At 35.2% G+C, this 461,373-nt stretch carries 404 protein-coding genes, 19 tRNA genes, 3 rRNA genes and 1 riboswitch (2 of these 427 running past the window's edge); of the genes, 177 read left to right on the top strand and 249 right to left on the bottom strand.

All coding sequences use genetic code 11. The features are described 5' to 3' along the window. A protein-coding gene (locus MKS83_RS18030; protein ID WP_240580756.1) for a glycogen/starch synthase crosses the window boundary here: on the bottom strand, positions 1-669 show its 5' portion. 102 nt of this gene lie to the left of the window's left edge; the window shows 669 of its 771 coding nt (coding positions 1-669); it begins with the start codon at positions 667-669; the stop codon falls past the left edge of the window. A 170-nt stretch (positions 670-839) separates the two neighbouring features. Between MKS83_RS18030 and panC the strand changes: the two genes are divergently transcribed. Next, positions 840-1,688, top strand: coding sequence for a pantoate--beta-alanine ligase (gene panC, locus MKS83_RS18025; RefSeq protein ID WP_240580755.1), 849 nt, complete (start codon positions 840-842; stop codon positions 1,686-1,688). Between the two features lie 193 nt (positions 1,689-1,881). Here panC and MKS83_RS18020 read toward each other — a convergent pair. The 4 genes from MKS83_RS18020 to MKS83_RS18005 all read right to left on the bottom strand — a co-directional run bounded on the left by MKS83_RS18020 (position 1,882) and on the right by MKS83_RS18005 (position 2,468). Beyond that, positions 1,882-1,954, bottom strand: a tRNA-Lys gene (locus tag MKS83_RS18020). A gap of 178 nt (positions 1,955-2,132) precedes the next feature. Further along, positions 2,133-2,205 (bottom strand) — tRNA-Lys (locus MKS83_RS18015). Between the two features lie 72 nt (positions 2,206-2,277). Continuing rightward, positions 2,278-2,360 (bottom strand) — tRNA-Leu (locus MKS83_RS18010). Positions 2,361-2,395: 35 nt separating this feature from the next. Further along, a tRNA-Lys gene (locus MKS83_RS18005) sits at positions 2,396-2,468 on the bottom strand. 114 nt (positions 2,469-2,582) lie between these two features. Here MKS83_RS18005 and MKS83_RS18000 point away from each other — a divergent pair. Next, complete coding sequence (locus MKS83_RS18000; protein WP_240580754.1) at positions 2,583-3,098, top strand: shikimate kinase; 516 nt, start codon at positions 2,583-2,585, stop codon at positions 3,096-3,098. A gap of 20 nt (positions 3,099-3,118) precedes the next feature. Here MKS83_RS18000 and MKS83_RS17995 read toward each other — a convergent pair whose 3' ends face one another. After that, a complete protein-coding gene (locus tag MKS83_RS17995; RefSeq protein WP_100378191.1) occupies positions 3,119-3,559 on the bottom strand; it encodes an RNA-binding S4 domain-containing protein in 441 nt (146 codons plus the stop codon). 58 nt (positions 3,560-3,617) lie between these two features. Between MKS83_RS17995 and MKS83_RS17990 the strand changes: the two genes are divergently transcribed. After that, positions 3,618-4,349, top strand: a complete 732-nt coding sequence (locus tag MKS83_RS17990) for a hypothetical protein (RefSeq protein WP_240580753.1) — start codon at positions 3,618-3,620, stop codon at positions 4,347-4,349. Positions 4,350-4,393: 44 nt separating this feature from the next. On the opposite strand, the gene MKS83_RS17985 is transcribed toward MKS83_RS17990, so the two are convergent. The 5 genes from MKS83_RS17985 to MKS83_RS17965 all read right to left on the bottom strand — a co-directional run bounded on the left by MKS83_RS17985 (position 4,394) and on the right by MKS83_RS17965 (position 11,082). After that, positions 4,394-5,911, bottom strand: a complete 1,518-nt coding sequence (locus tag MKS83_RS17985) for an FMN-binding glutamate synthase family protein (protein ID WP_240580752.1) — start codon at positions 5,909-5,911, stop codon at positions 4,394-4,396. A gap of 52 nt (positions 5,912-5,963) precedes the next feature. Continuing rightward, positions 5,964-7,310: a tRNA (N(6)-L-threonylcarbamoyladenosine(37)-C(2))-methylthiotransferase MtaB gene (gene mtaB / locus MKS83_RS17980; RefSeq protein WP_240580751.1), complete on the bottom strand. Its 1,347-nt coding sequence runs from the start codon at positions 7,308-7,310 to the stop codon at positions 5,964-5,966. Between the two features lie 67 nt (positions 7,311-7,377). Further along, complete coding sequence (locus MKS83_RS17975; protein ID WP_240580750.1) at positions 7,378-7,968, bottom strand: DUF1572 domain-containing protein; 591 nt, start codon at positions 7,966-7,968, stop codon at positions 7,378-7,380. Between the two features lie 83 nt (positions 7,969-8,051). Beyond that, positions 8,052-10,148, bottom strand: coding sequence for a gliding motility-associated C-terminal domain-containing protein (locus MKS83_RS17970; protein ID WP_240580749.1), 2,097 nt, complete (start codon positions 10,146-10,148; stop codon positions 8,052-8,054). 136 nt (positions 10,149-10,284) lie between these two features. Beyond that, entirely contained in the window at positions 10,285-11,082 is a 798-nt protein-coding gene (locus MKS83_RS17965) for a hypothetical protein (RefSeq protein ID WP_100378197.1), read from the bottom strand. A gap of 200 nt (positions 11,083-11,282) precedes the next feature. Here MKS83_RS17965 and glgP point away from each other — a divergent pair, with 200 nt between their 5' ends. Next, positions 11,283-12,947: an alpha-glucan family phosphorylase gene (gene glgP / locus MKS83_RS17960; RefSeq protein WP_240580748.1), complete on the top strand. Its 1,665-nt coding sequence runs from the start codon at positions 11,283-11,285 to the stop codon at positions 12,945-12,947. 66 nt (positions 12,948-13,013) lie between these two features. On the opposite strand, the gene MKS83_RS17955 is transcribed toward glgP, so the two are convergent. Both MKS83_RS17955 and MKS83_RS17950 read right to left on the bottom strand, forming a co-directional pair. Then, on the bottom strand, positions 13,014-13,196 hold the full coding sequence (locus MKS83_RS17955; RefSeq protein ID WP_100378199.1) for a DUF6496 domain-containing protein: 183 nt from the start codon (positions 13,194-13,196) through the stop codon (positions 13,014-13,016). Positions 13,197-13,207: 11 nt separating this feature from the next. Next, on the bottom strand, positions 13,208-13,681 hold the full coding sequence (locus tag MKS83_RS17950) for a hypothetical protein (protein ID WP_240580747.1): 474 nt from the start codon (positions 13,679-13,681) through the stop codon (positions 13,208-13,210). Positions 13,682-13,799: 118 nt separating this feature from the next. Between MKS83_RS17950 and MKS83_RS17945 the strand changes: the two genes are divergently transcribed. The 7 genes from MKS83_RS17945 to recG all read left to right on the top strand — a co-directional run bounded on the left by MKS83_RS17945 (position 13,800) and on the right by recG (position 24,726). Continuing rightward, positions 13,800-15,929 carry a S9 family peptidase gene (locus tag MKS83_RS17945; protein ID WP_240580746.1) on the top strand — a complete coding sequence of 710 codons (2,130 nt, stop codon included), beginning with the start codon at positions 13,800-13,802 and terminating at the stop codon, positions 15,927-15,929. An 86-nt stretch (positions 15,930-16,015) separates the two neighbouring features. Then, positions 16,016-16,630 (top strand): hypothetical protein, encoded by a 615-nt coding sequence (locus MKS83_RS17940; RefSeq protein WP_240580745.1) that lies wholly within the window; start codon positions 16,016-16,018, stop codon positions 16,628-16,630. Between the two features lie 135 nt (positions 16,631-16,765). After that, the gene (locus tag MKS83_RS17935; protein ID WP_240580744.1) at positions 16,766-18,421 is read left to right on the top strand and encodes a peptide MFS transporter; all 1,656 of its coding nucleotides are present in this window, start codon (positions 16,766-16,768) and stop codon (positions 18,419-18,421) included. 134 nt (positions 18,422-18,555) lie between these two features. Beyond that, entirely contained in the window at positions 18,556-20,268 is a 1,713-nt protein-coding gene (locus MKS83_RS17930) for a peptide MFS transporter (RefSeq protein ID WP_240580743.1), read from the top strand. A 147-nt stretch (positions 20,269-20,415) separates the two neighbouring features. Beyond that, on the top strand, positions 20,416-21,927 hold the full coding sequence (locus tag MKS83_RS17925) for a peptide MFS transporter (RefSeq protein ID WP_240580742.1): 1,512 nt from the start codon (positions 20,416-20,418) through the stop codon (positions 21,925-21,927). Positions 21,928-21,966: 39 nt separating this feature from the next. Then, on the top strand, positions 21,967-22,500 hold the full coding sequence (locus tag MKS83_RS17920; RefSeq protein WP_240580741.1) for a thioredoxin family protein: 534 nt from the start codon (positions 21,967-21,969) through the stop codon (positions 22,498-22,500). A 141-nt stretch (positions 22,501-22,641) separates the two neighbouring features. Then, the gene (gene recG / locus MKS83_RS17915; RefSeq protein ID WP_240580740.1) at positions 22,642-24,726 is read left to right on the top strand and encodes an ATP-dependent DNA helicase RecG; all 2,085 of its coding nucleotides are present in this window, start codon (positions 22,642-22,644) and stop codon (positions 24,724-24,726) included. Positions 24,727-25,150: 424 nt separating this feature from the next. Here recG and MKS83_RS17910 read toward each other — a convergent pair whose 3' ends face one another. The 4 genes from MKS83_RS17910 to dapA form a co-directional block, all read right to left on the bottom strand. After that, positions 25,151-25,600 (bottom strand): response regulator, encoded by a 450-nt coding sequence (locus tag MKS83_RS17910; RefSeq protein WP_240580739.1) that lies wholly within the window; start codon positions 25,598-25,600, stop codon positions 25,151-25,153. Beyond that, on the bottom strand, positions 25,597-26,181 hold the full coding sequence (locus MKS83_RS17905; protein WP_240580738.1) for a helix-turn-helix domain-containing protein: 585 nt from the start codon (positions 26,179-26,181) through the stop codon (positions 25,597-25,599). The genes MKS83_RS17910 and MKS83_RS17905 overlap by 4 nt, the downstream gene beginning before the upstream one ends. Before the next feature lie 262 nt (positions 26,182-26,443). Beyond that, positions 26,444-26,941 carry a GNAT family N-acetyltransferase gene (locus tag MKS83_RS17900; protein ID WP_240580737.1) on the bottom strand — a complete coding sequence of 166 codons (498 nt, stop codon included), beginning with the start codon at positions 26,939-26,941 and terminating at the stop codon, positions 26,444-26,446. A 93-nt stretch (positions 26,942-27,034) separates the two neighbouring features. Then, positions 27,035-27,907, bottom strand: coding sequence for a 4-hydroxy-tetrahydrodipicolinate synthase (dapA, locus tag MKS83_RS17895; protein ID WP_240580736.1), 873 nt, complete (start codon positions 27,905-27,907; stop codon positions 27,035-27,037). 107 nt (positions 27,908-28,014) lie between these two features. On the opposite strand from dapA, the gene MKS83_RS17890 reads away from it, so the two are divergent. The 4 genes from MKS83_RS17890 to recO are packed head-to-tail and all read left to right on the top strand — an operon-like array spanning position 28,015 to position 32,687. Next, positions 28,015-28,782 carry a 5'-nucleotidase C-terminal domain-containing protein gene (locus MKS83_RS17890; RefSeq protein WP_240580735.1) on the top strand — a complete coding sequence of 256 codons (768 nt, stop codon included), beginning with the start codon at positions 28,015-28,017 and terminating at the stop codon, positions 28,780-28,782. After that, positions 28,782-29,732 carry a bifunctional metallophosphatase/5'-nucleotidase gene (locus MKS83_RS17885; RefSeq protein ID WP_240580734.1) on the top strand — a complete coding sequence of 317 codons (951 nt, stop codon included), beginning with the start codon at positions 28,782-28,784 and terminating at the stop codon, positions 29,730-29,732. The genes MKS83_RS17890 and MKS83_RS17885 overlap by 1 nt, the downstream gene beginning before the upstream one ends. A gap of 1 nt (position 29,733) precedes the next feature. Continuing rightward, positions 29,734-32,001 (top strand): hypothetical protein, encoded by a 2,268-nt coding sequence (locus MKS83_RS17880; RefSeq protein ID WP_240580733.1) that lies wholly within the window; start codon positions 29,734-29,736, stop codon positions 31,999-32,001. Continuing rightward, positions 32,001-32,687 carry a DNA repair protein RecO gene (gene recO, locus MKS83_RS17875; RefSeq protein WP_240580732.1) on the top strand — a complete coding sequence of 229 codons (687 nt, stop codon included), beginning with the start codon at positions 32,001-32,003 and terminating at the stop codon, positions 32,685-32,687. Before MKS83_RS17880 ends, recO begins: the two co-directional genes overlap by 1 nt. Positions 32,688-32,700: 13 nt before the next feature. On the opposite strand, the gene MKS83_RS17870 is transcribed toward recO, so the two are convergent. The 7 genes from MKS83_RS17870 to MKS83_RS17840 form a co-directional block, all read right to left on the bottom strand. Then, complete coding sequence (locus MKS83_RS17870; protein ID WP_240580731.1) at positions 32,701-35,370, bottom strand: MGH1-like glycoside hydrolase domain-containing protein; 2,670 nt, start codon at positions 35,368-35,370, stop codon at positions 32,701-32,703. A gap of 63 nt (positions 35,371-35,433) precedes the next feature. Further along, on the bottom strand, positions 35,434-36,243 hold the full coding sequence (locus tag MKS83_RS17865; RefSeq protein WP_240580730.1) for a glucose 1-dehydrogenase: 810 nt from the start codon (positions 36,241-36,243) through the stop codon (positions 35,434-35,436). A 74-nt stretch (positions 36,244-36,317) separates the two neighbouring features. Continuing rightward, positions 36,318-36,791 (bottom strand): GNAT family N-acetyltransferase, encoded by a 474-nt coding sequence (locus MKS83_RS17860; RefSeq protein ID WP_240580729.1) that lies wholly within the window; start codon positions 36,789-36,791, stop codon positions 36,318-36,320. Between the two features lie 10 nt (positions 36,792-36,801). Continuing rightward, the gene (locus MKS83_RS17855) at positions 36,802-37,449 is read right to left on the bottom strand and encodes a DUF1684 domain-containing protein (RefSeq protein ID WP_240580728.1); all 648 of its coding nucleotides are present in this window, start codon (positions 37,447-37,449) and stop codon (positions 36,802-36,804) included. Positions 37,450-37,451: 2 nt separating this feature from the next. Further along, the gene (locus tag MKS83_RS17850; protein ID WP_240580727.1) at positions 37,452-37,847 is read right to left on the bottom strand and encodes a hypothetical protein; all 396 of its coding nucleotides are present in this window, start codon (positions 37,845-37,847) and stop codon (positions 37,452-37,454) included. A gap of 72 nt (positions 37,848-37,919) precedes the next feature. Continuing rightward, positions 37,920-39,425 (bottom strand): malate dehydrogenase (quinone), encoded by a 1,506-nt coding sequence (gene mqo / locus MKS83_RS17845; RefSeq protein ID WP_240580726.1) that lies wholly within the window; start codon positions 39,423-39,425, stop codon positions 37,920-37,922. 194 nt (positions 39,426-39,619) lie between these two features. Beyond that, positions 39,620-40,660 carry an NAD(P)H-dependent glycerol-3-phosphate dehydrogenase gene (locus MKS83_RS17840; RefSeq protein WP_100378220.1) on the bottom strand — a complete coding sequence of 347 codons (1,041 nt, stop codon included), beginning with the start codon at positions 40,658-40,660 and terminating at the stop codon, positions 39,620-39,622. Positions 40,661-40,883: 223 nt separating this feature from the next. Here MKS83_RS17840 and MKS83_RS17835 point away from each other — a divergent pair, with 223 nt between their 5' ends. Continuing rightward, positions 40,884-41,891, top strand: coding sequence for a M23 family metallopeptidase (locus MKS83_RS17835; RefSeq protein ID WP_240580725.1), 1,008 nt, complete (start codon positions 40,884-40,886; stop codon positions 41,889-41,891). Between the two features lie 79 nt (positions 41,892-41,970). On the opposite strand, the gene MKS83_RS17830 is transcribed toward MKS83_RS17835, so the two are convergent. The 4 genes from MKS83_RS17830 to MKS83_RS17815 form a co-directional block, all read right to left on the bottom strand. Then, positions 41,971-42,621 carry an NAD(P)-dependent oxidoreductase gene (locus tag MKS83_RS17830; protein WP_240580724.1) on the bottom strand — a complete coding sequence of 217 codons (651 nt, stop codon included), beginning with the start codon at positions 42,619-42,621 and terminating at the stop codon, positions 41,971-41,973. A gap of 53 nt (positions 42,622-42,674) precedes the next feature. Next, positions 42,675-43,085, bottom strand: a complete 411-nt coding sequence (locus tag MKS83_RS17825; RefSeq protein WP_240580723.1) for an Rrf2 family transcriptional regulator — start codon at positions 43,083-43,085, stop codon at positions 42,675-42,677. Positions 43,086-43,142: 57 nt separating this feature from the next. Next, positions 43,143-44,093 (bottom strand): hypothetical protein, encoded by a 951-nt coding sequence (locus MKS83_RS17820; protein WP_240580722.1) that lies wholly within the window; start codon positions 44,091-44,093, stop codon positions 43,143-43,145. 119 nt (positions 44,094-44,212) lie between these two features. Then, positions 44,213-44,647, bottom strand: a complete 435-nt coding sequence (locus tag MKS83_RS17815) for an FKBP-type peptidyl-prolyl cis-trans isomerase (RefSeq protein ID WP_240580721.1) — start codon at positions 44,645-44,647, stop codon at positions 44,213-44,215. Positions 44,648-44,880: 233 nt separating this feature from the next. Between MKS83_RS17815 and MKS83_RS17810 the strand changes: the two genes are divergently transcribed. Continuing rightward, a complete protein-coding gene (locus MKS83_RS17810) occupies positions 44,881-45,882 on the top strand; it encodes a catalase (RefSeq protein WP_240580720.1) in 1,002 nt (333 codons plus the stop codon). A gap of 24 nt (positions 45,883-45,906) precedes the next feature. Here MKS83_RS17810 and MKS83_RS17805 read toward each other — a convergent pair whose 3' ends face one another. The 9 genes from MKS83_RS17805 to MKS83_RS17765 form a co-directional block, all read right to left on the bottom strand. Continuing rightward, on the bottom strand, positions 45,907-46,941 hold the full coding sequence (locus MKS83_RS17805) for a TerC/Alx family metal homeostasis membrane protein (protein ID WP_240580719.1): 1,035 nt from the start codon (positions 46,939-46,941) through the stop codon (positions 45,907-45,909). 110 nt (positions 46,942-47,051) lie between these two features. Then, positions 47,052-48,590, bottom strand: a complete 1,539-nt coding sequence (locus tag MKS83_RS17800) for a SulP family inorganic anion transporter (protein WP_240580718.1) — start codon at positions 48,588-48,590, stop codon at positions 47,052-47,054. A 189-nt stretch (positions 48,591-48,779) separates the two neighbouring features. Next, entirely contained in the window at positions 48,780-49,823 is a 1,044-nt protein-coding gene (locus MKS83_RS17795) for an alginate O-acetyltransferase AlgX-related protein (protein ID WP_240580717.1), read from the bottom strand. A gap of 3 nt (positions 49,824-49,826) precedes the next feature. After that, positions 49,827-51,275, bottom strand: a complete 1,449-nt coding sequence (locus MKS83_RS17790; protein WP_240580716.1) for an MBOAT family O-acyltransferase — start codon at positions 51,273-51,275, stop codon at positions 49,827-49,829. Positions 51,276-51,449: 174 nt separating this feature from the next. Further along, positions 51,450-56,258 (bottom strand): DNA repair ATPase, encoded by a 4,809-nt coding sequence (locus MKS83_RS17785; RefSeq protein WP_240580715.1) that lies wholly within the window; start codon positions 56,256-56,258, stop codon positions 51,450-51,452. A gap of 156 nt (positions 56,259-56,414) precedes the next feature. Continuing rightward, positions 56,415-58,424, bottom strand: coding sequence for a flotillin family protein (locus tag MKS83_RS17780; RefSeq protein WP_240580714.1), 2,010 nt, complete (start codon positions 58,422-58,424; stop codon positions 56,415-56,417). Positions 58,425-58,529: 105 nt separating this feature from the next. After that, positions 58,530-59,177 (bottom strand): hypothetical protein, encoded by a 648-nt coding sequence (locus MKS83_RS17775; RefSeq protein ID WP_240580713.1) that lies wholly within the window; start codon positions 59,175-59,177, stop codon positions 58,530-58,532. A gap of 2 nt (positions 59,178-59,179) precedes the next feature. After that, positions 59,180-59,881 carry a PspA/IM30 family protein gene (locus MKS83_RS17770; RefSeq protein WP_240580712.1) on the bottom strand — a complete coding sequence of 234 codons (702 nt, stop codon included), beginning with the start codon at positions 59,879-59,881 and terminating at the stop codon, positions 59,180-59,182. A 16-nt stretch (positions 59,882-59,897) separates the two neighbouring features. Then, entirely contained in the window at positions 59,898-60,293 is a 396-nt protein-coding gene (locus tag MKS83_RS17765) for a YbjN domain-containing protein (protein WP_240580711.1), read from the bottom strand. Positions 60,294-60,413: 120 nt separating this feature from the next. Between MKS83_RS17765 and MKS83_RS17760 the strand changes: the two genes are divergently transcribed. Beyond that, positions 60,414-61,019 carry a helix-turn-helix domain-containing protein gene (locus tag MKS83_RS17760; RefSeq protein ID WP_240580710.1) on the top strand — a complete coding sequence of 202 codons (606 nt, stop codon included), beginning with the start codon at positions 60,414-60,416 and terminating at the stop codon, positions 61,017-61,019. Between the two features lie 273 nt (positions 61,020-61,292). On the opposite strand, the gene MKS83_RS17755 is transcribed toward MKS83_RS17760, so the two are convergent. The 27 genes from MKS83_RS17755 to MKS83_RS17625 form a co-directional block, all read right to left on the bottom strand. After that, on the bottom strand, positions 61,293-61,844 hold the full coding sequence (locus MKS83_RS17755; protein ID WP_240580709.1) for a 3'-5' exonuclease: 552 nt from the start codon (positions 61,842-61,844) through the stop codon (positions 61,293-61,295). Between the two features lie 26 nt (positions 61,845-61,870). Then, positions 61,871-62,416: a 3'-5' exonuclease gene (locus MKS83_RS17750; protein ID WP_240580708.1), complete on the bottom strand. Its 546-nt coding sequence runs from the start codon at positions 62,414-62,416 to the stop codon at positions 61,871-61,873. A gap of 357 nt (positions 62,417-62,773) precedes the next feature. After that, complete coding sequence (locus MKS83_RS17745) at positions 62,774-63,790, bottom strand: RNA ligase, Rnl2 family (protein ID WP_240580707.1); 1,017 nt, start codon at positions 63,788-63,790, stop codon at positions 62,774-62,776. A gap of 94 nt (positions 63,791-63,884) precedes the next feature. After that, positions 63,885-64,442 (bottom strand): DinB family protein, encoded by a 558-nt coding sequence (locus MKS83_RS17740; RefSeq protein WP_240580706.1) that lies wholly within the window; start codon positions 64,440-64,442, stop codon positions 63,885-63,887. Next, the gene (locus MKS83_RS17735) at positions 64,442-64,813 is read right to left on the bottom strand and encodes a cyclic-phosphate processing receiver domain-containing protein (protein ID WP_240580705.1); all 372 of its coding nucleotides are present in this window, start codon (positions 64,811-64,813) and stop codon (positions 64,442-64,444) included. Before MKS83_RS17735 ends, MKS83_RS17740 begins: the two co-directional genes overlap by 1 nt. Positions 64,814-64,824: 11 nt before the next feature. Next, positions 64,825-65,601, bottom strand: coding sequence for an ATP-grasp domain-containing protein (locus tag MKS83_RS17730; RefSeq protein ID WP_100378373.1), 777 nt, complete (start codon positions 65,599-65,601; stop codon positions 64,825-64,827). A gap of 96 nt (positions 65,602-65,697) precedes the next feature. After that, entirely contained in the window at positions 65,698-66,183 is a 486-nt protein-coding gene (locus MKS83_RS17725; RefSeq protein ID WP_100378372.1) for a ribonuclease H-like YkuK family protein, read from the bottom strand. A gap of 29 nt (positions 66,184-66,212) precedes the next feature. Then, positions 66,213-66,506, bottom strand: coding sequence for a hypothetical protein (locus tag MKS83_RS17720; protein WP_240580704.1), 294 nt, complete (start codon positions 66,504-66,506; stop codon positions 66,213-66,215). A 36-nt stretch (positions 66,507-66,542) separates the two neighbouring features. Further along, positions 66,543-66,615 (bottom strand) — tRNA-Gln (locus tag MKS83_RS17715). Positions 66,616-66,705: 90 nt separating this feature from the next. Further along, positions 66,706-66,779: transfer RNA gene (locus tag MKS83_RS17710), tRNA-Leu, on the bottom strand. Between the two features lie 8 nt (positions 66,780-66,787). Next, a tRNA-Leu gene (locus MKS83_RS17705) sits at positions 66,788-66,861 on the bottom strand. 206 nt (positions 66,862-67,067) lie between these two features. Next, a tRNA-Glu gene (locus tag MKS83_RS17700) sits at positions 67,068-67,140 on the bottom strand. A 169-nt stretch (positions 67,141-67,309) separates the two neighbouring features. After that, a tRNA-Tyr gene (locus tag MKS83_RS17695) sits at positions 67,310-67,396 on the bottom strand. A gap of 176 nt (positions 67,397-67,572) precedes the next feature. Then, positions 67,573-67,654 (bottom strand) — tRNA-Cys (locus MKS83_RS17690). A 273-nt stretch (positions 67,655-67,927) separates the two neighbouring features. Further along, positions 67,928-68,002: transfer RNA gene (locus MKS83_RS17685), tRNA-Pro, on the bottom strand. 68 nt (positions 68,003-68,070) lie between these two features. Continuing rightward, a tRNA-Asp gene (locus MKS83_RS17680) sits at positions 68,071-68,142 on the bottom strand. 142 nt (positions 68,143-68,284) lie between these two features. Further along, positions 68,285-68,358 (bottom strand) — tRNA-Lys (locus MKS83_RS17675). A gap of 8 nt (positions 68,359-68,366) precedes the next feature. Next, positions 68,367-68,440 (bottom strand) — tRNA-Ile (locus MKS83_RS17670). A gap of 97 nt (positions 68,441-68,537) precedes the next feature. Further along, a tRNA-His gene (locus tag MKS83_RS17665) sits at positions 68,538-68,610 on the bottom strand. Positions 68,611-69,422: 812 nt separating this feature from the next. Further along, positions 69,423-70,445, bottom strand: coding sequence for a tetratricopeptide repeat protein (locus tag MKS83_RS17660; RefSeq protein WP_240580703.1), 1,023 nt, complete (start codon positions 70,443-70,445; stop codon positions 69,423-69,425). Then, positions 70,438-72,153 carry an APC family permease gene (locus MKS83_RS17655; RefSeq protein ID WP_240580702.1) on the bottom strand — a complete coding sequence of 572 codons (1,716 nt, stop codon included), beginning with the start codon at positions 72,151-72,153 and terminating at the stop codon, positions 70,438-70,440. Before MKS83_RS17655 ends, MKS83_RS17660 begins: the two co-directional genes overlap by 8 nt. Further along, positions 72,143-74,536, bottom strand: coding sequence for a hypothetical protein (locus tag MKS83_RS17650; RefSeq protein WP_240580701.1), 2,394 nt, complete (start codon positions 74,534-74,536; stop codon positions 72,143-72,145). The genes MKS83_RS17655 and MKS83_RS17650 overlap by 11 nt, the downstream gene beginning before the upstream one ends. Further along, positions 74,527-75,270: a hypothetical protein gene (locus tag MKS83_RS17645; RefSeq protein ID WP_240580700.1), complete on the bottom strand. Its 744-nt coding sequence runs from the start codon at positions 75,268-75,270 to the stop codon at positions 74,527-74,529. The genes MKS83_RS17650 and MKS83_RS17645 overlap by 10 nt, the downstream gene beginning before the upstream one ends. After that, positions 75,243-76,376 carry an AAA family ATPase gene (locus tag MKS83_RS17640; protein WP_240580699.1) on the bottom strand — a complete coding sequence of 378 codons (1,134 nt, stop codon included), beginning with the start codon at positions 76,374-76,376 and terminating at the stop codon, positions 75,243-75,245. The genes MKS83_RS17645 and MKS83_RS17640 overlap by 28 nt, the downstream gene beginning before the upstream one ends. Positions 76,377-76,419: 43 nt before the next feature. After that, a complete protein-coding gene (locus tag MKS83_RS17635) occupies positions 76,420-76,950 on the bottom strand; it encodes a DUF4919 domain-containing protein (RefSeq protein ID WP_240580698.1) in 531 nt (176 codons plus the stop codon). Next, the gene (locus MKS83_RS17630) at positions 76,928-77,593 is read right to left on the bottom strand and encodes a hypothetical protein (protein ID WP_240580697.1); all 666 of its coding nucleotides are present in this window, start codon (positions 77,591-77,593) and stop codon (positions 76,928-76,930) included. Before MKS83_RS17630 ends, MKS83_RS17635 begins: the two co-directional genes overlap by 23 nt. A gap of 177 nt (positions 77,594-77,770) precedes the next feature. Next, entirely contained in the window at positions 77,771-78,160 is a 390-nt protein-coding gene (locus MKS83_RS17625) for a VOC family protein (RefSeq protein ID WP_240580696.1), read from the bottom strand. Between the two features lie 237 nt (positions 78,161-78,397). On the opposite strand from MKS83_RS17625, the gene deoD reads away from it, so the two are divergent. Then, a complete protein-coding gene (deoD, locus tag MKS83_RS17620; RefSeq protein ID WP_240580695.1) occupies positions 78,398-79,108 on the top strand; it encodes a purine-nucleoside phosphorylase in 711 nt (236 codons plus the stop codon). Between the two features lie 96 nt (positions 79,109-79,204). Here deoD and MKS83_RS17615 read toward each other — a convergent pair whose 3' ends face one another. From MKS83_RS17615 to MKS83_RS17605, 3 genes are all read right to left on the bottom strand, one after another. Further along, the gene (locus MKS83_RS17615; RefSeq protein ID WP_240580694.1) at positions 79,205-79,990 is read right to left on the bottom strand and encodes a TatD family hydrolase; all 786 of its coding nucleotides are present in this window, start codon (positions 79,988-79,990) and stop codon (positions 79,205-79,207) included. 61 nt (positions 79,991-80,051) lie between these two features. Continuing rightward, positions 80,052-80,702, bottom strand: coding sequence for a hypothetical protein (locus MKS83_RS17610; protein ID WP_240580693.1), 651 nt, complete (start codon positions 80,700-80,702; stop codon positions 80,052-80,054). Continuing rightward, positions 80,699-81,418, bottom strand: coding sequence for a DUF434 domain-containing protein (locus MKS83_RS17605; RefSeq protein ID WP_240580692.1), 720 nt, complete (start codon positions 81,416-81,418; stop codon positions 80,699-80,701). The genes MKS83_RS17610 and MKS83_RS17605 overlap by 4 nt, the downstream gene beginning before the upstream one ends. A 392-nt stretch (positions 81,419-81,810) precedes the next feature. Here MKS83_RS17605 and MKS83_RS17600 point away from each other — a divergent pair, with 392 nt between their 5' ends. Next, positions 81,811-82,158, top strand: coding sequence for a hypothetical protein (locus tag MKS83_RS17600; RefSeq protein WP_240580691.1), 348 nt, complete (start codon positions 81,811-81,813; stop codon positions 82,156-82,158). 103 nt (positions 82,159-82,261) lie between these two features. Next, positions 82,262-83,290: a LacI family DNA-binding transcriptional regulator gene (locus tag MKS83_RS17595; protein ID WP_100378358.1), complete on the top strand. Its 1,029-nt coding sequence runs from the start codon at positions 82,262-82,264 to the stop codon at positions 83,288-83,290. Positions 83,291-83,353: 63 nt separating this feature from the next. Here the strand turns inward: MKS83_RS17595 and MKS83_RS17590 are convergent, their stop codons facing one another. The 9 genes from MKS83_RS17590 to kduI all read right to left on the bottom strand — a co-directional run bounded on the left by MKS83_RS17590 (position 83,354) and on the right by kduI (position 94,129). Beyond that, on the bottom strand, positions 83,354-83,740 hold the full coding sequence (locus tag MKS83_RS17590; protein ID WP_240580690.1) for a Rid family hydrolase: 387 nt from the start codon (positions 83,738-83,740) through the stop codon (positions 83,354-83,356). Between the two features lie 220 nt (positions 83,741-83,960). Continuing rightward, positions 83,961-85,580 (bottom strand): UxaA family hydrolase, encoded by a 1,620-nt coding sequence (locus tag MKS83_RS17585; protein WP_240580689.1) that lies wholly within the window; start codon positions 85,578-85,580, stop codon positions 83,961-83,963. 6 nt (positions 85,581-85,586) lie between these two features. Further along, positions 85,587-87,050, bottom strand: a complete 1,464-nt coding sequence (locus MKS83_RS17580) for a tagaturonate reductase (protein WP_240580688.1) — start codon at positions 87,048-87,050, stop codon at positions 85,587-85,589. Between the two features lie 300 nt (positions 87,051-87,350). Further along, on the bottom strand, positions 87,351-88,883 hold the full coding sequence (locus MKS83_RS17575; RefSeq protein ID WP_100378354.1) for an MFS transporter: 1,533 nt from the start codon (positions 88,881-88,883) through the stop codon (positions 87,351-87,353). Positions 88,884-88,905: 22 nt separating this feature from the next. After that, positions 88,906-89,565, bottom strand: coding sequence for a bifunctional 4-hydroxy-2-oxoglutarate aldolase/2-dehydro-3-deoxy-phosphogluconate aldolase (locus MKS83_RS17570; protein ID WP_240580687.1), 660 nt, complete (start codon positions 89,563-89,565; stop codon positions 88,906-88,908). Positions 89,566-89,736: 171 nt separating this feature from the next. Next, the gene (locus tag MKS83_RS17565) at positions 89,737-90,744 is read right to left on the bottom strand and encodes a sugar kinase (RefSeq protein WP_240580686.1); all 1,008 of its coding nucleotides are present in this window, start codon (positions 90,742-90,744) and stop codon (positions 89,737-89,739) included. 340 nt (positions 90,745-91,084) lie between these two features. Continuing rightward, positions 91,085-92,482: a glucuronate isomerase gene (uxaC, locus tag MKS83_RS17560; RefSeq protein ID WP_240580685.1), complete on the bottom strand. Its 1,398-nt coding sequence runs from the start codon at positions 92,480-92,482 to the stop codon at positions 91,085-91,087. 18 nt (positions 92,483-92,500) lie between these two features. After that, the gene (locus MKS83_RS17555) at positions 92,501-93,283 is read right to left on the bottom strand and encodes a gluconate 5-dehydrogenase (RefSeq protein ID WP_240580684.1); all 783 of its coding nucleotides are present in this window, start codon (positions 93,281-93,283) and stop codon (positions 92,501-92,503) included. A gap of 9 nt (positions 93,284-93,292) precedes the next feature. Beyond that, entirely contained in the window at positions 93,293-94,129 is an 837-nt protein-coding gene (gene kduI, locus MKS83_RS17550) for a 5-dehydro-4-deoxy-D-glucuronate isomerase (protein WP_240580683.1), read from the bottom strand. A gap of 882 nt (positions 94,130-95,011) precedes the next feature. Here kduI and MKS83_RS17545 point away from each other — a divergent pair. From MKS83_RS17545 to MKS83_RS17480, 14 genes are all read left to right on the top strand, one after another. Next, complete coding sequence (locus MKS83_RS17545) at positions 95,012-98,026, top strand: SusC/RagA family TonB-linked outer membrane protein (RefSeq protein WP_240580682.1); 3,015 nt, start codon at positions 95,012-95,014, stop codon at positions 98,024-98,026. 11 nt (positions 98,027-98,037) lie between these two features. Then, on the top strand, positions 98,038-99,861 hold the full coding sequence (locus tag MKS83_RS17540; protein WP_240580681.1) for a RagB/SusD family nutrient uptake outer membrane protein: 1,824 nt from the start codon (positions 98,038-98,040) through the stop codon (positions 99,859-99,861). A gap of 81 nt (positions 99,862-99,942) precedes the next feature. Continuing rightward, the gene (locus MKS83_RS17535) at positions 99,943-100,965 is read left to right on the top strand and encodes a pectinesterase family protein (RefSeq protein WP_240580680.1); all 1,023 of its coding nucleotides are present in this window, start codon (positions 99,943-99,945) and stop codon (positions 100,963-100,965) included. Between the two features lie 28 nt (positions 100,966-100,993). Beyond that, a complete protein-coding gene (locus tag MKS83_RS17530; protein ID WP_240580679.1) occupies positions 100,994-102,406 on the top strand; it encodes a polysaccharide lyase family 1 protein in 1,413 nt (470 codons plus the stop codon). A 49-nt stretch (positions 102,407-102,455) separates the two neighbouring features. Next, positions 102,456-103,715 (top strand): glycoside hydrolase family 105 protein, encoded by a 1,260-nt coding sequence (locus tag MKS83_RS17525; protein ID WP_240580678.1) that lies wholly within the window; start codon positions 102,456-102,458, stop codon positions 103,713-103,715. Positions 103,716-103,931: 216 nt separating this feature from the next. Continuing rightward, entirely contained in the window at positions 103,932-105,575 is a 1,644-nt protein-coding gene (locus MKS83_RS17520; protein WP_240580677.1) for a glycoside hydrolase 43 family protein, read from the top strand. 161 nt (positions 105,576-105,736) lie between these two features. Further along, positions 105,737-107,404 carry a glycoside hydrolase family 28 protein gene (locus tag MKS83_RS17515; RefSeq protein ID WP_240580676.1) on the top strand — a complete coding sequence of 556 codons (1,668 nt, stop codon included), beginning with the start codon at positions 105,737-105,739 and terminating at the stop codon, positions 107,402-107,404. A 148-nt stretch (positions 107,405-107,552) separates the two neighbouring features. Further along, a complete protein-coding gene (locus MKS83_RS17510) occupies positions 107,553-108,461 on the top strand; it encodes an alpha/beta hydrolase (RefSeq protein WP_240580675.1) in 909 nt (302 codons plus the stop codon). A 39-nt stretch (positions 108,462-108,500) separates the two neighbouring features. Next, entirely contained in the window at positions 108,501-109,469 is a 969-nt protein-coding gene (locus MKS83_RS17505; protein ID WP_240580674.1) for a pectinesterase family protein, read from the top strand. A gap of 141 nt (positions 109,470-109,610) precedes the next feature. Then, positions 109,611-110,348 carry a rhamnogalacturonan acetylesterase gene (locus tag MKS83_RS17500; protein WP_240580673.1) on the top strand — a complete coding sequence of 246 codons (738 nt, stop codon included), beginning with the start codon at positions 109,611-109,613 and terminating at the stop codon, positions 110,346-110,348. Positions 110,349-110,540: 192 nt separating this feature from the next. Further along, a complete protein-coding gene (locus MKS83_RS17495) occupies positions 110,541-110,882 on the top strand; it encodes a cupin domain-containing protein (protein WP_240580672.1) in 342 nt (113 codons plus the stop codon). Between the two features lie 75 nt (positions 110,883-110,957). After that, the gene (locus tag MKS83_RS17490; protein ID WP_240580671.1) at positions 110,958-111,860 is read left to right on the top strand and encodes an alpha/beta hydrolase; all 903 of its coding nucleotides are present in this window, start codon (positions 110,958-110,960) and stop codon (positions 111,858-111,860) included. Between the two features lie 141 nt (positions 111,861-112,001). Beyond that, entirely contained in the window at positions 112,002-114,476 is a 2,475-nt protein-coding gene (locus MKS83_RS17485) for a glycosyl hydrolase family 95 catalytic domain-containing protein (RefSeq protein ID WP_240580670.1), read from the top strand. Between the two features lie 250 nt (positions 114,477-114,726). Then, positions 114,727-115,845, top strand: a complete 1,119-nt coding sequence (locus tag MKS83_RS17480; RefSeq protein WP_240580669.1) for a polysaccharide lyase family 1 protein — start codon at positions 114,727-114,729, stop codon at positions 115,843-115,845. Between the two features lie 106 nt (positions 115,846-115,951). Here the strand turns inward: MKS83_RS17480 and pelA are convergent, their stop codons facing one another. Both pelA and MKS83_RS17470 read right to left on the bottom strand, forming a co-directional pair. Next, a complete protein-coding gene (pelA, locus tag MKS83_RS17475; RefSeq protein ID WP_240580668.1) occupies positions 115,952-116,974 on the bottom strand; it encodes a pectate lyase in 1,023 nt (340 codons plus the stop codon). Positions 116,975-116,984: 10 nt separating this feature from the next. Then, positions 116,985-118,163 (bottom strand): DUF4861 family protein, encoded by a 1,179-nt coding sequence (locus MKS83_RS17470; protein WP_240580667.1) that lies wholly within the window; start codon positions 118,161-118,163, stop codon positions 116,985-116,987. A 286-nt stretch (positions 118,164-118,449) separates the two neighbouring features. Here MKS83_RS17470 and MKS83_RS17465 point away from each other — a divergent pair, with 286 nt between their 5' ends. Next, complete coding sequence (locus MKS83_RS17465; RefSeq protein WP_240580666.1) at positions 118,450-118,899, top strand: hypothetical protein; 450 nt, start codon at positions 118,450-118,452, stop codon at positions 118,897-118,899. 409 nt (positions 118,900-119,308) lie between these two features. On the opposite strand, the gene MKS83_RS17460 is transcribed toward MKS83_RS17465, so the two are convergent. The 6 genes from MKS83_RS17460 to MKS83_RS17435 form a co-directional block, all read right to left on the bottom strand. Continuing rightward, entirely contained in the window at positions 119,309-120,241 is a 933-nt protein-coding gene (locus tag MKS83_RS17460) for an RHS repeat-associated core domain-containing protein (RefSeq protein ID WP_240580665.1), read from the bottom strand. 277 nt (positions 120,242-120,518) lie between these two features. Next, positions 120,519-120,971: a hypothetical protein gene (locus MKS83_RS17455; protein WP_240580664.1), complete on the bottom strand. Its 453-nt coding sequence runs from the start codon at positions 120,969-120,971 to the stop codon at positions 120,519-120,521. A 1-nt stretch (position 120,972) separates the two neighbouring features. Continuing rightward, a complete protein-coding gene (locus MKS83_RS17450; protein WP_240580663.1) occupies positions 120,973-121,452 on the bottom strand; it encodes a hypothetical protein in 480 nt (159 codons plus the stop codon). 40 nt (positions 121,453-121,492) lie between these two features. Then, positions 121,493-121,957 carry a hypothetical protein gene (locus MKS83_RS17445; protein WP_240580662.1) on the bottom strand — a complete coding sequence of 155 codons (465 nt, stop codon included), beginning with the start codon at positions 121,955-121,957 and terminating at the stop codon, positions 121,493-121,495. A 295-nt stretch (positions 121,958-122,252) separates the two neighbouring features. Further along, positions 122,253-122,918, bottom strand: coding sequence for a hypothetical protein (locus MKS83_RS17440; protein WP_240580661.1), 666 nt, complete (start codon positions 122,916-122,918; stop codon positions 122,253-122,255). 41 nt (positions 122,919-122,959) lie between these two features. Continuing rightward, complete coding sequence (locus MKS83_RS17435; RefSeq protein ID WP_240580660.1) at positions 122,960-123,931, bottom strand: RHS repeat-associated core domain-containing protein; 972 nt, start codon at positions 123,929-123,931, stop codon at positions 122,960-122,962. Between the two features lie 155 nt (positions 123,932-124,086). Here MKS83_RS17435 and MKS83_RS17430 point away from each other — a divergent pair, with 155 nt between their 5' ends. Continuing rightward, the gene (locus MKS83_RS17430; protein ID WP_240580659.1) at positions 124,087-124,524 is read left to right on the top strand and encodes a hypothetical protein; all 438 of its coding nucleotides are present in this window, start codon (positions 124,087-124,089) and stop codon (positions 124,522-124,524) included. A gap of 32 nt (positions 124,525-124,556) precedes the next feature. Here the strand turns inward: MKS83_RS17430 and MKS83_RS17425 are convergent, their stop codons facing one another. From MKS83_RS17425 to MKS83_RS17385, 9 genes are all read right to left on the bottom strand, one after another. Then, positions 124,557-124,898, bottom strand: a complete 342-nt coding sequence (locus tag MKS83_RS17425) for a hypothetical protein (protein ID WP_240580658.1) — start codon at positions 124,896-124,898, stop codon at positions 124,557-124,559. Positions 124,899-124,900: 2 nt separating this feature from the next. Then, positions 124,901-135,316: a SpvB/TcaC N-terminal domain-containing protein gene (locus MKS83_RS17420; protein ID WP_240580657.1), complete on the bottom strand. Its 10,416-nt coding sequence runs from the start codon at positions 135,314-135,316 to the stop codon at positions 124,901-124,903. Between the two features lie 22 nt (positions 135,317-135,338). Then, on the bottom strand, positions 135,339-136,712 hold the full coding sequence (locus MKS83_RS17415) for a T9SS type A sorting domain-containing protein (RefSeq protein WP_240580656.1): 1,374 nt from the start codon (positions 136,710-136,712) through the stop codon (positions 135,339-135,341). 324 nt (positions 136,713-137,036) lie between these two features. Continuing rightward, positions 137,037-137,102, bottom strand: a tRNA-Ile gene (locus MKS83_RS17410). Positions 137,103-137,181: 79 nt separating this feature from the next. Further along, complete coding sequence (locus MKS83_RS17405) at positions 137,182-137,631, bottom strand: RadC family protein (RefSeq protein WP_240580655.1); 450 nt, start codon at positions 137,629-137,631, stop codon at positions 137,182-137,184. 15 nt (positions 137,632-137,646) lie between these two features. Then, positions 137,647-138,018, bottom strand: coding sequence for a hypothetical protein (locus tag MKS83_RS17400; protein WP_240580654.1), 372 nt, complete (start codon positions 138,016-138,018; stop codon positions 137,647-137,649). Between the two features lie 39 nt (positions 138,019-138,057). Then, positions 138,058-138,696, bottom strand: a complete 639-nt coding sequence (locus MKS83_RS17395; protein WP_240580653.1) for a hypothetical protein — start codon at positions 138,694-138,696, stop codon at positions 138,058-138,060. Further along, positions 138,677-139,057, bottom strand: a complete 381-nt coding sequence (locus tag MKS83_RS17390; RefSeq protein ID WP_130913632.1) for a hypothetical protein — start codon at positions 139,055-139,057, stop codon at positions 138,677-138,679. Before MKS83_RS17390 ends, MKS83_RS17395 begins: the two co-directional genes overlap by 20 nt. Positions 139,058-139,074: 17 nt before the next feature. Beyond that, on the bottom strand, positions 139,075-139,650 hold the full coding sequence (locus tag MKS83_RS17385; RefSeq protein ID WP_240580652.1) for a tetratricopeptide repeat protein: 576 nt from the start codon (positions 139,648-139,650) through the stop codon (positions 139,075-139,077). A gap of 181 nt (positions 139,651-139,831) precedes the next feature. Between MKS83_RS17385 and MKS83_RS17380 the strand changes: the two genes are divergently transcribed. Continuing rightward, positions 139,832-140,062: a helix-turn-helix domain-containing protein gene (locus tag MKS83_RS17380; protein WP_072958016.1), complete on the top strand. Its 231-nt coding sequence runs from the start codon at positions 139,832-139,834 to the stop codon at positions 140,060-140,062. Positions 140,063-140,395: 333 nt separating this feature from the next. On the opposite strand, the gene MKS83_RS17375 is transcribed toward MKS83_RS17380, so the two are convergent. After that, positions 140,396-140,743, bottom strand: a complete 348-nt coding sequence (locus MKS83_RS17375) for a hypothetical protein (protein WP_240580651.1) — start codon at positions 140,741-140,743, stop codon at positions 140,396-140,398. Between the two features lie 320 nt (positions 140,744-141,063). On the opposite strand from MKS83_RS17375, the gene MKS83_RS17370 reads away from it, so the two are divergent. From MKS83_RS17370 to MKS83_RS17350, 5 genes are read left to right on the top strand one after another with little or no spacing between them, the layout of a single operon-like run. Continuing rightward, a complete protein-coding gene (locus MKS83_RS17370; RefSeq protein WP_240580650.1) occupies positions 141,064-142,323 on the top strand; it encodes a DNA cytosine methyltransferase in 1,260 nt (419 codons plus the stop codon). After that, positions 142,320-144,539 carry an ATP-binding protein gene (locus MKS83_RS17365; RefSeq protein WP_240580649.1) on the top strand — a complete coding sequence of 740 codons (2,220 nt, stop codon included), beginning with the start codon at positions 142,320-142,322 and terminating at the stop codon, positions 144,537-144,539. Before MKS83_RS17370 ends, MKS83_RS17365 begins: the two co-directional genes overlap by 4 nt. Next, positions 144,536-145,279, top strand: coding sequence for a hypothetical protein (locus MKS83_RS17360; RefSeq protein ID WP_240580648.1), 744 nt, complete (start codon positions 144,536-144,538; stop codon positions 145,277-145,279). Before MKS83_RS17365 ends, MKS83_RS17360 begins: the two co-directional genes overlap by 4 nt. Beyond that, a complete protein-coding gene (locus MKS83_RS17355; RefSeq protein WP_240580647.1) occupies positions 145,263-146,234 on the top strand; it encodes a ComEC/Rec2 family competence protein in 972 nt (323 codons plus the stop codon). The genes MKS83_RS17360 and MKS83_RS17355 overlap by 17 nt, the downstream gene beginning before the upstream one ends. Then, on the top strand, positions 146,221-146,649 hold the full coding sequence (locus MKS83_RS17350; RefSeq protein ID WP_240580646.1) for a very short patch repair endonuclease: 429 nt from the start codon (positions 146,221-146,223) through the stop codon (positions 146,647-146,649). Before MKS83_RS17355 ends, MKS83_RS17350 begins: the two co-directional genes overlap by 14 nt. Here MKS83_RS17350 and MKS83_RS17345 read toward each other — a convergent pair whose 3' ends face one another. The 6 genes from MKS83_RS17345 to mce form a co-directional block, all read right to left on the bottom strand. Further along, positions 146,650-147,732: a DUF3871 family protein gene (locus MKS83_RS17345; protein ID WP_240580645.1), complete on the bottom strand. Its 1,083-nt coding sequence runs from the start codon at positions 147,730-147,732 to the stop codon at positions 146,650-146,652. After that, a complete protein-coding gene (locus MKS83_RS17340) occupies positions 147,710-148,588 on the bottom strand; it encodes an AAA family ATPase (protein ID WP_240580644.1) in 879 nt (292 codons plus the stop codon). The genes MKS83_RS17345 and MKS83_RS17340 overlap by 23 nt, the downstream gene beginning before the upstream one ends. 180 nt (positions 148,589-148,768) lie before the next feature. Beyond that, positions 148,769-151,246, bottom strand: coding sequence for a DEAD/DEAH box helicase family protein (locus tag MKS83_RS17335; RefSeq protein WP_240580643.1), 2,478 nt, complete (start codon positions 151,244-151,246; stop codon positions 148,769-148,771). Between the two features lie 62 nt (positions 151,247-151,308). Continuing rightward, positions 151,309-152,520 carry a site-specific integrase gene (locus MKS83_RS17330; protein ID WP_240580642.1) on the bottom strand — a complete coding sequence of 404 codons (1,212 nt, stop codon included), beginning with the start codon at positions 152,518-152,520 and terminating at the stop codon, positions 151,309-151,311. A gap of 211 nt (positions 152,521-152,731) precedes the next feature. Beyond that, positions 152,732-152,805 (bottom strand) — tRNA-Ile (locus MKS83_RS17325). 62 nt (positions 152,806-152,867) lie between these two features. Next, positions 152,868-153,266, bottom strand: a complete 399-nt coding sequence (gene mce, locus MKS83_RS17320; protein WP_240580641.1) for a methylmalonyl-CoA epimerase — start codon at positions 153,264-153,266, stop codon at positions 152,868-152,870. Between the two features lie 92 nt (positions 153,267-153,358). On the opposite strand from mce, the gene rbfA reads away from it, so the two are divergent. The 8 genes from rbfA to MKS83_RS17280 all read left to right on the top strand — a co-directional run bounded on the left by rbfA (position 153,359) and on the right by MKS83_RS17280 (position 161,523). Next, a complete protein-coding gene (gene rbfA, locus MKS83_RS17315; protein ID WP_100378331.1) occupies positions 153,359-153,718 on the top strand; it encodes a 30S ribosome-binding factor RbfA in 360 nt (119 codons plus the stop codon). A gap of 6 nt (positions 153,719-153,724) precedes the next feature. Next, on the top strand, positions 153,725-154,930 hold the full coding sequence (locus MKS83_RS17310; RefSeq protein WP_240580640.1) for an ABC transporter permease: 1,206 nt from the start codon (positions 153,725-153,727) through the stop codon (positions 154,928-154,930). Between the two features lie 48 nt (positions 154,931-154,978). Beyond that, complete coding sequence (locus tag MKS83_RS17305) at positions 154,979-156,757, top strand: endonuclease (protein WP_240580639.1); 1,779 nt, start codon at positions 154,979-154,981, stop codon at positions 156,755-156,757. A 59-nt stretch (positions 156,758-156,816) separates the two neighbouring features. After that, complete coding sequence (locus MKS83_RS17300; protein WP_240580638.1) at positions 156,817-157,554, top strand: shikimate dehydrogenase family protein; 738 nt, start codon at positions 156,817-156,819, stop codon at positions 157,552-157,554. Positions 157,555-157,627: 73 nt separating this feature from the next. Then, on the top strand, positions 157,628-159,436 hold the full coding sequence (locus tag MKS83_RS17295) for a DUF349 domain-containing protein (RefSeq protein WP_240580637.1): 1,809 nt from the start codon (positions 157,628-157,630) through the stop codon (positions 159,434-159,436). A gap of 58 nt (positions 159,437-159,494) precedes the next feature. After that, positions 159,495-160,514, top strand: a complete 1,020-nt coding sequence (gene ribD / locus MKS83_RS17290; protein WP_240580636.1) for a bifunctional diaminohydroxyphosphoribosylaminopyrimidine deaminase/5-amino-6-(5-phosphoribosylamino)uracil reductase RibD — start codon at positions 159,495-159,497, stop codon at positions 160,512-160,514. Positions 160,515-160,568: 54 nt separating this feature from the next. Further along, the gene (locus MKS83_RS17285; protein ID WP_240580635.1) at positions 160,569-160,820 is read left to right on the top strand and encodes a bacteriocin-like protein; all 252 of its coding nucleotides are present in this window, start codon (positions 160,569-160,571) and stop codon (positions 160,818-160,820) included. A gap of 97 nt (positions 160,821-160,917) precedes the next feature. After that, entirely contained in the window at positions 160,918-161,523 is a 606-nt protein-coding gene (locus MKS83_RS17280) for an IMPACT family protein (RefSeq protein WP_240580634.1), read from the top strand. On the opposite strand, the gene MKS83_RS17275 is transcribed toward MKS83_RS17280, so the two are convergent. Beyond that, positions 161,524-162,243: a zinc metallopeptidase gene (locus MKS83_RS17275; protein ID WP_240580633.1), complete on the bottom strand. Its 720-nt coding sequence runs from the start codon at positions 162,241-162,243 to the stop codon at positions 161,524-161,526. Positions 162,244-162,349: 106 nt separating this feature from the next. Between MKS83_RS17275 and MKS83_RS17270 the strand changes: the two genes are divergently transcribed. The 22 genes from MKS83_RS17270 (at position 162,350) to MKS83_RS17165 (ending at position 186,637) form a co-directional block, all read left to right on the top strand. Continuing rightward, a complete protein-coding gene (locus MKS83_RS17270) occupies positions 162,350-163,489 on the top strand; it encodes a GNAT family N-acetyltransferase (RefSeq protein WP_240580632.1) in 1,140 nt (379 codons plus the stop codon). A 328-nt stretch (positions 163,490-163,817) separates the two neighbouring features. Next, positions 163,818-164,189, top strand: coding sequence for an NADH-quinone oxidoreductase subunit A (locus MKS83_RS17265; protein WP_100378322.1), 372 nt, complete (start codon positions 163,818-163,820; stop codon positions 164,187-164,189). A 105-nt stretch (positions 164,190-164,294) separates the two neighbouring features. Next, a complete protein-coding gene (locus MKS83_RS17260; RefSeq protein WP_047397471.1) occupies positions 164,295-164,855 on the top strand; it encodes an NADH-quinone oxidoreductase subunit B in 561 nt (186 codons plus the stop codon). Between the two features lie 5 nt (positions 164,856-164,860). Continuing rightward, positions 164,861-165,355 (top strand): NADH-quinone oxidoreductase subunit C, encoded by a 495-nt coding sequence (locus MKS83_RS17255; protein WP_100378321.1) that lies wholly within the window; start codon positions 164,861-164,863, stop codon positions 165,353-165,355. 46 nt (positions 165,356-165,401) lie between these two features. Then, a complete protein-coding gene (gene nuoD, locus MKS83_RS17250) occupies positions 165,402-166,625 on the top strand; it encodes an NADH dehydrogenase (quinone) subunit D (RefSeq protein ID WP_240580631.1) in 1,224 nt (407 codons plus the stop codon). 109 nt (positions 166,626-166,734) lie between these two features. Beyond that, positions 166,735-167,244: a complex I 24 kDa subunit family protein gene (gene nuoE, locus MKS83_RS17245; protein ID WP_076393021.1), complete on the top strand. Its 510-nt coding sequence runs from the start codon at positions 166,735-166,737 to the stop codon at positions 167,242-167,244. Positions 167,245-167,256: 12 nt separating this feature from the next. Continuing rightward, on the top strand, positions 167,257-168,615 hold the full coding sequence (gene nuoF / locus MKS83_RS17240; RefSeq protein ID WP_240580630.1) for an NADH-quinone oxidoreductase subunit NuoF: 1,359 nt from the start codon (positions 167,257-167,259) through the stop codon (positions 168,613-168,615). 1 nt (position 168,616) lies between these two features. Then, a complete protein-coding gene (locus MKS83_RS17235; protein WP_100378409.1) occupies positions 168,617-169,498 on the top strand; it encodes a hypothetical protein in 882 nt (293 codons plus the stop codon). 45 nt (positions 169,499-169,543) lie between these two features. Next, positions 169,544-170,542, top strand: a complete 999-nt coding sequence (locus tag MKS83_RS17230; RefSeq protein ID WP_240580629.1) for a 2Fe-2S iron-sulfur cluster-binding protein — start codon at positions 169,544-169,546, stop codon at positions 170,540-170,542. Positions 170,543-170,631: 89 nt separating this feature from the next. Then, on the top strand, positions 170,632-171,696 hold the full coding sequence (gene nuoH, locus MKS83_RS17225) for an NADH-quinone oxidoreductase subunit NuoH (protein WP_240580628.1): 1,065 nt from the start codon (positions 170,632-170,634) through the stop codon (positions 171,694-171,696). A gap of 74 nt (positions 171,697-171,770) precedes the next feature. Beyond that, a complete protein-coding gene (locus MKS83_RS17220; protein ID WP_056218098.1) occupies positions 171,771-172,328 on the top strand; it encodes a NuoI/complex I 23 kDa subunit family protein in 558 nt (185 codons plus the stop codon). Next, positions 172,328-172,825 (top strand): NADH-quinone oxidoreductase subunit J, encoded by a 498-nt coding sequence (locus MKS83_RS17215; protein WP_100378318.1) that lies wholly within the window; start codon positions 172,328-172,330, stop codon positions 172,823-172,825. Before MKS83_RS17220 ends, MKS83_RS17215 begins: the two co-directional genes overlap by 1 nt. 4 nt (positions 172,826-172,829) lie before the next feature. Further along, positions 172,830-173,159 (top strand): NADH-quinone oxidoreductase subunit NuoK, encoded by a 330-nt coding sequence (gene nuoK, locus MKS83_RS17210; protein ID WP_055982308.1) that lies wholly within the window; start codon positions 172,830-172,832, stop codon positions 173,157-173,159. Between the two features lie 2 nt (positions 173,160-173,161). Then, complete coding sequence (nuoL, locus tag MKS83_RS17205) at positions 173,162-175,075, top strand: NADH-quinone oxidoreductase subunit L (RefSeq protein WP_240580627.1); 1,914 nt, start codon at positions 173,162-173,164, stop codon at positions 175,073-175,075. Next, positions 175,075-176,568: a NuoM family protein gene (locus MKS83_RS17200; RefSeq protein WP_240580626.1), complete on the top strand. Its 1,494-nt coding sequence runs from the start codon at positions 175,075-175,077 to the stop codon at positions 176,566-176,568. Before nuoL ends, MKS83_RS17200 begins: the two co-directional genes overlap by 1 nt. 16 nt (positions 176,569-176,584) lie before the next feature. Further along, positions 176,585-177,970, top strand: coding sequence for an NADH-quinone oxidoreductase subunit N (locus tag MKS83_RS17195; RefSeq protein WP_240580625.1), 1,386 nt, complete (start codon positions 176,585-176,587; stop codon positions 177,968-177,970). Positions 177,971-178,080: 110 nt separating this feature from the next. Continuing rightward, positions 178,081-179,145, top strand: coding sequence for a hypothetical protein (locus MKS83_RS17190; protein ID WP_240580624.1), 1,065 nt, complete (start codon positions 178,081-178,083; stop codon positions 179,143-179,145). A 125-nt stretch (positions 179,146-179,270) separates the two neighbouring features. After that, positions 179,271-179,771, top strand: a complete 501-nt coding sequence (locus MKS83_RS17185) for a DUF4280 domain-containing protein (protein WP_240580623.1) — start codon at positions 179,271-179,273, stop codon at positions 179,769-179,771. Positions 179,772-179,788: 17 nt separating this feature from the next. Further along, positions 179,789-182,011: a L,D-transpeptidase gene (locus MKS83_RS17180; protein WP_240580622.1), complete on the top strand. Its 2,223-nt coding sequence runs from the start codon at positions 179,789-179,791 to the stop codon at positions 182,009-182,011. A 1-nt stretch (position 182,012) separates the two neighbouring features. After that, on the top strand, positions 182,013-183,047 hold the full coding sequence (locus MKS83_RS17175; RefSeq protein WP_240580621.1) for an SH3 domain-containing protein: 1,035 nt from the start codon (positions 182,013-182,015) through the stop codon (positions 183,045-183,047). A gap of 121 nt (positions 183,048-183,168) precedes the next feature. After that, on the top strand, positions 183,169-184,110 hold the full coding sequence (locus tag MKS83_RS17170) for a hypothetical protein (RefSeq protein ID WP_240580620.1): 942 nt from the start codon (positions 183,169-183,171) through the stop codon (positions 184,108-184,110). Positions 184,111-184,315: 205 nt separating this feature from the next. Then, positions 184,316-186,637: a GAF domain-containing protein gene (locus MKS83_RS17165; protein ID WP_240580619.1), complete on the top strand. Its 2,322-nt coding sequence runs from the start codon at positions 184,316-184,318 to the stop codon at positions 186,635-186,637. On the opposite strand, the gene MKS83_RS17160 is transcribed toward MKS83_RS17165, so the two are convergent. Further along, complete coding sequence (locus tag MKS83_RS17160) at positions 186,627-187,541, bottom strand: bestrophin family protein (RefSeq protein WP_240580618.1); 915 nt, start codon at positions 187,539-187,541, stop codon at positions 186,627-186,629. The two genes, MKS83_RS17165 and MKS83_RS17160, sit on opposite strands and share 11 nt — an antisense overlap. A 24-nt stretch (positions 187,542-187,565) precedes the next feature. Next, the gene (locus tag MKS83_RS17155; protein ID WP_240580617.1) at positions 187,566-188,741 is read right to left on the bottom strand and encodes a Pycsar system effector family protein; all 1,176 of its coding nucleotides are present in this window, start codon (positions 188,739-188,741) and stop codon (positions 187,566-187,568) included. A 26-nt stretch (positions 188,742-188,767) separates the two neighbouring features. Between MKS83_RS17155 and MKS83_RS17150 the strand changes: the two genes are divergently transcribed. After that, a complete protein-coding gene (locus MKS83_RS17150; RefSeq protein ID WP_240580616.1) occupies positions 188,768-192,481 on the top strand; it encodes a metallophosphoesterase in 3,714 nt (1,237 codons plus the stop codon). Positions 192,482-192,522: 41 nt separating this feature from the next. On the opposite strand, the gene MKS83_RS17145 is transcribed toward MKS83_RS17150, so the two are convergent. The 6 genes from MKS83_RS17145 to ruvX form a co-directional block, all read right to left on the bottom strand. Beyond that, entirely contained in the window at positions 192,523-193,395 is an 873-nt protein-coding gene (locus MKS83_RS17145) for a hypothetical protein (RefSeq protein WP_240580615.1), read from the bottom strand. Between the two features lie 2 nt (positions 193,396-193,397). Further along, positions 193,398-194,477 (bottom strand): FUSC family protein, encoded by a 1,080-nt coding sequence (locus MKS83_RS17140; protein ID WP_240580614.1) that lies wholly within the window; start codon positions 194,475-194,477, stop codon positions 193,398-193,400. After that, positions 194,478-195,245: a nucleoside triphosphate pyrophosphohydrolase gene (gene mazG, locus MKS83_RS17135; protein ID WP_240580613.1), complete on the bottom strand. Its 768-nt coding sequence runs from the start codon at positions 195,243-195,245 to the stop codon at positions 194,478-194,480. Between the two features lie 196 nt (positions 195,246-195,441). After that, positions 195,442-196,002 carry a DUF5606 domain-containing protein gene (locus MKS83_RS17130; RefSeq protein WP_240580612.1) on the bottom strand — a complete coding sequence of 187 codons (561 nt, stop codon included), beginning with the start codon at positions 196,000-196,002 and terminating at the stop codon, positions 195,442-195,444. Between the two features lie 76 nt (positions 196,003-196,078). Beyond that, a complete protein-coding gene (gene def / locus MKS83_RS17125; protein ID WP_240580611.1) occupies positions 196,079-196,651 on the bottom strand; it encodes a peptide deformylase in 573 nt (190 codons plus the stop codon). Continuing rightward, positions 196,648-197,064 carry a Holliday junction resolvase RuvX gene (gene ruvX, locus MKS83_RS17120; protein WP_100378297.1) on the bottom strand — a complete coding sequence of 139 codons (417 nt, stop codon included), beginning with the start codon at positions 197,062-197,064 and terminating at the stop codon, positions 196,648-196,650. Before ruvX ends, def begins: the two co-directional genes overlap by 4 nt. 115 nt (positions 197,065-197,179) lie before the next feature. On the opposite strand from ruvX, the gene MKS83_RS17115 reads away from it, so the two are divergent. Continuing rightward, positions 197,180-197,656: a SixA phosphatase family protein gene (locus MKS83_RS17115; protein ID WP_240580610.1), complete on the top strand. Its 477-nt coding sequence runs from the start codon at positions 197,180-197,182 to the stop codon at positions 197,654-197,656. A 57-nt stretch (positions 197,657-197,713) separates the two neighbouring features. Here MKS83_RS17115 and MKS83_RS17110 read toward each other — a convergent pair whose 3' ends face one another. Next, positions 197,714-199,258, bottom strand: coding sequence for a serine hydrolase (locus tag MKS83_RS17110; protein WP_240580609.1), 1,545 nt, complete (start codon positions 199,256-199,258; stop codon positions 197,714-197,716). Between the two features lie 56 nt (positions 199,259-199,314). Between MKS83_RS17110 and MKS83_RS17105 the strand changes: the two genes are divergently transcribed. The 4 genes from MKS83_RS17105 to MKS83_RS17090 are packed head-to-tail and all read left to right on the top strand — an operon-like array spanning position 199,315 to position 202,679. Beyond that, a complete protein-coding gene (locus MKS83_RS17105; RefSeq protein ID WP_240580608.1) occupies positions 199,315-200,895 on the top strand; it encodes a T9SS type A sorting domain-containing protein in 1,581 nt (526 codons plus the stop codon). Positions 200,896-200,943: 48 nt separating this feature from the next. Beyond that, a complete protein-coding gene (locus tag MKS83_RS17100; protein ID WP_240580607.1) occupies positions 200,944-201,438 on the top strand; it encodes a metallophosphoesterase family protein in 495 nt (164 codons plus the stop codon). 11 nt (positions 201,439-201,449) lie between these two features. Further along, a complete protein-coding gene (locus MKS83_RS17095; protein WP_240580606.1) occupies positions 201,450-201,944 on the top strand; it encodes a Smr/MutS family protein in 495 nt (164 codons plus the stop codon). Positions 201,945-201,962: 18 nt separating this feature from the next. After that, positions 201,963-202,679 carry a DUF3822 family protein gene (locus tag MKS83_RS17090; protein ID WP_240580605.1) on the top strand — a complete coding sequence of 239 codons (717 nt, stop codon included), beginning with the start codon at positions 201,963-201,965 and terminating at the stop codon, positions 202,677-202,679. A gap of 47 nt (positions 202,680-202,726) precedes the next feature. Here MKS83_RS17090 and MKS83_RS17085 read toward each other — a convergent pair whose 3' ends face one another. Continuing rightward, a complete protein-coding gene (locus MKS83_RS17085; RefSeq protein WP_240580604.1) occupies positions 202,727-203,941 on the bottom strand; it encodes an outer membrane beta-barrel protein in 1,215 nt (404 codons plus the stop codon). Between the two features lie 124 nt (positions 203,942-204,065). Between MKS83_RS17085 and MKS83_RS17080 the strand changes: the two genes are divergently transcribed. Continuing rightward, the gene (locus tag MKS83_RS17080) at positions 204,066-204,644 is read left to right on the top strand and encodes an RsmD family RNA methyltransferase (RefSeq protein ID WP_240580603.1); all 579 of its coding nucleotides are present in this window, start codon (positions 204,066-204,068) and stop codon (positions 204,642-204,644) included. A gap of 60 nt (positions 204,645-204,704) precedes the next feature. Here MKS83_RS17080 and murI read toward each other — a convergent pair whose 3' ends face one another. From murI to MKS83_RS17050, 6 genes are all read right to left on the bottom strand, one after another. Continuing rightward, entirely contained in the window at positions 204,705-205,535 is an 831-nt protein-coding gene (murI, locus tag MKS83_RS17075) for a glutamate racemase (protein ID WP_240580602.1), read from the bottom strand. Between the two features lie 43 nt (positions 205,536-205,578). Next, the gene (locus MKS83_RS17070) at positions 205,579-207,171 is read right to left on the bottom strand and encodes a DUF4139 domain-containing protein (RefSeq protein WP_240580601.1); all 1,593 of its coding nucleotides are present in this window, start codon (positions 207,169-207,171) and stop codon (positions 205,579-205,581) included. A gap of 33 nt (positions 207,172-207,204) precedes the next feature. After that, positions 207,205-208,329 (bottom strand): radical SAM family heme chaperone HemW, encoded by a 1,125-nt coding sequence (hemW, locus tag MKS83_RS17065; RefSeq protein WP_240580600.1) that lies wholly within the window; start codon positions 208,327-208,329, stop codon positions 207,205-207,207. Between the two features lie 51 nt (positions 208,330-208,380). Continuing rightward, a complete protein-coding gene (locus MKS83_RS17060) occupies positions 208,381-209,331 on the bottom strand; it encodes a PorP/SprF family type IX secretion system membrane protein (protein WP_100378287.1) in 951 nt (316 codons plus the stop codon). 51 nt (positions 209,332-209,382) lie between these two features. Then, positions 209,383-210,456, bottom strand: coding sequence for an RluA family pseudouridine synthase (locus tag MKS83_RS17055; RefSeq protein ID WP_240580599.1), 1,074 nt, complete (start codon positions 210,454-210,456; stop codon positions 209,383-209,385). A 74-nt stretch (positions 210,457-210,530) separates the two neighbouring features. Continuing rightward, a complete protein-coding gene (locus tag MKS83_RS17050) occupies positions 210,531-211,586 on the bottom strand; it encodes a PASTA domain-containing protein (RefSeq protein ID WP_240580598.1) in 1,056 nt (351 codons plus the stop codon). A 153-nt stretch (positions 211,587-211,739) separates the two neighbouring features. On the opposite strand from MKS83_RS17050, the gene MKS83_RS17045 reads away from it, so the two are divergent. The 3 genes from MKS83_RS17045 to MKS83_RS17035 all read left to right on the top strand — a co-directional run bounded on the left by MKS83_RS17045 (position 211,740) and on the right by MKS83_RS17035 (position 213,936). After that, a complete protein-coding gene (locus MKS83_RS17045; RefSeq protein WP_240580597.1) occupies positions 211,740-212,732 on the top strand; it encodes a D-alanine--D-alanine ligase in 993 nt (330 codons plus the stop codon). 2 nt (positions 212,733-212,734) lie between these two features. Then, positions 212,735-213,205, top strand: coding sequence for a pantetheine-phosphate adenylyltransferase (gene coaD / locus MKS83_RS17040; protein WP_039372174.1), 471 nt, complete (start codon positions 212,735-212,737; stop codon positions 213,203-213,205). A gap of 98 nt (positions 213,206-213,303) precedes the next feature. After that, positions 213,304-213,936, top strand: coding sequence for a trimeric intracellular cation channel family protein (locus tag MKS83_RS17035; protein ID WP_240580596.1), 633 nt, complete (start codon positions 213,304-213,306; stop codon positions 213,934-213,936). Positions 213,937-214,007: 71 nt separating this feature from the next. On the opposite strand, the gene MKS83_RS17030 is transcribed toward MKS83_RS17035, so the two are convergent. Both MKS83_RS17030 and MKS83_RS17025 read right to left on the bottom strand, forming a co-directional pair. Further along, on the bottom strand, positions 214,008-214,574 hold the full coding sequence (locus MKS83_RS17030) for a tetratricopeptide repeat protein (protein ID WP_240580595.1): 567 nt from the start codon (positions 214,572-214,574) through the stop codon (positions 214,008-214,010). An 84-nt stretch (positions 214,575-214,658) separates the two neighbouring features. Next, complete coding sequence (locus MKS83_RS17025; protein WP_240580594.1) at positions 214,659-215,144, bottom strand: dihydrofolate reductase; 486 nt, start codon at positions 215,142-215,144, stop codon at positions 214,659-214,661. A 73-nt stretch (positions 215,145-215,217) separates the two neighbouring features. Here MKS83_RS17025 and MKS83_RS17020 point away from each other — a divergent pair, with 73 nt between their 5' ends. The 6 genes from MKS83_RS17020 to MKS83_RS16995 all read left to right on the top strand — a co-directional run bounded on the left by MKS83_RS17020 (position 215,218) and on the right by MKS83_RS16995 (position 220,312). Beyond that, the gene (locus MKS83_RS17020; protein ID WP_240580593.1) at positions 215,218-215,826 is read left to right on the top strand and encodes a LemA family protein; all 609 of its coding nucleotides are present in this window, start codon (positions 215,218-215,220) and stop codon (positions 215,824-215,826) included. Further along, positions 215,826-216,254, top strand: coding sequence for a TPM domain-containing protein (locus tag MKS83_RS17015; protein WP_240580592.1), 429 nt, complete (start codon positions 215,826-215,828; stop codon positions 216,252-216,254). The genes MKS83_RS17020 and MKS83_RS17015 overlap by 1 nt, the downstream gene beginning before the upstream one ends. Beyond that, on the top strand, positions 216,235-217,035 hold the full coding sequence (locus tag MKS83_RS17010) for a TPM domain-containing protein (protein ID WP_240580591.1): 801 nt from the start codon (positions 216,235-216,237) through the stop codon (positions 217,033-217,035). Before MKS83_RS17015 ends, MKS83_RS17010 begins: the two co-directional genes overlap by 20 nt. A 223-nt stretch (positions 217,036-217,258) precedes the next feature. Further along, positions 217,259-217,780: an NAD(P)H-dependent oxidoreductase gene (locus MKS83_RS17005; protein WP_240580590.1), complete on the top strand. Its 522-nt coding sequence runs from the start codon at positions 217,259-217,261 to the stop codon at positions 217,778-217,780. A 3-nt stretch (positions 217,781-217,783) separates the two neighbouring features. Then, on the top strand, positions 217,784-219,661 hold the full coding sequence (locus tag MKS83_RS17000; protein WP_240580589.1) for a monovalent cation:proton antiporter-2 (CPA2) family protein: 1,878 nt from the start codon (positions 217,784-217,786) through the stop codon (positions 219,659-219,661). A 99-nt stretch (positions 219,662-219,760) separates the two neighbouring features. Beyond that, positions 219,761-220,312: a hypothetical protein gene (locus tag MKS83_RS16995; RefSeq protein ID WP_240580588.1), complete on the top strand. Its 552-nt coding sequence runs from the start codon at positions 219,761-219,763 to the stop codon at positions 220,310-220,312. 67 nt (positions 220,313-220,379) lie between these two features. Here the strand turns inward: MKS83_RS16995 and MKS83_RS16990 are convergent, their stop codons facing one another. Next, on the bottom strand, positions 220,380-221,198 hold the full coding sequence (locus tag MKS83_RS16990; RefSeq protein ID WP_240580587.1) for a head GIN domain-containing protein: 819 nt from the start codon (positions 221,196-221,198) through the stop codon (positions 220,380-220,382). A gap of 60 nt (positions 221,199-221,258) precedes the next feature. Between MKS83_RS16990 and MKS83_RS16985 the strand changes: the two genes are divergently transcribed. Together MKS83_RS16985 and MKS83_RS16980 are read left to right on the top strand one after the other, a co-directional pair. Further along, entirely contained in the window at positions 221,259-223,397 is a 2,139-nt protein-coding gene (locus tag MKS83_RS16985; RefSeq protein WP_240580586.1) for a M3 family metallopeptidase, read from the top strand. 346 nt (positions 223,398-223,743) lie between these two features. Further along, positions 223,744-224,121: a YchJ family protein gene (locus tag MKS83_RS16980; protein ID WP_240580585.1), complete on the top strand. Its 378-nt coding sequence runs from the start codon at positions 223,744-223,746 to the stop codon at positions 224,119-224,121. 198 nt (positions 224,122-224,319) lie between these two features. Here MKS83_RS16980 and MKS83_RS16975 read toward each other — a convergent pair whose 3' ends face one another. From MKS83_RS16975 to MKS83_RS16965, 3 genes are all read right to left on the bottom strand, one after another. After that, a complete protein-coding gene (locus MKS83_RS16975) occupies positions 224,320-224,820 on the bottom strand; it encodes a peptidylprolyl isomerase (RefSeq protein WP_240580584.1) in 501 nt (166 codons plus the stop codon). 121 nt (positions 224,821-224,941) lie between these two features. Next, on the bottom strand, positions 224,942-225,184 hold the full coding sequence (locus MKS83_RS16970; RefSeq protein WP_240580583.1) for a VF530 family DNA-binding protein: 243 nt from the start codon (positions 225,182-225,184) through the stop codon (positions 224,942-224,944). Then, positions 225,185-226,024 carry a hypothetical protein gene (locus tag MKS83_RS16965; RefSeq protein ID WP_240580582.1) on the bottom strand — a complete coding sequence of 280 codons (840 nt, stop codon included), beginning with the start codon at positions 226,022-226,024 and terminating at the stop codon, positions 225,185-225,187. 139 nt (positions 226,025-226,163) lie between these two features. On the opposite strand from MKS83_RS16965, the gene MKS83_RS16960 reads away from it, so the two are divergent. The 5 genes from MKS83_RS16960 (at position 226,164) to MKS83_RS16940 (ending at position 231,555) form a co-directional block, all read left to right on the top strand. After that, positions 226,164-226,316: a hypothetical protein gene (locus MKS83_RS16960; protein ID WP_169925782.1), complete on the top strand. Its 153-nt coding sequence runs from the start codon at positions 226,164-226,166 to the stop codon at positions 226,314-226,316. After that, positions 226,313-227,518: an exonuclease SbcCD subunit D gene (locus MKS83_RS16955; protein ID WP_240580581.1), complete on the top strand. Its 1,206-nt coding sequence runs from the start codon at positions 226,313-226,315 to the stop codon at positions 227,516-227,518. The genes MKS83_RS16960 and MKS83_RS16955 overlap by 4 nt, the downstream gene beginning before the upstream one ends. Continuing rightward, the gene (locus MKS83_RS16950; RefSeq protein ID WP_240580580.1) at positions 227,518-230,556 is read left to right on the top strand and encodes an AAA family ATPase; all 3,039 of its coding nucleotides are present in this window, start codon (positions 227,518-227,520) and stop codon (positions 230,554-230,556) included. The genes MKS83_RS16955 and MKS83_RS16950 overlap by 1 nt, the downstream gene beginning before the upstream one ends. 55 nt (positions 230,557-230,611) lie before the next feature. Next, positions 230,612-230,905: a GIY-YIG nuclease family protein gene (locus tag MKS83_RS16945; RefSeq protein WP_240580579.1), complete on the top strand. Its 294-nt coding sequence runs from the start codon at positions 230,612-230,614 to the stop codon at positions 230,903-230,905. 206 nt (positions 230,906-231,111) lie between these two features. Next, positions 231,112-231,555 (top strand): STM3941 family protein, encoded by a 444-nt coding sequence (locus tag MKS83_RS16940; protein ID WP_240580578.1) that lies wholly within the window; start codon positions 231,112-231,114, stop codon positions 231,553-231,555. Positions 231,556-231,590: 35 nt separating this feature from the next. Here MKS83_RS16940 and MKS83_RS16935 read toward each other — a convergent pair whose 3' ends face one another. Both MKS83_RS16935 and MKS83_RS16930 read right to left on the bottom strand, forming a co-directional pair. Further along, on the bottom strand, positions 231,591-232,616 hold the full coding sequence (locus MKS83_RS16935) for an LLM class flavin-dependent oxidoreductase (protein WP_240580577.1): 1,026 nt from the start codon (positions 232,614-232,616) through the stop codon (positions 231,591-231,593). A gap of 191 nt (positions 232,617-232,807) precedes the next feature. Beyond that, on the bottom strand, positions 232,808-234,949 hold the full coding sequence (locus tag MKS83_RS16930) for a S9 family peptidase (protein ID WP_240580576.1): 2,142 nt from the start codon (positions 234,947-234,949) through the stop codon (positions 232,808-232,810). A gap of 415 nt (positions 234,950-235,364) precedes the next feature. On the opposite strand from MKS83_RS16930, the gene MKS83_RS16925 reads away from it, so the two are divergent. The 3 genes from MKS83_RS16925 to MKS83_RS16915 all read left to right on the top strand — a co-directional run bounded on the left by MKS83_RS16925 (position 235,365) and on the right by MKS83_RS16915 (position 238,009). Then, the gene (locus MKS83_RS16925) at positions 235,365-235,877 is read left to right on the top strand and encodes a YceI family protein (protein WP_100378264.1); all 513 of its coding nucleotides are present in this window, start codon (positions 235,365-235,367) and stop codon (positions 235,875-235,877) included. 78 nt (positions 235,878-235,955) lie between these two features. After that, positions 235,956-236,783, top strand: coding sequence for a 4,5-DOPA dioxygenase extradiol (ygiD, locus tag MKS83_RS16920; RefSeq protein WP_240580575.1), 828 nt, complete (start codon positions 235,956-235,958; stop codon positions 236,781-236,783). Between the two features lie 53 nt (positions 236,784-236,836). After that, a complete protein-coding gene (locus MKS83_RS16915; RefSeq protein ID WP_240580574.1) occupies positions 236,837-238,009 on the top strand; it encodes a carboxypeptidase-like regulatory domain-containing protein in 1,173 nt (390 codons plus the stop codon). A 40-nt stretch (positions 238,010-238,049) separates the two neighbouring features. Here the strand turns inward: MKS83_RS16915 and MKS83_RS16910 are convergent, their stop codons facing one another. The 3 genes from MKS83_RS16910 to hutH (MKS83_RS16900) form a co-directional block, all read right to left on the bottom strand. Continuing rightward, complete coding sequence (locus tag MKS83_RS16910) at positions 238,050-239,540, bottom strand: S8 family peptidase (RefSeq protein WP_240580573.1); 1,491 nt, start codon at positions 239,538-239,540, stop codon at positions 238,050-238,052. A gap of 115 nt (positions 239,541-239,655) precedes the next feature. Beyond that, positions 239,656-240,102 carry a GNAT family N-acetyltransferase gene (locus tag MKS83_RS16905; RefSeq protein WP_240580572.1) on the bottom strand — a complete coding sequence of 149 codons (447 nt, stop codon included), beginning with the start codon at positions 240,100-240,102 and terminating at the stop codon, positions 239,656-239,658. Between the two features lie 199 nt (positions 240,103-240,301). Next, positions 240,302-241,789, bottom strand: coding sequence for a histidine ammonia-lyase (gene hutH, locus MKS83_RS16900; RefSeq protein ID WP_240580571.1), 1,488 nt, complete (start codon positions 241,787-241,789; stop codon positions 240,302-240,304). Between the two features lie 131 nt (positions 241,790-241,920). On the opposite strand from hutH (MKS83_RS16900), the gene MKS83_RS16895 reads away from it, so the two are divergent. The 4 genes from MKS83_RS16895 to MKS83_RS16880 all read left to right on the top strand — a co-directional run bounded on the left by MKS83_RS16895 (position 241,921) and on the right by MKS83_RS16880 (position 246,372). Further along, positions 241,921-242,682: a hypothetical protein gene (locus MKS83_RS16895; RefSeq protein WP_240580570.1), complete on the top strand. Its 762-nt coding sequence runs from the start codon at positions 241,921-241,923 to the stop codon at positions 242,680-242,682. A gap of 78 nt (positions 242,683-242,760) precedes the next feature. Then, positions 242,761-244,554: an excinuclease ABC subunit UvrC gene (uvrC, locus tag MKS83_RS16890; protein ID WP_240580569.1), complete on the top strand. Its 1,794-nt coding sequence runs from the start codon at positions 242,761-242,763 to the stop codon at positions 244,552-244,554. Positions 244,555-244,600: 46 nt separating this feature from the next. Then, positions 244,601-245,275, top strand: coding sequence for a hypothetical protein (locus MKS83_RS16885; RefSeq protein ID WP_240580568.1), 675 nt, complete (start codon positions 244,601-244,603; stop codon positions 245,273-245,275). 314 nt (positions 245,276-245,589) lie between these two features. Continuing rightward, positions 245,590-246,372, top strand: a complete 783-nt coding sequence (locus MKS83_RS16880) for a T9SS type A sorting domain-containing protein (RefSeq protein ID WP_240580567.1) — start codon at positions 245,590-245,592, stop codon at positions 246,370-246,372. Between the two features lie 71 nt (positions 246,373-246,443). On the opposite strand, the gene MKS83_RS16875 is transcribed toward MKS83_RS16880, so the two are convergent. From MKS83_RS16875 to MKS83_RS16865, 3 genes are read right to left on the bottom strand one after another with little or no spacing between them, the layout of a single operon-like run. Further along, entirely contained in the window at positions 246,444-247,190 is a 747-nt protein-coding gene (locus MKS83_RS16875; protein ID WP_240580566.1) for a hypothetical protein, read from the bottom strand. Between the two features lie 11 nt (positions 247,191-247,201). After that, positions 247,202-248,284, bottom strand: a complete 1,083-nt coding sequence (locus MKS83_RS16870; protein WP_240580565.1) for a PorV/PorQ family protein — start codon at positions 248,282-248,284, stop codon at positions 247,202-247,204. Positions 248,285-248,298: 14 nt separating this feature from the next. Beyond that, on the bottom strand, positions 248,299-249,177 hold the full coding sequence (locus MKS83_RS16865; RefSeq protein WP_240580564.1) for a DMT family transporter: 879 nt from the start codon (positions 249,175-249,177) through the stop codon (positions 248,299-248,301). 345 nt (positions 249,178-249,522) lie between these two features. Here MKS83_RS16865 and MKS83_RS16860 point away from each other — a divergent pair, with 345 nt between their 5' ends. Continuing rightward, positions 249,523-251,151 carry an acyl-CoA carboxylase subunit beta gene (locus MKS83_RS16860; protein ID WP_240580563.1) on the top strand — a complete coding sequence of 543 codons (1,629 nt, stop codon included), beginning with the start codon at positions 249,523-249,525 and terminating at the stop codon, positions 251,149-251,151. Positions 251,152-251,168: 17 nt separating this feature from the next. Further along, a complete protein-coding gene (locus MKS83_RS16855; RefSeq protein WP_240580562.1) occupies positions 251,169-251,816 on the top strand; it encodes a hypothetical protein in 648 nt (215 codons plus the stop codon). A 421-nt stretch (positions 251,817-252,237) separates the two neighbouring features. On the opposite strand, the gene rrf is transcribed toward MKS83_RS16855, so the two are convergent. The 19 genes from rrf to MKS83_RS16760 all read right to left on the bottom strand — a co-directional run bounded on the left by rrf (position 252,238) and on the right by MKS83_RS16760 (position 273,603). Beyond that, a 5S ribosomal RNA gene (gene rrf / locus MKS83_RS16850) occupies positions 252,238-252,346 on the bottom strand. A gap of 154 nt (positions 252,347-252,500) precedes the next feature. After that, positions 252,501-255,254: ribosomal RNA gene (locus MKS83_RS16845) — 23S ribosomal RNA — on the bottom strand. 159 nt (positions 255,255-255,413) lie between these two features. Continuing rightward, positions 255,414-255,487 (bottom strand) — tRNA-Ala (locus MKS83_RS16840). Positions 255,488-255,568: 81 nt separating this feature from the next. Then, positions 255,569-255,642 (bottom strand) — tRNA-Ile (locus tag MKS83_RS16835). A 283-nt stretch (positions 255,643-255,925) separates the two neighbouring features. Continuing rightward, a 16S ribosomal RNA gene (locus MKS83_RS16830) occupies positions 255,926-257,443 on the bottom strand. Together the 16S, 23S and 5S rRNA genes with 2 tRNA genes alongside form the textbook arrangement of a ribosomal RNA operon. 586 nt (positions 257,444-258,029) lie before the next feature. Continuing rightward, the gene (locus tag MKS83_RS16825; RefSeq protein ID WP_240580561.1) at positions 258,030-258,716 is read right to left on the bottom strand and encodes a hypothetical protein; all 687 of its coding nucleotides are present in this window, start codon (positions 258,714-258,716) and stop codon (positions 258,030-258,032) included. An 11-nt stretch (positions 258,717-258,727) separates the two neighbouring features. Next, the gene (gene rfbD, locus MKS83_RS16820; protein WP_240580560.1) at positions 258,728-259,588 is read right to left on the bottom strand and encodes a dTDP-4-dehydrorhamnose reductase; all 861 of its coding nucleotides are present in this window, start codon (positions 259,586-259,588) and stop codon (positions 258,728-258,730) included. A 5-nt stretch (positions 259,589-259,593) separates the two neighbouring features. Beyond that, a complete protein-coding gene (locus tag MKS83_RS16815; RefSeq protein WP_100377843.1) occupies positions 259,594-260,079 on the bottom strand; it encodes an acyl-CoA thioesterase in 486 nt (161 codons plus the stop codon). Positions 260,080-260,148: 69 nt separating this feature from the next. Next, positions 260,149-260,652, bottom strand: coding sequence for an OmpH family outer membrane protein (locus MKS83_RS16810; RefSeq protein WP_240580559.1), 504 nt, complete (start codon positions 260,650-260,652; stop codon positions 260,149-260,151). Between the two features lie 91 nt (positions 260,653-260,743). Continuing rightward, positions 260,744-261,283, bottom strand: coding sequence for an OmpH family outer membrane protein (locus MKS83_RS16805; RefSeq protein WP_240580558.1), 540 nt, complete (start codon positions 261,281-261,283; stop codon positions 260,744-260,746). Positions 261,284-261,287: 4 nt separating this feature from the next. Continuing rightward, on the bottom strand, positions 261,288-263,825 hold the full coding sequence (gene bamA, locus MKS83_RS16800) for an outer membrane protein assembly factor BamA (protein ID WP_240580557.1): 2,538 nt from the start codon (positions 263,823-263,825) through the stop codon (positions 261,288-261,290). 30 nt (positions 263,826-263,855) lie between these two features. Beyond that, complete coding sequence (gene uppS, locus MKS83_RS16795) at positions 263,856-264,605, bottom strand: polyprenyl diphosphate synthase (protein ID WP_100377839.1); 750 nt, start codon at positions 264,603-264,605, stop codon at positions 263,856-263,858. Positions 264,606-264,612: 7 nt separating this feature from the next. Continuing rightward, the gene (locus MKS83_RS16790; protein WP_100377838.1) at positions 264,613-265,503 is read right to left on the bottom strand and encodes a DUF6089 family protein; all 891 of its coding nucleotides are present in this window, start codon (positions 265,501-265,503) and stop codon (positions 264,613-264,615) included. A 209-nt stretch (positions 265,504-265,712) separates the two neighbouring features. After that, entirely contained in the window at positions 265,713-268,214 is a 2,502-nt protein-coding gene (locus tag MKS83_RS16785; RefSeq protein WP_240580556.1) for a polysaccharide biosynthesis tyrosine autokinase, read from the bottom strand. 2 nt (positions 268,215-268,216) lie between these two features. After that, positions 268,217-269,077 (bottom strand): polysaccharide biosynthesis/export family protein, encoded by an 861-nt coding sequence (locus tag MKS83_RS16780; RefSeq protein ID WP_240580555.1) that lies wholly within the window; start codon positions 269,075-269,077, stop codon positions 268,217-268,219. Between the two features lie 35 nt (positions 269,078-269,112). Next, positions 269,113-270,234, bottom strand: coding sequence for a glycosyltransferase family 4 protein (locus MKS83_RS16775; RefSeq protein WP_240580554.1), 1,122 nt, complete (start codon positions 270,232-270,234; stop codon positions 269,113-269,115). Between the two features lie 91 nt (positions 270,235-270,325). Next, positions 270,326-271,327 carry a glycosyltransferase family 2 protein gene (locus MKS83_RS16770; protein WP_240580553.1) on the bottom strand — a complete coding sequence of 334 codons (1,002 nt, stop codon included), beginning with the start codon at positions 271,325-271,327 and terminating at the stop codon, positions 270,326-270,328. A gap of 3 nt (positions 271,328-271,330) precedes the next feature. Next, positions 271,331-272,401, bottom strand: coding sequence for a formimidoylglutamase (locus tag MKS83_RS16765; protein WP_240580552.1), 1,071 nt, complete (start codon positions 272,399-272,401; stop codon positions 271,331-271,333). Between the two features lie 113 nt (positions 272,402-272,514). Beyond that, entirely contained in the window at positions 272,515-273,603 is a 1,089-nt protein-coding gene (locus MKS83_RS16760; protein ID WP_240580551.1) for a glycoside hydrolase family protein, read from the bottom strand. A gap of 165 nt (positions 273,604-273,768) precedes the next feature. Between MKS83_RS16760 and MKS83_RS16755 the strand changes: the two genes are divergently transcribed. Both MKS83_RS16755 and MKS83_RS16750 read left to right on the top strand, forming a co-directional pair. Beyond that, complete coding sequence (locus tag MKS83_RS16755; protein WP_240580550.1) at positions 273,769-274,782, top strand: serine hydrolase domain-containing protein; 1,014 nt, start codon at positions 273,769-273,771, stop codon at positions 274,780-274,782. A gap of 74 nt (positions 274,783-274,856) precedes the next feature. Continuing rightward, the gene (locus MKS83_RS16750) at positions 274,857-275,789 is read left to right on the top strand and encodes an alpha/beta hydrolase family protein (protein ID WP_240580549.1); all 933 of its coding nucleotides are present in this window, start codon (positions 274,857-274,859) and stop codon (positions 275,787-275,789) included. A gap of 69 nt (positions 275,790-275,858) precedes the next feature. On the opposite strand, the gene topA is transcribed toward MKS83_RS16750, so the two are convergent. The 5 genes from topA to MKS83_RS16725 form a co-directional block, all read right to left on the bottom strand. Next, positions 275,859-278,420 (bottom strand): type I DNA topoisomerase, encoded by a 2,562-nt coding sequence (gene topA / locus MKS83_RS16745; RefSeq protein ID WP_240580548.1) that lies wholly within the window; start codon positions 278,418-278,420, stop codon positions 275,859-275,861. 48 nt (positions 278,421-278,468) lie between these two features. Beyond that, the gene (locus tag MKS83_RS16740) at positions 278,469-279,623 is read right to left on the bottom strand and encodes a hypothetical protein (RefSeq protein WP_240580547.1); all 1,155 of its coding nucleotides are present in this window, start codon (positions 279,621-279,623) and stop codon (positions 278,469-278,471) included. Between the two features lie 133 nt (positions 279,624-279,756). Beyond that, positions 279,757-283,197, bottom strand: a complete 3,441-nt coding sequence (locus MKS83_RS16735; RefSeq protein ID WP_240580546.1) for a T9SS type A sorting domain-containing protein — start codon at positions 283,195-283,197, stop codon at positions 279,757-279,759. A 251-nt stretch (positions 283,198-283,448) separates the two neighbouring features. After that, positions 283,449-284,588, bottom strand: coding sequence for an EpsG family protein (locus tag MKS83_RS16730; RefSeq protein ID WP_240580545.1), 1,140 nt, complete (start codon positions 284,586-284,588; stop codon positions 283,449-283,451). Further along, positions 284,585-285,577, bottom strand: a complete 993-nt coding sequence (locus tag MKS83_RS16725) for a hypothetical protein (protein WP_240580544.1) — start codon at positions 285,575-285,577, stop codon at positions 284,585-284,587. Before MKS83_RS16725 ends, MKS83_RS16730 begins: the two co-directional genes overlap by 4 nt. A gap of 188 nt (positions 285,578-285,765) precedes the next feature. Here MKS83_RS16725 and MKS83_RS16720 point away from each other — a divergent pair, with 188 nt between their 5' ends. The 23 genes from MKS83_RS16720 (at position 285,766) to MKS83_RS16610 (ending at position 305,682) form a co-directional block, all read left to right on the top strand. After that, entirely contained in the window at positions 285,766-287,001 is a 1,236-nt protein-coding gene (locus MKS83_RS16720) for an MMPL family transporter (RefSeq protein WP_240580543.1), read from the top strand. 72 nt (positions 287,002-287,073) lie between these two features. After that, on the top strand, positions 287,074-289,419 hold the full coding sequence (locus tag MKS83_RS16715) for a 1-acyl-sn-glycerol-3-phosphate acyltransferase (RefSeq protein ID WP_240580542.1): 2,346 nt from the start codon (positions 287,074-287,076) through the stop codon (positions 289,417-289,419). Positions 289,420-289,462: 43 nt separating this feature from the next. Beyond that, entirely contained in the window at positions 289,463-290,377 is a 915-nt protein-coding gene (locus MKS83_RS16710) for a dialkylrecorsinol condensing enzyme DarA (protein ID WP_240580541.1), read from the top strand. Between the two features lies 1 nt (position 290,378). Beyond that, on the top strand, positions 290,379-291,518 hold the full coding sequence (locus tag MKS83_RS16705) for a beta-ketoacyl-ACP synthase III (RefSeq protein ID WP_100377823.1): 1,140 nt from the start codon (positions 290,379-290,381) through the stop codon (positions 291,516-291,518). Further along, positions 291,518-291,949 (top strand): hypothetical protein, encoded by a 432-nt coding sequence (locus MKS83_RS16700; protein WP_240580540.1) that lies wholly within the window; start codon positions 291,518-291,520, stop codon positions 291,947-291,949. The genes MKS83_RS16705 and MKS83_RS16700 overlap by 1 nt, the downstream gene beginning before the upstream one ends. Before the next feature lie 61 nt (positions 291,950-292,010). Beyond that, positions 292,011-292,454, top strand: a complete 444-nt coding sequence (locus MKS83_RS16695; protein ID WP_240580539.1) for an ABC transporter permease — start codon at positions 292,011-292,013, stop codon at positions 292,452-292,454. A gap of 4 nt (positions 292,455-292,458) precedes the next feature. Further along, positions 292,459-292,863, top strand: coding sequence for a hypothetical protein (locus MKS83_RS16690; protein WP_240580538.1), 405 nt, complete (start codon positions 292,459-292,461; stop codon positions 292,861-292,863). A gap of 72 nt (positions 292,864-292,935) precedes the next feature. Further along, on the top strand, positions 292,936-293,931 hold the full coding sequence (locus MKS83_RS16685) for a BtrH N-terminal domain-containing protein (RefSeq protein WP_240580537.1): 996 nt from the start codon (positions 292,936-292,938) through the stop codon (positions 293,929-293,931). Next, positions 293,932-294,687, top strand: coding sequence for an ABC transporter ATP-binding protein (locus MKS83_RS16680; RefSeq protein WP_240580536.1), 756 nt, complete (start codon positions 293,932-293,934; stop codon positions 294,685-294,687). Then, positions 294,674-295,942, top strand: a complete 1,269-nt coding sequence (locus MKS83_RS16675; RefSeq protein WP_240580535.1) for an ABC transporter permease — start codon at positions 294,674-294,676, stop codon at positions 295,940-295,942. Before MKS83_RS16680 ends, MKS83_RS16675 begins: the two co-directional genes overlap by 14 nt. Further along, the gene (locus MKS83_RS16670) at positions 295,932-296,354 is read left to right on the top strand and encodes an acyl-CoA thioesterase (protein WP_240580534.1); all 423 of its coding nucleotides are present in this window, start codon (positions 295,932-295,934) and stop codon (positions 296,352-296,354) included. The genes MKS83_RS16675 and MKS83_RS16670 overlap by 11 nt, the downstream gene beginning before the upstream one ends. After that, positions 296,354-297,520 (top strand): beta-ketoacyl synthase N-terminal-like domain-containing protein, encoded by a 1,167-nt coding sequence (locus MKS83_RS16665; RefSeq protein WP_240580533.1) that lies wholly within the window; start codon positions 296,354-296,356, stop codon positions 297,518-297,520. The genes MKS83_RS16670 and MKS83_RS16665 overlap by 1 nt, the downstream gene beginning before the upstream one ends. Positions 297,521-297,530: 10 nt before the next feature. Next, entirely contained in the window at positions 297,531-298,070 is a 540-nt protein-coding gene (locus tag MKS83_RS16660; protein WP_240580532.1) for a 3-oxoacyl-ACP synthase, read from the top strand. Between the two features lie 148 nt (positions 298,071-298,218). Next, positions 298,219-298,476, top strand: coding sequence for a phosphopantetheine-binding protein (locus MKS83_RS16655; RefSeq protein ID WP_034672593.1), 258 nt, complete (start codon positions 298,219-298,221; stop codon positions 298,474-298,476). A 78-nt stretch (positions 298,477-298,554) separates the two neighbouring features. Then, the gene (locus MKS83_RS16650) at positions 298,555-299,754 is read left to right on the top strand and encodes a beta-ketoacyl-[acyl-carrier-protein] synthase family protein (protein WP_240580531.1); all 1,200 of its coding nucleotides are present in this window, start codon (positions 298,555-298,557) and stop codon (positions 299,752-299,754) included. Then, a complete protein-coding gene (locus tag MKS83_RS16645) occupies positions 299,751-300,812 on the top strand; it encodes a beta-ketoacyl synthase N-terminal-like domain-containing protein (RefSeq protein WP_240580530.1) in 1,062 nt (353 codons plus the stop codon). Before MKS83_RS16650 ends, MKS83_RS16645 begins: the two co-directional genes overlap by 4 nt. 143 nt (positions 300,813-300,955) lie before the next feature. Next, positions 300,956-301,699, top strand: a complete 744-nt coding sequence (locus MKS83_RS16640; RefSeq protein WP_240580529.1) for a polysaccharide deacetylase family protein — start codon at positions 300,956-300,958, stop codon at positions 301,697-301,699. A 109-nt stretch (positions 301,700-301,808) separates the two neighbouring features. Next, positions 301,809-302,435, top strand: coding sequence for a LolA family protein (locus tag MKS83_RS16635; RefSeq protein WP_240580528.1), 627 nt, complete (start codon positions 301,809-301,811; stop codon positions 302,433-302,435). Beyond that, positions 302,401-303,036, top strand: a complete 636-nt coding sequence (locus MKS83_RS16630; protein ID WP_240580527.1) for a hypothetical protein — start codon at positions 302,401-302,403, stop codon at positions 303,034-303,036. The genes MKS83_RS16635 and MKS83_RS16630 overlap by 35 nt, the downstream gene beginning before the upstream one ends. A gap of 4 nt (positions 303,037-303,040) precedes the next feature. After that, a complete protein-coding gene (locus MKS83_RS16625; protein ID WP_240580526.1) occupies positions 303,041-303,649 on the top strand; it encodes an outer membrane beta-barrel protein in 609 nt (202 codons plus the stop codon). 2 nt (positions 303,650-303,651) lie between these two features. Then, positions 303,652-304,032 (top strand): 3-hydroxyacyl-ACP dehydratase, encoded by a 381-nt coding sequence (locus MKS83_RS16620; protein WP_100377807.1) that lies wholly within the window; start codon positions 303,652-303,654, stop codon positions 304,030-304,032. Then, complete coding sequence (locus MKS83_RS16615; RefSeq protein ID WP_240580525.1) at positions 304,029-304,505, top strand: hypothetical protein; 477 nt, start codon at positions 304,029-304,031, stop codon at positions 304,503-304,505. Before MKS83_RS16620 ends, MKS83_RS16615 begins: the two co-directional genes overlap by 4 nt. Before the next feature lie 4 nt (positions 304,506-304,509). Continuing rightward, a complete protein-coding gene (locus tag MKS83_RS16610; protein WP_240580524.1) occupies positions 304,510-305,682 on the top strand; it encodes a DUF2062 domain-containing protein in 1,173 nt (390 codons plus the stop codon). 64 nt (positions 305,683-305,746) lie between these two features. On the opposite strand, the gene MKS83_RS16605 is transcribed toward MKS83_RS16610, so the two are convergent. From MKS83_RS16605 to hutH (MKS83_RS16575), 7 genes are all read right to left on the bottom strand, one after another. Further along, positions 305,747-307,402 carry a C45 family autoproteolytic acyltransferase/hydolase gene (locus MKS83_RS16605; RefSeq protein ID WP_240583202.1) on the bottom strand — a complete coding sequence of 552 codons (1,656 nt, stop codon included), beginning with the start codon at positions 307,400-307,402 and terminating at the stop codon, positions 305,747-305,749. A gap of 110 nt (positions 307,403-307,512) precedes the next feature. Beyond that, positions 307,513-309,039 carry a phytoene desaturase family protein gene (locus MKS83_RS16600; RefSeq protein ID WP_240580523.1) on the bottom strand — a complete coding sequence of 509 codons (1,527 nt, stop codon included), beginning with the start codon at positions 309,037-309,039 and terminating at the stop codon, positions 307,513-307,515. 221 nt (positions 309,040-309,260) lie between these two features. Next, on the bottom strand, positions 309,261-310,145 hold the full coding sequence (locus tag MKS83_RS16595; protein WP_240580522.1) for a lipid A biosynthesis acyltransferase: 885 nt from the start codon (positions 310,143-310,145) through the stop codon (positions 309,261-309,263). Between the two features lie 108 nt (positions 310,146-310,253). Next, the gene (locus tag MKS83_RS16590; protein WP_100377894.1) at positions 310,254-310,508 is read right to left on the bottom strand and encodes a phosphopantetheine-binding protein; all 255 of its coding nucleotides are present in this window, start codon (positions 310,506-310,508) and stop codon (positions 310,254-310,256) included. Between the two features lie 4 nt (positions 310,509-310,512). Beyond that, positions 310,513-311,733: a beta-ketoacyl-[acyl-carrier-protein] synthase family protein gene (locus MKS83_RS16585; protein ID WP_240580521.1), complete on the bottom strand. Its 1,221-nt coding sequence runs from the start codon at positions 311,731-311,733 to the stop codon at positions 310,513-310,515. Between the two features lie 10 nt (positions 311,734-311,743). Further along, entirely contained in the window at positions 311,744-312,475 is a 732-nt protein-coding gene (gene fabG / locus MKS83_RS16580) for a 3-oxoacyl-ACP reductase FabG (RefSeq protein ID WP_240580520.1), read from the bottom strand. 52 nt (positions 312,476-312,527) lie between these two features. Next, positions 312,528-314,048 (bottom strand): histidine ammonia-lyase, encoded by a 1,521-nt coding sequence (gene hutH, locus MKS83_RS16575; protein WP_240580519.1) that lies wholly within the window; start codon positions 314,046-314,048, stop codon positions 312,528-312,530. Between the two features lie 97 nt (positions 314,049-314,145). Between hutH (MKS83_RS16575) and MKS83_RS16570 the strand changes: the two genes are divergently transcribed. Next, positions 314,146-315,399: an NAD(P)/FAD-dependent oxidoreductase gene (locus MKS83_RS16570; RefSeq protein WP_240580518.1), complete on the top strand. Its 1,254-nt coding sequence runs from the start codon at positions 314,146-314,148 to the stop codon at positions 315,397-315,399. A 49-nt stretch (positions 315,400-315,448) separates the two neighbouring features. On the opposite strand, the gene MKS83_RS16565 is transcribed toward MKS83_RS16570, so the two are convergent. Then, on the bottom strand, positions 315,449-316,051 hold the full coding sequence (locus MKS83_RS16565; RefSeq protein ID WP_240580517.1) for a hypothetical protein: 603 nt from the start codon (positions 316,049-316,051) through the stop codon (positions 315,449-315,451). Between the two features lie 90 nt (positions 316,052-316,141). Beyond that, positions 316,142-317,386 carry a phenylacetate--CoA ligase family protein gene (locus MKS83_RS16560; protein ID WP_240583201.1) on the bottom strand — a complete coding sequence of 415 codons (1,245 nt, stop codon included), beginning with the start codon at positions 317,384-317,386 and terminating at the stop codon, positions 316,142-316,144. Positions 317,387-317,693: 307 nt separating this feature from the next. Here MKS83_RS16560 and ileS point away from each other — a divergent pair, with 307 nt between their 5' ends. The 7 genes from ileS (at position 317,694) to trpS (ending at position 324,554) form a co-directional block, all read left to right on the top strand. After that, positions 317,694-321,149 (top strand): isoleucine--tRNA ligase, encoded by a 3,456-nt coding sequence (gene ileS, locus MKS83_RS16555; RefSeq protein ID WP_240580516.1) that lies wholly within the window; start codon positions 317,694-317,696, stop codon positions 321,147-321,149. Between the two features lie 59 nt (positions 321,150-321,208). Continuing rightward, the gene (locus tag MKS83_RS16550) at positions 321,209-321,589 is read left to right on the top strand and encodes a TraR/DksA family transcriptional regulator (RefSeq protein ID WP_039369928.1); all 381 of its coding nucleotides are present in this window, start codon (positions 321,209-321,211) and stop codon (positions 321,587-321,589) included. An 80-nt stretch (positions 321,590-321,669) separates the two neighbouring features. Then, on the top strand, positions 321,670-321,915 hold the full coding sequence (locus MKS83_RS16545; protein WP_240580515.1) for a DUF6576 domain-containing protein: 246 nt from the start codon (positions 321,670-321,672) through the stop codon (positions 321,913-321,915). Positions 321,916-321,934: 19 nt separating this feature from the next. Continuing rightward, positions 321,935-322,126, top strand: coding sequence for a DUF2683 family protein (locus MKS83_RS16540; protein ID WP_240580514.1), 192 nt, complete (start codon positions 321,935-321,937; stop codon positions 322,124-322,126). Continuing rightward, positions 322,126-322,764 (top strand): lipoprotein signal peptidase, encoded by a 639-nt coding sequence (locus MKS83_RS16535; protein ID WP_100377793.1) that lies wholly within the window; start codon positions 322,126-322,128, stop codon positions 322,762-322,764. The genes MKS83_RS16540 and MKS83_RS16535 overlap by 1 nt, the downstream gene beginning before the upstream one ends. A 14-nt stretch (positions 322,765-322,778) precedes the next feature. Next, entirely contained in the window at positions 322,779-323,423 is a 645-nt protein-coding gene (locus tag MKS83_RS16530) for a vancomycin high temperature exclusion protein (RefSeq protein ID WP_240580513.1), read from the top strand. A gap of 162 nt (positions 323,424-323,585) precedes the next feature. Next, positions 323,586-324,554, top strand: a complete 969-nt coding sequence (trpS, locus tag MKS83_RS16525) for a tryptophan--tRNA ligase (protein WP_240580512.1) — start codon at positions 323,586-323,588, stop codon at positions 324,552-324,554. Between the two features lie 53 nt (positions 324,555-324,607). On the opposite strand, the gene MKS83_RS16520 is transcribed toward trpS, so the two are convergent. The 5 genes from MKS83_RS16520 to MKS83_RS16500 form a co-directional block, all read right to left on the bottom strand. Continuing rightward, positions 324,608-325,303: a YjjG family noncanonical pyrimidine nucleotidase gene (locus tag MKS83_RS16520; protein ID WP_240580511.1), complete on the bottom strand. Its 696-nt coding sequence runs from the start codon at positions 325,301-325,303 to the stop codon at positions 324,608-324,610. A gap of 198 nt (positions 325,304-325,501) precedes the next feature. Then, a complete protein-coding gene (locus tag MKS83_RS16515; protein ID WP_240580510.1) occupies positions 325,502-326,092 on the bottom strand; it encodes an RNA polymerase sigma factor in 591 nt (196 codons plus the stop codon). Between the two features lie 197 nt (positions 326,093-326,289). After that, on the bottom strand, positions 326,290-326,781 hold the full coding sequence (locus MKS83_RS16510) for a hypothetical protein (protein ID WP_240580509.1): 492 nt from the start codon (positions 326,779-326,781) through the stop codon (positions 326,290-326,292). 83 nt (positions 326,782-326,864) lie between these two features. Beyond that, positions 326,865-328,145: a methionine adenosyltransferase gene (gene metK / locus MKS83_RS16505; protein WP_240580508.1), complete on the bottom strand. Its 1,281-nt coding sequence runs from the start codon at positions 328,143-328,145 to the stop codon at positions 326,865-326,867. 232 nt (positions 328,146-328,377) lie between these two features. Further along, a complete protein-coding gene (locus MKS83_RS16500; RefSeq protein WP_100377785.1) occupies positions 328,378-329,328 on the bottom strand; it encodes a LysR substrate-binding domain-containing protein in 951 nt (316 codons plus the stop codon). Positions 329,329-329,460: 132 nt separating this feature from the next. Between MKS83_RS16500 and MKS83_RS16495 the strand changes: the two genes are divergently transcribed. The 5 genes from MKS83_RS16495 to MKS83_RS16475 all read left to right on the top strand — a co-directional run bounded on the left by MKS83_RS16495 (position 329,461) and on the right by MKS83_RS16475 (position 333,733). Next, entirely contained in the window at positions 329,461-330,948 is a 1,488-nt protein-coding gene (locus tag MKS83_RS16495) for a catalase (protein ID WP_240580507.1), read from the top strand. Between the two features lie 119 nt (positions 330,949-331,067). Then, entirely contained in the window at positions 331,068-331,835 is a 768-nt protein-coding gene (locus MKS83_RS16490) for an enoyl-CoA hydratase/isomerase family protein (RefSeq protein ID WP_240580506.1), read from the top strand. Between the two features lie 41 nt (positions 331,836-331,876). Continuing rightward, positions 331,877-332,299 carry a deoxycytidylate deaminase gene (locus MKS83_RS16485; protein ID WP_100377782.1) on the top strand — a complete coding sequence of 141 codons (423 nt, stop codon included), beginning with the start codon at positions 331,877-331,879 and terminating at the stop codon, positions 332,297-332,299. A 7-nt stretch (positions 332,300-332,306) separates the two neighbouring features. Further along, positions 332,307-333,221: a site-specific tyrosine recombinase XerD gene (gene xerD, locus MKS83_RS16480; RefSeq protein ID WP_100377781.1), complete on the top strand. Its 915-nt coding sequence runs from the start codon at positions 332,307-332,309 to the stop codon at positions 333,219-333,221. Beyond that, positions 333,218-333,733: an NUDIX hydrolase gene (locus MKS83_RS16475; RefSeq protein ID WP_240580505.1), complete on the top strand. Its 516-nt coding sequence runs from the start codon at positions 333,218-333,220 to the stop codon at positions 333,731-333,733. Before xerD ends, MKS83_RS16475 begins: the two co-directional genes overlap by 4 nt. 38 nt (positions 333,734-333,771) lie before the next feature. Here the strand turns inward: MKS83_RS16475 and MKS83_RS16470 are convergent, their stop codons facing one another. From MKS83_RS16470 to MKS83_RS16455, 4 genes are all read right to left on the bottom strand, one after another. Further along, positions 333,772-334,230, bottom strand: coding sequence for a heme-binding domain-containing protein (locus MKS83_RS16470; protein ID WP_240580504.1), 459 nt, complete (start codon positions 334,228-334,230; stop codon positions 333,772-333,774). 13 nt (positions 334,231-334,243) lie between these two features. Next, entirely contained in the window at positions 334,244-336,022 is a 1,779-nt protein-coding gene (locus MKS83_RS16465; protein ID WP_240580503.1) for an Ig-like domain-containing protein, read from the bottom strand. A 25-nt stretch (positions 336,023-336,047) separates the two neighbouring features. Further along, positions 336,048-337,307 (bottom strand): serine hydrolase domain-containing protein, encoded by a 1,260-nt coding sequence (locus MKS83_RS16460; protein ID WP_240580502.1) that lies wholly within the window; start codon positions 337,305-337,307, stop codon positions 336,048-336,050. A 95-nt stretch (positions 337,308-337,402) separates the two neighbouring features. After that, positions 337,403-338,332: a 2-hydroxyacid dehydrogenase gene (locus tag MKS83_RS16455; RefSeq protein ID WP_240580501.1), complete on the bottom strand. Its 930-nt coding sequence runs from the start codon at positions 338,330-338,332 to the stop codon at positions 337,403-337,405. A 96-nt stretch (positions 338,333-338,428) separates the two neighbouring features. On the opposite strand from MKS83_RS16455, the gene MKS83_RS16450 reads away from it, so the two are divergent. Next, positions 338,429-338,785 carry a hypothetical protein gene (locus tag MKS83_RS16450; RefSeq protein WP_240580500.1) on the top strand — a complete coding sequence of 119 codons (357 nt, stop codon included), beginning with the start codon at positions 338,429-338,431 and terminating at the stop codon, positions 338,783-338,785. On the opposite strand, the gene MKS83_RS16445 is transcribed toward MKS83_RS16450, so the two are convergent. From MKS83_RS16445 to MKS83_RS16430, 4 genes are all read right to left on the bottom strand, one after another. Next, entirely contained in the window at positions 338,782-339,300 is a 519-nt protein-coding gene (locus MKS83_RS16445) for an acyl-CoA thioesterase (protein ID WP_100377776.1), read from the bottom strand. The two genes, MKS83_RS16450 and MKS83_RS16445, sit on opposite strands and share 4 nt — an antisense overlap. Next, on the bottom strand, positions 339,288-340,046 hold the full coding sequence (locus tag MKS83_RS16440; RefSeq protein WP_240580499.1) for a hypothetical protein: 759 nt from the start codon (positions 340,044-340,046) through the stop codon (positions 339,288-339,290). Before MKS83_RS16440 ends, MKS83_RS16445 begins: the two co-directional genes overlap by 13 nt. A gap of 307 nt (positions 340,047-340,353) precedes the next feature. Then, entirely contained in the window at positions 340,354-342,459 is a 2,106-nt protein-coding gene (locus tag MKS83_RS16435) for a TonB-dependent receptor (protein ID WP_240580498.1), read from the bottom strand. Positions 342,460-342,647: 188 nt separating this feature from the next. Then, a complete protein-coding gene (locus tag MKS83_RS16430) occupies positions 342,648-343,439 on the bottom strand; it encodes a WG repeat-containing protein (RefSeq protein WP_240580497.1) in 792 nt (263 codons plus the stop codon). Between the two features lie 360 nt (positions 343,440-343,799). Here MKS83_RS16430 and MKS83_RS16425 point away from each other — a divergent pair, with 360 nt between their 5' ends. Together MKS83_RS16425 and MKS83_RS16420 are read left to right on the top strand one after the other, a co-directional pair. After that, positions 343,800-346,580, top strand: coding sequence for a bifunctional aconitate hydratase 2/2-methylisocitrate dehydratase (locus MKS83_RS16425; RefSeq protein WP_240580496.1), 2,781 nt, complete (start codon positions 343,800-343,802; stop codon positions 346,578-346,580). A gap of 292 nt (positions 346,581-346,872) precedes the next feature. After that, on the top strand, positions 346,873-349,143 hold the full coding sequence (locus tag MKS83_RS16420; RefSeq protein WP_240580495.1) for an aconitate hydratase: 2,271 nt from the start codon (positions 346,873-346,875) through the stop codon (positions 349,141-349,143). A gap of 52 nt (positions 349,144-349,195) precedes the next feature. On the opposite strand, the gene MKS83_RS16415 is transcribed toward MKS83_RS16420, so the two are convergent. Next, the gene (locus MKS83_RS16415) at positions 349,196-349,882 is read right to left on the bottom strand and encodes a LytR/AlgR family response regulator transcription factor (protein ID WP_240580494.1); all 687 of its coding nucleotides are present in this window, start codon (positions 349,880-349,882) and stop codon (positions 349,196-349,198) included. Next, positions 349,875-350,885, bottom strand: a complete 1,011-nt coding sequence (locus tag MKS83_RS16410) for a sensor histidine kinase (protein WP_240580493.1) — start codon at positions 350,883-350,885, stop codon at positions 349,875-349,877. The genes MKS83_RS16415 and MKS83_RS16410 overlap by 8 nt, the downstream gene beginning before the upstream one ends. 158 nt (positions 350,886-351,043) lie before the next feature. On the opposite strand from MKS83_RS16410, the gene MKS83_RS16405 reads away from it, so the two are divergent. The 3 genes from MKS83_RS16405 to MKS83_RS16395 all read left to right on the top strand — a co-directional run bounded on the left by MKS83_RS16405 (position 351,044) and on the right by MKS83_RS16395 (position 355,012). Continuing rightward, entirely contained in the window at positions 351,044-351,883 is an 840-nt protein-coding gene (locus tag MKS83_RS16405) for a DUF5694 domain-containing protein (protein WP_240580492.1), read from the top strand. A gap of 11 nt (positions 351,884-351,894) precedes the next feature. Beyond that, positions 351,895-352,710: a DUF5694 domain-containing protein gene (locus tag MKS83_RS16400; protein ID WP_240580491.1), complete on the top strand. Its 816-nt coding sequence runs from the start codon at positions 351,895-351,897 to the stop codon at positions 352,708-352,710. A gap of 67 nt (positions 352,711-352,777) precedes the next feature. Then, the gene (locus MKS83_RS16395) at positions 352,778-355,012 is read left to right on the top strand and encodes an outer membrane beta-barrel family protein (protein WP_240580490.1); all 2,235 of its coding nucleotides are present in this window, start codon (positions 352,778-352,780) and stop codon (positions 355,010-355,012) included. A gap of 64 nt (positions 355,013-355,076) precedes the next feature. Here MKS83_RS16395 and MKS83_RS16390 read toward each other — a convergent pair whose 3' ends face one another. From MKS83_RS16390 to MKS83_RS16330, 13 genes are all read right to left on the bottom strand, one after another. Continuing rightward, positions 355,077-355,787: a HesA/MoeB/ThiF family protein gene (locus tag MKS83_RS16390; protein WP_240580489.1), complete on the bottom strand. Its 711-nt coding sequence runs from the start codon at positions 355,785-355,787 to the stop codon at positions 355,077-355,079. A gap of 161 nt (positions 355,788-355,948) precedes the next feature. Then, positions 355,949-357,067: a 2-iminoacetate synthase ThiH gene (gene thiH, locus MKS83_RS16385; RefSeq protein WP_240580488.1), complete on the bottom strand. Its 1,119-nt coding sequence runs from the start codon at positions 357,065-357,067 to the stop codon at positions 355,949-355,951. A gap of 12 nt (positions 357,068-357,079) precedes the next feature. Continuing rightward, positions 357,080-357,856, bottom strand: a complete 777-nt coding sequence (locus tag MKS83_RS16380) for a thiazole synthase (protein ID WP_240580487.1) — start codon at positions 357,854-357,856, stop codon at positions 357,080-357,082. Between the two features lie 31 nt (positions 357,857-357,887). Continuing rightward, positions 357,888-358,505: a thiamine phosphate synthase gene (locus MKS83_RS16375; RefSeq protein ID WP_240580486.1), complete on the bottom strand. Its 618-nt coding sequence runs from the start codon at positions 358,503-358,505 to the stop codon at positions 357,888-357,890. Between the two features lie 81 nt (positions 358,506-358,586). Beyond that, the gene (locus MKS83_RS16370; protein ID WP_240580485.1) at positions 358,587-359,330 is read right to left on the bottom strand and encodes a hydroxymethylpyrimidine/phosphomethylpyrimidine kinase; all 744 of its coding nucleotides are present in this window, start codon (positions 359,328-359,330) and stop codon (positions 358,587-358,589) included. Next, a complete protein-coding gene (locus MKS83_RS16365; RefSeq protein WP_240580484.1) occupies positions 359,303-359,890 on the bottom strand; it encodes a thiamine phosphate synthase in 588 nt (195 codons plus the stop codon). The genes MKS83_RS16370 and MKS83_RS16365 overlap by 28 nt, the downstream gene beginning before the upstream one ends. A gap of 32 nt (positions 359,891-359,922) precedes the next feature. Next, on the bottom strand, positions 359,923-361,698 hold the full coding sequence (gene thiC, locus MKS83_RS16360; RefSeq protein WP_240580483.1) for a phosphomethylpyrimidine synthase ThiC: 1,776 nt from the start codon (positions 361,696-361,698) through the stop codon (positions 359,923-359,925). A 21-nt stretch (positions 361,699-361,719) separates the two neighbouring features. Next, positions 361,720-361,926, bottom strand: a complete 207-nt coding sequence (gene thiS / locus MKS83_RS16355) for a sulfur carrier protein ThiS (RefSeq protein ID WP_240580482.1) — start codon at positions 361,924-361,926, stop codon at positions 361,720-361,722. Between the two features lie 57 nt (positions 361,927-361,983). Beyond that, positions 361,984-362,084: riboswitch (TPP riboswitch) on the bottom strand. 101 nt (positions 362,085-362,185) lie between these two features. Beyond that, entirely contained in the window at positions 362,186-364,810 is a 2,625-nt protein-coding gene (locus MKS83_RS16350; RefSeq protein WP_240580481.1) for a fibronectin type III domain-containing protein, read from the bottom strand. Positions 364,811-365,242: 432 nt separating this feature from the next. Beyond that, positions 365,243-365,920 carry an RluA family pseudouridine synthase gene (locus tag MKS83_RS16345; RefSeq protein ID WP_240580480.1) on the bottom strand — a complete coding sequence of 226 codons (678 nt, stop codon included), beginning with the start codon at positions 365,918-365,920 and terminating at the stop codon, positions 365,243-365,245. A gap of 4 nt (positions 365,921-365,924) precedes the next feature. After that, complete coding sequence (locus tag MKS83_RS16340; RefSeq protein WP_240580479.1) at positions 365,925-366,251, bottom strand: hypothetical protein; 327 nt, start codon at positions 366,249-366,251, stop codon at positions 365,925-365,927. A gap of 3 nt (positions 366,252-366,254) precedes the next feature. Then, complete coding sequence (panB, locus tag MKS83_RS16335; RefSeq protein WP_240580478.1) at positions 366,255-367,070, bottom strand: 3-methyl-2-oxobutanoate hydroxymethyltransferase; 816 nt, start codon at positions 367,068-367,070, stop codon at positions 366,255-366,257. Between the two features lie 64 nt (positions 367,071-367,134). Further along, positions 367,135-367,848: a Crp/Fnr family transcriptional regulator gene (locus MKS83_RS16330; RefSeq protein ID WP_100377755.1), complete on the bottom strand. Its 714-nt coding sequence runs from the start codon at positions 367,846-367,848 to the stop codon at positions 367,135-367,137. A 90-nt stretch (positions 367,849-367,938) separates the two neighbouring features. On the opposite strand from MKS83_RS16330, the gene MKS83_RS16325 reads away from it, so the two are divergent. From MKS83_RS16325 to MKS83_RS16285, 9 genes are all read left to right on the top strand, one after another. Further along, complete coding sequence (locus tag MKS83_RS16325) at positions 367,939-370,317, top strand: heavy metal translocating P-type ATPase (RefSeq protein ID WP_240580477.1); 2,379 nt, start codon at positions 367,939-367,941, stop codon at positions 370,315-370,317. A 110-nt stretch (positions 370,318-370,427) separates the two neighbouring features. After that, entirely contained in the window at positions 370,428-370,646 is a 219-nt protein-coding gene (gene ccoS, locus MKS83_RS16320) for a cbb3-type cytochrome oxidase assembly protein CcoS (protein ID WP_240580476.1), read from the top strand. A 5-nt stretch (positions 370,647-370,651) separates the two neighbouring features. Further along, positions 370,652-372,913 carry a cytochrome-c oxidase, cbb3-type subunit I gene (gene ccoN, locus MKS83_RS16315; RefSeq protein ID WP_100377752.1) on the top strand — a complete coding sequence of 754 codons (2,262 nt, stop codon included), beginning with the start codon at positions 370,652-370,654 and terminating at the stop codon, positions 372,911-372,913. Positions 372,914-372,928: 15 nt separating this feature from the next. Further along, positions 372,929-373,126, top strand: a complete 198-nt coding sequence (locus MKS83_RS16310; protein WP_039370054.1) for a cbb3-type cytochrome oxidase subunit 3 — start codon at positions 372,929-372,931, stop codon at positions 373,124-373,126. Between the two features lie 10 nt (positions 373,127-373,136). Continuing rightward, positions 373,137-374,018: a cbb3-type cytochrome c oxidase N-terminal domain-containing protein gene (locus MKS83_RS16305; RefSeq protein ID WP_100377751.1), complete on the top strand. Its 882-nt coding sequence runs from the start codon at positions 373,137-373,139 to the stop codon at positions 374,016-374,018. A 94-nt stretch (positions 374,019-374,112) separates the two neighbouring features. After that, positions 374,113-375,567, top strand: coding sequence for a cytochrome c oxidase accessory protein CcoG (ccoG, locus tag MKS83_RS16300; RefSeq protein WP_240580475.1), 1,455 nt, complete (start codon positions 374,113-374,115; stop codon positions 375,565-375,567). Between the two features lie 8 nt (positions 375,568-375,575). Then, positions 375,576-376,028 (top strand): FixH family protein, encoded by a 453-nt coding sequence (locus MKS83_RS16295; protein WP_100377749.1) that lies wholly within the window; start codon positions 375,576-375,578, stop codon positions 376,026-376,028. Then, on the top strand, positions 376,019-376,786 hold the full coding sequence (locus tag MKS83_RS16290; RefSeq protein WP_240580474.1) for a sulfite exporter TauE/SafE family protein: 768 nt from the start codon (positions 376,019-376,021) through the stop codon (positions 376,784-376,786). Before MKS83_RS16295 ends, MKS83_RS16290 begins: the two co-directional genes overlap by 10 nt. A gap of 20 nt (positions 376,787-376,806) precedes the next feature. Continuing rightward, entirely contained in the window at positions 376,807-377,565 is a 759-nt protein-coding gene (locus MKS83_RS16285; protein ID WP_240580473.1) for a hypothetical protein, read from the top strand. A 57-nt stretch (positions 377,566-377,622) separates the two neighbouring features. Here MKS83_RS16285 and serS read toward each other — a convergent pair whose 3' ends face one another. The 11 genes from serS to MKS83_RS16230 all read right to left on the bottom strand — a co-directional run bounded on the left by serS (position 377,623) and on the right by MKS83_RS16230 (position 391,074). Beyond that, positions 377,623-378,891, bottom strand: a complete 1,269-nt coding sequence (gene serS / locus MKS83_RS16280; RefSeq protein ID WP_240580472.1) for a serine--tRNA ligase — start codon at positions 378,889-378,891, stop codon at positions 377,623-377,625. Positions 378,892-378,981: 90 nt separating this feature from the next. Beyond that, positions 378,982-379,488: a hypothetical protein gene (locus tag MKS83_RS16275; protein WP_240580471.1), complete on the bottom strand. Its 507-nt coding sequence runs from the start codon at positions 379,486-379,488 to the stop codon at positions 378,982-378,984. A gap of 33 nt (positions 379,489-379,521) precedes the next feature. Next, the gene (asnB, locus tag MKS83_RS16270) at positions 379,522-381,423 is read right to left on the bottom strand and encodes an asparagine synthase (glutamine-hydrolyzing) (RefSeq protein WP_240580470.1); all 1,902 of its coding nucleotides are present in this window, start codon (positions 381,421-381,423) and stop codon (positions 379,522-379,524) included. A gap of 60 nt (positions 381,424-381,483) precedes the next feature. Further along, complete coding sequence (locus MKS83_RS16265) at positions 381,484-382,737, bottom strand: polysaccharide biosynthesis C-terminal domain-containing protein (RefSeq protein WP_240580469.1); 1,254 nt, start codon at positions 382,735-382,737, stop codon at positions 381,484-381,486. Between the two features lie 5 nt (positions 382,738-382,742). Then, a complete protein-coding gene (locus tag MKS83_RS16260) occupies positions 382,743-383,873 on the bottom strand; it encodes a glycosyltransferase (RefSeq protein ID WP_240580468.1) in 1,131 nt (376 codons plus the stop codon). 83 nt (positions 383,874-383,956) lie between these two features. Continuing rightward, on the bottom strand, positions 383,957-384,445 hold the full coding sequence (locus MKS83_RS16255; protein WP_240580467.1) for a hypothetical protein: 489 nt from the start codon (positions 384,443-384,445) through the stop codon (positions 383,957-383,959). Between the two features lie 24 nt (positions 384,446-384,469). Then, positions 384,470-385,633, bottom strand: coding sequence for a hypothetical protein (locus tag MKS83_RS16250; protein WP_240580466.1), 1,164 nt, complete (start codon positions 385,631-385,633; stop codon positions 384,470-384,472). 14 nt (positions 385,634-385,647) lie between these two features. Continuing rightward, a complete protein-coding gene (locus tag MKS83_RS16245; protein ID WP_240580465.1) occupies positions 385,648-386,433 on the bottom strand; it encodes a (Fe-S)-binding protein in 786 nt (261 codons plus the stop codon). Between the two features lie 83 nt (positions 386,434-386,516). Further along, entirely contained in the window at positions 386,517-387,842 is a 1,326-nt protein-coding gene (locus MKS83_RS16240) for a (Fe-S)-binding protein (protein ID WP_240580464.1), read from the bottom strand. Positions 387,843-387,852: 10 nt separating this feature from the next. Then, on the bottom strand, positions 387,853-388,803 hold the full coding sequence (locus MKS83_RS16235; RefSeq protein WP_240580463.1) for an MlaD family protein: 951 nt from the start codon (positions 388,801-388,803) through the stop codon (positions 387,853-387,855). A 126-nt stretch (positions 388,804-388,929) separates the two neighbouring features. Further along, positions 388,930-391,074 carry a peptidylprolyl isomerase gene (locus MKS83_RS16230; protein ID WP_240580462.1) on the bottom strand — a complete coding sequence of 715 codons (2,145 nt, stop codon included), beginning with the start codon at positions 391,072-391,074 and terminating at the stop codon, positions 388,930-388,932. Positions 391,075-391,333: 259 nt separating this feature from the next. Between MKS83_RS16230 and lon the strand changes: the two genes are divergently transcribed. Both lon and MKS83_RS16220 read left to right on the top strand, forming a co-directional pair. Continuing rightward, on the top strand, positions 391,334-393,739 hold the full coding sequence (lon, locus tag MKS83_RS16225; RefSeq protein WP_240580461.1) for an endopeptidase La: 2,406 nt from the start codon (positions 391,334-391,336) through the stop codon (positions 393,737-393,739). A gap of 130 nt (positions 393,740-393,869) precedes the next feature. Further along, positions 393,870-394,982 carry an AI-2E family transporter gene (locus tag MKS83_RS16220; protein WP_240580460.1) on the top strand — a complete coding sequence of 371 codons (1,113 nt, stop codon included), beginning with the start codon at positions 393,870-393,872 and terminating at the stop codon, positions 394,980-394,982. A 65-nt stretch (positions 394,983-395,047) separates the two neighbouring features. Here the strand turns inward: MKS83_RS16220 and MKS83_RS16215 are convergent, their stop codons facing one another. Beyond that, positions 395,048-395,290 (bottom strand): bacteriocin-like protein, encoded by a 243-nt coding sequence (locus tag MKS83_RS16215; protein WP_240580459.1) that lies wholly within the window; start codon positions 395,288-395,290, stop codon positions 395,048-395,050. Between the two features lie 152 nt (positions 395,291-395,442). On the opposite strand from MKS83_RS16215, the gene MKS83_RS16210 reads away from it, so the two are divergent. Further along, positions 395,443-395,820: a DoxX family protein gene (locus MKS83_RS16210; RefSeq protein WP_240580458.1), complete on the top strand. Its 378-nt coding sequence runs from the start codon at positions 395,443-395,445 to the stop codon at positions 395,818-395,820. Positions 395,821-395,898: 78 nt separating this feature from the next. On the opposite strand, the gene MKS83_RS16205 is transcribed toward MKS83_RS16210, so the two are convergent. Then, positions 395,899-397,257 carry an acyl-CoA dehydrogenase family protein gene (locus MKS83_RS16205; protein ID WP_240580457.1) on the bottom strand — a complete coding sequence of 453 codons (1,359 nt, stop codon included), beginning with the start codon at positions 397,255-397,257 and terminating at the stop codon, positions 395,899-395,901. A 206-nt stretch (positions 397,258-397,463) separates the two neighbouring features. On the opposite strand from MKS83_RS16205, the gene MKS83_RS16200 reads away from it, so the two are divergent. From MKS83_RS16200 to MKS83_RS16165, 8 genes are all read left to right on the top strand, one after another. Continuing rightward, complete coding sequence (locus MKS83_RS16200) at positions 397,464-398,372, top strand: DUF4349 domain-containing protein (protein WP_240580456.1); 909 nt, start codon at positions 397,464-397,466, stop codon at positions 398,370-398,372. A 340-nt stretch (positions 398,373-398,712) separates the two neighbouring features. Then, entirely contained in the window at positions 398,713-400,353 is a 1,641-nt protein-coding gene (gene pgi, locus MKS83_RS16195) for a glucose-6-phosphate isomerase (RefSeq protein ID WP_240580455.1), read from the top strand. Between the two features lie 30 nt (positions 400,354-400,383). Next, positions 400,384-401,268: a bifunctional 5,10-methylenetetrahydrofolate dehydrogenase/5,10-methenyltetrahydrofolate cyclohydrolase gene (locus MKS83_RS16190; protein WP_240580454.1), complete on the top strand. Its 885-nt coding sequence runs from the start codon at positions 400,384-400,386 to the stop codon at positions 401,266-401,268. A gap of 7 nt (positions 401,269-401,275) precedes the next feature. Then, on the top strand, positions 401,276-401,905 hold the full coding sequence (locus tag MKS83_RS16185) for a 7-carboxy-7-deazaguanine synthase QueE (protein ID WP_240580453.1): 630 nt from the start codon (positions 401,276-401,278) through the stop codon (positions 401,903-401,905). Between the two features lie 36 nt (positions 401,906-401,941). Then, the gene (locus MKS83_RS16180; RefSeq protein WP_240580452.1) at positions 401,942-403,303 is read left to right on the top strand and encodes an exopolysaccharide biosynthesis polyprenyl glycosylphosphotransferase; all 1,362 of its coding nucleotides are present in this window, start codon (positions 401,942-401,944) and stop codon (positions 403,301-403,303) included. A gap of 92 nt (positions 403,304-403,395) precedes the next feature. Next, complete coding sequence (locus MKS83_RS16175) at positions 403,396-404,148, top strand: MlaE family ABC transporter permease (protein ID WP_240580451.1); 753 nt, start codon at positions 403,396-403,398, stop codon at positions 404,146-404,148. Further along, positions 404,148-404,963, top strand: a complete 816-nt coding sequence (locus tag MKS83_RS16170) for an ABC transporter ATP-binding protein (protein ID WP_240580450.1) — start codon at positions 404,148-404,150, stop codon at positions 404,961-404,963. The genes MKS83_RS16175 and MKS83_RS16170 overlap by 1 nt, the downstream gene beginning before the upstream one ends. After that, complete coding sequence (locus MKS83_RS16165) at positions 404,947-405,558, top strand: outer membrane beta-barrel protein (protein WP_240580449.1); 612 nt, start codon at positions 404,947-404,949, stop codon at positions 405,556-405,558. Before MKS83_RS16170 ends, MKS83_RS16165 begins: the two co-directional genes overlap by 17 nt. Positions 405,559-405,598: 40 nt before the next feature. Here MKS83_RS16165 and MKS83_RS16160 read toward each other — a convergent pair whose 3' ends face one another. Together MKS83_RS16160 and MKS83_RS16155 are read right to left on the bottom strand one after the other, a co-directional pair. Next, the gene (locus MKS83_RS16160; RefSeq protein WP_240580448.1) at positions 405,599-405,913 is read right to left on the bottom strand and encodes a hypothetical protein; all 315 of its coding nucleotides are present in this window, start codon (positions 405,911-405,913) and stop codon (positions 405,599-405,601) included. Positions 405,914-406,011: 98 nt separating this feature from the next. Next, positions 406,012-406,818, bottom strand: coding sequence for a M48 family metallopeptidase (locus tag MKS83_RS16155; protein ID WP_240580447.1), 807 nt, complete (start codon positions 406,816-406,818; stop codon positions 406,012-406,014). A 110-nt stretch (positions 406,819-406,928) separates the two neighbouring features. On the opposite strand from MKS83_RS16155, the gene MKS83_RS16150 reads away from it, so the two are divergent. Continuing rightward, positions 406,929-407,480: a DUF4251 domain-containing protein gene (locus MKS83_RS16150; RefSeq protein ID WP_240580446.1), complete on the top strand. Its 552-nt coding sequence runs from the start codon at positions 406,929-406,931 to the stop codon at positions 407,478-407,480. On the opposite strand, the gene meaB is transcribed toward MKS83_RS16150, so the two are convergent. Then, positions 407,477-408,463, bottom strand: a complete 987-nt coding sequence (meaB, locus tag MKS83_RS16145; protein ID WP_240580445.1) for a methylmalonyl Co-A mutase-associated GTPase MeaB — start codon at positions 408,461-408,463, stop codon at positions 407,477-407,479. The two genes, MKS83_RS16150 and meaB, sit on opposite strands and share 4 nt — an antisense overlap. A gap of 224 nt (positions 408,464-408,687) precedes the next feature. Here meaB and MKS83_RS16140 point away from each other — a divergent pair, with 224 nt between their 5' ends. Continuing rightward, on the top strand, positions 408,688-408,981 hold the full coding sequence (locus MKS83_RS16140; protein WP_100377717.1) for a c-type cytochrome: 294 nt from the start codon (positions 408,688-408,690) through the stop codon (positions 408,979-408,981). A gap of 327 nt (positions 408,982-409,308) precedes the next feature. Here MKS83_RS16140 and MKS83_RS16135 read toward each other — a convergent pair whose 3' ends face one another. The 12 genes from MKS83_RS16135 to MKS83_RS16080 all read right to left on the bottom strand — a co-directional run bounded on the left by MKS83_RS16135 (position 409,309) and on the right by MKS83_RS16080 (position 426,389). Next, positions 409,309-410,301 carry an enolase C-terminal domain-like protein gene (locus tag MKS83_RS16135; protein ID WP_240580444.1) on the bottom strand — a complete coding sequence of 331 codons (993 nt, stop codon included), beginning with the start codon at positions 410,299-410,301 and terminating at the stop codon, positions 409,309-409,311. 24 nt (positions 410,302-410,325) lie between these two features. Continuing rightward, entirely contained in the window at positions 410,326-410,841 is a 516-nt protein-coding gene (locus MKS83_RS16130) for a tetratricopeptide repeat protein (RefSeq protein ID WP_240580443.1), read from the bottom strand. Next, complete coding sequence (gene prfH, locus MKS83_RS16125) at positions 410,828-411,526, bottom strand: peptide chain release factor H (protein WP_240580442.1); 699 nt, start codon at positions 411,524-411,526, stop codon at positions 410,828-410,830. Before prfH ends, MKS83_RS16130 begins: the two co-directional genes overlap by 14 nt. Before the next feature lie 89 nt (positions 411,527-411,615). Beyond that, positions 411,616-413,007, bottom strand: a complete 1,392-nt coding sequence (locus MKS83_RS16120; protein WP_240580441.1) for an RtcB family protein — start codon at positions 413,005-413,007, stop codon at positions 411,616-411,618. An 11-nt stretch (positions 413,008-413,018) separates the two neighbouring features. Beyond that, positions 413,019-413,768: a hypothetical protein gene (locus tag MKS83_RS16115; protein ID WP_240580440.1), complete on the bottom strand. Its 750-nt coding sequence runs from the start codon at positions 413,766-413,768 to the stop codon at positions 413,019-413,021. Between the two features lie 596 nt (positions 413,769-414,364). Beyond that, complete coding sequence (locus tag MKS83_RS16110) at positions 414,365-414,859, bottom strand: hypothetical protein (RefSeq protein ID WP_240580439.1); 495 nt, start codon at positions 414,857-414,859, stop codon at positions 414,365-414,367. Positions 414,860-414,927: 68 nt separating this feature from the next. Then, the gene (gene scpA / locus MKS83_RS16105) at positions 414,928-417,045 is read right to left on the bottom strand and encodes a methylmalonyl-CoA mutase (RefSeq protein WP_240580438.1); all 2,118 of its coding nucleotides are present in this window, start codon (positions 417,043-417,045) and stop codon (positions 414,928-414,930) included. A gap of 250 nt (positions 417,046-417,295) precedes the next feature. Continuing rightward, a complete protein-coding gene (locus MKS83_RS16100; RefSeq protein ID WP_410679616.1) occupies positions 417,296-419,347 on the bottom strand; it encodes a prolyl oligopeptidase family serine peptidase in 2,052 nt (683 codons plus the stop codon). A 174-nt stretch (positions 419,348-419,521) separates the two neighbouring features. After that, entirely contained in the window at positions 419,522-420,022 is a 501-nt protein-coding gene (locus MKS83_RS16095) for a hypothetical protein (protein WP_240580436.1), read from the bottom strand. An 85-nt stretch (positions 420,023-420,107) separates the two neighbouring features. After that, positions 420,108-421,193 (bottom strand): peptide chain release factor 1, encoded by a 1,086-nt coding sequence (gene prfA / locus MKS83_RS16090; protein WP_240580435.1) that lies wholly within the window; start codon positions 421,191-421,193, stop codon positions 420,108-420,110. An 83-nt stretch (positions 421,194-421,276) separates the two neighbouring features. Next, positions 421,277-424,117 (bottom strand): alpha-amylase family glycosyl hydrolase, encoded by a 2,841-nt coding sequence (locus MKS83_RS16085; RefSeq protein ID WP_240580434.1) that lies wholly within the window; start codon positions 424,115-424,117, stop codon positions 421,277-421,279. 196 nt (positions 424,118-424,313) lie between these two features. Then, positions 424,314-426,389, bottom strand: a complete 2,076-nt coding sequence (locus tag MKS83_RS16080; RefSeq protein ID WP_240580433.1) for a T9SS type A sorting domain-containing protein — start codon at positions 426,387-426,389, stop codon at positions 424,314-424,316. 160 nt (positions 426,390-426,549) lie between these two features. Here MKS83_RS16080 and MKS83_RS16075 point away from each other — a divergent pair, with 160 nt between their 5' ends. Continuing rightward, positions 426,550-427,419, top strand: coding sequence for a helix-turn-helix domain-containing protein (locus MKS83_RS16075; protein WP_240580432.1), 870 nt, complete (start codon positions 426,550-426,552; stop codon positions 427,417-427,419). Between the two features lie 98 nt (positions 427,420-427,517). Here MKS83_RS16075 and MKS83_RS16070 read toward each other — a convergent pair whose 3' ends face one another. The 3 genes from MKS83_RS16070 to MKS83_RS16060 all read right to left on the bottom strand — a co-directional run bounded on the left by MKS83_RS16070 (position 427,518) and on the right by MKS83_RS16060 (position 430,671). Further along, positions 427,518-427,796 (bottom strand): hypothetical protein, encoded by a 279-nt coding sequence (locus MKS83_RS16070; protein WP_039370192.1) that lies wholly within the window; start codon positions 427,794-427,796, stop codon positions 427,518-427,520. A gap of 73 nt (positions 427,797-427,869) precedes the next feature. Then, entirely contained in the window at positions 427,870-428,973 is a 1,104-nt protein-coding gene (locus tag MKS83_RS16065; protein WP_240580431.1) for a serine hydrolase domain-containing protein, read from the bottom strand. Positions 428,974-429,063: 90 nt separating this feature from the next. Then, positions 429,064-430,671, bottom strand: a complete 1,608-nt coding sequence (locus MKS83_RS16060; RefSeq protein ID WP_100377701.1) for a fumarate hydratase — start codon at positions 430,669-430,671, stop codon at positions 429,064-429,066. Between the two features lie 182 nt (positions 430,672-430,853). On the opposite strand from MKS83_RS16060, the gene fumC reads away from it, so the two are divergent. Further along, complete coding sequence (fumC, locus tag MKS83_RS16055) at positions 430,854-432,248, top strand: class II fumarate hydratase (protein WP_240580430.1); 1,395 nt, start codon at positions 430,854-430,856, stop codon at positions 432,246-432,248. Between the two features lie 177 nt (positions 432,249-432,425). Here the strand turns inward: fumC and MKS83_RS16050 are convergent, their stop codons facing one another. The 12 genes from MKS83_RS16050 to MKS83_RS15995 all read right to left on the bottom strand — a co-directional run bounded on the left by MKS83_RS16050 (position 432,426) and on the right by MKS83_RS15995 (position 444,435). Further along, on the bottom strand, positions 432,426-433,463 hold the full coding sequence (locus tag MKS83_RS16050; protein ID WP_240580429.1) for an outer membrane beta-barrel protein: 1,038 nt from the start codon (positions 433,461-433,463) through the stop codon (positions 432,426-432,428). A 31-nt stretch (positions 433,464-433,494) separates the two neighbouring features. Next, positions 433,495-434,124 (bottom strand): hypothetical protein, encoded by a 630-nt coding sequence (locus MKS83_RS16045; protein WP_240580428.1) that lies wholly within the window; start codon positions 434,122-434,124, stop codon positions 433,495-433,497. Beyond that, positions 434,105-434,671 carry an RNA polymerase sigma factor gene (locus MKS83_RS16040; protein ID WP_240580427.1) on the bottom strand — a complete coding sequence of 189 codons (567 nt, stop codon included), beginning with the start codon at positions 434,669-434,671 and terminating at the stop codon, positions 434,105-434,107. The genes MKS83_RS16045 and MKS83_RS16040 overlap by 20 nt, the downstream gene beginning before the upstream one ends. A gap of 207 nt (positions 434,672-434,878) precedes the next feature. Then, complete coding sequence (locus tag MKS83_RS16035; RefSeq protein ID WP_240580426.1) at positions 434,879-435,817, bottom strand: Dyp-type peroxidase; 939 nt, start codon at positions 435,815-435,817, stop codon at positions 434,879-434,881. A gap of 20 nt (positions 435,818-435,837) precedes the next feature. Beyond that, positions 435,838-436,563: an ABC transporter ATP-binding protein gene (locus tag MKS83_RS16030; protein WP_240580425.1), complete on the bottom strand. Its 726-nt coding sequence runs from the start codon at positions 436,561-436,563 to the stop codon at positions 435,838-435,840. Between the two features lies 1 nt (position 436,564). Further along, positions 436,565-438,031, bottom strand: a complete 1,467-nt coding sequence (locus MKS83_RS16025; protein WP_240580424.1) for a DUF5687 family protein — start codon at positions 438,029-438,031, stop codon at positions 436,565-436,567. 318 nt (positions 438,032-438,349) lie between these two features. After that, positions 438,350-439,999 (bottom strand): DNA repair protein RecN, encoded by a 1,650-nt coding sequence (locus MKS83_RS16020; RefSeq protein WP_240580423.1) that lies wholly within the window; start codon positions 439,997-439,999, stop codon positions 438,350-438,352. A gap of 70 nt (positions 440,000-440,069) precedes the next feature. Beyond that, entirely contained in the window at positions 440,070-440,978 is a 909-nt protein-coding gene (locus tag MKS83_RS16015) for a DUF4835 family protein (RefSeq protein ID WP_100377693.1), read from the bottom strand. A 37-nt stretch (positions 440,979-441,015) separates the two neighbouring features. Next, positions 441,016-442,218: a bifunctional phosphopantothenoylcysteine decarboxylase/phosphopantothenate--cysteine ligase CoaBC gene (gene coaBC / locus MKS83_RS16010; RefSeq protein ID WP_240580422.1), complete on the bottom strand. Its 1,203-nt coding sequence runs from the start codon at positions 442,216-442,218 to the stop codon at positions 441,016-441,018. A 123-nt stretch (positions 442,219-442,341) separates the two neighbouring features. Then, positions 442,342-442,665, bottom strand: a complete 324-nt coding sequence (locus MKS83_RS16005; protein WP_100377691.1) for a DNA-directed RNA polymerase subunit omega — start codon at positions 442,663-442,665, stop codon at positions 442,342-442,344. A 41-nt stretch (positions 442,666-442,706) separates the two neighbouring features. Further along, the gene (locus MKS83_RS16000) at positions 442,707-443,702 is read right to left on the bottom strand and encodes an outer membrane protein assembly factor BamD (protein ID WP_240580421.1); all 996 of its coding nucleotides are present in this window, start codon (positions 443,700-443,702) and stop codon (positions 442,707-442,709) included. 103 nt (positions 443,703-443,805) lie between these two features. Continuing rightward, a complete protein-coding gene (locus tag MKS83_RS15995) occupies positions 443,806-444,435 on the bottom strand; it encodes a TetR/AcrR family transcriptional regulator (protein ID WP_100377689.1) in 630 nt (209 codons plus the stop codon). 97 nt (positions 444,436-444,532) lie between these two features. Between MKS83_RS15995 and MKS83_RS15990 the strand changes: the two genes are divergently transcribed. The 4 genes from MKS83_RS15990 to MKS83_RS15975 all read left to right on the top strand — a co-directional run bounded on the left by MKS83_RS15990 (position 444,533) and on the right by MKS83_RS15975 (position 447,040). Then, entirely contained in the window at positions 444,533-445,159 is a 627-nt protein-coding gene (locus tag MKS83_RS15990) for a TatD family hydrolase (RefSeq protein ID WP_240580420.1), read from the top strand. After that, positions 445,152-445,877: a ThiF family adenylyltransferase gene (locus MKS83_RS15985; RefSeq protein ID WP_100377687.1), complete on the top strand. Its 726-nt coding sequence runs from the start codon at positions 445,152-445,154 to the stop codon at positions 445,875-445,877. Before MKS83_RS15990 ends, MKS83_RS15985 begins: the two co-directional genes overlap by 8 nt. Positions 445,878-446,006: 129 nt before the next feature. Beyond that, a complete protein-coding gene (rnpA, locus tag MKS83_RS15980) occupies positions 446,007-446,381 on the top strand; it encodes a ribonuclease P protein component (protein ID WP_240580419.1) in 375 nt (124 codons plus the stop codon). 53 nt (positions 446,382-446,434) lie between these two features. Further along, the gene (locus MKS83_RS15975) at positions 446,435-447,040 is read left to right on the top strand and encodes a DUF4126 domain-containing protein (RefSeq protein WP_240580418.1); all 606 of its coding nucleotides are present in this window, start codon (positions 446,435-446,437) and stop codon (positions 447,038-447,040) included. Positions 447,041-447,098: 58 nt separating this feature from the next. Here MKS83_RS15975 and MKS83_RS15970 read toward each other — a convergent pair whose 3' ends face one another. The 14 genes from MKS83_RS15970 to MKS83_RS15905 form a co-directional block, all read right to left on the bottom strand. After that, positions 447,099-447,290, bottom strand: a complete 192-nt coding sequence (locus MKS83_RS15970; RefSeq protein ID WP_240580417.1) for a hypothetical protein — start codon at positions 447,288-447,290, stop codon at positions 447,099-447,101. Between the two features lie 8 nt (positions 447,291-447,298). Beyond that, positions 447,299-449,248: a hypothetical protein gene (locus tag MKS83_RS15965; protein ID WP_240580416.1), complete on the bottom strand. Its 1,950-nt coding sequence runs from the start codon at positions 449,246-449,248 to the stop codon at positions 447,299-447,301. A gap of 1 nt (position 449,249) precedes the next feature. Then, a complete protein-coding gene (lptE, locus tag MKS83_RS15960; RefSeq protein WP_240580415.1) occupies positions 449,250-449,798 on the bottom strand; it encodes an LPS assembly lipoprotein LptE in 549 nt (182 codons plus the stop codon). After that, positions 449,788-450,495 (bottom strand): hypothetical protein, encoded by a 708-nt coding sequence (locus tag MKS83_RS15955; RefSeq protein WP_240580414.1) that lies wholly within the window; start codon positions 450,493-450,495, stop codon positions 449,788-449,790. Before MKS83_RS15955 ends, lptE begins: the two co-directional genes overlap by 11 nt. 15 nt (positions 450,496-450,510) lie before the next feature. Next, positions 450,511-451,803, bottom strand: a complete 1,293-nt coding sequence (locus MKS83_RS15950; protein WP_100377681.1) for a sigma-54 interaction domain-containing protein — start codon at positions 451,801-451,803, stop codon at positions 450,511-450,513. Between the two features lie 75 nt (positions 451,804-451,878). After that, on the bottom strand, positions 451,879-452,307 hold the full coding sequence (locus MKS83_RS15945; RefSeq protein ID WP_240580413.1) for a hypothetical protein: 429 nt from the start codon (positions 452,305-452,307) through the stop codon (positions 451,879-451,881). Between the two features lie 57 nt (positions 452,308-452,364). Continuing rightward, positions 452,365-453,801 (bottom strand): tRNA (N6-isopentenyl adenosine(37)-C2)-methylthiotransferase MiaB, encoded by a 1,437-nt coding sequence (miaB, locus tag MKS83_RS15940; RefSeq protein ID WP_240580412.1) that lies wholly within the window; start codon positions 453,799-453,801, stop codon positions 452,365-452,367. A 120-nt stretch (positions 453,802-453,921) separates the two neighbouring features. After that, positions 453,922-454,644, bottom strand: coding sequence for an energy transducer TonB (locus MKS83_RS15935; protein WP_240580411.1), 723 nt, complete (start codon positions 454,642-454,644; stop codon positions 453,922-453,924). A 37-nt stretch (positions 454,645-454,681) separates the two neighbouring features. Further along, positions 454,682-455,104 (bottom strand): energy transducer TonB, encoded by a 423-nt coding sequence (locus tag MKS83_RS15930; protein WP_240580410.1) that lies wholly within the window; start codon positions 455,102-455,104, stop codon positions 454,682-454,684. A 4-nt stretch (positions 455,105-455,108) separates the two neighbouring features. Continuing rightward, a complete protein-coding gene (locus MKS83_RS15925; RefSeq protein ID WP_240580409.1) occupies positions 455,109-455,594 on the bottom strand; it encodes an energy transducer TonB in 486 nt (161 codons plus the stop codon). 89 nt (positions 455,595-455,683) lie between these two features. Next, a complete protein-coding gene (locus tag MKS83_RS15920) occupies positions 455,684-456,922 on the bottom strand; it encodes an MFS transporter (protein WP_240580408.1) in 1,239 nt (412 codons plus the stop codon). After that, the gene (locus MKS83_RS15915; RefSeq protein ID WP_240580407.1) at positions 456,922-458,655 is read right to left on the bottom strand and encodes a thiamine pyrophosphate-dependent enzyme; all 1,734 of its coding nucleotides are present in this window, start codon (positions 458,653-458,655) and stop codon (positions 456,922-456,924) included. Before MKS83_RS15915 ends, MKS83_RS15920 begins: the two co-directional genes overlap by 1 nt. A 184-nt stretch (positions 458,656-458,839) precedes the next feature. Then, a complete protein-coding gene (gene lysA / locus MKS83_RS15910) occupies positions 458,840-460,042 on the bottom strand; it encodes a diaminopimelate decarboxylase (RefSeq protein ID WP_240580406.1) in 1,203 nt (400 codons plus the stop codon). Between the two features lie 443 nt (positions 460,043-460,485). Continuing rightward, positions 460,486-461,373: the 3' portion of a PolC-type DNA polymerase III gene (locus MKS83_RS15905; RefSeq protein WP_240580405.1), read on the bottom strand. 336 nt of this gene lie beyond the right edge of the window; the window shows 888 of its 1,224 coding nt (coding positions 337-1,224); its start codon lies off the right edge, out of view; its stop codon occupies positions 460,486-460,488.

Genomic DNA, 461,373 nt, shown 5'->3' with positions numbered 1-461,373 from the left:
TTTAACAATTGAATCTACATAGTTCATACTTTCAATTACAACATTCTGAATGGTTGGATTTTCCAATGCCTTTAATCCTGAAATATTATCAAATTTAAGCTTATCTTCAATATTACCACTCAAAGCAGCATCTTTCTCATTGTATAAAGAAAGAACTATTTTAGCATCTTTAAAGTATGCATCAGTTTCGTAATACGTTTTAAGATAAATAGGAACAAAAGAGGACATCCATCCGTTTAAGTGAATAACATCCGGAACCCAGTTTAATTTTTTAATGGTTTCTATAACCCCTCTTGCAAAAAAGATTGCTCTCTCGTCATTGTCATCGAAAGGATTTCCTTCATCATCAAAATAATATTGCTTTCTTTTAAAATATTCTTCATTATCTATAAAATACACCTGAAGTCTTTCCCCGGGAAGAGAAGCTACCTTAATAATAAGAGGCTGATCTAAATCATTGATAATAATATTCATTCCTGAAAGACGAATAACCTCATGAAGCTGAAACTTCCTTTCACTTATTTGTCCAAATCGTGGCATAAAAACTCTTACATCATTTCCTTCCTGGTGCATCTTAAGTGCCATTTTGTTTACCACTGTTGCTAAATTTGTATCTTCCTGATAAGGGTACATTTCTGTGGTAATGTACAGTATCTTTTGATTCGGCATAAACTTCTATCTAATTTTTGTAAAAATGCTTTAATGTGCAAAATTACAAAAAAACATCCAACATTATTTTAATTAACATTTTTTTACGATAATTCCTTTTTTTAAATTATCAAAACCACACGGGGTTATATGATATTTTTAGTATTTTTGAAATACTATTATAATAAACTATGGAAGTTTTAAAAAATAAGAAAACACTTCAGGATTTCATTGAAAGACAGAAAGAAATGGGTAAAAGAATAGGCTTTGCCCCTACTATGGGCGCTTTGCATAACGGACACCTTTCTCTTTATGAAGAAGCAAGAAAAGAAAATGACCTTGTCATTTCTTCAATTTTTGTAAATCCCACTCAATTTAACAATCCTGAAGACCTTGAAAAATATCCACGAGATATAGATCGGGACATTTTGATCCTACGGAATTCAGGATTGGTGGATGCTGTTTACATCCCTGAAGTTTCTGATATCTATCCCGAAAAGACAGAAAGTCAGCACTACGACTTTGATGGATTGGAAAACGAAATGGAAGGAAAATCCCGGCCGGGACACTTTGACGGGGTAGGAACCGTTGTAGAAGAGCTTTTCAGACAGATACAACCCGACAATGCTTATTTTGGCGAAAAAGACTTTCAACAGTTAGCCATTATCAAAAAATTGGTTGAAAAGAAAAAGCTTCCCATTAAAATAAAAGGAGTGCCCATTTACAGAGCGAGTAATGGTTTAGCATTAAGCTCAAGAAATCAAAGACTGCACGAAGACAGAAGAGAAGCCGCAAAGATCATTTATGAAACATTAAAAAAGGTAAATAACTGGTTCAAAGAGATTACAATATCTGAAATTAAAGAAAAAGTACAGGACATCTTTGATGATCAACAAGGTATGCAGCTTGAATATTTTTTAATTGCAGATGAAGAAACTTTACAAGAAACGGAAACTTTTCAAAAAGATCGAAGTTTCAGAGCTTTTATAGTCGTTATGGTAGATGGTGTGAGGTTAATTGACAATATGCACCTCTCTTAAATATTACAATTTATTTCCAATATATGATAGGCATCACTTTTAGTGATGCTTTTTTATATCTTTATTAATAAAGTTAAACAACATAGTTTACATTTATCAAAATATAAAAAAAATCAAAGGCTTCTTACGAAGCCTTTGAAACACCAAATCACAAAATATTAATATGAAAAAAATTTACTTTTCAGTAAACTTGTGACCCGGCTGGGATTCGAACCCAGGACCCATACATTAAAAGTGTATTGCTCTACCAGCTGAGCTACCGAGTCGGTCACTTCATCTACAAATTACATTTCAAAATGTTTTTTGTTTTTAAGCGGTGCAAAGATACGATATTTTTTGTCTTTGCAAAATTTATTTTTAAAAATCAAAGGCTTCTTACGAAGCCTTTGAAACACCAAATCACAAAATATTAATATGAAAAAAATTTACTTTTCAGTAAACTTGTGACCCGGCTGGGATTCGAACCCAGGACCCATACATTAAAAGTGTATTGCTCTACCAGCTGAGCTACCGAGTCGGCCACAATTGTAATGATAAATATAAAAATAATTCTAATAAATCATATCAATTATTTCAATTTTCTGCAGTGTGCCTGCGACTGGACTCGAACCAGCACATCCTTAGGAAACCACCCCCTCAAGATGGCGTGTCTACCAATTTCACCACGCAGGCAATAAATTACAAAAGTCTAGTAATTTTCTTGCTAGTGACCCGGCTGGGATTCGAACCCAGGACCCATACATTAAAAGTGTATTGCTCTACCAGCTGAGCTACCGAGTCGGCCACTTTATTATCGATTAACACTGTGATAATGTCCCTCGTTTTTAGTGGTGCAAAGATATGAGTTTTTTCTTTATCTCAAAACTTTTTCGCAAATTTGTTTAAAAAAAATTCATGATAATTTCACTTGTTGGATACATGGGAAGTGGCAAATCTCACATTTCCAAAATATTAAGCGAAAAACTCAATTTTAAATTAATTGATCTTGATAAAGAAATTTCCAGGCGCAACAAATTAACAATTCCTGAAATCTTCGAAAAAAAGGGAGAAATCTACTTTAGAAAGCTGGAAAGAGAAACTTTGGAAGAAATACTGGCCTCACAGGAGAATGTGATTTTAAGCCTTGGTGGAGGGACTCCGGTTTACTATAATAATATGGAAATTATTAATCACAACTCGAAAAGTGTTTTTTTGAAAGCTTCTGTAGGGACTTTATCCGAAAGACTTCTGAAACAAAAAGAAAAACGTCCTTTGATTGCAAATATTTCTGATGAAAACCTTCCTGAGTTTATTGCTAAACATTTATTTGAAAGAAATGAAGTTTACAATAAAGCGCAAGCCAGTGTAATTACGGATAATAGGACTCCTGAAGACATTGTGGATGAAATAATAGAAAAGCTCTATCTCTAGAGCTTTTATTTTTAATAAGATTAATCTTCATTTTCAGAATCATCATCTCCGGTCTCACCAAAGAATTCATCCCAGTCTGTAAAATCTGTTGCAACATCATTTTCTACATAGTCATCCATATCACGTCGGTCTTTCTTCGTAGGCCTTCCCTCTCCTTTAATCCGGTAATAATCCTGAGACATTTTACGCATTTTTAATAGTTCATACTGCTCTTTATCTGTCACATCTTTTATATGTAAAGGCACTAATTTAGCCCCGATCCTGCTTTTAGGAATCTGGATTACTTTAATTTTATAGTCAATTTGATTTTTACGGATCTTAATTACATCCCCCTCCTTCACCTCCTTAGAAGACTTCACCACCGACTCTCCAATAGAAACTCTGTTTTTTTTAATCTCCTCAGTAGCAATGGTTCTAGTCTTATAAAAGCGAATGCTCCATAAAAATTTATCTATTCTCATATTTTTTTATACTTTTGTCGTTATATTATTTGTAAAGTAATTAAAAGTTTTTTTAATAATGAAAAAAATATTTTTATATATCCTTGCAGGATCCGTGTGCTTTTCTGCATGTAAGAAAGATGATGAGGATAATTCTTTTGTAGAGCCTACTGATGTCAATGTAAGAAATTCTTATGATGAACAAGCCATTCAAAAATTCATGGATAATAATTACTTGGATAGTCAGGGAAATATAAAGGCATTTAGCAGCACAGACGCTAGTGATGATAATGAGAAAAAATTATCTCAACTAAGCCCTCAAACACTTCCTTCAGGTGTTATTTATATTGTAAGAGATGGCGCTCAACCTTCGCCAGGTGTTACAATAGAAACAAATTCTAGTGCGACTAATGCCACTCAAATCAAAACAATGATAAGAGCTAACTATTATATTGCGACGGAAGCGAACGGAGATGTTAATTTTACCACATCAGGTACACTTTTTAATACTATTGATGGAAATGGGTCTCCTTATACTGATCCCTCTTTCTATTACGCGAGAAACTCACTTTTAAGTGACACAAAACCAAGAAGTTACTATGAAATAGAAGGCTTTCAAGAAGGTTTGAAACAATTCCGCGGATACGAAAACACGCCAAATGAGGCACCATATAACTTACAAGGTGTAATAATAGTTCCGTCAAAGGCTGCTTTTGCAAGAGACAGCAACTATTATGGTCTTCAGAATGCATGTTTTGTATTTAATTTCCAAATCTACGATGCCAAAACAAGGCCCGCAGATCAACAATAAAAAAAGCGCTTCAAATTGAAGCGCTTTTTTTATTATCTATTCTTCTAAACCCTTGCTTTTTGTTTTACATTTCCTAAAATATCCGGGAAATACAAGTCCGCTAAGTGATCAAATTCATCACCTCTCATAAACATTGTCGCATCAACTTCTTCATAAGAGCTTCTACCTGCTGCTGCAATCAGTTCATTACATGTATGAAGGGTATTTTTATGGAAGTGATATACTCTTTCCGCTTTATCCGTTACATCAAGCCCTTTAATTAACATTTTATCCTGTGTAGCAACACCTGTCGGGCAATTATTGGAATTACATCTCAATGCTTGAATACAGCCTAAAGAGAACATAAACCCTCTCGCATTATTACACATATCTGCCCCCATTGCAATGGCTCTCAAAATATCAAGACTCGTTAAAACTTTCCCGCTTGCTATAACCCTTAGTTTATCTCTTAAATTATAATTCTTAAGTGTTCGGTTAACAAAGATTAAAGCCGGTTCTAAAGGCATTCCAACCCCATCTGAAAATTCCGGCGGCGCGGCTCCTGTTCCTCCTTCTGCTCCATCAATCGTAATAAAATCCGGATAAATTTTCAATACATTCATCTGCACACAGATATCCTCAAATTCTTTAGTATCACCAATACAAAGCTTAAATCCCACAGGTTTACCACCTGAAAGTTCTCTCAACTGCTGCACAAATCTCAACAGCCCTGCAGCATCAGAAAAAGCACTATGGGAAGGTGGGGAAATTACTGTAACCCCTGGTGTGACGTGACGGATTTTTGCAATTTCAGGTGTATTTTTAACTCCCGGTAAAACTCCGCCATGGCCAGGTTTTGCTCCTTGAGATAATTTTATTTCAACCATTTTTACATTAGGCATAGTTGAATATTTTTTAAATAATTCAGGATTAAATTTTCCTTCTTCATCACGGCATCCGAAATACCCTGTTCCGATTTGCCAGCAAAGATCACCTCCTTCCAAATGATATGGAGAAATCCCTCCTTCACCTGTATTATGATAGAAATTACCTTTTTTTGCGCCTCTATTTAACGAAATTTGTGCTCTGTCGCTCAATGCCCCAAAACTCATCGCAGAAATATTAAATAATGAAGCATGATAAGGCTGTTTACACTGTTCTCCTCCTACCCAAACCCTTGGAAGTTCTTCTTTGGGAGATTTAGCATAAATGGAATGTTTGATTCCTTCATATTTTCGATGATTTACTTCAAGCTGAGTTCCAAAAGCCACAGTATCACTCAAGTTTTTAGCTCGTCTGTATACTGCGGAACGCTGATTTCTGGGAAACGGTTTTCCATCTGTTTCTCGTTCGATGAAATATTGCTGCATTTCAGGTGAAATACTTTCAAAAAAGTACCGAAAATATCCCAAAACCGGAAAGTTCCTTAGAATGGCATGTTTTGACTGATAAGCATTGTAAACTCCCAGTGCATAAATTGCGGATAACAGCGTCGGTATCCAGTAATGTGCTCTTATTAGTATTGCAACAATCCATGTAGCAACAACTAATACAATCCCCCAAGATAAAAACTTATCTCTCATGAATGTAATATTTAAAGTTAAAAATAAATTTAGTGGAAATTTCGCAAAGCGACTAAGCTTTTGCTAAAAAACTTTCGTAAGAAGATTGCACAGAAACCGTGCCATCTGACAGGATTTTTTCTAAATTTAAGAATTCGATTTGATTTACAGAAGCCTGATCAAAGTCTTTTTGGACTCTCACATAGTTTTCTGTGAAACCAAACATTTTACCGTCCTTATTCTCATGCTCCCAAAGAACAGGAAGCGTTTTTCCAAGCTGAGTCTGATAAAATGCCATTTTTTTCTTTTCAGATAAAATTCTCAGCATTTTATTTCTTTTTTTTCTTTCAGGAATAGGAACGAAACCTTCCATTTCTGCAGCCTCTGTATTTTCTCTTTCAGAATAGGTAAATACATGAAGATAAGTAATCGGAAGTTCATTCAGAAAATTATAGGTTTCCATAAATTTTTCTTCGGTCTCTCCCGGGAAACCAACAATTACATCTACACCAATCGCTGCATGAGGCATTACCTCACGGATTTTGTTTACTCTATCACTGTAAAGTTTCGTCAGATAACGACGCTTCATTTTTTTCAGCAAGTCATCACTTCCTGATTGTAGCGGAATATGAAAATGCGGAACAAAGCTTTTACTTTTGGCAACCAGCTCAATACTTTCATCTTTCAGAAGATTAGGCTCAATAGAAGAAATACGGATCCTCTCAATACCATCAACCTGATCTAATTCTGAGATGAGATCTAAAAAGGTATGTTCATGTCTTTTGTTTCCGAATTCACCTTTACCGTAATCACCGATATTGACACCAGTAAGAACAATTTCTTTGATGTCTTTTGCTGCGATTTCTTTTGCATTCTTCAAAACATTTTCAATGGTGTCCGAACGGGAAATCCCTCTTGCCAAAGGAATGGTACAGTAAGTACATTTGTAATCACAGCCATCCTGAACTTTCAGGAACGCTCTGGTTCTGTCTCCGATGGAGTAACTTCCGATAAAGAAATCGGTTTCCTCAATTTCACAAGAATGAACAATACCTTCGTTTTCAGATTTTTCCAGATCATCCAGATAACTCAAGATATTGAATTTTTCTTTAGCTCCTAAAACCAAATCAACACCTTCAATCTGTGAAATTTCTTCGGGTTTCAACTGTGCATAACATCCGACAATGACAACCAAACCTTCAGGATTAGCTTTCATGGCTCTTTTAACGTGAAGTTTACATTCACGATCTGCGTTTTCAGTTACTGAGCATGTATTGATTACATAAACATTTGCCTTCTCATCAAAACTCACCTTTTCATAACCTGCATCTGTTAATTGACGGGCAATAGTAGATGTTTCCGCAAAATTTAATTTGCAGCCAAGGGTGTGAAATGCGGCAGTTCTTTGAAAAGTTGACATTTATTTACTCCTGATTTTTGTGGATGCAAAGATAGTAATTTTAATATGATTTTTAAATTGATTCAGTCTATTGCTTAAATTCATCTCGAACCTCGGGACTATTTTGATAACAAACGGGTGAAGAATTTGGATCTGCATCATTTTCGGAAAATTTATTTTTCATTTCAGCATTAAATTCCTGAGATTTATTTCTGGCGATAGAAAGTGTTTTCCAATCATTATTTTTCATCATTTTTGAAATATATACGATTTGTCCGATATGATAAGGATAATGGGCCAGTTGACGAAATACAGCATCAATCACAGAATGTGCTTCGCCTCTTATATAAATGGTGGAATGTAAATTTTCATCATTAATCTGATTTAATGCATTAAAAAGACATTCCCAACCTTTTTCCCAATATTCTACTACTTCTCTTTTTGTTTTGAAGGTATTAACAAATTCTTTGTCACGGTTTCGCCAAGGTTTTTCACCATCTTCTGCTAGAAAATTGGTCCATCTGGATAGCATATTTCCGGCAATATGCTTTACAATAATCGCAACTGAATTGCTTTCTTCATTGAACTGCCAAAAGATCTGCTCATCGGAAAGCTGTTCAAACGACTTATCGCCAAGCATTTTATAATATTCAAAACGTTTTATAAATAAATCTTTCATAAGTAATAGTTTGACTCACTAATTTAAGGTTTCTCCAATAAAAAACCGCCACTTTCGTGACGGCTTTATTATTTCAGGTTCATTTATTTTCTGTTTTTTACCATTACCCATCCTGTATATTTAACAGGAGTATGCTGTTTGCTTGGTTCATTCCAGGTTATAGAATACCAGTAATTACCTGTTGGAATCGGTTTATTTCCGGCGGTTCCGTCCCATTTATAATTATTAAATTTATTTGCCTGGAAAACTTTGTTTCCATATCTGTCATAAATATTAAATACCAGATTTTCTTTATTGGCCAATGCAGAATAATCAATAACATCATTGATTCCGTCTCCATTTGGTGTGATGGCATTAATTAAATTAGGAACAACAATGGCTACATCTACAGGTGCACAATTATAAGCATCTTTTACATAGATGGTATGATCACCTCTTTTAACATTAGTAAAAACATTAGAATCCTGCCACTGAATATTATCCATTGAATATTTGTATGGTGATGTACCTCCTGTAACATTTATTGTAACGGTCGTGTTAGAAATATCAATACTTACAACTACAGGCTCTTCTGAAGCATGCACTTTTACCGTCTGCATAGCGATACATTCTCCTTTTTTCAGTTTCACCCAATACGTTCCCACACTTACGTTTGTAATAACCTGTGTAGTTGCTCCTGTGCTCCATTCATATCCGTCAAATCCGGCTCCTGCATCCAGAGTGGTTTTGTCTTCGATACAAATTGTCTTGTCTTTTAGAACTGACGAATAAGTAGCTGGAATTATGGAGAGTGTTATTTTAGCAATACCATAACAACCATTGCCATCTATTACTTTTATGTATGCTGCTCCCTCTGCTGAAATATACGCTGAAGGAGTCAGTATTTCATTAGTCCCGTTAATTGCATTGGCTACTGAGCTATAGTATTTTTTAGTAACTCCGCTTTGTGTTGTTACCGATACTGTTGTCAGATTAAAAATAGCTATTTTAGGATTCTCTTCTGATGCGCAAGCTCTTAAAGAAGCATCATTCACAATTACCTCAGGATAAAATTTAAGTGTAATAACCGCCGTAGTAGAGCATCCTTGTGAAGTTTTTATCGATGCATACACCACACCTTCAGCAGACAAATATTGACTTGGATTTGAAATTTGCCCTGTTCCTGCATTTAAGTCAGCCATTGTCAGGTAATATTTGATCGTCACACCCGATCCGCCGAAAACATTAGCACTCGTCAAATCAAACAGCCCTTTACCTGATTTATAATTATTACAAGCATATAATGTAACATTATTCCCCGTAATTCCTCCTAATTTAAATTTGAATTTGCCAATCTGCCTACAAAAATTGATCGGGTTATTAGGATTTGAAGGATCTAAATAATGTATACTGTAATAATAAATAGTCGTAGTATTTACCGTAATAGGTGCTAAAATAGGATTTGTTCCGGCAAGCGCATCGTTTTGAGTTGTATGATAAGTAATCACAAAATTAGGATTTCCATTCAGGATTCCTGTAGTCAGTGTACTAAAGTCAAAAACAGCAGGATTGGCGCAAATTAAGATTTCTCTTGGATCATTCGGATTTGCAGCAGGAATCCCTGGTGGAGTAAACGGGTGCGGCTGTAAAACAGGATCCGTAAAAGGAGATGCCAATGTTGCCGTTCCGCCCCAGGTTAAAGAAAACGGAGCAACTGTACTGCTTCCTGCTCCCACCCAGTTGTCGATATAAAGATAATAAGTTTGTCCGGCTATAACATCCATGTACATACAATAAGGTGTCGGCGAACCTCCTGCAGCACTGGTAAGTGTGCTGGTCATATTTAATCCTGTGTTGGCACCTACCCCAATTACCGTAGCTGCATTACAGCGTATTGGAGACCCCAAATTTCCGCAGCTTGCATTAGGTCCGTAGATGGCCCAGTCATAATCTGCACCCGGATCATTGGGAACCAGATCAAAAGTAAGTGTTCCGCTGGTAGCAATAGTAAGTTTGTACCAAATTGAATTATGCTCACCCGTAGTTAAACAACCGCCTAAATTCTCGTTAACAGCACCAATTCCTGTCGGACTATAAGTAATACTCGAATTTCCGCAGACTGATAATGCAGTAGAGCAATCCGCCTGAGCAAAATAAACTTGTGATAATAATAAAAGAAATAATAGTAAAGTTTTTTTCATTATCAATTGGTTATTAAATTTTAAAAGTACCTCAAATATAATAATTTAAATGAATAACAACAAAAGACAAAGAAAATAAAAGATTTAATTATAAAAGCAAACAATAATTAAATTTATAAAAGCGATTAAGCGAAAATTATTTTATACTCGTAATATTACCACACATGTTTTCAAGGTGAAAAATTTTATGAAAAGGGCTCTTCACTTCATTCAAATGCTCTTTATCCTGAATGAAAGTATATCGGGAGGCCAGAGAATTCATATCTGAAACAATCACCAGCCAACATTCATCAACACTGCTGTCGTAATAAGGAAATTTTTCATTTTTCTTTTCAATCAGCTCTAAAATCTTTTCAGAGCAGAGCTCATCAAACAAGCTCATATTGTACTCATGGGTTATGAAAACATTTCTCCGGTGAAAAGATTTTCGCACACTTTTTACAACGCCGAATGGTTTACCCTTTTTTATACTTTTATAAATATTCTGAATAATTTCTTCCTGATGTTCCAGAGAATCCAGCTTAATATGGGGATAGAATTCTAAAAAATAAACACCACGATACTTCGTAGTGTCTTCTTGTTCCAATAGTATTTCTGTCTGGCGGAAAATCTTATTTAAGCTGCTTTCAACCTTCTTCATTTCAAGGTGATTGATTACCTCAGTAAGCTCTATCCCGATCTTCTTGTCGTTTAGTTTAGCGATAAAATCCGGACTCTCACAAGTAAGATTTTCAAACTGCACTTCCGGAAAATGGTGCATAAACGAATTCAGCAATAAAATCTCGGCTTTCTTTTTATACTTTTCACGATCATGCAGCGGAGATTCATCTATTTTACGATGATACTTCTCTATCGGCTTTTTTTTCAAATGTCGATTCAGATAATATAAGCTCAGATTTTTAATTAAATCTTCATCAGAAAATGCCTTTTTCATGTGCTTATTATTTTATTGTTATGGAACACATAAAACTTCCGGTTTCAGTTCTTGAAGTTTTGATTATCAAAAATTTACACTTAAAGATAAGCAAAAAAACAATTCAAAAACTGCTTTTTAAAATAATTTCTCTTATAATTAATATATAGTTTACTTTCATAATTAATACCTTTGCCCCTTCAATTATAAAACTGTGATTTATGGATTTTAAAAATTTTAAAATACCCTACAGCGTCAATTCCCAATATTCTAAAAAAGTAGCCTATTTTTCAATGGAATTTGCCATTGAACAGGTATTAAAAATATATTCAGGAGGTCTCGGATTTTTAGCAGGTTCTCACATGAGAAGTGCCTACAATTTGAAACAGGACCTTATAGGAATCGGTATCCTTTGGAAATTTGGTTACTATGATCAGGCAAGAAATCACGATCAGACGTTACAACCGACGTGGACAAGAAAAATGTACAGCTTTCTTGAAGATACCGGAATAAAATTTCAGATTGAAATACACAGTGCTCCGGTTTGGGTAAAAGTCTGGTATCTGGATCCGGAAATTTTCAATACCGCTCCTATGTTTTTCTTGTCAACAGATGTTCCGGAGAACGATCATATTTCAAAAACAATTTGTCATAAACTCTATGACGCCAATGAATCGACAAAATTGGCTCAATACATTCTGCTCGGTAAAGGAGGGGCAAGATTGCTGGACGAAATGAATATCGAAAGAGATATTTATCACCTCAACGAAGCTCACGGGCTTCCTGCCGCGTTTCATTTGCTGAAAAAATATAATGGAGATTTAAGTAAAGTAAAAGAGAAATTAGTTTTCACCACTCATACTCCGGAAGAAGCAGGAAATGAAAAACACAATCTGAAATTATGTTACGATATGTCATATTTTTCAGGTTTGAGTATGGAAGAAGTGAAAAAGATTGAAGGTTCTGATGATGACCGTTTCAACCATTCACTCTGTGCTTTGAAAATGGCAAAAATTGCCAACGGTGTTTCACAGCTTCATGGTGTCGTTTCAAGAGCCATGTGGAGCAAATATCCCGGAATTTGCGGAATTACATCTATTACCAATGCTCAGGAATTCAAATATTGGGCAGATAAACCGCTTTACAATTCAAAAGATGAAAATGACGAGACTGTTTTCGACTATCGTAAAAAGCATTTAAAGAAAAGACTATTCAAAATTGTAGCTGACCAGACAGGAAATTTATTCAACCCTAATATTTTCACGATTGTCTGGGCAAGAAGATTTGCTGGTTACAAACGTGCCGATTTGTTATTACATGACAAAGAAAGGTTGTACAGATTATTAAATCATCCTAAATATCCAATTCAGATTATTTGGGCAGGAAAACCTTATCCTATGGATTACTCTGCAATTTCTACCTTTAATTCATTGGTTGAAGAGAGTAAAAACCATAAAAACATGGCTGTACTTACAGGGTACGAACTTTCATTAAGTAAATCCTTAAAACAAGGTTCAGATCTTTGGCTCAACAATCCAAGAGTTCCGAGAGAAGCTTCAGGAACTTCAGGAATGACGGCAGCAATGAACGGTTCCGTTAACTTATCTACAGACGACGGATGGATTCCTGAATTTGCAAAGCATGGCGAAAATTCATTTGTTGTTCCTAAAGCAGATTACCAAAATATGAGTGTTTACGAACAGGATACTTATGATTTGAACAAATTATACGAAATTCTGGAAAACGAAATCCTTCCTACTTACTATGAAAAGCCTAATGCGTGGAGAAAGATCCAGCACAATGCGATGAATGATGTGAAGGACCGATTCAACAGCGATAGAATGGCAGATGAATATTATAAAGTTTTATATAATTACGAAGGTTGATTCTCCTTTATTAAAAAATAAAAATCGGTTTGATATTCTCAAACCGATTTTTATTTTAGGTTAATCTTATTTCTTTTTTGAAGGCACTTTTAAACCTTTTTCTCTCGCTTCAGAAATACCAATGGCTACAGCCTGCTTTCTGCTTGTCACTTTTTTTCCGGAAGAAGATTTCAGTTTTCCTTCCTTGAATTCGTGCATTACCTTTCCTACTTTGTCCTGAGCTTTTTCTGAATATTTTGTCTTGCTCATGATTTTTTCTTTTAAGATTTAGGCAGGGCTACCCCTATTTCATAAACGCGTGCATGCTTCAAATACTTTGAGCGCTCCCGTGAAGTTACCGATTCGAAATGATTATTTTTAAGCACTACAATCGGATCTTCCGTATTTTCAATTTCAAAATTAGCTAAATATCTTTCGTCCGGAGGAGACTGTAATAGTTTTGCTTTAATTTTCTGCAGTTCATCTGCATATTTTCTGAATCCCGGATCTGATGAATGGATAAATTTATATTCATCACCCGCATCTACATAATAATGAAGTTTTTTCTCAATCAAATGAGCCTCATTACAAATATCAGGATTGTCATTTCCATCTTTAAAACCTACTTCCACCAATGTTCCTCCCTTTTTCTGCGCACATTGTTCAGCATCATCATAACTGGAAAATCCTGTATATACAATTTGATCATCCAAGACATATCGGTTCAGTTTCTGGTTAAATGCATTCGTTTCCATAATTATTATTGATTTGATTATATATTGATTATATTCAATTTTGTTGCCAAAACCCTTGTTTAATTTGCTTTTTTCAGCATTTATAAAATTATTATATTTGAAATCTTTAAAATTGGAAATGAAAAAATTCTTATTAACGCTTACAGTGGCGGCTGCATTTCAAAGCTTAACTGCACAGGAAATTACTTTAGATAAAATATATTCAGGATATTACCGAGGAAAGGGCATTGCCGGAATCACCTCTATGAAAAACGGTGAAAATTATCTGGTGATCGAACAAGGCGGAATCGCTAAATATTCTTATAAAACTTCTCAAAAAGAGGGAAACATTGTAGACGGAAATTTTGAAAGCTATGAGTTTTCAGAAGATGAGTCTAAAATTTTATTATTAAAAGAAAGCCAGCCGATCTACAGACATTCATTCTTAGGAACGTTTGATGTAAAAGATTTAAAATCAGGAAAAACAATTTCTTTAAACAACGGAAAGCCGGTTCAGGAGCCAAGGTTTTCTCCGGATGCGACAAAAGTAGCTTTCATTGTTGAGAATAATATTTTTTATCAGGATTTAAATTCGGGAAAAATCACACAGGTTACAGAACACGGCGTCAAAAATAAAATCCTGAACGGTCTTGCAGACTGGGTATATGAAGAAGAATTCGGACATGCCAGATTATATGAGTGGACTAAGAACTCGAACGCAATAGTTTTTGTAAAATCTGATGAAAGCCAGGTTCCGGAAATTTATATTCCGATTTATGGAAAAACACTGTACCCAAGTGAAATGCGTTATAAATATCCGAAAGCAGGAGAAAAAAACTCTGTAGTTTCGGCTCACATTTACCTTTTGGACAGTGGCAAAAAGTCAAAAATCAATCTTGACAATTTTAAGAATTATTATATTCCAAATGTTATTCAAACGGCAAAACCGGACGAAATTGTTCTGATCACTTCTGAAAGAACACAAAATGCTTCAGATATATTAAAAGTCAATACCCAAACTGGGGAAGTGAAAAAACTTTTCACAGAAACCGATGAGAAATGGATAGATACAGACAATGTAACATTAGAATTTTTGGATGACAACAGCTTCCTTTGGGGATCTGAAAGAGACGGAAACCGCCATTTGTACTGGTATGATCAGAATGGGAAACTGAAAAAGCAGGTTACGAAAGGAAATTGGGAAGTAACCGATTATTACGGTTATAACCCAAAATCAAAAGAAATCTACATCCAGACTACGGAAAAAGGGAGCATCAACAAAGTTGTTTCTAAGGTCAATATTGAAAATGGAAAAACCCAACTGATTTCCAATGCAGAAGGAAATAATTCTGCTAACTTCAGTAAAAACTATAATTACTTTATAGAAACTTCTTCTACTGCTGCAAAACCTTACACATTCGTTCTTAAAGACGGAAATGGTAAAGTAGTAAAAGAGCTTCAGAATAATGATGCTCAGCTTCAAAAATTAAAGACCGATAACTTCGTTGAAAAAGAATTCATCACTATTCCAAATGAAGCAGGAGATCAGATGAATGCTTGGATCATTAAGCCTAAAAACTTTGATAAAAACAAGAAATACCCATTATTCATGTTTCAATATTCAGGACCGGGCTCTCAGCAGGTTGCCAACTCTTGGGACAACGGAAACGGAATCTGGTTTGAAATGTTAGCACAAAAAGGTTATATCATAGCTTGTGTTGACGGACGTGGAACCGGGTATAAAGGTGCTAAATTCAAGAAAGTAACGTACATGAATTTAGGAAAATACGAAATTGAAGACCAGATTGCTGCTGCAAAATGGTTCGGAAACCAGTCTTATATTGATAAATCCAGAATCGGAATCTTCGGATGGAGCTTTGGTGGATATATGGCAAGTTTGGCAATGACTAAAGGAGCAGATGTTTTCAAAGCAGGAATCGCCGTTGCACCAGTAACTAACTGGAGATATTACGATTCTGTGTACACGGAAAGATTTTTAAGAACTCCACAGGAAAATCCTGATGGATACGACAAGAACTCACCTACTGAATATGCGAATTTATTGAAAGGGAAATTCTTATTAATTCATGGAACTGCCGATGATAATGTTCATTTCCAAAACTCTATGGAATTCTCAGAAGCTTTGATTCAGAATAAAAAGCAATTTGAATTCATGGCTTATCCAGATAAAAACCACGGAATTTACGGTGGACAGACAAGACCGCAGCTGTATCAGAAAATGACCGATTTTATTTTGGAAAATCTTTAAGATCATCATTCATCCATCATAACAAAATCCGACTTCAAACGAGTCGGATTTTTTATTTAAAATTTATACTTTTAACCAAACAAAAAATGATGCGTAAAATATTGATCACTTCTTTTCTATTTTGTTTCCTCTATATTTTCGGACAGAATGAAAACATGGATTTTCTTCTTTATAAAAATGTCCTGGAAAAGTCTGACTCCTTATTCGCCATTGGAAAAATCTCGGAAATTGATTCTAAAATGGTGATGGACCTTGCTAAGAAATCAGACAAGGAATATCCTTTAAAATACTTTGAAAACTCATTTCAGCTTTTTAAAGATTCTAAATACAATGAAAGTGCTTTTTTATATTATTTAGGGAAAATGAGAACCACAGATTTCAATAATCACGGTAACGGACATTTTGAACCTTCGACGGATGATAATGTAATTTTAGAAGAAGGACTTTTTATATATATGGCTCTGGACGCAGATAATTTTATGAAGGTTTTAAAAATGGCTAAAGATTTTTACCGTACAAATGATTATTTCTACATCAGTAAAAACAAAGGATACCAAAAAGTAAATAGCCCGGAAATCTATAGTGAACTTATAACTGCAATAGAAAATAATAAGTCAAAAGTCCAACAGGAACTTTCATTACAACGGGATGAGATGAAAAAACATATTCTGGAATACCTGCAATACATTAAATCTAATTAGCTTTTCATTCATTCTTAGTTATCCAACTTTTCAGGGAAATCATTTATTAATTTCATTAATCATTTTGAGAAAATTCAATTCATTTTATCAATTAAAATTAAAACCCTATTTTTGGGAAATTTGAAATTTTCAACTATGAAGACTAAACATCCTAAAGGGTTGCCTTTCCTCTTCTTCACTGAAATGTGGGAGCGTTTCGGGTATTATTTAATTCTCGGAATTTTTGTATTGTATGTGATTGAACCAACTGGTGCAAAAGGAGGACTTGGACTTCCCGACAAAACTGCAGACGACATTTTCGGAACTTATATCGCTTTAACGTATCTTACTCCGTTCATTGGCGGATTTTTAGCAGACAGAGTTTTAGGTTATATTAAATCGATTTATTTAGGAGGAATTCTAATGGCAGCCGGATATATTGGGATGGGTGTGTTCAAAGATCTTACTTTATTTTATTGTTCGCTGGCTTTAATTATTATCGGAAACGGATTCTTTAAACCTACTATTTCCACATTGCTTGGAAATCTGTATTCTGAAGAACCTTACAAAGCCAATAAAGATTCCGGATACAATATTTTCTATATGGGAATCAATATCGGAGCATTTATCTGTAACATTATTGCCGCGTTTATGAGAAATAAATTCGGTTGGGGTGAAGCCTTTATCACAGCCGGAGTCGGAATGTTGATTGGTATGGTGATTTTTACCGTCGGTAGAAAACATTACATCCACGCAGCTCAAATGAAACCTGTACAGGAAGGCGATACCAAACTTTCTGAAATCCTGGTTAAAGTGTTCTTACCGGCTATCATTGCCGGAGCAATTGGTTGGGTAATTCCAGGAAATATTTTTGGAAGTGATAATACAGATGCTTTTATTTTTGCTTGTATTCCCGTTATTTATTTTTATGCATCACTTTACTTCAAAGCAAAACCGGAAGAAAAATCATCTATTGGGGCTTTGTTATCGGTATTCCTGATCAGTATGTTCTTCTGGGCAGTTTTCAAACAGAACGGAACGGCTTTAACAAGGTGGGCGAATTACTACACAGACAGAAGCGTTCCTACATCATTAGAAAAGCCTTTGGAAGGAATTTATATGGTGGAAGGAAAAAGTTATGAAAATAAAGAAGTTCCTGTTTATGACAACCAATTTCAGTCGCAAAAAGATAAAGACGGAAATACAATTAAAGTACAGGGAAAAGATGTTTATTTTAAAAATATCTCTCCTGAAAAACGTGCTGAATTAGAGAAAAATCCGGAAACAAAAACTTATTTATACAATACTGAATTATTCCAATCTATCAATCCGTTTTGGGTAATTGCTTTAACTCCTGTTGTTGTAGGGTTCTGGGCATTATTAAGAAGAAAAGGAAAAGAGCCTTTAACTCCCACAAAAATCGTTTTGGGACTTTTCATTTCGGGATTATCCTGTTTGGTAATGGTCTTAGCAGTTTGGGCTGGAGATAATGGTGCTGTAAAAGTTTCGCCTTGGTGGCTGGTTGCAAGTTACGGAGTGATCACAGTTGGAGAATTATGCCTTTCCCCTATGGGATTATCTTTTGTTTCGAAACTTTCCCCTGCAAGAATTACTGCTTTGATGATGGGAGGTTTCTTCCTGGCAAACTCTGTCGGAAACAAACTTTCAGGGATTTTGGCAAGTACATGGTATAACTACGACAATAAGATGAATTATTTCCTGGTAAACTTCGCTTTATTAATGTTTGCTACCCTTTTAGGACTATCTATGTTAAAAAGATTAAACAGAATTATGAAAGAAAAAGGGCATTAATCCTTATTAACAATAAAGAAAATAAAGCTGTAGATTGATTCTGCAGCTTTTTTGTTTAAATATAAAATTAAAACCTTGCCGAAAACACAAAAAAAACTATATTTGTCAGTCTTAACAAAAATTAACAATAAAAAATGGATAATACTGAAGCATTAAGTCCGAAACCGGATGAATTTGTAGAGAATAAGAACTCCAGGCATCCAAAAGGATTATGGGTTCTGTTCGGAACAGAAATGTGGGAGCGTTTCAACTTTTATGGGATGAGAGCATTGCTTACCTTATTTATGGTAAACTCGCTTTTGATGAAGGAGGCAGATGCTTCAATTATTTACGGAGGTTTCCTTGCTCTTTGTTATCTTACTCCAATGTTGGGAGGTTTTATCGCCGACAGGTTTTTAGGAAACAGATACTGTATCCTTCTTGGAGGTACTTTAATGGCAATTGGTCAGTTTTTACTATTCGTAAGTGCAAGTACATTCGGATCTAGCTTAGGAACGGCTACTACAATCATGTGGACTGCTTTGGGAATCATTATTTTCGGTAACGGATTCTTCAAACCAAACATTTCCTCAATGGTTGGAAGTCTTTATCCAAAACAGGAAAAATCAAAACTGGATTCTGCATTTACGATTTTCTATATGGGGATCAACTTAGGAGCTTTCCTTGGTCAGTTGATTTGTCCATTAATCGGAGATGTAAAATCTGCAGACGGAATCAGAGATATCCACGCTTTCAAATGGGGATTCTTAGCAGCTTCTATCGCAATGATGGTAGGAACAATTACTTTCCTGGTTCTTAAAAATAAATATGTTGTAACCCCTACCGGAAGGCCTATCGGAGGATTGCCAAAACACAATACTTCAGAAGATTTTGAAGAAGGAGAAGCACAAACTGCAAAATTTTCTACAGCATCTGTTGGAATTGCAGCGGTATTATTTGTAATTCTAGGATCATTATTCCACTTTGCATTAGGGCAAAACGTAATATATTCATTGGTTTACGCGAGTGGTATTTCATTAGCTTATTTAATCATGTCAGATTCTTCTTTAACTAAAATTGAAAGAGACAGAATCTGGGTAATCTATATTGTTTCATTCTTCGTAATCTTTTTCTGGGCTGCATTTGAGCAGGCGGGTTCTTCTTTGACCTTCATTGCCGACAATCAGACAGACAGACATTTCTTCGGATGGAATATGCCACCTTCAATGGTACAGATCTTCAACGGGATCTTCGTGGTTGCTTTGGCAGTACCATTCAGTATTCTTTGGGATAAATTGAGAGCAAGAAGCAAAGAACCTGTATCTCCGTTTAAACAAGCAATGGGATTGGCTTTGATCGCAATTTCTTATTTCATCATCGCACACAACGTAAAAGATCTTGGAAATCATGGACTTTTAGCTGTAAAATGGTTAATCTTACTATATTTCATCCAAACTTGTGGGGAGCTTTGTTTGTCTCCAATCGGGTTATCGTTGGTAGGAAAATTAGCTCCAAAAAGATTTGCTTCACTATTATACGGAGTGTTCTTTATCGCAAACGCAGCAGGATACGCATTAGCAGGAACTTTGGGCTCTATTTTACCTGCAACAGGTGATAAATTTGAAGCAGCACAGAAAATCGGAGTTAATCTTCAGGATGTTCTAGATAAAAAAGTAACTTTAACTGCAGATCAGGCAGCAGCTTTCGAAAAAGCGCAATTGCCTTTACAAAACCCAACTTTTGCAGGGTTTGAAATCCACAACCTATTCGAATTCTTTATGGTATTCGTAGTTCTTTGTGGTATTGCTGCTGTAATCCTGGCTTTAATTTCACCAATCTTAAAGAAAATGATGCACGGTGTGAACTAATCTGCATCAATAAAATACAACTAAAACCTCTGCTAAGTCAGAGGTTTTTTTTATTTTCGTGTGTTCTTTATCAAAAATTAAAATTGTTGACACATTGTCTCAATAATTCACTGATAAATCTTTAATTAAACTTAATCATATATAATTATGAGCAAAACTCTAGAAGAAATACAAAATTTCAAAGGAAAATACCCTAAGCAAATCTGGAGCCTTTTCTTCTCTGAAATGTGGGAACGTTTCTGTTTCTACGGAATGAGAGGAATGTTGGTTTTCTTTATGATCTCTCAACTCGATTTTCATGAAAAAGAAGCGAATCTTCAATACGGAGCCACACAGGCTTTCGTTTATGCCTTTACGTTTGTTGGAGGGCTTTTCGCTGATAAAATCTTAGGTTTCAGAAAATCTCTTTTCTGGGGCGGGCTTTTAATGATTGTCGGAAGTTTAATCCTTGCAGCAGATCCTCACAAATTTTTCTTCCTGGGAATTGCATTTACCGTTGTAGGAACAGGTTTCTTTAAACCTAATATTTCTTCAATGGTCGGACAGCTTTACAAGCCGAACGATTCAAGAGCAGATGCAGGTTTTTCACTTTTCTATGCAGGAATTAATCTTGGAGCATTACTTGGCGGATATTTATGTATTGCCATCGGAAAAGGGGAACTTTTTGCCAGCATTATTCCTGAGGAATTAAGATGGCACTTAGCATTCGGATTTGCAGCTGTTGTAATGGTAATAAGCTTAATCAATTTTGTGTTTACCCAAAGAAGTTTAGGAACAATCGGGCTTCAACCGGGACATCCAGACAATGAAGTAAAATCTGCTCCTATTCCGAAATGGAAAGAATACGGAACGTATGTTTTATCATTACTCTTCATTCCGATCATCATGATCATGGTCGCAAAAACTGAGTATACAGATTATTTCATGTGGACAGTCGGGCCATTAACCCTGATTTATCTGTTCTATGAAATGACAAAGGTAACAGCTTCTGAACGTAAAAAACTTTGGGCTGCTTTAGTTTTCATTTTATTCTCAATTTTATTCTGGGGAATTTATGAGCAAAGTGGAGGTTCATTAAGCATTTTTGCTGCTAAAAACTTAAATAAAGACCTTCTTGGCTTAGATCCGAATGGGGTAAACAATTCCGGAGGAGCTTTCTTTATTATTTTCCTGGCACCATTAATCGGATTACTTTGGATTTGGCTGAATAAAAGAAAGATTGAACCTAATACCATAATTAAATTCGGGTTAGGGTTTATTTTCTTAGGGTTGGGATATTATATTTTATTTGCCACAAGACTTTTTGCCGATCTTCAGGGGATTACTTCTTTAAATTTCTTCACCATTGCTTTACTGGTGATTACTTTGGGAGAACTTTGCCTCTCTCCTATCGGTTTATCTATTATGACGAAGCTTTCCACAAAAAATCTTCAGGGAATGATGATGGGAATGTGGTTTTTGGCTTCAGCTTACGGACAGTATGTGGCAGGAATTATTGGAGCAGGCTTAGCTACCGCAAAAGAAGGTTCTACCAACTATGATGCTTTGATCACTTATACTGATGGATATAAACAATTAGGATTATATGCGGTAATTGCCGGAGTGGTATTAATTTTGATTTCCCCATTCGTGAAAAAATTAATGCAAGATGTAAAATAGAAATAAGTAAATACTTATTTTTACTTTAAATACCAAATTATGAAGAAAATTATAAGTATAATCTGCTTGTTTCTGTTGAGTTTCAACTTTGCTCAGGTAAAATGGATGACGATTGAAGAGGCCTTAAAAGCTCAGAAAGAAAATCCTAAAAAAATATTGATCGATTTTTACGCAGACTGGTGTGGTCCGTGTAAGATCATGGATAAAAAAACCTATGGGCATCAGATTATAGCTGATATTATCAATGAAAATTATTATCCCGTAAAATTTAATGCAGAAGAAAAAAAATCGCTTGAAATTTTTGGAAGAACATTTTCAAATCCGAATACTGAAGTAAGAAGAGGAAGAAATTCTCTACACGAATTCACTCAATATATGAATGTAGGAGCGGTTCCCAGCACTGTATTTTTAGATGAAAACGGAGGACCAATCACTATTTTGCAAGGTGAACTGTCTGCTAAAGAACTGGAACCTTATTTAGAATTTATTTCAAAGGATATGTTCAAAAAAATCCGTTCGCGAGAACAATGGGAAGATTATCAGAAAAAATTTAAATCTAAAATAAAAGATTAATCATGATTTCAAGGTTTAAAGTTTAATCTTAAAAAATATCATAGAGACTTTCAATTTTTTTGGAAGTCTTTTTTATTTTACCGAAATTCGGATCTTTATTTTTCCATTCAAAATCGAAGCACTCATTTCGAAACCTGAAAAATGAATCTTGAAACTTCCATAGAATATGTAAAAGGGATCGGACCTGAAAAAGCCAAACTCATCAAAAATGTGTTAGGACTTTCAACCGTGGAAGATCTGCTGAACTTCTACCCTCTTCGTTATCTGGATAAAAGTAAAGTTCACAAAATATCCCAGCTTAACAACGTGAATACAGATGTCCAGCTGAAAGGAAAAATTACTAGCATTCAGGAAATACAAGCTGGAAAAACCAAAAGACTGTCTGCAAAATTTAATGATGATACCGGCTCTATGGATCTGGTCTGGTTTCAGTATTCTAAATGGCTGAAAGAACAGATTCCGGTGAATAAGGAAATTTATATTTTCGGAAAAATCAATGTTTTTAATAATCAATTTTCAATGCCGCATCCGGAAATTGAGATTGAAGAAAAAAAAGAAACAGAGAATCGTTTAAAACCGATTTATCCAAGCTCTGAAAAGCTTACCAAAAGAGGCTTAAATCAGAAATTCTTTCAGACTATTCTAAGAAATATCTGCAAGGAAATTCCCAGTCTGATTGAAGAAAATATGCCTGAATATATGATGAAACATTTTAAATTTTTATCAAGGCAGCATACGTATCTCAATATCCATTTTCCAAAAGACATAGAACATTTTGAAAAAGCCAATTACAGGTTAAAATTTGAAGAGTCTTTCTTCTTTCAGTTAGGTTATGCTTTAAAAAAACTTCATCATAAAACACAATCACATGGTAATCCTTTCCCTATTGTAGGGGATTTTTTTACAGGGTTCTATGAAAATAATCTTCCGTTCGAACTTACCGGGGCTCAAAAAAGGGTATTGAAGGAAATTCGTCAGGATATGAAAAAACCAATCCAGATGAACAGGCTTTTGCAGGGTGATGTAGGTTCAGGAAAAACAATGGTCGCTTTATTGACCATGTTGATTGCTATGGATAACGGTTTCCAGAGCTGCATGATGGCTCCTACGGAAATCCTCGCTCAACAGCATTATAATGGTATTAAAGATCTCCTGACCGGAACCGATATCAACGTCCGTCTTCTGACAGGCTCTACCAAAGCTTCCGAAAGAAAAGTTATTCATGAACAGCTTGAAAACGGAGAGCTTTCTATTTTAGTGGGAACTCACGCCGTTTTGGAAGACAAAGTAAAGTTCAAGAATCTGGGATTGGCCATTATTGATGAACAACACAGATTTGGAGTTGCCCAGCGCGCAAAACTCTGGGCTAAAAATAAAATTCCACCGCATATTCTGGTGATGACTGCAACACCTATCCCCAGAACACTGGCCATGAGTTTTTATTCAGATCTTGATGTTTCCGTGATTGACGAAATGCCGGTTGGAAGAAAACCAATTATCACAGCTCACAGGCGCGAAAAAGACAGAGCTTATGTTTATAATTTCTGCAGGGAGGAAATTCAAAAAGGGCGACAGGTGTATTTTGTGTATCCATTAATTGAAGAATCTGAAACTTTAGATTATAAAAATCTAATGGTGGGACTGGAAAATGTAATGGATAATTTTCCAAAGTATAATGTGACCATGCTTCACGGAAAAATGAAACCGGATGAAAAAGACGCTGCCATGAGCTATTTTGCCTCAGGAAAAGCAGAAATCATGGTAGCGACAACAGTAATTGAAGTTGGGGTAAATGTTCCGAATGCATCCGTAATGGTTATTGAAAGCGCTGAAAGGTTTGGTTTATCACAGCTTCATCAATTGCGTGGTCGTGTTGGTCGCGGTGCAGAGCAAAGCTATTGTATTCTGATGACTTCTGATAAATTATCTTCTGACAGCAGAACGCGTATCAAAACCATGACGGAAACCAACGATGGTTTTAAAATCTCTGAAGTCGACATGAAACTTCGTGGACCGGGAGATATTCTCGGGACCCAGCAAAGTGGTGTGGTAGATTTTAAAAGACTGGATCTGATTGAAGATTCGGCCATCATAAAACTGACAAAAAAAACCGTTGATAAAATTCTTGAAACAGATCCTCACCTAGTCCGACCAGATAATGTATTGATCAAAAATTATTATTTAAGATACTACCGGGGAAAGAACAAATGGAGTAAAATCTCATAAAAAAAGTCGTGAAAAAATTTTTCCACGACTTTTAAAAACTGTTATTAAGAAGAAATTGAAAGGCAAAATAAAAAACAAAATGAATTGAGTTTCCAAATATTATTATAAAAACCAACTATTTGAGTTAAGAGAAGATTCTTTTAACTGTTTGAGTTTTCATGATTGTACCGTTTTATTTAAAGATCTTCTACGCTTAAATTGAAAACTGTAACAATTCATTTTGTTTAACTAACGTTTTATTTAAGATTCAAGAGAGATAATAGTAACTTCTCTAGCTTATGCCTTTTATATAGTTTATTTGTGTTATTAATTTCTATTACAAAATTGACATATCCGCAGAAAAAAAAATTACATTATTATGATTATTTTTTACAAAATTATCACGTTAATGTGAAAATTTCGTAATGTATATTTTAAATAATCTTTATCCCATTTTCATAATAAAATTGCTTCTGTTCAGTCCGGAAGTCTGATATTGCCATATCATTGTAATAATTTCCGAAACCATTTTTTTAAGCTTACTATAGTCATCATTTAATTTCAAAAAGATATTCGCGCCGGAAATAAGAATGTTTTCTATTTCACTCTCCTCCAACTCATTGGAATAAACAACAAATATCGCCGAGCTATACCTTATATCATCTATTCTTTCTCTGATAAGCAAAAAATCGGTAGCCTGAATATCCTGATAATTTATAAATACAACATCCGGAACACCATACATGGCTTTGTTTAAATATTGGCTTAAGTCTTCATCACTATAAAAATCCGTACACCTTATCTTTATTTTATGTTCCTGAAGTATTTTTCTTAAAAGAATAAGACTGTGTACGTTGGAGTCCAATAATGTGGCATTCAAAAACTCCTTATTCATACTAAGTTTCTTATACTGAGTTCTATTTCTTTTTCTTTAAGACTCTTTCTTTTACTGATAATCTTTAAAAACAGAGAAGGGGTAAGACCTGTAATATTTTTAAACTGGCTGCTTAAATGAGCAACACTTGAATAATTAAGTCTTAACGAAATTTCTGTTAGACTGTATTTATTGCTTATCATCAATTCTTTAGCATATTCAATCTTTTGGATGATAATGAAGTTTTCAATAGAATTATAAGTAATTTCAGAAAAAAGATTGGATAAATATCCATAGCTGTGATTCAGCTTTTCTGAAATATAAATAGAAGCCTTCACAGAAATATTATTTTCCGAAAAAACAAGCTCTACAATTGCATCTTTTATTTTCTGCACTAAAGCTATTTTCTGGCTTTCAATAACCTCAATACCGTAATCTTGAAGTTTTTTCTTAAAAACCGTGTGCTGTTCTTGGGTGAAATCTTCATAAAACTCAACTTCTCCAAAATCGAGCATCCGATACTTCACTCCGTATTCTTTTAATTTTTCGTCCAACACTTTCCTGCAGAGAGCATTGAAATCGAACTTAACATACATTTTCATCCTAACTTAAGTGTGTTTATATTCTAAGTAAATATACACATTATTTCAATAAAAAGTGATATAGGAAAATAAAAAAATTCCTGTATGATTTTGATACAGGAATTAAACACTAAGGATGAAAAAAAAATATACTTACTAAAAGCTAAAAATGCTCATAACAAAGTATATGTACATTATATTTATATGCGACTTGATACCTGCAAATATGCCAAGATAATTAAATTCACATATTATAGAATTATAGCAAAATGTTATATAATTTTTAGTTCTTTAAGACATTTTCCATTAGAAAGTCATCCATAACAAAGCCGTTACCGATATCAAAAACCCCTTCATCATAAACTTTGTAGCCCTGTGACTCATAAAAATTTCTTGCTGAATTATGTTTATTTACGTTCAGAATAATCCTTTTATCTCCGTATTCGGAAACTTTATCATTTAAAAATAGCAGAGCCTTTTTACCCAATCCTTTGCCTTTGCTTTCAGGGACAAGATAAATCCTGTGAAGCTTTGTAGTTTTTTCTTCGTAGCTGTTTTCGTATCCTATAAAGCCCTCGTAGGAATCTTCATCTTTAATTAAAAAATAATGATAATCAGGATTTTGCAAATGATCGGTTATTTCTTCTTTAGAATACATTGTGTTCAGCATATATTCCATCTGTTCATCAGAAAGTATTTCTGCATAAGCATTTTCCCAGGATCTTCTTGCCAACTCCTGGATTAAAGGAATATCACTTTTTGTAGCTTTTATAAATTCCATTATAGTTAAATTTTATTAGTAAAAAAGGTGAAAAGCATTAAAACTTTTCACCTTATATGTTTATAGTAACTAAAAAATGTTACTGAAAATCTATTAAATATTTGCCATTTCAGCTTTAATCTTCGCATAAAGACCTTCTGAAGCAGGGACTAATGGAAGTCTTAAATAGTTTTTGATAATTCCCATTTCTGCCAAAATTACTTTAATTCCGCAAGGGTTTCCTTCTGCAAAAATCAATCTTGTGATTTCAACCAATTTATTGTGAATCTCATAAGCTTCATCCACTTTTCTATCAAAAGCCAGCTGAACCATTGTAGAAAATTCTTTTGGATAAGCCTGTCCGATTACAGAAATCACTCCGTTTCCACCTGCTAAAGTTACAGGAAGCGTATATTCATCATCTCCGGAAACTAAATTAAATCCTTCAGGTTTCTTTCTTAAAATATCAAAATACTGAAGAATGTTTGGTGCCGCTTCTTTGATTAAAAATAAATTCGGGAATTCTTTTGCCAAACGTAGTGTTGTTTCTGCTTCAATATTTTGTCCTGTTCTTGAAGGAACATTGTAAATAATAATGTTCTTTCCTGTAGAAGCAAGCGCTTTATAATGCTGATAAAGTCCTTCCTGATTAGGTTTGTTGTAATATGGAGATACAGAAAGTACAGCTTCAAAGGCAGAAAGATCTGCTTCTTCAATCTGTTTCTTGACCTCAAGAGTATTATTTCCGCCAATTCCTAATACTAAAGGAACGCGTTTATTATTAACCTTAATGATATGCTCAATCACCTGTTTCTTTTCCTCAGCAGAAAGCGTTGCAGCTTCGGCTGTAGTTCCCAAAACAACTAAATAATTGGTCCCGTTTTCGATGTTGTAGTCGACTAATTTTGTTAAACTATCAAAATCTACGGATAAATCTTCATTAAAGGGTGTTACCAATGCAACACCTACTCCTTTTAAAATGCTCATCTGTTAGAATTATTTTTGTCAAATTTAATCATTTACGCTAAGAATTTATAATAAATAATAATGTTTTATTCTACATATAATTATATTTGCATATACTAAAAGAGATTATGAAAAATAAATTCATATTACTAGGAATTGCTTTGGTAACACTATCCGCTTGTAAGACGGCATCTTCGGCCTCTTCTGTACAGCTTGTGGAGGTGAAAACCCAGAAAAACATTTCTATTAATAATGAGCTAAAGAATGATGATGAGTTTGTAAAAATTATTGAACCTTATAAGCAGAAACTGGATAAGGAGATGAATCAGAAAATCTCCCATACCAATGTAGATCTTACCAAACAAGGGGATAACAGTAATTTGGGTAATCTTTTAGCAGACTATACATTCGATGGAGCTAATGAGTGGGCGAAGAAAAATCTTCAGAAAAATGTCGACGCAGCACTGATCAATATCGGGGGAATCCGTACAACGATTGGTAAAGGGGACATTTTACTGAAAAGTGTTTTTGAAGTAATGCCTTTCGAAAATGAAGTGATTATTGTAAAAATGAAAGGTTCGGATTTGCAGGGGCTTTTTGACTATTATGCAAAAACTCAGGTGAACAATCCTGTTTCCCATTTATACATTGAAACCAATAACGGGCAATTAACCAAAAATTTAATCAACGGAAAGGCAGTAAACCCAACTCAGGATTATTATATTGCTACATCAGATTATCTGGCTTTGGGTGGTGACAACATGAAATTCTTTGCTAAAGGAGAATCTATCCCGACAGGAATTAAGTTAAGAGATCTTTTTATTGATTATTTTAAGAAAACTCCTGAAGTTGTAGTAAATAATGATGTTCGTTTAAATTTTATCGGTAAGAAATAATGGATAGAAAAAGTTTTTTAAAAGCAATAGGTGGCGGAACTTTAGCAATGGCTTTAGCTCCCAATATGATGATGGCGGAAGAATTCAATATTCCTGATTTAAAATCCGCAAATAAACTGACCATTCTTCATACCAACGACCAACACAGCAGAATAGAACCTTTTGATGCAAGCTATACCAAAAATCCCAATCAGGGAGGTTTTGCAAGAAGGGCTAGCTTAATTCAGCAAATCAGAAATCAGGAAAGCAATGTTTTGCTTTTGGATTCCGGAGATATTTTTCAGGGAACTCCTTATTTCAACTTTTTCGGAGGTGAACTGGAGTTTAAACTAATGTCCATGATGAAGTACGACGCTTCAACAATGGGGAATCATGATTTTGATAATGGTTTGGACGGATTTTTAAAGGTTTTACCTAATGCAAAATTTCCTTTTATCTGTTCAAATTATGATTTTAAGAATACTGTTTTGGACGGAAAGACTTCCCAATACAAGATTTTTAATAAAAACGGAATTAAGGTCGGTCTTTTCGGGGTGGGAATTCAATTGGACGGATTAGTGGGTAAAAAGCAATATGGAGAAACGGTGTATTCAGATCCTATTGATGTAGCTCAACACTATTCCAATTTCCTAAAAAATGAACAAAAATGTGATCTGGTAATCTGTCTTTCGCACATCGGCTACGATTACAAAGACGAGCCCAATAAAGTAAGCGATAAAATCTTAGCTGCCCAAACTGAGAATATTGATATTATTTTGGGTGGTCATACTCATACTTTCTTACCGGAACCACAAACTTTTACCAACAGAGCGGGTAAAAACGTTCTGGTAAACCAGGTTGGATGGGCAGGTCTTCTATTGGGGAGAATAGATTTCTTTTTCGATTCAAATAAAAACGTAAAACATATTTCCTGGAATAATCAGGTAATTGACAGCAGCATAATAGCATAACATGAAAAAACTTTTAATTTCTCTTGGCGTTTTAGCTTCTCTGCATTTTATCAATGCACAAAACATTACTTCTAAAAAGTGGCAGGACATATTTTCTTATAACAATGTACTGGCTATGAAAGAGGATAATGGAAAAATAATAGCTGCAACAGAAAACGGAATTTTTTATTATAATATTTCAACAGGAGAAATTAATAAGCTGTCTAAAGCTAACGGACTTCATGAAGTTAAAATTTCAGCTTTCGATTACAATCCTCAGACAAAAATAGGATTAGTAGGGTATCAAAATGGCTCATTAGATGTCATTGATCCGAATGGAATCACTTATGTTGTTGATATCCCTATTGCAACAGGCTATAATGGGAGTAAGAAAATCAACCATATATCGATTACGGGAGACAAAGCCGTTGTTTCTGTTGGATATGGAGTTTCTATTTTTGATCTTAAAAAGAAAGAATTCGGAGATTCTGCATTTTTCGTTTCAGGAGGGGTTTATCAGGCAAGTAATGAAGCTACGATTTTAAATAATAAAGTATATTCAGTAACAAATAACGGACTTAAAACCCACGATTTAAATACAACGTTTCCTGTATTTTCAACCTGGACAACAGAAATCCCGGGAGCTTTTACGGATATTGATTCTGAGTCTACCGTAGCATTTTCTTCATCTACCAACGTACAATTACTCATTAATAATACATTCACTACTCTTCCACAAACATTCATCAATATACAGGATGTTGTTGTGAACGGAGATAATATCGTTGTTGCAGATATTCAGAATGTTTATAGTTATAGTCTTACAGGAGGTTTGATCGGAAATGTTTCCATAGGGGAAGAATGCAATACCGCAACACGTATCAATTCAAAAATTTACACCGGGACCAAACTTTCCGGGATAAAAAATGAAGAAAGGAATACTTTCAGACCGGATGGGCCGTATTTTAATGACTCATATAAAATAAGAATATTCAATGAGAACCAACTTTTGGTTTCAAGTGGCGCAAGGATAGATGGTTTTAACGGTGCCGCTGATAATCCAAAAAATCCAGGATTTTATTATTTTGATGGAATGCAGTGGATTTATCCTTCATATTTTAAATCCGGAACCATGAAGTTTAATGTTTTGGATGCTATTTTTGATCAAACGAATAATACTGACCTATTTTTTACAAATTACAATGTCAGTACCGGACATGGGATTTATAAACTTAAGTACAATTCAACCTTAAAAGACTTCGATTTTACAAAATACTATGATCTGGACGAACCAAGTATCTGGCTTAGACGTCCTGTAGGATTTGCTTATGATGATCTTAATAATCTTTTTGCGACTATCGGGTTTTCTACAGCTCAGGGTACTTCTGCAGCTATTTCATATTATGATAAAGCCACGGATCAGTTCTTAGTGAAAAATTTTGATATAACAAGTAGCGCAGTTCAGCAACCTCTTTTCTATCAGGGACTGTTTTGGATTCCTTTACCAAGATCAAATGATTTCATGGTTTATGACTATAAAAAAACACCTGATTTAACAGATGATGTAAAGTATATTATTAACAATTCTCATGGGTTGCCTAGTAATTCAGGAGGTACACTCTCTGTAGCTATTGACAAATCCGGAGATGCGTGGATTGGTACTGATGCAGGATTAAGAATTTTACCTAATGCAGCTGCTGAAGTAAAAAGCAATCCTCAGGTAGAACCTATAGTAATAGAACAAGGCGGTATAGCAGAAGAACTTTTCAAAGATTCTCAAATTTTACAAATAGAAGTTGATGCCGGAAATCAAAAGTGGATTTCTATAGATGGTGGTGGTGTATATTATCTTTCAGCTAACGGAGAGCAGACCATTAAGCACTTCACTAAAGAAAATTCCCCGCTTCCGACAAACAGTGTAACCGATATAAAAGTTGACAAAAAAACCGGAAAAGTTTATTTTGTTACCTACGATGGGATCGTCACTTATCAAGGAGATGTAGGAGATGTAACTTCCAACTTCGGAAATGTATTAGTATATCCGAATCCAGTTGTCTATTCCAACTTTAAGGGGAAAGTTACGATTAAAGGATTGGCAGAAAAAACAAATATCAGAATTACGGATGCAGCCGGAAATATTGTTCATTCAGCAGTAGCCAGAGCTGGGTATTACGAATGGGATCTTAATAACCAACGCGGGACAAGAGTAGCTTCGGGAATTTATTTTGTGTTAATGACTAATGAAGACGGCTCAGATAAGGCTACTGCAAAAATAGCCGTGGTTAATTAATGAATTCACAGGACGGATTTTTACTTTCTTACCTAAAATACGGAGAAAATGATGCCATCATTCATGCATTTACAGAAAATGATGGCTTTCAAAGTTATTTCTTAAAGGGGATTTACAATAAAAAGAGCAAAAAGAAAGCGTTTCTTCTTCCTTTAAATAAACTCAACTTTGTAACTCATATTGCAAAAGGTAATGGCATTCCTACGATTTCAAAATTCGAATTGAATGAGTTTTATGATTTCTATGAGGATATTAATGCCAATACCGTTGTATTTTTTATTTCAGATTTTTTACATCAGATTTTAAGAATTGAAAATAAAAACGCTTCAATATTTACTGGGATTGATGAATTTCTTCAGGAACTTAATCTCAAAAATTATCAGTCCCATTTAATTTTTTTGATTAAAATATTAAAAGTACAGGGAGTAGCCCCTCTCGTTAATGAAGGTAAATATCTGAACCCTGAAACAGGAGTTTTTACTTTTGAAATGGCTCATCATCTTTTTGACGAATACAATTCCCAGGTTTGGAAAAATGTTCTTTCTACAGAAAATCCTTATAATATCAAGATACCTTCTAAGATCCGCAAAAATATTCTGGACAGTATTTTAGTTTACTATCATTACCATTTCGCAGATTTCAAAACACCCGGTTCCCTGGAAATTATCCAGCAGATTTTTGAATAAAAGCAATATTATTTTATGTGCTTTTGGGTGACTTTACATTTTCTGGACTTTCAGTTTCCGATTCAGCAATTTCTTTTTTAGAAAACCTAGGTTGGAGAATTTTTGCAATCAAGCCAGTCCATCCTGTTTGATGGGAAGCTCCTACTCCACGGCCGCTATCTCCGTGAAAATATTCGTAAAACAAAATATAGTCTTTAAAATCGGGATCAGTCTGAAACCTTGGATACTGGCCATTAACAGGACGATTCCCGTTTTCATCTTTCAAAAATATCTTAGATAATCTTCGGCTTAATGCATCTGCGATCTCGTCCAGATTTGAATAATTTCCGCTTCCGGTAGGATATTCTATCAAAAAATCAGGGCTATAGTAAAAGAAGAATCTTTGGAGACTTTCAATGATTAAAAAATTAATCGGAAACCAGATCGGACCTCTCCAGTTACTGTTTCCTCCAAAAAGCCCGCTGTCACTTTCCGCAGGAGTATATTTTACGGTATAATTAGTTTCATTTAATTTTAAGGTATAGACATTTTCTTCATATTCTTTAGACAATGCACGAACTCCGTAATCACTTAAAAATTCCTCTGGATTCAGCATTCTGGAAAGCAGTCTTTTTAAACGATGGCCACGTAAAAGCGATAGTAAATGTTTGGAATCCTGACCTTTCACTTCCCATCGTGAAACTAAAGAGGCTAATTCGGGTTTATTGTCAAGCACCCATTTCATTCTTTTCTTGAAATTAGGAAGGTTTTCTATCATCTCATCATCAATCACCTCAACGGCAAACATGGGAATAAGCCCAACTATTGTTCTCAATCTTAAGTACATGTGGCTTCCTTCACTTGATGAAAGGGCATCATAGAAAAATTCGTCTTCTTCATCCCAAAGACTGAAATTTTCTTCCCCCATATTATCCAGAGAGTTTGCAATAGAAAGAAAGTGTTCGAAAAATTTCATTGCCATCTCTTCATAGACATTATTATAAAGTGCCAACTCAAGGGCAATTCTCATCATATTCAGGGCAAACATTGCCATCCAGCTTGTTCCGTCGGCTTGCTCCAGCTGCTCCCCGTTGGGAAGAGTGGTATTTCTGTCAAAAACTCCAATATTATCCAGTCCTAAAAAACCGCCTTCAAAAATATTATTCCCATTGTTGTCTTTTTTATTAACCCACCAGGTAAAATTTAAAAGCAACTTCTGAAAAGCACTTTCAAGGAATGCAATATCTGCTTTTCCCTGCAAATATTCGTCTATTTTAAAAACCCTGAAAACAGCCCATGCATGAACCGGCGGATTAACATCACTCAAATTCCATTCATAGGCAGGAAGTTGGCCGTTCGGATGCATATACCATTCAAAAAGAAAAAGCTTCAACTGATGTTTTGAAAATTCCGGATCTATCAGAGAAAAGCTTATCGTATGGAAAGCCAGATCCCAAGTCGCATACCACGGATATTCCCACTTATCCGGCATGGAAATAATATGTTCATTATTGAGGTGTTTCCAGTTCTGATTTCTTATTTTTCCCCGGGAAGCAGGAGGCTTCATTTCTGCAGGATCACCTTTCAGCCATTTTTCAACATTATAGTGATAAAACATTTTGTTCCAGAGCATTCCCGCAAAAGCCTGTCTTTGCACCAGCTTTTCATCCTCTGATCGTATTCCTTTCTGAATTTCAGAATAAAATTCATCTGCTTCCTGCTGTCTGGAATTAAAAACTGCATCAAAGTCTTTAAAAGGTTGTTCCAGATCTTTATCGGTAAGCCTGAATTCAAAAATCTTCGTTTCTTTAGCTTTAAAACTTTCATCGATGAAAAAAGAAGTTTTAGTTCCTGCATTCTGAGGATTAATAGATTCCGTGTTTCCGGTGATTACAAAATCGTTGATTCCGTCTTTACAATATTTATATTCATTTGGAGATTGATAAAGTCTCAAATTATTGGTTTCATTATCACAAAACAAAATTTTTAAAGATTGCTTTGCATAAATATTTTTTATTTCCAGGTCTCTATGATTAACCTTAACAGACAATGCTTCTCCGGCCGTCAATTGAGGCTTATAATCATCGTCCCCCCACTTCCAGGTATTCCGGAACCAAGCTGTCGGCAGAATAATGAGAGGTGTTTCTTTTTCTGATTTATTGACAACAGTAAGTCTGACTAAAATATCATTCTGACTTTCTTTGGCATATTCAATAAAAACATCGAAATATTCATTCTGATCAAAGATTTCGGTATCTATTAATTCGTATTCAGGTTCGTTTTTGTTTCTTGCGGCATTTGTCCGGATAAGATCTTCATACGGAAAAGGATTCTGAGGATATTTATACAACATCTTCATATACGAATGCGTAGGTGTGGAATCCAGATAATAAAAATATTCTTTTACATCTTCTCCATGATTTCCCTGGCCATTGGTTAAGCCAAAGAAACGTTCTTTTATCATTTTGTCTTTCTTATTCCAGAAACCGACTGAAAAAACAAGTTTCTGAAGATCATCACAAATTCCGCAAATTCCTTCTTCTCCCCACCTATATGCTTTTGCTTCTGCGGTATCGTGATTAGTATAATTCCATGCATCACCGTCTGCACTGTAATCTTCACGCACAACTCCCCATTCCCTGTTGCTTACATAAGGTCCCCATTTTTTCCATGAGATATCTGAAAGTCTTTGCTTTTCTTTCATAGCTTTTAAATAAATGATAAATTCAGAACATCAAAATCATAGCCTTTCAACTATTCAAAATTTTTATCCTCCTGTCGAGAAACTTTCAAAAGTGGTCATCCCGCCATCAATAAAAATACTGCTTCCAGTAATATAATCTGAAAGATCACTTGCCAAAAATGCCGCCAAATTTCCTATATCTTCAGGTTGCCCGATTCTATTATAAGGGATTAAGGTAAGCAAAGAATTCAAAGCCTCTTTGGAATTCCATGCATTAGTATTAATTGGTGTCTGGATCGCTCCAGGGCAAATGGAATTCACCCTGATTTTATTGGCACCATATTCCTGGGCCAACGTCTGCATCAGCATTTTTATCGCTCCTTTACTTGAAGCGTAATTGGCATGTCCTGCCCAAGGAATGATCTCATGTACGGAACTGATATGAATAATTTTTCCACAGGCCACAGAACGCGAAGGATCAATTCCGCGGCGAAGAAATTCTTTAATAGCTTCTCTGGCACACAGAAACTGACCGGTTAGATTAACTCCCATGACAGCATTCCATTGATCGATAGTCATTTCGGTAAATTTTGCATCTTTCTGAATTCCTGCATTATTGATGAGAATATCCACCGTTCCTAACTCTGAAACAATATCCTGGAACATTTTAACCACCTGATCTTCTTTGGAAACATCACATTGGTAAATAATTCCATTTCCACCGGCATCTATAATTTCCTTAAGGACAATATTTGCCTGCTCAATTGACCCTTCAAATGGATAATTAACAACAACTGTGGCACCCGCAGATGCTAAAGATTTTGCGATTCCGGCTCCAATTCCGCTACTGGCTCCTGTAATGACTGCGACTTGATTTTTAAGAGAAATTTCCATACTTAATTTGTATTTTACTTAAAAATAAGGGAAATAATCAAGCCAAAATGAAAAAAACAGGAATTAAAATTTTCTTAAAACTTTTTATACATCAGATATTGCGGACCGCTTCTTCCTTCTCTCATCTTTCCATCATACGAATATCCTGTCTTCAGATAGATGTCATAAGCAAGCGTATTATTTTGATTCACCGCAAGAACGATTTCATCACAGGTACTGAAATGTTTTTTTACAAATTCATCAGTTGCCAACATTGCTGACTTCCCAATCCCTTTTCCTTGAAATTCAGGATTGATCGATAACGACCGGAGTAAAACTGAATTAGGATTATCGGTAATATCAAATTTATCTGCTCCAAAGTCCAAGACTAAAAAGCCGGCTACAGTTTCATCATCAAAAACAGAAACCGGAAATGCCAAGTTATCCCCTCTTTCTTTTATTCTTTCTAATGCCTGCTCTGCAGTAGATGTATAAAGGCTCTGCTCTTCATCCAAAACATAGCGAAGTCCGGCCAAATCCTCAGGAAGAAAAAATTTTAAATGAACCATTCAGAATTAATTAGTGATGATAAATATCTTGATACATTACTCCTGCTCTGATTTCAACAGGAAGTTTATTTTCCTCCGGAACAATCGGGCAGTTGTAATCATACGCATTATAAGCACAATAAGGATGATAAGACTGGTTAAAATCTAAAATAATCGAGTTTCCAGCCGGTATTTTCAAATCTAAATACTTTCCGCCTCCGTAGGTCTCTTTACTATTAGTGGCATCGCGAAAAGGAAGAAAAAGATGATCTTTGTATTTTTCCATTTTCATAAGGTCTAAACTCTGATACACTGTAAGGGTATAAGATTTCCCGTCAAGTTCAAATGTCGCTTTTCCGAATTCCTGATAAGATTTTGTCTTTCCTGAAGATGTAGGAAAATCAAAGGGCACCGGATTTTGTGTTTTAACAAATTTTGCTTTGACTCTGTATTTCAAATCTATCGGAAAGAAGGGATGTTTTTTAAAGTGCGTGAGGTTATCCCCTCTCAAAGGCGTTTCTTTAGGATTTAAATATTCTTCATTCAGCTCTTTTTGAAATTTTTTTATTTCTTTAATTTCTTTTGCTTCCTGTTTTAAAATTGTTTTGGCAGCTACATTCTTTTGAGAAAAGCTAAAGATAGGAAGCAGTAAAAGTAGAAATACAAGATGTGGCTTCATTGTTATTCGGAGATTTTAATTTTATAGATATCAGACGAATTTCTTTTAATGGATTGTACAAAAAAACCTCCTTCTTCCGGAATGACCTCCTGAAAATCAAAACTTTTACAATCTTTGGGAAGTCCGGAAAAGACAAGAGTAAACCAAAAGTCTTTCATAAAGGGAACCGGCGTCCAGTTGGGATATATTGAAATATTTTCCGCATGGATCAGGTGACTTTTATGGTCAGAATTGTTATCAAAAAGGTAAGTTGATCTCCAGATCCGGATAAGATTTCCCAGAAACGGTGATGCAGGAAAGCAGCAGTGAACAATAACCTGCTTTTCCTCTTCTACTTTCGTTTGAAGAGATTCCAGAATTTCTTTTTCTATAATAGGTCTTGTGATTGTTTCGGCCACGTTTATTTTATGATCATGAGTAATAAATAATGAGTAATTGTTACATTACCCATTATCTATTCTGTTTGTTATTTAATATTCTAATTCCAGCTTCTCTTTAGAGTAACTTCTTACTTTTTCTGTAAGCTCAGGATGTTCCGCTAGTTTTTGTCCATAAGAGGGAATCATTTCTAACAATTTTTCTTTCCATTCTCCCTCAAGCTTTTCAGGGAAGCATTTTTCAAGAACCTGTAGCATAGCATATACTGCGGTAGAAGCTCCCGGAGAAGCTCCTAATAATGAAGCGATAGTTCCGGTTTTGTTAACGACAACTTCTGTCCCAAATTCCAGTTTTCCGCCTTCTTTTTCGTCTTTTTTTATGATCTGTACTCTTTGTCCGGCAACTTTCAATTCCCAGTCCTCTTCTTTGGCATCTTTTATAAATTCTCTCAGATGCTGCATTCTTTGCGCTTTGGTCATTGCCACCTGCTGAATCAGATACTTTGTTAAAGGAATATTATGCCACCAAGCTCCAAATAGAGATCTTAAGTTCTTCGTATTGACACTTTCAGGTAAATCAAGATAGCTTCCTTCTTTCAAAAATTTGGTAGAAAATCCTGCAAAAGGACCAAAAAGAAGCGCTTTTTCACCATCAATAATTCTTAAATCCAAGTGGGGAACTGACATTGGCGGAGCATCTACTGTTGCCTGAGTGTAGACCTTTGCCTGATGTTTTTTTACCAGTTCCTGATTGTGAGAAACAAGCCATTGTCCGGAAACCGGAAAACCTCCGTATCCTTCACTTTCTTTAATATCTGAACTATCAAGCAATGGTAAAGCATACCCTCCTGCTCCAATAAATACAAAATCAGCTACAACTTCCTGCTTGTGACTATGAATTCTATCTTTCACTTTCATTTCCCATTTTCCGTCATTTCTGGGATCAACATCTTTTACTTCATGGTATAAGAATACTTCAACATTGGAATCTTCTAATAAGTGTCTTCCCATTTTTCTTGTCAAAGTTCCGAAATTCACATCAGTACCCAGATCCATTTTGGTCGCAGCCAATACTTCAGATCCGTTTCTTTTGCTCATTACTAAAGGAATCCATTCTTTTAGTTTCTCATGATCGGTAGAAAATTCCATTCCATGAAATAAAACCGATTCTGATAATTTCTCATGACGTTTTCTGAGATATTCGGCATCTTTTTCACCAAATACCAGACTCATATGCGGACAAGAATTGATAAAATCTTTAGGATCTTTAATATATCCTTTATTTACTAAATATGACCAAAACTGTTTTGAAATTTCGAACTGCTCCGCAATACTTTCAGCTTTTGAAATATCTATTGAGCCGTCTTCTTTTTCAGGGGTATAATTAAGCTCACAAAAAGCAGAATGTCCTGTTCCTGCATTATTCCACGCTGCGGTACTTTCTTTTGCAAATCTGCCTAATCTTTCAAAAATTGCAATTTCGAGATTAGGATCAAATTCGTGAAGTAATGTTGCTAAAGTGGCACTCATGATTCCGCCACCTATCAGTACAACGTCATATTTGGGTTTCGGTGTTCTGCTAATAAGCGATTGTGACATAATTTCAAATTTTATATCAAATTTCGGGAAAACTTCTTAAAATAGATTTCATTTTTGCATCTTATTTTTGCCGTTTTCAACATTTTTTTTCACGAAAAGAATTACAATGGAAAATATCAATTGATTGAAATTGAATCTATAAATAAAAAGCACCGACAAAATTGCCGATGCCTTTACTATTTTTTATATTCGATTTAGTTCAGCTTTGTAGTCAGCTTTTTGAATTGTTTTTCCGCATTTTTTCCTTCATACAGAATTCCATAAACTGTATCAACGATTGGAAGCTTTAAACCTTTTTCTTTTGAAGTTTTGTAGATAGAATCGGCTGCATAATATCCTTCCGCCACCATGTTCATCGACTGGATTGCCGATTTTACCGTATACCCTTTTCCGATAAGGTTTCCTAAGTTTCTGTTTCTTGAGAATAAAGAGTAAGCCGTTACCAATAAATCTCCTAAATAAGCGCTTTCGTTAACGTCTCGTGGTGCTTCATAGATTGCTTCCAGGAATGTTTCCATTTCTCGGATAGCATTAGAAACAAAAACAGCGGTAAAGTTATCTCCATATCCTAATCCGCTTGCAATTCCAGCTCCGATCGCAAAAATATTCTTCAGAATTGCACTGTATTCATTTCCTAAAATATCTTTACTGGAATGAACTTTAATAAAATCCGAATTAAAAATACTTACCAGTTTTTCTGAAATTTCATCCTCTACTGTGGCAATGGTAAGATAAGAAAGTCTTTCCATTGCAACTTCCTCTGCATGACAAGGTCCTGCAATAACTGCCTGATTTCGGAATCCTATCTTAAATTCATCTCTCAGATAATGAGCGACCACATCATTTACTTTAGGGATAATCCCTTTAATTGCTGAAACAAAGATCTTGTCTGTGTATTCACAACTCATTTTATCCATGGTATCTGAAAGATAAATGGAAGGTGTTGCTAAAACAATAATATCACAGGCAGAAACCAGTTCATTGATATCTGTTGTAAGCTTTAGATTTTTAAGATTAAAATTTACTGCGGTAAGATAAGTCGGATTATGTCCGCGAAGTTCGATGGCTCCTTTCACAAACTCATTTCTTACACACCAATGCACTACTTTGCAGTTTTCCACAAGCATTTTTACAATTGCCGTTGCAAAACTTCCGCTTCCTACAACGCCTACAGAAATATCATTTTTATTCTTTTTGGAACTCGAAGATTCTGATGTTATTTTCTTTTTTGCCATAATTGATTGTGAACTGCAAATATATTAAAACCTAGATTGCATAAGAGTTTTAATCACATGATAAAAGCCATTTTTAGATAAAATTAACACTTGTACACAATTAAATATCTAATTAAGCGTTAAATAGATAAAAAACTAAATTTTTACTACAAATATTCTTAAAAAATTATTTTTAATTAAATTTGCAACCTTAAAACCGTTTTAAATACTAAGAAAAGAAAAAATGAAGAGATTTCTAAGCAGCAAAAAGAACGTAAACTTCGTCTTAGGCGGACTTTTATTAGTAGTTTTTGCACAAGGTATATTCATTGCAAAGTTATTTTCTGAAAAGGATAATAAAAGCTATGAAGTAAATCTTGTAAAAATAAACACTGAAAGAGACAGTGTAGATTATCTGAAAATGAAAACTGATCTTGCATTAGTAGATCAAACTGTAAACGAACTGAATTCCTTCTTAAAATCAAAGGACATCAGCAATGGAAAACTGACAGTTCTGAGCAAAGACAGCATTTCTAACTCCGTGTATCTTGCAAAACAGGCCAACCGATACAGCCAATATTTAATGGATCTTCAAAACAAACTGATGCAGGTTCCTCTGGGAATGCCTACAGACGGATATATTTCATCCAATTTCGGTGTCAGAAAAAATCCTATCCCTTTTAAAACAGTGTACGCATCTGTAAAACCTAGTGTTGCAACGCCTGTTACGGCTTCCGCTCCGGCTCCTGAAGTAAAAGCCGAACCTGTAGAAAAAATCGTTGAAGTCACCGACAGCTACGGAAACAAAAGAGAGATAAAGGTAATGGTGACCCCTAAAGCATCTGCTGCTACCAACTCAACTTCTGGAAAATCTCCTGTTGCAGCAACTTCTAAAACTACTACTACAGAAAAAAACAATCCTCCTGCTGAATCAGATCAAATGCAATTCCATAAAGGACTGGATATTGCCGTTGCATTTGGTTCCGACGTAAGAGCTGCTGCTGCAGGAACTGTAATTTTTTCAGGTCAGAAAGGCGGTTACGGAAATTGTGTGATTGTCTCTCATGGAAATGGTTTAGCAACACTCTATGGACATCTTTCCCAGCTTATTGCTAAGGTTAATGATAAAGTAAAAGTGGGAGAAGTCATCGCGAAGTCTGGAAATTCCGGACGTTCTACCGGGCCACATCTTCATTATGAAGTACACAAAAACAATACTCCGGTTAATCCGAAGTTGTTTATGAGTTTATAAATCATTTAATGGTTAAAAAATTTCGGGGCGGCACCAAAGGTGCCGCCCCGAAAATTAAATATATATTTACAAGAGTTCATTAGTAACCCGCTGTAAAACGCTCACGAATATGATTATTCTGCTCCAATTCATCTACTAAAGCCACAGCAACATCCTCTACAGACAGTACGCTTCTTCCCTCCTCATTAAAAACCGGATTTTCTAAACCTGTTCTGTATTTTCCTGTTCTTACTCCTGCAGTTCCCTGATGCATTTCAATAGCAGGGCTGAAGAAGGTCCAATCTAACGTTTTATTTTCTTTGATCTTATTTAAATAATCTCTTGCAGCGGTTGCTCCTGGCTTAATTTCGGCTGGGAAATCTGGTCCGTCTACCAATTGATTTCCATCAATAAATAAACTTCCTGCTCCTCCTACTGTAATGAACCTTTTTATCCCGGATTTTTCAACCGCGTTCTCGATGCTTACTGAACCGTTTAAGAAATCATCGTAAAGATTAGGATTCGTCCATCCTGCGTTAAAAGCACTGATTACGGCGTCATTACCTTTTAAAGCTTCCGCCAGTTCGTCTACATTCTTCACATCAACACTTTTTGCGGATACATTTTCGTTTTGCTGAACTTTAGAAGCATCTCTTACAATGGCTTCTACTTTGTATCCTCTGTTTGCTAATTCGTTCACTATTTGTGTTCCCACAAACCCGGTTGCACCGATTACTGCTACTTTTTTCATATGATTTAAAATTAAATTGTAATAAATTTTGTTACATTTATGATTAAAAAATTTTATTCAAACTGATCACTAAATTCCTGAAGCGATTTATTTCCTAAGAAATTCAAAACCAGTTGATCTGTTTCTATAAATAAATTATGTAAATGTTGATTAATTTCTTTTCCTATACTACAGGAAGGATTAGGATTTTGATTTTTCTTTCCCAGCACATCAGTATTTTTCACTACCGAATAAATTTCAGAAATACTGATCGATTCTGCATTTTTAGAAAGCTGGCTTCCCCCCTCCTTTCCCTGTTTGCTCACAATTAGCCCTACTTCTCTCAACACACTGATTTCTTTACGTACGATAACAGGATTTATATTGATGCTGCCCGCAATCCACTCAGAACTTAGCCAATCCTGAGGAAATTTCGTTAATAAAGTCATAATATGTATTGCCGTAGCAAATCTTGTATTGTTCATTTTACTTATGCAAAGATAAACAAATTTTTAATTGTAACAAATTTTATTACAATTAACTTATAAAATTAATTTATCCAGGTCTAAAAGCAGGTAATTAATATTCTGATTAATGGTTCTTGTAGCCGATTGCATCTGGTTAAGCATTGCTGCCCTGTTATGAAGATCATTGGCTCTGTAGTATCCTCCGTCACTAAAAATCACCGAATGATCTGCTGCGTTTTTATCGTCGTCAAACTGATAATGAAGCCATCTCTCTCTCATGCTGCTGATAATGGAATGCTGTTCTTTGTTTGAAAACTTTTTTTCGGTGTACATATACCAAATGAACGGAGGAAAATTAGGAGACTCCAGCTTTCCATTCCATATATCCCGCAAAAGGTTTCTCTGATGAATAAATTCTACTTTTCTTCCCTTAGGATTAAGGGTAGCCAGTCCCAAACCGGCACCTACAGCACCTCCGCTAATATCTATTGCGCTGCTCCATGCATCACTTTTGACAATTCCGCCTGCAATAGATGCCGCTGCACCCGTAATAATAGAATATAAAATCATCTTGTTATTTCGCGAATCATTCAGATTATCTACGTAATTTCCAATTTGCGCTACTCTTTCACCTTCACAGTCAAATTCTGCAGCCACTGCATCCAATTCTGTCAACGCAATGGTTATTTTACTATTAATCACACTTTTCAGCTGCAAAACTTTCACCTGAGCGCTCAAAGATGAATCTTTTTTAAGATCAATAATTTTATGAACCTCATCAAGATTATTCAGCGCATTCAGGATTAAAATACTCTGATCAGAAAAAATTCCTTTTAATTCCTTATTCGCCAGAAGAATAGAGTCTGAATTGTATGACGGCAGTTTATTGGTATAATTATATTTAAAAGGAGCTTTGCAATAGCTGTCTCTTAGAGTAAGAATATTTTGTTTGATTGCCTGATTTTTCTTGGAAACACAAGACGTTAAAAAACTAAAAATGGTCAAAACGTAAAACAGCTTTCTCATATCGTTGTATTTATGTTTTAAGTAAGCTATAAAAGCGGAAACAAACTTACACTAATATACTATAAATAAAAAAATTCACCTGGGTTCAGGTGAATTTTTAAGCTATTTTTAAGGACAGACTATTTAATTCCTAATAGTTCCACTTCAAAAACAAGTGTACTGTTCGGACCTATTTCTTTGCTGATTTCCTGGTCTCCATATGCCAAATGCGGAGGAATGATCAGTCTCCATTTACTACCTACAGACATAAGCTGAAGCGCTTCTGTCCATCCTGAAATTACTCTGTTTAGCGGAAAAGAAGCTGGTGTCCCCCTTTTTACAGAACTGTCGAAAACTTTCCCAGTAATTGTCGTTCCGTGATAATGGCATTTTACGGTAGATCTGGGACCAGGTTTTGCACCTTCGCCTTCCGTAATGATTTCATACTGTAATCCACTTGGCAAAGTAACAACACTTTCTCTTTTCCCATATTCTTCCATATATTCTTTACCGTCTTTCAGGTTTTTCTCTGCCAGTTCTTTTTTACGCTTAAATAACAAATCTGCTACTCCCATAATTAAATATTTTTACAAAGATAAGATTTTAAGATGGGAAGAAAGAAGTTGAAAAAGAATAAGTCATTTTGATTGTATTATTCAAAAACACATCAATTAATCAATTTACATTCAATCTATTATAACTGAATTTCTTTAAAATTATTTCCTCACCCTCAAAAAGTTCAAATATCATTAATACTGCGTTAACAGCATTTTGGAAACTTGGCGTTATAATTGGATTTAAAAACTGAATGCCAGATCCACTAAAATATAACAAGAACTTCGACAAACTTTCGTATGAAGAAAAGCAACTTCTGGAAGAAACGAAGAAAAGTATCGCTGATTTTGTAGAACAATCTCCTTCTATAAGTGATGTCAACTATGCTACCAGAAATGCTCATGCAAAAACTTACGCTGTTTTGTCAGGATATTTTATTATTGATTCTCATCTTCCGCAAGATTTAAAATATCTTTTTGATAAGGAAAAATATGATATTATTGCCAGACTTTCCAACGCCAATCTGAAAATAAAAAAGAACAAAAAAGATATTCCGGCGTATGGTTTTTCGATCAAGATAAAAGATGATGCCGGACGTACGATCTCCAATTATCCATTGGTAAATTTCCCGTTGTTTCCCACCAATTCTGTTTCTGCATTTTTAAAAATGTTTACAGCTATCAATAAATTTTATGCTAAAAAATGGGGTAACTGGACATCATTTATAAGGAATCTATGGAAAGTAGTTCCTTCTTTGCTGACATTCTCTTTTATAAAACATAGTATTGGGCTTTTCCTGAAAAGAAATGACTTTATCCTATCCTTTGATTATTATTCAGTGGGCGCATACAGGCTTGATGATAAAATGATCAAAATAAACATAAGCCCAAAAAGCATTCAGAAAAAATCCGGGACAAGAAGGGAGATAAAGAAGTCTGTTAAAAACTATTTTGAAAATAATGACTATGAGGCAGAAGTTTTTATTCAGCTCTGTTATGATCTAAAATACCAACCGATCAATCAATTAAATATTGAATGGAAAAACTCCCCATTCATAAAGTTGGGAAAAATAAGATTTGAAAGAAATGCATTTCAAAGTTCAGACGGCTGCGACAATGAATTATTGTCTTTTAATCCGTTTGAAAGTGCAGAAATCTTTCAGCCGGTCGGGAAAATTCAGAAATTGAGGGATGAAGCGTATAAAGTTTCTCTGCAGACAAGAAAAAAAATCAATAAGCTTTTAAAGTATAAATAAAAAAGGCTTTACATTGAGTAAAGCCTAGATATTTTCATTTTCTTCCAGTTGTTTTTTCATTTTATTATCCGGAAATAGCATCGAAACGATTACGGAAATCAGTAAAACACCTCCTACAATTCCTAAAGAAACCGGAGATGGAATATGAATCCACGGAGCGATCAGCATTTTCACTCCAATGAAGGTTAAAATAATTGCCAAACCATACGACAATTTGCTAAACATATAAATGAAATTGGCCAATAAGAAATACAGGGACCTCAATCCTAAAATGGCAAAAATATTTGATGTATAAAGGATAAAAGGATCATTTGAAATCGCAAATATGGCAGGAATAGAATCTACTGCAAAAAGAACATCCGTAAATTCGATTACGGCAACCACCACTAAAAGCGGAGTCGCCATTTTTATCCCGTTTTGAACAGTAAAGAATTTATCCCCGTCATAGGTAGAAGAAACCTTCCAAAAACTTTTTACCAGCTTTGCACCGGCAGAATCACTATAATTTTCATCTTCCTGATCATCATGGCCTCCCCATGATTTTATCCCTGCATAAACAAGGAATAAACCGAATAAAGTCATTACGACATTAATTTTTACAGGATCTCCAAAAACCTCCATTTCCGGGAGGTATGTCAGATTAATAATTCCGATTCCTGCAAAAATAAATATAGCCCTGAATATTAAGGCACCGATAATTCCCCAAAACAATACTTTATGATGGAGATTTTTAGGTACTTTAAAAAATCCGAATACTAAAATAAAAACAAACAGATTATCTACGGAGAGTGCTTTTTCTATCCAATACGCTGCCTGGTATTGGGTGAATTTTTCGACAGCCAGTTTGTGTCCTTCAGCTTCATTGAAAACCCAATACACAACGCCTGAGAAAATCATAGACAAAGAAATCCAAACTACCGACCAAATCGTAGCTTCTTTTGAAGAAACCTCATGGCTTTTCTTGTTGAAAATTCCTAAGTCTAAAAGCAACATAACCACTACTGTTATGGCAAATCCCCACACCAATGCCGGATGCAGATCTAAAATATTTTGTCTCACTATGTTTTTATATTAAAATATTGTGAATAGCTTACTGCCAAAGATACCATTTAAATCTAAGACTGCCTATTTATATTCCATGGCTTCTATCCAAAAAAGCATGAAAAAAATCACTTCTCAGGCATTACTTTATAAGTCGGATCATCCTGAATATTTACTTCAATAACTGCTTCAGCATTTTTCAGCATTTTCCTGCAGTCTTCACTCAGATGTTTTAAATGTAATTTCTTATTTTGCTGAGCATATCTTTTGGATAATTTGTCTAAAGCATCAATAGCACTCATATCAACAATCCGGCTTTCTTTGAAGTCAACTACCACCTGTTCAGGATCATTCACCGGATCAAATTTATCTGTAAATGTACTAACTGAACCAAAGAATAACGGACCTAAAATTTCGTAGTATTTAATACCGTTTTCATCGGTATACTTTCGGGCACGAATTCTTGTAGCATTATCCCAGGCAAAAACCAATGCAGAAATAATTACCCCTACTAAAACCGCCAATGCCAGATTATGAAGAACAATAGTAATTAAAGCCACTGTTATTCCAACAAAAATGTCAGACTTCGGCATTTTGTTGACGATCCTGATAGAAACCCATTGAAATGTACTGATTGCCACCATCATCATTACTCCCACCAAAGCAGCCATCGGAATTTTTTCGATAAATGGTGCACCTACTAAAATAATAATCAGAATCATTATGGATGCTATAACTCCTGAAAGCCTTGCTCTTGAACCTGCATTTAAATTTACCAGCGTCTGTGCAACCATGGCGCAACCTCCCATTCCTCCGAAAAAACCGTTCGTAATATTCGCTAACCCCTGTGCTACGGATTCTTTATTGGTATTTCCTTTAGAGTTGGTGATTTCGTCAACCATTGATAACGTCAGCAATGATTCAATCAGACCAACTCCTGCCATAATCAAAGCGTATGGAAAAATAATCTGTAAGGTTTCTAATGAAAAAGGAACACCCGGAATATGGAAACTTGGTAGGTTACCGCTGATGTGAGCAATATCGGCAACCGTTTTGGTATGGATCCCAAATCCTAAAACAACCCCAAAAACAATTAAAATAGCCACCAGAGAAGCAGGAACCACCTTTGTGATTTTTGGAAAGAAGTAAACAATTGTAATCGTTAAAGCTGTTAAGCCTGCCATAATATACAATGGCATTCCCTGAAGCCAGCTTACAGCTCCATTGGCATCAGTAATTTTGAACTGTTCAACCTGCGCCATAAAAATAATAACTGCCAAACCATTTAAGAACCCATACATTACCGGTTGTGGAATTAATCTCACAAATTTTCCGAGTTTCAGAACACCTACCAACAACTGAAAAATTCCGGCAAGAACAACAGTGGCAAAAAGATATTCTACCCCATGACTTTTGATTAAAGCAATTAAAACAACAATTGTTGCACCTGCTCCACCGGAAACCATTCCGGGACGACCGCCTAAAATTGCAGTAACCAATCCCATCATAAAAGCAGCATACAAACCTGTAAGAGGGGAAAGCCCGGCAAGAATGGCAAATGACAACGATTCGGGAATCATGGTCATGGCAACCGTAAATCCTGCTAAAATTTCGTTTTTATAATTGATTTTTTGCGAAAAGTCGAAAAGTTTAAAAGCTTTTTCCATTGGAAATTGATTGTTAAGGATTTAAAAATAAGTTTTAAAAGAATAAATAATGCCTTTTCATGACTTGAAAAAAACAGATGACTAAAAATCCTTAAGGCGGTGTAACTTCAGAAGAAGCTTTTGTTTTTGTTTCCATAATTATGCAAAGGTAAAAACTTGAAAGTGATTGCGCAATTTCATGTTTTCATTCTATCTTTTATGAACGACTCTATCGATCTCTTTGACAATGATTTGAGAAGCTACTGGAGACCAATGGGTATCATCATAAAAATAAATATCCTGCTCATTATTCATATGACTTTTCAGGATTTCTTTAGAATCGATATATAAATACTCTTTTTTAAGAGTCCGAAGATGCTCGAAGAACAACGGTTTCTCCAAATTTGTTTTATTGGCTATGTAATCATAATACATATCGTATTTATCAGGAGCAGGTAATACGATGAGTTTTACATTTTTTTCCTGAAGTTTTTGAGATATTTTATTGAGTACATTATTTAGCAAAACGATATTTGAGATTTTATTACTTTCGGCAAGAGAGATGATATCGTATTTGTAAAAAAGCAATTTATCAGACCCATTACTGAATAATTTTTTTGAATTTAAATTATAATTATAAATTAAATCGTTGGAGAGATAGTCTTTACAAATAAAAAATTTAGGCATATAGTAAAGCGGAAACTGAAGGGTTGATCTGGAAAAAAATTCAGAATCTGCTTTATTTTCTTTTAATTCCTTATGATGATTTAAAATCAAAGAATCTATTTGCTTTTGCTTTATTTTCGTATCAAAGTTTATCCCTGTGATATTATCGATGAAATGACGTTCTACATTTTGAAGAACAACATATTTAATCGTAAAACGTTCAAAAAAATCACCGTTGATAAGGTTGATTAAGGTCTGAATCTGATTATTTGAAATAAATTCATCAACATGTAAAGTTGTGTATTTTTCTGCTAAGAAATGATTATATCCGTATCCTTTCTGTTCTGAAAAAGAATCTCCCATGGTCAGAAAATCAAATTCCTTTTTTTCTGTTTTTGATAATCTTTCAAAATTTTCTTTTTCAGACAAATCAAAGCGATCCCTGTAATGTTTATAAATATTGGGAATCATTCCCATTCTTAAAACATCCGGACTTTCTGTTCTGATCAGCCCAATTAACGAGATTCCGAACAGAAATACTGCAGGAAGAATAAAATATGCTGTCTTAAGTATAAATTTCTTTATCATTCATCAAAATTGAAAGTAAATGAACTGTTCCGTATTTCCTCCAAACCAAAAAACAGAAATAATAATAGCGTAATACATGGCATATCTCAGAGGTTTCCTCCATTGTAAACCTAATTTTTCAATCGCATACTGATTTTCACGCCCTTTCCATTCTACCAGAATAAAAATGATCACAAGAAGAATTGTTATAACCGCTTTTTTCTTCTCTTCAAATTCAGGCAGTCTGAAAAGTGAGCCGGAAAACATTTCAGTGATATATTGACAGGCATGAGTCATATTTTCAGCTCTGAAAAATATCCATGCGAAAACAGTTAGCCCAAAAGTTATGAGTATTTGTAAAAATTCACGGATAGTCGGCCATTGTCTGCCTTTTGAAACAATTTCCAAATTTTTCCTATTGGTTTTCATAAGGATAGAAGGCATAATGAATATGGCATTTAATAATCCCCATACAATAAACGTCCAGTTCGCCCCATGCCAGAATCCACTCACTATAAAAATGATGAATGTATTTCTTATCCGCATCCATTTTCCTCCTTTGCTTCCTCCTAAAGGAATATATAAGTAGTCTTTAAACCATGAAGAAAGTGAAATATGCCAACGTCTCCAAAATTCTGCAAAATCTCTAGAGAAATAAGGGAAAGCAAAATTACGCAACAGATCAAATCCGAATAATCTGGCCGTACCTAAAGCAATATCGGAATATCCTGAAAAATCTCCATAAATCTGAAAGGCAAAAAACACAGCTCCCAGGGCCAATGTACTTCCGTTCATATCTGCAGAGTGATTAAAGATCTGATTGGCAAATTCTGCACAATTGTCAGCAATCACTATTTTTTTGAATAATCCCCACAGCACTTGCCGCAAACCGTCTACCGCTTTATTATAATCAAAAACTCTTTTCTCTTTGATCTGTGGAAGCAGATGGGTGGCTCTTTCTATAGGACCGGCAACCAAAAGAGGGAAAAAACTTACGAACAGAGCATAGTCCACAAAATTACTTTCTGCTTTAATTTTACCTTTATATACGTCTATCACATAAGAAAGGCCGTGGAAAGTATAAAAAGAGATTCCCAGAGGAAGAATTACGTTAAGTAATACCGGACTGGATTTCCACCCTATTTGAGAAGAAAAATCAGCAAAAGATTCAGCAAAAAAGTTATAATATTTAAATACTCCTAAGAATCCGAGATTGATAATAATACTTAACCAAAACCAAATCCTTTTGATTTTTAAACTTCCTGCCTTTTGCATTTTTAAACCTGTAAAATAATCCAGTAAAGTGGAAAACATCAGCAGAAAAAGAAAGCGCCAATCCCAACAGGCATAAAAAAAATAACTTGCTAAAAATAATAACCTGTTTTGAAATTTAAGATTTTTATTGGCAAGATACCAGTATATTATAAAAACTGTCGGTAAGAAAATTAAAAATTCTATAGAGTTAAAGAGCATTCTTTTTATTTATTTTAACGAATTCTTTTTATAGTGTCACTCTCAGTTTCCAAATATACAAACTTCACGTAAGGAATTGAAAGAATCTGATATTCATTCATATTTCAAGTAATAAAAAAAATTCCATTGCGAAATAAAAAGACTACAGATTGCTGTAGCCTTTTCTTTTGGTTATTAGTTTTTAAGAACATCTTTAATACCTTCCAGTCCTTCACTGAACTGGGCAAGCAAAGCAACCACCTGTGCCATTCTGTCGTTCTCTCCCAGACCTTTCAGTGTTTTATTTTTAACAAAAGTTTTTTTGATCTCTTCCCAACGCATCACCTCACTTTCATTCATAATTCCCATCAGTTCTTTCAACTTCAGCATATTGGCTTCTGCTCCTGTGGTTAACGTCTGAGATTCATTCTGGTAATGATTCATTACTATTTGCGTTACCTCATCTTCTTTCAGAATCGGCTGAATCTGGGCAATCAGCTTATTCATATTTCGATAAGAACCCTGCAGTTTAAAAGCCGGTTCATTTCTGTATTCATCTGCCATTGCTGCAGAAGAGATATACTGAGCATTTACTTTTAAAACCGTTTCTCTTACTTTTAAAGTGCTTTTCAGTACTTTTCTGAAATCTGAAATTTCGTTGGAACTGAAGTTTCCGGTCAAATCTACATTAGGATTATCTGAAACAATGCTGTCATACAGTTCATATAGGTTTTGCATTCCCGGATTTGTCAGTCTGGTCAGATATTCGTTGGACATCAAAGCATTTTCTATTAAACTTAAATCAAACAAATCAGTTTTACTGCCTGAAATCTCACCCAAATTATAGGTATCTGAACGGTTCGCCAACATATCCGGAATTCTGAATTTCTCACCGCTTTCCGTATATGGGTTTCCTGCCATTACCAGACAAAAACGTTTTGATCTTAAGTCATACGTTTTGCTTTCTCCATTGTAAATTCCTTCAATTTTTCTCTGTCCGTCTGCTAAAGAAATAAATTTCTGCAAAAATTCAGGGTTGCAATGCTGAATATCATCCAAATACAACATCACATTATCTCCCATTTCCAAAGCCAGATTCAGTTTTTCAAGCTCCTGTCTTGCTCCAGCATTTTTAGCTTCGTTCGGATCTGTGGAAACAATATCGTGACCGATGGACGGACCGTTGATTTTCATAAACACCAGCCCCATTCGGTCTGCCATATATTCCATCAAGGTTGTTTTACCGTAACCCGGAGGCGAAACCAGAAGCAGCATTCCCATTTTGTCGGTACGTTTGTCATTTCCTACAGTTCCCAACTGTTTTGCCAGATTGGCTCCGATCAAAGGAAAATAGACTTCACTGATCAATTTATTTCTTACAAAAGAACTCAAAACCTGAGACTGGAATGTTTCTATTTTCAGGGCTTTCTTTTTCTCATTCACCCATTTTGCTTTTAATTCATTCAGTTGTCTGAATTTCGGAACAGTAATTTCACTATAATGTTTTAAACGTGAGGTGAATTCATAATAATTCAAAATATATTCAGCTTCCTTTTCCAGGGAACGTAATTCTTTTAAACCTACTTCATAAGTGGTGTAGCGAATATTTTTCTCTTCAAAATTCTGAGAAATTAAAAACGTCGCCACTTCATTAATGATTCCGTTTTCAGTATTTAATCCTGAATGACTGATAAACGCCTCCAAAGCACTTTCCGCCATTGAAAAACAGGCAGAAGGATAAAGATGAAGCATGTTCAGCTGATCTGTCAATTCAATATCTTTTCCTTTTTCTTTTAGATCTTTTAAAAATGCATGATATAATGTCGCTGCTTTTTCGGAGACTATGAAATTCTTTCGGTCCTCTGTTTTCAAATATTCTGCAGCATTGGAGAAATCAGCATCCGCAAAAAACTGATATTGCTCTGCAAAGGTTTTAATTTCTTTTGACAATTCTGTATTTAATCTTTCAAATCCACTTTTCGAGGTAAATGACGATGAAATCAGTGAAAAAATTTCAAACTGCTTTTGATAATATTCTTTTCTTTCGTCTTCTAAAAAGTTCCAGAACAGTTGCGCTAAAGCTCTTTCTTCAGAAGTAAACCGCATCAGTCCTAATTCGTTATGAATCTGCTGAAGCTTTGATACAATCTTTAAAGCATCTTCATCATGAATTCCTTTTACCAAACCTTCTCCAAAATGCTGTGTCATAAAATCCTGTATAAAGTCCCGGTTCTGCTTTTCAGTGTAGATATTCTGATGTTTCGAAAAAATGTTCCAGGCCAGATATTCAAAACGTTTTACCGTATTATTTTCAGAGATAAATTCCTGATTCCAGACTTCTTTATAATCTGAAAGGGTATCAAATTGCAATTGCTCATAAAATGCCGTTCCGGTTAAATGATAATAGTACTGTGCATTTCGCATCACCAACGTAAGATCCAGCTTCTGCTGATTGACTGCAAATTTATAGTCACCCAAAGCAATCACATGATCTCCGTCCGCATAAATTTCTTTTTTGTCTTTAAGTTTTCTTACCGATTCTTGTTGAGTTGTTTTTAACAACGTCTGAATTTCTTCCGACTTCGCCGAATCTTCCATTTCACTCAGCTGCCTTGAAAGATCACGTACTTTCTCCACCATTAAATCGGTTGCAAAATATCCATTGATCTCAATTTCCGAATCAAAAGATTCTGCTTTAGTCTGCACAGATTTTAAAATTCTCTTTGCTGAATCGTATAGACTTTGAGTACGTTTGTTTCTTAATTCTGTAAGCTGAACTCTTTTATTCTGGAAATGTCCGTAAACCTCTTCTCTCTTTTCTCCGATTTTCTGAATAAATTCATCAAAATCAACAAATTTCGTTTCCATTTCTTCCAGCTGAATGGAAAGTTTGGTGAGATATTCATCACATTTCTCAGGAGTCTGTGAAAGTTCCAAGAAGTTAATCACCGACTGATCAAACAGTGTCATCTGTGCCTGAAAATCTGCAGACAGTTCTTTTCCTGAAATTTCTCTTTTACGTTTGGTTAATTCCAGTCTTTCCTGATTCAGCATTGCAAAAATCACGGAAATATTCTCAATGATCTGGGTTGAGTGGGAAGCATCTTCAATTTTTAAATTATTGACGATATCCACCAAAAGCTCAAGCTGCCCGGAAAGATTCGTAATTTCTTCATCAATCGTTTTTGCATCGATCGCTTTCTGAAGGTTGATGGTATTTTCAGAAATGGTCTGCGCTCTTTGCTGGTAGGGAGCTAAGGAATTTTCCTGTAAAAGAAAATTCACACAGGCATTCGACAATTCGTCCGAACGTTCTGCTAAAGATTTCTCCAGCTGATCCAACAAAGGGACTTCCACATATTTTAACTCTCTTGCACCGGTAATTTCTCCACGTAACGCACGGATCTGTGAAAGCATATCAATATAATCGGTAAGCTGAGAATAATTGATCCTTTTGGTATCGTCTAGAATTTTCTCGCAAGCTGCTTTGATTTTTTCAACTGCTTCTGCGGTACTTTTCTTCTGCTCTACTACTTTTTCATATTCGTTGATCGCAGAATGCGCGATATTTCTAATTTCTTTTAAAGGAAGATCAAGATTCTGAACTTCATCATCATTTAAAAAATAATAAGAGTCTAAAATGGCCGTCGAAAGTTTTACAATATCATCATACAATCCACTGTAAGAATCTTTCTTGTTCAAAAGAGTGATAAGCTCCTGGCTTTCGGCCATTACCCGGACAATATCTTTATTGCCAATTTTATATAAAAGGCTGTCAGATTTTTCCAGATTTGGCTGTAATTCCTTAGAATACGGAGTTTGCCAGATTTGAGCCAAATGATGCTTGGTAGTTTCTACACTTTCACGAAGATAAATGAGTTCACCATTATTTAAAATCGTATATCCACTGCAACGAATCGGTGTTTCAATGGTCTGTGTGATGATATTGTATGAAATCAGCTGATAATTATTGGTTTTATCATCATAGAAAACATACATAAAGTTCTCACCGTTCGGTTCCTGAATGGTTTTCAGATAATGAAGCCTGTTAATATCCTGAGAAATCACTTTTAAACCTCCGGTCTGTAAAGCATATCCGTTGGAAAATAAAACCCCCTGACTTTCCGGAAGCAAGACTCCCGAATGTTTTAAAGTATCGACTCTGGAAACGGTTTTTTCTTTATGATTATAAATGAAATATCGTTCTGTTTCCTGATAAGGTCTTATTTTAAAAATCACCAGATTATCCAGATCACAGAAATGGATTTCAGCATCATCCAGATTCTGGTCTTTGTGGATGACATCTTCGGAATAAATTCCTTTTCCCGTTTCTGTATTGTCTTCAATTTTAATAGTGATATCACCTCCGATGGATTCTACAAATACTTTATCTGCTAAAGAAACGTGAGGAAATTTTCCGTTTCGCTGCATATCTCTCGTTGCCTTCGTCCACGCAAAACCATGTTGTGGCGGATATGTGACTTCCGAAGCACTTCTTGAATCAACATAGACTAACTGATCTTCTTTGATCAGCCATTTAAATGCTTTGATATCGGTTGTACTTTCAGACAGCTGAAAAACCATATATAAATAGTTTTCGGTGAAGTGAAAGCGTGCGAAGAAAGTATTTCTGTAATATTTATAAAGATTTTTAAATTCATCAATAAATACTTCATCGTTAATTAATGAAGAATCCTGAGGTTCAAAACGGTTGTTATTAATTTTATAAACTGAAAAAACATCGGTGATATTAATTTCCGTTTGCAATCCAAGGTGCGCGTTCGATCCGAAGATCAAACTGTCTTTTAATGAATAAATATCTTTTGCGACACAATTGTGATCGGTAGAAATTCTTTCATTGGCAATTAAAGAGAAGTCTACTCCTCCAAAAATATCTTTCCGCTTTTCATTAAGTCGTTGAAGTCGTTGAACCAAATCACTTTTCTGATCATTCAGACGGTTCTGTATAATTTCGTATGTCCCTGAATTTAATTTTTCTGACATAGTAAATGAGATATTTGATGTTAGATACAAGATACTACCCCTGTATCTTCTATGTTAAAAAGATGTTTTTTAGAAAAACATTTATTTAGAAAAACTCCCAAAGTACGATTAAAAAAAGTATACAATGAGAGTTTTACAATATAATTTAGTTGTGTTTTAGCTGATTGGCTTTTGGTCTATTCCCAAATGTTTCGCCATATCCATTGCTCTGTCCAGAAGACCTCTTTCGTGCTGATTGGCCAAGCCGTTCAGCTTGAAAATAAGACTTGCAATGCTCATGTTTTTGATGTCTTCAGAAGAAATATTGTATTTATCAACCATTCCCATTACTTTGGAAATTAAGTTTTCGCCATCTCCCAACAAATTTTCTTTCACCAGCTGAGCATTCTCACTGTGACTGATAAATTTATCCAATCCTTTTCCTGCAGAAACCTGACGAACCACATTGTCGAAGAAGGTATTATCTCCACCCACGATATCAATTTTTGCAGATTTGAACGCTTCAGCCAGAACACCAGCCTGAGCCTGTGCAATATCTTTCTGAATTGAAATCTGAGCCAATTCCACTTCTTTTTCTTTTGCCAACGTAAGACGGAATTCTTCGTGGTCTTTTCCGGCATCATTCAGCTTCTTCATTGCTTCTGCTTTCTCGGTAATTCCTGCCGCTTCCGCCAACGCTTTTTCTTTGATGACTTCTGCCTGAGCAATTCCTTCTTTTTTGATGGCATCTGCTTTTTTCTCAATCACGACAGCTTCTACGATACCCTGTCTTTCCTGAGCTTCTGCTTTTGCGTGCATTACCTGAGCTTCGGATAAACCTACCGTAGCTTCTTCTTTTGCTTTTGCATCAGCGATGATCTTACGAGCCTCCGCTTCTTTTTCCGCAGCATCTCTCTTTGCCTGCGCTTCGATTACATATTTCTGAGCATCTTTTTCAGCCGCTAATTTTCTGGCTTCTGCTGCTCTTGTTTCTTCGATCAGTTTCTTTTCAGCTTCCTGAGTGGCAACGGTAATTTCAACCTGCTTGTTTCTTTCCGCTGTTTTGAATGCCTCCAGATCTTTGATACCCTGCTGCTCTTCCACAACAGTTTTTTCCATTGTTAAACGCTCACGGATCGCATCCTGAATGCTCTTCTTCTCCAATTCGATCGCTTTATCCTTTTCAATTTGAGCCAGAGAAACAATTCGTTCTCTTTCCGTAGCTTCCAGCATTTTGTCTTTCTGCACTCTCTCTGTTTCTACCAAATCGGCACGTTCTTTATTTTTAGCAGCAATAACAACCTGTCTCAATTTATTTTCTTCCGCAATCTGAAGCTTTTCTTCTGTTGCAATACGCACGGTTTCATATTTTAACCTTTCTTCTTCATTCACTTTTAGAATTTCTGCATTTTCACGTGCTTTGATATTGGCTACTTCTCTTTTCTGAGACTCTTCTTTTTCTGCCAATTGCTTCTCCAGCTCTAAAATGGCTTCACGGGCTTCAACATTTTGTTTCGTGATCGTTTTTTCCTCATCTCTGCGAACCTGATTTGCTTTGATATTCTGAGTTGCCGTTAATTCTGTAATTTTTTTAATCCCTTCAGAATCAAGGATATTATCTTTATCTAAGTTTTCAATTGAAGTCTGCTCCAGGTAATCGATCGCACAGTCATCTAAAACATATCCATTTAAGTCTGTTCCGATAATATCTAAAATTTCCTGGCGGAATTCACTTCTTGCTTCGTAAAGCTCAATAAATTCAAATTTTTTACCTACTGTTTTTAAGGCTTCTGAAAATTTGGCTTCAAATAATTCTCTAAGGGTATTAATATCAGAAGCTCTCTGACAACCGATCGTCTGACCAACATTTACAATATCATCTACAGATTTATTAACCCTGATGAAAAAAGCCACCTGAATATCGGCTCTCATATTATCTTTACAGATCAATCCAGCTCTTCCTTCTCTTGAAATTTCCAGCTTTTTTACCGAAATATCCATTGATTCCATTCTGTGAATGATCGGGATTACAATTCCCGCATTGAAAAAGACTTTTGTTCCCCCATATCCCGTTCTTAAAATAACGATTCCCTGTACTGTTTTTTTATACATTGAAAGAATCCAGAAAATTAATCCGATAGATGCGATTACCGCAACAACAATTCCTACAATTAAAGGCATATTCATAATGTTATAGTTTATATATTTTAATGTGTTTTTATTTAAATTTTAAAGAAATAAATCAAGGATAAAGTTTAAAATTTCCATGAAAATCATTAGCATTTTATTTTTTTAAAGGTGTAATTCTTTAGCTACATAGTATATTCTTTTATCAGGATCTTCATCTACAATGACTACACGGTCACCATGTTCTATAAGTTCTCCATTTTTACTTTTCACCATAAGTGTCATAGGATCGCTTCCGATAAAAACTTCTAATATTCCTGTTTTTGTTCCATTGATACTGGATTTCATCCTTCCTTCTCTCCCCAAAAAATCATGCGGACGTTCTCCTTTATGATTAATTTCTTTAAAGAAAGGATTTAATGGTTTTAGAATAATTTTCGTCAATAATATACTTCCGATCAGCAGAGGTACTATTATGACAATTCCCAACCAGGTAGGCATTGGCAGAAACATCGTAAGGTAAACCGAACCCAACCATGTAAAAAGTAATGTCAGTGTCAGAAAATAAGTCATCGGAACGATATCCAGATTCAAAAACTTCAGAAACTGAACCCAAGCCGAGGGATCTTCAGGAACATGAATGTGACCATCCGGTGTATCAAAATCCGTATCGATATCGGCATCTATCCCAACATCAATATCCAATCCTGTAACAATCGTAAACACCCAGTACAATGCTGAAAGAATCAGCAAAACACTAAGAACCGTATTGACCGGAGAAAAAGCTACATTCAAAAATTCCTGAAAATTCATCGTTATTCTTTTTTAAGGGATTCCTTTAATTTTTTCAAAGCATCCTCAACTTGTGTATCATCATTTTTCACCACCGCATCAATTTCATCATCAATCGATTTCCCTGCATTTGATATATCCAAATACGCTTCCGCCAAAGCTTCCTGCTGCACCACTCTTTCTTTTAGTTTTTCCAGCATGCTGACTGTAGAATGCGTATCGATCTGCGTCATTTTTTTGTTAATATCCTTTGTCGCTTCACTTACCTGAACTCTCGCTTTTAGGGTTTTAAGCTCATTTTCCCACTTCGCAATATTGGATTTCAGCGTATTGATATTGGTCTGCATTTTTTCGCACTCTGCATGAAGCTTTTCATGTTCTTTGTTCAGATGTACTGCATTTTCTTGAGCTGCCGTTTGCTTTTTAAGTGCCTCTTTTGCCAAACGATCCGCTTCTTCTGCAGAAACTTCTCCTTTTTCAGCTTTTTGCACCAGAACAATAGCTTTTCCATAATAATCTTTTGCAGTCTGATCTTCTCGCTCCGATTCATTTTTTTTACGGATCGATAGTGCTTTCAGTTGAGCTAAAGCTTCAACACTTTTTGCCAACTGCTCTTTCATGTCTCTTATTCCTTGTTCTGTAAGTTTAATCGGATCTTCAAATCCGTCGATTGCCGAATGAATTTCAGCTTTTCCTATATTAAACAGCCTTTTAAAAATATTCATTTTAATATTTTTTATTTTATTTACTCATATTAATCATTTCCGTACTGAATTCTCCTACGAGAATTCCCAGCGAATTGATGGAAGCCATCACTTCATTCTGTGCCATATTATCTGTCGGAAGCGTATCTCTGAAGATCACTCTTTTTCCTGAGCCGTCCAATACAAAAGCTCCATGCACAATATCTCTGTTTTTCTGCAACAAAGTTCTGTAGATCGATTCGGTTGGGTGTTTAATTTCAAAAAGAAACTGCTCCATGATCAGTATAGAATCCGAAATAATCAAAATCATATTTTTAATTCCGTTCGATTCTTTTTCAATGATCAGAATTGACTGGCCTTCATCTTCAAAGGTCACATTGAACTCATAATCCAACAGCCACTCTTTTACTTTTTCAAAATTTTTATTCTTCATATTTGATTTTTTATTCACGATTGTATGATACAAATATAGAATTAAATTTTATGATTGCAAATATTTTTAGCAATTATTTTTAACATTTTCTCTTATATTTGCAAAAAGGATTAGATAGTTATGAGTTTTTTCGGCGTAAATATCAAAAAAATAAGACAGGTTAAAGGTCTGAGTCAGAAAGCATTTGCAGATCTCTTTGAACTAAATCGAGGCGTAATAAGCGCTTACGAGGAAGGACGTGCAGAACCCAAGATCGAAACTGTTTTAAAAGTTGCTCATTATTTTAGCCTTGACCTTGATGACTTTCTTACCAAAACCCTTCAGGTAAATCATTTAGCCAGTCCATCCAATATTGACAGCCTGATGTTTGTAAATGAAGCTCATACCTCTTCAGATCCTGCTGTTCAGAAACAGGAGATTTCAGCAGAAGAAAAAATAATGCAAAAAATTTTAGCAAACTCAGATATTGTCTATGAATTCACCGCAACCAGTACGACATTTTCACATTATCAGACTGGTGATATTCTTTTTCTTAAAGTAGCCAATCCTCAAAACGAAATATCTCCAACTCTTTATACTTTAAAAAGCGGTAATCTGAAAGCTGTTACCCATACAGACACAAAAAATAAAGAGCCTTATTATAAAATCATCGGATACTTCTCGTTTGAACAAAAAAATATCCTCGCCAATATTTTGGAGAGGATAGAAAATTTAGAGAGGAAATAAAACTTATCACAATCAATTACCCGACAAATTTTTCTGCAATAGTTCTAAACAGAAATACCCAACAAGGCTTGCCTGATATGTTGACTAAAAATCTTTTTTCAAAATATTAGTATTGTTTCATTTTGATGACGCAAAGTAAAAAAGGAATTACGCAATAATTTTACGTTGTATTTTTTATTATTAATTCTTAATTTTCTTAACACTCCATTTTCCTATTTCAATAAGAAACGTCCTTTGAAAAGGAAGCCATTGTTACATTTTTAAATTGCTAAATTAATATTGTTGTAAACACCAATGTAAAATTTTCGCAATATTCTTGGCATCATCCACCCCTCTGTGATGGGTACCTTCAAGCTGGAGATTCAGTTCACCCAAAGCTCTTGCCATCCCTACACTTTTGCGAACCGTCGGATGCAATTCTCCGAATAAGGTTTTCACGTTGATATGGTCATCACTCAAAGGATAATCGACATTGAATCTTCTTGCCTGATTTTGAAGCATATTCAGATCGTAGTTTCCATAACTTGCCCAGGTCAGGTCTTCAGAATCGTATTCTGCTCTCAGAATATCTAACGCATCTTCCAGCAAAATCCCCTCATCATCAAGCATTTTCTGGGTAATGGAAGTCAGTTCCGTACAAAACGGGCTCACTTTTGAGAATTGAGGTTTTACTAAAATCCCCTCATTTTTGGAAATCTTACCGGTTTTTGCATTCATAATACAAACTCCGATTTCAATAATTTCGCTTTCCTGACCTCTCGGCGGCCGGTCGTTCCAACACGTGGCTTCGAGGTCTATAATTAATATATTGTCTGTTGTTTTCACTTTTTTAATTATTTATTGTTAAAAATTTACCGTAAAATTTCTTTTAAAATCTTTGCGGCATTATAAGCATCATCTGCTCCACTGTGATGATTGCCTTCAAAATTCATATTCAGAAACTTTAAAGCTCTTTTCAGCCCCATCATTTTATGAAGTCCGTTATAATTTTTAAACTGATGCATCACGTTGATATAATTTTCCGAAAAAGGATTTTCAATACCCAGATAATCACACTGCTCCATGATCTGTTCCTGATCAAAACTTCCGAAACCAGCCCAGGTAAGCTGAGAAGAATGGTATTCATTCTTTATTTTCTCACAGGCTTCTTCGAAATAGATTCCTTTTTCTTCGATAAGTTGTGGAGTAATCCCGGTAAGGTCTGTACAAAATCTACTGATCTTAGATCTTTCGGGAATTACATAAATGCTCTGTTTCTTGGAAATTGCTTTTGTTGTTCTGTTTAATTCGCAAATTCCTATTTCTATGATATCGACTTTTTGCCCAATCGGAATTCTGTCGTTTTCCCAACATGTGGCTTCGAGATCGATGATTATTATTTCATTGGTTGTTTTCATTTTGATTAATTTAATTCTACTTGTTTTCACTCATTGCATTGGGTTCTTTTTGTTTGAAGGAGAATTAAGAAGAAGTTCTCTGAAGAAGAATTGACGTTGCTGCTGAAGCTTTGCAAAGGTAAAACCAACAGTACGCATTCTATTTACACAGTAAAAATAATTTTTAAAACTTCTGTAATTTTTATTTTAATTCCATGCTAAAACTGTCATTCTGAATGGAACGAAGTGGAGTGAAGAATCTCTAATACATAACGCAGAGATTCTTCTTCGTCAGAATGACAAACTTTCTACACATTAAATCAAGAAATTTATGATTCAATTTAACATGTAAAAAAGTTTCGATAATAATTACCGAAACTATACTTTTACTGTCATTAATTCTTCTTTTACCATATCAATGACTAAAGAATTCAACTTTTTGTTGATCCTTTTATGTTCTTCTTTTTCTATGGTTGTGAAAACCTCAGGAAAATCTTTTTCAAAATCCTCTAAAATATCCTGTGCAAAAAGACCGATCACTTTACCAATCATTTTGGGTTCAAATTCGCCAATCTTGCTGACAACATTATTCAACCTGTTTACAGTTGCATATTTTTGGATTTCTTCCCAAATATTTTGAGCTTTTTCGCTAAAGCTGACTTGCTTTTGAACCGGCTTATTCTGTTTTCTTACCACTTTAGATTTTTCAACCCATTTTTCATTTTTGTTTTTCAAAATGACTCTTGAGCCGTTTCCAAAATATTTGGTTTTCAAAGTTTTCACGATGGTTCCTTCGCACATATTGTTCTCGACTTTCGGTAATCCCAACCAATCCGGAATTTTAGAATCGAAAACATTCGGAAACTTCAAAGCTTCTTCTAAAGTTCCTTGAAATAAGATCTTTGCATAGAAAAAACCAGTTTCCTCAAAAATTTGATTCACTAAATCCGTATCCAAATAAGTAGTTCCGTTCAATTTGATGTCAAATGCGTAAAACTCGTTGTAAGGTGCATATTCAATACCCTTCTGCACCTTCACTGCATCTTTTACAGCTTCGACTTCTTTGTGTTTGTAACCGCCACCGAATAATTCACCGTAAATTACTACAGTTTCAACATCGGGATACATTGTTTTCACTCTTCCGAAAACTTCTATTACTTTTTTTCTGTAACGTTCTAAAATCTGATGTGCATTGAAGAACTTTTCATCTTTTTCAATGAAAGCGGTCCTTTTTCCGATTTTAATTTCCTTTCCGTCGGTAAAGAAAGAGAAATTTGCCCCGTGAACCTTCTCCTGCACAATGAAAACCTCATCCCCAAAACCCTGCATCTTAATCTGATCGATCACGCGGGTTTGGTAAGCATTTTCTATAGAGTTATATGTTTTGAAAATCATTTTTTAAATTTTTAAATTGTTTTTACTTAAAACCTCACAGGTTTTGAAAACCTGTGAGGTTTCACCACTGTTTGAAAAAAGACAATCCAAGTATTCAAATCACTTCTAATTCATTATTTGTCATCTGAGTAAGATGTCTTTGAGCATGGAGTGAAAGGAAATAAATGTATTCGTACACATTGATTTTCCCGAGTTCATTTACCGTCATGGTTGTTTTGCAGAGAAGACCTTCACCATTTTTCATCAATTCTAAATAATTTAAACACTGATGATATTGTTGAGAGATTAAACTTCTGATTTCAGTTAAGTTCAATTCTCCTTTCGGCTCCATATGCTCCGGTCTTATCCATTCGAAAGCACCATACTTACCCACTTTTTCAAACTTCTCCTGACTGAAACTGTAATTTTCTATTTCAAGATTTAAATCAAGATCGAAATAATTACGCATTGCTTTTTTTGAGCCTTTTTCAATGAGAATCAGCAAATAAAAGTTTGTGAGATAAATATGTTCTAAAATCTGTCGAATCGTCCAGCCTCCGTTTGAAGGCTGAAAATTCAATATTTCATTATCTTTATCAAACCATCTGTTGACCTCATCAAAACTGAGTTTCAAATGCGTTTTTATATCCTTCATTAATCTAAAAATGTCCATTACAAATTTTTAAAGTTTTTTAAAAGAATTTCAATATTTTCCTTTCCAACAGGATTCATGGAATGACAGTAGAATTTTGGTAAGTCTAAGTAATTATCCATACAATATTCTACCAGCCATTTTGCACAGTCATAGCCTGTTTTTTCGACAAATTCCTGAGAATCCGGTCCTAAATAATGTTCATCAGCAAGGTCGTGGTCAAAAGAGATCATTTCCGGAAGCCCTTTTTCCAAAATCCTGTTGACAAACTGTTCGTAATTTCTAACGATATGCCAGTCGTTTCTGAGGAAAATGTCCTGTTGGGTATAATGATACGCTTCAATCGGATATCTTATATCATCCAGAAACAATAATCTTTTTGTCATTTCCATTGTTTTATTTTCTAATTTGAAAAGTAGATATTCAAAGCTTTGATAATACTTTTCACATTCGTATTCGGATAAAATCCGGAGCTGTTAATACAATTGATTTCAACAATTTTCCAGCCTTCATCTGTTAAACAAATATCCATTACAAAAGCTTCTTCAAGATTGAACAATTGAATCATTTCATTAGCGAAACTCAATCCGCCTTCCGAAACCTTTTCTTCGAAAGGAGTATTATCATTGAATTTATAATATCCTGCATCGATTATTTGTCCGCCAACAATCCAAATTCTTGCTTCTTTTATTGTCCGTTTTGCTTCGGAAATCTGAACCAAAGAATCTTCTGTAATTCTGTTGGATTGATTTTCCAATGCTTCAAAAACAAAGTCTTTCCATTCCGCTTCATTGAAAACTTTTCCTGTAAAAATTTTCGCTTCATTGTAAGGTTTAATGAATTTAAGCTCATCTTTTTTCCAAATCAGTTCTTCAGAAATTTTGTGAACGGAAACTTTGTGATTCAAAAGGTTTTCGCCATAATATTGAGAATACACTTCATACAAATGATTGCCTTCGTAAAAAGAACCTGGAAACCAATCGATATTTTGTTTTGCCAATCTAGCAATCGTTACCGAACCATATACGAAAACATCTTTTCTGTCTGTTTCAAAATCGATTTTCTCTGCAGTTGGAGGAATATTAATTACGCTATAATCAATATTTAATTCTTCCAAAGCATCGAAAATTTTATAATGATCGGGATCTAAATATACATTAGCCTGAATTAAAAAATACATGGTTATTAGTTTTTTGGATGGAAGTTAGAAGCTGGAGGATGGAAGCAATCGAAGCATTTTAAACTTCCTGCATCCATCATCCCACTTCCAGCTATTTTACACCATCATATCAGCACAATTTGAACTTGCGAATGCATAAGGTTTTGCTTTAAAAACATAGCCCATTCCCAGAATATATCCCATTGCGTCTCTTAAAGCGACGTTGGATTTAAAATCCGGATCGGTGTTAATGTCTGCGTGTACCTCCATTTCCACATCATAAGTTTCCAGAATAGAGCAAATTGCATAAGCGATTTCTACGGATTTGTTCACCTCGTTCAGCATACGCTCTTTGATACTAATACTCTGTATTTCTCTTTCTTTTCTGATAAAGGTAAACGCTCCTTTTCCCTCACGAATAAAGACAACTGCCGTAGCATAATTAATAGCATCACCATACACGTGGGAATCTGAACCCACACACACTTTTAGTCGGTGCCCATTGGCCTGTTCGCGGATGATGGCTTCTTCTACCAACTGTGTGATAGACTGTTGGAAAATTTTTCCGGTCATGTTCTGCCATGTTTGTTGTTGCGTTTCCATTTTTTAAAGTTTTTTGTAAACCTATTTTCTCATTTTTTAATAGCGTTTACAGGTTTTACATTTGTTTTCAAACTGTCTTTTTTTGTCAATTTTTCAGTGAATTCCACAACATCGGCCACATCTTTAGTGGATTTTATTGCTTTTACGGCACTGAAGCTATTTTCACCTTCTTTTTCTAATGCATTCGCATTTTTCAGGTATCTTGTTTCCATCAGCATAGGTTCAGAAATATGAGCAACCCGTGTACCTGTTTTCATACAGCTTCTGGCTATTGCGATGAAAGACATCATACCTACCAGAATCATTTTTATTGTATCTCTCATGCTTATTGTTTTTCGGTTATTAGTATGATTTTAATGTTGATTCATCAGGATTCGAACCTGAACAACAAGAGTCAAAGTCTTGTGTGCTGACCAGTTACACTATGAACCAATTCTATAAATAATGAGTAACAGATAATTAGTAATATTTTTTACGCGTAGTTTATTACTCATTGCACATTACCTTATTACTCATATTTTGTACCTCTCCCCAGATTCGAACTGGGACTTTACGGGGTTTAAAGCCGTTTTCTCTGCCAATTGGAATAGAGAGGCAATTGTTGTACGGAAAGAGGGATTCGAACCTCCAAAGCCTTGAGCCTAAATCAAGTGTGTCTACCATTTCCACCATTCCCGCAGATTGATGAGCTATTAGTAATGGGTAATTAGTAATATTTTAAATTTTACTATTTCACAATTCAGCATTGTCATGTTTACTTATTACCCATTGCTCATTACTTACATATAGGTCTGAGAAGGCTTGTCTGATTATAAACTATGCCTGTAATGTTTTTGTAAAGATCTTCTGCGCTTGACAAAACCTCCTCTTTCCCTTTTAATCTGTACTCTATAAGGGAATCGAACCCTTGTTTTCTGCTCGAAAGACAGACGTCCTGAACCGTTAGACGAATAGAGCGTTATTTTTGTGAATTCTGAATTGTCAATTTGCTTTGCAGTCAATCTTTAAATTTTAAATTGATAATTGACTTATTTCACTATTCACTTTTTTGACCATCTGACCAGGAGTCTAACCTGAACAACAAGAGTACATTTCCTGCATGCTGCCATTACATTATCAGTGGTGTTGGTGGAAGTAGTAGGATTCGAACCTACTCAGCAATGAAGCAACAGATTTACAGTCTGCCCCGGCTCTCCAACTCCGGCGTACTTCCTTTTTTGTTATTGGTTGTTAGTTGATAGTTTTTGGATCATACTATATCTCTAATTTCCAGCATCTAACTTTTTTGTGAAGAAAAACAAAGCCTGTCTTTAATTTTTAGTTTGATATAAGAACTTATTCGCTCGACAAACTTTTTTTCTTCGGAACTAATCTCATTTTAGTTATTTGAGATGGTTATGGGAGTCAAACCCACTCAGCTTACGCAACGGTTTTGCAGACCGCCCCGACTCTTCCACTTCGGCGAACCATCGTTTTTTATGAGTAATCAGCAATTAGTAATGAGTAATGAGTAATTTAAACTAACTTCTAATCTCTAATTTCTGACTTCTCATCATGAGTTAAGAAAAAGTTTGTCTATATTATATCGTGTTTTTGGCGTAAAGATCTTCTGCTCCCGACAAACCTTTTCTTTTTCTCTTTTGAAACAATTAACTTAGTTTGAATTGTGAATAGTCAATTCGCTTCGCTGGTCAATTTTTAACTCCCTTGTGAAACAAAATTTACTATTGATTATTCACTTTTATGGTCTGGAAAGCAAGATTCGAACTTGCGACCTCCCGCGTCCAAGACGGGTAAACAACCACCGTTATCTTTCCAGTTTTGCAGATTCACTTCAATTTTCTTTTCCGAGAGACAGTCGGATCCGGAAGTTTCCGTGAATCTTTGCGGTCTATGCGAGAATCGAACTCGCAGTGCCTGAGCGACAGTCAGGCAGGTTAGCCATTACCTCAATAGACCTCCTTTGTGATCTCGACAGGATTGTTCATGAATTTCATATTTTATTTTTATGGTATTCACGAATACTTCGTATTTCAAACCTGTAACTTTGGGTTTAGAAAACCCATACTCTATTCAGTTGAGTTACGAGACCGTTGCGTTGTAATCCCAGAAAGATTTGAACTTTCAACCCCCGGTTTAAAAGACCGGTGCTCTAACCATTTGAGCCATGAGATTTTATTTTGTAATCCCAGAAGGACTCGAACCTTCACCCTTCGACGTATCAGGTCGATGCTCCAATCAATTGAGCTATGAGATTGTTTTTTTATTTGTGAATGGTCAAGTGGTAATTTGCTTTGCTTGTCAATTTTAAATTCACTTGTGAAACAAAGTTCACCATTGACCATTCACATTTTGGGTATCTCCGGGGATCGAACCCTGTTCTTCGGTTCCACAGACCGACGCTTTACCAAATAAGCTAGAGAAACCATAAAAAAGCGCCTCTTTTCAGGAGGCGCTTTATATTTTTAGACGTGTCAGTTCGTTAGCTGACCCATGTATATAAGCACCTTTTCCCTACAAATTCACTATCAAGAAGAATAATACAAGCATACCCCTGCCCCATCGGTTCTACACCGCGTTGTCTTGAAGATAAATTAGATATGTTATGTAATTGTTTCATTTTATTATTCTTGTTTTAAAAGTTTTTTTGAAAGGCTTGAAAACTTATTGCTTTCAATTTTCGGTTGCAAAGTAAATATGATTTTTTTTAACTCGCAAATTTATTTTTCATTTAAACAATTGAAAATCAGTTAAATACAATTAAAATTTAGAATAGAGAATTTCTGTCCGCAATGGTTTGCAGATACCTTGAATACCTAAATGACTGTCTCTCATCGGGTTATTGATCACGCTTTATTTTCTTATTAATTGTTCATTTGTTATTAAATAATTTTCACTTTTATGGTTATTTTTTTTCATTCTAAATAATTTCTGCTCTAAAAACACAAAAAACGCCTCGATAATCGAGGCGTTTCTGCAGTATTTTGATCAAATTTTTACGGGTTTACAGTAAATAATTTTCAAAGCAAGCACATTTCGCCTCATTCAATATCATCCATTCATATCCAAACGATCCCTTTAGTACAGGGCGATCGCATAGATTTAAACTGATATGTGCTCTTTGTATTGTCATAATTTTTCTGGGGCAAAGATAAATCTTTTTCATTATTAGTTTATAATTTTCACAGTTAGGGGTAATAAAATCAAATGTATTTAAGACACTGATATTTAATTTTAAATCAGTTTCTAAACATTTTATTTCTCCCCATCTTATACCTCGAGATATCTTTTAAAATTACCTCATCATCGGGATTGAAATATTTCAGTTCATTGACAATTTCGGAACGGTTGGCTACCTTCTCGGCGATAATTTCATAGGCAATATTTCTTGTTGTGAACTGAAGTTTCGGATCTTTTTTAAACTCATGCTTCATCGCTTCAAGATAAGTGATCTTCTTATATTCAGGCGTTTTTTGATATAAATTCTGAATTTCTGTCTCCAATTTTTTAACATCATGAATATTCGTAAAATAATTATTCAGACAATTGAATGCATCGCGGTCTTCTTCCCAACCTTTTAATAGAACTTTTTGGGCTTCATCCGGCATCTCCATTTTTTTACGGTAAATCAACGAACCTTTTACCATCTGATTATTGTTCACATAATCATCCACAACCATTTGATAATAGGTATTTGCATTTTTAATATCGTTAATTTCACGATACAGATCCCCTACTTTTTCTTTCTGCTCAAGCTCTTTGTATAAATCGATTGCTTTTTTGTATTGCTTGGCTTTTTCGTAACAGTTTGCTGCTTCAGATTTATTTTTTAATTTTTTTAAATAGATCACCGCTGCTTCGTTGTAAAATTCACCATCTTCCAACGTTTTTGCACCTCGGTAATTATCCCGAAGAAGATTTATATACACTTTTGCGGCTCGTTTATAATCTTTTTCGTCAATGTATTTTTGAGCCAATTCTTCATATTTATTTCTTATTTTATCAAAAAGTGAAGTTTCAACGTAAAAATTTCCACCGCCATTTGCAAGTCTTCCTGCAGATTGATTTTTTTCTTTTTCTTTCTTTTCCAATTGCAACAACACAGCGAAAATGATAAAAGCAATGATAGCAAAAATCAGCAAAGTCCCGATTACGCTCCAAAAGCTCTGATGGAATAGCTGTGCCAATATCCCGATAACCTTAATGATTACCAAAATAAAAAAAGCTGCCATAAATTTATTTACAAACTTCTGTCTATTCATCCTTATCAGATTTTAAAATCGTTTTTTCTTCACTGAAAAGTCTGTAAAGAAGAACTATTACGCAAATTATCAAAAGCCATACAAACCAATTGTACCCGAACATTTCGATCAAAGGATAGAAAATATATGCCAACATCGCCACCAAAACGATCATCAAAAAAACTTTGATCCCGCTCGGAACATTTTCTCCGCCAACATTCAAAGATCTTCTTTTCACAACGAAAGAATATAAGCCAACAGCGCCTGTCATGGCAACAATCAGCCAGAAAATTTCGGCAAAAGAAATATCATGTTTTTCGGTTGGTTTTTCCATTTCCAGGGTTTCCACTTTCTTTGCTTTATTCGGATCAATGGGTGGTTCCACATAATCTTTGGTTCCGTAAAGTCTGCCTAAAGAATCTTCAATCAGCATTTGCTTTTTTATGATTATTTTTTTTACAATGCCTTCATTTGCAGGTTTTCCTGAGCTTGATTTTTTAATAGAATCAGTAATTTTTTTCTTTATTTTTTCTTCGTTCTGAACTAAATATTTTACGATTTTTTTTCGATAAACTCTTTTTAACGAATCTGTTGCTGTTGTAATTTTATTTTCCAAAGCTAATTCTTCCTTAGAAATATCAGGAAGCGGCTTTCCCCCTTTCTTTAAGTATTCATCATAATAAAGTTCATCTTTTTTCATCCTTTCGACAAGCTTAGCTCTTTCATTCATCAGATTGCTTCTTTTATTTCCATACATCGAATCGATCTTCATATCAATATCCGTAACGCCCGATTGATAAGCAATAACAGGCTTCATCATATTTTCTGCTTCTTTTCTTGTAATTTTCCCGGAAGAAACCGGGGTTTCTTTTGAAAAATCTTCTTTATTAAAATGAACAAAGAGTCTTACCAATCCAACAAACAGCAAAATCACCCAGAAAACCCAGCTGTAACCGCGCCCCGAAGAATTTCCACCTTCAGTATCTCTGCCTTTTCCACCGAGTAATTTCTCAAACCAGGTTCCTTCTAAAAATTTAAACTTGCTGAAACCATCACCTCTCGAAGTCCCCATGATATCAAGCGGAACACCCAATTCTACGGCTCTGTCCGGATATCTTTCAATATATTTTAAATATTTTTCGATTTCCTTTTTGTTGCCTTTCATTACTTTTTTCATGTCGAAAGGAAGATTTTTCATCCATTCTTCTTCAGTTTGTGGCTTTTCAAGGGCTTCCAATACCTTTTCATCATCCATTTCTACGGTGTAACTCTGAATTTTCTGAGGAATTTTCACACCATTTGAAGGTTTTCTCAATTTGGCTTCCGTTGGCTTTGGATTTTGGATTAATGAAGTCCAGTCGATCTCTTCATTTAATTTAACCAAGCCAAATTCAGGATGCATGATGAGAAATTCGGCATCTGTATTTTGCCAATCCTCCGGATTGAGTTTAGGATAAAAAGCAGTGTTTTCAGGAATGAAAAATTTACTATCAATACACTGAAAATAAGAATTTCTTCCAATTTCGTTTGGAGCATGATTTTCAAAGATCAGAAAACAGCCATACAACACATTCGGTTCGTTGGAAGGAATCGGAAAAGATCGAATCTGGTTTAAATCTATTCCTAATATTTCCATCTCATGAAGCCACGTCAAAGGTGATGAACCTTTTATTAAAAGTCCTTTTTTAGGATAATTATTTTTCGGAAAAGGTTTAATTCTAAGCTCCATATTCCCAAATTTGATCTATAAATCTCCTTAAGTGTTCAGCATACATATCTTCCATTTTTTTCACTTTTAATAAAGTACTTTCCGGCAGATAATATTCTGAACCTCCAAATTCCGTATGTGTTGCCAATGCCAAAAAACCATATTCCGTTGATGGAATAAAGAATTCAGGGATATTTTTGTTGCTGCTTTTAAAAGTCAGCATTCCGCGGGAATCTGTAATAACTTCGCTCCCATCAGAAAACGAGAACCTGTTTTTGTTCTGATGGGCAAAAATTTCAATCCGATGTCTGTTTCTATACAATGTTAATGAATTATCATACACTTTATTAAACTCATTATTCGAAACCACAAGATTTTTCTCAGAATTAATTCCGATATTACTGAAATTGTTTAAAATTTTAATTCCGCTGGTTTTTAATTTTCCAATTTCAGTCTTAACCTTCAAAGTATTCTTATCCATTTCTTTTTCCTTTTCAAACACTTCTTCGAGATAGATATTCCCGTCAACATTTATCTTTATACTATAAGGAATATCTTGCTGATGGAGATAGAAGCTCTTATCATAATACACCAACTTATGGTTCAATGGAATTCTTTTTCCTGTAAGGTTCAGTTCAGAATATTCTTTAGTATTTAAATTTAATTTAGAAATCAGCTTTTTATCCGGTTGATATTGACACAAAATAAATTGCTGCTGTTTATTTCTCGCCAAAGCAAACTGCCCTCTCGGTTTCACAGAAATATCTTCAAATAAAACTTCACAGCCACGATGGATTTTGTAATGATCATAATAATTTTTATTGTAATAATTATCCGTCAAATAAGTCCTCAACAGCTGTTTTTTATTGCTTAAAATAAAAAATTCGCCCTCATATAGAAAAATCGCAATTTTATTAACCGGTGTCGGAAACAAAATCGGATAATTGATGGGAACATCAGTCTTTTTCCAGTTTTTAGATGAATTATCTTCACCTTTTTGTCTACGTTGTGGTGGATTTGCCCACAATTCTTTTAAGGGAAGAAGAATTTTCTGAATATGCTTTCTCGTTCCTTTATGATGTTTGTAAAAATTCAGTTCGCCATCTGCAGAAGTTGTTACCAAAAATTTTAGTCGATCTCTGTTTTCGTGGATAACTTTCTGCAGTCTTTGATGGGCTAAATTTTCCTGATGCGTAATAAAAAAAACTTCAAGATCTTTTTCACGGTGCTCTTCTTCAAAGAATTTTTCCAATGCATGAGAAACTTCCAGAGCTGAACTCACCTGATTCAGATTTTCGACAACCTGCTCTACTTTATCCAAAGAAATCGGGATATTGGTTTGTCCCAGCGCAAAAACTTTACATTCAGAATGTGCCTTTGGATGCTTGATTACTGCAATCGCCGATGCAAAACCCAAAACCTTCGGAGTTCCCCAGTTTTTCAGGGAAGTATCAATAAGAATCACTCTTTCAAAAATATTTTCCTCAGGTGGAATTTCACGCTGAATATACAACGCTTCGTTATTGGCAACACGATTCATGAAAACCTCATCTTCATTGGCAAATTCCGACAAAAGCATTCTGTGGAAATCACCTTTATTCGTCATATCAGAAATTCCCCCTATCGGTTGTTCGCCGGGAGAAAGGTGGCGCATCGGGATTTTCAGGCCACTCCAGATTCTTTTAATTAAACTTCCGACCTGAAATGTTTTGGGCTCTTCAATTAATTGTTGAATAAAGTCGTTATCGGTTTCAATGGTGGTTTCTTCTTCAATGACTTCGTCTTCTAATTCGGGAATATCAACAGTTCCTCTAATCGCATTAACAATTGATTCTGTTGTAGGAAATTTATGGTGAAGTAAAGCCAAAGTTTTAATATCACGATTAACAGCAATTGAGGTTAAATCTTTTTTATTCGCTGCTTCAGCAATTATATAAGGTCTTTTTTCAAATATTTTTACAATTAATTCTGAAGCTTCGGATGAAACTTTATTATGACAATCTCTAAAAATCGTCTGTAAAAGAATGATTTTATTTTGCCCTTTTTTAAATGAAACTCCGATATGACTTAAATTTTCTAAAAACTTAATTGCAGAATTAATACCCGAGTCTATTTCTGGTAAAGTATTTTTTTGCCTGTTCAAATAATAAAAAACTCCATCCAGATTTAAATATCCACCCTGAGTAGCATATAAAGCAAGAAGTAATGAGCCAAAAGGCGGAAATCCCAAATCTTTTAATTCTTTTAAAACTTCTATCACATAAGGCCTATAAGCAATTGCCCCTACATTCGGAATCGAAATAAGGTTGTTTTCATTGTATCCGGTATCATCGGGAACATCTTCATCAGTAGTCCATTCCCAAAAATAATTTATATATGATTGAAAATAAGCAACTATATCCATTCTTGTGATTTTTCAGTCAGGCGGAATGAGCTTACAGATAACTTTCGGAGATCTTCTTTATTGATGTTTAAAACACTTCCGTCTTCGTCCCATAAAAGCCACTGATCTTTACTTGCATTATATTTTCTTTGCAATAAAGAACTCAAATTTTTAAATTCAAAATCAAAACCTGTCGGCAAAAGATGACCATCTTTCGACCAAAACGTTTTTCCCGGAAAGCTCAACAACGGATTTCCTACGAATAATGCTTTATCATCAATGACGATCCAATCTATTTTTTCCAGCTTAAATTTTGGCAAACTCACAATTGCTTCTTTGATATCTTTGATTGGACACAACAAAGCTGCTGCAGGCTGTTCTTCTTCGCTTGGTTTTAATTTAACTTCAATCTTTTCATCAATTCCGAAAAAATTATGATTAGAAGAAGGAAAAGTCAACCGTAACGCTTTGTCAATAGGAGTCCAAAGTAAAGCCGTTCTCATTTTTTTACTCGGAACCAATGCATCTTTTCGGAACAACAGTCCGTCTCTTAATTCATACAGCAAAAAATTCGGCAACTGCTGAATTTCCGGTGAAATAGCCTGTTCACCGGTAAAACCTTTCAGCCAGATTATTTCATCATCCAATGCAATCTGAACATTTTTCCAGTCACGAATCGAACCTAAAAAATCTTCATCTGCGCGGGGAAGCTCTGCCCAAAATTCTTTTATATGCTTTGAAGAATCTTCTGCCATAAACTTTCGATTTCCTGTTGGATATATTGTTTTTGTTCAGGATTCTTGATCCAGTCGCAACGTGTTTGAAGGTATCTTAATTTATCTTTAATCACATTCTGTTCTTCAAAACTCAGCGTATCATTTTCCCATTTTTCAACTAGGATTTTTACATCTTTCATCACTTCTTCAGGATTCGGAGTTTTGTTTTGTAAAGCCTGTGGATGAGATTTTGGATGGTCGTCTTTTTCGATCGTCCTATTGATAATGCCTTCCAGTATCTCGATCTGTTCTTCGGTATCCCAAATATGTTTCAACACCCATAAATCTGATAGAATTGCTTCATTTCTTCCGCAAATTAATGCACTTGCGGCGATCAGATTCTGTAATTTCACTGCCCGACGGTCGGAAATAGCAATTCCTGTATTTCTAAGGGTAATAATTGTATTTAGATAGACTTCATAAATAGGTTTCAGATCAACCGTTCTGCACAAATTTTGAAGTTCTTTGATTTCATGGGAAAGAATTTCCGGTGTTTCAATGTCCACCATATTTTCCAGTTTTCTTCCGGCTAAAAGTACTTGCTGAAGCAACTCAGGATTTACGTAATCAACATTAATTCTGATCAGAAAACGGTCGAACAATGCATTCAGTGCTTCATCTTCAGGAAGAACATTACTTGCCCCTACAAACATCAGTGCAGGAAGATTTTTTGTTTCTTTTCCTCTTTTGAAAATCTTTTCGTTCAAAGCCATCAAAAGGGAATTCAGAATTGCAGAATTCGCATTGAAAATCTCATCCAGAAATACCATTGAGGCTTCCGGCATCATTCCTTCCGTATTCGTCAACAATTCTCCTTCTTTTAATTTCCTGATATCAAAAGGTCCGAAAATTTCGTTCGGTTCCGTAAATCTGGTGAGAAGATATTCGAAATTTTTTCCGTCTTTTACGGTTTTTGCCAGTGTTCTTACGAGAGCTGATTTTGCGGTTCCGGGAGGACCGTATAAAAATGCATTTTCTCTTGCCAGCAAGCAGATTCCCAATAAATCCACGACATCGTTTTTACCTACAAATGTATTTTTTACGTAGTTAAGAATATTGTTTAATTTATCAATATGTTGAGTCATTTGTTAAGTTTTAAAATTTCCACCATTTTTCTTTTGCTCTTCTTTATTCCCCTTCATTTCTCTTTTTTAATGAAAAAGCAATTCTCTCATAAGGAACGGTAATATCGAAATATATTTCTGAGCCATCCTCTAATGTTAGGACATCTAAATATCTGTCTTCATATTTCATCAACCTTTGTTGAGTATATTTTTTTCTCAAATGAAGCTGCAAAAAATCTTTTTCATCAGAAACTCTAGTGACGATATATGGATTCTGCAGGGTTCCATCTCCCGTTTTCTCTATACAGCTTAAAATATTATGACAAATGAACATGATACTTTCTGCCGCTTTTGTATTTCCAACCTGCTTTAAAGAAAAGTATTTTATAAAATGTGCTCTGGGACTTAGTAATACGTTAATGGTAACATAATAATTAAGCTTATCATATTCCTTATTCTCAAACATCTTTTCCATGATCTCTAAGTCATCAGAATAGGGATCATAATCCGGATTGGTTATAATTAATTCTCTGGATTTCAGAAAATTTTCTTTGGTGGGGTCTTTTACAAAATCAAATACTGTCTCTTGGCTCATTTTCTTGTGTTTTATTTATTTTTAATTCTTTCCAGAAAGCATTTTTATACCAACCAAATTCTGCATTCAGCAATTTATTGATATAAGGAATTTCCGCCAGTCTGTATACTTTATTGTCTACAATTCTTTCAAGATAGAGTTTTCTGTAGGTTGTATCTTTCAGCTCTTCTTCCCAGTTCAGATGTTCCACCTCTATGTCTGCTTCAATCCCAGAATAATGGAATTGTTTTAAAATATTTTCAAGTAATGCGATCAGAGGATCATCTGTATCTACATTTTTCAGAGCGACCACAATCTGCGGTAAAAATCTTAATGAAAGATCTGCAGATAGCTTTGCAGAAAGATTAAGTTTCCCGTTAAACTCCGGAATCAATTTAGCAAGATCTTTGGCTGCATTTTCCCTAACCAGATAAAGCTGAACGCTATAATACAGGATTTTCGCCGCCCAAACTGCGGCTTCTTTTTCAAACGGAATCTGATCAGATAAGAACTCCAGTCTTTCTTTTTCAAATTCGGTTTCAAAATATTCTGCCGCTTCCTGTTCCTCCTTTAATGAAATTTGTTTTACATCCGCAAAAATGGTGATGCATTCTTCTTTCCGGAGCAGAAATAAAGTATCTAAAAAAGGAGATTTGGTTTCCATTATAAACAAAAATATAATTATTTCTCTGAGAATAAAATTTTTAATTCAATGATTAAGAATTAAATACTATTTTTCTTGATAAAGATTAAAACGACAGAAAATGAATACGGCCAATAAAGCTCGGCTCAGATCTTCGATCTGAGCCGAGCCAAGTAATAAGCCTACTGAGAACTAGAACTATTTTATAATCTCAATGATATTGTTTTCAGGATCGAGAATTACGCTTTCGTAGTAGCCATCACCCGAAGTTCTGGGTTCTCCGGTCACTTTGTAGCCGTCATTTCTAAGTATTTCAGTTAATTCATCCACCTTTTCCTTGCTTCCTGTAGAAAATGCAAGATGAATAATTCCGAATTTCTGAGCTTCAAAAGAATTGTTTCCCTCCTGAATATCCGGTCTTGTCATGATTTCCAGTCTGCTTCCGTTTTCAAAACTTAGGAAATAAGATTCAAAATTTTTTACAGGATTACGATATTTTTCATTGGAAATTGCGCCAAAATATTTTTCATAAAAGCTTCTCATCTTCTCTAAATCCTTTACCCAAAAAGCTACGTGTTCTATTTTCATGTAATCTTTATTTTATATTAATTTTTGTTTAATCTTATTTCAATAAACAAAACTATTGAAATAAATATTGTGAATAAATTTAAATTCGTGTTGACAACTTTCCCTAAATACTTTAAAAAGCCTTCATTAATAAATTTTACCTAAAGAGTATTATCTAATTAAAAAAAATTCTTGAAACACTAAATTAACAATTCTCTATTCACATATTTGTTATATTTGCAGCTTCAAAATAAAATTATGAGTATTCACATTAGTGCAAAAAAAGGAGAAATTGCTAAAGTCGTGTTGCAGCCGGGAGATCCGCTTCGCGCACAATATATTGCTGAAAACTATCTGGAAAATGCAAAATTAGTAAGCAAAACGAGAGGCATTTTTTATTATACAGGTTTTTACAAGGGCAAAGAAATCACTGTAGGTGCTAGTGGAATGGGATTCCCAAGTATTGGAATTTATTCTTTCGAACTGTTTACGGAATATGAGGTGGATACAATCATCAGAATCGGAACCTGTGGGGCTTACACAACAGACCTGAAAACTTTTGATATCTTAAACGTTGAAAAGGCAGCGAGTGAAAGTACCTACGCCAAATTTGCCTGGGAAATTGAAGATGAAATTCTTTCTCACCAGGGAAATATTTTTAACACCATCAATACAACTGCTAAGGAATTATCTTTAACCCCAAAAGCAATCAACGTTCACAGTAGTGATATTTTCTACAGAAAAGATCCTGCTGTTCCTGCTATTGCTACAAAATACAACTGTCCGGCAGTAGAAATGGAAGCATTTGGATTGTTCGCCAATGCTCAATATTTAGGAAAAAATGCAGCAACCATTCTTACGGTAACCGATATTATCCCGACTCATGAGAAAATCTCTGCTGATGAAAGGGAAACAGCTTTGAAACCAATGATGGAGCTTGCTTTGGAATCTGCCATTAAAAGCTTATAAAAAGTAAAGATTACTGATAAATCTTAGAAAGCAAACAAATAAATTGATTGCTTGAAAATAAAAAAAAGAGTTTTACTTCATCTGTAAAACTCTTTTTTATATCCTGAAAAAATTCCTGGCGACTTCTGTCGTTTCACTGGCGACTTCTGAAATACTGATTTTCTTTAGATCCACGATGGTCTGGGCAACGTAAGGCAAAAATCCCGGCTCATTTCTGCGATTCTGCATTCTCGGCATATTTTTCGGCAGCATGAATGGCGCATCGGTTTCAATCATCATACGATCGAGAGGAACATATTTAATAACCTCTTCCAGGCGTTTAAATCTGTTCTGATCGCTGATTGCTCCGGTAAATCCTAAATAAAATCCTTTATCCAAATATATTTTTGCTTCATTTAAAGTTCCCGTGAAACAATGAACGACTGCTTTTGGAAGTTTAGGAAGATATTCGTCTGTAATCTCATTAAACCTTTTGAAAGCCGATCTTTCATGAAGAAAAAGAGGTTTATTTACTTCTATGGCCAATTCCAATTGAGCACGATAGCATTTTTCCTGAACAGGTCTTGGAGAAAAATCCCTGTCAAAATCCAGTCCGCATTCCCCGACGGAAACAACATGATCTTGTTTTAATAAATTCCTGAGCTCGTTGATACTTTCATGAGTAAAAGATTTTGCATCATGAGGATGAATTCCCGCTGTTGAAAATAAAATCTCAGGATAATCTTCAGCAATCGCCGCAGATTCTTTACTGCCACGAACACTTGTTCCTGTGAGAATCATTTGCTCTACTCCGTTGTCAAGAGCTCTATTGACAATTTCTTCGTGTTCATTGTAAAACTGTTTATTGGTAAGATTTATACCAATGTCGATAAATGTGTTCATTTTTTAACTTTTTAAACCGCAAATATTCACAACAGGTACGCAATCTTTCTTCGTACTTTATTTATTCATTAATAAAAACTTCAAGAAAGCCAATTAAATGCTTTCCGCCATGACTCCAGCGGATTCCGTGTCCGCCTTTTTCCCGAACTTCAAACACCAGCTCATGTTTGTAATGAAAGAAGACATTCCACCAGGTTTTGTTATCTAAGATGAAATTAATTTTCTCCATTACCTTTTCCTGTTTCTGCCGGTTGTTTCCTTTTACTTCGCCCCAAAACTGATCTTCCATTCTCCCCACATGTTTTTCCCAAGCTCTCTGAGCGATGGTTATTTCTTCATTAAACGATTTTTGGCAGGCTTCAATCAGCACTTTTCTCGGAGGAGGAATTGCTTTTTCATCGCGAATACTCGCAGAAGTTAGTCTTTGCCCTAAAATATTCAGCCAATGTCCGAAAGGTATTTCTTCCACTTTTTGAGCTTTAATTTCGTCCGGCTCTTCACTGTTGAAAATGCTTAAAAACAAATTAAAACTTTCCTCTCTATTTACTTTTATTTCTTCACTAAAATAAGGAAGTTCCCAATCTGAAATTTTATGTTGAAAATTCTGAATATTGTCTTGCAAAGCTTCCAAATGCTCTGCTTCAAAAATGGCGTGATATTTTCCCTTCCATGCCTCAGAAAATAATGGGATATATTTTTCAAAAAGATTCATTCTTCAAGCAGTTTTACAAGATTAACGGAAAGCTTTTCTTTGTCAATCAGATATTGAATAAGATTGAACCAGTTTTTACAATGATCTAAAATCCATGCATCAGAAGACACCACGATTTCAGCATTCTCCACCAAAAACTTATCCGGATTGAATTCTAAATCTATTTCCCATTTCATATTATTTTCCAAAGCAAAGTCCAGAATCATTTGTTTAATTCTGCCACTGTTGGAAACCGGTTTATCAAATATCCAGATCACCTTTTGAACTCCTGAATTCCGGTAAAATTCAGCAACTAATTCTATTGCGGAACAGGTCTGATTTACCCTTTTATAAGTTCCGTGAACTTCAGAAAGGTCGCGAAAACAACCGTCTAAACCTTCAAAAATATATGCCTCTGAAAGCAAACTTTCAAGTAAGATCAAAACATTGAAACCATCCAGGTAAACGACTTTATCCTGAAGATCTGAAACATTCAGCTGTTTTAAATTTCTGTTTTGAATTTGAGTAATAGAAGCGGAAGCTCCACGAACTGACTGAATCTGGCGGGTTTTCAGTCTATATCTGTTTCCTACCAATTCAGCAGACGCCTTTTCAGCATAACCACGGCTCAATAGATAGTGCATATCCTGAACTGCTGATGTTAATTTTTCCCTCTGCTTTTGCGAACCGAATAATGTATCATCTCCTGTGTTCTTTCCTCGATTTCTGTTGTCCATACTTTATGTGAAGTTATTTTCAGGCGTCAGTATAAAAATTGGCTTCAGAATCGAAAATAACGAGCGTATTTCCTTTTGAAGCGGATAAGCCATTTCAATAAAAATTAACCAATATTACAAATCTATTTTCATTAAATTTAGAAAGCTGATGCTACGAAAAAAGACTTCCTGAAAAAATATTAAAATTAAAAAAGCATCTAATACTTTCCCCGCAATTTTATGGTCATCAAAAATTTTTTATAAATAACAAAACTATTTAAATATTCTATACAAAGTTGAATGAGAAGTACTAAAAATCTGATGCCATTTTTTATTAATTTCTCAAATTATTTCTCAAATTTTTAAAAGAAAATTCTTAAACTTGAAGATTATTTAAAACAGACCATTAGCATATGAAAAAAACACTACTTTTTTGCCTTCTTGTTTTTTCAGTTTTCAGCTCCAATCTCCTATTCTCACAAACAAAAGAATTTAAACCCGGTAAATATTGTACAAAAACTGAAAAATACTGTTTACACATTTTGGAGGGGAACAAGTTTAAAGAGACCTTCTCATTTGATATTACAACAATTACTACAGGAAGCTATCAAATCGGGAACGATGTTCTGACTTTATTGTATGAGGGTCCTGGACTGGAAGATACTTCTAACAGGTTATTCAAAATTGTCACTATTAAGGATGATAAAATTGTTTTAAAAACTGAATATCCTGAAAGAAAGATTGCTCTTTATAAAAAATAAGAAAAAAGCAGTTTTTCGGCTATCGGTATCATTAATTTGATTAAATTTACGTCTATTCTGAAAGGAGTATGGAAGGAAAATTTAACGTTAGTCCAGAATACCTATGACAAAGAAAAATGCCACTATTTATGACATCTCAAAAAAGCTAAACATAAGTGTAGCAACCGTTTCAAGGGCATTAAACAATCATCCGAGAATCAGCCAGGCAACGAAAGAACTTGTAGTAAAAACTGCAAAGGAAATGAACTACAAGCAAAATAATCTTGCCAAGGCATTAAAAAGCGGGGAAACCAAAAATGTAGGAATCATTGTTCCGTTTGTAAACACCAATTTTTTTTCATCGGTTATTCGCGGTATTGAAGAAGAACTTTCTACTTATGGCTATCATGTCATTATCTGTCAGAGCCATGAAGACGTCAATATTGAAAAAAGGCATTTGAATACCTTGCTCAATGCTCAGGTTGACGGAATTTTCATGTCTGTTTCCAGAACTACTGTGGATACAGAGCATATTCAGCATATTTTAAACACTTCCAACACTCCGATCATATTTTTTGACCGTAAGAAAGATATTCCGGGGATCAGTACGGTAACTATAGATGATTACAGAGGAGGTTATATGGCCACTGAACACCTCATCAAGGAAGGCTACAAAAACATCTGCCATTTTTCAGGGGATCTCAACCTGGAAATTTATCAGAACCGTTTAAATGGCTACAAACAGGCTTTACTTGATCATCATTTACCCGTAAACGAAGATAACATCATATCTACGGGAAGTTCTATTGATGCAGGTATTGAAGCGATAAAGAAACTCTGGAGCAAAAAATCGGTTCCGGATGCTATTTTTTCTTCGAGTGATTTTGCCGCATTAGGCGCCTGTCAGGAATTGAAAAAGCGTAAAATAAAAATCCCGGAAGAAGTAGCTGTTATCGGTTTTTCTAATGAACCTTTCACCCAGTTTATGGAACTTCCGATAAGCTCAGTTGACCAAACTCCCGTTACGATGGGACAAATGGCAGGACAAGTCTTTTTAGACCATATTAAAGACAATTCTTCTGGTGTTTCTATCGAGAAAAAAGTGGTTTTAAAACCGCAGATTTATATTAGGAAATCTTCGAAACGGAAGTAGTTCTAATGATTACAGAATCCGCAAGATTTACAATTTTGCGGATTCTGTGTTTAATCTGCGAAGTTAACTTTTAGCAACAATTTTAATTTCTACTTTCTGACCTGGAAGTGCCAATTCTGTTACTCCTATAATGGTACTTGCCACAATACATTCTTCACCATAAAATTCTTTCCCTGTTATTTTTCTGCTTTCGAAACCTTCTTTCATATCTGTCACATAAATTACTTCTTCCACAACATTTCCAGCGCCCAATTCATATTCAGCTAAAAGCTTTTCAATATTCCTATACGACTGCCTGAACTGGTTTTCCATCCCATCTGTAAGATTGCCATCCATGTCATGCCCCAACTGTCCGGAAATCCATACTGTATTACCATTTTTTACGGATTGTACATATCCATATACCTTTTCCCAAGGCATATTAAACGTTTTAAATTCTTTAGTACTCATAATTATTATTTAAAAATATAAATATGTGTTATCAACAATTATGCGTGAATTACAAAACCCTAACTGTCAACAGCTTATTGAAATTCTTAATATTTAAATTAACGATATACCGTAGTTTTATATTCGATTTTATGAAATTTTTTAATCATCAAAGAAAGAAAATGCTCCTTACAAAAGCGTAAGAAGCATTTTCAACCCTAATATTTAATATAATAATCCACTACAGTGAGACACCTCGTCTCCATGGAATGAAGTCATTCTGATTGAGTTGGTCAGCTTTGGTTTTTACCTCGCCGCTTGCTACTTTAATGATCAATTCAAGAAGTTCGTCTGCAGCTTCCGGAATTGTTTTTTCTCCTGTGATTACAGTACCGGCATTAAAATCTATAATATCCGGCATTCTTTCTGCCAAAACAGAATTGGAAGAAATTTTAATTACAGGAGAAATCGGATTTCCCATCGGCGTTCCAAGACCTGTTGTAAAAAGTACAATAGTAGCACCCGATCCTGCTAAAGCTGTTGTACATTCGGCATCATTTCCTGGTGTACACAAAAGATTAAGTCCAGGCTTCGTAGCGTATTCTGTAAAATCAAGAACTTCCACAATCGGTGCAGCACCACCTTTTTTAGCAGCTCCTGCAGATTTCATCGCATCGGTAATTAAACCATCTTTAATGTTTCCGGGCGATGGATTCATATCAAAACCTGATCCTGCTGCTACAACTGACTTTTCAAAATCTTTCATTAGCTTAAGGAACTTTATTCCATCTTCATCATTAACACAACGGTTAACCAGCTCCTGCTCTACCCCGCAAAGCTCCGGAAATTCAGCCAACATAGTTGTTCCTCCTACCGCAGACATAATATCGGAAACTTCACCTAAAACAGGGTTTGCAGAAATTCCGGAAAAACCATCCGACCCCCCACATTCCAAACCTATATTCAGTTTAGTGATGGATGCAGGTTTTCTTTCTATTTCGTTAGCTTTCTTAATGCCCTCATAAGAATCTTTAATAACCCCTGTAAGCATCTCATCTATGGTACCTGACTTTTGCTGTTCGTAAACAACAATCGGTTTTTTATTATTTGGAGCCAGCGCGTGAAGCGCATCCATAAAAATCTGCACCTGAAGATTCTGACAGCCTAAGCTGAGAACCGTAGCACCGGCAACATTCGGATTGTTCACATATCCTGCAAATAATCTTCCCAATGCTTCGGCATCCTGACGAATTCCGCCACAACCGCCTTGATGGGTAATGAATCTTACATCGATATTTTTAAATATTCTTGTATCCTGTTCTTCCTCTTCCACCGCAACATCAGCATCGGTTCCGCCATTCAATAACGATCTTAATAACAGTTGATGCTTGCTTGCTTTATCGTGCAATAATTCTTTTTCAAAAATATCTTTCAGGGTTTCGATATTCTTGTTTTCACAGAATACCAAAGGAAAAAACAGCCATACGTTTTCAGTACCAACTTGTCCGTCTTCACGGTGATACCCCATAAAGGTACGGTCTTTCCATTTCTCTACATTAGGAGGAGTCCAGCCTAAAGTAGCCGTTTTTCCTTCTACTTTTGCACTTTGGTGCTTTACATTTTCGGTAGTAATTACTTCACCTTTTTTGATCGGCTGATTTGCCTTTCCTACAATTACCCCATACATAATGACGTGGTCACCATCTTTAAAATCTAAAGCAGCGAATTTGTGTTTTGCTTTTATATCTTTGAGAATCGTGTAATCTGCACCGTCAAGATGTACCGACTCTCCTGCATGCAAATCCTGCAATGCTACGATAACATTGTCTTTAGGATTTACTTTCAGTACTTTCTTTTGCATGATTTCCTAAGAATAAAATTGTATAAAGTTGTTATATGCAGTTTCTACGCCATTACGGTCTATTTCCCACAAAGCTTTTACTACTGCATCCTTCAGGCCTTCAACCTTAGTGAGGTCTGTTTCCCAAAAAGTTGTTTCGCTTAATAATAATTCCACAACCTTTTCGTAATCTTCGTTCGCCCAAATCTCTTTGAATTTAGCAACAATGGCTTCTTCATCATTGATTGGTAAGGATCTTTCACCAAAACTTCCCTTATAGAATCTGATTAAACTCGCCAAAGAGAACGTCAAATTCAGCGGTAATTTTTTATTAATTTCAATATATCCCAACAAGCTCGGAAGAACTCTCACTTTAAATTTTGAAACAAAATATAAAGCGATGCTTGCCTGATAATGTTTAATGAAGGGATTTCTGAATCTGTCAAAGACTTCTTCCGCAAACTCTTTCAGTTCGTTTATATCTAACCCTAAAGTTGGATTGACTTCATTGAAAATGGTTTCACTTAAAAATTTACCGATAAAAGCATCATCGATGGATTCTTTTACAGTTTCTTTACCTGATAAAACTGCCGGAGCCAACATCAAGGTGTGGCCTCCATTAAGAATTCTTACTTTCCTCAAACGATACGGCTGAATATCATCAACTACTAAAATCTGCTCGTTAATTTGATCAAAAGGAATTCTTGCCTTTAAATTACCGGCATCCTGAATCACCCAAAGCAGGAATGTTTCAGAAACAACCATCATCTGATCTTCGTAATCAAGCTGATTTTCATAAGATTCAGCATCGTCTTTCGGATAACCCGGTACAATCCTATCAACCAGTGTATTATGGAAATAATTATTTTGTGTAATCCATTGCACAAAACTATCTTCCAAATCCCAAAGCTGTGCATATTTAATAATGATATCTCTTAGAACAAATGCATTATCTTCAATAAGTTCACAAGGAATAATTCTTAAGCCTTTGTCAGCAGCTGCATTGAATTGCTTAAATCTTTCGTACAATAAAACCGTTAATTTCGCAGGGAAATTCTTGTGTGGTCCTTGATAATTATTTTCAACTTCGTCATAAGCAATTCCTGTTTCTGTTGTATTGGAAAAGATAAATTCCAATTCTTCTTCTTTTGCCAGTGCCAGAAACTCATCATAGTTTGTATAAGGATTAATCGATTTCTGTATGGCAGAAATCACCTGTTTTTCATCAACAATTTCTCCTTTTTTAATTCCTCTTGTGAAAAGTGTATATAAATTATCCTGCTCCTCCAGTTTGTGAACTGAACCGCCTTGTGTAGGCTGTACATTGACAATTCCCGCATTGAATCCCGCTTCTTTGTTTAATTTATCAATCACATAATCTGTGAATCCCCTCATAAAATTTCCGCCGCCAAACTGTACAATTTTGATGGGAAGCTTTTCCTGAGAATTATTTAATTCACGATTTAATTTTTGTTTTATCTGATTTTCCATCTTTTCTAATATTGTTGCGTTGTTTTTAAACGCTAAGGATGCTAAGATTTTCTTTTTAAAACTTGATGTATATTTTTAAGTTCGCAAAGGTGTTTGACTACGTCGAATCTTCGATTTCACTTAAATAAGATCACAAAGTTTTAATTCAATTTTATTTTCTATATTGATTTAAATCATTAAGATTTTTATTAAGGAATCAAGATGATTTAAGAGAAATAAACTTCTTAAGCTTGTGCCTTTAATTTGCTCGTAAATTCTTAATAGTTCTTAACTCCTTAAATGTTTCTTAATGGTTTAAAATTATTTAATCACTTTATATTTTGGAACCAATGTTTTCATTACACTCCATGCAATAAGGTATGCTACGGCACAGATTGAGAAAATAATCATATATCCCTTATCAATTCCATCTACAACTACTGCTCCTGATTTTTCCAATTGCTCGAAGAATCCATCAGGTAATCTTTCGTTGATGTATTGCGGATATTTTTCCAGTAAGGGTATTCCATCTACCGTTGACCAAGCTTTGTGAGCGTGATCGAATAGCACACCTGAAGATTTATTGATAATAAATGAGCCAATTCCACCTGCCATACCTCCGATTCCTGTAATGGTTGCAATCGCTTTTTTCGGGAACATATCGCCAACTGTCGAGAAAATGTTTGCCGACCAGGCCTGATGCGCTGCACCTGCAATACCGATAATTAAAACCGGAATCCAGTACGTTGTTGAACCTAAAGGCTGGGCTAACAAAGCCAATAGCGGGAAAAATGCGAAGATTAACATCGCTTTCATTCTTCCTGAATAGGCATTCATTCCCTTCTTTTCCACAAAATATTTTGGAAGCCACCCTCCGATGATTGACAATAAGGTGATCATGTAAAGAACGAATAGCGGGAATGCACTTTGTGTGGAATCCATTTTATAAACCGAACTTAAATAGGCCGGAGTCCAGAACAGAAAGAACCACCAGACTCCATCTGTCATAAATTTACCAAAGGCAAATGCCCAAGTCTGTCTGTGGCTGAAACATTCTTTGAAAGAGAACTTTCTTTCTTCAGCCGGTACCACATTTTCTTCGGCCGGGATCTCTTCATGATCCTGCTGGATATAGGTTAGTTCATGTTCATTAACTTTATGGTGCTCGTGAGGTTTTTTATAATAAAATACCCAAAGTCCCATCCATATAAATCCTAGTGCTCCGATAATAATAAAAGCCCATTCCCATCCCATTGATTTTGCAATGAAAGGAATTGTAATCGGAGCAGCCAACGCTCCTACTGTCGCCCCTGCGTTCCAGATACTGGTTGATAATGCCCTATCTTTTTTAGGAAAATATTCTGCCGTAGTTTTAATCGCTGCAGGGAAATTTCCAGCTTCTCCAATTGCCAATACAAAACGTGCAAAAATAAATAGTGAAACACTTGTACTGATAATTGCAGACGTATCGGAAACCGTTGCGATCAATTCTTTAGATCCGTGAAAACCCGCAAACCAATTCCCCGTAAGAAATCCAGAGGTTGCAATTCCGCAAAAAGCGTGTAAAACAGCACCAATAGACCAAATTCCGATTGCCCAGAGGAAACCTTTCTTAGTGTCCATCCAATCCACAAATTTTCCAGCGAAAAGCATTCCTATCGCATAAAAAATCGAGAATAAAGCCGTGATATTTCCGTAGTCGTTGTTATTCCAGTGAAATTCCGGGGCGATAAAATCTTTCCATGTTAACGATAAAACCTGACGATCCAGATAATTAATGGTTGTTGCAATGAACAGCAATACGCAGATGGTCCATCTGAAATTCGTTGGTTTAATAGATTTAACTGAACTCATATTAATCTTTTGAATTGAGTTATTATTTTAAAGTCTGAATAATTTCCAGCACTTTTTTAGTTTCATTTTCAATAGTCACATAGTCTTTAGCAAACATCAGCTCTTTGCTTACCAGCTTACTTCCCATTCCTACAGCAGAAACTCCTGCCTTGAACCAGCTTTCAATGCTTTCCTTTGTAGTATCAACTCCTCCAGTTGGCATAAATTTCAGATCGGGAAAAACATCTTTTATCGCACTCATGAATCCGGTTCCTAAAGCATTTCCAGGGAATAATTTAACGAAAGTTACTCCTGAATTTTCGGCTTCGATAATTTCAGTCGGAGTCATGCAACCCGGACTGTACAATAGATCTTTAGGAATCAGAAATTCTGCCACTTCCGCAACAAAACCCGGACTGATGAAAAAATCGGCACCTGCTTTATAATATTCTTCTGCTTGTGCAATATTTTTAATTGTTCCTATTCCCAAAAGCATTTCTGGCATTTCTGCATTACGAACTTCTACCATTTTGGTGAAATTATGTAACGCAGCTTCACCACGGCTTGTATACTCCACCGCACGGATTCCGGCTTTGTAAAGTGATCTCAGTATTTCTATAGTTACCGTTTCATCAGCATTGTAATACAGAGGTAAAACTCCCTGATTAATGATGGCGTTGGTAACGGTTTGAATTTTTGTCATTTTGTTTAATTATCTTGTTTAAAAATAATTTTTGATGGAATTCAATCCATCCTTTGTATACTATACCTCAAGGTCTTTATTTTCAACGCAAAGGCGTTTCACTTAACCAAGTCCATAACGCTTAGTTTTGAATGATAAGCAAGTTGCAAAAAGCAAATAGCCAGAAGCAAACTACCTTTTTATTCTTCCTCCCGAATTTCCCTGCATTACCTCCAGAATGTCTTCTGCACTGCAATAATTGATATCTCCTAAAATGGTATGTTTTATGGCACAAGCCGCATTGGCAAAATTCAATGCTTTTTCATCATCGAAATTGATCAAGCCATAAATTAGTCCAGCAGCAAAAGCATCGCCAGTTCCAATTCTGTCAACGACAGGATTTACTTCCAACAATTCAGTTTCAAAATAATCATCATTAACTAATGCTCTTCCCTGCGTTTGCTGAGAACTTGCGGTAACTCCGATTCTGATTTTATCGAAAATTTTATGAATGGAAGGACATTGTTGTTTTAGTGCTTTGCAGGCTTCCAAGAAACCTTCTTTATCCGATGAAAACTGAGTTCCTAAAATCTCGTTAATTTCATTTACTCCACCGATGAAAATTGTTGAATAACCCACCAATTCTTTCAACACTTCGTTTCCATTTTTACCATATTTCCAAAGATTGGAACGGTAAGCTGGATCAGTTGTCACTTCAATTCTTAATTCACGAGCTGTTTGTAAGCCTTCCTTTAAAGCTTTATAAGCTGCTTTGGAAATTCCGGGACTAATTCCTGTCCAATGAAAGTATTGGCAACCTTCAAGTGCTTTTTTCCAGTCAATTTTTTCAGGTTGAATATTGGCAAAAGAACCATTCAATCTGTTGTAAGCAATTCTACTTGCACGAACCGACGATCCTACTTCTAAAAAGTACAGCCCTAAAGGATGTTCATTTTTAGAAATAAAATGAGTATCGATTCCGAAGCTTTTTACAAAAGAAAGTGCCGAGTCTCCCACAAAATCATCTGAAACACTGCTGATATGTCTCACATCACAACCCATTGTTGCCAATGAAGACGCTACATTAAGTTCCGTCCCACCGAAAAAGAATTCCATTTCATGGCTTTGCTTCATGGTTCTGTTCCCGGGTGGCGAAAGTCGCATGATGATTTCTCCGAATGTAACTATTTTTTTGCTCATTTTTTTGCAAATGTTCTTAATTTATATCTGTTTTTAAACGCAAAGTGCACAAAGATTTTTCGACTACTCAATGTTTTAAGTTCACAAAGGCGTTTCACTTAGCTAAGATCTTATTAATACAGATATTTTAGCCATTAAGTTTTATTTAAGGAGTTTAAATGTTGCTTTGCCTTAAAATTATTTAAAATCAATTTGATTTTACTTAATGAGGCTTAACTTCTTAATTTCCTTAATGGTTTAAAATTTTATTTTATCTCTCGCAGATTGTACAGATCACGCAGATATTTGTTAAAGCATAATCATCTGCAAATTTGCGCAATCTGCGAGAGTTTTTATTTAATTAAAAATCAAAATAATTTTTGGCATTGTGATAACAAATATCAGAAATTATTTTCCCAACATGTTCAATATCATCAGGTAATTCACCATTTTTCATTTCTTCTCCGAAAAGATTACACAATACTCTTCTGAAATATTCGTGTCTTGGGAAAGAAAGGAAACTTCTTGAATCCGTCAACATTCCAACGAAACAGCTGATCAATCCCATGTTTGAAAGGGCATTCATCTGCTTGATCATTCCGTCTTTTTGGTCTAAAAACCACCATCCTGAACCGAACTGTACTTTTCCTTTGATGCTTCCGTCGTTGAAATTCCCGATCATCGTCGCGAAAATTTCATTGTCGGCAGGATTTAAGTTATATAAAATGGTTTTCGTTAATTTATCTTTTCCGTCTAAAGTATTCAACAATTTAGACAAAGTTTCAGCCTGAACAAAGTCACCGATAGAATCCCAACCGGTATCCGGTCCTAAGATTCTGTGCATTCTTTCATTATTGTTCCTCAAAGCTCCCAAGTGGAATTGCTGAACCCAGCCATATGTATGGTAAGCTTCACCCAGAAATAATAAAATGGCTGTTTTGAATTGGTTAACCTGTTTTTCAGCAATAACTTTTCCATCCAACTTATCCGTGAAAATTGCATTTACTTCTGCTTCTGAAGCTTCTTCGAAAGAAATATTGTTTAATCCGTGATCGCACAGTCTGCATCCGTTTTCGTGGAAGTATTCAATTCTTTTAAGTAAAGCATCACACAAGGTTTGGTAAGAATTGATTTCAATTCCTGCAGATTCGCCCAATTTTGCTATATAATCTGCAAAGTTGTGGTTTTCAATTAAAATCGCTTTATCAGGACGGAAAGCCGTACTTACTTTAATAGAGAAGTCACTTTTCGCCAAATCCTGATGGTAGTTCAAAATATCTGTAGGATCTTCCGTTGTGCACAGAGATTCTACATTCATCATTTTTAGTAAGCCTCTTGTTGATTTTTCAGGAGTCTGAAGCTGAGATGAAATATTATCGTAAATTTCTGATGCATTGTCTCCGTTCAGCAATTCATCGATTCCGAAATATCTTTTCAATTCCAAATGTGTCCAGTGATATAAAGGATTTCTTAAGGTATACGGAACTGTTTTTGCCCATGCTTCAAATTTTTCTTTGTCTGAAGCATCTCCTGTGATGAATTTTTCGTTCACGCCCATCGTACGCATTGCTCTCCATTTGTAATGATCTCCGGCAATCCAAACCTTTGAAATATTTTCAAAAACAGTGTCTTCAGCAATATCTTTAGGAATCAAGTGATTGTGATAATCAATAATAGGTTGTTTTTCTGCGTATTTGAAGTATAATTCTTCAGCGTATTTATTTTGTAATAAAAAATTATCGGTAATAAAAGGTTTCATTCTAGTCTAATTCTGTTGTTATTCATTAGCAGGTTTCCCGATGGTTGCCAGAATTCCTCCATCAACGTAAATAATCTGTCCGTTGATGAACTTACTTGCCTCTGAAGCTAAGAAAATAGCTGTTCCTGCAAGATCTTCGGGATTTCCCCATCTTCCTTCCGGAGTTCTGCTGATGATAAAATCGTTAAAAGGATTTCCATCCACTCGAATAGGTTCTGTTTGAGAAGTCGCAAAATATCCGGGACCAATTCCGTTCACCTGAATATTATGTTTTGCCCACTCCGTCGCCAGGTTTTTGGTAAGCATTTTTAGACCGCCTTTTGCAGAGGCATACGCTACTACGTTATCGCGACCCAGCTCACTCATCATTGAGCAAATGTTGATGATCTTCCCGGATTTTCTTTTAATCATATATTTCCCTACTAATTTGGACATGATAAAAGGTCCGGTAAGATCTACATCGATTACTTTTCTAAAGTCTTCTACTTCCATATCAATCGCCGGAATACGTTTGATGATTCCTGCGTTGTTGACAAGGATGTCTATTTTTCCATGTGTAGCTTCCATTAAGGCTACTTTCTGAGCGGCTTCTAGCTCATCCGTTACATCAAAAATATACCCGGTCGCTTTATATCCTTTGGAATGATAATAGTTTAAAGCTTCCTCTAATTTTGACGGTGTTGTGCTTGTGATCGCCAGTTCAGCGCCTGCAGCGGCAAGACCTTCTGCCATTGCCATTCCTAACCCGTGAGTACCGCCTGTAACAACCGCTACTTTGCCGGATAAATCAAATAAATTCATTAGAAAAAATTACTTTAGTTCGTTAGTTTTGATACCATCCATATCGCCGTAGTCCATATTTTCCCCGGCCATACCCCAGATAAAAGTATAATTAGAAGTTCCTACTCCTGAGTGGATCGACCATTCCGGAGACAACACCGCCTGTCTGTTGGTCATAAAAATATGACGCGTTTCATGAGGCTGTCCCATGAAGTGGCTTACCGTTTGTCCTTCTTCCAGATCAAAATAGAAATAAGCCTCCATTCTTCTTGTATGAGTATGCGCAGGCATTGTATTCCAAACGCTTCCCGGATGAAGTTCCGTCATTCCCATTTGTAGCTGGCATGTTTCTAAGACGGAGTTTACAATCAATTTGTTGATCGTTCGCTTGTTTGCATATTTCTCCTCACCTAGTTCTACAATTTCAGCTTCGTTCTTCGTGATCTTTTTGTTTGGATAAGTATGGTGCGCCGGAGCAGAGTTGATGTAAAAATAAGGCTGTGCATCACCTGTTTTCTCAAAAACTACTTCTTTTGCTCCTTTACCAATATATAAAGCCTCTTTGTTTCCAAGCTCATATACTTCTCCATCTACTGTAACTTTTCCTGCACCCCCAACGTTGATGATCCCCAATTCTCTTCTGTCAAGGAAATACTGAGCTTTCAAATCGTGTGTAGGTTCCAGTTTTAAAGCCTGTGTTGAAGGCATGATACCTCCTACAATCAGTCTGTCGTACATAGAGTAAACTAATTTTACCTTATCTTCATTAAATAAATCATGGATTAGAAACTCCCTCCTAAGATCCTCAGTGGTATATTTTTTTACATCTTCAGGATGATGGGCGTAACGAAATTCTGATTGTGACATACTACTTTATACTTTTTCTTTTGCGGTTTTATCAAAACCTGTTAAACATTGCGTAATCGATTGCATAAAATTACACTAAAAAATAATAGGAATACTTGTCGTTAAATATATAATTATTCTTCAATTAGTTAATAAAAAATTAATTCTAATTTATAACAATATGGTTTTCAATTAAATAAAATTATAAAAAGAAAGAAAATAAGAAATATTTTAAGAAAATTCAGTGTCTTATGTTAACCAAAATTCATACTTAACTCTTAATTATATATAAAATCATGCCAAAAAAATGAATGATAATCTAGTATATTAATTTGATAAAAAATAGTATTATTCAATATTTATATTATATATAATAAGTTTAATTTTTATAAAGTATAAAATAAGCTTAAAACAACCTTATAAAAAGATGACAAAAATCAGGAAAACTGCTAAAATTTTCTTCGTGGCTATCAATTTTGGGGAAATTTTCAAGATCAAAAAGACTAATTTTTTAAGCAAATTTTAAGTTTTTAAACTTTAAACAGAAGAATTTTTAATTTTTTTTTGAAAATAATTAAACAACAAAAACAAAAACACAATTAATTAATTATCAATAATTTAAATAAAATTAACAAACAAATGTTAGCTTCACTTTAAGATTTTAAACATCCGAATTAATGAAAAAATAATATTTTTTTCTTTGCATATTGGAAAATAATATTAGTTTAGAAGCCAAGATATTTATAATGAAAAATTACGCAATCGATTGCACATTTAAATGCGTAAAATTTTTTAAAAATATTTACTACTAAACAATACAGGAAAATACTTACAAAATCCACAAGAAAAACACAGGGATTGAAAAAAACTTTTCAACCAAAATTAAAACTATAAGGATACAAAATGGATAAAAAAGTACAATCGATAAAATGGTTATATTTAACTGTTTTTCTACTTCCTGTCCTTGCAATGGCTCAACAAAAAGAACCAAAAAAGGAAAAAGAAACCACTATTGACGAAGTGGTTTTGGTAGGCTATACAAAAGTTTCCAAAAAAGATGTAACAAATGCGGTTTCTTCTGTAAAAGCAGATGCAATCAAAGATATGCCTTCTACCAATGCTGCAGAAGCAATTCAGGGGAGAATGGCCGGAGTACAGGTCTCGCTAAGTGAAGGTTCACCCGGCGCAGATGTGGACATTGTCATCCGAGGAGGAAACTCTATTACAGGGAGCAATGCCCCACTCTATATTGTAGACGGAGTTCAAATGGATAATGCACTATCCATTTTATCACCAAAAGAAATTGAGTCTATTGAAGTTTTAAAGGATGCATCTTCTACGAACATTTACGGAGCCAGAGGAGCAAACGGAGTGGTTCTGATTACCACAAAGGGAGGCCGTAAAAAGGCAAAGACTTCTATTAACTATAACGGATTTTTAGGGGTAAGAAAAATTCAGAATACGATTGACGTATTAGATCCGTATCAGTATGTTCTATATCAGTATGAACAATACTATAAAAATGGTGTTGAAACAGATAAGACAATTTTCAATAACCGTTATGGAACTTATGATCAGCTGTCTAAATACAAAGACATAAAAAAGAGAGACTGGCAGGATGAAGTTTTCGGAAGAGAGGCATTCAACTTCACCCATAATCTTTCTATTACAGGTGGGTCTGACAATTCTTCTTTCTCATTATCATTAAATAATGTACAGGAAGACGGAATTATGATCGGTTCCGGGTTTAAGAGAAATATGGCCAATTTCAAATATGACTATGATCTTTCGAAAAAAGTAAGTCTCACATTGAATGCAAGATACAGCAGGCAAACGATTTTCGGTGCAGGAACCTCTTCTACAGGCTCACAGGGAACCAACAGATTAAGAAATGCTGTAAGATATCAACCGTTTGAAGGAGGATCTACAGTAAATGTAGACGATTTTGATCCATTATTTGCCAACGAGACCAACCTTGTAAATCCTGTTCTTTTAGCTAATAATGAAATCAAAGAAAACGGTAGAAATGATTTAATGCTCAACGGAACCGTGGATTATAAAATCAGTAAGGATTTTACATTCAGAAGTGTAATCGGATATGTACAGAGGGATGAATATGTCAACCAGTTTTCAGGTCCTATAACCAGCCTTGCAAGACAAAACAACGATCAGCCGGTCGTGTTCTTAAGCCAGACTCAAACAAGAAGAATTACCAATACCAATACTTTGAATTATAAGAAAACATTTGGTAATCACAAATTAGATGTATTGGTGGGGCAAGAGATTGTGAAAACGGACGGAGAATCATTAGCAATCAATGTTAAATGGTTCCCAAAGTCGATCTCAGCACAGGAAGCATTTGCCAACATTCAGGCTGCTGCTCCTCCTTCAGGTTTGGTACAGGATGCCCCAAAAGCAGGAAGAGTACCAGACCGGTTAGCCTCATTCTTTACCAGAGCCAATTATATTTATAAGAATAAATATATTTTAACCGCTTCTATGAGAGCCGATGGCTCAAGTGTGTTTGGACCGGGCAACAGATGGGGGTATTTCCCTGCAGCTTCTGCCGCATGGAAAATTGGCGAAGAAAAATTCTTAAAAGACAGCCAGACCATTACTGATTTGAAGCTACGTTTAGGATATGGTTTATCCGGAAACAACAGAATTGGCTCGTTTTTATACGACACTTTTTTTATCACCTCATCTGACTATGGATATGCATTTGGGACAAATGTAACCCCTGGTGCCACTACGGGTAATATTATGGCCAATAAAAATGTAAAATGGGAAACGGCTACTTCAAAAAATCTTGGGCTAGACTTTGGACTATTTAAAGGAAAGGTATATGGTACCCTAGATCTTTATCAAACAGATACAAAGGACCTGCTTCTTTTAGCAAAAATTCCTCAGACTTCAGGATATGAATATCAGTATCAAAATTCAGGAAGTACTACCAATAAAGGAATAGAATTTTCTGTGGGAAGTGCCATCATCAATAATAAAAATTTCACGTGGAAAATTGATGCGAATATCTCATCAAACAAAAACACAATTAAAAGTTTAGGAAATAGTGCCTCTGCAAGCGCCAACTACTATTACTATCCTTCAGGTTGGCAAAATAATTTAAATGACTTCCTGGTACAGGTTGGGAAACCTGTAGGAACTTACTGGGGATATGTGACAGCCGGGAGATATGAAATAAGTGATTTTAACTATGATCCGGCTACCCTTACCTATACCCTGAAATCAGGGATTGCAAGTTCAGCTGCGGTGGCGAATGGGGCAAAAGCAGTACAGCCGGGAGATCTGAAGCTTCAGGACCTGAATGGTGACGGCGTTATCGACACTAAAGATATGACCGATCTGGGAAATGCTCAGCCAAAATTTTATGGAGGTTTCAATCAGACGTTCCGGTATAAAAACTGGGATATGAGTTTATTGTTTAATTTTTCTGTAGGCAACAAAGTATATAATGCCAACAAAATTGAATATTCAACGCAATATTTATATAGAGATAATAATATGTTAGCAGAGGTAGCTAACCGATGGAGATGGTTTGATGATGCAGGAAATAAAGTAAACGATCCTACAGCATTAGCCGCTTTAAATGCTAATACCACAGGATGGACACCTCCGGCAGGAGCTTATTTCCTTCATTCATATGCTATCGAAGATGGATCCTTTTTAAGATTAAACAATGTAACCATAGGATATTCTCTTAGTAAAGAATTTACTAAACAGTTAGGTCTTACTAACTTCAGATTGTATTTCACCATGAATAATGTACTTACCATTACTGGATATTCCGGATATGATCCTGAAGCCAATACAAGACGAAATCCTTTAACACCTGGTGTAGATTATGCAGCTTATCCGCGCAGCAGATTTATTTTATCAGGAGTTGATATAACTTTTTAAACCCTAATATTATGAAGAAAAATAAATTTTTAACAATTCTATTGGCTGTTGCGGGAGTACTATCTTTAAGCTCCTGTAATGACTATCTGGAAGTAGAAAGCTTATCCAATACTGCTGAAAAACAACAATTCGATTCTGCAGCAGATACTTTTTCCGCTCTGGTTGGAGTATATAACAGTACGATGGGTGACAATACCTACGGACAGAGAATGAATCTTATTCTTTCTCAATCAGGAGATGATTTAAGAACTTCTGGCGATTATAATGCCAATGACAGAAGAGGAGTCAGCTGTTTTGGAGCTATTCCTACCAATACAGAGCTTTTAAGACCTTTCTTAGACACTTATGCGGGGATTGAAAGAGCAAATCTTGTTATTAAAAACATCCCAATCTCTCCAGTGTATCAGACAGGTTCAGCCGAAGATAAAAAATTAATGGACAGATATTTGGGAGAAGCTTTAACCCTAAGGGCTCTTTTCTATTATGACCTTATAAAAAACTGGGGTGATGTCCCATTTCAGGATGTTCCCTCAGCAGATCTTCCGAGTGTATATTTAGCGAAAACAGACAGAGATGTAATCTATGAAAAGCTTCTGGATGATTTATTAAAAGCAGAGAACCTTGTTCCTTGGAGATCAGAAGGGAATACAACCGCACAAAGAATTTCAAAAGGCGCTGTGAAAGGGTTAAGAGCAAGAATCGCCTTAGCGAGAGCCGGATATTCATTGAGAAGAGCTCCACAACAAATGTTACAGGGATCCAATCCTCAAAAATATTATCAGATTGCTTATGATGAATGTAAGGACATTATCAATTCCGGACAGCATCAGCTTAATCCTAGTTATGAGGGAATGTTCAGATCATTACACACCAACACTCAGGATGCTACCAATGAGGTGATCTATGCCATCGGAGCATTTGGAGGAAATTCAAAAACAGACAGCAAAATCGGGTATTACAACGGTTTGAGACATGATGATACAGACTGGAAATCTTCAGGGGGAATTAATGCAATCCCGGTGTACTTCTATGAGTTTACAAAATATGATCTGAGAAGAGATGTTAATATTGCGATATTCAGAGTAAATACTTCAAAACAAGAAGAGCTTCAGACCTCTATTAACTGGAATGACGGAAAATTCAGAAAATCCTGGACTTCGATTACCGGGACTTCTCAGAATCTTGGAATTGACTGGCCGATGTTGAGATATGCAGATATTCTTTTAATGTTTGCAGAAGCAGATAACGAACTTCATAGTGCACCATCTCAAGAAGCTATAAATGCTGTATTAGCTGTAAGACAAAGAGCTTATGCGGGAAATTTAGGGCAAGTTGGAAATATTCCAACAGACAAAACAGGTTTTTTTAATTATATCGTAAAAGAAAGACAACTGGAATTCGGTGGAGAAGGACTTAGAAAATATGACTTAATTCGTTGGAACTTATTGGAAACAAAAATTAACGAAACAAGAACTAAGCTTACTCAATTCATGAACGGAACAGGTATTTATGCCAATGTTCCTGAATATATTTTCTATAAAAAAGTAGCTTACGATAAAACGAAAACAGCACAACAAAACGTTACAGACATCGACTTCTATACTGCGACAGGAGTTGCAAAATCAGACGTTTTCTACAGTCCGAACCAAAGTGTGGCAACACCTTCCGGCTATACAAAAGTAAACTGGAGACTTGCCATGACTCAACCATACATCAGTGGTGATCCTATCAAGAGCTATGCGTATTATTTCCAGGCAAACAAGAAAGAATTGCTTCCAATAGCTTTGGATGTCATCAACTCTAACTACAACCTCACCCAGGATTATGGTTACTAGATAAAAATTTCACATTCATATCAAAGAAATACAGGCTTCATCCCACAAAGAGAAGTCTGTATTTTAACTAAAAATTTTTCAATGAACGCTTCCTCTTTTCTTAGAAATTTAACTGCATTTTCAATCTTTTTGATTCTCCTGCTAAGTTTTCTTTCTTTTAAAACTGACGATAAAACGATCGTAGTTTCAAAAGACGGAAAAGGCAACTTTACCACCGTACAGCAAGCCATCGATGCCGTTGAAAATGGTTCTTCCACAAGAACAAAAATTGTAATTAAAGCAGGAATTTACAAAGAAAAAATTACCATTCCCGAAACTAAAGGAGCTATTGTACTGGAAGGAGAAAATCCTCAAAACACGATCATCACTTACGATGATTTTGCTTCAAAAAAGAATTCGGAAGGAAAAGAGATCGGAACTACAGGTTCTTCTACGGTTTTTATTTACTCCAATAATTTTACAGCCAAAAATGTTTCATTTGAAAACAGTTCAGGAAGAGTGGGACAAGCCGTTGCAGTTTTAACTTCCGGTGACAGAATCAGTTTTGAAAACTGCCGGTTCTTAGGAAACCAAGACACTTTATATTTAAAAGGAGTTCAGGATTCACCGGATAAAACAAAACCGTCAAGAAATTATTTTAAAAACTGCTATATTGAAGGAACAACCGATTATATTTTCGGAGCAGGAACCGGTGTTTTTGAAAACTGTACAATTTATTCTAAAGAAACGGCGAGCTACGTAACAGCTGCTTCTACTCCACAGGAAAACGAATTCGGATTCGTTTTTATTAATTCAAAAATTATTGGAAACGCTAAAGAAAACTCAGTTTATTTAGGGAGACCCTGGAGACCTTTTGCTAAAACGGTTTATATCAATTGCGAGATCAATTCAACCATAAAACCTGAAGGATGGCATAATTGGAATAAACCTGATGCTGAAAAGATCACTTTTTATGCGGAATTCAATTCCAAAGGAAGCGGATCAGACATTTCAAAAAGAGTGCCTTGGTCACATCAGATAACCAAAAAAGAAAGTAAAAAATACACCACACAGAATATTTTGAAAGGAAAAGACAACTGGAACCCGTCAAAAAGCTTAGAATAAATTAAAGAACACCAAAGAATTTTCAGTCATGAAAAAACACTTCACAAAGCTCTTCACGATAGGAATTGTATGTGGTATTTCCACATTCATTAACGCTCAGAATGGGTTAAGCTTTCCCGGTGCAGAAGGTTTTGGAAGATATACAACCGGAGGTCGTGGCGGGAAGGTGTATGCTGTGACCAAACTTTCAGATGACGGTTCAGAAGGAACTTTAAGATATGCCTTAGAACAGAAAGGTCCGAGATATATTGTATTTAAAACAGGAGGAACCATTTATCTGGAATCTCCTTTAAAAATAAAAGAAGGCAACGTTACGATTGCCGGACAAACAGCTCCAGGAGACGGAATTACGGTTGCCAACTACGAAACCTTTGTAGGTGCGGATAATGTAATCATTCGCTATGTGCGTTTCAGAATGGGGGACCAAAAAAATTTTGAAGGCGATGCATTAGGAGCAAGGTTCATCAAGAATCTAATGATAGATCATTGTTCGATGAGTTGGTCTACGGACGAAACGGTTTCTATTTACAATAATGAAAATACAACGCTTCAGTGGTGTGTGATTGCAGAAAGTCTGAGAAACTCTGTACATCAAAAAGGTGCTCACGGATATGGTGGAATTGCAGGTGGAAAATTTGCTTCCTTTCATCATAATATCTACGCTCATCATGACAGCCGCAATCCCAGATTGGGAGAATATGCAGGAAGCAAATTTGCATTGACAGACCTTACCGATTTTAGAAATAACGTCATTTACAACTGGGGACATAATAACATTTACGGCGGCGAAGGAATGAATGTAAACATCGTTAATAATTATTACAAGCTAGGCCCCGCAACAATGACCAAACAACGAATTGCTGCCATTGACAAAAATGAAAACCCGGAAGCTGAAGTTTATAACATCTGGGGCAAATATTACATCAATGGAAATGTAATTGAAGGAAATCCTGAAATTTCAAAAGACAACTGGACGAAAGGTGTTTTTGCACAGATGAAGTCTTCTTATAATTTAACAGAAAAAGATAAAAATTCCATCAAAATTAATCAGCCTCACGATATTCAGAATAATATAAAAACAGATACTCCGAAAGAAGCTTATACTAAAGTTTTGCAGATCGGGGGTGCAAGCTTGTTGAGAGATGCAGTTGATTTACATATATTAAAAGACATAGAAAACGGAAGCTTCACTTACAACGGATCAAAAGGAAGTTCGAATGGAATTATCGATTCCCAAAAAGATGTTGGAGGATTTCCGGATTTGAAACCAGGTACCTCCCCACCCGATTCAGACAGCGACGGAATGCCCGATGAATGGGAAATTAAAAATAACCTGAATCCGAAAGCTGCCAATGCCAACGGAAGAGATTTAGATAAAAATTACGATAATATTGAAGTTTATTTTAATGATTTAGTCAAAAAAATAACGGAGAAGCAATAAATAACAGAACTGAAAATTTAGATAAGAAATCAACTTTAAAGTTTAAATCATGAATTTTATTAATCACAACATAAAATTATTAGTATTTGCAGCATTAAGCTCAGGAATGTTCTTGGCTTGTGCACAGACAAAAACAGCAACTTCTTCAAAACCTTCAACAGAAACTTCAAAGTCAGGAAAAATAGTTCCAACAAATCTTAAATGGTCTGAAAGAATGATGCTTTCCGAAATGCACCGTTTCCCGGAAGCCTGGATGCTGGATTTCAGTAAAAGTCCGAAATGGACCTATCCTTCAGCAATTGTTTTGGATGGGGCTGAAAAACTATATGCAAAAACCGGCAAAAAAGAATATTACAATTACATCAGTAATTTCGGGAAAGACCTGATCAAAGAAGACGGGACAATTCTTACTTATGATATTTCTAAGTATAATATCGATATGCTCAACAGTGGAAATGTTCTGCTTTATCTTTACGAAAAAGAAAAAAAAGATAAATACCTAAAGGCTCTTCAAACCCTTCGCTTACAAATTGACGGGCAGCCAAGAACCAACGAAGGTTCTTTCTGGCACAAAAAAATATATCCTTATCAGGTTTGGCTGGATGGCTTATACATGGGAATGCCTTTCTACACACACTACACTCATGATTTTGTAAAAGGAGCCGATGCGACAAAAGCCTATGATGATATTGTTTTCCAGTTCGATTCTGTTCAAAAGAATCTTTTAGACAAAAAAACAGGACTTCTTTATCATGGTTGGGACGAAAGTAAAAAAGAAGCTTGGGCCAATAAGGAAACCGGACTTTCGCAAAATTTCTGGGGAAGAGGTATGGGTTGGTATGGAATGGCAATGGTAGATGTGCTAGATTATTTACCAAAAAACCACCCGGGAAGAGCAAGATTGATTTCTTATATAAAATCTTATGCTGATGCGGTCATTAAAGTTCAGGACAAAAAATCCGGTCTATGGTATCAGGTTTTGGATAAGCCTTTGACAAACGGAAATTACGAAGAAGCAACAGCATCGGCAATGTTTGTTTATACGATCATCAAATCGGTCAACGAAGGTTACCTTCCAAAATCATATAAAGCCTCGGCAAAAAAAGGCTACGACGGAATTATCAAAAACTTAATTACTGTTGATGAAAACGGTGTGGTTAACCTAAACAAATGTTGTGCAGTTGCAGGTTTAGGTGGAAAACCTTACAGAGACGGTTCTTATGAATATTATGTAAACGAAGAAATCCGTTCCAACGACGGAAAAGGAACAGGACCATTCATCTTGGCGAGTATAGAGTTTGAAAAATAAATTATCATAAGACTGTCATTCTGAACGACGCGTAGCATAGTGAAGAATCTCTTTCCATGAATCAGATTTCTCCTAACGTCGAAATGACAAAACAGTAAAATCATTAAACCTTTGCTAAGTGAAACGCCTTTGCGGACTTAAAAATATACATCAAGTTTAAAAAGAAAAACTTTGCGCTCTTTGCATTAAAATTAAACCAGATCTAAAATCTGATTTATGAAAACAAAAAACATTTTAAATATATTTTCAGTAGCCATTTTTTCTATCGCCTCAAATTATCTGAACGCACAGGAAAAAAATTACGTTTCCGAAGTTTGGACTGCCGATCAGGGAAAGAATTATAAAAACCCTATTCTTTATGCTGACTATTCAGATCCGGATGCCATTCGTGTGGGTGAAGATTATTATATGACCGCTTCAAGTTTCAATGAAACTCCGGGATTACCTATTCTTCACTCCAAAGATATGGTGAACTGGAAATTGGTAAATTATGCCATTCAGGATGTTTTGCCTAAAGAACATTTCTCCGTTCCACGACGTGGAGATGCAGTTTGGGCACCAAGTATGCGTTTTCATAAAGGAGAATTCTACATTTATTGGGGCGATCCCGATTACGGAATTTACATGGCAAAAGCCAAAGATCCACTCGGAAAATGGGAAGAACCTGTTTTGGTGATGGAAGGAAAAGGCTTAATTGATTCTTGTCCGTTTTGGGATGAAGACGGAAACGCATATCTCGTTCACGGTTGGGCAGGAAGCCGCGCTGGAGTGAAAAGTATTTTAACTTTAAATAAAATGAATCCTGAAGGAACAAAAGTGTTGGATAAAGGCGTTCATGTTTTCGACGGTCACGATGCACATCCAACCGTTGAAGGTCCGAAAATGTATAAAAGAAACGGTTATTACTACATTTTTGCTCCGGCAGGTGGTGTTGCTACAGGTTGGCAATTGGTATTAAGATCAAAAAATATTTACGGTCCTTACGAAGAAAAAATTGTGTTGGAACAAGGCTCAACAAAAATTAACGGCCCTCATCAGGGAGCTTGGGTAGATACGCCTTCAGGTGAAGATTGGTTTTACCATTTTCAGGATGTGGATACAGGCGGAAGAATCGTGCATTTACAGCCGATGAAATGGGAAAAAGACTGGCCTGTCATGGGAATCGACAATAATAAAAACGGAATCGGAGAACCTGTTTTAACTTATAAAAAGCCAAATGTAGGAAAAACGTATCCCGTCGTTACTCCAGCAGAAACTGATGAATTTGACGGTGAAAAACTGGGTTTGCAATGGCAATGGAGCGCCAACGAAAATATCGTGTGGTCATCCAAGCTTCCCGGACAGAAATTTTTAAGATTATTCTCCATGAAAGTTTCTGAAGATGAGAAAAATCTTTGGAATGTCCCGAATTTATTAACCCAAAAATTCCCCGCTCCGAATTTTGCAGCTTCAACCAAAGTTAAATTAACTACGGAAGATGCCAAAGAAGGAAAAACCGCAGGACTTTTGATAATGGGATTAGATCATCAATCCATTGTAATCACCAATAAACCAGACGGATTCTATCTTCAATTAAGAAGAGCCGAAAAAGCAGATAAAGGAGGTGAGGAAAAAGTTTTATTCGAAACCAAATTAAAAGGAAACGAAGCCTATTTAAAAGTCAATATAAACGAACCCAATGGTTTATGCCAGTTCAGCTACAGCGAAAACGGAAAGAGCTTCACAAAAGTAGGTGACGTTTTTCAGGCAAAACCAGGAAAATGGATTGGTGCTAAAGTCGGTTTATATAGTATAAGCACAGCAAAAGCACCTCGCGGCGGATATGCCGATTTTGATTGGTTTAGAATAACTAAAAATTAATTATTTCCCACCGATTTCACAGATTTTCACAGATGATTGCGCATAGTTTTTAAAACTTTAAAATAAAAATCTTACATAAACATCTTTGAAAATCTGTGCAATCGGTGGGAGAAAAAAATAAACATTAGATTTTGAAAAAAATAAAACTCAAAAAAAATAAAATGAAGAAGTCTCTTAAAGTGATCGGTTTAGCAGCAGCAATGATGTTTTCAGGCCAAATCTATGCTCAGAACCTTGATATTTATAAAAACATTGAGTTTAAAATGCCTCAGGTTACAGAAGCTTCATTTGCGGCGAACACAGTTTCCATCACACAATACGGTGGTGTTGCAGGCGGAAATGTAAAAAATACAGAAGCTTTCAAAAAAGCAATTAAAGACCTTAGCAAAAAAGGTGGTGGAAAACTGGTTATTCCTCGCGGAATGTGGTTAACTGGACCTATCGAGCTAAAAAGCAATATCAATCTTCATGTAGAAGAAGGAGCATTTATCGTTTTCAGTAAAGATAAAAATGATTATCCTTTGGTGGATGTAAGTTTTGAAGGATTAAATACAATCCGTTGCCAGTCTCCAATCTCTGCAAAAAATGCAACCAATATTGCCATCACAGGAAAAGGGGTAATAGACGGAAGCGGTGATGCATGGAGAGCCATCAAAAAAAGTAAAGTTTCAGAATCTGAATGGAAAAACATCGTAAAATCAGGCGGAATTTTGTCTTCCGATGGTAAAAACTGGTACCCTTCAGAGAGCTATAAAAAAGGTTTTGAAAGCAGTTCGAATTTTAATGTTCCTGATAAAATTTCTAAGGATGAATTAACGACTGTTAAAGATTTTCTTCGTCCGGTTATGGTAAGTTTGGTGGGTTGTGACAAAGTATTGTTAGACGGTCCGACTTTCCAGAATTCTCCGGCCTGGAACCTTCACCCATTGATGTGTTCAAACGTGATTTTAAGAAATCTTACCGTTAGAAATCCATGGTTTTCTCAAAACGGTGACGGTGTAGATTTAGAATCTTGTAAAAATGTTTTGATTTACGACAATACTTTCGACGTTGGTGACGATGCAATCTGTATCAAATCAGGAAAAGATCAGGACGGAAGAAAAAGAGGAATGCCGACTGAAAATGTAATCATTAAAAACAATGTTGTATACCATGGTCACGGAGGTTTTGTGATCGGCAGCGAAATGTCCGGAGGAGCTAGAAACATTCACGTTTCCGATTGTACTTTCATCGGAACAGATATCGGACTTCGTTTCAAAACCACCCGTGGAAGAGGAGGAATCGTTGAAAATATTTACATTAAAAATATTGATATGATTAATATTCCGACTCAGGTAATCGGATTTAACATGTTCTACGAAGGAGCATCTCCAGTACTGGAAGACGGACAAAAGCAGGAGGGAAACAAAGCTCCGGAAAAGATTTATCCGGTGACGGAAGAAACTCCGGTTTTCAGAAACATTTACTTTAAAAACATCAATGCGGTAAATTCTGATGAAGCGATTACATTGTTCGGCTTAGCAGAAATGAATCTTAAAAATATTGTGATTGAAGATTCCCAATTTGACACTAGAAAAGCTTTAACGATCGTAGATGCAGACGGAATTCAGTTGAAAAATGTAAAACTGAAATATACTGAAGGAGCCGGAGCAACCATTTACAACAGTAAAAACATTAATCTTTCAACAATAAAGTTTGAATCAGCCAACAAACCTGTTGTAAAAGTATTAGGAAATAAAACGGGAGCAATATTGTTACCGAAAGAAGTAACATCCGATAAAAATTCAATTTCTATCGGGACGGATGTAGCGAAAAATGCAGTTAAATAGTGTATCAATTATTTAAACCATTAAGGTAAAATTAAGTTGTTAAGAACGTTTGAGCTGCTTTACTTTAAGATAAAATCAGAGTGATTTTCTTAATGAAACTTAACTTCTTCAATACTCTTAATGTTTCAAAATTTTAAAATTGGCCAACATGATTTTTAACCGAAAACATACTTATATTTCTATTTTTTTTGTGGGGACAATGGCATTCGGGCAGGTAAAACGTCCGAATGCTACTCCTTACACAAATGAAAGCACTTTTGAAAAATTCAAAAAAAAATACCCTTTCATCACACCTATCGATCGGCCTGTTCCACAAAATATCGGAATTGATAAGGACGTAGAATACACCAACATCAATGGACTTTCTCTAAAAGCAGATGTTTATTACCCTTTAGATCGATTCAAAAAATATCCTGGAATTGCTATGGTTCACGGTGGTGGCTGGATTTCAGGAAGTAAGGAAAATGAAAAGTTCATGGCGATGGAGCTTGCTTCAAAAGGCTATGTGGTGATTGCGATCGGTTACCGTTTGGCCGATATTACGAAATATCCTGCAGGAGTTGAAGATATTGAAACAGGCATTCAATGGCTGAAGAAAAGCCATAAAAAGTATTCCTTAAACAAAAAGAAAATGGCAGTTTTAGGAGAATCTGCAGGAGCACAGATTGCCACTTTGGTAGGTGTCAAAAAAAAGAATAAAATTCAGGCAATTGTAAATGTAGATGGAATTGTTTCATTTATTCATCCCGAAGCTGAAGAAAGTACTTACGCTGCTTATTGGCTTGATGGCGACAGAGATATCAATTTAAAAAACTGGACAGAAGCTTCACCGTTGAAATATGTGGATAAAAATACCCCTCCTACTCTATTCATCAACTCTTCTCAGCCTCGTTTCCATGCGGGACGAGACGACATGATGAAAAAACTAAAGAGCTATAATATTCCGACTGAGTTTCACGAAATCCAAGATACACCGCACTCATTCTGGTCAGCTGAACCTTGGTTTACAGAAACGCTGAATGTAACGGTTGACTTTTTAAATAAAGTTTTGAAATAAATTTTAGTTTGAGGTTAAGGCTAATTTAAAGAAATTTTTATGAAAAAATTATTTTTATTTCTTCTCATTTCAATGGCCAGTTTTCTCTTTGCAGAAAATGAGCCGTACATAAAAATTACCGTTGCCAAAGACGGAAGCGGAGATTTTACATCTATTCAGAAAGCCATTAATTCTATCAGAGATTTGGGTCCGGCAGAAGCGTTGGTTTTCATTAAATCCGGAAAGTACAATGAAAAAGTGTTTATTCCATCTTCAAAACATAAAATCACGTTAGACGGCGAAAATAAAGACAATACCATCATTACCAACAATGATTTTTCAGGGAAACCAGATCCGTTTAATGAAAAAATGACAACCTTCAATTCCTACACTTTACTGGTGATGGGTGATGATATTAAAATCAGCAATCTTACCATCCAAAACTCTTCCTGCAATGAAGGACAAGCGGTCTCCCTCCATGTGGAAGGTGACCGATTTATAATTAAAAACTCCAATATTCTGGGGTGTCAGGATACAATCTACTCTGCCACGAATCACAGCAGACAATATTTTGAAAACTGTTATATCGAAGGAACAACAGATTTTATTTTCGCACAGGCCACCGTTGTTTTTAAAAACTGTACCATCAAAAGCTTAGCCGATTCTTACATCACTGCAGCTGCAACAGAAGCAGACCGACACTATGGTTTTGTATTTTTTGACTGTAAATTGATTGCCAAAGAGGGCATCACCAAAGTCTATTTAGGAAGACCGTGGCGACCTTACGCGAAAACAGTTTTCATCGACACCGAAATGGGAAAACATATTCTTCCCGAAGGCTGGAATCCTTGGAAAGGCGACAAAATGTTTCCAGATAAACAAAAAACAGCATATTACGCAGAATTTGGAAGTAAGGGAGAAGGCGGAAATGTTTCAAAACGTGTAAGCTGGTCGCATCAACTGACTAAAAAAAATTTGAAAAATTATACATTAGAAAAGATTTTTAATGATTGGGATCCTAATAAATAATGAAATGAATTATTGAGATGCTTCGACAGGCTCAGCATGACAATTCTAATACTAACTGTTTTAATTTAACAAGAAATTTGTCGCAATGTCATGATGAGCCTGTCGAAGCATTCCTAAGTTAAATAAAAACTAAAATTTAAAATGAAAAAAATACTTTTACTATTCAGCTTAGCCTTTTCAACTTTAATTTTAGCTCAAAAAAAGCCTACTCTGTTCCTCATCGGCGATTCCACAATGGCCAACAAAGAAAACCCTGACAAAAACCCTGAACACGGATGGGGACAGGTCTTACCACAGTTTTTTACCACAGGAATCGAAATCCAAAATCATGCGATGAATGGCAGAAGCTCGAAAAGCTTCAGAACGGAAGGAAGATGGGATAAAGTTGAAAAACAATTGAAAAAAGGAGATTTTGTGGTTATTCAATTTGGACATAATGATCAAAAATTAAAAGATTCAACAAAATTCACCAATCCTTACACGCAATACAGAGCCAATCTGGAAAGATATGTGAACGAAGCCAGAGCAAAAGGAGCAACGCCCATTCTAATGACTTCTATCGTAAGAAGAAACTTCAACGAAAACGGAGTGTTAATCGATACACACAAAGAATATCCTTTGGTAGTAAGAATGGTAGCCAATGATTTGAAAGTTCCGTTTGTAGATATGCAGTTATTAACCGAACAGCTGGAAGTTTCTTACGGTCCTGAAAACTCCAAAAAACTGCATCTACATTACAAAGAAGGGGAAGATCCTTATTATCCGAAAGGAAAAGATGATGATACCCATTTATCAACATTGGGAGCAGAATCAGTTGCTAAATTGGCCGTAAAAAATCTGAAGACTTTAAAAATCGGACTGGAGAAATATATTAAATAATTAAACTCTCGCAGATTTTTTAGATGATGCAGATTTAAATAAACAGTTGGTTTGTCATTCAGAGCGAAACGAAGTGAAGTGTGGAATCTAAGCAAATTAATTCAATAGTGAATTCAGAGTTTAGATTCCTACTGAATGACAAAGCATATGTAGTAATTTACTATAATTTTAAAATTCAAAAAACATACAAAAATGAATTTCAAAAAAGAACCTTTCTTTGACGGTAATTCCGAATGGGAAGATTTAGGAGGCGGAGTTTCCAGACAATTTGTCGGATACAATTCCCAGGTGATGATGGTGATTGTAAAATTTGAAAAGGATGCCATTGGTACTTTACATCAGCATTTCCATTCTCAGATTACGTATGTGGCTTCAGGAAAATTTGAAGTGATGGTGGATGATGAAACAAAAATCTTACAACAGGGTGACGGATTTTTTGCCCAACCTAATATTTTTCATGGAGTAAAATGTCTGGAAGCCGGGCAATTGATTGATGCCTTTACCCCTTTCAGAGAGGATTTTCTTAAAGATTAATATCTAAAAATTCAAACCTTATAGGTTTTTGAAACCTATAAGGTTTATGCATATACTTCACCAAATTAATTGGATATGAAAAAAATTACTTTCCTACTCTTACTTTCTTTTTTTGTTCAGTTATCCGCACAGGAAAAAATAATGGTTTGGCCGAAAGGTCAGATGCCCAATTCTAAAGGAATGCCTTTAAAAACAGAAGAAAAAGACGGAAGAATTATACAGATAAAAGAAACCGAGATGTTTGCTTTTCTGCCGCCAAAAGAAGAAAGAAAACAGATGGCGGTTATTGTCATTCCCGGAGGCGGATATTACAAACTGACTTATGATTTAGGAGGTTACCAGATTGCAAAATGGTTTAATACCCAGGGAATTTCAGCATTTGTTTTAAATTACAGGTTGCCGACTTCTCCCGATTTGAAGCAAAGAGAAATAGCACCATTACAAGATGTACAGGCCACCATAAAATACCTTAGAAAAAACGCAGAGCAATACGGTATTTCAGCAGAACAGATTGGTGTAATCGGAACTTCTGCAGGCGGTCATTTGGCGGCATCAGTAAGTAATATTTCTACAGATTATACTGAATTAAAAGGCGACTGGACATCCGTTTCTACTATTCCGAACTTTGCAATTCTAGTCTCTCCGGTTATTGATTTTGGAGAATTTGCGCACGTTGGAAGCCGAAACAGTCTGCTTGGTGAAAATGCATCCCCGGAAAAAATCAAAGAATATTCTATGCAGAATCGGGTAACGGATAAAACACCGCCTACAATTTTATTTCATGCCCAAAACGACAAAACCGTTCCTGTGATGAACAGTATTCTGTACTATCAGGAAATGCTTAAAAACAAGGTAAAAGGTGCAATGTTCATTTTTCCTGAAGGTGAACATAAGATCGGAATTACCAATAAATCTGAACTGACGGATAATTGGAAAAAACTATGCTCAGACTGGCTTAAAACCATAGGTAATAAATAATAAAAAGCTAGTATAGGGACACTTCGACAGGCTCAGTGTGACATCTCTAATACTATTTCTTATTAATAATTCATTGATAACACTGTCATGCTGAGCTTGTCGAAGCATCTTAACAAATAAAAACCTTTTAAACATCTAAAAATGCTGAAAATCATCCAACATAAAATATTCTTACTGGTTTGCGGAACGGTCATTTCTGTTTCGGTTCAGGCACAGCAAAATTTAAAACTCACTTACAACAAACCGGCAGAAAACTGGAATGAAGCACTACCGATCGGAAACGGAAGATTAGGAGCCATGATTTTTGGAGGTGCTTCACAGGAACATCTTCAGCTTAATGAAGAAACAATTTGGGCCGGAGAACCCGGAAATAATGTTCCGAAAAACACATTCGACAGCATTCAGAAAATAAGGAAACTGTTAAATGAAAGTAAATTTGAGGAGGCTCAGAATCTTTCCAACAGAACATACCCAAGACAGGCTCCAAAAGACCTGAACTATGGAATGCCATACCAGACAATGGGTGACTTGTTTTTGAATTTCAAAGGCCATGAAAATTTTAAAAATTACAATAGGACTTTAGATATTGAAAAAGCAGTCAGTACTGTTTCTTATGAAGTAAACGGGGTGACTTTCAAGCGGGAAATTTTCTCGTCTTTTGCGGATAATGTGATTATAATCAAAGTTTCTTCAGGTAAAAAGGGAAGTTTAAATTTCTCTATCAACGCTTCTACTCCACATTTGCAAAAATCTATTTTCACAGAGAACAACCAATTGGTTATCAATGGAACAAGCAGTTCAAAAGATAATAAAACCGGAAAAATCAACTTTAAAACCATTGCTTCTCCTGTTTTAAAAGGCGGAAAACTAACCTCATCAAAAGATAAACTGGAAATTTCCGGAGCAGATGAAGTAGTGATCTATGTTTCCATTGCAACGAATTTCAAAAAGTATAATGATCTTTCAGCCAATCCTGGCGCAAGAGTTTCAGAATATTTACAATCGGTTTTAAATAAAAAATATGATGCAGAATTAAAAGCTCATATCGAACAATACCAGAAATATTTCAAACGTGTAAGTTTAGATTTAGGAATTACTGAACAAGCGAAAAAGACAACCGATATCAGAATTAAGGAATTCGGAACTTCAAATGATCCGGATTTGGTGGCTTTGTATTTCCAGTTTGGGCGTTATCTTCTGATTTCTTCTTCTCAACCGGGAACCCAGCCTGCCAACCTTCAGGGAATCTGGAATTACCAGTTGAATCCGGCTTGGGACAGCAAATACACAGTGAACATCAACACAGAAATGAATTACTGGCCTGCAGAAAATACCAACCTCAGCGAAATGCACGAGCCTTTATTTGATATGATCCAGGATCTATCGGTAACAGGGCAGGAATCTGCCAAAGAAATGTACCACGCAAGAGGCTGGAATATGCATCACAATACCGATTTGTGGAGAATCACAGGAATTGTTGACGGCGGTTTCTATGGAATGTGGCCCATGGGTGGAGCCTGGTTAACACAGCATATCTGGAGTCATTATTTATATTCCGGAGATAAGGATTTCTTAAAGAAAAACTATGAAGCCTTAAAAGGGTGCGCTTTGTTTTATCTTGATGTTCTTCAGCAGGATCCTTCCCAACAATACCTTGTTGTTTCCCCTTCGATGTCTCCTGAAAATACATACGTAAAGAATGTAGGAGTTACAGCCGGAACAACAATGGATAATCAGTTGGTTTTTGATGTATTTAATAATTTCATCAATGCTTCAAAAATTTTAAATAAAGATCAAAACCTTTCGGATCAAATACAATCGGCTTTAGGCAAACTTCCGCCTATGCAGATTGGGCAGCACGCCCAATTACAGGAGTGGCTGAAAGATATGGACAAAACCGACGATAAACACAGACATATTTCGCACTTGTATGGACTTTTTCCATCAGGACAGATTTCACCGCTCAGAAACCCTGATCTGGCGGAGGCTGCAAAAAATTCAATGATATACAGAGGAGATAAATCTACAGGCTGGTCAATGGGCTGGAAAGTAAATTGGTGGGCAAGATTATTAGATGGAAACCGTGCTTTTAAATTAATTTCAGACCAACTGTCACCCGCTCCTCTCGATAATAAAGGCGAATCAGGAGGAACCTATCCGAATCTTCTGGATGCGCATCCACCGTTCCAGATTGATGGAAATTTTGGCTGTACCTCAGGAATTGCAGAGATGTTGCTGCAAAGCTACGATGGTTATCTTTACATTTTACCGGCACTTCCGGACGCTTTGCCCAATGGTTCTGTAAAAGGCTTGAAAGCAAGAGGCGGTTTTGAAATTGATATCGACTGGAAAAATTCTAAACTTACAAAATTGGTTGTAAGATCTGCTATGGGCGGAAATGCAAGAATCAGAATTGCGAAAGATTTAAATTTAAAATCTAAAACAAATTGGCAATTGGCAAAAGGAGAAAATCCAAATGGGTATTATCAAACGCATACGATTAAAACTCCTTTAGTTTCTGAAAAAGCTCAGTTAAAAGGTTTTGATGTTCCTGAAACTCAGATTTTTGATTTTAATACAAAGAAAGGAGAAACGTATACTTTTGAAGTAAAATAGCATTCGATAAATAACAAAAACATAAATATCCCGCAGAACTCAAAATTACACAAGTTATTGACTGTAAATTCTGAGCTCTGTGGGAATTTCACAAAAGACATTAATTTAAATAAATAATAAAATGCAACCGATTGAATAAATTAAATAATCAATATTATAATTATATAAATATTAATATTTTAAAATATAAAACTTTTAAATATTAAATTTATAATTTCACACTTGTATCAAATAACAAAAAATTATTACTATGAAAAAAACATGTAAAGCTTCCATTCTGATGGTAGCTCTGAGCTCAATCTTTGCCTTAAGCGGCTGTGGACAGGAAGACATCAAAACTGATCTTACAGAAAATCCGAACAGCCTTACCATGAATGACATTCCTGAGACCAATGCAGTTGTTCCCTTAGCAGATTGCGCCGCTCCGGGATGGGCTTCTCAAAACGGCGGGACAACCGGTGGTGGAACAGCAGCCGAAACAACTGTAACCACGTATGCCCAACTAAAAGCAGCCATTGAAAATACCGCGGTAAAAGTGATCAAAGTAACCGGAACCATTACCATCACTGCGCGTATCTCATTTCAGGACCAAACCGGAAAAACCATTTATGGAACAAGCGGCGCCAAACTGGTTTCGACCGATCAGACAAAAGACGGTTCGGGAATTCTCAATATTAAAAGATGTAACAATATCGTAATCCGAAATTTGATCTTCGAAGGACCGGGAGCCTACGATACAGATGGTTGGGACAATGCTATTTTAGACGATTGTAGAAATGTCTGGATCGATCATTGTGAATTCAGAGACGGGGTTGACGGAAACTTTGACATCAAAAACAAATCAGATTATATCACGGTTTCTTATACTAAGTTTCATTATCTGAAACCTCCGAAAGCCGGCGGTTCAGGCGGAACTGATGATCACAGATTCTCAAACCTTATTGGATCAAGTGATACCTCAACAACAGATGCAGGAAAACTGAATGTAACCTTCGTTCGTTGCTGGTGGGCCCCAGGTTGCAGAGAACGTATGCCGAGAGTGAGATTTGGAAAAATCCATATTGTGAACAGCTATTTCAACAGCTCTGTAAGCAACAAATGTATTGCAGCAGGAGTTCAGGCCAACATTCGTGTAGATGGAAACGTTTTTGAAAATGTAAAAGAACCTATCAATTTAATGAGTGGATATACCGCAGTAACGGTTACCTCAAACAATACATTCACCAACGTTACGGGCAATACAGCAGGAAGCGGAACAGCATTTACCCCACCTTATTCTATCCCGACTTTGTCCCTATCTTCTGTAAAATCTGATGTGACAGCCAATGCAGGCGCTACTCTTACTGGCAACATCTGTAATTCACTATAATTAAGTACTCCTGTAAAACAAGAAAAGACTGAGAAATATCTCAGTCTTTTTCTATTAGACGAATGCTTACTAAATATCATCTAAACTTTCTACAAATCCGAATGAATTAGTTATCAGAAATTTTATTTTTCTCCAACCATTTCGGATACTCTTTATTGATCAGTTTGTCCGCAAAATCACCAAACCAGCTGTAGCCGTTTCTTCGTTCTTCCGAAACTTCATTGTAATTATATTTTACACTCCCGTCTCTGTCACCAAAAAGTGGCCTATTATTGTTAATATCATAAAACCTTGCCCAGATTACAGAACCTTTTTCTGCCGTTAGAGTTCGGATAGCTTTTCCGTTTACTTTTGAAACATTATAGCTATAGCCTTCAATTTTGTTTTGCTTAAACCATTTTACCGCTGATTTAATTGATTTTTCAACTTCAGGAGTAACCGGCTGCATCATTAAAAAACGCACAATCCCCACCGATTCTGCCGTTGCCAACGAAATAGGTTCAAAAGCTCTGGCTTTATCAGGTTGCAAGGTTACTTCATTGTACTGATCTCCCCAAATGGTCGGAATTCCTTTTTGTAATACCTGAGTCTTTAAAATACAGTCAATCCCTCTTTTGACCGCATCTTTTGACTTCTCTTTTAATTTTGAATTGACAACATCAAAATCATTTTTTCCTTCCGCCACATTATACAACACCGTCAAAGCATTAATCATAGCGTTATCATTATACGTTACCTGCTTTCTGTACAATCCTGTATTCGGGTAATATTGTGGAAAGCCTCCGTTTTTATACTGCATCAGAAGAAGATAGCTGATCCCTTTTTCTGCAGCTTTCAGATATTCAGGATTTTTTGTCGTTGAATATGCCTTAATCAAAGCATTGATTTCCTTAGAAGTCGCATTATTATCAATGGTAGCATGATCATCACCTGTAGATTTTATCTTCCTTAAAAGATCCTTATCCAGCGGTAAGCTGTAATTGACTACAGATTTATCTTCCAGCTGCTTTCCCCATCCTCCGATCGGAAGCTGATAGATCAACATTTTTTCTGCTAAGGTGTCCTTTACCTGAGCGGAAAGGTTAACGGCAGTTAACCCAAAAGCGAATACGTATATTTTTAATTTCATCCTTACAATATTATTTAACCTTTACCTGTAAAGGGTTTGCTATAATCTGAGCCTGTTTTTGCAACATATTTTCCCAATCTTTTTGTGTTTGAATCTGCCCACTTTTCTGCCATGCAAATCCTGCATAATAAGTCAGTTTTTTCTGAGGTTTTGTAATGACCAGCAAATTACTCTGATCCGGAATTTCAGATTTAAAAGCCATTGATCTTTCTACAATATTGGGATCAACAACTATTCCTTCTCCCACAAAAGCATCATCAATTTTCTCCCAGTGTAGGTAATATCCGTTCTTATCATTCAGTTTTGCTTCTCCTTCATTTTTATGAAGTGTAATTCCGATCGTATAATTTGGAACCTGTTTTTCAGCTTCAAAAGTCGATTCAAATTTTGAAAAATTAGAACCCAGATCCAGAGAAATTCTCTTTGTTTCCTTCACTCCAAACTCACTCCACGGATTATAAGTTAATTCAAAAACCGTTCTCAACGGACCTTCTGCAATCGTTTTTGAGGTTACAAAATTCTGAGACACCTGGAGTTTTCCGTCTTTCCAGATCCCGATTCCTCCTGTTCCACGACTGTCTCCAACCTGATAGGGATCATAACCTTCTCCTCTTGTATCTCTGTGATAATACATCGGATCCGTCAAATAACCTTTATACCAGTCATTAATGATAGATTTATCAGTTCTTTTCAGCCAAATATCCACTCCACTTGAAAGCGTACTACCTTTTACTCCCGCCAAAGCTTCCTGTTGTCCTTTCGGACCATACACACGAAAAGCAATTTTATCATTTTCCCAAGTATAATCATCCGCACGCTCAGGAACCAACCTTGAATATGTCGTCACATTACTTACCGGAACCGGAGTTTTTGCATCTGCAACGATAGTATAAAAACCGGTCTTTTTCCCTCCCACTTTCGCCTGAAAAAGCAGTTCATCATTCTTCCCATCTCCATTATTATCCATCCACTGAATCGTAAGGTAATTATTTTGAGCATCTTTAATTCGAAGATCCGACTCTTTATTTTTACCTAAAAACGACTTCAACTGGCTTATCGGAATCGCAACCACTTCATTTCTTACAAAATCCTGAGTATTTTTCACCTGAATAGAAGTTTGTGCAGCTATAAAATCCGCGCCTATGCAAACGATTGCACAGCTTAATCCAAGTATTGATTTTTTATTCATAACTCTCAAACGTTATTTTCTCAAAAATAGAAATAATTCTTTATATAATTACTTTAAAAATTTTTTTAGATAACAAAAGGCAAAAAAATAAATTTCACCAGTAACCCTATAACTTATATTATTTATGATGATATTGTTAAATAATACTTTTTTCAGAATATTCCAAATACAACTTTGCTTATTTGAATAATAAAACTATGTTTAAATGAATACGTATATTTGTAAAAACATTTTATATAATGGAAAAAAATATTACAACACTTATGATATATAAAATTCAACTGCTATGAAAAATATTCTTTTTGTTTTAACTTTTTGTATTTCTTCTTTTGTTATTGCCCAGGAATCTGCTCCACCACCTCCAGCAGAACCTACACCAGAAAATAAAATTCTGATTGACGAATTGATTAAAGTAACGGAATACGAAAATTACTTTAATAATTATTGTAAAAATAAAGTAGAACAAGCCGCACAAGAGGGTAATTGGAATGAAAAGAGAAAAAAAGAAATTATTGAAAGTATAAAATTTAAATACTTCAATAATGCCATCTATAACGCTTTTGCCTCTGATTCCAAAGAAAATCTAAATCAAGCAATTGTACTATTTAAAAATTTGAACAGTCAAAGAAGTGATCATATTTTAAAGACTGTTCCAATGAATGCAATGCTTCAATTTAACTTAGATGGATTTGTAAAAAGTTTATTACATGGAAAATATATGGTATCAAGTTACTGAATAGTCTTATCAACAAATAAAAAATACTCTCACTTTTGTGAGAGTATTTTTTATTTCTAATATATTTTTATCAAATTATATATCAAATTGAAAAGTCCTATTAAAAATAAAACCCACCAATACTTTTTAAAAGCTTGTACTTGAGGGCTTTTTGATATTTTTATAATAATACTCGCAAAAATAAAAAAAAGAGGTGCTATTATTCCTATATAATTCATAAACATTTTTTTATAACCAACAATAAAAGTATAAATATTAATGCTAATGCACTAATAATCCTAGAATAATTCATTGGATTTATTTCAAAACCATTTGCTTCGTCTTTACTTAATCTGTTTATATTTGATCTAATATAAAGTATAGAACAAATTAAAAGCAAAAAGCCTATTACAATATAAACTATATTCATTTACTTTTGAGAGTCTAGTATTTTTGAAGAACCTTCTTTAACACCTTCTTTAGTTACAGTATTTACATCATGTATAATTGTCCTATTAGGTGAGTAAACATTAGGTGTTGGGCCAGGTATTAGGGTATCTACGACTGTATTTATAATAAATCCTGCTGTGATGTCAAAAATAGCATTGCCAGTTGCATTATTTGAATAATCCGAGGTAATAATTTCAACACCACTTTCAATAACTTTTCCTGTTGTTGACATTATAGAACCTGCAGTTGCTACTGTCAAACCAGGAGTGGCTCCCACGCCTGCAATGGGAGCTCCTACCGCAGCAACTGCAAGTCCTGACATAGTTGCAGCATCTCCTGTTGTTTGCATTGCTTGAGCTGCTGCAGTAATATCCGTTTTATTATCTATAACATAATTTTTAAATTTTGTAGATAGAGGTTCTGTCCCAGCCATATCTTGGGTTGTATATTCTACACCATTTCTAACCCATTTTGCATTATCAGATAAAAGTGCATATCCTTTTCCATCGCTAGAATAATAACCCATTGCATTTGGGGCATAATGTGTTGCTCCTTTTCCCCAATACTTTTCTGCCCCTGCTTGATCTTTAACTCTACTATCCCAAAAATAATTACCGTTTTGCCCCCTTACCCAATCAAGCGGCTTCTTGCCATCTGGATCTACATATCTCACCGGGTTCTGGAAGCTGTAACTATATGGAGACCAGTTTGGCATTCTCTCAGCCATTGGATCCACTCCATACCAAATACTTAATCTAGGATTATAATACCTCGCTCCATAATAATAAAGACCTGTTTCGCTGTCAAGCTCCTTGGCATTGAATTTATATGGGTTATCATACACCCCACTCATCTGCTCTACCATGGTTTCCCCGAACGGTAAATTTAAGAAAAACTGCGTTGGGTCTCCCATAAAATTTGTCACAAATGTTGCCGTTCCTAAATGGTCACCATGAAGATAATATAAGCCTGTGTGCTGATACTGTTCTCTCAGCTCTACAGAAATTTCATGTCTTATCTTGTTTTCCAGATAAGTTTTGAAGTCTGATTAAGCTAATTATATTGATTTTATTTTTAAACAGGATACAAAAAAATGTAATTTTTCTTATTTAAAAGTATTATACAATACAGCAAGAACCCTCACAAAATATAAGGCATTATTTATCTGTTATTCAAATCAGACCACTAGATTATTGTTTAACTGTATTTATCATATAAGAAGAATCACCTTTTATTTGATATAATTTTTTTGAAATAAGACTTCCATCAATATTGTGAAATTCAAAATACCCTGTCTTTAATTTACTCTGGTAGGATTTTTCTGGATCAGGTAATTTCTTAAACCTGTATCTTCCTTTAGAAAAAAGTTTATGGGTATTTTTTTCCTCTACGATTTCAGTACCATAAAAATAATTCTCACTTGAACTATCTATTATTATAAAAGTATCAAAATGATCATCATAAATGTCATTATCTTTGTCTTTATATACATAAATCGTATCTGTAAACTGATCTCCTTTAAATTTTCCATCTGCTTTAATAAAACCAGCTTTATCATAAATGCTATAAGATAAATTGCTTTTTTTTGTGCAGGATTCTATCAGAAAAATAGAAAATATTAAAACAATTACTCGATTATTCATTCTAAGGTGCAATTTTTGTGTTATATACAGTATCATTTACAATTATATATTCAGTTTTTTCAATAACACCTCCTTTCATATCAAATGTATTATGAATCCCAAACGGTTGTACGCTCTGTAATGCTTTTCTAAAATCTGAGTTTCTTTTATACCTATATGACCCCATAAGCTTAGCTTTTTTTTCAAAAATAATATATTCTGTTCCATAAAAATAAGGCCCCCTCACACTGTCTATAATAATAGAATCTTTAAATGGAAGATTGGGGTTCTTGCTATAAATGATAGATCCTATAAAATGATCTTTATAAAAATTCAAATGCATGGCGGCTTTCTCATTTTTATTAAAAAACGTAATTTTAGTAGTATCTTCTTTTTTATTTAAAATGTAATTGAGTTTGCCATTTGGATAGTATATTTTTTGGGGTACCTCTTTTTTACATCCCAAGAGGATAAACAAGCTACATAAAATAATATATTTCATAATCTAATCTTCCTAAATGTTTATTTAATAATTCGCTGAATCAACGCTGGCTTTTCTCATACTTTTTCTTCCAATAATTTGTAGAATCAGCGCTGGATTTCAACATAGAGTCTCTCTTCTGTACTGGTAAACCAAAACCTCTTACATTTTTATATTTCAAACCATACGCTGTACCATCTTTATTACGAAGAAGCCCTGTTGCCTGTGTAGTCCAAATACTAGCTGTATCCATTGATTTTGATGTTTCTGACCCAGATAAACTTCCAACAGGATTCCCAATACCTTCTACATCAAGACCAAATTGGGTAAAAGCCTCTTCAAAGCCTATAGCACCACGAGTAAGTTGTGTATTTCTACCATAAAACATAAATATCTGATAAAACATATCGTTAGTTTCAAGCTTGTCACGAGGTAAAGCTTTACTTGCTGTGCTCGGATCTGTTTCATTAGCACCTCCAGTAAAAACCTGCATAGTGTCATTTGTCCAGGTTGTGTATGAAAGCATATTTGGTATTGAAGTGATACCAACTTCATCTGAACTAAGCTTTGAAATTGACCCTCCTTCATTTAGTTGCCTCTAGCGGATTGATAATAAATCTTGATGTTCCTAAATTATCTCAAAACTGCAGTTCTGGGTACAATTAACACTCATTAACGAACTCGATAAGGAAGAAAAAATATCCTCCTAAAACTTATTGAAGCTTTTGTTTCTAAAAAACGGTTTAAGATTATTTGCAACAGCATATTTCAGCATTATAAAAGCAAACCTCCCGCTAAATTAGCGGGATTGTTTTATTGCTTCATTTTAAAGTATCTCTCACATATATTTCACTTCCTCCCATTTTCCCATCTTTAGTTTGAGATAATTCAAAAAAAACGCCAGAGATTACAATATTATTTTTATTAGGAATTGAAAATGTACATCGAAATTGATTATCTGAATTTATACATTCACATTCGCTACTACCTATTTCTTCATTTTTTTTTGTATCATAAACAGAATATAAAAACTTACCTTTTGTTTTAATAATATCTTTATTTTTTGGTACATAAAAAGAATAGAAAACGTTACTCTTTTTAGGCGTTAAAGCGTAGTATTTGCTTTTATAAATATCCAATTCTGAATTATTAAAAATCTTATATTGATTTGCAAATTCTTTGTTATCAACTAATCTATACTCGATTATCATAAGTTCTTTATCACTATTCGAGTCAACTATTTTCCACCAATCTATCTTTTCATTATTTTGAGTTAAATATCCTGTTACATGCAGAGGGCCTACATCTCCTTTAATTCTATAGGTTGAATCATTTAGCTTAGTTCTCTCAGATTTTTCGAATTTACTAATGTCTGCAATTTTTGAAAAAAAAGCTTGGGAATTTATGTTTTTTTTTTCTTTAGGTTCCTCTTTTTTACAAAAAAATAATGTAAAAAGAAAAACAGTATAAATATATTTTTTTCTCATAAGTATGATTTCACGTTTTTTAATAAAATTAAAACTACTTTTTAGCGAGTTAGAAATTTAGATGAGTTAGATTTAACAGAATCATATTTTTTATTCAGTCTATCATAAACTTGATCAAAAGATTCGTTTTTTCTATAAGGTTCTGAAAAGATAGTATCCTTAAAAAGAACACCTTTTTCAGGATAAACAAAGGTCGCCTTAATATGCAGTGTATCTGGTTGACTTTTAAATATATTACGTCCAGCATCCGATAGGTTTTTCATTCCATCAAGAAAAGCAGTGAATCTATCAAACAGTTGCAAACTCCCTGGGGAATCAGGCAAAGAACCTGGTTGTACAAAACTTCCCATATCTAGAGTATATAATTTATCTCCTGGTCTAAATTTATCCCATGTGCTTTGATCAAAATCTGTTCTTGCAGCTCCACCAGGATTTGTAAGTTGAGGGAATTCTTGTGGTGACCAAGTTGATATATCTCCTTGAATGAAACTTGTAATAGTATTAATTAAACCATACATAGGTTCATAAGTAGCTTTCCCTCCTTTACTAAGCCTTACATATCCAGCCTCTCCATTAGGTCCTATTTTTGCATCAGAAATTACAGTCCCATTCTTTGCAAAGCCGGTTACACCTTCCATTTTGTAAGCCTGTTCAGCTGTAGTGACAGTCGCATCATATTGCCATACTCCGTCTTTTCTAATCCAATCTTCCGGTCCCATTCCTGTAGGATCCGTATAAATAATAGGATTATCAAACGTATAATTATACGGCGACCAGCTTGGGTATTTGGCAGCTAATGGATCCACACCATACCAAATACTTAACCTAGGATTATAATACCTCGCTCCATAATAATACAAGCCTATGTCTTCATCAAGTTCCTTAGCATTGAACTTATACGGATTATCATAGACTCCCGATTGCTGTTCATACATGATTTCCCCAGAAGGTAAATTTAAGAAAAACTGAGTAGATTCTGATGTTTCATCAGTAACAAATGATGCTGTTCCCAAATGATCTCCATGCAGATAATATCTTACAAACTCAATATGAATAACTTCAAATTACTTATCTATTTTCAACGATAAGTTGTATGCTATAATTAATTTTTTCAGATTTAAAATTAATTGATTATTTTTTTAATATTATTTTTACATAAATATTTCCTATGAAAAAATATATTATATCTTTTGTTTGTTTTGCTTTTATTGGTTGTAATTACAATAAAATTTATGAAAACAGAGAATCTGATAAACAAGATGCTCAAAAAGTTATTAATAAATTTTATTTTTTAATACAAAACAAAAATAATAAAGAAGTTTTTAAATTATTTAGTAATCGGTTTTTTCAGGAAGTAGGAAAAGAAAGGTTTGAAAGGATTTTAGATAAAACAGATAATGATTTCGGAAAAGTAAAAGATTATGAACTTATAGATAGTTGGACACAAATAACCGAAGGATCTAATCCTATTTCTAAATATGAACTTTCATATCTTGTTACAAGGGATTCTACTCAAACAAAAGAATATTTTAGACTACAGAAAGAGAATAACTCTATTAAAATAATCTCTTATCGACTTGATTTCGATATTGTACCAAAAAAATAAAAGCGGACAAATTTCCGCTTTTATTTTTTCAACTACAACTGGTAGTTATGGTTAATAATACTATCTTTTTTGTGAATACTAAAAATTAGTTCACCCTTCTTTTTTACAATTGTATCACCCAACTCAATTTCCCCTTTATATGAAGTCCACCATCTATTATAATGATTACATTCACAAGGCTTTTTAGTAAATGGATTATATCCTTTAGTTTTAAACATCTCAGAGGTATATAATGAAGGAGGAATTTCTACAACTATAATACATTCTTCCTCAGCAAGCCTCTTTGCATTGCTTTTGTGGTCTATACGATTTGTTAAAATAAAAAAAATTAACACAATTATTAAACTGACAATTAAACTTATTTTGGGTTTCATCTTTAATCAAATTGAGGGGAATGCCTAATATTTTTACGAAGCCATTTACCTAATGCTGATGGAGCATTATTGACTTTTTGTGTTATATCGGTTGTATATGTTCTTGAAACCGCTGCATCATAACCAGTACCTAAATTAAAACTTGTGGCTTGAGTTCCATAATCAGCACGACCAAAACCATTATCTTTTGCACTAAAGCTATGAGCCCCCCCCCAGATATAAGAACCTGAAACTTCTGTAGAGTATCCTTGAGCCCCTTCAAAAACGTTCGTATACTTTTCTTTATTTTTTTCTCCATATGCGTTCATACTAAATACTGAAAAGCCATAATCACCAGGACTTGTCGTCCCTATTTTTACACCATCAGTCTGAAATATCTTAAATTGTTCAGTACCAAAATTATAGGCAAGGGAATATGATCGATTTACATTCTCATAACTTACATTAACTGAAATTCCAAAAGCATATTTTCCAAACATTTTTGCTTGTGCCTCCCCTAATCTACGCCTAGCCTGCCTTAGATTATAATCTCCCTGAGCTTTTGCAGAAGGAGCTATTTTCACTTCCTGAATACTCTCAGTTCTTACCCACTCTAATTCAGTTGAACCCTCGCTTACACCTATAGATGTATAATACTTCCCATCCGATCCATAGCGTGCTTCATTTAATTTGGATGGCTTCGGACAACCTGGACAATCTTCAGCAATCATCCCTGAAGGATCTACATATTTTACTGGATTATCAAAAACATAAGTATATGGTGACCAACTTGGCATTTTCTCCGCGAGTGGGTCAACCCCATACCAAATACTCAACCTTGGATTATAATATCTTGCCCCATAGTAATATAATCCTATATCTTCATCAAGTTCCTTAGCATTGAACTTATACGGATTATTGTATGTTCCATCGGTCTGCTCCAGCATGGTTTCCCCAAAAGGTAAATTTAAGAAAAATTGGGTAGGTTCTGCCATAAAATTTGTCACAAATGTTGCCGTTCCTAAATGATCACCATGCAAATAATATAAGCCCGTTTGTTGATACTGCTCTCTCAGCTCTACAGAAACATCATTTCCCAATCCTGTTTTTTCCAGATAGGTTTTAAAGTCTGCTTTAGGATCTGCGGTTTCTTTTGTTTCAGACTGAGCCGCCATTTTTGTAGTTGAAGGTGGCTGCGTAAAAATATCTGAACCATCTATAACTCGGCTTGCAAATCTTTTGGAACCTTCAAAATAATGCTTCGTATACTGTCCTGTAGAGCTTACTGTAATATAAGGATTCGGGTAAAGCTTGTACTCTTGCATTTTCAAGGCATCCGGATCCATCAACTCTCCGTTCTGGTAAAGATCAGCAGGGGTTATCAGACCATATTTGATAGTTCTTTCACCCTTGTCGTCATACACATTATACTGGAAGACACCCGTATTATCATTATAAAATGCTTTCATCCTGTCCTGCTCATCCCAGAACAATTTTCGTCCTCCATTATTATCATTATGATTAATAAGATTACCGTTAGCATCATAATCAAAGTCATCCGCATTTCCGGTAGATACATCGGTAACAACAGCTACTTTATGATTCCCGGATGGGTATTCGTACTTGTTATCATAGGTATTTTCCTGTACTACCTGCTGGTTCTGCTCGTGGTGCTGTCTTTTCCGTATAATTCCTCCCGCATTGTTATATTCCACTTCCAGCTCATAAGTAGATGGTATATTCTGATTAACGGTAATAGGAATACACCCTCTTGCTTTCTGGCTAACGGATTGAGGTTCTTCAGGATTGTCACACACTACTTCTACAGTTCGGGTTACAGTACCAATAAGCCTGTTGAGGGTGTCATAGTTAAGATCAAACCTAAATGCACCACCCATACCGTTCGGCTGCACGGGTGCCAGGTTTTTAATCTCCGTAATATTCGAGAAAGCATCGTACTTATAATTATTCATCAACATAGGCTGATAAGTAGAATTGTACAAACCATACTCTTGCAGTCTTCTGTTTTGCTGATTGTAACTATAATTTTGAATAATCCCATTCCCATACTGAATACCTATACGCTGTTCATATTGATCATTATAAATATTCTGAATATAGATTTCTCCATAATTATTGTCTACTGATTTCAAATTACCTCCTTTGTCATAATGATAAGTTACCATTTCATCGTCCGGATATTTGATCTTTTTGATACGGTTCCAGCTGTCATAGTTAAAATAGGTTTTAAAATACATGGTAGGAATTTGATAGCCCACTATTGTTCTTTCTTCAGAAAGCACTTCTCCCATTCTTCCATATGTGTACTGTGTATTTCCAGTTCCGTCATATTTTGCAATAAGCTTTCCAGCGTTGTTCCCGGTTCCGGCAAGACCATAGGTATACCAGGAAGTATTCGGATTCGGATTACCATTCGGAAGATCAGGAAGCTCCACCGCAGCCAATCTGTTATGATCGTATTTGTATTGTATAAAGTGATTAGTGATGTTGGGATCATTCAACAGGTTATCCGTTGTCATTCTTCTAAGATTCCCCGCAGTATCATATTCATAAGAAGTAGTCCCCTTATCTGGATGAATCTGCTGTATGCGTCTGCCCGCAAGGTCGTATGCATATTCGGTTATTATTCCTTCAGGATCTTCCACCCGCAATAATTCGCCAACAGCACTGTATCTAAAGCTGGTAGTAAGCGGCTGAGAATACAAATAATCATTTTTCTGTACTATTTTTCCTTCAGCATTAGACAACGATTCCGATTTTTCGGTCAAAAACTCTTCGCTTACTTTCAGCAGATTATTCTCTATAGTATATTGTGTAATTTTTGTATTGTTATCTTCATCTGTCGAAGAGATCACCCTGTCCTGATTATCATATTCAGAAGAGGTAAAAGGCTCTGCCAGAGTAGAAGAATTCAGGTTCTGATTTCCTAAAGGCTCATATTTCGGATGATACTGCCTGATTACTCTTCCCAATCCGTCATAAATCGCTCTTCCAGATACTGTTCTGGCTTCAATTGTATTCACTTCAATATCTTTTTTCACCTGTACTACTCTTCCTAAGAAATCAGAATAGGAGTCTGTCATAATCGTATTATTCGTTGATGCGTTTTCAGGATCAAAATTTGAAGTTGACGCCCTGTAAATTTTTATTGAAGTATCATTATTTGGAATTCCGGCATGATCGGTCCAATAATTATATTTCACCGTAGGAACCGTAGAGTTGCTCGCAATTTCGTTAGGCCCCATAATAGATCTCGTCCTTCCGAAGCCATCATAATAAAACACCATAGCATTTCCTCCTGTATCTACTTTTCTGGTCACTACGTCAAAAAGTGGGTTATACGTTGCTGTAGAATTAATACCAAAGACATCCGTTACTTTAATAACATATTTCCCTGTCTCTGTATCATCATAAGTATACTCCAGAAAGTATCGGTCTCCGTTATGATTCGGCGGATAAGTTACTTTCGTAATATTTCCTGCCGCATTATATTCTACATCAGTAATACTGGCGTTACTTCCATCAAAAACAGAATAAGATCCTACATCCCCTGTATTAACATTGATATTAAATGCTTCTCTCTGTCTTAACAACTGACCTTGAGAAGTACCTTCATACACATCAATAAGGATAGGAACTCCAATAATATTATTATTCACAGCCTGATACTTAATACTTGAATTATATGATGTAGAAGGGCTCGTATACTGATATCTTGAAACCAACCCTTTTGAAGTATAAGAAAACTGTTCCATAGTCTGGAGACTTCCTCCGTTTTCGTATTTGGTTTTTATTTTTTTATCAAGTAAAGCAATAGCCATCTTTCTACCTTCTTTTCCTCCAGTATCATAATCAAAAGGTAGATCTGAATTGAAATCTATTTCTGAAACATTATTTTTAAATTTTCGTAATTTATATTCGTAGTTTACTTCTGACATTATTGCTCCGCCACTGTTTTTAACTATACTCTGTCTGATGAGCCCATTTAGAAGGTAACTATTATTAAAATAAATATCTGTAGAAGTTCTCTCCGCTGTATTTCCGTTCATTTCCTTTTTTATAACGGTTTCAAAACCAAAATCCTCTCTTTCTCTTCGGTCATATTTTCGGTTGCTGAACGAATATTGAGTTTCCATTTTATTCCCTTGCTCAGTAGTATAATTCTGTGAGAATATATCTGGCTCTACAATACTTATTTTTGTAACTATGAGCTTAGCATGAGGATTATTATAATTTGCTCTTTCAAACTGATAATCTACTAGATATTTTCCTTTCGAAATGGTGTTGGTAATTGATTTAAGCTTATTGGTTCTTCCGATTAAGGAATAATTTACAATAAACCCATTATCTGTATCCACGACTAAATCTGTGAACCCATCACCATTCATATCCTTAAATGCTTTTCTTGTTTCAGAGACATTCAATCCTAAATTTGCAGTTGCTCCGGCTCCGGCTTTAATCCAAAGAACTAATAAAACAACAGGAGGAATCAATGTAATAGGACCAATATTAAACATATAATTTCCTCCGAAAGAAATCGAACCATTGAACGATCTTGTTTCATCCGTAAAATCTACACTTCCAGAAGTTTTTACTAAAGGAACAGGAGCATCGAACTTACTTCCTAAATTATAACGAACCGTTGTAGAATTATTAGTATTGTTAATTTCAAGAATATCAATCAAGCCATCCCCATTAATATCCTCATATACTACATCCGCAGATCCAGAGGAGGAGGAAGCCCCTACACTTGCGCTGATTCCAAATCCAAAGCTGCTTAGCCCTCCAAGATTAGCAGAAGCTCCAAGACTACCTCCTAGTCCAACACTCATTCCTCCTTTTGGGTGAGATCTATAGGTAATCAAATTCTCATAAGCTGTATCCCCACTTAAACTTTGTCCCAAATTTAATGCATACATCATAGTTGGTAGCCCGCCATCTTTGATCCTGTCCGGAAGTCCGTCTCCATTAATATCCATCCAGAAAGTTCTCCCTGAGTCATAAGAGTCATAATAATCATTTACTCCTGCGTTTATTGATGCACCACCCGACCATGGCATTCCAGAATCTGCCTGAGTAGATGTTCCTGATTCTCCCTGAGCCCCAATTCTTCCTGTTACGGAAAATGCGTTATAAGAAAACCCGAGAGAGTTCATTCTTTGGTAACTATCAGATCTTGTAGGATAATCTCCTGAAGCAATAAGCTTGATGTTCTCCAAACTCCCGGTTGAATTGGTAAACTGAATCGATTCAGGGTATACCAGATCGGGATAACCATCACCATTCATATCAGAAAATGTTTGTGTTTCAACGCTGCCTATTCCTGTAAGAATAGTTTCAGAATTTCCTGCACTTCCCATCCCATAACTTAATCCATTAGTTGTATTTCTTGAACTGCTTTTTTGTATTCTGTTGATTGATTTCATGGTTGTATCTACCGACAATTGACCGGCCGTGTAAGTGGTGGGTATTGTAATCGGTAGACTAGGAATGGGACTTGTAAAATAATTTACAGTTTCATCATCTTTAAATGCAGTTCCATTTGAATACTGATCAGGGCCTATTCCTACCCATCTATATTCTTTCCTTGGCTTTGTTCCACCGATAGAGACTGTTTTCAGACTGACATTCGGCTTCATAGGAGATACATTTTGGGAAACCGTATTATTTCCTGCATTAGGATCACTTGTTGTATTTAAAATACAAGCTGCCAAATCTGCCTCATTAGTTATGCCCTGACATAACGGATATGTGTTCTGGATTGAACTCTCTGCCGAAAACGCTGATAGTTCGATAGGACTTCCATAAGTATATGTGCTAAAAGTTCCCGGCTTGTATAAAAATTGTCCCCAATTATTATATATTGTAGATTTTGTGTTATACATTGCAGTATTCACTGCAGTGGCTGAAGTACTTCCATATACATTTGTACCATCATAATAGATATTAAATGGCTTACCTTGAAAACGTTGTGAATAATTATTAAACAATGTATAATCCCCGCCACTTCTGCAGTAGACCTGAATCGTTATCAAATCAGGCTGTGTAAGATCTCCCGTATAAAATGTTATAGGCGAAATTCCTGAAATAGGCTGAGAAGTAGACATATCCTGTTCTATAATATTGGAGGTTGTATCCACTACCACAATTCTTCTTTTAGCAAGAACATGATTTCCTTTCTTAACAATATAGTAAAATGTTCCTGTTCCTAAATTGGTAAAATTAGTAATGTTTTTATTAATCTGAACGCCAAAATCATGAGATCCGGTAATTAAAGAGGGGTTTATTTGTGGACTTCTAATATCTACTTTTTCCGTAAACTGAGTGACTGCATATGATGGGTATTCCGCTGTAGCAAAAAAATTAACATTTACATTAGGATTATAGCTTGTTGAAGCATTATAGTTGACTGAAATTCCACCATTCCAATGATTATATAAGAAATCGGTTTGAGAATCAGATTCTACAATAAATCTAAGATAAACGGGCTCATTAGAGTTTACAGCCAAACTTAAAGAATTAGAACTGGTAGTAAACCCTGTATCACTTTGTGGATAGAGTTGTGGAGTAATTAAATCCGTAAGAACACCTGTATTTGCATTTTCGGTTACAATTCTGAAAGTAAAGTCATCTGTTGTATGCTGAAAATAAATACTTGGCACATTAATAGTTGCCGTTCCTTGGGCATCCAGATAAATAGGTGCAGAAATATTATTTAAGAAAAAATTAAAGCCATAACTGCCATTATTTATATGAAATTGATCCTGTGAAAGCTCAGTCGTATTTACAATGTCATTCCCCGTATTAGGATCAACATAAGTAACTGTAGGATTAGAGATAATCTCGAAATTTTTCTCAGTATTTTTATGTAACCTCACATAGATCTTATCACCACTTTTTACAAATAATCTATTGGAATTATTGATCCCTCCATGATTATAGTTTGGGTCAATTGGCGGAATATTCTGCATTTGACTGTAATAATCATTATACCTTGAGATCTCAATATTTTTTGCAGGGTCCCCCACATGCAATCCTGTCAAATACAATCTTCCATTAGAGTAGGTATTACCTATGGGAGTAGGATTTAATATCTCAACAGAATAGTATATTGTTTGAGGAGAAACTCCGATAAAAGTATTTTCTACAGAAACATTATCCGTAAATTTAACATATCCATCTTTAGGTGCAATCCACACCTTTACTACATCTGTGATAGGAACAGGAGGATAGTCCGGTTCATCCTCACAAGGTTTTATTGCTTTACCAAAAAGAGGAGTACTTTTATTTACATTTGAACAAGGATTGATGGCGGGTTGTATTGCTTTTGCCTTAACAACCATATTTTCGGTATATTCCGAATGCTTGGTCATTTCCGAAATTTCCGATCCTGTATTATACTTGTTAAACCATACTTCTCCATTGTTCACAATATCCATCAACCCATCAGAATTGGCATCTGTTAAATATGCAGTTGTTTTCCCGGTAGTTGTAGCTCCTATTTGAGAATGACTATAAACAATGGCGCCCATATCCCAACCTAAATTACTTGTCTTGGTTTCAGTAAAAGAAAAGTCTCCGCTATAATTTGAAATTAATTTGGAAGAAGAAAAACTCAAATTCCCCTGGGCATCCAGAATTCCTGCTCTCAAGAAAAGGCCTTCGTCAGGGACCCTATATATCATATCCTGTATTCCATCACCATTGAAATCAATGAGTTGTTGTGCATTTTTAGCTTCAGCATTAGAATAACCAAATGGAAACCCAAACATAAGATGTCCATATGCATCGCTAGAAGGATAATAGAAATTTAATCCTGCTGCAATTCTAAAATTCAGGCCTTTCTCCGAAGCAATATTCCCATTAATTTTTGAAGGTCTAACAAGTCCTCTTATAAAATCAGAATATGCCTGTTTGTCATTTTGGAGCTGAATCTGAGTATCAGGACCAAATATTCTTATATTTCCTTGGCTATCTTTTACATCATCATAATATTCAAAAGTATAGCTATCGGTAATTTCATTACAAGTTGGTTCGATACCACCACTTGTACCGCCACCTCCGCCACCGCCATCATCTATATCTCCATCTCTACCTCCTTTGCTAGCCGGAGTTGTTGAACACGGATTATTAGGTATGATAAATATTTTTTTTAACAGCGTCTTAAAAAATTCTCCATTTTCATATTCTAATTTATAGGTTCTGACAAGTTCAGTTTTATATTTAACTTCAATACTTTTTAACAAATAAGGTTCTACTCTTTTAAATCCTTGTTTGGCATTAATACTAATATCTTTTCTAGTAATTGTTGTTTCTTTATTAAAATTTATAGTGTATTCTTTAGTTCTACCATAAGCAATCTTCTTTATCTGAAAAAAAATCCCCCCTGAAACACTCGCCTGTCCAGTTGATACATTTTCATTGTAATATGTATACTCCATAGTATTCCCATGAGCATCTTCCACCAATCGTAAAGCCCAATTAGATATTCCTGCCGATCCATATAATACGGAGTCCGGAGATCCTCCGTAATAACGTTTGGTACCATCGGTAGAAGTCACTTTCCAAGAATAATTCCCCGGGCTGTTGCCTAATCTTTCGATAAGGGTAAAATCATGATTTTTTCGGAGATAAAATTTTTTCACACCATTCACTGTGTCTGCGTATTCGGTTCTAAGCTGCTTATCAGTGGTAATTGCAGTATTGGTTTCACTTACATCGTTATGCCTGTGAGGTAAATAGCCGTTTGGATATACCAACATTTCTCCATCAAAAGAATAAAGCTCTGTTTCTGTAGCTCCATCAAACGTAGGAACTCCCCATCTGGAATCTACTGTAATTGAAGATGTTCCATTTATATTCCAGCCTTCTCCCATCCATCCGTTTCCTCCTCCACTATTATATCCTATAGATAGTGAAGGCTGAAGTCCACCGATCCCCGCCGGAACACGAATTGGATAATTAGCATTAGCATCCCCTTTTTGTGTTGCAGTTGGAGCCGCCATAAGTTGTAGTCCTGCGGTTGGATCTGCAGCTTTTAACCCACTAATGCTTGTAGGGGCAAAAGCCTCCAACTGTGAAGATTCAGGAACAGAAACAACTCCGTTTATATAATCCCCATCTCCTTTATTTTCTACTGTAATGGTTTTTTTCTCGGTATCTACTACCGAGGTAGGATCTATTTTCCATTTTTTTGATGAATAATCAAAATAAAATGCCTTAATATCTTTAGCAGACCTTGCTCCCAACTTCTTCTCATCATAAGGAAAAGAAAACTTTATTTTTTTAGTCAATTCCCCCGATTGTGTCTCCAGACGATATGCATATGACCCTACCGTCAGATTTTTTATATCCCTAGAAATAGAAGGATAATCTTTTTTTCTAAGTTTTACAACGTTTATTTGTGCAGCATTTTCAGTAGAATTTTTTTCAATATTAATCGTCGCATTCTCATAAGTCTCTTTATACTCTGTCTCTTTTGAAATATTTAGAATAAGCGGAATAAATTTTTCTTCATTAATTACTTTAAAGGAAATTTTATTTTGAGGAATCTTGTATTCTTTTTTCCCATTTACTCCCAAAATAGATATAGAACCTCGGACTTTATCTTCTTCACTCAGCTTGATTAATGTTTCGTACTCACCTTTTATTGGAGAGATTAATTTATTATCGATAGTAAGTGGATTACCTTCAATACCTTTAATATAAAGCTGATCCTGGGATAGTAAAGAAGAAATATCATGATTACCATTTCCAGTATCAAAAACAATTTTTACATTCTTAACTTTATATTTTATTCCGTTCACAGAAGATGTAAAAAGAATACTATTTTTCCCTTCTTTTAAAGAGCTTAAACTAAGCTCTTCTTTCTGTGTACTCCATTTATTCCCCGGAACAATAATTTCACCTCCAAAAGCAATGTTTTTATTAATAGATCTTGAAACAGAATGGTAAGAATCCAATCCAAACAAATCATACATCAAATATGCTTTAGAATTTTGGTTTTTTATTTCCGGAATATTGACCGTAAAAAAGTTATCTGTTGCATTATCCGATTCATCATCTGAAAATTCCCCGATAATCCCTTGCTTTTCAACAGCCTCAAAAACATTTTTAATATTATTATTTTCCGATGCTATAAATGGTAATACAGAAAAGCCATTCCTTTCTTTTTTTGTTTCTTTTTCAAATACAGAAGAAGAATTCTGGTTAAGAACATTTTCTTTTTCCCCATTTTCTAAAGCAATAAGCTCTTGCCCAGTATCATGATAAACGTATTTGTCCATCATCTTTAATTTGAAAGCCCTTACTTTCTGCCGATCTTCTTTGGTAAAACTGGCAAAAACAAAAATATTTACAAAGAATAATAGGTTAAGAAATAGATTTTTCTTAAGCCTAAATTTAAATTTGGTTTTCATAGAGTTAGAAAAATGGTATTAGTTAATCAACGATAACTTTAAAAGCTTTTATCAGTTTTTTGTTTTCGGTAAGGATTACAAGATATATCCCTTGTACATTAAGTTTGTTTTGATAAATTTCAGAATCAGAGGCTATTTTATCGGAAGAAAGCATTCTTCCACCTCCATCATATATTGAAATTTCCATTCCTTCGGTAGGAGGAAACTTAACGGTAAAATAAGAATTTATTTTTACCGGATTAGGATATAGAAGATATTTTAAGTCTGATGTTCCAACCCCCGGTCCTTTTGTAGGTACCGGATTTTGATTTCCAATTATATTTCCTTCAGAAAGTATTTCTTTATTTATATTTGTCGCAAATGTAAATATTGCTTCATTTTTTTCTTCAGGAAAACCCACTCCAGAATATTCTATAACATCTCCTTTTGCTTTCCCTGCTATCTTCTGAAGCGTTCCGTCGTCATTTTTAATAAGCATCCAATAGTTCAAACGCACGCCTTCCGGATTCATTAAGTTTTTGCCAACCTGAACAGAATACCCATTTTTAGGGATCTTTTTTCCAATAAAATTAATTTCCCAATTTCTTTTTAAAATCCTCAGATCTTCTTTTTCTTCAAAATCAAGATCCTTATCATCATCAGACCATATGACAAATGTATTATTATCCAGAGGAGCAGTATTATCAAAATTGGTTCTCGTTATTTTTTCTCTTCCAATTGTAACAATTTTATCTTCTTGATTAGATGATTGTTTTTGATACAATTCGTTAGCATCGTCTCTGCCTATACCTGTAGGTCTTTTTTTGAACTCTTTATGCTTTTCAGGATCCCATATTACGTCACCGTTACTATTGAAATACTTCGATTTTTCCAAAGATATTCCATACTTTATTGAAAGATAAGAATGAAGTTTTTCCAAATCATTTTTTTTAAGCTTTTGAGGTACAAAAAAAGCCTCATAGAGATTCTTATCTTCAAGCCGTATGTTAAGACTGTCTTTATAGACTTTGTTTTTAGAGCTTACATACGAAAAAATGCTCGCCTTTTTCTTAAGTGTGATTATCTCACTATTCTTGCTTCTTTTAAATGAATGATTGCTAAGTTCTGTAATAATATCCTTATTGTTCCAAATATTTTCTTCTTCAGTAGAATTATGAACTACAATCAGAGTTTGGGCAGCATCCTTAAAATATTTGATTGGTTGTTGAAAATGGTTTCGGATATTACAGTGATAATTAAGAAGACTCTCTTTATTACATTTTACACTGTCACGTGATTCTTCTATACCTGATTTTTTCCAGATCTTGTTATTCTGAACTTTAATCTGAGCTTGTAAAGAAAATGAAGTGGTTACAAATATTGATAAATATATAAAACGCGTATATTTAACATTCATAATTCAAAAATATTGTTAATTAATTTTTACATAACTTCAAAATTAACAAAATTTATGATTTACTATTGTTTTTTTAACAAAATTTTAAATTTCACATTATCCATCGGGTTTCAGCATATGACTTATCATCCCTTTTAAGTGAATTCCGTAACGAAAAACAACAAATAACTCCCGAAAAAATGAGAAAAACACCCTATAAAGTTTAACTAATCTTGTTTGAAGTCTAAAATAATTGACAAAAAATTGTAGAATAAAAAGTAATAAAGCTTATATATAAATTAAAAACAAAAAAGCACCTACATTTCTGTAAGTGCTTAATTTTCGTGGTCCCACCTGGGCTCGAACCAGGGACACTGGGATTATAAATCCCTGTCTCTAACCAACTGAGCTAAATATGTTTACAAAAATATCATCAATATCTACTATTTGTAAGTATGCCTAAAATTATGCCTTTTATGCTCTATTTGAACTACAATAATCCTTCATCTGTAAAACTCATATAGCTTTCCTTTGTAATAATGATACTGTCAAGAAGAGCAATATCTAAGAGTTTACAAGCTGTCTTTAGCTTGTTCATAATTGATAAGTCTGCATTACTTGGATTAAGATTACCGCTTGGATGATTATGAACAAAGATGATCCCTGTAGCTAAACATTTCAAAGCTACTGATAAAATCAATCTAATATCAACTAAAGTTCCTGTAAGCCCACCTTTAGATAAACTATAAACTCCAATTACTGTATTTGAAGAATCCATAAATAATATTTTTGTTTCTTCCTGCATTTCTATTGTTTCTTCATTCCAAAACTTTCTTATAATTTGAACAACATCACTACTTGTAGCAATCTTTACATTTAAAATTTTGTTAGGTCTGTAAGAAACCTGGATTTCTGAAACTTCTGATATAGTGTTATCCATTTTCTTTAGTTTAAATTAATTATGTTTTTGTAATAGTTTATTTTGATACATCAATACAGTAAACTTCCTGTCTTTCCGCAAAATCAGCATCATGTATTCTGGTAACCCGATGTCTTGCATCTTCTCTATTCTTTGTTTTAAAAAACCTACAATGTCACCTGGATATAGAAATTCTACTCTCATTAGTACATCCGCATTAAAATACATAAGAATATGTTTTGCTTTAAGTTCTAAAACTTCATGTATCTCACCAAAATATTCATAAGGCTCTAATGACAATCCATTCTCAATAAATTCATAAGGCGGAATAGAAATTAAGTCAAATTCATAATCTGCATACTCACTATCAAGTTTAAAAATTAAGTAATCATAAATATCGTTTTTCATTAATATAAGGGTATAAAAAAACCACCCAAAAGGTGGCCATTAATCAATTTTAGGAATTGGAATCATAGGTATAGCTACCTTCTGCATTTCCTCTTCTATTTCTTTTAGTTTTTCTGGATATATTTTTCTCTCATAAAGTAGCATTTTAAATACATCATCAAATTCAATAAGGTTCTCATAATACTTTCTGTCAATACAAACTCCAAATTCTCCTATTGGCGAGTTTCCAAAGTGAGGATGAACTACCTCATCATCATTAACACTATAATCCAAATGGTCATAATAGAAAATAGCCAGTTTGTTGTAACCAATATCAAAGTACTTTATCAACCAATCTTTTAGGAGCGCATCATTATTACTACAAGTATTGTATTCTTCAAGTGCAACTTTACAAACTATATCTAATTCCTGAATTTCAATACCATATTCAACTTCTTCGTAGAAGTTCGTAAAATACCTATATCTCTTAGTACAATACTCAGCTTCTTGCAAACAGTCATAAGGCAAACCATTAGCTTTCCATTGCTGACATTGCTCACAAAGATTCTCGGAATAATTTTTAACTTCTTTGTATAAATCGTTGTATTCATATAACCAAAATGCAACCTTTTGCAATGTAAAAGGATTGTCGTTGAGTTCTTTTAGACAATTAATTGATCTATTTATTTTTTCTTCCAATTCCTTTTCTAATTTTTAAAATTCTATCTTTTATATTATTAACTACTTCTTTTTTGTTATCTGCTATCAGGAAAACCAAAATAACCAAACAAATCCCTAAGAAGAAGAGTCCAATAACAGTATAGATTATGAAGTGTAGAAAATCGCCAAACAACTCCCCAATATTTTCAGTAGTTTCATCTATGCCAAAAATTGCAGACATTAAAAGCAATATTAAGATTGGAGTTAAAGAGATTGATATTAAAAGTGTCTTTTTCTCTTCCCGATATGAGAACCCAGACTTTGTAAGAAAGTATATCACAGGAGCACCAATGACAATTAAGCTTATGTAATAGAAAGCATTGTTGAAGTCAAGATTCATTACTATACTTTTAATTATTACTTCTCTAAGCTTTTAATCAGTTCCTTGAGATTATTATCTCCTCTCCTGTATTGATAGGCTTTTTTATACCATTTAAGAGCTTGTTCCAAATTATCACTGTTCCTATAAGCCTGAGCAAGTAATAACATAAACTCTGAATCTTTAGGAGAAACCTTTAATCCTGCATAACAGATATTAGCAACAGCTTGATAATTCCCATCCTCCAGGTGGCTTATTGCAACACCTTTTGATTCTTTCAAAAGCATTGCTAATTCAATTACATTGTTAATATTCTGATAAGGATTGTACATTTTGTCTTCTATAAATTCACCAGAAGAAGTTTTGTATTTAGCTGTTTCAGATTCCTTTGCTTTATTCAAGCCTTCTGCAAAACCTCTGTTATAACCATCATAATAGCTGGTACTCTTTTCATTTACATTTGGAACAGGAGCAATAGGAGGAATTGGCTTTTGACAATTTAATCCCTTGTCGTAGCAATATCCACCTTTATATCCATCATTGAAACCTGAATTAAAAGCTGTTTGTGCTAACGAAAAAACTGGGAATAGTAATAAGGGTAATATTTTCTTCATTTTATAAATTTTAAAGTTTTTCAAATATAGTAAATGTATCATTTATGATAACCATATAATTATCATTTATGACCACTTTTGGCTATTAATATTAATAAACAAATAGAGTTAGAGTTGATCACATTTCCTTACGGTTTTCCGTAGTTAAAGTGTATTCTAATTATTGTTTAATTCAGCCAAGGTGGATAAAAAAGAGTATCAAGTTGCAATAGGAAAGCGTATAAAACAGCTTAGAGAAAAGAAAAACATTTCTCAAGTTGAATTAGCTGCTTTATGCAACTTTGAAAAGTCTAATATGTCCAGGTTAGAAGCTGGGAATACCAATCCTACTGCATATACATTGCACATTATTGCTCAAAAGTTAGAAATTGAAACCTTTGAGATTCTAAAGTTCAAAACTTTACCTGAGTAAGTTTTAGCTATTTATACTTATCCTTGCAGAAACCAGGATAAGGGAAATCGGTGTTATTGTGATAATGTTGAGTAAGAAAGCATATAAACAAATCTTTTATTTCCAAGTAACTTGTAACGGTTTACAAAGATGTGCAAGTCTTTGCATCATACCTGGAACTAAATAGCATCTTATATTTCCAGGTACATTTTAAGGTCTTTAAATCTTCCTGCACATTTTTTCCTTACACAATATTATATAAAAGGAAATTTTGTGCAGCTAAAAATAAAAATGTCCAGATTTTACTTGAACCTATATAAGACTCTACAGTAAAATTTGGACATTTTAGGAAATTTAATCTGCCATTAATAAGTTATCTGGAGCTGAATATACTTTAGAAGTGGTAAGTTCTTCTGCTCTGTAAACATACCTGTGAGATAAAGTAATGATTTCTCTTGTGTCTTGAACAGTATACTCATAAGGCTCACACTCTTCCTTTACAATTGAACCAGGAAATTCTGAGCCAATTAAAGATTTACAGGTTTCTTCATCGAATGTAGATGTAATAGAGGCTTTCTTAGAGGTGGCATAATACATTCCTGTAGTTTTGCTTAATACCATTTCAATACCTCCTGAAACTTCAAGTACAAAGAATTCCTTGTTCTCTGCTACTCTTCTTTTGTAATTGATAATTCTTACCATTGTTTTTGATTTTTGAGTTAGAAATAACACCACAAGAATTGAAATTTACAGCGTAAACAAAACCAGCTTTCAACTTGAATTTATAATTGTTCCTGAAAAATTTTGTTTTCTTATAAGTGGTGGGGGGCATTTTGCCATAAGAAGTTGTGAGGGTATACTTAGGCAGGTGGAGTGACGCTTGAATAAATTTTTTTCAAAAATTTTTACTATAAAAAACCAATACAATGCGCAAGTAGTTGACTTACAATATGTTAAATTTATTGCTTTAAAATATTAAAAAAATTAACTTTGATATGTAAAAAAATGTTACATTACATTATATGTCAAAATTAAATTATATAGATTTATTTGCTGGTGCAGGAGGATTGTCTGAGGGTTTTAACCAAGCAGGATTTAATGCAATAGCACATGTTGAAATAGATAATGCAGCATGTAAAACTCTAACTACAAGATCAGCATATCATTTCTTAAAAGAAAATAATCAATTAGATATATACAATTCATACCTTTCAAAAGCAATAACCAGAGAAGAATTATACAGTTATTTACCAATAGAATTAACAGAAAGTATAATTAACCTCGGAATTAGCAATGAAAACAACAATGAAATTTATAAAAAAATAGATTTTCAAATTAACAATAGAAATATCCAAGAAATTGATTTAATAATAGGAGGTCCTCCATGTCAAGCATATTCATTAGTTGGAAGAGCAAGATCTGAACATGGAATGAAAAGGGATCCTCGAAACTTTTTATATGTTCAATACGCAGCATATCTTGAAAAATACAAACCAAAGATGTTTGTATTTGAGAATGTTATTGGATTACTTTCTGCTGGAAGCGGGATGTATTTAGAAAACATGAAAAAACTGTTTAAAAAAAAAGGATATTCAATTGAAATCTGTAGGGTGAATGCTGAAAATTTTGGTGTTTTGCAAATGAGAAAAAGACTAATAATTATTGGTTGGAAAGATGATTTTATACCAAATATTCCAAATTTTGAAAAGTATCAATCTAATATTAATTCATTTGTCAATAGCATATTTAAAGATTTACCAAAATTAGAAGCGGGAAGCGGCAAAGACGTAGATATTTATGTAAATAATTCTAATGAATATCTAACTAAGTCAAATATTAGAGTCGGGGATGATTTTATTACCCAACATATTGCACGCCCACATACTCTGCAAGATAAAAAAATATATGAAATAGCAGTTGACAGGTGGAACAATAAAATGGAGAGATTGAACTATAATCATTTACCTGATAAACTAAAAACACATAAAAATAGAACTTCTTTCACAGATAGATTTAAAGTTGTAGCGGATAATTTACAATCTTCTCAAACAGTAGTTGCACATATTGCAAAAGATGGTCACTACTATATCCATCCCGATATAGAGCAAAACAGATCAATAAGCGTCAGAGAAGCTGCAAGAATACAATCATTCCCTGATAATTACTATTTTGAAGGGGTTAAAGAATCTATTAACAGAACTGCTGCATTTAAACAAATTGGAAATGCTGTTCCACCATTAATGGCTAAAATAATTGCAGATCAAATTAAAGGACTAATATGAGTACAATAGAAAAAGAAAAAAATTTTAATCCTAAAGCTCAAATTCTTACACTTTTAGGCAACGAATTGATTAAAAGTCCTGTAATGGCTATTTATGAATTAGTAAAAAATAGCTATGATGCAGATGCAAATAAAGTTGATGTAAAATTTAGAGATGTCGAAGATATTGATAAAGCGGTAATTATTATAGAAGATGATGGTATTGGCATGACTTCAGAAATTATTGAAGACGTGTGGCTTGAACCAGGTTCAGACTTTAGAAAACCAGTCAACAAAAGAACGGGAGAAAGAGAAATTATCCGATCAGCAATCTATAACCGTGTTCCAATGGGGGAAAAAGGTGTTGGCAGATTTGCCGTACATAAATTAAGTAATCAAATTCTACTCATAACTCGCCCACAGATCATTAAATATAAAAAGAACTCAAAAATAATTGAAAGTTCTAAATTAGCTGATTATGAGATTCAATTATATATTGATTGGAAAGATTTTAATCAATCGAAACATTTGTCGGATGTTCCAATTAAATGGAAAATTAAAAGATCTTTAGATGATTTCAGATTTAAAGATAAAAGCGGGACATACATTAGATTAAGTAATTTAAAAGAAGTTTGGACAAAAGGGATGGCACGTGATTTAAAAATCCAAACTCTTTCTATGCTATCTCCAAAAGTTTCAGAAAATCAATTCAGTATTAACTTAAATTTTGATAATAAGTGGCTAATTGATTTTCCATCAGTAAATAAAATCCTTGATGAATCACCTTTTAAGATTACTGCATTTATAGATAAAGATTACAATCTTGATTTTGAATATACATTTGCTCTAAAGAACAACAGTGAAATAGGAACAAGACATATTAAAGACGATCCTCAATACAATCAAAATATAAGAGGTTTAGTAAGAAAAGAATATAAATCCATCTTGGAGAAAGACGAGTATGATGATAGTAAGATTGAAAAAATCCTTTCCGAATTCGATTCCAAGCCTATATCATTTGGTGGTATTCTAATCGAGTTAAATACTTTCGATTTAGACATTTCTTCTATGCGAGACTATACAGATAGTCCTGATTTAATTAAAAAAATATTAAAAGATCACTCTGGAATTAAAGTTTTTAAAAACGATTTAAGAATCTATGATTATGGAAGTCCAGGAAATGATTGGTTGGGATTAGATTTAGAAAGAATTCAAAACAAAAAATGGTTTTCTAATAATAATATCATTGGATATGTGTACTTAGATGCTGAGACTTCTACAAGTTTAGTAGAAAAAACAAATAGAGAAGGCTTTGTAGAAAATCAAGATTATTTAAATTTTTATATAATCCTTAAAACTATATTAAACGAATTTGCGACCACAAGATTTGTTGATAGAAATAAATGGTTAAGTTTCAATCAAAAGTCAAATAAAAACCTTTTTGATTCCAAAGTAAGCAATTTGAAAACTTTACTTGACTCGGCTGATTTAAGTGAAGAGGATACAAAAAGAAGATTAATTGATGAAGTTAATAAACTTGAAGAGAAATATGAAGAAGATAAACAAATTCTTTTAATTCCTGCTGGTGTAGGAATGACAGCATCAGTTGCCCTACATGAAATTGAAAAATTGATCCCAAGAATGCAGGAAACGGTAACCGAAAAGCCATTAAATATCAATAAAATATCTGATCAGGTACAAGAACTAAAACAATATTCAGATGGAATAACTTCAGTTTTAAGAAAAGGAGGAGATAAGCCAGTAAGCATATCTGAATGTATAAATATTGCATTAGCAAATTATAAATTACAGTTAAAATTAAGAAAAATTAATTTTGAATTAGAGTTTGATGATTTACACGATACTATTAAATGTGATAAAAGATATTTTATAACTATTGCAATGAATATTTTGGATAATAGTATTTATTGGTTAGATGCAATTTATTCAGACGATAAATCAATATTCATTAAATCATTCAAAGAAGGAGATTCTACCTGTGTCTTATTTGTTGATAATGGACCAGGCTTTAAAGATGACATTAGTGATCTAATAAGACCTTTCTTTTCAAGAAAAACAAACGGAATTGGAATTGGGCTTTATCTTATAGATACAATAATGATGAAATATGGTAAGGTTGACATTATAACTGAAACCGAATCATTAATAAAGTATGGTGTTCCAAAAAAATATAATGGCGCAGCAATTATTTTAATTTTTAATAAAAATCAATTATGACGGAGCTTTTTGGACCAAAAGTCGCAATAGTAGACGATAGACCTGAAGAAGTAGCAGGGATAATTGACTTTATGGAAGAAAATAAAGTTGGTTATCAATACTTCAATGCTGATATCATTGAAAATAATTATCCATCAACAACTATTGATTCAGTAGAATTAGTTTTCTTGGATTTGTATTATTCTTCGAAATTTGACCCATATCAATGTGCACAATGGATTGATCATATAATCCCTTCTAAACAACTATATGAATTAATAGTGTGGTCTAAAGACAGTAATAAAACAGATGAAGTATTATCGGTATTAAATGATATTGAAAAGACTCCACGAATTGTTCTCACTAAACAAAAAAATAATTTTCAGGATGCAGAAGGTGTTAGCCGTCTTATAGCAGAAATAAAAGAAGATTTCCAAGAAAATAAAGAAGTAACAGAAGAATTTATTGCTGAAATAATTGAAATATCTGAGAATTTTGTTGTTCTAAATTGTTTACTTGACAGTGAAACTGAATTTTATCAAATAAGAAGATTCGAAAAATCGCCTTTATCACATTTTACAAATCTGAAAACTGGAGGTTTTATGATGGTTAGAATTACAACACAACCTGGAGAAAGAAAGTTTGAATTTATTGAAGATTTTAGTGATCATTCAAAATTATTCGAACAAAAAAATATTTTCTTAAAATTTAAGGATAGTCCACTTTTTAAAAAAACAATAGGTGATGAAGATAACTTTTAAAGATGTTGGTCAAGGAGATTCAATAATTATTGAATGGAATAATGAAACAAAAAAAATCGGAATTATCGATAGTAAAAAAATCGGAAATCATAATCCTGTATTGGAACATATTAAAAATCACAATTATAAAGAAATCGAATTTATAGTATTATCTCATCCACATACTGATCACTATTCTGGTTTAGCAGAAGTTTTTGAATATTGTTATTCAAACTCAGTAACAATAAAGAAGTTCTGTTACACAATATACGATATTGGAATCGAATATCACGCATATTTTGAGCCAAACATAACAAACTCAAAAGCTTTAATAGAAGTTTTTGAACTTGCAGAACAATTGTATGATAATGGTATGGAATTTATACAATTAAATTTCGATTATAAAATTGAACTTACTAAGGAAGCATATTTACAATGTTTATCACCATCAAGATTAGAGAAGATTGAATATCTCAAGATTTTAAATTTTGAACCAGAAGTAAATAGAATGAAAAGAAGTAAAGCCGCAAATTTACTTTCTACTTTATTCAAGTTAAAAGTTGAAAATAAATATATATTATTTACTTCTGATGTAGAAAAGTTGACTTTTGAAAGGATGAGAGACAGGCATGCAGAAATTTTTCAAGATTCAACTAATGTATTATGCCAAGTACCACATCATGGTTCCTTAAATAATCATGAACCAATTTTCTGGAATAGTATAATCCGTAATGATAGTTCAAGAGCAATAATATCAGCTGGAAGACATAAATCTTATAACCATCCTGATTTTTCTGTAATAAGAGATTTTACAGATATAGGATATGCCGTTGACTGCACAAATGTTATAAATGGTATGGAAACTTATGTCGAGATGCTAAAAAGCAAATCATTAGTTCTGGATACAGGCAGTACAATTGCAGAAGAATATTATTGTACTGGTGACAAAGAATTTGAGTTTTATGGATCCGCATAATTCGGAGCAACGTTCTAAGAACATGGCTGCAATAAAAAGCCAAGGAACTAAGTGTGAGGTGATTCTTGATAAAGCTTTATGGAAATCAGGTTTTAGATATAGGAAAAATGATAAAAAGGTTTTTGGTAAACCAGATTTCGTATTCAAAAAGGCTAAAATAGCAGTATTTGTAGACAGCGAGTTTTTCCATGGAAAAGACTGGGAAACTAAAAAGAAGCCCGTAAATAATGCAGAATTTTGGGAGAAGAAAATTTCAGGAAATATTGCTCGTGACAAGATTGTGAATGAATATTTAATCTCTCAAGGATGGACAGTTTTGAGATTTTGGTCAAATGATATTAAGAAAAATTTAGAACTATGCATTGAAAGAATTAGTTCAGAAATAAATGCCCCTTCAAATAAGAAAGGGCAATAATTAACTCAAAAACCAATGATAATCTGAATTACCATTGAGACTTTGCTGAATACCTTTAGTAAAATCAAAAGCATTCAAATTTCTATCTAAGAAAGTATCTATATAACTACTCTTATTGGCTTGTGTAAAGAGATTATAGAGGTTCCAAAGGTTTATATCCCCAGCATTATCTCTACAGAAACTTTCATCTTCATAATAATCTTTAGTAATGGTATTAATATGACCATCGGTAAATTGGAGTAATGGTATCTTTAATTTCTCTTTTTTGGGGAGGTGTTGATACAATCTGGTTCTACCCAATAATTGAGCAAATTGATGCTCAGTTAATGAGTAGTCAGCAAATTGTTTCATTTCTAATAAATGTTTCTCAGCATTATAATTGTTAAGTACCTGGAAAAGTTTAGATTGTAATTCTTCATAAGAGCCCACCTTTAAATCATCAACAAATCCATCACTCCATACACAGAGATTACAGCATACTTTATTCTGAAAACCAACAAAGAATTTAAACTTTTCAAAGGTTTTCTTATTGTACAAATTCTCCTGATTATAAGCTCTAACTCCACCAATTGTCAGTGATAGCTCATTACCATTAATATTATCTGTAATGGTTGGAATCTTAATGATAAAAGCCATCCTTTCATAATAAATAGTTTTCTCATGATCTAATAAATCCTTTACATTCTTATAAATAGCACCTGGAGTCCTACCTTTAATTTGATGAGAAACCCTTATTTCAGGTTCACTGATAGAATGGTTAGGAAATACATTAGCAATACAATTTTGAGATATTTCTATGAACTCCTGATGACTAATAGTCTTCTCGTTGTCTTTGCTGAATACAGGTATAATACATTCATTTTTCAAATGTTGCAAATGAACTTCTTGCGTATTGGCTTCTATAAAAGGTTTGTGAGGATATTCAATTTGAGTTTGTAAAGATTCTGAGGGGATTCGTAAGTTACCTGGAGCTGGAATATATGTATCATTTCCAGGTGACATTTCAATTATTTTATCGCTGACTGGTCTTAAATCAAAAGCCTGCTCTAAAGTGGCAGGCTTAATGTGTCTTAGTGTGTCCATTTGTCGAATAATTTTTAGGATTGGATAATTGTATTAAGAAACTCTTTTTCTCTTCATAATGAGGTTTAAGATTCTCTTGAAATTCAGGATATTGCTTGTACAAAGACAGCAATTCAGCTATATTATTACAATACTGGATTTGTTGTATTACCTGCTGTTCATTAAGAATATTTTGGTTTCCAGGTACGCCACTATTACACCAATCTAAAATCAGTTTCCCTGTCAATTCACTTATCTGAAATTCAGGTTTTCCCATGAATAAGCCAGTTCTGTCTTTACTTGATACAGCAAAATGTTTTATATCAATATCAAACACCAAAGTAAATTCGTAATCCAATCCATCTCTTTGAACTGATTTCAGACCTACTTTTTCAGGAATGTATTTACCATCTTTTTGATTAAGTACGTAGTCCTGTTTAGTTCTCATAGTGGCAATAATATGAGCATTGGCTTGAAGAATTTTATCTACAAATGCTTTCTGCCTTGGTGTAACCTTTGCCCAGTTAGTAAAGCTGTTTCCTGCTAATTTGGAATGAAAATCTAATAGTTCATCCCATTCATGAGATATTGAATCTATAATAATGACTTCCATTTCTGCTTTTTCACAAACTTCAATAGCCTTAATGTAATTCTCAGGTGTGAATGGTGGCGACATTGTCAGAACATTGTAACTACCTAAATGAGCATATAAATCAGCACTTCCATTCTCTGTATCAATTACAGCTACTTTTGACAAGTCACCATTTGTCAGTCCTTTTGCTATAAGTAATGAACCTATAGATTTACCAGTACCAGATGCACCTTGCAGAGCCATTTTGATTTTAGCTCTTTTTCTTTCGCTTTGTCTTAATTGCATAATATTTTTTGTTTAATGGTTAATATTTAAAATTTAATTTCTCTAAACATTTGAAGTATATCCATTTCCAGGTGACATTCAAAAAAGAAAAAACCAACCTCAAGATTTTTGAGATTGGTTTGAAAATGTCTAAATTTTACTGTTGAATCTTATATAGTAAAATATAAAAAATAGATATTATTAGTATTTTCCATAAAATGGGTCATTTGTGTATTCACCAATTACATCTTTTTGTTCCCATTCAATATTACCAGATTGTAGTAACCAAGCATCATCTATTGAATAAATTAAATTAATGTATTCTTCTTTCTTTGGGAATTCTAATAATTCAGATTTTATTGCTTTTACAGGCTTATTAGTTAAATCAATAAAAATATTTGTGGGTTTATTTTTTTTGAAAAACAAATCCTTTAAAAGACCATATACAGGAATTAAATCTTTGGTTTTTTGTAAGAAACTAAATGCTTGTATGTTTTTATCAAATTTTTTTATAGTTTCAATTATTGTTTGTAGCTCAATTTGATGCTCAGGTTTGAATTTAATATTTTTGTCAATAGGTAAGTGTTCAACATTTTTTTTACTCAATATAACATACTCCTTCAATAAAATATCTCTGTAAGCAAAAAGCCTTTTATAACTTGAAATTAGATTCTTTTCCTCTTCTTTCAAATTTTCAGGAATAATATCAATTTCATTAGAATATAACATTGCCAGCCTTAAATAAGTTTCCTTAGAGATATCAACATCATTAGCGATCTTCTTTTTCCAGGTATTATTTTCTTTTATATACTCAAATCCATTTGGTGGGTAAACAATCTTTTTAATATCAAAATTAAAAGGTCTTTTATATCTTTGAATAAAAGAAATTATCTGCTTTTCAAAATAGGAATTTCTGTATTGACTTATAAAACTATAATCCTCTTTATGTGATGATTTGAGGTAGATATTATTGGAAAATAATGATGAACGAAATTTTATTAAACAATCTTTATCTGAGTTCATATTAAAGAAAGCACTTGTTGAAAAAACAGATTTGTAATATTTATCAAAACTATTCTGCACATATCCTTCTTTTATGAATAGTGATGAAGCCTTAACAATACTTTTTAATCTACAATTTACAAACTGATTATTCCAAGCTGCCCAATAGACATAATCTGAAAGGTTTTTCCCGAAAATTTCATAATAATTTCTGTAGAATTTCTCTCCGTTAGTTAGTTTATATTTTTCATAAGCAGGAAATATAGGTACTATATTCAATTGGTTCGTTGTAACAAATTGTTCGCCACTTTCTTGATTTTCTCTTAAATTAGTATAGAACAATCTTAGTAATGAATCTTGAGAATTTATATCATAGTATGCAGCTTGATTATTTTCATTATCAAATGGTAAATAGTTTAAACTTGTTGCTTTGATGTAATTTTCAGGAAGTTCAGGTACTTTAATTAATTTTTCTGGAGATGGCATAATTATATAAATGTTAGCTTTTACTCTTGGTCTTGCAACAGCTTGAATTATGTTGAAGATTCCATCCGTAAAAATTCCTAACTTTCCTTTGTTCTTGATATTTAAATATGCCGATTTAGGTGGCATAATTATAAAATAACCACAATTATCATCTTCAATACTAATTCCTGTTTTAAAAACAGTTCCAATATTGCAGGTTGTTTTATCAAATGGTTGATTATTTTTACTTATACATAAATTAAAGTTTTCAAATGTCTCATTTAATTTTTTTCCTAATGGCGAAATATAGATATCTTCGGCTAATCTTTGGGAATATGATAGAATGTGTATTTTATCATATTTTTTTCCTTCATCAATAAAAAGAGATTCAAAAATTGGTGAATTGGCTTTATAATGATAGTTGTCATAGATACATAAATGCAAATCACTTAACTTTTCTTCTTGAACCTGATGTCTTGCCGATTCAAGGATTTTTATATTTTTATCAGTCAATTCTGCAAGGTATTTAATGACCACTTTTGATGCTTCATTAAAGGTTGCACTTAAAATGATATTTTTATAAATAACAGAGTGCCATTTGAACAAATTAAAAATTAAAGATTCTTTGAAATTATGTATTGATTCATGAATCTCATCTAAAATCAATATTACTTTCTTTCCATTTTCATTGGCATATTCAATTAAAGATTCATAATACTCTCTCTTTAGATCAGATTGTTTAAGAACTATTTCACCGGGGTTTCCCAGAAGACTATTAATAGTAATAAGTTGTATCGGTTTCTCGTGTAATGATTTAAAGTTTCTCTTACTTACTAAACCATTTTCAAAATCCTGATAATTAAATATGATATTATCTAAGCCACTCTCTTCCTTAATCTTATTTTCATATTGTTCAATAAGGGATTTAAATGGTGTCGCAATAACTACTATGTAGTTTTTATCTTTGTAATATTGCTCAACAAATTTAATTACGGCAGTTGTTTTACCTTGACCAACACTGGCATTAATAACAGTTGTATCACTTTTGTAAAGGTCAATATTATCTAATAAAGAATCCGTAATATATCCGTTATGAGGTTCGATTATTGTTTTTCCATTACCTTCAACATTAAAACCATCAAAATCAGATGCGTTAATCTCTTTAAAGTTTATTGGAGTATTATTAAATGGTTCAACTCGAATTTGTTGCATTTTATTAGTATTGATATTAACTGTGCTGTAAAATTACTACAACACAGTTAATAAATTACAGATTACTCTAATTTTTGATTTAGCTTTTGAATATGCTCACTCACTTTTTTATTTACAACTTTAGCATAATGTTCCTGAGTAATGGTAATTTTAGAATGTCCTAAAAGTTCACTAACAATTTCCATAGGTACATCATTATATAATAAAACTGTAGTTGCAAAAGTTTTTCTTGCAATGTGATGAGTGAGATTTTTCTTAATTCCTACTATTTCTGCAATTTCCTTTAAATAAGAGTTGAATTTCTGGTTACTTATTCCAGGTAATATTCCAACTTCATTCCCAGTTTTCTGATATTTCTCTATTATGTTAGCACTCTTAGACAGAAGAGGTATAGAGATTTCCTTTTGAGTTTTCTCTCTTATCATCTTAATCCAATAGTTTCCATCAAATCCCTTAACAATATGTTTTGCTTCCAGGTTTGACATTTCATTATATGCCAAGCCTGTGTAACAACAGAAAATAAACATATCAGCCACTTGCTGTAATCTGAATTGTGAAAATTGGTGCTTCTCAAGTGATTCAAGTTCCTCTGTAGTAAGATAAACAACCTCTTTCTTTATTAATTTAACTCTGTAAAGAATAAAGGGGTCTTTATCAATTATTCCTTCTGAAATTGCTATTCTAATCATTCTTCTGAACCTTTGTATTGTTTTGTTAACAGTTGCAAGAGCTAAGTTCTTTTCAGATTTTAGATAAAACTCATAATCTTGAACAAACTTCAAATTCATATCCTTGAACTGATAATCATTCTTATTGTATTGGTGCTTTAAATAGTCTTTCAATAATTGTTTTGCCTGTTTAAACTTCCAAAGAGTACCAATTGTATAGTCTTTACCAACCAGCTTTTCTAACTTATCATTATGTTCGTTAAAAACATGAAGTACTGTTTTGTTCTTTTTGGGAATTTCCCCCTTATATTGTAGAAAAACATCTTCTACATCAAAGGTCTCCTCATTAACCTGTAGAAATAAAAAAGCCTGATTAATTTCATTCTTAATCAGGCTTAATTGGGAATTGATAAAAGTATTTTCATCATTGGGTGGTTTAGCTTTCTGCTGCTTACTATTCCAACAATTAGGATTTATAAACAATCCTGTAGAAAATGCTTTTCTGTCTCCTTGGAAGGTTAATCTACAGATTATAGGTACTAATCCTTGTTTATTAATTCTGGTTGCAGAAATTAAAAACAGGATTTTTAAAATATTTATATTCATTAGTTATCGTAAATAATTAAAAATGTGTGATTTAATATGCAACCCAAAATTTAAAAGTTGCAACCCAATTGTATGCCTTTTTAGACATTAAATCAATATGAAAAAGAATGAAATAATTAGAATACAGAATCAAATAGAATTGTAAACTGTTGAAAATAGCTTTAATAAACAAAAAAGCACCTACATTTCTGTAAGTGCTTGATTTAAAAAGTGGTCCCACCTGGGCTCGAACCAGGGACCACCTGATTATGAGTCAGGTGCTCTAACCAACTGAGCTATAGGACCTCAAAACTTGGTTAAATTTTGTGTTTGCAAAAATAGCAAAAATTCTTTCACTACAAAATTTTTTATTGCTTTTCTTGGCATAATTCTACCAGCACTCCATTAGTAGATTTAGGATGCAAGAATACAACTAATTTGTTATCAGCACCTTCTTTCGGTTCTTCGGAAATAAATTGAAAACCTTCTTTTTTCAGTCTTTGCACTTCGTCGTAGATATTTTCCACTCCAAATGCCAAATGATGAATTCCTTCTCCCTTTTTATCTATAAATTTTGAGATCGGACTTTCAGGGTTACTGGCTTCCAAAAGCTCTATTTTACTTTCTCCGGTTTCATAGAAAGACGTAACTACTCCCTCCCTTTCCACGGTTTCTTTTTTATAGGATTCTTTCCCGAGTAATTTAGTAAAGAGCTCATCCGAAACTCCCAAAGACTTTACGGCAATACCGATATGTTCTAGCTTCATAAATACTAATCAATAATTTAAATTGTAATTTTGATACTGCTTCTTAATTTCAAAGTATCAATTCAAACAAAAGTACTAAATTTGCAGAACTTATGGAAAGTAACAGACAAAGAAAAGTAGCACAGATTATACAGGAAGACTTCGCAGAGCTTTTCCGCCAACAGGCTGCCAACAGCCAGCAAAGTATTTTAGTAACCGTTTCTGACGTAAAAGTAACGGCAGATTTAGGAATTGCAAAAATTTACTTAAGCATTTTCCCACAGGAGCACCGTAGTGCTGTGATGAAGGAAATAGAAGAAAACAAAGCTCAATACAGAAATTTCATCGGCCAGAAAATGGCAAAACAAGTACGTGTAATTCCTAATCTTAACTTTTATCTGGACACCACTCTTGATGATGTGGAAAAACTGGAGAGAGAATTAAGAGGAGAAGGTGACAATCCTGTTTTATAGTACATTTTGAAGAACATTGCATTTTATATCGCATCCCGATACCTTTTAGCTAAAAAAGGGAGCACTGCCGTTACGTTTATCACATGGCTTGCTGTAGGAGCGATGACCGTAGCTGTGACTGCGATGTTCGTTATTATTTCGGTTTTCTCCGGGCTGGAAGATTTCAATAAAGATCTTATTGCCAACCTGCATGCAGACCTTACCTTAAAAAGCAGCTCTGGAAAAACGATTAAGGATATACAACAGGTAGAGACTACTTTAAAAAAGAACAAAGAAATTGTGAGCTTTTCTAAAGTGATCGAAGAAAAAGTATACATCAACTACAACGGCAAGGGCGATATTGCCTATTTACGGGGGGTAGATTCTGCTTATACGAAAGTGAATCCTATTGACAAAAGTATTTTCTACGGAACTTACCCAAGCTTCAAGTATTCCAATGAAGTGATCATGGAGCACTCCCTTAAAAACAGGCTTTCTATTCCTATAGATTCTACCTCGGATTTTGCTACAGTTTTCATGCCTAAACCCGGTACAGGAATTATTAATAAGGAAGAAGATATTTATAATAAGAAAAATATTTTCGTTACAGGAGTTTTTCCGGGAAATGATCAGCTCAACAACTACATTATAGCTCCTATTGAACTTACTGAGGAACTATTGGATCTACCAAAGCAATCTGCCTACCAAATTGTGATTAAACTTAAAAATCCTGAAAACGCAGATATAGTAAAGCAAAATTTGATCTCACAACTTGGCAAAACGGTTGAAATCAAAACCAAAGAAGAGGAAAACGCCGCTTTCTGGAAAATGATTAATACCGAAAAGCTGTTTATTTACCTTATTTTTGCTTTAGTCATCTTCATTACGACCTTCAATCTTGCTGGAGCAATCATTATTCTTCAGCTTGATAAAAAAGAACAGGCCCGCTCACTCATTTCACTTGGATTTCCTTTAGCTCATTTAAGAAAAACGTATTTTTATACCGGAGTTCTTATTGTAATTCTAGGTATTATTTCAGGACTAATTCTAGGTACTCTTTTATGCTATTTTCAGCAGTATACTGAATTTTTTAAAGCCATAGGAACATTGCCCTTTCCTATTAAGATCGTAGGAAACAATTACATCATTGTAGCCCTTACTGCAGCAGTATTCGGGATACTTATTTCATGGTTCTTCTCAAAGATCAGCAAAGACTATATTACTAAAAGTTAATACACAACGTTTCATTTTTTTGTATCTTTACGCCCCCAATTTTAAAAAATGAAACGAATATTATTTTCTTTGTTGTTTGCAGTTGTATTTATCAATGCGTTTGCACAAATTCCGGCAGGGTATTACAACGGAACAACAGGACTTACTGGAGCTGCTTTGAAAAGCAAGCTTAATCAGATTATCACCAATGGTCATATCGATCACGGCTATAATGGCCTTTGGAGCGGTTATCAGACTACCGATCGTGATTATTATTACGAAAATGACGGAACAATTTTAGATATTTATTCCGAAAATGCCAATGGCCCGGATCCTTACACATTTACTTACTCAACCAACCAATGTGGTTCTTACAGCACAGAAGGAAACTGCTACAACAGGGAGCACGTAGTACCTCAGAGCTTATTCAACAGCAACTCTCCTATGGTTGCAGATATTCATTTCATTAGAGCTACTGATGGAAAAGTAAATGGAATGAGATCTAACTATCCTTACGGAAAAGTAGGTACAGCATCTTTCACTTCTTTAAACGGATCTAAGCTTGGAACCTCCGTTTCGCCCGGATATTCAGGAACTGTTTTTGAACCTGTTGATGCCTTTAAAGGAGATGTGGCAAGAATGATTTTTTATTTTGTAACACGATATGAAACGCAGCTTTCCGGATTTAGTTCTGGAAATATGTTGGGAAGCTCAGCTTTTCCGGGTCTTCAAACCTGGGAACTTAATCAACTACTAGCCTGGAATGCATTAGATCCTGTTTCTCCTGCAGAAATCGGAAGAAATAATGCTTCTTATATTTATCAGGGAAACAGAAACCCTTACATTGATCATCCTGAATATGTTGATCAGATTTGGGGAACACCAGTTGTTGATACCCAGGCTCCGACAGCACCAACTAATTTAGTCGCGAATAACCCTACCAGCAATTCAATTTCTTTAAGCTGGACGGCAGCTACAGACAACATAGGAGTAACGGGTTATGATATTTATTTTTCAAACGGAGCTTTTTATGCTACTGTTACAGGAACCACAGCAACAGTTCAGGGATTAAATCCTTCTACAACTTATACATTCTATGTTATTGCCAAAGATGCCGCTGGGAACTCATCGCCACAAAGTAACAATGCAACAGAAACAACTCTTGCAGGGCAACCGGGCGGAGGAAGCTGTGGCACCGAAGATTTCAGCAATATTCCTGCAGCTTCTTCAAGCTATGCAAACCAAACCTGGACCAATAACTCCATTACATGGAATGCAACCGATGCAAGAACAGACCAAACCATTACAGGAAAAGCTATTACGATAAGAGACGGCTATTTGCTAAGCTCTACCCTTTCCGGCGGAATCCAAAGCTTAACTGTAAAAACCCAGTTGAAATTTACTGGTTCTGATGGTGCTTTAAATCTATTAGTAAATGGTGTTCAGGTAGGAACAATTCCTTACAGCGCAACAGTAGGAACTTATACCATCAACAACATCAATATAAGCGGTAACGTTACCATAAAATTAGTCAATCCTATTTCAGGGAATAGAGTGGCTATTGATGATTTAAGCTGGACGTGCTACACTAGCCTGGCGACTTCAGAAACTTCAAAAGATAACACATTCGGAATTTATCCTAATCCTGTTAAAAACAATGAGCTTTTTGTAAAAGGCGAAAACATTAATAAGATCACTAAAGCAGAAATCATTGATCTTTCAGGAAAGCTTATTCAGGTGATTCACCATCCGTTTAAAAATTCTAACAAGATAGATCTTAAAAACCTGTCAAAAGGAGTTTACTTATTAAAAACAGATATAAATACCACAAAATTTATTGTGGAGTAAATACAAAAATTTAATTTATAAAAGGCCGAAAATTTCGGTCTTTTTTTTATTTTTGAAATATGATTTCCAATAAAAAATTAGGTTTAATAGGACGCAACATCTCTTATTCTTTTTCAAAAAAGTTCTTTGAAGATAAATTTCAGAAACTAATGCTAAAAGACTTTTCTTATAGCATTTTTGATTTAAATGAGATACACGAGGTTGAACAGCTATTTTCTACCTCTGATCTTTTAGGATTTAATGTAACCATTCCTTACAAAGAAAAAATCATTGATTACCTGGATGAATTGAGTGACGAAGCTCAGAAAATAGGAGCTGTTAACTGTGTCTTAATTCAGGATGGAAAAAAAACAGGATACAATACTGATGCTTTCGGATTTGAAAAAACCTTGCTTCTTCATAAAAAGCCACATCAAAACGCTGCGCTTATCCTAGGTAATGGAGGAGCCGCGAAAGCCGTTCAATATGTTTTAAACAAACATGGAATCAGTTCTATTACCGTTTCCAGAAGCACGGAAATTAATTTTGATAACCTGGATCAGGCAACCGTTGAAAATCATCCTATTATTATTCAATGTACTCCTGTAGGAACTTTCCCGAATGTAGAAGACTGCCTCAAATTTCCTTTTGAAGGACTATCTAAAAATCATCTGGTTATTGACTTAATTTACAATCCAAATTATACCCAATTCATCATCAACGCCTCTGAAAAAGGAGCAAAAACAGTGAATGGATATTATATGCTGGAACAGCAGGCAGAAAAAGCCTGGGAAATTTGGAATTTTCAAAAAAAATAACATAAATTAGTGTTTTAATTGGCTTTTTGCTATATTTAAAGGATATTAATGCCACTCACATAAAAGACTTGCTATGACTACAGAAAACAACCTTTCTGAAAACGAAGAAAAGAAAAATGCTCAAGAAGTATCTCAACAGAACCCGTCAGAAGAAACCGTTTCTTCTCATGAGCCTCCTCATGATGAAGACACAGATTCTGTAGAAGATCAGGAAGAAGAAGTTGAAATTTCTTTAGCGGACGCTTTAAAGGAAATGGAAAAAATCATCAACACTCCCAATGCTGGTGAGAATTTTAAAAAATTCAACCTTCTGAAAGAAAAAGCAAGTCACTATATTCATGATGAAGTAGAAGATAAAAAACATGAATATGTAGAAGCAGGAAATGCTCCTGAAAATTTCAGTTACGAGCATCCTCTGCAATCTAAACTTTCTGCTTTGGTCAACATCTTCAAAGAAAAACATGATTCTTACCAAAAAGGTCAGGAAGAGGAGCAAAAGAAAAGCCTGGAGCAACGCCAGAATATCATTGAAAGACTTAAAAATCTATATACCAATTCAGAACCGGGAACCAACCTTTTCAAATCAATCCGTGAAATAAAAGAGGAATGGTCTAAAGCCGGGCAGGTTGCAAAATCCGAATTTAAAATTCTTAACAACAATTATTTCCACCATCTGAACCAGTTTTATCAGATGCTGGATTTGAATAAAGAGTTTCTTGAGCAGGAATACAGCCATAATCTTGAGAAAAGACAGCATATCATAGAACGCGCAAAAGAGCTGGAAAATGAACCTGTGATTCAGAAAGCATTGAATGAACTTCAGTATCTTCATAAACTTTGGAAAGAAGAAGCCGAACCGGTTGCAGAAGAATTCCGTGAAAAAACCTGGGAAGAATTTAAAGAAATTTCTAACAAAATACACGAGAGAAAATCTGAACTTTCTGCTGCAATAGAATCTGAACAAAGCATCAATCTGGAGAAAAAGAACCAGATCATCGCTGAAATTAAGAAGCTTTCAGAACCAGCAGAAGCTCCTAATCATAATTACTGGCAAAATGCTATCCGAAGAGTTGAAGATCTTCGTTCAGAATTTTTGAAAACCGGAAGTGTTCCAAGAAAGCTTTCCAATCAGAACTGGACTGATTTCAAAACAACACTGAGAAACTTCAACACAACGAAGAACAATTATTACAAATCATTAAAAGGATCTCAGCAAAGTCATCTGGAAGAAAAATTAAAGCTTATCCAGACTGCTAAAGACAATATGAACAATGAAGAGTGGGACATTGCAGTACCATTATTCAAAAAGCTTCAGGAAGACTGGAAAAAAATTGGCCACGTTCCTAAAAGTATGACCAATAAGATCTGGGATGAATTCCGTGATGCTTGTAATACATTCTTTAACAACTACAGAGAAAAAAGTAATACCTCTACAGATAACTGGAAAGAGAATTACAAACATAAAAAAGAACTTCTTGATGAGTTGAAAACCATCACTAATGAAGATGGCAGCATCGAAAAGATTGAGGCGATTAAAACCGCCTGGAATAATATAGGAAAAGTGCCTAGAGAAAAAATCTCTATCAATTCCGAGTTCAACAAAACGCTGAGAGAAAAGCTAAAACTGAATAAAATCAACGAATTAGAACTTAAAGAAGAAGGTCTTTCTGAAAACCAATTAACCGACAAAGCAAGAAAAATTAAGAGTCAAATCTCTGATCTTGAGGCAGAAATCGTAAAACTGGAAAACAATTTAGCGTTCTTTAATAAACCATCGAGAGAAAATCCTTTATTAAAAGATACTTTCGATACTATTGATGAGAAAAAAGCTCATTTAGAAACCTTAAGACAGAATCTTCACAGCATAATCGCAGGAGAATAAACTTATAAAAAATCTAAAAAGCGGAGCCAAATAATTTGTCTTCGCTTTTTTCTTTCCTATGCAAGACGAATTTTATATCAGAAGATGTATTGAGCTTGCCCAAAAAGCAATCGGCAATACCTATCCGAACCCTTTAGTGGGAAGTGTAATTGTTCATAATGAAAAAATCATTGGTGAAGGCTACCATCATAAAGCAGGAGAACCTCATGCAGAAATTAATGCCATCAATTCCGTTAAAGATAAAAGTTTAATTCCCGAATCTACCATTTACGTTTCTCTGGAGCCTTGTGCACATTATGGAAAAACTCCACCTTGTGCTTTAAAGATTAAAGAGCTGGGTTTCAAAAAAGTAGTGATAGGCGCAATGGATTCCCATGACAAAGTGAACGGAAAAGGGAAAAAGATCATCCAAGATGCAGGCATTGAAGTCGTTTCCGGAATTTTAGAAAATGAGTGTATTGAGCTGAATAAACGATTTTTTACCTATCATGAAAAGAAAAGATCTTATATTATTTTAAAATGGGCAGAATCCGGAGACGGTTTTCTGGATAAAGATTTCAAACCCACCTCTATCTCGAATACTTTAGTCAATCAATTCGTTCATCAGTTAAGAGCCGATGAACATGCTATTCTAGTCGGAACACAAACCGCTTTAAACGACAATCCCAGCTTAACAGTAAGAAACGTAAAGGGTGTGAATCCTGTAAGAGTCTTAATTGATTTTGATTTGAAAGTACCTCAGGATTTCAGTATTTACAACAATCAGGCTAAAACCTTAATTTTCAATTCTATAAAAGAAGAAAGCAAAGAGAATATTCATTTTATTAGAATTGAAAAAGAAAATTTCCTACACGATTTAATGAGCTCCTTGTATAAAGAACAGATTCAGTCTGTTATTATTGAAGGGGGAAGGTTTACGTTACAGCAATTTATTGATGAAAATCTTTGGGATGAGGCTATTGTTATTAAAAGTGGAGATCTAAAGCTGGGGAATGGAACTCAGGCTCCTAATTTTAAATTTAAACCTTATAAAACTGAAAATTTCAGAGACAATAAAATCTATTATTTCGCTCAATAAAAAGTCACCATTATTGGAATTTTATTTTTATATTAGATATGAAAAAAATATTTTATGAAAAATTTAAAAAAAATTTCAAGAAGTGATTTAAAACAAATTGTTGGCGGTGAGTGGGGAGATCCAGGCGGATTAGGAGATTTCGGTCCTGAACCATGTGGTGGATCATGGTCCGCCAGTATGGGACCTCGATGCCAATGTATAGCTATGGGTGGTACTTGGGCTTGCGACAAATGCATCACAGATAGCCGAGACAGAATTATTTTAGCAATAACAAATACTTGTGAGCAATTCAATAACTGGCCGTAGATCTAACATCAAAACTATTATTAAATGTCGCTGATAGGCGACATTTTTAATATAAAACTATTAAAATTATATTCCATTCTATATTTTTGCATACTCAATGATATACGAATATAAAACCATAGAAAAGCCTGTCGAGAATACCTTATTAAAGGAAAAAGGAAGCAAATTTATTGGGTTTGCTTTTCCTGTGAACAATGAAGAAGAACTAAAAAATGCTTTAGAAAAGATCCGTGCAAAACATCCGAAAGCAACACATCATTGCTATGCCTTCAGAATGGGCCTTAACGGTGAAAACTATCGTGCCAACGATGACGGAGAACCTTCCGGAAGTGCAGGTTTACCGATTTACAATCAATTACTCGCAAATGAAATCACCAATGTCTTGGTTATATCCGTTCGTTATTACGGAGGTACAAAACTGGGAGTATCAGGATTGGTAAAAGCCTATAAAGAATCGGCAAAAATTACATTGGAAGAAGCCAATATCATTACTAAAGAATTAGAAATAGAAATCGAAATTCAGTTTCAATTTAGCCAGCAAAACACCATCTTTACCCTACTTTCAAAATTTGATGCTAAAGTTTTGAATTTTGACACTCAGGAAAATTGTATTCTTACAGCTTCGTTAAAAATAGCCCAAAAAGAAAACATCTCGGACAAATTGTCCGAGATGCAGTATGTTTCTTTTAAATTTAAAGAATAATTAATCCCTTCTTCCGCCCATAAATAGGGATAACCAGTAGAGAAGCTGTGCCAGCGAACCGATAGCCGCCACCACATAGGTTCTTGCCGCCCATTTTAAGCTATCCTGTACTCCGACATATTCTTCTGAAGTAACAGTTCCTGTATCTTTCAGCCATTTCATTGCTCTGTTGCTTGCATCGTATTCCACAGGAAGTGTCACAAACGCAAACAAAGTTGTAAAAGCAAACATCAGTACCCCAATTCCTAACACCAGTCTATTTCCTGTTGGATTCTCAATAGTACGTGTCGCAGCCATGATCATAATCCCGGCAATCAGAACAAACTGCATCAGATTAGAACTTATACTTACCACAGGAACCAATTTGGATCGTAACTGAAGCATAGAATATCCTTTAGCATGCTGAACTGCGTGACCGCATTCATGTGCAGCAACCGCTGCAGCAGCTGCATTTCTCTGCATATAAACACCTTCAGAAAGATTTACTGTTTTATTTTCCGGATTGTAGTGATCCGTTAATTGCCCAGGAACTGAAATTACCTGAACATCCGTGATCCCGTTATCTCTTAACATCTTCTCCGCAACTTCCTTTCCTGAAAGCCCGTTGCGAAGATGTACATTGGAATAATATGCAAATTTTGATTTCAATCTCGATGAAACCCACCAGCTTACGAGCATCGAAATACCGATAATTATATAATAACCGTAGTAACCTATCATTTTATTAGATTTTAAATGTGTTTTTTTTACTATTTTGATGTAAAAACTGTGCCAAAGTATTGTATTTAATTAATTATATTTGTCTGTCTAATTAGCGTCATACATTATGTCGAAAGTCTCCATTATTGAAGTAAAAAATCCGGATCAGATAAAGAAATTTGTCCGTTTTCCGATGGATTTATATAAAAGCAACCCTTATTATGTTCCGGCATTCATCAATGATGAGGTTAACGTTTGGAATCCCAAGCAAAATCCTGCTCTTCAATACTCCGAAGCCAAACAGTTTTTAGCTTATAAAAACAATACAATTGTCGGCAGAATTGCTGTAATTATCAACCACAAAGAAGAAAAAGAACTGGGAATCAGAAAAGTCCGTTTCGGGTGGATCGATTTTATTGATGATGAGGAAGTTTCGCAGGCGTTAATTCAGACGGCTGTAGATTTTGCCAAAGAAAAAAATATTGACACTATTGAAGGACCAATGGGCTTCACCAATCTGGACAAAGCAGGAATGCTGACATTAGGTTTTGACAAATTGGCAACAATGATCGGAATTTACAATAGTGAGTATTATCCGAAGCATCTTGAAAAATTAGGATTGGTAAAAGAAAAAGAATGGGTGGAATTTGAAATCATCTTTCCCGATACTTTACCTGAAAAAATCTATAAATTCAACGAATTGATTTCTCAGAAATATCATCTGAAAGTTTTAAGATTTAAAACAAAACAAGAAATCTTACCTTATGCGGATGCCATGTTTGATCTTCTGGATGAAACTTACAAACATCTTTCGACATACACTCCTATTTCGGACGAACAGAGAAAAACATATAAGGAAAAATACTTTCCTCTTTTGGATAAGGACTTCATTATTTGTATCGTAGACGAAAACAATCACCTGATTTCGTTTGCCATCACAATGCCTTCTTATTCTAAAGCATTACAAAAATCGAAAGGAAAATTACTTCCTTTCGGATGGTGGCATTTCCTGAAAGCCGGGAAGAAAAACGACAGGGCAAACTTCTATCTGATCGGAATTCATCCAGATTACCAAAGACGCGGTGTAACTTCGATTATTTTTAAAGAAATCTGGGATGTTTTTAACAAAAAAGGGGTAAAATTTCTTGAAACCAATCCCGAACTGGAAGAAAATAAAAGCATTCAGCTCTTGTGGCAGGATTACAACCCCGTAAATCACAAAAGGAGAAGAACCTATTCACTAAATATTAGTAATAATAAAGGCTAATTTCTTACCCTAACATTTTAATATCTTTCCATGAAGCCACACCTCATTATTTTCGCCATTTTAATTGCAGGATTTATTGTTTATAATTTCTTTTTTAAAATAGAAGACGATAGAACAAACACCGTAGTTAACATAATGTATGCAAGTGTTTTATTTGGGTATATTTCATTTATGGCATTTTCTCTTCTTAAAAAAATGAAAAAATAATCACTATTTTTATTGATTCTAAATTACCAATTTTCTCTATTTTCATCCTATTTTAAAGCTGATAAATTTCATGCTTTCTTGTTTATTCGCTAAATTTGCAAATTGAGATAATAATGCAAAAATGAATTTACCTGAAAGTTATATTCCAATCCTTTTACAGGCAGGTGTTGCGATAGGTTTCGTAGCCATTTCTTTGCTTGGAGCGCATTTTTTAGGTCCAAAACAGAAAAAAGGAAATTCTGTAAAAAACCAAAGCTGGGAATGTGGAGTCCCGGTAGAAGGAAATGCAAGAACACCGTTTTCCATCAAATATTTTTTGACAGCGGTATTATTCGTACTATTCGATATTGAAATCGTATTTTTTTATCCATATGCAGTTAACTTCAGAGAATTCGGAATGGAAGGATTCCTGGCGGTACTTACATTTGTGGCGATTTTCTTTATGGCATTTTTCTATGTCTGGAAACGCGGCGCATTAGATTGGGATAAATAAAAGAAATTATAAATTTTAAATTACAAATTTTAGATGGTGATTTTAATTAAGGTTAACATTAACAATAATTTAGAATCTAAAATTTAAAATCTAAAATCTACTAAAATGTCAGATAACAAACCAGTAATAAGAACAGATGCACCTGCTCCGGAAGGATTTGAAGGAGAAGGGTTTTTCGCAACGAAACTGAGCAGTGTAATCGGGATGGCTAGAAAATTTTCTCTTTGGCCGTTGCCTTTTGCAACCTCTTGTTGTGGTATCGAGTTTATGGCTACCCTGAACCCTACGTATGATGCTTCAAGATTTGGTATGGAAAGAAACTCTTTCTCACCAAGACAAGCAGATATGCTGATGGTTTGCGGAACTATATCTAAGAAATTAGGACCTGTCCTAAAAGAAGTGTACACTCAAATGGCAGAGCCGAAATGGGTGGTAGCAGTGGGAGCTTGTGCTTCCAGCGGTGGTATTTTTGATACATATTCTGTATTACAGGGTATTGATAAAATTATTCCTGTGGACGTTTATGTTCCAGGATGTCCTCCAAGACCGGAGCAGATTATCGAAGGCGTAATGCAGGTTCAGGCTTTGGCAGAAAGCGAAAGCATCAGAAGAAGAGATATGCCTGAATACCAGAAATTATTAGATTCTTACAACATAAGCAACTAACGGAAATGACAAACGAATTTGTATTAGAAGCAATCACAAGAGAATTTCCGGAGTCTGTAATCGCGAGTTCTGAGCCATATGGAATGCTCACAATTGAGGTGAAGAAAGAAGATTTGAAGAAAATCGTTCATTATCTTAAAGATTCATCATTAGAAATCAATTTCCTTACAGATGTTTGTGGAATCCATTACCCTGAATTCCCGGAAAAGGAAATCGGCGTAGTTTATCATTTACATAATATGATGACTAACTTCAGATTGCGTCTGAAAATCTTTATGTCCAGAGAAAATATCGAAGTGGATTCTTTAGTGGAATTGTACGCCGGAGCTAACTGGATGGAAAGAGAAACTTATGATTTCTTCGGAATTAAATTTAAAGGCCATCCGGATCTTAGACCTATTTTAAATATGGAAGATCTTGGATACCACCCGATGTTGAAGGAATATCGTTTGGAAGACGGAACCAGAACCGACAAGAACGATAGCATGTTCGGAAGATAATAGCGGAAGGCAATTAGCCAAAAGCAAATAGCTAAAAGCAAACATTATGAAAGATAACTCATTATCTAATATACTTAACCAGTACGACAGTAAGGAGCAAATTGACGGACAATTATATACCCTCAATTTAGGACCAACCCACCCTGCAACACACGGGATTTTCCAGAATATCTTAACGATGGACGGGGAAAGAATCCTTCATGCAGAGCAAACCGTGGGATATATCCACAGAGCATTTGAGAAAATTTCTGAAAGAAGAAACTATTCTCAGATCACTACCCTTACCGACCGTATGAATTACTGTTCTGCTCCAATCAATAACTTAGGTTGGCATATGACAGTAGAGAAGCTAATTGGTGTTGAAGTTCCAAAGCGTGTAGATTATATGCGTGTAATTTTGATGGAATTAGCAAGAATCGGGGATCACCTTATCTGTAACGGGGTAACGGGAATGGACTCCGGAGCAATTACCGGTCTTACCTATATGTTTATAGAAAGAGAGCGTATTTATGATATGTACGAGCAGATCTGCGGAGCGAGAATGACGACCAATATGGGAAGAATCGGAGGTTTTGAAAGAGATTTCACACCCAAATTCCATGAATTGATTAAGGATTTCCTTAAAACCTTCCCTCCAAGATTCAAAGAATTTTGTACTTTATTAGAAAGAAACAGAATTTTCATGGACAGAACCATCGGAGCAGGAGCAATTTCTGCAGAAAGAGCATTAAGCTATGGTTTCACAGGTCCGAACTTACGTGCAGCAGGTGTAGATTATGACGTGAGAGTTGCACAGCCTTATTCTTCTTACCAAGATTTCGACTTCATTATTCCTGTGGGAACATCGGGAGATACTTACGACCGTTTCATGGTTCGTCAACAAGAGATCTGGGAATCAATCAAAATCATTAAACAAGCATACGAAAATCTTCCTGAAGGACCATTCCACGCGGATGTCCCTGATTTCTATCTTCCTGAAAAAGCAGATGTTTATCAGAAAATGGAAGCATTGATCTACCATTTCAAAATCGTAATGGGAGAAACAGATGTGCCTAAAGGTGAAGTTTATCACGCTGTAGAAGGTGGTAACGGAGAATTAGGTTTCTATCTAGTGAGTGATGGCGGTAGAAGCCCTTACAGACTGCACTTCAGAAGACCATGTTTTATCTACTACCAGGCGTATCCTGAGATGATTACAGGTTCTGTAATTTCCGATGCGATCGTAACCATGTGTAGTATGAATATTATTGCGGGAGAATTAGACGCATAAAAAAATTATAGATTTTGGATTATACATTTTAGATTAATCCAAACTCCATATAAAAATTGAAATTTTTTAGAATTTAAAATCTAAAATTCAAAATTTAAAATTTAAAAAAGTGAGCGAAACAATAGCTTTTAAACCGGAAAGTTTAGCACAGGTACACAAAATTATCGCAAGATATCCTGAAGGAAGACAAAAGTCTGCTCTTATTCCTGTTTTGCATTTAGCGCAGAAAGAATTCGGAGGATGGTTAGATGTTCCTGTGATGGATTATGTAGCGGAATTATTAAGTATTAAGCCAATTGAAGTATATGAAGTAGCAACGTTCTATACCATGTTCAATATGAAACCGGTTGGCAAATACGTTCTTGAAGTTTGCAGAACCGGACCTTGTATGGTTTCAGGAAGTGAAAAAATCCTTGATCATATCAGGACAAAACTGAATATTAAGGACGGACAGACTACTGAAGACGGTATGTTCACATTAAAACCTGCTGAATGTCTTGGAGCTTGCGGATATGCTCCGATGATGCAGTTGGGAAAATTCTTTCATGAAAATTTAACGATAGAAAAAGTTGATGAAATCCTTGATCTTTGCAGAGAAGGACAAATCGCTTTGGATTAATTAAAATATACAATGAGTAAAAAACTTTTACTTAAAAACGCACATATAGAAGGCATCCGCTACTTCGAAACATACCGAAAGAATGGTGGTTACGAAGCTGCTGAGAAAGCCTTGAAAATGACACCCGACGAAATTCTTGAAGAAGTAAAAGCTTCCGGACTTCGTGGACGTGGTGGAGCAGGATTCCCAACCGGGATGAAATGGAGCTTTCTGGCAAAACCGGAAGGCGTTCCAAGACACCTGGTCGTAAATGCTGATGAATCTGAACCGGGAACTTTCAAAGACAGATATCTGATGGAGTTTCTTCCTCATTTATTGATCGAAGGGATGCTGATTTCATCTTACTGTTTGGGTTCAAACGTTTCTTATATCTACATCCGTGGAGAATATTCCTGGATTCCGGATATTTTGGAAGAAGCGATTGAAGAAGCTAAAGCGGCAGGATTTTTAGGTAAAAATATTTTAGGAACCGGTTTCGATTGCGAAATTTACGTTCAAAGAGGTGGTGGAGCTTACATCTGCGGTGAAGAAACTGCATTGCTTGAATCTCTTGAAGGTAAAAGAGGAAATCCGAGACTGAAACCGCCATTCCCGGCTGTAAAAGGGCTTTGGGAAAGACCAACGGTAGTCAATAATGTTGAATCTATCGCGGCAGTGGTTCCAATCATTGATATTACAGGAGCTGAATACGCTAAAATCGGTGTGGGAAGATCTACAGGTACGAAATTAATTTCTGCTTGTGGGAACATCAACAAACCGGGGGTTTATGAAATCGACATGACAATTACGGTTGAAGAATTCATTTACTCTGAAGAATATTGCGGCGGTATCAAAGACGGAAAAAGATTAAAGGCTTGTATCCCTGGAGGAAGCTCAGTTCCGATCGTTCCAGCCAATTTATTACTGAAAACTGTAAACGGAGAACCAAGATATATGAACTATGAATCATTGGCAGACGGTGGTTTCGCTACCGGTACCATGATGGGTTCAGGAGGTTTCATCGTATTGGATGAAGATCAGTGTATCGTAGAACATACCATGACTTTGGCGAGATTCTATAATCACGAAAGTTGCGGACAATGTACTCCTTGCCGTGAAGGAACGGGATGGATGTACAAGATTTTAAAGAAAATCGAGAAAGGAGAAGGAAAAATGGAAGATATAGATCTGCTTTGGGATATCCAGAGAAAGATCGAAGGAAACACGATTTGTCCATTGGGTGATGCAGCAGCTTGGCCTGTTGCAGCAGCTATTCGTCACTTCAGAGATGAATTCGAATGGCACATTAAAAACCCGGAGTTGTCACAAACTCAAAATTACGGATTAGCACATTATGCAGATCCAATTCCTGCTGTTGAAAACAATGCTTAGAATGAAAAATTTATTGGTAGCCGGCATATTGATGTCGGGGATTGCCTTTGGACAAGTCAAAAAGGATACATTAGAAAGGGAATATAAATTGGAGGCGACTCCATATAAAGTTGAAAAGAAAGAAAAGCCTCTTCCTTTAAGTAAAAAAGGTCAGATGTTCGCTTTCTTTGGTTGGAACAGAGGAGCTTTTAGTAACTCTGACATTCATTTCAGTGGAAACGGTTATGATTTTCAGCTGAATAATGTAGCTGCAAGAGATAAACCTACCAAATTTGGAATCGTTTATTTTGATCCAAGCTGGTTTACGGTGACGCAATATAATTTCAGAATAGGATATTTTATTAAAGATAATTTAGCCCTTGTTCTTGGAATTGACCATATGAAATATGTAATGAAACAAAATCAGACGGTTGACTTTTCAGGATATATTTCAGATCCGAAATATGCAGCAATGGTGCAGAACGGACAGGTAAATTTAGCTGATGAACAGTTCCTTACTTTTGAGCATACAGATGGACTTAATTATGAGAACTTAGGTCTTGAGAAATATAAGAATCTTGTTCATAAAAAGAATATAGATTTGGTATGGTCTTATGGAGCCGGATTAGGAGTAATGTTCCCGAAAAGTAATATCAAGCTTTTTGGAAATGAAAGAAGCGACCGTTTTCACGTTGCAGGTATGGGAGCCGATCTTAGATCAAGTTTAAACATGGTTTTCTGGAAAAACTGGATGTTGAGAGCAGAAGTAAAAGCCGGATATATCAATATGTGGGATATTAAAACCACATTAAACAATAAACCGGATAAAGCTCGCCAGGATTTTGTTTTCGGACAAGCACTTGCAGGAATCGGATATACATTCAATACAAAAAAGTATAATTAAAATATAGCTTAGGTGCTAAAGGCATAAAAGCGAAAAGCATAGAATATGAGCGAAGAGGTTAAAAAATTCAAAATAACTATAGACGGACAGACTACTGAAGTTTTGCCTGGGACTTCTATTTTGGAAGCAGCAAGACAAATCGGTGGAAAATCTGTACCTCCTGCAATGTGCTACTACAGCAAATTGGAAACCAGTGGAGGTAGATGTAGAACTTGCCTGGTAGAAGTTTCTAAAGGATCTGAAGCAGATCCTCGTCCTATGCCAAAATTGGTTGCAAGCTGCAGAACCAACGTAATGGATGGTATGGAAGTAAAAAATCTTACTTCTGAAAAAGCTCAGGAAGGTAGAAAGGCTGTGACTGAGTTTTTATTGGTAAACCACCCGTTAGACTGTCCTATTTGTGATCAGGCTGGTGAATGTCATCTTCAGGATTTAGGATATGAACACGGTGTGGAAAATACAAGAACTGAATTCGAAAGAAATACTTACGAAGCTGATGATCTTGGTCCTCACATCAAATTGAACATGAACCGTTGTATTCTGTGTGCAAGATGTGTATTAGCAGCAAACCAGTTAACAGGAGAAAGAGAGCATGGAATTCTTTTCAGAGGAGATCACGCTGAAATTTCTACTTATTTAAATAAAGCTTTAGACAATGATTTCATCGGAAACGTGATCGACGTTTGTCCGGTAGGAGCATTAACAGACAGAACAGCCCGTTTTGCAAGCAGAGTTTGGTTTACAAAGCCAATGAATGCATCTTGCAAATGTGATAAGTGTTCAGGAAAAGCTGTAGTATGGATGAAAGGTGATGAAATTGTAAGAGTTACGGCGAGAAAAGACCAGTGGGGTGAAGTGGAAGAATTTATCTGCGATACTTGCCGTTTCGAAAGAAAAAACCTGAGTGACTGGAACATCGAAGGTCCGAGACACATCGACAGACATTCAGTGATTTCATTGAACCACTATGAGAAGCCTAAAGATGAGCTAAGAGTTTTAGACAATCCGATGGCTAAAGAAATCAGTGAAAAAGACGAAAAATAATTTGAAAATTTGATAATGAGTGAATTTGAAAATGAAAAGTTTTGCTTCCATCTTCAAACCTCTAATATCTAACATCTATAAAAATAAAAATGGATTTACTTACATTTAAACTTATACTTGTATTAGCACTTTTCCTGCTTTCGTTAACGATTGCGGCCTACTCTACCTGGGCAGAAAGAAAAGTTGCCTCTATCATGCAGGATAGAATTGGGCCTAACAGAGCTGGGCCTTTCGGATTGCTGCAGCCTCTTGCTGACGGTGGAAAGTTTTTCTTTAAAGAAGATTTTACACCTGCCAATGCAGAAAAATTCCTTTTCGTATTGGGGCCGGCTTTGGTAATGTTTATTTCATTAATTACAGGAGCGGTTATTCCTTGGGGTAAAAGTTTAAATATTGCAGGTACTTCTTATGATCTTCAGGTGGCTAACATCGATGTTGGTGTACTTTTCATCATCGGAATGGCTTCAATTGGAGTGTACGGAATTATGATCGGAGGTTGGGCTTCGAACAACAAATATTCATTATTAGGAGCTATCCGTGCTTCTTCTCAGATGATCTCTTACGAACTGGCGATGGGATTAGCTTTACTTTCTATCATTATGATGACGGGAAGTTTAGATTTAAAAGAAATTACAGCAAGCCAGACCAACGGAAAACTTTGGGGAGTTATTCCCTGGGTTTCAGGTCTTAACTGGAATATTTTCTACCAGCCGATCGCTTTCCTTGTTTTCATTGTAGCAGCTTTGGCAGAAACAAACAGACACCCTTTCGATTTACCGGAATGTGAATCTGAATTGGTAACAGGATATTCTACAGAATACTCATCCATGAAATTAGGATTATATATGTTCGGTGAATACGTGAATATGTTTATTTCCAATGCATTTATGGTAGTGCTTTTCTTCGGAGGTTACAACTATCCGGGAATTGAATGGGTAACTCAACACTGGGGTGAAAACACAGCAGGTATCCTGAGTATTGTAGCATTCTTAACCAAAACGGTAATCGGAATTTTGATCTTTATGTGGATCAGATGGACACTTCCAAGATTTAGATATGACCAATTAATGCATTTGGGTTGGAAAACTTTAATCCCAATAGCATTGGTAAACTTGCTGGTTACAGGAGCTGTAATTTTAGCATTTGGAAATTAAAATTTAAAATTAATTAAGATAACGGACAAGATTAGTCTAAAATCTAATGTCTAACATCTAACATCTATAATTAAATGAAACTTACGAACAGATCAAAAGTTGTTTCTAATAAAGAAATGACCCTTGCTGAAAAAATCTACTTACCTGCGATTTTTACAGGAATGGGGATTACATTTAAGCATGCTGTAAGAACCGTATTGAAAGGTGCTCCCGCAGTATATTCGTATCCGGAAGTACAGAAACCGAGAGCAGATATCTGGAGAGGTCAGCACGTTTTGAAAAGAGACGAGGAAGGCAGAGAAAGATGTACCGCTTGCGGACTTTGTGCGGTGGCGTGCCCTGCAGAAGCAATTACAATGACTGCTGCTGAAAGAACTAAGGAAGAAAAAGATCTTTACAGAGAAGAAAAATATGCATCGGTATATGAAATCAATATGCTGAGATGTATCTTCTGTGGTATGTGTGAAGAAGCTTGTCCTAAATCTGCAATCTATCTTACCGACAGATTGGTAGACGTGGAAACCAACAGAGGTTCTTTCATTTACGGAAAAGATAAATTGGTTGAAAAAATAAATGAAAGGATTGATATCACTGAAAGACAATCCGAGAAACAAAAAAATGCGGTAAAATAATGGATCAGTTTTTATTTTTCTTGGTGGCGTTTTTAGCAGTGGCAAGTGCGGTATATTTCGTATTTGCGAGAAATCCTTTATATGCTATTTTGTCATTAATTGTTACGATGTTTTCTATTGCGGGTATGTACATCCTTCTGAATGCACAATTCCTTGCAATTATCCAGATTATTGTTTACGCCGGAGCGATCATGGTATTATTCCTTTATATCCTGATGATGCTTAACCTTAATAAACAAGACGAAAGTAAGAAGAACAATACTTTAAAATTTATTGGAGTTTTTACGGCCGGTCTTTTATTAATTGGTGTTCTAGGAGTATTCAGAGGAGTTCAGGACAACCATATTGCTGTTGAAAATGTAGACAGAGGTGTTGGTTTGACAAAAAATCTGGGTAGACTTTTGTTTAATGAATATGTTTTACCGTTTGAGCTTGCATCCATCCTTATTTTGGCAGGTATCGTAGGTGCGGTATTAATCGGTAAAAAAGATTTATAAAATTATGGGAGAAGTAAATACATTTATACAAAGCATCCCTCTGAATTATTTCATCATTCTTTCTTCAGTATTGTTCTGTTTGGGAGTGTTGGGAGTATTGTTGAGAAAAAATGCTATTGTTATTTTGGGTTGTGTTGAGCTTATGCTAAATTCTACGAACCTTTTATTGGCCGCATTTTCTGCGTACAAGGGTAACGGCGACGGACAACTTTTAGTTTTCTTCATTATGGTGGTTGCTGCTGCAGAAGTAGCGGTAGGTTTGGCAATTATTGCCATGCTGTATAGAAATACCCGTTCTGTTGATGTTAGTATATTTAATAAATTAAGAGGATAAGAATGGAGAATTTAGTATATGCAATAGTACTTTTACCACTTTTAGGGTTTCTTATTAACGGTCTTTTCGGAAAAAATCTTCCAAAAATTGTTGTAGGTAGCTTGGCTACGGCAATGGTTTTTGCATCTTTCTGCATCGCAGTGAGTATTTTCATGAATTTTAATTCTGAAAGTCAGCCTGTAATTGTAAAAGCTTTTGAATGGTTTAGAATAAACGGAGTTCAGATCAATTTCGGATTCCAGATTGATCAGTTATCATTAATGATGGTGATGATCATCACAGGGATCGGATCTTTAATTCACCTGTATTCTATCGGATATATGAGCCACGATAAAGGTTTCTATAAGTTTTTCACTTATCTGAACTTATTTATCTTCTCAATGTTATTATTAGTAATGGGAAGCAACTACCTAATCCTATTCATCGGATGGGAAGGTGTAGGATTGTGTTCTTACTTACTAATCGGATTCTGGTATACCAACGAAGAATATGGTAAAGCGGCAAGAAAAGCTTTCATCATGAACAGAATTGGTGACCTTGCGTTATTGATCGGTATTTTCATGATTGCCGGACAAACAAACGCTGTTGATTACCTTACGGTAGCAGAAAACGCAGGAAAATTTGAATTGGACGGAAGCGTAATTATCTTTATTACGGCGAGTTTATTTATCGGTGCAACGGGTAAATCTGCTCAGGTTCCGTTATATACATGGTTACCGGATGCGATGGCTGGTCCAACTCCAGTTTCTGCGTTAATTCACGCGGCAACGATGGTAACTGCGGGTATCTATTTAGTAGTAAGATCAAACTTCTTATTTACTTTAGCACCAACTGTTCAGGGAGGAATTTTATTCATCGGATTCTTAACGGCAGCTTTGGCCGGATTCTACGCATTACGTCAGAACGACATCAAAAAGGTATTGGCCTACTCTACTGTTTCACAGCTTGGATTTATGTTCATCGCTTTAGGTCTTGGAGCGTATACAACGGCAATGTTCCACGTAATGACACACGCTTTCTTCAAAGCATTATTGTTCTTGGGAGCAGGTTCCGTAATCCACGCAATGAGCAACGAACAGGATATGCGTTTCATGGGAGGTTTGAAAAAATACATTCCAATCACTCACGCAACTTTCCTAATCGGAACATTGGCTATTTCAGGATTCCCTCTATTATCAGGGATGATTTCAAAAGACGAAATTTTAGTAGCAGCCTTTGCTAAAAATCCAATCTATTGGGTATTATTATTCATTTTAGCGGCTATTACTGCAACCTATATGTTCAGATTGTACTATTTAACTTTCCATGGAGAGTTCAGAGGTACTGAAGATCAAAAACATCACTTACACGAAAGCCCGTCAAATATGACCTTACCATTGATCGTATTGGCTATTCTTTCTGTTGTAGGGGGATTAATTAACCTTCCTCACTTCATCGGTCACGGTCATTATGCAAAATTAATGGAGTGGTTGAAGCCGGTTCTTACTGAGGAAAGCTTTAAACAAATGGAAGCTACTCTTTCGGGGGTCCCGTTTGGTACTGAAATGATACTTTTAGGAGCAACAGTTCTAATGTTCTTCTGTGTTTGGTTCATCGTTAAAAATACTTACGTGAACAAGAAAAAACAGGCACTTCCTGAAGAACAATACACCAGATGGGAAAAACTGTCTGCTAAAAAATTATATGTTGACGAACTTTACAATGCATTAATTGTAAAAACTGTTGAAGGATTAGGACGCGGAGGAAAGATGTTTGATAAAGGTATTCTTGATCGTTTTGTAGACTTCGTAGGCGAAGGTGCCGAAGACAGCGGAAAAGCGATGAAGCGTATTCAGAACGGAAATGTTGAGAATTACATTTTGATCATGTCTTTAGCTGTAGGAATTATACTGATTGTTAACTTTATATTACAATAATGTCTGGTTTATTATTAACATTATTACTATTACCTCTAGTAGGTTCGGGATTAGTTTTTGCGTGGAAAGATAAATCCAGCAAATATTTGGCACTGGGAATTGCATTGGTTCAAATGCTTGTAACGTTCTACATCGCGGCGGATTTTGATTTTAATCCGACGGTAGACAGCGTATTGCAGCACGAGATCAACTACCCTTGGTCACAATTTATGAAAAGCTCTCTTCACTTCGGTATCGACGGGATGAGTTTGCTTCTTTTATTGCTGACTAATATTTTAACGCCAATCATTATTTTATCTTCTTTTAATGAAAATGTAAGTTACAGAAACACATTCTACGGTTTGATCCTGTTAATGCAATTCGGTCTTGTAGGAGTTTTCACTTCGCTTGACGGGCTATTGTTCTACATTTTCTGGGAAGTAACTTTGATTCCGATCTGGTTCATTGCCGGACTTTGGGGTCAGGAAAATAAAAGATTTGAATTCACTACGAAATTCTTCGTATATACATTCGTTGGGTCATTATTCATGTTAGCAGGATTGATTTATGTGTATAACAACTCTGCATCTTTTGCGCTGACAGATTTATATAATGCTCAACTGAACGAAACACAACAGACTGTGGTATTCTGGTTTATTTTCTTTGCTTTTGCAGTGAAGTTACCGGTATTCCCTTTCCATACTTGGCAACCGGATACCTATACCTATTCACCGACTCAGGGGTCGATGCTTTTATCGGGTATCATGCTTAAAATGGCAGTATATGGAGTTATGCGTTATTTATTACCAATCACTCCCCTTCCGATTGCAGGAGTTTCAGGGCAGATTGTAATTATTCTGGCGATTGTAGGAATTGTTCACGGAGCATTGATCGCGATCATTCAGACTGATATGAAGAGAATCATTGCCTATTCTTCTTTTTCTCACGTTGGATTGATGGTGGCAGGTATCTTCGCTTCTGCGGTAGTTACTTTAAGAGGAACTTTCACCATTGAAGGTGCTGAAGGAGCTTTGGTACAAACTTTTGCTCACGGTATCAACGTGGTAGGTTTATTCTACTGTTGTGATATTTTATACAAGAGATTTAAATCAAGAGACATCAGACAAATGGGAGGTTTGGCGAAAGTAGCTCCTAAGTTTGCTGTGTTGTTCCTGATCATTATATTAGGTTCAATGGGAGTTCCGTTGACTAATGGATTCATCGGGGAATTTATCCTGTTGAAATCTGTATATGATTTTAACGGATTGGCAGCGGTAATCGCCGGTCTTACAGTAATCCTTGCGGCTGTATATTTATTGAGATTCTACGGAAAAGCAATGTTCGGCCAAGGTGATGACGCTGTTTTAAGCACAGTAAAAGATCTTTCTGCAGTAGAATTCTCTGTATTGGCAAGTTTAGCGGTTTTTGTGATTGTATTTGGTATTTTCCCACAACCGATAATCGAAATGGTGAATAGTTCGTTGAAGTTTATCTACCAATCAATGGTAAGCTAATTTGATATTTTAAGAAATGAGTGTTTTAATTATTGTTTTCCTAACGGCAGTTGTTGCGTTATTTTCAGGAGTTTTTGAACAAGGGAAATTCGCAAGATACATTGGGATTTTGGGATTAATCATCGCATTATGGGTAAGTTTCATGCCTGAATGTGCTTTCTTTGCACAGTACAGACATATGTATGACTATACCGGAAATACTGCGTTATTCACAAAAATATCAATCGTAACGACATTATTATTATTCTTTTTGGGAGGTTTTGCATTCAGCAACCACAGAAGCCACCAGTCAGAATTATATGCATTAATGCTTTTCGCACTGTGTGGCGGAATTATCCTTTTCGGATATCAAAACATGGTAACGCTATTCTTAGGAGTTGAAATCCTTTCTATTCCTTTATACGTAATGGCGGGAGCTAACAAAACAGATCTAAGATCAAACGAAGCTTCCATAAAATATTTCCTGATGGGGGCATTCGCAACAGGTTTCCTATTGTTTGGTATTGCATTCATCTACGGAAGTGTTGGAAGTTTTGATTTATATAAAATCCAGAATTTCGGAGTTTCAAATCCTCATGATGCCATGTTCATCTTGGGCGTATTATTGATTCTTTGTGCATTGGCATTCAAAGTAGCATTGGCACCTTTCCATATGTGGAGTCCTGATGTTTATTATGGAGCGCCTTCATTGATCACGGCTTTCATGGCGAGTGTTGTAAAGATCTCAGGATTCTTTGCTCTATTCAGATTAATGACAATCGGATTCGGTGGTGTTACCGCAGAATGGATCAATGTTTTCGGGGTATTCTTAATTATTACATTGCTTTTGGCAAACGTTATGGGACTTGCTCAGACGAATGCAAAAAGAATGTTGGCTTACTCTTCAGTTTCTCACGCAGGATACATCGGATTGGTATTCTTCGGAATGACAAGCCTTTCTACTTACAATTTGGCGTTCTATTTATTTGCTTATGCTTTGTCTACAGTAGGAGTTTTCATGTGCTTAATTTATGTTGAAAAACTAAAAAGAGAAACTTCTTTCGGAGCTTTCAAAGGGTTGGCAAAAACAGAACCTTTATTGGCAACTGTAGCGGCAATTTCTATGCTTTCAATGGCAGGAGTTCCGTTAACGGCTGGTTTCATGGGGAAATTTGCCTTATTCTCTCAGGCAATGAATTCTAATCATGGAGTTTTCCTCGTATTGGTAGCAGTTTTAGGATCTGCAGTTTCTATTGCGTACTATTTGAGATTGATCATTTCTATGTTCTTCTTCAAAGAAAGCACATTCAAATCTTCAGAGAAAGTAACCCTTACCTACAATATCGTTGGAATATTCGTTATCGCTTCGATCATTGTCTTAGGTGTTTTCCCTGATTTATTCGCAAGATTAGTAGGGTTCTAAAAACCTTAACATCATAAAATTTAAAAACCTTTCAATTTGTTTGAAAGGTTTTTTTGTTATTTTTTTATAAATTTCATTTTGAAAAGCTTTATTCTTTTAAATAAAACCAAATGATTACATATATAACGCTACAGGATGATACCTTAGAAAAAATTGCATCCGGTCTTAAAATCGAAAACCCAATATATCTCAGAGAATTCCACAATGCTCATTGTGCGAAACATGAACGGTTTTATACGGATTTAAAACCTGGACAATCTCTCCTGCTTCCATTTGGGAACGAAATTATAGAGCTCAACAAAAAGATTATTGAAAACGGAGATAGCTTATATTATCATCCTCCTCATGGAAAAATACCCTTTCAAATTCCTCTATTAAAAGGTAAATACAAGATCAATCACCAGAAGTTCCTGGGTGATGAACAATTAACAGATTATCAGTATCAGGTAGAACTTGCTTATATAAAATTGGAAAACAATTATCACGTTTTCAGCTTTCAAATGTCTGACTTTAAAAAAGAAGGAATAGAATCGGATACCAAAATGTCCAGTCTGGCAAAAGCATGTGTTGAAATTTTATATCCTTTACACATTAGTCTTAATGAAGAATTAGAAATTAAAGATATACACTTAACCAGTCCTGAAAATTTGATTAAAGATCACTTAGAGACCCTGAAAAGTTATTTTACAGATCAGTACTCCAATTCGTATATCAATCAAATGAAAAGGGTTGCAGAAAATAAAGAAGTTCTTTTAGAAAATCTCAAAAATACATTACCTGTCCATTTTCTGACGGGTGCTTTCTATAGAGCGACCTATGGTGACTGGACAGACTCACAAATCGATTATGATTTTATACCCTGGCTTACCAATGCCTCGCCTATTCGATTCGAAATCCAGAATACAATCCAGTCCAAAGAAAATAATACTGTTTTAAAAATTACCCAAAGTGGACGTTCATCGGATAATAGAAATATGGATCAGCTATATTCCAAGTCTTTTATTTTCGATGCAAAAGCTCCTTCAACAGAAAATGCTGTTGACTGCAGCCATATTGCAGAATACAGCTTTAACAGAACAGATTTATCTTTACAGAAAATAGAAGCCTCTTTCAATATATTTATTGACGATGTGACTGAAAAAGAAATCTTCAGTATGGAAAAACAGCAGAATTAATCAATATTATTTTTAAAATTGATAGTATTGATGAATAGTAAAGTTTTGAAAATGTAGTAATTCTACTACTTCTTTACGCTTATTTTTTTTATAGATTTATAGAACCAAATCAATATACACAAAATATGTCCGGTTCATCTCCACACGACGGAAAGCATTTCGTTGTACAAAAAGGGAAAGCCCAATGTAATCAGGGCAATCAATTTCCACAGTATAAAGTAACTTCTCACCAAAAACATTATTGGAACAATGAGAAGGGTGAAGCTGATTATTTAGCCGTTACAGAAGACGATGTACAGTTTACACCTCCGGGACCGAGCTTTGGGCAATGCAAATTAAAACCTTCATCAGGAGGATATCTTCCATGTGCATTTGCTCCTGCAGGAAAATGGCAGAAAACCTATGAGCAGGTAAAAATCATGGGCAAATCGTGTGTCACAGAACTCTCAGAACTTATGTGCACTACCGGCGGAAAAATTACAATAAAGGAACACGGGCAAACCGCCGCTATGAGTAATCAAAATGTTCAGAATGCAGACCCTCAGGAACAGCATAACATTAATCCTTTTGTGAATTTTAAAGAGTTCCAGAAGGAAAATAGTGATAATGAACTTGATGCAATTTAATCTCAAATTGTAATGTTATGTCAAAACAAGGTGTTTATAAAATTTCCGGGAATCCCCAACCCAAAATAGGAGAAACTGTAACCTATACCATTGATGAATGGTATCCGGCAACTCCTAAAGAAAAAAGAAATCCTGCATTGGTCACATGGCAGCTTTTTAAGAAAGCGGGTGGGAAATTTATCCCTACCAATATCAAAAAGAAAGGTGTCAGCAGTTTTACATTTCAAAATAATGCTTATCAGAATACCTACAGAATAGAAGCTTATCTTCATAAACCTGAAGGCAAGGCTCCAATGGCTCTTGAAGTACAGCCACAACCCGGCGATGTTCCAAGAATAAATGGCATCCAGTTAAAGTATGCTAATAATACTCCTGGAAATGTTTTCAATTTTACAGAAAAGCTTATTGCTGAAGCTCAATGTACAGGTTTAGAGGGAAAGTATCTTAAATTTACACTTTGGGAAGATGATGCTAAAAACAGTGGTCATAATGCCAAAAACTTACAGGTAGACAGTAAACCGGGAAAAGTAATAAATGGAGTAGCCAAATCAGAATTTACACTCACTTCAGCTTTGATGAAAAAAGCAATACAGGGTGAAACCGACGTAAAGCAACTGGAATTTTATGTCACCGTAGAATACTATGAAAATAAAAAGTATGCCTCAGAAAATGTAAACATCAATACTCCAAAAGAAATTTATCCTCCCGCCAAACCTCAACCCAAACCAGGTCTTCCAACTTCCCAACCTAAAGCTCCTGGTTCTCCGGCTGCCCAAAAAGGACAAAGCCAAAAAGAAAAAAACGGACTTATTGAAACCACTACAGAAGCTATTTCAGGAATTGTTTCAGAGATTGGAAAAAAAATTTATGATTGGGCGGAAGCGAAAGGAACAGTAAAAAAAGATCAAAAGCCCGCACCTCCTCCTCCATCAGAAAAAAGTCCTACGGTAGTAAATGCTGATACCAAAGCACCAAGCACTTGTATTTGCAAAGAACAATATAAAGATTTGATATGGGGAGGAAAAGTAAGCTGTGAGTTTAGAAAAAAAGTAGTTGAAATTGCCAAAAGGTTAGGAAAAGATCCCAATCTACTTATGGCCGGAATGGCACTAGAAACAGGAAAAAAGTTCTCTCCTACTGCCGGTAAGGGAACAAGCTATGTCGGACTGATACAATTTGGAGAATCTACAGCTAAATCTGTTGGTACTACCCAAGCAGAATTACTGAAGATGACAGCCATTCAACAGTTAGATTATGTAGAAAAGTATCTGGCGAAGAAAAAAGATAAAATAAACGCTCTTACAGATTTTTATTTATCTATCCTAATGCCAGTTGATGTAGGTAAAGGAAATCAACCTAATCATATAGTCTTTGATAACAAATATCCTCTTGCATATACCAAAAGTGGAAACCTAACTGATTTAAGCAAGTCAAGACATTATGGATATCGTCAAAATCCTGCATTCTATTTTGAAGGAAAAATTCATAAAAATATTAAAATAAAAAGAAGTAATGGGAAAACCGAAACTTTCCAAGAATTGTATGATGAAAAGAAAATATGGTTCGAAAATGGAGAGAAGCAATATGATGGAGAAGGGAAAACTTATATTTGGGAAATAGAAAAAAGTATTTCAAAATTTTATGAAGAAGGAAAGCAAAATAAAGTGAAATTTTTCGAGTGTAATAAAAGTGAACCTGCCACTACCCAACCTACTTTGGACAAAGGTACATGGAACGTCATAATCACAGAGAAATATACAGGAAGTAAATGTACCCACATAGAAAGAACTGAAGTTAGAAAAAATTGTAGAAGGGGAAAAATTGAAGTGTACGATCATAACCAAAAAATTGTCTTAACTTTTAACGACTGTTTATTGGAGGGAATTGCCGGTGAAGATCACATGAAAACCAATTCGGATGTTCCTTTTGGAGAGTTTCAGATCAATCAGAGCACTCCTTTTTATCAATCCAACAAAGAGAATAGAAAATCATATGGCCCCAATCCGAGACTTGTTTTTGAGCCTATCGCCGGAAACAAAGATGAAGCAGCAAAAAGTGGAAGATCTGCCATAAGAATTCACGGAGGACGCCAAGAAGGATATGAAGTTAAAACATTAAAAAGAACCCAAGGGTGTATAAGAGTTTGGGATGATGATGCAAAAGCTCTCTATGATTGGTGGGTAGATTTTAAGAAAAATAATCCCAATGTGAAGCCCGGTAAAGTAACTATAAAAAAATAATATGAAAAGTTTTATTAAATTTTTTCTTATCCTTTTTTTGCCTTTAATGATAAGTTGTAAGGACAAAATATCTGAAACATCAAAAAATACAACAGCTCCAATGAATATAAATGACAAATTAAAAGATGGAATCAATGTTTCCAATTCCTTTATTGAAGATTTAGATTTTAATAAATACAAGTATAACGGAGAATATATAGAACAAATAGAAGTCAGTTCTTTAGAAGACCAGTCCTTCAGAAATAGCTTTTTTCAATTTTTAGCCAGTAGAAATTTTGATCAGGGTCAATATGAACAGGTGTTTTTTATCAAGTTGTTACTCGTTCGGATACAACAATTGGATGATATAAGATCTTATTATTTTTTATCACTTATTTTTAAAGATCAGAACTTAGGATATTACCTTGAAGATTATGAACTTGATTTATTTCAGTTATTTCTCTATAAACCTTCTTATTTTATTATAGGAGAATATAAATACAAGCAAAATAAACTCGTTGATTATATCAACCAAAATCTTCCGCTGGCATTTCTGACCAATAAAGACTATTTTGATAAGAATATTGTAGATATTGATTTTCAAAAAGATGCCCTATTAATCAGTGAGGATGTTGTCAATAAATTCTCGATTCCAGACTTGAAAAAACGAATTGAGCAATGTGAAAAAATTGAAGCCATTTTTTCTCCATCTTATGATACTGGCTGGAAAAATAAAACAACAATGTATTATAATCTATACAGATATATCGATGATAATATTTTGAATAAACTTGATAAAAATGAACTATCCCTTTACAATATAAAATATAGACCGTTTTTTAAATCTTATATCATTAAAGGTGAAAATACAGAATATTTTATTCACGACAATGATGGGTATACCAACCTAAGGAAAGATAAAAATACATCTTCTGAAGTTTTAGAAAAAATAAACTCAGGAGAGCAAATAGAAGTTTTAGATCAATCTGGAGATTGGTGGCTTATTAAAACGAAAAATGGGAAGCAGGGTTATGTACATAAAAGTAGGATAAAATAGCTATAATATTATTTACATTTATGATCAGGCAATATTTTACTTTAGGAAATTCATTATATTTTTTAGTCAATCCCGAGAAAAATTAAATGCTTACAAAAAATTGAAATAATTATCCTAAACCTTGAAAAATATCTTACAACAATTTTTACTTCTAGTTATTTTTTCTACATTCTTCTATACAGGATGTAAGAAAGATAATAAGGTTAAAACTTCTATAAAAAAAGAAGAAAACAAAAACAATGAAATTAAAAATGCTAATGATCCGGTAATCGAATTCTTAAACAAAAAATACCAAGATCCGAAACCCATAATTCAGGACGCTCCAAATCCTTTTCCTACCTATACTTTTTCTGACAAAAAGCTTGGTGGTTTTTCAATTGATTACATTGGAAAAGCTAATGCTATTCAGTATTTCTGGAATGTGAAAAATGAAAATGGCTACTTTTCTAAATATCCCAATCCAGAAGATGCAGCTTATCAATCAGACAATATAAAAAAATTATTAAATACTAACGATTACTATATTATTGCTTCCTACCTTCCAAGCAAATATATTTCTTATATAGATAAAGAGTCTGACGAGTTTGACCTTAAGCCTGGTGCAAAAACTTCTTTTTATTTATATGAAAATGCTACATGGAGACTAATTAATGAAACAGAAACATCGAAAATTCCGGAAGATGTATTGGCTTTTGAAGTTGGTTTAATTCAGAAAGATAAATTCAACAGTATAAATAATAGTACTGAAAATTATGATGGTGCTCACTCTGTTTCAGTAGAAACAGAAGCTAACACGACCGGAATGGCATCTATTTCTTACAATTTTAATATAAAAAAGGGAGCAACCAATCTCTCATTAACGACCTATCATGAATCGAATTTATGTGACGGGAAATATTTTGCAATTGAAAAAAATAATATGCTAGAAGTATATTATGCTGATGATCAACTGTCCTGCATTTCAATAGATCCAAAATTTCACATTAAAAAAGAAGGTAAAAAGTTCTATATAAAAGGAGTTGGAGGAGAAGCTACATACAATCAGTGGATAATAATGAAATAAAGAATATTCACCGGCTTAAAGTAAAAGTTTAATAGCACAAGATCTCCTTTTTAATTATCACAATAACAATAGTCTTCATTTTTTATTGAACATATAAAACGTGATTTCATTTAATTTCAGATACATTCGTAAATCTCACATTTCTCTGGCTTTTCATCCCTGAAAAAATCTATTTTTTTCATAACTTTACTCTAAATTTCAGTTGTTGGCAAATCTTTATAAAAAAGACGCTCCATTTCAGGTTTACATATCATTCAAAAAGTATTTGGATGTGTTGGAACATATCCGTTATAATGACAGGTTAGAGTATCGTGCCAATTATGCCGAATCCCTAATCGAGAAGACCAACAATTTTCAGGAGCTGAAAAATGGCTTTCAGGATGTGTCATTACTAGACAAATATGAGGATATTATCAAGCTTTTACTAGCCGACCTGTTTCCTACCGGTTTAACGAATAATGAAATAAAAGCGGCAAGTATTCCGCTTTCCAATATTACGTTCAATTATACCGAGCGATTCAAAAATATTCTGAAAGAAGCAGGAAAAGATTTTGAAATTGAGCTCAGAAACATTGATGATGATGAGTTTTATGTTTTCTGCTGCTGTCTCATCTTACAGACCTATTTCAAAAGAGATATCAAGTCCACACTACCCTTTTATTATGATATTCCCAATAAACAGGGAATCATGAAACATTATAAAATTACGGTAAATTCCGATTTTTCGGAGGTTTATCCTACTCCTGATGCTCCAATTCCCCCGGATGCTGTTATAGATATGCTTTTGGAAAATCTGGATGATACTGCATTATGGAAAAAATATTTCCCTTCAAAATCATGGATATTAAGTGGGTTTACCATTATTTCTCTGGTAGACTGCACTTCAGAAGTGGCGTTATCGGATTTAAAATCAACCATGATTAAAATTGATCCGGAGAATCTTGTTCCTGATGAAAATCTGAAGGAAATTTTCAAATCTTATTTTGATGTTTCTGAGCTTAATTTCGGGTTAATGCTTTTCAACAAAAAAGAAAAAAGACTGGAAAATGTTCCGATCTATGAGAACGTCTTTACCAATCACATTCTCGATTTCTGGATCAATACTTTTGATCAGGAGGTTAGGGAAAGTACGTTCAATAATCTGAGTCATAATTCCAAACCTGTTGTTATTTCAAATGTTGACCATTTAGATCATGAAATAAAAAAACTCCCTTCCTTTAGTATTTTAAAAAATAATAATATCAACAGCTTCATGGTAATCCCTATCATGAAAGACAATGAACTTCTTGCAATTATGGAGTTTACTTCTCCTATAGCATACAGTTTCAACGGACTGAAGCTCAAAAAGCTTGAATTCTTTGCGGATATGATTCTTTTTTCTTTAAGCAGGTTTACTTTTGAAAGAAATAACCAGATTGAAGCCATTATTCAAAGAGAATATACTACAATCCATGATAGTGTAGTATGGAAATTCAGAAACGAGGCCGAAAAGTATTACAATGCCTTTTTAGGCCGGAAAATGTATACATTGAAGCAGATTTCGTTTAAAAATCTGACTCCGCTTTTTGGTTTTTCTGATATCCGTTCTTCGTCTGAAAAGCGTTATAATTTAATACTTGAAGATCTAAATGAACAGATAGAAAGTCTTCATGATCTTTTTTCGCTCATCAACTCAGATTCAGAAAAATATTTACTGGCATTAGATATTTTTGAAAACGAACTGAACAATGACATCAAAGCAGATACGGAGCAGCGTTTTCAAAGACTTTTAAGAGATGAAATCCATCCTTTTTTACAGGGAAAACTGGAAATAAAAGGTACTAAAGAAATAAAATCCAAAATTAAAGACTATTTCTCAAAAGTATTCGTTCAAAATCATCTTTTCTATAATCGCAGAAAAAATCTGGATGAATCCATCACATTGGTCAACAGAAAACTGGCAGATATTCTGGATGAAAACCAAATTAAGGCACAACAGATATTTCCTCATTACTACGAAAGATTTAAGTCTGATGGCGTTGAACATAACTTATATATTGGCAATACAATTGCTCCTGAACTTCATTATACCTCAAAAGTAGTCCACAGATTGAGATACTGGCAATTGAAGACCGTTTGTACGCTGGAACAGGAGTTTCAAAACTTCAAAACAAACCTGCCCGTTCCTTTGGATATAGCCTCTTTAATATTTGTGTATAACGAGAAAGTTGATATCCGTTTCAGAATGGATGAAAAACGTTTTGATATAGATGGTGCTTATAATTCGTATTATGAGATCGTTAAAAAGCGTTTGGATAAAGCTCATATCAAAGATTCCACCGAAAGGATTACTTGCCCGGGGAAAGTTACCATAGTCTATTTCGGAATGGAAAATCAAAAAGAATATTTGGATTACATCAGTAAATTACAGAAAAAAAATGTTCTTCACCATGATGTAGAATTTTTAAAAGTGGAAGATTTACAAGGAATTACAGGGCTTTTAGCATTAAGGGTTTCTATTCTTACCCAAAACATGATTAATCAATAAAATAGGAATCTGCTACCTTAAGCTCCTCTTGTGGAATTTCTGCCTGCTCAAAAATAGAAAACTCAATTGTTCTGCAAATAGTATTCAGGGCAAGGTCATTTTCTTCTTCACCAAAAGGTTCTGCAATTTCCTGAATAATCGCATCTAATGCGATAAAGGTATAACTTATCAAGCCAACAATCAGAGGCATCATCCAGCCCAATGTGTCAACCAATCCAAAAGGAAGCCAAAAACAGTAAAAATATACGGTACGATGCAGTAAAACACTATACGCAAAGGGTAATGGTGTATTATAAATTCTTTCACAACCTCCGGAAATACTCGAAAATTGATTCAACTGATGATCTAGCTGCGTTAAAACAATGGTATCAATATTTCCTTTTCTGTTCTGCTCTTTGATCCAGTCTGCAATAAACCCTAAAATAATACCGGGAATAAATTTTTTCCCATTCAGCTTTTCTACCTGCTCCGGAGAAAGCAGCCTCGAAAGATGCTCTGTCCCTGGTTTATTTCTTAACTGATAATTTAAAGACCAGCAAAAAGCAGAAATCATTCTTACAATTTTTTGTTTTTCCTCATTTTGTGGTCCATCTACCAAAGAGAAAATTTGACGGGTTAAAGACCGGGTTTCAATCACCAACAATCCCCAAAGTTTTCTTCCTTCCCAGTAACGGTCATAGCTTGCTGTGTTGCAAAATCCCATAAAGATAGCAAGAGCCAGCCCGATCAAAGTAAAAATTGTCGGATTCAGATGAACTTTATAATCAAAAATTTTTCCTTTGAAAAAATAGATGGCCAAAGAAAACAACGTGATGGTAAAAAGCTGAACAATAATTTTCTTTAATACAGAACCTCTCCATATAAAAAGCATTTTCAGCCAGTTGGTACGCTGTCTTACAATCATCAGTTTTTAAATTTAAAATAATAATTACAGTGAAAGAAAAGCATATCCGAAAGATAATACGGAAATGATAATTCCTGCCATAAAGATTTTATAGGTTATAGACAAAAGCCTGTATTTTCGGTCAAGTACTTTCCCCAGATAATATAAATCTTTTACCATCGAATCGTAAATGTAATCACGATCTTTGATCAAAATGTTCATCGCGCTCTGGTAATCATCGAAAATCATTCTATTAAAGTTACCAAAGAATAAAAGATTTACTTTTCGGTCTGCAACATCCTGCATGGTGAATCTTGCCTGCGTAACATTGGGCTTTGTAGATAAAATAGCAAATATAATCGTTAAAACAGCCGATAACAAAAGGATAAAGCTCGGAATGATCAAATGTGAGTTTTTAGGAGTATCCAGTTTGGGAACCAGTACAGAAAGACAAACCGAAATAATGATCGCATTTACAGACAATAAGATATTCGCTTTGCTGTCCGCAATATCACTCAGCCTTGTATGATTGCTCAAAGTTACTCTGAACAAAGTATCCACACTTCTGTCAGATTTAGGCTCTTTTTCTTTTTTATTTTCAGAACTCTCTTTTTTATTTTCCTTTCCTTCTTCTTTCTCCAACTTTTTCTCAATTTTCTTGATATTCTTCTCTTTTAAAGGCTGCCAAGCAGTTTTTGCATAGTCGGTATAGAATTTATGTTTATTCTTCAGCATTTCAAGATTTCCTGCATTCCATTCATCATTGGAAAAACATCTCACATTGGTAAGCTCCCATTCTTTTCTTAATGCATCAGAAATATCGTTATAATCGTGGCTTGCAAAATGGCTGCAATCCGAATCTTTTACAATTTGTTCCAGCAGATTCTGAGGTTCATACGTAATCTTGGTCGCTAAAATAAGCTTGGCAACATCCTCAATATAGTTTTCAGGATAATTTTCTTTTTTCAAAAAGTCTTTCATAATCTCGACTCCTTTTTCTTCATGGTTCTGTGCACATTCTATGTACCCCGTATCATGAAACCAAAGAGCAAGCAAAACTTTCTCCTGATCCTGTTCTGAAACCGGAGTATGCTTTAAGATTTCTTCGGCCTTGTTGACCGTATAGGTAGTATGAATAAAATTATGATAAAAATATACCGAAGATAACTTATCTTTGAATAAGATTTCAACATAATCTTTGGCTTTTTGTAAAATGCTCATCACTGAAATTTTGTTATTGTAAATTTATGAATTTATCCTTTAAAACTCATCTAAAAAATACGTCCGTTGTCGTAAGAACGGTATTATCTGCAGGAGTACTCTATTCCTGCGCAACATATAACGTAAAAAAGGGTAAAAACTTATCTGAAATAAAACATTCTGATCATACAGCTGAAAATGATTTCAAAATTTTCCTGATAGGTGACGCAGGAAATGCTGATGAACCTCAGGCTCAGCAGACATTGGGCTTATTAAAATCAAAACTGGATTCTGCCGATAAAAATTCGATGCTTATTTTTCTGGGAGATAATATTTATCCTAGCGGAATGCCCAAAGAATCTGATAAAGATTACGCACTCGCAAAACAAAAACTGGACAATCAATTGAACATTACCAAAAATTTCAAAGGAAAAACATTGGTAATTCCAGGAAATCATGATTGGTATAATGGCCTTGATGGATTAAAAGCTCAGGAAGAGCTTGTAAAAAATTATTTTAATGATAAAAAAGCATTCCTACCCAAAAATTCCTGTCCTCTGGATGATATCAGCCTGACAAAAGATATTAAATTAATTGTAATCGATACAGAATGGGTACTGGCCAACTGGGACAATTATCCCGGAATCAATAAAAACTGCGACATTAAAACCCGAGAAGATCTTTTCACTGAATTTAAAGACCTTGTTAATAAAAATCAGGATAAAAGAATTATTGTTGCGCTGCATCATCCTGTGATCAGCAGCGGAACTCATGCAGGATATAACTCTGCTGCTTCTCATCTTTTTCCTTTAAACTCAAAAATTCCTCTTCCCGGAATTGCAAGCATCATCAATATTTTAAGAAGCTCTTCCGGAGCCAACCCGGAAGATATCAACAACCAGCATTACGCTGATTTAGCCAACCGATTAAAAAGTATTGTTCAGGAAAAGGAAAATATCATTTTTGTTTCGGGGCATGATCATAATCTTCAATATCATGAAGAGAGAAACATCCGGCAGATCGTCAGTGGGGCTGGTTCAAAAGTAGATCCTGTAACAATCGGTTCAAGAACAGATTTTTCCTATGGAGGAAGTGGTTTTGCCATATTGAATATCAGAAAAGATCAGAGTTCGGATATCGAATATTTTTCAACAAAAGATAATACGCTGCAAAAACTTACCCATGTTCAGGTGATTGAAAAACCTAAAGAATTTATCAATAATTACCCTAACTCATTTCCTTCTACCGTCACTTCTACCATTTATCCTAAAAAATTAACACAAAAGGGACCGATTTACAGATGGCTTTGGGGTGAACATTACAGAAAATATTACGGAATACCGATTGAAGCTCCTACGGCAAATATTTCAACGCTTGACGGAGGATATACACCTTTCAGGGAAGGAGGCGGAAACCAGTCGAACAGTTTGCGCCTAAAAGCTCAGGATGGGCAGGAATTTGTAATGAGAGGCGTTAAAAAAAGTGCTGTCCGTTTTCTGAATAATATGGCTTTCAAGAAAAGCACTTTCGGAAACGAACTGAACAACACTTTCCCGGATAAATTCTTACTGGATTTTTATACGACCAATCATCCTTTCACGCCTTTTTCAGTAGGAAATCTTGCTGAGAAGCTTGATATTCCCCATTCCAATCCAAGATTATATTATATCCCTAAACAACAGGCTTTAGGTGAATATAATCAGTCGTATGGTGATGAAATGTATATGATTGAAGAACGTTTTTCTTCAGATGCGAAAACACTGGCTTCACTGGATAATGCAAAAGACATTCTTTCTACGGATGATGTGCTTAAAAATTTAAATAAAAACTACAAATATTCAATTGATAAGGAATCTTACATCCGTGCAAGAATCTTTGATATGCTGATCGGTGACTGGGACAGACATTCCGATCAATGGAAATGGGCGGAATATGAAAACGGCGACAAAGTTATTTACAAACCGATTCCGAGAGACAGAGATCAGGCTTTCAGTAAATATGACGGAGCAGCTTTCAAAATCATCATGAACATTCCGGCGATCCGACATATGAAAACTTTTAAAGAAGATATTAAAAATGTAAAATGGATGAATATGGAACCTTATCCGTTAGATTTAATATTCTTAAAAGGAGCAACTCAGGAAGACTGGATTTCTCAGGCCAAATACATTCAGGAACATCTTACGGATAAAAATATTGACGAAGCATTTACCAATATTCCCAAAGAGGTACAGGATGAAACGCTTGCAGATATACAGCGAAAATTAAAATCCAGAAAAACAAAACTGCAGGATTATGCGGTTCAATATTATAACGTTTTACAGGAAAAAGTACCATTAGCCGGAACCGTAAATCCTGACAAATTTGTCATTACCAAAACTGGAAACTCAGTTCTTGTACAGCAGTATAAGCTTGATAAGAATAAAGAAAACCCGGAACTTGTTTTCGAAAAAACGTATGACGATTCAAAAACCAAAGAACTTTGGATCTATGGGCTGGAAGATGATGACATTTATGAAGTTTCGGGAGATGGTCGCCCAAAGATAAACATCAGATTAATAGGAGGTTATAATCATGACACGTATACTGTTGCCAACGGAAGCAAAGTAAAGATATACGATTTCAAATCACAGAAAAATACTTATAACGGTGAAGGAACAAAGAAAATTTCTGATGATTATGATATTAATACTTATAATTATAAGCATCCGAAATACAATTTTGTAGCTGGTTATCCTAATGCTGATTATAATCCTGATGACGGAGTGATCATTGGTGCATTAGTCAATTATACCGTTAATAACTTCATTCGTGATCCTTACACACAAAAGCACAGCTTAAAAGCCAACTTTTATACTGCTACAGCCGGCTTTAATCTCGCTTATAAAGGAATTTTCAAAAAAACAATCGCCGGATGGGATTTTAATATTGATGCATTGTACACCACTCCCCGATTCTCTGAAAACTTTTTCGGGTTATCCAATGAAAGTGAATATGATAAAGAAAGTACAGACCGGAAGTATAACAGAGCGAGAATCTCAAAACTCAATTTTGCTCCGTCTATTTCTAAAAAAAGCTGGATGAATCTGCAACATCAGTTTCAGCTTACGTTTGAAAACAATAAGGTGCAGAGAAAAGGCAATCGTTTTGTAGACGTTTCTCCGGATGTTAACCAGGAGGTGTTCAATAGCCAGCAATTTGCCGGAGCTAATTATACATTCAGCTACAAAAATTTAGACAATACAGCTTTTCCTACTCTAGGAATGGAGCTTGTTGTGAATGCAGACTGGAAAACCAATCTTTCAAATATTGACAAAAATTTCCTTATTCTCAACGGTTCACTTTCTATTGATCACAGACTTGATAAAAGAGGAAACTTCGTACTGGCGAATTCCACCAATGCCATGTGGATCAACAATAACAACTTTGAATTCTATCAGGCCGCAAGTATCGGTGGCAACAACGGAATGAGAGCTTTCAGAAATGACCGGTTTTCAGGACGATCCTATTTTACCAACAACTCTGAAATCCGATGGGATTTTGGGAGGGTAAGAAACCCTATTGTTCCTGCAAACATGGGAATTCTGATAGGATATGACATCGGTAGAGTCTGGAATGATCATGAAGATTCAAGGAAATGGCACCAGTCTATTGGTGGCGGTTTCTGGATGAGCATTGTAGAAACATTTTCTGCAAGATTGAATTATTTCACAGGTTCCGATGGCGGAAGAATTTCCGGAGGAATAGGTATGACTTTTTAAAACATAAAAAATCCGCAGAGAATTTCTGCGGATTTATTTTTTTATCTCAAATTGAATTTATAAATATTCCCTCCCGTATCTTTATCTTTTTCATCAGCAATCAGCAGGGTTTTGTCATCCAGAAAAACAACTGCTTCTTTTTGAGAATTATGATTCAATGAAATTTTCTGAATTTTAGCTGTACTGAAATCGTTTGCTGTAAATCCAGAAAGTACATGAATATTTTTATGGTTTAATAAGACTATTTTATCTTTTGTGCTGTTGATAGTGGCGGAAGTGATCGCTGCATCACTGTATTTGCCGTTTAGCTTCAACTTTCCTATCAACATCGCTTCAAAATCGCCTTCTTTATTAGGAATCTTGAAAACCAGAAAAGTCCCGTCAAAACCTTTGCTTCTGTTTTTTGTAAAGAGATAGAAGTTTCCATCCATTTCCACAAAAGCTTCACAATCATACAGCCAATTCGATTTCTTTGGCGGAAACTCTGTCTGACCTTCGTAATGAAATTTTGTAGTCTGAATAACTTTTGTCGTTGCCTGAGATGGAGTCTTCAAGTCTAATTTTAAAATAGAGAGATTCTGCCGATTATTATCATTATTTCCAAAATCACCTAAATAGATATTTCCCTGGGTATCTTTTGTAATATCTTCCCAATCATTGTTTTCAGCATTTTCCACTAGAACATCCTTCAGAAGATTTCCCTGCATATCCAATCCGTACACAACATTTTTATTCCCTTGATCTTCTATGGCCCAAATTGTTTTTTTGTCTTGGGATAAAGCAATTCCCGAAACTTCTTTCAGTTTTTTAGGCAGAGAAAACTCTACTTGCAACTCATCCGTCTTAGGCGAATCCTGAGCTTTTGGGTTACAGCTCCACAACAAAAGTGCCGATACAACAACAATACGTAACATATCTATTTTTTTAATTTTTTAAACTGGAAATAAGAAAATCTGATATTTTTCTCTAAATTATTAATAATCTGCTGATGGTGCAGAAAAAAACCTGCAGCCAAACCGATTAAGCTTCCTATAACGGTATCTATCAGTCTTGCATGCATCAGCTTTTCAAGATCATGGTGAATCTCACTTCCTGTTTCCGCCAGAAGAATCGTTAATGGGGTAATAAAAATGACCGCAAAACCATAATTTCTTACAATTAATAATTCAATAATGAACTGTAAAACCATTATAATAATGATCATTACGATCTTTTCGGGATCAAACAAAAGAATCAGCCAGGCCAAACCAATCCCGATGAAAGTTCCTAAAATCCTGTGCATATTCCTTTGCCGGACATGTTCAAAGTTCCTTCCTTGAATAATCGCTACTGCAGCGATAGAAATCCAATAGGTATTTTCAAATTTTAAAAGATGCCCAATAATTAAAGTCGAAGCCATGAAAAATCCGATGATGGCACTCTCCACAAATTTGGTATATCTTCTTTTCTTGAATGCTCTTCTGGAAACCGTAACTACATTACTTTTTTCAATAAAAACCGAATATAAAAAAGCTAATGAACATGATAAAGTTGCTCCCATCGCAACAAGTCCCACTCTGGTTGGAATAAAGTTCAAATCAAATTTATAGGTACTTGCCATCGCAGCAACCATAATGAAGAAAAAGTTTCCAGGTGGAGGAATTTTAAAATAAGATGAAATAAAATGGGCCAAAAACGAAACAATCCCCAATGACAATGCGGCAAAATAAGCATTAAAGCTGAAAAAAGAACTTACCGTAAAGGAAAATACAATTCCGAATGCACAAACGACCAAATGGATCATTCTCTGCGTCATCGGAGCCGAAGTAAAATATAAGATCGTTAGTGCTCCCAAACTGGAGAGCGCTCCATAATTTGGCTTTCCTAAAAAATATCCGATAAGCAAGCAACTTCCAATGCACAAGGCTGCAAGAAAAGGAAAATGCCATTTCCTTTCCGTTTCTTTGAATTCCAACAAGTATTGAAATCGATGATGTATCGGATTTTGTACCTTCATTTATTGCAAAAGTTTAGCTTTTTCCCAAAGAAGATCCATTTCTTCCAAGGTCATATCTGCAAGTTTTAGGCCTTCTTCAGCCGCTAAGTTTTCCATTTTCTGGAATCTTGAGATGAATTTTAAATTGGTTCTTTCTAATGCCGAATCCGGGTTGATACCGGAAATTCTTGCGTAATTGATCAATGAAAAAAATACATCTCCCAACTCCTGCTCTTTTTTATCAAGATCTGTTTCCGCATGAAACTCCTGAATTTCTTCATCCACCTTTTTCCAGGCATCTTCCGCATCGTGAAACTCAAAACCTATTCCTTTTACCTTATCCTGAATTCTATACGCTTTTACCAAACTAGGCAGACTTTTAGGAACTCCTCCCAAAATAGATTTGTTGCCCTCTTTCAGTTTTAATTTTTCCCAGTTCTGTTTCACTTCTTCTTCATCTTTTACTTCTATATCTCCATAAATATGAGGATGGCGGAAAATCAGCTTTTCATTCAGTGAATTAATGACATCTGCAATATCAAAACTTTCTTTTTCCGAACCGATTTTAGCATAAAAAACCAAATGCAGCAGAACATCTCCAAGCTCCTTTTTTATTTCCTGCAGATCTTCCTGCAAGATCGCATCTGAAAGTTCATAGGTTTCTTCCAAAGTCAGATGACGGAGTGATTGTAAAGTCTGCTTCTGATCCCACGGACATTTTTCACGCAAGTCATCCATAATATCTAATAATCTTCCGAAAGCTTCCAGTTTTTCCTGTTTGGTATTCATAGTTTGAGAATTCAAAGTGATACAAATTTAAGGATTGTTTCTGTCATTCTGAATGCAGCGACGCGAAATGAAGAATCTCTTTCCAACATAATAGATTCTTCCTTCGTCAGAATGACACAACTAACCGTTATAACAATATAAACAAAAAAACCTCGCCATTTCGGGCGAGGTCTGTATTTTAGATTCAAAGACAAAATTATCCTTGCTTTCTGTGCGTGCTTTTTGGAGCTGCTTTAGCGGCAGAAGTCGCTTTTACTTTTGGAGTTGCCGGCTTTTCTGCTTTTGGAGCTGCTTTTTTAGGAGCTTCTTTTTCTACGCTTACTTCTTCTGCAGGCTCACCTTCTAAAGTTTCAGATTCTGCTTTTACAAAGCTTTCCGGAGTGATATATCCTGCTTTCTGAAGAATATTATACCATTGAGCCAATTTCTTGATATCAGAAGCATATACTCTTTCCGTATCGTAGTTCGGAAGAGAAGCCGTCATGAATTCTTTCAAATCAGCATCAGAAGATTTATGATGAATAGCTTCTTTGTAATCGTAGTTTTTAGCAATATTTTCAAAAACTTCGAACAAAGGAACTTCTTTATCAAATGTAAACATTGCGATATTATCTAGCAAACTTACCTGGCTAGAATTACCGATGCTTACTTTTTTCTTAGTTGTAACATCTTCAATAATAAATCCGTTTCTTAATTGAGAAACTAACTTGAAAAGTCCTGGTTTTCCGGAAATTGAAATTATTTTTTCTAACAGCATAATTTTATTTTTTGTGAATATAGCAGTCGGCTAAAGGCTTCCTGCCGTTTAATATTTTTATTTTTTTATTTCAAACTTATTTTGGGAATCTCATTTTATAGTTGATACTGACATCGCCTTGTGTAATTTTAGTAAGTTTTCCCTTTACCAATTTCTTTTTTAAAGCACTTAAATGATCTGTAAACAGCGTTCCTTCTATATGATCATATTCATGCTGAATTACGCGGGCTCTAATATCGGAAAAAGTTTCTGTATGCTTAACGAAATTTTCATCATAATATTCGATAAGAATCGTACTTTTTCTTTTCACATCTTCTCTCACATCAGGAATGGAAAGACATCCTTCATTAAACTTCCATTCTTCACCGGATTCTTCAAGAATTCTGGCATTGATAAAAACCTTTTTAAATTCTGCCAATTCATCCTTAATATCCTCATAGTCTTCATCTTCTGCCAAAGGAGTAACGTCAATTACAAACAAACGAATATCCAGTCCGATCTGTGGTGCAGCCAAACCAATTCCGTTAGCACTGTACATGGTTTCGAACATGTTATCTATCAACTCTTGTAATTCGGGATAATCTTTATCTATATCCTTACCTACTTTTCTCAAAACAGGGTCCCCAAAGGCTCTTATCGGTAAAATCATCTTGTTCTTTGTTCTAAAAAATTCTGCAATATGATGGTCGCACTTACTTTATCTATTAATCCTTTTTCCTGTCTTTGCTTTTTACTTTTCCCGCTTTGGGAAATAAAAAACGAAGCCATTTTGGATGTAAATCTTTCATCGAAGCGGTTTACTTTTATCATGGGAAATTCTTTTTTAAAAATTTCTATGAATTGTAAAATATCTGTTTCCACTTCAGAAATATTTCCTTTCAAATCTACAGGAAGTCCGATTACCACTTCATCCACTCTGTTTTCGTTAAAATATTTTTTTAAAAACTCAATCAAAACAGGAGTCTGAACCGTATCCAAACCACTCGCAATAATCTGCATATCATCCGTTGCAGCAATACCACAACGGGCCTTTCCATAGTCTATTGCAAGGATTTGTCCCATAAGTCTGCAAATTTAGTAAATTTTAATGATTTTATTCTACACACAGTTTTTTTTATGAATCATGTTTTATTCCATTATTTTTTTTATAATTTTATTCTTCCAAACTACTTAAATTATGAAGAAAATCATACTCGTTAGACATGCGAAAAGCGACTGGCCGGAGGAAACCGAAGATTTTGACAGACCTTTGGCAGATAAAGGATTGGAAGATGCCATGAATATGTCGAGGTTTTTAAAAGCCAATAATATATCTATAGACTATCTGGTTTCCAGCCCCGCTGTAAGAGCATTAAATACGTGTAAGATTTTCAATCAGACCTATAATCTTAATTTTGATACCGATGAGAAATTGTATAATCCTTCGGAAAGAAATTTTGAGTCGGTGATTTACGATTTAGATGACAAGCACAATTCAGTCGCTTTTTTCTCTCATAATAATGGTATTTCAAATTTTGCCAATTCTATTTCCGAAGATATTTTTCATTTTCCGACTTGTGGCGTAGCCGGCTTTGAAATAGATTGCGATTCCTGGACCGATTTTGACGGAGCTAACAAAAAGCTTTTATTTTTTTATGAGCCAGGAAAAATTTAGAACAAAGAATTTTTTATTATATAAAAAAAAGCTCCAACAATTGTTGGAGCTTTTGTTTTATTTTCTTTTCAGATCTAAATCATCAAAATCGAAACTGAAATCGGTAACATCCGAAATCGGTTTTAATCTGGCGGATTCAGCCTTTCCTGTTTCATCGTAATCAAAAATAATGTAAGCATCTGCATCATAGCTTCTGTCATCCCATTTGATGATGAAAGAATTATTTGAATAAGGTAACAATTCTCCTTTCAGTCTTGGAGAGTTTTTACACAGAATTCTGTACGTATTTCCCTGCTGAGAAACTTCTACGTCACCGAACCATCTGTCGTTATAAGTTCCGACAAATTGTTCTGATTTCGGCTGTAAGTTTTTATCTTTTCTGAAAGCTTCTGATTTCGCAAAGGCTTCCTTCTTTTGCTTTTCAAAGCCTTCTTCCATTTTTTTCATTCGATCACCATAAGTTTTCAGCCAGTTTCTGTCTGCAATTCCCAAATAGGAATCTTTAACGGTATTGGTAATGGTATTGAAAGCTGCTCCCGATTGTTGATTGGTCAACACTACAATCCCCAGTTTCATATCAGGAATTAATGTAAACTGAGTTACCGTTCCGATCAATCCTCCAGTATGCTGAATTTGTTTGTGACCTTTAACATCACTTAAAAACCAACCCATTCCATACCCGTAAAAGCTTGTATCGTATGGATTTTTTGCTGCCACTCCGCTTGGAATCTGTAAACTCCAAAGCTGTTGAACATTTTTACCTGAAACCAATTTCCTCCCGTCTTTTGTGGTAAAATTATTTAAAAGACATTCGGCCCAAAGTGTCATATCTTTAATATTACTCATAATTCCTCCTGCAGCATTCGCTGTTTCATTCCAATCATGAGGAACAGCAATAGCCTTTCCGTCTACAGGAGCATGGGCATCGATTTTATTCGCCACTGCTTTTGCTCTGTTGTAACTTCCGAAACTTGAGGTCATTCCTACAGGTTTCATAATTCTCTGCTCGATAAATTCTGCCCAGCTCAGTCCTGAAATTCTGTGAATCACTTCTCCGGCAACAATGAACATGATATTATTATAATCCAAAGTGGTTCTGAAAGGATTTTCCGGTTTTAAATATCTTACATTATGAACAATATCGTTTACGGTTAAATTTCCTCCTTCCGGAAAAAACATTAGATCTCCCTGTCCTAAACCTAATCCGGCTCTGTGCGTCACTAAATCTTTAATGGTAACATTTTGGGAAACATACGGATCATACATTTGAAATTCAGGAATATATTTTGAAACTTTATCATCCCAGTTCAATTTTCCTTCATCTGCTAAAATTGCTAATGCTGTACAGGTAAATCCTTTTGAATTGGAGGCAATTCCCACTAAAGTATTGTCATCCATCGGCTGTTTTGTTTTCAATGAACGCACTCCAAAACCTTTTGAATAAATTAATTTACCATCTTTAATAATTCCCACAGACATACCGGGAACATCAAAAGTTTTTAGCGTGTTCTGGACCAATTCATCCAGTTTTTTCTCTTCTATTTGTGCATTGGCAATACCAACCGCCAAAAGAAAAAGGAAAAAAGAAAGTTTTTGTTTCATTTTAAAGATTTTTGCGAAAATAAGTTTTTTTATTGTAGAAATTAATTCATTACTTTTTGAAAAAAAAAATCATAAATTTGTCAGCTAAAATTATTAAACAACTTATGAAAAAATTTTTATTCGCTGCACTATTATTAAATAGCTTAAATTTATTTTCTCAATATGGAGATTTAGACTCTACATTTGGGACAGGTGGCAAAGTAGTTACATCTATTAATAGTGGTGCTGACAAAGCATATTCCGTTGCTTTGCAACCTGATGGTAAAATTATAGTCGCTGGAATGACTACAAACTCACTAACAGGGCAAGATTTTGTTTGTATTAGATATAATTCTGACGGAACCTTTGATAATACCTTTGGAACTAATGGTATTTTTACAAATGATTTTCAAACTGGCAGTGATGATGTAGTATATTCATTAGCTCTTCAATCTGACGGTAAAATTGTATTGGCTGGATATTCTGATGATGGAAGTAACAAAAACGCAGCAATATTAAGGCTAAACGCTAATGGTACCATTGACACAACTTTTGGAAATTCAGGAAAAATTCTGACAGATTTTATTACTGGTAAAGCCGACGAAATAAAAGTTATAAAAATACATCCTTTGACAGGAGCTCTTATTGTAGGGGGTACCTCTGCCACTTCGACAACCCAGTCTCAAGCGGTTATTGCGAGATACAATAGCACTGGAACTTTAGATACAACTTTCAATACTACAGGAATATATGCCTTACCACATAATACAGGTTCAGGTACATTCTATTATGTTATAGAAGATCTAGTGGTAAAACCTAATGGTAAAATCACGGCTGTAGGTTGGATTAATCAACAAGGATTACAGTGGAGTGCTAATCATATGGCATATCGATTAAATAGTAATGGGTCATTAGATACTTCATTCTCAACCGATGGTGTTATAACAGTTAACGGCAATTTTAACGCTGATGATAAATCTTTTTCCATGTTATTAAATGCTGATGACAGTTTCTTATTTAGTGGTGGAGGAAACTTAACCTCAACTAAATATGATTATTTTTTAGGTTTATATAACGCCACAGGTACATCAGTAATAGGTAAAGCTTTCTTTGATTATGGTACCCTAATTAATGATATTGCCTATGGGATGGGAGTTGACAGTACAGGAAAAATTGTAATGGCAGGATCAAGCGTGACATCTACAACAAGTTCTACATTTGGAATTTCTAGAGTGAATGCTGATTATACAATTGACAATTCCTTTGGATCTAGTGGTAAAGTAACAACTACGTTTGGTACGAATACAACAAATGAAGCATTTGACATGGCTATTCAACCTGATGACAAAATAATTGCAGTAGGATATACGGGTAATGACATTGCTATAGCAAGATATACAGGAGGTATTTTAGCAACAAATGAATCAAGTAAAATATCTACTACAGGAAAAATCTATCCAAATCCGGTAAAGACAACGATAAATATTTCAGAAGAATTAACAAAACAAGATAGCAGTTTTAATATTTATAGCTTGGATGGAAAATTATTATTAAAAGGAAATGCTCAAGATAATAAAATTAACGTCCAAAGTCTTATGAAAGGAATATATTTTATTAGGATTGGAAATAATCAAGTGATAAAATTTATTAAAGACTAAAAATTTAATTAATAAAGCTGAATATGATTCAGCTTTTATTTTACCTATATGACAAAAATCCTCCTTCTCTCCGACTCTCATTCCTACATCGATGACCGGATTTTGGCATACGCTCAGCAAGCTGATGAAATCTGGCATGGTGGAGATTTCGGAAGTATGGACGTCATTGAACAGCTGGAAAAGGTTAAACCTATAAAAGGGGTTTACGGAAATATTGACAATGCAAAAATCCGTTCTGAATTTCCGGAAGTCAATCGTTTTTTCTGTGAAAATGTCGAAGTCCTGATGGTTCATATAGGCGGATATCCCGGAAAATATAGTCCTTTGGCTAAAAAAGAAATTTCAGAAAAAGCTCCGAATTTATTTATTTCCGGACATTCTCACATTTTGAAGGCGATGTTTGATGAAAAAAATAATTTACTTCACCTGAATCCCGGAGCTTGCGGCAAACAGGGTTGGCATAAAATGAGAACCATGATGCGTTTTTTGATTGACGGTACAGAAATCAAAGATTTGGAAGTTATTGAATTGGGACCGAAATAAATTATAATAAAATGAAGATTGGAGACAAAGTTTCTGTGGTAGATGAAGATTTAAACGGAATAGTAACTTCCGTACATGGAAATATTATAGTATTTAAGGATGAATATGGTTTTACCCATCAATATCCGAAAGAAAAACTGGTTCCAAAAGTTTCAGATTTTTACGAGGCCGTAGAAGTTGTAAAGAAAGCTGAACCTAAAAAAAATATTTCAAAGAAACATCAGAGGAATCATTTGGTTTTGGATCTGCATTTTCATAATTTAGTTAAGAATCCGAATGATTACGATAGTTTTGAAAGATTATTCATTCAAAAGGAAAAACTAATGGAAACGCTTGAATTCTGTAGAAAAAACCATCTTAAAAGACTGGAAATCGTACACGGAATTGGAGACGGAACATTACAAAAACTCGTTTGGGATACTTTGGAAAGCCAGACCAATCTTGATTTTTATAATAAGGAAATACTTCATCATCAATCGGGTGCAGTAATGGTAGAATTTCACTAAATTTGCAGGAATTGAAATATGAACGTACTTAATTTACTTTTTACCAAAGACGGATTAATCTCCCAAATCGCTAAAAATAAAAGCGTTGTGGAAGAAAAGTCCTATTTTGTAGACGAAGAAACTCCGGAAAATTTCATCTCACAAAAGCTGGATGAAGTGTTGGGTAAACAAAAGTTTGACGAAATTCAGGTAATTTCAGCCCTGAACCATTTTACCTTAATGCCGGAAGGATTTTCTGAGCATGATGCAGGATTTGACTTAATTGCTTTTAACGCTCCTGTTGATAAGGAAAACGAAGAATTGATGCTTTCTGTCAACAAAAAATTCAAGGTTCAGTTTTATTATACATTCCCGAAGAATTTTTATCAGAAAATAAAAAGCTTAGGGATACCTGTCCATTTCAATTTTTCCGGGGAAAAGTTTTTAAACTCCATTCATAATAAAAGCAGCAAGGAAATTCACATTAATCTGTATCATAATCAGTGTGAGTTTTTTGCCATTGATGATAGAAAAATCATCTTATACAACAATTTGGATGTCAATTCAGAAGTTGATTTTCTTTATTTTGTAATGTTCACATTAAGTAAAATAGGTTTTGGGATCAATGAAACCAGTTTTTTCGCTTATGGTGAGACCACAGAAAATGAAACCTTTATTTCAGAGCTACAGAAATTTGTAAAGAATCTGAAAATCGTTTTCGATAATATTCCAAATAAAAATTTTATTTTAAATTAAAAAAAGGATGCAAAAATTTACATCCTTTTTTTATCTGATTATATGTTTTAAAACAAAGTATATCCTAAAATAATAGATAGGTTATTATAATCGCTTGTCATTCCTGTTCCTCCAGCCAACATATTTCTTTTAGTATATGTTCTAAATTCTACACTATATCTGTCTGCATATTTATAACCTGCTCCGAAGGCAAAATTCATTGAAGACTGAAAAGAAGGACTTGCAAATGTATAATCATATTCAACTTTTGAACCACCCAAAATCGCATCAAAAACACAGAATGCATTTAAGAAAATCTTAGATTTATTATCTAAAAACATATAATATCTTGCCCCTAAAGGTATTTCTAAAGATGAATACTTCACTTTTACCCCTCTATTAGCACTAGCATCAATAGTTTTCTCAGATTTAAAATACTGATAATTAGGCTCTAAAACAATTGCAATTTTATTATTATTAAAAGGTAAAACGAATTCAGCCTCGGCCCCAATTCTAAATCCTGTTTTATTACCAAAATCCACATTATAAAAGTCAGGCATCATCACATGTTCAATAGAATAAGAAGAAAAATTAACTCCCGGCTTTACAGAAACATGAAATAATTTTTTCTTCTGTGAAGTTTCTATATTGTAATAATTAACACTTCCTCCATCACAAGAATTTGCTTTTGTAAAGAAATCGGTTAATTCTTTAGTAGTATATCTAATTGCTATATTATCATTTCCAGCTACATCACTACAACCTTTCACTTCTTTAAGCTGTTTTTTATACTCGTTATTTTCAGCAACTTTATTTTCCTCAATTAAGTATTTCTTATAGATTAAAGGTGTAAGTTCCCCACCTTTTATCTGATAGAAAAATAACTTTGTACTTGAAGAGGTATATTCATAAAGATTGTTATTTCCTTCCACAACCTGTTTTAGGAAAACTTCTTGTTTAGTGTATTCCGGTTCTTTAAAAGAAGATAAGGAGTTGATAAAATTAGATGAGTTATCTATTTGGGTTTGGTATCTTATATATTTCACCTTATTTTCAATTCCGAAAGATGATACATTATTAATCTTGAGAAGCTCAGTATTTGACGATTCTGAAGTTTTAAATTCAAATTGGTTTGGATTATTTTTCCAATCTAAATTTTTAATTAGCCCTTCATTTTTGTTACCTTTGTTATCAACAAAATACCCTTTTTCATATTTATTTTGTCCTGATAATCCTACATTAAAAACTGTAAAAAACAAAAATGACAGTAAACATTTTTTCATAGTTATTATAATTTTTTTAACGTACAAAAATAACATATTTGCTCTCTAAAAAAATATAATTATTCATATTATTCCATTTATTCTTCTACGATTTAGTAATTTCGTAGCCTATAATAATTTTAGCATGTACAGAATAATTTCAGGCAAGTGGAAAGCCAAGAAAATAGCAGCTCCGAAGAACTTTGATGTGAGACCTACTACAGATTTTGCAAAAGAAGCATTATTTAGTATTCTGGAGAATACATATGATATGCAATCTATCTCTGTACTCGATTTATTTGCAGGAATTGGCTCTATCACCTTTGAATTTGCTTCAAGAGGATGCCAGGATATCACTTCTGTAGAAATGAATCCGAAACATACGGGTTTTCTCAATACGACTGCTTCGGAATTGGGTTTCAATTTACAGGTAAATGTCCAAAGAGGTGATGTTTTTGACTGGCTAAAAAAATTCAGAAATAAAAAGTCTTTTGAGATTGTATTTTCTGATGCGCCTTTCGAAATGGAAGAGAAAAAATACCACGAATTGATTTCTTTAGTTTTGAATAATAAATATTTAAAAGAAAACGGAATATTGGTCGTAGAACATCAAAGCAGAATGAAATTTGACCACCCTAATCTGATCGATACCCGAAAATATGGAAATGTGAGTTTCAGTTTTTTTGAGCCTAATAAAGAGGTTAATACAGAAATAACAGAATAAATGAATTTTACGTTGACTCCACAATAAAAAAGCTGTTTCTAAATGAAACAGCTTTTTTATTTATAATACTTTTAACTCTAGGTCAATGGTTTTTCCGAAGAATTTTTTTGAGATTTTCTCGAAATTCTTTGTTAGATCCGAAAGGTAGAAATGATAATTCGGTTTCGGATTGTTATCATTCAGAAGATTATATTTATCTAAAATGATTTTTAAATGATTGGCTACAATATTCGGTGAATCAATCACACGGACACGGTTTCCATAATATTGTTTAATTTCATCAATCAATAAAGGATAGTGAGTACATCCTAAAATTAACGTTTCAATATTCTTAAGCTTACTATTACTTAAATAATTATAAATAATAGCATGGGTAATCGGATGGTTTTTAAAGCCTTCTTCAATGGCAGGAACCAATAATGGCGTTGCCAGTTCATCTACCTTAATCCATTTATTATGCTTACGGATACTTTTTTTATACAATCCCGAATTCACCGTTGCCTTTGTCGCAATGACTCCAACATTATTATGGATTTCATAGGAAACTTTTTCCGCTACGGGGTTGATAACATCAATAACGGGAACCCTGCCTGCAACAGATTGCATCACTTCATCCAAAGCATTGGCAGTTGCCGTATTACATGCAATGACAATCGCTTTACAGTTCTGTTCCAATAAAAAATTGGTAATCTTTGTAGAGTACTCAATAATTGCTTCTTTAGATTTTTCGCCGTAAGGAAGATGTTTTGTATCTCCAAAGTAAATTAAATCTTCATGAGGAAGAAGCCTTTTTATCTCCTTAGCTACCGTTAATCCACCTACACCACTATCGAAAATACCGATAGGCTGGCTGGCTGAAAGATGCGAATAGTCTGGTTTTTTATTTTTCAAATCTAGCTGAAATTTTATACAAAAATAAGGAATAGAATTGTAATTAATTAAGATTACTGATTGAATAATCTTTCGGGTATCTTACTTTATAGCTTACTCTAATTTTTTTAGTCTCATTGGACGATATTTTCAGATTCCAGGTTAAAAAACCTTTTTCTTTATCTATTTCGGCTTTATCCGCTTGCAGTAATTCTATTTTGACAGATTCATCCTTACTTAAAGGAAATTGATCTTTAATTTCAATATCAATAGCGTCTTTTTTATTATTTCTAACAATGATATCATAAGTAAAGGTCTTTTCCTGATAAGAAGAAAAGAATTTTACACTTGCTTTATCATCAACCACTTCTTTACGAATGCTTATTTTTTTATCATCACCAAGAGTAATATTCAATTCATCTGTTACCTGATTAGGATTAATTCTCGTTTCCCCAATAAACATATTTTCAAAAATTACATTGGCAGAACCCGAAATCAAATTATATTTATTAAAATCCTTAACAGTAGCAATTAAATATGCATCATTTCCGGCTTTAGGTGCAGTGTAATATTTATAATCAGCGGGTATTTTTATCTGCTTAAGATTAATAAAATGATACTGATCATTAGAAAGGATATCATAAGGAACATCTGTATCAAAACTCATGTTCAGTTGATTTTCACTAATTTTTGCACTATAACCAACCACAACAACTTCTTCAATATGTGTTTCTTTAGAAATTGTATCATAGGCTCTTCTTCCCGAATTCATAACATCTTCGTACTTTTGAGATTGTAAAAACCAAGGCCTAAGAACCGGAGCAGTATTATTTCTTGATGATCTGGAATTAATTAGGGATAATTTCACCCCTTTCCAATCCAATCCTGTATCTTGTCTTAACTTCGCTTTAAAGGTCAAATCTAATGGCTCAGAAATTTTATTTCCTCTTACTTCATAAAATGGTTCCCAAGAGACGTTTTCTGCAAGATAACCAATATCAAGCTTAGCATTTGAAGCTGCACTACTCATTACTTTTAAAATCAAAACCCCATCAGAAAGATTTTCTTCCATTTCCGAATTGATTTTAAGACTACTTCTTAATCTGCCTAACTTCTTCTGTAAATCTGCTGTTTTCTTATTGATTGATGAAATGACTTCACTTATCTCAACCCTTTTATTCTTATAATAATCTGTCAGTTGCATAAGCTGAGCAACATTAGAAGTATTGCTCCCAACCAAAACAGTCTGGTTCTTATCTAAAAGTTCAAGCGTTTTATTATTTGCATCCAGTTCAATATTTGTTTTTGCTAAAAGGTTTTCTACAAGAGTGATACTATCTGTCGCTTTTTTGATTCTTGGATTTGTTTTATCCATATCATATTCCGAAACATAATCATCAGTATATTGAGCAGAAAGAATTGCAATATTCTTGTTGTTAAAATTGATTTGAAGTGATTTCTCAATTATTTCGTTGGAAATATTGGTCACCACAATTTCTGATGTTCCTGTTGGCAAAGATACATTTACGGAACTTTGTAATTCTGCTGAACTTCGGTATACATTTACAGCATTCACTTTTGCTTTTACAAAAATCGGCTTCTGGGCATACGTGAAAGTTCCAATAAAAAACAGAAGGAAAAATAATTTTAGTTTCATAGTTATATTTGTAGTCTTTTTTACACGCTCAATTTAAACAATAAATAAATCCGAAGCAATTCCATCAGCCATAAACCAATGTTTTTCCGGAATTTTCAAATGGTTGTTATCAATAATTAAGGTTCCTTCTTCCAGTTTTGTTTTAATTTCATTCTGAAAATGTTCAAGAATATTTTCACTGAATTTTTCTTTCAAGCTTGAAAGATCTACTCCCCAAACAGTTCTTAAACCAATCATAATCATCTCATTAAACTGGTCTTCCTGAGAGAGAATTTCTTCTTCTTTAGCCAGAAGATTTGAATTCAGCTTTTTAATATACTGTTGATTATTGGCAACATTCCAGCTTCTGACATCAAAACCATTGTAAGAATGTGCAGAAGGGCCAATTCCCAGATATTCTTTATATTTCCAGTAGGAGGAATTGTGTCTTGAATAAAATCCCGGCCTTGCAAAATTGGAAACTTCATAGTGCTCAAAACCATTATCTTTTAAAAAGTCTGATAGATAATAGAATTCTTTATTTTGTTCTTCTTCTTTTGGACTGACAACTTTTCCTTTCGAAATCCAGTTTTCCAAAGCTGTTTTAGGTTCTACAGTCAGAGCATAAGAAGAAATATGAGGAACTTCGAGAGCGATTGTTTTATTCAGATTTTCTTTCCAGATTTCAAGATTGGAAGTCGGTGAACCATAAATTAAATCGATACTTAGATTTTCAAAACCAAAATCCTGTGCCCTTTTGATAGAATCTTCCGCTTCTGATGCCGTATGTGCACGATTCATCAATTTTAGATCTTCTTCAAAGAAGCTTTGAGTTCCAATTGACAGACGATTTACAGGAGAGTTTGATAAGCCTTTTAAAAAATTTTTATCTAAGTCATCCGGATTGGCTTCAAGTGTAATTTCAATATCTTGTTCAAAACTAAAATATTTTAAAACTTCATCTGTTAAAGATTTAATTTCATCGGGAGAGAGAATAGATGGAGTTCCGCCGCCAAAATAAAGGGAATGCAGGTTTTTATTTTGTAACTCATCTTTTCGCAAAAAGATTTCCTTTTTCATCGCAGCCAGCATTTCATCTTTAAAGTTTAAAGAAGTGGAAAAGTGAAAATTACAATAGCTGCATTTTTGCTTACAAAACGGGATGTGTATATAAATCATAAAAAAAGCTCTGAAAAAATTCAGAGCTCAAATTTATTTAAATTAAATTGATTAATATCTATATCCTCTACGGTTAATGAAGTTATCGAAGTTATAACCAACACTTACCATAAAGCTGTTTCCTCCATAATCCTGAATATCAGACAATCCCAGGTTATAAGTAGCTCCTACCATAAATTTGTTAAATCTAACTTTAACAACCGGAGCGATTTGTAACTGCTGATTATCAAATCTATTCTGAGCAGCTCTATAGCTTACCCCGAAAGAGAAAGAGTTGATATCATTGAAGAAAGTTGCCATCAAGTTGTAATCCATCAATCTTGTAGAGTTGGTGTTCAAGTTTACCAATACTGACGGAGTGAAATACATATTATCACCTACATGCCAATCATACCCTAAGTTTAAGAAAAACTTGATTGGAGACGGCTCGTAATTGTTAACGATAGATTCGTCATTACTTAAAGCAATATCATTAACGGACACTCCCCCGAATAAGTTTCTATAGGTAGCTGCCAAACCGAAGTTAGCATATACCATGAAGATATTACCTTCTGTTCCAATTAAATTAGGATCATACCCCTGTTCAGTATTCACCTGAGTATAATCAAAATTCATATTATAAAAGTTTACACTTGTACCAAAAGAGAACTGATCTTTTCTGTCTCCTTCACTACTTAGAGGAATAAAGTAAGAAGCCCCAGCTGTAATCCCTCCTGCAGAAATAGGTCCGTTGCTATCTCTAAAAACAGAAATACCAGCACCCACTCTATCAAAGATATTAGCGTTGATCCCTACTGATTGTACGTTTGGTCCATCATTAAACTTTGAAAATTGCTGTTGGTAGTTAAGATTAAGTTGAACGTCATCTGTTTTCCCATACTGAGCAGGATTGAACAGGAAATCACCATCCAAAAGGTATTGTTGATAATATGGAAGTGATTCTTGTGCTTTGTATGCATTCGACAAAAGAGCTAAACATACGATAGCATATAGTTTTCTCATAACAAATCTTGATTTCAATTCAACAAATATAAAAAAATTCTCAATATATTTTTAGTTTTCTAAATAATTTCTCCATTTTTTTACAGCATCCGCCATATCTTTTGGCATTGGGCTCTCAAAATATAATTCTTTCTTTGTAGTCGGATGTATAAATCCTAATGTATGGGCATGAAGCGCATGTCTAGGCAGAATTTCAAATACATTTTTTATAAACTGCTTATACTTAGGAAGATTCACCCCACGAAGAGGCGTATGACCTTCGTATCTTTCATCATTAAACAACGTATGGCCAATATGTTTAAAGTGTGCTCTGATCTGATGAGTTCTTCCGGTTTCCAGTTTACACTCCACCCAAGTCATATATTTGAATCTTTCCAGTACTTTATAGTGGGTTACTGCATGTTTCCCCTGACTTCCGTCTTCATAGGTATGCATCTGCATTCTGTTTTTAGGATGGCGGCCAATATGACCTCTGATCGTTCCTTCATCATCCTGGACATTTCCCCATACAAATGCCCAATAAAGTCTTTTAGTCTTTCTGTCAAAAAATTGCTTTGCCAAAAAGCTTAAAGCATATTCATTCTTTGCTATAACCAATAACCCCGAAGTATCTTTATCGATTCTGTGTACCAACCCCACTCTGTCAAGATCGGATTTGGAGCCATTTTTTTCAAAGTGAAAAGCCAATGCATTTACCAAAGTTCCGTCCCAATTTCCAAATCCGGGATGCACTACCATTCCAGGATCTTTATCTACCACAATAAGGTCATCATCTTCATAAACGATATTAATCGGAATATCTTGTGGAATAATTACATTTTCTCTCGGAGGATGTGCCAATAATACAGAAATCTGATCTCCCGGTTTTACACGGTAGTTCTGTTTTACTGCGGCTCCGTTGACAATAACGTTTCCGGCTCTGCAGGTCTGGGAAATTTTATTTCTTGAAGAGTTTTGACGAAAAATTAATAAAAACTTATCGATTCGTAAAGGCTCCTGACTTTTATCAACAGTGAGATTAAGATGTTCATACAATCCTTTATTTTCTTCATCAATATCAATATTATCAATACTGTCCGTATTTAATAATTCTTCTTCTAAAAAATCTTCGTTATCTTCTGTCATTGTTTTATAATTTTTTACACAAAAGGCTTCAACATGGTGAAGTTGAAGCCTATAGTTTTATAGCAATCGTAATATTATTGAATAATTACCTTTTCCTTTTTAGTCTTTGGCTTTTCAGCGGGTTGCTGTGCAGTTCCCTTGTTATTACTTCCTGTTGTTTTTGTCTTGTCATCCGTAGAAGTAGTCGGTTTTACGGTTGTACTTTTCTGAGTTTCTGACTTGGCTGGTTCCGGTTTAGGAGTCTCTTTTTTAGGAGCTGGAGCCAGCTCTTCAATATGAGCGGGCTCTACAGCTACTTCTTCGTACCTTACAGGAGGAAGAGCTGTGTCTACCTTCATACGGTACATAGAATTAAGCTGGTCTATTTTATTTCTTAATTCAGCAGGCGTTTTTTTACTTGCCCAAAGATCAATCTGCATTCCCTGATCCCGGACATCTCCCGCTCCCGGATCCTGATAATACACAATATCAGACTCATCTTTACCTCCGTCTTCAAATTCTACCACTCCCGGTTCAAACTTGCTTCTTAAAATAAGTGCTTTTGCCTCTTTTACTGTTAGCCCAACAACATTCGGAATCGCAATGTTTCTCATAGGTCCTGAACCGATTACCACATCAACGATGGAGAATCTTGGCAATTTCGTTTTAGGCTTTACTTCCACTCCTTTAAACAGGACTCTAAGAACCGCATCTTTCTGAATACTAGGCTCATATATTGTATCACCTACTTTTAAACCTACCTGTTCCAATCTTTGGAAAGCCAGTCCTGAATATTTATTAATGACATCCGGAAGAGCAATTGCAGCCCAGGTTTTAGGATTCACTTTCAATCTTACCGTTCTTCCGTCTTTTACACGGGAACCTGGTGAAGGGAATACCTGAAGAACCTGAAATGGTCTGAATTTCGGATCGTATTTTGAACTGTCCACTTCATACTCCAATCCTGTATCATCCAATATTTTTATTGCTTCATGTACGGTTTTATTAACCACATTGGGAACAGGAATTTCCTGACCATGATTAGTATGATATTCCAACCAACGGAAGGTAAGCCACACCAACCCCACAAAAACACCGATGGCTACTAATAAATTCAGTAAAACTTTCCAATTGAAAAGTGATTTAAACATACTTAAAATGACTTTAATTATAACGGCAAATATAGCTAATAATTTTAGAATGTACTTTTATTTAACACAATTCATTCAGATTTTAAAATTTCTTATTTTCCCGGCTTAGATTCCATAAAATCATTAAATTTGCTTCATTGATACTATATAGATATGAGCAAAAAAAATGTTGCCGTAGTAATGGGAGGCTATTCTGACGAATACGTTGTTTCCTTAAAAAGCGGTCAATTGATCTATGATTCTTTAGACAGAAACTTATACAATGTATACAAAGTAGTTATCCTCAAAAATGAATGGTATTTTTTGGACGAAAATGATAAAAAATACAGCATTAATAAAGGTGATTTTTCAGTCGCATTAGATAATAATGAAACATTACAATTTGATGTCTGCTTTAATATCATCCACGGAACACCCGGAGAAAACGGAATCCTTCAGGCGTATTGGGATGCTATCGGACAAAAATATACCGGCTGCGATTTTTACCAAAGCGCTTTAACATTCAATAAAAAAGATACATTAGCAGTACTTTCAAAATATGGAATTCCTTCCGCAAAAAGTGTTTACTTAAGAAAAGGAGAAGAAATCAATGTTGATGAAATTATAGAAAATCTTGGACTTCCGGTTTTTGTGAAGCCTAACCAATCAGGATCTTCTTTAGGAATTTCAAAGGTTAAAGAAAAATCTGAGTTGATAGCTGCAACAGAAATTGCATTCAAAGAAGATGATGAGATTTTAATCGAAAGCTTTCTTGACGGAATGGAAGTTTCAGTGGGTGTAATTGATTTTAAAGGAGAAACGATTGTTCTAGGAATTACAGAAATCGTTCCTCAAAACGAATTCTTCGATTATGAAGCGAAATATGAAGGTGCTTCCGAAGAAATTACTCCGGCAAGAATTGATGACGAAACCAGGCTGAGAGTAGAAGAAATTGCAAAAAGAGCATATAATTCTTTAGGAATGAGTGGTTTCTCAAGAAGTGAATATATTCTCATGAACGGAATTCCTTATATGCTGGAAATGAATACAAATCCTGGATTCTCTCCGGCAAGTATCCTTCCTCAGCAGGCAAAAATCTACGGAATCTCTATTACCGATCTTTGCGGAAATGAAGTTGAAAAAGCGTTAGCCAAAAACCTGAAATAGTTATGAAAATTGCTGTTTTCCCGGGATCTTTTGATCCTATTACTCTAGGACATTACGATATTATTGAAAGAGCAGCTCCGCTTTTTGATAAATTAATCATTGCCATTGGCCAGAATTCTCAGAAAAAATATATGTTTCCTCTGGAAAAAAGGATAGAATTTATTCAAAATTCCGTTGCAGAATTCCCCAACGTAGAAGTGGATTTCTTTGAAGGATTAACTGTAGATTATTGTTTTGAAAAAAATGCTCAATACATTATCAGAGGCTTAAGGAATCCTGCAGATTTCGAATTTGAAAAAGCCATTGCCCATACCAACAGAACATTGGCCCACAAAAAACTGGAAACTGTATTTTTATTGACCTCATCAGGAAAATCTTTCATCAGCAGCAGCATTGTAAGAGAAATCATCAACCATGGCGGAGAATATGAACTACTGGTTCCCGATTCCGTTAGAGTTGAAAAAGAAAAATAAAAAAAATTTCAATAAGCTTTAAATGATAGTTGAAGAATGGTAGAAAATTTGCTTAAAAAGAAATCATTCATCAACTATCATTTATTTTTTTATAAAATATGCACGAACAGTTCAATTTTGCTATAGAAGTACTCGGAACGATTTCCTTTTCCATGTCGGGAAGCTTTGCCGCCATGCAGAAACGCCTTGATCCTTTTGGAGTCCTTATTATTGCATTCGTGACTTCTGTTGGTGGCGGAACTGTAAGAGATTTATTGCTCGATATTCCGGTCTTCTGGATGCATGATCTCCTGACTTGTGCGTTGATTATCCTGACCAGTATTTTCACTATGATTTTTAAATCTCTTGAAAAAAACTTTCAGGTTACCTTATTTATTTTTGACAGCTTCGGACTTGGATTATTTACAATAATCGGGATTCAAAAGGGGTTGCATGTCGGTATACATCCTTTGATCTGTATTGGTCTGGGAACGATTACAGGGTGTTTCGGAGGGATTATCCGGGATATTTTACTCAACAGAATTCCTTTAATCTTCAGAAAAGAAATCTACGCAACAGCCTGTATTGTGGGTGGTTCCATATTTTTACTGTTAACAAAATTTACTCCTCTTTCTTTTACGGTTATTCAGATTTTTACCATTTTATTGATTGTAGCGATCAGAACTTTAGCCGTAAAATACCATTGGCAGATCCCGAAATTCTACGGGTATAATAATGATGCTGAAATGTGACATTCAAATATAAAAAAGCACCTGAATTCAGGTGCTTTTGTTTTATAAATCGATTCCGAAAATTCTTTTAATTAAAAGAATTTTCCTCTGTTTCTCATATGAGGATTATGCATATGCTTCTGCATTGTTGGCATTTTCAGCTGATCTTTCATCATTTTGATCTGATCCGTCATCATTCCTGCGCTGTCTAACCTCTTGGCTTCTTCCAATAGCTTTTGCCCTTCCTGTTTTCTTCCTTTAGAAATTGCTGCAGCTGCAAGGTTCAAGGTAGCCATTGCTCTGTCGTGCTTCATATTCAATCCATATTCCAAAGCTTTTCTCATTAAAGGCTCCACTTTTGTCGGGTGATCCTGAGCCTGTGTTAATCCTAACAAATAATGATAATATCCATATTGGGATTTATGAAGCTGAGTTTGATAATTGGTAATGCTTTGCAGCCAAACAGCCGCCTTTTCCATATTTTGTTTTCTTAATTGCCAGAATGCCAAAAGAATATATTCATTTTTAAAGAAAAGTAAAACAGGTGCAGCAGCAACAACAACCAAAACAATACCCCAACCGATGTTTCTGTTCATCATCAGATAAACTGCTATTGCAATAATAATCGCAGAGATTACGAACTTTATGTACTTATTCATTTTTAAATTTTAGAAGTGCAAAGATAAAACATTTAAATATTAGATACCAGAAGTTGGAAGACAGATTCTCTCAACTATTCACTCTTAAATTTTTTCGTACGTCTGAAAACAAAAATCGTATTGATTTTTTTCATCTTTCTCATGGCAAGTCTCCTCCACCTTTCTCCAGACTTTAGGATCAATTTTCGGAAAATAAGTATCGGCTTCCAAATCTGCTTTCACTAAAGTTACCTCCAGTCTGTCAACAACATCCATGGTCTGTGCATAAATATTGCCTCCCCCGATAATGAAAACTTCCTCATCAATCTTTTTTGCAAATTTTACAGCTTCTTTAATGCTTCCGACAATTAAAATCCCTTCCTCAAACCAGTCTTTTTGTCTGGATACAACAATATTGGTACGGTTAGGAAGCGGTTTTCCGATACTCTCGTATGTTTTTCTTCCCATGATAATCGGGTGCCCCGAAGTCAGATCTTTAAAATGTTTTAAATCTTTCGGAAGATGCCAAAGCAATTGGTTTTCAAAACCGATTTCGTTTTTCTCTCCCATTGCCACCACTATTGTTGTCATTCAAATAATTTTCTGCAAAATTAGCACATAATTTGTATATTTGGTTAGGACAAGAATTTAAAAAAATTAAACTATGAAAAACAAGGGCTGTCTGAGCGCCGGAACCATCGGTATTGCTCTACTCATTATTGTTGCTGTATTATTTTTCTGGGGTAAAAGCGGATATAATAATTTCGTAGCTCAGGAGCAGGAAGTTATTACCAAATGGGCCAATGTAGAAACCGTGTATCAAAAGAGAGCGAATCTTATTCCGAACTTGGAAAGAACCGTAAAATCTTATTCAAAATTTGAACAGGAAACCCTTACAAAAGTGGTTGAAGCCCGCGCGAAAGCAACGTCTATCAATATTGATCCAAGCAATATGACCGAACAGGATCTTGCAAGATTCCAGGCTGCACAAGGAGAATTATCCGGATCTTTAAGCAGATTAATGGCTGTTGTAGAACAATATCCGAATCTAAAAGCCGATCAGCAATATATTAACTTCCAAAGAGAATATACTGCAATCGAAAACAGTATCAGAAGCGAAACGGTATATTATAATCAGGCTGTACAGAAGTATAATACTTCAATTAAACAGTTTCCTAACAATATTCTGGCAAACTTTACAAATTTCAAAGAAAAGCCTGCATTCAAAGCTGAAGCAGGAGCTGAAAAAGCACCTGAAGTATTCTCAGAATAATGAAAAGTTTTCTTACAGATCAGCAAATAGCTTCCCTGGTGGAAGCTATTCAATCAGCAGAAGAACATTCTACCGGTGAGATCAGAGTGCATATTGATTCGAATACAGAAAACGACAATGCCAAAACGGCGTTTAAAATTTTCGAAAAATTATGCCTCAATAAAACTACCGAGAAAAATGCGGTGCTTTTCCATGTAAATTTTGAACAAAAATACCTTACCATTATTGGTGATACGGGAATTCATGAGAAAGTACAACAATCTTATTGGGATCATCTGCATGATTATATTACCGCTGAGTTTGCTAAGGGAAACTATTATAAAGCCTTGAAAAGTGCGATTCTGGAAACAGGGCTTGAACTTAAAAAACATTTTCCCGTAACCGGAGAAAATCCCAATCAATTATCTAATGAGATTACATTCTCTTAAAATAGTATTTTCATTCTTACTGCTATGCTTTTACGGTCTTGTATCAGCACAGTATACTATTCCCAAAAAGCCACCAATTCTTTATCCTGTTTATGATGAAGCCAATTTATTAAGCCAGCAGGAAAAAGATAAGCTGAATGACAAACTCATCAAATTTGCAGATTCTACCTCTACGGAAATTGAGGTTATTATCATCCCTTCAACAAAGGGAGAAGATGTCAACTTTTTAGCCACTATGTTTGGTGAAAAATGGGGAATAGGAAAAAAAGATATTGATAACGGAATTGTTTTTTTAATTGCAACCGAAGACCACACTATGTCGATCCAGCAGGGACGAGCTGTTGAACAATACCTAACCGCATCAGTTGCAGGGCAGATTTTAGATTATATCGTTACTCCTCATTTTAAAAAAGGTGAATGGTATGAAGGAATCAACCTGGGGACTTCTGCTTTAATGGAAGCCGTTCAGGGAAAATTCAAACCTATTGCCAATCAGGAAAGCGGTGACGGAAGTGTTTTAAAAATACTGCTTATTGCTTTTGTCATCTTTATTATTCTTGCTATTCTTTTCGGAAGCAGAGGAGGTGGAAATGGAGGGAATTCTGACGATGATGACGTGCTTATTACCAGAAGAGGGAGAAGAAATTATCCGGGAGGTTTTTTCCCTTTCCCAGGGAGCTTTGGAGGCGGTGGATTTGGAGGCGGCAGCTCTGGTGGTGGATTTGGAGGTTTCGGCGGTGGCGGAAGCTTTGGCGGTGGTGGTGCATCAGGAGGATGGTAAATTATACAAAATCAAATAACCATTAAGGTAAATAAAAATCGTTCAATTATGAGCGATTTTTTCATTAATAAAAACAACAGGATTAAAGAAAACAAAATTTAACCTGCCATTTTTTAGTTTATTTTAACATAAACATCTTTTTTAATATTAAAAGATCAATAAACTAACATATAACCCGCCTTTAATTCAAAAAAAAATTATTAAATTTACTGAAAACAGGTTTATGAAGAAGACGTTGGTAGTTTTTGCACATCCTTATCTGGAGCACTCCAATTCTAATGTGGAGCTCATCAATTTCTATGTCCGTCATCAACATTTTACCCTCAGAGATCTTTACGAAGAATATCCTGATTTTCATATCGCTGCTTTTCGCGAAAGAAAAAGACTCAAAAACTATGACCGTTTTGTCTTTCAGTTTCCTTTGATCTGGTTCGGAATCCCTCCTCTGCTGAGACTTTGGATTGATGAAGTTTTTGATCGCGACTGGCTGAAAGAAGGAGAATATAATCCGTTGGAAAACAAAGAGGTTTACATCTTGGTAACAACTGGAGGAAAAGAAAGATCTTTCAGCAGACACGGAACTTATAAATATACTGTTGAAGAGCTTATCAGTGGTCTTATCGTTTCGTTAAATGTTTTTAAAGCCAATCTTAAAAATATTAAGATCGTTTACGAAGCTAATAAATTATCAAAAAAAGATATCATCCTACATAAGCAGAAATTTACAGAACTTTTAAACCAATAATGTATGGAATCCAGTTTAGCAATGAATACCCTTATTTTTTTAGGTGTTGCCATTATTATGGTTCCGCTGGTAAGGAAATTTGGATTAAGCTCTGTGATTGGATATCTCGCTGGAGGAATTATTATCGGCCCTTATGTTCTTAAACTCACTGGTAAAGATGTAAATGACATTATGCACGCCAGTGAATTTGGAGTGATCATGCTTTTATTTCTGGTCGGGCTGGAACTGGAACCCAGGAAATTCTGGGAAATGCGAAAGAAAATTATTGGGCTGGGTCTCACACAAATGCTTCTGACCACTTCCCTCCTTTTTTTAGTTTTTATCTGGGCTGATTGGAAAATCGACAAAGCTTTTGCCATTGCGATGTGTTTTGCACTATCTTCTACTGCTATCGTTCTACAGACTTTACAGGAAAAAAACAATTTAAAAACACTAGCCGGAGAAGCTTCATTCTCAACACTTTTATTTCAGGATATTGCCGTGATTCCTATTTTGGCAATTTTACCGCTTGTTGCTAATTATAAAGCAAGGCATCACGATAACGAAATCCAGGTTCTTATACAGACGCTTCCGGAGTGGATGCAGTTTGCAACCGTAATTCTGGGTGTTGCGATGTTGATTTTATTGGGGCGCTATGTTTTTGTTCCCTTTTTAAGATACGTTTCAAAATCCGGAATGACGGAGCTTTTAACAGCCTCTTCCTTATTCCTGGTGATTGGTGTTTCAGAATTGATGGTTGCAATTGGCCTTTCTCCCGCTTTAGGAGCGTTTCTTGCAGGGGTAATGCTCGCCAACAGTGAGTTCCGCCATGAATTGGAAGCACAGATTGATCCTTTCAAAGGATTATTGCTTGCTGTATTTTTTGTAAGTGTAGGTTCTACCATGAATTTTAATATTATTCAGAAAGATCCTGTCTTTATTTTCAGTACTGTTTTTGCCGTTTTAAGTATAAAATTTATTGTTTTATTTTTTATCGGGAAGTTTTTCAAAATTGATACTCCCCAAAGCTTATTTTACGCTTTTGCTCTTTCTCAGGTGGGAGAATTCGCTTTTGTATTGATTAATTATGCTTCAAGCCTTTATCTGATAAATCCGGAACTCAATGCACAAATGATGGCCGTAACAGCAATCACAATGTGTATTACACCATTGCTTTTAATTATCAATGATAAAATAATCACCCCTAAATTCATCAAAGAAGTCCCTGAGCAAGACAGTGATTTTAACATTCTGGACAATACTATTTCCCAGAAAAAAATCATTATTGTCGGTTTTGGACACTTTGGAAGTACGGTAGGACGATTGCTTAAAGCCAATAAAGTAGCGGCAACCGTTTTGGACAGAGATTCGGACCGTGTGAAGCTATTAAGGAGCTACGGCTTCAAGGTGTATTACGGAGATGCTACAAGGCTTCCTATTTTAAGAGCTGCAGGAATTGAAGACGCTGAGATTCTGGTTCTTTGCCTTGATGATCCTGATGATAACAAATTCATTGCAGAGCTTGTACGGGAACACTACCCTAAAGTGAAAATCTTCGTCAGAGCGAAAAACAGAATTGATGCCTATAGCTACCTCAACAACGGAATCGACAATATCTACCGTGAAACACTCGGGACTGCGGTTGATATGGCAGTAGACGTTCTGCACGAAACAGGCATGAGAAAATATGCAGCCAGAAGGCTTGGACAGAGATTTATGGCAATTGATAAAGCTTCGGTAAGAAAATTAGCCAAAATTAAAGAAGAAGGCGATGATCTTAATCTTTTTACCACAAAAGAAATCCTTCAGCGGGAGGAAGAATTATTAGCTTATGATAATCTTAATTTCGACACCCGGAACTGGGAAGGTTCTTCAACGGCAGATGAGGAAGATGAAGACTAAATCTTATTTCCTGTACACTCTTTTAAAAATCTAAACTTAAATTAAAAGCAATTATTAAAAAAGTCCATACATTTGAGAAATAGGTATAATTTTCAAAAAATGAGCGTAGATAAACGTATTTTAGAGAAACAATCCAATCAAGAATTGGAACAATATATTCTCCCTCAAAGTAAACGGGTTGATGACGCAAAAATTTACGCTTTTGAAATACTAAAATCAAGAGGCTACGAATTCAGTCCGGAACAAATGGAAAGAAATCAGGAGCTGATAAATACTAAGACGGAGAGAAAAAATATAATTATTCATCCCAATTACAAAAGATCAGCGGAACTTATTTATCTAACCGGGGCGCTAGGAATCGGAAATTTAATCTGGCATTATGAAACACTGGATAGCGGGATAAAAATATTTATAGCTCTTGTTTCCTTAGCCTTTATGCTTGGAATCGGATATTTAATAAGTAGAGGAAATGAATGGATCAAATATGTACTTTTAGTATTATTCGCCCTAGGACTTATCGGCATTATTTTTATAATTGCCAATCTGGCAAAAGATCCTGTTACCGGGGTTATAAATATTGTACAAACACTGTTACAGATCTGGGCTTTGGTTTTATTATTTAAAGTCCCTAATAAAAAAGAGAATCCATAAATTATAATAAAAAAATAAATCCTTCGCTGTAAGTTCGACGAAGGATTTATTTTTATCATTAATTATTCTACTCAATCGACACACTTCCGCCACTGCTCTCTTCTTTCGTTACAGAAGTTACATTTCCTTTTTTATACACATTTACACTTCCCCCCGAAGAAGCTTCCGCTTTAATGGATGAAGAAGCACTGATCTGTACACTTGCCCCGCTTGATGCATCTGCATTTACGTGATCGGCAATAAGTTCTTTAGCCGAAACACTGCTTCCTGAAGAAGAACTTACCTCCGCATTTTTAGCTTTTCCTGAAATATCAATACTTGCTCCTGAAGAAGCATCAATATCCAGATCAACAGCCCATATTTTTCCGCTAAAATTACTGCTGCTGTCCATAGAAATATCAAAGTCATTTGCTTCTAGACTTCCCGAAACGGATGCAGCACTAGAAACTTCAATATGCGTTTTTTCTTGAGTGAATTTATCTTTAACCGTAATACTTGCCGCTGAATTTGCATTCAGTTTTGAAAAATCTTTGGTATAAATTTTTGCAGAAACATTGTGGCTGTTCATTACTCGTATTCCTTTTTTGTAATGGATATGAAGACTGCCTCCATTAATATCTACTAATACCTCATCAATAATATTCTGAGGAGCAGAAATCACCACTTTCTCAACATCTGATTTTATAATCTCAGCATCTATAGCCTGCGAAACTTCAATTTCATCAAATTCGCCTGTTACTTCCTTTTGTTTAATAGGTCCATTATCTTTTGTAATAACTTTTTCTACCCAACCGCTTTTTTCTTGTTCTCCGTTTCTTCGATCATGCTTCCCGCATGAAGCTAATAACAGGAAAGCCGAAAAAATAAAAATAGTTTGTGATCTCATGTTTGGTTCTTTTATAAATTTTAGTTTTAATATCTTTATACTTTTAATAACAACTAATTTATGAAAAATATTACATCGGTATTATTAATTTCTGCATTAGCATTTAACTACTCTTGTACTACAATGAAAAAAGCCGATAATCAACAGGAAATCGTTATTCCTGCCGCATTAGCATCAAACCCTTTCATGAAGAAAAGCAAGCTTCAGTATGAAGCTCCTGAGTTTGATAAAATTAAGAACGAACATTTTAAACCCGCTTTTGATTTCGGACTCAAGCAACATGATGCTGAGATTTTAGGTATTGCCAATAATCCAGACGCTCCTACTTTTGAAAACACCATTGTTGCCTTAGAAAAAAGCGGTGAAATTTTAAAAAGAGCTGTCATTGTATTCTCAAACCTTACAAGCGCAAATACCAATCCTACTTTGCAGGCTTTAGATGAAGAATATGCTCCGATTTTTGCGGCTCATTCCGATAAAATGTATCTGAACGAAAATCTTTATAAAAGAATCAAAGCAATTTCTGAAAACGGTTTAGATGCGGAAAGCAAAAGATTATTACAATATTATAAACAAAACTTCGAAATCGCAGGAGCCAATCTTTCTTCCGCTGATAAAGAAAAATTAAAGCAGATCAATCAGGAGCTGGCTTCACTTTCTACACAATATTCCAACAAATTATTAGAGGCGAGAAAACAAGGCGGAGTTTTCTTTACCGATGCAAAGGAACTGGACGGACTTTCTGCTGATGAAATTGCAGCCGCTGCAAGTGATGCTAAAAATGCAGGAAAACCTGGTCAATATTTATTAGCACTACAAAATACAACACAACAGCCTCTTTTACAAAACTTAAAAAACAGAGCAACAAGAGAAAAATTATTCAAAGCATCCTGGTTGAGAGCTGAAAAAGGAGATGGAAACGATACCAGAGAAACGATTGAAAAATTAGCCAACCTAAGACTTAAAAAAGCTCAGGTTTTGGGTAAAAAAAGTTTCGCGGAGTGGAAACTGCAGGATCAGATGGCCAAAACTCCTGAAGCTGCCACCAAATTAATGAATCAGATCGCAACACCTGCCGTAGAAACAGCAAGACGTGAAGCTAAAGATATTCAGGATCTGATCGATCAGCAGAAAGGAGGTTTCAAAGTTGAACCTTGGGACTGGAATTTCTATGCAGAACAGGTTAGAAAGGCAAAATTTGATCTTGATGAGAGTGAAATAAAACCTTATTTCGAAATCACAACTGTGTTAGAAAAAGGAGTTTTCTTCGCTGCCGAAAAATTTTATGGATTAACATTCAAAAAAAGAACGGACCTTCCGGTATATCATCCTGATGTAGTTACTTACGAAGTCTTCGATCATGATGGAAAATCAATTGCTATTTATTATTTAGATTTCTACACAAGAGATTCTAAAAACGGTGGAGCCTGGATGAGCAATTTCGTTGAGCAGTCTTACCTTTTAGGAACAAAACCGGTTATTGTAAACTGCTATAATTATCAGAAACCTGCTCCTGGAAAACCTTCATTAATCAGTTATGATGATGTAACCACAATTTTCCACGAATTCGGACACTCTATTCACGGAATGTTTGCAAGCCAGAAATACCCTTCCCTTTCAGGAACTAATGTACCGAGAGATTTTGTGGAATTTCCTTCGCAAATTAACGAACACTGGGCTTTAGATCCGGTAGTTTTAAAAAATTACGCCCTTCATTACCAAACCAAACAGCCGATTCCGCAGGCTTTAGTTGATAAAATAAAAAAAGCAGCCACCTTTAATCAGGGATATATGACTACCGAATTGGTTTCTGCCGCTGAATTAGATATGGATTGGCATACCGTAACCAATGAAAGCGAATTGATTCCTGTTTTAGACTTCGAAAAACAATCACTGGCAAAACACGGATTTACTTTAGCAACAGTTCCACCGAGATATCACACACCATATTTTGCTCATATTTGGGGAGGCGGTTACTCTGCAGGATATTATGCTTATCTGTGGTCTGAAACGCTGGACAATGACGCATGGGAATGGATTTCAAAGAACGGCGGATTGACGAGAGAAAATGGAGATCGTTTCAGAAAATATATTCTTTCCGTAGGAAATTCTGTTGATCTGAACCAGGCATTCAGAGATTTTACAGGACACGATCCGGATATTAAACCTTTATTGAGAAACAGAGGTTTTATTAAATAAATTTTTAAAAGCATTCATTTTTTGGATGCTTTTTTTATTTAATTATTAATTATATAATCATTTTTCACAAATGACATGATATATCTGTTCCCCCACAGATCTCACTAATTACACAGATTTAACAGCATCATATAAAATTTAAGCACAAATATCTGCGGGAGAATATAAAAACCGAAACTTATTTTTCATAAATGATATTATATATCTTTTGTCTCGCAGATGCCGCTAATTAAGCAGATTTAAATACATCATATAAGATTTAAACACAAACATCTCCGGGAGAAAATAAAAACCGAAACTCCTGAAAAAAATATTCGCGTAAATTTGTGTTTTAAAATCAAAAAAAATGAATTGTCCCTGCTGCTCAGGAAAATCCTACGAAGATTGTTGTAAACCTTATCATACCGGAGAAAAACATGCTCCAACCGCAGAAGTGTTAATGCGTTCAAGATTTTCTGCATTTGCTATTCCAAATGGTGAATATTTAATGCAAACCACATCTCCAAGCAAGAGACAAAACCACAGTAAAAAAGATTTACAGGAATGGGGAGAAATCAATAAGTGGACAAAACTGGAAATCGTAAGCAAACCTTCGATGAATAAAGTTGAATTTAAAGCTTTTTATACTGACGAAGATGGAAAACAGCAGGTTCATCATGAGCTGTCACAATTCAAAATGATACAGAATCGCTGGTTTTATGTGACCGGTGAGTTTTTAGATTAAATAAAACTATAATCTCCTATTAATAAATTATAATATAGATTTTGGGGAAGCCTATCATTTCGACGAAAGGAGAAATCTAATATTAAGATTCTTCATGACATTCAGAATGACAGTTATCCCATAACAAAAGGAGATTAGAAATACCAATAAAAATGTCCGGCTTTTTCAGCCGGACATTATATTATAAAAAGAAATCTCTTAGTGAGCTTCGTTTCCGTCAATTCCGTGGGCGTGTCCATGTGACAGCTCTTCTTCCGTTGCAGGACGTGTATTTAAAATTTCCACCTGGAAATCCAACGTTTTTCCAGCCATCGGGTGATTAAGATCTGCTACTACAGCTTCCGGAGTTACCTCTACTACGATAGCCTGGAAGTTATTTCCCTGATTGTCTGATAATGGCAAAATAGCACCTACCGGCGGAACTCCTGATTCGTTGAACATCTCAAGAGGCAACTGCGCAATAGAGTCAGGATGTCTTTCACCGTATGCTTCTTCCGGCTGAATCACGAATGCAGCTTTATCCCCTGCTTTCAAACCATAAATATTTTGTTCGAATTTCGGAATCATCATTCCTACACCATATAAAAATGTAAGTGGATTTTCTGCTGTTGTTTCCTCTACTAAAATCTTGCTTCCATCTTCTTCGATGGTGTGAAGAATGTAGCTTACCGCTACAACATGATTGTTTTCAATTGTCATATTTTTTCTTTTTTTCGTGATATGCTCACGATTAATTTTTGACAAATATAGTCTTTTTTGAAATGATTGATTCCGATAAAATATTCTAAAAAATTAAGAAAACTTGATTCAGATTTTAATCTTACTTATTTTTTTCCTCTCGTTTTTTCTGTCTTAGCACAAAGAGATACAAGCTTTCCACTTTGGTTCTCGCCCAAGGTGTTTTTCTCAAAAACTTCAAAGATGAACTGATACTTGGATTATCCGTAAAGCATTTGATATTGATCTGCTCTCCCAGCTTCTCAAATCCCTGATAATACTCCACCAATTCTTCAAGAATGGCATCCAGTCTTTTTCCGTGAAGCGGATCTTTTGATTGTTCCATCTATTCCTTTTTTACCTTATTATTTTCCTCTTCTCTCGCCTTATCATTCAACTTTTCAAAATCTTCAGTTTTCATAATCGTAAGACTATTATTCGCATTCCAAATACTCGTATATTTTTTGGAGGTAGTAAAATAACTTCCCCAATCTGTAAACTTCTGATATAACATTAATGTGCAGATATCTGTTGGAGTAATGGCAAGCCAATTTTCTAAAATATGGGTATGTGCTCCACCAATTGTTTTCCCTGTTTTTTCATCATGAATATTTTGAACGATGATACTATTATGGAGTTTTTCAACATTCTTCACCTCATTTTTATTATCAAAAGTAATCAGATAATCATTTCCAAATACCACAATATTATTTACAGAAGGACCTGTAAGTACATATACTTTTTTCACTTTATTCTTAATAAGAGGAACAATATTGAAATTTGTATTTTTATAAACCTTAAAAATCGTATCGTTCTGAATTCTTTTTAAAGCATTCTGCCTGATTGTAAAATACTCAGCCTCTACCCGAGTAAAATCTCTTTCTTTCAGATCAAGATTAGCATTCTTTGGATCATAATTTGTGGGAAATGAGATGGTGCCAATCACTTTTTGATCTTTTGAGAAAAAAATACACTTCGGAACATCATCGATATATGAAAAATATCCGCCGATATTTTCTTTTTTCCCGTAATTAGCAATAAAAAGATCTGTTCCATACCAGCTTGCCATTTCACTTCTGTACAAAGCAATTCCCTCTTCATTAATTTCTTTAGAAATTTTCTCCAAATTCTGAGCCTCAAATGAAACTGCAAACAAAATAAAAAGTACGGCTAAAATTTTTTTCATAAAATTAGTTTTTTTTCAAAAATAGGGAATAACATTTTTAATCGGAAATTTCACTTTGCCTTTTTAGTTTCTTACATTTACCCTATGAAATCGCTGAGGTTAAATATTCCATTTTACCGTTCACCTAAAACCAGCCAAGATGAGTAGAAATACAGACGCCAACAGAAAATTGCATAAAAAGAAGATCGACAATAAAAAACGGAAGATACAAAATGCCGAAGCCGAAAGAAAAGCACGGTTGAAACAGATTCGAGAAGATTTTAAAGCTAGAGAAGCTGATAATAAAATATGAAAATTCTACATACCGCCGACTGGCATTTGGGGAAACGTCTCGACCGTTTTTCGAGAATGGAAGAGCAGATTTCGGTGATGAACGAAATTGTTGAGATTGCCGATGAACAAAATGTGGACTTGATTCTGATTGCCGGAGATTTGTTCGATAATTTCAATCCGTCGACAGAAGCCGTCGAACTTTTTTATAAAACCTTAAAAAGACTTTCACATAACGGGAAACGTCCTGTAATTGCTATTTCCGGAAACCATGATTCTCCCAGTTTTATAGATGCTCCGGATCCTTTAGCAAGAGAATGTGGAATTATTTTGATCGGTTATCCCAAAGCAAAAATTTCTCCTTTTGCCCTGGAAGATTTTAAAATTTCAAAATCAGCTGCAGGATTTTTAGAACTGGAACTGAAAGAATATCCCTTCCCGATACGTTTACTTCATACCCCTTATGCTAACGAAATCCGCCTGAAGGAATATTTTGGTGAAAATAAAGAAGCTGAGCTGAACAATATACTGGAAAAGCACTGGAAAGAAACTGCGGATGAATTCTGCGATGAGAGCGGAATCAACCTGTTGATCACTCATTTATATATGAACAAAAAAGGAGCTCCGCTTCTTGATGAACCTGAAGGGGAGAAACCTCTTAAAATCGGCAATGCAGATCTTGTTTTTTCGGATATTATTCCTGATCAGATTCAATATACCGCTTTGGGACATCTCCATGGTTTTAAAAATATAGGTACAGAAGAAAAACCTGTTGTGTATTCATCTTCGCCTTTGTGTTACAGTTTCAGTGAAGCTGGGCACACGAAATATGTATCGATTATTGATGCTGAACCCAATCAACCAGTTTCTTACGAAAGAATTGCTTTAAAAAACGGAAAACCACTGGTCCGAAAAATGTTTCAAAGTGTGGAAACTGCTGTAGAATGGCTGAATGAAAATCAAAAGTCACTAGTAGAGCTTACTTTAGAAAGCGAAACTTATTTAAAAGCTGAAGAAAGAAAACTGCTGTATCAGTCTCATAACGGAATTGTATATCTGATTCCCAAAGTGAAAAATCTCGAAACTGATACGAATAGCCTTAGTGACATCAATCTCAATCAGGATATCCAAACCTTGTTTAGGGATTATTTTAAAGCTAAAAACGGCGGTCAGGATGCTAATGAAGACCTCATTAATTTGTTTAACGAAATTCTTAATCCATAATGATTCCTATTCAACTTACTTTAGAGGGTCTTTATTCTTATCAGGAGCGTCAGAAAATCGATTTTCAAAATCTTACTGAGGCCGGGCTTTTTGGAATCTTTGGTTCGGTCGGCTCCGGAAAATCTTCTATTCTGGAAGCCATTTCTTTTGCACTTTATGGAGAAACCGAGAGACTGAACGCAAGAGATAAGCGTACTTACAATATGATGAATCTGAAATCAAATAGATCTTATATCGAGTTTGATTTTATTAATTATGAAAATAAAAAATACCGTGCCACAAGAGAGTTCAGACGTAATTCTAAAAACTTTGAAGATGTAAAAACTCCGAATGTCGTATTCTACGAATGGAAAAACGAAAGTTGGATTCCGCTGGAGCATTCCAATTCAGAAAAGCTTATCGGATTGAGCTATGCCAACTTTAAAAGGACGATCATTATTCCTCAGGGACAGTTCAAAGAATTCATAGAACTTGGCGCAACCGAACGTACCAATATGATGAAGGAAATCTTCAGTCTTCAGCGTTTTGATCTTCAGCATAATGTTTCCGCTTTAAACCTAAGAAACAGATCAGAACTGGACCAGCTGGAAGGACAGCTGAAAGGCTTTGAGGAAGTGAATGAAGAACAGATTTCAGCACAGAAAGAATATTTAAAAGCCGAACAGCTGAAGTTTAATGAGCTACAGAAAGTTTTCAAAGAAACCGAAGAAAAATATTCAAAGCTAAAAAGCCTGAAAGACGAGGTTGAACTTCTACAACAGAAAAAAGCCGATTTTGAAAAGCTGACCGAAAAGAAAACCGAAATTGACGCTCTAGACAAGAAAACTGAAATCTACGACAGAGTTTCAAGGATTTTTACGCCTTTACTTTCTGAGAAAAACAAACTTGAAAAAGAAATTACGGATCGACAGAAAAATAAAGAGGGTCAGTCTAAAATTTTACAGGAAACTGAAATTCAGTTTGAAAATATCAAGAATAGGCTTTCCGTGATTCAGCCTAAATATGAAGCTTTAAATGAATCAAAAATTCAGGAGAATGATTTGGTCCTGATGCTTCAAATGCTAAAAATTTCCGGAGAAATCGAAACTTTAAAAGACCGAACCGAAAAAGGATCGGAAAAAGTAAAGGAAGTTGAAGCTAACCAGAAGCTAATTCAACAAAAAATTGAAGAGCTTTCAAAAAATGCAGAACTTTTAAAACAGAAAAAGCTGGATTCTGCTTTATTATTAAGTGTTGGAAACTGGTTTTTGGAAAAGAAAAAGCTGAATGAAGTTTTTCAAAATCAAATTGAAAAAATTGGTTTAAAAAAAGCTGAAATTGAAAAAATATCAGAAGAGTTGAAGTCTTTTGAAATCAATCCTGAAAATTTCAGAAATGATTTTAAAGCTCAGACTGAAATCTTAGAAAAAGAGAAAAAATTACTTTCAGACAAGAAAAGCCATCTTGAAGTACAGCAAAAACTTGCACATTTTGCCAATGAACTGCATGATGGAGAATCATGTCCGCTTTGTGGAGCTCTGGAACATCCGAATATTGTTGAGTTTGATGATGTCAATTCGGAATTAAACGAAATCCAGAAACAGATTGAGCAGATTGAAATTCAGAAAGAGAACATTCAAAAGTGGTTTTTAGATATTGAAAAAATTATTGACCGTAAAAAAATCTTTGAAGAACAACTGAACTCGAAAAAAGAAAGCTTACAACAGATTCAAAATACAATTGAAGAACATCATAAAAGCTTTAACTGGAAAGAATTTAATGCTGAAAATCCGAATGATTTTGAAGAGAAACGCCAACAGTCTTTTTCCATTGAAAAAAAGATGGATGAGCTGCATCTTCAAATCAGTCTTGAACAAAAAAATCTTGATAAGGAAAGAGAAAACCTGGATAGTTATAATAAAGCCTTAGAAAAATTCAGACTAGATGAAGCTAAGAAAGAAGAACAGATCAAAACAAATGAAGGAAATTTAAAAGTTTTGACCTGGATTGATTACAGGAAAAAAACAATTGCAGAGGTCGGGGAAATTCTCTCTCAACGCTCTCAATCCAACCATGAAACTGAGCAGAATTATCAGCAACTCATTAAAGAGGAAAAAGAGATTACACCAAAACTTGCTGAACAGAAAACAGTGGTTTCTCAGCTGGAAAAAAGAATCTCTGAATTAGAAAAAAATATCGCAGGCAATCAAGATTTAATTGAGAAGGCTTTGTCAGAACAATTCTTTAATAGTTCGGATGAGATTCAACAAATTCTTGCACAGGAAATCAATGTTCAGGAAACTAGAAATACTATCCAGCATTTCAGGATTCAATTTGAAACGCTGAAAAACAGTATTCTTGAGCTTGAAGCCAAACTGAAAGGTTTTTCTTTTAATGAAGAAGAATTTTCAGCCCTAGAAAATCAATTCAAGGCTTCTGAAAATGATGTAAAAACGGTTAATAATTCAGTTATAAAGATCACTGCCGAAATTGATCGACTGGAAAAAGAGTTTAAGAAAAAAGAAGGTCTTTTAAGAGATTTAGCTCAACTTCAAAAGCGTTCGGAGAATCTGAAGATTATGACCAATCTCTTTAAAGGAGCTGGCTTTGTACAGTACGTTTCCTCCATTTACCTGCGACAATTGTGTGATCATGCCAATATACGTTTTCACCGGATGACAAGAAATCAGCTAAGTCTGCAATTGAATGAAAACAATGATTTTGAAATTATCGATTACCTGAATGAAGGCAAATGCCGAAGCGTAAAGACGCTTTCCGGAGGACAGGCGTTCCAGGTTTCTCTGAGCCTTGCTTTAGCATTGGCAGAAAGTGTTCAAAGTAATGCACAATCAGAGTCAAACTTCTTTTTCATTGACGAAGGCTTCGGGACCCAGGACTTAGAATCCGTAAATGTAGTATTTGAAACCCTGATGAATCTTCAGAAAGAAAACAGAGTTGTAGGAATTATTTCGCATGTGGAAGAGCTGAAAGAGAAAATTCCCGTTTCACTCAATATTCGAAAAGATGAAGAACGCGGAAGTTTGATTGAGTTGATGTAAGCAGTTTTAGGAAGTGGGAAAAAGTATATGGGAAATTTTCTTTATCTTTAATTAGATGCAGGTTTCATTTGTTTACATATTACTCTGTTCTGACAATACTTTCTATACAGGTATAACTGAAAATGTTTATAAACGTTTTGATGAACACCAAGATGGAAAATATTTCGGTTCTTACACTTATACAAGAAGGCCACTTCAACTTGTGTATTACTGTCAGTTTATGGATATAGAACAGGCTATTGCTTTTGAGAAAAAAATCAAAAAATGGTCGCAGGCCAAGAAACTGGCATTGATTGAAGGGCGATTTGAAGATTTACCCAATTTAGCCAAAAAGAATTTTAAGAAATAACTTCTCGATACGCTCATTTCATTTCGCTACTCGAAGTGACGTACTTCTCATGTGCTCCGTCAGTTCGAGTGAAATTCTGAAAGAATTTTGTATCGAGAACTTTTTGTAAGAAAACATATCAGTATTTTTTAGAATTTTGTTGACGTCTAGATTTTAAAATCACATTTAAATTTCTTTTTTATACATTTGAACCATTAAAATCTGCCATGCAAAATTTACCCCTTACTTTAAGACCCGGAAAGCTAAAAAACATTATCCTGATTCTCATCAGCATCGCATTTATCTGTATGGGTATTTCGCTTATGGAAAAGAATATTTGGGCTGCTATTCTTATTATTTTCTTATTCGGGATCAGTTTAATTATTTTTTCCATCAACTTAATTCCGAATACTTCTTATCTTAAGATTAACGAAAGAGGTCTTGAAATGAAAACCCTTTCCAGAACAACGTTCATTCCGTGGCAGGCTGTAAGTAACTTTACCACAAAACAGATCTTCATGAACAGGCTTGTAACTTTTGATATTGATGAGAAATATCTGGAAAATTCAAAAATAAAATCTAAAAAAGGAGCGTTTCCAGATACGTACGGAATGTCTGCAAAAAAACTGGCGGCTCTCTTAAATGACTACAAAGAAAAATTAGAAAGATAAAAAAACCGCCGCTGGAATTCCAGCGGCGGTTTTCTTTATAAGTTTTTAATAAGCGGTTTCACTTCATTACCAAACAATTCGATAGATTTCATCATAATATCATGTGAAGGATCTCCCACATCCATGTGACCGATAAATCTTGTAATTCCGAAGATTTCTTTCATATAGGTTATTTTATCAGCTACTTCGGCAGGACTTCCGATAAATAGCGCTCCGTCTTTGCTTCTTCCTCCGTCATACTGCATTTTTGTGTAAGGAGCCCAGCCTCTGGAAGCACCAATTCTGTCCATCTGAGATTTATAGTTATGAAAATATCCGTCTACCACTTTTTGATCATCACTCACAAAAGTATGAGAATGGATTGCAATCTGCATTTTATCTACATCATGGCCTGCTTTTTTATATTCCTGCTTATAAAATTCAATTAAATTTCTAAACTGAATCGGCATTCCACCAATAATAGCCACCACTAAAGGCATTCCTAATTGTGCAGCACTCAAAACCGATTGCGGAGTTCCGCCAACCGCTCTCCATATCGATAATTTCCCATCATTTTTGGCTCTCGGATAAACGGTTTGATTCTGCATCGGTGCACGTAGCTTACCGGACCAGGAAACATTTTCTTCCGAATTGATCTTTAATAACAATTCTAATTTCTCATCAAAAAGCTGCTCATAATCGTTCAGAGAATAGCCGTATAAAGGAAAAGATTCTATAAAGCTTCCTCTTCCCACAAATATTTCTGCACGACCGTCAGAAATGAGATCCAATGTTGAAAAATCCTCATATACTTTCACCGGCTCGGATGAACTTAAAACTGTAACACCACTTGCCAATTTTATATTTTTCGTAATGCTTGCTGCTGCTGCTAAAACAATTTCTGGTGATGACACCGCATAATCGGGACGGTGATGCTCTCCCATTGCAAAAACATCGATTCCTACCTCATCCATGAATTTTACCTGCTCAAGGATTTCGCGAATTTTTACTCCTGCATCTTTATACTTTCCGGTTGTCTGATCTAATGAAAGATCTCCAAACATTCCTATTCCTAATTCCATATTGTTGATTTTAGTGATACAAAATTAAGCTTCTTCCAGTTCAGATACATTGATCTTTGATAAGAACGGAGTTGACTTTACTATTGGAATGAAGAATCTTTTCCAATTAACAATTTCTTGTCTCTCGGAATAACAAACACAAAGTTTCTTTCAAACAAAAATCCAACCTCATTGGCTGGATTTTAAATATTTTATTTCTTTAAATTCTGATCAAAATAATCTGTGATCTTCTGCATCAAATGTACTCTGTCTTTTCCGATCACATTGTGCGGATGTCCCGGATATACAAAATAATCCAGCTGAACACCATTGTCTACTGCAGCTTTGATAAACTTAACCGAATGCTGCCAAACTACTACATCATCCTGTGCTCCGTGGATCATTAACAGTTTTCCTTTTAAGTTCTGAACTTTATCCAAAAGATTGGCCGTTGCATAGCCTTGCGGATTTTCCTGTGGAGTATCCATATATCTTTCTCCGTACATGATTTCGTACATGCTCCAGTCGATTACAGGTCCTCCTGCAACTCCTACTTTGAAAACGTCCGGTTTACGAAGCATAAAGCTTGTCGTCATGAATCCTCCAAAGCTCCATCCGTGAATCCCCATTCTTTCAGCATCTACATAAGGAAGTGACTGTAAATATTCAACTCCTTTCATCTGGTCGTTCATTTCCGTTGTTCCTAAATTTCTGAATACCGCCTGCTCAAACTTAAGGCCGCGATTGGCAGAACCTCTTCCGTCCATCGTGAAGATGATATATCCGTTTTGAGCCATATATTCATACCAAAGATTTCCGGAAGCCGGGAATGTATTCGTGATCAACTGCAAATGCGGTCCGTTGTATAAATAAACAATTGCCGGATATTTTTTATTAGCATCAAAATCTGTAGGAAGAATCATTTTGCCATACAGGATCGTACCGTCATCTGCTTTGAAATTTACACTTTTGATCTCAGGTCTCTGATAATTTTTTAATGTATTTTCAGCGGTAAGAATATTCGTTGATTTTAATGTATTGGTATTAATCACATTAACAACTCTAGGCGTATTTGCATTGCTGTAAGAATCATACAGATAATTTCCATCGCTGCTTAAAATTCCTGCGTGAACTCCTTCTGCATTATCCATTCGCTGCATTTTGAAATTCGTCCAGTTAATTCTGTATAAATGTTTCTCTAAGGGAGTTTCTTTTGTAGCAGTGAAATAAATTTCCTTTTTACTTTCATTAAACCCTAAAATGTCTGTTACCAGCCAATCCCCTTTCGTGATCTGAGCAATCAATCCTTTTTCTAAGCTATAATGAAATAAATGATTGTAACCTGTTCTCTGGCTCTGCCAGATAAAATCCGTATTGGAATTCGGGAAGAATGTCAACGGATGCTGTGGTTCAACATATTTATCACTGGTTTCCTCAAATAAAGTTTTTACTAAATTTCCTGTAGTCGCATCGTACTGATTCATTTTCATGTGATTCTGCCCTCTGTTCAATACTGCCACAAAAATATATTTCGAGTCAGGACTCCATGTAACTGCTGTTAAATATTGATCTTTTTCTCCTTCAATATTTAAGAAAGTCGTTGACTGAGTTTTGATATTAAAAACACCTAATGTAACCTGATGCGAGGTCTGCCCTGCCATCGGATATTTAATATTGTGATTGACAGCCGGAGTTACAGACCAGTCGATGATCGGATAATCTGCAACCATGGTCTGATCCATTCTGTAGAATGCTACACTTTCTGAATTCGGTGCGGGGAAAATTCCGGTATCAATTCCGAATTCATTTCTGTGAACATTGGAAGCACCATTCAGAATGTTTTCATTAGCATCATTCGTAACGGCAATTGTTTTTCCGTCCTTATTCACAAATAAATTATTCTTTACCGTAAATGCAAAAGTTTCATTATCTCCGAAGATTTTGATATTTGAAGCTTCTTTATCTATGGCAGCAGTATTCTTTACTTTCCAGTCACTTCCTGATTTTTCAACCCAAACCATCTCATCATTGGAATTGAAATACCCATTAGAATTGCTTGTGAACTTAATCTGAGGGATTGCTTTAAGCTTATTATTCGCAATACTTTTATTTAACTGAGATAAAGATACCAGTGTATCCTGTTTATTGGTTTTTAAGTCTGTGATCAGATATCCCCCTTTCACTGCCTGAATATATGATTTCCCGTCATTCGACCACGAAAACTGGGAAATATTTTTCACGGCAAGATTGCTTCTTAAACCATTAACAGCTTCCGCCATCGTAAATTTTTGGGTCTGTGCAAATGCTGAACTCCCCAAAACCAACATCAATAAAGAAAACTTATGTAATTTCATTGTAAAAAATTGAATCCACCAAAAATAAGAAATAAAACCCACACGTTAAGAAACGTTAAAATAAAAGATTGTAAAACCATATTCACACATAGATAAAAATTTATTTCTTACCTTAATAGTGGCTTTTCAACATACCCATGATTGTCCTTTTTTTATTGATTATGTAATGTCATTCTGAATATAAACCGAGGGTTTACGAACGCAGTTCAGAAGTGAAATGAAGAATTTATTGATCGTAATTTGGATTTCTCCTATCGTCGAAATGATAAGTATCCAAAATCTTTATTATCATCAATAATATATATATACCATTAAAAAAATAAAACAGAAATCATTTCTTATCCTATATCAATGACTTGTATCTGTCTCTTCATATAAATTTGCAGTATAAATAACAACAAAAAACAATATTACAATGGCAACAAAATGGAACCTAGACCCAGCGCATAGTGAAATTACTTTCAAAGTAAAACACATGATGATTTCTAATATCAAAGGAAACTTCACCAACTTCAATGCAGAAATCGAAGCTGATGATGATACTTTTGCTAATGCTAAAACAACTGCAACGATCCAGACTGCCTCTATTTCTACACATAATACAGACAGAGATAATCACTTAAAATCTGCCGAGTTCTTCAATGCTGAAGCAAATCCTACGATTACTTTTGATTCTCAGGCTTTAAATGGAAATGTTACAGGAAACCTTACCATCAATGGAATTACAAAACCTGTAAGCCTTGATGTAGATTTCAACGGAATTAATGTTGACCCATGGGGAAATACAAAAGCTGGTTTTTCTTTTGAAGGAAAAATCAACAGAAAAGATTTCGGATTAAACTGGAATGCAGCTCTTGAAGCAGGAGGGGTAATGGTAAGTGATGAGGTAAAATTGGCAGGTGAATTACAGTTCGTAAAGCAGGCATAATTTTTAACAAATATCTTAAAAGGTTCGGGGATTTTTCTAAAACCTTGAACCTTTTTTGTTTTTCTATATATCAATAAAATGAACCTAAACGATTTACAAAACATAAGCGAAAACTTTGGTAATACCCAGAGAATGCCCCTTCTTTTTCTCGGGCATGGCTCACCGATGAACGCCATTGAGGAAAATCAGTTTGTACAAGGTTTCAGAAAAGCAGCCACTGAAATTCCGAAACCGAATGCAATTTTATGTATCTCCGCACACTGGTTTACACATGGAACAAAAGTAACTGCGATGGATATGCCAAGAACGATTCATGATTTCGGTGGTTTTCCACAGGCATTGTTTGATGTGCAATATCCCGCTCCGGGAGATCCTGAACTGGCAAAAGAGACAGCAGAACTGTTAGCTCCTGTTGTAGTGGAAGAAGACCATAATTGGGGACTAGATCATGGTGCATGGTCGGTTATTAAACATATGTATCCTAATGCGGATATTCCGGTGATTCAGATGAGCATTGATTATACAAAACCTTCACAATATCATTTTGATCTGGCAAAAAGGCTCAATAAACTTCGCGAAAAAGGAATTTTAATTATCGGAAGCGGCAATATTGTACACAACCTTAGACTGATCGACTGGAGAAATATCAATACAGTAGGAGCCGGTTGGGATTGGGCGATTGAAGCCCGTGAAAAAACAAACAACTGGCTTTTGGACGGAAATTTTCAAAGTATTATTGATTATCAAAAACAGGGAACTTCACTGCAATATGCAGTTCCTACTCCTGATCATTATTTCCCTTTGATTTATACATTAGGATTGAAGAATAAAGCAGAAAATTTAACCTTATTTAATGATGAGTTAATCGGGGGATCTCTAAGCATGACCAGTGTGAGAATCGGATAACAAATTATTTTAAGTATTTTTTTATCACTAAAAATTTAGTAATATTGTTTACCATGAAAAAAACAGTATTACTTTTTTTATTTCTGCTTCCGTTTTCCTTTTCAATTGCTCAAATGATACAAGGAACGGTAGTAAACGATGCGGAACAAAAAATTCCCAATGTCTCCATTTATATTGATGGAACAAAAATAGGAACAACTTCTAAAGAGGACGGAAGCTTCAGCCTCAATTTGCCTTCAAAAAATATCGGGAATATTATTTTTCAGAAAGAAGATTATGAAACTTTTGCAACCCCTGTTTCGGAAGTTTTAAATAAAAAATTAAAAGTTGTTCTCCTGAAAACCAACACCATTGAAGAAGTGACAATCATTCCTTTTACCGAGGAAGCGTACAAGAATCATATCCGTTATTTCCTTAATACTTTTATCGGAAGTGATCAGGAAAACGTGAAAATTAAAAATCAAAGATCTTTAAAATTCGCGTACGATAAAAAGAATAAAATATTAAAGGTAAAAGCTCCGAAAACTTTAATTATTGAAAATAAAAACTTAGGCTACGAGATTGAATATAACCTCATAAGCTTTTCTGCCGATTTTAATTCCAATATGGTTAATTATACAGGAACAAGCTTTTTTAGGGAAACCAAAAATTCTAATAAAGTAAAGCTGAACAGGATGAACGCCTATGACGGAAGTATGCTCCATTTTTTCAGAAGTATTTATAACAATACGATTTCAGAAGATAAATTTATAGTAAACCATGTTGTACAAATTCCCAATCCGAAATATCCTACCGCAGAAGAACTGAACATCCTGAAAAATTTCAAGGAAATGGCCAGAACTTCGAAAACACTTTTGAAAATTCCAGAGGAGACTAGTGATATTTCACACAGAAAGAACAGCCAAAAGCCTTATGCTTTAGCCATCACAAAAACCATGATTCCTGATTCCGATTATGTGAAAAGAGATGGACAAAGTGTTCTCTTCAGTTTTAAAGATATGCTACAGGTGAATTATTCTAAATACTATTATGAACTGAAAGGAAAAGAGTTTATAAAAACTACAATTCCTGTTGTTATTTCATCGTATTTACATCCAGAAGGCGAAACTTTTGAAGTTTCAAAAGACGGAAATATCTCAACTCCTGATTTACTGATTGCTGAAGGTGATTTTACAAAAAATAAAATTGAAAATATGCTTCCTTTAGATTATCAGCTGGGAGATTAACCTGAAATACTTCCGTCTTTATGATTTTTTAATTTAAGATTTATTGGACAGCCTGTAACACATTGATATTTCCATATCCGTAATCTGAATTCGGTGTTGGATAATACGTTGCTGACTGTCTCATTTTATTCAGAACCTGGTCTCTCGTCCATGACGGATTTTTAGCCCAGACTAAAGCTGCAATTCCAGCTGTAGAAGCTGTTGCTACAGAAGAGCCTCCTACATAATCGGTTTGTGCATTATAATAACTCAGTACCGGAATACTATTTCCTGAAGCTCTTTCCATTTGATAGGTAAAATCAATTTCAGCTCCTGAATGACATACATCACATCTTTGGTTGGAAGTATTCTCTTTTACTCCTGTGATTGCCTGGGTTTCAGGCATCCACGCCGGAAAAATTACCCCTACAAAATTCGTAAAACTTGTGGAAGTTCCTCCTGCACAGAAAATCAGTTTCCCTTTTGAATACGCATATTTTACTCCATCTTCGATTTTCCCCACAGAGAAAATATGTCCCATTGACATTGAAATGATTTTAACACTGGTATTGTTTCCCAGCTCTGTAAATGCAATCTTTACTCCGTTTTGTTCATGATATCCATCCAGTACAACATTAGAAGCCGCTCTGTACGTTACCAGATTCGCATTATAAGCAACACCAACCGGCTGTCCCAGATTATTTCTCGGAGCTGCCATCGCCGAAGCCATACTTGTTCCGTGGCCACATTTATCAGCGGAACCGTCATAACCTGTACTCCACGGCCAAACCGAATCTACATAGACTCCATTTTTACTGATCGTTCTTCCTGAGGAAAGCCCGTTATTAAAGCTGCTTCCCAGTAAAGTCTGCTCAGGAGAAACACCGCTGTCAATCACGCCGATTGTAATTCCAGCTCCCGTACTGTAACTCCACGCGTTGATAATATTGTGTTTCGTGAATGACCAGGGCGCTTTTGCATTAGGTGTTACGGTTGTGTAATCTGAAGTACTTAAAGTGGTTGATTCAAAACCACATCCTGATGAACTGCTACTCGATTTTGCTCCGAATTTTTGCTCATTTTCAAAATAACGGTAATCTGCAGGCTCCAGATAACGGATATTTTTCATTTTTCTAAGCGCAATTACCGTTTCCTGTTTTTCTATTACAACATCGATTTGATTGAGATACGGATCTGAAGATAATAAATTTCTTTCTGTCTTTCCTTCGTACCGTTCAATTACTTTTAAAATTTCTTCTTCAATCGCCCTATTGTCTGGCGTCAGACTTCTGTCAAAAGAAGAGCCGAATCCAATAGAAGCAATTTTATTTCCCTGAAAAATGGCACTCCACACGAAATGATCAGAAGATTCGCTCCAGGAAAACCTTCCTTTCGTTTTAATGGTTTCATTAATTTTTTCATTGATTTGCTTGGCTGTCAAAGGATCTTTTTGTGCAACCTCAATGTTTTCAGGATTGTTTTGAAGATCTTCCCTGCTACAGGCAGTGAAAACCAAAAACAATAGGAGTAGATAAAAGACGTTTTTTTTCATATAAAATAATATTTGATTGGTCTAACCAAGATATCACTTTACATTGAATTAAAAATATCTAAAGTTTAATTTACTATTAATTTTATTATGCTAAAAATAGCATTAACCTAATGAATTACAGTTCTTTTTTATAGCAAACACTATTCTCTATACCGACATATTGTCCGTAATTAGGAATGAGACTGTAGCCATTTTTATTGTATAGAGCAATTGCTTCCGGTTGTTTAAGTCCTGTTTCCAAAACACCAAATTTGAAACCTTCACTTTTTGCCCAGATTTCGAGTTCGTTAAGAATTTTTGATGCATAGCCATTCCCTCTGTATTCTGGCAATACAAACATTCTTTTAATTTCTACGGTATCATCTTCAAATTTTTTGAAGGCTCCGCAAGCGACCGGTTTTTCATTGATATAAAAAAGAACACAGTTTTTCAGCTGGTCAATCGAATTAAACTGATGATAAAATCCATGTTCATCACCATCACGAATGGCTAAATCCTGATCTAAAAATTGTACTAAATGCTGAAAATCCGAATTGGAAGAATCTGTTCTTTTAATTTCCATTTTGTTGTTCTTACTTTGCTAAATTACTGATTTTACTATTTTTTATTTTCCCACGAATTTCACAGATTTACACAGATATGTTTATCTTAATGTGATATTTTAAAATTAAAAAAAATTTGCAATCATCTGTGAAATCTGCGGGAAATAGAACAAAAAAGACTCCATTTTAGAAGTCTTCATCTTATTTAAATCAAAAAAATTAATTAACTACAAATTTTCTTTCATTAATCAATTCTGCAATGGCTAACATATCCTGTCCGATTAATCGGTCGTCTTCAAGCTTAGCAACTTTTGAACGAAGGATTGCATAATTTTCTTCGATGATTTTTGAGCATTTTGAAGGTCTTCTGAACTCTAATCCTTGTGCTGCAAACATTAATTCAACTGATAAAATATTAACTAAATTTCCTAAAACCTGATTGAATTTTCTCCCGGAAATACTTCCCATCGAAACGTGATCTTCCTGACCTAAACTTGTTGGGATTGAATCTGCCGAAGCCGGGAAACACAAAGTTTTATTTTCTGTCACTAACGCTGCAGAAGTATATTGCGGGATCATAAATCCTGAATTTAAACCGGAACTTTCCGTTAATAATCTTGGTAAACCATACTTTCCTTCCAGTAATAAATAGCTTCTTCTGTCGGAAATATTACCTAATTCAGCAGCTGCCAATGTTGCATAATCCAAAGGCAGAGCCATCAGCTGACCATGGAAGTTTCCTCCTGAAATAGACTCTTCAGCACTTAAAACGATCGGATTATCTGTTACAGAATTCAATTCCGTTTCAGCCATCATCTTTAAATGTTCAAAAGCATTTCTGCTCGCTCCGTGAACCTGCGGAACACATCTCATTGAGTACGGATCCTGAACTCTTTCACAGTCTTCGTGTGCTTTCAGGTTTTCTGAACCTTTCAGGAATTTCAGCATTCTTGCAGCTACTTTTTTACTTCCTTCAAACGGCCTGATTTCATGAAGCTCTTTTTTAAACGGACTTGCAGAACCTCTGTATGCTTCAAGGCTCATTGCAGCCGTCATATCAGCAAGATCTAATAAGTATTCAAATTTTTCCAATCCTTTAATTGCATGAGCAAGAATAAACTGAGTTCCGTTGATCAATCCCAATCCTTCTTTTGGCCCTAAAACCAATGGTTGAAGATCATTTTTTTCTAAAACTTCCGCTGTTTCAAAGATTTCATTTCCTACCCAAACTTTCCCAAGACCTAATAGTGGTAAAACAAGATGCGACAAAGGCGCTAAATCTCCTGAAGCTCCAACAGAACCCTGTTCAGGAACAACCGGAATAATGTCTTTTTCTAACATTAGAATCATTCTCTCGATCACTTCTAAAGAAACTCCCGAAAATCCTTTTGACAATGCATGAACCTTAGCAATCATCATAATTTTTGAAAGTTCTTTATCAATTGGTTTTCCCACTCCTACTGCGTGAGAGATGATCAGATTATATTGTAATTGTGCAGTTTCATCTGCAGAAATTTTCGTATCACAAAGAGGACCAAATCCTGTATTAATTCCGTAAACACAACGATCTGAGTCTACAATTTTCTGAACATTCTTCTGCGATTTTAGGATTTGTTCTTTTGCAGCTTTGTTCAGTTTAGCTTTATTTGGAGCTTTACAGATTTCCAACACATCATGGAAACTGAAAATATCTACACCGTATATCATTCTCAAAATTTTGTCTTAAAATTACACATTTAACAATAATTGGAAAAACTAATTTTTCAACGTTATATTTTCTCAGAAAAAATCAATTAAATTGTTATTTTTATCGCCTTAAATAAAAAATTAATAACACTATGAAATTTAAAACCATGCTGCTTGCATTGTTTCTTGTAAGCACTGTTTCTTTCGCTCAGAAAGTAAAATATACAGATGCAGAAGAAAAAGTAATGGAAACTTATTATTTTGATGCTCAATTTCCTGGTGTCAGCAAAAAAAAGGCTTCTGTAGTTATCCTTAAAGACGGAAGCATTCATAAAGGCTATTGTGAAAATTTAAAATCAAAAAAAAGCCAGATCTATTCAATTTCAATCAAAGACAGTGCTACCAAAAAGCCTATGACATTTGATGCAGAAAATGTAAGTGAACTCTATCTTTACAAATCCGGTTTTGGTAAAGTAATGATGGTGAGTAAGTATATGTCTAGCATTAGAAACTATCAAACTAAAAAACTGGGGGATATTACTTCAAAGGAGTATGTGCATTTCGTCAACCAAACGGCATCTTTAAAAAATAAAAAGGAAGAGCAGGAGTTTTTGATGCAGCTTATCAATCCTGAGTTCGACAAAATTATTTCAGTATATAACGATCCAAGAGCGCATCAAACCAATAGTTTTGCAGCAATAGGGCCCGTACAATTGGGAGGCGGTGTTCTTAAATCTTATTATGTTAAAAAAGGAGACAAAGTACTATGGCTGGAGAAAAGTGATTTTGATGAGAATTATGATTTCCTTTTTGGAGACAATCCGGAATTCATGGCAAAATATCCTAAGAAGTCAGTAGATTGGGGATACTTCAGCTTTCTAGTCATGAAATATACAGAAATGTCTGCAAAATAAATTCAACATACAAAATTTAAAAAGCTATAGAATAATCTGTAGCTTTTTTTGTGGCTTTAAATTCCGTAATTTTGTTATATGAATCCTTCTTTAGAACTGCAGATTAAAACTTTACCTTCCGAACCCGGTGTTTATCGTTATTATGATAAAAACGACCAGCTTTTATACGTGGGAAAGGCTAAAAATTTAAAGAAAAGGGTCCTTTCTTATTTCAACAAAAACCTTTCTGGATACCGGATCAAAATTATGGTTGGGAAGATCCAGCGATTGGAAACTACCATTGTAAACAGTGAGTATGATGCTCTTTTATTAGAAAACAACCTGATTAAGGAACATCAGCCATTTTACAATGTGATGTTAAAAGATGATAAGACTTATCCTTGGATTTGCATCAAAAATGAAGATTTTCCAAGAATATTCCTTACAAGAAATGTTATCAAAGACGGATCTGAATATTACGGTCCTTACGCGAAAGTACGTCCTGCAAAAATTCTATTGGATACCATTAAACATATTTACAAGCTCAGAACGTGTAATCTCAATCTGGCTCCCAGTAAAATTGATGACGGAAAATATAAAGTCTGTTTAGAATATCATATCAAAAATTGTGAAGGACCTTGTGAAGGACTTGAAAGCAAAGAAGATTATGATGAAAAAATTGATGCTATTCGAGGAATTATAAAAGGTGATTTCCGAAAAGCAAAAGAATATCTGATTAACCAGATGATGAAACATGCAGAAAATCTACAATTTGAACAGGCACAGCTAATAAAGGAAAGACTTGATATTCTTGAAGATTATCAGGCTAAAAATACAGTTGTCAACCCAAATATTGATGATGTGGATGTATTTGGAATGACGAGTGATGAGACGGCTGCTTATGTAAATTTCTTTAAAATCAGAAACGGAAATATCATTCAGAGTTTCACCACTGAAATTAAAAAAATCCTTGAAGAATCCGATGAGGATATTATGGAAGAAGCTTTAATTGAAATCAGACAAAAATTTAGTTCTGATTCAAAAGAAGTTCTTCTACCCTTCCATTTATCTGTTGAAATTCCGAATGTAAAACTGATCGTTCCGAAAGTAGGTGATAAAAAACGTATTGTGGAACTTTCTGAAAAAAATGCAAAAGAATACCGTTTAGAAAAATTAAAGCAGGTTCAGATCGTCGATCCGGAAAGGCACACCAACAGAATAATGGCAGAAATGCAGAAGCTATTGAGAATGCCTGTTGAGCCAAGACATATTGAAGGTTTTGATAATTCAAACATCCAGGGTACAAATCCTGTTTCCGCCTGTGTCGTATTCAAAGACGGAAAACCAAGCAAAACCGACTATAGAATTTTCCATCCCAAAACAGTGGAGGGACCAAATGACTTTGCCACGATGGAAGAAGTCATTTATCGCCGATACAAAAGAATGCTGGATGAAGGTGAAAACCTACCTCAATTAATTTTAATTGATGGAGGAAAGGGACAATTATCTTCAGCTGTAAAAAGTTTGCGTTTGCTCGGATTATATGGTAAAATTACCATTGTCGGAATTGCAAAAAGACTGGAAGAGATTTTCTTTCCTGAAGATCCTATTCCTTTGTATCTTGATAAAAAATCGGAAACATTAAAAATTCTGCAAAGAGTAAGAGATGAAGCTCACCGTTTCGGCGTAAAACATCACAGAACCAGAAGAAAAAACTCTACCATAAAATCTGAACTGGAGGAAATTCCGGGAGTGGGAGAAAAAACGATTGAATTATTGCTTTCAAAACTGAAATCTGTAAAACGCATAAAAGAATCTAATCTGGAAACTTTGGAAGAGATCGTTGGAAAAGTTAAAGCGAAAGTCATTTGGACTTTTTTCAATCCCAATTGATTTATCTAATAACATTTACTTACATTTGTATAAAAATCGAGCTTTTATGAAAAATATTTTCACATTCTTTTTCTTATGTGTAATTAACTTAACCTTTTTACACACTTCTCTTGTTTCTGCACAAAGGCCAGGTATATCTATGGAGGTTAATACAACTACTGGATCAAAAGGAGAAACTCTTAATTATGATGCAATTCAAGGATCGCCATATTTATACGGAGATTTCACCTCTGCTAAAGCCCTATGTTGCAACGAAATAGCTCCTATGAGATATGACTTATATGCTGATGAAGTACAATACAAAAAAGGAGATGTTATATATACTTTACTAAGAGAAACTCCATATACAAGAATTGAATTCCTTGATTCAAAAACAATATTAGTTCTTGAAAATATTGATAATGAATCAAAATACTTTATAGAAGTTGTAGGTGGTAAAAATGCTTTATTAAAAAAAGTGAGTAAAAAAATTGTCTCGAATTCAGATCCAAAGAAAACAGGATTTGGAAAAAAAGATCAAACATCCACTTTTGTCGAAAATGAACCCAGTTTTTACATTAAAGCCGAAAATGGAAAAACTAAACTTATAAAAAATAAAAAAGATGTTTTAGATTTATATCCTGAAAAAAACAAAGAACTTAATGCTTTTTTTGATGTTACCAAAATAAAGTTCAATAAAGAAGAAAGCTTAGCTAAAGTTGTAAATTTTCTTAACAACTAATTAAAAAGCTATTAAATAATATAAATAAAAAGCCCTCAAATATGAGGGCTTTTTATTTGATCTCTCAGTCTCTACTTCCAGGAACAATTTACTTAGAATATCTTATCAAATTAAAAATTTTAGATTATGATATTTTAACATAAGCTATAGTTTACAATCTTATCTAAAATAGATATTTAAAAGAATAAACACAATTTCTATAAAAATAAATTAACAAGAACAAACAAAAATATATTATTTAATTTAAAAATATGATAATTAATGATTTTTTAATAATTTAGCTTAAACATTTAATTATTAAAATATTATTTATTATGAAAAAGAACTATTTATTTGCAAAATTGTTTGCCGGAATCATCGCCTTTACACTCACCAATCTTTTTAATGCTCAAACCTATTGTAATCCTAGCTATTCCAGTGGATGCACAAGCTGGAGAATTACTCAGGTAACCATTCCTTCTGCCAGTTTTGATAATACGTTTGCCTCTGGAACCTGTACATCTGGAAGAGACCGTACTTCTGTAACGGTAAACCTGAGCACAGGAACTTCTTATGCCATTAATGTAACAACTGTTGGATGGATTGCTTGTGGAATGGCTATTGACTTCAATAAAGACGGCGATTTTGATGATGCCGGAGAAACATTATTTTTACCTGGTTATATTGCCAGTGATACACAAACTTATTCAGGGAACTTTACCATTCCAACCTCTGTGGCTTCAGGGAATTACCGAATGAGAGTATGGAACCGATTGGCGAATTCAGCTAATGGTACCCCTGCAGATTCCCCTTGTGGAGCATATAACTATGGAACCTGGACAGATTACACCGCAAATATAGGAACATTAGCTACTTCTGAAGTAACAAAAATTTCTTCAAAAATCTATCCCAATCCTGTCTCTGATCTCTTAACTATAGAAGGTAAAAATATAATTGAATCAGTTGAAATTTATGACATGAATGGAAAGCTTCTTAAAACAGTTTCTGCAAAAAGTGAAACCGTTTCAGTTAAACTATCTGACCTGGCTCCAGGAACCTATTTTGCAAAAGTGAATGATCATAAAGCCGATCAAAAAATCAAGTTTATTAAAAAATAATTTTGATTTCATATTATAAGTAAAAAGCTCTCAAAATTGAGAGCTTTTATTTTATCATTAAATTCTTTAAGTTATTTTTTTGAAAATACTTCTTTTGAGTACTCTCCGTTAGATTGTGGGATTTCAATAATAATATTTCCATTTTCAAAATACCCTAATGTAGATTCCCCGTTTTGTAGCTTTACTCTGAAAACATCATTTTTGGTGGTAGTCTTAAAAGTTGCAAAAGGAGATGAGCTGTTTGGGCTCACCAAGATAAATTGGGAATTATCCATTTGAATTTTCTGCAGATCCATTTTACCATTGCTGAATCTAACAGCAAGATTATCTGATGAAGGGGTATTGACAGACTGAGGAGTAGATGATACTGTTGTTTCCTGAATTTTAGTTTGTACCATCGTTTGATTTGTCGGATTTGCAGGAGAAATCGACACAAAAGTCTGTTTCAAGGCATCCTGATATCCTTCTTTATATTCTTTAATACTAGAAGCTCCCTTGATAGCTTGTATTTCCTTATCATTACAGTCCTTAAACTTTACTAATACCTTATTTCTCAAAAACCCGCTATCATTAATAATATCTGCCAATACTACATTACAAGGATTATCTTTTGCTTCTGATGGCCATTGTAATTTATCTGCAGGAATCACAATATAATTTTTACTTCGTAATGTTTTTGTTAATAATTCTCCTAAGCCATAATCTTCTTTAAAAGTTTCAAACTTAGCAGGAAGAGTCACATATTTATAATCAGAAACTTTTTGTGCAAAAGCTGTTAAAGAAGTAAAGGCAAGGATGAATATTGCTGCTTTTTTCATTTTCATAAATTTTAATCATTTCTAAACTCTCCCATATCCAGCTTCAATGAGAAGAAATTGGAGTAGAAATTGGAACCTCCAATTCCTGAATTACTGATGGCATAATCCAGTGTAAGACCTCTGTATCTGATTCCTATCCCCGCACTTGGCTGAAAGGAAACTTTTCTTTTCAAGTCTTCGATATCCGTAATGGATTGAAATCTATTTACACCTAGTCGTACAAAGATCATTCTCTGGTATCCCAATTCAGCTCCTGCATAAGGAGTAATACTGGCAATATCTGAAGAAATAAGAGCGGCTGTTTTCGCAAAATCGACATTAATACCTGCTTCCGGCAAAACATACACACTGCTGTTAATTTCAAATAATTTGCTTGCTCCTACATTCAACTTAGGCATAGTAAGCTCCATTTTATCAGTGGGAGCCGGGTTGAATTCTTCACCATTCACAACTGTTGATAATTCCTTTTGATTGATGCTCCAGAAGTTGACTGTAGTGGTTGCATCTCGAAGCATTCCTCCAAACTTCCAGCCGTTATCTGCTCTGTAAATTGCTCCAACATCAAAACCGAAACCATAGCCATTAGCAAATTTTCCAACATTACGATAAACGATTTTAGCATTCACCCCTACATCTAACTTCGGATTTCCAGCCGGATGAAAAGCATAGGAAAGCAATGCTGCATAATCGGACTGAGAGAATTTGGTGATTTTATCATAATCAATATTCCCTTCGGAATCGATCATCTGAGTAGTATTTAGGATATTATCCACCCCTAATCTTACAACGGAAACTCCAAAAACACCTTCTTCCAAGACTTTTGCGTAGGCTAGGTAGTCATATTTGGCAATAGACTCAAAATATTCTGCGTGCATGGCAGCTCCCTGCCAGTCTCTTTGAATAGATAAAAGACCTGCCGGGTTCCACATCGGGGAATATACATCATCCTGATTGGAGATTACCGCTCCTCCCATTGCCAATCCTCTCGCTCCTGCTCCAATATTTAAAAACTCGTTGGAGTATTTTCTGATAATCTGAGACTGGGAAAGTCCAAAAGCGAAGGAAAATAGTATTAAAAGGTATTTTTTCATCATATTTCAGGTGATGCTTAATTAAGTTGTTTTTGTTTTTTTGCTTTTATTAAACCATTAATAATAATTGCCAATATCATTACAAATGAAGCGATATAAAAAATAGGACTCATATGCTCCGATTCTCCAAAGATAAAAAAAGCTAATATAATTCCGTAGACCGGTTCTAAATTAACTGTTAAAATTAAAGTAAAGGGTGAAATATACTTCATAAGTTTTACAGATTCTAACATAGGAAAAGCAGTAAAGACACTAGCCAACAAGCATATTAACGCAATATCTCTATAACTTATTTCGTTCATGTGAAAAATTTGCCCTGAGAACAAATAAATCACCATCAGCATAAACCATCCGCAAAAAATTTCATAAAAAATGATATTTCCTGAACTCGTCTTCCCAAACATTTTTCCATTAAAAACCGAAAATATCGTTCCGAATATGGCACATAATATTCCGTAAAAAATCCCTTCTTTATATTGGAATTCGGTTTTAAATATTAATAATATACAGGCCACAATTACCAATCCCATTATCACTTCCGAAATATCTATCTTTCTTTTAAAAATAATCGGCTCCAAAATTGAAGCAAATAATGTTGACAGTGAAAGACAGCTCAAAGCTATTGAAACATTCGACACTTTAATCGAATAAAAAAAACAATACCAGTGAAGCGCCATCGCAAAACCAATTGCAGCCAGCTGAAAAAATATTTTTTTCGAAACCTTTATACTTTCTTTCTTATAAATCCTGATAAAAGCATACAGAACAACAGCTGCGAACAGCATTCTGTAAAAAACCAGAATCTGTGCATTTGCATGAATAAGTTTTCCCAAAATTGCCGTAAATCCCCATAAAAAAACAATTAAATGCAATCTAAACAGTGCCAACTTATGCATACCCTACTTCTTTTTAATTTTAATAGGCAAATTTACAAATCGCTTTAACATATTGGGCAGATTTATTCATTTTTTACAAAAAAACCCTGAAAATTTGTTCAACTTTCAGGGCTTTCAAATAATAAACTATTAAAAAAATAAACTAGGAACTTAGAGTATTTTATAGAGAATATACCTCCAATACTCTAGTGTAAAGTTAAAAAAAATCTCAATAATATAAAAATATTTTCGTGTTAAAAGTTTCACAATTTTCTGAAAACCAATATTTTAAACACTTGTTTTAATTCAGTTTAAATTCCTTTTAAAAATAGTATCTTTAGCACTATATAAAATGAATTTATTTTTATGGACCTTGAATTCAACAAAAGAGAAGATCAAAACAGATTAAAATTATCAGAAATCAATCGCTTACTTGCCGAAATAAAAAAAGGAGGCGGTGAAAAAAGACTTCAAAAACTTCGTGATGAAGGAAAAATGACAGCAAGAGAAAGAATTGAATACCTTCTCGATAAAAATTCAGATTCAATAGAAATTGGAGCATTTGCAGGATTCGAAATGTATGAAGAGCATGGAGGATGTCCTAGTGGTGGTGTTGTAGTAGTAATAGGATATGTTTCCGGAAGACAATGTATCGTTGTTGCTAATGATGCTTCCGTAAAAGCCGGAGCCTGGTTTCCAATCACAGGAAAGAAAAACCTTAGAGCACAGGAAATCGCCATGGAAAACAGACTACCAATCATTTATTTGGTGGATTCTGCCGGTGTATATTTACCGATGCAGGATGAAATTTTCCCTGATAAAGAACATTTTGGAAGAATTTTCAGAAACAACGCCAAAATGAGTTCTATGGGAATTATCCAGATCTCAGCAGTAATGGGAAGCTGCGTTGCGGGTGGGGCGTATTTACCAATCATGAGTGATGAAGCCATGATTGTAGATAAAACGGGATCTATTTTCCTTGCAGGAAGTTATCTTGTAAAAGCTGCAATTGGTGAAAGTATTGATAACGAGACATTAGGTGGAGCAACTACACATTGCTCTATTTCCGGGGTTACTGATTATAAGGCAAAAGATGATAAAGATGCTTTGGATAGAATCAAAAATATTATGAAATCTATCGGAAGTAATGAAAAAGCAGGCTTTGACAGAATTGAAAGCTTTCCGCCAAAAGAAAATCCTGATAATATTTTCGGTATCATGCCTGTTTCCAGGGCTGAACAATATGATACTTACGAAATCATTAAATGCTTAGTGGATAACTCCGAATATGAAGAATACAAGGCTGATTATGGAAAAAGTATTGTTTGTGCTACTGCAAGAATTGACGGTTGGTCTGTAGGTATCGTTGCTAATCAGAGAAAGTTGGTTAAAAGTGGTAAAGGAGAAATGCAGTTCGGAGGGGTAATCTACTCTGATTCGGCAGATAAAGCAACTAGATTCATTGCAAACTGTAACCAAAGAAAAATTCCTTTAGTATTCTTACAGGATGTTACCGGTTTCATGGTAGGTTCTAAGTCTGAACACGGAGGTATCATTAAAGACGGAGCAAAAATGGTAAATGCCGTTTCGAATTCTGTAGTTCCTAAATTTACTATTATCACCGGGAATTCTTACGGAGCAGGAAATTATGCAATGTGCGGTAAAGCTTACGATCCGAGATTAATCGTAGCTTGGCCATGGGCAGACCTAGCGGTAATGGGTGGAGCTCAAGCCGCAAAAGTTTTAGCACAAATCCAAGAATCAACTTTAAAAAAGCAAGGAAAAGAAATTTCTGAAGAAGAGCATAACGAAATTTTGGATACGATCTCAAAAAGATATCAGAAACAAACTGAAGCAACCTATGCAGCAGCCAGACTTTGGACGGATGCCATTATCAATCCAACAGATACTAGAAAATGGATTTCTATGGGAATTGAAGCCGCTAACAATGCTCCTATTACTGAAAAATTTAATTTGGGAGTTATTCAGGTATAATTAAAAAAACAATAATCATGAAAACACAATTACTAATTTTATTGGGGCTCTTCATTTCTGGTTTATCATTCGCACAATGTACTATAACTGGAAAATCAGTACTTAAAGTACAGGATGAAGAAACCTACAGCATATCTCCCGATATAGGGCAATGCAAAGATTGTCACTTGTGGTCTAATTATGGCAAAAGTGCCACAGTAATAGGTGATAACAAAGTTAGTAGCATTAGGCTAAAAGCTAATGAAGAAGGACGTCAGTTAATTTCTATATCCGTACTTACTTCACAGGGAATGATCCAGTGCAGCAAGACAATCGAAATATTGAGTGGTAAAAATTATGATAATGCAATCAATGGAACATCAGCTGATATAAAACAAAATACCAACATCAGTAAAAATTGTGATATTGAAGTTACAGATTTTAAACAGGGTAAATTTGGTGACGGAATCGTAAACTTCTTCCCAAATATTTCCAACAATGAATATAAATATGCTTGGACAGTAAATTATTCTGACGGAAGCATTATGAAATCTACAGATAAAAATCCCCAGTTTCCCTTTGCTAAAGAAAAAAGCATAAGCATAGTAAAACTTCAGGTCTTCTCTAAGAATTGTATAAAAGATCTATCCAGATCATATGAGACTATTTTTTGGGAGCACTTTTAATTTTAAAATACTTTACTTGAATAAAAAGCCGAAGAATCTTTCTTCGGCTTTTTATTTATAGCTATTTATAATGATATAAATCTTCAATAATAAATAAGCGTTTTGCAGTTATATTTGACCATATAACAACAAGAATTCCTGCAATGAATCTCTTCTATACTAGTAGCTGTTTCCCGCTTTCACTACTCGCTTTTTTTACGCCTAGCTTTTTCCCGTCTCAATAAAAAGAGCTCAAACATGCCGTTCAATCGGGGCTAAAATCCCCCCTACTCAATTGAGATTTAGGTTATGTCTAAAAAAGCCATATTTAATGCTTTGAATGAGGTTAATATTATAAAGGTTTATGAATAACGGATAACGGTTTGTTACAGGTCTAAAAACAAAAAAGCCTCATACATATCTGTATGAGACTTTAAATAAAAACTGGCGGCGACCTACTCTCCCGCTTGTCGCAGTACCATCGGCGCTGGTGGGCTTAACTTCTGTGTTCGGAATGGGAACAGGTGAGCCCCACCGCTAAAACCACCCTAAAGGTTGTATATAAGGTTGCAGTTTGAAGGTGATAGGTTGCAGGTTTTCCTGCTACCTGATAGCTATCATCTGCTACCTGTTTTATCGGTAAATTTCATCACAAAGGCAAAACCATGATTGCACTTATAAGGCTTGTTTTAATGTAAACCAATAGGCTATAAATCTACGGGTAATTAGTACTACTCGGCTATGCTGTTACCAACTTTACACCTGTAGCCTATCAACGTTGTCATCTCCAACGACCCTTAAAAGATGTCTCATCTTGAGGCGAGTTTCGCACTTATATGCTTTCAGTGCTTATCTCTTCCAAACATAGCTACTCAGCGGTGCACCTGGCGGTACAACTGATACACCAGAGGTTTGTTCAATTCGGTCCTCTCGTACTAGAATCAAGCCCTCTCAAACATCTAACGCCCGCAATAGATAGAGACCGAACTGTCTCACGACGTTCTGAACCCAGCTCGCGTGCCACTTTAATGGGCGAACAGCCCAACCCTTGGGACCTTCTCCAGCCCCAGGATGTGACGAGCCGACATCGAGGTGCCGAACCTCCCCGTCGATGTGAGCTCTTGGGGGAGACTAGCCTGTTATCCCCGGAGTACCTTTTATCCTATGAGCGATGGCCCTTCCATACGGAACCACCGGATCACTATGTCCTGCTTTCGCACCTGATCGACTTGTTGGTCTCACAGTCAAGCACCCTTATGCCATTACACTCTACGCACGGTTACCAAGCGTGCTGAGGGTACCTTTGAAAGCCTCCGTTACTCTTTTGGAGGCGACCACCCCAGTCAAACTACCCACCACGCAATGTCCTTCTTTAAGAAGTTAGGCTCCAAGTAAGTAAAGGGTGGTATTTCAACGTCGACTCCACCAACACTAGCGTGCCGGCTTCAAAGTCTCCCACCTATCCTACACATTACTTACTCAAAGTCAATACGAAGTTATAGTAAAGGTTCACAGGGTCTTTTCGTCCCATTGCGGGTAATCGGCATCTTCACCGATACTACAATTTCACCGAGCTCGTGGCTGAGACAGTGCCCAGATCGTTACACCATTCGTGCAGGTCGGAACTTACCCGACAAGGAATTTCGCTACCTTAGGACCGTTATAGTTACGGCCGCCGTTTACTGGGGCTTCAGTCAAACGCTTCGCTTACGCTAACGCCCTTCCTTAACCTTCCAGCACCGGGCAGGTGTCAGACCCTATACAGCATCTTTCGATTTAGCAGAGTCCTGTGTTTTTGATAAACAGTCGCCTGGGCCTCTTCACTGCGGCCAACATTGCTGTTGGCGTCTCTTCTTCCGAAGTTACGAGACTATTTTGCCTAGTTCCTTAGCCACGACTCACTCGAGCACCTTAGGATTCTCTCCTCGACCACCTGTGTCGGTTTTGGTACGGGTTGCTTCACTTCGGCTTTTCTTGGATCCGATTACACTATAACAGCTTCGCCCGAAGGCTAGGCCTTGACACTTCCGTCCGTCTTCAATAGCTACATCGAACCGTCCCCTTTTTAGTGTGAGCAAGTATGGGAATATTAACCCATTGTCCATCCACTACCCCTTTCGGGTTCGCGTTAGGTCCCGACTAACCCTCAGCTGATTAGCATGGCTGAGGAAACCTTAGTCTTTCGGTGAGGGGGTTTCTCGCCCCCTTTATCGTTACTTATGCCTACATTTTCTTTTCTGTCCGCTCCACAATACCTCACGATACTGCTTCGGCGCAAACAGAATGCTCTCCTACCAGATGTATTAAATACAAATCCATAGCTTCGGTAATATGTTTATGCCCGATTATTATCCATGCCGGACCGCTCGACTAGTGAGCTGTTACGCACTCTTTAAATGAATGGCTGCTTCCAAGCCAACATCCTAGCTGTCAATGCAGTCCAACCGCGTTGCTTCAACTTAACATATATTTGGGGACCTTAGCTGTTGGTCTGGGTTCTTTCCCTCTCGGACATGGACCTTAGCACCCATGCCCTCACTGCCGCAGAACATTTATTAGCATTCGGAGTTTGTCAGGAATTGGTAGGCGGTGAAACCCCCGCATCCAATCAGTAGCTCTACCTCTAATAAACTCATTTGCGACGCTGCACCTAAATGCATTTCGGAGAGTACGAGCTATCTCCCAGTTTGATTGGCCTTTCACCCCTACCCACAGGTCATCCGAAGACTTTTCAACGTCAACCGGTTCGGTCCTCCACTTTGTGTTACCAAAGCTTCAACCTGCCCATGGGTAGATCACAAGGTTTCGCGTCTAATCCTACTAACTATGCGCCCTATTCAGACTCGCTTTCGCTCCGGCTCCGTAACTTAATTACTTAACCTCGCTAGTAAAATTAACTCGTAGGCTCATTATGCAAAAGGCACGCCGTCACCCAACTTGTGGGCTCCGACCGCTTGTAGGCGTACGGTTTCAGGTTCTATTTCACCCTTCTATTCGAAGTGCTTTTCACCTTTCCTTCACAGTACTTGTTCACTATCGGTCTTTCAGGAGTATTTAGCCTTGGAGGATGGTCCCCCCATATTCAGACAGGATTTCACGTGTCCCGCCCTACTCATTTATCATCTAAATATGCCTTTCAAATACGGGGCTATCACCCTCTATGGCTGTTCTTTCCAGAACATTCTTTTAAACATATAAAGACTTTTGGGCTAATCCGCTTTCGCTCGCCACTACTTACGGAATCTCTTCGATTTCTTTTCCTCCGGGTACTTAGATGTTTCAGTTCTCCGGGTTTGCTCCTCCTAAGAGGTAATACATCTTCAATGTATTGGGTTGCCCCATTCGGATATCTACGGATCAATTCGTGTGTGCCAATCCCCGTAGCTTTTCGCAGCTTACCACGTCCTTCGTCGCCTCTGAAAGCCTAGGCATCCGCCATACGCCCTTAACGATTTCTTTCCTATTTTTAGGTTACTCAAGCACTTATAAGTGCTCGGTTTTCTCTTTGTGATGTCTTTACCGTTAATGTCAATGATCTTATTTTTCTTTTCTTCAAACTGATGAACAATTGTTGTTTTTGGCTCCAATCGTAACTTTTAAACCAGTTTTCCAAAACTGTGGAGAATAAGGGAGTCGAACCCTTGACCTCCTGCGTGCAAGGCAGGCGCTCTAGCCAGCTGAGCTAATTCCCCCTCTAGTGCTTTTAGCTTTTGGATTATTGCTATTGACTTATTGCCATTAGCCCATCGCTATTTGCTATCCGCTTTAATTAGTAGTCTCGGGCAGGCTCGAACTGCCGACCTCTACATTATCAGTGTAGCGCTCTAACCAGCTGAGCTACGAGACTTTGTATGAGTAATGGGTGATGAGTAATAAGTAATATCCTTTTCCTCTTCTTCATTTCTCAATCTCTTTCCCTTTTACTAATTTCTAGTGGGTTATATTTTTATATATATTTATAAGTAATGGGTAATGAGTAATTTTAAACGATCCAATCACTTGGCTCTTTTTACTTTTAACTTTTTACTTTACTTATAAATCAACCAAACAAAAAACTAAAGCTTTACTTTGAAGTAAGTACATGATACATTTAAGTATCTTAATTTTGTTTTACGTCTAAAGACGCTCTAAAATGAGATGTTCCAGCCGCACCTTCCGGTACGGCTACCTTGTTACGACTTAGCCCTAGTTACCTGTTTTACCCTAGGCAGCTCCTTTTACGGTCACCGACTTCAGGTACCCCAGACTTCCATGGCTTGACGGGCGGTGTGTACAAGGCCCGGGAACGTATTCACCGCGCCATGGCTGATGCGCGATTACTAGCGATTCCAGCTTCATAGAGTCGAGTTGCAGACTCCAATCCGAACTGAGACCGGCTTTCGAGATTTGCATCACATCGCTGTGTAGCTGCCCTCTGTACCGGCCATTGTATTACGTGTGTGGCCCAAGGCGTAAGGGCCGTGATGATTTGACGTCATCCCCACCTTCCTCTCTACTTGCGTAGGCAGTCTCACTAGAGTCCCCAACTTAATGATGGCAACTAGTGACAGGGGTTGCGCTCGTTGCAGGACTTAACCTAACACCTCACGGCACGAGCTGACGACAACCATGCAGCACCTTGAAAATTGCCCGAAGGAAGGTCTATTTCTAAACCGATCAATTCCCATTTAAGCCTTGGTAAGGTTCCTCGCGTATCATCGAATTAAACCACATAATCCACCGCTTGTGCGGGCCCCCGTCAATTCCTTTGAGTTTCATTCTTGCGAACGTACTCCCCAGGTGGCTAACTTATCACTTTCGCTTAGTCTCTGAATCTTAAAAACCCAAAAACGAGTTAGCATCGTTTACGGCGTGGACTACCAGGGTATCTAATCCTGTTCGCTCCCCACGCTTTCGTCCATCAGCGTCAGTTAAGACATAGTAACCTGCCTTCGCAATTGGTGTTCTAAGTAATATCTATGCATTTCACCGCTACACTACTTATTCCAGCTACTTCTACCTTACTCAAGACCTGCAGTATCAATGGCAGTTTCACAGTTAAGCTGTGAGATTTCACCACTGACTTACAGATCCGCCTACGGACCCTTTAAACCCAATAAATCCGGATAACGCTTGCACCCTCCGTATTACCGCGGCTGCTGGCACGGAGTTAGCCGGTGCTTATTCGTATAGTACCTTCAGCTTTCCACACGTGGAAAGGTTTATCCCTATACAAAAGAAGTTTACAACCCATAGGGCCGTCGTCCTTCACGCGGGATGGCTGGATCAGGCTCTCACCCATTGTCCAATATTCCTCACTGCTGCCTCCCGTAGGAGTCTGGTCCGTGTCTCAGTACCAGTGTGGGGGATCACCCTCTCAGGCCCCCTAAAGATCATCGACTTGGTAGGCCGTTACCCTACCAACTATCTAATCTTGCGCGTGCCCATCTTTATCCACCTCAGTTTTCAATAATCAATGATGCCATCAATTATATTATGGGGTATTAATCTTCCTTTCGAAAGGCTATCCCCCTGATAAAGGCAGGTTGCACACGTGTTCCGCACCCGTACGCCGCTCTCTCTGTTCCGAAGAACAAATACCGCTCGGCTTGCATGTGTTAGGCCTCCCGCTAGCGTTCATCCTGAGCCAGGATCAAACTCTCCATTGTATGTTTGTCTTGACTCACTCAAAGTTTTTTAACGCTTTAGTTTTTCCTTACTTGGTTGTTATATTGTATGTCAATGATCTTTATTCTTTCGCTTTTCCCGAAGCAATCTCTCTGTCAGTGTCGCTCCGTATTTGCGAGCGCAAAAGTAATTATTAATTTCTTTACGACCAAATGTTTTTAAAGAAAATTTTAAAGTTTTTTTTTGTAACCTTAACCCCTCTACAAACCTTCAATCTCACTTCTGCGCTTCCCGTTTTACCGGACTGCAAAGATACAAAAAATTTTAACTCCCGCAACTTTTATTTTTAAAAAGTTTTAATCGTTTTTCCCGTATCTCCTAAAGTGATTTCATTAATAGTTATGCTTACTTAAAAGCCCTTCTGCGCTACCTACTTCCTCTCGTTTTCAGTGGGGCAAAGATAGAGATTCTTTACTATACAATCCTAATTTACTTAACATAAAATTCATTCTTAATTCACTTTTGAACTTAAACCTCTGAATCTTAGTAAGTAAAATTTTAAATTATTATTTAGAGGTGAAGAAAGAAAGAAAATTATACTCAAATAAGAAATAAAAAAAGCAAAGTTTAATTACTTTGCTTGTGTTCATTATATATTATACTCAAAAATTCTCCGTAGGATTTTTCTAGCCCTACAATATCTCCGCTTTTTAGATTTAAGCCTCCTCTTCCTGAATCATCTGATTTTATTTTCGTGGAAGACAGCTGAAAATATTGATTGCCATCACTAGATGTTGGCTTCAATTTTATAGTAGAGCCTAAAAGCTTTTTGGTAGAAATAACATATACCTCTCCCTCTTTAGGTTTTAAAACAAAAAAACTTCTGGGTGAAAGAATAAGATCTTTTTTATTAATACTTATTTTCTGCTCTTTATCTGCAGAAGCAAACAAATAAATATTCCCTGTCTGATTTAAAAGCTTATCCCTTGTAATAAAATACAAGTTAAGTCTATAATTGGAAGGATTGAAGGACTGAGTAGAGCCATCAATATTCTCAAAAGGTTTTAATGAAAAAGCGTTGGCTCCAATTTCTTTTGCTTTTTTATATATTGATGAAAATACAGCTGCATCGTCTTTTGAAAATCCCTGAACCTCTATTTCTCCCAGATACGACGCTTCTTTTATCTCATCATTTATTTTACATAAAGTCCGATCTGTATTATCATGCACCTTTTCTACTTTAGTAAGAAAAACATTTTGAGCGCTTACGATTTGAATAAGAGCAATGAAGCTTATTATAAACAGGTTTTTCATTGTAATATCTATTATTTGGAAAGAACTTCAATACAATCTTCCAAGCTGTTTTCCCAATGTTTAGGTTCTATTTTATAGACTCTTTCTATTTTATCTAAACACATGGTGCTTCTCTTCGGTCTTTTAGCCGGAGTCGGATACTGTTCTGTTGTAAGTGGATTTAGCTTAATATTTGATTTGGAAAATTCCGCAATTTTTTGAGCAAATTCAAACCAAGTGGTTTCAGGGTAATTAGAGAAGTGGAAAACACCAAATGTTTTGTTTTTAGCTTCAATAATCGCCATTATTGCTTCTGCCAAATCATTAGCATTGGTTGGCTGGCCAAACTGGTCTGCAACAATTCCCAGCTCTTCTTTTTGAGAAAATAAACTCAGCATTGTTTTCACAAAGTTTTTATTAAACTCTGAATACAACCAAGATGTTCTTAAAATGATTGTTTTTGGATTGATGTCTAAAGCTAATTCTTCCCCCTTCAGTTTCGACCGCCCATAAACCCCGATTGGATTCGTAAAATCATCTTCGGCATAATCCAGGTTTGTTTCACCATCGAAAACATAATCCGTGGAAACATGGATAAGAATGGTTTTAAATTCGGCACAGGCTTCTGCAATATTAGCAACACCTTCCGCATTTACAGCAAAAGCTTTTTCAGGTTCTTTTTCAGCGAGATCTACTGCAGTATACGCAGAAGCATTAATACAAAAGTCAGGTTTGTTATCGTAAAAAAGGCTTTGTAATTGTTCTGAATTTGTTACATCAAGGGTTTGCGAATCTGTGAAGATAAACTCGTATTTATTTTCAAAATTCTCAGCGATATGTTTTATACAGTTTCCCAGTTGACCGTTACTTCCCGTAACCAATATTTTTTTCATCTTAATTATGAATTTTTTGCGTTTTGAGATCTTAAGAATTTAACTCTGGACTGGAAATCCTTTTGTTCCAGATCCACATGATACTTGCTAAACATATCTACCAGTTCCTTAGGCTGAACTTCTGAACGTCTCGTTTTCACATTAAAATAAATTACAGAAAGCCAGAAAACTGCATAGATTGTTTTTCCATCCTCACTTTTCATCAATAATTCAACTTTCGAAGTTCTATCCTGAATTTCTATGGTTTTGCTTGTGATTACTACAACTGTATTATACTTTACCTCTTTCAAATAGGCAATTTCATTCTGAATCGTTACCCAGGTACACCCCGTTTTTTTTGTATATTCTTCGTAAGTAAAACCATAAAACTCCTCAACATGATCTTCCCTTGCATTCAGCATATAATCTAAGTATCTTACATTATTAAGATGACCAAGCGGATCACAATCTATAAAACGGATTTTAACCGTTTTTGATACTTCTTTTCCCATTGTGCAAAAATAAAAAAACCACCCCGATTAGAGGTGGTTGATTTTATAAATCTTTGTTAATTTCTACAATTATTTAAGACCTAATTCTTTTTTCACATCTGCAGTAATGTCCGGACCATTTTTGTAAATAAGAGCAGATGAATTAGCATCTAATACAAAATCAATTGTATTTGCTTTTGCTACTTTTTCAATGGCAGCATTTAATTTTGTTTCAATAGGAGCATATAAAGCATCTTGTTTAGCCTGGCTGTCTTTCATTGCTTTATCCTGCATCTGAGCAATTTCTTCCTGAATTTTTTGTAATTCTGCCTCTCTTGCTTTGTTTTCTTCAGCTGTTTTTTTAGAAGCTTCTTCAGAATATTGCTTTAATTTTGCTTGACCAGCATCTCCTTTCTTTTTAATCTCAGCTTGTTTGCTATCGATGAATGTTTTTAGATCAGCATCTGCTTTAGTTTTTTCAGGCATCGCATTAAGAACAGCCGCAACGTTTAAAGTAGCCGATTTTTGAGCTTTTGCCATACCTACAGACACAATCATCATTATTGCTGCAAATAATACACTTAATTTTTTCATAATTGGTAAATAAATAATTTAATTTTTAAGATTGCAAATTTCAATAAAAGTTAATTTCAAAACAAATTTAATTATACTTTTTAAGGAAATTCTAATTCTTTTTCTCTTTTGCTGTTGTTCCTTTTAATAAAATATCCAGGACTTTATCTGTATAATCAAACCTTTTCTGAAGGAAAATAACATTAACGTCATTACTTTTATCAAGAACTATGCCCAATCCATTTTTTTCAGACATTGTCTTAATTGCGTTCCAGATCTGATCCTGAAAAGGCTGAACAAGATTGGCTCTCAGTTTACTAATTTCTCCATTGGTACCAAAACGTAAGCTAGTCGTTGTTTTGATATTTTTATCCAAGTCCATCACTTCTTTTTCTCTAAGTTTCAACTGATCTCCTATCAATAAAACCTTTTCGTTTTCAAAAGCGGATCTTTTTTTCTCATATTCTGCCTGCAGATTTTGAAGATCAGTCTGCCAAGTATCAATCTGCGAGTTTAATCTTGCTTCTGCTTCTTTATACTGCGGAAGCTTATCTAATATAGCCTGCGTGTCAACAACACCTACCTTTTGGGCATTGGAAACACCAAAATATATTAGAAGAAAAACGGTTAAAATGGTTTTAAAGTTCTTCATATTATTATAAAGATTGGTTCATCAAGAAGTGAGTCTTCCATCCGGAAGGATCTGTAGAATTGATTGTTTTATCAAATCCATAAGCAAAGTCAAATCCGATAAGCCCGAATGCTCCCATATATACTCTTACCCCAACTCCGACTGATCTTTTTAACTGGAACGGATTATACTTACTCCAAGAGTTCCATACATTTCCTCCTTCAGCAAAAGTAAGCGCGTAGATTTTGGCTGTCTGGCTCATTGAAATCGGATATCTCAATTCTAAAGTAAATCTGTTATAAATAGTTCCTCCACCTTTCTGAGTAATATCTTCAGTGGTACCTCCGTAAGTAGATGCATTTTCATATCCTCTTAATGGAATAAGCTCTCTACCATCATATCTACCTCCGAACAGACCTGTTCCTCCTACATAATATCTTTCGAAAGGCGGTGCGCCAAGTTCTTTGTTATAACCATCCATGAATCCCATCTCGGCAGAAGATCTTAACACAAGTTTCCCTGCAATTTCATTATAAATATCCGCTTTGAATTTTACTTTATAAAATTCCATCCATTTATACTTGTCTACAGGACTCATTGTTGAATAGTCTTTGTTACTGAACAATGAATATGGTGGTGTAAACTTAGCTGTAAGTTCTACATTTGAACCTACTGTTGGGAAAATAGGATCAATACCTGCAGAGTTTCTACTTAACCCTAAATTTATACTGAAGTTATTTGCATTTCCATAGTATTCGGTAGTGTTACCAAATTCAAATGGATAGTTGCTAAACTTATATTTCTGATATTGTAAACCTGTATACAATGAGAAGTAATCATCCGGCCAGTTCAATCGTCTGTTAAGCCCTACTGAGGCAGAGAAAATATTTAATTTCTGAGAGTTGCCATACATATCACTATAGTTTACTCTAGAAGTATTCAAACTTACAGAAAGTGCAGTCGGTTTTGTTCCGAACAACCATGGCTCCGTAAATGAAATACCATAGTTCTGGAAGTACTGTCCAGCCTGTGCCTGGATAGACAATGTTTGTCCGTCTCCTTGAGGAACAGGTCTAAAGTCCTTGAATTTAAGGAAGTTCCTTAATGAGAAATTATTGAATGTTAGTCCTAATGTTCCAATGAAACTATTTCCTCCGTATCCAGCCTGTAACTGAACCTGTGAAGATCCTTTTTCAACCAATTTCCAACCGATATCAACAGTATTATCCTGTGGATTTGGCTGAATATCCTGACCTACTTGCTGAGGGTCAAAGAATGACATCCCGGCAAGATCAAAATAGGTTCTCTTGATATCTGATTTTCTGAACAGTTCCCCAGGCTTCGTTCCTAAAGCTCTAAGAATAACGTGGTCATGAGTCGTCACGTTTCCACTCCAGGTTACTTTGTTCCACGTAGCTTTTTCACCTTCGTTGATACGGATTTCAAGATTAATTTTATCTCCATCCACCGATTTTTCAACAGGAGTTACATTGGAGAATAAGTATCCGTTATTCATATAAATAGACTTGATATCAGAATCATCTTCTTTACCTCCGTCTTCTCCTACTTTCTTGTTAAATCCTACTGCATCGTAAATATCTCCTTTCTTGTATCCCAGAACTCTTTGTAAATATTCAGTTGCAAATACCGTATTTCCTGTAAAAGTAATATCTCCGATGTAGTATTGTTTACCTTCACTCAATTTTACATTGATCTCGTAATTGTTTCTTTTGTTTCTCCATACAGAGTCTGAAACAATTGCCGCGTCTCTGTATCCCAAAGAGTTATAGTAACTGATAAGACTTTGCTTATCTTCCTGATATTTATCTTCAACAAATTTTGAAGATTTTAAAATCCCACCAATTCCGAATCTTTTCTGTTTCGTTTCTTTGAAAGCTTTTTTTCTTAGCTTAGAATCGGTAACATTCTTGTTTCCTTCAAATTCAATATGATCGATTTTGACTCTTTTCCCTTTATCAACTTCAATTGTCCAGTCTACTAAAGCAGGATCACTTGCATTTACTTTATCCTTAATGGTAATTTTAGCATCTGCAAATCCTTTTTTAACGTAATCTTTCGGAATATTTGTTTTTAAACTTGAAACCAAATTCTGTGTGATTTTAGTTCCAGGCTTCAGATTATTATCTTTAGCAAGTTTCTCGTTTTTAGACTTACCAATTCCTCTTCCCGTAAATTTTACTTCGCCAAGCTCTTTTAAATCCTGCAGATAGAATTTTAAAACAATTGTTTCTCCTTCAATACTTTCAACATATACTTCCACTTCAGAAAATGATTGGGTATCCCAAAGTTTCTTTACTGCAGTACTGATTTTCTGCCCCGGAATATCTACAGATTCTCCTTTCGTTAACCCTGTAAATCTTAGAATTTGAGCGGGTGTATATTTTTTAACCCCATCAACGACGATATCCTTTAATGTATATGTCCCTGCTTGATTTTCTGCATGTACAGAAGAGTTTACTCTTGTACTATCCTGCGGTGTTACTTGTCCATAAAAATGTGCAGAAGCAGCAAACATTATGATGGGTAATAATCTAAACTTCATTTTATCGTAGTCTTTCTTTTCTTAATTCTTTTACTGAACTTTTATTTGTTCTCCGGTTTTCCCGTATCTTCTTTCCTTATTTTGATAGTTTAAGATACACTGGAAGAAAATCTCTTTTGTAAAGTCTGGCCAAAGTATATCTAAAAACTGTAATTCAGCATAGGCAATCTGCCAAAGTAGAAAATTACTGATTCTTACTTCTCCACTCGTCCTAATCATTAAATCAACCGGTGGAAAATCTTTTGTATATAAATAGCTTTCAAATGTTTTTTCATCTATTTTATTTACATCAAGCCTTCCCTCTTTCACATCGGTACTGATTTCCTTTACAGCATTCAAAATTTCATTTTGAGAACCATAACTAATCGCGAGAATCAGATTCCCTTTTGAATTATTTTTGGTGAGTTCTATAACTCTTAACAGCTGATCTTTTACAAGTGGTGGTAATTTTTCCAAATTCCCAATCACATGCATTCTTAACCCTTTGCTAAAAATCTCATCGGCTTCAAGCAATAAAGTTTCCATAAGTAAATTCATTAATGTATCTACTTCGTCATCTGGTCTGTTCCAGTTTTCCGAGGAAAAAGTATAGAGGGTTAAATAAGGGATATTAATTTCGTTACAAGCATTAATAGCATTTCTTACCGCATCAATGGCATTCTTGTGACCAAATGTTCTTTCTTCCCCCCGAGATTGGGCCCATCTTCCATTTCCATCCATAATGATGGCAACATGTTGCGGGAGGTTTTCGGGATCTATTTTATCTTTTAACAACGACATATTTTAATTAATCACAATAACACGGAGGTCTTCCAAAAGAATAGGTTAGTCCTAAACTAAAAGTATTTAACCAATCTCTGGATTCTCCGTCTCCTATAGTTCTAGTTCCTTTGTAAGCAGCCTCTCTTTCCTGAGAAACAATGTAATAATTTCCTGTTCCCAACAGCGAACCTCCTCCTGGAGATAAAATATCGGAATTATATGTTGATTTCACATCTTTTGGCAAAACCTTACTATAATCCAACTGGTCTGTCAGTGTCAATCTGAATGTTGCCTCTGCAAAAACAGCCCAGTTATGGTTGAATTTATACTTCAAACCAACTCCAAAAGGCACATGCATTGCTATTTTCTTTCCTGTAGAATATACTGCAGTGGTTGTAAAGTCTTCTTCATTAATCGGTGCTTGTGCTACTCCGTCTGCATCTCTTTTGAAATCGTGTACTAGAGTAGTTTTCGGAGCATCATACATAATCGCTCCTACCCCCGCAAAAATATAAGGACTCAACATTCCCATCTGCTCATTATTCACCGGTAAAAAATTATATTCAAAGCTTAAACTAGCTTCATAAACATTATTTTTACCAAAAGCATTTCTGTTTCTTCTATATTGTTCTTTAGCAGCTTTATCGCTAAACTGAATTTGATTGTACCCCAAATCTAGTCTTACCGTTTGATAAGGGTTAAAATTAAATCTATATAATAAACCACCATAAAACGGAACTCCCCAATCAGAAACCCTATCCATACTCAACGGTTTTTGTAAAATATAATTGGTATTTCCTACATCGCCTACCAGGTTACTCATCCCCAGTCGGATTCCCAATTCATTTCTTTGTGCCTTCATGCTTACCATTGTTCCCATAACGGTAAGAAAGCTAAACAATAATTTTTTATTCATAAAAGAATATGGATTTATGGTTATTTTAAAAATTAATTTTTGCAAATATAAAACATTTTTATATTAATGATATTCTTAATGTTTAGTTAAAAATAAACAAAAAAACATAATTTGTTATAAAGTAAACGGCAAAGTCCTCAAAATATTTCTTTTTCTGCATAAAGAAGAAATTCATTTCAACAATTCACTTATTACAGCATGCTAAAATATTACTTCTTTCCCAATATTTGCTGTATTTTATTTCTTAATCTGATTAATAGTGGTTCTTTATAATTTTTATCTTCATCAAAATAGCCATAACCATAGCCGTAACCATAGCCGTAGCCGTAGCCGTAACCATAGCCATAACCTTGCTTCGTATTATAATCGTTATAAACAAGCCCTAAATTTCCTACTTCCTGATTATGGTATTTCTCAGTAATCATTTTAAGCATGTATTTTTCGGTATATTCATGACGAACTACATAAATATTAGCATCAGAGTATTTCATTAATTCATAGGAATCTGCTACTAATCCCACCGGCGGAGAATCGATAATGATAAAATCATACATTTCCTTAAGCTTTTCAATAAACTCAATATTTCTTTCGCTCATCAAAAGTTCTGAAGGATTAGGAGGAATAGGCCCTGAGGTAGCCACATCTAAATTAGGAATCTTTGTACTATTAATAATCTGGTCTATAGACACTTCACCAGTAAGGTAATTAGAAATTCCGTATTTGTTATCAATATTAAAGTCTCCAAAAATCTTAGGCTTTCTCAAATCCATTCCAAGTAAAATGGTCTTTTTATCACTCAACCCTAATACAGAAGCTAAATTAATTGAAACATATGTTTTTCCTTCTCCTCCAATAGAAGAAGTAATCAAAATCACCTTGCTTTTCTGGTTTTCGTTTAATAAAAATCTGATATTGGCTCTTATTCCCCTAAATGCTTCTGAAACGGAAGATTTCGGAGACTGAAGAACGGTAAGCATATTTTCATTATTATTATTTCCGATAACTCCTAGTAGCGGTATTTTGGTAACACTTAAGAGCTCTTTAATATTTCTGATTTTATTATCCAGAACTTCTCCTACAAAAATAAACAGTAATGGTAAAAATAAAAACCCTCCTATAATTCCTAGCTCAGTTCCTTTTTTATTGGGTCCTACAGGCGACTGTCCCAAATTTTTAGCGGGGTCAATCACCGTTATATCCGACTGGTTGGTAGCCACTTTCATTTGCGCTTCATTTTGTCTTCCCAACAAGCTGTTATACGTAGCTTCAATCATGTTATACCCCCTTTCTGCATCAAGATATTTTCTTTCTTTTTCAGGATAAGCGACAAGATCAGAATTTGCGTCTGCTACTTCTCTGTCAATTTTATTAATTTCATCATAATAACGGGTATAATAACTTCTTAAAGAATTTGCCGAACCGGATTTAGCTTCATTAATCAGCCTGTTGATTTCAATCATAGGTTCAGAATTGGGCTTATAGATGGAAGCCATTTCTCTTCTTTTAAGATAGAGTGCTTTCAGTTCAGATACAGATGCACTAAAGAAGCCGTCTTCAAATCCTGCTGCTCCCGTACTGATCATTCTGTCAAAGTTCTGATTATCGATCGTTGTTCTGATAGAATTCAATGAGTTTACTTTACTCAGAAGGTCTGCTTTCTTAGCTTCCAGGTCTTTTATTTTGTTCAAAGACTTTTCATCTCTGTCTTTAATGTCATATAGCTTTTCAGAAGTCTTCAGATAGTTCAGTACCGAAGCGCTCGAATCCAGTTTCTTTCTGATTTCGTTCAAGCTGTTCTGTAAATAGACATCTGTATTTTTATTAATGATATTCTTATCCGCCAGTCTTTTCTTCTGAAGTTCAGCCACAGATTTGTTCAGGAAGTTAACCGTTCCATTCAGATTAAATCCTGTTTTTGTAATAATCATAATGGTGTTGATTTCTTTGTCAAAATCAACATTAATGGTTGAAACAATACCGTTTACCGTCTGGTTTACCGTTTCTAAGTTCACAATAATATTATCCAGCTTTATGCTTGGTGTAACAGGATTGGGCACTAATTTAAATCTTAAATTAGGAGAAGTATACCATTCATTTAATTTTATTGTTTTATTGGCCGGTTTTGGGAATTCGGCAATATTTTGAAATCCTTCTATCTCATAATTGTATAAATTCCCTGAATGACCTTCTTCCGGCAATACTACTTCATAAGAATTATTTCCCTTTGGTAATAAGGTAATAGGGTAATTCACCTGCTGTAAATGTTTTCTATCAATCTCTAAAAAGACCGGAGAATCATTTTTATCTAAATAAGTAGATTTTAAGGTCCCTTTTGTAGAAAAGTTCACAAAAAGGCCTAATTCTTTTACCAGAAATTCATTATGAGACCTGGATAAAAGCATTTTTTTAAGATAAATCCCGTCCTGATTACCTCCTTGTCCCCAGATAAAGTTAATAGACTGATTAGGCGTAAAATAACTTGCCGTATTGTTGGAAACACTTAAGGACAGATTGGAAGCATAAATATTTTGTGCATAATATTTACTATACACCCAGGAAAGGCTGTATCCAAGAAAAAACATCAGTACAAACCAATACCAGTTTTTTATGATTCTTCTTATGAAATTTTCTATATCAAATAAAGAAAAAGCTCCACTTCTATCTTTTGAGGAATCATTTTTCGCTAGACTCACATATTTTTCAGGAATCATGATTACAGTGTTTTTATAAGTAAGTAGATAGACAAAGCTGTCGTAAGAAGAGAAACCCCTGTTGTTATAGTCTGTATAGGGTCTTTTCCAAAACCATTCAGGCTTTTCGCTCTTGTATTCAGGTAAATTTCATCACCATTCTGAACGTAATAATAAGGTGAATTCATCACATCTTCACGGGTAAGATCTATTTTAGCAATCTTGATTCCCTCCGGAAGTTTTCTATGAATCACAATAGTTTTTCTGTCAACCGTTCTGTTAAGACCACCATTCATCGCCAGAGCTTCTGTAATGGTAAGTGTATTTTTATGGGCCACTTTTTCTCCTGTAATTCCTGTAGTTTCTACATCTCCAAGAATATAATAGGTAATACCGTCCGTATTTAAACGCACTTCAGATTTTCCATCCTGGAAGTTTTCATTTACCTTCAGTTGGATTTCCTGGGTTACCTCTTCAATAGTTCTTCCTTCAGCTTTTATATAACCTATTCCAAACACATTGATATCGCCCTTTGAATCTACTTTAAGACCATTAAAATAGAAATTCAGGTTACCTCCGTTTCTTCCGTTAGTGTTATTTATACTTGTCATGGCATTATTGGCCACCTGCCCGGAATTTGCTCCTCCCGATGTATTATACGTTGAGTAAAACTGAGCAGCATCTCCTTTAGGAGTTGTAATAATGTTCAAGTTAAGGATATCGTTTTTGGTAATCCGATATACCGGTATATTGTATGGAACAAGTCCTTCTTCATTAATAACCAAACTTTCATTGGGCTGCATATATCGTACTTCTTTTGTAGTGATACAAGACGTCATAACAAAAGCCAGTAACAAAAGGAATAAATTTTTATAATTCTTCATCAGATTTAAGTTGTTTGCAAAAATAAAAATTAAAACTATTTCTTTACATTATTTCTTAAATAGTATACAAAATTTGGTAAATATGCACCAATAAACCCTAAACACAAAACAATAATCAACAACAGACCTACATTGATATGCCTAAGGTAATTTGCAATAATGATTATGAAAAGATAGTAAGAAATAATATAAAAAGTAGATCTTCTGTGGGTAAAACCAAGCCTTAAAAGCTTATGGTGAATATGGTTTTTATCTGCCTTAAACAAAGATTTCCCATTAATCAGCCTTACAATCATAACGTTTAAAGTATCTACGATGGGTAAAATAAGAATTGCAACAGCCACAGCCGGAGCTGCAGGCAGATGATAGCGAGGCACGGCAGGATCTGTCTTATCAATAAAAATATCGATAAAGCAAATACTGGTAAATGCAAGCAGAAATCCTAACAGCATAGATCCCGTATCTCCCATAAATATCTTGGTAGCCCTGTAATTGGATAAATTATAATATAAAAATGCCAACACTGACCCCACAATGACAGCAGAAAAAACAACCAAAGGATAATTATATTCTCCCAGTCGATAATAACTGATCCCGAATAGAGCACTGCATATTAAGGAGTAACCTCCAGCCAGACCATCAATTCCGTCGATCAGATTGAATGCATTAATGAGTACAATAAAAGTAAGTATACTGAAGACCACACTCACATAGTAGTTAATTTCATAAATCCCACAAATCCCGAAAAGACTTCTAATTCTGATATCCGACCCGATTACGATCAATGAAGACACCACAATTTGTGCAATGAGTTTCTTATAAGCCCTCATTACGACAATATCATCCATGATCCCAACATAAAGTAGGATAACCAGTGATGCAAATAAAAACTTATAAAGCTCGAAGAGCTCATACGCAAAAATAGAGGCACAGACTCCGATAGAATAAAATATAGCAGCTCCGCCAAGGTTTGGAATCTTTCTCAGGTGAGAGCTCCTGATTCCCGGTTCGTCCATTAAATTTTTTCTTCTGGAAATTTTTATGATGGTAGGAATGGAAAAATAAGTAATTAAAAAAGAAAACAAGAAACCTAACCCTATTTTTATGTAAAAAATAGAAATTCCTTTTCCCACTAAGAACAGCTCAAAACTCTGCATTCTTTATTGTTCAGGCATTTACAGTGTTAAAGAATCAAATGAGATTTAATCTTGATTCACCATCTAATTATTACTTCGCCTGCATTTGTGTTTATACTAATTTTCTTATCAGCTTTTTCTGCCCTGCAAAAAACAGCAAATAAAAAATTTTCTTCCTTACAGACAAAGATAAAATATAATTTCTATCAAAACGACTATAACTTAATATATCTTTAATTTTAACTCCCTTTTTTTTCCTGAAAACATCAAGCTTATCACTCATTTCATAAAATAAGTTCTCATCTTTTACAAAAGCAAGGTAAGCCAGAAAGGTATAAATACCTTCCAAAATATGAAAGTTTTTGAGCTCTTTTCTCTTATGAGAATATATGGATTTTTCAAAAGCAACTTCTACGTCCTCAACAGCCTGAAGAATATCCAGTCCTTTTTCAGTATGGGTTTTTGAGATCGAATTCTGTCGCTCCAGGTACTGATAATGAAAATGTTGGGTTTGGGCAATAGTTTTACACTCCAAAAGCAATTGCGGAATCAGCTGAATATCTTCAAAAGAAATTCCTTGTTTAAATCTTTTGGTTTCGAAAAGTTCTTTTTTAAATAATTTATTGCATGCAAAGTAACTTATATCCGAAAAAACAGAAAAATGGGTTTCAAGATCTATTTTTTCGGGCATATTGGGAATCTGCGTCAGCTTTTGAATAACATTTCCTCTCTCATCCACTTTCTGAATATTGCAGATTACCATTTCAGCGGAATGCTTTTCTGCAAGACCAAGCATTTCTTCAAACATGGTTTCCAGAACATAGTCATCACTATCTACAAAGCCTATATAGTCTCCGATTGCGTTATCAATCCCAACATTTCGGGCGTCACTTAGTCCACCGTTTTTTTTATAAAAAGATTTAATCTTTTCCGGAAATTTTACCGAAAAATCGTTAATAATTTTCCCTGAATCATCCGTACTTCCATCATTCACTACCAAAATCTCAATATTCTGATAGGTTTGATTCACCAAAGAGTCCAGACATTTTGCCAAATAATTTTCGACATTATAAACAGGAACAATGATGGAAATTTTTGAGGGAACGTTTTTCATAGATTAAATTTTCGTAAGCCGGGTATTCAGCCAGCCTCTTTTGGCTTCATCAAAATCTTTTCTTGAACAAGGAATACAGTTTTCTATATTTTCATCCTCTCCAAAATACCAAAGGTTACTGAAAGTATCACGCTTGAAAGCATATTGACGGTCATCCACCAAAACATAAAAGACTTCGTAATGTCTTTCTTTCGGATGAGACTTTTGAATATTAATTCCTTCGATCAGATACCAGATCATTTGTGCCAAAAGCTGGTGATTCAGCTGATTTTCAGAATAAATATTGTAATTAAAGATTCCTACGGATTTCAGGTTTTCACTCAGGCCGATCTCCTTCATATAAGCACAGATTTCCCTTCTGTTCAGACCATTCACCTGTGGATTCATAGAAAAAGGCTCACTGAAACTTTCTATTGCATCACAATTCACCGTCACTAAGTCCGCTTTTCTGAAGAAAGGTTCGGTTTTTTCTGTGGAATTCATCATTTCAGCAAGACGGATAATATCAAACTCCACTTCTTTAATTAATCTTACAGAATCTACCTCATTTAAATGTTTTTGATACCCTAAATGATGATAATTTTTAATAGAAAAATTCTTGGCTCCAAAAATTTTGCTTAAAAAAGTATGTTCGTTGATCATTTCACCCTGTTTCAGAGAAATAATATTACTGATTTGAGTATAATTAATATTTTTTGTATGAAAATTAAGTGCCGAAAAAAGCGAAAATGCAAAGTCATTAGAACCTCCAATAATCACCGGGATTGCTCTTTTATAATGACAAGCCGATAACACTTCCTGTAAGATATAATGAGAATCCTGAACGGATTTTCCCGAAACCAAATCCCCAAGATCCACAACCGGAATTTCAAAATCCAGTTGCGAAAGCTTATAAAATTCTTTTCTGATTCCTGTAAAATCCTGCACTTCGGCATCCCCATTCGCTCCCCTGTAATCCGAAACAAAAAGAAGAACAATACTGTCTTCCTTGATGTCTTTGGCAATCTTATTTCCTATTTGCCAGCTTTCCGTTTTGAAATTTCTTGGTGAAATGATAAAATCTTCGAAGTTCATGTATAATCCGCATTAGTTCCACAAACTTACAAAAAACCCCATCAACTTAAAATCCTGTCCCATTTTTATTCTAAAAAACAGCAACAAATTTTCAGCAATTTGTATAATCCATTCTAATTTTTAGAACTCATTATTTCAAAAACAAAAGTTGTGGATGTTTCAAATTCGCCACCTTGCGTTGCCCCGAATAAAAATTTCGGCGTTTCTCCATTTTTATCCAGTAAAATCATTGGCCGTTCCAATCTTCCGAATCGATTTAGATTTTTGGGAGGAACCGGTTCTGTGATGTAGCTCTTCATATTAAGATAGGCGATCTCCGGTTGTGACCAGTGAATTCCATCTTTTGTAGTTAAGTGCAAACCATATTCATGGTTAAAAAATCCCATATCACGGGCAACCATATGATATTTCCCTTTTTGCTTCCAGACAAAAGCATCTTCCAATTGCGCATTATTTGGTAATGATGAAAAATCAATCACCGGGTTTTCCGAAACTTTCACATAAGGTCCCGTTGGAGAATCTGATTTTGCTAAACCATATTTTCTGTTTCCGCGAATTGGTCCTTTTTGAGTTTCATATTCATGCGTGTTCCAGGATTTGTAAAACAGCCAATATTTTCCGTCATTCCCTTTTACGAAAGCCGGGTTTGTCGTACAATGATCGTCCCATGAACCTTCTTTTCCTGGAAGAAGCAAAGGCTGATCGGGTCTTGCCCATTCTTCATCCAAACTTTTTGAGGTTGCCAATCCAATTCTTTTGGTATTTGTTTTTCCGTTGGAAGTTCCCATGAAAAATAGCAAATATTGATTTCCAACTTTCTTAATTAAAGGATTGTGACAAGTCGTTGCATCCCAAAAACCTTCACCTCTTGGCGCCAGAATGACTTGTTTATGTTCAAATTTATCAAATGGAGAATTTGCTTCTGCACGACAAATTTCAGAACCGTTGAGCCAGCCTCCCATTCCTTTTTCTTTTTTCCATCGGGAATAAAAAAGATGAACTTTTCCGTCTTCACCCCAAATCGGAGAGCTACACCAAATATAGTACCCTTCCAAAGCAAGTTGCCTTCCGATTGGTTTTAAGTTGAAATAGGGCTTTTCTTCTGAAGATAATAAACCTGTAAATGATGATCCGAAAAATACGGCCGCCATTCCTAAAGCTGAAGTTTGCAGAAATTCTTTGCGGGTGAAAGGTTTTTCCATTGCATTTATTTGAAAGCTAATTTAGAAGAAACGAGTCTAAGCAGTGTCCTGCTCCTTCAGGATAATTTTTCATTTATCCAAATTCTTAATAAGAACATTACTATATTTGAATGATTAACATCATCAACAAAAGAAATCTAAAAAAAGCATTCTAATAACTTAAACATGAAATATTATAAATCATTGCTTTCATTTATAGCTACTTTCTTAATTACAATAAATAATCTATTTGGTCAAACAAAACAAATCAATCAAATTGATTCCTTAATGAGGCACTCAAGCCAAATTGGCATTTTTAATGGAAATGTTTTGATCGCAAAAAACGATAATACAATCTACAATGCTTCCTTTGGCTTTACAGATGCTACAAAAACTCAAAAACTAACACCCGATTATAAATTTAATATTGGCTCAATTACTAAAGAATTTAGTGCCGTTGCTTTGTTACAATTACAGGAACAGGGTAAATTAGAATTAGATGATAAGGTTTCCAAATTTATTCCGGAATTACCAAAATGGGCAAATGAAGTTACGATAAAAGATATATTACAGTACACAAGTGGGCTTCCTAATGTAAACTGGAAAAAAATTAAAAGCAATCAAGATGTTTTTGATGATTTAAAATCAGTCGACAAACTAGATTTTATTCCAGGAACTCAATACGATTACAACATGAATAATGTTTTTCTAAGACAGTTTATTATTGAAAGAATTACAGGAATGATTTATAAAAAATATGCAAAAAAATACATTTTCAAACCATGTAAAATGAATTCATCTGAAATTACACCTATTGATAATGTAAAGTTTATTGCAAAAGGATATAACAACAAGCATATCGAAGATAAGCCAGATTTTTTAATTGGAGGAACTTTCTTAACTACAAATGATCTGCTAAAATTCTCAAATTGTCTTCATTCAAAAAAATTAATCAATGAAAATTCACTGTATGAATTAGGTCAACAATTTCATCAAGAAGATACCCAATCTGCTTTAGGCGAAGCAAAATTTGTAAATAAACATTTGATTCAGCATTCTCATGATGGAAGAGCAGGAAGTTATGAAGCGATTTTAGTTTCTGATCTAGATGAGAATTTCACTATTATCTTATTAGGAAACAATTATAACGGAAAGATATTTGAAATCTCAGATGCAATCAAAGCAATTTTAAAAAACTAAAAATATAGTTTACCAAAGAACAATTGAATATAATGAACACAAAATTTCACTACACTAATAAAAGATAAACTAAAATGATAGCTATAGATAAATTGGCTCATTGTAAAAACATTATAAATACAAAAACAATTTGCAGGAATTTGCTTCTCATATTATTTCTTTTAAGTACTATCAATCACATATTCGCAATTCCTCCAAACTTTACGACTAAAAATATAAAATTTCTAAGTGAAGGAGACACGCTTTCTGGAACAATTTTCACACCGGAGCATATTTCTGCAGCTGTTGTAATGGTTCATGGATCCGGACAGGAAAAAAGAATGACAGAATTTGCGACACTTCTGGCAAAAAATGGTATTGCTGTTTTAACGTATGACAAACGTGGCGTCGGAGAATCTGCAGGTATTTATGCAGGACCCGAAGTCGGAACCAATAATGTTGACGCCTCCAATCTTACTCTTTTATCTCTGGATGCGAGTGCAGCAGTAGATGTTTTATCTAAAGATTTATCAAACAATAAAATTCCTATAGGTTTAATTGGAGCAAGCCAGGCCGGATGGATCATTCCTTTGACAGCAGAGAAAAACAAGAAAGTCAAATTCATGACTATATTTAGTGGCGCATTGATAACGGTAAAAGAACAACTTCGGTTTCAGTTTTACACCAACGGGAATTCAAATTTCTGGGATACACATACGGATGAAGACGCCAGAAAACACACTATGAATGATCCGGACAAATATGAGTTTACAGACACTAATCCATTAGATGCTCTTTCTAAAGTATCAGTTCCTGGGCTATGGATTTTTGGAAGCAAAGACATCCAAGTTCCAGTGAACTTATCTATTGAACATCTCAATACATTAAAGGCAAAAGGTAAGCGCTATGAGTATAAATTATTTCCAGCATTAGGACATAATACTGCATTCTCAAACTCCGAAGAGCCTATGAACATCGCTTTGAAATGGATGAAAAACATAAAAACATTGAAAGTTCAAAAGTATTGAAAACAACCATTAAACTAGCATAATGTATCTAAAGAAAAAAGCACAGATTTTGGTCTGTGCTTTTTTAATTTATTTCTTTTTGGCAACTGTTTTCTTTGCTGTCGTCGCCTTTTTAGTCGTAGCAGCTTTCTTCGCAGCAGGCTTTTTCTTTTCAGCAAAAGCTTTCGGATCCTGATCGATAATCCATTTTTTAACCTCATCAAGAGAAACGTCTTTCAATTCTTCGCTCTCATATTTGGTATCATCTGCTTTTTTCGGAATTTTGAACATTGCCTTTCCGAACTTGATGAAAGGCCCCCATCTTCCGTTTTCAATGGAAATTTTTTCTTTTTCCCACTGTTGGATATATCTGTTGGCTTCTTTTTCCAGTTTAGCATCAATCAATTCGTTGATATCGCTTTGAGAAAGATTTTCAAAATCATATCTCTTCGGAACGTTTACGAAGATACTTTGATATTTGATGAAAGGTCCGAATCTTCCCGTCCCTTTTGTTACAGGTTCACCTTTGTAGGTAGCAATTGGAGCATCCGCAACTTTCTTTTCATTGATGATTTCTTCTGCACGTTTCTGATCTACTGAAAGCGGATCTTCACCTTTTGGAATACTGATGAAAGTTTCACCCCACTTCACATAAGGGCCGAATCTTCCGACCCCCACCGAAACAGGCTGTCCGTCAACTTCATTTAAATCGAATGGAAGTTTGAATAGTTCCAGAGCCTCTTCAAAAGTGATGGTTGCAATATTCTGTCCAGCCATTAATGATGCGAAAATTGGTTTCTCTTCATCATCCGTTTCTCCGATCTGAATCATCGCTCCAAATCTTCCGATTCTTGCGTGGACATTTTTACCGGTTTTAGGATCAACACCCAAAAGTCGATCTCCTGTTGCTCTTTCTGCATGTTCTTCTACATCTTCAATTCTAGGATGGAATTTTGAGTAGAAATCCGTCATCATTTCTTTCCATTTCTGGTCACCGTTGGCAATTTCATCGAAACTTTCTTCTACTCTTGCCGTGAATCCGTAATCTAAGATTTCTTTAAAGTTATCTGTTAAGAAATCACTTACTACTTCTCCGGTGTCCGTCGGAACGAACTTATTTTTATCCCCTCCAAATTTCTCTTCAAGGACTTCTTTTTTAATTTTATCTTTTGCCAAAGAAATTTTTACCACTTCTCTCGTTTGCGGTTCAATTTCTCTTTTATCAACATATTCACGGTTTTGAATGGTCTGAATGGTCGGCGCATATGTAGACGGACGACCTATTCCCAATTCTTCAAGCTTTCTTACCAAACCGGCTTCCGTATACCTTGCGCTTGGTCTTGTGAATTTTTCTGTTGCCGTAATTTTTTTATACTCTAAAATTTCTCCAACGCTTACTTTCGGAAGCAATTTTTCGTTGTTTTCTTCGTCATCATCTTCAGTTTTTACGATTCCGTAAGCTTTTAAGAAACCATCAAAAATGATTACTTCGCCCTGTGCTTCAAAATACTGGGGAAGTTTTGCATTTCCGATTTCAATTATTGTTTTCTCAATTTTAGCATTGGCCATCTGAGAAGCCAAGGTTCTTCTGTAAATTAACTGGTATAATCTGTTTAATTGAGCATCTCCGATACTTGTCACGGCAAAATCTGTCGGACGAATTGCTTCGTGAGCTTCCTGAGCCGATGCAGATTTAGTGGTATAATTTCTTGGTGAAGAATATGCTGCTCCGTATTCTGAGATGATTTGTTTTTTTGCACCTTCTATAGCTTCCTGAGAAAGGTTTACCGAATCCGTTCTCATATAAGTAATGTATCCTTCTTCATACAGTCTTTGTGCAAGACGCATGGTGTTGGTCACATTATATCCTAATCTTGAAGAAGCTTCCTGCTGCAAGGTAGAAGTCGTAAATGGCGCAGAAGCAGAACGTGTTCCCGGCTTGGTTTCAACGTTTAAAACTTTAAATTCAGCAGTTCTTGCCTGTTCCAGGAAATTTTCCGCATCTTCTTCTTTATCAAAATCCTTTTTAAGCTTTGCTGAAATTTCCTGTGCAGCTTTATTTAAGAAAATTCCGTCCAGTTTAAAGCTTGCTTTGGGTACAAATTCACGGATTTCTTTTTCTCTTTCAACAATTAATCTTACCGCAACCGATTGTACTCTTCCTGCAGATAATCCCGGTTTTACTTTTTTCCAAAGAACCGGAGACATTTCGAAACCTACGATTCTATCCAAAACCCTTCTCGCCTGTTGAGCATTGACTAGGTTCTGGTCTATATCTCTTGGATTTTCAATTGATTTTAGAATGGCATTTTTAGTAATCTCATGGAAGACGATTCTTTTTCTGTTTTCCGGCTTCAGTTTCAATTCTTCCGCCAAGTGCCATGCAATAGCCTCTCCTTCGCGGTCTTCATCGGAAGCCAGCCAAACCATTTCGGCTTTTTTCACCGCGGCTTTCAATTCTGTTACCAATTTTTTCTTGTCAGCAGAAACTTCGTAATCGGGACTGAAGGTAGCCAAGTCAATCCCCATTCCTTTTTTAGGCAAATCCCGGATATGTCCGAAACTGGATTTCACTTCAAAATCCTTACCTAAATACTTCTGAATAGTTTTTGCTTTTGCCGGTGATTCGACGATTACTAAATTTTTCGACATTCTAAAAATTTTTTGCAAAAGTAAAGCTTTTTTATTATATAGGTCTGCTTAGAGCATTTTATTTAATAAATCCAGTGGTGCTATACATATCCTGTAGAACAACCCTTCGAATGTAAAACCTCTTCCCGACATCTCTACACGATAAATGAGTGAGAAAACTATAATAAGCAGCGTTACATAAAATTTTTTATTAATAATTATTGTTTCTGAGCTATATGCTGAGTCCGTTTTTTTCAGTAACAGACCAAAAAGAATTATGATAAACATCATATGGATATACATCCATCTTCCCCAATCGATTGCCAGATAAAAAAGAGGCAGGGAAAATAAAAAAGCTCCTATCAGGAGGATGGATATTATTTTTCGTTCTGCTAAGTATTTTAAATAAAATGCAATATGAAAAATGCTTATTCCTAAACTTAAAATATACAGTTTATATTCATTAAAATGATCTAATATATATTGTCTTTCATCTATATCCCAAAAAAATATTCCTCTCGTAAATACAACTCCTCTTTCTTTTAAAATATTCAACGATTGCCCCTCATTAATCTCCTTTCCAAAAAGCAAAAGCAAAACAGCCGGAATAAAAACCGCGAGAATATATTTTAAATATCTTGCAATTTCTAGCTTTCCAGATTTCAGATATAGTGTTATCAGAAAATACGGGAGAAAAAACAAGGTAACTTCATGAAATAAGGTGGATACAAAAAGAGCGATACAAAATCCCCATTCCCGGATCCTGGTAAGCTTGTTATTATCTGTCAAATAGACAAAGAATGCAAATAAAAAAAAGACAATAAATTCTTTTTTTCCAACATAGTCCACACAATTCAACAACCCGACAAAACCTATTGAAGAAAGGAGCAGAGAAAGATACAGGAAGGTTGCTTCTTTATATTGTATAAGTTTAAAGTAATAGTAAAAGAACAGAGAAATAATCGTAAACTGAAAACAATACACCAAAATATTCAGTTTTATTCCTGTAAAGTCCTGCAAAATGAAAAAGAAACTTCCGGAAAGTCCTCTTCTTTTAAAACCTCCGTCCTGATAATTTACCAGCCAGTCTCCTAAAATATAGCCATCTGACCGGAGATTATGCAAAAAAGTAAAAACCAGCGTATAGATTGCTGTTATTGCAACGAGAAAATAAATAAAAATCTTACTATTGAAACGAGAGATCAATTTTTCTAGCACTGTCATTACTTAGGAAATTTCCACAAAAAAAAGAAACATACAGCATTTTATTTTTAATTATACATTCCTTTCAATCAAAAGTATGAATTTAAAAACATTTTATACTATATGTTTCTCCTAAATATATTAAGATGCTAAACTATCTTTTAATAATCTTTGTTATCATTTCCCCATTATTAATTTTCACCAAATACACACCAAGAGAAAGCCCTGACAGATCCGCCTGATTATTTTTAAACTGCCCCGTCAAAACAAGCTGTCCGGCAGCATTATATACCTGAAACTGATACAGTTTGTCTGTACCTCCTTTTATAAATAAAGTATTATGAACAGGGTTGGGATACAAAACAAGCTCATCCTCTTTTTTTTCCACATTAGTCGTTGCCAAACCCGGAGAACTGCCTAATCCTGCAGAGACCTGATTTTTAGGTATCACTCCTAACTCCTCACCGTTCTGATCAAATTTCATTTTCACACATCTACAGTTCATTCCAAAATAAGAATCATTATTATCATGAAAAGCAATCATCCGGTTTGCAGTTGATGCAGCATCAAAAAGTATATTCACTGCTCTTCCGATATAATTGGAATTCAGCGCATCTGTCCAGACTCCAGGATATTGGAAATTATTTACATTAAATGTTCCCTGAGCAGATTGATTGGCCGTTACACTTCTAAAACCTCTAGATCCCGAGTTTGGATAGTTCCCAACCTGATAACTGGTATTATTATACATATACCCTATCGTAGTAGAAGTACTGTTTCGAACCCTGGTTCCCAAATAATCATTAATCACACTATAACTTGTTGCTACATTCTTATCTTTTTTATACCAGGGAGAGATCCCAAAATCTTTATTACTCACTATGGCAACCCCTGTCAGATCAGGAATTCTCCATCCTGTAGGACAAGGGTCAAAAGGAGATTTTTCACCACCCCTTCCCCATCTGTCCGCAGCAAGATTAGGCTCTGTTGAAAGCCAGTCGGTACCGTTGGTATAATTGGGAACAGAAGAATTATAAGGAGCAAAGCTACTCGGGATCATATACACTAAAGGATGCCCTACAGCATAAGAAATTACTTTTGCAATTTTTTGCGAAGGTCTGTCGGTAGATAAAACATTTGCATTTGATGCATTTGAATAGGTATTATAAGGAACAATATAATTACCGGCCAGATCATTATAAACCGCCGGAGTAAGCGTAGTATAAGCAACTGTTCCATTGGTTGAAACACTTCCTAAAAACACATTATAACTTGATCTGTTATCAGCATTTTGAAATGATGGAATAGGATCTTTTCTTCCCCATTGATACTGCAGCCCTGTTGATGCCCGAATTTTTGCAAGTTCAGTTGCTGTTGGAGTCAAAGGATCAACAACCAGAGGAAAAGCATCGGTAGCTCCAAGGTTTCTGTCCATGAATTCCGTTTTCAAAATATCCCCTTTAGGAATATAGTTTACATAATTAGTTGCTGTAGCATCTGGAAGTTCCGTAGTATAAATATAACTATTCAGCGCAGTATCTGTTACCCAGATATGCCATGACCAATACACAGGATTGGTGATACTCCCATTATGCAATGTCACAACCGCATTACCACTTTGGTTGGGATTAATATTGACAACAATTTTGGAATTGCTTAATCCAGCAACTGATCCCGGAGATGGATTTGTTATGATTATCGTATTTATCAAAGATGTATTGGTTGTCCACAGAACATTGGCTTTTAAATTATTAAAGCTTGTTGTATTCAAAATTGCTTCATTTCCCAATAACTGACTTTGTACAGAAAATGCTTTACTTACAGGAATTTCAACGGTAGCCATAGTAGCAGATTTTACGATCTGATAAGTATTAGGATTATTTAAACCCTCTACGTATTCTACAGGCGCATTGAAATACTCAGTTGGAAAGTCATAATCGTCGATTACATATAGCGGATCTTTTATACACCTGCAAGCATTCGCATCCGATGTTTTCACCGCAGATGTGGGCATATACCAGTATCTTCCTTTAACATTAGGCTTGGAAGGATCCGGTACATCAGCCTGATACTGGTCCGAGATCATAAACATCGATCTTGCACCTACAGCAGGAGTAGCATCAAAATGTCTCGCCATGGTGGCCGTCCACAATCCCATATGATGCTGATCTGTATATTGACCTCCCTGAGAATCTATTGCTAACTGGCCGGTTCCCGGAAAAACACCCATATTCATTCCTCCTACGTTAGAAAAATCAAAACCTACATTGGGATATACTTTTACACCTTGTAAAAACGAAGGAACATTTGTATTGCTTGGCTTGATGATATGATATCCGTTAGATTCAAAAACATCTTTTCCTAAACTGGTTTGCAACCCAAAAGGAGAAAAATCTATACGAATATCATCTACATAAGATGCCGAACCTAAATTCGCGGTTAACATAGAAGGAATTCTCCATCCATTCGGACAAGGATCAAAAGATGACTTGTCTTTGTATACCGCTGCATTATCAGGATTATTGTAATCAGTTATGATTTTACCTTCGGAATTATCTGACCATAAATTGAGTTCAGTCAATTTATTATCAGTTAACATAGAAGATTTCCCAAACCAGTTTACCATCAGGTTTGTGTTATTATTGTAATATGCAGGTCCCGAATTATCGTCCTTGTTTACGTAAATTAAGCTTAACGGATTTTTTACAGAAAGCTGGATATTATTGTTTACGGTAGCATTTGAAAGCAGAACAAATTGTCGGAGGTTATCGAAATTCGTTGCATTATCAAAGTTTTTGGCTGCCCTGTGACGAATTCTGCCTATCGTCCCGGAAACTTCATAAAAATCCCCGCCTTTCATTACCAAAGGAGGAATAGGATCTTTTCTTCCCCACTGATACAGTAATCCTCCATTCCTATTCCATTCCGTTCCCGTGATAGAATTGCTGACAGCTCCTAAATTCCGGTCCATCCACTTCCATTCTGAATCCGGAATTACCTCCACAGTTCCGTCATTTCTTTTTCTTTTAACTCCCGGAAAGCTTTTATAGGTTGATCCGTTACTAGGATCTTCCGTAACCCAGACATGCCAAGACCAGAAAATAACTCCATTTACCCTAAACGCAATCACAGCATTACCTTCTTTCGACTTATTAATAGGAATTTTGATCTTCGCATCTTCTCCGGCCCCAATTATTTCCAGACTATAATTTGTATTGGCTTTTATCAAACCGTGAACATCTTCCCACAAAACATCTGCCGTAACATTACCTGAAGGTACTCCGGATGTTCCCAAAAAAGAATTCGTCTGCCAGATCGCATACGCCTTTTTCACTGGAATATAAATACCTCCATAGGAAGAATTCGGATCAAAAACATAACTATTGGGAGCTTTTGTCCAATCTTTCAATAAAGTCTTAGAATATTGATTTTTTTGCTTTGCTGAAATTCCTGTTCCATACTCAAACTCTTTTGAAATCATCAATTTTAAAGAGTCATTTTTTATAGAAGAAAAACCAGGAATAGGAATCAAAAACATTGCGAATAAAGCTATCAGCCGAATAAGCTTTATATTTTCCAAACTTATTATTCTCAATAAAGTGAATTTTACAAGTTTCAAAATCATAAATGGTAAAAATTATTAATAATTAAAAATTAGCATATTTAGTTTAAACAAAAAATAAAAATATACGTTTACTAATAAATTATTCACCATCCATGTTCGAATGCAAAAATATAATAATATTACACAGAAACAAGCAATTCAAGATTAATTTTAATCCAAATAAACAAAATAAAAAAAGCGATACATTACGCATCGCCCTATTTAAAGCCAAAAGCGGAAATTTATGGTAAGAGATGATTTTTATACTGCTCAATGGTAAATCTACCATTTACAATATTTTTAAAACTCGAGAAAACAATAAAGTTGAACATCACCAAAGCTATAATGAACGTATAAATTGTTTTTTTGGTGTTTTCAGAAGCAACATACATTGCATTTGGAATAATAATATAAGAAAAGCCAATAAATGCACCCGCAAGACGAGAAGAGAAAATTGGGTTATTTCTAAAAATAAAATAAAAACAGATGCCTACAACCGCATAATTACGGTGATACTCATAGTAGGGAAACTTCTCTTTCATTTTTGTATCGAAAAAGAAAAGGAAAAAGGTAAGAATAGCCATCATTACCTCAGGAATTCCAAATCCTCCGTTCAGTCGTTGCACTGTTTCATCAATATATCCGTTAAAACCTTCCACCAGCTCACTTTGAGAAGCAATACTCGTCAAGAAATCACCAAAAACACGATAGACCTCAAAAGGAGAAAGAATTATAGAAGTAACTATAAGAATCAACATCCAGGTCTTATTCAAAGGAACGCGAACCAACCAATACATTGGTAAAAACACGTAACAAACATTGTGAATTCCGGCTCCTATATAAATAAACAGAAGGTAATAAAATAATTTCCGCTGTTTTATAAATTTGATAGCAAAGTAGACGATGAATGACCCCAAACACTGCCTGATCTGTCCGCTTTCTCCAATGAAAAAGCCAGGGATAAACATAAACAGCATAAAAGTAAACGGATAAAAAGTATTATCCTCAACGTAGTCTATTTTAAAAATGATCGTGAATATGGCTATTACAAACGTAAGCATGTAAAAAGGCGCGTTAAAAACATTAAGCATGATCTTATTGATCAACACAAAAAGCCATTCCAGCTCCATAGGTTGCGGCCCTTCCATATTAAGAGCCTTCATAAAAATGCTTACATAATCTTTTGTGCCCGAATAGATATAAATCCCACGGTAACTTCCATAGTCCGGCCCTACCTGATCCCTAAGTCCGGCTATAATCATAAGATATATTCCCAAAAACCAAAGCCACTTTTTATCAACTCTTTTGGAAAACACTTCCTGAAAGCTGAAAATCATCATATAAATAATGGCAATAAGATAATATGGATGCAGGATACTCATGAAGCGGCAGGATATTTTTTCAACTCATGAGAAGCTACTACAAAGCCGGTCAGGAGTAAAGGTATAAAAAGTCTCGTTTCCCAGAAAAGCCCTACAAAAGCAATCATTACGATATAAGGAGAGGAAAAAAGAAGATATTTTTTTAAAATAATTTGTTGGTCCAAAGAGCAAAGCTGAAGCACGAAATACAAACCCAAAATCCCAAAGCATAAACCAGCCAAATTAAAAGGACTTGTAAAATTTTTGCCCAAATAAACACCTTCCGCAAAGGAAACATGCTGAGAAATAAAAAATTTTAACCCAAAGTAAGGCAACAAAAAAGCAATAACAAGAAAAGCAATTTCTTTTACACAGGTAAAATCCAGCTTATTCATATTCACAAAAAGAGCTGCAAAGAAAGCAATATTAAGACAAGCCGTTTCCCTTACAAAGGTTGAGACAAAAATCAAGGCAAGCAGTAATAAAAAATCAATGCCCTTTTTGTGTTTAAAGTATTTTAAACTCAATAAAATTCCGAGAAGATAAAAGAAAATCGCTATGATATCACAATTTGTCGGCACATACTGCGTGATTACAATAAAAAAAACAGCGAGCAAATGTGCAATCCTTTTTATTCTGATATCCTGAAAAAAAACAGAAGGATTAAATTTAAAAATAAAATATAAAAGCACAGAAGACAAAACAAAAAATAAGCTGTTTACAACAAAAACGCTATGATAAAACAAGCTTCCATGTTTTAGAAGAAAAAATTTCAGCCCCGGAAATCCGTTTACCAATTCAGTAAAAATTTCAGCCACATGAACACTTAAATAATTAGGAATAACACGATAAGCATATACTGAAGAGAACATAAAATCCGGCGCTTTCTCCCACATCTTCATATTCACATAAGAAGATTCAAAGCCATAATATGCCATGAATAAAAGAAGGAAAGGGAAAATTATGACAAATAAAAAGTCATTTATTTTTTCATCAAACAGTTTATGCATACAAAACAGTTCCTCGAATTAGAATGATTTTGTTTCAAAGTCTCTCTGCAAAGACATTATTTGCAAAAGTATAAGTTTTTTTCATTCGGGCTATAAATATTTTATTGATTTTCAAATCAAACTTTCTTTATAAAAATTTTGAACTCCCTCTTAAAAATTTAAATTTGCAAACTTGATTTTATAATGTAATGCATCGTTTCTTCATATTTTTATATTATCTCATATCAAAAAATAAGATTCTTTCTGTAGTTGTTGCAGCGGGAATAGCAGTTTTATGCGTTTTTTTCGCTTCAAAAATCAATTTCGAAGAAGATATCAACCAGATAATTCCTAAAAATGAAAAATCAGATCTTACTGCAAAAGTTCTCAAACAACTTAATTTTTCAGATAAAATCATTGTCATTATTGAAAATAAGTCCAAAGAAGATCAATTTCAGCTTTCGGAAACTGCCGATTCTTTTTTAACTAAAATTGAGCCTTTGCAAAAATACATTGGTTCGGTCCAGGGAAAAGTGAACAACAATGAGATTTCGGAAACCTTTGATTTTGTGAATCAGAACCTTCCCTTATTCTTAAACGAAAACGATTATAAAGAAATTGAAAGGAAGCTTCAAAAAGACAGCATAGCAAAACAGGTTGAAAACAATTATATTTCTCTTGTTTCCCCCACAAGCCTTGTCACCAAAGATTTCATTAAAAAAGATCCGCTAGGGATTACTTTTTTAGGGATCAAAAAACTGAACGCCCTTAATATCAGTAAAGATTTTAAGCTTGAAGATAATTACATCATTACCAAAGACGGAAAAAACCTTCTTCTTTTCATAGATCCGAAAAATAAAAGCAATGAAACCAAAAATAATGAAGCGTTTATTAATCAACTGAATGAAATAAAAGATAACCTCAACAAACAATTCAAAGGAAAAACGGAAATCGGTTATTTCGGATCACCGGTTATTGCCGTTGCCAATGCCCAGCAAATCAAAAAAGACATTCAGAATACAGTCATTATTTCTATGACGGTACTTTTACTTTTGTTGATTTATTATTTCAGAAATGTATTTACGCCAATCATTGTTTTCCTGCCCACCGTTTTCTCTGTTTTACTCGCATTACTGATTTTATACTTTATTAAAGATAAAATCTCAGCCATATCTCTAAGTGTAGGAGCCATATTAATAGGAATCACCATCGATTATGCGCTTCATATTTTAACACACTATAAGCACAATAACAATATTGAAGAGCTATACAAAGAAATCACACAGCCTATTATTTTAAGTAGCGCCACGACGGCAGTTTCATTTCTGTGCCTCGTTTTTGTACGCTCAGAAGCTTTAAAAGATTTGGGGCTCTTTGCTGCCATTACAGTTATTTTATCATCCATTACGGCGCTGATCATTGTTCCTCAATTGTACAAGCCGTAGACAACAGAAAAAGCGGTTAACTCCAATTTCATCGACAAAATAGGTTCTTATCCTTATGAAAAAAACAAACCTTTGATTATCGGCTGCTCCGCGATTATTTTAATCTGTCTTTTCGGTTTCCGGCATGTTGGCTTTAATGAAGATATCGGAGATTTAAATTATATTCCGAAAGATTTAAAAATAAGTGAAGCAAAACTTCAGAAACTTTCAGATATTACTTCAAAATCCATTTATACAATTTCTTATGGAAATTCGGAAAATGAAGCTTTAGCCAGAAACTCTCAATTGAGTCAATTTTTAGAAAAAGAAAAGAAAGAGGGAAAAATTTTAAGCTATAATTCCCTGGGAAATGTTGTTTTATCAGAAAAGGATCAGCAACGAAAGATTGAGGACTGGAAAAGGTTCTGGGATACCCATAAGAAAAACCAAACAATTTCTGAATTAATAAAGAACGGAAATCAATTTGGATTCAAGAGTTCGGCATTTGATCAGTTCAATGAAAATTTAAACAAAAGCTACTCTACTCTAACCTTAAAAGACTACGAAAAAGTAAAAGCTCTACAGATTTCTGAGTTTTTAAGTAATGAAAAGGGCTTTTACACCGTTTCAAATGTTGTAAAGGTAGATGATAAAAAAAGAGATGCCTTCATCAAAGATGTTGAAAAAAATCATGATGCGTTAGCAATCGACCGCCAACAGATGAATGAAAACTTTTTAGGGTTATTGAAAAGGGATTTTAATACCCTGATCAATTATTCTTTGCTTGCCATTATTTTGACGATCATTGTGTTTTTCAGAAATTTTGAACTGACAGTTCTCACAATGTTTCCCATTGTTTTGACAGGAGTTGTCACTGCAGGAATTCTTTACTTTTTAGGATTAGAACTTAATATTTTCAGTACCGTTGTTTGTACTCTGGTCTTCGGAGTAGGAGATGATTTCAGCATTTTCCTTACTCAGGCCATGCAGAAAGAGCACACCACAGGAAAAAATGAACTTCCGACATACAGAACATCTATTATTCTGGCTGTTTTTACCACAGTACTTTCTATCGGCTCTTTGATTTTTGCTAAACATCCTGCATTACATTCTTTGGCTTTGGTAGCATTAATTGGGATGTTTTCTGTAATTATTATTACCTCAACATTATATCCGTTCTGGTTTAGGTTACTGATTACAAACAGAGCAAAAAAAGGACTTTCACCGATTACTTTCAGATTATTCGTCAATTCTGTTCTCTCCTTTTTATATTACGGATTGGGGGGATTAATTTTCTCAGCATTCGGAAGCATTTTTGCAAAAAATTCTAAAGGAAAAACGTTAGAGCTCATCAAATTGATCATGGCTAAATTTTTAGTTTCCGTTTTACATACGAATCCGTTTGTAAAAAAGAGACTGATCAGAAACCCGAATGAAGATTTCAGCAAACCTGCCGTCATCATAGCCAATCATACTTCTTTCCTTGACACGCTTGTTCTGGCAATGGCTAACCACAAAATTATTTACTTAGTCAATGACTGGGTGTATAACTCTCCAATTTTCGGAAGGATGGTAAGAGCTCTCGGATTTTATCCTGTTTCTCAAGGCATCGAAAACGGTATGAACCAGCTGAAAGAAAAAGTAGCACAAGGCTATTCTTTAGTTGTATTCCCGGAAGCAGAACGTTCTTACACCAATGATGTAAAAAGATTTCATAAAGGAGCATTTTATATTGCAGAAGAATTTGGGTTAGATGTTGTTCCTGTCTACATCCATGGAAATTCCGAGGTATTACCAAAAGGAGATTTCATTATCTACGACGGAGCTATTACCGTAAAAATCGGTGAGCGAATTCATAAAGATGACCTTAATTTCGGAAAAACATATTCGGAAAGGACAAAAAAGATAAATGCTTATTTCAGAGAGGAGTTTTCAAAACTCAGAAATGAACTGGAAGATGAAAACTATTTTAAAAAGAAACTATTTCTAAGCTTTTTATATAAGGATACTGAAGTTGTAAAAGAAATAAAGGACGATTTTAATAAAAACAAATCGGTATATTTTGAACTGAACAAACACCTTCCAAAAGACGGAAATATTCTTCACATTGCCAATGATTACGGTCAAAAAGATATTTTACTGACACTCCAACAGGCAGGCAGAAGGATATTCAGCTTTATTGGTGATCCGGAAAAATGCGAAATTGCAAAGCACAGCTATATAGTAAAGCAGAGAAAAATCAAGTACATCAACGATTTCTCAGAAATTAACAAAGAAATTGATACGGTTCTGATCTCTGCAGATTCTTTTGATCTTAGGCATTTAAAAGAACTTCCTAAGAAAATTATATTTATTTGCGAAGAAAATTTTTCTTTAGAACATGAAAATTATACCTTGGAATTCGGTTCAGCATCAATAAAAATATATAGACATACATAATATACCACTGAAAAACATATTTTTGTAAATAATAACAAAACACATGAAGAAGAATATTCTTGTACTATATTATACTCAGACAGGTCAGCTCGAAGATATTGTAAAGAACATAGCCCGTCCTTTCGAAGACAAAAAAGACGAGTATCATGTTACGTATTATAATATTAAAATGAAAAAGGACTTTCCTTTTCCGTGGCCGAATGACGTATTCTTTAATACATTTCCTGAGTCGTATTTACAGATCCCAAGTGAAATTCTTCCTCCACCTGATGAGGTATTGAATACAAAATATGACCTTGTTATTTTCGGATATCAGGTTTGGTATTTAACTCCTTCCATCCCCATTATTTCATTTTTAAAAAGCGGCTATGCAGAAAAAATCCTGAAAGACACCCCTGTTGTTACCGTTTCCGGAACAAGAAATATGTGGATGCTCTCTCAGGAAAAACTGAAAGTGTATTTAAAAGACCTGCAAGCTAAACTAATAGGAAACATTGCTTTAGTAGACAGACATGACAACTATACAAGTGTTCTGACGGTGATTCGTTGGATGATTGGCGGACAAAAAGAAAAATCAGGATTACTTCCCGCAGCCGGAGTTTCGGATGAAGAGATTAATGGCGCTGTGAAATATGGAAAAATTATTGAAACCCACTTTAAGAATAATGATTTTGAAGGTTTACAGCCCGATTTGGTAAAAAACGGAGCAATAGAGATCCGTGCATTTTTAGTAAGAGTGGAAAAAGTAGGAAACAAAATCTTCACCATCTGGTCCAACCTGATTATCAAGAAAAAAGAAAAACGACCATTGCTTATCAAATTCTTTAAGGTATATTTGATGGCTGCGATATGGATCATTTCACCTATCGTATTGGTTTTACACCTGTTGACAACACCAATTTTTTGGTTGAAAAGAAAAAAACAAAGAGAATATTTACAAGGAATTAATTTAAAATAGAATGTACGACGTATTTATAACAAAAGCATCAAAATACTTACCCAATGAGCCGGTTTCTAATGACGAAATGGAAACGTATCTTGGTTATATAAATGGCGCAAAATCTAAAGCAAAAGCACTTATTTTAAGAAATAATAAAATTACGACAAGATATTATGCTTTAGACAAAGAAGGAAACCCTACTCATACGAATGCTCAGATCACAGCAAAAGCGATTGAGGGACTTTTTGATGAAAATTTCAAAAAGGAAGACATGAAATTATTGTCTGTCGGAACAACATCACCCGATCAGATTCAGCCTTCCCACGCTTCAATGGTTCATGGTGAGCTCAACATCGGAAGATCTATTGAAATTAATACCGCAACAGGACTTTGCAACTCTGGGATGAATGCTCTGAACTACGGATTCCTTTCCGTGAAAGCAGGAGTTCAGGAAAAAGCTGTTTGTGCAGGTTCTGAAAGAATGTCGGCCTGGATGACTGCAGATAAGTTCAACCATGAAGCAGAAAATTTAATTTTGCTTGAAGAAAGACCGATCATCGCTTTCAAAAGAGAATTCCTGAGATGGATGCTTTCTGACGGAGCCGGAGCTTTCTTATTGGAAAATAAACCAAGAGAAAACGCAACGAATTTAAAAGTAGAATGGATCGATTTCTATTCTTACGCTCACGAGATCGAAGCTTGTATGTACGCTGGTTGCGAAAAGCAGGAAGACGGAAGCCTGAAATCCTGGGCAGATTACCCATCAGACGAATGGTTGAAGCAGTCGATTTTTGCATTAAAACAAGACACAAAAATTTTAGATAAATATATTCTGGTAAAAGGTGCTGAAAGTTTAAGATCATCTTTTGATAAGCATAACTTAGATCCTGAAACTGTAGACCATGTTTTGGCGCATATTTCCTCAGGATATTTTAAAGAAGGGCTAAAAGAAGAATTTGCCAATGTAGGTTTAGATTTCCCTTGGGAAAAATGGTTCTACAATCTTTCTGAAGTTGGAAACATCGGTGCCGGATCAATCTTCATCGCTGTGGAAGAATTAATGAATTCAGGAAAGCTGAAAAAAGGAGAAAAAGTACTTCTCTGTGTTCCTGAGAGTGGAAGATTCGCATATTCATGTGCTTTGTTAACGGTTTGCTAATGGACAACAAATTACCAACATCTGACCAAAACTTTGTGGAAAGCTTAATTCCGCAACGATTTCCTTTTGTAATGGTAAACAGCATTACAGAATACTCTGAAAATCATCTGGTTTCAGGATTTGAAATAAAAGAGGAAAATATTTTTGTTCAGGACGGAATTTTTCAGGCTTCAGGTTTGGTGGAGCATCAGGCGCAAAGTGTTGCTTTGCACACGGGCTACAAATATTATTTGCTGGGAAAAGAAGCTCCAACCGGTTACATTGGTGCTATCAAAACTTTTGAAGCCATACAGTTACCGAAATTGGGAGATAAATTAACTTCAGAAGTATCCATCATTAATGAAATGATGGGTGTGACTTTAGTCGATATTGTAACAAAGATCAACGATGAAGTGATTGCAAAATCACAGATGAAAACGGTTGTAATGTAATTTATACTTTAATAGACCTCATAGGTTTTTGAAACCTATGAGGTTTGGTAAAATAAATAGAATGGAAATCAAGGAAGAAAATATCATCAATATCCACAACTTTTTGCCGCATCGCGAACCGATGTTAATGGCAGATTATATTTTGGAATTAACCCCAAAAAATGTGATTACTTCCTTTGAAATAAAAGAAGACAACATTTTTGTTCACAATAATGAATTCGTTGAAGCAGGTTTGATAGAAAATCTAGCACAGACCTGCTCATCCATTCTCGGACAAAGTTTCTTCGAAAATCCTGATGCAGACACAAAGGTAATCGGTTTCATTACCAATATTAAGAAAATTGAAGTCTTTGCATTACCGAAAGTGGGTGATAAGATCATTTCAAAAGCTTCTTTGATTTCTCAGTTTGAAAACATCTGCCATATCTTCTGCGAGACATTTAACAATGATGAATTGTTGATACGGGCTGAAATTAATTTGTTTATTCAAGAAGTAAAACACTAAACCAATGAAAAAACAAGACCTTCCTCAGGACGAAAGTAATCTGAAGTCAGCCAACATGACCGAAGTGTTGTATGTAACCGACGAAAATGATAATTACACCACAGCCAACAGCATCGGCTGGGACGCCAAAAAAGCAGCACTCGAAGAATCGATGGAGCTGATTCATGAAAGAATTGAAGAAGCGAAACAAGATGTTGCCAACAATAAAGTAAGCCCTATCATTTATTTCATGGAACTGAATAAAATGGACTTACAAGTTCTTGCAGCCTATGTCGGAATGTGGCAATGGCGGGTAAAAAGACATGCAAAACCAAAAATTTTTAAAACACTAAGCGAGTCCGTACTGAAAAAATATGCCGATGCTTTCGGAATTTCAGTAGATGAATTAAAAAACTTTAACGGTAAGTAAATCAAACCTCATAGGTTTTTGAAACCTATGAGGTTTAGCAAAGTTATCCGCGATAAAAAGAGATAAGAAAAAATGAAACTTAATTTTGAACACCATCAGACCGCACATTGCGAAAACGGTGTCGCCTCCAATTTACTATTAAACAAAGGGTTAAAACTCAGCGAACCCATGATTTTCGGAATCGGTTCCGGATTGTTCTTTGTGTATCTTCCTTTTTTAAAAGTGAATTTCGCTCCCGGTTTCAGCTATCGCCCGATGCCAGGTGCGATTTTCAGCAAAGCGGCAAAAAGACTTGGAATAAAAATTAAAAGAATTAAATTCTCTAATCCGGCAGAAGCCCAAAAAGCGCTGGAAAAAAATTTAGAAAATAATATCCCGACAGGACTTCAGGTAGGAGTTTTCAATCTTACTTATTTTCCTGAAGAATATAAATTCCACTTCAACGCCCACAACTTAGTTGTTTACGGAAAAGAAGACGGAAAATTTCTGATCAGTGATCCTGTGATGGATTACACAACAACGCTTACAGAAGCCGAACTTGAGAAAGTAAGATATGCAAAAGGCGCTCTTCCGCCGAAAGGTCATATGTACTACCCTACTTACATTCCCGAAAATGTAAATCTGGAAGAAGCGATCAAAAAAGGGATTAAAGATACCTGTAAAAACATGTTGGCTCCTGTTCCAATCATTGGGGTAAAAGCCATGCGTTGGGTCGCAAAAAGCATCCCGAAATGGGCTGCAAAAAAAGGGACAAAAACCACCAATCATTATTTGGGACAATTGATCAGAATGCAGGAAGAAATCGGAACCGGAGGCGGTGGTTTCAGATTTATTTACGGAGCTTTCTTACAAGAAGCTGCGGTGATCCTTAAAAATGATGAATTAAGAGAACTTTCCAAAGAAATTACAGCAATCGGTGATCTTTGGAGAGATTTTGCGGTGGATATTGCCAGAGTTTACAAAAACAGAAATTCAAAAAGCGATATCTATAACCAGCTTTCGAAAACAATGCTTCATATCGCAGATCTGGAAGAAGCTTTCTATAAAAAACTGAGAAAAGCGATCTAAATGGAGAACTTTATTGAGATTAAAAATTTATATAAAAAATATAAAAATGCAGAAGAGTTTTCTGTGAATGATATTTCGTTGAATATCGAAAAAGACGAAATCTACGGAATTCTCGGTCCAAACGGAGCGGGAAAAACAACATTGATTTCTATGCTTTCGGGATTGATAAAACCTACATCAGGAAGCTTTAAAATCAATGGGTTGTCTCCTCAAAAAGATGGTTTTAAATTAAGACAAATCATCGGAATCGTTCCACAGGAATATGCTTTGTATCCAACCTTGACCGCTAAAGAAAATCTGATGTTCTTCGGAAGTCTGTACGGTTTAAGCCATAAAAAATTAAGAAATGCGATTGATGAATCCTTGGAAATCATGGGTTTATCAAAATTTGCAGATAAAAAAGTAGAACAGTTTTCCGGAGGGATGAAGCGTCGCTGCAATCTGATCGCGGGAACCCTTCATAATCCTAAAGTTTTATTCCTTGACGAACCAACTGTTGGTGTTGATGTTCAGTCAAAAAAAGCCATCATTGATCATCTTTTAGAGCTGAATAAAAAAGGAACCTGTATCATTTATACATCTCATCACCTTTCAGAAGCAGAGGAATTCTGTACAAAAATTGCCATCATTGATCATGGAAAGATTCATGCGGTAGGAACCCCTGAAGAATTGGTGAACAGAGTAACAAATGCCGAAAACTTAGAAGATGTTTTCATTTCATTAACCGGAAAAGAATTAAGAGATGTTGTTGTATAAACTGTGGAGAAGTTTCGTTAAGGAAATCCTTTTGCTGAAAAGAGATATCGGAGGAATCGTCATTATTTTCGTCATGCCTTTATTGCTGATTATCACGATTACCTTGATTCAGGATTCTACGTTTAAAAATCTGGAAGGCTCAAAAATTCCGATTATTTTTATTGATAATGACAAGTCAGAAGTTTCGAAAAATATAAAACAGGAGCTCGAAAGCAGCAAAACATTCGAGTTACTGACCAATTTTACGGAAAAATCCGCTCAGGACGCCGTTTTTGGCGGTGATTATCAAATGGCGATTGTCATCCCCGAAAATTTAACGAAAGATATCAATTCAAATATTGATTCTAAAGTTCAGACCATCGTCAGCTCATTTGGTTTGGAAACGGATTCTTCCGCCGTGAAGAAAACGGTTTCAAAAGCGAAAGATATTCATTTATATTTCGATCCGGCAACCAATATCGGCTTCAAAAACAATGTGATGAATGCTGTGAACAAAATGGTTTTTGAGATCGAAAATAAAAAGATTTACAAAGCTTTCCAGGATCAGCTGGGAACGACAGAAAATTTGGAAGAAAATAAAAATTTAATCAGCTTTAAAGAAATCACTCCGAAAAAAGGCAACATGAATATCATGCCGAATTCCGTTCAGCACAACGTTCCGGCTTGGGCTTTATTTGCCATTTTCTTTATTGTGGTTCCTTTGTCTATTAATTTAGTTAAAGAAAAAAGTCAGGGAACAAGCGTGAGAGCGAGAATCAGTCCGACTCCATATTTTATCCATATTTTAGGAAAAACATTTACTTATCTTATCATTTGTGTCATTCAGTTTTTACTGATGGTTGCTGTGGGAATTTACCTTTTCCCATACATGGATTTACCGCAATTTGACGTGACTGGAAAAATGTTCCAGCTTATTATTGTGACCTTATTCTCAGGTTTGGCAGCGATTGGATTTGGTGTTTTATTGGGAACAGTTGCCGATACACAGGAACAGTCTGCGCCATTTGGGGCAACTTCGGTTGTCGTTTTGGCAGCTGTCGGAGGAATCTGGGTTCCGGTATTTTTGATGCCTGAATTTATGCAGACCATAGCCAAATTCTCTCCTATGAACTGGGGCTTGAATGCGTACTACGATATCATTTTAAGAAACAGCGGAATCGGCGGAATTGCGAAAGAAATCACTTTCTTATTTTTATTTTATGTAGCCATGGTCGCTATTTCATTATTTTACGAAAGAAAACAAAATGCAGTCTAAAGAAAATTTAACTTGTACAGAGGAAGTTCGCGTAAGGTTCAACGAAACAGACCCGTTGGGAATTGTCTGGCATGGACATTACATCGTGTATTTTGAAGACGGAAGAGAAGCTTTCGGAAGACAGCATGGTTTGACGTATCTTGATATTCAGAAAGCGGGTTACGTTACACCGATCGTAAAAAGTACCTGTGAACATTTTCTTCCTTTAAAATACGGGGAAACCTTTAAAATTGTAACCACTTTCGTGAATTCAAATTCTGCGAAATTAATTTACAGATACGAGCTTTTTAACGAAGACAATAAATTGGTCTGTTCGGGAGAAACCATTCAGGTTTTCCTGGATTCTGAGAATAATTTATGTTTGTATAATCCTGAGTTTTTTCAGGCCTGGAAAGATAAAATGGGATTATAATGAAGAAAGAAATTTACATCACAGATTACAACTGCGTCACGCCTTTAGGTTTTGATGTTTCTTCGAACTGGAATGCTCTTTTGGAAGGAAAATCCGGCGTAGCTTTACATAAAATCATAGAAAATCAGGATCCGTTTTACGCTTCGATGATTGATTCCGAAAAACTGAACGAAGAATTTAATAGATTCTTCGACTCCGCTCAGAATGACAGTACGGAATTCACAAGGCTTGAAAAAATGTTTTTGTTGAGTTTAAAACCTTTGGTTGAAAAACATCAGATTTCAGACGAAACGGCTTTTATTTTATCAACAACAAAAGGAAATATCAGTTTATTAAAAAACCAGAAGACTTTACCGGAAGGCGTTTTTCTTTCCAATTTAGCTCAAAAAATTGCTGACTTCTTCGGATTTAAAGCAAAACCGATTGTGGTTTCTAATGCTTGTGTTTCGGGAGTGATGGCGATTGCTGTTGCCAAAAATATGATTCAAGCGGGAAAATATAAAGATGCTTTTGTCATTGCCGGAGACGAAATTTCTGAGTTTGTAATTTCAGGTTTCAATTCTTTTCAGGCAATCGGAACCGAAATTTGTAAACCCTACGATAAAAACCGTGATGGAATCAATATTGGCGAAGCCACAGCGGCAGTTTATATAACAGGCTGTCATTCTGACGAAGGAAGAATCTCACAAAGCGAAAAATTTAGTTTTAAAATTTTAGGAGATTCAGCAATTAATGATGCAAACCATATTTCGGGACCATCAAGAACCGGTGACGGATTGTTTGCAAGCATTAAAAATGCAATAACAGAAGCTAATGTTTCGACAGAAAAAATTGATTTTATTTCTGCACACGGAACAGCAACAATATATAACGACGAAATGGAAGCCATCGCTTTCAACAGGGTGGAATTGCAAAATGTTCCTTTGAATAGCATGAAAGGTTATTATGGACACTGTTTAGGCGCATCGGGATTATTGGAAAGCATTATTTCCATGGAAAGCGCGTTACAAAATACTTTAATTCCGTCTAAAAATTTCGAAGAAACGGGGACTTCCCAACCTTTGAATATTATTAAAGAAAACCAACCTGCGGAAATTAAATATATTCTGAAAACGGCTTCAGGTTTTGGCGGGTGTAATGCAGCAATTGTTTTGGAAAAATGTTAAAATGAAAACCATGAAGAAAACAGACATTTGCACCATAGAAAATTCAAAAATCGTTCTCAACAACGAAATTATTTTTGAAACCCCGTCTGAAAATTTTTCAGATTTTGCTAAAGAAGCTTATAAGAGTTTAGAATTAAATTATCCTAAATTTCATAAAATGGATAACTTAAGCAAACTCGCTTTTCTTGCTTCTGAAATGATTTTAAAAGACGAAGACCACAGCAGGACAGCTTTGGTTTTTGCCAACAGATCATCAAGTTTAGACACCGATTTTAAATATCAGGAAAGTATCAATTCCCAGGAAAATTATTTTCCAAGTCCTGCCGTTTTTGTGTATACTTTGCCTAATATTTGTGTGGGTGAAATTAGTATTAAACATAAAATGCAGACAGAGAATGCTTTTTTTGTTTTGAACGAATTTGATGAACAGTTTTTAAATGATTACTCAGTACAGATTTTGCAGTCAGGTAAGGCTGATAAAGTATTATGTGGCTGGGTAGAACTCTATCAGGAAAGTTATAATGCTTTCGTATATTTGCTGACATTATAAATTTGAGAATTTGAAAATGTGCCGATTTGATACTGTAAAATCATTTCAATAAAGCACAGCAATTATTAATAGAATATTTTTAATTTAAATCATTATCTGATTAATACATTTTCAAATTATCTCATTAACATATTTTCAAATTAATTTTATGGAAAACTTAAGAGAAGAATTAAAGCACAAAATCATTGAAGTTCTTAATTTAGAAGACGTTGCAGTAGAAGAAATCAAAGATACAGATCCGTTATTCGGCGGAGGTCTTGGATTGGATTCTATCGACGCTCTGGAATTGATCGTGCTTTTGGATAAAGAATACGGAATCAAATTAGCCGATCCGAAAAAAGGGAAAGAAATTTTTTCTTCGATCGACACAATGGCTAAATTCATTGAAGAAAACAGAACGAAATAAATTAATATACCAATGTATCCATGTAGCGGTCTAGCAATAGGTAACTGTTACATGGATACATTGTTACATTTTGTAAAAATGGGTCAAAAAATTGCCATCACAGGAATGGGCATCATTTCCGCCATTGGAAACAATGTGGAGGAAAATTTGAGCTCGCTGAAATCCGGAAAACATGGAATTTCAGACATTAGCTTGTTTGAAAGTCGTCATTCCGGAAATATCAAAACCGGCGAAATAAAATTGTCTAATCAAGAACTTGTTGAAAAACTTCAGTTAAATGAAGATAACAATGCAACAAGAACCTCTTTGTTGGGAATGATTGCTGCAAAAGAAGCTGTAGAAAGTGCCGGAATTTCTGACATTAATGAGTATAAAACCGGTCTGATTTCTTCAACCAGCGTTGGCGGAATGGATGTTACTGAAAAATATTTCTACACTTACGAAGACTTTCCTGAAAAGCAAAAATATATTGACGCTCACGATGCGGGAAATTCATCGTTATTGATTGCAGATTATTTGGGTCTGAAAGGCATGGTTTCAACCATCAGTACCGCTTGTTCGTCTGCAGCGAATGCGATTATGATGGGTGCAAAACTTATTAAAAATGGCGTTTTGGATCGTGTGATTGTCGGCGGAACAGATTCTCTTTCAAAATTTACATTGAATGGATTCAATACGCTAATGATTCTGACGGATTCTTACAATACTCCTTTTGACAACGACAGAAAAGGTCTGAATCTGGGTGAAGCCGCCGCTTTCATTGTTTTGGAATCTGGTGAAATCGTAAAAAAAGAGAATAAAAAAGTCTTAGGCTATCTTTCAGGATACGGAAATGCTAATGATGCACATCACCAGACCGCTTCTTCGGAAAACGGACAAGGCGCTTATTTAGCCATGGAAAAAGCATTGAAAATTTCAGGCTTAGATAAAGAAAACATCGATTATATCAACGTTCACGGAACAGCAACTCCGAATAATGATTTATCGGAAGGCATTGCAATGATCCGAATTTTTGGAGAAAATAAAGTCCCTGAATTCAGTTCTACGAAAGCTTTTACGGGTCATACTTTGGCAGCGGCGGCGGGAATTGAAGCGGTATATTCGTTGTTGGCCATTCAAAACAATCTTATTTTCCCGAATTTGAATTTTAAAACCAAAATGGAAGAATTTGATTTAACGCCTGTGACTGTGCTCAAAGAGAAAAATATTAATCATGTTCTTTCCAACTCGTTTGGTTTTGGAGGAAATTGTTCAACCTTAATTTTCTCAAAATCATGAGTGCAGTTTACATCAACAGTGCAGCCTGTATCTCAGTTCAGGACACATTAAATGAAAATTTTTTCCAAAATCTTAAGCCTGAAAATTCATCTCAGGTTTTAAAGGCTATCGAACCCAATTACAAGGAATTCATTCCGCCTGCAGCAAGCAGAAGAATGTCTAAAACCGTAAAAATGAGTTCCGTAGCTTCACAATATGCTTTAAAAGAAGCCCGAATCGAAAATCCAGAAGCGATCATCGTTGGAACCGGAATGGGTTGTTCCCAGGATTCTGAAAAATTCCTGAAAAATGTATTGGATAACAATGAAGAATTCCTGACTCCTACGTTTTTTATTCAGTCCACACACAATACGGTTGCTGGGCAAATTGCGTTAGGTCTGCAATGTCACGCGTACAATTTCACGTATGTCAACACATCTTCTTCGCTGGAATTTTCGTTTTTGGATGCAAAATTACAGATCAATGATGACGAGGCGGAAAACGTTTTGGTAGGTTCAACAGACGAACAAACCGACCGAACCATGGAATTGTACAGATTAAACAAGACCATTAAAAAAGAAGAAAATCTTCCCGTTGATTATCTGAACTCGACAACAGACGGTGTCATTTGGGGAGAAGGGGCAAGCTTTTTTGTTTTAGGGAAAGATAAAACAGAAAATTCTTATGCTCAATTGCAAGACATTGAGATCAATAGCCAATTAGATTTGGAAGAAACGGAACAGTTTGTTGAAGATTTTTTAGCTAAAAATAATTTGTCTAAAAATGATATCGATGCTGTGATTTTTGGTTTCAGCGGAGATGCGAAATCGGATGTTTATTACACGAAAGCAATGAATTTGTTTGAAAATTCAGCATTGTTGTATTACAAACATCTGAGTGGCGAATTCAATACAGCAAGTGGTTTTTCAACGTTTATGGCTTGTCATATTCTTAAAAAACAAGAGATTCCGGAAGTGATGATGATTAATTCTGTGAAAAAGGAAGAAGTTAAAAATATTTTACTTTATAATCATCTTGCAGGGAATGACCATAGCTTGGTTTTGTTAGGGAAAGCTTAGTTTTTAACGCAAGTTTGTCATTCTGACGAAGGAAGAATCTCTATATTATATTTTAGATTCTTCATTTCGCTTTGCTCCATTCAGAATGACATTGCGCATATAAAATTGTGGATATTTTTAAACCAAATCCAAAAACAATAAAGATGAAACATTACCCATTCATTCTATTTTATCTTTTCTGTAACGTTTTTATTTATGCGTTTCACGGGACTTTTTGGGTGTATTTGTTTTGTTTTTTATTGTTTTCTGCAGTTGTTGTTTGGGGTTCTTTCGATATTGAGTTAGGATATTTTGTTAATAGTATTACCCATAAAAGAACAAAAATCAAAGAAATTGCTTTGACTTTTGATGATGGACCAACTGAATTTACTCCGAAATTTTTAGATATTCTGAAAGAGAATAATGTAAAAGCAACCTTTTTCTGTATCGGAAAGCAGATTGAAAAATATCCTGAAACTTTTCAAAGGATTATTGCAGAAGGTCATACTATTGGAAATCATACTCTTTCGCATTCCAACAATACCGGATTTTTATCGACTTCAAAAATGGTTGAGGAGATTGAAAAATGTGATGAAGTGATGCTAAAAATCGGGAATTTAAAAACTCATTTATACCGTCCTCCTTTTGGTGTTACTAATCCAAATATTGCAAAAGCAATTAAAAGAACCCACAAAAAAAGCATCGGCTGGAATGTCCGTTCTCTCGATACAATTACAGAAGATGAGAAAAAAATTTACCGTAAAGTCACCAAAGGATTAAAAAAAGGAAGTATCATTCTTCTTCACGATACTTCGGAAAAAACGTACAATGTTTTGGTAGATTTATTAGTATTTTTGAAGGATAAAAATTATTCAACTTTTACAATTGATAAATTTGAAAGCCACTAAGTCCACAAGGATTTCACCAGGAACACAAGAATTATTAATAAATATTCTTTAATAGTATCCTTTGTGAAACCCTTGTCATCCTTGTGGTTAATTTAAAAGAAGTTAAACAATGATTAAAAATATAGCTTTAAGCACTCTTTTATTAATTTCGACTTTTGTCTTTGCTCAAAACACGGCGATGTCGGGAGCGGAAGCAAAAGCATTTGTAACTAAAGTTTCGTCGGAAACCAAAGAAATAAAAACCTTACAGGCAGATTTTACCCAAACCAAAAAAATGGATTTTCTGGATAAAAGCATTGTAACGTACGGGAAAATGTCTTTAAAAACTCCGAATATACTGAGCTGGAAGTACACAAAGCCTTATCAGTACAGCATTGTTTTTAAGGATAATAAAATTTTCATCAATGATCAAGGGAAAAAATCTTCGGTGGATGCGAAAAGCAAAACTTTTGAAAAAATCAATAAGCTGATTGTCGGAAGTTCAAACGGACAAATGTTCAACGATCCTGAATTTTCCGTAACGTATCTGAAAAATGCCAATTTCAATGTTGCAAAATTTACCCCGAAATCAGCTCAATTGCTGAAATACATTAAGCAGATCGAATTGAGTTTTCCGAAAGGACAATCAACCGTTTCGCAGGTGAATATGACGGAAGCTTCAGGTGACACGACGAATATTGTTTTCAAAAACACCAAAATCAATGCGCCGATTGCTGCTTCAGAATTCAGTTTATAGCCTGATTTTCTTACTGTTCGTTTCGTGTAAGACATACAAATTAACGGATGTAAAACCTGTTTCCAATTCTGAAAAAACGGTTGAAAATTTATATTTTTCTTCCAGTGAAGATTATGTTTATAAATGTCAGATGGATATTTATAAAAATCATGTCAGCGGAATTTTAATATTAAAGAAAATTAACAAAACGGCGCATCGTGTTGTCCTTACTTCAGATTTCGGAAATAAATTAATCGATTTTGAAATTTCAAATGATGATTTTAAGCTGAATTATGTCCTTCCTGATTTAGACAAAAAAATCGTCATCAACTTTTTAAAGAACGACTTTCAACAGCTTTTAAAAAAAGAATATCCTGTGACTGAAAGCTTTGAAAATGAGAATTCGAAAATTTATCTTTCTAAAGTTGATAAAAAAATCTATTATTTATTCTTTAACAAAGAAAATGGTTTATTGAAACAAATCATTTACACGAAAAATAATAAGGAAAAAATCGATTTTACTTTTGATGCAAAAAAACATATCTTCGCGGATAGTATCGATCTTCAACACAAAGATTTCAAGATCAATATAAAACTATTCCAAATAACCGAAACAGAATAATTTCATGAAAAAAATAATATTTTTATTCATTATACTGATTTCAAGTTTATCATTTGCGCAGGTTACTTTCACTCCGGGAATAAGAGGAGGAGCTAATTTCGCTAAGTTTACAGAAAATGATGGTGGACTTTACAACTGGTTTGAAGCAAGTGATGAGTATTGGGCCAATGAAGAAAAAGTAAAAACAAGCTATATTACAGATTTTTATGTGGGAGTATTCGGCAACATTCGCATTTCTAAACTGTATGCTTTGCAGCCGGAAATCAATTACTCCAGACAAGGAAGCATTATGAAAACGAGTACTCAGGAAGTGAAGTCTGAGCTTTCCTATCTTTCACTTCAGGCAGTTAACAAATTTTATTTTCATAATTTTAACTTGCATGCTGGTCTCAGTATAGATATTTTGATCAGTGATAAAAATTTTGATCCTTACAATAAAAAGAATACAGATCTTGGAGTTCTGGTAGGTCTGGGATACGATATTACCAAAAATTTTGGTATTGAAGCCAGATTTAAAAAAGGACTGATTTCCCAGATAAAAACAACGAGTGAAGATCATACCAATTTACTTTTCCAGACAGGAATTTACTATACTTTTAACACGAAAAAATAATTATGCAGACTATCCTCGCAGACTTTTATACTTTACAATCATACGAACAGGCGGAAAACGGAAGTTATATTGCCAACATTTCCCTTAATAAAGATCATGATATTTTCAAGGGACATTTCCCGGGAAATCCTGTGACACCGGGAGTTTGCATGATGCAGATCGTAAAAGAACTTTCTGAAGAATTCACCGGGTCGCCTTTATTTTTAAAAACGGCATCCAACGTGAAATTTATGGCGATCATTAACCCGTTTGAAACGCCGGATCTGAAACTGCAACTCGATATCACTCAGACCGAAGAGGAAGTGAAAGTAAAAAACACAACGTCTTTTGGCGAGACTATTGCATTAAAAATGTCAGTAAACTACCAAAAAACAGCAAAATGAAACTAATTTTTTCATTCTTAACGGCTTTTATTCTTTTTTTCCAATCGGGTCTTGAATCTTTGAGGGAAAGCTATTCAAAAGCAAATTCGTCTAATGCAAATACGGAAGAATTCATCAATATTGCAGAAAAAACATCCGGATCAGACGCTGTAATTCAGGGCTACAAAGCTGCAGCTAAGATCATGGAAGCCAAAATTACCAAGAACAACAGAAAAGCTTTGGTAAAGTCCGGAGCGACAAGTCTTGAAGCAATTATTAAAAGTAATCCGAACAATGCCGAACTGAGAGTGATCCGAATGAGCGTTCAGGAAAATATTCCTAAAATTGTGGGATACAGAGGAAGTCTTAAAGATGATAAGGCTTTTCTTTTAAATAATTATTCAAAGCAAAATTCTGCACTGAAAACATACATCAGAAAATTTGCTATGCAGTCTAAAACGATGACCGCAGCAGAAAAAAATTCACTAAAATAACCGAATGACCCTGCCTGAAGTACAGAATGCAATCTCTGAAAAAAAGATCTGCGTTTTAATTCCTACTTACAATAATGAAAAAACTCTGAAAAGAGTGATCGACGGTGTTTTAGAATACACAGAAAATATCATTGTTGTTAACGACGGCTCCACCGATTCTACAAAAGAAATTTTAAGCCAGTATCCTCAGATTAATGCCATCAGTTTGCCTGAAAATAAAGGAAAAGGAAACGGCCTGAAAATCGGTTTCAGAAAGGCTAAGAAATCAGGCTACAACTATGCAATAACGATAGATTCCGACGGACAGCATTATCCCAATGATATTCCTGTTTTTGTAGAAGCTTTGCTTAATGAAAATGAAGATGTTTTATTGATTGGAAACCGAAATATGTCTCAGGACGGAATTCCTAAGAAAAGTAGTTTTGGAAACCGTTTTTCTAATTTTTGGTTCTGGTTCGAGACAGGAATTAAGCTTGAAGATACGCAATCCGGTTATCGATTATATCCTTTACACAGAATTCCCAAGAAATATTTTACCCCAAAATTTGAGTTTGAGATTGAAATTATCGTACGGACAGCGTGGAGACATGTTCATGTAAAGAATGTTCCTATAAAAGTTCTGTATGATCCTGCGGAAAGGGTTTCGCATTTCAGGCCTTTTAAAGATTTTACGAGGATCAGCATTCTCAATACCATCTTGGTAACGATCACTTTGCTTTACATTATTCCGCGAAATTTCGTGAATAATTTCAAAAAAAAAAGCTTTAAAAGATTCATCAAAGAGGATGTTTTAGAAAGTGACGGAACCAACCGTAACAAAGCGTTTTCTATAGCTTTAGGTGTTTTTATAGGACTATCTCCTTTTTGGGGATTCCAAACCTTACTGGTAATTTCTTTAGCCGTTCTTTTTAAGCTGAATAAAGTATTAGCTTTTGTGGCTTCCAATGTAAGCTTGCCTCCATTTATTCCTTTTATTATTGCTGCTTCATTGTTTTTAGGTTCTCCGTTTGTTAGTGGAAACAGTGATATTTTTAGTCAGGAACTGAATTTCGACTTGGTGAAAAATAATTTACTTCAATATATAATCGGAAGTATGATCTTAGCAAGTACGGCTTCGGTTATTTCCGGTATTGCGACGTTTTTATTTTTGAACCGGGTAAGTCCGGAGATTAGCTGATTTTTCTCGTTATTGGATTCAAGGTTTCGGCGGCGGCTTTGCGGCCGCCGCCGAAACCTTGAAACTACCTCAATTTCCTTAACGTTTTCTTCAAATATTTTTCCACATTTTCTTTATCTGGAACCGTTGTAATTTCTTTGGTTAAAGCTTTTTCAAATTCTGTTTTTGCTTTGGAATATTCTTTTTTATTAAAATAATATTTTCCGGATTGATAATACACCAACCAAAAATCAGGATTTAAAGATTGGTAATAAGGCAGAAAATCATCAGCAAGCATTACGTCCTTATCATCAGTTGCATGATTCACCTCAGAGCTGGCAAATTTATATTCTTCGTAATTCTTAAATTCCTTAGAATCTACAAAAGGATCTTTAGCAATATTCAATTCAGATTTTGCAAACTCACCGCTTTTCAATCTTTTATCAGAAAAAATCTCATTAAGGTCATAACAGACAAACTCTCCCAACTGATACGGATTCGAAGAAACCCAAACCAGCTTTTTCTGAGGTGAAAAAATCACCGCATGATGCGCTAACAACTGATTGATTGCCTTTTCATTTCCGTAGCCGATTTTTTCTCCCTTCAAACCCGATCTATCTCTTAAAATTGCTGCCATTTTCTCAGGATTAAGTTTTTTATTTTCCTGTAAAAGTTCCTGTAATTTTTTATAACGATACTCAGAATGGCTTTCTATAATATGTTTTTGATTCCTCTTATCATTTTTGTAAGCATCCGACTGGAAATGATTTGTACAAAAAACACGGCTTGTATTTTCCACTTTGTACACTCCAAAATTATCCGGAGAAACTTCAATAATCACCGCATTCTTATCATTCGCACTTCCCACCAAAATCGATTCTGAAACGAAAACTTTCCGCTTTTTGGCAATAGCAATCGCTTCATCAATATTTTTTGCATATTGTAAAATTTCTCTTGTTACCAGAGAAATCGGCGTTTTTGCTGTCAGCGGAATTTTAGATTTTCCGGCATTGATCGTCACCGTAATTCCTTCCTTATTCATCCCCGAGACTACACCGATCATTCCCGGCCAGCTTACGGACAGATAAGGAATTCCTTCTTCCGGCTCTACAAATTCGATCAATTTATTTTTAGAAAAATCATCGCCTACGTAAAAATCAAAATTTCTTCCGATCAGGAGATCTCCATCCTCCGTATTTTCATTCCAGACCGCGAGAGAAGTACAGCCCACAACCATTAAATCCTGCATCGCGTGGCCAATATCATGGGCTCCGTGCAAGTACATGCTTCTTAAAAATTTCGGAGCTATGAAATCATATTTATCCGATGAATATTGAGATAAACCGTATAATTCTGCCTGATAATCTTCACGAACGTTCAGGTACATTTTCCGGTTATACCACTTTAGAAAACCGCGTAATAAATTTTGCTTAAACTTCGACGGAACAAAGCCTTCCACTTTTGAAAAGAAAATCTCTTCCTGCTTCTGCATCAGATTTTGCGTCAAAGCTCCATTATTATAGCCCAATTGCAAAGGATTTCCTTTAATATATAATTCCCAAAGCTGTTGTTTATTTTTCGTTAAATAATTTTGATTAAAACTAAAAGTAGAATCGTTAATTTTATTCACTTTCGGAATTTCAAGCGAATATTGTTTTACATCGGGAATATGTTTGATGGACTTTCTTATTCCGCAAGATGTGAGGATAAAGCTAAAGTTTAGGGCTAGAAAAATTAACATCAAAACTCTGTCATTTCGACGAAAGGAGAAATCTATTCCAAATATTTTAGATTCTTCATTTCGCTTCGCTTCATTCAGAATGACAGAAGGCTGCATATTGTTTTTCTTTTTCACTTTTTATTAGTCATTTGTGTTAATCTTTCATCAACTACCTCTTTTCCTAAAATCTCAGCGCAGGTATTGAAAGCACCGATTGTACAGCCCAAAATTCCATGCATATTGACAGATTGCCCGGTAAGAAAGAGGTTGTTGATCTTCGTTCTTGGAGACACCATTGTCTTTAAAGGATTTTCTGAGGTCTTTGCATATCCGTACATATTACCGTTAAAACTTCCGATATAGTCCCGATAAGATAGAGGAGAAGAAGTATACACTTTTTTTATGGATTGCTTTAAGTCAGGGATCTTTTTTTCGAGAACTGCAATCATTTTTTCTGCTTTTCCAAGCTTAAATTGTTCATACAGTTTTCCTCTTTCATGTTCGTCCGCAACCGTATTGAAGGTCTTTTCCCAATCCTTTACCTCATCAAAATCCATATAGGAAATTGCAGTTAAACTTTCTGCAAATTCAGGATGATGTTTAGATGGTGTTGTGGAAAGCAAATAGGTTTCCGGCCATGAACTTTTCTCATATCGATAGGCATTCCAAACCAGTTCTTCTGATGAATAATGGTAAATATTATAATCATAGTTCGGAACTGAATTAGACTTAAGCACCAAATACACGCTGAAACAAGAAGAAACCGGCTCCCAACTCAGAACACGGTTTAAAAAAGATTTTTTCAGCCGTTCATTTCCAATTAATGGAATCAGTGACCGGATCTCAATATTCGAAATAAATTTTTTAGCAAAATATTCTTTTCCTGATTTTGTCTTCACTGAAGTCAAAATATTGCCTTCATTAAAAATCATTTCAGAAACTTCAGAATGGCGATGAATTTCAGCGCCGTATTCCCTGAGTTTTTTCACCAAAAGTTTTGAAATCTGGCTTCCTCCTTTAATACATTTATAAGCGCTTTGGATATAGGAATTTACCGTCAATGCATGTACATAAAAAGGAGTATTTTCGGAATCTCCGGCATACAAAAAATTAGAACCGAGCAATACCGACTGCAACTTTTTATTCGAAGTTATCGATTCTATAAACCTTCTTGTATTTAAGTGGAGAATTTCCTCATTGTAATTGTCTTTTCCTACAACATTATATCTTGGAAAATAATTACAAATTTCCTGGATTTCCTGACAATAGGTCTCCAAATTCTGTCTTTCTTCAGGAAAAAAATGAGCCAATTGGTTGACAAAATTTTCATAGCCCTGTGCATGAGGATATTCCGTTTCATCTTCTCCAAAGGTAATTTTATCATATCCATCTTCATTCATTCTATGAAGCTGGAGTTCGTCCATAATTTCCAAATAAGAGAAGAAACGGTTAAGATTCTGCCCCTCTGAAAGTCCTCCAATATAATGAACACCGGTATCAAAGATTAATTTGTCCCTCGAAAAGGTTTGCAAATTTCCTCCAAACTGATTATTTTTTTCCAACACACACACTTTCTGCCCTTCTTTAGCCAGAATAAGAGCCGAAACAAGACCTCCCAATCCGCTTCCGATTACAAGTATGTCAAATTCTTTTTTCAAAGGAGAAAATTAATTACCAAGAAATTTAGAAATAATTTTATTTAACGCAAAGTTCGCGAAGATTTTTTTACAATTAACTGTTTTTGAGTTCGCAAAGGCGTTGACACTCAGCAAAGTAAAACTTAATCAATGAAAATCAAAGCAAAAAATGATTAATTCATAAAAGAATCTTAGTGTTTGAGTTTTAAATATTAGTTTTTTCTAGGATAAAAATAGGAAATTTAATCAATATCATCCCAAAAATCAAAGTAATTGAACCATTGTAATGGATATTTTTTCAGCATGGTTTCAAGATTTTGGGTATATGAATTTAAAAGTCCTTGTGCATCGCGCTTTTTGATATTTTGAGCTACTCTTGCATATAAATGATAATGAAGATTCTTTTCTTTCATTACATAGACATAAACAACCGGAACACTCAATCTGGAAGCAATAAGAAACGGACCTGCCGGAAATTTAGCTGTTTTACCAAGCAACTCTCCCTCCAGATATTTTGAGCCTTCAAAATAACGATCTCCTGTAAAGCAAATCAGTTCATTTTTAGATAAAGCTTCATTAATATCGAAAATATGAGACATATCTTCTTTCACATAAATGAACTTAATGGAACTTTTATTAACGGCTACACTTTCAAGGTATTCTTTGATCACGGTGACTTCCTGATCAGTAGTCACCAAATTGATCTGACAATCAAAATCAATATCTGCAAAAAAACGTTCGGCAATTTCAAAATTTCCGATATGAGCACTGATCAAAACTCCTCCTTTTTTTTCTGCTAGAAGGTTTTTAAGATTTTCAACACCGTCAAATTCGTAGGTATATTTTTCTCTAAGCCCCGCAGAAATGGCAGTTTTATCAATTAACACCTGACCAAATGTAAAATAACTTTTGAAAACGGAAAGCTTTGATTTCCAAGAACTATAATTAAGTCTCTTATGAAAATAATAAGAAATATATCGGTTGCTTTTTTTCAGAAATAAAAAATAGTAAGCAGCAACGAAATATAAAACAACATATGAACTCCGGATCCCAATATTTCTAATGCACCAGACGAAGATTTTATATCCTAAAATAGTGCCTTTAGATTTACCTTTCCATTTGTTCATAGTTCAAATTTAGCAATATAACAGTCTAACAATGTAACATTATTTAAACATTGAAAACTGTCCGATTGCTATATTGTTACATTGTTAGAGTAGATTTTTAATCAATAATTATGCGTTTTTTTCAGCGATTTTATTTTCGATGGTCGTGTAGAAATCATCAAATGTTACCATTTGCTTAAAGTCAGCTTCTCCTAATTTCACCCCGAAATTAGATTCTATAACCACTACAAGATCTATATAATCCAAACTGTCTAAACCAAGGGTTTTCTTGAGATTAGCCTCGTTGCTGATCTCATCTCCGTCGACTTCAAATTCGTTAATCAAAAAATCATTTGCTATAGCAATAATTTTTTCTCTTTCCATGTTTTTAATCAAATTTTTTAACTATTAATGCGGAATTGGTTCCCCCAAATCCGAAAGAATTCGACAAAAATACATCAATTTTTTGACTTTTTGTTTTGGAGATCAGATTTATCTTTTGAGCGTCTTCATCAGGCGTTTCCAGATTGATGTTCGGAGCGATGAAATCATTCTGCATCATCAGAATAGAGTAAATCACTTCACTTGCACCTGCCATCCAGCATTCATGCCCCGTCATTGATTTGGTAGAACTCACAGGAACTTCATTTCCGAAAATTTCGTGAATAGCTCGTGCTTCATTAGCGTCTCCAATAGGCGTAGAAGTCGCATGAGCATTAATATAATCAATATCTTTTGCGTTTAATCCTGATTGTTTAAGGGCTCTATTCATTGCTAAAGCCGGTCCGTCAACATTTGGTGTTGAGATATGACCTCCGTTTGAAGAAAATCCGTAACCAACAATTTCAGCAATGATATTTGCACCTCTTTTCTGTGCAGATTCCAAACTTTCAACAATTAAAGTTGCGGCTCCACCACTCGGAATTAAGCCATCTCTTTCAGAGTCAAATGGCCTTGAAGCTTTCTGCGGCTCATTTTCTCTTACTGAGAAAACACCCAAACCATCAAAACTTGCCATTGAATATTTATTGGTTTCCTGAGCACCACCGCAAACGATCATGTCCTGAAAACCGTTTTTGATCATCATATAAGCCAATCCGAGAGAATGTGATCCGCTTGCACAGGCTGCACTGATGGTCAAATTGATTCCTCTTAATTTAAAAATCGTGGAAAGATTCATCGTTACTGTTGAATTCATCGATTTGAAAATCGCACCTGAACCCATCAAGGTTGTATCTTTTTTCTCTCTTGCAATGTCAATAGATTCTACAACAGCCTGAGAAACGCTGTCGTTTCCGTATAAAATCCCAACTTCATAGGCATCCAGGAAATCCTGATCCAGATTTGCCTGTTTAAGTGCATCGATGGTCGCAAGATAAGCATATTCGCTTTCCTCGCCCATACTTACACGCTGTCTACGGCTCAAAAGATTTTTCAGATCCGGTTTCGGAACAACTCCTGTAAGTCCCGACCTGAACCCGAATTCTTTCCTTTCTCTATCTAAAATAATTCCAGATTTACCTTGATATAGGGATTCTCTGACTTCTTCCAGAGAAGTTCCGATGCAAGAATAAATTCCCATTCCGGTAATTACAACCCTATTTTCCATTTACTGATGATTATGAATAAATTCCACCATTAATATTAATTACTTCTCCCGTAATGTAAGAAGCTTTTCTTGACGCCAGAAATGCCACTAAATCTGCTACTTCTTCGGCTTCTCCAAATCTGTTTGCAGGAATCATAGTTTTCAATTCATCTTCATTAAAATCCTGCGTCATATCTGTTTTAATAAATCCAGGTGCCACTGCATTTACCGTAATATTTCTCTTTGCCACTTCCTGAGCCAACGCTTTTGTAGCGCCTACCAAAGCTCCTTTCGCTGCAGAATAATTGGTTTGTCCGGCAGTACCTTTCACTCCGGAAACTGAAACCATATTGATAATTCTGCCATATTTATTACGCAACAATTTCTGAATAAAGAAATTGGTCACGTTATAAAACCCATTTAAACTTGTATTGATCACAGAATTCCAGTCTTCACTTGGCATCCACATAAATAACCCATCTCTTGTGATCCCAGCATTATTTACAATAACTTCAACTACAGCGTTTGAGTTGTTTTCCTGCCATGCTGTTAAAACCTTTTGAGTTTCTTCAGCGTTTCCGACATCAAATTTCAGAATTTCTCCATTAGCTCCCAATCCCTCAATGGCAGCCAAAGTTTCTTTTGCTGCAGCTTCATTGGAAGTGTAGTTGATCAGGATGTGATAATTTTTTTCTTCTGCGAGTTTTAAACAGATCGCTCTCCCGATTCCTCTGGAACCACCTGTTACAATAGCACATTTCATGGTGTTTTATTTCTTTATTTCTATAGTATTGACAAGCAAACCTCGTCAATAATTACATGTTCTTAAAATATTTTTTTACTTCTTCAAGATACGGATACATAATCATATCTTCTGAAAAAGCAGGAATGATCTTTCTGATATCATCATACAACGCTTTCGTTGCTGAAGAAACCTGATCCTGATATCCCAAATATTCGATCGCCTGAACTATTGTGATCGCTTCAATAGCAAGGACTTCAAATGCATTTTCGATCACCTTTCTGCAAATTACGGCTGCATTCGTCCCCATGCTCACAATATCCTGATTATCATTATTGTTAGGAATACTATGCACATACATTGAATTTGATAGCATTTGGCTCTCTGCTGTGGTAGAAGTTGCTGTAAACTGAACTCCCTGCATCCCGAAATTAAAACCTAATTTACCCAAATTTACAAAAGGCGGCAAAATTTCGTTGATCTTAGCATTCAAAAGATAGTTAAGCTGTCTTTCGGCTAACATAGTCAGCTTCGTAACCACAATCTTCAGCTTATCCATTTCCAAAGAAATATAATCTCCATGGAAATTTCCTCCGTGATACACATGCTGATCTTCAACATTAATAATCGGATTATCATTGGCTGAATTGATCTCGTCTTCAAGAACTTTCTCCGTAAATTCCAACGTATCCAAAACCGGTCCTAAAATCTGCGGAACACATCGGATTGAATAATATTCCTGAACCTTATCTTTAAACACTTTATCCTGTTCTTCAAAGTGAGTATAAAGATGTTCTTCCCTTTTTCTTACCAGTTTACTGTCTGCCAAATGATTTCTCATTTTCTCAGCAATTTTTTGCTGGCCGGCATGCCTTTTTGTTCCGTTTAGCGCTGCCGACAAGTGATCATCATAGGCCAGAACAATTTCATTAATAGCACAAGAAAGTTTGATGGAAATTTCAGTCAACTGGTTGGCTTTATAAGCGTTCACAGCACCAATTCCTGACATTACAGAAGTTCCGTTCATTAAAGCCAGCCCTTCACGAATCTCTACATGAATAGGTTCAAGCCCTTCAATAACAAAAACCTCTTTTGTCGATTTTCTTTCTCCTTTATAAAAAACTTCACCTTCACCAATCAGCACTAAGGCTAAATGTGCCAACTGCACCAAATCTCCACTTGCTCCTACTCCTCCGTGCTCGAAAATAAGTGGGGTAATATTTCTATTAATAAGTTCTTTAAGCAAATTCACAACAGAAACATGCACTCCTGAATTCCCAAGTGATAAGGTATTCAATCTTGCCAACATGGCAGCTTTTACCTCATCTTCAGGTAAAGGATTTCCGATTCCTGAAGAGTGGCTTCTAATCAGATTATACTGCAACTGGTGCGTATCATCATCATTGATCTTGAATTGAGCCATCGGTCCGAAACCGGTATTCACACCATATATTACTTTATTTTTAGAAAAATCTTTCAGAAACTGAAAGCTTGCTTCAACCCTTTGCAAAACAGTCTCATTTAGCTCTATCGCTTCATTTTCGATAATAATCTTCTGAAAATCCCTCAGTTCTAAAAAGTTATTTATTTTCATCAATTAAAAGTAATAATATATAATTTTGTAATATGTAATTAATTGTCACTAATTTTGCGGCAAAGATAGAAGTAATTATCAAAATAAAAAATCAAAGATGAACAAAGAATTTGTTGACGTTCTCGTAATCGGAGCTGGACCTTCCGGATGCGTATCTTCTTCATACTTAAAGAAGAACAATGTCAGCGTGAAAGTTGTTGAAAAAACAAAATTTCCAAGATTGGTTGTAGGCGAAAGTTTAATTCCGAGAGTAATGGATCATTTTGATGAAGCCGGGCTTTTCCCTGCTTTGGATAAAATGGGTTTTGAGAAAAAGCTTGGAGCAAGGTTCTTGAGAGGAGATGAAGTCTGTATTTTTGATTTTAGTGATAAATTCGGTGAAGGCTGGGATTGGACGTGGCAGGTTCCGAGAGCCGATTTTGATAATACATTAGCTCAAGAAGTCATCAATAAAGGAATTGACCTGGAATTTGAAGCGGAAGTAATCGATATTCAGTTTAACGGAACAGATTCTGTAACAACTGTGAGAAATAAAGACGGAGAAACAAAAGAAATCCATGCAAAATTCGTGATTGATTCCAGTGGCTACGGAAGAGTTCTTCCCAGATTGTTAGATTTGGAAAAACCTTCAAAATTATCTCCGCACTCTGCTATTTTTACTCATGTAGAAGACATCAATAGAGAAGAAGGGGTAGAAGGAACATTGATTTCTTTTGATATTATTGAAACCGAAGTCTGGCTTTGGGTTATCCCTTTTTCAAATGGAAATACCAGTTTAGGAATTGTAGGACCTACAGAATATATTGAAAAACTCATTGAAAACGGAGATACAACAGAAGCTCTAAGAAAAGCGATTTCGCTTTCCGATTATTATGTAAAGCGTTTTGGAAATGTAGACTTCCTTTTTGAGCCGAGACATTTAAAAGACTATTCATGTTCGGTAAAAAGCCTTTTCGGAGACGGATTTGCTTTAACGGGAAATGCTTCAGAATTTTTAGATCCTGTTTTCTCTTCAGGAATGGCTTTTGCAACAGAATCGGGAATGTTGGCTGCAAAACTGGCTTTGAGACAACTTAATGGAGAAAAAATCGACTGGCAGAAAGAATATACGGACTACATTTTATATGGTGTAGATGTTTTCACTACCTATGTGAAGGAATGGTACACCGGAAATCTTCAGGAGTTATTCTTCCACCAACCCGAGAATCCCGATGTAAAGAAAAAAATCTGCGCTGTTTTAGCGGGATATGTCTGGAATAAAGACAATCCTTTTGTAAAAAAACATGATACCGTTATCAAAAATTTAGCGAATCTTATTAAGCTGGAAAAACTTGAACAGCAAAATCAATAAAAAAAACGGTCTGAGATTTCAGACCGTTTTTTTATTATTTTAATGAAGGTTACTTAACATCTCTTTCTATTCTCTGAGCCAAAGTTTTTCCTGTTTTTGCAAATCCTTCCCCTACTCTAGTTTCATTATTAAAGTTGCTACCCCATTGATCTCCCGGAGCATCTGTGCTTTCTATATCACATACAACCTTTTTAGAATCTGTTTCAATGAAAGTAAGCTGAGTTGTTACTTTAGCTGGCTGTTTCATGATACCTGCATCCCATCCCGGATAAATCCATTTTACTTTAACTACTAAAGTATAAGGACTCTGAGCATTTTCTTTTAATTTTGTATTAATATTTTCTTTTGAAAGAACTTTATTAAACAACATAATGAATTTCGGATTCCAAAGCTCCTCTTTGCTTCTCTCCCACTGCTTCTTCCAAAGATCTCCCGCTCCTTCTGTTTTCTTATTAAGCTCTTCTACTCTTTTAGGAATATACTCTTCTTCAGTATAGTTTTCTTTCATAAGCTTCATTTCTGAATAATCAAAAATTACATTTACGACTTCAGTTCCTTTTAAGAATTTAGCGTCACCGCTTTGAATCTTAAATTTTTGAGCAAAGGCTGATATTGATACAGCAAAAAGGACTAACAAAAATAATTTTTTCATGATTTATTTATATTTTGCGCAAATATAAGACTCCCTCATCAACAATGGTAACTCTGGCAACAATATTTACTCTTTAATTGAATAATTAATTTACCTCAAGTCAACAAAAGTAATCGGCTTTCGGCTATTAGGATGAAAAACAGTTTTAGATAAAATATCAAAATCAACAATTTCAATCTTCGGACTTACTCTAAGTTTTGCTCTAAAATGATCTCGTACTTCATTGACAAAATTCTCATCATTATTTTCCGTGCTTAGTTTGATAATAATCTCATCCAGCCCGATTTCATTAGTCTGAATAACAATCTGGCAACATGAAATTCCGTTAAAATCATTCAGAATATCGTTCATTGCAGGCGGATATAAAGTTGTTCCTTTATATTTTATCATCTGTTGTTTTCTTCCGATTACAGGCCCTAAACGCATTGTATTTCTTCCGCACTGACAAGGTTCATAATGAGCTTTAACAATATCCCCTGTTTTAAACCTCAGTAAAGGAATTGCCTCAACTCCTAATGTTGTAATAGTCAATTCACCACTTTCTCCTTCATTAACGGGTTCTCCTTCATCATCAAGAATCTCGGTAATAATCAGTTCAGGGTGATGATGCCCTCCATTCTGGAACTCACACTCTGTAAAAGCAGTACTCATTTCGGTAGAGGCATACGTTGAAAACAATTTAATATTCCACTTTTCTTTAATTTTCTGTGAAAGAATATTATCTGTAAAATCCTGATTTTTGATACTTTCTCCAATACAAACCGCACCATAAACACTGGAATTTTTATAGTCAACCCCATGCTTTTCAGCATAATCAATCATTTTCAACAGAAATGACGGAACCGTAATTAAATATTTCGGTTTATATCTGAAAATAGAGTCCCATTGTAGCTCCGGAATTCCAGGCCCCATTCTCACGACACTCGCTCCCATTTTTCTTAATCCTAAAAAATAAGCAAGTCCGGCCATAAATCTCTTGTCAATCGTTGTAATCATCTGTACAACATCTCCTTTCCGGATGCCTGCGCAAGCAAAAGAAATGGCTTCATTATAAGCCAATCTTTCAAGATCATTATCCGACAAACCGAAAGTCACAGGATCACCTAATGTGCCTGAAGTTGTACTATAATCAACAATCTTATCAGGAGTAACACAGAAAAAATCATCATTATTCTGCTGAATATCATTCTTAACCGTTGTCGGAATCTTCTGCAAATCTTCTAAGGTTTGAATGTCAGCAATATTGATATTATTTTCCTTAAAAAGCCTCTGATAAAAAGGAGAATGAGTTTCCAGATAATTTAACAGTTCCTGAAGTTTTTGCTCCTGAAACATTTTAATTTCCGCACTTGTTGATCTTTCGATGGATGGATAGAATTCCAATTGTTTTCTTTTTTTAAACAACAAATGTATTTAATTAAATTAAAAGTGTAAAGCATTAAAAAATGTAAAATTGAATCAAGCAAAAACCTTCCAAAAAATAGCAATCTGAAATTCGCAATTCATCAAAAATTAATCTTTGCATTTATATTTCTGAAACAGAACTTTTTAATTGGAAATATCAAAATAAAACATATATTATAAACCGACAAATTTTAGTAAATTTGCCAACTTAATTAATCAACGATATTGAGATATTACAATGAGCCAATTTAAAGAATACAAAAACCTCAACCTTATTGACATAGCAGAGAATGTAGCGGAATTCTGGAAACAGAACAAAACTTTCAATAAGAGTGTTGAGATTCGTGAGGGGCAACCTGAGTTTGTTTTTTATGAAGGTCCGCCTTCAGCAAACGGTATGCCCGGAATTCACCACGTAATGGCCAGAGCGTTGAAGGATATTTTCTGTCGTTATCAAACCCAAAATGGAAAGCAGGTTTTCCGTAAGGCGGGTTGGGATACACATGGACTTCCGGTAGAGCTTGGTGTGGAAAAGGAATTAGGAATCACTAAAGAAGATATTGGCAAAAAAATTTCTATTGAAGATTACAACAAAGCATGTCGTGAAGCGGTAATGCGTTATACAGACGTTTGGAACAACCTTACCGAAAAAATCGGATATTGGGTTGATCTTGACGATCCGTACATCACATACAAATCAAAATACATGGAGACCGTTTGGTGGTTGTTGAAGCAATTGTATGATAAAGGATTATTGTACAAAGGATACACCATTCAGCCTTATTCTCCGAAAGCAGGAACCGGACTTTCTTCCCACGAAGTAAATCAACCGGGCGCTTACCGTGATGTTTCTGACACAACGGTTGTTGCTCAATTCAAGACATTACCGGAAACATTACCTTCATTTTTACAGGGTTTTGGAGATGTACATTTCTTAGCCTGGACGACAACTCCTTGGACGTTGCCTTCAAATACAGCTTTAACAGTAGGCCCGAAAATCGATTATGTTTTAGTTAAAACTTTCAATCAATATACTTTTGAGCCAATCAATGTTGTTTTGGCGAAAAATTTAGTTGGAAAACAGTTTGCTAAAAAATATACTGAAGGAACAGATGAAGATTTTGCAGATTACACTTCTGAAACAAAAGTTATCCCTTATCAAATTTTAGCAGAATTTAAAGGTGCTGATTTGGTTGGAATTAAATATGAGCAATTGTTACAATACGCTCTTCCTTATCAAAATCCTGAGAATGCGTTCAGAGTGATTTCCGGAGATTTCGTAACGACAGAAGACGGAACAGGTATCGTTCATACAGCTCCGACTTTTGGTGCTGATGACGCGAAAGTAGCTAAAGAAGCTCAACCTGAAGTTCCGCCAATGTTGGTTTTAGATGAAAATGAAAACCCAATTCCTTTAGTAGATTTACAGGGAAGATTTTTATCTATCGTAAACGATGAAATCTATGGTTTTGCAAATGAATATGTAAAAGGAGAATACCTTAGCGAAGACGAAAAAAATACTGAATTAAATATTCAGAAAGAGAATTTAAAGTCAATCATTGCAGATTTAAAGGCTTATCTTTCTGTAGATGAAAGAATTGCTTTAAAATTAAGAAAAGAAAACAAGGCTTTCAAAGTAGAAAAATATGTTCACAGTTATCCACACAGCTGGAGAACAGATGAGCCGTTATTATATTATCCGTTGGATTCCTGGTTTGTAAAAATGACTTCATTGAGAAGCCGTTTGGTAGAATTGAATGAAACAATTAACTGGAAGCCAAAAGCAACAGGAGAAGGACGTTTCGCGAACTGGCTGGAAAACGTAAACGACTGGAACCTTTCCCGTTCAAGATATTGGGGAATTCCGTTGCCAATCTGGAGAACAGACGATTTAAAGGAAGAAAGAATCATCGGTTCTGTTGAAGAATTATACAACGAAATTGAAAAATCTATTGAAGCTGGATTCATGAAAGAAAATCCGTTCAAAGGTTTTATTATCGGAAATATGTCTGAGCAGAATTATGCTTTGGTTGACCTACACAAAAATATCGTTGACCAGATCATTATTGTTTCAAACTCAGGAAGACCCATGAAGCGTGAAAGTGATTTGATCGACGTTTGGTTCGATTCAGGTTCGATGCCTTATGCGCAGTTGCACTACCCTTTTGAGAATAAAGAATTAATCGATAATAATAAAGCATTCCCTGCAGATTTCATCGCGGAAGGTGTTGACCAGACTAGAGGTTGGTTCTACACGCTTCATGCGATCGGAACGGCGGTTTTTGATTCAGTTGCTTATAAAAATGTAATGAGTAACGGACTTGTTTTAGATAAAAACGGTGTAAAAATGTCGAAATCCAAAGGAAATGGAATCGATCCGTTTGAAACTTTAGCCGTTTACGGACCGGATGCTACGCGTTGGTACATGGTTTCAAATGCAAATCCGTGGGAAAACCTGAAATTCGACATCGAAGGAATTGATGAAACGAGAAGAAAATTCTTCGGGACATTATACAACACGTATTCATTCTTTGCGTTGTATGCCAATGTTGACGGATTCAATTATTCTGAAAAAGAAGTTGAAAACAGACCGGAAATCGACAGATGGATCTTGTCTGAATTAAACTTATTAATCAAAGAAGTTAAGGCATTCTACGAAGATTACGAACCGACAAGAGTGGCAAGAGCAATCAATACTTTTGTGAACGATAATTTATCAAACTGGTACGTAAGATTGTGCAGAAGACGTTTCTGGAAAGGAGATTATTCAGATGACAAAATCTCTGCTTACCAGACTTTATATACTTGTTTGGAAACTGTGGCTAAATTATCAGCTCCAATTGCTCCGTTCTTTATGGATCAGCTGTATCAGGATTTAAACAAAGTAACAGGAAAAGAAACTGCGGAATCTATTCACTTGACGGATTTCCCTGTCGCTGATGAAAGTTTAATCGATCAGGATTTGGTTGAAAAAACGCATTTGGCTCAGAACATTACAAGTATGGTTTTCTCTTTGAGAAAAAAAGAAAATATAAAAGTCCGTCAACCTTTACAAAAAGTATTAATTCCTGTTTTAGATTCAAAAACAGAAGAGCAGATTTCTGCAGTTTCAGAACTAATTAAACAGGAAGTAAACGTAAAAGAAATTCAATTAATCAATGCTGAAGAGGCATCTGATCTAATTGTAAAGCAGATCAAACCAAATTTCAAGGCTCTTGGTCCTAAACTAGGAAAAGACATGAAAGTGGTTGGAGGAGAAATTGCAAATCTTGATGCTGAACAGATCTCAACACTTGAAAAAGAAGGTAAATTAGACATCCAGGGATACGAAATCACACTTGATGATGTAGAGATTTCTACAAAAGATATTCCGGGATGGACGGTAACTTCTGATGGAAAAACAACTGTGGCATTAGATTTGACGTTAACAGACGAGTTAAAATCTGAAGGTATCGCAAGGGAATTCATTAACAGGGTTCAGAACTTGAGAAAAGATAAAGACTTTGATCTTACTGACAGAATACATATTTCATTGGAAGAAAATTCACCATTCATGGAGGATATTAAGAAAAATGAAGAATATATTTCTGCAGAAGTCTTGTCAAATAAAATAGAAATTGTATCTTCACTTTCAAATTTTAACGAAATCGAAATAGATGAAGTTAATTTTAAGGTAAATGTTGAAAAAATTTAACATATAGTTATTGTTTTTCAAATTCCATTTCATAATTTTATTAAAAAAGAGAAACGAATATGTCAGACGAAAGAGTAAGATACAGTGATGCTGATTTACAAGAATTTAAAGCGGTCATTAAAGAAAAAATAGAAAAAGCAGAAAACGATTTAAAGCTTATCAGAGAAAGTTTCATCAACGACCAGAATAACGGGACAGATGACACCTCTCCTACATTCAAAGCATTTGAAGAAGGAGCTGAAACTTTGAGCAAAGAGCAGAATTCTATTTTAGCAGGAAGACAGGAAAAATTCGTGCGTGATCTTAAAAATGCTTTAATAAGAATTGAAAATAAAACGTATGGTATCTGCAGAGTCACAGGGAAGTTAATTCCTAAAGAAAGACTTTTGGCTGTTCCTCATGCTACATTAAGCATTGAAGCGAAAAATATGCAGAAATAACCATATAGGTTTGTAAAATAAATTTGGGTTTATATCGTATTCATCGGATACTTTATAAACCTAATTTTTAATATATCCTCATGAGCCAACTATTAATTTTAGGAATTATTATCATTGCCATTCTTGCGTTTTTCAACAGGGAATGGATTAAAAACAGATTTTTTCCTGACGAAAAACGGAATTATACAATTGATGATCAATTCAACTCCGACAAACGTGATCGTGAGAAAGAAATCGACAGGCTTTTGAGTAAAATGGGTAAAAATGGAATCAAGGATTTGTCTGCAAAAGACAGAAAACGGCTTGATGAATTATCCAAAAAATAAATTTTTAAATTAATACAACGTGGAATCAATTATTGTACACACCAAAAATGCAATGGAACTGAGTGCGCTGAAAAGTGTCTTAAAAGAAATGAATATTAAATTCGAAAAATTCCATACCAAAAACACCCATCACAATAACAAGACGATCAAAAATATCGTTGATAAGAAAAACGAAAAAATAGGAAAACCTTATAAACCAAAAGGATTGTAATGAAAAAGATATTATTTGTAACCTTTCTTATTTTATTAATTGATCAGGCTTCAAAAATTTATATTAAAACTCATTTCAATCTGGATGACAGCGTTTCTGTTCTTCCGGGATTCAAATTAACATTTGTTGAAAATCCGGGGATGGCTTATGGTCTTCATTTTGGCGGAGTAATCGGTAAATATTTCCTAGTGATTGTAAGAGTCTGCTTAATCGGAGGAATGATCTATTTATTTAAAAAATGGTTGCAGAAAGGAGAATCAAATTACCTGTTGATTCCAATGGCTATGATTTTTGCAGGAGCTATCGGTAATTTAATTGACGGAATGTTTTATGGATTAATTTTCGACAGCGGAACTGTATACGATCCAAGCATCGACCGTTGGATTGGCTATGGAGGTATTTCAAAAATTACATCTTTCGGACATGGCTATTCAACCTTCATGAGAGGATGTGTAGTAGATATGCTTCATTTCCCATTAGTAGACTGGAATGTACCTGAAAGCTGGCCTTTAATCGGAGGAAAACACATTGAGTTTTTTAAATATATTTTCAATGTTGCAGATTCGGCGATTACAGTGGGAGCAATTTTGTTATTAATTTTCAGAAAAAAAGCATTCCCGAATGGTTTAGAGTTTTAGAACCTTTACACACAATGAAAAAAATTATTAAAACAATATTTAAATTTTTCCTGCTTCTTTTCGTTGCAGGAATTATTTTTATCGCTTGGGCGAATTATAGCATCAAAAAAGATAGCAATGATTCTGTTTCTAACTACCTTGAAGAAGTTCCCAAAACCAAAGTTGCATTACTTCTAGGAACAAGTAAAAGTCTTAGTAACGGACAACCCAACGCTTATTTCTACAACAGAATTCAGGCAACTGTTGACCTATATAAAAGCGGAAAAATACAATATATCATTGTAAGTGGCGATAACAGCAGAAAAGACTATAACGAGCCTGAAGACATGCAACAGGAACTGATTAAAAGCGGAATTCCACAAGACAGAATTTTTATGGATCATGCAGGTTTTAGAACCTTAGATTCTGTAGTCAGAGCTAAAGATATCTTTGGACAAAACAAACTCGTTATTATTTCACAAAAGTTCCATAATGAAAGAGCCGTATTTTTAGCCCAACAAAACGGAATGGATGCATTTGGCTATAACGCTGCAGATGTTAATAAATATACAGGTTTTAAAACCAATGTAAGAGAGTATTTTGCTAAAGCTAAAGCCTATTGGGATCTGATCTTTGGAGTTGAACCTAAATTTGGAGGGGAGAAGGTTTTGATTCCTTAATTTTTTTGCTCGCTGATTTTATGCGGATTATGCAGATTTTTGACGCATTTAATCGACTCTTAAAATAAAGATAAATCACAATCAACTGTGAAAATCTGTGGAATCTGCTATAGAAATACTTAAATTTGCAATTCATTAATTTTTAAAATAAATTTTTAAACAATGTCAAGAATTCTTACCGGCATTCAAGCCACCGGAACGCCGCACCTTGGTAACTTATTAGGTGCAATTATTCCTGCAATAGAATTATCGAAACAGGAAGGAAATGAATCATTTTTATTTATTGCCAATCTGCATTCATTAACGCAGATAAAAGATGCGAAAGAACTTAAACAAAATACCTACGAGATTGCTGCGGCTTGGCTTGCTTGTGGACTAGATACCGAAAAAACATTTTTTTACAGACAGAGTGATATCCCTGAAACCTGTGAACTTTCTTGGCATTTATCATGTTTTTTTCCTTATCAGAGATTAACGTTAGCACATTCCTTCAAAGATAAAGCAGACAGACTACAGGATGTAAATGCAGGATTATTTACCTACCCGATTCTAATGGCTGCAGATATTCTGCTATATGATGCAGAAATTGTACCTGTAGGGAAAGATCAGCTTCAGCATTTGGAAATTGCCCGAGATGTAGCTTCAAGATTCAACAATCAGATGGGTGAAGTTTTTGTTTTGCCACAGTCTGAACTTCAGGAAAACACAAAATATGTTCCCGGAATTGACGGGCAAAAAATGTCAAAATCAAGAGGAAATATCATCAATATTTTCTTACCTGAAAAGGAATTGAAGAAACAGGTAATGAGTATTGAAACCGATTCAAAATCTTTGGAAGAGCCTAAAGATCCTGAAACAGATAAGGTTTTTGCCATTTATCAGCTGATTGCAACTCCAGAACAGACTGAAGAATTAAGAGTTAAGTATTTAGCAGGGAACTTCGGGTATGGACACGCTAAAAAAGAACTATTGGATTTAATTTTAACAAGATTCGAAAAAGAAAGAGAACTTTTCTCTTACTATATGAACAACCTTGATGAATTAGAGGCAAAACTTCAGGAAGGAGCAGAGAAAACAAGAGTTATTGCTACAAACACAATTAAAAGAGTGAGAGAAAGTTTAGGACTTTAATATTTTATTATCATAAAAAAAGTATCGGCGGCACCAAAGGTGCCGCCGATACTCTATAAATAGTCTTTAATCTGCAAAAGGTGTTTAATTACCTTCAATTCTTCCTTCCCCTTATTTTCATTCAAAACATCAAAGAATATAACATCCATTCCGAAGTTTTGCGCCCCTACAACATCTGCAATCCAATCATCTCCAATTAGAATACTGTTTTCTTTTGTAGCATCAGAAAGACTTAAGGAATATTCAAAAATTTCCGGACGGGGTTTTCTTACTCCTACTGTATCCGCGCTGGTAATCGTTTGGAAATATTTATCAATTCCGGATAAGATACATTTCCTTTCGGTTACTTCCTTAAATCCGTTCGAAATAATGTGAAGGGTGTAATTTTTGGCTTTAAGATAATCCAAAATATATTGTGCACCTTCTACCAATTCATTATGATTTAAGATTTTATCTAGGAAATGTTCCTCAAAATACATCGACAGTTCCTCATCTTCTACATTAAAATGGCTGAACGTATCATAAAAACGATGCTTTCTCAGATATTCTTTATCTATGATTCCATCTCGTATATCTTCCCAAAGTTTTTCATTAATTTCATGATAAACAGAATGGAATTCTTCAAAATCAATATTGTATTTTAAATCGATTTCCTCTTTTGCAAAAAGATCTTTGATTGTCAGGTAGGCGTTCTTGCGATGATCCCAAAGCGTATTATCAAGATCAAAAAAAATGTGCTGAATTTTCATACAGCACAAAATTAATAATTTTAATTTTTGGTAATCGGATAATTCTTAGCCTTTGTCTTAATAATTTCAAGACTTTTCGAATAGCTAAGCAAAAACTCAATTGTTTCTTTTTTTGGCTTCAAAGCTTTCACTTTTAAAGAATCATTTTTTTTCATAGGCGAAAAATGTTTTCTTTAAAACGTGAAATAGTTAAATTTATTATCTTGTAAGAATAATATTATTTTCTTCCATTATTTTTCTAAGATTAATCAACGCATATCTTACTCTTCCCAACGTTGTATTGATGCTCATATCTGTATGATCTGCAATCTCTTTGAAGCTTAATCCGTCAAAAAATCTTAATTTAATGACTTCCTGTTGGTTTTGAGGTAAAAACTGAAGCATTTTCAGAAGATCTTCTTGAATCTGATTGGTTACCAACTGGTCTTCAATATTTTCCGAAGGTTCTTTTAATAAGTCAAAAATAGAATATTCATCAGTTTCAAAAGTAGTTTCAGAAACTTTAATATTTTTAGATTTTGCTCTGAAATGATCAATAATAAGGTTATGAGCGATTCTTTTTGCCCAAAGAATAAATTTTCCTTCTTCGTTATAGCGCCCTTCTTTCAGCATAACAATGATTTTCATAAAGGTATCCTGAAACACATCATTTGCTAAGTCTTCATCATTAATTTTGTAAAAAATGAATGTAAAAAGTTCTCTCTGATGACGATGGATGAGCGTAGATAATGCTCCTTCGTCTCCTTTCTGGTAAAGGGAAATTAGTAAACTATCCGATTTTGATTTCATAACTCTTCTCAATAATAAAAAATTTGTAGACAAGCATATATCCAGATAATTAATCTGGCTTTAACTATAAATACAAAACAGTTTTTTAGAGTAAAGTCCAATCAATAGGCGGTACAATTTTATATGTTGTAAATATAATAATTTTTTAATAACTGTTAACCTATTATTAATTTTTTATCAAAAAAATTTAAAAATAATCACTTAAACATATCATGAATAAAGACAGTCGGGATATTTAGTGTAAAATTAATATTTAGGCCCTCCATTTTTTTGCCATTTAATCCTGTATTTCCCATAGCAAATGCATATCCGCCTGTAAGATCTAAAATCCCGAAAAGAGAAACCCCGATTTTCGGAGCCACATATTTATTGGTTCCTTCTACACCTGCAAGGAAATAATAGGAGTGATAGAAGTCCACATTTTTTTCAAAATTTAACAAAACATCTGCCTGTAGTTTCGGCATTATTGCAAACTGAGAGTGAGCAGATCCCATTAATGCAGAACCTCCCAAACGATAGATAACATCATCATTTTTTAAAAACAGCAATCTTCCTCCTATTTCTCCAAAACTTTGATTTTGGTAGACATATCCTACATTAATCATTTTATGCATAGTATATTGTGCTTTTGCAAACAAGCTTAGAAAAAATACCGAAAGAACGGTAATCGCAGTTCTCACATTCATCATCTTTAAATCTTTTATTGTGTAAAATTAAAAAAAACTGCCTTACCCGAAGATAAAGCAGCCTGTATTATTATTTAAAAACAAAATTAAATCCCAAAAGAAGCTTTAATTTCATCTACTTTGTCTAATTTCTCCCAAGTAAAGAATTCTAAATCTTTAAGAGTCAATTCATTTTTCTGTCCTTTGTTGAACGTTTTATCAGCTACATAGCTCTCTCTCCCCATATGTCCGTAAGATGCGGTATCCTGATAAATAGGATTTCTTAATTTTAAATTCTGCTCAATGGCATAAGGTCTCAAATCAAAGATAGTAGACACTTTTTTAGCAATATCCCCATCATGAAGATCTACTTTTGCAGTTCCATAGGTATTGATGTATAAACCACAAGGTTCAGCAACACCAATCGCATAAGAAACCTGTACCAAAACCTCATCTGCAACACCAGCAGCAACTAAGTTTTTAGCAATGTGTCTTGTCGCGTAGGCAGCACTTCTATCTACTTTTGACGGATCTTTTCCTGAGAAAGCCCCACCTCCATGAGCACCTTTTCCTCCGTAAGTATCAACGATAATCTTTCTTCCTGTAAGACCTGTATCCCCGTGAGGACCACCGATTACAAACTTACCGGTCGGGTTGATGTGATATTTGATCTGATCGTTAAACAATACTTTAATTTCTTCAGGTTGTTGAGCAATCACTCTAGGAATCAAAATATTTTTGATGTCTTCACGAATTTTATTCAACATTTCTTCTTCTGAACCAAAATCATCATGCTGCGTAGAAACTACGATAGAATCAATTCTGATTGGTTTGTGATCGTCAGAATACTCAATAGTAACCTGGCTTTTTGCATCCGGGCGAAGATATTTAATTTCAGCATCTTCTCTTCTGATTGCAGAAAGTTCTTTAAGAATAGTATGTGCCAAATCTAACGCTAAAGGCATATAGTTTGCCGTTTCGTTCGTAGCATATCCAAACATCATTCCCTGATCTCCTGCTCCTTGCGCATTTGCTCTAGCTTCAAAAGACTCTTCTACCACAGCTCTGTCAACCCCTTGATTGATATCCGGAGACTGTTCGTGAATTGCAGAAATAACTCCACAAGAATCACCATTGAACATATATTCTCCTTTTGTATATCCAATTCCGTTGATAACTTCTCTGGCAATCGTCTGAACATCAAGATAGGCATCTGACTTCACTTCACCTGCAAGCACCACCTGTCCTGTTGTAACAAGAGTTTCGCAAGCTACTTTCGAATTTTTATCGTATGCTAAGAAATGATCGATTAATGCATCGGAAATCTGATCGGCAATTTTATCCGGATGTCCTTCTGAAACGGATTCAGATGTAAATAAATAAGACATATTCTTCTATAATGTATTTAGATTAAAAAATCGAAGAAAAATATATTGCCCGGAAAGCCTAAAAAAGAATACTGTTTTAGCATTTTTTTATAGAGGTTGCAATCAGGTCAAATTTCTCCTCGTGTATAAACGTTGGCAAATTTAAGCACTATTTTTTTAATACTCAAACCTTTTGTTTACTAATTATAATTTTCTTGAAATTAATAATTTATCTCAGTTTTGCAAAAAGAAACTATTGAGGTTTTATGCTTACAAATTCTTTAGGACTTTCGTTATAATTAAGCTTTTTATCCAAAGATGTTTTGATGGAATGTGATAATTCATCAATAATTTTCTGCTTGAATGTCGGCTTATAATAAATAATGCTTATCTCTCTGTAAGGAAATGGCTTTTTGAATCTGAAAACATTATTTTTCTGCTCTTCGGATAACTGGCTCAAGGCCAATTCAGGTAGAATACTGATTCCACCAACCTTGTCTACCATATGTACCAACGTCTGAATATTGGAAGCCAAGAAATCTAAATTCTTTGGTTTTAGCGTATTTTCCTTAAGATGGCAAATGTTCTCAAATTGATTTCTAAGGCAGTTTCCTTCTTCAAGTAGCCAAACCTTCTCAACATTTAACTCTTCAGGAACCACGTATGAATTCTTTTTATTAGCTTCCGTATTGGAGCTATAAATCATTAATTCTTCATTGAACAGGAAATCCTGATAAAACTCATCCGCAGAATCATATGGAGTTGAAATAATTCCCGCATCCAGCTCTCCTGCCTTCAAAGCTTTAATAATATTATCTGTGGTCATTTCCTTCACATTCATCTGGATTTTCGGATTCTCTTCCAGAAATGTAAAAATCTCCGTAGGTAAAATAAAGGAAGAAACGGTAGGAATGATTCCTAAATTAATAGTTCCTCCTAAAATATTATTTAAAAGATTCGCTTTATTCTTTAATTCATTGACAGACTCTATAATTACCTTTGCCTGATCGATGATCTGAAGTCCCACATCTGTAGTACGAATAGGATGAGTAGTCCTGTCAAACACCTTAACATCCAGTTCATCCTCAAATTTTTGTATCATTGCACTTAAGGTAGGTTGTGTAATGAAGCATGCTTGAGCTGCTTTACCAAAATGTTTATACTTATCTACAGCGATAAGATACTCCAATTGCTGAATGTTCATTGTGATTAATATTATCTATTACAAAGATATGATGTTTTTGCTATTAGCAATAAAAATTGAAGTAATTTTGATATTTACTACCTTTACATCTTTAAAATACAATAAGAAATTTCTCACTCTAAAGATAGATTTATGGATTCTAAAAAGATAACATTAAGCAACGGTTCCCCATATTTTGAACATCAGGATTCACAAACAGTAGGTCCCAGAGGCCCTGTATTACTGCAAGATTTCATTCTTCAGGAAAACCTTGCTCACTTTGTAAGAGAGAGAATTCCCGAAAGAATTGTTCACGCCAAAGGAAGCGGTGCCTATGGAAAATTTACCGTTACCCATGATATTAGCCAATATACCAAAGCAAAATTGTTTTCTGCAGTTGGGAATTCATGCAAAATGTTTGCCCGGTTTTCTACGGTAGGAGGTGAAAAGGGCAGCGCAGATACCGCAAGAGACCCAAGAGGTTTTGCCTTAAAATTTTATACAGAAGATGGAAATTGGGATTTAGTCGGCAACAACACTCCAGTTTTCTTTATTAAAGATGCTAAAAAATTCCCTGATTTTATCCATACTCAAAAAAGAGTTCCGAAAACTAATTTAAAAAGCGCCACCATGATGTGGGATTTTTGGAGCTTGAATCCTGAATCTCTTCATCAGGTTCTTATTTTAATGTCTGACAGAGGAACGCCTTACGGATACAGACATATGCATGGCTTTGGTTCTCACACCTATTCAATGATTAATGATAAAAATGAACGCGTATGGGTAAAGTTTCATTTAAAAACCAAACAGGGAATTAAAAATTTCTCCAATGATGAAGCCGTAAGTATGGCAGGGAAAAATCCTGATTTTGCCCAGGAAGATCTTTGTAATGCTATTGAAAACGGTGAGTTCCCGAAATGGACAATGTATATACAGGTGATGACAGAAGAAGAGGCAAGAGATTTCAGATGGAATCCTTTTGATATCACTAAAGTATGGTTCCAAAAAGATTTCCCTTTAATTGAAGTTGGAGAAATGGAACTGAATGAAATTCCTGCCAATTATTTTGCCCACGTGGAACAGTCTACTTTTTCTCCCAGCAATTTAATTAACGGAATCAGTTTTTCCCCTGACAAAATGCTTCAGGGCAGACTTTTCTCTTATCCAGATGCTCACAGATACAGAGTAGGCGTAAATGCTCATCAGCTGGAAGTAAACCGATGTCCTTTTGCGGTTAATAATTATCAACGTGACGGCTTCATGGCAGATTCAAGTCATTATCAGGACAAACCTAACTATTTCCCAAATAGCTTTGATGATATTAAACCGGATTCATCTTATAAAAGTTTCGAATATGAACTTGACAGTGCTCATGTTGCAAGTTACAACAGAAACGAAAACGACGATGACCATTACACCCAACCAGGATTATTATATTCAAAGGCAATGTCTGCACAAGACAGAGAAAATCTGGTGAACAACATCGTAACCAGTATGAAGGAAATAAGCGGTCCCAAGAAAGATGAAATCATCAACCGACAATTATGTCATTTTTTCAGAGCCAATATTGAACTGGGTATGAAAGTTGCTTCTCAATTGAGTGTAAACATTGATGCAAATATGATGAATCATTCCAAATAAACAACAAATAAGAACTTTACATTAAAAATAAATCAACATAAAAGGAAAAAAAGTGAATATTTTTTCCTTTTATGTGGAAAAAAATTATAATTTGCGGAAGATAATATTACAAGGCTAAAATGAACTACGAAAACATATTATTACAAACAGAAGAAAGAATATCAATTATCACTATAAACAGACCTGAAAGCTTAAATGCATTAAATGCAAAGACCATTCAGGAAATCAGTACAGCGTTGGATGACTTAAATTCTGAAGCGACCTGCAGGGCAATCATTATTACCGGAAGTGGAGAAAAATCGTTTGTTGCAGGTGCTGACATTAAAGAATTTAGCGATTTTGGACAGGAAAAAGCAGAAGAACTGGCAAGAAACGGACAGAATTCACTGTTCAATAAAATTGAAAACCTATCTAAACCGGTAATCGCTGCTGTTAATGGTTTTGCTTTAGGTGGCGGTTTAGAACTGGCAATGGCTTGTCATATAAGATATGCTTCCGAAAACGCAAAATTAGGTCTTCCGGAAGTTACTTTAGGTTTAATTCCAGGATACGGAGGAACCCAGAGACTTCCAAAACTGGTAGGAAAAGGATTGGCGAATGAAATTATTTTCTCTGCTAAAATGATTCCCGCACAAAGAGCTAAAGAAATAGGACTTGTGAATGAGGTTTTCCCTATTGAAGAGCTTTTAACAAAAACTAAAGAACTGGCAAAAACAATTGCTAATAATTCACCAATGGCGATTTCAAAAGCAATACAGGCTGTGAATTTATCTTACACAGACAAAGGCTTTGAAACTGAGATCAAATCATTTGGAGCGCTTTTTGAAATGGAAGATAAAAAAGAAGGAGTTGCTGCTTTTCTTGAAAAAAGGAAACCCAGCTTTTAATAATATTTAAAATTATTTCGAAAAATATATAATGCTGTTGTATGAATAAGTTTGATAAAGCTTATCTAAAAATGGCTCAGGAATGGGCAAAGCTTTCTTACTGTAAGAGAAAACAGGTAGGAGCTCTGATTGTAAAAGACAGAATGATTATTTCTGACGGGTACAACGGCACTCCTTCCGGGTTTGAGAACTGCTGTGAAAATGAGGAAGGAAAGACGCATTGGTATGTACTGCATGCTGAAGCTAATGCCATACTGAAGCTTGCAGCCTCTACACAATCAGCAAAGGGAGCAACATTATATTTAACACTTTCACCCTGTAAAGAATGCAGTAAACTGATTTTACAGGCTGGGATTACGAGATTAGTATATATTAATGAATATTCTGACGATGACGGAATATCATTTTTAAAAAATCATAATATAGAGATAGAACAGATATCAGATGTTGAATTAAAAAAATAAAACACAAATGACTTGGCAGGAAAAAATTAAAGATTTTGAAATTTTTCTTCGGTTCGAAAGAAATTTTTCAGAAAATACTCTCGACGCCTATATACGGGACATCAAGAAATTAAAAGAATATAGTGAGGAAAGTCTTGACAATATTGGTCCGGATGTTATAAGCTACGAACACATTCAGCAATATATATTTTTACTTTCAAAACAAAAATTCAGCGAAAGGTCTCAGGCGAGATGGATATCTTCCATAAAGGCTTTTTTCAAATATTTAGTAGAAGACGAAATAAGAGAGGACAATCCGGCAACATTGCTCGAAGGCCCTAAATTGGGACTATATCTTCCGGATACATTAAGCCTTCCCGACATCAACAAAATCATTAATGCCATAGAAGTTTCAACCGATCTGGGAAAAAGAAACCAATGTATCATTGAAGTTTTATACGGTTGCGGATTGAGGGTTTCCGAACTGATCGAACTGAAGATTTCCAACATCAACTTTAACGAGAAGTTCATTAAAGTAACAGGAAAAGGAGACAAAACCAGGCTTGTTCCTTTGGCAGACTATACAGCTGAATTATTAAAAAATTACATTCAGGATGTACGTTCTAAAAACAAGATCAATAAAAAGCATGAAGATTGCCTTTTCTTAAACAGCAGAGGAACTTCCATGTCAAGAGTTATTGTTTTCCTCATTATAAAAGAATTAACGGATAAAGCAGGAGTTAACAAAAAGATTTCTCCTCACACCTTTCGCCACTCTTTCGCCACCCATCTTTTGCAAAACGGAGCAGATTTGCGTTACATTCAGGAAATGCTTGGTCATTCAAGCATTACCACCACAGAAATTTACACTCACTTAAAAACGGAAGAACTTCGCGATGTTATACTAAATTATCATCCGAGAAACATCAATATTACACAATGAAATTATTGAAATACTGCCCCAGCTGCGGCAAAGAATCCTTACAATGGAATAATGAAAAGAAATGGAGCTGCCCCGAATGCGGCTTTACATTATACAATAACGTAGCCGGAGCAGTAGCAGTTGTGATAAGATGTGGTGATGAAATTTATCTTACAAGACGAAACAGAGATCCTAAAAAAGGAAAGTTAGATTTAGCAGGAGGATTTGTAGACCCTAAAGAAAGCGCCGAAGAAACGTGCAAAAGAGAGCTTTTTGAGGAACTGAAATTAAAGGTTGATATTCCAAATTTAAAATATCTTACAAGCCTTCCTAATGTATATCAGTATAAAGAGATTGATTACAATACGATTGATCTTTTTTATGAATATCGTGTTTCAGAAAAGTTTGAAGTGAATCTGGAATTATCCGAAATCTCGGAAGCAGTTTGGATTCCTCTGAAAGAGCTTGATCTCCAAGAAATCGCCTTCGATTCTCAGAAGATCTTCTTTGAAAAATATTTACAATCTAAATAAAAAAAAATCGCAGAATGATCTGCGATTTTTTTTGTTTATTAATAAGAATTAGTTTTAATCATTTCCTCAAAATATTTCACCAGCAATGCTCTTTCTGCATCCGATAAATTAGCCTCTTTATGATAAACCATATATCCCGGCAAAGGCATGGCTTTAGTTTGAATTGTTTGGATAGATTTATCAAGCATACTTTTTTTCAGATCGGTATTATAAGTTCCCCAAACAGAAAAATTAAGATGTTCTCTCCCTTCGTTAACATGGCTTTTAATTGACCACGAAATGGGTGCAAAATAGGCATATTTAGGATAGACCGTTTCATTGGAGTGACAGTCATAGCATGCCGACTTAATAAGGGTCCTGATTTTAGGTGGTGTTTTTTTTACATCCACAAAATTGACTGAACTTTTAACGGCAACATTCGTTTTATCAACCGGGATAAACTGAATAATAATAAGCCCGACAAGCACCCAAAATAATATTTTCTTTACAGTCGCCATACTCTCTTAACTTTTATTTAACTGGTGTTAAAACGCCCCTATCAGATTTAATAGGTTTAGTAGTAGTTGGCACTGTTGTACTATTAGTTCTGTTAAGGTCCTGAGTTTTAGTCTCCACTGTTGGCGCTACATTTTTATTTGTAGGAGCTGTAGGAGTTTTAGGACTATCTAACGTTCTTGTATCTTTTAAATCCCAATCTTCATTGGAATCCCATAATGGTCGCACTATAGCCTGTTTATAATATATATAAGCATCTTCAGCAAAAATATCCTTTTCCAAATCTGCCTCGTCCCAAAACTTATTTCCGTTATTATCAACGAGAATCCTTACAATATATTCTCCCGGCTTTAAGATATCAAACTTCACATAATCTCCTTTTGTATATTTTTGATACAATACTTTATCAGAAGAATCAAGCAATTGGATCCAATAATTGGCGGTCGGAGCATTGGTAAGCATGAATGCCAAGCTTCCGTAGTTTTCAACCTTATCTGCTTCAAAATCGAGACGGTAAGGATCTCCTATTTTATCATAGAATGAAGAAATGGTTTTACTTGGAATCGTAAGCTGATATTTTTTTCCAGCTTCGAAATTGGAGGTTACCAATACCTGATAAGGATTAGTTTCAGATATTCTGGCTGTAAATTCCTGGGTTACCGTACTATCCTTTTTCAATATCCACTTCTCAGGTTCTATTGAATTGATCATATAATTTGAGACAATGGTAAGGTCGGATTTAGGTGGTAAAAGAGCATTTCCGTTAGAAATGGTCATTTTATTCTTCGGATTATACTTATAGAACAATGAAGTTGTTAAAGCACTGTCTTTTATTCCCGCATCATACTTGAACTTTAAATTCTCAGTTACCGTCTGTCCAACATCGCTTTTCACGGCATCAAACCATATTTTTACAGAATCTGATTTTGGAGTATGAGTAATTTTTATATCCTTAAGTTTATCACTCAGAGGATTTACTTTTACATTTTCAGGATGTCCTTCAAAAGTCATGGTGATTCCTCCCGGCATCTCTTTCATTTCAACATACTTCAGCGGCTTTTTAGAAGGATAAATCTTAAGATTCAGGCCTGATATCGATTTTTCAAAATTGATCGGATCCTTCTGAAAGCCTATTTTCTCTTTACCCGGATCATATACTGAGTTCCCGTTCTCATCTTCAAAAGCTACAATTTTATATTTACCCGGTGACAAATAATTAAGTTCATAATATCCGTCATCATCCACTTTACTAATATAGTAAGGCTTTTGTCTGTAATTCATGGTATCTTTTACCTGAAAAAGGCCGACAACCATTTTGTTTTCCCCAGTGCTTTTTTTAGTCGAAAGAGCATCTTTTATTTCTCCGCTGATGTATAAATCATCTATTTTTTCTCCGGTAGAAAAAGCAAAATTGAAATATTTTAAAATATTACCTTCATTATTATCTGCTATTGCATTTCCGAAATTAAAATTATACGTGGTATTCGCCTGTAAGGTGTCCGTCCATTGAATCAAAAGAAATTTATTCGCAATACTGGAAGGAATAATTTTCTTAATATTTTTAATAGGTGGGGAAATACTCAGGTTTTTATTAATGTCCTTTAAAGTAATATATTCGTCAAAATCGATTCTGAGCTCCTTAATATCTCTGGGAACGTTAATTCTTGTGGTATCAATATTGGAGCTTAGAAACTTCGGTGCCAAAGAATCTTTTGGTCCACCAATAGGAGAACCCAATCTTGCACATGAATGCAAAAGAAAAGCAGCAACGAATAATAAAAAAAATCTTTTCATGAATACGTTTGAACAAAAGTAAACATTATTCTCCAAAAACTTCATTTCCTCCGTTCAAAGAATCTTTATTATCGTTCATCACCGTATGTAATTTCGCTTTTTGCTGTGGAAAGTCTTCAAATAAGCCGGATAAAGCCAATGCTGTATAGACTCTTCCCGAATACTTATTACCAATAGCGACAATCGTGACTTTAGATTTCAGCAAATGAGCAAAAACCGAATTGGAACCATGCCACCATCCGTTGTGATAAGTCAGTTTTTCTCCGTTATCAAAAATCTTCATTCTAAAGCCTAAACCATAATTATTCATTCCGAACTTTTCATTGCTGTAAGGTTCAAAAACCATCTTCATCAATTCAGGTTTTAAAAAATCCTTTGAAAACATTGCTTTTGAAAAGTTGAAAAGATCTCTTGGGGTAGTGTATACATTCTTATCTCCATAAATAAGATCTAATCGATCTAAAGGATATAATTTATTCCCTCCAAAATAAAATGACTGAGAAGCTGTCGGAATATCCTTTTCCTGGAAAATATAAGTATTCTTCATTTTCAGCGGAGCAAAGACCATTTCTTCCATAGCCTTCGGGAAAGGCGTCTTTGTAACTTTTTCAATCAATAAGGCTAATAAGGCAAAATTGGTATTACAGTACATAAACCCGGTATCGGTATCTCTTGCCAGCTCAGGTTTGTATTTAATAATCATATTCAATACATCCTGATTCGTTATAAATGTTTTGGATAATTCTGCCGGTTCCGGTTTTATCTTTGTGATAAAATATTCATATTTCGGGAGGCCGCTTCTTTGATCTAATAACGTTTGAACAGTAACATTCGGGTAAGGAAATCCAGGGAAAAACTGTGACAGGTGATCCGATAATTTTATTCTTCCTGCTTCTATAAGCTTCATCATTGCCATTGCCGTCATGGTTTTTGAAACCGAAGCAACATGCAAAGGCGTATTTTTGCCAATAGGCATCTGATTTCCTTCCCTTCCGAAGCCCCTGTAGTTTTCGTAGAGTATCTCATCTCCTTTCGCCACCAAAATTCCGCCACTTAAATTTCCTTTTTCCCAAACTTTTTGATAATATTCATCAATATATTGCGTGATTGTATTTTTGTCAGAAAGTATTCTGTCGTCATCGGTAAAAACAGTATTTAAATCTACTTTTCCATAGTTTGGCAAACTGGAAGTGTAAACAGGTTCAGACTGTTTTTCTTCTTTCTTTTTACAGGAGATAACACCAAAAAATAAGGCGGAAATAAGTACAAAACTAAGCTTCTTCATGAATTTCTAAAATGAGCGGCAATTTAATAAAACCCTAAGAAAATATTAAATATGAGTCATATATTAAGACTTATTTAACATTATCAAGGTTATAATTATAAAAACGAAGCTACAATTTTATCCACGATTACCTGTGCCAGTTTTTCTTTACTTTGATGCGTCCATCCGGCAATATGGGGGGTTACAATTGCTTTTTCCGAATGCAATAAATATTGTAATGTTTCATTTTCAGATTCTATATTCTCAAAAGAAGATTTCTCATACTCCAATACATCAAGACAGGCTCCTTTCACCTTTCCTGACTCAATCGCATCAACTAAACTTTTAGTTTCTACATTTTTCCCCCTTGCTGTATTCACAAAATAAAAGTCATTTTTCATTTCAGTGATGAATGCCGAGTCAACAAGATAATGTGTTTCAGCAGTCAGAGGAATATGGAGACTTAAAACTTCGGCTTTTTCTTTTAATTCTTCTAAAGAAACCTGGGTCGCATATTCATCAGAAAGATCAGGAAGGATATCATAAAAAATCACTTTACATCCGAAACCGGAAAGTCGTTTTGCTGTTGCCTTTCCCATATTTCCATAACCGATTAAGCCCACCGTTTTACCAAGAAGCTCATCTCCCCTGTTTTCTTCACGAAGCCAGATCCCGTTTTTCACTTCCTGAGAAGCAATAAAAAGACGATTCATTAAAATCAGAAGCATTCCGACAACATGTTCTGCCACAGAATCTCTGTTTCCTTCAGGAGAATTAATCAGCTGTATGCCCAATTTTTCAGCTGCGGGAATATCAATATTTTCCATTCCGGCTCCTACTCTTGCAATGAATTTCAGGTTTTTTGCCTTTTCTAAAAAGTTCTTATCCAAAGGAATCCTGCTTCTTATAATCACCCCTTCATAGTTTTCAATTTTACCGCAAACCTCATCATAAGAAGATGTAAAATCTTCTTCTAGGATACAATTTTTAGCTAAAAGCTGTTCAGTAATAAGCGGGTGATTTTTATCGAGGAGTAAAATTTTCATAGAAGGTATAATTCTTTATATTTGTTGTTGCAAAGGTAAGTTTCAGAGATCGAGAAACCTCTTTTGTAAGATAGAATTTTTCAATTTTTTCATCTTATGAAGTTACATAAGTTTATTTTCGGACTTTCCATACTGTTATTGGCTGGCTACAGCGTTTTTTTAGCTGTTAAGTTTCCCTCTATTAAGGAAATTATTCCCATTCACTATTCTTCCGGAGGAGCAGATGGTTTCGGAAGTAAAATGTTTTTGTGGCTGGAAGTCGGTCTTAATGCAATTCTATTATTTTTTATAGGATTAATTATCACATATCCGCAAAAGGCATTTGGAATGGAAAGCGATTTTTTGGAAACCTCCAGAGAAAAAGCAATAAAAAACCGACAAATATTTTTGTCGGTCTTATCTGTAATAATTACATTAATTTTTTGTGGTCTCTCTTTAAAAGAGATTATTTAAGCTTCCTGGAAAAGCTTCTTTAATTCTATAGATTCTGAAGGTTTCATTCTTCCTGAAAGGATCAATGAAAGTTCTTTTCTCCTTAATGCTGCGGCAAAACGGTCTTTTTCAAGTTCTGTTTCAGGCTCCATTTCCGGAATCGGAATCGGTCTGTTAAATTCATCCACTGCCACGAAAGTATAAATTCCTGAATTGGTATGGATCTTTTTCTGATTGATCGGATCATCCAACCAAACATCTACATAAATCTCCATAGATGTAGAGAAAGCCCTTGACACTTTAGACTCCATCACAACAATTCCTCCTTCAGGAATAGGATAATCAAACGACACGTGATTTACAGATGCCGTCACTACTCTTCTCTCACAATGTCTGGTTGCGGAAATTGATGCACAACGGTCCATTCTCGCCAGCAATTCGCCACCAAAAAGATTTCTCAGCTGATTGGTATCATTGGGAAGTACAATATTCGTCATCACCGTCAAAGATTCTGACGCTTTTTTTATTTTTGCCATTTCGATTTAAATTTTGGAGCTGTGGATCTAGCCGGTTTCGCAACAGCTGGTTTTATAATAGAATCTTTTCTTAAAGAATCTTTTTTCAAAGTATCTGAAACTTTCATTGCTGCAGAATCTACTTTTACAGGAACTATTTTTTCTATTCTTTTTGTTTTAGTCTGCACAGAAACACTGTCAAAAGACTTTTTCCCGAAAATAAGCTCTTGTTGAGAATACCCCAGATAAGCAATCCCTAATACAGGAACTACCACAAGGAATGTCCAAAGAATAGATTTATTGAATGTATAATCTTTTTTAGACTCTACAGATTTCTCTTTTTTTTCAGAATTTTTAATATCAGAAATTCTGATTTCTTCCAATCCGTAAAAATCAGGGCGATCATTTTCAAGACGGTTTCCACTGAAACTAATCTGATCATCATGTATAGAAAGCTTTCCTAAATTCTGGATTTCCAATACCTGATCTGCCTGAAGTTTTTTCTTCCAAAAATCGGTCTGAATCTTCAAATCACTCTTAGAAGCTCCTAGTGACATTTGTTTTTGAGCAGCAATAAAAGCAGCTAATTCGTCAGACTGGATTTCGTAATCCGGAGAAAAAGCAATTTGACTTGCAGGAGGCAGGATACTTCCATTATCTGAATTGATAATTGCTTTTGAATTTTCTAAAGAAAACACACCAAAGCCCGGAACCACGACGCTTCCAAACTGTTTCAAATATTCTAAAATGTATGCTGAAATATTCATTTGGTGGCAAATTTATAACTTTTCCCTGACTTCTTGAAGCATTTTTCATTATAAAAAAAGATTCTCAAAAAGCTTATTTTTCTGAATTTATTAATCAATTCTCACCATTATGCTTATTATATTTAGATTTTAATAGATAAAAAACATTTTAAACGCATCAAAAACAGCATCCTTTTGAATTTTCAGTTTTATGTTTTTCATAATTTTTAGCCATAAAATTGATTAAAAACAAAAAAAGACTGCCGAAGCAGTCTCAAAATCTAACTTTTACTTTTTACTATATAATATTTTAAATATAGCTGATTGATTAATGTATTTTCCAACTTACCCCCAACATGAAATTAGTTCCCGCCTGAGAAAAATAATAAGGATTTCCATCCCAAACTGCGCCGTTATTTACGTATTTCTTATTGAAAATATTGTTTACCAAAAGCTTTAAGGCCACTTCATGATGAGCGATCGTAAATTGATATTGGGCATTAAAATCCGTTAAAAGATAATCTTTCAGTTGCAAGTTCTTATCTTCAGAATTATCAAGATATTGTTTTCCTACATATTGGTTCATCAACGCAAACTGGAAATTTTTTGTAGGACTGAATTTCAAACCTAAATTGGCAATAACGTCCGGAGAAAAGGAAATCTGTGTATTTCCAAGATTTTTCACTTCCGTTTCGTTTTCCGTTTTGAAATCTAGATTTCTGTTGTTACTGAAACTCACATTTCCTGTCAGCTCCCATTGTTTTGAAAGCTTCGCCAATGCGCCTAATTCAATTCCGCTTCTGTAGCTTTTTCCTGAATTGGTTCTGATAAAAGCCCCTACATTATTCAGTTCCCCATTCAATACCAGCTGATTCACATAATACATATAATACAGGTTGGCGGTAAACGATACAATTCCGAACTGTCTTTCAAAACCAGCCTCGAAATCATGAAGCTTCTCCGCCTTCACATCATTGTTAGCCAACAAATCATCCCTGTTCGGTTCACGGTGTGCATGGGCATAGGAAACAAAAATCTTCCCATTTTCTATTTTATAATTAGCGCCCACTTTTGGATTAAAGAATAGCCAGTTTTTATCCAGATTAGCTCCTTCATCATCTCCCGCCGTGATTATTTTAGTATCATAATCTACATTTCTAAGCTGCAGATCTCCGAAGAATTCAAAATCGTTAACTCTTACCAAAGCTTTTGCAAAACCTGAAACTTCATTTTTCACAGAACGGCCTCTGTAATATTCGTGCTCATCAATCTGAGGAAGAAAAACCCCGGTCACATTTCCATAATGTCTTCCATAATATTGATTTGCCACAGCTCCGAAGTTTACATCAACATTCCCCAACTTCCCATATAGCGTGGAAACCATACCGTAGAAATCATTGTTCAGCCATTTTTTTCTGATGAAATCGGAGTATTCTTCACCATTTACATCTGGCAAATTATATCTTGCAAAAGGATCACCCTGTTTGTAGTTTTCATAATATCCCTTTCCTTTCGTATAATGCAAAGTTGTTTCTAAATTCCACTTATCATTAAACTTTTGTTCCCAAAGCAACTGGTAGTGGTTTTGCCTGTAATTATCGGTTTCATTATCATAAAATCCAATAATGTTTTCCCATCCAGAATCATAAATTGCTCCCGATGGATTAAATTTCGGATTCGTCTCCCAGGTTTCTCGGTCAATTCCGTTCCAGGCCTGATACGTTTTTTCTTTCCCTCCAAAAGCCATTAAACGGACTCTTGTTTTTCCTTCTTCATATAATGCCGTAAAATTGTAAGAATTCAGCTTCGAAAAAGCCCTGTCTATATAGCCATCAGAATTGATATGCGTATAACGTCCCATTACCGAAAGACGGTTTCCCCAGAATTTTCCGGAGCCGATTTCCGCAGAATACTTATAGGTATTGAATGAACCGTAACTGTCGTCTGTTTTAAAGTAAAACTTTTCTTCGGGATCTCTTGAAATCACATTAATACTTGCGCCAAACGCTGCAGATCCATTATTCGAAGTTCCTACCCCTCTCTGAATTAAAATCTGAGATGCGGAACTCGTCAGATCCGGAACATTCACAAAAAAAGTCCCCTGACTTTCAGAATCATTATACGGGACGCCGTTCATCATCACATTGATTGCCGTTCCCGAAACTCCACGAATTCTAAAACCTGTGTAACCCACTCCATTTCCTGCATCTGAGGTAGAAATGATAGAGGTTTGATTTTTAAGTAAAATAGGTAAATCCTGTCCAAGATTTTTACTGTCCAAATCTTTCTGAACATTAATAATTTCCTTGGCAACCGGAAGTCTTTTGGTAAAATTAACAGCTTCAATTTCCTTTATTTTCAAGGAATCGGAATTTTGCGCCTGCAAAAAAGCGAAAGAGCCTACACTAAGCCCTAAAAAAAATAATCCTTTCATTCTATAAATTTTTAAAATTTAATGAATAAAAGGGGATTGATAAGATATTATACAGTTTCAGCTCTGAAGCCGAATTCCCTAAACAGCATTACCCGTTCTAGGTTCGTTGGGTATAATCTCAGCCTGTTACAGCACCCCTTTATTTCGACTGCAAAATTAGGATTTTTTCTGCTTACGGCTAGACAATTTTAATATTTTTTGTTTCTGACGTCTACATAGTAGTAATTTTTACCGTCTTTTGAGACCTCAAACATCCCTCCAAGTTTCCAGCTGTAATTCAATTTAATATCTTCATATTCAAAAGGAATAATGGTTTTATTATCTTTATTGATCACACCGAATTTGTTGTTGGCAACGGCCACCATCATAGGATTTTCTAAATCATTGCCTTCCAGAACATATAACATTTCATATTGAGGAACAATCTGAAACCTAAAAGTTACTTTAGAATTTTTATAGAGATTATTATCTCCCAATCCGAAAAGATACTTATCCTTATAAACGCCATATTTTTGTTTTATATAGGTGTTTTTACATTTTCCTAAATCCGAATCTTTATAACGGTAAACTTTTTTTCCATAAACATCAATCCTGTAAGAAATCTGATCTTTCTCTACTGTCGCATATTCATTACTTCCATATTTCCTTACACTTTCATTCGGAGAATTAAGCAGATTACAATCTTCCGCAAAAAACATGGCAATATAAAATTCTGCAGGAATGATCATTTGCCCTTTTTGATTGACATAACCTACCTTACCATTTTCCCTTTTGGGGATAAGCAAGGGAACATCTCCGTACAGCGATATTAAATCGGGACGATTAGGATTTACTCTGGCAAACTGTGTGGTTCCGGGAAATTGTGTTTCACTTTTGGAAACAACATGACTGGACTGCGAAAGAAGTACACTAAACAGAAATACTGCAAAGAGTTGATAAATATTTTTCATGGCTTGTTTTTGTGATACTAAAATACGCATATTTTTAACATTTTGAAAAAGATTGTAATACTCAAATACTTTGAAGATCAAAATATAATAGATTATTTAAAAATCATATTTATAAAGAATCTAAATAAATTAATTCTCATAAAATTTTAAAAATTCGTAATTTTGGGAACATTTTTAAGCGTTTGATAATATAAAAACATTATAAAGAAATAATTTCTGACATAAGTTTACAAAAACAATATTCTTAGAGTATGTTTTTCATCAAATATTATACCCAAACTCTTTAAAAAAACAACACAGATTATATTCAGTGATCTTCTAAAGTCGCTCAGAACTAAGATATGAAACTCTGTTATAATCTACCTAAAGATTGAAAAGACTTCTATTATTATGAATATGTATCAGGATTACATCCAAGAAATTGCAGAAAGAAAAAACCAGGGGCTACATCCAAAGCCAATTGACAGTGCAGAATTATTAAGCGAAATCATCGCACAAATTAAAGATACAGCTAATGAATACAGGGCTGACTCTCTTAATTTTTTCATTTATAACACTTTACCAGGAACAACAAGTGCTGCAGGTGTAAAAGCTCAGTTTTTAAAAGAAATCATTCTTGGCGAATCTGTAGTAGAGGAAATTTCTCCCGCTTTCGCTTTCGAATTATTATCTCATATGAAAGGAGGGAAATCCATCGAAGTATTGTTGGACTTAGCTTTAGGTAATGATGCTGCTATCGCTCAGGAAGCTGCAAAAGTTCTTAAAACTCAGGTTTTCCTTTATGATGCAGATACCAACCGACTGAAGGAAGCTTATGAAAGCGGTAATGAAATTGCAAAAGAAATCCTTGAAAGCTATGCAAAAGCAGAATTCTTCACTAAACTTCCTGAAGTTGCTGAAGAAATCAAAGTGGTAACTTTCATCGCTGGCGAAGGTGACATTTCTACCGACCTGCTTTCTCCTGGTAATCAGGCACACTCAAGATCTGACCGTGAATTGCACGGAAAATGTATGATTACTCCTCAAGCTCAGGAAGAAATCAAAGCTTTACAGGCTCAACATCCTGATGCAAGTGTAATGCTGATCGCTGAAAAAGGAACGATGGGTGTTGGTTCTTCCCGTATGTCCGGAGTAAATAATGTTGCTCTTTGGACGGGGAAACAGGCAAGTCCTTACGTACCGTTTGTAAACATTGCTCCGATCGTTGGAGGAACAAACGGAATCTCTCCTATTTTCTTAACAACAGTTGATGTAACCGGAGGTATCGGAATCGACCTTCAAAACTGGGTTAAAAAGTATGATGAGAATGGAGAGTTAGTAAGAAACGAAAAAGGAGAACCAGTATTGGAAGAAGCTTATTCCGTAGCTACAGGAACTGTTCTTACCATCAATACAAAAACTAAAAAATTATACAACGGAGATAAAGAACTGAAAGATATTTCAAAATCATTTACTCCTCAAAAATTAGAATTTATCAAAGCAGGAGGTTCTTATGCCATCGTATTTGGTAAAAAAATCCAGACATTTGCTGCAAAAACTTTAGGAATCACTCCTCCAACGGTTTTTGCTCCTTCTAAAGAAATCTCTATCGAAGGACAAGGCCTTACTGCCGTTGAAAAAATCTTCAACAGAAATGCAGTAGGAGTTACACCAGGAAAAGTTTTACATGCAGGTTCTGATGTTCGTGTTGAAGTAAATATCGTTGGATCTCAGGATACAACGGGTTTAATGACCGCTCAGGAATTGGAATCTATGGCCGCAACAGTGATCTCTCCAATTGTAGACGGAGCTTATCAGTCTGGATGCCACACCGCTTCAGTTTGGGATAAAAAAGCACAGACAAACATTCCTAAATTAATGAAATTCATGAACGATTTCGGGGTAATCACAGCTCGTGATCCGAAAGGTGAATATCATTCTATGACAGACGTTATTCACAAAGTTCTTAATGATATTACCGTTGACGAATGGGCAATCATTATCGGAGGCGACTCTCACACAAGAATGTCTAAAGGAGTTGCTTTCGGAGCTGACTCCGGAACGGTAGCTCTAGCTTTGGCAACAGGTGAAGCTTCAATGCCGATTCCTGAATCTGTGAAAGTGACTTTCAAAGGAGAAATGAAGGAGCATATGGATTTCCGTGATGTGGTTCACGCAACTCAGGCTCAGATGCTGAAGCAATTTGACGGAGAAAATGTGTTCCAGGGAAGAATTATCGAAGTTCATATCGGAACACTTCCGGCTGACCAGGCGTTTACATTCACAGACTGGACCGCAGAAATGAAAGCTAAAGCTTCTATCTGTATCTCTCAGGATGATACCTTGATTGAATCTTTAGAGATTGCAAAAAGCAGAATCCAGATCATGATTGACAAAGGTATGGATAATCACAATCAGGTTCTTAAAGGATTAATTGAAAAAGCAGATAAAAGAATTGCTGAAATCAGAAGTGGTGAAAAACCAGCTTTAACTCCTGATGCCAATGCTAAATATTATGCAGAAGTAGTTGTTGATCTTGATGCCATCGTAGAACCGATGATCGCTGACCCGGATGTAAACAACGAAGATGTTTCTAAAAGATATACGCACGACACTATCAGAGATCTTACTTACTACGGAGGTGAGAAAAAAGTTGACCTTGGCTTCGTGGGCTCTTGCATGGTTCACAAAGGGGATTTAAAAATCGTTTCTCAGATGTTGAGAAATCTTGAAAAGCAAAATGGTAAAGTAGAATTCCAGGCTCCATTGGTGGTAGCTGCTCCTACTTATAACATTATTGATGAATTAAAGGCTGAAGGTGACTGGGAATTACTGGAAAAATATTCAGGTTTTGAATTCAACGATGCTGCTCCAAAAGGAGAAGCCCGTACTCAGTATGAAAACATGATGTACCTTGAGCGCCCGGGGTGCAACCTTTGTATGGGTAACCAGGAAAAAGCTGAAAAAGGAGATACCGTTTTAGCGACTTCTACCCGTCTATTCCAGGGAAGAGTGGTTGAAGACTCTGAACGTAAAAAAGGAGAATCTTTATTGGCCTCGACTCCTGTAGTTGTTTTATCAGCTGTAATGGGAAGAATTCCAAGCATCGATGAGTACAAAACAGCTGTTGAAGGAATCGACTTGACGACTTTCGTTCCTCCTATCAAAGAATTGGTAGCAGTTGGTCATTAATATGAGCACATAATAGTCGAAGACTATTTTTACAATAATTAAATGGGAGATTTCTTTTTGAAGTCTTCCATTTTGTTTAGAACCGTTCTATTTAAGACAAATAACAATTATTTTACCCTACATCAATGTTAAAAAATCATTTTTTCCTTAAATTCATAGTCATAAAATATTTCAATCATTTATCCTATTTATCCTTTATATAAAGCGTAGGAATAGATTTTGATATATAGCATTGAGTATAAATTCCGCCTAAATCACGGAAAACCTATAAAAAAGAATAAAAAAATTAGATATGACTTTTGATATTGATATGATCAAAAAAGTGTACGAGCGTTACCCTGAGAGAATTGCTGCTGCAAGACAGATCGTGGGAAAACCTCTTACCCTTTCAGAAAAAATCCTTTACACTCACCTTTGGGAAGGAAATGCAACACAAGAATATGAAAGAGGAAACTCTTATGTAGACTTTGCACCGGACAGAGTTGCCATGCAGGATGCCACTGCGCAAATGGCTCTTTTACAATTCATGCAGGCCGGAAAAGCTAAGGTTGCTGTTCCTTCAACTGCTCACGCCGACCACCTGATTCAGGCGAAGGTAGGAGCTGATAAAGATTTACAGGAAGGAATCAATAAAAACTCGGAAGTTTTCAACTTTTTGAGTTCTGTATGTGATAAATACGGAATCGGCTTCTGGAAACCGGGAGCTGGGATCATCCACCAGGTAGTATTGGAAAATTATGCTTTCCCAGGAGGTATGATGATCGGTACGGACTCTCATACGGTAAATGCAGGTGGTTTAGGAATGGTGGCTATCGGAGTTGGTGGTGCTGATGCAGTGGACGTAATGGCAGGAATGGCTTGGGAGCTTAAAATGCCAAAATTGATCGGGGTAAAGTTAACCGGTAAAATGAACGGATGGACTTCTGCAAAAGACGTTATTCTAAAAGTAGCAGGAATCCTTACCGTAAAAGGAGGAACAGGATGCATCGTAGAATATTTCGGAGAAGGAGCTCAATCTCTTTCGGCAACAGGTAAAGGTACTATCTGTAACATGGGTGCTGAAATTGGAGCTACCACTTCTACTTTCGGTTACGATGACTCTATGAGAAGATATTTGACAGCTACAGGAAGACAGGATGTAGTAGATGCTGCTGATAAAATTGCTGAACACTTAACGGGTGATCCTGAAGTATACGCAAATCCTGAACAATATTTTGACCAATTAATCGAAATCAACCTTTCTGAATTAGCGCCTCATTTAAACGGGCCTTTCACTCCGGATTTGGCAACACCTGTTTCTGAATTCAGGGCTAAAGCAGAAGCAAACGGATGGCCTCTGGAAGTGGAATGGGCATTAATCGGTTCTTGTACCAACTCTTCTTATGAAGATTTATCAAGAGCAGCTTCTATTGTTGAAGATGCGGTAGCTAAAGGAGTTAAGCCAAAAGCTATTCTAGGGATTAACCCTGGTTCTGAGCAGGTAAAATTCACAGCTGAAAGAGACGGATTCTTAAATTCTTTCAGAAAATTTGAAAATGCAAGAATCTTCACGAATGCTTGCGGACCTTGTATTGGACAATGGGACAGAGAAGGTGCTGAAAAAGGAGAGAAAAACTCCATTATCCACTCTTTCAACAGAAACTTCGCGAAAAGAGCAGACGGTAACCCAAATACCCATGCTTTCGTAGCTTCACCGGAAATGGTAGCTGCTGTTGCAATTTCAGGAAGATTAGACTTCAACCCGATTACAGATACTTTAACCAACGAAGCTGGAGAGCAAATAAAATTAGATGAGCCTAAAGGGTTTGAACTACCGGAAAAAGGATTCGCTGTAGACGACAACGGTTACCAGGCTCCTTCTGAAGACGGTTCAAGCGTTGTTGTGAATGTAAGTCCTACTTCAGACAGACTTCAGTTACTAGAAGAATTCCCGGCTTGGGATGGTAAAAACATTACCGGAGCAAAAGTCTTAATCAAAGCTTTCGGAAAATGTACAACCGACCATATTTCTATGGCAGGACCATGGTTGAAATACAGAGGTCACCTTGATAACATTTCAAACAACATGTTGATCGGAGCTGTAAATGCTTACAATATGGAAACTAACAAAGTTAAAAACGAGCTAACCGGTGAATATGGCGAAGTTCCTGCTGTACAGAGAGCTTACAAAGCTGCCGGAGTTCCTACGATCGTTGTTGGAGATCAAAACTATGGGGAAGGTTCTTCAAGAGAGCACGCTGCAATGGAACCAAGACATCTTGGTGTAAAAGCAGTACTGGTAAAATCATTTGCGAGAATCCACGAAACGAACCTTAAAAAGCAAGGAATGTTGGGAATTACTTTCGCTAATGAAGCAGATTATGATAAAATCCTGGAGGATGATACCGTAAACTTCTTAGATCTTGACCAGTTTGCTCCAGGAAAGCAATTGACTTTGGAATTCATTCACAAAGATGGAACTAAGGATATCATTATGGCTAATCATACTTATAATGATCAGCAAATTGACTGGTTTAAAGCAGGATCAGCTTTGAATCTGATTAAACAACAAGAGAAAAATTAATTGTTAGATTTAATTAATCATAGAAAAAGCAACTTCATCTGAAGTTGCTTTTTCACTTTATTTTAGCCAGAAGGTTCATTCTGTAGCTCTCTCCTATCGGGATCTCCTGCTCAGTAAGCAATGTCACTTTTTTGCTGCCTAAATTTTTAATCTGATTTAAATTAAGGATAAAAGATTTATGAATCCTTACAAAAGAATTTTCAGGAAGCTGTAGTTCCATTGATTTCAACGTATCCAAAACAATATATTCCTGTTCTGATGTTCGGATATTGACATAATCTTTGATGCTTTCCACATACAAAATATCTTCAAAATTGATTCTGTGCTGCTGTCCGGATGATTTTACAAAGAAATGAGCATCTTCCTTATTTTCATTGATAACAAAACGCTCCTGTGCCTTTAAAGCACTTTTATAAAACCGTTCAAAGGAAATCGGTTTTAGAAGATAATCAACAATGTTGTGCTCATATCCTTCGAGAGCATATTCGGAGTAAGCTGTTGTTAAAATATATTTCAGCTTATTTCCTAAAATCTTCATGAAATTGATTCCTGTAAGTTCAGGCATTTGAATATCAAGAAAAACCAGATCAGATTCATTATTCTGAATAAACTCTAATGCTTCTATAGGATTTTCGGTAGAGAAAGCCAGCTCAAGAAAAGGAACTTTCTGAACATAACTTTCCAAAAGCGAAATTGCCAAGGGTTCGTCATCTACCACAATACATCTAATCTTATTCATTTCGTAAATCAATTTTTAAATCTACGACAAATTCTGTTTGCGAATCCTTTATATTCAATTCATATTTTTTAGGATAGAGGATTTCCAGTCTCTTTTTAACATTCTCAATTCCGATTCCCGAAACTGAATCTTTCATTCTTTCTTTTTTATAATTTAAAAGATAAAAATGCAAGATTTGATTGTTATCCGAAATTTTCATTAGAAAACCTTTATCACGGAAATCTCCATGTTTGAACGCATTTTCTACAAAAGGAACCAAGATCATTGGTGAGATATTCAATTTAGGATGACTGATATTTTTTTCAAATACTAATAATTCAGGATTTTTGATTCTTAATTTTTCCAAAGCCGTCAAACTATCAATATATCCGATTTCTTTGTCTAAACTGATGAAATCTTTTTCTAAATCTTTTGTACTGTATCGTAATAGCTGGCTCAATTCTTCAAGTGCAGGTAACGCTGTATCCGACTTTTGATAAACCAAAGAATAAATATTATTTAAAGAATTAAAAATAAAATGCGGATTGATTTGTGTTTTTAAAGCCTGTAATTCCGCTGTCTTTCTAGCTTCAATGAGTTCAGATTTTTCCTGTTCTGTCTTAATGGAATATTTAAAAAACCAAAAAGTTGTACTGATGAAAATTGTTGTACTGCTGTAAAAAATATTATCAAAAAAATAAAACACGAAACTTATTCCTTTTTCATAATTTCTGATACCGAAAAACTGAGGTAAAAACATCTCTTCTGCAAAATATCTTACCATCACAAATGCAGCAACGCTAAGAAAAAAAGCAAAAAAGGATTTATACAATTTATCTGCGTCAAAAAACTTCGGAACTACAATAAAATAATTAACATAAAAGCAAGTAATACTTGTAATAAAAAAGGTAATGTTAAAAATCGTATGCTTCGAATGAAAAACAAAATAAGGAACGAGAACAGCACCCGTTACATAAATTACCCAGAAGAAAAGATGTAGATAAAAAAGCTTGCTTATTTTCATACAACAAAAATAGATTTTATAATAAGTCCAAACCTTATTTTTCGACAAATGGTTCATTTTATCCGATGAAAATTGTTTTATCCTACTTCATTCTGCGTTGGTCGAAACAATATTTCACATCAATCATAGGGCTTATAAATTTGTCAAAAATCAATCTCATGAAAACATTGTTATACACGGTTTTAGTTTGTTTATCAACATTCATTTCTGCACAGAAAAAACCATCAGAATATTTCCCAAATCCTAAAACGAAAGTTCTAGTGGTGGGTTCATTCCATTTTGATTATCCTAATCTTGATGCTCACAAAACGGAAAAAAACGATCAGGTCGATGTTTTATCTCCCAAGACTTCACAGGAAGTGGCTGAGCTTGTCAATTACATCAAAAAATTTAAGCCCACAAAGATTGCGATTGAAGCATTTCCGAGCTGGAATGCCAATCAGAAATTAAAAGAATATAAAGAAGGTAAACACACAAATAAAAGAGATGAAAGATACCAAATTGCGATGCGTACAGCGAAAGAATGTAACCTAAATGAATTATATAGCATAGATGCCGAATCTGTTTTGGACGATTTGCAGGAAAGATTCGGAAAGACAGATTCTCTATATTTTAAAAATCTAAGTGCGGATTATGATTTCTTAAGTGATGATGTCATTTCAAAACAGTATAATAGCTTTTTTAAAAGTACAGAGCCTAAAAACTTCAAATCTCTTCTTGAAATGTTCAAATTCATGAACAGTAAAGAATATCATCAGTATGAATATGGCGCCTATTTGAATGGTGATTTTAAGCTAAGAGAACACGATGGCGCGGATATGCTGGCTTTGTACTGGTACAACAGAAACCTTAGAATGTTCAGAAATATTCAGAATATTCCTCATAATTCTGAAGATCGGATCTTAGTAGTGGTTGGAAATGGTCATGCTTCGGTTTTAAGACAGTTATTTACCTCATCACCAGAATTTGATTACATCGAATTTGATTCATTAAAGTAAATAAAATGACTATGAAAAAACTACCCACAATTATTACGTTGTTCTTTTTTTCCGTTTCAGTGACAGCCCAAAAGTTTGAATTTAAAGATAAGTTTGACAACGCTGTTCCTGTGTTGAATGTCGCCACTTTTCATATGGGAGAAACTTCTGATGCCACCAGTACTGAATTTGATGAGCATAATCTCAACAATCAGAATGAAGTTAAAAAAATTGCCCAAATGCTGGCAAAATTTAAACCTACTATTATCATCATTGAAGATCTTCCTAAGAACGACAGTATACGAAATATCGATTATCTTAATTATATAAAAAATCCGGATACAAAGTTTAAGAATCCTGATGAAAGGGAACTTCTTGCTTATGAAGTGGGAAGGTTAAGCGGTGCAAAGAAAATTTACGGAATAGACTATAAAGAAAGCTACAATTATAGAGTTGAAAGACTTGTTTCCCAAAAAGTAGATAAAAAAACCACTGGAGATTACTGGAAACTGGTCGAAGAAAACGAGAAAATAAATCCGGAAGCAGGAATTCCGTTTCAGCAATTATTTCAACTTAATAATCAGCCAAAGTATCTGGAAAGCTTAATCAACATCAATGCGGATATTCTTACATATGTTTCTTCAAAAGGCAAATCTGAAGGAGCAGATGAAGCTGCAAAATTTTACCATCGAAATCTGGTCATGTTTTCTAATTTAAATCAAATTCAAACTGATAAAAACGACAGAATATTTATTTTGATGGGAGGAACCCATACAGCATTCTTCATGGATTTTTTGAGAAGAAGCCCCAAATATGTACTGGAAAACACTCTTGATTATTTAAAATAATCTATTTAATTGAAATAGTTTGTAACAAAATTCACTTTTCTTCGTCAAACTATATATAAATCTCACAATGAAGAAAACTATATTAGCTATTTCACTATTAACTTCCGGGTTCATTTTTGCCCAGGAAAATAAGGAAACTAAAGTAAAAGAAAAAGAAATACAGGAAGTAACACTCATCAAAACTAAAAAAGCCGTTGAACAAAAAGCTGACCGTACGATTTTTGATTTTTCTGAACAGCCTCACCTTAATAACGGAAACGTTTTAGAAGGGATTAAAAAACTTCCGGGATTGGTTTCTACAGACATCGCCGGAATGATGTATCAGGGGAAAGTACTGGATGTCTATTTAAACGGAAGACCTTTAAATATTACTTCAAACGAACTAAATTCCTTCCTTGAAGGAATGCCCGCAAATTCAGTTGACAGAATCGAAGTGATTACGCAACCCGGTGCAGAATTTCCTGCCACTTCCGGTGGCGCGATCATGAATATTATTACGAATAAAAATGCGAATAAATATTTAACAGCAACATATTCAGGAAATTATTCTTTTACGAATTATGATAAATTCAGAAGCAGAACAAGCAATTCTATGAATCTGAATGCCCGAAATAAATTATTCGGATGGCAATTGAATTTTGGCCAGAATTACCGTGAAAGCATGCTGAATACGAATCAGGATAATTTATTGCTGAGCAATACAGACAGAATCGGTCGTGGATATTTTGCAAAATCAGGCTTAACTTTTGATCTTGGACAGGACAGATTACTATTGAACTACGATATTTATCACAATAATAACGATAATTATACTTTGAGTAGTGGGGAAGGAATTGAAACCATTAAAATTCCTAATACAACTCCACAACAATATCAATATAGAGATTTCATATTTGATGCGTCTGATGCAGCCCATACTAATAATGTGAGACAGGAAGCAGTGGTTACTTACCAAAAACGTTTTGCGGATAAAGCTCAAAAACTAGATTTTCAGTTTGGATATACAAAATCTGACAGTAAGTTTGATCAGGATAATATTTTCAGAACAGGAAAATATACAGATAACAATCAAGCGATTTCAATTGTCGGAGGAAATGTTCTAAATAACCAATCTGACATGAGAATCGCTAATTTCAAAGTTGACTATTCTCAACCTATCAAAATTTTAGATGGCGGAAAAGTAAGCTTAGGAGGTTTATATGAAAATCAGGATTTTGATACGGAAAGTAAGGGTTTAACCAATTTAGAATACAAAAGACAGACAACTTCAACCTATCTGGAATTTCAGGCTAAACTTAAAAAGTTTGATTTCATCTTAGGAACGCGCGCCGAAAACTACGATATTTCGGGAGTTACAAGAGTTATTGACAGCACGAATTCGGTTATTCAGAAGGATTTAATTCCTTTCAATAAATTTAAATTATTCCCGAATGCAAGTGTTCAGTATAATTTAATGAATCAGGTCTATGTAGCCGCGAATTATAATAAGAAGATCAGCTTACCGAGTATTTCCGCACTGAATCCAAATAACACAACATTCCAGGGACCCAATACACAGGTTACAGGTAACCCAAATCTACAGCCGACAATTTTTGATAATTATGAATTGAAAATTTCAGCATTCGATTATGCTTTCATTGGATACAGCGTAAGTTCTGCGAAAAATCAGGTTGCGCAGATCATCAGAAAAGACGGAAAAAATCTTTACAATGAACAGGTGAATATTTCAGACATGAAAATTCATAATTTTAATCTCGGATTACCGGTTCCGTTTATGATTTTCAGCAAACCTCTGAGTGAGATTATGAAGTTTAATTTTAATCCTGATAAAATTAATTTCATGTATCTATATGCGGGTTATCAAAAACATGATATTGATAACCTAAATAATAAAGGTTTTTGGATCTTCAATGTAATGGCTCAGGTCATTTTACCGAAAGACATTAAATTGACTGCAAATTACAGTTATTTAACTCCAAAAGCAGGATATTTTTACTTTACTGCAGAAAAGCCATTCAATAATAATGTTGATATCACTTTAACAAAGAAATTTATGGATAATCGTCTGACGGTTTCTGTTTTTGCGAATGATATTTTCAACGGACAGGTGATGCAGGTACGTTCGAACCCTCCCGGAGGAGGCGAAAGTGTTATTTTGAGAAATAAATATGACACCAGAAACTTCGGATTATCAATTAATTATAAAATTCCTACAAAAAATAAACTGGCAAAAGAAGATGCCAATATTTTAAATCAAACCAAAAAAGAAGAAAATACAGGAGTAATGCAGCAAGGACAATAATTAAAGCATACCTAAAGAACGAGTCAGCAAATATTTGCTGACTCGCTCTCTTTAACAATATAATTTAGAAATCAACCGTCTGAAATCTCCATTCCAGCGTATCAATTAATGTGAGTTGATTCAATTGTAAAGGTAAATCCGTTATTATTTTTAAGGTCAGATTGGCCATCATACTTCCTACAATTCCTGGTAATGCACCCAAAACTCCCAGGCTGTCGCAATCCGGAAGATTTTCATCGAAAGGAGGTTCAGGGAAAATATCTCGCAAATTTTTACTTCCGTTATAATTAAAAATCGCAACCTGTCCTGAAAAACCAAGAATACTTCCGTACACTAAAGACTTTTCCAATTTTACACAAATATCATTAACTAAATATCTCGTTTTAAAATTATCCGAACCATCAACTACCACATCAAATTGGGAAATAATGTCTTCTACATTTGACTCATCAATTTTTTCTTCAATGGAAATAAATTTCACCTGCTTATTTAAATTTTTCACAAATTCTTCAGCACTTTTCACTTTAGAAATTCCGACAGAATTTTCATTATGAATAGTCTGTCGGTTCAAATTATGCAATTCAACTTCATCGAAATCTGATACTCCTAACTTACCTACTCCTGCTGCTGCCAAATACTGAATAACCGGACTTCCTAATCCTCCTGCTCCAATAACGAGCACTTTAGCATTCCTGATTTTCCGCTGACCTTCCAAACCTATTTCTTCAATAAAAATCTGCCGACTGTATCTTGCAAAAACATCTTCGTTTTTCATTTTATATTTTTGATTTATTTGAACTATTAAGATTTTATTTAGAAGTGAAGAAAAATTAAGTATTCACAAGTAAATAAAATAAGCTGAGCGCTAAAAATATTTTCAACTATTTTCTTAATTATACTTAACTCCTTCATGTATTCTTAATGGTTTAAATACCTTTAAACTCCACTATAAACAGCATCCCAATCTTTCATAATCGGATCATAGCCTGCTTTTTTAATGATTTTTTTTATTTCATCCATACTTCTTTCATCACTGGTCTCAAATTGTTCTAAAGATTCTTTATCAACCGCATATCCTCCCGGATTGGTTTTTGAAGCCGCGCTCATTGCCGTTGCTCCCAGTGATATGATATGATCCCTGAACTTTTCATTTTCCCGGGTTGAAATAGAAATTTCCAACTCTTCATTCCAAATTCTGTAAGCACAGATCAATTGGAGTAAATCCTTGTCTGACATGATGAAATTGGGCTCAATAATTCCTTCAGCCGGTCGAAGCCTTGGAAAAGAAACTGAATATCTGCTCTTCCAGTATTGCTTCTGAAGATAATCAATATGAAGGGCATTGAAAAAACTGTCAACCCTCCAGTCTTCAAGACCTAATAAAACGCCCAATCCCATTTTATGAATTCCGGCTTTCCCAATTCTATCCGGAGTTTCCAGACGAAAATTGAAGTTTGATTTTTTTCCTTTCGGATGATATTCTTTATAGACTTCCTGATGATAAGTTTCCTGATAAACCAAAACCGCATTTACACCCGCTTCATGCAACCGCAGATACTCTTCCTCAGATAAAGGCTGAACTTCTATTGAGATGTTGGCAAAATGAGGTTTTAATAATTTCACAGCATTCAGAAAGTATTCAATTCCGACAGTTTTATTCGCTTCCCCACTTACCAGCAATACATGATTCACTCCCATTGATTTTAAAACCGTCGCTTCAATCATCAATTCTGTATCAGTCAGCGTTTTTCTCTTAATGGAATTATCTAAGCTAAAACCGCAATAAGTACATATATTCTGGCATTCATTACTGAGATACAACGGAGCGTACAGCTGAATCGTTTTTCCGAAACGTTTTTGAGTAAGCTGTTGAGTCATTTTTGCCATTATTTCCAACTTCTGAGCGGCAACAGGTGAAAGAAAATTCAGAAAGTCTTCGATTGTTTTATTCTTTTTTTGAAGGCTTCTTTCAACATCGGCTAAAGTTACTTTTTCAAGTTTTGCTTTAATTTCATCCCATTGATAGCTTTCAAAAAAATCTTTAAAACTTTTCATAAAAATTAATTTTTAATCAAACAAAAAGGAAGTCAACGGACTTGAAGCTTCTGCATGTTGCGCAATTGCTCCTAAACCACCTTCAAAAGCTCTTCTTCCGGCAATTACACCCTCTTTAAAAGCTAATCCCATATTTACCGGATTTCCTGCAACTGCTATTGCTGTATTTACCAACACGGCATCCGCTCCCATTTCCATTGCTTTTGCCGCATCAGAAGGCGCTCCGATTCCCGCATCTACTACAACAGGAACATTGCTTTGGCTGATAATAATTTCTAAAAAGTCTAAGGTTTTCAGTCCTTTATTGGTCCCAATTGGCGCTCCTAAAGGCATTACCACTGCAGTTCCTGCATCTTCAAGACGTTTACACAAAACAGGATCAGCATGGATATATGGCATCACAACAAACCCCAATTTTGCCAATTCTTCTGTAGCATATAAAGTCTCAATTGGATCAGGCAATAAATATTTTGGATCGGGATGAATTTCCAGTTTTACCCAATTGGTTTCCAAAGCTTCTCTTGCCAATTGTGCCGCCAAAACTGCCTCTTTAGCCGTTCTTGCTCCTGATGTATTGGGCAAAAGATGAGCTTTTGTAGGTTTTAATGCACTCAGTAAATCATCTTCTGAGGATTGCGAATCAATACGTTTTAAAGCCATTGTTACCATTTCACTGCCCGAAGCAATGATGGAATCGGTCATTTCTAAAAGGTTCCCGAATTTCCCTGTTCCTAAAAACAATCTTGATTCGAAAGTTCTGTCTGCAATTATTAGCGGTTGATTTTTCATCTGATTTTTATTTTTCTAAGTTCATTTATAATCATAACTGAAGGACTGTTTTAAATTCACTGATTACCGAGGGTTGATTCGTAATTTGTCCTGAAACGGCGACCCCATAAATTCCGATTTGCTGTAATAATTCGATGTCGTTTAAAACAACTCCGCCAATTGCAAATATTTTCGGAATTTCTAAAGATCTTTCTTTTAAGTTTTCAATGATCTTCTGATATCCTTCAAATCCTAAAATAGGACTTAGCTGTTCTTTAGTGGAAGTAAATCGTAAAGGTCCTAAACCAATGTAATCACACGGCTCATTCATTCGCTGGAGAACATCCGAAATTGTGTTTGCTGTTCCTCCAATGGTTTTATGATTTCCTAACATATGCCTCGCAGTTTCAATCGAAGTATCTTTCAAACCCAAATGAACACCATCGGCATCAAGATCTTTTGCAATCTGAACATGATCGTTTATTATGCAAACCGAATGATAATCTGAACATAATTTTTTCGAAATCTCACAAAGCCTTATGAATTCCTGCTCCGGAGCATTCTTCCAGCGAACTTGAATCCATTGTGTTCCATTGTCAAGAGCTTTTCGGATATTCAGCTCCTGATCTTCTATGGTAAAGCCCTGAGAGATGTATTGTAATTTTTCCATTTTTTATTTTTTAACGCTAAGAGCGCTAAGATTTTTTAATTACTACTGTTTTTAAGTTCACAAAGGCGTTTCATCATAATTTTAAGAGTGAAATCCCAATAAAGAAGAATTACTTGTTAAAAATTGTTCAATGTATTGTTTTCCTTTTCTACAGGCTGTTTCTAAATTTTCACCTTTTGCTAAATGGCTTACAATTGCAGAAGAAAGCACGCAACCCGAGCCATGTTTTGGATAAAAATCGGAAACCGTATCATTGGGTTCAATAGATATTTCTTTCCTGTTTTGAATTAAAATATCTGTTCCTAATTTGTCTTTTCTGTGACCTCCTTTAATTAAAACTGAGCACTGTTTTTCAAGGTTTTTAAAAAGATGATTCTCTTGTAAAACCTTGTATTCATCATAATTTGGAGTAGTTAAATCAATCTGTTTCAAAGGACTTCTTAATTGCGAAATTGTATTGAGATCAAAAAAAGAAAACTCGGAAGTACTTTTTAACACAGGATCCCAAACAATTTTGGTTTCGGAATTATTTAATTTAATCCTAGTAATAATTTCATTTAAATACCCCACATTTTTTACCACCCCGATTTTCACGGCTTCAATGGGGTAGCTTTTCATTAAAACATCAATTTCCAATACAATTTCTGTTATCGGCCTCCATTGAAGATTAAAAAACTGTAATTCCGTCTGTAAGGTCATTGCCGTACAAATTCCCAATCCCTGAACTTTTAATTGCTCCATCGTCTTTATATCTGCCAGCAAGCCGGCTCCACCACTTGGATCAAAGCCTGCAATACTCATTGCGAAAGGGCGTTTTGTCTGCATTTTTTGAAAATTTGTATTGGTTTATTATTTTCCCAAATTGCTCCTAATAAAGCCAGTCCGTCAATATCATTATTAAAAACTTCATGAATATTACTTTCATCAATCCCTCCCAAAGCAATCAGTTTCACTTTTGAATTCTCCCGTCTTATAATATCATTTAAAATAATTGAATTTTCTCCGTACCCCTTTTTAGAAATACTCGGAAAAACCGGACTGACAAATGCGTATTCCCATTCGTTACCCAATCCATTGAAAGTTTCAATATCATGCACAGAAGTTGAAATAATTTTATCCTTAAATGATTGATGCAAACCATTCTGCCTGTCAATTCCCCTGAAATGAAGTCTTGAAATCTTAAAATCTTTCGCTAAGTCATAATGACTGTGCAAAACCAGTTGAGAATGAAATGCAGAATCTATCTTTTGAATAAAATCCGCCATTTCTTCTAAGCTGATAAAGGGCTTTCTGATATGCAGCAAATCCAATCCTTCCTGAAATAATTCATTGATCAATTCAGTTTCGTTTTGAATAATTTCTTCGGGAGTGATTACGACGATCATATATAAATTTCCTTTCCTTTTTCAATGAATTCCTATGATTTATCAAGCATTCCTTTTTCTGCAGATTCACGGATTTCCTGTGTAATCTTCATGGAACAGAATTTAGGTCCGCACATTGAACAGAAGTGCGCAATTTTGGCTCCGTCCGCAGGAAGCGTTTCATCGTGGTAAGATCTTGCCGTATCCGGATCTAGTGAAAGATTAAACTGATCTTCCCATCTGAACTCAAATCTTGCTTTACTTAGTGCATTGTCTCTGTACTGCACTCCGGGGTGTCCTTTCGCCAAATCAGCAGCATGAGCAGCCAATTTATAAGTAATCACTCCAACTTTTACATCTTCTTTATTGGGCAGTCCTAAATGTTCTTTCGGGGTTACATAACACAGCATCGCACATCCGAACCATCCAATCATTGCAGCTCCGATTCCCGAAGTGATGTGATCATAACCCGGCGCAATATCCGTAGTCAATGGACCTAAAGTGTAAAATGGTGCTTCATGACATTCTTCCAGCTGTTTATCCATATTTTCTTTGATCATATGCATCGGAACGTGACCGGGACCTTCAATCATCACCTGAACGTTATGTTTCCATGCAATTTTTGTAAGCTCTCCTAAAGTTTCCAATTCTGCAAACTGTGCTTCGTCATTGGCATCAGCAATTGATCCCGGACGAAGACCATCTCCCAAAGAAAATGCAACATCATATTTTTTCATGATTTCGCAGATCTCTTCGAAGTGGGTATATAAAAAGTTTTCTTTATGATGGTATAAACACCATTTTGCCATAATAGATCCCCCTCTGGAAACAATTCCAGTCACACGTTTTGCGGTTAAATGAATATATCTCAGTAAAACACCGGCGTGGATCGTGAAATAAGAAACCCCTTGTTCTGCCTGCTCAATCAAGGTATCTTTAAAAATTTCCCAGGTCAGTTCTTCTGCAACTCCCTTTACTTTTTCCAATGCCTGATAAATCGGAACCGTCCCGATCGGAACCGGGCTGTTTCTGATGATCCATTCTCTGGTTTCATGAATATTTTTTCCTGTTGATAAGTCCATGATCGTATCTGCACCCCATCGGCAAGCCCAGACTGCTTTTTCAACTTCCTCTTCAATGCTTGATGAAACCGCACTGTTTCCGATGTTGGCATTAATTTTAACCAAGAAATTTCGTCCGATAATCATTGGTTCACTTTCGGGGTGGTTAATGTTATTCGGAATAATTGCTCTTCCGGCTGCAATTTCATCTCTTACAAATTCAGGAGTGATCTTATTTTTAGGAGTTTTTGCTCCAAAGCTATTCCCCTGATGCTGAAAGGCCATATCTTTTGAAACAGAATCCAACTGCTCAATTCTTTGGTTCTCTCTAATGGCAATGTATTCCATTTCAGGAGTGATAATTCCCTGTTTTGCATAGTATAACTGGGTAACTTCGTGTCCTTCTTTAGCCACTTTCGGTTTGTGGTTATAAGAAAAACGCAGTTCGTCTAATTTTGAATCAGCAAGACGGGCTTTTCCGTATTCAGAAGTAATTCCATCAAGAATTTCGACATCATTTCTGTCTAAAATCCATTGTTCCCTGATTCTTGGAAGTCCTTTTTCGATATTGATTTCAGAATTTTCATCCGTATAAGGCCCCGATGTATCGTAAACTGTAACGGATGGATTGTGTTCTAAAGCTCCGTTGGACAATTTTGTCGGGCTTAGTTCTATTTCACGCATTGCTACATTAATCGGGTGAATTTTCCCTTCAACATAGATTTTTTTTGAGTTCGGAAACGGCGAACGTGTAATGTTATGAGCCATATAATGATGTTTTTATAAAGATTAACCGCCTTGAGTAGCAGTGATAATTAAAATTGAATCTTTGTTGCTGAGAAATGTTTCCGACCAGAACGGCTGCGGAATAATGCGATTGTTGAGTGCTACGGCAATACCTTTCCGTTTTTGGGGTATTTCAATAGCAAGTAATGCTTCCAGTGTTTCAGGAAGTACATCAAAAGTTCTGAGTGTGTGATTGATTGTGAGCTCCATTCCTAAATTTTTAAATATACTTTAGGAATGCCCGCCATTGTACAGTAGAATGTACAGCAAAGTCATCTCACTTTTCCCTACGCTAGTATGATCTAGAAATCAGGTTCAAAGGGTAAAATCTCAGCCTGTTTTATCAACAGACACCCCTAAAGTTGAAACGAAGGTAGACATTTTTTTGAAATGAGCAAAATTTTGTCTTTTGAAAATAAAAAAGAGCGATGAATAAACACCGCTCTTATTTAAATATTTGTTTTGTTTTTTATTTCTTAATCACCTTAATGGACTGGTGAGTGCCATCTTTCATTTCTAAAGTCAAAATATAAAGTCCTGCCGAAATGTCTTGTAAATTTATAGAAGATTGAGGATTATTTATCGTTCTAATTAACTTACCTGAAACATCTATTACTTTAACAGTTCTCACCAATTCAGATTTGTTAATATTGATGATTTCTGTAAACGGATTTGGATGAACTTTTACATTTTCTTTAGCTTCTGCCTCGGAAGTTCCCAAGCAAGTAGAATCCACTGTTGCAGTTACCATAGTTCTTGCAGATTCACATTTTGTGCTCACTTTCCAATTATAGAAATAATAATAGTAAGAAGAGCTTGCTCCACTCGTATACGCAGATGTAATTGAAATGACACCTGGTAATGTATAAGGATATGTAAATCCTGAACTGCTTTCTCTTACAAGATAAGTAAGACCTGTTTGCGCTGTAACAACCAATCTATATCCCGTACCTGCCGGAACCGGAAAATCTAAGTTAATTGTATTAAGCACTCCTGCAGATGTTACATTCACATTGACCGTTTTAGTCTGAAGAACAGTTCCTGCAGAATTTTTTAATGCAATAGTAAGCGTTCCTGTTGAAGAGCTTCCCATAGGATAAACATCAACTGTTTGAATAGTAGTATTTGTTAAAGCATTGAATACTAAACCCACATCACTCCATCCATTATTTCCTGTAGTAGAAACCGGCGTGTCTTTCCCTACATAAGCTGTTGATCCTGTTGAGGCCGTTACCCAATAATTTGTTGTCGTTGTTAATAAAGGTGTTGTAAAAGAAGCCCCAGTTCCAACCTGATTCCCTGCTGTAGCAGCATCATACCAGGTAATATCAGCTCCTGTATCAGCTGTTGCTGTTAAAGTAGCTGTTCCACTTCCACAAACATTAGCTCCTGTCGTTGCTGTGATAGCGGGTGGTTGACATAAGGTAGAAAATTGTACAGCTACCTGAGTCCATGAGCTAAAATCACCATTCCCGCAATTGGATCTTACCCAAACATAATATGGAGTAGCCGGTGTTAAATAACTAATTGTAGCCGATGTCGTAGCCGACGATACAGAATTTGAAGAATTCAGTACCGTAGAACTGTTTGGAGCTGTGCCTGATGTGCTGTAATATACATTATATCCTCCTGATGGAATCGGTGAAGCTGCCGTCCAAGAAACCTGTGTAGTAGTTGCCGCAATAGCAGAAACCGCAACATTGGAAGGCGGAAAACAAGTCGGTGCTACTTCCCAATATACATCATCCCAATAATATGATTTACTGTCTGTTGCGTTTTTAATCGCCAATCTTGCATTCGCAGGTACAGTATTAGGTACAGCTACTGTATATTCCGCATCGGTGGAAGTAAAGGTGGTATTGTTTATGGTAAGCGTCTGAAGAGTTACAAATGTAGAAGCATCCGCAGCATTCGTCACATAACCTACCGTTAAAGCTCCCCCTGTCCCGGAACTTATTCTTGCCTTGAATCTCAACCAATTAGTTCCAGCATTAATATTACTGAATACAGGTAAGACAACAATTACCGGGTTCTGAGATGATGTAGCATACTGGTAAATATTATTAGGAGTGGAAGCCGGTGTGGTTGTACTAACTGTTTGAGATCCTGCCGATGTAGCAGGAACAATACGATCCCAACAGCTTGGAACAACGCTTCCTGTAGCCGTAGTATCGAAATTTTCAAACATGATGGTTGTTGGAGCACATAATGTTTTAAATGTATATGGTCCTTTCCATACACTATTACCATTGGTTCCTCCACAAGCAGCTCTTACATAAAATTCATAATTCGTATTTGGATTAAGAGTTGAAGGGTTTAAAGTAGTAGTTGTAGCAGTACTATATGTTGTAGGAACTCCACTTCCAGCCGGTTGTATTGCATAATTCCAAGAAGTTTCGGTTCCACCAGCGGTCCAGCTGATAGCCGCTCCATTTGTTGTAACTCCTGTAATGGTAGTATTGGTTGGCGCAGGACAAGTGACAACATAATCAAATCCAATATAAGGTCTTCTTGAATTAGTTGATGTCAAAGAAGTTGGTAAAGTTCCTGTGGTATTATTACTGTATTTCGTTTCATTGCCTGTAGTAGAGCCACTTACACATGGGCTTGTAAATTCATAAGACCATGTGATTGCATTATTTGCTGTTGGATTATTATATTCCAGAAAAATTGCTAAATTTTGGGTTCCGGAATAAGTAAAATTAGTAGTAAAAGGAATCTGTTTCCATCCTCCACCTGTTCCGATTAACGAGGCCGGATTTCCATTATAAACCAATGTAGCCCCTGTAGAAGCAGTTGTCCAGTCTAATGCCCCTGATCCCCAGTCCAAATTAGATACTTCCTTAAGATATATCTTAAAATTAGGAGTTCCCAACATACCTCCGGCATTTCCAGCTCCGGTATGGAAATACATACTTGTCAGTACTTGAGAAGTTATTCCTGCTAGCTGAGAAGCAGGATAAATTGCAGTAAGTCTACTTGTGGAATTTGCGGTCGCTGTTGAGTACATGGGTCCATAAGTATTACTTTGCGTTGTACTTGGTAATCCTGAGCAATAAGAATTTGTCCAAAGCTGGGCGAACGAGAGTTGCATAAAGAATATTAAGCAAAAGGACAGCAAAAAATGCCATCTCAGAATGGATGGATTCTTATCAGTAGAATCGAAAAAGTAGTTAATTTTTACCATATATTAAACTTTAAAATCACAGTCTAAATATATGTATTTTCATTAAAATTAATCAATAAATATAATTTAATTATCAAAAATAACTCACAAACATTGATCTATTCATAATAAACAAGGATTAAATATATTTTTTAGAAAATAGGTTAAACCTTTTATCACATCTAAAGCTCATCGCTTATAACTCCCAAAAAATAGGATAATTATCTTAAAATTAAAGAAGTAAATAAAAAGCAATGAAGCTTTCAATAAAAAAGGAAGCCATATCAGTTTTGATATGACTTATTTTTTTACAATTGTATATTCATCCCTGAAGATGAAAATTTATGGTTTTGAAATAGTTTAATCCTCACAAGCCCTCCAAACCGCATCATTTTGTGGAACGGGAGCAATAATTTCTATCTTTTCCTTAGTAACAGGATGAATAAATTCCAGTTTTCTGGCATGAAGGTTAATTCCTCCGTCTGAATTTGAACGAGGTGAACCGTATTTTAAATCTCCTTTAATTGGAGTTCCGATTTTTGACAGCTGAGCACGGATCTGATGATGTCTTCCTGTTTCCAGATCGATTTCCAGTAAAAGATAATTGTCTAATGTTTTAATTACATTATACGTAAGAATTGCTTCTTTTGCTCCATCAGTAGCTTTTGGGAAAACAATAGCTTTATTATTCTTTTCATTTTTTTTTAGATAATGCACCAACCTCTGAGATTTCGGAATCATTTCTTTTGCCACAACTGCCCAATACGTTTTCTCGACCTCTCTATTTTTAACCATTTGAGTCAGACGAGATAGAGCTTTGGAAGTTTTAGCATAAATCACCAAACCTGAAGTCGGTCTGTCGATACGATGAACTAAACCGAGGAAAACATTCCCCGGTTTATCATCTCTTTTTTTTATAAAGTCTTTGATTAATTCTAATAATGATTCATCACCGGTCTTATCTCCCTGTACAAGCTGTCCGACTTTTTTATTAACCACCAAAATATGGTTGTCTTCATAAACAATCTGTTCCTTCATAGATTTACTGACGATAAGTAGGCCTGTTTACGATGGAAAGAATAATGCCTCCTAAAAGACCAATTGTTTTAATCGATTCTAATTTTGTTCCTAATGGAATAAATAAACCTCCCAGTACACAAATGGCCGCTGCAACATACATTGCATAGACAAAATTCTTATTGCTCAGAAAAGGTGCCTGAAGAAAAAAGCTGATTCCTATTAAAACATAAAAAACTTTTCGTGAAAGTAAGCTATTGATTTCCGGAGAAAAGAAATTAAACCATCCCGCCGCAAGACAAACCAGAGCAATAATGGATAAAATTCCTTGGGTAGACTGTTGGTTTCTCATGAATTAATAACTTTCATTTTCATTAGGGAAATCCTGACTCTTCACATCTTTTACAAATTCAGCAACTGCTCCTGTAATTTCTGTATATAAATCAAGATATCTTCTTAAAAATTTCGGACTGAAACCTTTGTTCATTCCAACCATATCGTGGTATACTAAAACCTGTCCGTCACAGTGAGGGCCGGCTCCTATTCCGATTGTCGGGATAGAAATTGATTCTGTTACTTTCTTAGCAAGCTCAGCCGGAATTTTCTCCAGCACAACAGAAAAACATCCCAATTCTTCCAAAAGCAGGGCATCAGCAATCAGTTTTTCAGCTTCAGCTTCTTCTTTAGCTCTTACTTTATAGGTTCCGAATTTATAAATAGACTGTGGTGTCAATCCAAGATGTCCCATCACCGGAATTCCTGCATTGATAATTTTTTTAATAGATTTTGAGATTTCCTTACCTCCTTCAATTTTCACAGCATGTGCACCACCTTCTTTCATCATCCTAACCGCAGATTCCAATGCTTTTTCGGGATTACTCTGATAAGTTCCGAAAGGCAAATCCGCAACAACCAAAGCTCTGTCGGTTCCTCTCACAACACTTTGAGAATGATAAATCATCTGATCTAAAGTAATAGGCAGTGTTGTTTCAAAGCCTGCCATTACATTGGCTGCAGAATCCCCTATCAAAACCGCATCTATACCTCCTGCATCTACCATTTTTGCAGTCGTGAAATCGTACGCCGTCAGCATTGTTATTTTTTCCTTGTCGAATTTCATTTTACGCAAGGTTTCAGTGGTAACTTTTTTAATCTCAGAATGAACAGACATAATGTATCTATTTTTTTAAAGTTAAAAAGTCGGCCTTCAGCCGACTTAAAGTTTCGTATGATTTTTATAAAACTACGTGACCTAGTTTCATTAATTTGTCGTGGTTAAGAATCTTGATATTTCTCCCGTCTACTTCGATAAGACTATCTTGTTTAAACTCGGAAATCAAACGGATGGCGCTTTCTGTTGCCGTTCCGATAATGTTTGCAATTTCTTCTCTTGTTAAAGAAATCTTGATAAATCCTTCCGGATCTACCCCTAATTTTTGCTCAAGAAGCAATAATATTTCTGCTAGTCTTTCTCTCACTGTTTTCTGAGCCAGGAAAGTGATGGTGTTGGAAGACTCTCCTAATTCGTAAGAAATTTTTTGAAGCATCACAAATGAAAGCTGAGAATCAACCTCCAAGAGGTGCATGAAAACATCTGAAGGAAGGAAAGTACACTCAACATCTGTCATAGCTTCAGCTTTTGCCTGAAAATTCTCGCCACAAAGCAGAGCACGATACCCGATGATATCGCCTTCTTTTATAAATCTTAAAATCTGGTCTTTTCCAAAAGCTCCTGATTTAGATAGTTTAGCAGCACCTTTTTCCAAAACATATACTCCTTTTGGGATTTCTCCGTCTTCGAAAATGATGTCATGCTTTTGAAAACTCATTTTTTTCTTTGCGCTAATGTATTTCTCAAAATCTGCATTAGAAAGTCTTTCTTTGAATGATTTATCATTAAAAACTCTGGCAAATCTTTCTTCAATAGCGAGCTGTTGTTCCTGCGGCATTTTAATATGACATTTATCACAAAAATAGAACTTTTTAACTCGATAAACAAAAAAAATTGTTATAATTTTGTGCTTCAATAATTTATGAAGGTGAGCGAGAACTGTTTTCATTGTGGTCAAGGGATAGAAAAGGAACAAATTCTGTTTGACGAAAAAGTCTTTTGTTGCAACGGCTGCAAATCTGTCTACGAAATTCTGAATACCAATAATTTAAGTAATTTCTACGAACTGAATAAGAGAGCCGGAATTCGTCCAAGTGATGAAAACTCCACTCAGTTTGATTATTTAGACACTCCTGAAATTTTTGATAAGATCACCGATTTTTCGGAAGGAGGAACAAGTCTGGTCACATTCAAAATCCCGGTAATCCACTGTTCATCTTGCATTTGGCTATTGGAAAGCCTTCATACTTTAAATAAAAACATTAAGTATTCTCAGGTTAATTTCACCAGAAAGACCTTACAGATCTCTTTCAACCATAACGAATTAAAATTAAGCGAATTAGCTAACTTTTTAACCAATTTAGGATACAAACCTGTCATTAGCCTTGAAACGGCAGACAAAAACGTTGATCATCTCGACAAATCCCTATTGGTAAAATTTGCGATTGCAGCTTTTGCTTTTGGTAATGGGATGTTTTTAGCCTTCCCGGAATATGTAGGCGGAGAAGATTATTGGATGGATCATTACAAAGGTCTTTTCAGAACCCTGATGTGCCTTTTGGCCGTTCCTGTTGTATTCTATTCTGCGTCTGACTATTATAAATCGGCTTGGTATGGATTAAAAAATAAAATTGTCAACATTGATGTTCCTATCGTTTTGGGAATTATTGTTCTTTTCGGACGAAGTGTTTATGAGATCGTAACCGATTACGGACCTGGATATTTCGACACCTTATGTGGACTTTTATTCTTCATGCTTTTAGGTAAAATCTTTCAGAAAAGAACTTACAATGCTCTTTCCTATGATAGAGATTACAAATCTTTTTATCCCATTGCTGTAACGAAAGTTGATTTTGAAGGCAAACAGGATAATATTCTTCTTTCTGAAATAAAAATCGGTGACAGAATTTTGGTTAGAAACCAGGAAATCATTCCCGTTGATGCTATTCTAATTAACGGTGAAGGAAATATTGACAACAGCTTCATCACAGGAGAAAGTGCAACCATCAGTAAACAGCCCGGAGATAAAATTTTTGCCGGAGGAAAGCAGATTGGATCCTCTCTGGAACTGGAAGTCATAAAAAATGTCGACCAAAGTTATCTGACCCAGCTTTGGAATAAAGAAGCTTTTAAAAAGCACGAGACAGGTCTTGATACACTAACCAACAACATCAGTAAATATTTTACATTCATTATTTTAGGAATTGCATTACTCTCAGGAATTTACTGGGCAACTGTTGATTTGGAAAAAATGTTCCAGGTAATTTCTGCCATTCTAATCATCGCTTGTCCATGCGCACTTGCCTTATCCGCTCCATTCACTTTCGGACACATTATGAGGATTTTAGGTCGAAATAAATTCTATGTAAAAGATACCTTAACGATAGAAAAAATCGCAAAACTGGACACGATTGTTTTTGATAAAACAGGAACCATTACCCACAGAAAAAAATCGAATATCAAATATGAAGGTTCTGAGATTCAAGATTTTGATTTACAAAACATTAAAACCTTATTAAAGAATTCCAACCACCCGCTTTCAAAGTCTTTGTATGAATTTATTGAAATTAATGATGACTATTTCCCTGTTGAAAATTTCATGGAAATTTCCGGGAAAGGATATGAAGCGAACGTAAGAGGAAATATCTATAAAATCGGTTCAGCAAGCTATAACAATCAGGAGTCTAAAAATTTAGAGACCGCCGTTTATATCAGTAAAAATGATGAATTCTTAGGGAAGTTTATCTTCAAAAACGAATACCGACCGGGACTTGCCAATCTATTCAAAAAGCTTACAGGCTATAAAATCTTTATCTTAAGTGGTGATAATTCTTCTGAAGAGAGTCAGCTTAAAAAGCTGATTCCTAATTATCAGGGAATAGCATTCAACCAAAACCCTGAAGACAAACTGAATTATATCAAAACCTTACAGGATAAAAACCTAAAAGTAGCGATGCTGGGAGACGGACTGAATGATGCAGGAGCATTAAAACAAAGTAATGTAGGAATCGCCATTGCTGACGACACCAACAGCTTTACTCCATCTTCCGATGTGATCATGAATGGTGAAAAAGTGGTTACTTTAGACAAATACCTGAATGTATGCAAAGGTTCGATCACTATTGTGAAAATGACATTTATAATCAGTTTTCTTTATAATGTTATCGGTTTAAGTTACGCAGTTACAGGACATATGCATCCGCTTTTCGCTGCATTGATTATGCCTGCCAGTTCTATCACCGTGGTTTCGTTTACCACACTTTCGACCTGGATTTTAGGAAGAAAATATTTCAAAAAACAGGCGTAAAAGAGGCTTATTTAGACTGATTTTAAATTAACCAAAACCCGTATTTCGTGATGAATGTCATTATTTTTCACTAAATTTGAACCCCGAAAATAGGTTAATTTTGTTGTCAAATGGATATTCTATATTTAATGATCCTATGCAGTGTTTCTTTAGCTGCGATTTTCTTGGTCGTATTTATAGTGTATGCCAAAAAAGGGCAGTTTGAAGATGACGAATCTCCTGCTGTCAGAATTCTTTTTGATGATGAAGTCAAAGAAGAAGAAATTGGCAACAAAGAAACAGACAAAAAAGAAATAGGAAATAATAAAATTGAAGAAAAAAGTGAATAGTTGATATGGAGACACAAAAGTTTAGTTATGACAATAGCATTGTCCGTGCATTCCTCTACGCGACCATAGTATTTGGTCTTATTGGATTCACGTTCGGGCTTACGGCAGCATTAATGCTTTTCTACCCTGAACTTCCCGAATTTTTATTCGGAACAGATGACACAACAATTAAAAGTTTGGCATCGGGGAACATTCAAGGGTTAATAAACACTCATGGTGCGTTCGGATTTGGTAGAATCAGAATGTTGCACACAAACACAGTAATCTTTGCATTCGTATGTAATATCGTTTATACAGGTATTTATTACTCATTACAGAGATTATTAAAAACAAGAATGTACAGTGATACATTATCTTGGTTACATTTCTGGACTTGGCAGTTTATGATTGTTGCTACGTTCGTTACTTTCTTTATGGGGATCAACACCTCTAAAGAATATGCAGAACACGAATGGCCAATCGATATCTTAATTGCATTCTCTTGGATTATTTTCGGAGCCAATATGTTCTTAACTATTGCAAAAAGAAGAGTAAGACACCTGTATGTAGCGATTTGGTTCTACATCGGTACTTGGATTGCAGTAGCCATGCTTCACATCTTCAATAACCTGGAAGTTCCTTTATCTTTCACAGGATGGAAATCATATTCAGCGTATGCAGGGGTAAAAGATGCTATCGTACAATGGTGGTATGGTCACAATGCAGTAGCATTCGTATTGACAACTCCGGTTTTAGGTTTGATGTATTATTTCTTACCAAAAGCTGCAGATAGACCTGTTTTTTCTTATAAATTGTCTATTATTCACTTCTGGTCATTAATTTTCGTATATATCTGGGCTGGTCCTCACCACCTTCAATATACTGCACTTCCGGCTTGGGCACAGGCAGTGGGAACAGGCTTCTCAATTATGCTAATTGCACCATCTTGGGGAGGTATGCTAAATGGTCTTCTTACCTTAAGAGGAGCTTGGGATAAAGTAAGAGAAAATCCTATTCTAAAATTCTTCGTTGTAGCAGTTACTTGTTATGGTATGGCAACGTTCGAAGGTCCGCTTTTGGCAACTAAAAACATTAATAAAATTGGTCACTTCACAGACTGGGTAATTGGTCACGTACATTTGGGAGCACTTGGATGGAATGGTTTCATGGCATTCGGGGTTATCTACTACTTGGTTCCAATCATGTGGAGAACAAAAATTTGGTCTGTAAAATTAGCTAACTGGCATTTCTGGTTAGGAACTTTAGGAATTATTTTCTATGCAGTACCAATGTATATTTCAGGATTTACTCAGGGATTGATGTGGAAACAATTCAATCCGGACGGAACTTTATTGTGGAAAAACTGGTTGGATACCGTAACTGCAATTATTCCTTACTTTAAAATGAGATTCTTAGGAGGAGCATTCTATATTTCAGGAGCTATCCTAATGATTATAAACGTTGTTGCTACTGTAAGAAAAGGATCATTCCAGAAAGAAGTTCCTGCAGAGGCACCAGCTTTGGCCAACATCAGCAAAAACAGAAAAGAAGGAGAAGGAACTCACCTTTGGTTGGAAAGAACACCGGTATTATTAGGTATTCTATCTTTCATCACGATCTCAATTGGTAGTTCAGTGGAAATTATTCCTACGCTGTCTCTTAAGAAAAGTGTACCTACCATTTCTGCCGTGAAACCTTATTCTCCGCTAGAATTAGAAGGTAGAGATATTTATATCAGAGAAGGATGTAACGCTTGTCACTCACAGATGGTAAGACCATTCAGAGATGAGATCGTAAGATTCAACGGTAAAAACGGACAATACTCAAAAGCTGGAGAGTTTGTATATGACAGACCATTCCTTTGGGGATCGAAAAGAACAGGACCGGATTTACATAGAGAAGGAGGTAAAAACCCAAGTTCTTGGCACTATAAACATATGTATAACCCAAGATCTACGTCTGCAGGTTCTATCATGCCTCGTTACCCTTGGTTAATTGCTACAGATTTAGACAGATCTAAAATGGTCGCTAAAATGCAGCTTATGAAAGGAACATTTGATGTACCTTATACAAAAGCTGAAATTGATTCTGCAAACTCTTGGGCAGATAACCAGGCTAAGAAAATTGTAAAAGATATCTTCTCTGAAGCCAATGACCTGAAACAGGAATATGCAAAGAGACCTGATGTAAAACTGGAGAAAAAAGAAGTTGTAGCTCTTATCTCTTATTTACAAAGATTAGGTACAGATATTAAGACAACTGAAATTAAAACAGCAAGTAATAACTAAAATGTTAAAAAGTCTATGATTCCTCAGAACTTTAAAGATATATTATCCAATACAGAAAATGCTGGTTTTTACCAGACACTGGCTCTGATTTTCTTTATACTGTTCTTCGTAGCTTTGATCATATATGTTTTTAGCAGACCTAAAAAATATTACAAAGAAGAAGAAGAGGCTCCTCTGCAGGATGATGAAGATGATTTTAATTTAAAAAATTAAACTATTTATTATGAAACAAAGAACACCGGTTGTTGTAAACATTTTAATAATAATTGGACTTCTAATAGTTTTTTATTATTTGTTTGTACAAAGCTACTCGTTTTTAACGTCTCCTTATTTCTGGGGAACTGTAGTCATAAGTGCAATCTTGGCTTACATTCACAGTGCAATTGGAGATTTAATTGAAAATAATAAATTCAAAAAACTATCTGCAGAAGAAAAAGCAGCATACTTAGCAGAAAAGAAAATTCCTTTCTTGAGAAGAATGTATGATGCGGCTTTCAAAAAGCAATCTGATACAGAAGAAAAAGATATCCTTATCGACCACGGTTTCGACGGAATCATGGAGTTGGATAATCAATTACCAAAATGGTGGGTAGGTTTATTCTATTTTGGGACTGCTTTTTGTATTGTATATGTTGCAGCATTCTCTTTTACCGATTTCGCTCACCCGTTAAGCGAATATGAAAAAGAATATAAAGAGCAAATGGCAGCTATTGAAATTTATAATGCAAGCCAGCCTCCAGTAACGATTGAGACAGCAAAATATTCAGCTGATAATATTGCAGAAGGTAAAGAATTATTCAAAACCAACTGTGCATCTTGTCACAAAGAAGATGGTAGTGGTGGTATCGGGCCGAACCTGACAGATAACTTCTGGATCAACCAGCCGGAGAAAACATTATTCAAAAACGTTTTCCATATGGACTGGAACGGTTCTCCTAACAACCCTACGATGAGACCATTCGGTAAAAACGGAGAAGTTTCTGGTGCTGAAATTGAAAAGATTGCAGCGTATGTATATCACATCAATCAGGAAATGCCTCCAGTAACACCTGCTCAGGGTGGAGCTGCTCCTCAGGGAACAGAAGCTCACTGGGAAAAAGAATAATTTTAAAAAAAATTAAGTCATATGAAAAACATAATTGGTTATTAGAATAAAATAGTAACGAATTATGTTTTTCTTTTTTTAAATATATTATACAATGTCAGAAATAGAAGAAATAGAAGCAAGAGGAGGACAAGGACAGGTACTCGATCCCGAAACTTATAGAGACTCTATTGGCACCATGGAACAATCGGGAAAAAGAAAATGGGTCTTCCCGAGAAAACCAAAAGGAAAATATACCAACTACAGAAATATTGTAAGCTATATTTTGCTTATTATTTATTTTACGGTCCCATTTATTAAGATTAATGGTAATCCTTTAATCCTATTTAACGTTATTGACAGGGAGTTTTTCATTTTTGGACAGCCTTTCTATCCTCAGGACTTTTTCATTCTTACATTAGGAGCTATTACATCCCTTATTTTCATTATTGTATTTACGATTGCATTCGGAAGAATTTTCTGCGGGTGGATATGTCCTCAGACAATTTTTATGGAATCTATATTTCGTAAAATAGATTATCTGATTGAAGGAGACAGAAATAAGCAGATGAAACTGGACCGCCAGGAATGGAACGCCGAAAAAATCTGGAAGAGAAGTTTGAAATGGACGGTGTTTATTATTATCTCTTTAATTATTACTCACTTTATGTTCATGTATATCGTAGGGTATAAGGAAGTATTTAACATCGTATCACAAGGTCCGTTTGCCCACCCTACCAACTTCATGGTAATGATTCTGTTTACTGCAGCATTTTATTTTGTATTTGCTTGGTTCAGAGAGCAGGTTTGTACGTTGGTTTGCCCTTACGGAAGACTTCAGGGAGTCTTGATTGATAAAGATACCATCAATGTATTCTATGATTTCAAACGTGGAGAAAACAGATCTAAATGGAGAAAAGGTGAAGACAGAAAAGCGGCAGGAAAAGGAGATTGTATAGATTGTCACCAATGTGTCGTTGTTTGTCCTACTGGGATTGACATCAGAGACGGACAACAGCTGGAATGTGTAAACTGTACCGCTTGCATTGATGCTTGTGATGAAGTGATGGAAAAAGTAGGTCTGCCAAAAGGATTGATCAGATATGCTTCAGAAAACGAAATCGAAAAAGAAACTCCATTTAAGTTTACCGGAAGAATGAAAGGTTTTGCCATTCTTCTCTTAGTACTTGTAGGGTTCTTAGGCTACCTATTATCCAGCCGTGGAGAAATGGAAGCCAAATTCATCAAACCTGCAGGAAGTACATTCTTTGTAAGAGACGGAAAAATTACCAATACTTATAATTATACATTCTTAAATAAAACGAATGATAAAAAAGTGGTAACGATAAAAGTAATTGAACCAAAACATGGAGAAATTATTTACAGTGCTTCAAGCAAGATTACAGTAGAAAGAGATAAGATCTCAAAAGGGACAATCAATATCAGTTTTCCGGAGAATGAAATGAAATTATCTAAACAAAATATTACGATAGGCGTTTATGATATGAAAGGTAAGCTTGTTGATTCTTATCAGACGTATTTTGAAGGACCTTTTAAATTACAATTTTAATTTTTAGTATGAAAAACTTTAGTTGGGGACACGGTATTGTAATTGCATTGGCTGCATTCATTATTTTTATTTTATCAATGATGTTTCTTTTTACCAACGGGCAGAAAAATTCTGAAATGGTGACAGATAATTATTATGAAGAAGAGCTGAAATACCAAGATGTAATTGATGCTAAAAAAAGAGCCGATGATTTGCAGGAAAAACCTGTATATAAGCAAGATAAATCAGGAATTACAATTTCTTTTCCTAAAGATTATGATAATTCCAATACTACGGTAAAATTTGTTTTAAACAGAACCGACGATCAGAATTTAGATATACATAAAGCTGTACAACTTGATGCCAATAAATCTTTTACCATTCCTAGTCAGGTTTTAAGACTTGGAAATTATACGTTGAGATTGACCTGGACCAAAGACAAGACAGACTACAGAATGGACTATGATGTGATATGGAAATAGCACTTATTGTATCGGCAATCGGCTTAGGCTTCGCATCCGGTTTTCATTGCATCGGAATGTGTGGACCTATTGCTTTGTCGATGGGATTAACTAAAAAACAGGCCACCAATTATTACCTTCAAAATCTGACGTACCAATTCGGAAGAATATTCACTTATTCTCTTTTGGGTGCTATCTTGGGAATTATTGGTGAAGGATTTGAAATGGCCGGTTTTCAAAAATACTTAACCATTTTAGTGGGAGTTTTATTGATTATCATGGCTTTATTTTCTTTCGGAGGGAAAGATTTTGCCTCCAAGATTCCTTTCTTTTCTAAATTCCTGTTTTCTGTAAAATCGAATTTAGGAAAGCTTCTTCAGAAGGCAGATTACCGTTCCAGATTTACTACAGGCATTCTCAATGGTTTTTTACCTTGCGGAATGGTTTATATGGCATTAACAGCGAGCCTGGCAAGTGGAGGAATCTGGCAGGGCGCTTTATATATGTCTTTATTTGGACTGGGAACCCTTCCGTTTATGTTTGCTATAGTTTTAGTAGGAAATCTCATGAACCAAGCTTTCAGAGTGAAAGTTTTAAAAGTAATTCCTGTCGTGATGATTGTTTTAGGAGGATTATTCATTCTTCGTGGGTTGGAACTCGGAATTCCTTATATCTCACCGCCTGCAGCAGCTATGACCGTTTCCAAGGATAATCAGGGAGACTGTCATTTACCTGGAGATCACAGCACCCATAATCACAACAATACAAATTGTCATTAATCTATATTAAATCAACACCTATGAAAAAGATTTTATTTTTACTTCTTATCAGCCTTTTTGCCCTACAATCCTGTACGGTAAACTCGGAAATTGTATTTCATAAAGATGCAGCCTCTACAGCATTGATGGATATTGATATGAAAGATGCTATGGCTATGTTCAAATCTATGATGCCGGATTCTGTAAAAAATGATAAAAAAGAACTTGCAGAACTGGAAAAACTTCCAAAAACATGGACAAGTCTTTATGAAATGGAAAAAAAGGAAGGAAAATTAAAAACAACCAATCCGGATTCCATCAGAATCATGAAAAAAGTATTCATGAAATCTAATTTTGATAAAGATGAACTTGCAGGTTTCTCTATGAAGATGGATCACTTTACAAAAGCAGATTACAATACGATAGGCAATATGTCTAAAAACGAAAAACTTCCTATCGATCAGATGGCTTTAAATATGTGGGATGGAAAAACTCTTACCATAGATACTGAGAATTTAAATATCAACGGCTTTAAAGATATTCTTTCAGGAAAAGGGCTTCCGGGAGAAGATGATACTACAGCTGAATCCGCCTCATCTATGATGAAAATGATGCTGAAGAAAATGAGTACAACCATAAAATTTGAAAACAAGATAAAGTCTATCTCAGGAAAGCATGACTGGATCAGCAAAATAGATGATCATACCGTACGGGTCGATTACAATCTGGATGAAATGTTCGGAGACTCCAAAAAACCACTTAAAAATTCAGATAAGAAAATCGTTATCGTTACTGAATAAAAAATAAACAAACCCACCAGAAAAATCCGGTGGGTTTTTATATAAAATATAGTCTGATTAGTTAATCAAATCGAATCTTGCATATTCAGCAATCTTCTTGGGAAGTTTAATTCCTTCCGCTGTCTGGTTATTCTCAAGCAAAGCAGCCATAATTCTTGGTAATGCCATTGCAGAGCCATTTAAGGTATGAACCAGCTGAGATTTACCATCTGCTTTGTAACGGCATTTCAATCTGTTGGCTTGGAAAGTTTCAAAGTTAGAAACAGAGCTTACCTCCAACCACATTTCCTGAGCAGCACTCCACACTTCGAAATCATACGTCATTGCAGAAGCAAAGCCAGTATCTCCACCGCAAAGTCTTAATACTCTGTAAGGAAGCTCAAGATCTGTTAAAATCTCTTTGATATGTTCTACCATTTCTTCCAGAACAGCATAAGAATTCTCCGGTTTTTCAATTCTTACGATTTCCACCTTTTCAAACTGGTGAAGACGGTTCAGTCCTCTTACATGTGCTCCGTAACTTCCCGCTTCTCTTCTGTAACACTGAGAGAAAGCGGTATTTTTGATAGGAAGATCTTTTTCGTCCAACAACACATCACGGTACAAATTCGTTACCGGAACTTCAGCTGTAGGAATCAAATACAAATCGTCCGCTCCAACGTGGTACATCTGGCCCTCTTTATCCGGCAACTGCCCTGTTCCGTATCCGGAAGCTTCATTCACAACGTGAGGCGGATTTACTTCCATATATCCTTTCTCAATATTCTTATCTAAAAAATACTGAACCAAAGCTCTTTGCAATCTCGCTCCTTTTCCTAAATACACAGGAAATCCTGCTCCGGCAATTTTTACTCCCAATTCAAAATCGATAAGGTTGTATTTTTTAGCCAGTTCCCAGTGAGGAATTGCTCCTTCACCTAATCCTTCCACATCATGAGACTGATAGATAATTTCGTTATCATCTGCAGAAGCACCATTTTTCACCAATTCATTCGGGATGTTAGGAATCTGGTATAAAATATCCAGTAAAGCTTTTTCTTTTACATCCAATTGAGATTTCAATTCCGACGTCGACTCTTTATATTGTGCTGTTTTAGATTTTGCAGATTCAGCTTCTTCTTTTTTCCCTTCTTTCATTAACATTCCGATTTCTTTGGAGATTTTGTTAATTTCGGAAAGCTGGGAATCTAGTTCAAACTGAATTTTTTTTCTTTCTTCGTCAGTAGCAATAGCCTCGTCTACCAACTCAAGATTCTTGAATTGTCTTTTCTTAAGACCTTCTAAAACGCGTTCTTTGTTGTCGCGCAAAAAATTGACTTGTAACATAAAAGTTTAATGTTTAAAAGTTTTAGGTTTAAGGTTGAGTTACTTAAAACTTTGAACCCCGAACTTTGAACTGTTCGTGCAAATTTAAGATTATTTTATGATTGTCACCACATTCGGTTCATCAGACGTTTTCGAGAACTTTAAAACTTTGTTGTAATAAACTTTCGAAACCTCAAAAACAGAAGGGCTCATTCTGTAGTAAATTTCCAGGGTATCAATATCTACAGGTGCGTTCTGAGTATCCGATATTTTTTTGATCAGAGAAACCTGAATTTCCGACCGGTAAATTTTGTTGTCAGGATCAGTTCCATCATAAAGCTGTCTTGTTGCTCCGTCTGTATATTCTGCATAGTAAGTAGAGTCGGCAAGCATTTTACGACTGAAATTTACATTGGCTATATCAGTATCTGCCAATTCATCATTCCAGGAAACTCCTGTAAAAGAACCCACTTTTATAGGATTTAACAGATCTTTACCCGAGGAATCCTTTATATACAGATTAAAAACCTGGTCAATTTTCTGTAAAGATTCTTCATCACTTCTACAGCTTAGAAGCGTCAATAAAACAACTGTTATCCCCCAAAAAGATTTCTTCATACTGCAAAGGTAAAATATTAATTTTTAGTCTCCTTACAGATTTTCAAAATATTTCTGATACCACAGCTCAAAGGTTACAAGCTGCCAGATCTTTACACAATCGTAGACATCGTTTTGATTTTGCCACCATTCATCAATAATTTCAGCATTGAAAAAGTTTCTTTTTTTAAGACTTTCCAAATGTGTATTAATAAAATCTCTTACCCGGCTTTCATTTTTGATAAAATTATATAACGGAAATGAAAAACCTCTTTTAGGCATTTTCAAAACCTCTCCAGGAACGTATTTTTCCGCAACTTTTCGCAGTAATGGCTTATTCTGAATCCCGTTATATCTCAGATATTCAGGAATCGAAGCAACACAATCAATCAAGTCATTACTTAAATATGGATAACGAAACTCCACTCCATATTTCATGGCACTCAGATCATCCCTGAAAACATGATGTGAAGAAAGCGAATATTTCATGTCATATTCAAAATATCCTTTATAATCTTTAGTTTCACGTAGATGATATTGCTTAAGATCTGAATTAATATTTTTAAAAATACTAGATTTAAAAACCGATTTTGCCTCAGAAGGTTTCATTCCTACCTGACTTTGTCTAAAGAAATCAAACATTACATCCTGAGAAAAGTAATTTTTTATTTTTTTTGAAAACTGGTCCTTGGAAACCATAAAATGCCTTACAAAATTGAAATTTCTTAGAAAAAGCCATTTATTCAGCTTTAAAGAGTGAGAATATCCCGCAAAAAGTTCATCTGCTCCATTTCCGCTTAACACAACTTTGAATCCTAATTTTTTAGCATATTCAGCTGCATTTGTTAATACTTCTAAACTGCTGTAAGGTTCTTCAAAATGCTGAATATTTTCCTTTAACTCTGCTAAAACTTCTTCATCACTCACACTTTTAATATGATGTGGAATTTCAAGAGTATGGGCAACCAAAGACGCATTTTTCACTTCTTCTTCCGAAAATTTGTAGGAAATGGTAAAAGCATTAATATCCTTTTTAAAAGGTTTTGATTTTGAAGTAATCAAGGTAGAATCAATTCCTCCACTCATCATACTGGCAACGGGAACATCGGCATGAAGCTGTTCAGAAACACTTTCAGCGAGTAAAAGATCTATTTTTTCCACAGCCTCCTGTTCCGAAATCGTTGAATTTGATTGTAGGGAAAGTTCCCAGAATTTTTCTTTAATAATTTCCTGATTCTTAAGATCAATGCTCATAAAAAAACCCGGCTCCAATGAAAAAATATCTTTAAAACAGGTTTCGGGAGCTAATGTCGTTTGAAAAAGGAAGTTGGTGTAGACTCCATTCCAATTGATTTCAGGTTTTATAAATTCGTTTTTCAGAATGGCTTTAATCTCTGAAGCCCAAATCAATCCGTTTTCATTCCTGGAATAAAATAAAGGCTTTAGACCTATTCTATCTCTGCCCAGAATAATTTTTTGCCGCTCCAGATCAACAATACAGATTGCAAACATTCCGTCAAGCTTTACAAACATTGAGATTCCCCATTCTTGATAGGATTTGAGAATAACTTCCGTATCAGATTGGCTTTGAAAATGATATCCTAAAACTTCAAGCTCTTTTCTGAGTTTTTTAAAATTATAAATTTCCCCGTTGAAGGTGATTACTATTTTTTCATCCTCAGAAAGCATCGGTTGATGCCCTTTTTCAGAAAGATCAAGGATGGATAGTCTTCTGAAACCTAAAGCTATTATTGAGTGTTCTTCCTGCAAAATCGGAAATCCTTCTTTGATCTTTTCCGTAGAGTCATTTCCGGAAAAATTTCTGCCATCAACACCGTCGGAAAGCCAGAATCCTTCATCATCGGGACCGCGATGTCTGATCGACTGATTCATCTCTGTAATATTTTTAGAGGAAATATTTCTATGAAATGAATAATAACCGGAAATTCCGCACATACTTCTGATTTTGTTGGGTAAAAATAAGCAAAACGCCTGATTTTCTAAAGTAAAAGAGATTTACTTTTTCATCAATTTTTCTTTGGCTAAACGGAGATCTTCTTTGGTAATCAGATAATCCTGAATACGAAAATCAGTAGAACGGTAAAATTTTAGAAACAGCAATAAAGCCGAAACTGAATAGGATAAAGTCATCACTATACAAGCGCCCAAAATTCCGTATTTAGGTATCAACAGGAAAGAAAAAACAAGGGTAATCGCCAAACCGACAATTGATTTTATATTCAGAATTTTCAGTTCTTTTATTCCTGAAAAATAATAACCTATCATATCACTGATGGCAATCGCCAGGATTCCCGGAGATAGAAGCAGCATGATTTCTTTTGTACCCCTGAAAGCTCTTCCGAAAATCATTTCATAAAGCGATCCCGGAATGATAATAATCCCTAATAAAAAGATCAGCATCAGTAAAAAAGAAAGTTTCAGTGAAGATTTTGTTTTAAGAATAGATTCTTCCCTGCTTTTGCTGTTGACGACATCTGAGTACAGAATCACTGCAATACTCCTTGTGATCGTCCAAATCGCTTCTGAAAAAGTGATTCCTATTGAAAAAACACCAACGCTTCCAATCCCGTCAAAATATTCAAGAAAGTAAAAAGAAAGCCTGTAATTCAAAAACTGAATAAAAGCACTGAGCTGGGTTTTCCAACCATACTCAAACATGCTTTTGAATACATTTTTAGATAAGGAAATATCTGAAATTTTACATTCTCTAATAACCTGAAAAAAGCTCGTCAAAAATAAAAGTGCAAGACAGCAAATCTGTGCTCCAAAATAAACGGAAACGTCTTTCTGCTGTAAGATATAAATAAAAACACCAATAAAAAGAATATGAACAAGCTGCTGTAGAACTGTATAGACATTAAATAATCTAATATTCTGTTTTCCAATAAACAGATTAACATTTACGGATAAAAGTGCTGAAAAAACTGAAATCCCAATTAAATACATCAAATATTTAGCCTGAATATCTGCAAAACTAAATATGACAGGAATTAAAATACCCATAGTAACCGACCAGATATATGAGTATATTAAAATTTGTTCGGTTTTAAATTTTGAAGCAAAATAAGAAGTGCTGCTTCCTGCAAAAATACTGCTGAAAAAACTTACGATAGCCGCATTGGCAATCACAATAGAAATCGTTCCTTTTCCTTCACTTCCCCACATATTGGTAGAGAAAATCACCAATCCAAAACTGAGGATCAGAATAAGAAAACGTGAAATAAAAGTTTTGACAACTTTGAGTTGCATGGCAATTATTTAATAGGCTTTTTTACAAAATCAACGAAGGAATTCCGAATTACACCCCAATTGTATTGTTGTTCAAACGCTTTCCGAGCCTGAATTGCATGTGAATAATAATATTCCGGGTTTCGGATGTAATTTACAATTAAATCCGAAATAATTTCAGCATTTCTCGGATCCACAAGCTTCCCGAATCCTGACACATCCATATGCTCCCGGATTCCTTTAAGATCTGAATATATTACAGGTTTTCCGGCTCCTATGTAGTAAAATAATTTTATCGGTAAAGAGTGATTGTTTTCAAAATTGAGTTCACGAAGATCAAAACAGATGTCTGCATCCACAAAAGCTTCTGTAAAATGCTCAAATGATGTCGGTTTTCGGATCTCAATATGTTCAAAATTATATTCACTAAGCAGATTTTTAAAATAAGCCTCATCACTTTCCTTTCTCGCAGCTCCTACAATGAGTAATTTTATGATGGTTTCCGGCATCTTTTTCCTTAAAATATCTACAGCTTTAAAAAAATTACCGATTCCTTTGTCTTCTGATAGTGCTCCGGTATAGCAAAGCGTTATTTTATCTGAAGTAAGCTTTTTCGGATTGGATACAACATATTTTTTATCCGGATAATAAGGAAGAATCATGCTTTTCTTAAATGGAAAAAAGTAAGCCAGAGGAAACTTCTTTGTCTCTTCACCAAAAATAAAATAGGTGCTTAAAAAACCTGCATATAACTGAACCAGAAAAAATTTTGCAGCATGAAATATCTTTGCAGGATATGAATAATTTTCAAGCATTGACATAGAAGGGTACCATTCGGTTATATCATAAATGATACTTGTTTTTTTCTTTTTTTGGTATTGTTTTGCAGCAAAAACGGCAACAGGTTCTGAACAGATAATACAATCCGGCTGAAACGAGCTGCAAATCTTTTTAAAAGTTTCAATTTTCTCCTGTACTGTTTTTTCCAGAATGGGATACGATTCTATCTGAATTCCATCTACATTTCCCTGAAAATCTGAACTAAGGCTGCTTATTTTAACTTCAAACCCTTCTTCAGCAAGCGTTTTTGCCTGATGAAAAAAAATTCTGTCATCATCAAAATGATGTGCAGTCGTTAAAAAAAGTACTTTTTGCATTCAGAGAGCATGTTACTAAGAAAATTTCCTCAGAAGTTCCAAACAAAAAGAAACCTCGGAGGAAATCCAAATATTTTAAAAATTTATTTTATAGAAGCAGCCCAACTTTTCTCTAGCGGCAATAAAAAATGGCTTAAGAAATCAAGATAGGTATTTTTAGAAAAATCGAACACCTGAATATCTTTGGAAATTTCGCCGTTTCTCAGTTTAGATTTAAAATCCATCAATTTCAAAGTTTTCACTTCTCCGTTTTCAACAAAGCTTGCTTTCATTCTGTCGAACAAGCCCAGTTGATATTCTTCATCAATTTCTCTCATGATCTTTCCTAACGCATCAATACTGCATCCGGAAGCCATTTCTTTTTCTTCATCTACACAAATAATGATAAACTGGTTTTTCTCAATTTTAAAAGAGGAAGAAAGCGGTTTCCCGTGTGCTGCCCAAGTTGCTAAAAAGTCGTAGAGCTTTTCTGTAATTGTTTTAGCTTCTTTGGTTGTAAATGGTCTTGATGCCGGATATATAATAACTCTGTAGTCGCTAGTTTCTACAATATTAGATTCTTCAATTTTCATTTCCAATAAATTTAAAGAGTAAAATTACGCAATTTTCCTGAGTTGAAAACCATTGTATTTTTTACTTACAGCATAACACAACATCAAAAAAAGCATCAGAAGATAGCCAAAGAAAAACCTGCTTTCCGCTGAAGCCGGAAAAAACATGAATTTCAAATAAATATTGGCAAAAATGAATACTGAAAATATCCTTATCCAAAGATCTTTTGAAATATAATAAATCAACCCCATAATAAAAAATACAGCTAAAGATATTTTCTTGAAATTTATTAGTTTAAAAAAAAGAAAATGCAAGTAATAACTGAATGTGAAATTAGCAGGCTGAGCTGAAATCAAAGGTCTCCGATCTATGAATGTATCATAAAATACATCTTTCCAACCCGGGAAATGATAATATTTGATAATAAAGAGATATAAAGCCAAAAAGAAGATGCCCTGCAAGATATAATTAAGATCTATTTTCCTGTTTTCTGAAAAATAGGTGAATCCAAAAGATGCGACTAAATAGGTAAGAGCAAAAACAATATAGTCCGGACGGATAAGTATGAGGCATAAGAGCACTAAAAACATTTTCCATCTTTCCCATTTTCTTAATAATCCCATCATAAATATGAGCAGAAAAAGCAGGGAAAACATATCCGGAACAGGAGTGTTAGATAAAGCTCGCATAGGAGGCAATATTAGTATTCCTATAGTGAGTAAAACGAATAAAATATTTTTTCCGGGAAAAAGTATACTAAATAGAAAAAAAAGAATTAAGCCCGATAAAAAGTAAGAGATAATACTAACCAGCAGAACGGAATGAGGCGGTGAAAAGCCTAACTTGTATAAAAACAGAACGACAATGTTATATCCTATTTTTATTTGATAGTAGGGTAATTGCTCTGAAAAAGCATTCGCATCTTGTTTGAAAAACTGTACGGCTTTATTGGGCTGAACAAGTCCGGAAATATCTTTGAATTGATAAGGAGAGGCCTCTTTTCGTATGGAAGTATAAGTATATTGATGGACTTTCTCTGGGGATGCAGGATATTCTCTCTGAAAAAGGCATCCAATGTAACCAGGCATATCCCAGTCATAAACTCGGTTTTTATAGCTCCAGTAACTTAAGAGAAAAACCAAAATTAAAGTAATTAGGAAAGAAATTTTCCATTTTAAATCAAACCCTTTCTTTCCTAACAACTTCACTTAAATAGTATTGATTAAAGATCTTCTGCTTCCGCCAGAAGTTCCACAATATCTTTTACAGCAACTTCTGTATTTTTATTGAAATGCTTTACACCGTCTGTCATCATTGTATTACAGAACGGACAGCCTGTAGCGATTACTTTAGGCTCGAATGATAAAGCTTCTTCGGTTCTTTCGATATTGATGTCTTTATTCCCTTTTTCCGGTTCTTTAAACATCTGTGCTCCTCCTGCTCCACAACATAGTCCGTTGGTTTTACAACGCTTCATTTCTACAAGTTCGGCATCCAGCTTTTCTAAAAGCATTCTTGGCGCTTCATACTCACCATTGGCTCTTCCCAAATAGCAAGGATCATGGAAAGTGATTTTCTTTCCTTTGAAAGCTCCCCCTTCAATCTTCAAACGACCTTCTTCCATTAAGGTTTTAAGGAACTGCGTATGATGTACCACTTCATAATTTCCCCCTAAACTTGGATATTCATTTTTTAACGTATTGAAACAATGCGGACAAGCTGTTACAATTTTTTTTACCTCGTAAGCATTCAACACCTCAATGTTCGTTAATGCCATCATCTGAAAAACAAACTCATTTCCGGCACGTTTTGCAGGATCACCTGTGCAGCTTTCCTCCTGTCCTAAAACAGCAAATTCCACTCCTATTTTATTAAGGATCTTACAGAATGCTTTTGTTATTTTTTTGGCTCTGTCGTCAAAACTTCCGGCACACCCCACCCAGAAAAGAACTTCTGGAGATTTGCCTTCCATTGCGTATTCAGCCATTGTTTTTATTGCGAAATCCATAGTAGTTTCAAATTTATCAATCTATAACAGTGCAACAGTTTACGAATGATGTCACATCGTTACATTTTACATTGTTCAATTAATTAATCATTTGCCCAGTTCAGACGGTCTGCCTGATTGTACTGCCAAGGAGCGGCATTGTTTTCCACATTCGTCATCATCAGATTCAGCTCCTGTGGTGCGGCAGACTGCTCCATCACCAGGAATCTTCTCATTTCAAAAATAATGGAAAGCGGATCCAATAGAACCGGACAGGCTTCAGTACATGCATTACACGTCGTACACGCCCAAAGTTCTTCTTTTGTAATATAATCGTTCAGCAATTTTTTCCCGTCATCTACAAAGCTTCCGTTCTTATCGATATTTCTGCCGACTTCTTCAAGACGGTCTCTTGTTTTCATTAAAATCAACCTTGGAGAAAGTTTTTTCCCTGTAATATTTGCAGGACAAACTGAAGTACAACGACCACATTCTGTACATGAATAGGCATTTAACAGCTGAACCTGGTTCAAATCAAAGACATCTTCTGCCCCGAATTTTGAAGGAACTTCTGCTTCTCCTTCAGCCGGAGCTGCGTATGGATCTGCATTAGGATCCATCATGAGTTTAATCTCCTTGGTAACAGATTCCAGATTATTAAACTTTCCTTTCTTCTCCAAATTCGCATACCAAGTACTTGGGAAAGCCAAAATAATATGCAGATGTTTAGAGTAATAAAGGTAATTCATAAAGAATAAAATCCCTACAAAGTGGAACCACCAAGCCGCTTTTTCTGTGAAGAACAAGAATCCATCACTAAAGTTGCTGAAGATAGGCGCTAAGAATGTTGAACTAATCGGGAAACTTCCATGTTCAGGAAGTAAACCTCTTTGCTGAAGAACCCAATCCGCCGTATTCATTTTAAAGAAAGCCATCATTAAGGCAAACTCAATAATCAGGATCCAGTTGGCATCATGCTTTGGCCATCCGAAAAGTTCTTTCATGGTCAATCTTTTTACTCCGTAAAAATTTCTACGGATAAAGAATATCACCACCCCAATTACCACTAAAAGTGCTAAAACTTCTAATGTAGCTGTGAAGAAATTGTAAAAACCATGTCCGAATACAGATGAAAGAAACCGATGGGTTCCGAATAATCCGTCTACAATAATTTCAATAAGTTCAATATTAATGATAATGAAACCTACATACACGAAAATGTGTAAAATACCTGCAATAGGTCTTTTTACCATTTTGCTTTGCCCCATTGCCACACGAGCCATGGTTTCCCAGCGTTCCCCTTTTCTGTCGGTTCTGTTGATCTCTTTTCCTAATCTGATGTTTCTATATATCTTTTGCAGACTTTTTGCAAACAGCCCGAAACCTGCAACTAATAAAATCAGAAAAATAATATTATCGATATATTGCATGGCTTAAGTTTTAGTTTTTATTATTCTTTCCGAACACTGAGAAATTGATGTATCTTTTCGGATTTGCTTTCATATCTTCGATTAAAGCATTCAGGTTGGTAGAAGCAGAATTCAGATTGTTATACAACTGCTCGTCTTTCATCAGTTTACCTAAACTTCCCTGCCCTCTGTCAATTCCACCGATTACCTGATTCAATTGCCCAACTGTAGCATCTAAGTTTGCAATAGTAGCATTCAACTTTTTAGTATCGATACTTTCCGCAAGATTTCCATATTTATCCAAAGTCGTTTTACCGCTTTGCATCGTCAGACTTGCCTCATCTAAAACTTTTTGAAGCTTAGGATCGTTATGCCCTACCAGATTATTAACACTTCCAGCCGTAGTCTGTAATGCACCTACCGTTTTATTAAGATTTGACAATAAGGCTCTGATTTCAGCTCTGTTTTGATCGTCAACAATTTTATTGGCATTTGACATTAAAGAATCAACTCTGTACAAAACAGTTTGCAGCTGATCTTTTACTGGTCCTACCTGAGAAGAAAGGCTTCCCATCATTCCCAATTTGAAAGCTCCTTTCAGCGTATCTCCGTCTTTAGCAGTAGGTCCGCCATATACCAAATTCACTCTCATTTCTTTTCCGGACATTAAACCCGGTTCAAAGATTTCAAGAGTAGAGTTTTTTGAAAATTCAAAATTATTGTCTACTGTAATTTTAACAATAAAATTAATCTGACCTGTTTTTGATGTTTGAGGTATAATCTTAACCACCTGTCCCACTTTCAAACCATTAATGGACACGGGAGAAGATTGAGCTAAACCTTCTACATTATCATATTTTGCGTAAAATATATTATCGGTAGTAAAAAGGCTTCTGCCTTTCATGAATTGAAACAATACGACAAAGCCTACGATAGCTAAAAGCGCAATAACACCTGCTTTTAATTCTTTACTGAACTTCACTTGCTAATTTTTTCTAATGAGCAAATATACTACATTTTAAATTAATCTTTTCTTTTATTACTCTGCTTTAAATACAAAAAAAGACGGCAACAATTGCCGTCTTTATATTTTTATAGAGGAGTCTTTTTATTGTTGAGCCCCTACTTTATTCCAGATTTCAATTCTGTAATCTTCGATATCAGCATTGTCCTGTAAGCTCTTCATCCACCCCTGTCCGAACATTCCTGCATTTCTCTGAGTTACAGATTCTGTAAACTGCTTAAGATCTCCAGGTTGTTTGTTTACGGTTTCGTTCTTTTTAATTAAAACATAAACTCCTGTTCCTCCTTCAATCGGATTAGAAATCTTTCCTTTTGCAACTCCAAATGCAGCTCCTGCCACTTTGGGTTCCATAGCTCCAGCTACCGAAGGGCTTAAAAGATTCACCTGAGCAGATTGTTTTGTTGTTCCGAATTGCTTAGCAATCTGATCTAAATTACCTGCTTTACCGATTTTCTCAGCAATTTGTTTTGCAGCCAATTTATTTTTAACAACCACTTCAATCTGATCTCTTACTGATTCAGGATCAGCAAGACCTTTCTCTTGTTTCCCGTTTAGGTAAACAACAATTTTATCTCCTGTTCCGTCTACTGTAAAGAATTCTGTATCTCCTTTTTCTCTTTTCTTATCAAAAGCCCAAGCTAAGATATCTGCATCCTTGTCAGTACCCAATCCCTGAAGCTGACCGTCAAATCTTTTTGCCTGCTTAGGATTAGAGAATTGATAGTTTCCTTTTTTAGCAATATTCACAAAATCATTGAATGATTTCCCTTGTACCTGCTGGATAAATCTTCTTGCATTCTTATCTGTTTGTGCTTCTGTAGCATCAGACGGCTTAATAACTTTTACCAGGTTGGCAACTTTGTAACCCATTGCTCCAGCCTTTTTATCTTCAATATTGATGATATGATATCCAAACTGAGTTTCAACAACTCCTGTTGCACCTTTAGGATTCTCTGCTAAATATTTTAAGAATTCAGGAACAAAAGGTGTTTCCGGTGTAGTCCACCCTAAGCTTCCTCCCTGAGCTGCTGAACTTGGATCATTAGATAGTTTAAGGAACTCCGTAAATTTAGCAGGATTTGCTTTTACAATTGCTCCGATAGAATCAGCCAATTTTTTAGCTTCTTCTTTAGATCTTTTCACATCCTGACCTGCAGGACTTCCTTTGAAAGCAATAAGAATATGTCTTGATAATGTAGAATCTGAAGTCTTTTTACCTAAAAGTTTAGACACTACATAAGCTCCCTGCTCCTTGTACGGGCCAAAAGTCTGTCCAACTGCAGCAGTAGCAATCTGCCCCTGAATGGTCGGAGGCAATTGATTCGGACTTACATACTTATCATTAAACGGAGCATCAGAATTAGCCATTACAAACATAGAATCGTTCTTCGTGTTTTGGAAGTTTTCAGTTCCTCCGCTTGCATCTGTACCTCCTGCAAATAATTTTGTAATTTCTTTCTGAGTTGCTGCATCATCCGCTGCACTTGGTTGTGAAGGGAAAAATACTACCCCTAAGTTTCTGCTAGGCTCAGCTTTAAACATTACAGGGTGTTGTTTGATATAATTAGCTAAATCTTCTGTCGTTACATTAATTTTAGTCTTTTGAAGATAAGAAGCATAGTCAACCTTTACAAAATCAATATCTGCAAGCTGATCTCTTTCTTTCATCAATTCTTCAGCTTCTTTTTTACCTGTAGTAATTCCTGCAGAAACGTTTGCGAATACTTGTCTGGCCATTAGTCTATACTCGATTGACTTTCTTGTCTTCAACCATTGGTTATAGCCTTCAGGACTCATGTTCTTCATGTCCTCTATCTGTTTTTTAAGCTCCTGAGTCTTAAAATTCCCCTTCTCATCAAAGAATTGCTTATTCTGAGCAAACATCTGATCATACTGAAGCTGATTCCAGAAGTAATCTTCTGTCATCTCAAATCCTAGCTTTTCAAATTGCTGCTTAATCAGTTTAGACTGAACCAACAATTGCCAAGCCTGCTCTTCAAGACCATTTTTCGGCTGACCTTGCTGCTCTGCTTGCTGTTGTAATACAAAAAGCTGGTCGTTAAACTCTTCACGGGTAATTTTTTCACCATTTACTTTTCCTAAAACATCAGGGTTTTTACCAAACACCTTATCTATACTGTCCGGGTTTACCAAAAACGCTAAAAGCGCCAATGCAATTACTCCCATCAAAAGCCAAGGTCTACTCCTAATCTGTCCTAAAATTGCCATTTTATATATTATAGTTTTTTATCAGTTTGCGAAAATACACATTTTTAAGAAATTACAGAAATCTAAGTTCTTTTTTTAATTTTTAAAATGAAAATTTTATGAAAAAGGAAATTTTGACCGCATTTTTTCATAAAAAACAAATGGCATAAGTATTGCGCATTGTAAAGCAACATCCTATATTATGTCTATTCACAACATATTATAGAATATTCCTTTAACGATTTAATACGGAAATGACAATTTGTCATTCAGCATAATTATGACAGAATTTGAAGATATGAGTTTAGAAGAAATGATCAGTGATGGGTTTGATATTGTAGCTGAAGAGATCAATCTTTCTGATCTTTCAGAAACAGAAAAAAATTCAGAACAGAAAATATTCCCGATACTTCCGGTGAGAAACATGGTGATGTTTCCAAATGTGGTAATTCCTATTACTGCAGGAAGAAAGGCGTCTATACAGCTGCTTGAAGAAGCGCAGAAAAACGGTGATTTTATCGGAATTGTAAGTCAGAAAAATTCAGAGCTTGAATCTCCGACCGAAAAAGATCTTTATCATACAGGTACATTAGCGAAGATCATTAAAATCATTAAACTTCCTGAGGGCAATATTACAGCCATTACTAAAGGATTCCACAGGTTTAAGATCAAAAAGATGATTGAAGCTCAGCCTTATTTTAAAGCTGAGATTTCAAAATTAAAGGATTCAAAGCCTAAAAACAAAGAAGAATATGAAGCATTGCTGGAAAATGTTAAAGACCTGGCTTTAAAAATCATAGAGCTGGATCCAAACATTCCGAATGCCGCCAATTTTGCGATCAAGAACATCAACAATAATGATGATTTGTTAAATTTCATCTGTACGAATGCTAATTTCCCTTCAGTTGAAAAGCAAAAGCTGCTTGAAGAGAAAAATCTGATGGAAAGAGCCAATAAGTGCTATGAAATGATGCATGAAGATTTCAGAAGACTCGAATTGAGAAATCAGATTCATCAGAAAACATCCAAGGATCTTGACAAACAGCAGAGAGAATATTTTCTGAATCAACAGATCAGAACCATTCAGGAAGAACTTGGAGGCGGTCCGGAAAGTGACGTTGAAGACCTGATTGCCAAAGCAAAAAAGAAAACATGGAGCCCGGAAGTTGAAGAGCATTTCCAAAAGGAAATCAGCAGATTACAACGCCAGAATCCTAATTCGCCCGACTATAATGTTCAGAGAAATTATCTGGATTTCTTCACCGATCTTCCGTGGGAAACTTACACGAAAGATGTTTTTGATATTGCCAAAGCTGAGAAAATTTTAGATAAAGCTCATTTTGGATTAGAGGATATCAAAAAGAGAATTTTGGAACACATGGCTGTTTTAAAATTAAAAAACAATATGAAATCTCCTATTCTGCTGTTGGTAGGGCCTCCTGGAGTTGGTAAAACATCATTAGGAAAATCTATTGCAGATGCATTGGGGAGAAAATATGTAAGACTTTCTTTAGGTGGACTTCATGATGAAAGTGAAATCCGCGGACACAGAAAGACGTATATCGGTGCCATGGCAGGAAGAATTCTTCAATCAATCAAGAAATCAGGAACTTCCAATCCTGTAATTGTTTTGGATGAGATGGATAAAATTGGTCAAGGTTTACATGGAGACCCAAGCTCAGCACTATTAGAAGTACTTGATCCTGAACAGAATAAGTCTTTCTATGATAACTTCTTAGAAATGGGATATGATCTGTCTAAAGTCATGTTCATTGCAACAGCAAATTCATTATCTACCATTCAGACTCCATTGCTGGACAGAACTGAGATTATTCAGATTGCAGGCTATACTTTAGAGGAAAAAATCGAGATTGCAAAAAGACATTTAATTAAAAAGCAGCAGGATGAGAATGGTTTGGATGCAAAATCATTCAAACTTGGAAATGCCGAATTAAAACATATCATTGAAGCTCATAATTCCGAAAGCGGTGTAAGAACCTTAGAAAAAAGAATTGCTTCTATTGCCCGTTGGGTAGCTTTGCAGACAGCATTGGAGAAAAAATATGACAGTAAAATTTCCGTTGAAAAAGTAGATGAAATCCTGGGTGTTCCAAGACCGAAAAGCTTATCCGAAATCACCGGAGTTCCGGGAGTTGTAACAGGTTTAGCCTGGACAAGTGTTGGCGGAGATATTCTGTTCATTGAAAGTATTTTAAGTAATGGAAAAGGAGCTTTGACTATGACAGGAAATCTAGGTACTGTAATGAAAGAGTCTGCCACGATTGCCTTAGAATATATTAAAGCAAAACATGATGAATTAGGGATTTCTCAGGAAGACATTGAAAAACATAATATTCATGTGCACGTTCCGGAAGGGGCAACTCCTAAAGACGGACCTTCTGCCGGTATTGCCATGCTGACTTCTATGGTTTCATCATTTAAAAATAAAAAAGTAAAACCTCATCTTGCCATGACCGGCGAAATTACTTTAAGAGGTAAGGTTCTTCCTGTAGGAGGGATCAAAGAAAAACTTCTTGCCGCTACAAGAGCGGGAATTAAAGATGTAATTCTTTGCGAAGCCAACAAAAAAGACGTTGAAGAAATTAAAAAAGACTATTTAAAGAACCTTAAAGTCCACTACGTCAATCGAATGGAAGAAGTGATCGATATTGCGATCGAAAAATAATCCATAACATATTAACATTCTCAATAAAAAGAAAACACGTTTCAGATTTCCGGAACGTGTTTTTGATTTGCACACAAACCGCTTATTATTCAAAGTGTTTTCTTAACTTTATGCAGCAGATTTTGAAATTATGAACTTTCTAAGACTTCCATTTCTTGTTAAATTCACCCTTGTAATCATTTCCCTCATTGGACTTGGTTACATTTTAGCATTGGGACAGAGCATATTAGCTCCGTTCTTCTTAGCATTTTTAATGGCAATGCTGTTCTTACCATTTGCCACTTTTCTGGAAAGAAAGCTCAGATTTCCAAGATCAGTATCCACCATGACCTCTGTACTGATCATGCTTATTTTCCTAAGTGGAATGATCTATTTTTTTGGCTCACAATTATCTACTTTCAGCAAAGACATTCCCCATCTTAAGGACCAGTTCATCAGTGTCTTCAACAATCTGCAACATTGGGTTTCAAGAACATTCAATATAAAAATCAATGATCAGCTTGATTATCTTGATCAAGGACTGAACAAGCTTCTTTCTTCTTCAGGGCTAATTTTAGGATTTACCTTAGGCATTTTTTCAACCGGATTTGCTTTTATTTTATTTTTCCTGTTATTTTTCATTTTTATCCTGAATTACAGAAGAATTCTAAATAATTTCATCGTGACCGTTTTTAATGAAAAACATAAAGCCAGTGTAGAAGAAGTAGTAAGCCAAGTAAGGATCATGACCAAAAAATACATTATCGGACTTTGTCTGCAGGTATTTATTGTTTCTGTTCTTACTTCAATTGTCCTTACGATTGTGGGTGTAAAGTATGCTGTGCTTCTCGCTGTTCTAACCGGGTTACTGAATGTAATTCCTTATCTGGGAATTTGTATTTCACTAGTAGTTTCCTGCTTCATTGCATTCGCAACGGGAACACCTTCCACCTGTATTTATGTTGTCATTGGCTACATAGCCGTTCATATTATTGACGGAAATATTATTTTGCCTTTTGTTGTAGGTTCAAAAGTAAAGATCAATGCACTTTTTTCATTTTTAGGAATCATTATCGGTGAACATCTTTGGGGGATTGCAGGAATGTTTTTGTGTATTCCGGCCATTGCAATCATCAAGATTATCTTTGAAAGAGTTAATGGTTTACAGCCTTGGGGAAAATTACTTGGAGAAGAAGAAAAGCCCGACAAAAAGAAAAAGAGCTACAAAATCTCGAAGAATATCACTCTTAAGGAAATGGATTGATTATTAGCAAATAAGCAATTTTAAAATACTATAAAAACGCCTTCAATTGGAAGGCGTTTTATTTTCTATAAAGCACAAAGTGGCTGTAATCCATTTGGACATGTTTCCGTACAAAGAATGTAAGTCCCACTATCCGGACAGTATCCATAAGACGGGCCTCCTGGTCCTCCAGGATCACCACCCAAACAAGGATCTCCCGGCGGAATTTTACATGGACATCCTATTGGTCCGATATCACATTGTCCGGGACCACCGCCTCCAAGAACTTCTTTTAAATCTGAACGATTTAATTTTTTTAGATTTTTCATAAAAATATTTGTTTAGTTTGTTCTAGACAAATATATAAAATAGGACGATACAGACCGTTAAATATTTCCCTAAAAAGAGAGTACTTATAAAACACACCCTATTTTTAATCAACGGATTACATTTTTATTTAACTTTAATAAAAATAAAACTCATGAAAATTATAAAATTTATCCTGGCCCTTCTTTTCGGATTAATGTTCATTAATGCCGGATTAAACAAATTCTTTAATTATATGCCCATGGAAAAGCCAACACCAGAGGAAATGAAACTCTTTGCTGCGTTTGGAGAAATTCATTGGCTGATGCCGTTAGTTGGACTCGTAGAAGTTATTGGTGGATTATTATTTATTTTCCCAAAAACAAGAGCTTTAGGCGCGATTGTTATTTTACCTGTAATGGTAGGAATTGTAGTTCACGTGTTCACGATGGATAAATCTCCAATGGGAATGTCAATTGCTGGAGTTCTTTTCCTTATCAATCTCTGGATGATTATTGACAACAAAGAAAAATATAAAGCTTTGGTAAGTTGATTAAAAAGTGAATGGTGAATAGTCAATTCGCTTAGCTTGTCAATTTTTTAAATTCACTATTCACCATTCACAATATCATCATATAAATGCACTGAACCCAGTAATGGATCTTCCGACAATCAGTGAATTGATTTCTTTTGTTCCTTCATAGGAATAGATTGCTTCTGCATCGGCAACAAATCTGGCAACGTCATATTCCAACAGAATTCCATTACCTCCCATTACTTCACGTGCTCTTGAGACAATATCCCGCGTTCTTAATGTGCAGAAAACTTTTGCCAGAGAAGCATGTTCGTCTTTTAGAATTCCTTCGTCCTGCATTTCGGAAAGTCTAAAGACCATGGTCTGCATTGCTGTCAAATTCGATAACATTTCCACCAGATGCCCCTGAATCATTTGGAAGGAAGCGATCGGTTTACCAAATTGTTCTCTTTTTCGGGTATAATCTAAAGCACTTTCATAGGCTCCTCTTGCACAGCCTGTCGCCATCCATGCAACTCCTGCTCTGGTCATTCTCAAAACTTTTCCGGTATCTTTAAATGAGTTGGCATTTTGTAAACGGTTTTCTTCTGTGACTAGACAATCTTTCAACGTAATCAGTCCGTTCTGAACGATTCTCAATGCCATTTTTCCTTTAATTTTTTCAACAGAATAGCCAGGATTATCTTTTTCAACAATAAAACCTTTCACTTCTCCGTCATCCAAATCTCTTGCCCAAATGATAATAACATCCGCAAACGTAGCATTTCCAATCCATTTTTTCTGGCCATTTAAAATCCAGCCTTCCGGTGTTTTCTTACAGGTTACCGTTAGGCCTCCTGCTGCTCCGGAACCAACTTCAGGCTCCGTTAAACCAAACGCTCCGATTTTTTCAAACTTCTGCATCTTAGGAAGCCATTTCTGCTTTTGCTCTTCCGAACCACAGATGTAAATAGATCCCATTGCCAAACCGGATTGTACCCCAAAGAAAGTTGCAATAGAAGCATCAATTCTTGCCATTTCCATCGCAATGACGCCCTCCATTAAAAAGGGCATTCCCGGACAGCCATAACCTTCATAGGTAACTCCACAAATATTCAGCTTTTGAAATTTTGGAATTAATTCATGTGGAAATTCATCTTTAAGCCAGTAGTGATTCACCAAGGGTTTTACTTCTTTTTCCATAAAAGTTCTCACTTTAAGCTGAACTTCGCGCTGCTCAGGGCTCAACGTATGGTAGATATCATAGAAATCTCCATCTATTGGAGGAAGTTCTTTCTTTTTTTTATTCGGACCAAGCATTTTCATTAAACCTCCGAGCTGTTTATCGTCGAGTTTTGAGAAATTTTGCATCAGCTTAGGAAGATCTACTTTTTGAGAAATTGCACTTAACTGATCAAAGTCTATAGATCTGAATAATTCTATGGCGTTTCTGATTTTGGAAAAAGTATTTGACATAGTAATTGTTTGTATATTGATTTGTAAAAGATAAGCAAAAATTACTCCGAAAACAAACAACAATCATCAAATCTATTTTACAAAACACTGAATTACAATATTTTAAAATCACTTTTTTCTTTACAAATTGTTTGCACTCAATTTTCAAACTTTACAAGTGATTCAGCTGGAACTTTGAGATAAGCAAAACATTAAAAATTAAAGCTATGAAAACTACTTACATCAGATTATCTATCGCTACAGCACTTTTATTGGGAATTTACTCCTGTAAAAAACAGGAAACAATAGAAAACTACGGAGAAGCTTCCGGTATTAATGATTCAACCGTAGTTGCTACTTCAGACAGTATTTCTTCGGTGGCTACCATGAAGGTACAAGACAAACAGTTCATTAAAACCGCAGATGTAAACATGGAAGTAAAAGACGTGTATGATGCCACAATTTCCATTGAAAAATCGGTTCAGGAGCTGGGAGGATTTGTAACCCACAGTAATTTAAAAAGCAATGTGCTCTCAGAAGATACATACAATACTTCTAACGAAGAAGCTATGCTGATCAAAAAATACCAATCGGAGAACAGAATACAGGTAAGAGTTCCGACAGCCAAACTGGGAGAGTTTCTAACTCTGATCAATGATAAAAAACTATTTCTGAATTCAAGGTCAATCAATGCAGAAGATGTGACTTCTAACATAAAATACGCTGAACTGGAAGGAAAAAGAATCAAAAAGACAAGTGAAAATATATCACAATTGAAGACCAACAAGGATAAAGTAAAACTGGATGATGAAAACATGTCTGAAAGCAACCAGCAACAATATGCGAATATGGATGTAGCTGACAATTTAAAATACAGCACTGTTGACATTTATATCAAAGAACCCAAAATCAGAATCGCAGAAATTGCTATTACCAATACTAAAAGCATCGATGACAAATATAAATTTGATTTTATCTACAGTGCAAAATCCGCTTTTGTGGAAGGATATTATTTAATTCAAAGAATTGTTGTAGGACTAATTGTGATCTGGCCTATATTATTAATCGGAGCTGTTATTTTATTTCTTTATAGAAAAAGAAAATCTATAAAAAAACAATCGACAACAGAAATATAGAGCTATCCTAACCTTTCGGTTATCTACATAAATTTTTAAATTTTACAAAAAAACCTCCGGAATTAATCTGGGGGTTTTTACCCTTAAAATTTCTTTTAAAAAATTTTAAAAATGTTGGCTATGAAAAATCAGCCGAAAGCTATGTCTGCAATCAATAAATATCCACATTTTTTTATCAATTCTTCCGAAGAATCAATAATTCACCAACTGATTTTTTAATCATCAATTAACATCATTGAACTAAAATTCCGTAAATTTGCAAATCAATAATTTTGCATGAGGATTTGGCATTCAACAATCCTAAATCCAAAGCCTTAAAACTTTAATTTCTGAATACATTATGCTATCAAAAATAAATCCTTTACATACTGAAAGCTGGAAAGCATTGGACGAACATTTCGGAGACAACGACTTTGATTTAAGAAGTCTTTTTCAGGAAAACCCTGATCGTTTCAAAGAATTTTCGTTACAAAGAGATAATTTTCTTTTTGATTATTCAAAAAACCTGATCGATTCCAGAACAAAAGAACTTTTACTGAATCTGGCCGAAGAATGTCAGCTGAAGGATGCTATTTCTAAAATGTTTTCTGGTGACAAAATCAACCAAACTGAAGGAAGAGCCGTTCTTCATACCGCGTTAAGAGATTTTTCCGGTAAAGAGATTTTGGTAGACGGAGAAAATATCAAGCCTCAGATTAAAAGAGTGTTGGATCATATGAAATCTTTTTCTGAAAGCATTATTTCAGGAGCTCACAAAGGTTTCAGCGGAAAAGAAATTACCGATGTCGTGAATATCGGAATCGGAGGTTCGGATTTGGGGCCTGTAATGGTAGTTTCCGCTTTAAAACATTTTAAAACTAGATTAAACGTTCACTTTGTTTCTAATGTAGACGGAAATCATATCGCAGAAGTTGTAAAGAATTTAAATCCTGAAACAACTTTATTCATCATTGCTTCTAAAACGTTTACAACTCAGGAGACAATGACCAATGCCAACTCAGCAAAGGACTGGTTCTTACAGGCTGGAAAACAGGAAGATGTAGCCAAGCACTTTGTAGCTTTATCAACTAATGTTCAAGCAATTAAAGACTTTGGGATTGCAGAAGAAAATATCTTCGAATTCTGGGATTGGGTTGGCGGAAGATACTCTCTTTGGAGTGCAATCGGATTAAGTATTGTGCTTGCAGTGGGTTACGAAAACTTCGAACAATTATTAAAAGGAGCTTTTGATACGGATCAGCATTTCCAGACTGCAGAATTTTCTGAAAATGTTCCTGTTTTAATGGGACTTTTAGGAATCTGGTACCGTAATTTCTATGCTGCAACAAGCTATGCTATTCTTCCTTATTCTCAATATTTAGACAGATTTGCAGCTTATCTTCAACAGGGAGATATGGAAAGTAACGGAAAATGTGTAGACAGAAACGGTGAGTTTGTTGAATATGAAACTGGGCCAATCATTTGGGGAGAGCCAGGAACAAACGGACAGCATGCTTTCTATCAGTTAATTCACCAGGGAACTGAACTGATTCCTGCTGATTTTATCGCTTATGCAAAAAGCCCAAATAAAGTTTCTGATCACCAGGATAAATTGTTAGCTAACTTTTTTGCTCAGACAGAGGCACTTGCCTTCGGAAAAACAGAAGAAGAAGTTGAGGAAGAACTTAAAAATTCAGGAAAATCTGATGAAGAAATTAATTTCTTATTAAACTATAAGGTCTTCCACGGAAACACTCCGACTAACTCTATATTATTCAAAGAATTAACTCCTTTTTCATTAGGTCAGTTAATTGCTTTATACGAACATAAAATTTTCGTTCAGGGTGTAATCTGGAATATTTTCAGCTTCGACCAGTTTGGGGTGGAGCTAGGAAAAGTTTTAGCCAATAAAATCCTTCCAGAACTAGAAAACAATGAGACAATTAGCTCTCATGACAGCTCGACGAATGGGTTGATCAATTATTATAAAGGAAATAAGTAAAAGAAAGTAAATATCTAATAAAAGTAAAAAATGGCAGAAATTCTTGACGGATTAAAAGTATCCAAAGAAATAAAACAGGAAATCAAGGCTGAAGTTGAAAAAATTGTTGCCGGAAAAAGAAGAGCACCACATTTGGTTGCTATTCTTGTAGGAAACAATGGAGCAAGTAAGGCTTATGTTAATGCTAAAGTGAAAGACTGTGAAGAAGTAGGCTTTCAGTCAAGCTTAGTGAAATTCCCAAGTACAGTTTCTGAATCTGAATTATTGGAAAAAATTGACGAGTTGAACAAATCTAAAGCCGTTGACGGATTTATTGTTCAGTTGCCTTTGCCGGATCAGATTGATCAGGAGAAAATCATTAATGCCATAGATCCAAGAAAAGATGTAGATGGTTTCCACCCTGAAAACTTCGGGAGAATGGCATTGGAAATGGATACCTTCTTGCCCGCAACTCCGTTCGGAATTTTAACTTTACTAGAAAGATATAATATTGAAACAAAAGGTAAAGACTGTGTCATCATCGGAAGAAGTAAAATCGTAGGAAGACCAATGAGTATTCTAATGGGAAGAAAAGATTTCCCAGGAAACTCTACCGTTACTCTTACACACTCTTACACTAAAGACATCGAAGAATATACTAAAAAAGCAGACATCGTAATTACAGCTTTAGGTGATCCTCATTTCTTAAAAGGAGATATGATCAAAGACGGTGCAGTGATTGTTGACGTAGGAATTACAAGAGTAGACGACGATTCTCCAAAAGGATATCATTTGGCAGGTGATGTAGATTTTGACAGCTGTGCGGCAAAAGCAAGCTGGATCACTCCTGTTCCGGGAGGAGTTGGACCTATGACAAGAGCGATGTTGATGAAAAACACCATCATTGCTTACAAAACTTCGGTCTATAACGACTAATTTTAAAATGAATAAAGAAGAAGATATTTTATTAAAAGAAGGTAAAATGCTCCCTGTAATGGAGCATTTTTACACTCTTCAGGGAGAAGGAGCGCACACCGGAAAAGCAGCCTATTTCATCAGATTGGGTGGTTGCGACGTCGGGTGTCACTGGTGCGATGTAAAAGAAAGCTGGGATCCGAATTTACATCCGCTAATGAATGCGGAAGATATTGCAGAAACAGCAGCAAAACATTGCAAGACGATTGTTTTAACCGGTGGAGAACCTTTAATGTGGAATCTTGATATTTTAACATCCAAATTAAAAGAATTAGGATGCACGATTCATATTGAAACTTCAGGAGCTTATCCGATGAGCGGACACATAGACTGGATTACCCTTTCACCAAAGAAAACAGGACTTCCAAAAGAGGAAATTTATGCGAAAGCTCATGAGCTTAAAGTAATTGTTTTCAATAATAATGATTTCAAGTTTGCTCAGGAGCAGGCTGCAAAAGTCTCGGAAAATTGTACATTATATCTTCAGAGCGAATGGAGCAAGCGTGACGAAATGTATCCGAAAATCACAGACTTCATTCTGGAAAACCCTGAATGGAGAGCTTCAGTTCAGACCCATAAATACCTGAATATCCCGTAAAATTGATTATCTTAGGCCTTCAGTTATTCTGTAACCATGCAGAGAATAAGATACTCTAGATATTTAAAAACAATAATTATTTTGCTTGACCTTGTGGTTATTGCAAGTGTATTTATACTCTTTTTTGCCGATAGAAATGCAGATTTGATGCAGGATAACGAAGTTTGGTCATTTCCATTGCTTCTGCTTGTTTCTTACTGGGTTTTACTAAGTGGCAGAACTCAAATCTATAATATCCGGAGAAATATTACTTATACAACCTTTTTAGAAAGGCTCATTACTCATTTCCTCTTGTTCGTTATTGGGTTAGTATTGATAAGAAAAGTAAGTAATAATCAGTTTTTTGGTTCGGAACTTTCATGGCTTTCCCTTTATCTTTTCTTTTCTATACTTCTGACAAGATCTGTTATTTATTTCGTCATCAAATATTTACGTTCTTTAGGAATTAATAACAGAAACATAATGTTTCTCAACGAAAACAGCTCTACCAGAGTTCTTAAAAATATTCTAAAAGAGAGAAAGGATTTCGGTTATAAAATTTTTGAATTTCAAAATGAAGCCATTAATATTGAAGAACTTCAGCTCTTTTGGAAAAAGAATGGTATCCACACCCTCTTTTTACCTTTAGAAACAACTTTTGATAAAAATACAGAGGATAGTATCTTTAAACTGGCAGAAGCGAATAAGGTACATATTTCACTTATTCCCAATATATCACAAAATGACTGGTTTTTATATGACTTGGGTTATATTGAAAACCAGCCTGTTTTGCATCAGTCTTCTTATCCGCTAGATAATTATTTCAATTTTGTAGTAAAAAGAATATTTGATATTCTTTTTTCGGTTATTATTTTGGTAGGAATCTGCTCCTGGCTTTTCCCGATTATTGCCATTTTAATTAAGGCCACTTCAAAAGGACCTGTTTTTTTTATACAGAGAAGATACGGATTTCACGAAGAGGTGTTCAGCTGCCTCAAATTCCGGACAATGGTTGTAAATGATGATTCCACGACAAAAATTACTGCAGAAAATGATTCCCGGATTACAAGATTCGGAAAGTTTCTAAGGAAAACCAGTCTTGATGAGATGCCACAGTTTTTGAATGTACTGAAAGGTGAAATGTCTGTTGTGGGACCCCGTCCTCATATGTTGGCTGTGGATGATTATTATAAACCTAAAATCGGAAGGTACAGCTTAAGAAGCATGGTTAACCCTGGAATTACAGGTTTGGCACAGGTAAACGGATTAAGAGGCGACTCCGGAGACAGGGAAGTGGAAATGAAAAAAAGAGCTTTGGCAGATGCGTATTACGTTAGGAACTGGAGCTTTGTTTTGGATTTGGTCATTATATTAAAAACAATGATATTGATAATAGCCGGAGATAAAAATGCAAAATAAGGTATATTTAGGTTTAATTTTAACATTAATCTAAGGCTAATCCTGAGCTATAATCTTCATCTAATTAAATAAAAAAAGTCTAATTTAGCAGAATGTTAAAAAAGTTTTTTACAGCAGTAGGAGAATACATTATCCTTCTAGGTAAATCTATCCAGAAACCTCAGAAAATGAAGGTTTTCTGGAAGCTGTTCATGAGAGAGATCAATGATTTGGGAGTCAACTCATTCGGGTTGGTAATCTTTACCTCTATATTTGTTGGAGCGGTAGTTGCCATTCAGATGTTCAACAACTTTGATGCTTCTTCGTTCCCAATTCCTCCTTCATTTGTAGGATATGCAACAAAAGCCGTTTTGGTTCTTGAATTTTCACCTACCATTATCAGTCTTATTCTGGCAGGAAAAGTAGGTTCATACATCGCTTCCAGTATAGGAACCATGAGAGTTTCCGAGCAAATCGATGCTTTGGATATTATGGGAGTAAATTCTCCGAACTTCCTTATTTTTCCTAAAATAATCGCTTGTGTTATTTTCAATCCATTACTAATTGCCATCAGTATCGTTTTTGGTATTGGAGGTGGTTACATCGCTGGAGTTTTAACAGGAAACTGGACAACCAATGATTATATTGTAGGTATCCAGATGTATATGCCCAACCTTTTCGTTTACTATGCCTTTATAAAAACGATTGTTTTCGCATTCATTATTGCAACAGTACCGTCTTATTTCGGATACAACGTAAAAGGAGGTTCACTGGAAGTAGGTAGAGCAAGTACACAGGCTGTAGTTTGGACAATGGTATTCATTATTCTTTCCGAATTATTATTAACCCAATTAATATTAAGCTAATGATTGAGGTAAAAAATTTAAAGAAAAGTTTTGATGATGTTGAAGTACTTAAAGGAATTTCGACCTCTTTTGATAAAGGAAAAGTAAACTTAATTATTGGGCAGAGTGGATCAGGAAAAACCGTTTTCCTTAAAAGCTTATTGAATGTATATCAACCCACTTCCGGAGAAATTCTTTTTGATGGAAGAGACATCAATGTGATGACCCGTGAAGAGAAACAACACCTTCGCTCCGAAATCGGAACCGTATTTCAGGGAAGTGCTTTGTTTGACTCCTTAACCGTGGAAGAAAACATTATGTTCCCGTTGGATATGTTTACCAATTTAACATTCCGGGAAAAAAAGAAAAGAGTTTTTGAAGTAATCGGAAGAGTGCATCTTGATAAAGCCAACAAAAAATTTCCTTCCGAAATTTCAGGAGGAATGCAAAAAAGAGTTGCCATTGCAAGAGCCATTGTTAACAATCCTAAATATCTTTTCTGTGATGAGCCCAACTCCGGGCTAGATCCTTATACATCGAATGTAATTGATGATCTTCTGCTGGAAATCACAAAGGAATATAACACCACAACGATTATCAATACTCACGATATGAACTCGGTGATGACGATTGGCGAGAAAATTGTATATCTGAGATTAGGAATAAAAGAATGGGAAGGAAATAAGGATATCCTGATTACTGCAGGCAATAAAAATCTGATTGATTTCGTTTATTCATCAGAGCTGTTTAAAGAATTAAGAGAATACTTATTAGAGAATAATAAAACTATTGATAATACAATCACAAAAATAGACGATAATGAAACGAATATTTAGTATCGCATTAATAGGGTTTTCTATGCTTGCTTCGGCACAGATCTCTCTTGCGGGTAAAGCTAACTTGATTTTTCCGACAGGTTCTCCTTCTTGGAAAAATATAAAAGGAACGGTAAATGAAGCTATTGATGGTGAAGGAAAAAATAATGTAGGTTTTAACGTTGGTCTTTCATTGAAAGCCAGCCTTCCTGCCTCATTTTTCTTAATGCCGGAATTATACTACACGAATTTTAAAAACGAATTTACAACAGCCAATACCACTTTTGATATCAAAAGTAGCCGTATAGATCTACCCGTTCTTGTAGGACATAAAGTTTTGGGAGATATGTTGGGAGTTTTCGTAGGACCTGTTGCAAGCTATAATTTAAGCAAAGAAGATACTTTTAACGATTTTAAAGAAAATGCAAGAGATAATTTCACTGTAGGCTACCAATTCGGAGCTCAGCTGGAAATTAAAAAACTGATTTTAAATGCCAGATATGAAGGAGCTTTCAGCAAAGATGAAAGAAAGTTCATCAACAATGTATCTGGAGAGGAAATAAGATATGACAACCGTCCCAATTTATTTATGGTGGGAGTTGGATATAAATTCTAATTCATCGAAAATAACAACTATAAGAAAAATCCTCAGATCATTAGATCTGAGGATTTTGATTTTGAGAACGGAGTTCGGCTTCTCTTTTTGCGAGTTCAGCTGCCTGCTTTTCCAATTCTTCTTTATCTTTTTGCAATTGCTTGAATTCTTTTCTTTTCTGCTCCGCTTTTATAGCACTTCCTTTACTTATATATCCGACCATACCGCCTATAATCAAACCGATTCCAATTCCTCCCAAAATTCCCATAATATGAGACATCTGTAAATCATTTACAGTGAAGTTAGGTGATGTCAGATAAAATAAAAATACAGATAGCGCCAATAATATAAGTCCGGTAATAGATAAGCTTTTCATAGTATTTGTGATTTTATAATGGGTTGAACAATTAAAAAAGTCTTATCAAATTTAATAAAATTCAATAAGACTTTATCAAGATTAAAATTCCATATTAGTTATATTTTTCCACCTGCAGCTTTATAATATTCCAAAGCTTTTGGTAAGTCTTTATTGATATCCGAAATTCTTGTCTCAGGATTCGGGTGGGTAGAAAGGAATTCCGGTTGTCTAGCCCCTGTAGAAGCAGCCTCCATTCTGTTCCAGAAAGGAATCGCCTCTCTTGGATCATATCCAGCCATTCCCATTAAATACAATCCCATTTTATCTGCTTCAGACTCCTGATTTCTTCCATATTTTAATAACGCTACCTGAGAACCAATAGGATAAGCTTTTTCAAAAATACTTGCCCATTGAGCATTAGAAATCGTCCCTCCTAAAATCTGTCCTCCATATTGTGCCACCATTGCCTGAGAAATTCTTTCATTTCCATGGCCTGCTAATGCGTGAGAAACTTCGTGTCCCATTACTACAGCAAGGCCATTATCATTTTTGGTAACCGGTAAAATTCCTGTATATACAGCTACTTTTCCACCAGGCATACACCATGCGTTTAGTTCGTTACTCTGTAAAAGATTAAATTCCCAATTATAATTTGCAAGATCCGCACTTCTTCCAATACTTGCATAATATTTTTCTGCAGCCGCCTTAATTCTCGTTCCTACATTTACCACTCTTTTCGCATCTGCCGTACCGGTAATTACTTTAGATTTGCCCAATGTCGTTTTATATTCCTGCGCAGACATCGTCATAATTTGAGAATTATCTGCGATCTGCAACGAAGATCGTCCCGTAATTGGGTTTGTAGTACAGGCTACAGCCAACATAGCAACGGCTCCTATTCCTAATAATTGTTTAATTTTCATAGTTTCGAGTGTTAAATAATTCAACCTTTACAATTTCTATTCCAAAAAGTTTTAGAAGGAATATATTTGCATACATTTTGCTATTTAAATTTAATAATTATTTTATTATCATGAAAAAGTATATTTCAATTCTTTATATTGTAGGGTTTCTGTTTATTTTTCAAAGCTGTTCTTCTCAGACAGGAATGGATCCCCAAACCGTAACAGCACTCGTTAATTCTCAGGATTTTTCATTTCATGCTGAGCGAGCAAACCCTACCAATTATGATGTCATTAATGTAATGAACTCAATGCCTAATTCTACTTCAACAAGAATCCTGGATCTTACCGGAGGAAACTATTCTCTTGATCTGAAAGGAGATAAGTTAGAAGCAGTTCTACCATATTTCGGAAGGGTTTTTAATCCATCATACGGAAACAATGAAAAAAACAGCTATAGATTCACATCAAAAGATTTTACGGTAAACAAATCTCAGAATAAAAAAGGAACCTGGATTATTAAAATTAAACCAAAAGATGTAAGCAATGTAGATGAAATCGTAATGGAAGTCTATAAAAACGGAAAGGCATTCACCTCAATCCGAGGGAATGACAGACAACCGATTTCTTATAACGGATATATTTCTAAAAATGAAGAGCCTAAAGAAAAAGAAAAGCTTTAATCTTTTTTATTAAGAAATTTCTCAACAAATAATTTTGCTTCAGTACTTGGATTAGAAACCATCGCTGAAGCATTTTTTTTATGTTCCAGATAGGCATCTTCTACAGAATTATCCCTCTTCATCATAGCCAGAATATATTCCTGGACCCAATATTCAAAGCGTTTTTCAGCCTGATGAATTCTTACTTCTTCAAATCTGCCGGATTTTTTTTTAAGATTAATAAATTCATTGATTTTTTCAAAAACTTCTCCCAATCCTTCGTTATTGAGTGCAGACCCCAACAGAACCGGAACTTTCCAGTTTTTTTCTTTAGGAGGAATAAAATCCAATGCTCTTTTTAATTCCAGTTTGGTATTTTTTGCCTTCTGAAGATTATCCTGATCCACTTTATTGATGAAAACCACATCCACCATTTCCATAATTCCTCTTTTGATACCCTGAAGCTCATCTCCACCTCCTATTATTTTCAGGAATAAAAAAACATCGGTAATATCTGCAACCAGAACTTCAGACTGTCCAACTCCTACCGTTTCTATTAAAATATAATCGTACCCTGCAGCTTCGCAGATCATCATTGTTTCAAAAGTCGTATTCGCAACGCCTCCTAAAAACCCTGAACTTGGAGAAGGACGAATAAAAGCGTTCTCTTCTTTTGCCAGTTCTTCCATCCTGGTTTTATCTCCTAAAATACTTCCTTTATGGATTGCTGAACTGGGATCAATGGCAAGAACCGCCACTTTTTTGCCGTTGGCAATAGCCAATCTTCCGAAATTTTCTATAAACGTTGATTTTCCGGCACCGGGAACACCTGTAATTCCTATCCGGATAGAATTTCCGGTAAAAGGCATGATCTGTTTCAATAATTCTTCTGCCTGAAGCCTGTGTTCAGATTTTTTGCTTTCAACCAAGGTAATAGCTTTTGCAATCAGGCGTTTATTTCCCAATCGTATTCCTTCAACCAGCTCTTCTGTAGAAAATTTCATCGATTCAAAAATAAGGATTAAACAGTGATGGATCAATAGTTAATTTTCTTTACCTTTTAATTTGATAACGTCTGCATTCAATTCGACATACAGAGTAATTATAAAGATCATTGACCAAGCCATTATTTCAGCGGATCGTAATTTTTACTTCTTCTAAATTAACAAGCATTTCATTAATCAAAAGTGAAATTAATTACATTTGTTAGTATTCAAAGATAATAAATATGAAAAATATCATTGCTATAGCTTCATTTGCTGCTATTTTATTAGTTTCCTGTACATCAAAAGCACCTGTAGCTACTGCAGCTCCGGCAGTTTCCGCCTCTACTCCGGAACAGATCGCACAAGGGAAAACCATCTTCGAAAACTCATGTGGAAGATGCCACAAATTACCGGACCCAACCTCTCACAATTCTGTACAATGGGTTGGAATCATGAATTCGATGGCTCCTAAAGCGAAACTTACAGATGAACAGCATCAGTGGGTTTACGACTACATCGTATCTGTGAAAAAATAATTCACATCAAACCAGATATTATTATGAAAAAATTGATTTTAGGTATGATTCTTTGCTCTGCAACGATGGTAATATCATGCGGACCGAAAAGTGTAGCCGTAACCGGACCAAAATACACTTCATCTGAACAGTTGGCTCAAGGAAAAACTATCTTTGAAAATTCGTGCAACAGGTGCCACAAATTACCTGACCCGCAAAACACGATGATCAGGGATGGATAAGAACCTTAAGCAGAATGGCTCCAAAAGCTAAGCTGAGTGACGATCAGCATCAAATGGTTTATGATTATCTATTATCCGTAAATAAAAAATAGGCTTCTTTTGAAGTCTATTTTAATTCTATCCCTAAACCTGGTTTTGGAGATAAAATTATTTTCCCGTTTTCCACAAAACTTCCACTTGCATAATCATTGGAAATAAGGTTAGCTCCATCTAAGTCTACATAATCAACCAGCCCCGTTAAGACACAGCCTGCAGAAATTCCGACAGAAGATTCCGTCATACAGCCGATCATAATGTTATAATTTAATTCTCTGGCTTTTCTGATCATTTCCAAAGCAGGAGTTAAACCGCCACATTTCATTAATTTGATATTGACGCTTTTATAGTAAGGAATTAATTCTTCAAGAGCATCTATATTTTGGCAATCTTCATCCGCCATCCAGTTTGCAAAACCTTCTTTCTTTAAAATTCTGTATTGATCAATGGGTTTGGGTTGTTCAAGGTAAGAGAATTTCTTAACCTCAGCATTTTCCTGAAGCCAAATACAGTCTTCATCCGTAAAACTTGCGTTAGAATCCAAAGCTATATCCTGATCTAATGCTAACAACTTTTCAACATGACCTTTATTTAAACCTTTACATTTCACTTTGAATTTATTCCACTTACTCCTGTTGATTTTTCCAATCTGATGGTCGATTTCTCCAACCGAAATAGTGATTGAGCTTTCAACTAAATTCTCAGTCGGAAGATGATTTAATTCAATGAAACTTTTATTTTCCAATTTTCCGAAAAGATCCCAATAAGCACAATCCAACGCAGATAATAAGAATGGATGGATGTTCAAATTCAATAAAAATTGAAAGAAGTTTTTCGGATGAACAATCTTCTGAATCTCTATCTGAACTTGAATTTCTTTTAATTTTAAAACAAAATGTTGAAGATTAATTTGATAATAATCGATGGCAACACATTCTCCATATCCTTTACAATTCTGATAAGATAATTCCACCAGTAATGCTTCTCGTTTATTGTAGTTTCCGTAAGCAATTGAAAATGTTTCTTTTAGCTGAATTTGCTTTAATTCAAACCGTAATTCCATTATTAAATTTACAAAAAAGGAGACTTAATTCGTCTCCTTCTTCTTTTTAATTTTATTTTTCTTAGGCATTTTTGACTTTGTAAATTTCTTACGATTCTTTACAATATTCAGACTGTACTCGGTGAAGCAATACTTTGCTGCTTCATCCAAAAACTTCAGAGCATTGGCAAAACTTCCTCTTTTCTCCGAAAGTAAGGATCTGTAAAACCATAGAGTCGCCTTATCAATTCCTTTGATTTTCAATGAATATTCGATCAGCTTTTCGGCTTCCTGAAAATCTTCATTATCTAAAAGACATTTAATATAATATTGGGGAACATTTAAGTTCGTCACATCACATTGCATGGCTTCTTCAAAATACAGCTTAGCTTTTTCATAATCGGATAGCATTTCACTGTAAATTCTTCCCATCAGGCAAAGGCTGTCCGCATCTTCAGGATCGTAAGACAATGCATAATTCAATGCTTCAAGGCATTCAGGAAGACTGTATGGATAATTATCCAGAGCTTCGAAGTAATATTTATTTTTAGTTAAGGTCATTTCTGTAGTTTTTTAATTCGTTTTTCAGTTGATTTCTTTGTTTTTTGAAAGACTTTTCCTGATAATTCTTTTTAAAATCTGTTCCGGAAAATGTTCTGACAGGATTTCCTCTTTGCACCTGCAAATGATTGCTCCACGTTTCCTGCATTCTTTTCTGAAGCTGAATGATATTTTGTTCCAGGACCTTTTCCTTTAATCTTGCAATCGAAAGTTTCTTGTTCTCCAATTGCGAACGGGAATCCTGCACGAAAACACTTTGCCCTGTCGGAATGTGAGTCGCACGAACAGCAGTGTTCACCTTATTCACATTTTGTCCGCCACTTCCCTGACTTCTCGTTGTCTGAAACTGAATATCTTTTTCATTAAAATTAATTTTCTCCAAACCTTCCAGCTCAAAGACACCGATAAACCAGTTGCTTCTTTTATGCAGTTTCCGGAATGTACTTTTGCCTGTCCAGCAAATGCTTCCCAACCAATTCTTTAAAAATTCATTTACATTTTTTGATTTTAAAAGAAGGGTTGCAGATTTCAAAGTCAGGTTTTCATCACCATTTTCCCGGTGGATGATTTCGTAGTCTATATTATTATTTTTTGCTTCCTCAAGAAAGACCTTCAGAATTTTTGCAACCACCCATTGGCATTCTAAAGGCCCCCTCCCTGAGGTTATTTGTAGGAGTTTTTCCATTTTTTTACTTGATTTGTCATTCCGACGAAGGAGGAATCTACTTTTTATCGTTAGATTCTTCACTCCGTTCAGAATGACAGTGTGATATTTTATCGATCCATTCTCACAATTCTCGGTTGAAAAGTTCCCAGAATATCAACTAAATCACTTTGTGCATTCATCACTTCGTTGATGTCTTTATAAGCCATTGGTGCCTCTTCTGCATTTCCGCCCATCAAAGTGACATTTTTGAGTTTCAATTCTTTTTTGATATCATTTTGAGTGAAAAGGCTTCTGCATTCCCCTCTCGAATGTGCTCTTCCCGCACCGTGGGAAGCCGAGTTTAAAGAATCCGGGTTTCCTTTTCCACGAACGATAAAGCCTTTTGCCGTCATGGAACCGGGAATCATTCCCAATTCATTTTCGTTGGCAGGAGTTGCTCCTTTTCGGTGAACAATTACTTCTTTTCCGTTGTGGATTTCTTTCCAGGCAAAATTGTGATGATTTTCAATTCTGGCCTTTACTCTTCCTCCGACAGCTTTTACCAATCTTCTGTGAATATCGTCGTGACAAGCTGAAGCATAATCTCCTGCCAAATTCATGGCTGTCCAATATTCCAAACCAAGATGCGTGCTCAGATCAAGCCACGCAAATTGTTGTGCCTCTTTTGGTAACGGACATTGTTCTGCCGCCACTCTTGAATAGTATTGAGCGATTTCCGCTCCCAATCCACGAGATCCACTGTGTGAAAGAATTCCTAAGTATTTCCCTTTCGGAAGCCCGATCTGTTCGTCTTCTTCCGTAATTTCAACTTCTCCGAATTCCACAAAGTGATTTCCACCGCCGGAAGTCCCCATCTGTTTGATCGCTTTACCTTTTAATCTTCTTAAAATCGGAATCATATCAAACGTATCCCTATCGAAAATTTCGTGTTCGACGTGAGATTTGTGGGTTTCGTACATTCCGAATTTTGTATGTTCAGCAAGAGCTTTTTCATACTTATCTCTCGCCCCGTCAAGATATGAAACAGGCGTATCCAAAATACTGAGTGACATTCTACAACCGATATCCATGCCGACTCCATAAGGAATCACCGCATTTTCTACCGCAAGAACTCCACCAATCGGAAGGCCGTAACCACTGTGCGCATCGGGCATTAAAGCACCCTGCGTTGAAATTGGAAGTTTCAAAGCGGTATACAGCTGGTTTTTTGCTTCATCTGAAATATTGTTTCCGAAAATCTGAAAAGAAGCACGGTTTGTATTGAGCATTCTTTTTTCTGTTTTCCTGGATGAAAGCAAAGCTTCCGCAATTTGTCCGAAAGTCAAATCTTTCTCGAAATTTTCCGGATTCTGCAGAATTTCCTTTAAAAGAGATTTTACATGATGAATATTTTTCGTTGCAAAATTCCTTTTCATGACTTCCAAAGCGATGTTGACACTCTGATTGTTTGGATAGCCTATTTTTAATATATCTTTTCCTTTAAGTTTTAAATTTCCCATTGTTTTTTATTTTAAAATTTGAAGACATTTCCGTCTTCTGCATTTTCTGCAATCTCTGTTGCAGACATCTTGTAGCGAACGCATTTTCTGCTGTTCAACGGATCACGTTTGTATTTATCCTTCCATGGATTGGGCCTTCCATATATCTTTTTATGGACAATACCCGCAACTTTATGCTGACCCAAATAAGAATTGAGTTCATCAATTTCTTGCTCTAAATCTGAATGTAAAGGCTTGTAATGAGTAATCATATTCGGTTTTACTCTTAATACAAATCTCCATGGTTCGATAAATTCGTAGTAAATGTTATGTCTCTTTCTGATTGGACAATAATCTTCTCTTTTTAGGAAATATTGCCTCTCTCGGTCTGTTAATCTCAACTTTGGATCATTCCACTGATATGTTGAAAGCTGACCCAGTTTTTGTTCCCTGTCAACATAAATTCTTCGCCCGAATTTTCTTTTCTTTTTTAAGAATTTCCGGGTCTCGGAATACATCTTGGTATTGATCTTATTCAGGATTCCCTCGAAAAAGTCGCCATCCTTGGACCGTTTCACATCGTCTCTCACGACAAAGAATCTTACAAATCCTTTCTGATAGGGTTTTTCCAATGGAACTAACGGGATTTCCCTTTTTATTTTCCGAAGTTCTTCACTACGTTTATACTTTTTTCTGATCTGTTTTACTACATCTTCTTTAATTATTCTTTTTCTGCTTCTCAGGCTTCTCAATCTGAAAAACATCAGGTTATCTTTTTCCATTAATTTTAGATATTAGAGGTGAAGTATTAAAAGTTAGATTTTACTATTTCACATTAAATCTTCACCAACTAAAATTTTAGTTGTTATTGTCCAAACCTCATAGGTTTTAAAAACCTATGAGGTTTAGTTTAGCGGTAACCTTTTCCTAGCCCCGATTGCAGCGACATCCTTTTTTGTTGCGGCCGAAGCGAAGCGGAGGCCGTAATGAAAAAGATATAGCGGAAAGCGGGATAAAGCTTCTAAAAACTTTATTCGAAAAGATTCCTAAACTTGATAAAAAAGATTTCGGGAAAACTGATTTGAGTTTGAAATATTGCGCAATAAAAAACCCGAAATCTCTGCGACTTCGGGTTTTGATATTTCGTTATACTTTTATTCTAAGAGTGTACCAAACCACGAAGCCTCGCCTTTGCAAAAGGCAATCCTACTGTTGAAAGCTGACTGAATTTGAACATTGCTTCGTTGTTTTTTATTGGTTAAACTTGATTTTCAGATGCAAAGATATGCTAATTTTTGAATATTCAAATTTTTATTTAATATTTTTTGTGAAATTCATAAAAAAGTCTGAATAGAACACTATCCAGACTTGTATATTTTTAATCTTTTGAACCCAGATCATCCATCGGATCATCCATCCCTTTGATGATGTTAGAATGATAAACCCTTTCCGACCCGAGAAAATAAATATTGTGTCTTGCTTTGGCAATAATTCCGTTGTATTCTTCTTCAGTCATACCATCCGGAATACCTTTCTGGTCCTCCGATTCTTTTCTATAAACCTGCAAAGCTCCGTTTCTATTTAAAATAGATTTTGCTGAGATCGCCTGCTCGAGATCATCGGTGTAAACAACTACGTTATTTCTTCCAATACTATGTTTACGATAGGCCTCTAACATTTCTGCATCGTGAGCGAAAACATAATCGAAAAAACCTTTCGTTTGTTCATCTTCCTGATAATGATCAAGTCCGGTTTCTACGTTTGATTTTGAAACAATAATGTTAGCCTCGTCGAAACCGTTTTCTCTTAAATCTTTTTTAATTTTCTCCGTATCTACCGTCACAGGAAATACTGAAACTACTGTATAAGCCATAATATTTTGTTTTTGTGGTTATGGCTTACAGTACAAACGTCGTGCAATTTATGCCTTAAAAAAGTTAATTAATTTAAAAATCTTTCCAGAATATCTACCGCACATTTTGGCAGATTGGTTCCCGGCCCGAAGATAAAATCTGCTCCGTTTGCATAAAGGAACTCATAGTCCTGCTGAGGAATTACTCCACCAACAACAATGGTAATATCATCTGCGCCCAGCTTTTTTAATTCTTCCACCACTTGCGGAACTAATGTTTTATGACCTGCTGCTAATGATGACACTCCCAAAATGTGGATATCGTTTTCCACCGCCTGTTTGGCAACTTCTTCCGGTGTCTGGAATAGTGGCGCTACATCAACATCAAATCCCATATCCGCAAATGCTGTTGCTACTACTTTTGCTCCTCTATCATGACCATCCTGTCCCATTTTAGCCACCATGAGTCTTGGGCGACGTCCTTCTTTCTCTTCAAATTTCTGAGTAAGATTCAGGGCTTTTTCGAAATATTCGTTCTTACCTGCATTCATGGCATAAACTCCTGAAATTGTTCTGATATTTGCTTTATATCTTCCGAAACTTTCTTCCATGGCATCACTCATTTCCCCAAGCGTAACTCTTCTGCGAGCTGCTTCGATACATAATGCCAAAAGGTTTCCTTTTCCTGTTTTTGCTGATTCCCGGATTTTATTTAAAATCTGTTCCACTGCTTCAGAATCTCTTTCTGCTTTTATTTTATTTAATCTTTCGATCTGTTTTCTGCGAACTTCCGTATTGTCAATATCAAGGATCTCAATTTCGTCCTGTTTTAGCTCTGATTTGAATGAATTTACGCCAATGATAAATTCTTCTCCGCTATCGATTTTTGCCTGCTTTCTTGCCGCAGCTTCTTCAATTCTCATTTTTGGAATTCCGGCTTCGATGGCTTTCGTCATTCCTCCTTCCTGCTCTACCTCATCGATGTATTTCATGGCTTCTTCGATCATTTGCTGAGTAAGACTTTCTACTAAATTACTTCCTCCCATCGGATCTACCACATCGCAGATTCCACTTTCCTGCTGCAGGATAATCTGAGTATTTCTCGCAATTTTAGCTGAATAATCTGTCGGAAGCGCAATAGCTTCATCCAAAGCATTGGTGTGAAGAGACTGAGTTCCTCCCAATGCCGAAGATAAGGCTTCAATGGCAGTTCTTGTTATATTGTTGAAAGGTTCCTGCTCTGTTAAAGACCATCCTGAAGTTTGTGAGTGTGTTCTTAAAGCTAAAGATTTCTGATTCTGAGGATTGAACTGCTTTAATAATTCAGCCCAAATATATCTTGCCGCACGCATTTTCGCGATTTCCATGAAATGATTCATTCCGATCGCCCAGAAAAAGGACAATCTTGGCGCGAAATCATCAACATTCATTCCTGCTTTTATTCCTGTTCTTACGTATTCCAATCCATCTGCAAGCGTATAAGCCATTTCCAGCACCGGTGTAGCTCCGGCTTCCTGCATGTGATATCCTGAAATTGAAATAGAGTTGAATTTCGGGATATTCTGAGAAGTGTATTCAAAAATATCTGCAATGATCTTCATGGAAGGTGCGGGTGGATAAATGTAAGTATTTCTTACCATGAATTCCTTCAGAATATCGTTCTGAATGGTTCCTGAAAGCAATTCCTGAGAAACACCTTGTTCTTCTGCAGCTACGATATAGAATGATAAAATTGGTAAAACCGCACCATTCATCGTCATGGAAACTGAAATCTGATCTAATGGAATTTCATTGAATAAAATCTTCATGTCTTCCACAGAATCAATTGCCACTCCAGCTTTTCCAACATCACCAACTACTCTCGCATGATCTGAATCATAACCTCTGTGCGTTGCCAAATCAAAAGCTACGGAAAGACCTTTTTGTCCTGCCGCTAAGTTTCTTCTGTAGAAAGCATTGGATTCTTCTGCAGTTGAAAATCCTGCATATTGACGAATCGTCCACGGTTTCTGAACATACATGGTGGAATACGGACCTCTTAAATAGGGGGCAATTCCCGGAGAAGTTTCTGTTAATTTTTTATTTTTAACGTCTTCTGCTTTATAGGAAGATTTTAACTGCAATCCATCTTTTTCAAATGGATAGATTTCCGATTTTTTTTCGGTTATATTAAATTGAGGAGTTTTATTTTGAACTTCTCTTCTCATACTTTCAGATTTATTACCGGCTAAAATTACGGATTTTTGAGATAATAATTTTGTGATATTTTTTTGAATTTTTTCCCACAGATTTCACGGATTTACGCAGATGATTGTTTGTATTAGCACAGAGTATTATTATTGATACACTTAAAATATTTTAGCTAAAGCCAATGTCTCATGCTTAAATGAAAAAACGGGCTAAAGCCCGTTTCTATTGATGTTCATAATATGATTTATCAAAATTTATTTAAAAAAATTAATTACTCCCTAATTTCTTAATTCCCATTTCATACAGCGCGAAAGAAATCAAATCTGCATTTTCACCAATAACCTGCTCCGTAGAACGACCTGCTCCGTGACCTGCATTTTTTTCAATTCTTAATAAAATAGGATTTTTACACGCTTGCTTTTCCTGCAACTCTGCTCCGAACTTGAAAGAATGCGCCGGAACCACTCTATCATCATGATCACTTGTAATAATCATCGTTGAAGGATAGCAAGTTCCTGCTTTCACATTGTGAACAGGAGAATATGATTTTAGGTATTCAAACATTTCTTTACTGTCCTCCGCTGTTCCGTAATCGTAAGACCATCCTGCTCCGGCTGTGAATTTATTGTATCTCAACATATCTAACACTCCAACTCCCGGAAAAGCCACTCTTGCCAGATCGGGACGCATAGTCATGGTTGCTCCGACTAATAAACCTCCGTTTGATCTTCCTGAGAGTGCCATAAATTCTTTTGAAGTATAGCCTTTCGCCTGTAAATATTCTCCGGCCGCGATGAAGTCTTCAAAAACATTTTTCTTTTGCTGTTTGGTTCCTGCATCATGCCATTTTTTACCATATTCTCCACCACCACGAATATTCGGTACGGCATAAATTCCTCCGTTTTCCATCCAGATGGCATTCACTACAGAGAAAGCAGGCTGTAAACTGATATTGAAGCCTCCGTAAGAATAAAGAATCGTTGGGTTTTTACCATCAAGCTTCGTTCCTTTCTTATAGTTAATCATCATTGGAATTTTTGTTCCGTCTTTTGAGGTGTAGAATACCTGCTCGGACACATAATCATCCGGATTGAATTTTACTTTTGGTTTATAGTAAATTTTAGACTCTCCTGAATCTGCATTGAATTTATAAGTAGTTCCCGGTGTGATGTAATTGCTAAATGAAAAGTACAGTTCTTTTTCTTCTTTTTTACCCCCGAAACCTCCAACATTTCCTTTTCCCGGTAAAGTAATTTCCCTGATCAGCTTTCCTGTTTTATCAAACTGTTTTACCTGATCAATCGCATCAATCATATAGGTAGCAAAGAAATATCCTCCTCCTGTAGAAATTCCTAATACATTTTCTGTTTGCGGGATAACATCTTTCCAGGTTTCCGGTGAAGGGTTTTGGATGGTTGTCTTTACCAAACGCATATTTGGAGCGTCTTTATCTGTGAAAATATATAGATCATCACCATCCGTATCTACAATGCTTACATTGAAATCAAATCCCTTATTGATCTGCACAAAGTTACCTCCGTTTTTCAGGTCTTTGATATACAGTTCGTTTCCGTTGGTTGCATTGGCAGCAGAAATAATCAAATATCTCTGATCTTCTGAAACGCCTGCACCTAAATATCTTCTTGGTGTTTTATCTCCTCCAAAAATTAATTGATCTTCCGATTGTTTTGTTCCTAATTTATGGAAATACACTTTGTGCTTATCCGTCATTCCTGAAAGTACAGTCCCTTCTTTCGGTTTGTCGTAGCTTGAATAGTAAAAGCCTTCGTCTCCCTGCCATGAAATTCCACTGAATTTTACATCCACCAATGTTTCATCAATCTGCTTTTTCGTAATGGCGTCAATGATAATGATTTTGTTCCAGTCACTTCCTCCTTCTGAGATTGAATAAGCTGCCAAGTTTCCTTTTTTATTAAATGATACCTGAGAAAGTGATGTTGTTCCACTTTTAGAAAATTTATTAGGATCTAAAAAAACCGTCGCAACCTTTGACTTAACTTTAGAAGTCCTGTATAAAACAGACTGCGCCTGTAGACCATCGTTCTTATAATAATAGATATAATCTCCCTCCATAAAAGGTGCGGAAACCTTTTCGTAGTTCCAGATATCTCTCAGCTGTTTTTTAATTTCGTTTCTGAAAGGAATTTTTGAAAGATAATTCTGGCTGTGCGCTACTTCTTCATCCACCCATTTTTTTGTCGCTTCAGAATCATTTTCCAAATCTCTGAATGGATCTGCTACCGCTGTTCCGAAATATGTATCTGTTTGATTTCCTTTTAATGCTTTTGGATAAATCATTTTTTGAGAATAAAAAGTTGCTGAGAATAAAACTCCAGCCGTTAGTAAAATAGGTCTAAAATTCATTGTGAAAGGTTTTCTCAAAAATACGGAATGTGTTTTAAATAAAAAAAGCTTTCGATTACTCGGAAGCTTTAAAACATTCTATTTTAAGTTTAATCATTTAAACATTTTCTAAAATCTATATCCAACTGAAGCTGAAACCTGAGCAATGAATTTAAATTCAGATTCAGTAGTGGGTTGCAAACTTTTTCCTGCACCCACATTAATTACTCCTTCAAAAAAAAATCCTGATTGTAAAATTGCTTTTTCACCAATTCCAAACCCAGCTCCAATCATCGAATTTCTTTTTCCATTATCTAGTAAATTATTCTCGGAATCTCTTGGAATATAAGAACCATACATTGCAAAACCTTCCAGAAAAAGATCTGAAGCATAAGCATCTTGATGAAGATATCTTCTGTAATAAGGCATGGCATAATAGCTTTCTGTTTTCTTCATAAAAACTCTTGCTCCAATTCCAGAGTTTGAATTAAGTATTCTTTCGTAACCGATTCCGATCCTGTTAAAAAACAGCCCAAATCCATCAATTTTAAATTCGTTGGATTGATATTCATTTTGTGAGAAACATAAAAAAGAGCTTAATAAGAAACCCAAGAGAATCATTTTTTTCATTAAAATGGTTTTAGTTTTTTTTCAAAAATAAATAAAAAAGACCTCTGAGCAAACAGAAGTCTTTATATTTAGTAAAAGAAAAAATTTAGTAATTCTCCTCTTCTCCTTTCATTTTTTCAGCATTTTCAGCCATGATCACCGCGTCAATCATTTCAGAAATATCACCATTCATATACGCATCAAGATTGTACATGGATTTGTTGATTCTGTGATCGGTAACTCTTCCCTGCGGATAGTTGTACGTTTTAATCTTTGCCGAACGGTCACCTGTAGAAACCATTGATTTACGCTGTGCCGCAATATCTCCCTGTACTTTCTGTAATTCGATGTCGTATAATTTGGTACGAAGCATTTCCATCGCCAGTTCACGGTTAGCCAACTGCGAACGGGCCTGCTGACAAACCACCACCAATCCTGAAGGTTTGTGGGTTAACTGTACCTTTGTTTCGACCTTGTTTACGTTCTGACCTCCTGCTCCTCCAGAACGTGAAGTCTGCATTTCAATATCAGCCGGATTCAGTTCAAAGTCTACTTCTTCAGCTTCAGGTAAAACGGCTACCGTAATGGCCGAAGTGTGAACTCTTCCCTGAGATTCTGTTTCCGGAACACGCTGTACACGATGAACTCCTGATTCGAATTTCATAATTCCGTATACGCCTTCTCCTTCCACTTTCATGATCAATTCTTTGTAGCCTTTTGCAGCTTCATTAGAATCGGTTACTTCATGTCTCCATCCTTTTGTTTTAAAATACATGGTATACATTCTGTACACATCTTCTACGAAAATAGCCGCTTCATCACCTCCGGTTCCGGCACGAAGTTCCACAATTACGTTTTTATCATCTGCAGGATCTTTAGGAATAAGTAATACTTTAAGTTCTTCTTCAATGCTCGGAATTTTTTCCTGAGCCTCAAGCTTTTCCATTTTTGCCAAATCTACCAAATCTCTGTCTGAACCATCTGCAATGATTTCATCAGATTCTTCAATGGTATCTAAAGCCGCTTTATATTGATCGTAAACTTTTACAATTTTTCCCAAATCACTATATTCTTTGTTTAAAGAAGAATATCTTTTCTGGTCTGAAATAACATCAGGCTGAATAATAAGGTCCGCAACCTCATTGTATCTTTGTTTTATAGCTTCCAGTTTCGGAATTAAACTTTTAGACATAGTGAAAATTTAGTTTGCAAAGATACGGAATTGATAACGAACAAAAAAAGCCCATTTTCATGAGCTTTGGATTTATATATTTTTTATTTGATCATCATTTTCTGAATGGCAACTCCTGTTTCCGATTTCAACTGAACAAGGTATGTTCCTGCCGAATAATTCGTTGAGACTTCATAAGTTCCACTTTCATTGTTAAGTTTAAAAGAATCCATCTTTTTTCCGGACAGGTCATAAATCGTGATCTCCCCATTTTTAGCTTTATTATAAATGAGTTTTGCCATGCCCTTTTTCACCGGATTATCAGCAATCTGAAGAGACAGCCTGTTTTCGGATTTTACTTCTGAAGTTGATAAAGTTCCATCTGTACTTCCAAGAATCCTGAATTCTCCTGGCTGTAATGTTATCGGAGCTGTTGTGGACGTTACGTTCAGGACAGTATTATCCATAAGATTCTTCCATTGTCCTGTATAAGGAAAATAGGGGACTACATTTTTTGACGTAATTCCGTAGTTGGCAAGAGCCACAATATTTTTCAGCTCTGTTCCCGTTAGTGTTGTATCATATACATAGATTCTCGTGATCAGTCCGTCAGGATCGTTCGTCAGATTGTTTGATTCTACCGTATAGGTTTTTGATTTGAAAACGGGATTGGCATTTCTGATATTAATAATCTGCGCCCAGATATTATATACTGCTTTTCTGTTGGTATCCGTATCATAACCCAGAGTAAAAGCAACCGGTTTTTCATCCGTACGGCAATTGGTATTGATCGTTCCGTCGGTACATCTGTTGATACTAAAACCATATCCCAATTCTCCGAACTGCCATATCATTTTCGGTCCCGGAATCGTAAAAAATGTGGCACCAAAAGTCTTCATTCTGTCCAATGCCGTAGCTAGATTTTTCACATCATATGTTCCGTTTGCAGCTCCATAAGCAAGGTTTTTAAACATTAGTCTTTCTTCATCATGACTTTCGCCGTATCCCACTGCTCTCATATTGGTGAAACCATGAAGCTCATGATCCATACGGTCAAAATTACTGTTTGATACATATCCCATCGTATTTTGATTATAAGGATCTGTCTGTTTATTCCAAAGCATTACTCCTTTTCCTTCAGCAATCCTGTAGTTTGCCCATTGCTGCTCTTCCGCATCTGTTCCCAAATGCTCAAAAATCATATATGAATTCGGATCAATATTCCATTGTTTATCAGCATAATATTTCAGTATATCGACTCTATCCTGTTGGTAAGCATTGGTACAGGCTTCATCATTTGCTGTACAATTTTGGGTAAAGCCTTTGGTAAGATCCCAACGAAATCCATCAATATGATATTCCGTTAACCACTGTTGCAGACATCTTTCAACGTAATATTTAGTCCAAGAGCTTGAGTGATTGAAATCATTAAATACATTATATGAATGTTTCGGAACGGTATTAAAGTAGGGATTGTTTGCGGCCACATCTCCATAACCGTCTCCATCAGGATCTACATTCCAGAGTCTGACCAAAGGAGAGCGCCCTGTTGCATGATTAAAAGCAATATCTAAAATCACCGCAATTCCGTTCTGATGGCATAAATCTATAAATTCTTTAAATTTTTCCGGTGTTCCGTACGCTTTGTCTAGCGCATAATGAAAGGATGTATTATATCCCCAGGAAAGATTTCCTTCAAATTCCATAACCGGAAGAAGTTCGATGGCGTTGATCTTCAAATCTTTTAAATAATTGATCTTATTGATCAGTGACTGCCAGTTTTTTTCCTGGGTAAAGTCTCTTAGCAATAATTCATAGACCACTAAATTTTCTTTGCTTGGCCTTGTAAAGTTGGTGACCTGCCAATTGTAAGGAGTCTGCCCTGTTTTAAACATTGACACTTCAAAACCCTGTCCCGCGGGAAAAGCAGGAAGATTCGGATAAGTAGTTGATGAAATTGACGGATCATCATAAGAAGACAGAATCTGCGGAGAGTAAGGATCTGCCACCTTTTTCAGATCATTGGTTCTGTATTGAAAAGTATATAACTGCTGAGGCGTAAGTCCATTCAGCTCGTACCAGTAAAGATCAGGATTTGTGGTATCTCTTTTCATCAGATAGGTATCGTTTACACTCCAGTTATTAAAGCTTCCGATCAGATGAACAAAGTTTTTGTAGGGAGCATACAAGGCAAAACCAACTCGTGTAGGATCGGCAGGATCGTAATTAATTCCCTGTCTGATCCAGCTTGGAATGGGTTGAGAAATTACATTTCTTGGAACCTGTAAAATGAACGTGGCATTTTTAGAACTCGTACCCTGAGTGGCAATTAATTCCATATCCGCATCTTGTGTCACCGTATAGCTGTAAGAATAAGAAGTAGATGGTGTAGAAGTGGAATTTACAACGACTCCGTTTGCTTTTAGCTGAAAGGTTGCATTGACATTGGTATTGGCGGTGACATTGATTGAATTTCCTACCGGAACGGACGTTAAGCTATTCACAGCAGGATTGGTGAGCGTTAAGTTTAAAACTCCAACATTTACCAGGATATCAGGAGAGGTTTGATGCGCTCCGGTTTTATCTTTTAATAAAAACCCCAATCTTCCAATTCCTGTTCTGTTGTAAAATGCTGTCGGAGTAAAGGTTAAAGAGTAAGTATCTGTTCCAGCATTATAATTTAATTTATTCAAATCATTCGAATTATTCCAACTTCCGTTGGTAGGACAATCCTGACTATTTTGATAATTGGTGTCTAAAGACCATGACCAAATATAGATCGCATTATTAGTAACTCCCCAAGTGGTTTCATCAATCTGGTTGCCGGGAACCGTTAAAGTGATCGCATCTGTCTCATTAAATGGACTCGGGTTAATCGTATAACTTATTTGTCCAAAAACAAAAGCTACAAAAAGCATCATGATTCCGGAATATAATTTTCTCATATGATCAATTTTTCATATTAATAAATACTAAAGTAATTCATTTTCCAGAATTATTGTTTTTTTAATATAAAATTTTAGATTTTATGTTATTTAAAAGCTATGCATTGATGAGTTTCTTTTAATTGTAAACTAACGGGTCATAAAAAAACAAAAGGCTTAAAAAAGCCTTTTGCCTATCAATCTAATATGAACGGAACTAGTTTTTAATCACTTTTTTAGAAATTGTCTGTCCGTTTTTTAGTTTTACCTCTACAATGTACAACCCGTTTGGAAAGCCTTGCAGATTGATCTGATTATTGGAGAACTGAACATTTATTCTTTGCCCTACCATATTGGTAACATTTATAACATCAATTAATGAATCTACTTTAATATTAAGAATATCTTTCGTAGGATTCGGATAAATTCCAAGATTTACATATCTTATATCTGATGTTCCTAACGCGGAAGTTTCTTTAAGACATCTTAGGGACTGACCTTGTCCCCTAGGACCTCCTGAACCCGCATTCGCAATCGTTGTCCCTACATAAAGATACTTTCCACCTGAACCTGACACATCAGAGCTCCAGTAATATCCTCTTTGCCCTTCATAAGTAAAAGAGCCATCAATAGGGCTTCTGTTACCAGCCGCAGGAAGTTTAAGTCTGCTGTTAAATGCAGTCGTAGGGTTTGAAATACCTTCTGCACTGACCGCTGTTGTCCAGTCTGCCTGAGTTGGCAATCTCCAACCTTGCCCAATTGCTTTACAAGGATCTACTCCGATTTCTGAAGTAATTGCAGCAATATTTTCTCCTGACCACTTATCAGTCAGTGCATTGGTGCTCCACCAATAATTACTCGTTCCTGAACCGATAATGAATGAAGTAACCCCTGTTAATCCAGAAGGATTATTAACCGAAGGCATAGAAGCAGTAGAAGAATTTCTCACCTGGTGACCATCATCCCATCTTCCCCACTGGAAAAGATCACCATAAGAATTGGTATCCGTCATCGAAGCCGCAACCTGAGTACTTCCTAAATTCTGCTGAAGCCAAACTTTACCATCCTGTCCTCTCACCGTGGTAGAAGAAACCGGTTGTCCTTTGTAGGTGAAGCTTACACAACCTGTATCTCCCGGATTGGCTCCCGGATCTGCATTGTTACAAGCCGGCGTAAGAGAAATTCTCTTTACTCTGACACCACTTTGCGAATAAGTAAGAACCAAAGAGTTATTGACTGCATCATATTGTAAATCATTGTACGTTGCTGTACCATCAGATATGAAATCGCCTCCAAAAGTCGCCCAGGTATTGGTCACAGCGTTATATTCATACACAGTATTTTTTCCTCCATTAATCGCCCAGCCACTTGCTACAACAAATATTTTTCCGGCAGGTGTTACTGCAATAGCTACATTATAAAGGTCATTAGAAATTCCAAAATTCGCATCTCCTACTTGTTCCCAATCTGTTCCATTGAATTTTTTCACATTAAGCTTTCTGTTGTTTGCAGCGTTTGAAGAATAAACAACATAGAGCTTGTTATCTGCTCCTATAGCAATATCCGAAGTTGCATTCACCCCCTCTGTAAAGGTAGTTCCAACTGAAGCACCACCAACTAAAGTCCAAGTATCCGCTGAGGAAGCCGTTAAAGAATTTTCAAATACTTTTACTCCTGATGAATTTTGACATACATATACTTTTCCGTTAGTCCCGATCACCATTTCAGCATTATAAGGGACTCCACCTGCAATTCCTGTAGGACCTACCTGTTCCCATACTCCGTTTACAAAACGTTTCACGGTTCCGGAGTCTACAGATCCGTATGCGAAAAGAGTTCCGTTGGGTGCTACTGCAGAAGCCTGATAATTTGTGGTCGCACTAAATGCATTGGGAAGCTGGCTCCATGCTGTTCCTTCAAATTTTCGAACCTCCATTCCCGAATTCGGATAGGCCCATTGATTGGTGTAATATAACCTTCCTGAAACATCTACAGATAGCGAACTGAATGTTGCGCTTCCTGCCGTAATTCCCGCAGAACCTCCAACATAAGACCAGGATGTTCCATTAAATTTTTGAACAGAGCCTTTTCCCAGCGCTACGTCATAATAGGAAATATAATAATTCCCCTGTACATCAATTGCCAAATTATTGTAGCTTGATGTACCGGAAGAAAGATTTCCCGGTGTTCCTACATCCTGCCATTGCTGAGCAGACAAAGCTCCTGATGCAATGGATAACATTTTTAACCCTAAGCCAATTTTGACCGTTGCAGAGTATAAATTTTTAAACATTTGAATATTTATTTTTATTTATTCTAAATTAATTATACTAAATTTGCGCAAAATTACTTGTATCGGATTAAGTATTGTTATCATTTCCAAACTATTGATAATCATACAATGTATAAAAACAAAAGAGTCATTTTCAAATAATAAATTGAAAAAACGCCATATGAAGAATACTATTAAGGAGGGGCAAATATATTATTCAGAGGAAATCTCTATCCTCCTTTATACCAATTCAAATAAGGAAAATTGTCTTAAATCCAGTTTTGTGGAAGGAAAATCGAGTTTTAATCTTCTTTTTTTGCTGAGTCCTAATATTAATTTAGATGCTCAGGACTGCAGAACTCAATTTTCATTCAAAGAAAATCAATACATTCTGCACTATTCTTCACAAGAGAGTAAAGCAAAGCTTTGGACAGAGAACCAAGAGTCTCTAAAGTACTTGCAGATTCAAATCACATATCAGTATATTTTTAATCTTTTCAACCCTCAAAAAAGTAAAGAGAGTTCGGATATACTTGAACAAATGACAAAAAATAATTTCATTTTCCTACATAAGCAGACTCCTCCTTTAATGACGGTAGAAATGCATATTATTCTTAAAGAGATCATTGAATATTCAAAAAAAGGAATGATACAGAAACTATTTATAGAAGCAAAAATTATTAAACTTTTGATTTTAATTTTTGAGCAGTTTACTGAAAAAGATGATACTGAAAATTCGTCTAAACATCACATCCGCATAAAAAAATATATTGATGAGAATTATCATAAAAATCTGAAGATAAATGAACTAAGCCAGGAACTTGGAATTAATGAAAATAAAATCAGGAAAGAGTTTAAAGAGCATTATCAGTCAACAATTGTAGATTATGTTTCCGAGCTTAGAATGCTGAAGGCAAAAAAGCTTATCATTGATAAAAACATTATGATCAAAGAAATAGCCATAGACTGCGGATATGACTATGTACAGAATTTCTCCAGAGCGTTTAAAAAGAAGTTTGGGATATCTCCTGAAAAACTCAGAAATGGATAAAACAGAAAAACCACTAATAAATTAGTGGTTTTAATATATGTTGTTTTGCTTTGATATTGCTTTTTCAGAATTCAGGTGAAAAAGCAATGACATACAAATTAATGATGTCCGTGACTATCGTGAATAAAAGGACCGTGACCTTTAGGAGAGTTATAAATAACTTCTACTCCTTCTTGCTCGTAAACCATTTTACTTCTAATTTCTTCCGGATCAAAAGGAGCTACTTTACCAAAGTATTCTTTCAAACCTTCAGTCAACCACATTGGAATCACCAATCCGAAAAACATAAAAATACACCAGAATCCTACAAGGAACATTGTAACGAAGTAGATTGTCCAAAGGAACTGATAAAACGGCCAAAATGCTGATAACATCATTTTACTTAATATTTTAGGCAAAAATAGAACTTTTTTCCTTTTCACACAAAAGATATGTGTCCTATTTTATTATTTATTTTGATTTTAAACTAGTCTTTAGAATATCTCTGTTTACTTTTGAACTATTTAAAACAAATCTTGCAATATCTCTCGTTATCTGTGTCGGCGAATGGCAATCACAATTGCTAAAGCCTATAACATAAATATCTTCACTCGGAATATAAACTCCCATAGATTTGAAGCCAAAAATACTTCCTCCATGCTCTCGCGTGGCAATTCCATCAATATCTTTCAAATGCCATCCATACCCATAATTGAATTCATCCCCGTTGTTAAGTTTATATTTTGTAAAAGCTTTTCTAGCGTGTTCAGCATCAAGAATAAGATTTCTATTGATTGCGTCTTGCCATTTCAGCATATCCTGAACTGTAGACATTAAAGATCCTGACGCAAAAGGAACGCTGAAATTAATTATTGTTTTATTCACATAACCATCACTTTTTTGGTGATACCCAAAAGCTCTGTTTTTTATTATTTTTCTATCGGAAGCATAAAACGAATTGTTCATTCCAGCTTTATCAAAGATATTTTTTTTGATAAAATCTTCATATTTTTCACCAGAAATCAATTCAATTAAATATCCAAGCAAAACATATCCTGAATTATTATAATCGAACTTTTCTCCCGGCTTAAAATCAACAGGTTCATTTTTAAAGAAGTCCACCATCATTTTGGGAGACATTTCTTTTTGGGCAATATCGGAAATTGATTTCATTTTTGTAAAATCCTTAATTCCTGAAGTGTGCGTCAATAAATGATGAATAGTAATAGAATTTCCCGAAGGATAATCAGGAATATATTTAGCAACGGGGTCATTTACGCTTAATTTTCCCTGAGATTCAAGAATTAAGATAGAAACCGCTGTAAACTGTTTAGTCATAGAGCCAATCTGGAAAACATTATTTGGCCTCATGTCAACATTCAATTCCAAATTAGCTTTTCCAAAAGCTTTCTCGTAAATAATTTTCCCTTTTCGGAAAACAAAGAAAACTCCGCCCGGAGCATTTTGATCTTTAAATTCTGTTTGTATTATACTGTCAATCTTTGTATTACTTTGAGCAAAGGACAAATCAAAGACAGTTAAGCTAAGAAGAAATGCAAGTAAAATATTTTTCATAATGCTATTTTGTATTGCAAAAATACTCTTTACAAAAGTACCATGCAATACAAAGTAGTATTAATTTTATAAATATCTTTTAAATAATTTTTAATGGGCTAATGCCGCAAAGAAATCATTTCCCTTATCATCTGTAATAATGAATGCTGGGAAGTCTTTTACTTCAATTTTTCGCACAGCTTCCATTCCTAATTCAGGGAAATCTACCACCTCAACAGACAGGATATTGTCTTTTGCCAAAATTGCAGCCGGACCTCCGATCGATCCTAAATAGAACCCTCCATATTTACCGCAGGCATCGGTTACATCCTTACTTCTGTTTCCTTTTGCCAGCATGATCATACTTCCGCCATGACTTTGGAATTCATCCACATACACATCCATTCTTCCCGCAGTGGTAGGTCCGAAACTTCCTGAAGCCATTCCTTCCGGAGTCTTTGCAGGTCCTGCGTAATAAATCGGATGATTTTTGAAATATTCTGGCATTGGTTTCCCACTGTCAATAATTTCTTTGATTTTTGCGTGAGCGATATCTCTTGCTACGATTAACGTTCCGTTTAATTTTAATCTTGTTTTGATTGGATATTTTGAAAGCTCAGCCAAGATTTCAGGCATTGGCTTATTCAAATTAATCTCCACTGCTTCTTCCAAATGTGGCGGAGTATCTGGTAAAAATCTCTTAGGATCCTGCTCCAATTGCTCTAAGAAAATACCTTCTTTTGTAATTTTCCCTTTAATATTTCTGTCCGCTGAACAAGAAACTCCCATTCCGACCGGACAAGAAGCTGCATGACGAGGAAGTCTGATCACTCTTACATCGTGAGTAAGATATTTCCCCCCAAACTGCGCTCCAATAGCACTTTCCTGGCAGATCTTCTGAACTTTCGCTTCCCACTCAAGGTCTCTGAAAGCCTGACCTGCTTCATTTCCTTCTGTCGGAAGATTATCATAATATTTTGCAGATGCTTTTTTCACTGCAGCCAAATTTGCTTCGGCAGAAGTTCCACCGATCACTAAAGCCAAGTGATAAGGCGGACAAGCTGCTGTTCCCAAATCTGAAATTTTTTCTTTGATAAATTCTTCAAGAGACTTTTCGTTCAATAAAGATTTTGTCTTTTGATAAAGGAACGTTTTGTTGGCAGAACCTCCTCCTTTTGTCAAGAATAAGAACTCGTAATAATCTCCTTTCTTAGCATAGATATCAATCTGTGCCGGAAGATTGGAACCTGAATTTTTCTCATCAAACATCGTTAAAGGAACAACCTGAGAATATCTTAAGTTTCTTTTTTGATAGGTATTGTAAATTCCTTTGCTTAAATATTCCCCGTCATCAACTCCCGTATATACATTTTCTCCTTTTTTACCCATTACAATTGCCGTTCCTGTATCCTGGCAAGACGGCAAAGCACCTTCTACCGCAACCGCAGCATTTTGTAATAAATTATAAGCAACGAATCTGTCGTTATCTGTAGCTTCAGGATCATCAATGATTCTTCTCAAACTTTCTAAGTGTGAAGAACGAAGCATGAAAGAAACGTCTGCCATTGCTTCTTCAGCCAATAGTTCAAGACCTTTCGGATCTACTGTCAAAATTTCTCTGTCTCCTAGTTTTTCAACTTTTACATAGTCTGAAGTAAGCTTCTTGTACACCGTATCATCTTTCTGAATCGGATACGGATCCTGATATCTAAATTCCATTTCAATTTTTTATGGATACAAAAATACGGCTTACACAAAAAAACATGAGCAAAATCAGCGACTTAGATTGATATTTATAATGATTATAAATTGCACGGTTTTTCATTATTAAGTAACTTTATACAATGTTATTCTAGCCTAAAAATCACAAAATTTAAAACTAAATAAAAATTTCAATCACAATGAATTACAGAATAGAAAAAGACACCATGGGTGAAGTGCAGGTTCCTGCAGATAAGTTTTGGGGTGCACAAACTGAAAGATCCAGAAATAATTTCAAAATAGGACCCGAAGGCTCTATGCCCCACGAAATTATTGAAGCTTTTGCCTATTTAAAAAAAGCAGCAGCATATGCCAACACCGATTTAGGAGTTCTACCTGCAGAAAAAAGAGATATGATTGCTAAAGTTTGCGAAGAAATCCTGGAAGGAACATTGAATGATCAGTTCCCACTGGTGATCTGGCAAACAGGATCAGGAACACAGTCTAATATGAATGTAAATGAAGTGATCTCTAACAGAGCTCATGTAAACAATGGGGGAACCTTAGGAGAAAAATCGGAAATTCATCCCAATGATGATGTTAATAAGTCTCAGTCTTCTAATGATACTTACCCGACAGCCATGCATATCGCAGCTTATAAAAAAGTAGTTGAAACAACAATTCCGGCAGTTGAAAAATTAAGAGATACTTTAGCTCAGAAATCAGAGGCTTTTAAAGATGTGGTTAAAATCGGAAGAACGCATTTGATGGATGCGACTCCTTTAACTCTAGGACAGGAATTTTCAGGATATGTTGCTCAATTAAATTTCGGAATCAAAGCATTAAAAAACACCTTACCTCATCTTTCTGAGCTTGCTTTGGGTGGAACTGCAGTGGGAACAGGATTAAATACTCCTCAAGGTTATGATGTAAAAGTTGCCGAATATATTTCAAAGTTCACGAATCTTCCTTTTGTAACGGCTGAAAATAAATTTGAAGCTTTGGCTGCTCACGATGCCATTGTAGAGTCTCATGGCGCATTAAAACAATTGGCGGTTTCTTTATATAAAATTGCTCAGGACATCAGATTATTGGCTTCCGGACCACGTTCGGGAATAGGAGAGATTCACATTCCCGAAAACGAACCGGGCTCTTCAATCATGCCGGGAAAAGTAAATCCAACCCAGAATGAAGCGATGACAATGGTTTGTGCGCAGGTCTTAGGAAATGACACGACCATTTCTTTTGCAGGAACTCAGGGAAATTACGAACTGAATGTTTTCAAACCGGTAATGGCCTTCAATTTCTTACAATCTGCACAGCTAATTGCTGATGCATGTATTTCATTTAATGATCACTGCGCAGTGGGAATCGAGCCGAATCACGGAAGAATCAAAGAACTGGTAGATAAATCCTTGATGCTGGTTACTGCTTTAAACACCCACATTGGCTACGAAAATGCTGCAAAAATTGCAAAAACAGCTCATAAGAACGGTACGACCTTAAAAGAAGAGGCCATTAATTTAGGACTTTTAACTGCCGAACAATTCGATGAATGGGTAAAACCAGAAGATATGGTAGGTAGCCTAAAGTAAGAACTCATCATAAACAAAAGCACTCCGCAGAAAATTGCAGAGTGCCTTTGTTTGTTAATATGAATGTTATTATTTATTATTCAATTCTCATACCAAAGATTAATAATTTATATTTATTTTGTATTTGAGCTATCAATTATTAATTTACAATATGTGGTGACGACATTTTTGAACCTTTTACCACCAAAGTGCCGCTCCGAAAACTAACGCTTTATCATTTTCAAAGTTTCCGTTTTTAAAGAAGTTTCCGAAATCTTTTTTAACGAAAATACTGAAATCATTATAAGAGACAGTAAACTGACCTCCGTAAATAAAAGGACTTACCTGATAATTACTTCTGTCTCTGTCACTGATTCCTTCTCCTTTCATAATATTATTGGTTGACATTCTCACCCCTCCATAAACATTAGCCCCTACTTTAAATCCTTTCTGGTAATCCCTGTACTGAATATCCATTCCTGCATTTTTTAATTTAGAGAAATTATACTGAATTCCCAGTGGGACCATAATATATCCTGTTCTCAGTTTACTTTTGCTCAGCCCTTTTTCATAATTGGCCAGATAAATATTGGAGTTGGCATCTTTGGCAACAAACATATTATTATCAAGACTCAATGTTCTCCATGAGAAACCGATACCGGAAATCAATCCCCATGGACTCGTTCTGCTGAACTGGTAATTAAATTTCAATCCAAATTCAAAATTTCCGGCATATCCCAAATTTTTATCTAAAGCATTGTCTGCTTCGCTGTTGGTAAGGTTCATGATTCCATAGGAAATATATCCTGTAAAGTTTTTTGTAGGCCTGAATTTTTTCAACAGCTTTTCTTTTAATTCTTCATTGGAAGTTACATCCGAATTCAGCAAAGAATATCTTACCTGCTTCTGAATAACTCCATCCAAATCAAATCCCAACTCTTCGATTCTCTGGTCTATTTTTTCTGAAAAACGATCTGCTAATACAGATTTTTGCTTATCAAATTCCACTTTATCAAGATTTTTTGCCTGAAGAGTAAGTAATTCCGCTTCCATCGCTTTCTTTTCTTCCTTAATAATCGCATCAATCTTTCTGGCATATTCATCCACTTTTTCCTTTACAATAGGACTTACTTCTGTATCTTCTTTCGGCTGAAGATTGAGCAATGGTTTTCTCTGTGCATATAATGATGTGGAAACAAGACATACGAATCCCATCATGATCATTTTTTTAATCATATTATTAATTTTTAATTGTTAAAATTTAGTATTATCTACCGTTCAGATCAACGGCTGCGACATTGCTTTCTTTTGTTTTTTCGATCACATCCTTATGCTCTACTGAGAAAAGCAAAGTAGCCGGATCTACGTATTTTTTCCTTTTTACCGGAGTTTTCTTAGCATCTTCAGCTTGAGCCACAGTCTTATCTGCAGGAGCAGAAATCTTAGAAACTTCAGGAACGATCACTTGAGCTTCATCTTTTGGATTCTCCTTTTGTATTTGTTCTACTAAAACTTTAGGTGATTGTTGAACTTCATTGATCGCTTTAGCTAAAGGCTCTTTACTTTCCCGAATAACTTCCTCTGCATATACAGGTTCAGCAACTGTACTTTCATTTATCTTTTCAGTTGTTTTTTCCTGTGGAAAAACCTCTTTTACTTTGGTGATCTTACTATTCTGGATATTATTTTTTTCTGAAGAATTTGAGAAAAGCACAAAACCCAAACCGAAAACAAGTATAATACATGCTGCCATCAACACCCAGTTCATTGGGAATTTAGAATGAGGTTTTTCTTTCTGCAATTCTATTTCAGACCAGAGATCTCTTGAAGGAGCAATTTCTCTTTCCTCGATCTGTTTTTTTATCTGGTGTTCCAAATTATCTCTGAATGTGTTCATTTTTCATCGTTTTTTGTTGTTGAAGATAAAGTACTCTCAGCTTCTCTTTTGCCCGAAACAGCTGGGTTTTGCTCACTGCAGTGGAAATTTTCAAGGTATCGGCAATTTCCTGATGCGAATAGCCTTCCAATACATACAGGTTGAAAACCATTCTGTAAGCATCCGGAAGCTGGTCTAAAAGATCCTGAGCACTGAAGTCAAAAATCACTTCCTCTTCAGGAACTTCAATCATAAATGACGGGTTGATATCATCAATATAAAAAACGGTTTTATGGCTTTTTATAAAGTTAAGACACTCGTTTACTACAATTCGCCTTGCCCATCCTTCCAGATTTCCTTCTCCACGGAAGCTTTCAATATGCTTAAAAATTTTGCAAAAAGCTTTAATGACACAGTCTTCCGCCTGATACAAATCGCTGATGTAGCTTTTAGCCACACTCAGAAACTTTTTGACATTCTGCTCATAGAAAACTTTCTGTGCAGCCGGATCCTGTTTCTTGAGGTGGCTGAGCAAATCTTCTTTTTTATTTCCAAATAAAAGCTTCATGAATTATCTGTTTCTATCTTAAAGACAACAAAGTTTTGAAAAGGTTACACAAAAAAACATTTTTTTGAAAAATTTATTCTTTTCTATCATTCTAAACAAAATGAAATGCAGTGAAGAATCCGTTTTAAGTGAGGAGATTCTTCCTTCGTCAGAATGACAAGTCATACTGTTTAATTAAAAAAGACAGAAAAAATCTGTCTCCTTATTTTATCCTGAAAATTCATCCAGCATATCTCTGGTCGGAACAAAGAAAAGCGTTCCAGTCACAGCTGTACTAAAATCTAAAATCCTGTCGTAATTTCCCGGAGGATTCCCAATAAACATATTCGTCAGCATTTTTTTTGTTGTTGAGAATGTATTGGCATAAGAAATAAAATAGGTTCCAAACTCGCCTGTTGAAGGGCTTCCGAATGGCATATTATCTCTGACAATTTTCAGTTCCTCTCCGTTTTCACCTTCAATATTAGCTAGTGCAATGTGAGAGTTTGCAGGCTTAACATCATCCGACATTTCAATATCATTTTCTTTTGATCTTCCTATTACTTTTTCCTGCTCTTTTGTAGAGAGGCTTCTCCAAGCATTCATATTATGAAGATATTTCTGAGTGAAAAGATAACTTCCACCTTTATACTGTGGATCTTCATCTCCGATTTTAGCAAAGAAATCCCGGTCTTCGTTATGCGGGTTTTCGGTTCCGTCTACAAAACCAAGAATTGAGCGGTCGTCCCAATATTTAAATCCATGAATTTCCAAAATGCTTTCCGCAACAGGGGACAATAATTTTGAAATTTCAACTGCCATATCGAAAATAATACTTTTATTATCGGCTCTCAGATGAAAATGAAAATCTCCCGGTGTAGAGACTGCAGTATGCTTTTCTCCTTTTATCTCTTCAAAGCTGGCAAGTTCTTTAGGGAGCGTAGCCGGAAGACCTAGGATATTCCATGCACGATATCCAATTCCGAATACACAGCTTGCTCTGCTGTCCGGAAACCTGTTGAAAACAGAATTATTAAGATTGAGCACCAACGCACACAATTGTTGAAAAACTTCTTTCAGTTTAGGATCATCAGCCAATTTCCAAACCATAAAAATCGTATTGCTGTTTGGATAGTCGGTTACATTTTGGGATTCAGCACCTGCCATTTTTACTATTTTAAATTGAATTATATAATTTCTTCGGCCGGCTTAGATACCTGATCTGCAAAATACTGCTCAAGATCTTTCAGTGTTTCAGGGTTCGTCTGAATGTCTTTTACCAGTTGTCCTTTATTCACCACCACAATTCTGTTGCAGACTTCTGTTGTATGCGAAAGATCATGACTGGAAATAAGAAAAGTCACCCCATCCTGTTTTGATAATTCTTTAATTAAATTTTTAAGTTTAATTTGCGTAGAAGGGTCAAGATTGGCAAAAGGCTCATCCAGAATAATGATTTCAGGATTTCCGATAATTGCGCCAACAATTCCTACCTTTTTCTGGTTTCCCTTTGAAAGATCACGAACGTATTTCCCAGAGTTTAGGATTTCACCATTAAAAAGATCATGAAACTGTTTTAAGAATTCATCTACAGAAGCTTTATTCTGCCCTCTCAATTCTCCGATGAAATAAAAATATTCTTCAGGAGTAAGATATCCGATCAAAAAAGAATCATCTACGAAGGCTGAAACTTTATTTTTCCATGCTTCGGATTCATTTACTTTTATTCCGTCGATACTTACAAAACCTGTTGTTGCCTGAATTAAATCCAGCATTAGGCTGAAGAGTGTCGTCTTTCCCGCTCCGTTATTTCCTACTAAACCAAAAGTTTCGCCATTAGGAATTTCAAGGCTTTCTATATTTAAAACGGTCGCTTTACCGTATGTTTTTGATAAATTATTAATAGTGATCATATTAATCTTTGTTTTTGAATGCTTCTAATGTACTGTATTTTTCTACTTTATAATGTTTCACGATGATATCAAAGATTTTTTCTCGTAATACAAATCCGATCAATCCCATGATCGCCACACTGATAACTCCTGCTGTAATTCCAAAGAAACGCTGCACAATACCAAATACAACCATTGGTAAAAACATTTTCGGAATTAATAAAAGTAAAGCCTTGATATTAAAACTATTTTTCTGACCAAATCTTTTTTCTTTTGAATTCAGATCGATCTGAGTTTTATTAAATGCACCCGACCAAAGGGTAAACTGAGAATTCACCCCAATATTATAAATCCCGGCAGCAAAGAACGTCACATACATTTCCCAGCCGAAATAAGCATAGCAAACCGCCAACACCATAGAAGCTGCTGTTACAATATTCATCAGCCACCATTTTGCCTTTAAATATTCTTTGTAAGGAACATTCAGGGTCATCATAAGCGGATAATACGAGCTATCGAATGCCGGAACTCTCTGCCCGAATAAAAACTGAAAGCCTCCCGTCACAAACAATCCCATAAACATGGTCATCGCCGGAGTTTTATAGATGGGTGAAGAAAACATCAGCATTCCATAAAACAGAAACAGAACACTTCCCAGTAAAATTCCTTTGGTAACCTTGTTTCGCTTCAGCATTTTAATATCATTATTGATAAATGTTCCTATGGCTCCGTATTTATTCAGGAAAGCGATATTTTCTGTCTTACCGACAGCTTTTTTCACTTCCAATCCCTGATCCAGATAGAAGACTTTATGAATATAATTAAAACAAATCTTCCACAAACCAGCAAATAATACAATTGAAATAACTATGAAATAAGGCCTTTCATAAAAATTAAAGAAAAATCTCTCAGAATATTCCAGTACAGGAATAATATTATAATAGGTAAGAACGGCTACTGCGGCAAAAATACATCCTACAATAATTGCTACAGTCTCTTTATCGTTAAAAATGATGTTGATAAAGTTATTCAGATAAAACAACAGGGAAACTCCAACCAACCAGGCTAAAACGCCTATTACATCATATCCGTGGAAAATGGCGATACCCGAAAAAGTAATAAAAAACAGGGAGTTCAGCCAGCTGAAAGCAGACAGAAAAGTCTTACTTACCATGTAGTTGACCAGTGTTTTCTTCGGAATATTTAATGTCAGAAAAGGCTTGATGTTTTGTGTCGGCATTTCCTGCCACAGATATTTCACAATCAAATCGACTGCCCAAATTGCAATTAAAAATTTAGAAACTATCTTTAGAGGATTTCCATGCAAGTCTTCCTGAATATAGAAGAATACGAAGAAAGCTCCTGCAAGCAAACAGACCATAAAATAAAGAATCGCAATAAGGCGGAGAATCTTCATCGCCAAATTGATCCCCAAAGAGGAACCTCGAAAAAAGCTTTTGAATTCTAGTCTCAGAAATTTAAAAAACATAGTTATCTTTTTTACATTAGTAAATATATGGGTAAAAATGTTACAGATTTTGATGAAATAACGTTATTTCATTAAGTTAATCTTTTGTTATATAGGAATGTGAATATAAAATAAAATTTGTTACAAAATTTCATTCCGACAAAGGAGGAATCCTTGCAAAAATGAAAAGATTCTTCACTCCACTTAGTTCCGTTCAGAATGACGGGCCTTATTTCAAGAAAGAAATCAGAAAATAACAGTAATATCATTCTACTTTAATACAATAAAAAAGACTTCCAAAAATCCGAAAGTCTTTTTATATTTTTAATTAAATTTAAGTTACCCAATAAGTTCTTTTGCCTGTGCCATAGCGGCTTCCGTAATTTTACTTCCGGAAAGTAACTGAGCAATTTCATTCAGTTTTTCTTCGTCACTTAAAGGCACAATGGTAGACTGTGTCTTCCCGGAGACATCCTGTTTTACCACTTTATAGTTGTTATTCCCTTTTGCTGCAACCTGCGCCAGGTGGGAAATCACGATAAGCTGCATGTCCGAAGACATTTCACGCATCAGATTTCCAATTTCCTCGGCTACTTTTCCTGAAACTCCGGTATCAATCTCATCTAAGATCAATGTTGGTAGCTCATCACTTTCTGCAATAATCTTCTTTACAGCCAACATTACACGTGATCTTTCACCTCCTGAAATAGCCGTTTGAATAGGCTTTAAAGGAAAACCTGAATTTGCCTGAAATAATAACTGAATATTTTCTTTCCCGAATTGATTAAAATCCGGAGAATCCTGCAATTGGATATCCACTTTCGCTTTTTCCAATCCTAATTTTTTAAGCAGATCTTCAGCTTTTTTAATGAAGACAGGAATACTTTTCTTTCTGTTTTTGGAAAGCCTTTCTGCGAGGTTTTGAAGTGTTTTTTCTTTTTTAATAATATTTTCCTCTATAGCTTCAATATTAGCTTCCAGTTCAGAAGCTCCTTGCTGATCTCCAGATAGCTGATCTCTTATTTCCTTCAATTCATCAATTCCAGAAACACTATGTTTTAGAAATAATGAATTTATTTTATTGTTAAGCTCAGAAAGCAACACCAGATTTTCAGGATTCATTTCAATTTTTTCGGCTTCATCCTCGAGTTCGGAAATAATATCTTTGATTTCCACAAAAGATGTTTCAAGCCTGTCATCCAGATCCGAAAAACTATTGGAAACCTCTGATATCTTGGAAAGCTTATTTTTGGCTTCATTAAAGAATGAAAGAATCCCTACTTCCTCCTGATGAAATCTCGATAAAATCTGTGCGAGATTCTCAGAAATCATCTCTGCATTTTCCTGAATAGAGAGCTGGTTTTGCAGCTCTTCATAATCTACCTCGTCCAACTTAAGCTCTTCAAGTTCGTTCAGTAAAAATTCTTTATAATCACTTTCTTTGTTGGTTTCAGCAAGCTGTGTCTGCAGCCTCTTAAGTTGAATTTTTAAACTTTGGAAATCCGAAAACTCAAGCTGATATTCCTCCACGATTTTCTTATTCTCGGAAAGTCCGTCAATAATCTTAAACTGGTATTCTGCCGTAAAAAGATTGGAAGTTTCAAACTGGGAATGAATATCAATAAGCTGGGAAGACAGCTCTTTCAGAACATCCAGCGTTACCGGAACATCATTGATAAAAGCTCTGGATTTTCCCGATGGAAGAATTTCTCTTCTTATAATCGTCTGTTGATCGTAATCCAGGTCATTTTCTATAAAAAATTTCTTGAAGCGGTTATTCAATGAAAACTCGGTTTCCACAATACTTTTTTCTTCGGTATTGGAAATGGATTTTATATCTGCTCTTTCTCCTAAGATTAGACGAAGTGCACCTAAAATAATTGATTTTCCGGCCCCGGTTTCCCCGGTGATTACCTGTAGTCCCTTATGCAAGGATACATCAAGGACATCAATAAGGGCAAAGTTTTTTATATAGATTCTCGAAAGCATAAATCAATAGCAGATAACGATTGTTCCTGCAAATATAAAATTTCCAATTAAGATTTAAGAATAGATTTTCCTACTTCCATTTATTCCACTTGGAGTCAGTATGTTTCGGAGCAAAAATAATCATAAGCTGTTTTAAATCACCCAATATGATTCCTCCGTTATTTCCGGAATTGAAAATATTGAAAATCTCATCACTCTTTGCTTCAATGAAAAGATTGAAAGCATAGTTCTGCTGAAAATTGTTTTCATATACTTTTAACTGCATCAAGCCGTCGAAAATAGCTTTTTTGGAAGGAGTCTGATCCTGATTGTAAAGCCCGTCCAACCCGATTCTGTGATAAGTATAGAAAGTATTTCTCAACTGATTAGTATTTGAATTCAGCAAAGTACTGATCAGATTTCCTCTCGTTCTTGGACCTTCTGTTCCCAATTGAGCCCAACCTTCGTAGTTTCTGTTCTGAGAGTTCTGGGCAATCTGCTGTGCTTTTGTAAACCACTGCGTTCCTCCCATTGCCTGAAAGCTATCTGCATCATATCCCAAAATCAAATACACATAAAAGCTGATCACATCAATCAGGTTTTTGCCGGAAAATTGACGCTCATTAAAAATCAGGTTTTCATTTTCCACATATTCGAATCCGAATTTCGTATCCTGAATATTAAGCAATGGTGATTCGTAGTTGGTGTTGAATACGGGACGAACAGCCTGTACAACAATACTTCCTTTATAATTATTTCCGTCTTTCTCGCTGATAATAATCGCAAAATTTGATTTAATTTTTTCAAAGTTTTGCAATTTTTTTCCTGTCCAGCTCGTGTTGTTGATAAAATCCCTAAGACTTTTCTCAAGCGTTTTATACACCTGCTGGTTACTTCCTCCCATCTGCTGAGCATTGATCTGAACCGTAGAAAGCAGTTCCTGGGAAAAGCTAAAGTTAAATAGAAAAAATATAAAAAATATGCTTAAAATTCTTTTCATTGTTTATTTAAAAATTGAGAACGGAAATTTATAAAAATTATTTTAATAGTTGATTTTCAATAAAGTCGAAAATATCTTTAGCCACATCATCTTTAGATTTCAGATCAAACTCCGTTTTCTCGGTTTTCGTAAAGATTTTTATTTTATTGGTATCATTTTTAAAACCGGCACCTTTATCTCTCAAAGAATTCAGGACAATCATATCCAGATTTTTCTTTTCTAATTTTCCTTTGGCATTTTCTTCTTCATTTTGGGTTTCCAAAGCAAATCCAACCAGAAACTGACGATTTTTTCTCTCTCCCATAGTCTTAAGAATATCAGGATTCTTAATAAGCTCTATGGTTAAGTTATCGTCATTTTTCTTAATTTTTTCTTTTGCTACTTCTTTCGGTGCATAGTCCGCCACAGCTGCACTTGCAATTGCAATATCTACGTTTTCATAGAACTGAAACACTTTTTCAAGCATTTCTTTTGCGGATGTTACTCTATGGGTTTCGATATTATGAATAGTTGTTTTTTCAGCGCTCGGTCCGGAAATCAAAATCACTTTTGCTCCTCTTTTTGCCGCTTCTTCCGCCAGAGAAAATCCCATCTTTCCTGAAGAATGGTTTCCTATAAAGCGAACGGGATCGATTGCTTCATAGGTAGGTCCTGCTGTGATAAGAACCGTTTTTCCTTCCAAGGATTTATTTTGGGGGGCATTAAAAAATTCTTCAATATTTTTTACGATGGTTTCAGGTTCCGCCATCCTTCCTTGTCCGATCAATCCACTCGCTAATTCACCGCTTTCTGCAGGAATAATATAATGACCATAACTTTCCGCTAATTCGAGATTTTTTCTGGTAGAAGGATGTTGATACATATCCAAATCCATTGCAGGGGCAATAAATACAGGACATTTTGCCGACATATAAGTTGCAATCAGTAAATTATCGCAGGTTCCGTGAACCATTTTCGACAATGTATTGGAGGTACAGGGAGCAACAATTATTACATCTGCCCACAATGCCAATTCTACATGGCTATTCCAGGTTCCGTTATCTCCATAAAAATCTGTGTAAACAGGTTTCTTTGATAAGGTAGACAGGCTCAGTTTTGTAACGAAATTTTCTGCATCGGGAGTCATGATGACCTGAACTTCCGCTCCTTTTTTCACAAAATCTCTTATCAAGAAATGAATTTTGTAAGCTGCAATTCCTCCAGAAACGGAAATCAGTATCTTTTTGCCGGAAACACTCATTGAGTTTTATTTTTTTGAATCACTAATTTACTTATTTTTCCAATAACGGCCATTATATAAAATAGCAAAGGTCATAAAGAAACGAATTTCTCTATGACCTTTGTATATTTAAAAGACAGAGGATTATTTTCTATCTTCTGTTTTTCTGAAGTATACATCATCATTTAACCATTCTTCAATTGCAATAGAAGTTGGTTTTGGAAGTTTTTCATAGTGTTTAGAGATTTCAATCTGCTCTCTGTTTTCAAAAACTTCTTCCAATGTAGAGTTGTGAACAGCAAATTCATCCAGTTTGTTGTGCAATTCTGTACGAATTTCTGCATTGATTTGCTCTGCTCTTTTTCCCATGATAACAATAGCTTCATAGATTGAACCTACTTTTTCTTCAATCTTATCTTTATCGTAAGTAATCGTATTTACTTCTGCTTTTGTATCTTTTACGCTCATTTTGAGAAATTTATTTTATTTTAAGATGGCAAATTTACAAATTATCTTTGAATTTTGAAAGTGGCTGCAGGCGGAGGTGTTTGAAGCGCCGCACTATCCCTTTGGATCTGCATTGCTTTTTTCTCAGCAGAAACCTGATCTTTCAGTTGCTGCTCGGTTTTTGCCTTATCTGCAAGCTTAGCAGCTTCCTTCTTTTGTCTTTCGGTAAGAGTAGCTATTCTCGCTTCTGTATTTTTCTTTACAACAGCAAAGTCTTTCTTATCTTTTTCCAGTTTTTGTCTAAGATCTAAAGCTGTTTTTGCATATTCCGTATTAGGAAGTTCTTTTTCTACCTGTTTTGTAAAAGAAAGTGCACTTTCAATACGCTCTTCTTTCAAATCGTAAACAGATCTAGCAGCTAACTCGTAACGGGATTTCATGATAAAATCATAAATTTTCGGACGAAGTTTTGTACTTGGGAAATCTTCCAAAACATTCTCCAACGCAATATTGGCAGATTTATAATCTCCCATTTTAAAATACTGTCTTGCGTTTTCGTAGGCTTTAAATTCCAATTTATATGAAAGTTCTTCAATAAGCGTATTGATATTTTTAGATCTTTCAGAATTAGGATAGTTATTTAAGAAATCCTGAAGCTCATTAATCGCAAGTTCTGTACTAGACTGATCCAAATTATAATCCATTGATCCTTCATAATAACACAATGCAGACATATAAGCTGCTTCTTCCGCTCTAGGATCTTTAGGAAAACTTACTGCAAAATTTTTAAACTGGTGCCCTGCAAGCTTATAGTTTTTATCATAATAGTTTGCATAAGCCGTATTGAAACCAACATTAGGAAAATCATCCGTACCTGCTACCAGATTGGTAAGTCTATCATAAAGAGCTAAAGCATTTTTCCACTTCTTCTTTGCAAAATTTTCGTTTGCCGCCTTTAAAATGTAGTTTTTATCAGCACTTCTCATAGCTCTTTCCTGCTGGCTCACACATGATACAACAACAGATAGTGCAAAAAGACCTAAAATATATTTTTTCATATAAAAAATTCAACAGTTTTCGGATTTTACAGCCGATTTACTAATTTGCAAAAATATAACTTTTTTGCCAAAAGATTTTTTTTTATGATTATTTAACGTAATTTTAGTCCGCAGCGTATCCTAAAATTGCAAAAACACTCAATAAGAGATTCATTCTTATTTTTTTCTCGGCTTCTTTTGCATAGGTCTCATCATTTTTATGAGGAACATACAGTTCATAAAAATTCCTGTTTCTGATCACGAATAATGTGGACCCGATAATCGTGGTTAAGATGTCTTCAGGTTTAGGAGTAAAGGTAAATACTCCGGAAGCCACTCCTTTCTTGATAACTTCATCTATTTTTTTTACAAAAAGCTGGTAGAAATCCAACAGTTCATCTTTTAAATTATCGGTATGTCTAAGCTCCTGAGTTACGAAACCATGAAAATAATTGTATTTAAAAAGCTGGGTTACGATAAACTTAATCATCTCCTTCATCTGCATTTCGGGTTTACCGTCTTTAATCGTATCCGCAAATTCTGAAAAGTTCTCTCTTGTTTTTAAAACTCTGTATTGATAGAGATAAGACATCATTTTTTCCTTAGACCCAAAATAGTATGAAATCATCGCTACATTGATATTCGCTTTAGAAGAAATGTCTCTTACGGAGGTCCCTTCATATCCTTTTTTTGCGATCAGTTCTTCTGCTATATCTAAAATATGAATCTGCTTTTCGGTAAACTTTTTTCTCATGAGGATTGAGTTTGAGTAAAGTTAGGAAATTTTTAACATATTTATAAACGTTTGTTTAGGATTGTTGATCCAAGTCTTAAAAATTGTATTTTTGATCATGAATTACTTTGATTTTCATCATCATAAGAAAAATGTACCCTTTGGAATTTATAATATGGGCCTCTCCGATAAAATTCCAGATTCTTTATATTCTATTGGAATTCATCCTAAAGATATTCAACACGATAAGATCACAGAACAGTTTCACTGGTTGAAAGATAATATTACAGAAAACTGTTTTGCTGTCGGAGAATGTGGTTTAGACTCTTTGGTTCCTATTGACCAGAAAATACAGGAAGATGTTTTTTTAAAACAAATTGAAATTTCCAATGAGGTGAAAAAGCCTCTCATCATTCATTGTGTCCGAAAATTTTATGAAGTAATTTCTTTCAGAAAAAAGGCTAATCAGGCGATGATTATTCACGGATTCAACAAAAAAGAAAACATTGCCCGGGATCTTCTTAAAAATAATTTTTACCTGAGTTTTGGAAAAGCCGTTTTGTATAATTTATCTTTGCAGAATACTTTGAAAATTACCCCTTTAAACAGAATCTTTCTGGAAACCGATAACGAAGATTTTGATATAGCGACATTATATAAAACAGTTGCGGATATAAAAGGGATTTCTTTAGAGGTACTGAATGAACAGATTTTAGAAAATTTAGAGCATATAACACATGGATAAATACTGGTTGGAAAGAACAGAACTTCTCATTAAAGAAGAAGGATTGAAAAAGCTTAACAAAGCGAATATTTTAGTTGTCGGATTGGGAGGTGTAGGTTCTTTTGCAGCGGAATTTCTCGCCAGAGCCGGAGTAGGAAACATGACGATTGTAGACGGAGATACCGTAGACATCACCAATATCAACAGACAACTTCCGGCATTGCATTCTACAGTAGGAAAACATAAAGTAGAAGTTGTTGCGGAAAGGCTTTTGGATATCAACCCTAATCTCAATCTCATAAAAATTAACGAATTTCTGAACCCTGAAAGAATGGATCAGGTTCTTGATGAAGGACATTTCAACTATGTTCTTGACTGTATCGACAGCGTAACTCCAAAACTTTGCCTGATAAAAGCTGCCAAAAAGAGAAAAATAAAAATTGTAAGCTCTATGGGAGCCGGAGGAAAGACCGACCCAAGCAAAGTCATGGTAAAGGATATCAGCAAAACCCAAAACTGTTATCTGGCAAAACAGGTAAGAAAAAGATTGAGAAAAGATAAAATCAATAAAGGATTTAAATGCGTTTTCTCTGATGAGCTTCAAAAAGATGACAGCCTGAAAATGACTGACGGAACCAACTTTAAACGTTCTTTTTATGGAACTATAAGCTTCATTCCTGCTATTTTTGGATTATATGCCGCCGCCGAAGTGATTAATTATCTTGTAAAGAAAGATTAAGTTTCCATTAAAAATATTAAGATGCTTCGACTTCGCTCAGCATGACATTCCTAATACTATCTTTGGATTGCTACACTAAGCGAAGTCGAGGCTTTTAAATAAAAATTCCACTATATTTACAGTCCGTAAATGACAAACTTCAAATATTCCAAAGCCGAAAAGCTCAAAAAAGAGACTGAAATCGCTTTACTTTTCGAGAAAGGTAAATGGAAAACATGTGGAAATCTGAGAATTATTGTTCTAAAGGAAAAACCGACCATTCCTATTGATCAGGCTAAATTCGGGGTTTCGGTTTCTAAAAGATATTTCAAAAAGGCTGTTCACAGAAACCGAGTGAAGAGACTTTTAAGGGAAGCTTATCGTTTAAATAAAGATATATTTAAAGAAGCTTTCGGTGAGAAAACTTTTGCCATGCTGTTTTGGGTTTCTTCTGAAATTCCTGCAAAATTTCAGGACGTAGAGGAACAGTTTATAAAACTTTGTGCGTCTCAAAAAAGGCAATAAATATTTATCTATTTTTTGTACCTTTAAAAGGAACTATTGATCTGAAAAATAAAATGTTAGATAATATTCCTTACCTCCCTTATATCCTGAGTGCATTTATTGGTATCGGTTTGGCTGCAGCCACCGGATTCAGGGTTTTTCTTCCGCTTTTTGCGGTAAGCTTAGCCTCATATTTCCACTGGATCCCTATGAGTGAAAGCTTTGAATGGCTTACAGGTCTTCCTACTCTTATTACAACCGGTGTAGCAACTGTTTTTGAAATTCTTGCGTATTATATTCCTTTTTTAGATCATCTTTTAGATACCATTTCTATTCCTATGGCTACCATAGCAGGATCTATCTTATTTGCAAGTCAGTTTACCGATTTAGGCACCTTTCCACAATGGGCTTTAGCTTTAATTGCCGGTGGAGGAACGGCAGCAACCATCAGTACCGGATTTGCAGGAATTCGGGCGGCTTCTACGGCAACAACCGGAGGATTAGGAAATCCTGTGGTAGGAACCACTGAGACTGCAGGAGCTGGATTGATGTCTGTTTTAGCCATGGCAGCTCCTATTTTTGCAGGTATACTTGCTATAATTTTTATTTTCCTTGCACTTTCCGTAGGAAGAAAAGCCTGGAAAAAACTAAGAAGAAACCAAAATGCCAGTTCAGACTGAAAATTTGATTTCAATGATAAAAAAAGTCGGCTGAAAATGAATTTTCAGCCGACTTTTTTTATTTTATTTTCTTCATATAATCTCCAAAAACAATCCCGAGAGGACCAAAGACCGGAAATAAAATAAGAGCGAGATAAGGTAAGATACCTGCCTTATTTTTAAAGAGGGTCGAAATTGCCACAATATACAGAACAATAACGGCAACAGCGAACAATAGTATTCCGTACGGTGTGATTACAAGTAAATGCATAAATAATGTTAGTTTTTACTACGGAAATCTTTTATTTCCTGAATTTTATCTTTAAAATATTCTTCTTTTTCCGGGTTCTTTTTAATCAATATTTCAAATGCTTTTATCGCTTTTGTATATAGCTTTTGCTCGAAATATAGCGTTGCCAGCGTTTCGGTCATTAAGTGAGAAATATCATCGTTTTTTTCTTTCACCACATAAGTACTTTCTTCTTTTAACTGACTGATTTTCGGATTGTTTTCTATAAAGCTTTCTATCGCTTTAGCTTTTATTTCCGTTTTTTCTTTTTCAACTTCTTCCGTTCTGTCAATCTTCAGCCAGCTTTGCCACGTATTAATAAATCCTGGAACATTACTGTCCAGAAGATTTTTCTTTGGAGCATCAGGTAAAGCTTCTTCTCTCTTTTCTTCGTTAACGTCTTCTTTTTCTTCTGTATTCTGAACTTCCTTCTCGGGCTGGGCAATCGTCCAGTTTGAGCTAAAGAAAGAAACATTCATCACCGGAACATCTTCTTTATGTTCTTCCGTCACTTGCGAAGTTTCTTGTTCTGTTTTGAGCTCTTCTAAAGGCTCTTCTTTTTGCTCAGGAATATCATTAACGACTTCAGAAGCTTCTTCTACTTTAGGTAATATCTCTTCCTCTTGTGGTATTTCTTCCTGAGGCATCTCTATTTTTGGACTTGTAATTTCCGCAGGTTTGCTCAATAAAGAATCCGGAAGGTTCGATTCGATAGACATCGGTTTCCATGCAGATTTTACTTCTATCGGCTCCTCTTCCGTCGGTTTTTCCGCTACATTTCCTTTTTCCGATTCTACCTCAACAGCTTTAGGCCCAAGCTCTTCAATTCTATTTCCCTCCTTCAATTCTTCTTTAGCTTGAGTAACCGCTATTTCAAAACTTTGAGTTTCTGCAAAACTGATTTCATGACCAATATTTTCAGGTTCTTCTTCTTTTATTTTTTCAGAAGCTGCCTTCTCTTTCATTTTTTTCTCAACTTCTTCTATCAGGCGACGCATTTCTTCTTCATGCTTGGTGAGGTTGGGTTGAGAAATTTCTGTAATGACTTCTTTAGAATTACTTGTCTGAATTTTTACTTCCGGTAAAAAAGCTTCCATTCCATGAAAGCTAAGCTCTTCTTTATCCTGAATATTTTCTTTTTCTGTTGAAATCTGATTTTCATCAATGATCTTTTCAGGAGTAAAATCAGCTTTTTCTATTGCTCTATCCTCTTCTTTTACTTCCATTTCCGCAGCAACCTCTTCCAATTCTTCATTAGATTCGATCTGAATATCCGGCTGTAAAGTTTCTATTTCATGGAAGCTTACTTCCTGCTCTTCCAGAATTTCCTCTTTTACTGGCTCTGATTCAACTTCTTTTTCCTCAACAATTGTTTCCGGCTCTACTTCTTCAATCTCTCCAAAAACCTCATTGTTTGATACGTTCAATGAATCCGGAGTCAGGGTAATTGTATGTGTATTTTCTTCTGTAAGGAAATTTTCTTCCCCTTCAAATAAAATCCGGTTTCTTTCTCCGTTTACATAAACGTAAGTAGCTACTTGTCCGGCTGACTGAAAATCACATGAAACATCATTAGTTGTTTCATTTTCCCTTCTTAAAGGGAAACTACTATTCTGGTAGTATTGCTGTTTAGGAGCAGTTTTAGGTTCCTGGTCTGTTTTATCTTCCTGAACAATTTGCTCTTGAATCTTCGGTTTAGGCTTTTGTTGGATCTTACCATTGATAAGTTGGTAAAGAATCTTTTTATCTGTGGTATATGCGGCCGTAGTGGAAAGCTCTCTTTGATAATTCTCTTTTTCATATAGGTGCACTCCATACAGATGCAATGCTCTGATATTTTGAATATAAGGAAAAGCATCAATCTCCCCTCTCAAAAGATGTACATCTTCCGGCTGAATGTTTTTCGGATTTTTTAATAGCTCTAAAACTCTAGGATTCATCTTACCAGTTTGCTACAATATCGTTAAATATTTTATTAATAATTCTTTCGTTGACAATTTTCACCTGAGAAGTTTCTATATCACTTTGCGATAAATTACTGTTGAAAGTCGCTTCATCTGTATACGTCCTGTCAAAACTCAGCTCAGGATGTATCTTATTTTCATAATGGACTTTCACGGTAATTGTCAGTTTATTCTGTGAGTCCTGAATAACCCCTGCACTTGTATTAGAAGTAGTTGAGCTAATAGTAGTAGGAGTGATGGAATAATCTGTAATTTCCCCTTCCACCAAAATATCAGGACTTTGTTTTGTTCCTTTAAGCGTAGTTCTTTGTAAAAATCTGTTTTGAATGTCTGTAGAAAACTGCTGTGACAGAGCCGGATTCACCAATGCTGCATTGTTCGGGAATTCATTAATCTGTATTGTTTTTTCATCTTTAAGGGATGAACCCGAAAAGCCGTAGCAGGAATGTAACACATTCAAACAAAGCAATAAAAGCCAAAAGATTTTTGGCTGGTTTATTTTGATATTGTTAATTTTAAAACTCATTTTTAGATCCGATTTCTGTAATTTCATCATGCTCGATTTGTTGGATAGCATCTTCATAGGCAAAATAATTAGCAGCATACATAAACGGAATGGTAATAAAAATACCAATACCACAAGCTAGGATGCCAATTTGAGATAAAATACCCACAACAATTGCAAAAAGTAGAATTGACCACAAATTACCTTTAGTCATTGCTGTTGAAATATTCCAAACTGTTTTTATATCCGTAATTCCTTTAAAACTGATTAATGGAATCATATAAAACCCTCTCAACAAGAAATAATATAATGCTATAATCATTAAAAACATATAAGGAAACATAAAAATCATTACTCCTGCACTTGGCTCACCATTCTCATTAGACATTAATCCTCCTAAAACAGCCAAAATCATTATTGGGATATACAAAACAATGACACCTGCAATGATAATTAGCTGCAAAATAAAATAAGGCATAAAGTCTTTGAAATCAAATATTTCTCCAGGACTTGTCGGCTGATTCTTATTTAGTTTTCGAAGATATTTATATAAATTTCCCGCCGCCAGAAGTCCGCAGAAAGGGATAATTGACATGATAAAGCACATTAAAAACCCCACAAAAACATTTCCAAAATCTTTCTTTAAAAGATCAATTCCTTTATTAATATATTCTCCGAACTTAAAATTGATTGGTTTAGGCATTAAATTTATATTCATTTCTTATGTTTGATTTTAGTCTTCTAGATTATATTGTTTTATTTTTCTATATAAAGTTCTCTGCGAAATTCCCAGTTCATCCGCTGCTTTGTTTCTGCGTCCGTTGTGCTTTTCCAACGCCTTCACAATCAGATCTTTCTCATTATTCTGAAGTGATAAGGATTCTGGTTTATTTTCTTCAATTTCTATATCCTCAAAATCTTCAAAATTATCATCCGGATTAGAAATAATGGTAGGATTTTGAATATGCTGATTGTTATTGTTCTGATTTTCAAAATACAACAAAGAATTCGGCGCTACATTCTGCTGAGTTTCAGGAGTATAAATTCTGTTGATCAAATTTTTCTCATGATTGCTCAGATCTGCAGCTCCGCGGTTCTTTATTAATTCCGAAGTTAAGGATTTTAAATCATTTATATCATTTCGCATATCAAAGAGAATTTTGTACATAATTTCTCTTTCGCTGCTGAAATCACTTTGCTTTTGTGTATTCGGCTGATTAACAACCATTGGCAGATGAGCATCCATAGGAATGTATTCTGCCAGTTTCTCGACCGTAATATGTCTGTTTCTTTCCACCACCGTCATTTGCTCGACCAAATTTCTCAACTGTCGGACATTCCCCGGAAACGTATAATTTTCAATATAATGAACAGCACTCGGCTCCAGTTCCAGTTCCGGCATTCTGTATTTTTCTGCAAAATCTATTGCAAATTTTCTGAACAGCAAATGGATATCTCCTTTTCTTTCTCTCAAAGCAGGCATATCAATCTGTACAGTATTCAGACGGTAATATAAGTCTTCACGGAATCTTCCGTCCTGTATCGCCTTCATCATATTCACATTGGTAGCTGCCACGATTCTTACATTTGTTTTTTGAACCTGTGAAGAACCCACTTTCATGAATTCACCGCTTTCTAAGACTCTCAGCAAACGAACCTGCGTCTGCAATGGCAATTCTCCTACCTCATCAAGAAAGATCGTTCCTCCATCCGCAACTTCAAAATATCCTTTCCTTGTTGCTGTTGCTCCTGTAAAAGCTCCTTTTTCGTGACCGAATAATTCAGAGTCAATGGTGCCTTCCGGAATCGCCCCACAGTTCACAACAATATAAGGCTGATGTTTTCTTTTTGATTCTGAATGAATAATTTTAGGAATAAATTCTTTTCCTACCCCACTTTCTCCAATCACAAGGACTGAAATATCAGTTGGTGCAACCTGAATGGCTTTTTCTAAAGCGCGGTTTAAAGCCGGGAAGTTTCCGATGATCCCGAAACGGTTTTTTATATTTTGTAACTCGTTACTCATAAGTAAATTTTAGATTGTTGATTTAAATTTGATCTACAGCCGTAGATCTTGAATTAGTTTAAAATGGATTAAATTTTAACCAATCACATTCAAATCATCTTTGTTTCTAACCTTTGTAACTTTAGCTTTAAAATATAGGATTTCAGTAAAGAGATTTTCTTTACTGTTTTTTTCAAAGTTTTTCAGAAGCCTGTTATGCTTTTCTTTTTCAGAAAAATTAGCTTCTGCTTTATTTTTATAAAACTGACTCTGCTGATTTTCAGTAAAAAATCTGCCAAAAGCTTCAGCAGCATTCCGCTTATAATGGATCGCAAAATTATGCCCAGATTTTTCTTTTATGCAGAACTTCTGTGAAGCTTTACATTCATGATTTAAAAATTGGTTATAAATTTCATAGAATCCGCAATCATCAGCTTCTGTAGCACCATTGTTTATCTGTGCCGAAATATTGCTGCAAATTATCACCAATAAAACACTGAGGCAATATTTCTGAAATTTTTCCATTGTCTGAGTTTTAAAAGTTAATAATGATAATAATTTGTTATTATAGTTCCGGGAAGATTATTTTACAGTTTCCCCTAAAAGTGTGCCTTGTGTATTGTCAAATACAAAAACATCCACAATGTCACCAATTTTCTGACCTTCCAACATATCGAATACACAAACCGCGTTTTGAGAATTTCTTCCTTTCCACTGGTTTTTATTCTTTTTAGAAATCCCTTCAATTAGAATTTTATGAGTTTTCCCTACGTAAGATTTCATCCGTTTTCTGGACAACTCTCCCTGCAAAGCAATGACTTCTGCTAATCTTCTTTGTTTAACGTCTGCAGGAATATTATCCTCCATTTTCTTATGAGCCGGAGTTCCGGGTCTTTCTGAGTAAGCAAACATATAACCATAGTCATATTCCACTTCTCTCATCAAGCTCAATGTATCCTGGTGATCTTCTTCAGTTTCGTTGCAGAAACCAACGATCATATCCTGAGAAAATGCAACTTCCGGAACAATTTCCTTAGCTTTTTTAATTAATTCTAAATATTCTTCACGAGTATGTTGTCTGTTCATCGCCTCCAACATATTGTTGCTTCCGCTCTGAACTGGTAAATGAACATATTTACAGATATTTTCGTGTTTTGCCATCATCTTGAAAACATCAAGGCTCATATCCTGAGGATTTGATGTCGAGAATCTGATTCTCATTTCAGGAACAGCTTTAGCGACTAAATCAAGCAATTGTGCAAAGTTCACCGCCGTTGCCTTCTGCATCTCCGATGCTTTGGCAAAATCTTTTTTAGGTCCACCTCCATACCAAAGATAAGAATCTACATTCTGACCTAGCAGTGTAATTTCTTTATAGCCATTATTCCAAAGATCTTTACATTCATCCAAAATAGAATGTGGATCACGGCTTCTTTCTCTACCTCTTGTAAACGGAACCACACAGAATGTACACATATTATCACACCCCCTCGTAATGGTAACAAAAGCTGTAACACCATTTCCTCCTAAACGAACGGGATTGATGTCTGCATAGGTTTCTTCTTTTGAAAGAATTACATTGATCGCATCCCTACCATCTTCCGTTTCTTTCAACAAGTTGGGTAAGTCTCTGTAGGCATCCGGACCAACAACAAGATCAACCAATTGCTCTTCTTCTAAGAATTTGGTTTTCAGTCTTTCGGCCATGCATCCAAGAACACCTACCGTCATATTCGGTTTTTCTTTCTTCAGGTTTTTGAACTGAGAAAGACGCATTCTCACCGTCTGCTCAGCCTTTTCACGGATAGAACATGTATTTAGAAGAATAAGATCTGCCTCTTCTGCTTTCAAAGTGGTATTGTATCCTTGTTCGTTAAGAATGGATGCAACAATCTCAGAGTCAGAGAAATTCATCTGACAACCATAACTCTCCAAGAATAATTTCTTAGAGTTACCCTCTTTTTCTGCAATCGCAAAAGCTTCCCCTTGTTTTGTTTCGTCTATATATTTTTCTTGCACAACTGTCTATTTAAGGTTCACTATTTAAAGTTCAAGGTTTTCCGACCTGATTTTTAAACTTTGAACTTTTGGATTAATTTGCAAAGATACAAAATATTGTGACAGAATGTCAGGAGATAATTAAAACGTCATTACTAATGGTAATTTAACTTTATATTTTACAGGTATATGATGTAACATCCCTGGTTTCCATTTTCCCTTTATTCTTTCTACAACCATTAATGCTTGTTCATTAAAACTCGAACTATTTGATTCTTTCTCTAAGTAAGGTTTTCCCATTATTCCATTCTCATCAACTACAAAAGAAATAAGAATTTGATGATAGCCAGTTTCGTTTACAGCAGCCATATCGAAAGAGTTTGCAATTTTTTTCCTAAAACCATTTAGCCCTCCGTCTTGATACTCCGCCGGCTTTCTGAAATCTTTTATATCATACCCTTCTTTATATTTTTCAAAAAGATAATCTGGAAAGATTGTATATTTTGCTAATCCTACAAATTTTTGATTATTAACTATCAAAGGATTCCATCCTTTTAAATATTTAAAAACCTCTCTTGTCATTTCATACGTACATTTATTCTTCTGTATATTAAGAGAATCATTATCTTTTATAAATTTAATAGATGAATCTGGGTATACCAATATATCTATTACATAGTATTCATTTTTATTATCACAAGGTTTTACATTTTTATCTATCAAAACATTATGAAAATCTTTATAAAACTGCTTATCCCCTCCTTTATAAGATTCAGCTCCTTCAGGATAAGAATCAACTATAGTTTGCCCATTATATCCAATACTTAGGATCATTAATAAGCTTAAAATAATCTTTCTTCTCATATAATATATAATAACTTATGTTTTATAATAAACCTATCTAATCTCCATGATCAAAATGGTCTGTAGTAAAATTGATTTTAATTATTTTTTTAGAAATTACTGGTTGACCGTCTTTCATTGCCGGTTTCCATTTCTTTTTTACTTTTTTGATCGCAAATTCCATGTCTTCAATAAACATTTCGCTGTTTTTTACTTTGGGTAAGACATCAAGATTACCAATTTTACCATCCGGATTTACATCAAAAACGAAAACAAATTTACCGTTCACTGCATATTTCTGTAAATCAATATAAGCGTGAATCATTTTCAGAAATTCATTGGCAAAAGCCGAATCTCCACCGGGAAATTCGGCAGTTTGTGAGTTTGTTATATTTTCTTTTTGAATTTGAGATTGTGATTCCTGAGCGTATCCTTTAAAGCCGATAAAGAATAAAAATAAGGTTATAATAGTTTTTTTCATAGCGTTACATATCCGCAGACATTGATGAGAAGGTCATCTTAAGTTTCATCTCGGATTTTATAGGCTGTCCGTTGCAGGTAGCCGGTATCCAGTTTTTTTTAATTCTTCTCACCACATACTGCATGTCATCAAAGAATACCTCACTATTCAATACTTTGGGGTCTCCGGAAATATCGATTACTTTTCCGGTAGCATCAATAGTTAAAGTAAAAGTAAAGTCTCCCGACAATGTATAGAAATCAGAATTAAGATAGGTATACATATATTTTTTTAGTACTTCTTTGTAAGCTGTAGCTCCGCCTTCGTAACTGGCTGCTTTAAAATCATTGCAGTTTTTTGCTGCGATCTGCAAAAATGGTTCTTTGATATCTATCTTTAAAAGATTCTTGTTGTTTTCTACAATAAAGGAATCATCTCTGTCTTCAAGATCTGTTTGTGCAAAACTAAAGTTCGCCACAAAGAGCCCTACAAATAATGCTATTGCTTTCATAATATCCTTTTTAGATTATTAATTACAAATACCAAAATTACACCAAAAAAAAAGGAACTTTACCATAGAGTAAAATTCCTTTTAATATTTTATTTAAGACCGACCTGAGCTTTGCTTCCAGTTTCTTTTAACATCAATGAAACCATAATAGCCAGGATAATTCCTGAAATCCAAAACAGAACGGAGTGCTGAAAATGTAAATTTCCGGCAGAAAGCTCTAAACTTTTCCCAAACCATCTGCTGAAAACAGGACTAAGCAAGGTAGTGACCCCAAAAGTAATAAAATTAATTGCTCCTGTTGCGCTTCCTTTTACAAAATCAGGATTGGTTTCTTTAATAATAGAATAAGGAATCATTGCTGCACCGGAACCGAGTCCCAAAATAAACATGCTTATTTTTGCAGGATATAAATCCGGAAGATAAATTAACTGCAACAAGCTCATAATCATTACAACAGCTCCTCCAATTAACACAGGCTTTCTTCTTCCTATTTTATCGGTAATAAATCCTAACAGCGGGCACCCGAAAACCCATCCAAAAGCTACCATAGCACTGGTAATTGCTGCATCATGAAAGGCAAAGCCTTTATCTTTTTCAAAAAAAGCAACCGCCCAAGTCATTGCAAAAATAGTTGTCGGCGCAAATAACAATCCTGAAATAATTCCACATAACCATGACTGAGGATTTCTGAAAACAATTTTATACGGTTCAAGATAACCAATTGATTTTGTTCCGTTTTCTGTAGACTCCTCCGCTTTTGTTTCTTTGGGAATCACAAAAAACAAACAGAATGCAGTAATCAGTGTTATAATTCCGGACCCAAACCAAAATGTATTAACATTCACTCCTTCTTCCACCCAGGGACCAACTACAAACTGACCAGCTGTTCCTCCCAACATTCCGATACACTGAGTAACTCCAATGGCCGTAGCCAAAGACTTTGAAGAAAACCCCTTACTTGCCAGATAAACACAGCCGGGAAATGCAAATGCACAGCCCGCCCCTTGCAACAATCTTCCGGAAACACCGCCCACCTGACTGGAAATTAAGAACAGCAAGCATCCGATTCCCAGAATTAAAGCCCCGGCAAAGAGGGATCTTTTGCCTCCAAATTTGTCTAAAGCAACTCCGGCAATTAAACTACAGGTAGAATAGGTATAATAATAAGTTCCTACCATACTGATAAGCTTCAGTTCGGTAGTATGAAAATTATTAATCAATTCAGGAATCATTACCGCCGGAGCCGATCTGATCACGTAATCCAGAAAGTAAAAGACAAGTCCGAAAACCCAGGCTATGACGTAATATCTTTTTAAAGATGTACTCATTACAGCAATCCTTTAATATGTTTGTAATTTGTTTTGACGGTATCCAATGCTTCCTCCATCTTTCCTCCCAACATTAGCTGTGCCATCGATTTTGTCATGCCTAAAACCTGTTCGAATTCAATTTTAGGAGGTAAAGCCAGCGCATTAGGATTGGTGAAAATATTAAGCAAATAAGGACCGTTGTAATCCAGACATTCTTTAATTGCAGCTTCAACCTCTTCCGGCCTGTGAACGTTTTTACCGGGATATCCCATAGCCTGCGCAATCATTCCAAAATCAGGATTAATCATATCCGTTTCGTTATCAGGCATCCCTCCTACCTCCATTTCCAGCTTTACCATTCCCAGTGCTCTGTTATTGAACACAATCAGTTTTACAGGTAATTTATATTGAAAAATTGTTGCCATATCTCCCAACAACATAGATAACCCACCGTCTCCACACATGGCAATCACCTGTTTTCCGTGATGAGCCAAGGCTGCTCCGATAGCCATCGGCATTGCATTTGCCATAGAACCGTGATTGAATGAGCCCAGCATTTTCCTTTCTCCCGTCCCTGTAATATATCTTGCTCCCCAAACACAACACATTCCTGTGTCTACAGTAAAAATAGCATCTTTTTTAGCCAGTTTATCCAGAGTATAGGCTACAAATTCAGGCTGAATAGCATTTTCCTTTCCTGAATCTTTTACGTAGGTCAATTGGGTTTCTTTAACTTTTCCATAAAATTCCAATTGTTGATGTAAGAAATGAACATCCGTTTTTTCTTTTAATAATGGCAATAAAGCTTTAATGGTTTCTTTTATGTCACCTGCCAATCCCAGTTCCAGCTTCGCCCTTCTTCCTAATCTTTCCGGGCTTTCATCGATCTGAACGATTTTATTTTTAACAGGTATAAATTTCTGATACGGGAAATCTGTTCCCAACAGAAGGAGCAAATCCGCCTCGTGCATAGCATGATAAGCAGAAGGAAGCCCTAAAAGCCCTGTCAAACCGACTTCGTTTGGATTATTCGGCTGAATAGCCATTTTCCCTCGGAAAGAATAGCCGACCGGCGCCTTTAAATATTTTGACAGTTCTACCACCTCAGCATTAGCGTTTCCTGCTCCAATTCCACAATAGATAGTCACTTTTTCACTTTCATTAATTAGACTGGCCAATTGATCCAACTCCTTATCAGACGGTCGGATAATAGGATTGGTTTTAAAAACTTTATTAGATGTTGTTGCTTCTTCAGCATCTAGTTCAGAAACATCTCCCGGAAGGCCAATTACGGCAACTCCTTTTTTGGAAATCGCATGCTGAATTGCAGTCTGAACGGTTCTTTGAACTTGTTCCGGTCTTGTAATCATCTGGTTATAATGACTGCAATCATCAAATAATTTTATGGTATTTGTTTCCTGAAAATAATCCATTCCCATTTCGTCACTTGGAATAGTAGATGCAATTACCAGCATCGGAACATGAGAACGATGAGCGTCATACACTCCATTGATCAAATGAACGTGTCCCGGTCCACAACTTCCCGCACAAACCGCAAAACCATCAAGTTCAGCTTCTGCCGCTGCAGCGTATGCTCCGGCTTCTTCATGCCGTACATGAATCCATTCGATGCTGCTTTTCTTTACGGCAATATTTAAATGATTGAGACTGTCGCCCGTTACTGCATAAATTCTTTTCACATTGGCATTTTCGAGCATTTCAACAATTTGCTCTGCGATGTTTTTAGCCATAATAATATTTTTTGGTGTTATAATTATTTGAAGAAAACGGTTGTGAATATGGATCGGAAAGGCTTCATTACTATTTAGCCTCTATCAAATTTAGGGAATAATAAATATTTTAAAGATTCTTTACTATTAAAATTAGCTTAAGTCCATAAAAAAACTCTGTAATTTCTTACAGAGTTTTTTTATTTTAATTAATTACTTCAATCTGATTTCTCAATAAATCTTCAAATTCGTCTCTTTTCCTGATCAATTGAGCCTTTCCATCCAAGAAAAGAACTTCAGCTGGTTTCAGTCTTGAATTAAAATTTGAACTCATCTCAAAACCGTAAGCTCCTGCATTATGGAAAGCTAAAATATCACCTTCCCTCACTTCATTCAGTTTTCTGTCCCAGGCAAAAGTATCTGTTTCACAGATATTTCCCACGACTGTATAAATTCTTTCCGCTCCTTTTGGATTCGACAAATTTTCAATAACATGGTAAGAATCATAAAACATTGGACGGATCAGGTGATTGAAACCAGAGTTTACTCCAACAAAAACCGTAGCTGTTGTTTGCTTGATTACATTCGCTTTTACCAACAAATAGCCGCTTTTCCCAACCAGAAATTTCCCTGGTTCAAACCATAATTCGAATTTTTTACCTGTTGATTTTGAAAATTCCGAGATTACTTTTTCTACTTTTTTACCTAAAGTTTTCACATCAGTTTCTTCCTCAGTATCCTGATAAGGAATTTTAAATCCGCTTCCCATATCAAGATATTTCAAGTTCGGGAAGTGCTCAGAAAGCTCAAGCATAATATCTAAAGCCTGCAGGAAAACATCAGGATCTTTGATCTCACTTCCTGTATGCATATGAAGACCTTCTACATTCAGATTGGTAGATTTCATCACTCTTTCGATGTGACGGACCTGGTGAATAGAAATCCCGAATTTACTATCGATATGTCCCGTAGAAATTTTGTAGTTTCCTCCCGCGAAAATGTGCGGATTGATTCTTACTAAAATCGGATAGGTATTTCCGTATTTATTACCAAACTGCTCAAGAATAGAGATATTATCAATATTGATATGCACTCCGAAGGTCATTGCCTCCTCAATCTCCGCCAAATCTACACAATTGGGTGTAAATAATATTTTTTCTTTCGGAAACCCAGCTTTTAATCCAAGCTTCACTTCATTAATTGATACGCAATCCAAAGAAGCACCTAAGTTCTTTACATATTTAAGAATATTAATGTTGGTCAACGCCTTTGCTGCGTAGAAGAACTTTGTATGTTTTAAAAAAGAAGATGTAAGTTTTTCGTATTGATTTTTAATAGATTCAGCATCGTAAACATACACCGGGGTGCCAAACTCATTGGCGATCTTTAATAATTCTTTTGGATTCATAATTTCACTTTAACATAAAAAAAGGCAGATTCTTCGAAAAAGAGTCTGCCGCAATGATTATTTTTATGCAAGACAACTCTTTTAAATATTCCAAACCTTAGAGAACTTTACAGCTCCCTTCTTTCCAGTTTTAGTTTGTTTAAAATTTTGCATTGCTTTTACTTATTTTTTTTGCAAAAATACTATTTATTTTGAGAAAATTAACCGGAATTCTTATAAAATGTAAATCTGGGCTTATTTGAAGAACTGCGAAATAACTCCGATTATAATCAAGATCAATAAAAATGCCGATACAGATAACGGGTTGGCAAAATTTATCGTCCAGCCGTATTCAAACCTTTTGGGGAGGAAATATCCTTTTATCTTATTTATTGTAATAAAAAAGCCCAAACTTCCAGTAAGAAGGTTCTTTATCTGCATTATTCATCATTTTTATTTTAAAATTACTTTGGTAACGGTAACGTTTCAAAATCACCACGCAGCAAAGCCAGCTGCAGTTCGTTAGTAAGATCAGATGTAGATAAAGGTAGATCTATTTTAAGTTTTGAGATCTTGCTCATCGTCTGAATTTGTGTAAATAATTCATAAAACCCGTAAGAAACAGCTTTTCCGTTTTCGATGATAATGAACAGTTTTTCGCCTAATTTTCTACCGCTTCCCAGCCAGAGCTCGTTTCTTTTTTTGAAATCGATTTTCTTTTTGAGGTTTTCAACAGCACTGAACTCATCAATAGCATTGATAAACTGCATCGCTTTTGAACCCTGAGTGAAAGACCTGAATTTCAGAATTGGTTTTTCCACTTTGTTCAGTTTATTCTTTTCAACCAAATACTTGTCATTTCTGTAGTATAATCCGAATGGAAGCGGATCTCTCTTCTTGATTCCTTTTGAGTTCAGGAGCAGCTTGGCAATAATATCTGTTCCGGTAAGTTCATAATTAATTTGCTCTACTTCGTTTTGAATCTCCTCCCATTTTTTAGATTTGGAATTAAAGACCTTCTTCGAAAATTTATTGATATCCTGCACATGATCTGAAAAAATGATTTTCCCACCTTCATTCTGAAAGTAAACAAATCCTTTTTCGTTAGGAAGATCCTGAGTCAGCTCCTTGATTTTATTGATATACGTTTTAGCATTTGTCTCTTCATGCTGCTTCTGAATGATTTCATTCTCAGTATCTTTCGAAACTAAAAGCTTAAATAATTCCAATGTTGCTCTTGCATCGCCTTCTGCTCTGTGATGATTAGTCAGGGGAATACCAAGAGATTTTACCAGTTTTCCAAGCGAATAGCTGACTTCATCCGGAATCAGTTTTTTAGCCAACGGAATGGT

The organism is Chryseobacterium sp. Y16C, from assembly GCF_022488405.1.
GTDB lineage: Bacteria > Bacteroidota > Bacteroidia > Flavobacteriales > Weeksellaceae > Chryseobacterium > Chryseobacterium geocarposphaerae.
This window is presented reverse-complemented; position numbering and strand designations above follow the sequence as displayed.

Coding starts and splice junctions, on each gene's coding strand:
- panC (WP_240580755.1), top strand. CDS start 840: ATGGAAGTTTTAAAAAATAAGAAAACACTTCAGGATTTCATTGAAAGA.
- MKS83_RS18000 (WP_240580754.1), top strand. CDS start 2,583: ATGATAATTTCACTTGTTGGATACATGGGAAGTGGCAAATCTCACATT.
- MKS83_RS17995 (WP_100378191.1), bottom strand. CDS start 3,559: ATGAGAATAGATAAATTTTTATGGAGCATTCGCTTTTATAAGACTAGA.
- MKS83_RS17990 (WP_240580753.1), top strand. CDS start 3,618: ATGAAAAAAATATTTTTATATATCCTTGCAGGATCCGTGTGCTTTTCT.
- MKS83_RS17985 (WP_240580752.1), bottom strand. CDS start 5,911: ATGAGAGATAAGTTTTTATCTTGGGGGATTGTATTAGTTGTTGCTACA.
- mtaB (WP_240580751.1), bottom strand. CDS start 7,310: ATGTCAACTTTTCAAAGAACTGCCGCATTTCACACCCTTGGCTGCAAA.
- MKS83_RS17975 (WP_240580750.1), bottom strand. CDS start 7,968: ATGAAAGATTTATTTATAAAACGTTTTGAATATTATAAAATGCTTGGC.
- MKS83_RS17970 (WP_240580749.1), bottom strand. CDS start 10,148: ATGAAAAAAACTTTACTATTATTTCTTTTATTATTATCACAAGTTTAT.
- MKS83_RS17965 (WP_100378197.1), bottom strand. CDS start 11,082: ATGAAAAAGGCATTTTCTGATGAAGATTTAATTAAAAATCTGAGCTTA.
- glgP (WP_240580748.1), top strand. CDS start 11,283: ATGGATTTTAAAAATTTTAAAATACCCTACAGCGTCAATTCCCAATAT.
- MKS83_RS17955 (WP_100378199.1), bottom strand. CDS start 13,196: ATGAGCAAGACAAAATATTCAGAAAAAGCTCAGGACAAAGTAGGAAAG.
- MKS83_RS17950 (WP_240580747.1), bottom strand. CDS start 13,681: ATGGAAACGAATGCATTTAACCAGAAACTGAACCGATATGTCTTGGAT.
- MKS83_RS17945 (WP_240580746.1), top strand. CDS start 13,800: ATGAAAAAATTCTTATTAACGCTTACAGTGGCGGCTGCATTTCAAAGC.
- MKS83_RS17940 (WP_240580745.1), top strand. CDS start 16,016: ATGATGCGTAAAATATTGATCACTTCTTTTCTATTTTGTTTCCTCTAT.
- MKS83_RS17935 (WP_240580744.1), top strand. CDS start 16,766: ATGAAGACTAAACATCCTAAAGGGTTGCCTTTCCTCTTCTTCACTGAA.
- MKS83_RS17930 (WP_240580743.1), top strand. CDS start 18,556: ATGGATAATACTGAAGCATTAAGTCCGAAACCGGATGAATTTGTAGAG.
- MKS83_RS17925 (WP_240580742.1), top strand. CDS start 20,416: ATGAGCAAAACTCTAGAAGAAATACAAAATTTCAAAGGAAAATACCCT.
- MKS83_RS17920 (WP_240580741.1), top strand. CDS start 21,967: ATGAAGAAAATTATAAGTATAATCTGCTTGTTTCTGTTGAGTTTCAAC.
- recG (WP_240580740.1), top strand. CDS start 22,642: ATGAATCTTGAAACTTCCATAGAATATGTAAAAGGGATCGGACCTGAA.
- MKS83_RS17910 (WP_240580739.1), bottom strand. CDS start 25,600: ATGAATAAGGAGTTTTTGAATGCCACATTATTGGACTCCAACGTACAC.
- MKS83_RS17905 (WP_240580738.1), bottom strand. CDS start 26,181: ATGAAAATGTATGTTAAGTTCGATTTCAATGCTCTCTGCAGGAAAGTG.
- MKS83_RS17900 (WP_240580737.1), bottom strand. CDS start 26,941: ATGGAATTTATAAAAGCTACAAAAAGTGATATTCCTTTAATCCAGGAG.
- dapA (WP_240580736.1), bottom strand. CDS start 27,907: ATGAGCATTTTAAAAGGAGTAGGTGTTGCATTGGTAACACCCTTTAAT.
- MKS83_RS17890 (WP_240580735.1), top strand. CDS start 28,015: ATGAAAAATAAATTCATATTACTAGGAATTGCTTTGGTAACACTATCC.
- MKS83_RS17885 (WP_240580734.1), top strand. CDS start 28,782: ATGGATAGAAAAAGTTTTTTAAAAGCAATAGGTGGCGGAACTTTAGCA.
- MKS83_RS17880 (WP_240580733.1), top strand. CDS start 29,734: ATGAAAAAACTTTTAATTTCTCTTGGCGTTTTAGCTTCTCTGCATTTT.
- recO (WP_240580732.1), top strand. CDS start 32,001: ATGAATTCACAGGACGGATTTTTACTTTCTTACCTAAAATACGGAGAA.
- MKS83_RS17870 (WP_240580731.1), bottom strand. CDS start 35,370: ATGAAAGAAAAGCAAAGACTTTCAGATATCTCATGGAAAAAATGGGGA.
- MKS83_RS17865 (WP_240580730.1), bottom strand. CDS start 36,243: ATGGAAATTTCTCTTAAAAATCAAGTCGCAGTCATTACAGGAGCCAGT.
- MKS83_RS17860 (WP_240580729.1), bottom strand. CDS start 36,791: ATGGTTCATTTAAAATTTTTTCTTCCTGAGGATTTGGCCGGACTTCGC.
- MKS83_RS17855 (WP_240580728.1), bottom strand. CDS start 37,449: ATGAAGCCACATCTTGTATTTCTACTTTTACTGCTTCCTATCTTTAGC.
- mqo (WP_240580726.1), bottom strand. CDS start 39,425: ATGTCACAATCGCTTATTAGCAGAACACCGAAACCCAAATATGACGTT.
- MKS83_RS17840 (WP_100378220.1), bottom strand. CDS start 40,660: ATGGCAAAAAAGAAAATAACATCAGAATCTTCGAGTTCCAAAAAGAAT.
- MKS83_RS17835 (WP_240580725.1), top strand. CDS start 40,884: ATGAAGAGATTTCTAAGCAGCAAAAAGAACGTAAACTTCGTCTTAGGC.
- MKS83_RS17830 (WP_240580724.1), bottom strand. CDS start 42,621: ATGAAAAAAGTAGCAGTAATCGGTGCAACCGGGTTTGTGGGAACACAA.
- MKS83_RS17825 (WP_240580723.1), bottom strand. CDS start 43,085: ATGAACAATACAAGATTTGCTACGGCAATACATATTATGACTTTATTA.
- MKS83_RS17820 (WP_240580722.1), bottom strand. CDS start 44,093: ATGAGAAAGCTGTTTTACGTTTTGACCATTTTTAGTTTTTTAACGTCT.
- MKS83_RS17815 (WP_240580721.1), bottom strand. CDS start 44,647: ATGGGAGTAGCAGATTTGTTATTTAAGCGTAAAAAAGAACTGGCAGAG.
- MKS83_RS17810 (WP_240580720.1), top strand. CDS start 44,881: ATGCCAGATCCACTAAAATATAACAAGAACTTCGACAAACTTTCGTAT.
- MKS83_RS17800 (WP_240580718.1), bottom strand. CDS start 48,590: ATGGAAAAAGCTTTTAAACTTTTCGACTTTTCGCAAAAAATCAATTAT.
- MKS83_RS17795 (WP_240580717.1), bottom strand. CDS start 49,823: ATGATAAAGAAATTTATACTTAAGACAGCATATTTTATTCTTCCTGCA.
- MKS83_RS17790 (WP_240580716.1), bottom strand. CDS start 51,275: ATGCTCTTTAACTCTATAGAATTTTTAATTTTCTTACCGACAGTTTTT.
- MKS83_RS17785 (WP_240580715.1), bottom strand. CDS start 56,258: ATGTCAGAAAAATTAAATTCAGGGACATACGAAATTATACAGAACCGT.
- MKS83_RS17780 (WP_240580714.1), bottom strand. CDS start 58,424: ATGAATATGCCTTTAATTGTAGGAATTGTTGTTGCGGTAATCGCATCT.
- MKS83_RS17775 (WP_240580713.1), bottom strand. CDS start 59,177: ATGAATTTTCAGGAATTTTTGAATGTAGCTTTTTCTCCGGTCAATACG.
- MKS83_RS17770 (WP_240580712.1), bottom strand. CDS start 59,881: ATGAATATTTTTAAAAGGCTGTTTAATATAGGAAAAGCTGAAATTCAT.
- MKS83_RS17765 (WP_240580711.1), bottom strand. CDS start 60,293: ATGAAGAATAAAAATTTTGAAAAAGTAAAAGAGTGGCTGTTGGATTAT.
- MKS83_RS17760 (WP_240580710.1), top strand. CDS start 60,414: ATGAGTTTTTTCGGCGTAAATATCAAAAAAATAAGACAGGTTAAAGGT.
- MKS83_RS17750 (WP_240580708.1), bottom strand. CDS start 62,416: ATGAAAACAACCAATGAAATAATAATCATCGATCTCGAAGCCACATGT.
- MKS83_RS17745 (WP_240580707.1), bottom strand. CDS start 63,790: ATGATTTTCAAAACATATAACTCTATAGAAAATGCTTACCAAACCCGC.
- MKS83_RS17740 (WP_240580706.1), bottom strand. CDS start 64,442: ATGGACATTTTTAGATTAATGAAGGATATAAAAACGCATTTGAAACTC.
- MKS83_RS17735 (WP_240580705.1), bottom strand. CDS start 64,813: ATGGAAATGACAAAAAGATTATTGTTTCTGGATGATATAAGATATCCG.
- MKS83_RS17730 (WP_100378373.1), bottom strand. CDS start 65,601: ATGTATTTTTTAATTCAGGCTAATGTATATTTAGATCCCGATCATTAT.
- MKS83_RS17725 (WP_100378372.1), bottom strand. CDS start 66,183: ATGGAAACGCAACAACAAACATGGCAGAACATGACCGGAAAAATTTTC.
- MKS83_RS17720 (WP_240580704.1), bottom strand. CDS start 66,506: ATGAGAGATACAATAAAAATGATTCTGGTAGGTATGATGTCTTTCATC.
- MKS83_RS17660 (WP_240580703.1), bottom strand. CDS start 70,445: ATGAATAGACAGAAGTTTGTAAATAAATTTATGGCAGCTTTTTTTATT.
- MKS83_RS17655 (WP_240580702.1), bottom strand. CDS start 72,153: ATGGAGCTTAGAATTAAACCTTTTCCGAAAAATAATTATCCTAAAAAA.
- MKS83_RS17650 (WP_240580701.1), bottom strand. CDS start 74,536: ATGGATATAGTTGCTTATTTTCAATCATATATAAATTATTTTTGGGAA.
- MKS83_RS17645 (WP_240580700.1), bottom strand. CDS start 75,270: ATGGCAGAAGATTCTTCAAAGCATATAAAAGAATTTTGGGCAGAGCTT.
- MKS83_RS17640 (WP_240580699.1), bottom strand. CDS start 76,376: ATGACTCAACATATTGATAAATTAAACAATATTCTTAACTACGTAAAA.
- MKS83_RS17635 (WP_240580698.1), bottom strand. CDS start 76,950: ATGAGCCAAGAGACAGTATTTGATTTTGTAAAAGACCCCACCAAAGAA.
- MKS83_RS17630 (WP_240580697.1), bottom strand. CDS start 77,593: ATGGAAACCAAATCTCCTTTTTTAGATACTTTATTTCTGCTCCGGAAA.
- MKS83_RS17625 (WP_240580696.1), bottom strand. CDS start 78,160: ATGAAAATAGAACACGTAGCTTTTTGGGTAAAGGATTTAGAGAAGATG.
- deoD (WP_240580695.1), top strand. CDS start 78,398: ATGAGTATTCACATTAGTGCAAAAAAAGGAGAAATTGCTAAAGTCGTG.
- MKS83_RS17615 (WP_240580694.1), bottom strand. CDS start 79,990: ATGAACACATTTATCGACATTGGTATAAATCTTACCAATAAACAGTTT.
- MKS83_RS17610 (WP_240580693.1), bottom strand. CDS start 80,702: ATGAATCTTTTTGAAAAATATATCCCATTATTTTCTGAGGCATGGAAG.
- MKS83_RS17605 (WP_240580692.1), bottom strand. CDS start 81,418: ATGGACAACAGAAATCGAGGAAAGAACACAGGAGATGATACATTATTC.
- MKS83_RS17600 (WP_240580691.1), top strand. CDS start 81,811: ATGAAAAAAACACTACTTTTTTGCCTTCTTGTTTTTTCAGTTTTCAGC.
- MKS83_RS17595 (WP_100378358.1), top strand. CDS start 82,262: ATGACAAAGAAAAATGCCACTATTTATGACATCTCAAAAAAGCTAAAC.
- MKS83_RS17590 (WP_240580690.1), bottom strand. CDS start 83,740: ATGAGTACTAAAGAATTTAAAACGTTTAATATGCCTTGGGAAAAGGTA.
- MKS83_RS17585 (WP_240580689.1), bottom strand. CDS start 85,580: ATGCAAAAGAAAGTACTGAAAGTAAATCCTAAAGACAATGTTATCGTA.
- MKS83_RS17580 (WP_240580688.1), bottom strand. CDS start 87,050: ATGGAAAATCAGATAAAACAAAAATTAAATCGTGAATTAAATAATTCT.
- MKS83_RS17575 (WP_100378354.1), bottom strand. CDS start 88,883: ATGAGTTCAGTTAAATCTATTAAACCAACGAATTTCAGATGGACCATC.
- MKS83_RS17570 (WP_240580687.1), bottom strand. CDS start 89,565: ATGACAAAAATTCAAACCGTTACCAACGCCATCATTAATCAGGGAGTT.
- MKS83_RS17565 (WP_240580686.1), bottom strand. CDS start 90,744: ATGAGCAAAAAAATAGTTACATTCGGAGAAATCATCATGCGACTTTCG.
- uxaC (WP_240580685.1), bottom strand. CDS start 92,482: ATGAAACCTTTTATTACCGATAATTTTTTATTACAAAATAAATACGCT.
- MKS83_RS17555 (WP_240580684.1), bottom strand. CDS start 93,283: ATGAATTTATTTGATTTATCCGGCAAAGTAGCGGTTGTTACAGGCGGT.
- kduI (WP_240580683.1), bottom strand. CDS start 94,129: ATGTCACAATCAGAATTTCGTTACGCCCATCATCCTGAAGATGTAAAA.
- MKS83_RS17545 (WP_240580682.1), top strand. CDS start 95,012: ATGGATAAAAAAGTACAATCGATAAAATGGTTATATTTAACTGTTTTT.
- MKS83_RS17540 (WP_240580681.1), top strand. CDS start 98,038: ATGAAGAAAAATAAATTTTTAACAATTCTATTGGCTGTTGCGGGAGTA.
- MKS83_RS17535 (WP_240580680.1), top strand. CDS start 99,943: ATGAACGCTTCCTCTTTTCTTAGAAATTTAACTGCATTTTCAATCTTT.
- MKS83_RS17530 (WP_240580679.1), top strand. CDS start 100,994: ATGAAAAAACACTTCACAAAGCTCTTCACGATAGGAATTGTATGTGGT.
- MKS83_RS17525 (WP_240580678.1), top strand. CDS start 102,456: ATGAATTTTATTAATCACAACATAAAATTATTAGTATTTGCAGCATTA.
- MKS83_RS17520 (WP_240580677.1), top strand. CDS start 103,932: ATGAAAACAAAAAACATTTTAAATATATTTTCAGTAGCCATTTTTTCT.
- MKS83_RS17515 (WP_240580676.1), top strand. CDS start 105,737: ATGAAGAAGTCTCTTAAAGTGATCGGTTTAGCAGCAGCAATGATGTTT.
- MKS83_RS17510 (WP_240580675.1), top strand. CDS start 107,553: ATGATTTTTAACCGAAAACATACTTATATTTCTATTTTTTTTGTGGGG.
- MKS83_RS17505 (WP_240580674.1), top strand. CDS start 108,501: ATGAAAAAATTATTTTTATTTCTTCTCATTTCAATGGCCAGTTTTCTC.
- MKS83_RS17500 (WP_240580673.1), top strand. CDS start 109,611: ATGAAAAAAATACTTTTACTATTCAGCTTAGCCTTTTCAACTTTAATT.
- MKS83_RS17495 (WP_240580672.1), top strand. CDS start 110,541: ATGAATTTCAAAAAAGAACCTTTCTTTGACGGTAATTCCGAATGGGAA.
- MKS83_RS17490 (WP_240580671.1), top strand. CDS start 110,958: ATGAAAAAAATTACTTTCCTACTCTTACTTTCTTTTTTTGTTCAGTTA.
- MKS83_RS17485 (WP_240580670.1), top strand. CDS start 112,002: ATGCTGAAAATCATCCAACATAAAATATTCTTACTGGTTTGCGGAACG.
- MKS83_RS17480 (WP_240580669.1), top strand. CDS start 114,727: ATGAAAAAAACATGTAAAGCTTCCATTCTGATGGTAGCTCTGAGCTCA.
- pelA (WP_240580668.1), bottom strand. CDS start 116,974: ATGAAATTAAAAATATACGTATTCGCTTTTGGGTTAACTGCCGTTAAC.
- MKS83_RS17470 (WP_240580667.1), bottom strand. CDS start 118,163: ATGAATAAAAAATCAATACTTGGATTAAGCTGTGCAATCGTTTGCATA.
- MKS83_RS17465 (WP_240580666.1), top strand. CDS start 118,450: ATGAAAAATATTCTTTTTGTTTTAACTTTTTGTATTTCTTCTTTTGTT.
- MKS83_RS17460 (WP_240580665.1), bottom strand. CDS start 120,241: ATGGGAGACCCAACGCAGTTTTTCTTAAATTTACCGTTCGGGGAAACC.
- MKS83_RS17455 (WP_240580664.1), bottom strand. CDS start 120,971: ATGAATAATCGAGTAATTGTTTTAATATTTTCTATTTTTCTGATAGAA.
- MKS83_RS17450 (WP_240580663.1), bottom strand. CDS start 121,452: ATGAAATATATTATTTTATGTAGCTTGTTTATCCTCTTGGGATGTAAA.
- MKS83_RS17445 (WP_240580662.1), bottom strand. CDS start 121,957: ATGCTTTCATACACAACCTGGACAAATGACACTATGCAGGTTTTTACT.
- MKS83_RS17440 (WP_240580661.1), bottom strand. CDS start 122,918: ATGAGAAAAAAATATATTTATACTGTTTTTCTTTTTACATTATTTTTT.
- MKS83_RS17430 (WP_240580659.1), top strand. CDS start 124,087: ATGAAAAAATATATTATATCTTTTGTTTGTTTTGCTTTTATTGGTTGT.
- MKS83_RS17425 (WP_240580658.1), bottom strand. CDS start 124,898: ATGAAACCCAAAATAAGTTTAATTGTCAGTTTAATAATTGTGTTAATT.
- MKS83_RS17420 (WP_240580657.1), bottom strand. CDS start 135,316: ATGAAAACCAAATTTAAATTTAGGCTTAAGAAAAATCTATTTCTTAAC.
- MKS83_RS17415 (WP_240580656.1), bottom strand. CDS start 136,712: ATGAATGTTAAATATACGCGTTTTATATATTTATCAATATTTGTAACC.
- MKS83_RS17405 (WP_240580655.1), bottom strand. CDS start 137,631: ATGGATAACACTATATCAGAAGTTTCAGAAATCCAGGTTTCTTACAGA.
- MKS83_RS17400 (WP_240580654.1), bottom strand. CDS start 138,018: ATGAAAAACGATATTTATGATTACTTAATTTTTAAACTTGATAGTGAG.
- MKS83_RS17390 (WP_130913632.1), bottom strand. CDS start 139,057: ATGAATCTTGACTTCAACAATGCTTTCTATTACATAAGCTTAATTGTC.
- MKS83_RS17385 (WP_240580652.1), bottom strand. CDS start 139,650: ATGAAGAAAATATTACCCTTATTACTATTCCCAGTTTTTTCGTTAGCA.
- MKS83_RS17375 (WP_240580651.1), bottom strand. CDS start 140,743: ATGGTAAGAATTATCAATTACAAAAGAAGAGTAGCAGAGAACAAGGAA.
- MKS83_RS17370 (WP_240580650.1), top strand. CDS start 141,064: ATGTCAAAATTAAATTATATAGATTTATTTGCTGGTGCAGGAGGATTG.
- MKS83_RS17365 (WP_240580649.1), top strand. CDS start 142,320: ATGAGTACAATAGAAAAAGAAAAAAATTTTAATCCTAAAGCTCAAATT.
- MKS83_RS17360 (WP_240580648.1), top strand. CDS start 144,536: ATGACGGAGCTTTTTGGACCAAAAGTCGCAATAGTAGACGATAGACCT.
- MKS83_RS17355 (WP_240580647.1), top strand. CDS start 145,263: ATGAAGATAACTTTTAAAGATGTTGGTCAAGGAGATTCAATAATTATT.
- MKS83_RS17350 (WP_240580646.1), top strand. CDS start 146,221: ATGGATCCGCATAATTCGGAGCAACGTTCTAAGAACATGGCTGCAATA.
- MKS83_RS17345 (WP_240580645.1), bottom strand. CDS start 147,732: ATGGACACACTAAGACACATTAAGCCTGCCACTTTAGAGCAGGCTTTT.
- MKS83_RS17340 (WP_240580644.1), bottom strand. CDS start 148,588: ATGCAATTAAGACAAAGCGAAAGAAAAAGAGCTAAAATCAAAATGGCT.
- MKS83_RS17335 (WP_240580643.1), bottom strand. CDS start 151,246: ATGCAACAAATTCGAGTTGAACCATTTAATAATACTCCAATAAACTTT.
- MKS83_RS17330 (WP_240580642.1), bottom strand. CDS start 152,520: ATGAATATAAATATTTTAAAAATCCTGTTTTTAATTTCTGCAACCAGA.
- mce (WP_240580641.1), bottom strand. CDS start 153,266: ATGAAGCTAGAACATATCGGTATTGCCGTAAAGTCTTTGGGAGTTTCG.
- rbfA (WP_100378331.1), top strand. CDS start 153,359: ATGGAAAGTAACAGACAAAGAAAAGTAGCACAGATTATACAGGAAGAC.
- MKS83_RS17305 (WP_240580639.1), top strand. CDS start 154,979: ATGAAACGAATATTATTTTCTTTGTTGTTTGCAGTTGTATTTATCAAT.
- MKS83_RS17300 (WP_240580638.1), top strand. CDS start 156,817: ATGATTTCCAATAAAAAATTAGGTTTAATAGGACGCAACATCTCTTAT.
- MKS83_RS17295 (WP_240580637.1), top strand. CDS start 157,628: ATGACTACAGAAAACAACCTTTCTGAAAACGAAGAAAAGAAAAATGCT.
- ribD (WP_240580636.1), top strand. CDS start 159,495: ATGCAAGACGAATTTTATATCAGAAGATGTATTGAGCTTGCCCAAAAA.
- MKS83_RS17285 (WP_240580635.1), top strand. CDS start 160,569: ATGAAAAATTTAAAAAAAATTTCAAGAAGTGATTTAAAACAAATTGTT.
- MKS83_RS17280 (WP_240580634.1), top strand. CDS start 160,918: ATGATATACGAATATAAAACCATAGAAAAGCCTGTCGAGAATACCTTA.
- MKS83_RS17275 (WP_240580633.1), bottom strand. CDS start 162,243: ATGATAGGTTACTACGGTTATTATATAATTATCGGTATTTCGATGCTC.
- MKS83_RS17270 (WP_240580632.1), top strand. CDS start 162,350: ATGTCGAAAGTCTCCATTATTGAAGTAAAAAATCCGGATCAGATAAAG.
- MKS83_RS17265 (WP_100378322.1), top strand. CDS start 163,818: ATGAATTTACCTGAAAGTTATATTCCAATCCTTTTACAGGCAGGTGTT.
- MKS83_RS17260 (WP_047397471.1), top strand. CDS start 164,295: ATGTCAGATAACAAACCAGTAATAAGAACAGATGCACCTGCTCCGGAA.
- MKS83_RS17255 (WP_100378321.1), top strand. CDS start 164,861: ATGACAAACGAATTTGTATTAGAAGCAATCACAAGAGAATTTCCGGAG.
- nuoD (WP_240580631.1), top strand. CDS start 165,402: ATGAAAGATAACTCATTATCTAATATACTTAACCAGTACGACAGTAAG.
- nuoF (WP_240580630.1), top strand. CDS start 167,257: ATGAGTAAAAAACTTTTACTTAAAAACGCACATATAGAAGGCATCCGC.
- MKS83_RS17235 (WP_100378409.1), top strand. CDS start 168,617: ATGAAAAATTTATTGGTAGCCGGCATATTGATGTCGGGGATTGCCTTT.
- MKS83_RS17230 (WP_240580629.1), top strand. CDS start 169,544: ATGAGCGAAGAGGTTAAAAAATTCAAAATAACTATAGACGGACAGACT.
- nuoH (WP_240580628.1), top strand. CDS start 170,632: ATGGATTTACTTACATTTAAACTTATACTTGTATTAGCACTTTTCCTG.
- MKS83_RS17220 (WP_056218098.1), top strand. CDS start 171,771: ATGAAACTTACGAACAGATCAAAAGTTGTTTCTAATAAAGAAATGACC.
- MKS83_RS17215 (WP_100378318.1), top strand. CDS start 172,328: ATGGATCAGTTTTTATTTTTCTTGGTGGCGTTTTTAGCAGTGGCAAGT.
- nuoK (WP_055982308.1), top strand. CDS start 172,830: ATGGGAGAAGTAAATACATTTATACAAAGCATCCCTCTGAATTATTTC.
- nuoL (WP_240580627.1), top strand. CDS start 173,162: ATGGAGAATTTAGTATATGCAATAGTACTTTTACCACTTTTAGGGTTT.
- MKS83_RS17200 (WP_240580626.1), top strand. CDS start 175,075: ATGTCTGGTTTATTATTAACATTATTACTATTACCTCTAGTAGGTTCG.
- MKS83_RS17195 (WP_240580625.1), top strand. CDS start 176,585: ATGAGTGTTTTAATTATTGTTTTCCTAACGGCAGTTGTTGCGTTATTT.
- MKS83_RS17190 (WP_240580624.1), top strand. CDS start 178,081: ATGATTACATATATAACGCTACAGGATGATACCTTAGAAAAAATTGCA.
- MKS83_RS17185 (WP_240580623.1), top strand. CDS start 179,271: ATGTCCGGTTCATCTCCACACGACGGAAAGCATTTCGTTGTACAAAAA.
- MKS83_RS17180 (WP_240580622.1), top strand. CDS start 179,789: ATGTCAAAACAAGGTGTTTATAAAATTTCCGGGAATCCCCAACCCAAA.
- MKS83_RS17175 (WP_240580621.1), top strand. CDS start 182,013: ATGAAAAGTTTTATTAAATTTTTTCTTATCCTTTTTTTGCCTTTAATG.
- MKS83_RS17160 (WP_240580618.1), bottom strand. CDS start 187,541: ATGATTGTAAGACAGCGTACCAACTGGCTGAAAATGCTTTTTATATGG.
- MKS83_RS17155 (WP_240580617.1), bottom strand. CDS start 188,741: ATGAGCATTTTACAAAAAGCCAAAGATTATGTTGAAATCTTATTCAAA.
- MKS83_RS17150 (WP_240580616.1), top strand. CDS start 188,768: ATGAATTTATCCTTTAAAACTCATCTAAAAAATACGTCCGTTGTCGTA.
- MKS83_RS17145 (WP_240580615.1), bottom strand. CDS start 193,395: ATGTTACGTATTGTTGTTGTATCGGCACTTTTGTTGTGGAGCTGTAAC.
- MKS83_RS17140 (WP_240580614.1), bottom strand. CDS start 194,477: ATGAAGGTACAAAATCCGATACATCATCGATTTCAATACTTGTTGGAA.
- mazG (WP_240580613.1), bottom strand. CDS start 195,245: ATGAATACCAAACAGGAAAAACTGGAAGCTTTCGGAAGATTATTAGAT.
- MKS83_RS17130 (WP_240580612.1), bottom strand. CDS start 196,002: ATGCTGTTAGAAAAAATAATTTCAATTTCCGGAAAACCAGGACTTTTC.
- def (WP_240580611.1), bottom strand. CDS start 196,651: ATGATTTTACCGATAAGAGCCTTTGGGGACCCTGTTTTGAGAAAAGTA.
- ruvX (WP_100378297.1), bottom strand. CDS start 197,064: ATGGGACAAATCCTTGCAATAGACTATGGAAAGGCCCGTTGTGGTATT.
- MKS83_RS17115 (WP_240580610.1), top strand. CDS start 197,180: ATGAAGAAAATCATACTCGTTAGACATGCGAAAAGCGACTGGCCGGAG.
- MKS83_RS17110 (WP_240580609.1), bottom strand. CDS start 199,258: ATGAAACAAAAACTTTCTTTTTTCCTTTTTCTTTTGGCGGTTGGTATT.
- MKS83_RS17100 (WP_240580607.1), top strand. CDS start 200,944: ATGACAAAAATCCTCCTTCTCTCCGACTCTCATTCCTACATCGATGAC.
- MKS83_RS17095 (WP_240580606.1), top strand. CDS start 201,450: ATGAAGATTGGAGACAAAGTTTCTGTGGTAGATGAAGATTTAAACGGA.
- MKS83_RS17090 (WP_240580605.1), top strand. CDS start 201,963: ATGAACGTACTTAATTTACTTTTTACCAAAGACGGATTAATCTCCCAA.
- MKS83_RS17085 (WP_240580604.1), bottom strand. CDS start 203,941: ATGAAAAAATGTTTACTGTCATTTTTGTTTTTTACAGTTTTTAATGTA.
- MKS83_RS17080 (WP_240580603.1), top strand. CDS start 204,066: ATGTACAGAATAATTTCAGGCAAGTGGAAAGCCAAGAAAATAGCAGCT.
- MKS83_RS17070 (WP_240580601.1), bottom strand. CDS start 207,171: ATGAAACTAAAATTATTTTTCCTTCTGTTTTTTATTGGAACTTTCACG.
- hemW (WP_240580600.1), bottom strand. CDS start 208,329: ATGATTTATATACACATCCCGTTTTGTAAGCAAAAATGCAGCTATTGT.
- MKS83_RS17060 (WP_100378287.1), bottom strand. CDS start 209,331: ATGAGAAAACTATATGCTATCGTATGTTTAGCTCTTTTGTCGAATGCA.
- MKS83_RS17055 (WP_240580599.1), bottom strand. CDS start 210,456: ATGACAGAAGATAACGAAGATTTTTTAGAAGAAGAATTATTAAATACG.
- MKS83_RS17050 (WP_240580598.1), bottom strand. CDS start 211,586: ATGTTTAAATCACTTTTCAATTGGAAAGTTTTACTGAATTTATTAGTA.
- MKS83_RS17045 (WP_240580597.1), top strand. CDS start 211,740: ATGAGCAAAAAAAATGTTGCCGTAGTAATGGGAGGCTATTCTGACGAA.
- coaD (WP_039372174.1), top strand. CDS start 212,735: ATGAAAATTGCTGTTTTCCCGGGATCTTTTGATCCTATTACTCTAGGA.
- MKS83_RS17035 (WP_240580596.1), top strand. CDS start 213,304: ATGCACGAACAGTTCAATTTTGCTATAGAAGTACTCGGAACGATTTCC.
- MKS83_RS17030 (WP_240580595.1), bottom strand. CDS start 214,574: ATGAATAAGTACATAAAGTTCGTAATCTCTGCGATTATTATTGCAATA.
- MKS83_RS17025 (WP_240580594.1), bottom strand. CDS start 215,144: ATGACAACAATAGTGGTGGCAATGGGAGAGAAAAACGAAATCGGTTTT.
- MKS83_RS17020 (WP_240580593.1), top strand. CDS start 215,218: ATGAAAAACAAGGGCTGTCTGAGCGCCGGAACCATCGGTATTGCTCTA.
- MKS83_RS17015 (WP_240580592.1), top strand. CDS start 215,826: ATGAAAAGTTTTCTTACAGATCAGCAAATAGCTTCCCTGGTGGAAGCT.
- MKS83_RS17010 (WP_240580591.1), top strand. CDS start 216,235: ATGAGATTACATTCTCTTAAAATAGTATTTTCATTCTTACTGCTATGC.
- MKS83_RS17005 (WP_240580590.1), top strand. CDS start 217,259: ATGAAGAAGACGTTGGTAGTTTTTGCACATCCTTATCTGGAGCACTCC.
- MKS83_RS17000 (WP_240580589.1), top strand. CDS start 217,784: ATGGAATCCAGTTTAGCAATGAATACCCTTATTTTTTTAGGTGTTGCC.
- MKS83_RS16995 (WP_240580588.1), top strand. CDS start 219,761: ATGAGCGTAGATAAACGTATTTTAGAGAAACAATCCAATCAAGAATTG.
- MKS83_RS16990 (WP_240580587.1), bottom strand. CDS start 221,198: ATGAGATCACAAACTATTTTTATTTTTTCGGCTTTCCTGTTATTAGCT.
- MKS83_RS16985 (WP_240580586.1), top strand. CDS start 221,259: ATGAAAAATATTACATCGGTATTATTAATTTCTGCATTAGCATTTAAC.
- MKS83_RS16980 (WP_240580585.1), top strand. CDS start 223,744: ATGAATTGTCCCTGCTGCTCAGGAAAATCCTACGAAGATTGTTGTAAA.
- MKS83_RS16975 (WP_240580584.1), bottom strand. CDS start 224,820: ATGACAATTGAAAACAATCATGTTGTAGCGGTAAGCTACATTCTTCAC.
- MKS83_RS16970 (WP_240580583.1), bottom strand. CDS start 225,184: ATGGAACAATCAAAAGATCCGCTTCACGGAAAAAGACTGGATGCCATT.
- MKS83_RS16965 (WP_240580582.1), bottom strand. CDS start 226,024: ATGAAAAAAATTTTAGCCGTACTTTTTATTTTGTTTGCAGTTTCATTT.
- MKS83_RS16960 (WP_169925782.1), top strand. CDS start 226,164: ATGAGTAGAAATACAGACGCCAACAGAAAATTGCATAAAAAGAAGATC.
- MKS83_RS16955 (WP_240580581.1), top strand. CDS start 226,313: ATGAAAATTCTACATACCGCCGACTGGCATTTGGGGAAACGTCTCGAC.
- MKS83_RS16950 (WP_240580580.1), top strand. CDS start 227,518: ATGATTCCTATTCAACTTACTTTAGAGGGTCTTTATTCTTATCAGGAG.
- MKS83_RS16945 (WP_240580579.1), top strand. CDS start 230,612: ATGCAGGTTTCATTTGTTTACATATTACTCTGTTCTGACAATACTTTC.
- MKS83_RS16940 (WP_240580578.1), top strand. CDS start 231,112: ATGCAAAATTTACCCCTTACTTTAAGACCCGGAAAGCTAAAAAACATT.
- MKS83_RS16935 (WP_240580577.1), bottom strand. CDS start 232,616: ATGGAATTAGGAATAGGAATGTTTGGAGATCTTTCATTAGATCAGACA.
- MKS83_RS16930 (WP_240580576.1), bottom strand. CDS start 234,949: ATGAAATTACATAAGTTTTCTTTATTGATGTTGGTTTTGGGGAGTTCA.
- MKS83_RS16925 (WP_100378264.1), top strand. CDS start 235,365: ATGGCAACAAAATGGAACCTAGACCCAGCGCATAGTGAAATTACTTTC.
- ygiD (WP_240580575.1), top strand. CDS start 235,956: ATGAACCTAAACGATTTACAAAACATAAGCGAAAACTTTGGTAATACC.
- MKS83_RS16915 (WP_240580574.1), top strand. CDS start 236,837: ATGAAAAAAACAGTATTACTTTTTTTATTTCTGCTTCCGTTTTCCTTT.
- MKS83_RS16910 (WP_240580573.1), bottom strand. CDS start 239,540: ATGAAAAAAAACGTCTTTTATCTACTCCTATTGTTTTTGGTTTTCACT.
- MKS83_RS16905 (WP_240580572.1), bottom strand. CDS start 240,102: ATGGAAATTAAAAGAACAGATTCTTCCAATTCGGATTTTCAGCATTTA.
- hutH (WP_240580571.1), bottom strand. CDS start 241,789: ATGATATACGGTGTAGATATTTTCAGTTTCCATGATGTGTTGGAAATC.
- MKS83_RS16895 (WP_240580570.1), top strand. CDS start 241,921: ATGAAATTTAAAACCATGCTGCTTGCATTGTTTCTTGTAAGCACTGTT.
- uvrC (WP_240580569.1), top strand. CDS start 242,761: ATGAATCCTTCTTTAGAACTGCAGATTAAAACTTTACCTTCCGAACCC.
- MKS83_RS16885 (WP_240580568.1), top strand. CDS start 244,601: ATGAAAAATATTTTCACATTCTTTTTCTTATGTGTAATTAACTTAACC.
- MKS83_RS16880 (WP_240580567.1), top strand. CDS start 245,590: ATGAAAAAGAACTATTTATTTGCAAAATTGTTTGCCGGAATCATCGCC.
- MKS83_RS16875 (WP_240580566.1), bottom strand. CDS start 247,190: ATGAAAAAAGCAGCAATATTCATCCTTGCCTTTACTTCTTTAACAGCT.
- MKS83_RS16870 (WP_240580565.1), bottom strand. CDS start 248,284: ATGATGAAAAAATACCTTTTAATACTATTTTCCTTCGCTTTTGGACTT.
- MKS83_RS16865 (WP_240580564.1), bottom strand. CDS start 249,177: ATGCATAAGTTGGCACTGTTTAGATTGCATTTAATTGTTTTTTTATGG.
- MKS83_RS16860 (WP_240580563.1), top strand. CDS start 249,523: ATGGACCTTGAATTCAACAAAAGAGAAGATCAAAACAGATTAAAATTA.
- MKS83_RS16855 (WP_240580562.1), top strand. CDS start 251,169: ATGAAAACACAATTACTAATTTTATTGGGGCTCTTCATTTCTGGTTTA.
- MKS83_RS16825 (WP_240580561.1), bottom strand. CDS start 258,716: ATGAAAAACCTGTTTATAATAAGCTTCATTGCTCTTATTCAAATCGTA.
- rfbD (WP_240580560.1), bottom strand. CDS start 259,588: ATGAAAAAAATATTGGTTACGGGAAGTAACGGTCAACTGGGAAACTGT.
- MKS83_RS16815 (WP_100377843.1), bottom strand. CDS start 260,079: ATGGGAAAAGAAGTATCAAAAACGGTTAAAATCCGTTTTATAGATTGT.
- MKS83_RS16810 (WP_240580559.1), bottom strand. CDS start 260,652: ATGAAAAAATTAAGTGTATTATTTGCAGCAATAATGATGATTGTGTCT.
- MKS83_RS16805 (WP_240580558.1), bottom strand. CDS start 261,283: ATGAAGAACTTTAAAACCATTTTAACCGTTTTTCTTCTAATATATTTT.
- bamA (WP_240580557.1), bottom strand. CDS start 263,825: ATGAAGTTTAGATTATTACCCATCATAATGTTTGCTGCTTCTGCACAT.
- uppS (WP_100377839.1), bottom strand. CDS start 264,605: ATGTCGTTGTTAAAAGATAAAATAGATCCCGAAAACCTCCCGCAACAT.
- MKS83_RS16790 (WP_100377838.1), bottom strand. CDS start 265,503: ATGAATAAAAAATTATTGTTTAGCTTTCTTACCGTTATGGGAACAATG.
- MKS83_RS16785 (WP_240580556.1), bottom strand. CDS start 268,214: ATGATTCCTGAAAAATATGTGAGTCTAGCGAAAAATGATTCCTCAAAA.
- MKS83_RS16780 (WP_240580555.1), bottom strand. CDS start 269,077: ATGAAGAATTATAAAAATTTATTCCTTTTGTTACTGGCTTTTGTTATG.
- MKS83_RS16775 (WP_240580554.1), bottom strand. CDS start 270,234: ATGCAGAGTTTTGAGCTGTTCTTAGTGGGAAAAGGAATTTCTATTTTT.
- MKS83_RS16770 (WP_240580553.1), bottom strand. CDS start 271,327: ATGAAAAACGTTCCCTCAAAAATTTCCATCATTGTTCCTGTTTATAAT.
- MKS83_RS16765 (WP_240580552.1), bottom strand. CDS start 272,401: ATGAACTTCGAAGATTTTATCATTTCACCAAGAAATTTCAAAACGGAA.
- MKS83_RS16760 (WP_240580551.1), bottom strand. CDS start 273,603: ATGGAAAAACCTTTCACCCGCAAAGAATTTCTGCAAACTTCAGCTTTA.
- MKS83_RS16755 (WP_240580550.1), top strand. CDS start 273,769: ATGAAATATTATAAATCATTGCTTTCATTTATAGCTACTTTCTTAATT.
- MKS83_RS16750 (WP_240580549.1), top strand. CDS start 274,857: ATGATAGCTATAGATAAATTGGCTCATTGTAAAAACATTATAAATACA.
- topA (WP_240580548.1), bottom strand. CDS start 278,420: ATGTCGAAAAATTTAGTAATCGTCGAATCACCGGCAAAAGCAAAAACT.
- MKS83_RS16740 (WP_240580547.1), bottom strand. CDS start 279,623: ATGACAGTGCTAGAAAAATTGATCTCTCGTTTCAATAGTAAGATTTTT.
- MKS83_RS16730 (WP_240580545.1), bottom strand. CDS start 284,588: ATGAGTATCCTGCATCCATATTATCTTATTGCCATTATTTATATGATG.
- MKS83_RS16725 (WP_240580544.1), bottom strand. CDS start 285,577: ATGCATAAACTGTTTGATGAAAAAATAAATGACTTTTTATTTGTCATA.
- MKS83_RS16720 (WP_240580543.1), top strand. CDS start 285,766: ATGCATCGTTTCTTCATATTTTTATATTATCTCATATCAAAAAATAAG.
- MKS83_RS16710 (WP_240580541.1), top strand. CDS start 289,463: ATGAAGAAGAATATTCTTGTACTATATTATACTCAGACAGGTCAGCTC.
- MKS83_RS16705 (WP_100377823.1), top strand. CDS start 290,379: ATGTACGACGTATTTATAACAAAAGCATCAAAATACTTACCCAATGAG.
- MKS83_RS16700 (WP_240580540.1), top strand. CDS start 291,518: ATGGACAACAAATTACCAACATCTGACCAAAACTTTGTGGAAAGCTTA.
- MKS83_RS16695 (WP_240580539.1), top strand. CDS start 292,011: ATGGAAATCAAGGAAGAAAATATCATCAATATCCACAACTTTTTGCCG.
- MKS83_RS16690 (WP_240580538.1), top strand. CDS start 292,459: ATGAAAAAACAAGACCTTCCTCAGGACGAAAGTAATCTGAAGTCAGCC.
- MKS83_RS16685 (WP_240580537.1), top strand. CDS start 292,936: ATGAAACTTAATTTTGAACACCATCAGACCGCACATTGCGAAAACGGT.
- MKS83_RS16680 (WP_240580536.1), top strand. CDS start 293,932: ATGGAGAACTTTATTGAGATTAAAAATTTATATAAAAAATATAAAAAT.
- MKS83_RS16675 (WP_240580535.1), top strand. CDS start 294,674: ATGTTGTTGTATAAACTGTGGAGAAGTTTCGTTAAGGAAATCCTTTTG.
- MKS83_RS16670 (WP_240580534.1), top strand. CDS start 295,932: ATGCAGTCTAAAGAAAATTTAACTTGTACAGAGGAAGTTCGCGTAAGG.
- MKS83_RS16665 (WP_240580533.1), top strand. CDS start 296,354: ATGAAGAAAGAAATTTACATCACAGATTACAACTGCGTCACGCCTTTA.
- MKS83_RS16660 (WP_240580532.1), top strand. CDS start 297,531: ATGAAGAAAACAGACATTTGCACCATAGAAAATTCAAAAATCGTTCTC.
- MKS83_RS16655 (WP_034672593.1), top strand. CDS start 298,219: ATGGAAAACTTAAGAGAAGAATTAAAGCACAAAATCATTGAAGTTCTT.
- MKS83_RS16650 (WP_240580531.1), top strand. CDS start 298,555: ATGGGTCAAAAAATTGCCATCACAGGAATGGGCATCATTTCCGCCATT.
- MKS83_RS16645 (WP_240580530.1), top strand. CDS start 299,751: ATGAGTGCAGTTTACATCAACAGTGCAGCCTGTATCTCAGTTCAGGAC.
- MKS83_RS16640 (WP_240580529.1), top strand. CDS start 300,956: ATGAAACATTACCCATTCATTCTATTTTATCTTTTCTGTAACGTTTTT.
- MKS83_RS16635 (WP_240580528.1), top strand. CDS start 301,809: ATGATTAAAAATATAGCTTTAAGCACTCTTTTATTAATTTCGACTTTT.
- MKS83_RS16630 (WP_240580527.1), top strand. CDS start 302,401: ATGCGCCGATTGCTGCTTCAGAATTCAGTTTATAGCCTGATTTTCTTA.
- MKS83_RS16625 (WP_240580526.1), top strand. CDS start 303,041: ATGAAAAAAATAATATTTTTATTCATTATACTGATTTCAAGTTTATCA.
- MKS83_RS16620 (WP_100377807.1), top strand. CDS start 303,652: ATGCAGACTATCCTCGCAGACTTTTATACTTTACAATCATACGAACAG.
- MKS83_RS16615 (WP_240580525.1), top strand. CDS start 304,029: ATGAAACTAATTTTTTCATTCTTAACGGCTTTTATTCTTTTTTTCCAA.
- MKS83_RS16610 (WP_240580524.1), top strand. CDS start 304,510: ATGACCCTGCCTGAAGTACAGAATGCAATCTCTGAAAAAAAGATCTGC.
- MKS83_RS16605 (WP_240583202.1), bottom strand. CDS start 307,402: ATGTTAATTTTTCTAGCCCTAAACTTTAGCTTTATCCTCACATCTTGC.
- MKS83_RS16595 (WP_240580522.1), bottom strand. CDS start 310,145: ATGAACAAATGGAAAGGTAAATCTAAAGGCACTATTTTAGGATATAAA.
- MKS83_RS16590 (WP_100377894.1), bottom strand. CDS start 310,508: ATGGAAAGAGAAAAAATTATTGCTATAGCAAATGATTTTTTGATTAAC.
- MKS83_RS16585 (WP_240580521.1), bottom strand. CDS start 311,733: ATGGAAAATAGGGTTGTAATTACCGGAATGGGAATTTATTCTTGCATC.
- fabG (WP_240580520.1), bottom strand. CDS start 312,475: ATGAAATGTGCTATTGTAACAGGTGGTTCCAGAGGAATCGGGAGAGCG.
- hutH (WP_240580519.1), bottom strand. CDS start 314,048: ATGAAAATAAATAACTTTTTAGAACTGAGGGATTTTCAGAAGATTATT.
- MKS83_RS16570 (WP_240580518.1), top strand. CDS start 314,146: ATGAACAAAGAATTTGTTGACGTTCTCGTAATCGGAGCTGGACCTTCC.
- MKS83_RS16565 (WP_240580517.1), bottom strand. CDS start 316,051: ATGAAAAAATTATTTTTGTTAGTCCTTTTTGCTGTATCAATATCAGCC.
- MKS83_RS16560 (WP_240583201.1), bottom strand. CDS start 317,386: ATGTTTCAGGAGCAAAAACTTCAGGAACTGTTAAATTATCTGGAAACT.
- ileS (WP_240580516.1), top strand. CDS start 317,694: ATGAGCCAATTTAAAGAATACAAAAACCTCAACCTTATTGACATAGCA.
- MKS83_RS16550 (WP_039369928.1), top strand. CDS start 321,209: ATGTCAGACGAAAGAGTAAGATACAGTGATGCTGATTTACAAGAATTT.
- MKS83_RS16545 (WP_240580515.1), top strand. CDS start 321,670: ATGAGCCAACTATTAATTTTAGGAATTATTATCATTGCCATTCTTGCG.
- MKS83_RS16535 (WP_100377793.1), top strand. CDS start 322,126: ATGAAAAAGATATTATTTGTAACCTTTCTTATTTTATTAATTGATCAG.
- MKS83_RS16530 (WP_240580513.1), top strand. CDS start 322,779: ATGAAAAAAATTATTAAAACAATATTTAAATTTTTCCTGCTTCTTTTC.
- trpS (WP_240580512.1), top strand. CDS start 323,586: ATGTCAAGAATTCTTACCGGCATTCAAGCCACCGGAACGCCGCACCTT.
- MKS83_RS16520 (WP_240580511.1), bottom strand. CDS start 325,303: ATGAAAATTCAGCACATTTTTTTTGATCTTGATAATACGCTTTGGGAT.
- MKS83_RS16515 (WP_240580510.1), bottom strand. CDS start 326,092: ATGAAATCAAAATCGGATAGTTTACTAATTTCCCTTTACCAGAAAGGA.
- MKS83_RS16510 (WP_240580509.1), bottom strand. CDS start 326,781: ATGATGAATGTGAGAACTGCGATTACCGTTCTTTCGGTATTTTTTCTA.
- metK (WP_240580508.1), bottom strand. CDS start 328,145: ATGTCTTATTTATTTACATCTGAATCCGTTTCAGAAGGACATCCGGAT.
- MKS83_RS16500 (WP_100377785.1), bottom strand. CDS start 329,328: ATGAACATTCAGCAATTGGAGTATCTTATCGCTGTAGATAAGTATAAA.
- MKS83_RS16495 (WP_240580507.1), top strand. CDS start 329,461: ATGGATTCTAAAAAGATAACATTAAGCAACGGTTCCCCATATTTTGAA.
- MKS83_RS16490 (WP_240580506.1), top strand. CDS start 331,068: ATGAACTACGAAAACATATTATTACAAACAGAAGAAAGAATATCAATT.
- MKS83_RS16485 (WP_100377782.1), top strand. CDS start 331,877: ATGAATAAGTTTGATAAAGCTTATCTAAAAATGGCTCAGGAATGGGCA.
- xerD (WP_100377781.1), top strand. CDS start 332,307: ATGACTTGGCAGGAAAAAATTAAAGATTTTGAAATTTTTCTTCGGTTC.
- MKS83_RS16475 (WP_240580505.1), top strand. CDS start 333,218: ATGAAATTATTGAAATACTGCCCCAGCTGCGGCAAAGAATCCTTACAA.
- MKS83_RS16470 (WP_240580504.1), bottom strand. CDS start 334,230: ATGGCGACTGTAAAGAAAATATTATTTTGGGTGCTTGTCGGGCTTATT.
- MKS83_RS16465 (WP_240580503.1), bottom strand. CDS start 336,022: ATGAAAAGATTTTTTTTATTATTCGTTGCTGCTTTTCTTTTGCATTCA.
- MKS83_RS16460 (WP_240580502.1), bottom strand. CDS start 337,307: ATGAAGAAGCTTAGTTTTGTACTTATTTCCGCCTTATTTTTTGGTGTT.
- MKS83_RS16455 (WP_240580501.1), bottom strand. CDS start 338,332: ATGAAAATTTTACTCCTCGATAAAAATCACCCGCTTATTACTGAACAG.
- MKS83_RS16450 (WP_240580500.1), top strand. CDS start 338,429: ATGAAGTTACATAAGTTTATTTTCGGACTTTCCATACTGTTATTGGCT.
- MKS83_RS16445 (WP_100377776.1), bottom strand. CDS start 339,300: ATGGCAAAAATAAAAAAAGCGTCAGAATCTTTGACGGTGATGACGAAT.
- MKS83_RS16440 (WP_240580499.1), bottom strand. CDS start 340,046: ATGAATATTTCAGCATACATTTTAGAATATTTGAAACAGTTTGGAAGC.
- MKS83_RS16435 (WP_240580498.1), bottom strand. CDS start 342,459: ATGAAAGGATTATTTTTTTTAGGGCTTAGTGTAGGCTCTTTCGCTTTT.
- MKS83_RS16430 (WP_240580497.1), bottom strand. CDS start 343,439: ATGCGTATTTTAGTATCACAAAAACAAGCCATGAAAAATATTTATCAA.
- MKS83_RS16425 (WP_240580496.1), top strand. CDS start 343,800: ATGAATATGTATCAGGATTACATCCAAGAAATTGCAGAAAGAAAAAAC.
- MKS83_RS16420 (WP_240580495.1), top strand. CDS start 346,873: ATGACTTTTGATATTGATATGATCAAAAAAGTGTACGAGCGTTACCCT.
- MKS83_RS16415 (WP_240580494.1), bottom strand. CDS start 349,882: ATGAATAAGATTAGATGTATTGTGGTAGATGACGAACCCTTGGCAATT.
- MKS83_RS16410 (WP_240580493.1), bottom strand. CDS start 350,885: ATGAAAATAAGCAAGCTTTTTTATCTACATCTTTTCTTCTGGGTAATT.
- MKS83_RS16405 (WP_240580492.1), top strand. CDS start 351,044: ATGAAAACATTGTTATACACGGTTTTAGTTTGTTTATCAACATTCATT.
- MKS83_RS16400 (WP_240580491.1), top strand. CDS start 351,895: ATGAAAAAACTACCCACAATTATTACGTTGTTCTTTTTTTCCGTTTCA.
- MKS83_RS16395 (WP_240580490.1), top strand. CDS start 352,778: ATGAAGAAAACTATATTAGCTATTTCACTATTAACTTCCGGGTTCATT.
- MKS83_RS16390 (WP_240580489.1), bottom strand. CDS start 355,787: ATGAAAAACGAAGATGTTTTTGCAAGATACAGTCGGCAGATTTTTATT.
- thiH (WP_240580488.1), bottom strand. CDS start 357,067: ATGAAAAGTTTTAAAGATTTTTTTGAAAGCTATCAATGGGATGAAATT.
- MKS83_RS16380 (WP_240580487.1), bottom strand. CDS start 357,856: ATGAAAAATCAACCGCTAATAATTGCAGACAGAACTTTCGAATCAAGA.
- MKS83_RS16375 (WP_240580486.1), bottom strand. CDS start 358,505: ATGGAAAAATTACAATACATCTCTCAGGGCTTTACCATAGAAGATCAG.
- MKS83_RS16370 (WP_240580485.1), bottom strand. CDS start 359,330: ATGCAGACAAAACGCCCTTTCGCAATGAGTATTGCAGGCTTTGATCCA.
- MKS83_RS16365 (WP_240580484.1), bottom strand. CDS start 359,890: ATGATCGTCGTAATCACTCCCGAAGAAATTATTCAAAACGAAACTGAA.
- thiC (WP_240580483.1), bottom strand. CDS start 361,698: ATGGCTCATAACATTACACGTTCGCCGTTTCCGAACTCAAAAAAAATC.
- thiS (WP_240580482.1), bottom strand. CDS start 361,926: ATGGAGCTCACAATCAATCACACACTCAGAACTTTTGATGTACTTCCT.
- MKS83_RS16350 (WP_240580481.1), bottom strand. CDS start 364,810: ATGCAACTCTCGTTCGCCCAGCTTTGGACAAATTCTTATTGCTCAGGA.
- MKS83_RS16345 (WP_240580480.1), bottom strand. CDS start 365,920: ATGAAGGAACAGATTGTTTATGAAGACAACCATATTTTGGTGGTTAAT.
- MKS83_RS16340 (WP_240580479.1), bottom strand. CDS start 366,251: ATGAGAAACCAACAGTCTACCCAAGGAATTTTATCCATTATTGCTCTG.
- panB (WP_240580478.1), bottom strand. CDS start 367,070: ATGTCTGTTCATTCTGAGATTAAAAAAGTTACCACTGAAACCTTGCGT.
- MKS83_RS16330 (WP_100377755.1), bottom strand. CDS start 367,848: ATGCCGCAGGAACAACAGCTCGCTATTGAAGAAAGATTTGCCAGAGTT.
- ccoS (WP_240580476.1), top strand. CDS start 370,428: ATGGATATTCTATATTTAATGATCCTATGCAGTGTTTCTTTAGCTGCG.
- ccoN (WP_100377752.1), top strand. CDS start 370,652: ATGGAGACACAAAAGTTTAGTTATGACAATAGCATTGTCCGTGCATTC.
- MKS83_RS16310 (WP_039370054.1), top strand. CDS start 372,929: ATGATTCCTCAGAACTTTAAAGATATATTATCCAATACAGAAAATGCT.
- MKS83_RS16305 (WP_100377751.1), top strand. CDS start 373,137: ATGAAACAAAGAACACCGGTTGTTGTAAACATTTTAATAATAATTGGA.
- ccoG (WP_240580475.1), top strand. CDS start 374,113: ATGTCAGAAATAGAAGAAATAGAAGCAAGAGGAGGACAAGGACAGGTA.
- MKS83_RS16295 (WP_100377749.1), top strand. CDS start 375,576: ATGAAAAACTTTAGTTGGGGACACGGTATTGTAATTGCATTGGCTGCA.
- MKS83_RS16290 (WP_240580474.1), top strand. CDS start 376,019: ATGGAAATAGCACTTATTGTATCGGCAATCGGCTTAGGCTTCGCATCC.
- MKS83_RS16285 (WP_240580473.1), top strand. CDS start 376,807: ATGAAAAAGATTTTATTTTTACTTCTTATCAGCCTTTTTGCCCTACAA.
- serS (WP_240580472.1), bottom strand. CDS start 378,891: ATGTTACAAGTCAATTTTTTGCGCGACAACAAAGAACGCGTTTTAGAA.
- MKS83_RS16275 (WP_240580471.1), bottom strand. CDS start 379,488: ATGAAGAAATCTTTTTGGGGGATAACAGTTGTTTTATTGACGCTTCTA.
- asnB (WP_240580470.1), bottom strand. CDS start 381,423: ATGTGCGGAATTTCCGGTTATTATTCATTTCATAGAAATATTTCCTCT.
- MKS83_RS16265 (WP_240580469.1), bottom strand. CDS start 382,737: ATGCAACTCAAAGTTGTCAAAACTTTTATTTCACGTTTTCTTATTCTG.
- MKS83_RS16260 (WP_240580468.1), bottom strand. CDS start 383,873: ATGCAAAAAGTACTTTTTTTAACGACTGCACATCATTTTGATGATGAC.
- MKS83_RS16255 (WP_240580467.1), bottom strand. CDS start 384,445: ATGAAAATTGAAGAATCTAATATTGTAGAAACTAGCGACTACAGAGTT.
- MKS83_RS16245 (WP_240580465.1), bottom strand. CDS start 386,433: ATGGATTTCGCAATAAAAACAATGGCTGAATACGCAATGGAAGGCAAA.
- MKS83_RS16240 (WP_240580464.1), bottom strand. CDS start 387,842: ATGCAATATATCGATAATATTATTTTTCTGATTTTATTAGTTGCAGGT.
- MKS83_RS16230 (WP_240580462.1), bottom strand. CDS start 391,074: ATGGCAATTTTAGGACAGATTAGGAGTAGACCTTGGCTTTTGATGGGA.
- lon (WP_240580461.1), top strand. CDS start 391,334: ATGACAGAATTTGAAGATATGAGTTTAGAAGAAATGATCAGTGATGGG.
- MKS83_RS16220 (WP_240580460.1), top strand. CDS start 393,870: ATGAACTTTCTAAGACTTCCATTTCTTGTTAAATTCACCCTTGTAATC.
- MKS83_RS16215 (WP_240580459.1), bottom strand. CDS start 395,290: ATGAAAAATCTAAAAAAATTAAATCGTTCAGATTTAAAAGAAGTTCTT.
- MKS83_RS16210 (WP_240580458.1), top strand. CDS start 395,443: ATGAAAATTATAAAATTTATCCTGGCCCTTCTTTTCGGATTAATGTTC.
- MKS83_RS16205 (WP_240580457.1), bottom strand. CDS start 397,257: ATGTCAAATACTTTTTCCAAAATCAGAAACGCCATAGAATTATTCAGA.
- MKS83_RS16200 (WP_240580456.1), top strand. CDS start 397,464: ATGAAAACTACTTACATCAGATTATCTATCGCTACAGCACTTTTATTG.
- pgi (WP_240580455.1), top strand. CDS start 398,713: ATGCTATCAAAAATAAATCCTTTACATACTGAAAGCTGGAAAGCATTG.
- MKS83_RS16190 (WP_240580454.1), top strand. CDS start 400,384: ATGGCAGAAATTCTTGACGGATTAAAAGTATCCAAAGAAATAAAACAG.
- MKS83_RS16185 (WP_240580453.1), top strand. CDS start 401,276: ATGAATAAAGAAGAAGATATTTTATTAAAAGAAGGTAAAATGCTCCCT.
- MKS83_RS16180 (WP_240580452.1), top strand. CDS start 401,942: ATGCAGAGAATAAGATACTCTAGATATTTAAAAACAATAATTATTTTG.
- MKS83_RS16175 (WP_240580451.1), top strand. CDS start 403,396: ATGTTAAAAAAGTTTTTTACAGCAGTAGGAGAATACATTATCCTTCTA.
- MKS83_RS16170 (WP_240580450.1), top strand. CDS start 404,148: ATGATTGAGGTAAAAAATTTAAAGAAAAGTTTTGATGATGTTGAAGTA.
- MKS83_RS16165 (WP_240580449.1), top strand. CDS start 404,947: ATGAAACGAATATTTAGTATCGCATTAATAGGGTTTTCTATGCTTGCT.
- MKS83_RS16160 (WP_240580448.1), bottom strand. CDS start 405,913: ATGAAAAGCTTATCTATTACCGGACTTATATTATTGGCGCTATCTGTA.
- MKS83_RS16155 (WP_240580447.1), bottom strand. CDS start 406,818: ATGAAAATTAAACAATTATTAGGAATAGGAGCCGTTGCTATGTTGGCT.
- MKS83_RS16150 (WP_240580446.1), top strand. CDS start 406,929: ATGAAAAAGTATATTTCAATTCTTTATATTGTAGGGTTTCTGTTTATT.
- meaB (WP_240580445.1), bottom strand. CDS start 408,463: ATGAAATTTTCTACAGAAGAGCTGGTTGAAGGAATACGATTGGGAAAT.
- MKS83_RS16140 (WP_100377717.1), top strand. CDS start 408,688: ATGAAAAATATCATTGCTATAGCTTCATTTGCTGCTATTTTATTAGTT.
- MKS83_RS16135 (WP_240580444.1), bottom strand. CDS start 410,301: ATGGAATTACGGTTTGAATTAAAGCAAATTCAGCTAAAAGAAACATTT.
- MKS83_RS16130 (WP_240580443.1), bottom strand. CDS start 410,841: ATGACCTTAACTAAAAATAAATATTACTTCGAAGCTCTGGATAATTAT.
- prfH (WP_240580442.1), bottom strand. CDS start 411,526: ATGGAAAAACTCCTACAAATAACCTCAGGGAGGGGGCCTTTAGAATGC.
- MKS83_RS16120 (WP_240580441.1), bottom strand. CDS start 413,007: ATGGGAAATTTAAAACTTAAAGGAAAAGATATATTAAAAATAGGCTAT.
- MKS83_RS16115 (WP_240580440.1), bottom strand. CDS start 413,768: ATGGAAAAAGATAACCTGATGTTTTTCAGATTGAGAAGCCTGAGAAGC.
- MKS83_RS16110 (WP_240580439.1), bottom strand. CDS start 414,859: ATGGCTTATACAGTAGTTTCAGTATTTCCTGTGACGGTAGATACGGAG.
- scpA (WP_240580438.1), bottom strand. CDS start 417,045: ATGAGAAGAGAAGTTCAAAATAAAACTCCTCAATTTAATATAACCGAA.
- MKS83_RS16100 (WP_410679616.1), bottom strand. CDS start 419,347: ATGATTTATCCAAAAGCATTAAAAGGAAATCAAACAGATACATATTTC.
- MKS83_RS16095 (WP_240580436.1), bottom strand. CDS start 420,022: ATGAAAAAAATGATTCTCTTGGGTTTCTTATTAAGCTCTTTTTTATGT.
- prfA (WP_240580435.1), bottom strand. CDS start 421,193: ATGTCTAAAAGTTTAATTCCGAAACTGGAAGCTATAAAACAAAGATAC.
- MKS83_RS16085 (WP_240580434.1), bottom strand. CDS start 424,117: ATGAGAAAATTATATTCCGGAATCATGATGCTTTTTGTAGCTTTTGTT.
- MKS83_RS16080 (WP_240580433.1), bottom strand. CDS start 426,389: ATGTTTAAAAATTTATACTCTGCAACGGTCAAAATTGGCTTAGGGTTA.
- MKS83_RS16075 (WP_240580432.1), top strand. CDS start 426,550: ATGAAGAATACTATTAAGGAGGGGCAAATATATTATTCAGAGGAAATC.
- MKS83_RS16070 (WP_039370192.1), bottom strand. CDS start 427,796: ATGATGTTATCAGCATTTTGGCCGTTTTATCAGTTCCTTTGGACAATC.
- MKS83_RS16065 (WP_240580431.1), bottom strand. CDS start 428,973: ATGAAAAATATTTTACTTGCATTTCTTCTTAGCTTAACTGTCTTTGAT.
- MKS83_RS16060 (WP_100377701.1), bottom strand. CDS start 430,671: ATGGAATTTAGATATCAGGATCCGTATCCGATTCAGAAAGATGATACG.
- fumC (WP_240580430.1), top strand. CDS start 430,854: ATGAATTACAGAATAGAAAAAGACACCATGGGTGAAGTGCAGGTTCCT.
- MKS83_RS16050 (WP_240580429.1), bottom strand. CDS start 433,463: ATGATTAAAAAAATGATCATGATGGGATTCGTATGTCTTGTTTCCACA.
- MKS83_RS16045 (WP_240580428.1), bottom strand. CDS start 434,124: ATGAACACATTCAGAGATAATTTGGAACACCAGATAAAAAAACAGATC.
- MKS83_RS16040 (WP_240580427.1), bottom strand. CDS start 434,671: ATGAAGCTTTTATTTGGAAATAAAAAAGAAGATTTGCTCAGCCACCTC.
- MKS83_RS16035 (WP_240580426.1), bottom strand. CDS start 435,817: ATGGCAGGTGCTGAATCCCAAAATGTAACCGACTATCCAAACAGCAAT.
- MKS83_RS16030 (WP_240580425.1), bottom strand. CDS start 436,563: ATGATCACTATTAATAATTTATCAAAAACATACGGTAAAGCGACCGTT.
- MKS83_RS16025 (WP_240580424.1), bottom strand. CDS start 438,031: ATGTTTTTTAAATTTCTGAGACTAGAATTCAAAAGCTTTTTTCGAGGT.
- MKS83_RS16020 (WP_240580423.1), bottom strand. CDS start 439,999: ATGCTTTCGAGAATCTATATAAAAAACTTTGCCCTTATTGATGTCCTT.
- MKS83_RS16015 (WP_100377693.1), bottom strand. CDS start 440,978: ATGAAAAGAATTTTAAGCATATTTTTTATATTTTTTCTATTTAACTTT.
- coaBC (WP_240580422.1), bottom strand. CDS start 442,218: ATGAGTGTTTCCGGCAAAAAGATACTGATTTCCGTTTCTGGAGGAATT.
- MKS83_RS16005 (WP_100377691.1), bottom strand. CDS start 442,665: ATGAGCGTAAAAGATACAAAAGCAGAAGTAAATACGATTACTTACGAT.
- MKS83_RS16000 (WP_240580421.1), bottom strand. CDS start 443,702: ATGAAAAAATATATTTTAGGTCTTTTTGCACTATCTGTTGTTGTATCA.
- MKS83_RS15995 (WP_100377689.1), bottom strand. CDS start 444,435: ATGAGAAAAAAGTTTACCGAAAAGCAGATTCATATTTTAGATATAGCA.
- MKS83_RS15990 (WP_240580420.1), top strand. CDS start 444,533: ATGAATTACTTTGATTTTCATCATCATAAGAAAAATGTACCCTTTGGA.
- MKS83_RS15985 (WP_100377687.1), top strand. CDS start 445,152: ATGGATAAATACTGGTTGGAAAGAACAGAACTTCTCATTAAAGAAGAA.
- rnpA (WP_240580419.1), top strand. CDS start 446,007: ATGACAAACTTCAAATATTCCAAAGCCGAAAAGCTCAAAAAAGAGACT.
- MKS83_RS15975 (WP_240580418.1), top strand. CDS start 446,435: ATGTTAGATAATATTCCTTACCTCCCTTATATCCTGAGTGCATTTATT.
- MKS83_RS15970 (WP_240580417.1), bottom strand. CDS start 447,290: ATGCATTTACTTGTAATCACACCGTACGGAATACTATTGTTCGCTGTT.
- MKS83_RS15965 (WP_240580416.1), bottom strand. CDS start 449,248: ATGAATCCTAGAGTTTTAGAGCTATTAAAAAATCCGAAAAACATTCAG.
- lptE (WP_240580415.1), bottom strand. CDS start 449,798: ATGAGTTTTAAAATTAACAATATCAAAATAAACCAGCCAAAAATCTTT.
- MKS83_RS15955 (WP_240580414.1), bottom strand. CDS start 450,495: ATGAATATAAATTTAATGCCTAAACCAATCAATTTTAAGTTCGGAGAA.
- MKS83_RS15950 (WP_100377681.1), bottom strand. CDS start 451,803: ATGAGTAACGAGTTACAAAATATAAAAAACCGTTTCGGGATCATCGGA.
- MKS83_RS15945 (WP_240580413.1), bottom strand. CDS start 452,307: ATGGAAAAATTTCAGAAATATTGCCTCAGTGTTTTATTGGTGATAATT.
- MKS83_RS15935 (WP_240580411.1), bottom strand. CDS start 454,644: ATGAGAAGAAAGATTATTTTAAGCTTATTAATGATCCTAAGTATTGGA.
- MKS83_RS15930 (WP_240580410.1), bottom strand. CDS start 455,104: ATGAAAAAAACTATTATAACCTTATTTTTATTCTTTATCGGCTTTAAA.
- MKS83_RS15925 (WP_240580409.1), bottom strand. CDS start 455,594: ATGAAAGCAATAGCATTATTTGTAGGGCTCTTTGTGGCGAACTTTAGT.
- MKS83_RS15920 (WP_240580408.1), bottom strand. CDS start 456,922: ATGAGTACATCTTTAAAAAGATATTACGTCATAGCCTGGGTTTTCGGA.
- MKS83_RS15915 (WP_240580407.1), bottom strand. CDS start 458,655: ATGGCTAAAAACATCGCAGAGCAAATTGTTGAAATGCTCGAAAATGCC.
- lysA (WP_240580406.1), bottom strand. CDS start 460,042: ATGAATCCAAAAGAATTATTAAAGATCGCCAATGAGTTTGGCACCCCG.